Here is a 451002-nt window from a genome sequence, read left to right as displayed (position 1 = left end):
GAGATTTCGATTTCTGCTTGCGATAGCGACCATCCTGGCGGCGGTCTTCGGTACGTCGGCCGCGGCCTTTGCCTACAGCGCGCACACCACGACCAGCCTCAACGTGCGTACAGGGCCCGGCGCGGGATACGCCAAGGTCGGGACGCTGCCGGCGGGCTTCAGGGTAAATGTCACCGGCTGCCAGCCTGGCTGGTGCAGGATACATGGTGGCGGTGTCAGCGGCTGGGCCAGTTCGGGCTATCTTGCGCGCGCCCAAGTCGTGCATCCGCCTGTCATCATCGTGCGCCCGCCGCATCGGCCGCCGCACTGGCACCATCGGCCCCATCACCGTCCCCCGCATCATCGCCCGCCGCACAAGCCGCGTCCGGGCAAGTGCAAGATCGCGCCCGGTTTCCCCTGCAAATAGAACCGACCGCATCCGGTACGGCACACGGGATGCCGTTGATGGATCGGGGCCGCTGGCCCCGATCCGCGTTTTTGGCTGTGAGCCTGATGGGTCAAGGCCCACCGTGGTGTCAGGAGCGTGGCCGTTGATCGGAACGCCGGCGGGAAGGGTGCGTTAACGTCGCGATCCCTGAAACCGGTGACGAGCTTGGCCATGGCCCTTCGCGATCTCGCGCAAACTCACGACGATGCCGGCGGCGACTTAGCGATCCCCACTGTCGCCGCGATGATCGCGGTGCTGTTTGCCGGCAGCACGGTGCTGACGCCTCTCTATATCGTCTACAAGCAGCAATTCGGCTTTTCGCAGATCACCTTGACGCTGATCTACGCGGTCTATGTCGTCGGCAATCTCGGCGCCTTGCTGGTGTTCGGCGGCGTGTCGGATGTCGTGGGACGCCGGCCGGCGGCACTCGCGGCAATGATCGTGGCCATTGTCAGCGCGCTTGTCTTCCTGTTCGCAGGCAATGTCGTCGCGCTCGATGTGGCGCGCATCCTGAGCGGCCTTGGGATCGGCGTCGGTGCCGGGACGGGGACCGCGTGGATTGCCGAGCTTCTGCCTGATGCCGACAAGTCGCGCGCCAGCGTCATCGCCACCAGCACCAACTTCCTGGGCCTCGGTTTCGGGGCGCTTGTTTCGGGCCTGTTGGCCCAATACGAGCCGTGGCCATTGCGCCTGGTTTTCATCGTCTACCTGGCAGCGCTTGGGGTGGTGACGATCCTGGTCTGGCGCACGCGCGAAACGGTGACCAAGCCCAGCGGCCTTGGCCAGGTGTCGATGCGGCCGCGCCTCTCCGTGCCGGCGCGGATCCGCTCGCGCTTCGTGGCACCGGCGGTGACCGGCTTTGGCGCCATGGCACTGGTCGGCTTCTATGCGGCAGTGGCGCCGAGCATCCTGGCGCAGCAGCTGCACGAAACGAACCATGCCATGGCCGGGGCACTGTTCTTCGAGCTGGCGATGATCGCGGCGCTCAGCATCGTTGCGTTGGCGCGGATGGGGAGCAGCAAGGCGATGCTGGCCGCGCTGACCTTGATGATCCCGAGCGCCGTGCTCGTGGTGGCCGCGCAGATGCTGGCGTCGATGGCGCTGATGATCGCGGCGACCGCCTGCTGCGGCGTGGCGGCCGCTCTCGGCTATCGCGGCGGCCTGCAAGTGGTGAACGAGATCGCGCCGCGGGATCGCCGTGCCGAGGTCGTGTCCAGTTTCTTCATCTGCTGCTTTGTGGGTAATGCCTTGCCCGTCATCGGGCTCGGTGTCGTGTCGACCTATGCCAGTCCGGTCGTCGCGAGCCTGGCCTTCGCGGCCATGATCATCGCGTTCGCGCTGGTGGCGCTAGGATTCGGGCTCAGACAAAGGCGCTGAGACAGCCGCGCCGATCCGGCAAGGTGGCCTGCTTCAGCCGTTCGGGGTTTCAGGCGTCACGTTGGCGCGCTGGCGCGGCACACCGAGCCCTGTATCGGGCGGTTCGCCGGCGGCCGGCCTGTTCTCGATCATATGCATGGTGCGCCAGCCGCCGAAGCGGTAGTAGGCCGCCGCCAGCAACAGCGAGGTGATCGAGCCGGCGGGGAAACTCCACCACAGCGCCTCCTCGCCGATCACGCCGCGCATGAAATAGGCAAAGCCGGTGCGCACGACGAGCACCGAGATCACCAGGATGATCAGCGGCGGCATCACCGCGCCGGTGGCGCGCACGGTGGCGAACAGCACGATGGTGATGCCGAACAGGATGAACGACCAGGACGCGACACTGTTGATGTGAGCGGCAATGTCGATCGCCGCGCTGTCGCTGCTCAGGAAGAGGCTCAGGATCGAGCGGTCGAAGGCCCATAGCAGCGCGACGAGGGCGCCGGTCAGGACAAGGTTGAAGCCAACGCCGGAGACCGCGATGCGGCCGATGCGGTCCCAGCGGCCGGCGCCGACATTCTGCGCCGCCATGGAGGAGACCGCGGCGCCGATGGCAAGCGCCGGCATCTGGATGTAGGTCCAGAGCTGCGCGGCGATACCGTAGGCGGCGGCGACCTGGGACCCGTAGGAGTTGACGATACCCATCACCGTCAGTGCCGCCGCCGAGATGACGATCATCTGCAAGCCCATCGGCACGCCCTTGAAGACGACGATGCGCAGCAGCGCCGGATCCGGGCGCAGCAAAGCGAGATTGGCGCCGGCCAGCCGCAGCGGATGCTTGCGCGCGTAGAGCACGACAAGGATGGCGATGACGCTCACGGTCTGGCCGATCAGCGTCGAGGTGGCGGAGCCGGCGATGCCGAGTTCGGGAAATGGGCCGATGCCGCGGATGAGCAGGGGGTTGAGCACGATGTCGAGCACGACCGCCAGCGCCATGAAAAAGAAGGGCGTCCGTGAATCGCCCGCGCCGCGCAGCACGGTCATGACGAAGGACAGGAGGTTCATCATCGGCACGGCGACGAAGATGATGCGCAGGTAGGAGCGTGCGAGCGGCAAGGCGTCGGCCGGCGTGCCGAGCGCGCCGAGGATGGCGTCGACCCAGACCCAGCCGCACACCGCGAACACCACCGAGACGAGGAAAAAGAACGTGGCGCTGGTGCCGACAATGCGGCGCGCCTCGGGCAGGTCGCGAGCGCCGACCGACTGCGCCACCAGGATGGTGGCCGCCATGCCGATGCCGAACACCGTGCCGAGGATCAGGAACAGAACGAGATTGGCGTTGGACGTCGCGGTCAGTGCCGATTCGCCGAGGAAGCGGCCCACCCAGACGGCGTTGACCGAGCCGTTGAGCGACTGCAGCACATTGGAACCCAGCACCGGCAAGGCAAACAACAGCAGCGTGCGCGGGATCGGACCGCTGGTCAGGTCGCCGGTGCGACGACGGGCGGGCATTTTTTCGTCCATGGCCGACAGAGCCTATCTTTGAGTCCGGTGCGCGATGATCGCAGATTCAACCGGGCAGGTCGATGCAGGGCGGGAAGGACGGTCGAAGGGCCATGCCTTGATCCATCCTGTTCTCAAAGCTTGTGGAATGGGATATTGATCCCAGGCGCGTAGGGCCGCGTTTCTTACCGGGGGGTTCATGTCAGATATTCCGCTTTTTCCTGAGCGCCTGAGCCGGCGTGCGTTTCTTGGCGCATCCGCTTTGGGTGCGGCTTCCCTGACGCTTTCGGCGTGCACCACGACCGATGTGGCGCCGCCGACCGTGGCGCCGGCCCCACCGTCCGCCGCGCCAGGCGATGCCGCTTTCGGCGATACAGCCAGCATGTATGCGGCGCGCACCGACGAGGGTTATCAACTGCCGGCCATCCCGGTCGCCAAGCTCGATCCGAAGTTCGTGCGCCAGGTCGTGGCCGATCCGACCGGAGAAAAGCCCGGCACGATCGTCGTCGACGTATCCGAGCACTTCCTCTATCTGGTGCGCGACGGCGGCAAGGCCATCCGCTATGGCGTCAGCCTCGGCAAGGCCGGTTTCGGATGGACCGGCAGCGCCGTGGTCCAGGCGAGGAAGAAGTGGCCGGTGTGGACGCCGCCGCCCGAAATGATCCAGCGCCGGCCGGAACTGGCGAAATACAAGGACGGCATGCCGCCCGGCCCGCAGAGCCCGCTGGGCGCGCGCGCGCTCTATCTGTTCCGCGACGGCAAGGACACAATGTACCGGCTGCATGGCACGCCGGAATGGGATTCCATCGGCAAGAACGCGTCGTCCGGCTGCGTCCGCTTCATGAACCAGGACATCATCGACCTCTACAGCCGCGTCAATGGCCCGGCCCAGGTCTTCGTGCGGCCCAACCTGTCGGCCGCCGGCAAGATCATGGCCGTGTCGAGCAGGACGGCCGAGCCGATCGATGCGGGCGTGCCGAAGGACGCGGAGTTCCTGAAGTAAGCCTTTTCACGGCTTGCGGGCGGACGCGCCAGACGCGCCCGCCCGCGGCGATCGTTACTTCTTGCCGAGACCCGGCAGCGTGACCTGATAGACCAGGAACATGGTGTCGACGTCGGCGCCGTCATCGGCCTTGTAGGGGGCGCCGACCTGGAAGCCGTCCTGGGCGAGGAAGTCGTTGTCGTTGCCGACGAACAGGAAATAGTCGTCGGGCAGCTTCGGGTCGAGGACGCTGGCCAACGACATCGCTTCCCATTTCTCCGAAAGCTCGTTGTGGTCCTTCGCCCCGCCATTGTGCAGGCCGAAGCGGCCAAGCGCGGCGGCGTCGTTGATGTCGATGAACGGCGTCAGCTTGGCCGGGGTCACCGACGGATCGAGCACGCCCTTGGGCGCGACCGGCTTGTCGGCGGCGTCGAAGGGTCCGCCCGCGATGTCGGTCGCGCCGGAAAGGTCGACGATGTTGATCTGCCGGTAGAGCGACGCGTCGCCCTTCTTCAGGCCCTGGCCGTTGCCGCTGTCGCGTGCCAGCATCAGGAAGGACGTGTCCGAAAGCGCCACGATCTCGCTCTGCGCGGCGACCTTGGTCTTGCCCTTGGCATCCTTGAACACCGGCAGCGGCACGACATATTCATGCGCTAGCTTCAGATGGGCGAGGTCGGAGGCGTCATAGACCAGGGCCCTGGTGTTCTGGCGCGTCGAAGGGGAATCGCCGCCGTCCTGCCTCGGAGCCGACTGCAGCACCGCGATCAGGAACTTGCCGTCCGGCGTCATGGCCATGCCTTCGAGGCCCTGGTTGTTCTGGCGCCCGGTCTCGGGATCCTTCGGGTCAGGGTCGGCGGCGCCCGGGCCGGGGTTGTCGGAAGAGAAGTTCGGCGCTCCCTTGCGCATCGGCACGAGGGCCGCCGGCGGCTGGGTCGCCGACATCAGGCGGCCTTGCGCGGAGAACCGGTAGATGTTGGGGCCGTATTCGTCGGAGATGAACATCGAACCGTCGGGCAGCCGCACGATCGCTTCGTTGTCGAGAGCGAGCTTGCCGTTGGTGGCGACGGGCAGCATCGGCATGTCGCCCGCGGCCGGGCGTACATCCGCCAACGGATCGAGGCCGGTGGCGTCGGCGCCCTTGTCGTCGGTGAGAAGCATGGTGTCGGCAAGCGTCGCCTTGACGCCGGTCTGCTCCTGGCCGGCGGCGGGAGCAGCGCCCGGCGCGACAGGCGTGAACTCGATGCCGATCGTGTTGAGGCGCGGCCGGTAATCGGTGGTGCCGGCGACATTGTAGCCACGGTCGGGCAGCAGCCAGAGCGACCCCTTGTAGGTGCCGGCATCGTGCGTCCAGCCGGATGTGTCGATCGCCATGCCGGAGCCCGAGCCAAACGTCTCGCCGAACTTGTCGCGCTGTGCGGCCGGGATGCGGCCGACGCCGACGAGGCCCTTGTTGATATAGGCCACGCCATCGGCAAGCGCGGGGGTTAGGGCGGTGAACAAGGCCAGCGCTGCGCCGAGTGCGACGCTCCGGTTCAAATGTTTCATGGACAATCCTCTTTGTGACGAAGCACGCCGGAGCGGCCGAAGGACAAAAATGAAAAGAGGTGCCGCATCGACGATGCCGCGCATGCCTCCCCGAAAGCGATCTAAGGCGTCAACATGATGCTTGCGTGACAGTGCGCGATGTCGGCCCGCCGGGGTCTCCGTGTGGCGATAAAAATACTGGACGGCGTGAGATTATTGATCGGGCCATCGGTCGTATTCAGCGCACTAGACACTAATGTACAGTCCATATATGGTGTCCCCTCTGACAGACTAGGAGGGAAGCCTTGAAGTCGCATTACCGCGCAGTCGTCATTGGAGGTGGCGTGGTCGGCGCCTCGGTGCTCTACCATCTGACACGGTTCGGCTGGAGCGACGTGGCGCTGATCGAGCGCGCCGAACTGACGGCCGGCTCCACCTGGCACGCGGCGGCCGGTTTTCACGCGCTCAACGCCGATCCCAACGTCGCGGCGCTGCAGGATTACACCATCAAGCTTTATCGCGAGATCGAGGCCGAATCCGGCCAGGACATCGGCCTGCACATGACCGGCGGCGTCAACATGGCCAGCGATCCGCAGCGCTGGGAATGGTTGAAGTCGGCCTGGGCGGTGTTTCAGTCGGTGGGCATCGAAACGGCCCGCCTGGTGACCCCGGAAGAGATCAAGGCGATCTGCCCGATCGTCGACGTCAGCGGTGTGCTCGGCGGCCTCTATGATTCCAACGAGGGCCATCTCGACCCCTACGGAACGACGCACGCCTATGCCGGAGCGGCGAAAAAGCGTGGCGCCGAAGTCATCCTGCGCAACCGCGTGGTCGCGCTGAAGGCCCGCGCCGACGGCCACTGGGACGTCGTCACGGAGCAGGGCACCATCGTCGCCGAACATGTCGTCAATGCCGGCGGCTTATGGGCGAAGCAGCTCGGCCTGATGGCCGGCGTCGACCTGCCGGTGACGCCGATGGAGCACCATTATTTCGTCACCGAGGACATCCCCGAGGTCGCCGCGCTCGACCGGGAACTCGGACTTGCGGTCGACCTCGACGGCTTTTCCTACCTGCGCCAGGAACGCAAGGGCGTGCTGCTCGGCGTCTACGAGCAGAACCCGAGGCACTGGAACATGGACGGCGCGCCATGGGACTACGGCATCGAGCTGATCCCGGAGGACATCGACCGCATCAGCCCGGAACTCGCCAAGGCGCATGAGCGCTTTCCCTGCCTGGCGACGGCCGGCATCCGCAAATGGGTCAACGGCGCCTTCACCTTCACCCCCGACGGCAATCCGATCGTCGGGCCGGTGCGCGGCCTGAAGAACTACTGGGTCGCCTGCGGCGTCATGGCCGGCTTCAGCCAGGGCGGCGGCGTCGGCAAGTCGCTGGCCGAATGGATGATTTATGGCGAGCCCCGGGCCGACATCTTCGGCATGGACATCGCCCGCTACGGCGCCTTCGCCGCCAACCGGGAGTATCTCAAGCAGACGACCCGGCAGTTCTACGCGCGCCGCTTCGTCATGACCTTTCCCAATGAGCGATTGCCGGCGGGCCGGCCCTTGAAACGCCCCGGCGGCTATGACGGCATGAGTGCGGCCGGCTGCGAATGGACGGCCTCCTGGGGGCTGGAAATCCCGGCCTATTTCGCGCCGATGGGTTTTCGCGAGAACACAACGCTCAAGCGCTCCAACGCCTTCGATATCGTCGGCGACGAAGCGCTACGGGTACGGCGCGCCGCCGGTCTCGTCGATATCTCGGCCTATTCGCGCTACGCGATTTCGGGTCCAGGCGCCGAGGCGTGGCTCGACCGGTTGCTCGCCTGCAGGCTGCCGAAGGCCGGCCAGGCGCGGCTGGCGCCAATGCTCGGACCGGACGGGCGGTTGAAGGGCGACCTGACCGTCATCAACTGGGGCGCCGGCGACTATTGGCTGATGGGCTCCTACTATCTCAGGGAATTCCACATGCGCTGGTTCGAGAGCCATGCGCGAGAGGGTGTCACGGTCACCGACATTTCGGACGCGATGAGCGGCTTCCTGCTGACCGGGCCCAATGCGCGCAAGATTGTTGAGCGCACGACGCACCAGGACGTGTCGGGCAAGGCGCTGCCGTTCATGGCCTGCGGCGCGTTCGACATAGGCATGGTGCGGGCGCGGGTTGCCCGCCTCTCCATCGCCGGCGAACTGGGCTTCGAGATCAGTTGTCCCGTGACCTTGCACGCCACGCTGCGCGAAACGCTGCTTGCCGCCGGCGAGGACCTTGGCCTGGCCGAGATCGGCTATTACGCGCTGAATGCGCTCAGGCTGGAGAAAAGCTTCGGCATCTGGTCGCGCGAATTCACGCAGGGCTATACGCCAGGCCAGACCGGGCTCGACCGCTTCATCGCCTTCGACAAGGGCGACTTTATCGGCCACGACGCGGTGCTGAAGGCGCGCGAGGCCGGTGCCGCGCGGCGGATCGTGACGCTGGAGATCGATGCCGTCGATGCCGACGCCAGCGGCTTCGAGCCGGTCTGGCATGGCGGACGGCGCGTCGGCTTCGTCACCTCTGGCGGATTTGGCTACACGATCGGCAAGAGCGTCGCGCTGGCGTTGGTGGACGACGATTTCGCCGGGGAAGGGACCGCGCTTTCGGTACACATTGTCGGCGTCGAGCGGCCGGCGCGGGTCATCGGGGTCTCGCCCTACGATCCCCAGGGCAAGGCGATGCGGCAATGAGGCAATGAGGAGGAGTTTCTGATGGTCGATGACGCGGCACGGGATATGAGGCGCGAACGCCGGCGTGGACGCACGGGCGAGGCCGGCAGCGAATCCAGCCGCAAGCCCGATTACCGCTCGCTGAAGAACCCGTTTCTGCCGCAGCCGATCTTTTCCGACGACCAGGTGGCGTCGATCCACGACACGGCGCTGCGCGTGCTGGAAGAACTCGGCATCAAGGTGCTGCTGCCGCAGGCGCGGGAGTATTTCGCCCGCGCCGGCGCGCTGGTCGATCCCGAGACCGACATGGTGCGCATCGGCCGTGACATGGTGGCGGCCGCGCTCGCCTCGGCGCCGCGATCGATCCATGCCAATGCAGGCGCGCGGGCTCGCGACCTGTCGCTCGAACTGGGCTCGATGACGTTCCTGGCGGGCTCCGGCGCGCCCAATGTCACCGATCTCGACCGCGGCCGGCGGCCCGGAACGCTGGCCGCCTTCGAGGAGCTCATCAAGCTGGTGCAGCATTTCGATGTCTTGCACATGCTGGGGCCGTGCATCGAACCGCAGGATATCGACAATCGTTTCCGCCACTATGCCGTCAACCGGGCGCAACTGACCCTTTCGGACAAATTCCCGTTCGTGTTCGCGCGTGGCACGCCGCAGGTCGATGACAGTTTCGAAATGATCAGGCTGGCCCGCGGCCTGTCCGAGGATGAGTTCCGCTCCGGCGCGCATTGCTACACCGTCATCAACACCAATTCGCCGCGCCAGCTCGACATTCCCATGGCGCAAGGCATCATCGATTTCGCCAGGGCGGGCCAGGTCCTGATCATCACGCCCTTCTGCCTGGCCGGTGCGATGGCACCGATCACGGTGGCCGGCGCCTTGACCTTGCAGCATGCCGAAGCGCTGGCCGGGCTGACGCTGGCGCAGATCGTGCGGCCCGGCGCGCCGGTGGTCTACGGTTCCTTCTCCTCCAATGTCGACATGAAATCGGGCGCACCCGCCTTCGGCACGCCGGAGCACGTCAAAGCCACACTGGGCGCGGGCCAGCTGGCGCGCTTCACCGGACTGCCCTGGCGCTCCGGCGGCGGCAGCGCGGCCAACATATCGGACGCGCAGGCGGCGCACGAGACGCAGTTCGCGCTATGGGGCTCGGTGCTGTCGGGCGCCACCGTCTGCATTCATGCCGCCGGCTGGCTGGAAGGGGGCTTGAGCGTTTCCCTGGAAAAGCTGGTCACCGACATCGAGGCGCTGCAGACGGTCGCCGAACTCTGCGCCGCGACGCCTGGTGACGACGATGCGATCGGCTTCGAGGCGATCGCCGAGGTGCAGCCGGGCGGCCATTTCTTCTCGGCCGGCCACACCATGGCGCGCTACCGCACCGCCTTCTACGAACCGCTGGTGGCCGACTGGTCGAATTTCGGCAACTGGACGCAAAGCGGCTCGAAGACCGCGACCGAACGCGCCACCGGCATCTGGAAGCGCATCGTGGCCGATTTCGAGCCGCCTGCAGCGGCTGCCGCGACCGCGGGTGTGCTCGACGACTTCATCGCTAGGCGCACCGAGGAGGGCGGCGCCGCGCCGGTGTCCTGAGATTGCTTGCAGATTCACCGTCCCGAATTGTGGCTGGATACCGGAACCCGCGGCGCGTTCCACGCATTCATGGATGCGGGCCAGTGCCTTTGGCTCCATCCGCGAGCCGTTGAGGGAGGACGACATGGGTTTCGACCAGTATCACGAACCGCCGGAAGAACTGTCGCAGAAGGTGCGGACCTTCGCCCGCATGATCGCCTCGCTGATCGAGGAGGCGGAAGCGATCGGCTGGTACGAACAGCGCATGTCGGTTGAAAAAGACCCGGAGGCCAAGGCGATCATGAAGAACGCACAGAGCGAGGAGTTCAAGCATTTCGGCATGGACCTCGAATTCCTGCTGCGCCAGAAGACGGACTGGCGCGCGGAACTGAAGGAAATCCTGTTCACCACCGGGGATATCGTCAAGGCTGGCGAGCGGGGCGAGAAGAAGGTGGATTGACCGGCTTCGCCGGCGCTGGTCCCATCAATCGCTATCGCGCGCGACCAGTTCCAGCGGCCAGACTTCGCGGATGACGCGCGGGCCTTCCGGGCCGGCGAAGGCGGGGAGCGATGCCAGCAGCATTTCGGCCAGCCGTCGGCCCATCGGCTCCAGCGCCGGGCGAAAGGCGGTCAGCGCCGGCGAAAAATAGCGGCAGAGCGGCGTGTCGACGATGACGTTCACGGCAATGTCTTGACCGGGCCGCATGCCCATCTCGGCCAGCGCCTTGCAGCCGCCGAGCGCCATGGCATCATTGTTGAAGATGATTGCCGTCGGCGGGTCTTTTGCCAACATCACGCGCGGCGTCACCTCGTAGCCGCCGGCCTCGTTGATGAAACCGTCGGCGATCAGCTCGTGATCGACCTCGATGCCATGCCGCTGCAAGCCCTTGCCATAGCCGTCCAGGAACAGATAGCCGAAGTTGAGATCAAGCGAAGGGCGGATGGCGGCAATGCGACGGTGTCCGCGCGCCACGAGGCGGTCGACGGCCTCTTCGCCCGCCCTTTCGAAATCGATATCGAGCGAAGGATAGGTGTCGTCGCCCGACTGGCTTCGGCCGAGCGTGGCGAAGGGAAAGCCGACCTTGCCGAGATAGTCGATTCGATCGTCTTCCCGCCGCGTATTGGCCAAAACGACCGCATCGACCAAGCGCGTCTCGACCACGCGGCGCAACCGCTCCTGCTGATATTTGCCGGGCTCACCCATGACGACCATCAGATCGAGGCCATGCTCGGCCAGCTTCGCCTGCAGCCCGATCAGGAACGGGATGAAAAACGGTTCGCCATATTGCTGGTCGCCCTGATGCGGCTGCAGCATGAAGGCGATCGAATGGGTGGCTCCTTGCCTGAGACTGCGTCCGGACTGGTTGGGCGCATAGTTCAGCTGCCTGGCGGCATCGAGCACGCGCTGGCGGGTGTCGGCATTGACGTCGGCGCGTCCGTTCAGCGCCCGCGACACGGTGCCGATCGAAATGTTCAGGTGTCGCGCAAGGTCGTGGATGCTGGACGCCAAGTGACTGTTCTCCCCCCTTCTTGGCTAGCACCGGTTGCCGCCCGGGCCAAGGCGCTACGGCGATTTTCGACAGCGGCCGATTGACATTCTACGTCATCGGGTGTGTTCTCGTAAACGTTTACGGAAAAACGTTTACGGCGGTGCCGTGAATGCCGTGACACTCGGCCTGGAGGGGCCGAACGGGAGGATCGCCGGATGATGAATGTCGTCCTCGTCGGCTGTGGCGCGATGAGCAGACAATGGCTCGATGCCGCAAGCCGGATCGACGGGCTTGCCATTGTCGGCCTTGTCGACCTCGACGCCGAACGGGCGCGGGCGAGGGCGGTCGAATACGGGCTTGCCAATGCCGTCACCGGCACCAGCCTCGACGCGGTGCTCGACCAGACAAAACCCGACGCGGTGTTCGATGTCGTGGTTCCCGCCGCCAGGCGCGACGTCGCGCTTTCGGCCTTCGCCCATAAGTGCCATCTCCTGACCGAGAAGCCGCTGGCGGACAGTCCCGAGAACGCCCGCACCATCGTCGAGGCCGCGCGCCGGGCAAAGCGCGTTCATGCCGTCGTCCAGAACCGGCGCTATGTCGCCAATGTCAGGCGCATACGGCGTTTTCTGGACTCTGGCGTCATCGGTGCGGCGACCAGCATCCATGCCGACTTCTTCATCGGGCCGCATTTCGGCGGCTTCCGCGAGGAAATGGACCATGTGCTGCTGCTCGACATGGCGATCCATACCTTCGATGCCGCCCGCTACATGGTCGCCGGCGAGCCGGCCGGTGTCTTTTGCCAGGAATGGGAGCCGGCCCAGTCCTGGTACCGGCAAGGGTCGTCGGCGAGCGCCGTCTTCGATCTCGGCGGCGGCAAGGTCTTCACCTATGCCGGCTCCTGGTGCGCAGCCGGCTTCCGCACCAGTTGGGAGGGCAGCTGGCGCATCGTTGGCGAGCGCGGCAGCCTGACCTGGGACGGCCATGACGGGCTGAAGGCGGAAGCGGTGGTATCGGGCCGTGACGGCCTGATGGACAAAACCGAGCCGGTCGGCGTGCCGGCGCTCGATCCTTCCGACCGCGTCGGCGGCCATCTCGGCATCATCCAGGATTTCATGCACGCCATCGAGACCGGCACCGAGCCGGAAACGCGCGGTGCAGACAACATCAAGAGCCTGGCCATGGTTTTTGGCGCGATCGAGAGCGCCGAGACCGGGCGGCGCGTGGCGATCACAAGGGAAGGACCATGATGCCAAACCCGTTGCTCGACATCCGCATCGGCACGATGGTGCGGGCCAATCTCGACGACCCGGCGGCCTATGTCAGGCAGATCCTGCCGCTCGGCTTCGAGAGCATCCAGCCCTTCTTCTGGCAGACGCTGGGCGGCAAGGACCTGCCGCGATTGGCCGGCCAGATCCGCGAGGCGATCGGCGATGCCGACGTGACGGTGTCCTCGATCGGCGTGTTCGGCAATCCGCTGGAGAGCGGCGATGTCGATCGCGGCGTGCTCGCGGCCTGGGAAACGGTGATCGACAATGCCCATCTGTTCGGCGCGTCCACGGTCAGCGGCTTCACCGGGCGCATCCGCGGCAAGCCGCTGCCCGACAGCCTGCCGCGCTTTCGCGAGGTGTGGGGGCCGCTGGCCAGGCGCGCCGCCGACAAGGGCGTGCGCATCGCCTTCGAGAACTGCGCCATGGACGGCAACTGGGCAGGCGGCGACTGGAACATCGCCCACAATCCGGACGCCTGGGAGCTGATGTTCAACGAAGTGCCCGACGAAAATCTCGGCCTCGAATGGGAACCCTGCCATCAGCTCGTCTACCTGATCGATCCGATGCCGCAGATCCGCAAATGGGCGCCGCGCATCTTTCATGTCCACGGCAAGGACGCCACGATCCGCTGGGACGTGATCCGCGAGCATGGCGTGTTCGGCCGCGTGCCTTTCGTGCAGATGCGCACGCCGGGCTTCGGCGACAGCGACTGGACGCGGGTGATCAGCGAGTTGCGGCTGGCCGGTTACAAGGGCGCCATCGATATCGAAGGCTGGCACGACCCGGTCTATCGCGGCGATCTCGAGATCACCGGGCAGGTGCGGGGGCTGGAGTATCTCAAGCAATGCCGGGGAGGCGCCAGCTACCTGCCAAATCCGGCGTGAGAAGCGCGGCGGCGGGAGGAGCCGGCCGTCAAATGCCAATGCCAGCAAATCGTCAAGAGCCCTCGGCGACGAGGAAAACAATGGGAGGACAAGTGCATGAGCATAGCAATCAGAACGACATTCGCGCGCACCGTCGTCGTGGCCGCCGCCGCGGCGCTCTGCGCCGCCATCTCTACCATGCCGGCACGGGCGCTCGACCAGCAATGGTGCAAGGATGTCCATATCCGCTTCTTCGTCGGCGGCGCGGAGGGCGATGCTTTCGGCACCATCGTCTATAATGGCGCTAGGCAGGCGGCGGCCGATCTCGGCCCGAAGGTCGACTACATCTTCTCGGGCTGGGACCCCGAAAGGATGGTGCAGCAATTGCGCGAGGCGGTCGCGGTCAAGCCCGGCGGCATCGCCATGATGGGTCATCCGGGCGAAGACGCGATCATGCCGCTGGCCGAGCAGGCGCATAAGGACGGCATCAAGATGATGTACCAGAACGTGCCGCTGCCGAAGGTGGTGGCGGCGTACGGCGGCGGCTATGTCGGCGCCCAGCAGGAGCAGCAGGGCCGCGCGCTCGGCGCCGAGGCGTTCAAGCTGGCCGGGCTGAAATCCGGCGACAAGGCGATCATGATCGGTCCCTTCGACAATGAGAGCCGGGGCGCGCGCGAGCGTGCGACCGTCGCCGCATTGAAAGAGGCCGGCGTCGATGTCGTTCAAATCAACTCCGCGACCGAGTGGGCGGCCGACCCGAATCTCGCCATCCCGTTGATCACCGCGGCCTTGCTCAACAATCCCGGCGTCAAGGCGGTCGGCTATCCCGGCGGCCAGATGCTCGGCAATGTCCCGACATACATGCAGGCCGCGGGGCGGAAGCCCGGCGATATCTTCAACTTCGGCTTCGACACCAGTCCGCAGATCGTCGAGGGCTTCAAGGGTGGCTGGGTGCAGCTGACAGCCGACCAGCAGCCATTCCTGCAGGGCTATCTGCCGATCCTCAGCCTCTGCCAGCAAGTGGTGCTGGGCTTGGCGCCGCTGAATGTCGACACCGGCGCCGGCTTCGTCACGCCGCAGAATTACGAGATCGTCTCAGAGCTCGCCAAGCAGGCGCTGCGCTGATCTCCCAAGGCTGCCGGCCGGGTCAGGCCCCGGCCGGCAGGACCGCTGGAGAAGTTGTCCGGCACGCGACAATGGAAAGCGAGGATCCGATGGCCGAACGCATCATCGAACTGCGCGATATCAAGAAGTCCTACGGTCAGGTCTATGCGCTGGGCGGCGTCAATCTCAGCGTCGACCGCGGCGAGGTCGTCGGCCTCATCGGCGACAATGGCGCCGGCAAGTCGACGCTGATCAAGATCCTGTCCGGCGTGGTCAGGCCGACCAGCGGCGAGATTCTCGTGCGCGGCGAGCCGGTGACCGGATGGAGCGCGGCGCGCTCGCGTGATGCCGGCATCGAGACAGTGTTCCAGGACCGGGCGCTCGCCGTCCAGCAGACCATCGTGCGCAACATCTTCATGGGCCGCGAGCTCACCGGCTTCATGGGCTGGCTGAAGGTCAACAAGGAGATCGAGGAGGCGAGCCGGCTGATGCGCGAGATCGGCTTCACCTCGAAAGTGTTCACGCCGCACTCGATCGTCGGCCAGCTTTCTGGCGGCGAGCGCCAGGGCGTGGCGATCGCGCGCGCCATCTACAAGCAGGCCGAGCTGATCATTCTCGACGAGCCGACCACGGCGTTGTCGCTGACCGAAACCGCCAAGGTCTTCCATTTCGTGCGTCAGGTGCGGGCGAGCGGCCGCTCGATCCTGTTCATCGGCCATAACATCCATCATGTCTTCGACATCGCCGACCGCTTCGTCGTGATCGATCGCGGCAAGGTGGCGCTGGCCGCCGACCGCAGCCAGGTCAAGTCGGCGGAAGACCTGATCAATTTCATGGAAGACGTCGCGCACCCCGGCGGATTGCCGGGCCTGCACGAGGCCGTCGGAGCGGAGCAGCGAGCGCGATGAGCAAGACCATGGAACCCGATCTGCAAAACCAGTTCAGCGGTCCAGGCGGCGATACCGCCGGCAAGGAATGGAGGCATCCGTCCGATCAATGGCTGCGCGGCTTCGTCCTCGACAACCGGGCATCGCTGGGCACGCTCGCCGTGTTCATCGTCATGATGGCGGTGTTCATGATCGCCAATCCGACCGTGTTCACCACCTGGTATCTCTACAGCTCCGTGCTGACGACGCTTCCCGTTGCGCTGTTCGTGGTGGTGCCGCTGGTCTTCGTCGTCACCTGCGGCGAGATCGACCTGTCGTTTCCGGCGACGATGGGTTTTGCGGCCTGGGTCTTCGCGCTGGTCGTGCAGGCGGGCTACGATCCGTTCCTCGGCATTGCCGCGGCGCTCGTCACCGGCGTGCTGCTCGGCTTCCTCGTCGGATCGCTGGTCGTCTATGGCGGCCTGTCGTCGCTGATCGCCACGCTCGGCATGAACTTCCTGCTGCGCGGGCTGATCCAGATCATCAATGAAGGCAAGTCGATGGCGCTGACCGGTCTTGCCGGCAGCACGGCCTACAAGATCTTTTCCAGCCAGGTCTTCGGCATTCCGGTGCAGATTTTCTGGGCCATCGCCTTCGTCGTGCTGTCGGCGATGCTTTACAACCGTCACCGCTTCGGCGCGCAGGTCAAGGTGGTCGGCGACAATCCAGACAGCGCCCAGCAGATGGGCATCGACGTCAAGCGCGTGCGGGTGAAAGTGTTCGTCTTCGTCGGCATAGGTGCGGCGATCGCCGGAACGTTTTCGGTGATGATCAACTTCACCTGGTGGCCGACCGCGGGCGACGGTTATCTGTTGCCGGTGCTGGCCTCGGTGTTCGTCGGCGGCACCCCGACCTGGGGCGGCATCGGCACCGTGGCCGGCGGCGCGATCGGCGCCGTCACCGTGTCGTTCATCCAGACCGGGGTTGTCGCGGCGGGGTTGAGCGGCTTCTACGTGCAGTTCTTCAACGGGCTGATCATCATCCTGTCGCTGCTCGGGCACAAGTGGAACCAGGCAAGGTACAGGTGAGGGGGGCAATCGGTCCGGCCTCGCGGCAGGGCTGGCAGAAAGAACTAGTGGATTGGGATTTGCTCAAGCTCAGCTAGGCGATTTGATGTGCTAGAAACGGCTCCTGTTTTTGAGGGACCGCTAGATGAAGATACTTGCGCCGGATATTGAGCAAGCAGTTGGAGCCAGTGAAGATATTTTTGGCCGCGACTCGTTTGGCGATGGGCTCTTGAAGGTTTTTGATCTCAGCGAGGATGCGTTGGTTGTCGCTCTTGACGAGCCATGGGGATCAGGAAAAACGGTCTTTGCAAGACGTTTGGCTCGTAGGGCAAGGGATCAGAAATTCAAAGTTGTCTATTTCGATGCATTCAAACGCGACTATGATTCCGACGTTTTTGTTTCACTTGCTGCAGAGATTCTTGAAGAGACGGGGATAAAGCCAAAAGAAAAAAAGGCGCTTAAGGAAAAGGTGAAAGACGTTGCGAAGATTGTCGGGCGGGTTGCTATAAAAGGCGCAATTCGCGGGCTAACAGCCGGTGCGGTTCGAGCTTCGGATTTCGAGGATGCAAATGAAGATATAGCCAATGAGGTGGGCAAAGAGATTGAAGCCGAGCTCGACAAAGTTATTGACAGTCGGCTGGAAAACGCGAAGGCCGAGCAAAAAGCATTCGAATCTTTTCGCCAAACCCTTTCGGACCTTATGTCGGTTAATGACAATCAAAAGCCTCTTATATTTATTGTAGACGAGCTTGATAGATGTAGACCAACATATGCCTTGTCGGTTTTGGAGACAATAAAACATCTGTTTTCGGTCAAGAACGTTCACTTTCTCCTTGTTTGCCAGCTTGATCAGCTCTCAGCGGCAACCAGAAAAATGTATGGATCCGAGATAGATGCGAGTTTGTATCTTGAGAAATTCATTCATTTTAGAGTCACGTTTCCGCAATTCGAAAAAAGAGAGAATGACAGGGTTCTAAAGAAATTTGTCCTAAATGTCCTCAAAGCAATGCCAGACGACGATGAATCCGGTCGCTTAAAAGATGGTTTCGCAGATTTTACTTCGCTTGTATGGTCAAGAGGCCAGTATTCTCTCCGTCGAATTGAACGCCTCTGCACATTGTTTGGATTGTGTATGGCTTTTACAAATAAAAACACAATACGTCATCAAGCTCTTATTCATATACTTTGCGATTTGAAACTTTCGTCTCCAAGACTGTTTTCCAAGGCTAAAAATGGAACGTTAACCTATCAGGACGTCAAGAATCGCTATTTGTTTTCTGATGATCCCGATAAAAGAAATGATGATCTCGACTGGTATGCTATGAATTGGAGGTATTTCTTATTGTCAGATGAGGAATTGAAAGGATTTGACGTAAGCGTATTTGGAAGAAGCCTGTTTGAATATAGTATTGATCGAGAGGATGTTGTTCGCTTTCTGGCGAATAAAATTGTAGATCGATTTGCATTCCCGACTTGATCTTCACACCGCCGCGACGAACCCGTCCAGCACGCGTTTCTGGCCGGCCTTGTCGAAGTCGATGGTCAGCTTGTTGCCTTCGATGGCCGAGATGTTGCCGTTGCCGAATTTCTGGTGGAAGACGCGGTCGCCGACATTGAAGGGCGAGGGCGTGTCGGAGACGGATTTGGCGACCAGTTCGCCATCGATGGTGCGGCCCTTCACGCTGGTGCGGCCGGCGCCGTAGCCGGAATCGGTCTCGCCATAGCCGATGCGTTCGACCTGATGGCCCGAGCGCGTGCCCCAGTTGCGGTCGGTCGCCTCGGTGCGGTTGGCCTGTGCGCGCTGCCAGCCCGGTGTCGAATAGCTGTTGGAGAAGGCGCCGGACTTTTCCGTGTCGGCGCCGACATTGTCGAAACGCGAGGCGCCATACGGGTTCTGCCGGCCACCACGGCCAGATGCGAATGATCCACCGCCATAGTTGTTGCCGTAGCCGCCGTAGCTGTTGCCGGCTTCGGCGACCTCGACATGCGTCTCCGGCAGTTCCTCGAGGAAGCGCGACGGTATGGTCGATTGCCAGAGCCCGTGGATGAGGCGGTTGGAGACGAACCAGATATGCAGGTTCTTCTTGGCCCGCGTCAGGCCGACATAGGCGAGCCGCCGCTCTTCCTCCAGTCCGGAACGGCCGCCTTCGTCGAGCGCGCGCTGATGGGGAAAGAGGCCTTCCTCCCAGCCGGGCAGGAAGACGGTCTCGAATTCGAGGCCCTTGGCCGAATGCAGCGTCATGATGGAGACGGCGTCTTGCCCCGCATTCTGCTCGGCATCCATGACCAGCGCGACATGTTCGAGGAAGGAGCGCAGCGACTCGTACTGCTCCATGGAGCGGATCAGTTCCTTCAGATTCTCCAGCCGGCCGGGGGCCTCGACCGAACGGTCGTTCTTCCACATGTCGGTATAGCCGCTCTCCTCGAGAATGGTCTCTGCGAGCTCGGTGTGCGGGGTGGTTTCCAGCGCTTTCTGCCAACGCTCGAAATTGGCCGCGACCTCGCGCAAAGCGGCGCGCGGCTTCGGCTTCAACTCGTCGCTTTCGGCGAGATTGGCGGCGGCCTCCAGCATCGGGATACGTAGCGCGCGCGCCGTGTCGTGGATCTGGCGGATGGTCGCTTCGCCCAGCCCGCGCTTGGGCACATTGACGATGCGCTCGAAGGCGAGGTCGTCGGCGCCTTGCGCGACGACGCGGAAGAAGGCCATCGCGTCGCGGATTTCCATGCGCTCGTAGAAACGCGGGCCGCCGATGACGCGGTAGTTGAGGCCGAGCGTGGTAAAGCGCTCCTCGAAGGCGCGCATCTGGAAGGACGCGCGGACCAGGATCGCCATGTCGTTGAGATTGTGCTTCTGGCGCTGGTAGGCCTCGATGGTCTCGCCGATGGCACGGGCTTCCTCCTCCGAATCCCAGGCGGCGTGGACATTGACCTTGCCGTCCTCGGGGTCGTTGCGGTCGGTGAACAACGTCTTGCCGAAGCGGCCCTCATTATGGGCGATGAGGTGGGAGGCGGCGCCCAGTATGTGCGCGGTCGAGCGGTAGTTGCGCTCGAGCCGGATGATTGTGGCGCCGGGAAAATCCTTGTCGAAGCGCAGGATATTGTCGACCTCCGCGCCGCGCCAGCCATAGATCGACTGATCGTCGTCGCCGACGCAGCAGATATTAACGGCGGATCTGTCGCGCGAGGCGCCCCCTTCTGTCCTGCCGGACATCTCCCCCACTTGCGGGGAGATTGGCTTGCCTTCGGGCCTTTGCGCCAGCAGGCGCAGCCACATGTATTGGGCGATGTTGGTGTCCTGGTATTCGTCGACGAGGATGTATTTGAAGCGCCGGTGGTAGTCCTTCAGCACGTCGGGATTGGCGCGGAAGATGCGGATCGGGTGACAGAGCAGGTCGCCGAAATCGCAGGCGTTGAGCGTCTGCAGCCGCTCCTGATAGGCTTTGTAGAGTTCGCGGCCCTTGCCGTTGGCAAAGCTGCGCGCATCGCCCTCGGCGATGTCGGCCGGGCCCTGGCCCTTGTTCTTCCAGCCGTCGATCATCTGGGCGAACTGTTTTGCCGGCCAGCGCTTGTCGTCCAGGCCCTCGGCCTGGATGAGCTGCTTGATCAGCCGCACGACGTCGTCAGTGTCCAAAATGGTGAAGTCGGAGCGCAGCCCGGCAAGCTCGGCATGCCTGCGCAGAAGCTTCACGCCGATCGAGTGGAAGGTGCCGAGCCAGGGCATGCCCTCGACATTGCCTTCGCCGATCAGGATGCCGATGCGCTGCTTCATCTCGCGCGCGGCCTTGTTGGTGAAGGTCACCGCCAGGATCTGCGAGGGGAAGGCCCTGCCGGTCGCCAGGATGTGCGCGATGCGGGTGGTCAGCACACGGGTCTTGCCGGTACCGGCGCCGGCCAGCACCAGAACCGGGCCTTCGGTGGTTTCCACCGCCAGCCGCTGCTCAGGGTTCAGCCCTTTCAAATAGTCGGGCGCGTTGTTCTGGCCACCGCGGGCAGCCATGGCGCGCGCGGCAATGCCCGACGGGGCCGTGGACCGCGCATCGGGTTCGTCGAAAAAGGGCATGTCTTCGGAAAAGCCGGACATCTTCCCCCGAATGTAGTGATTCGGGAGGGAAAGACCAGAACTGTCTACGTTTTGTTCCGGTAAAGTGCCTGATACGGCCACGCGGGCCTATGGCGGCCGGGGTCCTGAACCGACCTCGGGCGGAACGAGGTAGCCGCTAGAGGCCGATGACCCGGTGCTTGACAGGCGCGGCGGTCGGGAGAAAGCTGCGCACGGGCAGGAACGGTGCGCCGGGTTGCCCAGGGCCGCCACCATGCGCGCAACAGTCGAAGGAGTATCATCTTGGCTGTCACCATCACCTCCCTCATCCTCTTCCTCATCGGCCTGGTGCTCGGCGCCGGCGGCATCTGGTTGGCCTCGCTGGGCGGCAGCTGGTACTACATCATCGTCGGCCTTGCTTTCCTGATCGCCGCCTGGCTGCTCTACCGGCGCCGTTCCACCGCGCTCTGGCTCTACGCGGCGATCGTGCTTGGCACGCTGGCCTGGGCGGTCTGGGAAACCGGTTTCGACTGGTGGGAACTCGGCCCGCGTGGCGGCATCATCGTGCTGGTGGCGCTGTGGCTGCTGACGCCGTGGGCGCGGCGCGGCCTTGCCGGTCCGGACGGTCGCGCGCCGCTGATCCTGGCCGTGCTGGCATCGCTGGCGGTGGCCGGCTATTCGATGACCACGGACCCGAAGGATATCGCCGGCGCGCTCGACACCGACAAGGTGATCCCCAACGCCAATCTCGGCGGCGATGTGCCGGCGGGCGAATGGCACTTCTATGGCCGCACCCAGTTCGGCCAGCGCTATTCACCGCTCGACCAGATCACGACCGACAATGTCGCCAACCTGCAGCCGGCCTGGACCTATCGCACCGGTGACGTGAAGGGACCGGACGATATCGGCGAGACCACCTACCAGGTGACGCCGCTCAAGATCGGCGACACGCTCTACATCTGCACGCCGCACAATTTCGCCATCGCGATCGATGCGGCGACCGGCAAGGAGAAGTGGCGCTACGATCCCAAGATCAAGCTCGACAAGGACCGCCAGCACCAGACCTGCCGCGGCGTGTCCTATTATGCCGATGCGTCCGGCGCCGGCGGCCAGCCTTGCGCGACGCGCGTCTACCTGCCGACCTCGGACGCACGGCTGATCGCGCTCGACGCCGCCAACGGGCAGGTTTGCCCGGCCTTTGCCGAGGGCGGCACGCTCAATCTGTTGACCAACATGCCGTATCCGAAGTCGGGCTATTACTACTCGACCTCGGCGCCGCTGATCGCGGGCGGCAAGATCATCGTCGGCGGCGCGGTCAACGACAATTATTCGACGCAGGAGCCGTCCGGCGTCATCCGCGCCTATGATGCGAGCACCGGCAAGCTGCTGTGGAACTGGGATTCCGGCAATCCGGACCAGACGACGCCGCTGGCCGCCGGCCAGACTTACACCGCCAACTCACCCAACATGTGGTCGACGCCGAGCGCCGACGAGAAGCTCGGCCTGCTCTACGTGCCGCTCGGCAACCAGACGCCGGACCAGCTCGGCATGGGCCGCAGCGCCAATGTCGAGAAATTCTCCTCCTCGATCACCGCGCTCGACCTCAACACCGGGCAGTTGAAATGGGTGCGCCAGACCGTGCACCATGACCTCTGGGACATGGACGTGCCGGCGCAGCCCAGCCTGGTCGACATCACCAAGGCCGACGGCACCGTGGTGCCTGCCCTTGTCGGGCCGACCAAGCAGGGCGACCTCTATGTGCTCGACCGGCGCACCGGCGAGCCGGTCATCCCTGTGAAGGAAGTGCCGGCGCCGGGCGGCGCCATCGAAGGCGACCACACATCGCCGACGCAGCCGGTCTCCGATCTTACCTTCATGCCGAAGCCGCTGACCGGCGCCGACATGTGGGGCATCACCATGTTCGACCAGCTGGCCTGCCGTATCGAATTCCAGGGTTTGCGCTACGAGGGCCGCTACACGCCGCCTTCCGTACAGGGCTCGCTGATCTATCCCGGCAATTTCGGCACCTTCAACTGGGGCGGGGTGGCGGTCGATCCGGTGCGGCAGGTGATGTTCGGCATGCCGACCTACCTGGCATTCAAGTCCCAGCTCATTCCGCGCGATCAGGTGCCGCCGCCGGATGGGGGGCGCGGCAGCGAGCAGGGGTTGAACCGCAATGAGGGCGCGCCCTATGCGGTGGTGATGGGGCCGTTCCTGTCACCGCTCGGCATCCCCTGCCAGGCGCCGCCCTGGGGCTATGTCGCCGGTGCCGATCTCAGGACAGGACAGATCGCCTACAAGCACCGCAACGGCACCATCTACGACATGACGCCTTTGCCGCTGCCGCTGAAGGTCGGGGTGCCGGGCATCGGCGGTCCGATGATCACCGCCGGCGGCGTCGCTTTCCTCGGTGCCGCCGTCGACGATTATCTGCGCGCCTATGATTTGACGTCGGGCAAGCAGCTCTGGCGGGCCAGGTTGCCGGCGGGAGGGCAATCGACGCCGATGACCTATACGGTCGCCGACGGGCGCCAGTTCGTGGTCATCGTTGCCGGCGGCCACGGCTCGGTCGGCACCAAGCCGGGCGATTATGTGATGGCCTACGCGCTGCCTAAGTAGGGAAGGGGGATCTGGGAGGGTGGTGGTCTGGCAGCTATGCAATTTTTCCGGCAACGTCGGCGCCGCCCCTCATCTGCCTGCCGGCATCTTCTCCCCGTATAGTGACGGGGAGAAGGAGCAGTGTCAGCCTTGGCGCCCTTCCTGCACAATGACAACTGGCTAACCATTGAAGGCGGCGTCCTTCTCCCCGTCACTATACGGGGAGAAGTGCCCGGCAGGGCGATGAGGGGCGGCGCCGACCGTGGCCAGTAAAACGTCGCATGCCGAGCGGCCCTCACACTTCGATCGGCTCTCCCGCCTCAGCCGAGCCCGAGATGGCTCTTCAGGCTCGGCACCGAGCCCAGCACCTGGTTGGTCAAATCGGGGCCGGCGGCCGCCTCGGCCTGCTGGACAAGCGTCTCGCCGGCCTTCTGGATCTGCGCCATGTCAAGGCCGGAGGCCTTGAGCGCGGCGAGGCCATTGATCAGCGCGCCAGCTTTCTCGCCGAGCACGCCGCCAAGCGCGCCCTGCAGCGAGGACAGGAAGCCGCCGCCTCCTGCCGGGGCGGCGGCCATGACGTCATATTTCTGCGCCAGCGCGTCGGCGCCCGGAATCTTGGCGAAGAAGGAGGAGGCGCTGGTGCCTTCCGCCTCGTGCTCGAGCACCGAGAAAATGGTGCCGACGACTTTTTCGGTCGTTACCTGATCGATACCGGCCTTCTGCGAGACGGTGTTCACGATGTCCTGTACGTCCATGACTTCACCTCACCCCTGGGTTTTCGTGGTTGCCGAATGGCGCTCGCGGCTGCGAACCCTGACCATGGATTTTTTTCCGGCGGCGGCGATGCTCGCGCGCAGGGACAGAATGGCAGCGACGGCCACCACGAAGGCGGTTGCCAGGATCGGTGAGGGCATCGTCATCGCTTTCGCTCCTTCAGGACCGTGGCCGCCGGATGGGGCGGCTGGTCAGTCAGTTTCCCCCACTATTGTGGCAGCGCCATCAAGATTTGTCACCGATGACAGAAACGTGATGATCCACGGACCGAGGCGGATAGCGACTTAAGGCGTCACCGAGCCGTGACTGGACGGTGCGAGGCTCGCCCCTATCTTGCCAATGGCCCAGACACCGAACCGAAGCCGAGACAGCGAGATCGAGGAAGAAAACCCCATGCCTGACCCCACCACCAAGACCGTCATCACCCAGGCGATGATCGATGCCTATGACGAATACACGCATCTGACGCTGGATCGCCGCCGCTTCATGGAGCAACTGACCAGGCTTGCCGGATCGGGTGCGGCCGCCGCCGCGATCGCGCCGATGCTGGCGGCGAATTCGGCCCAGGCGGCGATCGTGGCCGAAACCGATGCCCGCGTGAAGGGCGAGGACATCACCTATCCCGGCAGTGACGGCGAGATGAAGGGCTATCTGGTCAAGCCGGCGAACCAGGCCGGCAAGCTCGGCACCGTCATCGTCATCCATGAAAACAGGGGGCTCAACCCGCATATCCGCGACGTCGCCCGGCGCGTGGCGTTGGAAGGGTTCGTGGCGCTGGCGCCCGATTTCCTGTCGCCGCTCGGCGGCACGCCCACCGACGAGGACAAGGCGCGCGATATGTTCACAAAGCTCGACCCGGCACGGACCGTGGCCAACGGCGTGGCGACGGTCGCCTTCCTGAAGGCCGACAAGGACGGCAACGGCAAGGTCGGTGCCGTCGGCTTCTGCTGGGGCGGAGGCACCGCCAACATGCTGGCCGTCAACGCGCCAGACCTTGCCGCCAGCGTCGCCTATTACGGCATGCAGCCCAAGGCCGCCGACGCGTCGAGGATCAAGGCCGCGCTGCTGTTGCATTATGCCGGTCTGGACGAGCGCACCAATGCCGGCATCGACGCCTTCAAGAAAGAACTCGACGCCGCGCATGTCGAATACACGGTCTATGTCTATGAAGGCGCCAACCATGCCTTCAACAACGACACTTCGGCCGCCCGTTATGACAAGAAAGCGGCCGATCTCGCCTGGGGCAGGACAATCGCTTTCCTCAAGCAGAAGCTGGCTTGACCGCCGTCAGCGTCCCGGCGCCCAGACAGTCTCGAAGGCGGGCGACAAGGTGAAGCCCGCCGGACGTTCCGATGTGGGCGGCGGACGCCGCACACCTTCCTGCAGATAACGCAAGGCGGAGGTCACCCCATTCGTCGTGTAGGGTTTGGCAATGACCCCGATCGCGCCGGCGAAATGGTCGGGAATACGCTTCGGGTTGGCGGTCATGAACACGACCATGGCGTTCTTCCTGCCGTCGATATATTCGGCGACGTCGATGCCGGTCGGGCCGTCGGTGAGGTGGATGTCGACAAAGGCGATATCGGCCCGCGTGGAATCGATCATGGCCCTCGCTTCGGCGAGCGATGTTGCCCAGCCAACGACGCTGTGGCCGGCGTCCTCCACCAGGCTTTCCAACTCCATGGCCAGCAGCGCCTCGTCCTCGACGATCAGGATCTTGAGTGAGTCGGTCATGACAGGTTCCCCTTATGCTGTGGTCCATTGGGCATCGAAATGACAACGCGGGTGCCGGGACCGGCATCGCGCCATTCGATGTCGGCACGCAATTGGCGGGCAAGCGACTTGATCAGCCGCATGCCGAAGGAGGCGTCGCCATTGGCGCCAGCCATCCCGACGCCGTCATCCGAGACCTCGATGTTCAAATGGCCGTCCGGCTGGCTCATCTTGATGCCGATGCTGCCCGATTTCGTGCCGTCGGGCCTTTCCTTGAAGGCATGCTTGAGCGCGTTGGTGACGAGTTCGTTGACCATCAGCGCCACCGGCGTCGCCTTCTCGGCCGGGACCACGATGGGCTCGAGTTCGAGTGTCGGATTGATTTCCGAACGTCCCGAAGCAGTCAGCAGGTCGGAGATGAGATCCCTGGCGAAGTCCGAGACATCGAACTTGCTGACATCCTTGGACTGGTAGAGCCGGCGATGCACGGTGCTGAGCGCCTCGATGCGCTCCAGCATGGTGCCCAGCGAGCGCTTCAGATTTTCGTCGCTGACTGTCCGGCTCTGCATCAGGATGAGCGAGGAGATCATCTGCAGATTGTTCTTAACGCGATGATCGACTTCATGCAGAAGCGTGGTCTGCGCCTCGAGCGCCGCTTCGAGTTCGGCGGTGCGTTCCTTGACGGCCTTCTCGAAGCGTTCCTTGTCCGCGGTTATGCGGTGTTCGGAGCGCTTGCGGTCGGAAACGTCGAGCTGGGAGGCAAAAAAGAACTGCACTTCGCCTTTGTCATTGGAGACCGGGCTGATGTAGAGCGCATTCCAGAAACTCGAGCCGTCCTTGCGGTAGTTCAGGATATCGACGCTGAGATCGGTCTCGTCCGCGATCGCGGCGCGTATCTGTGCGACCGCGGCCTTTTCGGTTTTCGGTCCCTGCAGGAAGCGGCAGTTCCTGCCGAGAACTTCATGACGCTCATAACCTGTCATGCGAAGGAAGGCGTCGTTGGCGAAGACAATCGGATTGTCCTGCCGGCGCGGGTCGGTGATGATCATCGACATGCGTGTGGCGCGGATGGCCGCGGCGAAGGGATCGCCCTTACCCTGTTCTGCATGAAGGTCGTCGGTCATGTGCCATGCGTCGGCCGGTTCCCTGGTCCTTTTCGTGTCCATCGCGTCGCTCCAAGCCATTTTTTCGTGGGGGGACAACGGCTCGAACGCGGATTTGGTTCAATCTCGGTCCGCCTGTCGCAGTTCGTCGCAGGCGGGGAACCAAGGGAGGCTTTTTGCAACCTGCTGGGACGAAAGGGATTTCTCGGCTAGCCGGCGGAGGCCGGCCTGTGAAGCGCGACGCCGCCCACGACCAGCGCGATGCCGAGGCAATCGGCTGGGCCGGGGATCTGGCGCAGCAAGAGGATGCCGATCAGCGTCGCGGTGACCGGCAGCAGCGACAGCATCAGCGCGAAGCTCGCGCGCGGCAAGCGCGCCATGGCAAGCTGGTCGCAGACATAGGGGATGACCGAAGAACAGATGCCGACGCCGATGGCGGCGACGAGCAGCGGCGGCGAGAAAAAGGCCGGCAGCGCGTCGGCCAGGCCGATCGGCAGCACGACGACGAAGGCGACCGCCATGGCGGCACCCAGGCCGGCGATGCCGTCGCCCGCGCCGGCGCGGGCGATACGGTGGCCAAGCACGATGTAACCGACAAAGAGTGCGCCGTTGAGGAAAGCCCAGAACAGCCCGACGGGGTCGCTTGCCCATTTGACGTCGGTCAACAGCAAAGTGCCGGTGACGGCGATGCCAAGAGCGGCCAGATTGCGGGCGCTCCTGAGGCCGGCGAGCGCAATGCCGATGGTGCCGACGAATTCGATCGCCGCCACCAGTGAGATCGGCAAGCGGTCGAGCGCCAGGTAGAACGAGCAGTTCATCACCGCCAGGCAAGCGCCGAAGGCAATGAGCAAAAGCCGCGTCGGGAGATCGGCGCGGGCGAAGGTTCGCCAGGGGCGGGTCAGCGGCGCGAAGATCAGCGCCGCTGTGGCGATGCGCAGCCATGCCATGCCGAGCACGCCGACGTGCGGGAAAAGCAGCACCGCGAAGGCCGGACCGAGATAGTGGAAGACGGCACTGACGCCGAACCAGACATGCGGCGGCAATCTTGTCGCCAGCCCGGCGAGCACAGGACCGGCGAGCACAGGACCGGCAAGGGCAGGGCCGGCAAGGGCAGGGCTCGAAGGCGGGGCTTGCGTCTGGTCATCCATGAGATCAGTATCGCAGCCGGTTTTGCCGATTTACATGGATGATGGTCGGCGCATCCGATCATTTATTTCCTGGAAGCAAGGAGTTTTGCCTGAAACGCCTTCGAAGCGAAAATATCGACCTCGACGCGGCCGACATGAAGATCCTGCGCCTGCTGGAAAAGGATGCGCGCGCCAGCACGGCGGAGCTTGCGCGCTCGGTCGGCCTGTCGGCGCCGAGCGTAGCCGAGCGCATCAAGCGGCTACAGGAGAACGGCGTGATCGAAGCCTATTGCGTCAAGATCAACCCCGCAGCACTTGGCCTGAAACTGTCGGTCTGGCTGCGCATCCGGCCGGTGCCGGGGCAGTTGGCTGTCGTGGCCGAGATCATTCGTGCCCTGCCGGAGATCGCGCAATGCGACCGGGTCACCGGCGAGGACTGTTTCATCGCGCTGGCGCATGTCGCCTCGGTGGCCGAACTCGAACGGGTGATCGACCGCATCATTCCCCATGCGATGACCAACACCGCGATCATCCAGTCTTCACCGGTGGTGGCGCGCTCGCCGCTGGCGGCGGTCAAATGGCAGCCGTGAACCGCGGATTTGACCTGTTCGTCTGGTGTTCGTGCACTTTCTTGGGGGGAGAAACGATGTATCGGTTCGGCCCGCGCTCAGGCGTGCCCGCGCTTCAGGCGGGCGCGCTTCAGGATGCTGCGCCAGCGGATCATGTCGAACGGGATCGGTTCGTTGTTGTTGGCGATGTGAAAAATCTCGTTGTCGACATTCTTGAGCGAACGCCAGAAATCATAGTCAGATATGCGCGGATCGGCGGCCAGCCTGTCCACCTCGACCTTGATGTCGGTTTTCATGCACGTCCCTCGAACCGGCTTCGCCCCGCCGCCCGTAAACAACCCTGATGCGGACGTTTTCGACCGCTCCGCTGAGTCGTTCAACGGCTCAAATGGCTTGTTCCCGTTAAAACCTCGGTAAGGTTAACGCGGGTGTGGGGCCTCTTCAAGCACGCGTGCCGGCCGATGCGAAGGTCCGGCGATTTTGGATCGAGGGTGTGGCTTTGAGGCCAAAGCCCGGTTGTCGTTGGTCAGCCCTGCTTGCGCTTGATGCCGATCGAGCGGCCGGCGCGCTCGGGCATGGGCAGCACCGAATGCGCCGCGCGCATGGCTTCGATCCTGGCCAGCACATCGGCCGGGAAGGGCGCCACCTTCGGCCCCGACATGTCGACATGGAGCGACAAGGTCTCGGACGTGGCGGCGAGCCAGCCATCGACATGGCGGATTTCCTGATAGGCCCTGAGCCGCTTCTCGTCATGGTCGATGAGCTGGAAGGAAACCGTGACCTTGTGGTCCAGATGCAGCTCCCTGACGTAACAGACATGAACTTCGGCGGTGTAGATGGTGAGCCGCCGCTCTTTCACATAGTCCAGCCCCATGCCCATCGCCTCGAAGGCCTCGTCCGAGCAGCGGTCGAACAGCACGTTGTAATAGGCCATGTTGAGATGGCCGTTGTAGTCGATCCAGTCCTTCTCGATGTCCATGGGCCTGGAGACGAAGGGGGCGGGGATGGACATTGAAACTTCCTTGTTCTGGTGCTGGACAGAGCGTGGCTGCGGAGACTTTTCTGTTCTGACGCAATTCCGGACGTAAAACCGCTTCACACTTTTCCTGGAATTGCTTTAGGCATCCATAGCTGCATAACAAGCATGGGCGCTGGTCCATTCGCGGAGGAATTCATGGCTCTGAGCGACCTCAATCCGGTCGAACGCAACGAGGAAGGCATCGCGGCGGTGCTCGGCATCCTCAAGCAGCGGCTCGGCGAGCGGTTCCAGACCGGCCAGGCCGTCCGCGCGCAGCACGCGCACACCACCACCTATATCCCGACGCAGGCGCCGGACGGCGTCGCTTTCCCGGAGACGACGGCCGAGGTGCAGGAGATCGTGCGCGCCTGCGCGGCGCACCGCGTGCCCGTCATCGCGTTTGGCGTCGGTTCCTCGCTCGAAGGCCACACCAACGCGCCCGGCGGCGGCATCTCGGTCGACACGTCGCGGATGAACCGCATTCTTTCGGTCAATCCGCAGGATCTGGATTGCACCGTCGAACCCGGCGTGACGCGCGAGGACCTGAACCGGCATCTGCGCGACACCGGCCTGTTCTTCCCTATCGACCCCGGCGCCAACGCCTCGCTCGGCGGCATGGCGGCGACGCGGGCTTCCGGCACCAATGCGGTGCGCTACGGCACGATGCGCGAGAACGTGCTGTCGCTGACCGCCGTCATGGCCGATGGCGAGACGGTGACGACCGGCAAGCGGGCGAAGAAGAGCTCGGCCGGTTACGATCTGACGCGGCTGCTGGTCGGCTCGGAAGGCACGCTCGGCATCATCACCGCGCTGACCTTGAAGCTGCAAGGCATTCCGCAGGCGATCTCGGGCGGCGTCTGCCCGTTTCCGAGCGTCGAGGCCGCCTGCAACGCTGTGATCGCGACGATCCAGATGGGCATCCCGGTGGCGCGCATCGAACTGGTCAACGCGCTGCAGATGCGGGCGATGAAGACTTATTCCAAGCTCGATTATCCCGAGAGCCCATGCCTGTTCGTCGAGTTCCACGGCAGCGATGCGGGGGTTGCCGAACAGGCCGAGACTTTCGGCATGATCGCGGACGAAAATGGCGGCGGGCCGTTCCTGTGGACCAGCGTCGCCGAGGAACGCACCAAACTGTGGAAGGCCAGGCATGACGCCTACTGGGCGTCGCTGACCTTGCGTCCGGGCGCCAAGGGCCTGTCGACCGATGTCTGCGTGCCGATCTCGCGCTTTGCCGAATGCGTCACCGAGACGGAGGCCGACATTGCCGAGATGGGGCTGATCGCGCCGATCGTCGGTCACGCCGGCGACGGCAATTTCCACGTGCTGGTGCTGATGGACGTCAACGATCCCAAGGAGATCGCGCTGTCGGAGAAATTCGTCGCGCGGCTCAACATGCGCGCGATCGCCATGGAGGGAACCTGCACCGGCGAGCATGGCATCGGCCAGGGCAAGATCGGCTTCCTGCGCCACGAACTCGGCCACGGCGTCGACATCATGCGCACCATCAAACAGGCGCTCGACCCGCAAAACATCATGAATCCGGGCAAGATATTGCCCGACATGGACTAAGGGCATCTCGAAGAGCGCGTCTTGACCGCGCCGCCATTCGGGTCGAGGCTCCTCAAGTGGCAAGCCCGGAAAGACAGGCGTGCCGGCTGAGGAGGACTGTCATGGCCATTTCACGCAAGGAAGAAGCGCGCGCTCTCAGGGCCGATGAAAAGGAACTGGTGGAGAAGTCGCACCATCCGGCGGTGCAGGAGCTGTCGGACGCCGACCTTTCCGGGCTGGTCAAGCTGTTGCGGGAACGGCGCGACAAGGCGCAGACCGAGGCGCATCGCCGGCGGCGCGAGATACGCGGCAAAGGCGCGGCAAAGGGCGCTACGCCCTCGAAGGCTGACGGCGGCTCGCAAGTGAAGCTCGCGGTGCTGGCGATGGCCATGCGGCGGCTTAACGGCGAGGCTGAACGGCGCCGCCAACTGACGGCCCGCATTTCGCTGGTCGACAATGCGCGCAAGGCGCTGGCCTTGAAGCAGAAAGCCCCGGACGGTCCCTCGCACAATTCGCGCACGGCGCACAAAGGCATGCGGACCGTGGCCAACCAGAAGGTTGCAAGCCTGGTTCGACCGGCGGAACTCGGCCGGCAGCGCAAGGTGGCGCAAGCCAAGCGCGACGCACGCTGAGCTCTGGCGGGCGGCCGGCCAGCCGCGGTTCTACCGCGCAGCGGCAAATCTTCTCTTACTTCGCCTGAACAAGCGTCTGCAGCATCGGGCGCGTCGGCGCGAAGAAGGTCGTGCCGGTATGCGGCGTGGAGACATCGAGCAACCGGTCGTAGGCGCCCGGCGGGTCGCCGACATACATGCGCTGCAGCATTTTTTCGGTGACCCAGAGATATCTGCTGTAGCCGATGAAATAGGTGCCGAACTCGTTCTGCCCGGGCCTGCCGAACGGCATGTTGTCGCGCAAAATGTCGTACTCGGTGCCGTCGGCATCCTCGATGGTGGCGAGCGACTTGTGCGATTTGCGCGGTGCGTCGTCATCGTCGATTTCGATGTTGTCGATCTTGGTACGGCCGATGATCGCCTCCTGCTCGGGCGTCGGAATGCGCGCCCAGGCCTGCATGTCGTGCAGATATTTCTGTACCACGACATAGCTGCCGCCGGCAAAGTCGGCATCCTCGTCGCCGACCAGCGCAGAGGCGGGCAAATCGAGGCCGGTCGGGTTGGCGGTGCCATCGACGAAGCCGAGCAGGTCGCGGGCATCGAAATAGCGGAAACCGGCGACCTCATCGACGACGCTCACGCCGGGACCAAGCCTGTCGAGCAGGATGCGGTCGAATTCGAAGCACATGTCGGGCCGCTCGGCGCGGATGTGGAAGAGCAGGTCTCCCGGTGTCGTGGGCGCCGAATGGACCGCGCCTTTGATCGGCGCGAACGGTTTCAGCTCCAGCGGCCGCCGGCCTGGGCTCAGGCGGTCCCAGAGATCGCTTCCGATGCCGGCGATGCAGGACAGGCGCCCGCCGAGGTCGCGGAAGCCGACGGTCTTGACCAGGTCGTCGAGCTCGCCGAGCACGGAACAAACCTTGGCCAGGGCGGGCTGATCGCCGGCGACGGTGACGACAAGGAAAATCGCCGATTGCGAAAGCGGCGCGTCGACACTCTGCGCATCGATCGGCACGCGGTCCCAGTTCTTGCCCGACATCCAAAAATCTCCGCTTTTTCGAGGATTTGTTTCAGATCGTCCGGGATGACGCAACAGCGGATGAATTGCCTCTTTATCGACACGCGGATGCGGGTAGAGTGCGGCGGAATTGCAATCAACCTGTTCGGAGCTGATGCTCGCACGCCTGTTCGTGATCTTCGGTGGCCTGTTCGTGCTGGTGCTGCTTGCGGCGCTGGTGGTGCCGTATTTTGTCGACTGGACCGGCTACCGCGCCGAGTTCGAGCGCGAGGCAAGCGCCATACTCGGCCGCAAGGTCACCGTGCAGGGCGACGCCACGGCAAGGCTGCTGCCGTTCCCCTCGGTAACCTTTTCCAACGTCGCCGTGGCCGGCGGTCCCGACGGCCAGCCGGCCATGACGGTCGAGACGTTCTCGATGGACGCCGAACTCGCACCCTTCCTGCGCGGCGAGGTGCTGATCTTCGACATGCGGCTGGTGCGGCCGAGGGCGACCATAGACATCGCAGCCGACGGGACCGTCGACTGGGCGATGCGCCCGTCCTCGCCGTTCGACCCCGGCCAGGTCTCGATCGAGAAGCTGACGGTGACGGAAGGGCAGATCGAACTGCGCCATGCCGCCGGCGGCCGCAGCCATATCTTTTCCGAGATCAACTCGACCATTTCGGCCAAGTCGCTGGCCGGCCCATGGCGCATGGACGGCACGCTGCGCCTGGACGGATTGCGCACCAATGTCACGGCGTCGACCGGCAAGGCCGAGCCCTCCGGGCAGTTGCGGCTGCGGCTGAAGGCCGACCCCGATGCCTATCCGCTGGTCATCGAGACTGACGGCAATGCCGGCATCGTCAACGGCGCGGCCGTCTATTCCGGCCAGTTCAAGATTTCGGGTGCGGACAAGGATAGTACGGGCCAAAATTCAGCCGAGCTGCGCGGCACGGATGGCGAGACGGTGAAGGTCAGCGCCGGCAAGCCCGATCCGGGCTTCCGGCTGAACGGCAAGTTCTCGCTCGACCACCAGAAGCTTGGCGTCGATGAATTCCGTTTCGAGACCGGTCCGCTCGACAATCCCTACACCGCCGACGGCAAGGCCTCGGTCGATCTCGGCCAGAAGCCGAGTTTTGCCATCGAGGCCAATGGCGCGCAGGTGCAGTTCGACGAGGCGGTGGGCGCCCAGGCTGGTGCCGGCCTGACGCTCGACCAGCGCATCGCGGGGCTGGAACAGGCGCTGCTCGACCTGCCGAAGCCGACCATTCCCGGCACGGTCGAGGTCAAGCTGCCGGCGGTGGTGGCCGGCGACACCACGGTGCGTGATGTCCATCTTTCCGCCGAGCCGGTCGATGACGGCTGGTTGGTGAAATCGCTCGCCGCGACATTGCCCGGCCGCACCAAGCTGGAAGCCGACGGCAAGGTCATGCTCAACGTGCAGAGCCATTTCGGCTTCACCGGCTCGTTGCTGCTGGCGGTGGCGCAACCTTCAGGTTTCGCGGCGTGGCTGTCGAAGGATGTCGACGAGGCGATCCGCCGTCTGCCCGCCGCCGGCTTCAAGGCCAAGGTCAACCTTTCAGCCAACCATCAGTCCTTCAGCGATCTCGAATTGATCCTCGGCAAGGCGAAGTTTTCCGGCCGCATCGATTCCAGCCAGCCCGACGACGCCAGGCCCTCGGTGCTGATGCGGCTCGAGGGCGGCGATCTCGATGTCGACGGGCTGGCGGCCTTCGCCTCGATCTTCGTCAGCGACAAGGGCGCCAATCGCTTCGCCGACCGCGACCTCGATTTCCAGATCAAGGCCGGGCCGGTCAGCGCCGGCGGCTTGACCGCCGACACGGTCGATACCGCGCTCAGGCTGCGGGATGGGCTGCTCGAAATCGACCGGCTGTCGGTCGGGGGACTGGCTGGCGCCTCGATCAGCGCCACCGGCCGGATCAAGGATTTCCCGGCGAGCCCGACCGGCAAGCTCGACGCCTCGGTGGTCGCCGTCGACCTGAAACCGCTGATCGATGTCGCGGCACGGCATTATCCGGACAATGCCGTGCTGAAGGGGCTCGCAGGCCGCGCCGCCGCTTATCCCGACCTTTTCCAGGATGCACGCATCGACCTCGTGGCCAGTGCCGCCGACAATGGCGACGGCACGACCGGCCTGGCGGTGAGCGGGCAGGGCAAGGCCGGCGGCTCGGCCTTTTCCGCCTCGTTGTCGGGGAAGGGCGCCGTGGACAAGCTAGCCGACGCCCCGGTTACACTGACTTTCAATGCCAAAAACCCGGACGCCACCGCCTTGCTGGCGCTCTACGGTCTGCCGGCGCTGCCACTCGGCATGCTTGGCGAGGCAAGCACCGACATCCAGGCCAAGGGCACGTTTGGCGGCGGCCTGACGACAAGCTTCAGCCTTGCCGGCAACGACTTCAAGGCCGGCTTCGAGGGAACGCTCGCCGACACGCCACAAGGTCCGATGGCCAAGGGCAAGGTCAACCTCGACGCCTCCGACATCGAGCCATGGCTGATGACGACGGGCATCGGCCTGCCCGGCATGGGGGCGGGCATGTCGACATCGCTGGCCGCGCAGGCCGATTACGGCAACGGCCTGCTGGTGCTCTCCGGGCTCAGTGGCGCCATCAACGAGGCGGCCGTGTCCGGCGACATCAATCTCGATGTGAAGCCGGGCGTGGACGGCAAGGACGGCGTGCCGCATCTGGCAGGGGCGCTGGCGCTCGACGAACTCGACCTCGATCCGATGGCGGTGGCGCTGTTTGGCGATTCCGCTTTTCTCCTGGACAAGAACGGGGCCGACAAGAGCGACAATGCCGACAAGAGTGACAGGCCCGGCGTATGGCCGTCGGCGCCGTTCAGCCAGAAGTCCAGCCTGCCGTTCACCGCCGATCTCGACCTGACCACGGCGTCGCTGGCCGCCGGCCCGTTCGCCACCGCCTATGACGCGGCCTTCTCGCTCAAGCTCGACCCGGATGGCATTCGAGTGGCTGATCTCAAGGCCAAGTTCCTCGGCGGGGCGCTGACCGGTCTGTTCGACTTGAAGAACAATGAGGGCACGGGGCTTTTCACGGGGCAGATGAAACTGGCGGGCGCCGATCTGGCGGACGTGTTGCCGGATGCGGGCATCGGCGGCACTGGCGATTTTTCGACGACGCTGTCGACCAGCGGCAAGTCGGTCGACGCAATGATTGCCGCCCTGTCGGGATCCGGCACGGCGACGCTGAAGGGTTTGCAAATCGCCGGCGTCAATCCCGATGCCTTCAGCGCCTTCCTCGCCAAGGCGGATGCGATCGGCCGCGATATCGACGCCGCCAAGACCGCCGGCTTCGCGCCCGGCATCGCCGCCGACGGCAGCTTTAAGGCAAAGGACGCCGAGGTCGCCTTCACGATTGCCGGTGGCACGCTCAGGGCGCCGCCGATCAGCCTTGAAAATCCGGCGGCGACCTTGTCGGCCGACATCACGGCCGACCTCAACGCCAGCACGGTTTCGGCCAAGGGCGCGGTCACCTATCGGCCCGGCGACGAAGCGCTGGTCGGCTCCGAACCGGCCGTGAATTTCACCGCCGAGGGGCCGTTCGGCGCCGTCAAACGACAGTTCGACAGCGAGCCACTGGCGCAGTTCCTGACCCAGCGCGCGCTGGAAAAAGAACAGCAGCGCGTCGAGGCGATGCAGGCCGCGCTGCTCGAGAAACAACGGTTGCGGCGCGAGGTACGCTACTACGCGGCACTTCAGGATGCCCGCGACAAGGCCGCTGAGGAACTGCGCCAACGGGAGGAAGCGGCGCGCCTGCAAGCCGAGGCCGACGCCAAGGCGAAGGCGGAAGCCGACGCTCGGGCACAGGCCGAAGCGGAGGCTAAAGCAAAGGCCGAGGCGGAAGCAAAGGCCAAGGCGGACGCGGACGCGAAGGCTAAGGCCGATGCCGAGGCCGCGGCGGAACAGCAGGCAGCCGACGAGGCGGCCAAGGCGCAGGCCGAGCAGGAGCGCCAGAAGGCGGAGGAGGCGATGCGCATCGCCTCCCAGGAAAAAGCCAGGCTCGAAGCCGAGCGTAAGGCGGCGCAGCAGGCGCCCAAAGCCGAGCCTGCGCCGGCCAACGACAATCCGGCTCCGGCCAAGCCGAAAGCCAATCCCTTCACGGTCGACAATCTGTTGAAGTCGCTGCAGTAGCTGGCCCTACAAGGACAGCCTTTCCCCGGTTTCGGGCGCCCGCGCACGCAATCTTGGAACGCTGCCTTGCCAAGCCGGCTAAGTATAGTGTCAGGAATGATTGGTATGCCGCAAGTAAAATACCCGTAGAGCAGAGTTCATGTCCATTTAAAACCGAGGGTATTGGGAGTACTCTATAACTTGCTGGCCGCGCCGAAGTGCGCGGCGGGGAAAGCAGGGGGTGGGGTGGAAAATGAGAAATCATCAGACAAACAAAGGGCTTACAGTCAATGCAGTGGCTGGATCTCACGTCGTCATTCTCGGCCTGAACATTACCGATGCGATGCGTCAAGGTCTTCGCGGTTTTGGCATCAAGCGTGCCGACAAGTCGGAAGGCGAATTTTACTGGATGTCCGGCGCGAAGGTTTTTGAAAGCGTTGTGCCGCATCCGGCCGCGGGAGGACAATACTCCAGTTTGTTTCATCCGTTCCAGAGCTTCCAATGGGCGGACTATAGTGCCAAGCCCGCTCACAACTACGTTTACACGATCGTCGCGATGTATGGTGACCCGAGAGCACTTGAGCAGCGTGTTTCAGTCGATGTCGAAGTCACCACCGAGCCGATCGTCGGAGCCAAGCACACGATCAACTTCAATCGCGGTTCACCCGCAACGCAGGAATATGCCCGTCGTTTTCAAAACAAGATGCCAAAGGATGTCGGGCCGGCCGCCTATGACTGGCTTTCGCGCGGGCTTATCGAGAGTATCATCGCGTTCATTCAACGCGCCACGGGTAACGGCTTTGCCCTGAGAGGAGCGTTCTACGAATTCCAATGGCCGACAGTGCTCAACGAACTGCGAGCGGCAAAGGCCCGCGGTGTCGACGTCTCCGTGGTCTTCGATGATATCGACAACGCGACGGGACCACACACGAAAAACGAAACCGCGATTGGCGCCAGCAAGATAAAATCGATCACCGTGCCTCGCACCAAAGGCACTTTGATGCACAACAAGTTCCTAGTGCTGACGGAGAATGGGGTATCCCAGGCCGTGCTGTTCGGTTCGACAAATCTTACCGAAAACGGCCTGTTCGGACACGCGAACTGCACACATGTCACCGAGAACAAGGACATCGCGGACAAGTACCTCGCCTTCTACGAAAAGCTCAGAACCGACCCGGAGACCTCCAGCGGCAGCCCCTACAAAACCTGGACGATCGACCAGACGCCGGCTCCGGCGACGACATTCGTGGAAGGGATGGCGCCGGTCTTTTCCCCTCGCGCAAATCTCGACGCGATGGATTGGTACGGAGAGCTCGCCGGGAGCGCCAAGGATGCGCTTTTCATGACGTTCGCATTCGGCATGAACGAGACCTTTCGCGATGTCTACGGAAAGGACGACGCCGTGCTACGCTTCGGCCTCATGGAAAAGGAGTGGAACGGCAGAAACAAGGAAGCCCAGATTGCGGCCGTCCGTAAGCTTCAGGCGCGAACCAACGTTGTCGTGGCCATTGGCAATCGGATCACGCTCAACAATTTCGACCAGTGGCTGAAAGAGCTGGATCGCATCACCAATCCCGTCAACGTTCACTGGATTCACCTGAAATTCATGCTGGTCGACCCCTTGTCGGACGAGCCTGTCGTGGTGACCGGCTCGGCCAATTTCAGCGAGGCGAGCACAAAAACCAACGACGAGAACATGCTCGTCATCAAGGGCGATACCCGGGTCGCCGACATCTATCTGGGAGAGTATATGCGGCTCTATTCCCACTACGCTTTCCGCGAGGCTGTCCAGATATTCTTGCAGAAAAATCCAGACGCCAAGCCCGAGGATATGAAGCAGGGCTTTCTGATCGAAAAGGAAGACTGGACCACTTCCTATTTCGATCCTCAGGACAGGAGCGCTCGCATGGCTCGGCGATTGTATTTCGCGGGCTGAGCATACGTTCGGCGGGCCTGCAGCGGGACGCCGAGGCGTCAGTCGTGGGCCTGGTCGAGCAGGCGCCGCAGCATGGGTTCGATGCGCGAGAGTTCGTCGAGATGCGCGGCAGACAGTTCGGCCAGCCAATCGTCGGCGCGCCCGGTCAGCCGCAGCAGCACGCGGCGGTGATCGTCCTTGTCCTGATCACGCACGACCAGTCCTGCCTCGCCGAGTCGGTTGACCAGTTCGACGGCGCTGTGGTGGCGGATGCGCAGGCGCTCCGCCAGGTCGCCCACCGTCACCGGCCCGCCACCTGGAAAACCCTTGATCGCCAGTAGCGCCTGGTGCTGGCGCGGGGTCAGGCCGGCGTCCTCGGCCTGCACCTGGCTGAATTCGAGGAAGCGGCGGAGCAGGTAGCGGAATTCCGACAGCCGCTCGTAGTCGGATTGCCGGATGGCCGGGCGGGGTGTCTTGGACTGTGTCTTGGGCGGCTGTGTCATGTCGCAGATGTCTTCGTTTTCCGGTGAAAGCTCAAACGAAATTTCGAACGAAACCGGCTTGAAGATATATATCGTGTTACGATACATAGCCGACCGACAATCGGCTGGCCACTTCGACCGTGCCGCAAAACCAGACACGGCCGCCGCCAGGAAGCAAAGCCACCATGAAGACCCACAATTCCAATCCCGGTCATCTCAGGGATTTCACCACGGATGCCAGGGTGCTGCTTGTCGCCGCGATAGCGGTGGTGGTGGCGACCGCGGGGCTGTTTGCCGGCATCGCGCTTCTGAAGCTGATACGGCTGGCCACCAACATCGCCTATTTCGGCCAGTTCTCGCTTGCCGAGCTGAAGCTGCAGGATACGCCGCTCGGGCTCGCCGCCGTCGTCGTTCCGGTCATCGGCGCACTGATCATCGGCCTGATGGCTAGATATGGCAGCGAGAAGATCCGCGGCCACGGCATTCCCGAAGCCATCGAGGCGATCCTGCTCGGGCGCTCCAGGCTCGACGCCAAGGTGGCGATCCTGAAGCCGCTGTCGTCGGCGATCTCGATCGGCTCCGGCGGGCCGTTCGGCGCCGAGGGTCCGATCATCATGACCGGCGGCGCCATCGGCTCGCTGATCGCGCAGATGCTGCCGGTCAGCGACAACGAGCGCAAGACGCTGCTGGTAGCGGGTGCGGCGGCGGGCATGACCACCGTGTTCGGCACGCCGGTCGCCGCCATCATGCTGGCCGTCGAACTGCTTTTGTTCGAATGGACGCCGCGCAGCTTCATCCCTGTCGCGGTGGCGGCCATCGTGGCGGAGGTGGAGCGCACGATGCTGCACATGCCGGGGCCGATCTTTCCGTTCCAGGGCAGCATGGCGATTTCCTTCCTCGGTCTTGGCGGCTGGGTGCTGGTCGGCATTTGCGCGGGTCTTTTGTCCGGGCTGCTGACGCAGATGGTCTATGCCTGCGAGGACGGCTTCCAGAAGCTGCCGATCCACTGGATGTGGTGGCCGATGCTCGGCGGCCTTGCGGTCGGCATAGGCGGCCTGATCGACCCTCGGGCGCTCGGCGTCGGCTATGACAACATCGCCGACATGCTGGACGGCCGCACGATCGCCACCGCGGCGCTGCTGCTTTTGGTGGTCAAGGCGGTCATCTGGTCGGTGGCGCTCGGTTCGGGGACCTCGGGCGGCGTGCTTGCGCCGCTGTTGATCATGGGCGGGGCAATGGGGGCGGTGCTTGCCGGGGTCCTGCCGGCGGCGGACCCGGGCTTCTGGCCGCTGCTGGCCATGGCCGCCACCATGGGCGGCACGATGCGCGCGCCGCTGACGGCCACTTTCTTCGCCGTCGAGCTGACCGGCAACACGCATGTGCTGGTGCCGCTTATCGCGGCCTGTGCCGCGGCGCACGCGGTCACCGTGCTGTTGATGAAGCGTTCGATCCTGACCGAGAAGATCGCCAGGCGAGGGCACCACCTTGTGCGCGAATACCGCGTCGACCCCTTCGCGCTGACCAGGGTGCGCGAGGTGATGACATCGCAGGTCGAGAGCGTGCCGGCGACGATGACGCTGCATGGGGCGGCCGCCTTCCTGACCGCACCGGAAACCCGGCATCCGAGCTTTCCCGTGATCGACGAAAACAGGCAGGTGCTCGGCCTTATCGATCCGCCGGCGATCCTGCGCTGGCGCCGTGCCGGCAAGCACCGGACCACGACGCTCGGCGAACTGCTTAACGGCAGCAAGGTGACGCTCGCCTATCCCGACGAATATCTGGAAGGGCTGTCGGACAAATTGTTGACGGCCAATGTATCGCACCTGCCGGTCGTCACTCGCGCAGACCAGCAACTGGTCGGCTATGTCGGGTGGAAGGATCTTATGCGGGTGCGCTCGCGCAAGCAGGCCGAGGAGCGCGATCGCTCGACCTTGCTTGGCTTCGGCATCCGACGCCGGAAAGAGGAAGGCGAGGTTTCTTCTTAAACCTCGCCGGCGGCGCCGCGCTTTGCCCACTCCAGGACACGCAGCCTGAGCGCCGAGGACAGGTTGGTGTCGCGGGGCCGCGTTTCGTCGACTTCGGCGACCAGGGCGGCGAGCGTCAGCTTCCTTGCCGCCGCCATCGCGACGAGATCGTCATGGAAAGGCTTTTCGAGGGAATAGCTGGTGCGATGGCCGCGAATGGTCACCGAGCGTTTTTCGACGGCGCTCATTGACCGTCACTGGGCTCGCTCGTTTCGCCGGACTTTTCGCGACGATGCCCGGCGACGAACCTTGCGCTCTTGTCGGCGATCAGGCGGTCGCGTTGTTTTTCGGCCTTGGTGCGGCCGTGCAAGGTGCGATTCTCGCTGGCCGTCTGTTCCTTGCCGGCCCGTGCCTTCTGCTTGCGGGCCTGACGAAGGTTGACGATGTCGGCCATCCCAAGCCTATTTCTTGCGGAAGGCGTCGAGCGAAACCACTTCGGCGCCCTTGGTGCCGGCATCGGCGGCGGTGGGCTTCTTTTCCGGTTCTGCGGCGGCGGCCTTCTTGTCCGCCTTCGGCTTCTTCTCGGAGACGATGGTCAGCGGTTCGGGCGCCGGTGCGGCCGGTTCCTCTTCGGGCTGCGCATCGGTCTTGACGTCGAATTCGAGCTCGAAATTGACCGAAGGATCATAGAAACCGCGCACGGCCGAGAACGGGATCTCGAGTTTCTCCGGCACGTCGGAGAAGGAGAGGCCGACCTCGAAGCCGGTGTCGGTGACCTTCAGATCCCAATACTGGAACTGGATGACAATGGTCATCTGCTCGGGATAGCGCTCGCGCAGCCGCGACGAGACGCGCACGCCGGGCGCGCCGGTCAGGAAGGTGATGAAGAAATGATGGTTGCCGGGGAGGCCGGTGCGCGCGACCTCGGCCAGGACCTTGCGCATGACGCCGCGCAACGCCTCCTGGGCCAGAATGTCGTAGCGGATGTGGTCGTCGGCCATGAGGTGGTCGGGTTCCGTTGAATCGTCCGCATAGCTGTAATCAAGCTTGAGGGCGGCGTAAACCTGATATAGATCGCCGCCGCGCCGAAGCCAGGACTATTGCAAATGATTTGATCGGCAAGGCGGCTTCGCCGCAACCGCAAATGTTATGCGTTAGCCAGCGCAGTGTGTCTTTTGACGCTGGTCGGGGAAGGGCGCTTGCCGAAAGCGCGCAGGAAGGTGCGCACGCCTGATGTCGCCGACTGCACCACTTCATCCTCGCTCGGCGTGCCGCCGAGCATGAAGGTGGTCTGCAATTCGGCATTGACGAGGCCGAGGAACTGGCGCGCCGCCACGTCGGGATCGTCGATCGTGAGATGGCCGCCATAGGCGAGGCGGGCGAAACGGGCGGCTATTGCCGGCCATGTCCTGCCAGGCCCCTGTTCGCGCCACTCGGCAAACAGCTCCGGATAGCGCTCACCCTCGGTCTGGATCAGCTTGCGCAGGAATTTTCCGTCGCGGTTGCAGATGCAGTTCTGGTTCAGCCGAACCGCAAAGGCGATCAGGTCGGCCTCGAGATCCCCAGGCTGGTCGGGAAAGGTGGCGATGGTGGCGAAAATGCCGGCGTTGCAGCGCTCGGTCAGGTCGCGCACCACGGCGATGAACAGCTTTTCCTTGTCGCGATGGTGGTTATAGACGGTCTGGCGCGAAACGCCGGCCTCGGCCGCGATCAGGTCGATATTGGCGCCGGCGAAACCCTCGCGGCAGAACACGCCGGCGGCGGCGTCGACGATCGACATGCGCTTGGCCTCGTGGCCGCGTGGCGGAAAAGTGTCAGGAGAAACGCCCGGTCTCATGAAAATCTATATAGAGGTGATTGACGATTTGGACAAGAGTGTCTAAATTTGTGGACACGATATAAGGGGTTTCACTCCAAAGGGACGAATAAATTCGCTCCAGGAGTCGGAACTCCACGGGATGGAACGTCCTGGGGTCAGACGTCGCCTGGCGGCGGCAACCAGATTCGAAAGAAGCCAATATCATGAGTCCCAAATTCCTCCGCATCGCGGTCGTGCTCGGCCTGTTGTCCGCCATCGGCCCGTTCGCAATCGACATGTATCTGCCCGCGCTGCCCTCGATCGGCACCGATCTGCATGCCGGCACCGCCGCCGTGCAGATGAGCCTTTTGATCTTCTTCCTGTCGATGGGTTTCGGCCAGATCGTCGTCGGGCCGATCTCCGACATGGTCGGCCGCAAGCTGCCGCTCTATGGCGGCCTGGCGCTGTTCATGGCCGGCGGCATCGGCTCGGCAATGGCGCCGACCATCGAGTGGCTGATCGCCTTCCGCTTCCTGCAGGGGCTTGGCGCCAGTGCCGGCATGGCCATTCCGCGTGCCATCGTGCGCGACCTGCACACCGGCAACGAGGCCGCCAGGCTGATGTCGCTCTTGATGCTGGTGTTCTCGGTGTCGCCCATCCTGGCGCCGCTGACCGGCAGCCAGATCATCGAGAATTTCGGCTGGCGCGCCGTGTTCTGGACGGTTACGGGTGCGGCGGTGCTTGCCACCATCCTGCTCGCGACCTCGCTCAAGGAAACGCGGCCGGCGGAAGAGCGCGTCGGGTCCTCCTTCGGCACCGCGCTTGCCGGCTACCGCTTCCTGATGGGCGACCGCAACTTCCTTGGCCTGGTGTCGATCGCCGGCTTCGGCATTGCGAGCTTCTTTGTCTATCTGTCGAGTTCGTCCTTCATCCTGATCGACCATTACGGCCTGTCGCCTTCGGTCTACAGCGTGTTCTTCTCGATCAACGCGGTCGCCTTCATCGGCATGTCGCAGTTGACCGGCCTGCTTTCGGAACGCTTCGGGCTGAAGCGCGTGGTGTGGGTGGCGGTGACCGGCTATGCCACGACGATGGTGGCGCTGTTCGCGATCATGGCTTCCGGTGTCGACAGACTCGATGTGATGGCGGCGCTGCTGTTCGTCGGCTACGGCTTCCTTGGCCTCGTCATCCCGACCACGTCGGTGCTGGCGATGGAAGAGCATGGCGAGATCGCCGGCACGGCGTCGGCGCTGATGGGCACGCTGCATTTTGCCATCGGCGCGCTCGCCATGGGCGTTGCCGGCGTGTTCTTCGACGGCACGCCGCTGCCGATGGTCGCCGGCATCACGCTGTGCGCGGTGATTTCGTTCGCACTGGCGAAGGTCACCCTGGGCCGTTCGCGGGACGCGGTCGAAGCGCCGGCGGAATAGGCACGGCTCACTGAAGCGGGAAAGGCCGGGTCGATCCCGGCCTTTTTTGTGCAGGGCATCCGGCACAAGACTGCTGTCCGGCTGACGCGCTCAGCCGAGTTCCTGAGCGAGGCCGATGAGAAGTCCGCCAGGCCCACGGATATAGCAGAGCCGATACACGTCCTGGTATTCGACCACTTCGCCCACGAGCTGCGCACCGCGCGTGCGGAGCCTTTCAAGCGTAGCGTCGATGTCGTCCACGGTGAACATGACGCGCAGGTAGCCCAAGGCGTTGACCGGGGCATCCCGGTGATCCTCGACGACGGTCGGCCTGAGGAAGCGGGAGAGCTCCAGCCGGCTGTGGCCGTCCGGCGTACGCATCATGGCGATCTCGACATGCTGATCGCCCAGTCCGGTGACACGCCCGGCCCATTCTCCTTCGACCGTGGCCCGCCCTTCGAGTTCGAGGCCGAGTTCGCGAAAGAAATCAATCGTCGCCGCGAGGTCCTCGACGACGATTCCCACGTTGTCCATTCGCTTGAGCGCCATATTTCCGATCTCCAAGGGGTGTCGTTTCAGTCTACAAGGCATCGCCTGGCCCAACAACGCACAGGAAAGGGCCGGATTTCTCCGACCTCTTTATGTCCGCGACGTCGGCGGCAATCCAGCAGCGTCGAGGAGGAAGCGTATACGTTCCTCGACTGGGGCAAGCGGCAAGGTCACCAGTTCATAGCCCAGTTCCGTGTAGACGCCGACCAGCGCGTGATAGGTGCGCTCGGCCTCGTCGAGCGTTTGCTTGCGTTCTTCGTCCTGCGCGAAGATTTCCGGCCAGGGTGGGGCAATGAAGACGCGGCGCGCATAGCGGATTTTTTCCGCCGCGTTGACGGCATGATCGGGCACCGGCAGGCCGCAAAGCCTGAGGTAGCCGAGCGTGTCGGCCACGCCGCGGTCGAAAAAGACGGGCCCTTCCTGTTCGCTCGCATTCCGATACGAGCGCATCTCCCAAGACAGCATCAGTTCGGCGAACAATGCGCGATCGCTCCAGGGCAGGGCCGTTCCACCGATGGCGGATTGGTCTCGGATGATGCCGCGTCCCGCCTCGACGGATGTCGCAAAGCCTGCTCGACGCAAGGCTTCGATCAAAGTGGTCTTGCCGGAACCCGGACCGCCGGTCAGCACGAAGAATCGATCGAGATCGTTTTGCATCTCTTGTCCATGGGGAGAATGCGCGACGGTTTCGCGCCCCAACGGCCATGCGAAGCCGGCCGGTGCGAGCCTGCCGTTGCGTGATGATATCGAGAGGGGAGAAGTGGAGGTTTCTGTTGCCAGGTACCTCCGAACCCCGCCTAGAAGTGCGAACCCCTAGGGCTTGATTTGAAGCTATCGCACTGCATTAAGCAGCGAGACGTGCTTCCGCATAGTTGTCGTTGGCAACTATAAGTTTAGCCCGATGACGGTGGTACAATGCCGGGCAAAAGTACGATCTTTACACCTTCGTCGATCCTATTTCGCCCCCATCAAAAACCGCTCTGTCCTCGACAGCGGCTTTTGGTGGAGGCGCCGGGTACCGCCCCCGGGTCCGAACGGCTTATTTCATCGCCCATTTATCGCCATAGTCGGTCAAGCCGACAAAACGAATATAGGGGGTGGCGGCGAGAAATGAAAGACCGCAATGGGGCTTTGTGCCTGTGTCAAATCGCGACGGCATGGGTTGACTTGGGCGCGGTCTCAACCGAAGCTTTGCGGCGGTGAGGAGTTACCGACCTAGCGCACAAATTGCGAAGCGCGCCACAGCCCTCATCGATCGGATCGGTGGCGCCGACGAGGGGAATTTTTGATGGCCGACTATCTTGCGGATGTGAAGAAGTATGACGGCGCGGCAAGCGCCGACGTGGTCGAAAAGATCGTCAAGCATCTGGGCATTGCGCTCAGGAACCGCGACTCCTCGCTGGTGTCCTGCACGGACCCGAAGGAGCTCGAGCGCGTCAAGGAGAGCTGGGTGGCCAAGAAGCTCGGCGTCAGCGACGGGGCGAAGGCCGATGCGGCGATCGAGAAGACCTGCAAGGCGATGGCCGCGGATCACAGCAAGGGCCGCGTGACCTTCTACTATCTGGTGGCCAAGGATCTGGGCAAGCTCGCTTCCCTGTGACGCTCGCGCATCAGTTTGCGAAGGCTGGTACGGCAGAATAGCCGCTCCAGCTTTTATTTTCGCTTTGTCGGGGGTTTGCACCGCCCCTCACCTGGCTGCCGGCACTCGTCATTCGAAAAGCCAAGCAGTTGGCTTTTCATCCGCTACGCGGACCATTCCTCAATTCCCCGTATAATGACGGGGAGAGGGGATCTGTCATCGATGATTTCGCCAATGACCAACGTTGCAAAAAGGGCGCCAGCGTAGCGGCCAGCTTCTTTCTCTCCGTCACTATACGGGGAGAAATGCCCGGCAGGGCAATGAGGGGCAGCGCCGACGCTGGAAAGAGTGGTGGGGCAAGCGTCGCTTAGTACCGTTTTGCTGTGTTCGGCCGCCGGTCTGGCCGCTATAATGCCCAAATACTCGAATCGAGCCGGAACCGATGCGCCAGTATCTAGACCTCTTGCAGCATGTGTTGGAAAACGGCGCCGATCGCGGCGACCGCACCGGCACCGGCACGCGCTCCGTGTTCGGCTACCAGATGCGGTTCGACCTGGCGCGTGGCTTTCCCGTCACCACCACCAAGAAGCTGCATCTGAAGTCGATCATCCATGAGCTGCTGTGGTTCCTGGCCGGCGACACCAATATCAAATATCTGACCGACAACGGCGTTACGATCTGGGACGAATGGGCCGACGAGAATGGCGACCTCGGCCCGGTCTATGGCAAGCAATGGCGCTCCTGGCCGGACGGTCACGGCGGATCGATCGATCAGATTGCCAATCTTCTCAAGGAGATACGCCGCAATCCTCAGTCGCGGCGGCTGATCGTCTCGGCCTGGAATCCCGCCGAGGTGGAAGCCATGGCGCTGCCGCCCTGCCACTGCCTGTTCCAGTTCTACGTCTCGGAGGGCCGGCTTTCCTGCCAGCTCTACCAGCGCTCCGCCGATATCTTCCTCGGCGTGCCGTTCAACATCGCGTCCTATGCGCTTCTGACGCTGATGGTGGCGCGGGTGACCGGGTTGAAGCCGGGTGATTTCGTCCACACGCTCGGCGACGCCCATCTCTACTCGAACCATTTCGAGCAGGCGCGCGAACAGTTGCGGCGCACGCCGAGGGCGCTGCCGACGATGTGGATCAATCCTGACGTGAAAGACCTGTTCGCTTTCCGCTTCGAGGATTTCCGCCTGGAAAACTACGTCGCCGACGCCTCGATCAAGGCGCCCATCGCGGTCTGAGCCGCGGCTTTCTCAGTCGATGCCAACCATCACGTCCGACGCCTTGACCACGGCATAGGCCTGCTTGCCCTTTTTGAGCTTGAGATCGGCGACGGCCTCGTTGGTGATCGAGGCGGTGACGACAGTGCCGCCACCGATGTCGATCCGGACATGCGAGGTGGTGGCTCCCTTGACGATTTCGGTGATCGTCCCCTTGAGGACGTTGCGGGCGCTGATCTTCATTGGCGTTCCTTTCGCGGTCTGTTCCGCGGTCGTCTTATCAGAACAATCGCGCCGCACCACCCAGAAGACCAGATGGAGTTTCGGCGGGGCGGGCCTTCCCTTGTTATATCCATGCGGATATATCGGTCCACAGGCTTCGAGCCGATCGGATTTTTGGACCCAGGGAGAGTTTTCGATGACGCGCATAGGTTTCGGGTTGAGGGCGATCGCCATTGGCGGTTTTGCAGCGACATTCATGGCCCCGGTGCCGGCAGCGCACGCGGAGGACAAGGTGGTAGTGTTTGCCGCAGCCAGCCTCAAGGATGCGCTCGATGCGGTGAACAAGGCCTGCGAGGCCGATGTCGGCGAAGCCGCGACCGTTTCCTATGCCGCGAGTTCGGCATTGGCCAAGCAGATCGAGGGCGGCGCACCGGCCGACGTCTTCATCTCGGCCGATCTCGACTGGATGAAATATCTCTCCGACAAGAAGCTGACCAAGCCCGACACCGAAGTGAAGCTGCTCGGCAACGAGATCGTGCTGGTGGCGCCGAAGGACTCGACGGTCGAAACCAAGATCGAGAAGGGTTTTGACCTCGCCAAGCTGGTTGGCGACGGCAAGCTCGCCATGGGCGACTTCAAGGCGGTGCCGGCCGGCAAATACGGCAAGGCTGCACTCGAATCGCTCGGCGTCTGGTCCTCGGTGGAGGCCAAGGTTGCACAGGCCGAGAATGTGCGTGCGGCGCTGAAACTGGTGTCGACGGGCGAGGCCGCCCTCGGCATCGTCTATGCCACCGATGCGCATGCCGAAAAGGGCGTCAAGGTGGTCGGCACCTTCCCCGAGGATTCACATCCGCCGATCATCTATCCGGTTGCCCAGACCGCCGATTCGAAGGACAAGGAAACGCCGGCCTTCCTGAAATGCCTGCAGTCCGCCAAGGCCGGCACGCTCTTCAAGGAACAGGGTTTTACCGTGCTCACGCCGAGCAACTGAGTTCGAAAGGCCCTGATACCGCACGATGAACTGGCTGCTGGACCTCACTCCCGACGAATGGAATGCGGTCCGGCTGTCCATCAAGGTGGCGACGGTGGCGATGCTCGCCAGCCTGCCGCCGGGCATAGCGATCGCACTGCTGCTTGCCCGGGGGAAATTCTGGGGCAAGACACTGCTCAACGGGCTGGTGCACCTGCCTCTGATCCTGCCGCCGGTGGTGACCGGTTATCTCCTGCTTCTGGCTTTCGGTAAACGCGGTCCGGCCGGCGCCTTCCTGGCCGACCATTTCGGCATCGTCTTCTCGTTTCGCTGGACGGGCGCGGCGCTCGCCTGCGGCGTCATGGGCTTTCCCCTGATGGTGCGGGCGATCCGGCTGTCGATCGAGGCGGTCGACCGCAAGATGGAGGCGGCGGCGGGCACGCTCGGCGCCAACCCTTTGTGGGTGTTCGGCACCATCACGCTGCCGCTGATCCTGCCCGGGCTGATTGCCGGCGCCATCTTGTCGTTCGCCAAGGCGATGGGCGAGTTCGGCGCGACCATCACTTTTGTCTCCAACATCCCTGGCGAGACGCAGACTCTGCCGTCGGCGATCTATACCTTTACCCAGGTGCCGGGCGGCGATGACGGGGCGCTGCGGCTGACGCTGATTTCCATCGTCATCTCGATGGCGGCACTGGTCGCCTCGGAAGTGCTGGCGCGGCGCGTCGGGCGGCGGATGGACATCGAATGAGCGTGCTTGTCGACATCAGCCACCGGCTTGACGATTTCGCCATAGACGCTCGTTTCGAGAGCGCCGGGCGGCTGACGGCGCTGTTTGGACCCTCGGGCTCCGGCAAGACGACGCTGATCAATATGATCGCCGGGCTGATCCGGCCCGACAAGGGCCGCATCGAGGTCGATGGCCGCGTGCTGGTCGACACCGGTGCCGGCATTTTCGTACCAAGGCACAAGCGCCGCATCGGCATGGTGTTCCAGGACGCACGCCTGTTTCCACATATGAGCGTGATGAGCAATCTGCGCTACGGCCGCTGGTTCACGCCGGCGGCGGAACGCTACGCGGATGTGGACGCTGTCGTCGAACTGCTCGGCATCGGGCCGTTGCTGAACAGGCGCCCGGCAAAGCTCTCGGGCGGCGAGAAACAGCGGGTGGCGATCGGCCGGGCGCTGCTTGCGAGCCCAAGGCTGCTGCTCATGGACGAGCCGTTGGCCTCGCTCGACGAAGCGCGCAAGGCCGAGATCCTGCCCTATATCGAGCGGCTGCGCGACGAGACGAAGATCCCGATCGTCTATGTCAGCCATTCGGTTGCCGAGGTGGCCCGGCTGGCGAGCGACGTGGTGATGCTGGCGCGGGGCAAGGTCACGGCCAGCGGTCCGACCGAGGCTGTCATGCAAAGGCTTGACCTGCTGCCGTCCGAGGAGCGCGGTGAAGGCGGGGCCGTGCTGGACACCAAGGTGCTGCGTCACGACGAGGCTTTCGGCATGACCGTGCTCGGCTCGGCCGCCGGCGAGATCCGCGTGCCGCGCCTTGAAATGAGGCCCGGGGCTTCCGTGCGTATCCGCATTCGCGCCCGCGACGTGATGATCGCCACGGAGAAACCGACGGGCCTCAGCGCCCTCAACATCCTGCCCGGCACGATTGTCGCGATCAGCCCGGGCGAGGGGCCGACGGTCGAGGTCGGCATCGACTGCAATGGCGCAACCGTGCTCGCCCGCATCACCGAACAGTCGCGGCAGGCGCTGAAGCTGCGGCTCGGCGGCAAGGTTTTCGCGGTGGTCAAGACCGTGAGCTTCGACCGCGCCAACACCGGCGCCGGCTTGCCGCTCGGAGCCGACGGCTGACAGGGGCAGCGACCGGCGCTATATTGTTTTGGAATAACGGTCGTCGAGACTGAAGCGACCGTGGAGGACCATAAATGCCATCGCTGAGCCTGCGGATAAATCTCGATCCGGACGGACGGATCGGTCCTGGCAAGATCGAGCTCCTGGAGCACATCGCCACCTTCGGCTCGATCTCGGCCGCCGCGCGCGGCATGGAGATGTCCTATAAGCACGCCTGGGACCTGGTCGAGGACATGAACCGGGTGTTCGGCAAGCCGCTGGTGGCGGCGCAGACCGGCGGCCGCAAGGGCGGCGGCGCGCAACTGACGACGGTCGGCCTGGCCGTGGTCAGCCGTTTTCGCGCCATCGAACGCGCGGCGAGCGCGGCGGCGGCGACGCATATGGATGCACTGCAGGCGGAGATCGAGGCGGGGTAGAGTAGGGAGTAGGGAGTAGGGTAGGGAGTAGGGAGTAGTCAGTAGTCAGTAGTCAGTAGGGAATTAGGCGGCCTCACTACTCACTACTCACTACTCACTACTCACTACCCATTACTCCTGCTTTCGCAGCAAATACGTATCCATGATCCAGCCCTTCTCCTTGCGGGCTTCCTCGCGGCGCTTTTTGATCTCTTCACCGACATCGCCGAGGCGGCCGGAAATGATGATTTCATCCGGCGTGCCGAGATAGGCGCCCCATTGGATGAAAAGATCCTGGTCGGGAAGCGTGGTGAAGGCGCATTTGCCGTCGAGCAGGACGACGGCGCTGCCGGCATTCTCCGGCATGCCTTCCTCGGCCAGGCGGCGGCCGGTGGTGACCAGCACGGAATCGCCGATGCGGTTCAGCGCCGTCTTGTGGCTGGCGGCCAGGGCCTGGATGGCTGTTATGCCGGGGATGACTTCGAGGTCGAAGGCGACATTGCCCCTCAGGCGAACCCGCTCCAGGATGCGCAGGGCGCTGTCGTAAAGCGAGGGATCGCCCCAGATCAGGAAAGCGCCGCAGCCATCCCCGGTAATCTCGTCGCGGATCAGGCCCTCGTAGATGGCCGCGATGGCTTCGTGCCAATCGTCGACGGTCGAGCGATAGGAAGACGTTGGCTCGGCGCGCACCGGCACGTCGAACTCGACGCGGCGTGAGGCCGGATTGGTGACGAAGCGGTCGCAGATCTCGCGCCGCAGGTCGGCAAGGTCATTCTTCCTGGCGCCTTTGTCCGGAATAAACAGGACGTCCGCCCTGTTTAGGCCTGTTATGGCCTGCACGGTCATGTGGTCGGGGTTGCCGGCGCCGATGCCGATGACGAGAAGCTTGCGCATGCGGCGCACTCCTGCCCGATCGCAACCTGTTAGTCCAGACCGCGTGCGTGTCAGACCGCGTGCGTGTCCAGACCGCGTGCGTGTCAGACCTGAGGACTGTCGTGGAAGGGCTTTGAAACGCCACATTGAAACAGCTAGGGTCATCCAGGCATTCCAGCCGAGGGGGGCTCCGATGTTGCGACATGGTTTGATTTTGGCGTTGGCGCTTTCGGCCGCGCCTGCCCTGGCCAACGACTCGATCGCAGAGCTCGGCACCGGCGGCCTGATCCTGTCGCGTAGCGATGCCGTGGCGATGCAAAGCGAGGACCTCTTCATCTCGCCTGAAAAAGTGACGGTCGACTACGTCTTCCACAACAACACCGACAAGGATGTCGAGGCGATCGTCGCCTTTCCGATGCCCGACATTTCGGGCGATCCCGAAGGGATGCTGGCGATCCCTGAAGACCAAAGCGATAATTTCCTGGGTTTCGAGGTGACCATCGACGGCGCGCCGGCAAAGCCGCAGCTCGAGCAGAAGGTGTTCGCGCTCGGCATCGACATCAGCGCCGACCTCAAGGCGCAGAGTGTGCCGCTCAACCCGTTCAGCGACGCGGCCAAGGCGGCGTTGGCGAAGCTGCCGCAAGCGGTGGCCGACGACTGGGTCGGCCGCGGCATCATCATCGAGGATCCGGGAGCCGATAGTGGCGGCCAGAAACAGGCTTATGCGCCGTTTTGGCAGTTGCGCTCGACCTATTGGTGGCGCTCGACCTTTCCGGCCAACAAGGACGTTCACGTCTCGCACCGCTACAAGCCCAGCGTCGGCGGCACCTCATCGGTCAGTTTTTTCAATGACGGCCAGTTCCAGGGCTCATACGCCGCCTACAAGACCCGCTATTGCATGGACGGCACCTTCGAGAACGCGGTGCGCAAGGCGGCGACGGACAATCCGGACGGATATCCCAAATTCTACGAAAGCCGCATCGCCTATATCCTGACCACCGGCGGCAACTGGGCGACGGGCAGCATCGGCAAATTCAAGTTGACCGTCGACAAGGGCAATCCGAAGGCGCTGGTCTCGTTCTGCGGCGACAATGTCAAGAAGGTCGAGCCGACTCGTTTCGAGATGACGGCGGACGACTTTTATCCGGACCACGACATCGACATCCTGATCCTCAATCCTTCGGACAGCAACACAGGGGATGCCAACTGATGGATGTCGCGATCTATGTCGCCATCGCCGAGAACGGCGTGATCGGGCGCGATGGCGGGTTGCCGTGGCGGCTCTCCACCGATCTCAAGCGCTTCAAGGCCGACACGATGGGCAAGCCCATCATCATGGGCCGCAAGACCTATGAAGGCATTGGCCGGCCGCTGCCGGGCCGGTTGAACATTGTCGTCACCCGCGACAAGGCCTGGCGCGCCGAGGGCGTCGAGGTGGCGCACACGCTGGAAGCGGCGATCCAGCTGGCAACGGTGCGGGGACGCTGCATGAGCGGCATCGACGAGGTCTGCGTCATCGGCGGCGGCGAGATCTATGCGCAGGCGCTGCCGCTCGCCGATCGTCTGCACGTCACCCATGTCCTTGCCGCCGTCGACGGCGATGCGCATTTCCCGCCGATCGACCCTGATAAATGGCGCGTGGTCAGTTCGCAGGAGATTCCGTCAGGCGAAAAGGACAGCCATGCGACGCGCTACACGGTTTACGAGCGTCGTCGCGAGACGGTTTGAAGACAAAAAGGGCATTGAAGGACGACAAAGGGTCGCTACCGGCCCAAAACGGATGAAGTCTTCGGCGCATCGCGTTGAAAGCGCGCCGTGGCGTCCCTATAGAAGAACGACACTGGATTTGCGCCGTAACTCCGGCGCTTGAGGGAATTCCAAGCGAAAGGACATTCATGCCCTGGAACGACAAAGGTGGCGGAGGCGGCGGCCCATGGGGCGGCGGCGGTAACAATCAGGGACCCTGGGGGCAGGGACCAAAGGGACCGAGCGGCCCGCAGGGGTCCCCTCCCGACCTCGAAGACATCATCCGCCGCGGCCAGGATCGGCTGAGGCGCGCGTTGCCCGGCGGCGGTGGCGCCAGTCCGGCCGTCTTCGGCCTGATCGCGGCGGCGCTGGTCGTGTTGTGGGCGTTCCAGGCGGTCTATACCGTGCAGCCCGACGAGGTCGCGGTCGAACTGCGCTTCGGCAAACCGAAGGCCGAACTTTCCCAACCAGGCCTGCATTTCCACTGGTGGCCGCTCGAGACCGTCGAGACCGCCAAGATCTCCGAGCAGCTCGTCGACATCGGCGGCGGCAACACCAGCGGCAACGGCCTGATGCTGTCGGGCGACCAGAACATCGTCAATGTGCAGTTTTCGGTGGCCTACCAGGTCTCCGACCCGCGCGCCTACCTGTTCGACGTCTCCGATCCGGACGGCATGCTGCGGCAGGTCGCCGAGAGCGCCATGCGCGAAGCCGTCGGCCGCCGGCCGGCGCAGGACATTTTCCGCGACGACCGCCAGGGCATCGCGGCCTCGGTGCGCGAGATCATCCAGAATACGCTCGACGGCTACAAGGCCGGCCTGCAGGTCAACGCGATCTCGATCGAGGACGCCGCGCCGCCACGCGAAGTGGCCGATGCGTTCGACGAGGTGCAGCGCGCCGAGCAGGACGAGGACAAGTTCGTCGAGCAGGCCAACCAGTATTCCAACCAGAAGCTCGGCCAGGCGCGCGGCGAGGCCGCACAGGTCCGCGAAGACGCGGCCGCCTACAAGAACAGGGTCGTGCAGGAAGCCGAGGGCGAGGCGCAGCGCTTCATCTCGGTCTATGACGAATACGCCAAGGCGCCCGACGTGACGCGCAAGCGGCTTTATCTGGAAACCATGGAGAAGGTTCTGAAGGACTCCGGCAAGGTCATCGTCGAGCAGGGCAACGGGCAAGGGGTCGTTCCCTATCTGCCGCTGCCGGCATTGCAGCAGAAACCGCCGGCTCCGGCGGCACTTGGCGCGACCACGGGAGGTAGCCAGTGATGGGTAACCGTCTTCCCGTATTCGTCGTCATCGTGGCGGTCATCCTGTTCCTCATCTATTCGTCGGTCTTCGTGGTCAATGCGCGCCAGCAGGCGCTGGTGCTGCGCTTCGGCGAGATCGTCGACGTCAAGACCGAGCCCGGCATCTACTTCAAGGCGCCTTTCTCGTTCTTCGACGCCGATACGGTGCAACTGATCGAGAACCGCGTGCTGCGCTTCGACCTCGACAACATCCGTGTCCAGGTCTCGGGCGGCAAGTTCTACGAGGTCGATGCCTTCATCGCCTACCGGATCTCGGATCCGCGCGTGTTCCGCGCCGCGGTGTCCGGCCAGATCGAACTGGCCGAGGCGCGGCTCAGGACCCGTCTCGACGCAGCGCTCCGCCGCGTCTACGGTCTGCGCGACTTCGAGGCCGCGCTCTCCGAGGAGCGCGCGGTGATGATGCGCGAAGTGCGCGATCAACTGCGGCCCGACGCAACCTCGCTCGGCCTGCAGATCGAGGATGTCCGCATCCGCCGCACCGATCTCACGGCCGAGGTCTCGCAGCAGACCTTCGACCGCATGAAGGCCGAACGTCTGGCCGAGGCCGAAAGGCTGAGGGCGCGCGGCAACGAGGCGGCGCAGCGCATCCGCGCCCGCGCCGACCGCGAAGTCGTCGAGATCATCGCCGAGGCGCAGAAGGAGTCCGAGATCCTGCGCGGTGAGGGCGAAGCCCAGCGAAGCGCCACCTTCGCCGACGCCTACAAGCGCGATCCCGCCTTCTTCGACTTCTACCGGTCGATGAATGCCTATGGCACCGCGCTGGACAATACCGGGACGACGATGGTGCTGTCGCCAAGTTCGGAGTTCTTCCGCTACTTCCGCGACCCCGACGGCAAGGATGGCCCGGCGAAAGCGCCGGCACCCGCCGCGCCGGCGGCACAACCAAGCACCGGCCAGTAACGGCCGGTGCAGGACTTCTTCGCGGCGATAGGCCTGGTCCTCGTCATAGAGGGCCTGGTCTATGGCGGCTTTCCCGGCTTTGCGAGGAAGCTCGCCGGCGAGGTGCTGTCGACGCCGGAGAATGCGTTGCGGATCGGCGGGCTGGTGGCGATCGCCATCGGCGTCGGTGTCGTCTGGCTGGTGCGGGGCGGGTAGAATCGGAATAACGCTTGATTTACACTCTGCCGATAGTCAAAGCCGCAAACGTGCCGTATTTCTTGCCATCATGGCGCGACACGGCGTTTTCGTCGAAGCGCTTTTCTCTTTCAGAAATGCCGGGAGGCTTCTCGATGACATCCAACACCTTTTTGCGCGCCGCTCGACGGACGCTGGTCGCCGGCGCCGCGGCGCTTGTCCTGGGCACCGCGGCCGTTCCGTCCTTCGTGGCACCGGCATTCGCCGCGGATGGACCTGCCTCGGTCGCCGACCTGGCGGAACGCGTGCTCGGTGCCGTGGTCAACATCTCGACCTCGCAGACGGTGAAGGGCACGGAAGGGCCGGGCGCGGTGCCGATGCCGCAGCTTCCCGAAGGCTCGCCCTTCCAGGATTTCTTCGACGATTTCTTCAAGAATCGGGGCGGCGAGAAGGATGGCGGCTCGCAGAAGGTGCAGTCGCTGGGCTCCGGCTTCGTCATCGACGCCGAGCAAGGCATCGTCGTCACCAACAACCACGTGATCGCCGACGCCGATGACATCGAGGTCAATTTCTCCGATGGCGTGACCTTGAAGGCGACGCTGGTCGGCACCGACACCAAGACCGACGTCGCGGTGCTGAAGGTCGACCCGAAAGGCCACAAGCTGACGGCGGTGAAATTCGGTGATTCCACCAAGATGCGCGTCGGCGACTGGGTGATGGCGGTCGGTAATCCGTTCGGCCTCGGCGGCACGGTCACGGTCGGCATCGTCTCGGCGCGCAACCGCGATATCAATTCGGGACCCTATGACGACTTCATCCAGACCGACGCGGCGATCAATCGCGGCAATTCGGGCGGACCGCTGTTCAACAGCGCCGGCGAGGTCATCGGCATGAACACGGCGATCATTTCGCCGTCCGGCGGCTCGATCGGCATCGGCTTTTCCATTCCCTCGCAGCTCGCCTCGGGCGTTGTCGACCAGTTGCGCCAGTATGGCGAGACGCGGCGCGGCTGGCTCGGCGTGCGTATCCAGCCGGTGACGGACGACATTGCCGAAAGCCTCGGCATGGCGACCGCCAAGGGCGCGCTGGTGGCCGGCGTCATCAAGGGCGGCCCTGTCGACAACGGCACCATCCAGGCCGGCGACGTCATCATCAAGTTCGACGGCAAGGATATCCATGAAATGCGCGACCTGCCGCGCGTCGTCGCCGAAAGCCCGGTCGGCAAGGCCGTCGACGTGCTGATCGTGCGCAAGGGCGTCGAGCAGACGGCGAAGGTGACGCTCGGCCGGCTCGAGGATGGCGAAAAGCTCGCCAGCGGCGAGAATGGCAACACCGACCAGGACAAGGGCGGCGACAAGGCTCCGGCCGTTTCGACCGCCGCGGTGCTCGGCATGACGGTCGGCGAGCTCAATGACGAGACGCGCAAGAAGTTCAGCATCGCCGCCGATGTCTCCGGCGTCGTCATCACCGACGTGGCCAAGGATTCGGCCGCTGCCGAACGCGGTATCCAGCCGGGGGAGGTGATCACCGAGATCGCGCAGGAATCGGTCGCGACGCCCAAGGACGTCATGGACCGGATCGGCGCGCTGAAGGAGCAGGGGCGCAAGAACGCGCTGCTGATGCTGGCGTCGAAGACCGGTGAGTTGAGGTTCGTGACGATCCGGATGGATTGAATCCGGTAAACCCTGCAACGCTTTGATTTCAAGAAAGAGGGCGGCTAACGGGCCGCCCTCTTTCTTGCCTGCCAGTCTTGGCGAGACAGCCGGTAGAATACATGCCGCTTGAGCGCGGGATGGCTGTCGGGAATGCCGGGATGATCGAAATCGGCGGATGGATCGGCGCTCATGCCCAGGCGCCGCATGACCGCTGTCGAGTGGTCGTTGTTGGCGACCGCGAAGGAGACGATCTCGTCGAGCCCCAGCGTTTCGAAGCCGTGAGTGAGCCATGCCTCGGCGGCCTCGGTGACGTAACCCTTGCCCCAGAATTCAGGCGCCAGCCGCCAGCCGATCTCGATCATGCTGGCCGGCAGGAAGTCGAGGTGGTCGGTTCCGGTTATGCCGACAAAGCCGATGCATTCGCCAGTGGCGGCGACCTCGACCGCGGTGAAGCCGATGCCGTCGCGATCGATGGCGGCGCGCAATTCGTCCATCTTGGCATCCGCCGTCGCCCGATCGCGGCGAAACGGGAAGAACTCCATCACGCGTTCGTCGGAATTGATGCGGTGGAACAATCCGCGGTCGCGATCCTCCCAATTGCGCAGGATAAGGCGTTCGGTACGGAGTGGTTTCATTGCACGAAGTCTTCCTGGCGGTAGCCCTGCAGATAGAGCAATGCGGTCAGGTCGCCATGGTCGATGCGAACCCTGGCCTGTGCCGCCACCGTCGGTTTGGCGTGCAGCGCGACACCGGTGCCGGCGAGGCGGATCATGTCGAGATCGTTGGCGCCGTCGCCGACGGCGATGGCATCGGCCGGCGTCAGGCCAAGACGCGCCGAGATTTCGAGCAATGCATCGGCCTTGGCGGCGCGGCCGAGGATCGGCTCGCCGACCAGTCCCGTGAAGCGTCCGTCCTGTTCGAGCAGGCGGTTGGCGCGGTTCTCCTGAAAGCCGAGCATGGCGGCGATGCGCGTGGTGAACACCTCGAAGCCGCCCGAGACGAGCGCCGTCCAGGCGCCGTCGGCGCGCATGGTCTGGACGAGCGCGCGGCCGCCCGAGGCCAATGTCAACCTGTTGGCGACGATACGGTCGACCACGGCCGCGTCGAGCCCTTTCAGCAATGCCACGCGCTCGCGCAGCGCCGGCTCGAAGGCGATCTCGCCATTCATCGACCGCGCTGTGATCGAAGCGACGCGGTCCTTGACGCCGATCTCATCGGCCAGTTCGTCGATGCACTCCTGGTCGATCATGGTCGAATCCATGTCGGCGATGAGGATTTTCTTCCGCCTCGTTTCAGCCTGCTGGACGATGACGTCGACCGGCTCCGAGGCCAGTGCGGCGCGCAACGCGGCGGTCATGTCGGCGGCATCGGCCCCTTGCGGCAGGGCCAGATCGCAGGCAATGCCTTCGGCAAGCCAGACGACAGCGCTTGCGCCCACCGATCCTGAGGCCATATTCGCAAGCGACGGCGACAAAGCGCGGTCAATGGGACGGGACACAAGCGTGGCGATGAGCGGCATCGAGAATTCCGGCGCGGATGCGGACGAAGGCCGCGTGAAGAACGCGATCCTGATAGCCGGGCCGACCGCCAGCGGCAAGTCGGCGCTGGCGCTCGACCTGGCCGAACGCACAGGCGGCGTCATCGTCAACACCGATTCCATGCAGGGTTATTCGGTTCTCGACGTTCTGACCGCCAGGCCCGAGGCGGCCGACCTCGCACGAGCGCCGCATTTTCTCTACGGGCATGTCCATCCAGGCACCGCCTACTCGACCGGCGCCTGGCTGCGCGACGTCATGAAACTCATCGACGAGGGAACGCTCGCGCGGCGACCAATTTTCGTCGGCGGCACCGGCCTTTACTTTCGCGCCCTGGCCGAGGGCATTTCGGAAATGCCCGACATTCCGCAGCGGATTCGTGACCGCTGGCGCTATGAGTTGAAGGAGCACGGCGCGGTCAAGTTGCACGGCATCCTGCTGCGCGAGGATTCGAAAGTCGCCATGCAGCTGAAGCCGACCGACAGCCATCGCATCGTACGCGCGCTCGAAGTGCTTGACGCATCCGGCCGGTCGATCCTGGAATGGCAGGCCGAGCGCGGCCAGCCGCTCATCGACAGGCGGAGCGCGCATTTCCTGGTCATCGAGCCGGATCGGCCGGCGCTGGTCGGCCGTATCGAAAGGCGCTTCGACCAGATGCTGGACAAGGGCGCGCTGGAGGAAGTCGAGCAGCTTGCGGCCCTGCGTCTCGATCCGGACCTGCCGGCGATGAAGGCGATCGGGGTTCGTGAGCTGCAGGCCGCCATGGCGGGGCAATCGAGCTTTCCCGAAGCGATCGAACGCGCCAAGATCGCAACACGGCAATATGCCAAGCGGCAGGCGACGTGGTTTCGTCATCAGTTGGGGCCGGAATGGCGGAGATTGTGCCCCGGTGACGATTTCGAAACGACGATCCAAACACTTGTTGCTAATGCAACTTAAAAAGTTGACCCGGCGGTCAGGGTTCCCGCCGAAGTTGTCGGAATTAACGCTCCGTAAGTCCGTCCGTGCCATAAGGTCGTGGGGCACTTTTCCATCGGGGAGCAGATGCGTTTCCATAAGGCGGAATCCGCTTTTTTCGTCTTTATCTTCGTGATCCTGGCCGCGGGCCTGGTGACGCTGCACGCCTATGGACAACTACAATCCTTCTCCACGGAATTGCATACACCCTCGGGCCTGGACAAGGTCATCTACCTCAACAAGCTCCTGTTCGCGACCGGCGTACTGCTTGCCACCGCGCTGTTTTTCGGCATCTTCTTCATCTATCCGCTGATCCGCAGACAGGCGACGGAAGAAGGCAAGCTGCGCGCCATGACGGTTTCGCTCAGTGCCCGCTCCGAGACGTTCGAGCACGCCGCCCTGACCGACGGCCTGACCGGCATGCAGAACCGGCGTTATTTCGACGACGCGCTCAAGGAATATCTCGAGGAATTCCGGCGCATCGAGAAGCCGGTCGGGTTGATGATCCTCGACCTCGATCATTTCAAGCAGGTCAACGACACGCATGGCCACGATGTTGGCGACGAGGTGCTCAAGGCCGTCGCCAGCTGCCTCAAGGACATGACCCGCTATCATGACGTGGTGGCACGGCTGGGCGGTGAGGAGTTCGCCGTGGTCACGCCCAACATGGAGGCGGACCTTTTGGCCAAATTCGCCGAGCGCATCCGCAAGGCGATCGCCAACATGTCGATCCTCTCCGGCAACAATGTCCGGCTCAAGATCACCACCAGCGTCGGGCTTGCCGTCTGGGACCGCAAGGAAACGGCCGAGGAGTTCTACCGCCGGGCGGACCGCCAGCTCTATGAGGCGAAGAGGCAGGGCCGCAACCGCGTCTGCGCCTAAAATCCCGTCACTGAATTCGTGAGGCCGGCCGTCTGGCGCCGTTTTCTGCGCTTCCCCATTCTACTGCGTCGCAGTAGAACTGTGCTCACGGACTGAATGTCCGCTCCGCTCCGGTTCTCGAAACCGACGCCAGCCGATTCAGCCTGACGAATTCCCTGACGGGATTTACCCAAGCTTGCCGACGAACACGGGATGTGATCCGCTTGCGCGGATTATTGGAAATGTTCGCAGAGATTTGTAGCGCCCAGGTCTCAATCGTTCTGCGGACGCAGGCCGAAGGTGGCGGGTTTGAGGCCGTAGCGCGTATCGAAATCCTCGTCCGACTGCACGCGTGCACCCGATGGCGGCTTGCGGTAGTCGGGGTCGCCGGCCTGCCGGCCGGAATCGACCACCTCGGCGAAAGCCATCGCCTGCTGCGTCGGTTTCGGCACGTTGCGCAGCCGCTCGACGATCGCCACCAGATCGACGTCGCCGGTTTTCGACGTGACTTCTTCCTCGCGCTTGGCCGTGCCGGGCAATAGGTGAGCGGGCAGCCTTTCGAATTTCAGGCGCATGGTCGTCGCCACGCCTTCGCCGAAGGCGATCGCTTCGCGCTGGCCCATGGAGGACAGGAAAGCCAGCGTGGAAGCGGAAGAGTCGGCGATGGCCGAGCGGATGATCGCCTGGTCCTGCTCGTTGGCGAGCCGCATGGCGAAGAATGTCGAGCATTGCGACAGGATGGTTGGGTCGAGCTCGCCGGGACGCTGGGTGACGACGCCGAGATAGCAGCCATATTTTCTGCCTTCCTTGGCGATGCGCGACAGAGCGTGCCGGGTCGGCGCGAAGCCGAGGCGCGGGTCGGCGGGCATGTAGCGATGCGCTTCCTCGCATAAAAACAGGAGTTGCAGCTTGCCTTCGCTCCACAGAGCGAGGTCGAAGGCCAGACGCGCCAGCACCGAACAGACGGAATTGACCACCTCCGATGGCATGCCGGCCATCTCGAAGCAGGTCACCGGGCGGCCATGATGCGGGACACGGAAGATGTTGCCGATCGTCTCGTGGATGGTGTCCTCGATCAGGCGTGAATTGAACATGAAGCGGTAGCGGGGATCGGCGGCCGCCGATTCGATGCGCGTCTTCAGCGATTTGAGCGTCGGGCGGTCGGTCTTGCTTTCGAGCATGCCCATGCGCTCGTCGATCTGCTTGAGCAGGTCGGCGATGCGGTAAGGCACCGGCGTATCGGCGGTCAGCGCATCGTTGCCGCGCCTGAGGTAGGCGCCTGAATTGGGGTTGCGATAGAGGTTCTTGGCGAGCGGAATGAGGTCGCGAAGGGCGTCGATCTCTTCCGGCACCGTTTCGCGTCCGCGAAACAGCACTTCGGCGAATTCCTCCAGCGTGAACATCCAGAACGGCAGGTCGAGTGTCTTGGCATCGACCTTGACGCAATATTCGGGCAGCGAGGCCGCGAACTCGTTGTGCGGATCGAGGATCAGGATGCGCAGGTCGGGTCGCGCCGCGATCGACTTGCGCAGCAGCAGCGACACGGCGGTCGACTTGCCGACGCCGGTCGTGCCGACAATGGCGAAGTGGCGCGCCAGCGTATCGTCGATGGCGATGTTGGCGGCGATCGCCTCGTCCTGTGCCAGCGAGCCGATGGTGATCGAATGGCGGCCGGCCAGATCGTAGACGGCCTGCAGGTCGCGCGTGCGGATGCGGTGCGCGACGGCGCCGATATGCGGATAGGTGGTGATGCCGCGGTCGAAGATCGGCTTGGCGCCGGGTTCGGCACCGTCGCGCACTTCGCCGATCAGCTCGATGCTGACCTCGATGGCGTTCTGGCCCTCGTTGCTCCAGGCGCGATCCGACTTGCCGATCGCATAGACCAGGCCAACGGTGCGCGTTGTGCCCAGATTGATCGAGATCATCTTGCCGACCGTCCACAGGCCGGTGATTGCGCCGTCGTGATCGTCCGCGTAGGCGGCGATGGTGGCGCGCGCGCCGTCGCATTGCACGACGTTGCCGAGGATGCGCCTGTCGTTCTGCTCTGCGTTGCGGCGCTCCTGCGATATCGGTTCTCCGACGGAAGCTTCGCGTTCGACATACATGGACAGGCCAATCCCCATTTCCCTGGAGACGGAACCTACAGGAACGGGGTTAAGGTCGGATGAGGTCGGATGGTGTAGAGAGGATTAAGGCCCCGATGCAAATTGTGGCGAAATGGCTCTTCACGAGTCTTGTTGTTTCGCTATAATGGACGAATGGATGATATAGCGAACGATATTTCCTCGACCATCGGCAAGCGGATTCACACCGAAAGGACCGTGCGGGACTGGTCGTTGGCCGAACTCGCCGAACGGTCCGGCGTTTCCAAGGCAATGCTGAGCACCATCGAGCGCGGCATGACCAGCCCGACCGCAGCACTTCTGGTGCGCATCGCGGCGGCCTTCGGCATAACGCTGTCAACCCTCATCGCGCGTGCGGAATTGCAAGGCGGCGGGCTGCTGCGCGCGGCCGACCAGCCGGTGTGGCGTGACCCCGATACGGGCTATGTCAGACAGCATCTGTCGCCGGCGAGCGAGATGCCGCTCGAACTGATCAAGGTCCACCTGCCGGCGGGCGCCAAGGTCAGCTTGCCCGCGGCGTCCTACGCTTTCATCAAGCAGCAGATCTGGCTGATCTCGGGAAAACTCGAATTCACCGAAGGTGATCAGGTGCACAAGCTCGAACCCGGCGACTGCCTGGCGCTGGGCGCGCCTTCGGATTGCATCTTCCACGCGCTGGAGCCGGGCGCCGACTATCTCGTCGCGCTGGTCAGGGGCTGACATCATGGCGAACTGGCCAAAGCGCTCCCACAATGGGGGGCCGCCTCTTGATGACTACAAGGGGCCGCCATGGGGCAAGGGCGATCCTTACATCTTCCTGGCCTGGCAGGCAGCACACGCCAAGGCGTGGAAGGCGCCGAGCCGCGAGGTGATGCTGATGCGCATGGACAGGGCGGAACGGCTGGGCCTGACCTATGAGGAATACACGCTCGAAATCCTCGAGCGCGGTCGGCATCTCAGGGACGAAGACACCGAGCGTATCAGCGCCATCAAGGCCGCGCGCAAGCGACGCCGGGTGCGCCATCTCGACTGACGCCGGCGCCACCGACTTATCATTCATTTCCGGAGGACCAGCTATGAATGCCATCGAAATCGGGCCCTTGGCCGCCAGCACGGGAACCCTGGCAGTCCTAGCCGATCTGCTGGTCGAAACGGTTGCCGCCGGCGGATCGGTCAGCTTCATGCATCCGCTGGCGCTGGAGGCGGCAAGCGCGTTCTGGGAGAAGTCCCTGACCTCGGCGGCAAAAGGCGAAAGAATGGTGCTCGGGGCCTGGGACGGTAAAGCCCTGGTCGGTACTGTCACCTTGTTGCTCGATTGCCCGCCCAACCAGCCGCACCGGGCCGAGATCGCCAAGCTGATGACGTCGGTCGAATACCGGGGCCGGGGTGTCGGGACGCGCCTGATGCGGGCCGCCGAGCGTCTGGCGGCGGAAAAGGGTCGCACGCTGCTGGTTCTGGACACGGCGACGGAGGAGGGGGCTTCAGGACTTTACGAGACGCTTGGCTTCACCCTGGCCGGCGAGATACCGGATTATGCGCTGAAGCCGCATGGCGGGCTGACGGGCACGCTGATCTACTGGAAGCGTATCGGCACAGCCTTGCGCTAGCACCAGTCAGGCCCAGGCCTTTCCGGCAAGACGCCTGAGCAGCCAGTGGCGGAAATCCTGCTCGGCGCTGGTCAGCCGCGCGGATGACGGCCTGGTCAGAAAATGCCCTGACGTGCTGGAGAGTTCAAAATCGGAAAGCCGGACCAGCGCCCTGCTGTCAAGCGCCGCGTCGACCAGGGGGCGCGATCCCAGAAGCACACCGGCGCCGGCGCTCGCCGCCCCCATCGCGGCGACGAAACTGTCGAAGCGATGCGACCGCTGCGCATGGCCGGCCAATCCGGCCGCCGCGAACCATTCCGCCCACATCTCGCGCGCGCCGGCCACGAGCAGCAGCGGCAGCGAGGTCCAGTCGGCGGCGTCGGCCAAAACCGGGCTTGCCACCGGCACGAGCCGTTCGGTGGTCAGCCTCTCGGCCTCGCGTCCGGGAAAGGATCCGTTTCCGAACCGGATGTCGAGCGCCGAGCCCGGCAGATCGTAATCCGTGGGGCGATGGATCGTCACCAGATCGACCTGGATGCGCGGCAACGCCTCGGCGAGATCGGGCAGCGCCGGCACCAGCGCCAGCAGGGCAAACGAGATCGGCACCCGGATCGAGACGGTCTGGACGGCGCGCGGTTCGAACAGTTCCGCGGTGCTGCTGCCAATGGTGGCGAAGGCCGACTGGATGTGGGGCAGGTAGGCCGCACCCTCCGGCGACAGCGCGACGCCGCGCGCCAGCCGCGAGAACAGCCGCGTCTTCAGCCGCTCCTCGAGCAGCCGGATGTGCTGGCTGACCGCCGCCTGGGTCAGGCCGAGTTCGGCCGCCGCAGCCGTGAAATTCGACAACCGCGCCGCTGCTTCGAAACTGCGCAGCCAGTCGAGCGGGGGCAAGGTGGGTATGGTTCGTCGAGTCATTAGTAAATCGATGTCATTGGCTAAAAAATGATAATTTGAATTATGCCTTTCGTGCGGTCAACATGCAATCGAAACCACGGCACGAACCGTGGGCAACAAGGCGACAGGACGGATTTCATGCTCACCCATGCGCTGGTTGGCGACGAAGGCAGAACGATCGAACTTGGCTGGCAGGACGGGAGGCGCACCCGCTTTCACGCGATATGGCTGCGCGACAATGCGCTCGACGACAAGACGCGCAGTGCCGGTAACGGCCAGCGGCTGATCACCATCCTCGACGTTCCGGCGGATACCAGGATCGACGCGGCCTCGATCAAGGGCGATGCCCTCGAGGTCCGCTTCATTCCGGAAGGCAAGACGGTCAGCTTTCCCGCGCAATGGCTGAGCGCCAATGCCTATGATCGTGACATGGCGCGCCAAGCCGGCTGGACCGGTGACGAGATTGCGCGCTGGACCAAGGCGACGATGCAGAATTCGGTGCCGCGTGCCGGCTATGCAGCCGCCAGCCACGACCGCAACGTCCTGCGCCAATGGCTGTCTTCGGTTCGGGCCTATGGCTTTGCGGTGATGGACGGCTTGCCGACCGAATCCGGCGCGCTGTGCAAAGTGTCCGACCTGTTCGGTTACATCAGGGAGACCAATTACGGCCGCTGGTTCGAAGTACGCGCCGAGGTCAATCCCAGCAATCTCGCCTACACCAATCTCGGCCTGCAGGCGCATACCGACAATCCCTATCGCGATCCGGTGCCGACGCTGCAGATCCTGGCCTGCATCGAGAACACGGTGGAGGGCGGTGAATCCAGCGTCGTCGACGGTTTTGCCGTCGCCGCCGCCTTGCAGGCCGAAAACCCCGAAGGTTTCCGGCTGTTGAGTTCCTGTCCGGCACGCTTCGAATATGCCGGTTCATCCGGCGTTCGGCTGCACGCGAAGCGGCCGATGATCGAACTCGGGCCGGATGGCGAACTCATCTGCATCCGCTTCAACAACCGTTCGCTGGCGCCTGTCGTCGATGTGCCGTTCGCCGATATGGGCGCCTACTATGCCGCCTATCGTCGGTTCGCCGAACTGATCGAGGCCCCGTCCTTCGAAGTGACCTTCAAGCTGGAAGCAGGGCAGGCCTTCATCGTCGACAACACCCGCGTCATGCATGCCCGCAAGGCGTTTTCCGGCACCGGCAAGCGCTGGCTGCAGGGATGCTACGCCGACAAGGACGGCCTCCTGTCGACGCTCGCGGCGATCGAACACGGCTTCAAGGAGGCAGCGGAATGAGCGGCCAGGATTTGAACGCGGACAATATCGTCGAGTTCATCGCCGACATCTTCGAGCGCCGTGGCGCCGAATCCTATCTCGGGGAGCCGGTGACCATGTCCGAACACATGCTGCAAGGGGCGTGGCTGGCGGAGCAGGATGGCGCGCCAGAAGTGCTGGTGGCCGCCGCTCTGCTGCACGATATCGGCCATTACACCAGCGAGTTCGGCACCTATTCGCCCGACGATGTCGAGGACAAGCATCACGACGAGGCCGGTGGCGAGGTGCTGGCGCCGTTCTTCCCGCCGGTCGTCGTCGAATGCGTCCGGCTGCATGTCGCCGCCAAGCGCTATCTCTGCGCCACCGACCCGACCTATTTCTCCAGGCTGTCGCCGGCTTCGGTTCATACCTTGTCCCTGCAGGGCGGACCTATGAGTGCCGACGAGGTGGCCAAATTCCGCGAGAACCCGTTCCACGAGGAAGCGGTGCGGGTTCGCATCTGGGATGAGGGCGGCAAGGTGGCCAATATGGAGACGCGGGCGTTTCGCGACTACGTGCCGCTGCTGCAGCGTGTCGTGCACGACTTCGCCAATCGGCCTTGACGCAACCAACCACCGAGGGGACAACTCATGTGTTTCTGCTTCGACGGCGAAGAAGCGGTGGCCGCATACCGGCCGGAGGCTTGCCGCGAGAGATTGGCCGGCGCGGACATTTTCGCGCCATCGCCGGTCACCCCAGGCAGTGAGCCGCATGACCTTGCCGCTGCCACTTTTCTCCATGTCGTGAAAGCCGACCAGGCCCGCCGTCTTGTCGATGCCTCTATTTCCAGATATTAGCCGCGCCCAACCTGCGGCCAGAGCTGCCGCGGATAGCGACCACACGCATGATGGAGGCGAAGATGAGATCTTGTTCACCCATTTCGCGCCTGCACGGCGGTCGAACCGGCTGATCCGCGCCTTAGCGGATTTCTAATTTTCCCACGATCCGGCAACCGTCTGGCCGCGACGCGCGCAGCTAATTCCATGCGCGACATCGGCGTCACCCCATGTCACTGACGCGGTGGGAGCAGAGAAGCTCTCGGCCGACGCTGGCGGCCGCCTGAAACCTTGAGATGCGTCTTTGCAACACCTCACCACGCCGTTGGAAACATTGAAGGAATGGCTCTTGCTCCGACATTGATAGAAGCCTAGAGAGCCCGCCCAGTCCAACCCCGTCGTCCCCAAAGGAGACCCGTCAAATGTCACGCCAACCCAGATCGACACAGTCCGTGCCGGCGCTGGAAGAGCGTGCGGTTGACAGGGTTCCAATTGGGAAGAACGGCCATGGCCAGGTCCATGATCCAGCGCAGGCACGAGGCCGAGCGCGAACGTACTGAAGCATATGATGCAACGCTGCGGCGGGTTTGCGCCATGCCGCGTCCCGCTCCGGATTTCGAGCGGGCGCTTGACGAGGTGCGCCGGGGCTTTGCCGGCGTGGCGATCCGCGATGGCGGGCTGTGGCGTCCGAAGCTGAAGACGCGCGACCCCGCGCGCCTGCGACTGGCCGCTGCTCGTCATCTCTATGCGCGCTACCCTGTCTCGGCCGCGCTCGAGGCCATCTGGCAGGATGGCTCGGGGCTCAATGCCGACGAGATCGCGCTGCGCAAGGCCTGGTATGTCGCGGTCGCGCGCGGCGACTCGCTCTACAAGGCGGGCGCCAATGCGTGGCTCTCGCGCAAGGAGGTGCATTGCTTCCTGAACCTGTCGGGCGACTTCACCTTCGAGGAGGCGTTCTGGGTGGCGATCATTCGGTCCTGCACGGATGATCTCGGCCTGGCGGCACGGCTTGCCCGCACGAAGATCGCGCGCACGCCGCGCGCCGATCTGGCCTTCTGGCGTGAGGTGGCGCGTTTCTTCTGCGCACAGCCCACGTCGAGGGAGGAGGTCGACGATCTCTGCGATTATGTCGGCGCCATGCACCGGCGCGATGCGGCCTACAGCCTGAAGGGCCGCACGCTCGGCTCGCTGCGCCGGCAGATGTCGGAATGGCACCGCGACATTGCCGCGATCGAGCGTATCGAGGCCATGCGCCGCCGCGCCGCCGGCCGGGCTTCGCCGACAAAGGATGGTGCCTGGGATGGCTCGCGGCTCGAGGATTGGGAGTGGCAGCCTTCGGCCAAGGAAGCGAAAGCCCATGGCGAGCGCTTCTTCGTTCGCCAGTTGCGGACGGCCGAGGACCTGGTCGCGGAGTCGAGGGCGATGCATCACTGCGTGTCGACCTATGCGGCCAAATGCATCGCCGGCAACGCCTCGATCTGGGTGCTGCGGCGTACGGCACTCGGCAAGATCGAGCGGTTGCTGACGATCGAACTCGATTCGCAGAACCGTGCCGTGCAGGTGCGCGGTTTCTCCAACCGCGTCGCCTTGCCCGATGAGCGCAAGGTCATAGAGCGCTGGGCCAAGGCGAGGGGCGTGATGCTGAGGAACTGACACCAAGGCCCCGCGCGGCGGATATGCCGCGCGGGGCCTTGGTGATAAGGAAGCAGGGGTGCTCCCAGGGATGCCGGCTAAGCCTTGTGATGGACCTGCTGCAGCCCGTAGACCGGGGTCGGCAATCCGACCTGCCGGGCCTTCAGCTGCAGCGCCAGATACTGCGAATAGTGGCGCGACTGGTGGAGGTTGCCGCCGTGGAACCACAGCGCCTCTTGCTGGGTCGGCTTCCACATGTTGCGCTGCTCGCCTTCCCAGGGGCCGGGGTCCTTGGCGGTGTCGGAGCCAAGACCCCAGACCTTGCCGACCTTGTCCGCCACCTCCTGCGAGATGAGGTCCGCCGCCCAGCCATTCATCGAGCCGTAGCCGGTGGCGTAGATCACCAGATCTGCCGGTAACTCGCTTCCATCGACGAATTTGACACCGGTTTGCGTCAGCTCCTCCACCGCCGCGCCCGGTCCGCTCTTGAGCTTGATCGAGCCGTCGATGACGAGGTCGCAGGCGCCGACATCGATGTAGTATCCCGAACCACGGCGAAGATACTTCATGAACAGGCCCGATTCGTCATCGCCCCAGTCGAGCAGGAAGCCGGCCTTTTCCAGATCCGCGTAGAACTTGGCGTCGCGTTCCTTCATCTGCTGGTAAAGCGGGATCTGGAATTCGTGCAGGATGCGGTAGGGCAGGGAGGCGAAGATGAGGTCGGCCTTGCGTGTCGTCATGCCGTTCTCGACCGCCTGCTCGGAATAGAGCGAGCCCAGCCCGATATCCATCAGCGTGTCGGACTTGACGATGTGCGTGGAGGAACGCTGCACCATGGTGACGTCCGCGCCTGCCTCCCACAGAGCCGCGCAGATGTCGTGGGCGGAGTTGTTGGAACCGATGACCACGACCTTCTTGCCGCGGTATTTGTCCGGGCCGGGATGGGTCGAGGAATGCTGCTGCTCGCCCTTGAAGATGTCCTGGCCCTTGTATTTCGGCCAGTTCGCCTTGCCGGACATGCCGGTGGCCAGTACCAACTGCCTGGGCCTAAGCACGATCTCTTCGCCGTCGCGTTCGACCACGACGGTCCATTCCCCGGCCTTCTCGTCATATTTCGCGGATTTCGCCGAGGTGGAGGACCAGTAGTTCAGCTCCATCACCTTCGTGTACATCTCGAGCCAGTCGCCGATCTTGTCCTTCGGCGCGAAGACCGGCCAGTTCTTGGGGAAGTCGATATAGGGCAGATGGTCGTACCAGACCGGATCGTGCAGGCAGAGCGACTTGTAGCGCTTGCGCCAGGAATCGCCGGGACGCTCGTTCTTCTCGATGATGATAGCCGACACGCCAAGCTGGCGCAGGCGCGCGCCGAGCGCAATGCCGCCCTGGCCGCCGCCGATGATCACGACATAAGGTTGCTTGCCGCGGCCAAGCTCGGCGAGTTCGTCGTCACGCTCCTCGCGCCAGGATTTCCTGTCCTTGCCATGGCCATGCTTGGCGCCGAGCGGACGGGTGAAGCCGGCTTTCTCCTCATGGCCCTTGAGTTCGGCCATGGTGGTGAGCAAGGTCCAGATCAGCTCGCCCTTGAACCGCACCAGGCCGAAGCCGCGCGCCACCTTGGTCTCGAAGGTGATCCAGGCGGTGGTGACGCCATCAGCCTCGGTCGCTTCCTCGCCCTGCGCCACCTTCCAGTCGCTCGGCCCGGTCTCGGCCAGCGTCGCCTTCAGCATGTCGCGGACCTGGTCCTGGCCCTCCATCGTTCTCAGGTTCCAGGTGAAGGTGACGAGGTCGCGCCAGTAGCAATCCGCCTGGAAGCAATTGGCCGCCGCATCGATGTCGCCGGTCTCCAGCGCCTTGCCGAACTTGTCGAGCAGCGCCTGCGCCTTCGTGGTGGGTGTTCTTTCGAGCATGGTTTCTCCTCCGGTTGTCGGGTTCATGGCTCCTCCTCCAGGCGCCAGATCGTGCCTAGAGCACGTAGTTCTGGCCTGCCACCTGCTTGAAAAGCGTCTCCAGGCCGCTGCGGGCGATGGCGATCAGCCGCTCGGACTGTTCGCGGTGTTCGCGCAACTGGGTATCGGGCACGATATAGGCCTCGGTCGGTCTGGCCGGGTCGAGGCGATGGGTGCCGACACAGCGCAGCCACGACTTCACCACGACCTCGTCGCGCGCCGATCGCCCGCCGGACAGGACCTGCTCGATCTCACGGATATGCTCCCGTTCGCCTGCCAAACCTCGTCCTCCCAGACATGTCGTCAGCCCGGCTAACGACATCGGCAGGCCGGCAACTGGCCTGGCATAGTGGTGCGTCGACGAGACGGGCTCAACTGTACTATGGTAGCGCGCGGCGGAGCCGATCTCACGGCTGAGTGAATTCGTGCCGTACCCCATTGACGACCCCGCGCGTTCGCCTTTATGGTCCGCCACCATGAAAACGGCACTCATTCTCGTAGGAAGGCGCGTGGGCAAGGCGGTGTAACCGCCGGGCGAAAACCTCCCATGCGCAACACACAGGCTCCCTCGGGGGCCTTTTTTATTGCCTGAAACACGACTAAACGACCAGCAAACGCCAGATGGCGGACAGTACGGGACCAGACCGATGAGCAATGGACAGAGCGAGCGGCGCGAGATGGCAAGCAGGGAAATGACGGGCGCCGAAATGGTGGTGCAGGCGCTGAAGGACAATGGCGTCAAGCACGTCTTCGGTTATCCCGGCGGCGCCGTCCTTCCCATCTACGATGAAATCTTCCAGCAGGAAGAGGTCGAGCACATTCTGGTGCGGCACGAGCAGGGCGCGGGCCATGCGGCGGAGGGCTATGCGCGCTCGACCGGCAAGGCCGGCGTCATGCTGGTGACTTCGGGTCCGGGCGCCACCAATGCTGTCACGCCGTTGCAGGACGCGCTGATGGATTCGATCCCACTGGTGTGTCTCACCGGCCAGGTGCCGACCTCGCTGATCGGCTCCGACGCGTTCCAGGAATGCGACACGGTCGGCATCACGCGGCCCTGCACCAAGCACAACTGGCTGGTGAAGGACGTTAACGAGCTCGCCGCGACCATCCATGAGGCCTTCCATGTCGCCACGACCGGCCGTCCCGGTCCGGTGGTGGTCGACATCCCGAAGGACGTGCAGTTCGCCAGGGGGACCTACGTCCCGCCGCAGATCGCGCCGCGCACCAGCTACCAGCCCAAGGTCCAGGGTGACCTGGAGAAGATCAAGGCCGCGGTCGAACTGATGGCTGGCGCCAAGAAGCCGATCATCTATTCGGGCGGCGGTGTCATCAATTCCGGTCCGGAAGCGAGCCATCTCCTGCGCGAACTGGTCGATCTCACCGGCTTCCCGATCACCTCGACGCTGATGGGTCTCGGCGCCTATCCTGCGTCAGGCAAGAACTGGCTGGGCATGCTCGGCATGCACGGCACCTACGAAGCCAACATGGCCATGCATGATTGCGACGTCATGATCTGCATCGGCGCGCGTTTCGACGATCGCATCACCGGACGGTTGACCGCTTTTTCGCCGAACTCGCGCAAGATCCATATCGACATCGATCCGTCCTCGCTCAACAAGAACGTCCACACCGAAGTGCCGATCATCGGCGATGTCGGCCGGGTGCTGGAAGACATGGTGCGGCTGTGGCGGGCGACCGCCAAGACCGACAAGAAGGCGCTCTATCCCTGGTGGGAGCAGATCGCCAAATGGCGCGCGCGCGATTCACTCGCCTTCAAGATGAACAACGACGTGATCATGCCGCAATACGCCATCCAGCGGCTCTATGAACTGACCAAGGACATGGACACCTACATCACCACCGAGGTCGGCCAGCACCAGATGTGGGCGGCGCAGCATTATCATTTCGACAAGCCGAACCGCTGGATGACATCGGGCGGCCTGGGCACGATGGGTTACGGCCTGCCGGCCGCGCTCGGCGTGCAGATCGCGCATCCCGACGCATTGGTCGTCGACATCGCCGGCGACGCCTCGGTGCAGATGACGATGCAGGAGATGAGTGCGGCCGTGCAGCACGACGCGCCGATCAAGATCTTCATCCTCAACAACCAGTATATGGGCATGGTGCGCCAGTGGCAGCAATTGCTGCACGGCAATCGGTTGTCGCATTCCTACACCGAGGCGATGCCTGATTTCGTCAAGCTGGCCGAGGCCTATGGCGGCCACGGCATTCGCTGCGAGAAGCCCGACGAGCTGGACGATGCGATCAAGGAGATGATCTCGGTCAGGAAGCCGGTGCTGTTCGACTGCCGCGTGGCGACACTGGCCAACTGCTTCCCGATGATCCCTTCGGGCAAGGCGCACAATGAGATGCTGTTGCCCGACGAGGCCACCGACGAGGCCGTGGCCAATGCCATCGACGCCAAGGGCAGGGAACTGGTGTAGACCGGGATAGGGACCTAGGCTTTGCTTGCGGCCGAGAACATGGCGCGTCCGGACCTTGCCACGATCTGTTCGCCGCGCCGGCGAATAGTGCGTCTCGCGCTGGCGGGCGCGCTTACCTTTGCATCGGCCACGGCCGCCTTGGCCGAACAGGCCTCGCCGGCGACCGGCGCGCGGACCTCCACGAACACGGAGGCCGCGCCCTGGCCGCCGGAGATCCAGGCGATCGAGACGGCGATCCGCAAATCGGATTTTGCCGGCGCCCGCAAGAAGGCGTTGGCCCTGATGGACGGAAGTTTCGCCAGGCGCGATCCGAAAGCGGCCGCCTATGCCGGCTACATGCTGGCGCGGGCCGACATGTTCGCCGGTGAATGGCAGGACCTCCACGACACGCTGATCGGGCGCGCGGACGGCATCATCCGCGACCTGGACCAGACGCGCGCGGACGAGTTCGCGCTGCTTCTGGCCGACGCCGCCGGCCGCATAGGCCGGGCGGACGAACAGGACAGGCTGCTCGACCTACGTGTCGAGGCGATCGCGCAGCGGTCTGGTCCGGATTCGGAAGACTCGCTCAATGCGCGTGTCGACGCCGCCTATTCGCAGCTCACCGCCAAGCGCGCCGACGTCGCCGAAAAACGGCTGCTGTCGGCGCTCAATGCGATGGAACTCGGCGGCCATGGCGATCTGTTCTTCAAGACGGTCGGGCAGGCCGGCGACAGCTTCAACCGTTTTGCCGACGCCGATGCGGCGCAGCGCATCTTCCAGCGCGGCCTCGATTCCAACCTGATGGAGACCGATACCGGGCCGGGCCCGGGGTTCCTCCAGTTCAACCTCGCCGCCTTTCTGCGCGACCAGAAGGAGTATGACCAGGCCAACCGGTTCGGTTTGCGCGCCCTGAACATCCTGGCCGATCATTTCGGCATGGGAAGCACCGAGGCCCTGTCGGCCTATGACGGGCTGGCGCAGACGCTGCATGCCTGGGGTCAGCTCGCGTCGGCGGAGGCCGCCTACCAGTTCATCTACGAGACCGGCCTGAAGTCTCTGGGCGAGGACAATGCCGATCTCTGGCGCATGATGAACAACCGCGCCGCGGTGCTGCGCTCGCTGAAATTGCCGGCCGCGGCACTCGAATTCGACAAATACGCCTACGACAAGCGCTTCAAGGCGCTTGGCGGCGGCGCCGGCGACACGGTGATTTCGGCCATGAACATGGCGCACGACCTGCTCGAGGCCGAGCGCTGGAAGGATGCCCGGTCGGTGCTGGCGGTGATCTCCGGGATCGTTGTCCAGCCGGGGTTCAACGAGGGCTACCGCAGGCAGATCGAGCGCTGGCAGGCCTATGCGCAACTGCGTCTTGGGGAGCGCCAATTGAGCCGCAAGCAGATCCAGGCGCGCGACACGACCGATTTCACCGACCGCGCCGATATCGAGCAGTCGCTGGCCTTCTTCGACCTCTTCGCCGACAAGGCGGAGGCGATGGGGCTGACCGAGGATGCCGAAGCCTATCGCGAACATGCGGTGGCGATCGCCAAGGAGAGCCTCGGCGACGCGCAGCCGATGACTTTCGAGGCCGAACTCGCGCAGGCCAGGCTGCAGGAGAAGATGGACCCCAAGGCCGCGGTGGACAGCTACCGCAAGCTCGACGCCGTCATGTTCGACTGGGGGCAGTCCAGCGTGTCGGCCTCGGGGAGCCTGCGCGCCGGGCAGGCCGAGCGCGTCCTTGCCGACGACATGCTGGGCTCGCTCGCCGATTTCGCGACCCGCAATGCAGACGCGGCGGACCTGTTCGCCGCCATGCTCGACAATTGGAAGACGCTGACGCGCGGCGCCGAGCGGCAGTTGCGCGCCGAGGCCGAGACCTCCGACGACAAGGCGCTTCGCGACCTCATCAAGACCTATTTCAGCAATTTCGGCCGCTTCCGCGAGGTCGTCACGGCAACGCTCTATACGGACGCGCTGGCACCGCAGCGGCAGGCGATGGAGGACTCCCGCAAGGCGTTGAACGCGGCGTTGGAAAAGCGCGCCGAACAACCGGTCGCATCGTGGATCTACAGCGCGCCGCAAGAGGCCAAGCCGCTTGCCAGGCCGGCCGAGGGCGACGTCATCGTCGATTTGGCGATCATAGGCGAATGGCCAGCGGACAGGGGCGGCACGCCGGATCGATACCGGGTCTTCGCCACGATCTCGCGCGCGTCCGGGCCGGCACAGGTGATCGAAGTCGATGCGGTCGACGCGCGTAAGGGCAAGACCGGTTCGGGACAAAGCTTCACCGCCAAGCTCGCCACTGTCCTCGGCGACGCCGCGAAGGACGCCAAGGCGCTCTACGTCATTCCCGCCGATTTTCTCTATCAGGTCGATTTCGCAGAACTGCGGCCGGGCGGCGGCAAGCGGCTGGGCGAACTGGTCGACATGCACACGGCCACCAGCCGGCAGGCCTACGAATTCCGGGCCAGGCAAGACCGGCCGTCGGCCAGCGACGCGATGCTTCTGGCGGGGGGTCTTTTCTACGGGAACGGTGTCGGCGACGGCTACCTGCCGGGGTCGCGCACGGAGGTCGAGAAGATCGCAAAGCTCGCCCGCGACAAGGGCATGGCGGTACGACTCGCCGAGGGCAATGACGGCGGCGAGGCGGCGATGCGCGCTGCAGCCGACGGCAAGGCGATCGTGCATTTTTCGACGCATGGCTTCTTCGAACGCGGCGAAGGGCTGTCCGAGCGGCTGATGAATGCCGGCTTCGTGCTGTCCGATGCCAAGCCGGCGGACGAGCCGAAGGAGTGGGACGGCGACAACATCGTCTATGCGCGCGAATTGTTGAGCTGGAACCTGCGTTCCTCGCAACTCGTCGTGGTTTCTGCCTGCGACACAGCGCTCGGCGATATCGGGGTCACCTCCACCGTGCGCGGCCTGCCGCTCGCGCTGTCGGTCGCCGGCGCGCGGCGCACGCTGCTGACCGTCGAGGAAGTCGACGACGCGGCGACGATGCAATTCATGGCGCGCTTCTACGAGAACCTGTTCGATGGCCGCATCAGCTATGCCGATGCCTTCATCAAGACCAAACGCGAGGCCTGGGCCGGCAAGATCGACGGCTTCGCGCCCGAATTGACCAGCGCCTACATTCTCTTTGAACATTGACAGAACCGGCCACAGACCGGCCAGACACAGGACAAGACCATGGCACAGCACCTTCAACCCACCGGTTCGGCCTACTTCATCGCCAAGGAGACGGAGCGGCCCGAGATCCATACGCTTTCCGTCCTGGTCGACAACGAGCCCGGCGTGCTTGCCCGGGTGATCGGCCTGTTTTCAGGGCGCGGCTACAACATCGAGAGCCTGACGGTCTCGGAGACCGAACATGAGAAGCACCTGTCGCGCATCACCATCGTGACGCGCGGCACGCCGCATGTGATGGAGCAGATCAAGAACCAGCTCGAACGCATCGTGCCAGTGCACCGCGTGGTCGATCTGACCGTGCGCTCGCACGAGCTTGGCCAGGAGCGGCCGCTGGAGCGCGAGCTGGCGCTGGTCAAGGTTGCCGGCACCGGCGATTCCCGGGTCGAGGCGCTCAGGCTCGCCGATGCCTTCCGCGCCAGCGTCATCGACGCCAACACCGAGCATTTCATCTTCGAGATCACCGGCAAGGGCTCCAAGCTCGACCAGTTCATCGCCATCATGAAGCCGCTCGGCCTGGTCGAAATCTGCCGCACCGGCGTGGCGGCGATGAACCGCGGCCCACAGGGGATGTAGGAACATCACTTCCGTTTTAGCGGATTCAGGCGCCATACCTTGCGAATGGCGCATGCAAACTTGCTGGCTTAGAAGACGTCGATGCGACCACCGTCGAGCCAATCCGGTATCTGAACATGGTGAGCGAGCGGATGTTTTGAGAACGTCGCTCGTATGTTGGAGAGGCTGTTGAATACGTCCGACAGCAGCTGTTTTCGCTTCTTATGATATTCTTCCGAAAAGCTGTCCAGGGTGAAGGTGTGGGCGGGCGTCTGACGAAGTCGGCGTATTTTGCGCAACGGCCGAATGACTATTTCGCGGAAGGCGGCCGGATCCTCCCAGACGATTTCCGCAAGTAGCCATTCTTCCAGTAGGGTCAGCGTTCCCTTGTTCTGAACAATGATCTTTCCATCTGGGCGAAGGGTTTCTGTCTCAAGCGGTACCTTTCCCTCAAAAAATTTAGAGTCGATGCCCTCAGATAGTAGCTTATCTAATGCCATTACAAAGCGATTGAAATTTTCTGCAGTAGGACGGAGGAAGGATGTGAGACCGATGGGAACATCACCTCCGATAGAATTGCGGAACAAACTCCTGCCCCAAATCGCATTGGTCAGCGCACGGATTAGCCGCATTTCCTCCACTATCGCATTGCGCACGGAGCGGTTTCTCCAGTACTCACCGTAGATGCTGGATCGGAAGTAGGGCTCACTAATGCGGACGTCGCCACTGGCTAGGTAGCTATGCCAGTATTTTTGGTGTTCGTCTGACAGGCCCGCGAGGTAACGTAGATAGACTACTACATACGGATTTCGCTTGTCATCAAACCCAAGCCCAAAGGTCTGCAGGGAAACCATGTCGCGTTCGGGTTGGTGAGAGTCCACGAAGTATTCGTCACCGATCGACATCGTTCCAATATAGTCAGCGAAGTGGACGACATAGCGTGGATCGGAAATGTATCGTTCCAACGCACCCATGTCGAAGGCCCGAAAAGAGAGTTGAGGGTCCGCAAGCAGCAAAGCCTTGCTAAAGGGGCGATCTCGCCAAGCATTGAGATCAACACGCAGCTGTACTGTTGATGCCGTGGGATACACACAAATCTCGTTCAGAGGCTCGGCCGTTAGTAGTTCCTGCTGCTCCGCTATGGGAAGATCCGGAAGGCGTTTAATGTGCATGTTTGCTGACACACGTGAGAAAACGGCGCTGATCTGGCCGTCTCGAACCAGCTTTGAAAGCGCACTGCGGAGTACTTCGGGACTGGCTTCAAGTTGCAGTAGCACGGACGCTACGACCCCATTGAAACCTCCACGCTTGGCACTATCGATGAAAAGGCCCGCGATTGCGTCAAGGAGGGCGTGATCCATGGCCCCTTATCGGCGGAAACGCCAAGAACTTCAACGGCAAGTGGCCCAATCTAAAGACGCGTGAACTAGCCGCCAGATTTTGCTGGCCTAGCATCGGCCTTACCGTTCGCCAGTTCCTTGCTCTCCCGTTTGAGCGGACGCGATACCGGGCAGACATCCTGAACGAAGCCGTTCAAGGTGTTGACCAGATTGTTCTCGACCAGCGAGTAGTGGATGAACTGTCCCTGCCGCTCCCTGGCGATGAGGCCGGCCGTTTCCAGAATGTTCAGATGCTGCGAGATCGACGGCTTCGACATGTCGAAGCGGGCGGCGATCTCGCCGGCGGTCAGCGAGGAATGGGCGAGATAAGCGAGGATCCGGCGCCGGGGCGCCGACGACAGCGCTTCGAACACGCGCTGGATCGCTCCGCTGGCGCCGATCTCGGCTCCGCCCTCCGCTGTCTGTTCCGCTTTTTCGACCACTGTGGGTACCTCGTAATCGCAGGCGTCTTCGAGATGCCTGCCGGTATTTTCCCGACCGGCATTTAGACTATTGCCTAAATGCCTAATCCGGCATAATAGATGATTAGCTTATTGCCTAAATACTGGCCGAGGCGCCAAAAGGCAAGGCTGTGGTTCGGAAAATGTTCACGCGAGGAGGGGATCCCGATGAAGACCATTTCCACGGGCAGGATGATTTCCCGGCAGGACAGCGACGCGCGGGACGGCAGCGTTGTCTGGATGCCGGCCAAGTCGATCTGGGTCGGCGCGATGACGCTTGTCGCGATCGTGTTCGGCCCGCTGACCTTCAGCTGGAGCGCGTTTCTGCTGTTCGTCGTGACGAGCGCGGTGACGATCTGCGCCGGGCATTCGGTCGGCATGCACCGTCTGCTCATCCATCGCTCTTTCAAGGTCCATATCTGGATCGAGCATGCGCTGGTCTATCTCGGCGTGCTCGTCGGCATGGCCGGCCCTTTCGGCATGATCCATGCGCATGACATCAGAGACTGGGCACAGCGACAGGCTGCCTGCCACGACCTGCACGCTCATCGCCGGCCCTTCTTCATCGATGCGTTCTGGCAGATGCACTGCGCGGTCGCCTTGCGCAATCCGCCCGATTTCGTCATCGAGCCGTCGATCCGGAATGACCGCTTCTACAAATTCCTCGAGCGCACGTGGATGCTGCAGCAGCTGCCATGGTCCATTCTGTTCCTGGTCATCGGCGGCTGGAGCTGGGTGGTCTGGGGCATCGCGGTGCGTGTTTCGGTATCCCTTACCGGACATTGGCTGGTCGGCCATTTCGCGCATCGGGGCGGGGACCAGGGATGGTGCGTCGATGGCGTGGCGGTGCAGGGCTATAATCTGCCACGTTTCGGACTGGTCACCTTCGGCGAGAGTTTTCACGGCAATCATCACGCATTTCCCGAATCCGCGAAGCTCGGCCTGGAGCGGGGACAGATTGATCTGGGCTGGATCTTCATCCGGGTTCTTGCCAGCCTCGGCCTTGCCCATGGCGTAAAACTTCCGGAGAATACGCCACGGCGGAAGGGGTTGCGGCGCCTGCGCGGCGAGGGACAGACTATGCCCTCCGCAGACACGCGGCTGTCGGCGCAGCCTCACGGCGGATGAAGGCATGCCGTTTCGGTGGAGCGAAGTTACGATCATGCGGCCGGCGGCTGGACCAAAGGATTAGGATTGCGTCCGGCATGCCAGCTATTTAAGTCAGGATTGCTGACCTTGTGTAGGCCCGATGTCACTCGACGCATTCCTTGCTCTGCTCGTCTACGCCTTCGTGACCTCGATCACGCCGGGGCCGAACAACCTTATGCTGCTGGCTTCCGGCGTGAATTTCGGCATCGCCAGGACGATACCGCACATGCTGGGCATCAGCATTGGTTTTCTCGTCCTGTTGCTCGCTGTCGGCTTCGGGCTTGGCGCGGTGCTGACCGCATTCCCGGCATTGCACACCGGGCTGAAGATCGCCGGTGCCATCTATCTGCTCTACTTGGCCTGGAAGATCGCCATGTCGCGCTCGCTCAGCGGCAAGGGTGAGACGAATGCGCGGCCGATGCGCTTCATCGATGCGGCGGCCTTCCAATGGGTCAATCCCAAGGCCTGGGTGATGGCCATCACCGCGATGGCCGTCTACACCAATCCGGAGCGGCCATTCCTGTCCGTCATTCTGATCGGCGTGGCTTTCACCATCGTCAACCTGCCAAGCGTTTCGGTGTGGGCAGGGTTCGGCACGGCGCTTCGCGGTTTCCTGTCGGACCCGGTGCGGCTGAAATGGTTCAACATTGCCATGGGTGCGCTGCTGGCGGCGACGCTTTGGCCGATGCTTCGGTAAGTGAAAGCGCTTCAAAGCGCGGTACGTGCAGGGCGGGGACATTCTGTGAATTCCAGTTCACATCTGTTTGACTATTTGTGAACTGTGGATTACAAACGATCGATGATCGAAGTCCGGAAAAACAGCTGAATTCGTCGGCTGGTTCAAGTCCCTCAAGGATGTCCGCGCGAAGGCTCGCATTCAAATTCGGATCGATCGCGTCGAGCTTGGCAATCTTGGCGATGCCAAGTTTTTCGATGGTATCGGCGAATTGCGGGTCGACCATGGGCCTGGCTATCGCATCTATTTCGTCAAGGCGGGCAATACGATCATCATCCTGCTCTGCGGCGGCGACAAGTCATCACAAAAGGCCGACATCAAGAAAGCCATCGGCATGGCGAAGGAGGTCAAATGACCATCGAAACCACCAAATGGGATGCTTCAGAATTCCTCGATAGCGAGGAGGCAATCCTTGCCTATATCGAAGCGGCCTTCGAAGACGGCGATCCCGCCCTCATCACCCATGCGCTCGGCAACGTGGCCAGGGCGCGGGGCATGACATCCATTGCCAAGGATGCCGGCGTGACGCGCGAGGCGCTGTACAAGGCTCTAAGCGACAAGGGCGATCCCAAGCTTTCAACCTTGCTCGGCGTCATGAAGGCGCTCGGGCTCAGATTGACGGCCGAGCCCGTACCAACCGACAATCATGCCGAGGCACGCCTAGCAAGCTAACTCGCCACGGAAGCGATGCGGCCAACGTAGCGTCCGCTGGCTTCGACGAGATGGCTTGGCCCCGTAGCTCACGGCGCGAAAAGCTCCCAAAGCCGGCCTGGTGGAGACCGGGCGATAAGGCGTGATTTCGCCGAATGTGTTCTTTGGACCCGGCTGCCTACCTATTGTGCAGTGCACATTAAATCTTCGTAATGCCGTGTTTTGGCCCTTTTCCGACAAACGCGCGTCCTATCTATTCGGCGAAATCGCGGCAGTGAGCCGTGAATTGCGCTAGATTACGACCACCTGGCTATGGCGTGTCGGACGGAGAGGTCTTTTGTCGATGCGTGGAAAAGTCATTCTTTCATTGCTGGCGGTCGCCTGTGTCGGCGCGGCCTGGCTCTATCTGTCGCCTGACGCGCTGAACAAGGCTCAGCAGATCCTCGGCGCAAAGCAGGTCGCCGCGACAGACAAGCCGGCGACCGACAAGCCAGCGGCGGGGAACAAGGCGGCCGGCAATGGTGCGCGTTCGGCCTCGATCGTCTCGGCGACGGCGACGACCGCGGATTTCCCGATCCGCCGCTATGCCATCGGCTTCGTCTCCTCTCCGGCCGTGGTCAACATCAACGCGCGGGTTTCCAGCCAGATCGTGTCCATCGACGTCAAGGACGGGCAGATGGTGAAGGCGGGCGACCTCCTGTTCTCGCTCGACGACCGGGCGCTGAAGGCGCAACTCGCCAAAGACCAGGCAGCGCTCGCCAAGGACCAGGCGCTGCTTGCCAGCTCGAATTCCGATCTCCAGCGCGCCAAGGACCTTGTCGCCAAGCAGGCCGGCACGCAGCAGACTTACGACCAGGCCGTTGCCGCGCAGAAGGCGGCGGCGGCGACCGTCGATGCCGACAAGGCAACGATCGACGCGGACAATGTCCAGCTTGGCTTCGCCACCATCACCGCGCCGATCGCTGGCAGGCTGGGTGCCGTGAATGTCGCCGTCGGCGACCTCGTGACCGTCAGCAATGGCAACAGCAGCACGGCGACGCCGCTGGTGACCATCACCCAGATGGACCCGCTGCAGGTCAACTTCAACCTGCCGGAAAGCAACCTGGCGCTGCTGCACAAGGCGCTTGCAAACCCGCAGCAGAACGCGGTGACGCTGACCAAGGATGGCGACCCGACGCCGATCGGCAAGGGCACGCTCGATTTCGTCGATTCCAGCGTCGACACCGCTTCGGGCACGATCGCCACGCGGGCAAGCATTCCCAATGCCGATCTTTCGCTGTGGCCGGGCCAGTATGTGAACGTCATCCTCGATGCCGGCATCATGCCGAAGATGACATCGGTCCCGACCGTCGCCGTCCAGCCCAGCCAAAAGGGGCCGTTCGTCTATGTGGTCAAGCCTGACAACACGGTCGAGATGCGGCCGGTGCAGGTGGCGCTGACCGAAGGCGAGAACAGCGCCATCAGCCAGGGGCTGAAAAGCGGCGAGAAGGTCGTCACGGAAGGCCAGACAAGGCTGAAGGACGGCGCCGCCGTGCATGAAGGCAAGGCGACGGCCAGCGGCGAGGCGCCCAAGGTTGCCGAGGCAGCCCAATGATCTCCGAATTCTGTATCCGCCGACCAGTCGCCACCCTCCTGATGTCGTTCGCCCTGGTGCTGGGCGGACTGTTCGCTTACAAATTCCTGCCGGTGGCGGCGCTGCCCAGCGCCGAATTCCCTGTCGTCAACGTCTCGGCCTCGCTGCCTGGCGCCTCGCCGGAGACCATGGCGACATCGGTGGCGACGCCGCTGATCAAGCAGTTCGCGACCATCGCCGGCATCGATTCCATTTCGACCACCAACTCGCTCGGCCAGACCTCGATCGCCATCCAGTTTGTCCTCAACCGCGACATCGACGCGGCCGCCGCAGACGTCCAGGCGGCGATCGCGCGCACGCAGAAATCATTGCCGCCGCAGATGACGGCGCCGCCGAGCTATCGCAAGGTCAATCCGGCCGACGCGCCGATCCTCTTGATGTCGCTGGTCAGCGACACGGTGCCGCTGACCGACCTCGATGCCTTCGCCGAAAACGTCATCTCGCCGTCGCTGTCGACCATCGACGGCGTCGCGCAGGTGTCGATCTTCGGCCAGCAGAAATACGCGGTGCGCATCCAGATCGATCCGACCGCGCTTGCCGCGCGCGGCATCTCGATCGACCAGCTGCAGGCGGCTGTCGCGTCCGCCAACAGCAACACGCCGCTTGGCGTGCTGCAGAACAACAAGCAGCAGCTGACCATCACCGCCAACACGCAGCTGACCGACGCCGCCGGCTTTTCCAACCTGATCATCGCCACCAAGAACGGTCATCCCGTGCGGCTGGGCGAGGTGACCCGTGTCGTCGATTCCGTGCAGACGACGACGACGGCGAGCTGGTACGACGGCACCCGCGCCATCATCATGGCGGTGCAGCGCCAGCCGGACGCCAACACGGTCGACGTCGTCGACAAGGTCAAGGCGATGCTGCCGTCCTTCCAGGACCAGATGCCGGCGGCGGCCCAGATCAAGCTGCTCAACGACCGTTCGAGTTCGATCCGCCAGGCGGTCGACGACGTGCAGTTCACGCTGCTGTTGACCATCGCGCTGGTGGTGATGGTGATCTTCGTGTTCCTGCGCCGGGTGACGGCGACGATCATTCCGGCCGTGGCGGTGCCGATCTCGCTGATCGCCACGCTGGGCGCGATGTTCCTGTTCGGGTTTTCCATCGACAACATTTCGCTGATGGGCCTGACGCTCGCCGTCGGCCTCGTCGTCGACGACGCCATCGTGATGCTGGAAAACATCTTCCGCCACATGGAGGAGGATGGGCTGTCGGCCTTCGACGCGTCGCTGAAGGGCGCACGCGAGATCGGCTTCACCATCATCTCGATCTCCATCTCGCTGGTGGCCGTGTTCATCCCGGTGCTTTTGATGGGCGGCGTGATCGGGCGCATCTTCAACGAGTTCGCCGTCGTGGTGACCGTCGCCATCCTGGCCTCCATGTTCGTGTCGCTGACACTGACGCCGATGCTGTGCTCGCGGCTGCTGTCGGTGACCAAGGCCGACCGCGAGGCGCACGGTGCAGGCCATAAGCACGACCTCGTCACACGCGGCTACGACCGGATCCTGACCTTCTGTCTGCGGCACACCTTCCTGGTGTTCCTGGTCTTCATCGGCACCGCTGCGGCATCGGTGTGGCTGATCGAGGCCTCGCCGAAGGGCTTCTTCCCGCAGGAGGATATCGGCCAGATCTCGGTGACGACCATCGCGCGCCAGGACATCTCGTTCGACGCCATGTCGAAGCTGCAAGGGCAGGTGGCGGCCGTTTTCTCGAAGTCGCCCTATGTCGACCATGTCGCGTGGTCGGCGGGCAGCGGCAACAATGCGCTCAACCAGGGCCAGCTCTTCGTCCAGCTCAAGGGCAAGGACCAGCGTCCCAATATCGAGAAGGTGCTTTCGGATCTGCGCAAGCAACTGGCCGGCGTGGCGGGCATCGAGACCTACATGCAGCCGGTGCAGAATCTGCGGCTCGGCTCACGTTCGTCGGCCAGCGCCTATCAGCTGGTGGTTCAGGGCCTCGATACCGGATTGACCGATACTTGGGCGCAGAAACTGAATGACGCGATGGCGGCCGACCATACGACTTTCACCGACGTCACCAGCGATCTGCAGAACAATGCGCTGCAGGCGTCGCTGGTGGTCGATCGCGACAAGGCCGCCCAGCTCGGCATCGACACCGACACGCTGCGCTCGGCACTTTATGGCGGGTTCGGCACCGACCAGGTCTCGACGATCTTCGGCTCGGCCGACAGCTACGAGGTCATCACCGAGCTCGATCCCAAGATCGAATGGTCGCCCGAGCGCATGCTCGCCATCCAGATGCGGACGGCGAGCGGCAGCCTGGTGCCGCTCGGCGCCTTCGCCCGGGTCGACCGCACGGCCGGAGCGCTGACCGTCAATCAGCTCGGCCAGCTGCCGGCCGTGACCATCTCCTACAATCTGCCGCAAGGCGTGGCGCTGGGCGACAGTGTGAAACGCATCGATGCGCTGAAAGAGCAGATCGGCATGCCGACGGCGATCTCGACTTCCTTTGCCGGCACGGCCAAGACCTTCCAGGATTCGCTGGCCAACCAGGGTCTTCTGGTCGGTGGCGCGATCCTGACCATCTATATCGTGCTTGGCATCCTCTATGAGAGCTTCATTCACCCGCTGACCATCTTGACCGGCCTGCCATCGGCTGTGCTCGGGGCGGTTGTCGCCTTGCGCTTCGCCGGCATGGATCTGTCCGTGATCGCGGTGATCGGCATCCTGATGCTGATCGGCATCGTCAAGAAGAATGGCATCATGATGGTCGACGTCGCACTCGAGCTGCGACGAGAAGGCATGTCGGCCAGGGACTCCATCCACAAGGCCTGCCTGATGCGGTTCAGGCCGATCATGATGACGACGCTGGCAGCACTGATGGGCACGTTCCCGATCGCGCTCGGCACCGGCGCCAGCGCCGAACTGCGCCAGCCGCTGGGCGTCGCCGTCGTCGGCGGCCTGCTGGCTTCGCAGGCGCTGACCCTGTTCGTCACGCCGGTGATCTATGTCTACATGGAGAATTTCTCCGGCTGGCTGGTCGGGCTCATGCCCAAGCGCAAGGCCGAGCTGCATGTGGTCGAAGAGGGCGATCAGCCTTCGCTGTTCGGCACCAACGACGACATCCCGGGCGAGCCGCAGAAGACGGCCGCCGAGTAACGAGCAACCGGTATGGTAGAAGCTGGCCCAAGCCGTGGCGCTTGCGGCCGGCGGGGCGGGACCGTAGTTTGCCGTCATGTCCCATGATCATGACCACGACAACGAACTCGATCCGTTTGCCGCTCGCGTGCGGGCTCTGGAAACCATCCTGACCCGCAAGGGGCTGATCGATCCGGCGGCGATCGACGTCATAGTCGATACCTATGAGACCAAGATCGGCCCGCGCAACGGCGCCAGGGTCGTCGCGAAAGCCTGGAACGATCCCGCCTATGCCGACTGGCTGAAGCGCGATGCGACGGCGGCGATCGAATCGCTGAGCTATACCGGCCGGCAAGGCGAGCATATGCAGGCGGTGTTCAATACCGGGGATACCCACAACCTCGTCGTCTGCACATTGTGCTCCTGTTATCCGTGGTCCGTGCTTGGCCTTCCGCCGGTGTGGTACAAGGCGCCGCCCTACAGGTCGCGCGCGGTGATCGATCCGCGCGGCGTGCTCGAGGAGTTCGGGCTGACGTTGCCCAAGGATAGGAAGATCCGGGTCTGGGATTCCACGGCCGAGCTTCGCTACCTTGTGGTGCCGATGCGACCCAAAGGCACGGATGGCTGGAGCGAGGAGCAGCTCGCGGGACTGGTCAGCCGCGATGCGATGATCGGCACCGCATTGGCCAAAGAGCCGGAAGGAGAGCCGGCATGAACGGACCGCAGGATCTCGGCGGGCAGATGGGTTTCGGGCCGGTTGCTCCAGAGAAGGACGAGCCCTATTTCCATGCCGCCTGGGAGCGGCGGGCGCTTGGCGTGACGCTGTGTTCCGGCGCCATGGGCGCCTGGAACATCGACGAGAGCCGGCATGCGCGGGAATCGCTGCATCCGGCCGTCTATTACGGCTCCAGTTATTATGAGATCTGGATCAGGGCGCTGGAAACCTTGCTCGAGCGGCATGGTTTCGTCAGCGCGCGCGATCTCGCGGCGGGCGAGGCGATCGATCCGGCGGCGACCCCGAAACGGGTGCTGAAAGCGGAAAATGTCCCGGCAGTGCTGGCCAAGGGCGGTCCGTGCGACCGGCCGGTCGGCACAGCGCCGCGCTTCAAGGCCGGTGATCTGGTGCGGACCAAAAACTTCAACCCGACCGGCCATACAAGGCTGCCGCGTTATGCGCGCGACAAGCAGGGCACGATCGAGGCGGTGCGCGACGGCTTCGTCTTTCCCGACAGCAACGCGCATGGCCGGGGCGAAAATCCGCAATGGGTCTACACGGTGGTCTTCGACGGGAGCGAAATCTGGGGCGAGGGCGCCGACCCGACATTGACCGTCTCGATCGACGCCTGGGAGAGTTATCTTGAGCCGGCCTGAGGCGAACGGGCCCGCCGCCGGTTTGCCCGCCGGGCTCGACGCACCTGTTTTCGCCGAGCCATGGCAGGCCGAAGCCTTCGCCATGACGGTGGCGCTGCACGACAAGGGTTTGTTTTCGTGGAGCGAATGGGCGGATGCCTTGTCGGCCGAGGTGAAGAGGCCGGGTGCGGCCGCCGACGGCCATGATTATTACGAGCATTGGCTGGCGGCGCTGGAAAAGCTGCTGGCGGCGAAGGGGTTTGCCGCCAAGCCTGACGTTGATGCGATGGCGCAGGCCTGGGAGCGCGCCGCGCATGCCACGCCGCATGGCAGGCCGATCCTGCTGGAGAACGATCCGCTCGCCACCAGCTGAGGTGCACGGTCGCCCTTGTCGTTCCCTTTACGTTCTTGTTCGCGGCTGATAACCTGAGCCGCAGGGGAGTTCGCCATCGGCTGTGTCGTTGATGATGGCGGCTGTCTTGTGTTTGCCTCGCGAATCCGGTCACACGATCTGATGGAATTTTCACCCCAACAGGATGAGGCGCTGCAGGCGGTCGCCCGCTGGCTGAAGGAAGGCCGGCCGCAAATCTTCCGGCTGTTCGGCTATGCCGGCACCGGCAAGACGACGCTGGCGCGCCATTTCGCCGAACATGTCGACGGGCAGGTGCAGTTCGCCGCCTTCACCGGCAAGGCGGCGCAGGTGCTGCGCTCCAAAGGCGCCACCAATGCCCGCACCATCCATTCGCTGATCTACCGGCCCAAGGGCGAGGAATCGGTCGAAGACGAGGTGACCGGCAAAACCTCGATGTCGCCGACCTTCTCGCTCAACCGGCAAAGCCCGATCTCGCGCGCCAAGCTTGTGGTCATCGACGAATGCTCGATGGTCGACGAGCAGCTTGGCCGCGACCTCCAGAGTTTCGGTACGCCCATCCTGGTGCTGGGCGATCCGGCGCAGTTGCCGCCAATTTCGGGCGGTGGCTATTTCACCGAGCACGAGCCGGATGTGCTGCTGACCGAAATTCACCGGCAGGCCCGCGACAATCCGATCATCCGGCTGGCGCTCGATGTGCGCGAGGGGCGCGAATTCATGCGGGGCGACTATGGCACGGCGCAGGTGATCGGCAAGGAAGACGTCAACCAGGAGCTGGTGTTGAAGGCGGACCAGGTGCTGGTCGGCACCAACCGCACGCGGCGACGCTACAACAAGCGGCTGCGCGAACTGAAGGGGTTCAATGCCGATTACCCACAGGCGGGCGACAAGCTGGTCTGCCTGCGCAACGATCCGGCCAAGGGCCTGCTCAACGGGTCACTGTGGAAGGTGATGACCTCGTCGCGCGAGACGATAAAGCCCGGCATCAACCTTCTGGTTTCGCCAGAAGAGGACGATCCGGATCGCGGTGTCGCCAAGATCAAGCTGCTCAAGGCGGCGTTCGAGGATCCCGACGCCGAAATCCCCTGGCAGCAGAAGAAGCGTTTCGACGATTTCGACTATGGCTATGCGCTGACCGTGCACAAGGCGCAGGGTTCGCAGTGGAACGAGATCGTGCTGTTCGACGAAAGCTGGGCTTTCAAGGAAACGCGCCAGCGCTGGCTTTATACAGCCATCACCCGGGCCGCCGAACGCCTGACCATCGTCAGGTAGAAGGCTCGGCGGGAGCGGCCTTGGCTTCCTCACTCGTCGGCCGCGCGCCGAGCCATTCCCAGGCAGCGGCTTCGTCCTCGATCTTGAAATGCCTGAATTCGACGGGCGACGAAGCGGGCAAGGCGTGTCGTGCGTTCGGCGTCCAGTCAGGGGTGCCGATCGCCGCGCAACGGCCAATATGTTCCAATGCGTGAACGGCGCCCTTCTTGATGGTCTCATCGGAGATATCGACCCAGTCGACGCCATCGTGATCGATTATGCGCACGGCCACGTCGATTCTCGGATGGAGCAAATAGGCCGCCTCCAGCAGGCCGAACAGATTCTCGGCATCGGCGGCCGAGACATGGCCGACCACATCGATGGCGAAAAGGTCGTCGCGGCTGGTGTCGATGCGGCGGATCGCCGGCACGGATTGAAGGAAATTCAAGGCGGTGCCTCCTTTCGCTGAATATCCTGGTCTTCTGGAACACCGGAAAGGCCCTATCTGTTCCCGTCAAAGACGCTATAGATGCGCCGTCTCAAATGCGCCGTGCCGGAACGAATGAGCGTGGCGCGCCTCGATCGCCTGTTTCACGGACGCCAAACCATGCCCGCCAAGCTTTCCGTCAACCTCAACGCCATCGCCATGCTGCGCAACCGGCGCGACCTGCCATGGCCCGATGTGATCGGTGTCGGCCGCCTTGCCCTTGCCGCCGGAGCGCATGGGCTGACGGTGCATCCGCGCCCCGACGAACGTCATACAAGGCATTCCGACCTGCCTCTGATCAGGGCGCTGATCGACGATGAATTCCCGCGGGCGGAATTCAATATCGAGGGCTATCCAAGCGAGGATTTCCTGGCGCTCGTGGAGAAGAATCAGCCCGAACAGGTGACGCTGGTGCCCGACGATCCGGCACAGGCGACCTCCGACCATGGCTGGGACTTCGCGGCGCAAGCGGCGTTCCTGACGCCTGTCGTCAGGCGTCTGAAGAAGGGCGGGTTCAGGGTCTCACTGTTTTCCGACGCGGATCCCGCCGGGATAGCGGCCGCGCGCGATACGGGCGCCGATCGCATCGAACTCTATACCGGTCCTTACGGCAGTTACCATTCCGATTCCGGCAAGGCGGCCAAGGAGTTGGAAAGACTGGGGAAAACGGCCGACGCGGCCTTTGCCGCCGGTCTCCAGGTCAATGCCGGCCACGATCTGACGGTGGCCAATCTACCCGCGCTGGCAAGGCGCGTTCCGGCATTGGCCGAAGTGTCGATCGGACATGGGTTGACAGCCGACGCATTGGAGTATGGCATGGCCGGCACGGTGGGTCGGTTTCTCAAGGCTTGCGGCTGGTAGGGGTAGAGCTTCGCTTTGCAATATGGCAGCCATTGCGTGCACCTTGATGTCGTATCGCAGCATGCATAGAGCACCGCGCGCTTGTCGGGGAGTGGTCGATGGCCCTTGCCAATAGCGGGAGCGAGGCTGAAACCGTCGAGCAATCGAGCCATGCCGGGGTCGAGCAGCACAGCACAAAGGTTCTGATGCTGGGCGCGCTCGGCGTCGTCTATGGCGATATAGGCACGAGCCCGATCTACGCCTTCCGCGAGGCGCTTCACGCTTCGCCCGGCATGGATACGCGCGTTCACGTGCTAGGCGTGCTGTCGCTGATCGTCTGGGCGCTGACGATCATCGTCACCATCAAATATGTCGCCTTCGTGCTTCGCGCCGACAACAAGGGCGAAGGCGGCACGCTGTCGCTGATGTCTCTGGCGCGCAGCGCCTATCCCAAAGGCGCCCGGCTGATCCTCGTGATCGGACTTTGCGGCGCGGCGCTGTTTTTCGGCGATTCGATCATAACCCCGGCCATCTCGGTGCTGTCGGCGGTCGAAGGCCTGACGGTGGTGACCCCGACGCTGGACGCCTATGTCGTGCCGATCACGCTGGTCATCCTTGCCATCCTGTTCTCCGTGCAGCGCTTCGGCACGGGAAAGGTCGCGGCGGTGTTCGGGCCGGTGACGGCGCTGTGGTTCCTGGCCATCGGCGTCGCGGGGCTCTATCACTTGCTGGACGACCCATCGATCCTGCTGGCCATCAATCCCTATTACGCGGTCGCCTATCTGGCCAGCACACCCACCGCCGCCTTCGTCACTGTCGGCGCCGTGTTCCTGGCGGTGACCGGGGCCGAGGCGCTTTATGTCGATCTCGGCCATTTCGGACGCAAGCCGATCGTGCTGGCCTGGTTCTCCGTGGTTTTCCCCTGCCTGCTGCTCAACTATTTCGGGCAGGGCGCCTTTGTGCTCGCCAATGGCGGAAGACCGACCAATCCCTTCTTCCAGATGCTGCCTGACTGGGCACTGATGCCGATGGTGGGACTGGCAACGGCCGCGACCGTCATTGCCAGCCAGGCGGTCATTTCAGGGGCTTTTTCGCTGACCCGCCAGGCGGTGCAGCTCAATCTTCTGCCCCGCATCGAGGTACAGCATACGTCCGAAATGCAGTCCGGGCAGATCTACATGCCGCGCGTCAACCTGCTGATCGCGATGGGGGTGATGCTGCTGGTCGTCGGTTTCGGCAGTTCGAGTTCGCTGGCTTCCGCCTATGGCATATCGGTGACCGGCGAAATGCTGATGACCACGATCCTGCTGTTCGTGGTCATGCGCAAGATGTGGAAATGGAAGCTGGCGCTCGCTTTGGCGCTGACCTTGCTGTTCGGCGTCATCGACAGCGGCTTCTTCCTGGCCAATGTCGTGAAGATCGTCGAAGGTGGCTGGGTATCGATCACCGTGGCCTGCCTGATGGGGCTGATCATGTGGACGTGGATACGCGGCACCCGCTATCTCTTCGACAAGACGCGCCGCAACGAGATCCCGCTCGATTTCCTGGCCGCCAATCTGTTGAAGAAGAAGCCACATCTGGTGTCGGGCACCGCGGTGTTCCTGACCAGCGATCCCTTGAGCGCGCCGACCGCGCTGATGCACAGCCTCAAGCACTACAAGGTGCTGCACGAGCAGAACGTCATCCTTTCGGTGGTGACCGCTCCTCAGCCCGTCGTGCCCGACAGCGAGCGGGTCAAGATGGAGACGGTCAACGAGCTGTTCATGCGGGTGACGTTGACCTTCGGCTATATGGAGCAGCCCAACATTCCGCGCGCGCTGGCGATCTGCCGCAAGCAAGGCTGGAAGTTCGACATCATGACGACGTCCTTCTTCCTGTCGCGGCGCTCCCTGAAAGCCTCGCCCAATTCCGGCATGCCGGTATGGCAGGACCGGCTGTTCATCGGCCTGGCGCGCTCGGCGGCGGATGCGACGGAGTATTTCCAGATCCCGACCGGCCGCGTCGTTGAAATCGGCACGCAGGTCGCCATTTAACAGACCTGCTCGCAGGCCCATGAGTTCGCGATGGCTCTGGACGTGAGCCTTGCGAACGTCGCTTGGACAGACATCCGCGAGAAGTCGCCCGCAACAAGCCGCGCGCTGCGAATATGAGTGCCTAACGCTACGGCACTTGATATTGCATTGCAGCAAGCGTAGAGCACCGCGCGTTTATCGGAGTGTCGTACATGGCCCTTGCCAATGCTGGTAGTGAGGCAGAACCCGTCGACCAATCGAGCCATCCTGAAATCGAGCAGCACAGCACCAAGGTGTTGATGCTAGGCGCGCTGGGCGTGGTCTATGGCGATATCGGCACCAGCCCGATCTATGCGTTCCGCGAGGCGCTGGTCGCGTCGTCGGGCGGGCAAGTTGCCGACCGTGGCGACATTCTCGGTGTCTTGTCGCTGATCATCTGGTCGCTGACGATCATCGTCACTATCAAATACATCATGTTCGTGCTGCGCGCCGACAATCGCGGCGAGGGCGGCGTGCTGTCGCTGATGGCGCTGGCGCGCGGCAGCTTTCCGAAGCGCTCGGCGCTGATGCTCGGCATTGGCATCGTCGGCGCCTCGCTGTTTTTCGGCGACGCCGTCATCACGCCGGCGATTTCGGTGCTGTCGGCGGTCGAGGGCATGAATGTCGTCACCCCAACCTTCCAGCCCTATGTCGTGCCGCTGACGCTGGTCATCCTGGCCATGGTGTTCGCGGTTCAGCGTTTCGGCACCGGCGGCGTGGGGCTGGTCTTCGGCCCGGTGACCGCGATCTGGTTCCTGGCCATCGGCCTGTCCGGCCTCAACCACATCATCGCCGATCCGGAGATCCTGTGGGCGATCAGCCCGCACTATATCGTCGCCTTCCTGATCCATTCGCCCGATGTCGCCTTCGTCACCATCGGCGCCATCTTCCTTGCCGTCACCGGCGCCGAAGCGCTCTATGCCGATCTCGGCCATTTCGGCCGCAAGCCGATCGTGCTGGCCTGGCTGTCGATCGTGTTTCCTTGCCTGTTGTTGAATTATGCCGGGCAGGGCGCCTTCGTGCTGGCGAAGAACGGCGTGGTCGGGCATCCGTTCTTCGAAATGAACGAAGGCTGGGCGTTGATCCCGATGGTGGTGCTGGCGACAGCGGCGACCGTCATTGCCAGCCAGGCGGTCATTTCGGGGGCTTTCTCGCTGACCCGCCAGGCGGTGCAGCTCAACATGCTGCCGCGGCTTGAAATCCTGCATACGTCGGAAAAGCAGTCCGGCCAGATCTACATGCCGCGCGTCAACCTGCTGCTGGCCCTGGTGGTGATGATGCTGGTGGTCGGCTTCGGTGAATCCAGCAAGCTGGCGTCCGCCTACGGCATCTCGGTGACCGGCAACATGCTGGTAACGACGGTACTGCTCTATGTCGTCATGACCCGTATCTGGAAGTGGAAGCTGTCGGTGGCGATCCCGCTGACGGTGCTGTTCGCCTTCATCGACGTCGGCTTCTTCGCCTCCAACATCGTCAAGGTGTTCGAAGGCGGCTGGGCATCGCTGGTCGTGGCCTTCACCATTGTGCTCGGCATGTGGACCTGGGTGCGCGGCAGCCGCTATCTCTTCGACAAGACGCGCCGCAACGAGATCCCGCTCGATTTCCTGGCCGGCAATCTGTTGAAGAAGAAACCGCAGCTGGTCTCGGGCACCGCCGTGTTCCTGACCAGCGATCCCTTGAGCGCGCCGACCGCGCTGATGCACAGCCTCAAGCACTACAAGGTGCTGCACGAGCAGAACGTCATTCTTTCGGTGGTGACCGCGCCCCAGCCCGTCGTGCCCGACAGCGACCGGGTCAAGATGGAGACGGTCAACGAGCTGTTCATGCGGGTGACGCTGACCTTCGGCTACATGGAGCAGCCCAACATTCCGCGCGCGCTGGCGATCTGCCGCAAGCAGGGCTGGAAGTTCGACATCATGACGACGTCCTTCTTCCTGTCACGGCGCTCCCTGAAAGCCTCGCCCAATTCCGGCATGCCGGTATGGCAGGACCGGCTGTTCATCGGCTTGGCGCGCACGGCGGCCGATGCCACCGAATATTTCCAGATTCCGACCGGCCGTGTGGTAGAAATCGGCACGCAGGTGGCGATCTGACGAGTTCGATCGCCTCGGCTCGAGGGGAGGCGGTCATGAGTGGTGAATTGGTGCTTGTCACCGGCGGATCGGGATTCCTCGGCGCGCACTGCATCCTGGCCTTGCTCGACGCCGGCTACCGCGTGCGCACGACAGTGCGGTCCAGCAAGCGCGAAGCCAACGTTATCGCCATGCTGAAGGGCGCCGGGACCGAGCCGGGCGACAGGCTCACCTTTGCCATCGCCGATCTCACGGCCGACGTAGGCTGGCCAGACGCCGTCGTCGGCTGCGACTATGTCCTGCATGTTGCGTCGCCGTTCCCGTCCGGCGTGCCGAAACATGAAGATGAGATCATCGTTCCGGCTCGCGAAGGCGCCTTACGGGTGCTCAGGGCGGCGCGAGACGCCGGCGTCAAACGCGTCGTGCTGACGTCATCCTTCGCCGCTATCGGCTATGGCAAGATGCCGCCCGGCGGCCAGCCGTTCACCGAGGAGAGCTGGACCGATCCGACGGCCAAGGTCAGCGCCTATGTGAAGTCGAAGACGCTTGCCGAGCGCGCGGCCTGGGATTTCATCGCCGCCGAGGGTGGCGGCCTGGAACTGGCGGTCGTCAATCCGGTCGGCATTTTCGGACCGGTGCTGGGTTCCGACCATTCGACCTCCACCGAATTCGTCCAGCGCATGATGAACGGTGCAATGCCTGGCTTGCCGCGCCTGTCCTTCGGCGTGGTCGACGCGCGCGACGTGGCAGACCTGCATGTGCGCGCCATGACCAATCCCGCCGCCAGGGGCGAACGTTTCCTGGCCGTCGCCGGCGACTTCATGACCGTGCGCGAGATCGCGCGGACAGTGAAGACGCGGCTCGGCGCGGCCGCATCGCGGGTCTCGACGCGGGAGCTTCCCGATTGGCTGGTGCGGGTGGTGGGGCTGTTCAACGCGGAAGCCGCGCAACTCGTGACGGAACTCGGCAAGGTCAAGAACGCCACCAACGCCAAGGCGGTGCGCATGCTCGGCTGGGCGCCGCGCTCACGCGAGGACGCACTGGCGGCGACCGGCGAAAGCCTGATCCGGCTTGGGCTGCTCAAGGCATCGAAGTAGCGCGGCGGGAGGAAGACTTCCCGCCGCGCCGATCTCAACCAGCCAGGGCGGCTTTGTTGGCTTCCAGGAACTGCTTCAGCGGTGTCGACTTCCGACCGGAAAGTGTCGCGACCGAGTCCGTCACCATGCCGAGGTCGCCAGCGCGTGTGGCGGCGTCGAAGGACACCAGAAGCCTGGCGATCGGCTCGGGAAGCCCGGCTGCCTTCATGCCTTCGGTCAGTGCTTCATCGGAAAGCTGGACGACCTGGATCGGCTTGCCGGTGACCTCGGTGACGAGTGCCGCGACCTCGGCCGATGTATAGGCCTTGGGCCCAGTCAGCGTGTAAGTCTTGCTCTCGCTGGCGTCCGAGGCGAGCCCAGCAGCTATGGCCGCGGCGTAATCGTCACGCGCGCCGTAGGAAATGGCACCATCGCCCGCCGATGTGTACCAATGACCCGAGGCGAGGATTTGCGGCATGGCCATGAATAGGTTCTCGTCGTACCAGCCGTTGCGGAAGATCGTGTAGGGGATGCCGCTGGCCTTGATCGCTTGCTCTGTGTCGTAGTGGTCGGGAGCAAAAAGCACGGCGGAGCCGGGCTCGGTGTTGGGCAGCGAAGTGTAAAGCAGGTGGCCGACGCCAGCCTCCCTGGCCGCCGCGACGGCGGCAAGCTGCTGCTCGCGCCGCTTTCCCTGGATCGCCAGTTCGTTGGTCGAAATGATGAGGGCCCGGTCGGCCCCGGCGAAGGCTTTGGCAAGCGAAGCCCGATCGTCGAAGTCGGCCTGGCGAACAGTGACGCCGCGCGCCGACAGGTCGGCAAGATTGGCGGGCGTGCGCGTCGTGGCGATGATCCGGGCCGCCGGTATCTCGAATGTGTCCAGCAGATGGTTGACGACGCTGCGGCCGAGCTGGCCGGACGCGCCGGTGACAAGAAGAGTTGCGGTCATGGGAATCCTGACATTGCGCCGGAAGGGCGGTTCGGGTGATAGTCTCAAAAAGAGACCAGCACTAAAATAGGAATTGACCCACTGCCGTAAAGAAGGCAGTTTTTCGGGAGGTAGGCACACGCAGGGAACCAGCCATGGACAGCTCGCTCGTAAAACTGAGGTCCAGACTCGAAGTCTACAAAGCGATGACCGACGGAGGAAACATTGCCGATTGCCCGGTCCGCGACGTCATCCAGGGACTCAATGGCAAATCGAGTTCGCTGCTGACAGCGGCCCTGGCTGAGCAGCCCTATCGCTTCGGCGAGCTGCGGCGGCTGGTTCCCGATATCTCGCAGCGCATGCTGACCCAGACGCTCTATGATCTGCAGCGCGACGGCTATGTGCACCGCGAAGTGTTCCCGACCAAGCCGCCCAGCGTCGAATACAGCCTGACCGAGCTTGGACGCTCGATGTTCGACGCTTTGCAGCATCTGTTGCAGTGGGCTGAAAACAACCACGACGCTGTGCGCGAGGCGCGGGCTGGTTTCGACGCCGCAGGCTTGAACCCAGGCGGCTAGCGCTCCGTCGCGACTTGATTTCGTCAGGCGGCTGAAGGATTGTCCGGCCAATTCGGCTTGGGGGAACGGCATTTCCTACGATATCGCAATTGCAGGCGCCGGCCCGGCGGGACTGGCCATGGCGCTCTATCTCAAGCGGGCCGGTCACCGCGTCACCATTTTCGAGCGCTTCGCGGAGCCGAAGCCGGTCGGATCGGGGCTGATCCTGCAGCCGACCGGGCTGACGGTGCTCGCCGATCTCGGCCTGCTCGACGACATCATGGCGCTGGGCAGCAGGATCGACCGGCTGCATGGCGCCGATGCTTCGAGCGGCCGCACCGTGCTCGATGTCCGCTACGACGCTCAGCGCGGCGGCCGGTTCGGTCTGGCTGTGCATCGGGCGGCCCTGTTCGGTGTGCTTTTTCGTGCGGCGCAGCGCGAGGCGATCGCCATCGAGACCGGAGTCGAGATCGAGACGCTGGAGGCTGGTGAACGGGCAACGCTGATCCGTGGCGATGGGCGAAGGGCAGGGCCGTTCGATCTGGTCGTCGACGCCAGCGGCGCGCGCTCGAAATTGCGGCGGAGCGTCGGCAATCCCGGCGAGCCAAGGCCGCTCCCCTATGGCGCGTTCTGGGCGTCGCTCAAGTGGCGCGGCGAGGGTTTTGACGAGCACGCGCTTTTGCAGCGCTATGACAAGGCCAGCGTGATGATCGGCGTGCTGCCGATCGGCCGGCCGGAACCGGGTGCGCAGAAGATGGCGGCCTTCTTCTGGAGCCTGAAGCCTGATGATGTCGACGCGGTGCGTGGCCAGGGCCTCGACGCCTGGAAGGCAAGGGTGGTGCGGCTGTGGCCGCGGGCCGAGGCGTTTACCAGCCAGATCGACAGTTTCGACCAGCTCTCGCTGGCCCGCTATGGCCACCACACGATGAAGCTTCCGGTCGGCCGGCGGTTGGCCGTGATCGGCGATGCCGCGCACTCGACCAGTCCGCAGCTCGGCCAGGGCGCCAACATGGCGCTGCTCGACGCCGCCGCGCTCAGCCATGCGCTGGCGCGAACGGACGTCGTGGAAGCCGCGTTGGAAGCCTATGCCAAGGCGCGGCGCTGGCATGTGCGGACCTTCCAGGCGCTGTCGCTGGCGTTCACGCCCTTCTACCAGTCGGATTCCGTGGCGCTGCCTTTCATTCGCGACAGGCTGGTGGCGACCATCGCAAAAATCCCGCCGGCGCCGCAATTCCTTGCCTCGATGGTGGCGGGCACCGCGATCGATCCTTTCAGGCGGGCAGGGCTTGCCGAGGCGCAGTGGCCGGATCAGCTTGCCGGATGAGGCTCGATAGAAAAGAGCCCTTGGCGCGCAGGAACGCATGCAGGCGCTGCGGATAGTCCGGCGCCACGGCTTGCCGGATCGAGGGACGGTCGCCTAACGCTCTGCGCCAGGCCTGGACGCGCGGCTTGCCGTCCAGGATGCCGAAATCGCCGATCCGGTCGAAGGCGTCGAGATATTTGAAAACGGGTCCGAAGACCGCATCAACGAACGAAAAGCGGTCGCCGGCGAACCACGGCCCACTGCGCGGCGCATCGTCGGCGAGTTCAGCCTCGAGGCGGTCGAACATCGCCGACAGCGCGCTGGCCTCGGCGAGGAAGCCGGCCTCGCTCGGCGCTGAATAGAACCGGCCGATGGCGTTGAGGATGGCCGAGCCATACTCGATCCAGGCACGGTGCCGGGCCCTGGCATAGGCATCGGCGGGGTGGAGGGGGTTGGCCTGTGTCTCCTCGAGCAATTCGAGGATGACCGCGGATTCGAAGATCACCGTCTCGTCGCCATTTCGCCGGACGCGCAGCAGCGGCACCTTGCCCAGCGGCGAGATCGCCTTGAACCAGTTCGGTTTGTCGGCGAGGTCGATGTCGACGCGCTCGAACGGCACGCCTTTCTCGGTCAGCGAAATCGCCGCACGCTGGACGAAGGGGCAGAGAGGGTGGCTGACGAGAATGAGGGTGTCGGTATGGTTCATCGGATTGCTCCTCGATAAATTGATGCAGTTGCATCTATGTAGATGCATGCACATCGATCGTCAAGCTTGATGCATTTGCATCTATCTCTTATGGTGCGGTCATGACAGAGAGAGCCATGCCTGCGCCTGATGCCATCAAGGCCTGGGCCCGCCTGATGCGGGTGTCGCGCCAACTGATAGAACGTGCCGAGGAGGCGCTGAAAGAGGGCGGTCTGCCGCCGCTCGCCTGGTACGACGTGCTGCACGAACTCGCCGAGGCCGGCGAGGGCGGTTTGCGGCCGTTTCAGTTGATCGAGCGCACCTTGTTTGCGCAATACAACATCTCGCGGCTGTTGGCCCGGCTCGAAGCCGACGGGCTGGTCGAGAAACTCCCGGTGGCTGATGACGGCCGCGGCCAGACCATCCGCATCACCGCCAAGGGACGTGAGACGCGCCGCCGGATGTGGGCGGTCTACGGACGGTCAATCGCCGAACTGGTTGGCGCCAAGCTCTCGCCCGACGAACTGAGCATGGTGTCGGCCCTGCTTGGCCGGCTGCGTCATCCGCCTGCCGGGGACTGAGCATTCGCATTGCGCGGCTGCGCGGGACGCCAGCAGATATTTTTCTTCTCTGCCCTTGCGCCGATCATTGGATTGCGCAATAAGCCGAACCGTAACGTACGGTACGGCAGGCGACTTAGCCGACCTGCTTTTGTCTGCCGAGGGAAGAGCGTGTTGCACGGCGTGGCCGACATCGACAACAGCGAGGCGTTGACGGAGCGGCAGCAGGCCGTTCTGGATGCGGCGCTGCGGCTGCTGGTCGAGGAGGGCGACAATCTGACCATGACCGCCGTGGCGCGCCGGGCGAGCTGTTCCAAGGAAACGCTCTACAAATGGTTCGGCGGCCGTGACGGGCTGTTGACGGCAACGGTGCAGTGGCAGGCGTCGAAGGTGCGGGTGGCTTCGGTCGACGGCAGGGGGCTCGACCTTGCCTCGCTGACGGCAACCCTGGAGCGGTTTGCCTCCGACTGGCTCAAGGTGATCTCCAGCGACACCTCGATCGCGCTCAACCGGGTGGCGGTAAGCCATGCGGGTTCAGGCAAGGACAATCTCGGCGCCGTCGTGCTGGAGAATGGGCGCTTTGCACTGGCCAAGCGGCTGAAGCCGGTGCTTGAAGCCGGCCGGCAGGCCGGGCTGCTTGAATTCGGGGATGCCGAGACGGCGTTCCGTACCTTTTTCGGGCTGGTTGGCCGCGATGTGCAGATCCGTCTGCTGCTCGGCGACAGGCTGGAATTGACTGAGGCGGCGATCGGCGGCGATGCCATCCGCGCGACGCAGCAGTTTCTCGCTCTTTTCGGAGCAAAAACCGGGCCGCAAGGCCTCTGATCTAAAAAACGGGAAGGAAGTAAAATGCGCGTCTATTACGATCGTGATGCCGATCTCAATCTGATCAAGGGCAAGAAGGTCGCCATCATCGGGTATGGCAGCCAGGGCAGGGCGCATGCGCTCAACCTCAAGGATTCCGGCGCCAAGGAGATTGCCATCGGCCTCAAGGCCGGCTCGGCGACCGCCAAGAAGGTCGAGGCCGACGGGCTCAAGGTGATGAGCGTCGCCGACGCCGCCAAATGGGCCGACCTGATGATGATGGCGACGCCGGACGAATTGCAGGCCGACATCTACAAGAATGAAATCGCGCCGAACATCCGTGACGGCGCCGCGATTGCCTTCGCGCATGGTCTCAACGTTCATTTCGGCCTGATCGAGCCGAAGTCGACCGTCGACGTCGTCATGATCGCGCCGAAGGGCCCGGGCCACACGGTTCGCGGCGAATACCAGAAGGGCGGCGGCGTGCCGTGCCTGGTCGCCGTCAACCAGGACGCCTCGGGCAATGCGCTCGACCTCGCTCTCTCCTACGCCTGCGGCGTCGGCGGCGGTCGTTCGGGCATCATCGAGACCAATTTCCGCGAGGAATGCGAGACCGACCTGTTCGGCGAGCAGGTCGTGCTGTGCGGCGGCCTGGTCGAACTGATCCGCGCCGGCTTCGAGACCCTGGTGGAAGCCGGCTACGCGCCGGAAATGGCCTATTTCGAGTGCCTGCATGAAGTGAAGCTGATCGTCGACCTGATCTATGAAGGCGGCATCGCCAACATGAACTACTCGATCTCGAACACCGCCGAGTGGGGCGAGTATGTCTCGGGTCCGCGCATCATCACCGCCGAGACCAAGGCCGAGATGAAGCGCGTGCTGAAGGACATCCAGACGGGAAAATTCACCTCGGAGTGGATGCAGGAATACCGCGCCGGCATGTCGCGCTTCAAGGGCATCCGCCGCAACAATGACAGCCACCAGATCGAGGAAGTCGGCGCCAAGCTGCGCGCCATGATGCCGTGGATCTCCAAGAACAAGCTGGTCGACAAGGCCAAGAACTGAGCCGATCCACGTTTCTTGCTTTGCGCGTCCTCGGGCTTCGCCCTGTGGGCGCGCGGGGGATCTCCAAAAACAAGCTGGTCGATAAGGCCAAGAACTGAGCCGATCCACGTTTCGCGATCAATAGAAAACGGCGCCACGTGGCGCCGTTTTCATTTCCGGCATCAGCCGCGGGCAGCTCAGCTATAGGGCGAATAGCATTGCTGGCGCGGGCCGTTATAGGGCTGGAACGTGTTGTCGTAGGCGCGGTACGACCGGTAGCGGTTGTAGCACCATTGCACGTGCGCGTTCGACAGCCGACCGGCGCGGTAGTGACGGCGCGGCGCCGGCGCATAGTAGCCGTCGTTATAGTAGCCGTTGTTGTACATGCTGCCGAGGCCGAGCCCCAGGCCAAGACCGAGCACCGCGGCGGCGCCGTCATCGTAGTAGCGTCCGCCACGATAGTGATGGCGGCCATGGCGCCAGCGCCAGTCATCGCCACGGCTCCAGTTGCCGCCACCGTTCCAGTGGCGACGGCCGTTCCAGTTGTCCCCGCCATTCCAGTGGCGGCCGTTCCAGTTGCCGGACCGGCGCCATCTCCAATCGCCGCCATTGTTGTTGCCGCCGGCCCAGCTGTCGCGGACCGGGGTTATGGTCGGCGCGGCGGTACTGGCCGGGATCGACACATCCGGCTGCAGGATCGGACCAGCGGCGGATGGCGCCGTGATGCCGGACACGATACCGAGGGCTACAAGCCCGGATTTGATAGTGGAAGAAAAGAGCGAATTCATTGCACTCTCCAAGAGCTACAGGCCCCACGCCTACCCTGGAATGGGCATACTGTGGACCTTTGCGTCTGAACGGCGGATGAACGGAAAGGTTCCGTCAACCATGGCGCGAACCCGCCAGGACCAATCGATCCCTGCTTGTGGTTCTGCGATCTTGTCTTCTGGCGCTCTTGCAGGCAAAGGTCAGCGCATGTCGCTGCGCCTTGCCACCTTCAATGTCGAAAACCTGATGAACAGGTTCGATTTTTCCGGCTATCGCAACCAACTCAACGAGGACCGGACACTGGCGCTGTTCGATATCCAGAGCGAGGCCGAATACAGGATGCTGGAACAGGCGCGCGCCATCGCGCAGTCCGACGACACGCGCCAACTGACGGCGCTGGCCATCGCCGCCACCCGCGCCGACATCATCTGCATGCAGGAGGTCGACAATATCGAGGCCCTGAAGGCGTTCGAGTACGGCTACCTGTTCAAGATGGTGGGGCAGGGCTACCGGCAGAAATACACCACGTCGGGCAATGATTCGCGCGGCATCGATGTCGCCGTGATGATGCGCAACGAAACCGCGCAGGGACAGCCGATCGAATTCGTGCGCATGACCAGCCATGCCTATGCCACGTACGAGCAGTTCGGCATGCATACGCCGGAGCTGGCGGCCCTCGGCAACCAGGCCAATGAACGCATCTTCCGGCGCGACTGCCTGGAGGTCGACATCAAGGTGGGCGGCGCGCCGATGACGCTTTATCTCGTGCACTTCAAGTCGATGGGTTCGCCCCGCAACGGGCTCGACGGACGCGAAGCGACAATGCCGGTGCGCGTCGCCGAGGCGCAGGCCGTGCGGCGCATCATCGAGGAGCGTTTCGGCGTGGAGCACGCAGCCGACAAGCGCTGGGCGATCTGCGGCGACATGAACGATTACCGCCAGCGCGTGAAGATCGCCGGCGACGAGGTCGACGGCTACCGTTTCGAAGTGGTCGACGAGAACCTGTCCTGCATCAATGTGCTGACGGCGGGCGACTTCTGCGAGAACGTCGTCGAGCGGCGGCCGGAGATGAACCGCTGGACCTTCTATCACACACGCGGACCGGAAGAGCGGCATCTGTGCCAGCTCGACTACATCCTGCTCTCGAAGGGACTGGCGGCGAAGAACACCACGGCGGTTCCCGACATCATCCGCAACGGCCAGCCCTGGCGCACGATCTTTCCCGCCGGCCAGGAAGTCGAGCGCTTCCCGCGCGCCGGCTGGGACCGGCCCAAGGCCTCGGATCATTGCCCGGTGGCGATCACGCTGGACATGGCCTGATGGGCATTATGGGGCCTGATGGGCGGAGCCGACATGAGCTTTGATCTTCCGCGCAATGTCATCCTGCCCGTCGACGCCATCGACGTCCGTCTCGACCCCGGCCCGCACCCGTTCGCACTGGAGAATGCCGAGGCGATCGCTGCGAACTGGCAGAGCGAGATCGCCGCCAAACCGGCGCTGTTCGACGGCATTGTGGTGCTGCTTTCGGAACTTGCCTATCGCGACCGCCGCCTCATCGGCCGCTGCCATGCCGTCAACTACTCGACCTTCATGCTGTGGCGCAAGCGGCGCGAGAATTCCGGCGCCGAGCATGCCTATGGCCATGCCATGCTGGTGGCCGGAGACAATGCGCTGGTGGCGATCCGCATGGGACGACACACGGTGGGGGCCGGTAGCGTCTATTTCGCAGCCGGCTCGTTCGAGCCGGTCGATTTCCGCGACGGTCTCGTCGATGTCGATTTCAACATGATCCGCGAGGTGCGCGAGGAAACCGGCCTCGACCTGTCGGATGCCAGGCGCGGTGTGCGCTGGCACGCCCTGTCGACGGCAAGCGGCACCGTCATCTTCCGCCGCTATCATGTCGACGAGCCGGCCGACGAGATCGCGCGCCGGATCTCGGCCTTCGTCGCCACCGAAGCCGATCCGGAGATCGAGGGGCCGGTGATCATCCGCCATGCCGGCGACCTGCCGGAGGGGCTGGCGCCACACATGAAGCCGCTGGTCGAGTGGCATTTCGCGGGTACGGAATAGCCCGCTTACAACATCTTGCCCTTGACCGCCTTGCGGTCGTTGCGCGCGGCGACGAAAAACAGAATGAAGCCGACGCCCAGCAACCCGCCCATCGCCATACCCATGGTCTGGCCGACGACCGCTTGGAAATCCGGTTTGACGCGATCGGGGTTGGTCATCCCGTAATCGGCGAGATACCACCAGATCCCTGCCAGGACAGCTTCGATAATCACCATGGTCAGGACCACGCGCGCCTTCTTGCTCATCAGCTGCTCCTCGACCAGATAAGCCTTGGCATAACATCGCCAACACAGTGACGACAGGGCTGGGGCAGGGCGGAAACGTCGAAGGCTGTGTAAAAACCGGCGCGGCGTGCCGGGCGCTTTGCAGCTTACTCCGTTATTCGTGCCGCAACGCGTCGATTGGATCGAGGCGGGCGCCGCGTAGCGCCGGGAAGAAGCCGAACACCATGCCGATCAGCGCGGAAAAGCCGACCGCGAGCAGGATCACGGCGGGGCTCGGCGCGAACGGTATGGTCAGCGTCGCCGAGGCGAGGCCGGCCAGCCCCAGGCCGAGCAGGATGCCGATGATGCCGCCGAGCAGCGACAGCACGGTCGCCTCGACCAGGAACTGGATGAGGATGTGCTTTTCATGCGCGCCGATGGCGAGCCTGATGCCGATCTCGCGCGTGCGCTCGGTGACCGAGACCAGCATGATGTTCATGATGCCGATGCCGCCGACCAGCAGGCTGACGCCGGCGACCGCGCCGAGCATGCCGGTCATGGTGGTGGTGGCGCTGGCCATGGCGTCGGCGATCTGGGTCATGTCGCGGATGCCGAAATCGCTCTCGCGGTCGGGGGTGATGCGCCTGGCATCGCGCAGGATGTCTTCGACACGCGGCTGCAATTCGGTGGTCGGCGTGCGATCGTCGGCGGCGATGTAGATATTGTCGATGTCGCGGTTGCCGGCAATGCGGCGCTGATAGGCGGCGAGCGGCATCAGCACGACATTGTCCTGGTCCTGGCCGAAACCGGTATAGCCCTTAGGCTCGAGCAGGCCGATGATCCTGCAGGAGGTGCGGTTGACGCGGATGATCTCGCCCTCGGGATCGCCGGCGCCGAAGAACTGCTGGCGCACCGTCTCGCCGATCAGGCACACGCCGGTGCCCGAGCGGGTCTCGGAATCGCTGAACGGGCGGCCGGACACCAGCTTCCAGTCGCGCGCGTCGAGATAAGCGCTGTCGGTGCCGGTGACGCCCGAGGTCAGGCTCTCGGTGCCGAAAATGACGCGGACCTGCTTCTGCGCGGCCGGCGAGATGGCGCGCGCGCCGGTGAGATGCGCGACCAGCGCCGCCAGGTCCTTTTCGGCGAGCGGCCGCACCGCCTGGTCGAGCCCGCCCGGGCCGCCGGGACCGGCCGGCCGGCCGGCGCGCACGACCAGCAGATTGCTGCCGAGCTTGGAGATGTCGGCCTTAACCTTCTGCGTGGTGCCGGAGCCGATGGTGAGCATGGCAATGACGGCGGCGACGCCGATGACGATGCCGAGCAGCGTCAGGAACGAGCGCAGCACGTTGCGGCGGATCGAGCGCAGCGAGAGGCGGACGGTTTCCCAGATCATAGTCTATGCCACTTCCACGTTCATGGAATCGGAGGCGACATGGCCGTCGAGGAAGCGGATGGTGCGCTCGGCGTATTCGGCGACATCGGCCTCGTGCGTGACCATGGTGATGGTCAGGCCAAGCTCTCTGTTCAGCCGGGTCAGCAGCTCCATGATCTCGTGCGTGCGCGCGGTGTCGAGATTGCCGGTCGGCTCATCGGCGACGAGCAGGGTCGGCCTGGTGACGATGGCGCGTGCGATCGCCACGCGCTGCTGCTGGCCGCCCGACAGTTCAGCCGGCGTGTGGTGCTCGCGGCCGACGAGGCCGACCTCGGCCAGCGCCTGCATGGCAAGGTCGCGCCGCTCGCGGGCGGGAACGCCGCGATAGATCAGCGGCAGTTCGACATTTTCGGCCGCCGTGGTGCGGGCCAGGAGATTGTAGCCCTGGAAGACGAAGCCGACATAGAGGTTGCGCAGCATGGCGCGGCGGTTGCGGTCGAGCCGGCCGGCATCGACGCCCATGAAGGAATAGGTTCCGGCGGTCGGCGTGTCGAGGCAACCGATGATGTTCATGGCCGTCGACTTGCCGGAGCCCGACGGACCCATGATGGCGACGAATTCGCCGCGCCGGATAGCAAGGTCGACGCCGGCCAGCGCATGCACCTTGGCTTCGCCCTGGCCGTAGCTCTTCCAGACCTTGTCGAAGGTGATGAGGGCTGCACCGGCGGCCATGGCGTCAGCTCCGCGACTGCGAGGCCGTGATCACCTGCGCGCCTTCGTCCAGGCCGGAGGTGATCTCGGTCAGCTCCCCGTCGGTGGAGCCGATCTTGACGTTGACGGGACGCGGCCGCCCGTTCTCCAGCACATAGAGCGTGCGGGAACCATCGGTCGGTGCCTTCGCGGGCTGGCGCTGGCGGTTGCCGCGCCCCATGCGGCCGGTGAACAGGTCGCTCAGGCTCCAGCCGCGCGCCGCCTGCTGCGCCGGGCGATAGCGGAACGCGGAAGAGGGCACGGTGAGCACGCCCTTGGCCTCCCGCGTGACCACCGAAACGGTGGCAGTCATGCCGGGCCGCAGCAGAAGCTCGTTGTTGTCGACCTCGAGCCGCGCATTGTAGGTGACGACGCCATCCGTCGTGACCGAGGCATAGGAAATGTCGCGGATCTCGGCATCGAAGGGCCGGTCAGGGAAAGCGTCGACGGTGAAGCGGGCATGCTGGCCCGACTTGACCGCGCCGATATCGGCTTCGTCGACCGCCGCCACCAGCTCCATGTTCCTGAGATCGGCGGCAATGACGAACAGAACCGGCGCCTGCAGTGAGGAGGCGACCGTCTGGCCGGGGTCGACGGAGCGCGTCAGCACGATGCCATCGATCGGCGCGTAGATCGTGCTCTTGGCGAGGTCGGTCCGCTGCGCCTTGAGGTCGGCCTGGGCGATGGCGAGATTGGCCTTCGCACTGTCGAGCGCCGCCTTGGATCGGTCGCGCGTGGCGGTTGCCGCCTCGAGCGATTGGTCGGTGGCCATGCCGCGTTTTGTCAAGGCCGCCGCGCGTAGCAGCGCGCTCTCATTCTCGGCCAGCGTCACCGTGGCGTCTTCGACATTGGCAGCGGCGCCCTTGGCGGATGCCTCGGCGCGTTCGATCTGGACCTCGAGTTTCACCGTATCGAGTGTGGCCAGCACGTCGCCCTTCTTGACCTGCTGGTTCTCCTCGGCGGAGACCGAGCGGATGATGCCGGACAGTTCGCTCGATATATCGACCTGGGTCAGGGGCTGCAGCGTGCCTGTCGCCGATACCTGGACGGTGAGGTCGGCCCTGGCGGCCGGTACGGTGGTGTAGTCAATCCTGGCCGGCGTTCCCGCATACCACTGATAGAGGCCAAGGCCGGCGGCAAGCACGATGAGGGTCAGCAACGCATAGAGCCAGCCGCGCCGGCGCGTCTTGCGCCGGCCGGTCTGGTCGAGACCGAGCGCCGTCTCGATGGCGGAATCCGATTCCGTCTTTGGCGGATTGACAATCTGGTCCACGCCAGACCCCTATGATGCGCAATGTCCCTATCTGTGCACAGATCAGGCTTGATGGTTCGAATATCAAATTAAATTTCGCCCATGTTGGGATTGAGGCAGGAATGCAAACCCGGAATTACTTGCTTTACGACGTGTTTACGACCGAGCGACTGGCCGGCAATCCGCTGGCCGTGGTGTTGGATTGCAAGGGTCTCGACACCGCCGCGATGCAATCCATCGCACGCGAGTTCAACCTGTCCGAATCGGTCTTCGTGCTGCCGCCGGACAAACCCAAGCATAAAAACCGCATCCGCATCTTCACGCCGGATTATGAAATGCCGTTCGCCGGGCATCCGACCGTCGGCTCGGCGATCGCGCTGGCGGAACTGGCCGGCGAGGGTGGCGCCGGTATCTTCGTGCTGGAAGAAAACATCGGTCCGGTGCGCTGCGCCGTGAGCCAGCACGATGGCGCTACCTTCGCCGAATTCGACCTGGCGAAATTGCCCGAGCCGCTTGAGCTCCAAGCCGATCCGGTGGCGATCGGCGCGGCACTCGGCCTGGCGCCGCACGAGATCGGCTTCGAGAATCACCGTGTCGCGTTCTGGTCGGCTGGCGTGCCCTATGTGACCATTCCGGTCGCCAATCTGGAGGCGGCGGGCCGGATCCGGCTGGACAACCAGGCCTGGTCGGAACTGGCGCCGCGCAAGAGCGAATGGGCCTTCGCCAGCCCGTACATCTATTGCCGCGATACGGTGAACCACGAAAGCGCGTTTCATGTCCGCATGATCGTGCCCGGCACCCCGTCCTATGAAGATCCGGCGACCGGTTCGGCGGCGGCGGCCTTCGCCGGCGCCATCATGCATTTCGACGCGCCGACGGACGGGATTTCGCAATTGTGGATCGAGCAGGGGCTGGAGATGGGCCGGCCATCGCGCATCCGCCTCGAACTGACCGTGCAGGGCGGAAAACTGGCCTCCGCGCGCATTGGCGGCAATGCGATCAAGGTGGCGGAAGGCAAGCTTTTCGTCTGATCGCAGCTGCATTTTTTCCCGGCACGACAAGGCTTGATGCGATTTGTCGGGAAATGATTCCAGCAGGGCTGGACAGGACCGGCATCGGCGGCTATATGCCCGCCAACGCCGGTTTTTGCCGGCCGAGTGGGTGCGTAGCTCAGTTGGTAGAGCAGCTGACTCTTAATCAGCGGGTCCACAGTTCAATCCTGTGCGCACCCACCAAATTTTCAAGAAAATTGGTGGAAGACCTTGGTACCAGAGACGCGTTGACGCGTCTTTGGTATGCGTCGATGGTGGCACGAGCCTGGATTGGCCGCCGACTGCTACAAGCTAATCGGAACCGGTTCGCGACCGTGTCAGCGCTGCTGTTGGGCATGGGGGCGCAAGCCGGACCAAGAAGAACAATTTCTCAATTTGTGGCAGACGGGTTACATGGTTTGTTGGAAAACCAAGCTAAGCCTGACTCATCGCTTTGCTCCCGGGGATCAGGATGCGCGCACTCAAACTTGCCCTTCTTGCCTCGTTGGTGATTGCCACCCCCGCTTTGGCGGCGGACCTCTCCCCCCAACCGACCGAGCCTGTGGCTTATGACTGGACCGGCGTCTATGTAGGTGCGGAGGCGGGGTACGTTTGGGGAAGTTCAACTTACGACAGCGCGGGGTCTCCGGCTGGCCCCCCCTACACTAGCGCCTCACTCAATCCTAAAGGCGCCTTTGGGGGCGCATACGTTGGCTATAACTACCAGTTCGATGGTAACTATGTCATAGGCGTTGAAGCGGATGCCAATTTCGCCAGCGCCAAGGCGGACAATACGTTTTCTGGGTTTCCTCCCCCTGCCTTCGCAAGCAGTGATTTGAAATGGTTCGGATCGGCACGCCTGCGTGCAGGCTACGCATTCGATCGTTTCTTGCCATTTGTAACCGGCGGTCTGGCGATCGGTAAATATTCCGCCGGAACCAGTCTTTCCCCTTTTCTAGGTTCTCCTCCAAGCGAGATCAGCGATACCATGGTTGGTTGGACGGCAGGTGCCGGACTTGAATATGCCGTGACCGACAATTTGATTGCGCGCGTCGAATACCGCTACTCCGACTATGGCCGTCAATCGCAATCTACGCCGTTCATCTTCACGACGCAGGCTGCCAGAGTTGATCTTACTACCAACGATGTCCGTGTTGGACTTAGCTACAAATTCTGATTTCGGACCGTACCTCTTGCAAGGCCTCGCTTCGGCGAGGCTTTTTTGTTGTGTGAATGGCCCGGGGCTCACCACGCCCCTGCGAGCGCTTATTTCTCCGAAACGCCTGCCTCGGCAAAGCTCGCCATCTTCGCATGGCACTCCAGCGCCGAGCGCACGATGTTGACGGCGAGGCAAGCGCCGGAGCCTTCACCGAGCCGCATGCCGAGATCGAGCAGCGGCGGCAGTTCGAGCGCTTCGAGCAGGCCGCGATGGCCCGATTCGGCGGAGACGTGGGCGGCGATCGTGTGGGCGAGGCCGGTCGGGTGCAGCTTCGCCAGGGGAGCGGCGGCGGCGGTGCAGACGAAGCCGTCGAGCAGCACGGGTATGCCGAGATGCCGTGCGGCGAGCGTGGCGCCAAAGATGGCGGCGAGTTCGCGTCCGCCGAGGCTGGCCGCGACCGCCAGCGGATCGGCAAGGACGGCGGCATGGCGCTTGATGCCGGCCTCGATGGCGACCACCTTGCGCTTCAGACCGGCAGCGTCGACGCCGGTGCCGCGCCCGGTCCATTTTTCCGCGCCGCCGCCGAACAAGGCGGCCGAAATCGCGGCGGCCGGCGTGGTGTTGCCGATGCCCATTTCACCGAAACAGACGAGGTCGAGATCATCAGTCACGGCGTCATAGCCGGCGGAAACCGCGGCGAGAAAGGCTTTCTCGTCCATCGCCGATGTCTGCGTGAAGTCGCCCGTGGGTTGGTCGAGATCGAGCGGGATGACGTCGAGTTCGGCGCCGGCGATGCGGGCGAGTTGGTTGATGGCGGCACCGCCGCCAGCAAAATTCGCCACCATCTGCACGGTGACTTCCGAAGGGTAGGCCGACACGCCTTGCGCGGTGACGCCGTGATTGCCGGCGAAGACGAAGACTTTCACCCGGTCGAGCCTGGGCATGTCGCGGCCCTGCCAGCGCGCCAGCCACGCGGCGATCGATTCGAGTCTGCCGAGGCTGCCTTGCGGCTTGGTCAGCGTGTCCTGGCGGCGGGCGACCGCATTGGCAGCTGTATCGCTGCCGGCGGGCAGGTCGAGGCAGGCGGCGCGCAGTTCATCGAGGGAATTGAAGGGCATGGGGCAAGGTCTCCGGAAAGGAATCAAGGCGAAGGGATCAGGAAAGCGCAACGGAAGCGACGAGAAGCACGGCGATTTCGCTCACCTGCTGCAAGGCGCCAACCGTGTCGCCGGTCTGGCCGTCGATCTGGTTGAGGCAAAGCGCATGGAAGGCGGCAAACAGCAGGCCGAGCAGGATCAGCGCGGCTATGGCGCCGCCGGGGCCAAGCAAGAGAAGCGGGATCGCGCCGAGCACGGCGCCGGCCATGGCCGTGTCGAGCGATACCGTGCCGGCGCCGGCCGACAGACCGTCGGATCGCGCCGGGGGCAGAAGATGCATGAAGGCGCCGAGCACGCCGCGCGAGGCCGCATGCGCGGCCACGAGAGCAAACAGAGCCTGCGTGGGTTCGACGACTTGCGACAGCGCGCTCCAGCGAAGCAGCAGCGACAGGACCAGCGCCATGGCGCCATAGGCGCCGATGCGGCTGTCGCGCATGATCTCGAGCTTGCGTCCGCGCGACTTGCCGCCGCCGAAGCCATCGGCGGCGTCAGACAGTCCATCCTCGTGCAGGCAGCCCGTGGCGAGCACGGTTGCCACAAGGGCAAGGGCGGCCGCCGGTCCCATGGCAAGGCCAAACCGCTCCGCCGTGGCAAAGACGATCGCGCCGATCAGGCCGACGACGAGGCCGGCAATGGGTGCGGCCCAGATCGCGGCGGCGAGGTTGCGGCCGCGAAAATCGAAGACGGGCAGCGGCAGGCGGGTGAAGAAGACCAGGCAGAGGGCGATGTCATCGAGGATTTGCCGAGGCGACAGCGCGATTCTTGGGAGCTTCATGGTTTAGGCCCGTGCAATCGCGTGGAAGAAGGTGCCGCTGACATGGCCGCGCCGGTAACCGGAAGCGCCGAGCGGATTGCCCTGGCCATCGGCGAGGTCGGCCAGCGGCTCGTCATTGCCGGTCGCCGTCATCTGCGCATAGTGGAACTCGTGGCCCCGGATCAGCGCGCCCTGAGCGCCCAACGGGCAATCGGCGCGCAGCCGCGCCTCGCGATAGCCGAGATTCATCTTGCGTTTGGCGAAGCTGGTGGAATGACCGAGCAGGCCGAGCATCTTGTGCGTCGTGCCTTCGGCGTCCTCCAATGCTTCGCCGAGCACCATGAAGCCACCGCACTCGCCATGGACGGGTTTTGTCGCGGCGAACCGCGTCATGCCGGCATCGAAATTCGTGGCGGCGGCAAGTTGGCCGGCGTGAAGCTCGGGATAGCCGCCGGGCAGCCAGCAGACATCGCACTCCTCGTCGGGCGCTGCGTCGGCGAGCGGCGAGAACGGCACGATTTCCGCGCCGGCCTTGCGCCAGGACGCAGCAACATGCGGATAGAGGAAAGTGAAGGCGGCATCCTCGGCCAGCGCGATGCGTTGGCCGGGCGGCCGCAGCGCGTCGGCGAAGTCGCCAATTGCCGGGGCGAGCGGTGTTGCCAGCGCCATGACGGCATCGAGGTCGAGCGACTTCTCCGCCATGTCGGCCAGCCGGTCGAGATGCGCCATCAGGTCATCATATTCGCCGGCCTGGACGAGGCCGAGATGGCGCTCGGGCAAATTGAGCGTGGGATCGCGCAAAATAGCGCCGACGACGGGCAGTCCGATCGCCTCGATGGCGTCGCCGGAGAGCCGCCGGTGGCGCTCGCTGCCCAGCCGGTTGAGCACGACACCGGCCATGCGCACATGCGGGTCGTAAGTGGCAAAGCCCTTGGCGACGGCCGCCGCCGTGGTCGATTGGCCCGACACGTCGAGCACCAGCAGCACCGGCAGGCCGTAGAGCCGCGCCAGATCGGCGGCCGACCCGGTGCGCCCCGGCGCGGCCGGGATGCCGTCGAACAGGCCCATGGCGCTTTCGAGGATAACGAAGTCGGTATCGTCGGCGGCCTGCGCGGCCAGCGCGTTGAGCAGCGAGGGCGACATCGCCCAGCTGTCGAGGTTGACGCCGGACAGGCCTGTGGCGGCGGTGTGGAAGCCGGGGTCGATATAGTCGGGGCCGGATTTGGCGCCGCGCACCTTCAGGCCGCGTCGGGTCAGCGCGCGCAAAATGCCGATGGTGACGCTGGTCTTGCCCGAGCCGGAGCGTGGCGCACCGATGATGATCGCGCGCGCCGTCATGCTCCGCCCGCCAGTGCCGCGCGCATGGCGACGATGCCGCCGACGACGATCAATGCCGGCGAGGCGAGCCCGGCCGCCGCCGCTGCCTCGGCAATGGTGGCGAGCGTGGCGACGACGGTCCGTTCCCGCGGCGTCGTCGCGGCGACGATCACCGCCGCCGGCGTCGATGGCGCCAGCCCGCCATCGAGCAGGGCGGCCGCTATGACAGGCAGGTTGGCCATGCCCATATAGACGACGACCGGCTGGCCGGTGCGGGCGATCGCCGCCCAATCGATGTCGTCATCCGTGCCGGCGGCGTGGCCGGTGGCCAGAATGACCGCCTTGTTGATGCCGCGCATGGTGGCCGGGATGCCGGTGGCGGCCAGCGCGCTGAGGCCCGAGGTCAGGCCCGGCAGCACACGAAACGGGATATTTTCGCGCGCCAGCGCCAGCGCCTCTTCGCCGCCACGGCCGAAAATATAGGGATCGCCGCCTTTCAGGCGTACGACACGCCGGCCTTCACGCGCCAGCCGCACCAGCAGAGCGGTGATGTCGTCCTGCTTCATCGAGGGCTGGCCGCCGCGTTTTCCCGCGAAGAAAAGCTCGGCGTTTCCGGCAACCGCGACCACATCTGGCGAAACCAGCGCGTCGTAGACCAGTGCGTCCGCTTCGGCCAGTGCCGCCAGCACCTCCAGGGTCAGGCAGCCGGGATCGCCGGGGCCGGCACCGGCCAGCCAGACATGGCCCGGCTCAAGCGGACGCGGCTTGAAGTTCAGCCGCGCGAGCGCCTGTTCGAGCGTGGCGTTTTCGCCTTTATTTCCAGTGCTGCCGCTCACAATCCGTCCCGTCCGCGAAAACGCCGCTGATAATGAGCGTCGTACAATGAACTCTCGCCAAAGCCCTCCGCCGCCAGCGAACGGCCGACAAAAATGAGCGCCGTGCGTTCCATCGGATCGGCGGCGAGCTGTGCCTCGATGGTCTCCAACGTCCCGGTCAGCACGCGCTCATCAGGCCAGGAGGCGCGAAAGACGATGGCGACCGGGCAATCGCCGCCATAATGCGGCGTCAGTTCGGCGACCACGCGGTCGATGGCGTGGATGGCCAGATGAATGGCCAGCGTGGCGCCGGTGCGGCCGAAACCGGCCAGCGTTTCGCCAGGCGGCATTTTCGAAGCGCGGCCGGAGACGCGGGTCAGCACCAGGCTCTGCGCGACTTCGGGAATGGTCAGTTCCCGGCGAAGCGCGGCGGCCGCCGCGGCGAAAGAAGGCACGCCCGGCGTCAGCGTGTAGGGGATGCCATGCTTTTCCAGCCGGCGGATCTGCTCGGCGACAGCGCTCCACACCGACAGGTCGCCGGAATGCAGACGGGCAACGTCATGGCCGGCCTTATGGGCATCGAGACAGGCAGCCTCGATCTCGTCGAGCGACATCGGCGCGGTGTCGATCAGTTTTGTTCCCGGGGCGCAGTGTTGCAGCAATTCGGGCGCGACGATGGAGCCGGCATGGAGGCAGACCGGGCAGCTTGCCAAAAGCCTGGCACCGCGCAGCGTGATGAGGTCGGCGGCACCTGGACCGGCGCCAATGAAATGGACGGTCATGGCGCGTCTCCGCTGATGGCGATGGCGCAGGTGACCGCGCCGAGCACCGTGCGGGGGCCGACCAGTTTTGCGCCGGCGCCGGCGACCGCGAGGGCCGAAGCTTCGGACACCGATGGCGTGCCGGCGAGACGCTGCGAGAGGTTGAGCGAGGCCGCCCCCTCATCCGGCCCTTCGGGCCACCTTCTCCCCGTGGGGGAGAAGAGACGGGCGGCGGCGTTTGCAATCTCCTCTCCCCTCGGGGAGAGGTCAGCCGAGCGAAGCGGAGGCTGGGTGAGGGGGAGCGGCGGTTCGGAGCCAGCGACATCCACCACTATCACGGGGAGGTTCAGTTCACGGCCGGCGGCGAAGATGGCCTCTTCGTTGCGTTTGAACTCGGTCGTCGCCAAGGCTGACAGCGCTGCCATTGCCAGCCCATGCGCTTCGAGCGCGGTTTCTATCGCCGCGAGCACTTCCTCGACGCTCACGCCCTTTCGGCTGCCGATGCCCGCGACCATCATGGTTTCACCCAGCTCCATTGCGTGACAGGCATGGCCGGCCGCCACGCCTGCATCGAGCCGACCGGCGAAGCGCGGGAGATGTTTATCCTGATAAGATCGCCGCCGCGCTTGGTGTGCTGGCCGAGAAGCAGGGCTTCCATCTCCAGCGTCACCGCGTTGGCGACGAGACGGCCGCCACTGCGCAGCGCCTTGATGGCGGCGTTCAAGACGCCGGCGTCGCTGCCGCCGCCGCCGATGAAGATCGCATCCGGCGTCTCCAGCCCGGCCAATGCCTTGGGGGCGGTGCCTTCGATAACGACCAGTCCAGGAACACCGCAGGCAACGGCATTGTGGCCGATGCGGGTGGCGCGGGCCGTGTCGGCCTCGATGGCGATGGTGCGCAGTGAAGGGTGGGCGAGCATCCATTCGATGCCGATAGAGCCTGAGCCGGCGCCGATATCCCACAGCAATTCGCCGCGCCTCGGCGCCAGCGCCGACAGAGTGACGGCGCGGATTTCGCGTTTGGTGATCTGACCGTCATGTTCGAACAGATGGTCGGCGCGCCCCGACGTCCGAGGCAGGATGCGCGCCTGCGGATTTGAATCAAGCTCGATGGCCAGCACATTGAGCGGGTTGATGTTTTCCAGATCGAAGGCATCGGCACGCGCTGCGCGCAATGTTTCCTTCGGCCCGCCCAAGGCCTCCAGCACCGTCAGCCGCGACGCGCCGAAGTCGAGTTCGGCGAGCAGGCGCGCAATTGCCGCCGGAGCAAAGCCGTCGGAGGTCAGCGCCAGGATGCGTGCGTTGGGCTGCAGCAGCGGGCGAATCAGGTCGATCGGGTGGCCATGCAGCGAGATGGTCTCGATATCCTGCAGCGCCCAGCCGAGCCGCGCGGCGGCCAGCGAAATGGCCGACGGCGCCGGCATGACATGCATTTCCCGTGGCTGGACCTTGCGGGCGAGGGTGGCGCCGACACCATGGAAGAACGGATCCCCGGAAGCGAGCACGCAGACGTTCCTGCCGGCCAGCGCCAGGACATCGGCCATCCCGGCATCGAACGGAATCGGCCAGGGGCAGGGCTTGCCCTTGGCGAAGGAAGCAACCAGCGCCAGATGCCGCTTGCCGCCGAAGATGAACTCGGCGTCGGCGATCCGCCGCTTGGCCTTGTCGCCGAGACCCGCTAAACCGTCCTCGCCGATGCCGACGATCGTGAGCCATCTCGGGTCGGGCTTGGCGGCGCGCGGACCCTCAGCAGGCATGATGACCCACCGCATTCTGATCCTCGGCGGCACCACCGAAGCCCGGCAGCTGGCTGGAAAACTGGCGGCGCATGCCTCGGTCACGCTTTCGCTGGCTGGCCGCACCGAAAGCCCCGTGGCGCAAGGCGTGCCCGTGCGAAGTGGAGGATTTGGCGGCGCCGATGGCCTGGCCGCTTATCTCCGTGAAACGAACACGGGGCTGCTGATCGATGCCACGCATCCCTACGCGGCGCGAATCTCCGCCAATGCGGCAATTGCCGCGCGCAAAACCAGCGTGCCGATCCTTGCCTTGCGGCGCCCGGGGTGGGACGCCGTTGAAGGCGACCGCTGGCTCGAGGTTGACAGTGTCGCCGACGCGGCGCGGGCGCTTGGCGATGTGCCGCGCCGTGTGTTTCTGGCGCTTGGCCGCCAGGAGGTCGCCGCCTTCGAGGCAGCGCCCCAGCACCACTATCTCATCCGTAGCGTCGATCCGGTCGAGCCGAAGCTGGGTGTGCCCGACGCCGACTATCTGCTGGCGCGCGGACCGTTTGGTGAGACCGATGAGCGCATGCTGCTCGAAAACCATCGCATCGATGTCGTCGTGTCCAAGAACAGCGGCGGCGCGGCCACCTATGGCAAGATTGCTGCCGCGCGGGCGCTCGGCATCGAGGTGATCATGGTCCGCAGGCCCGTCCTGCCGGACGTTCCCTCGGCTGAAACCGTAGAAGCGCTGGCCGCGATGGTCGATCATTTTTTTTGACCACCCGTGGACGAGCGCGGCGTGTAGACCAGCGCCGGCTTGTCGCCGCGCTTGATGATGCGGGTTTCCGGCGAACCGATGATGATGCAGGTCGCCATGTCGGCCTTTTGTGCGTCGACGTCGGCCAGCAGGAACACCTCGATGCGCTCGTCCGGGCGGCCGGCGGCGCGGCCGAAGATCACCGGCGTCGTGCCGGGCAGGATGGCGGACAGGCATTCGAAGGCGCGGCCAAGCTGCCAGGGACGCGCCTTGCTGATCGGGTTGTAGAGCGCGATGACGAAGCCGGCGCCGGCCGCCGCCAGCAGACGCAGCTCGATCAAATCCCACGGCTTCAGATTGTCGGACAGCGAGATGGCGCAGAAGTCGTGGCCGAGCGGCGCGCCGATGCGGGCGGCGACCGCCAGCATGGCGGTGACTCCCGGCACGACGGCGACATCGACCGCACGCCATTCGGCCGGACCGGCCTCGATCGCCTCGCAGACGGCGGCGGCCATGGCGAAGACGCCGGGATCGCCGCCGGACACCACGGCGACATCGTGGCCCTCGGCGGCCTTGACCAAGGCGTCCTTGGAGCGGGCGAGCTCCTCGCGATTGTCGGAGGCGACGCGGGTCTGGTCGGGGCGCAGGTCAAGCCGGTCGAGATAAGGCTTGTAGCCGTAGAAGAATTTCGCCTCGGCGACAGCGCGGCTGGCTTGCGGCGTGACCTGGTCGGCATTGCCGGGGCCGAGGCCGATGACGGTAAGACGGCCGCTCATGCCTGCGCTCCCGGCTTGCCGGACCAGCCGGCGACCAGCACGATGGCGAAATAGGGCGCCTTGTCATCCGGCTTGTCGGCGAGCCGCATCGAAACGCTGCCGGCCATGGTGCCGCGTTCGACATAGACGGCGCGCGTCAGCTTGCCGGTCGCCTCCAGCGCGCGCCTGATCTTGGGCAGATTGCGGCCGACCTTCATGATGACGGCGGCATCGGTGTCGGCGAGGCGCCGGGTCAGCTCGAACTCGCTCATCGTGCCCGGCAGAACGGTCAGCACGTCGTCGCCCTGGACGATCGGCACCCCGGTCTGCGACCAGCAGCCGGACATGGCGGTGATACCGGGGATGACCTCGGTCGGAAAGCGATGGGAGAGGCGCACATGCAGATGCATGTAGGAGCCGTAGAACAGTGGATCGCCCTCGGACAGGACGGCCACCATTTTGCCGGCGTCGAGGTGCTCGGCGACTCTCTTGGCCGACTCCTCGTAGAAACCCGCGATCTGCGAGCGGTAGTCGTCGTGATCCTTGTCGATCTCGGTAGTCACGGGATAGAGCAGCGGCAGTTCCAGCATGTCGGGCCGGAAGCGCGCCTCGACGATGGCGCGCGCGTTGCTGTTGTTGCCGCGCTTGGCGAAATAGGCCACGACATCGGCCTCGGCTAGGACGCGCGCGGCCTTCAGCGTCAACAATTCTGGATCGCCGGGACCGGTACCGACACCGACGAGGCGGCCTTTGGGAAGCGCGTTCACAGGCCGGGCCTCGCCAGCGAATTGAGCGCGGCGGCGGTCATGGCGCTGCCGCCGAGCCTGCCGCGCACGATGGCGTAGGGCACGCCGTAGGAATTCTCGGCCAGCGCGTCCTTGGATTCGGCCGCGCCCACGAACCCGACCGGCATGCCGATGATGGCAGCGGGCTTCGGCGCGCCGTCGCGCAGCTTCTCCAGCAGGTAGAAGAGCGCGGTTGGCGCATTGCCGATCGCGACCACCGAACCGGCCATGCGCTCGCCCCACAGGTCGATCGCGGCGGCGGAACGGGTGTTGCCGATCTCGCTCGCGATGTCGTGCGTGCGCTGGTCGCGCAAGGTGCAGATCACCTCGTTGCCGGCCGGCAGGCGGGCGCGGGTGACGCCATGGGAGACCATTTCCGCGTCGCAGAAGATCGGCGCGCCGTCGGCAAGCGCTTTGCGCGCGGCGACGACGAAATCGGGGGAGAAGACAAAATTCCTGGCGGCTTCGACCTGGCCGCAGGCATGGATCATGCGGATGGCGACATCGGCCTCGGCCTCCGAGAAGCGCGAGAGATCGGCCTCGGCGCGGATGATGGCGAAGGAGCGCTCGTAGATCGCGTTGCCGTCATGGATGTAGTCGTAGGCGGCCATGCTCATTTCCGTTTTTCAGTTTGGGCCTGTCGGTAAGCCTCGGCGACTGCTGCCGGCCCAAGCCTTGTCAGGCAAGCGGCGGCGGTTTCGCCTTGATGTCGTGCGCTGCGGATCATTGCCGCGACGCGACCGAAGCCGCGCGCGGCGTCATAGCCCGGCCTGTAGCCGGCAGGAAGGGCCTTCGCCGTCGCGTTCACGACAAGTCCGGCTCCGTTTTCGCCGCCGACCAAGGTCAGCGCCGCCGGACCGGGATGCGCGCAGCCCTTGGCGCAGCCGGAAACGTGCAGGGTGAAGTGAAGGATATCAGTGTTTTCAGCGGCGATGGTCTCGGCGATGTCGCGCGTCGCGATGCGGCCGGAGGCGCAGGCCGGCGTGCCGGGACAGGCCGCGATGCGGGTGCGCGGATCGGCGGGGGAGGTGACGAAGCCGAGGGTGGCGGCTGTGTCTTGCAGGGGTTGGTTGGCGGCTGATGGCTGGCCAAGGAAGAGCATGGCGCGGCCCGGGGCGAGGCGGATTTCGGTGGTGCCTACGGCGAGGGCGCTTTTTGCGACGGCGATGATTTTGTCCGCTGGCATGCTGCCATAGGGGAGGCCGATGCCGAGATTGGAGACGTCGCCGGCCAAGGGGAAAAGGCCGATAGGTTTGCGCGAGGCGCCCCCCTCTGTCCTGCCGGACATCTCCCCCTCAAGGGGGGAGATTACGTGGTCGCCGACGGTTTCGCCAATTTCCGGTGTCGCTAAAGAAAATCCGGCGTCGAAGCTGCCGATCTCCCCCCTAGAGGGGGAGATGTCCGGCAGGACAGAGGGGGGCGCCTCGCGCAAATTTGTCAGGCATAGCCAACCCGCCAGGGACACCAACTGCCTCTCCGACAAATCCCTTGCGTGAGCCTCGCGGCCTTTCTCGGCGATCATCCTTAGAGCCGCGACGGCTATATCACGAGCCACACCTTCATCAGCAACCGCGAGCAGCCTTGCATTCCGCCCGTCACCGGCAACCGACACCCGCCACCGGATTCCCGCATCGGTGCTCACCGCAACAAGCCGCATGTCCGCCGTCACCGCGTCCAGCGTCAGTTGTCCGCCGCCGTCGACGATCACCGAAACCTTCGGCCCCAGCCGCTGTGTCAACCCGGCTTCATCGATGGCCACCCTGATTCGCTCAGCCAGCGGTCGCGGGTCGGCGATCTCCTGAGGGTCAATGCCTGCCAGCGGGCCGGTCTCGACCGGCACGCCGGTGCGCACCGCGATTCCCAATGCATCGATCTCCGCCGCCAGCAAGGCAGCGCTTTCCGTCGTCAGCCCGCGAATCTGCAGGCTGCCCCGCGCCGTCACTTCCATGATGCCGTTGCCGTGCCGCAAGGCGGATTGGGCGATCCCGATCAACAGCTTCGGCGACAACCCTCCAGAAGATGGGCCACCATCCACCGGATTGAGCCGCACCAGCAGGCCGTCGCCTGTCTGCATCGGCGCCGACAGAGCAGGGCAGGCGCCACGGCGCGAGAAGGCGTTCATGCCGCCACCCCGAGCGCGTTGGCTTCGGCAATCAGCGCGGCGAGATCGTCGTCGATGGAATTGCGCAAGGGATGCCAGAGGCCACGCCGGCGCGCCGAGAGAAAACGCTCGGCGATGACTTTGGCGGCGGCGGGATTTTCGCGCAAGATGAAGGCGCGGACCTCGGGATCGCCGAGATAGGCATCGTGCACGGCCTCGATCAGCGCGCCCGGAATGGCATGGGTGGTTTCGGCGAAGCCGACCAGCCGGTCGACCGTTTCGGCGAATTCGGAGGCGCCGCGCGGGCCGTGGCGCATCTGGCCCGAGATGAAGCGGGCGTTGACGGCGCGGGCGCGCACCACCCGCGAGACAGCCTCGCCGACCGAGCGCGGCTTCGGTTTTTGCGGATCGGTGGTGTCGAGCACGATGACGTCGGCGTTCCTGCCGAGTGCGGCCAGGGCGGCCGAAAAGCCGCCGATGAAGGCGACGTCGGCCGAGCCTTCGAGAATGTCGCGGCCGGGATCGTCGCCGGTGTGGACGAGAAGGTCGGCTTCGGCGATGCGGCCTTCAAACGCTCCGGGCGCCGAGACGCCTTCGCCGCCAGCGCCGCCATAGGCATGCGAGGTGGCGTCGAGATAGGCGCGGCCGATCTCTTCGCGCGCACCCCAGTCGCCGCTGGACATGAGATCCTCGACGCCGGCGCCGTACGTGCCGGGCGAGGTGCCGAAGATGCGCGGGCTGACCTTGCCGTCGGCACGGGTTTTTGCCGCGAGCGGGTTTTCCGAATCGTCCTCGTCGCGGGCGGCGACGGCGTTGGCGGCGGCGTCGATCAGGGCGATCTGGGTCGGGAACATGTCGCGGAACAGGCCTGAGATGCGCCAGGTGACATCGACGCGCGGACGGCCGAGCGTGGCCGGCGGCAACACCTCGATGCCAGTGATGCGGCCAGTGGCAGTGTCCCATTGCGGCCGGCAGCCCATCAGCGCCAGGCCTTGCGCGATCTCCTCGCCGCCGGTGCGCAACGAGGCCGAGCCCCAGAGATCGATGACCAGCGAACGCGGCCAGTCGCCATGCGATTGTAGGTAGCCGCGCACCACTTCTTCGGCCGCTGCCTTGCCCAGATCGTAGGCGGTGGGCGTCGGCATGGTGCGCGGGTCCGAGGTGAACAGATTGCGGCCGGTTGGAAGCACGTCCGAGCGGCCGCGCGCCGGCGCGCCGGCTGGGCCGGCCTTGACGTGGCGGCCATCGAGCGCGGCGAGCAGTGCCGACTTCTCGGCGTCGGCGCTTTGGCGGCGTATGGCGTCGGGTTCGTCCCCGGGCGCGCGGCCGTAGATATGCAATCCATCCTTGATGGCGAAATCCTTGAGATCGCAGAGCCAGGCATCGATGCGGCGCAGCGCTTCGTCGGGTGCGTCGGTTTTCGCGACGCCGGCTTCGGAAGCGAGGCCCGTCTTTTGCGCGGTGTCGACGATCAGCCTGGCGAGACGGTCGCGGCGGCGGCGGTCGAGGCCGTCGGCCTGGGCGTACTCATCGACCAGGCGTTCGAGCTTGTGCTGGTCCTCGTCGAGACCTGCACCGGTGAGCGGCGGCGGCAGATGGCCAAGCGTGACAGCGGCGATGCGTCGCTTGGCCTGCGCCGCTTCGCCGGGGTTGGAGACGATGAAGGGATAGATGACGGGCAGGGACCCGGTGACGATTTCGGGGAAGCAGTTTTGCGAAAGCGCGACGGTCTTGCCCGGCAGCCATTCCAGCGTGCCGTGGGCGCCGACATGGATCAGGGCATGGACGCCGAGCGATCTGCGCAGCCAGAGGCCGAAGGCGATCAGCGCGTGGCGCGGGGGGAGCGTCGGGTCGTGATAGTCGGCGCGGCGATCGGCGGAACGGCCACGGTCGGGGGCGAGGGCGACGGTGATGTTGCCGAAGGTGGCGGCGCGGAAGGGGAAGTGTTTTTTGCTTGATAGCGAAGGTCTGCGCGAGGCGCCCCCCTCTGTCCTGCCGGACATCTCCCCCTCAAGGGGGGAGATTGAGCTGTCATCGCCGATTTCGCCAATCCCAAACGTTGAAAGTGGAGCGCCGCCAGCGAAGCTGCTGATCTCCCCCCTTGAGGGGGAGATGTCCGGCAGGACAGAGGGGGGCGCCTCGCGCAATCCTGTCTCGTCTTCGGCCTTTCCCCAAGCGGCTTCTACTGGAGCAATTGCCGCTATCGGCAACTCCGTAGAGAAGGCTAAATAATCCTCCAGCCCCAGCCCGCCTTGGCTCCGCTCCAGCGCATCCAGCAATTCACGCGGCGTTTGCGGAATCTCTCCAACCACATAGCCCTGTTCGCTCAAGTCGTGCAGCATGGCCAACACACTCGACGGCACATCGAGGCCAACGGCATAGCCGGTGCGGCCAGGAGCGCTGGGATAATCGGGAATGAGGATGGCGAGCTTGCGCTCGGCACGGGGCGTCTCCTGAAGGCGTATGAAAGCCGCCACACGCCCCGCCACCTGCGCCACGCGATCCGGCTCCGGCCGGTTGGCCAGCGCGCGATGGCCAAGTGCGGGATCGACATCGCTCTCGCCCTTGAAGGAAATGGCACCGGCAAGGATGCGGCCGTCGAGTTCGGGCAGCACGACATGCATGGCGAGGTCGGCGGGCGCCAGGCCGCGCTGGTTGTTTTCCCAGACATCGCGGCGCGTGGTGGCGACGATGACCTGGAAGACGGGCACGCCAGCGCGGTCGAACAGGGTTTCGACGCCGGGCTCGGCACCGGAGGCGAAAGCGGTCGCGGTGATGATGGCGGCGGGTTTCAGCGAGGCGAGGGCATTTTCGACAAAGGCCAGGGACACCGGGTCTTTCAGGCTGGAGACGAAGATGGGCATCGGGAGCATGCCGCGTTGCTCCAAAGCTTCAAAAAGAGCGTCTATGGGTGCGACATCGGCTGCAAGCAGCATCGATCGGTAGAAAAGAATTGGGACGACGGGAGCGCCGACCATTGAAAGGTCCGGCTTCTCCACGACCCCCAATCCAGACTGATAGTAACCGGCCTTCGGCACACTGACCGGACTGGCGACCGACGTGTCCTGTCCAGCCAGGCCTGCCAGCCTGTGCACCAGCGCGCTCATATTGGCCGGGCCGCCTTCGCGGAAATAGCCGAGAAGGCTGTCGAGGTCGGCGCGCGGCAGCGTCGAGGATTCGATCAACCTGAGATCCTCGTCGTGGCTTTCACCGGGAAGCAGCGCCAGTTTGATGCCGCGTTCGCGGGCAATCGCGGCGAGCTGGTCGCAACCATAACGCCACCAGTCGTAGCCGCCGAGGATGCGCACCAGGATGATCTTGGCGTGGCGGGCGACACTGTCGATCCACAGGTCGACGGACATGGGATGGCGCAGGTCGCGCAGTGACGCGAGCCGCATCGAGGGCAGGCGATCGGCTTGCGCCTTCCATGCCGCCGCGAGTCCGGCGAGATCGCTGTCGGTGAAGGACAGGGCCACGATATCCGCGGGCGTCTGCCGGAGATCGACAGGCTCGGCGAGGTCGTCGAGCGAGGCGGAGGTCGTGGTGAGGATGTGCATCGCGGTCCGTGTCTGAAATCAGCCGGCGAGGATACGTTCGATCGCCGGGCGGTTCAGCCCCTTGAGACCGATGACGACAAGGCGCGAGCGGCGGTCGTCTCCGGCGGTCCAGGCACGGTCATAGTAATGATTGACGCGCGGGCCGACGGCCTGCAGCAGGAGCCGCATCGGCTTGCCGCCGACCTCGACGAAGCCTTTTACACGCAGCACGTTTTCCTGTTCGGCGGCCTCTGTGACGCGCTTGGCCAGTTCGTCCGGATTGGCGATTGAGGGAATGTCGACGATGAAGGTGTCGAAGTCGTCATGCTCATGGTCGAATGCGCCGTCATGATGCGACTTGCGGTTCTCGATGTCGTCCTCGACGGCAAGGCCAAGCCCGAGCAGCACCGAGGGATCGACCTTGCCATGAGACGTCGGCACGATCTTCACGGCGCGGGCGGAATGCTCGTTGACGATGGCGTTGGCGCGGGCCGAACCGGCGGCATCCATCAGGTCGCTCTTCGACAGGATGATCAGGTCGGCGCAGGCGATTTGGTCCTCGAACACTTCCTCGACCGGATCGTCATGGTCGAGGCTGTCATCCCCGGCGCGCTGCGCCTGCAGGGCGTCCATGTCGTTGGCGACGCGGCCCTCGGCAAGTGCGGGACCGTCGACCACGGCGATGACGCCGTCGACGGTCACCCGGCTCTTCACCGTAGGCCACTGGAAAGCCTGAACCAGAGGCTTGGGGAGAGCGAGACCGGAGGTTTCGATCAGGATGTGGTCGACCTTCGGCGTCAGCGACAGGATCTGGTCGAGCGCCGGCACGAAATCGTCGGCGACGGTGCAGCAGATGCAGCCATTGGCCAGTTCGACGATGTTTTCCTCGGGGCAGGTGTCGATGCCGCACCCTTTGAGGATTTCGCCATCGATGCCGATGTCGCCGAACTCGTTGACGATGATGGCAATGCGCTTGCCGCCGGCATTTTCCAGGAGATGGCGAACCAGTGTCGTCTTGCCGGCGCCGAGGAAGCCGGTAACGACGGTGCAGGGAACGCGGGAGAGATTGCCGGCCGAATTTGGAGCGGTCATGTCAAGTCCTTCAGCATGTCGAGAGGAGGGATGCGGGCAACGAGGCCACGCTTGAGGCTATCGGGCCGGCCCCGCCAGGGAATGAGGCCGTCGGTCGAGGTGGCGAAGAGCTTGGCGCCGGTGACGAGATCGGCGCCGCTGGTTGTGGTCAGGTCGCCGAACACATAGCTCCAGCAGCCGTCGCGCAGGATCGCGGCGCTCAGCCGGCGCTTGCAATTGCCGAGGCATTCGACCGTGCGGATGCGGATGTTCTCGCCCGAGGCGGCCTGGCGCGTGTCTTCCGCCAAAATTTCGCCGGCCCGGGGATGGGCGTCGGAGCCGGTCTCGTCGCGGCACGAGGCGCAGACGATGACGGTCACGCCGGCCAGGGAATCACCCTCGCCGGACGAAACGTCTGTTGTTTCAGCCGAAAAACTGCTGTCGCGATCCAAATCAGGCTCCTTGCCCGGAAAACCCGCCGGGCGATCGGATTCTTGCATTCCAGACGGCAGGTCTCCTGGCTCGCGGGTCATCGCCTTGGGTAGCCGCCTTCCCGGGACAATCCCAGTGGCTTTCGGCCTTGGCTCTTCGCTTACAGTTGCGGGGACAGCCGCGGATTTGGGTTTTCAGCCCGCACCGCATTCCCTCTTGGCTCCTCCCTTTGCTGAGAGGAGACCGTCTGGATCGGATTTAGGCTCTTGCGGGCAGCGGTGTCAACGCGAGCTTACGACACCGTGATGTCGGCCAGCGCCGGGCCCAGATCGCCGGCAGGCGTCACTTCCATGCGTTCGAGGCCTAGCCAGCCCTGCATCTGCTTCAATTCCTCGAAGAGCTGAGCCGCCGTCTCTGGCGGTGCGCCGGGCTCGGCATAAGCCGCGTGGACGCGCAGGACACTGGCCGGCCGGTCGGCCTTGAGGTCGACGCGCGCCACGATCCTGTCGCCAAGCAGGAAGGGCAGGACATAGTAGCCATATTGGCGCTTGTCAGCCGGCGTGTAGATTTCGATGCGGTAGTGGAAATCGAACAGCCGTTCCGAGCGCGAGCGCTCGAAGACGACCGGATCGAACGGCGCCAGCAGGGCGCGGGCCTCGATCTTGCGCGGCATACGGGCGTCCTTGTGAAGGTAAGCCGGCTTGTCCCAGCCCTCGACACGGACCGGCAGCAAGTCGCCGAGTTCGACCAGTTCCTCCAGCCGGCCTTTCATATCGGCCGGCGACAGGCGGAAATAGTCGCGCAAATCGCCCGATGTCGCCACGCCATGGGCGCGGGCGGAGATGCGCAGCAATTCGCGGTGCGCGTCCTCGGCCGCCGGCACCGGCAGGTCGAGGATCGCCTGCGGCAGCACGCGTTCCGGCAGGTCATAGAAGCGCTCGAAACCGCGTCGGTGCGCCGTGGTAATGCGGCCGGCCCAGAACAGCCATTCGAAGGCGTGCTTGGCGTGGCTCCAGCCCCACCAGCCGCCGGAGCCTTTCTGGCCTTCGAGCGCCGAAGCGGCGATCGGCCCGCGCTCGACGACCTCGCGGTAGATCTCTTCTATATAGGCGGCGTGCTCGCGGCCCCATTTGGCCAGCCCCAGATACATTTCGTCGCCTTGCTCGGCGCGCCGCATGCGCCAGCGCATCAGCGGGTAGGTCTCGACCGGCAGGAAGGAGGCCTCGTGCGCCCAATATTCAAATACGGTGCGCTTGCGCGTCACGGCTGCGTTGTCGAGCAAGGCGAGGGGATAGGGGCCAAGACGCGAATAGAGCGGCATGTAATGGGCGCGCACCACCGCACTGACGGAATCGATCTGCAGCAGGCCGGTGCGGGACAGAACGCGGGCGAAATGGCGGCGGTCGGGCGTGCCGGCGGGGCGGGGATCGAGAAACCCCTGCGCGGCGAGCGCGATGCGCCGGGCGGTGGCAAGCGAGATCTTTTCCTTCATGCAGGCGTCACTCTGAGGATGCTTTGACAAAAGATGTGATGGGTGATTCCAGCCCATGCTAGCAGGGTTTAGCGGCAATCCTGTCAGGAAGAAAAGTGGAGTACAGAGCGAAGGAAATCAAACCGGAGCGTGTGGGACCAGTTTCTGCCGGAATGCCGTCCAGCTCGTTGTTTTGAACAAGGTTTGACTTGCTTCGCTGGAAGGGCTGCGCTAACCCTCGCCGCGTTGCAGCATAGGTTCCTTAAAACGGTTCAGCGGTTAAACTGTCACGCTTCCGCATTAAGGTCCGGTGCTGTAATCAACGTGGATTGGCGCCAACGGAAAGCCGCTGCATGAACGCACTCCTCAGCTCGTACCTGCCCATCGTCTTGTTTATCGGCGTGGCGCTGGTGGTCGGTCTGGCGCTGCTGGTCGCGCCGTTCCTGGTGGCCTACCGCAACCCGGATCCCGAAAAGCTTTCCGCCTACGAGTGCGGTTTCAACTCGTTCGACGACGCCCGCATGAAATTCGACATCCGCTTCTACCTGGTGTCGATCCTGTTCATTATATTCGACCTGGAAGTGGCCTTCCTCTTCCCCTGGGCAGTGTCCTTCTCGAAGATCGGCATGCTCGGTTTCTGGTCAATGATGGTTTTTTTGGCAGTGCTGACCATCGGCTTTGCCTATGAATGGAAAAAAGGAGCGCTGGAATGGGATTGAACGACAGTTCAGGCACCCTCGTCGCGCCGAAGCCCAAAGGTATTATCGATCCCAACACCGGCAGGCCGGTGGGGGAGGACGATCCCTTCTTCCTCGAAATCAACAATGAGCTTGCCGACAAGGGTTTTCTGGTCACCTCGACCGAGGCGCTGATCACCTGGGCGCGCAGCGGCTCGCTCATGTTCATGACCTTCGGTCTGGCGTGCTGCGCGGTCGAGATGATCCACACCTCGATGCCGCGTTACGATTCGGAGCGGTTCGGTGTCGCGCCGCGCGCGTCGCCGCGGCAGTCCGACATCATGATCGTCGCCGGCACGCTGACCAACAAGATGGCGCCGGCGCTGCGCAAGGTCTACGACCAGATGCCGGAGCCGCGCTACGTCATCTCGATGGGCTCCTGCGCCAATGGCGGCGGCTACTACCACTATTCCTATTCGGTGGTGCGCGGCTGCGACCGCGTGGTGCCGGTCGACATCTATGTGCCCGGCTGCCCGCCGAGCGCCGAAGCCCTGCTCTACGGCATTCTTCTCCTGCAGAAGAAGATCCGCCGCACCGGCACGATCGAACGGTAAATCCATGGCCGCATCCCTTAGCGAACTGTCGACCTATCTCGGCGAGAAGCTGCCTGGGCGCTTCAGTGACGCTGTGCTCGCTTATGGCGAGCTTACCGTTCACGTCGAGCCGGAAAACCTGATCGAGGTGATGGCCTTCCTGCGCGACGATGCGCGCTGCCAGTTCATCTCGATCATCGATGTCTGCGGCGCCGACTATCCGTCGCGGGCCAAGCGTTTCGACGTCGTCTATCACCTGCTTTCGCCGAAGCGGAATGTGCGCATCCGGGTCAAGGTGCAGGCCGACGAGGAGACGATGGTGCCTTCGATCACCGGCGTCTATCCCGGCGCCGATTGGTTCGAGCGCGAAACTTACGATCTCTATGGCGTGCTGTTTTCGGGCCATCCGGACCTGCGCCGCCTGCTGACCGACTACGGTTTCGAAGGCCATCCGCTGCGCAAGGATTTCCCGCTGACCGGTTTCGTCGAAGTGCGTTACGACGACGAAGCCAAGCGCGTCATCTACGAGCCTGTGGAACTGAAGCAGGAATTCCGCAATTTCGATTTTCTGTCCCCATGGGAAGGCACGGATTACGTGCTGCCAGGGGATGAGAAGGCAAAGCAGTAATGGCTGAAACCTCCGTCCGCAACTTTAACATCAACTTCGGACCTCAGCACCCTGCCGCGCACGGTGTTCTGAGGCTGGTTCTCGAGTTGGACGGCGAAGTGGTCGATCGGGTCGATCCGCATATCGGGCTTTTGCATCGCGGTACGGAAAAGCTGATCGAGGCAAAAACCTATCTGCAGGCGGTGCCTTATCTCGACCGGCTCGACTATTGCGCGCCGATGAACCAGGAGCACGCCTTTGCCTTGGCGGCCGAGCGCCTGCTCGGCATCGAGGTGCCGAGGCGCGGCCAGCTGATCCGCGTGCTCTATTGCGAAATCGGCCGCATCATGTCGCACATTCTCAATGTGACGACGCAGGCAATGGACGTCGGCGCGCTGACGCCGCCGCTGTGGGGCTTCGTCGAGCGCGAAAAGCTGATGGTGTTCTATGAGCGCGCCTCCGGCTCGCGCATGCACGCCGCCTATTTCCGCCCCGGCGGCGTCCACCAGGATCTGCCGCGCCAGCTGGTCGAGGATATCGGCAAGTGGATCGATCCCTTCCTGAGGTCGATCGACGATCTCGACAAGCTGCTCACCGGCAACCGCATCTTCAAGCAGCGCAATGTCGATATCGGCATCGTTTCGCTGGAAGATGCCTGGGCCTGGGGCTTTTCGGGCGTCATGGTGCGCGGCTCGGGTTCGCCATGGGACCTGCGCAAGTCGCAGCCCTATGAATGCTATTCGGAGATGGATTTCGACATCCCGATCGGCAAGAACGGCGACTGCTACGACCGTTACCTCGTTCGCATGGAAGAAATGCGCCAGTCGGCCAGGATCATGCGCCAGTGCGTCGATCTCCTGCTCGGCAAGGAAAGCACCGGCCCGGTGTCGAACCTCGACGGCAAGGTGGTGCCGCCCAAACGCCAGGCGATGAAGCGCTCGATGGAAGCGCTGATCCACCATTTCAAGCTCTACACCGAGGGCTATCGCGTGCCGGCCGGCGAGGTCTATGCGGCGGTCGAGGCGCCGAAGGGCGAGTTCGGCGTCTATCTCGTCTCCGACGGCACCAACAAGCCGTACCGCTGCAAGCTGCGCGCGCCGGGTTTCGCGCATTTGCAAGCCATGGATTTCCTGTGCCGCGGCCACATGCTGGCCGACGTCACCGCCGTTCTTGGCTCCCTCGACATCGTGTTTGGTGAGGTCGATCGCTAATGTCAGTCCGCCGTCTCGCAGAAGCCAGCGTCCAGCCAGCGTCCTTCGCCTTCAACAAGGCGAATGCGGCGGCGGCCAAGCAGTGGATCAAGAAGTATCCGAAGGGGCGCGAGCAGTCGGCGATCATTCCGCTGCTGATGATAGCGCAGGAGCAGGAAGGCTGGGTCACCAAGGCGGCGATCGAGACGATTTCGGACATGCTCGGCATGCCGCGTATTCGCGGTCTCGAGGTCGCGACCTTCTACACGCAGTATCAGCTCAATCCCGTCGGCACCCGCGCGCATATCCAGGTCTGCGGCACCACGCCCTGCATGCTGCGCGGCTCGGAAGCGCTGATGGATGTGTGCCGCTCGAAAATCCATCACGACCAGTTCCACACCAACGACAAGGGCACCTTGTCGTGGGAGGAGGTCGAGTGCCTCGGCGCCTGCGTCAACGCGCCGATGGTCATGGTGTTCAAGGATACGTTCGAGGATCTGACGCCGGAACGGCTGGCCGAAATCATCGATCTCTACGATGCCGGCAAGGGCGCTTCGGTGGCGCCGGGGCCGCAGAACGGCCGCACCGGCTCGGAGCCGGCCTCCGGCCTCACCACGCTGAAGAGTGAAAAGGCGATCCTCAAATCGACCCGCGATCGGGAAGCCCGGGAAGCGGCCAGGGCCGCCAAGGCGGCGCCAGACGCGATCATCGCCGCGCCAGTGCCGGCACCGGCGGCCCCCGCCGCGCCAGCCGCGCCCGGTCCGGTCGCTCCGTCAAAATCCAGCAGGCCAAAGACCGCAGCGCCGGAGACCAACCCGACGTTGAAGACGCCGTCGCCGGCCAAGGTCGCGCCGGTCACCGAGAGCGCTGCCAGCGTTGCGGCACCACTCCACTCGGCCGCCAACGCCAACAAGGCCGCTCCTGAGGTCGAGGCGACTCCAAAGCAACGCAGTGGACCGAAGAACCGGGCCGAACCGGGCAGCGCCTTCAAGGCGCCGGAGACCAAGCAGCCTGCCGCCAAGCCGACCAAGAAGCCGGTCTGAGGGACGAAAAATGCTTCAGGACAAAGACCGCATCTTCACCAACATCTACGGCCTCTTCGACAAGTCGCTGGCCGGCGCCATGGCGCGCGGCGCCTGGGACAACACGCCGGGGCTCATTGCCAAGGGCCGTGACTGGATCGTCAACGAGATGAAGGCGTCCGGCTTGCGCGGACGCGGCGGCGCCGGCTTCCCGACCGGCCTCAAATGGTCGTTCATGCCCAAGCAGAGCGACGGCCGGCCGAGCTATCTCGTCATCAACGCCGACGAATCCGAGCCCGGCACCTGCAAGGACCGCGATATCCTGCGCAACGATCCGCACACGCTGGTCGAAGGCGCGTTTCTGGCCGGCTTCGCCATGGGCGCGATTGCCGCCTACATCTATGTGCGCGGCGAGTTCATCCGCGAGCGCGAGGCGCTACAGCGGGCGATCGAGGAGGCTTACGAGGCCAAGCTGATCGGTAAGAACAACACATCGGGCTACGATTTCGAAATCTACATGCATCACGGCGCCGGCGCCTATATTTGCGGCGAGGAAACGGCGCTGCTGGAAAGCCTCGAAGGCAAGAAGGGCCAGCCCCGGCTTAAGCCGCCATTCCCGGCCAATGTCGGCCTCTATGGCTGCCCGACCACGGTCAACAATGTCGAATCAATCGCCGTGGCGCCGACCATTCTGCGCCGGGGGGCTGCCTGGTTCTCCTCCTTCGGTCGGCCCAACAATGTCGGCACCAAGCTGTTCTGCATCTCCGGCCACGTCAACAATCCGTGCACCGTCGAAGAGGCGATGTCGATCCCGTTCCGTGAACTGATCGAGACGCATTGCGGCGGCATTCGCGGCGGCTGGGACAATCTTCTGGCGGTCATTCCGGGCGGTGCCTCGGTGCCGCTGGTGCCGGCCGAGCAGATCATCGACACGCCGATGGATTTCGACGCACTGCGCGACCTCAAGTCCGGCCTCGGCACAGCGGCGGTCATCGTCATGGACAAGTCGACCGACGTCGTGAAGGCGATCGCGCGGTTGTCCTACTTCTACAAGCACGAGAGCTGCGGCCAGTGCACGCCGTGCCGCGAGGGCACAGGCTGGATGTGGCGGGTGATGGAGCGGCTGGTGCGCGGCGAGGCGCAGAAACGCGAGATCGACATGCTGCTCGACGTCACCAAGCAGGTCGAGGGCCATACGATCTGCGCGCTGGGCGACGCGGCGGCCTGGCCGATCCAGGGCCTGATGCGGCATTTCCGCGGCGAGGTGGAGCGGCGCATCGACGAGTTTTCGCGCAACGCGCACCGGGCCGAACCGGTGATGGTGGCGGCGGAATAAGAAGAAACTTTGAAGGCGGGAAGAAAACGGGGCGGGGCGAACGAAGAAACGACCAGGAGAACCCTATGGCGCCGTATTCGACACCCTACCCATTGATGCCCAATTTGGACCAGATCGAGAAGATGAACCAGGACCTGACCAGGATGATGCCGAAGGAGATGGCCAGCGCCGTCAACCTTTTTGTGCATCCTGTCGCGGGTGCGGCAGCGATGTCGGCGCTTGGCATCGGGCTCGCCAATCATGCGTTCGGCGTATGGATGGGCGCGCTTTCGGGCGCCGCCGAGGCGTCGCAGCGCCTCATGCAGCCGCTGATCGAGGATTTCGAGGCCAGGATCGAGCAATTCGAGGATGCGAACTCTTCGTCCACCCGGGCGCGGGCGAGGGCCAAGACCCTGATCGCCGAGGCGCAGTCCTTTGCCCAGGAAGTCACCGACATTGCCGCCAGGGAAGCCGCCACCACGGCGCCAGCGGCCGCCGCGCGTCCGGCAACGGGCGATGTGCCCGACGTGCTGATGCCCGAGGATTTCCGGCAGCCCAAGGCCATGGACAGGCCGGCGAAGCCTTCGGACCTGAAGGCGATATCGGGCATCGGCCCGAAGCTGGAGAAGGTGCTGAACGGCTTGGGTGTCTGGACTTACGCCCAGATCGCCGCATGGTCGCCGCAAGAGATCGCCTGGGTCGACGATTATCTGTCGTTCAACGGCCGCATCGGCCGCGACGACTGGACCGGCCAGGCCACGGCGCTGGCCGCGAAGAAGTGAATGAAATGTCGGGCGCTGCGTCTGCCGCGCCCGGAAAATGAGATTGCGGGAAATCCGCAGGGGTTTGAGACGAATGGCAAAGCTCAAGGTCGACGGGAAAGAAATCACTGTACCCGACCACTACACGCTGCTGCAGGCGGCGGAGGACGCTGGCGCGGAAGTGCCGCGCTTCTGCTTCCATGAGCGGCTGTCGATCGCCGGCAATTGCCGCATGTGCCTGATCGAGGTGAAGGGCGGGCCGCCCAAGCCTCAGGCCTCCTGCGCCATGGGCGTGCGCGACCTGCGCCCCGGCCCCAATGGCGAGCCGCCGGAAATCTTCACCAACACGCCGATGGTCAAGAAGGCCCGGGAAGGCGTGATGGAATTCCTGCTGATCAACCATCCGCTGGATTGCCCGATATGCGACCAGGGCGGCGAGTGCGACCTGCAGGACCAGGCGATGGCCTTCGGCGTCGATTCCTCGCGCTATCACGAGAACAAGCGCGCGGTCGAAGACAAGTATATCGGCCCGCTGGTCAAGACGGTGATGAACCGCTGCATCCACTGCACGCGCTGCGTCCGCTTCACCACCGAGGTTGCCGGCATTTCCGAACTTGGCCTGATCGGCCGTGGCGAGGATGCGGAGATCACCACCTATCTCGAACAGGCGATGACCTCGGAGCTGCAGGGCAATGTCATCGATCTCTGCCCAGTCGGCGCGCTGACCTCGAAGCCTTTCGCCTTCCAGGCGCGGCCGTGGGAACTGACCAAGACCGAATCCATCGACGTCATGGACGCCGTCGGCTCGGCGATCCGCGTCGACAGCCGTGGCCGCGAAGTGATGCGCATCCTGCCGCGCGTCAACGAGCAGGTGAACGAGGAATGGATTTCCGACAAGACCCGCTTCATCTGGGACGGCCTGCGCACGCAGCGCCTCGACCGCCCCTATGTACGCAAGGACGGCAAGCTGGTTCCGGCAAGCTGGGCCGAGGCCTTCGCGGCGATCAAGGGCGCGGTTTCGGCGGCAGCTCCCGACAAGATTGGCGCGATATCAGGCGATCTGGCGGCGGTGGAGGAGATCTACGCTCTGAAGCTCCTGATGGCCTCGCTTGGCTCGAAGAACACCGATTGCCGCCAGGATGGCGCGGCACTCGATCCAGCGCTCGGACGCGCCAGCTATATCTTCAACCCGACCATCGAAGGCATCGAGCAGGCCGACGCGGTGCTGATCATCGGCGCCAATCCGCGCTACGAGGCCTCGGTGCTCAATGCCCGCATCCGCAAGCGCTGGCGTCTCGGCAATCTCCCGGTCGGCGTCATCGGCGATGTCGGCGACACGCGCTATGACTACGAACAGCTGGGCGCCGGGCCGGATTCGCTTAAGGATCTGGCGGACGGCAACGGCAAGTTCTTCCAGACGCTGAAGAAGGCGACGCATCCCCTGATCATCGTCGGCCAAGGTGCGCTGGCGCGCGCCGATGGCGCGGCCGTGCTCGGCCAGGCGGCCAGGCTCGCCGCTGCCGTGAATGCTGCCCGGGCGGACTGGAACGGCTTTGCCGTGCTGCACAATGCGGCGGCGCGCGTCGGCGGCCTCGACCTCGGCTTCGTGCCGGGCGAGGGCGGCAAGACCGTAGCCGGCATGCTGGGCGAAACGGACGTGCTGTTCCTGCTCGGCGCCGACGAGATCGATATGTCGAAGACCGGCGGCGCCTTCGTCGTCTATGTCGGCACGCATGGCGACGCCGGCGCGCACCGCGCCAATGTCATCCTGCCGGCGGCGGCCTATACGGAGAAGTCCGGCACCTACGTCAACACCGAGGGGCGTGTGCAGCAGACCAACCGCGCCGGCTTCGCGCCGGGCGATGCGCGCGAGGATTGGGCGATCTTGAGAGCCCTATCGGATGTGCTGGGCAAGAAGCTGCCGTTCGACTCGCTGCCGCAGCTGCGTGCCAAGCTTTATGGCGAATACCCGCATCTGGCCCGCATCGATCAGGTCGCGGCCGGCAATGCCGAGGACATCGCCAATGTGGCGAAGCTCGGCGGGCGGCTGAACAAGGGCACGTTCACCTCGCCGGTCACGGATTTCTACCTGACCAATCCGATCGCGCGCGCGTCGGCCGTGATGGCTGAATGCTCGGCATTGGCCAAGAGCGGCTTCAAGCAGGCGGCGGAATAAGCATGGACACCTTCTTCTCCTTCTACGTGCTGCCGGCGCTGATCATTCTACTGAAATCGGTCGTGCTGATCGTTATCCTTTTGGTCTTCGTCGCCTACATTCTCTACGCCGACCGCAAGATCTGGGCGGCCGTGCAATTGCGCCGCGGCCCGAATGTCGTCGGCCCCTGGGGTACGCTGCAGGCCTTTGCCGACCTGCTGAAATTCGTCTTTAAGGAACCGGTCATCCCGTCCGGCGCCAACAAGGGGGTGTTCCTCCTGGCGCCGCTGGTCTCGGCGGTGCTGGCGATCTCGGCCTGGGCGGTCATTCCGGTCAATGAGGGCTGGGCGATCGCCAACGTCAATGTCGGCATCCTCTATGTCTTCGCCATCTCCTCGCTGGAGGTTTATGGCGTTATCATGGGCGGCTGGGCGTCCAACTCGAAATATCCATTCCTCGGCGCGCTGCGTTCGGCGGCGCAGATGGTGTCCTACGAGGTCTCGATCGGCTTCGTCATCGTCACCGTTCTGCTGACCGCCGGCTCGCTCAACCTCAGCGATATCGTGCTGTCGCAGCATGACGGAATTGGCACGCGGCTTGGCCTGCCCAACACCTTCCTCGACTGGAACTGGCTGGCGCTGTTCCCGATGTTCATCATCTTCTTCATCTCGGCGCTGGCCGAGACGAACCGGCCGCCCTTCGATCTGGTCGAAGCCGAATCGGAGCTGGTCGCCGGCCACATGGTCGAATATTCCTCGACGCCGTTCCTGCTGTTCTTCCTGGGCGAGTATGTCGCCATCGTCCTGATGTGCGCGCTGGCCACCATCCTGTTCCTCGGCGGCTGGCTGCCGCCCTTCGACTTCGCGCCCTTCACCTGGGTGCCGGGCGTCATCTGGTTCGTGCTGAAGGTCTGCTTCGTGTTCTTCGGCATCTCGATGGTGAAGGCCTTCGTGCCGCGCTACCGCTACGACCAGCTGATGCGGCTGGGCTGGAAAGTGTTCCTGCCGATCTCGCTGTTCATGGTCGTCGCCACCGCTGCTTTCCTCAAGATCACGGGGTTTGCGTGATGAGTGATATATCTGCGGGTTTTTTGGGAGTTGTTGCCGGCCTGCTTGTTGCCATGTTCGGCAATGTTGTTGTGTTGCCTTATGTGCTACGACAGCAGGGGCAGAAGCTCTCCGCAAACTACCGCGCTCCTATATTTAGTTGGGATAGGCAGCAAGTGGCGTCGCTCACGAGAGCCGCGTATCGCTTCCTGATGCCGATCCTGTTCGGGTTTGTTGGCGCCGTCACCGCAATTCAAGTATTTGGGGGTGCTGAATGAGTGCTCTGTCCCAGGCCGCCAAATCGCTGCTGCTGCAGGATTTCGTCAGCGCCTTCTTCCTGTCGATGCGCCAGTTCTTCGCGCCGAAGGAGACGATCAACTATCCGCATGAGAAGGGGCCGACCAGCCCGCGCTTCCGGGGCGAGCATGCGCTGCGCCGCTATCCCAATGGCGAGGAACGCTGCATTGCCTGCAAATTGTGCGAGGCGATCTGCCCGGCGCAGGCCATCACCATCGAGGCCGGGCCGCGCCGCAATGACGGCACGCGCCGCACCGTGCGCTACGACATCGATATGGTGAAGTGCATCTATTGCGGCTTCTGCCAGGAAGCCTGCCCGGTCGACGCCATTGTCGAGGGGCCGAATTTCGAGTTCGCGACGGAGACGCGCGAGGAACTCTACTACGACAAGGACAAGCTGTTGGCGAATGGCGACCGGTGGGAGCGCGAACTGGCGCGCAACATCTCGCTGGACTCGCCTTATCGGTGATTAGCGTGCTTCTCCCCATTCACGGGGAGAAGATGCCGGCAGGCAGATGAGGGCGGCGCCAAGGCTGCAAATCTCCGCGCTGCCCCTCATCCGGCCCTTCGGGCCACCTTCTCCCCGTGAACGGGGAGAAGGAACAAGAAAGTGGACGGCGCGACGTCGCACGTCTAAGGACAACGCGGCTTCGCTACCGGAGGCGGGACGAAGCCAAAGACAACAAACAGGACGAGCGTCCTGTTTGGACAGGAACCCGGGGGATCCCCAATGCTGAGTGGACTAGAGGCGGCCTTTTTCTACCTCTTCGCCTTTGTCGCGGTGGCATCGGCGTTCATGGTCATTTCGTCGCGCAACCCCGTGCATTCGGTGCTGTTCCTGATCCTGACCTTCTTCAACGCCGCCGGTCTGTTCATGCTGACCGGCGCCGAGTTCCTGGCGATGATCCTGCTCGTCGTCTATGTCGGCGCGGTGATGGTGCTGTTCCTGTTCGTCGTCATGATGCTCGACGTCGATTTCGCCGAGCTGAAGAGCGGCGCCCTGCAATACGCGCCGATCGGCGCGCTGGTCGGGCTGATCCTGGCGGCGGAGCTGATCATCGTGCTCGGCGGCTACACCTTCGCGCCAAAACTCGCCTCGACGGTCGCAAAGCCAATTCCGGACCTCGCCGCGCGTTCTAACACGGCCGCGCTCGGCGACATCCTCTATACCGACTACCTCTACTACTTCCAGATTTCGGGCTTCATCCTGCTGGTCGCCATGATCGGCGCCATCGTCTTGACGCTGCGCCACAAGGAAGGGGTCAAGCGGCAGTCGATCGCAGCCCAGGTCGGCCGCACGCCGGCGACCGGCATGGAAATCCGCAAGGTCAAGTCGGGCGAAGGAGTCTGAGATGGTCGTCGGCATCGCACATTATCTGACCGTATCGGCGATCCTGTTCACGCTCGGCGTGTTCGGCATCTTCCTGAACCGCAAGAACGTCATCGTCATCCTGATGTCGGTCGAGCTGATTCTGCTGGCGGTCAACATCAATTTCGTCGCCTTCTCGGCGGCGCTCGGCGATCTGGTCGGCCAGGTGTTCGCGCTGTTCGTGCTGACGGTCGCGGCGGCTGAAGCCGCGATCGGACTTGCCATTCTCGTCGTCTTCTTCCGCAACCGCGGCTCGATCGCGGTCGAAGACGTGAACATGATGAAGGGTTGACGGGGCGACTATGTATCAAGCGATCGTCTTCCTTCCGCTGCTCGGCTTCCTGATCGTGGGCCTGTTCGGCAACGCGCTCGGCGCCAAGGCATCCGAATACATCACCTCGGGCTTCCTGGTGATCTCGGCGGTGCTGTCTTGGGTTGCCTTCTTCAGCGTCGGCTTCGGCCACGGCGACGTGTTCACCGTGCCGGTGCTGCACTGGATCCAGTCCGGCGGGCTGGACGTCTCCTGGGCGCTCAGGATCGACACGCTGACGGTGGTGATGCTGGTGGTGGTCAACACCGTGTCGGCGCTGGTTCATATCTATTCGATCGGCTACATGCACCACGATCCGAACCGGCCGCGCTTCTTCGCCTATCTGTCGCTGTTCACCTTCGCCATGCTGATGCTGGTGACGGCAGACAACCTGGTGCAAATGTTCTTCGGCTGGGAAGGGGTGGGCCTCGCGTCCTACCTGCTGATCGGTTTCTGGTACAAGAAGCCCTCGGCCAATGCCGCGGCCATCAAGGCCTTCGTCGTCAACCGCGTCGGCGATTTCGGCTTCGCGCTCGGCATTTTCGGCGTGTTCGTGCTGTTCGGCTCGGTCAGTCTCGGCACCATCTTCGCCAATGCGGCGACGTTCATCCCGGCTGAAGGCGCACCGCAGGGGGCTGCTGTGCTCACCTTCCTCGGCCATGCGCTGGACAAGCAGGCGGCGATGACGGTCGTGTGCCTGCTGCTGTTCATGGGCGCCATGGGCAAGTCGGCGCAGGTGCCGCTGCACACCTGGCTGCCCGACGCCATGGAAGGCCCGACACCGGTGTCGGCACTCATCCATGCCGCCACCATGGTGACGGCCGGCGTGTTCATGCTGGCGCGGCTGTCGCCGCTGTTCGAGCTGTCGCATTCGGCGCTGACGGTGGTGACCTTCATCGGCGCCTTCACCGCTTTCTTCGCCGCGACCGTCGGTCTCGTCCAGAACGACATCAAGCGCGTCATCGCCTATTCGACCTGTTCGCAGCTCGGCTACATGTTCGTGGCGCTCGGCGTCGGCGCCTATGGCGCGGCGATCTTCCACCTGTTCACGCATGCCTTCTTCAAGGCGCTGCTGTTCCTCGGCTCGGGCTCGGTCATCCATGCCGTCTCCGACGAGCAGGACATGCGCAAGATGGGCGGTCTGAGGAAGCTGATCCCGACCACCTACTGGATGATGGTGATCGGCACGCTGGCGCTGACCGGCGTCGGCATTCCGGTGACCGTTATCGGTACCGCCGGATTCTTCTCCAAGGACGCCATCATCGAGACGGCCTTTGCCGGGCACAATTCCGTCGCGGGCCTGGCCTTCGTGCTGTTGGTCATCGCCGCCGGCTTCACCTCCTTCTATTCCTGGCGGCTGATCTTCATGACCTTCCATGGCAAGCCGCGGGCGAGCCACGAGGTGATGCATCACGTCCATGAATCGCCGCCGGTGATGCTGGTGCCGCTGTTCATTCTGGCGGCTGGTGCGCTGTTTGCCGGCATCATCTTCCACAATTCCTTCATCGGCGAAGGCTATGCCGAGTTCTGGAAGGCGTCGCTGTTCACGCTGCCGGACAACCATATCCTGCATGAAATCCATGAACTGCCGCTGTGGGTGGAGTTGTCGCCCTTCATCGCCATGCTGATCGGCCTGGCGCTGGCATGGAAGTTCTATATCCGCTCGCCGGAAATGCCGGCCAATCTCGCCGCGCAGCATCGCGGGCTCTACGCCTTCCTGCTCAACAAGTGGTATTTCGACGAGCTCTACGACTTCTTGTTCGTGCGCCCGGCGAAGGCACTCGGCCACTTCCTGTGGAAGACCGGCGACGGGACCATCATCGACGGGCTCGGACCTGACGGCATTTCGGCACGCGTCGTCGATGTCACCAACCGCGTCGTCAAGCTGCAGACCGGCTATCTCTACCACTACGCCTTCGCCATGCTGATCGGCGTTGCCGCACTCGTCACCTGGATGATGCTCTGATGACCGCCTGGCCAATTCTCTCGCTGGTCACCTTCCTGCCGCTGGTTGGTGCGCTGTTGATCCTGTTCATCAGGGATGACAGCGAAAACGCGCGCCGCAACATCCGCGCGATCGCGTTCATAACCACGGCTTTCACCTTCGTGGTATCGCTGTTCATCTGGACCGGCTTCGATAATTCGCAGGCCGGCTTCCAGTTCGTCGAGAAGACCGCCTGGCTCGACTCCGGCATTTCCTACCATATGGGCGTCGACGGCATTTCCATGCTGTTCGTCATCCTGACGACCTTCCTGATGCCGCTTTGCATCCTGGCCTCGTGGGAAGCGATCGAGAAGCGCGTCAAGGCCTATATGATCGCCTTCCTGCTCTTGGAAACGCTGATGATCGGCGTGTTCTGCGCGCTCGACATCGTGCTGTTCTACGTCTTCTTCGAAGCCGGCCTGATCCCGATGTTCATCATCATCGGCGTCTGGGGCGGCAAGCGGCGCGTCTACGCCTCGTTCAAGTTCTTCCTCTATACGCTCGCCGGTTCGGTGCTGATGCTGCTCGCCATCATGGCGATGTTCTTCCAGGCCGGCACGACCGACATCCCGACGCTTCTGACGCACAATTTCCCGGCCAACATGCAGACCTGGCTATGGCTTGCCTTCTTCGCCTCCTTCGCGGTGAAGATGCCGATGTGGCCGGTGCACACCTGGTTGCCCGACGCGCACGTCGAGGCGCCGACGGCCGGTTCCGTCATCCTGGCCGGCATCCTCCTGAAAATGGGCGGGTACGGTTTCCTGCGCTTCTCCTTGCCGATGTTCCCGCTGGCCTCCGAAATGTTCGCGCCGCTGGTGTTCACGCTCTCGGTCGTCGCCATCATCTACACCTCGCTGGTGGCGCTGATGCAGGAGGACATGAAGAAGCTGATCGCCTATTCGTCGGTCGCCCATATGGGCTTCGTCACCATGGGCATCTTCGCCATGAACCAGGAAGGCGTGCAGGGCGCGATCTTCCAGATGCTGAGCCACGGCCTGGTCTCGGGCGCGCTGTTCCTATGTGTCGGCGTCATCTACGACCGCATGCACACGCGTGAGATCGCGGCCTATGGCGGCCTGGTCAACAACATGCCGAAATACGCCACCGTGTTCCTGATCTTCACCATGGCCAATGTCGGACTGCCGGGCACGTCGGGCTTCGTCGGCGAATTCCTGACCATGCTGGGCGTCTTCCGGGTCAACACCTGGGTGGCGTTCTTCGCCGCTACCGGCGTCATCCTGTCGGCCGCCTACGCGCTCTGGCTCTACCGCCGGGTGATCTTCGGCGCGCTGACCAAGGACAGCCTGAAGGGCCTGCTCGACCTCTCGACCCGCGAGAAGGCGATCATCTATCCGCTGGTCATCCTGGTCATCTTCTTCGGCGTCTATCCCGCCCCCGTCTTCGACGCGACGGCTCAGTCGGTCAAGTCGCTCGTCACCAATGTCACCGCATCCATCGGCGCCGCGCAGACCGCGGCGGCGAACTGACCCAGGGGTTTTGCGAACCATGACGCCGGACCTTCTCTCCAGCCTGTCGCTCTCGACGCCCGAGCTGATCCTTGCCATCGGCGCGCTCGCGCTGCTGATGGTCGGGGCCTATTCGCGTTCCAACACCGCCAATACGGTGACCGGCCTTGCCGTCGCGGTGCTGGTGATCGCGGGCGCCTGGCTGATCTTTTCGACGGGGCAGGGCAGCGCCTATGGCAACGCCTTCGTCCAGGATTCCTTCGCCCGCTTCATGAAGGTGCTGGCGCTGGTCGGCTCGGCGGTGACGCTGGTGATGTCGATGCGCTTTGCCAAGGCGGAGCGTTTCGACAAGTTCGAATATCCGGTGCTGATCCTGCTCTGCACGCTTGGCATGATGCTGATGATCTCGGCCAACGGCATGATCGGGCTCTATCTCGGCCTCGAACTGCAGTCGCTGGCGATCTATGTGCTGGCCGCGATCAACCGCGACAATCTGCGTTCGACCGAAGCCGGCCTGAAATATTTCGTCCTCGGCGCACTGTCGTCGGGCATGCTGCTCTACGGCATCAGCCTGGTCTATGGTTACACCGGCAACACCGGCTTCCAGGAGATCGCAACGGCGCTGGGCAGCGGCGAACGCCAGCTTGGCCTCGTCTTCGGCCTCGTCTTCGTGCTGGCCGGGCTTGCCTTCAAGATCTCGGCGGTGCCGTTCCACATGTGGACTCCGGACGTCTATGAGGGCGCGCCAACCCCGGTAACGGCCTTCCTGGCCGCGGCACCGAAGATGGCGGCGATGGCGCTGATCGTGCGCGTCACCATGGGGGCGTTCAAGCCGATCGCTTCCGACTGGCAGCAGATCATCGTCTTCATCTCGATCGCCTCGATGGCGCTCGGCGCCTTCGCCGCCATCGGCCAGACCAACATCAAGCGGCTGATGGCCTATTCCTCGATCGGCCATATGGGCTATGCGCTGGTCGGCCTTGCCGCCAACAGCCAGGCCGGCGTGCGCGGTGTTGCCATCTACATGCTGATCTATTTGGTGATGACGCTCGGCACTTTCGCCTTCATCCTCGCCATGCGGCGCAAGGAGGGCAATGTCGAGCAGATCAGCGATCTCGCCGGCCTGTCGTCGACCAACCCGGTCATGGCGACGATCCTGACCATCCTGATGTTTTCGCTGGCCGGCATTCCGCCGCTCGCTGGCTTCTGGGGGAAGTGGTACGTCTTCCTCGCCGCCATCAACGCCAATCTCTATGCGCTGGCGATCATCGGCGTGCTGGCCTCGGTGGTGGGCGCCTACTATTATCTGCGCATCATCAAGATCATGTGGTTCGACGAGCCGGTCGGCGGCTTCTTGCCGATGGCCAGCGAATTGCGCCTCGTGCTCGGCGTCAGCGGCGCCTTCGTGCTGTTCTACGTGCTGATCGGCGGCCCGATCGGCACCTATGCCGAAGCCGCCGCCAAGACATTTTTCTGACGGGATGGCATTTCGGCTGGCTCCAACCTCGGCGTCGGAAGGGTTCCGGCTCGAGGCGCATGACAGTGTCGGCTCCACCAACGCGCTGGCGCTGGACCATGCCCGCGCCGGCGACCCGGGCAAGCTCTGGGTCGTTTCCAAGAAGCAGGAAAGCGGGCGAGGCCGGCGTGGCCGTGCCTGGGCAACGCCGCAAGGCAATCTGGCGGCGACGCTGCTCGTCCTCACCGGCGGCGAGCTGCGCCTTGCCGCGACGCTCGGTTTCGTCGCCGGACTGGCGCTGGCCGACGCGCTCGACGCGGTGGTGCCGAAGGGCCGCATCGCGATAGGGCTGGACGGCGCGAGCCAGGGACAGAACCGCTTCGAGCTGAAATGGCCGAACGATGTGCTGGCGTCCGGGGCGAAGCTCGCCGGCATCCTGCTGGAGTCGGCCATGCTCGACGGTGGCCGCTTCGCGGTGGCGGTCGGCATAGGCGTCAATGTCGTGGCGCATCCGCAGGATCTGCCCTATCCCGCGACATCGCTCCACGCGCTGGGCGCGGCTTGCGATGCCGAGACGCTGTTCCTGGCGCTATCCGACGCCTGGAGCGAGAATGCCCGTCTTTGGGATGAAGGGCGTGGCCTTGCCGCCATCAGGAAGCGTTGGCTGGCCCGCGCCGCGGGCCTCGGCGGCGAGGTTGCTGTCAGAATTGACGGTAATGTGGTGCGTGGCGTGTTCGAGACCATTGACGAGGACTGCCGTTTCGTGATCCGCGACGATGAGGGTTCTGTCCTGACGGTCGCCGCCGGCGATGTGCATTTCGGCGCGGTCGCGTCCGCGCGGATATAGTTTTGTTTTTGAGCAATTCCGGCCTGAAAACCGTTAGATACGTTTGCTGGAATTGCTTTAACGGCTTGGCCCGAGGGCCAGGAAGGGAAAAATAATGGCGAAAGCGGACAACGCCGAACTCGTCTTCGTGCCGCTCGGCGGCGTCGGCGAGATCGGCATGAACTTCGCCCTCTACGGCTACGGCCCGCCGAGCGCGCGCGAATGGATCGTCATCGATGTCGGCGTCACCTTTCCCGACGCGGCGCATCCGGGCGTCGACCTGATCCTGCCCGACACGCGCTTCATCGAGGAGAACCTCGCCAATTTGCGCGGCATCATCATCACCCACGCGCATGAGGACCATTACGGCGCGCTGCTCGACATCTGGCCGAAGCTGAAGGCGCCGGTCTGGATGACGCCGTTCAGCGCCGGCCTGCTGGACGCCAAGCGGCAAGGCGAGCAGGGCGCGCCGAAAATCCCGGTGACGATCTACCAGGCCGGCGAAAAGTTCACCGTCGGTCCCTTCGAGATCGAAGCCATTCCGGTGGCGCACTCGATTCCAGAACCCATGTCGCTGGCAATCACGTCGCCGGCGGGCACCGTCATCCACACCGGCGACTGGAAGATCGATCCGGAACCAACGATCGGACCCAAGACCGACGAAGCGCGGTTTCGCGCCTATGGCGACAAGGGCGTGCTGGCGCTGATCTGCGATTCGACCAATGCGCTGCGCGAAGGCGAATCGCCTTCGGAAGTGGCCGTGGGCGAGGGGCTGAAGGGCGTCATCCAGGCCGCCAAGGGCCGCGTCGCCGTCACCACATTCTCCTCCAATGTCGGGCGCATCGTTTCGATCGCCCGGGCGGCACGCGATGCCGGCCGCCAGTGTCTCGTGCTCGGCCGCTCGCTGAAGCGCGTCATCGATGTGGCCGACGAGCTTGGCTACATGGACGGGCTGCCGGAGTTCATCGCCGAGGAGGACTTCGGCTTCATCCCGCGCGAAAACCTGGTCATCATCTGCACCGGCAGCCAGGGGGAGCCGCTGGCGGCCCTTGCCAAGCTGTCGCGCGACGAGATGAAATCGGTGTCGCTGACGGCGGGCGACACGGTGGTGTTTTCCTCGCGCACCATTCCCGGCAACGAGAAGGCGATCCTCGAAATCAAGAACCGCCTCATCGATCTCGGCATAAAGATCATCGAGGACGGCGATGCGCTGGTGCACGTCTCCGGCCACCCCCGGCGCAGCGAATTGCGCAAAATGTACGAATGGGTGCGCCCGCAAATCGGCGTTCCCGTGCATGGCGAGGCGGCGCATCTGGTGGCGCAGGGCTCGCTGATGTCAACCTCCGGCATCGGCCAGGTGGCGCAGGTGCGCGACGGCGACATGCTGCGGCTCGCGCCTGGTCCCGCCACGATCATCGACCAGGTGCCGTTCGGCCGCGTCTACAAGGACGGCAACCTGATCGGCACCGATCAGGCGATGGGCATTCGCGACCGGCGCAAACTGTCCTTTGCCGGTCATGTCGCGGTCAATGTCGTGCTCGATGACAAGTATGAGCTGGCCGGCGATCCCGATCTGGTCGCCATCGGCGTCGCCGAGGCGGATGCCAGCGGCGAGACGCTCGAGGATTTGATGATCGACGCGGCCGTCGGCGCGGTCGATTCGATCCCGCGGCAGCGCCGCAAGGACCTCGACCTGGTGCAGGAGGCGGTACGGCGCGCGGTGCGTGGCGCGGCCAACGAAGCCTGGGGCAAGAAGCCGCTGGTGACGGTGTTTGTGACTAGGTAGTGAGTAGTGAATAATGAATAGTCATGTCCGCTGTTTGGTACCACTCACTACTCACTACCCCCCGGAGTGAACCAATGCTCGGACGGCTGAACCATGTCGCGCTTGCGGTGCCCGATCTGGCTGCAGCCATTGCCGCTTACCGCGACACGCTCGGCGCCGAAGTGACCGAGCCGCAGGCGTTGCCGGAGCATGGCGTCACCGTGGTGTTCGTCAATGTCGGCAACACCAAGATCGAATTGCTGGAGCCGCTGGGCGAGAACTCGCCGATCGCGGCGTTCCTGGCGAAGAACCCGTCCGGCGGCATGCATCATCTCTGCTACGAGGTCGACGACATCCTGGCCGCGCGCGACCAGCTCAAGGCCGCCGGTGCCCGCGTGCTGGGCGACGGCAATCCAAAGCCAGGGGCGCATGGCAAGCCGGTACTGTTCCTGCATCCGAAGGATTTCTTCGGCACGCTGATCGAACTGGAGCAATCATGAGCTGGGTCTCGTTCACGGCGCTGTTTTTCGCGACCTGGTGGGTGGTGCTGTTTGCCGTCCTGCCGTTCAGCGTCAGGACGCAGGACGACGATCGCGAGGTGACGCTGGGCACGGTTCCGAGCGCGCCGCGCGGGCCACATATGTTGCGCGCCGTGATCCGCACCACCATCGCGACGGCTGTTCTGATGGGCATTTTCTATGGCCTGACGCATGGGCTGGGATACAGCCTCAATGACATCCCGCACATCGTGCCGGATTTCGGCCAGACCCCGGCCAAGTAGGTAGCCCCGGCAAAGGTGCTTCGACGAGATCGAAGCCGCGGATGGGCATCGGGACGCCGACCGGTCTGGCGGCCATGAGCTGCTGACGCAAGGTCATGTAGCCCGGCAAATCACGGTGCTAACCAGATGATTGCACAAAAAAAATGCAAGGCACGAGGCCTTGCAATTAAACGCGTCCGATCTGTTTCCGGTTTCCGGCGGCAGCGAGTAACCGCGCCTAGATCGCATCCTCCCAAGACTTTGACCGCGTAGGAAGGCAGATTTTTTTCTGCCCTCTCGGTTATCGGGGCACATTAGCCCAACCGAAATGAAAATGTCACGAAGAATTTTGCCTTGAAACGGGCATTCTCGTGCTGCACTGCACAATAGTGCGGCAGGCTTTGCTTTTGAAACGAACAGCAAGCCTTCGCGCCATGTTCACGATTGACGCGCGCAAAGAATTGGCGCGTCAACCCTAAGAGGTTCGGTGGGTTCCATTGTCGGCGCCGGCATATCCGAAGCGAGGGATTCCGGGCCGGAAGCGGCCGATGTGCCGGCATGTCCGGGTTTCCATTCCGTCATGAAATCGCTATGAAGCCGGGGCAAGCAAGCCTGCGCCGCGTCGATTCTGGCGTGGCCATTCTCATTCACGGACCAGTCCATGCGTTTGTCGCGCTATTTCCTGCCTATCCTCAAAGAAAATCCGCGCGAGGCCGAAATCGTCTCGCATCGGCTGATGCTGCGCGCCGGCATGATTCGCCAGCAGGGGCAGGGCAGTTTTTCCTGGCTGCCATTGGGCAAGCGGGTGCTGGACAAGGTCTGCAAGATCATCCGCGAGGAGCAGAACCGCGCCGGCGCGCTGGAGATCCTGATGCCGACCATCCAGTCGGCCGATCTTTGGCGCGAGAGCGGTCGTTACAACGACTACGGCAAGGAGATGCTGCGCATCAAGGACCGGCAGGACCGCGACATGCTCTACGGTCCGACCAACGAGGAAATGGTCACCGAGATTTTTCGCGCCTACGTCAAGTCCTACAAGGACCTGCCGCTCAACCTCTACCATATCCAGTGGAAGTTCCGTGACGAGGTGCGGCCGCGCTTCGGCGTCATGCGTTCGCGCGAATTCCTGATGAAGGACGCCTATTCCTTCGATCTCGACTTCGAGGGAGCGCGGGCCGCCTATAACAGGATGTTCGTCTCCTACCTCAGGACCTTCACGCGCATGGGGCTGCAGGCCATCCCGATGCGGGCCGACACCGGGCCAATCGGCGGCGATCTCAGCCACGAATTCATCATCCTGGCCGACACCGGCGAAAGCCAGGTCTTCTGCCATCGCGATTACCTGTCGCTCGCCGTGCCCGGCGCCAACACCGATTTCGCCGACGACGGGGAGATCGCCGATATCGTCAAGATTTGGACGACGCCTTACGCCGCCACCGACGAGATGCATGACGAAGCGGCCTGGGAGAAGGTTCCGTCAGCCGACCAGGTGTCGGCGCGCGGCATCGAGGTCGGACACATCTTCCACTTCGGCGAAAAATATTCCAAGCCCATGGGCGCCAAGGTGACCGGGCCCGACGGCAAGGATCATTTCGCCTCGGGCGGCTCCTACGGTATCGGCCCGTCGCGGCTGGTGGCGGCGATCATCGAGGCCAGCCACGACGAGAACGGCATCATCTGGCCTGAAGCAGTGGCGCCGTTCGATATCGGGCTGATCAACATGAAGGCGGGCGACCCCGACTGCGACCGCGTCTGCGACGAGCTCAACGCCGCCTTCACCGCCGCCGGCAAGGACGTGCTCTACGACGATACCGACCAGCGGCCGGGCGGCAAGTTCGCCACCGCCGACCTGATCGGCCTGCCCTGGCAGGTGATCGTCGGCCCGCGCGGCGTGGCCGCCGGCGAAGTCGAGATCAAGAACCGCAAAACCGGCGAGCGCGTGACGCTGCCGATCGCCGACGCGGCGAAACGCTTCGGTGCCGCCGCATGAGCGAGACGGCGGCTGCGAGATCGGCGGGCGCCGGCCCGTTTTCCGTCTTCGAACGCACGGTCGCGTGGCGCTATTTGCGTTCGCGACGCAAGGAGACGGTGATCTCGGTGATCGCCTCGATCTCCTTCCTCGGCATCATGCTGGGGGTGGCGACGCTGATCGTTGTCATGGCCGTGATGAACGGGTTCCGCGCAGAGCTTTTGACGCGCATCCTTGGCGTCAACGGCCATCTGATCGTGCAGCCGCTCGATTCTCCGCTTGAGGACTACGCCCAGGTCGCGGCCCGCATCAACGGTGTATCGGGCGTCAAATACGCCATTCCGCTGATCGATGGCCAGGTGCTGGCGCAAGGCAATGTCGGTGGCGGCACCGGCGCGCTGGTGCGCGGTATCAGGGGCGAAGATCTCGGCAAGATCGCCATCGTGGCCAGCAACATCAAGCAAGGCACGCTCGCCGATTTCGACACGGGCGAGGGCGTGGCCATCGGCAAGCGCATGGCCGAGAATCTCGGCCTGACGCTGGGCGACACCATCACGCTCATCTCGCCGGATGGCGACGTGACGCCGATCGGCACGACGCCGCGCATGAAGGGCTACAAGATATCGGCGATCTTCGAAGTCGGCATGTCGGAATATGACACCTCCATCGTCTATATGCCGTTCTCCGAAGCGCAGCTCTATTTCAACATGGACGGCCGGGCGCAGACGATCGAGATCTATGTCGACAATCCCGACGATGTCGACGCGCTGAAGCCGAAGGTGGAGGCGGCGGCGCAGCGGCCGATCGACATGGTCGACTGGCGCCAGCGCAACGAAACCTTCTTTTCCGCGCTGCAGGTCGAGCGCAACGTCATGTTCATGATCCTGACGCTGATCGTGCTGGTGGCGGCGCTCAACATCATTTCCGGACTGATCATGCTGGTGAAGGACAAGGGGCACGACATCGCCATCCTGCGCACCATGGGCGCCTCACGCGGCGCCATCCTGCGCATCTTCCTGATGACGGGAGCCGCGATCGGCGTCACCGGCACGCTCGCCGGCGTGCTGCTCGGCGTCGTCATCTGCACCAACATCGAATCGATCCGCCAGTTCTTTTCCTGGATGACCGGCAAGGTGCTGTTCAATCCGGAGCTCTATTTCCTCAGCCAGTTGCCGGCCAAGATGGATCCGCGCGAGACGACCTATGTCATCATCATGGCGCTGGCGCTGTCCTTCCTGGCAACCGTGTTTCCCGCATGGCGGGCCGCCCGCCTCGATCCGGTCGAAGCCTTGAGGTACGAGTAGTGGCCGAGGTCATTATCGAGCTGAAGAGCGTCGAGCGGCACTATGTTCAGGGGCCGCGCAAGCTCACCATCCTGAACGGCGCCGATTTCTCGCTGCGGCGTGGCGAGATGGTGGCGCTGGTGGCGCCGTCCGGCACCGGCAAGTCGACGCTGCTGCACACGGCCGGCCTGCTGGAGCGTCCCGACGCCGGCGACGTGATCCTGTCCGGCCGGGCCTGCGGCCGGCTGTCCGACGACGAGCGCACATCGATCCGCCGCAACGATGTCGGCTTCGTCTATCAGTTCCATCATTTGCTGCCGGAGTTTTCGGCGCTGGAAAACATCATGATGCCGCAGCTCATCAAGGGGCTGTCGCGTAAGGAAGCGGCCGAACGCGCGGCGCAGCTGCTCGACTACATGCAGATCGGCAAGCGAGCGTCGCACCGGCCATCCGAGCTGTCCGGCGGCGAACAGCAGCGCGTCGCCATCGCGCGCGCGGTCGCCAACGCGCCGCTGGTGCTGCTTGCCGACGAGCCGACAGGCAATCTCGACCCGGTCACCGCTTCCTACGTCTTCGAGGCGCTGGGGGCGCTGGTCCGGCAATCGGGGCTCGCCGCGCTGATCGCCACCCACAATCACGAACTGGCCTCGCGCATGGACCGGCGCGTGACGCTCGCCGACGGCAAGGTGGTGCCGCTTTAAGGCACGCCGATATTCGGATGAGCCTCGGTTCGGCCTGATCCGAATCTCGACGCGCCTGGAATCGCGCCAAGAAATCTCCATCAACCTTTTCTTAACCCTGCGAAACCGACTACCACGAATTCGCATCCGGGGGCTTTGAGGTGCGTTGACATTGAAACAAAATTAGAACAAATTGCGAACATATCAACAACAGGAGAGAGCTATGACCGATCTGGTTCAGGATGTCGTCTCGCTGGTTTGCATGAGTGCCTTCCTTGTTTCCATGGCGATCTGGATCGGAGCCATGTGATTTGGCGGCGCCCGCCGTCGCTGTTCCTCGATGGCAAAGGGCGCTCCGCCGTTAAGCTTTTCTTGCCGCGGCAAAGTTAGGATGCGCTTCCAAGGCAGGGAGCAATGTAGGTGTCGCCCATCGTCACGGCCATTCTGGTGGCCAGCAATCTCGGGCTGATCTTTCTCTTGATGACCGTGCCGCTTGGTTTGCGCACGGTCCGGTCGAGCCGCATCGTGGCAATGGACCGGCAGCGCCTGTGGCAGGTGCTGTGGCCGCTTGGCAGCGATGCCGGCTGGTCCGGCGAGATCCTGTCGGCGCAGCCGCTGGACGGAGAGGGCGTGGCCCGCATCATGCTGTCGTGGGAAGGCCGCGACGGCAAGCCGATCGAGCGCAGGGCGCGGTTTGAGGACGTCGTCGAGGGCAGCCGCTTCTCGATGCGGGTGATCGAGGACACCGCGCTCGATGCCTCGTTCTGGAAAGACTATCGCGAAACCACCGAACTGGTCTCCGAAGGCGGCGGCACGCGGGTGACACTCAGCCGGACCGACCGCTACCGTGGCGTTGCCTTTCTGGTGTTCCGGTACTTCGCCATGCGTAGGGAGCTCTCCAAGCTGCAGCGTTGGGCGGTAACCGGGCAGTACCGCAAGGGTGGCTGGTTCGAGCATCCGCTGAGCCAGGTCGGCTTTGCCGTGCTGTCGGCGTTGATCCTGTGGCCGTTCTTCGGCCTCCATCTCGGCGGGCTGGCGCTGGCCGCGATCCTGACATCGGTGGTGGCGCTGCATGAACTCGGCCACATGGCGGCGTTCCGGCTGACCGGCCATCGCAGGGTGCGGATGATCTTCATCCCGCTGCTCGGCGGCATCGCCATTGGCGGCCGGCCCTACAACAGCCGTTTCGAAGTGGCCTTCGTGGCGTTGATGGGGGCGGGGTTCTCCGCCTTCCTGGTGCCGATCGTCATTGCCGCCAGCGTGTTTGCCGGCGGCGGGGGCCACAAGGTGGCGGCCGCGCTGCTGGCGGCGCTGGCAGGCTGCGCTGCCCTGTTCAACATCGCCAATCTGGTGCCGGTGTGGAAATTCGACGGCGGTCAGGTGCTGCGCCAGATCTGCCCGGGGCCGATCGTGCTCGCGCTGGCGTCGTTCTTCCTGCTGTCGGCCTTTCTGGCGCTTGGCTGGCAGGCTGGTTTTTCCCTGGGTTTCCTGCTGGCGGCCGGTGCGGTGTTTTCGGTCCTCAGCCTGCTCACCGTCGGCAGCGGGGTGAAGCCACGTCACGAACTGGAGCCGATCGGCACCTTCGATCGTATTGCCCTCGCGGGCGCCTTGCTGGCGGCGTTCGCCATCCATGGCTGCGGCGTGCTGTGGGCTTCCGCCCAGCTGATCTAAGGTGTGTCGATATTCAGGTGATGCCGACCTGCAAACGGTGGGCTCGGCCTGACCTGAATCTCAACACACCTTAGGCAGTTCTCAGACCGAGAGGGTCAGCCGGTCTTGCGGGCCGCTTCGGCGGGCAAGGCCGCGGCGGCACCGAACACATCCTCGAAAGCGGATTTCAGTGCCAGGTCGAGATCGGCCATGGTCAGGGGCAGGCCAAGGTCGACGAGGCTGGTGACGCCGTGATCCTGCACACCGCATGGCACGATGCCGCCGAAATGGGCGAGGTCCGGCTCGACATTGATGGCGATGCCGTGAAAGCTCACCCAGCGCCGCAGCCGGATGCCGATCGCCGCGATCTTGTCCTCGGCCGGTGAACCGTCGGGCAAAGCAGGGCGGTCCGGCCGCACCACCCAGACGCCGACCCGGTCCTCGCGGCGTTCCCCGCGCACGTTGAAGGCGGCGAGCGTGCCGATGATCCATTGTTCGAGCGCGGCGACGAAGGCGCGCACGTCCTCGCGCCGGCGCTTCAGGTCGAGCATGACATAGGCAACCCGCTGGCCGGGTCCATGATAGGTGTATTCGCCGCCCCGTCCTGCCGAAAAGACCGGGAAGCGGTCGGGTTCGATCAGGTCCTCGATGCGGGCGCTGGTGCCGGCGGTGTAGAGGGGCGGATGCTCGACCAGCCAGACCATCTCTCCGGCGGCCCCGCTACGGATCGCCTCGGCGCGCGCCTCCATGAAGGCAAGCGCGTCGGGATAGGCGGTGAGGCCGGGCTGGACCAGCCATTCGACCGGCGCCGAACCGGGCAGGGGCAGGAACGACGTGGCGATCTGGCTGCGTTCTGTCATGACGTGTCTCGTGTTGCCTCCATATGGCGATATCGGGCGCAAACGTCCAGTTCGGGGCGCTCATTCCAATCCTGTGGACCGTTATGCCAATCGCCTGGGATTATTGCGCATTGCGCACTTGTTTCGCTGGAAACGATTTGCTACACGCCGCGAGCCGGTCGGTTCCGGCTCCTACCACGTGCGGTCGTGGCGGAATTGGTAGACGCGCAGCGTTGAGGTCGCTGTGGGGCAACCCGTGGAAGTTCGAGTCTTCTCGACCGCACCATTTTCTCCCTGGCAAATCTCTGTTCTCTAGCGGCAGCTCCCGATCGTGCCAGGGACCCGCCTCTCGTCCAAATCCTTCGGTCGCGCTGTGCCGGCGTGAACGCCTTGATGCAGCCACCGGCTCTTTAAACGAAGCGGCGGCGCGTCGTGCCATGCACCGCCGTTCTGTGTCTTCGAACTGCCTGAATTCGCCCGATCCTGACTCACGCCGCCTTCTTCATCCGCGCCAGCGTGTCGGCCACCACCTCGCCAAACGACGACGGCGTCGGCACGATAATCACCCCGGCTTCTTTCAGGATCTCGACCTTCTCCTGCGCGGACTCGCCGAAGGCCGAGATGATGGCGCCGGCATGGCCCATGCGGCGGCCTTTTGGGGCGGACAAACCCGCTATGTAGGCGATCAGCGGCTTTCGCATGTTGTCGCGCGCCCAGATCGCGGCTTCGGCTTCCTGCGGTCCGCCGATCTCGCCGATCATCACCACGGCGTCGGTCTCGTCGTCCTGCTCGAACAGCTTCAGAATGTCCTTGAAGGAGGAGCCGTTGATCGGATCGCCGCCGATGCCGACGCTGGTCGAGACGCCGATGCCGAGCGCCTTCATCTGCGAGGCGGCCTCGTAGCCCAGCGTTCCCGAGCGGCCGACGATGCCGATGCGGCCGGGCAGGTAGATCGAGCCGGGCATGATGCCCATCAGCGCCTGTCCGGGCGTGATCATGCCGGCGCAGTTCGGCCCGACCAGCCGCATGCGGTCCTCGAAGCGGTAGCGGCGCATGTAGCGCTTGACCTGCATCATGTCCTGCGAGGGGATGCCGTCGGTGATGCAGACGCAGAGCTTTATCCCCGCATCCGCCGCCTCCATGATCGAATCGGCGGCGAAGGGCGGCGGCACGAAGACGATGCTGGCCTCGGCGCGGGTCTCGCGCACCGCGCCCTTTACGGTGTTGAAGACGGGCAGGCCGAGATGCGTCTGGCCGCCCTTGCCGGGGGTGACGCCGCCGACGAGCTTGGTGCCGTAGCGCTTCATGTCCTCGGCATGGAAGCTGCCGATCTTGCCGGTGAAACCTTGCACGATGACGCGCGTGCTGCGGTTGAGCAGGATTGCCATTTTTGTGTCCTCCCTAGAGCATGATGCCGAAAAGTGTGGAGCGGTTTTCGCGGACAAACGTTTTCCGTTTGTCCATGCATCATGCTCTATCTGTTTGATTTAGAGACGGATTCAGATTTCAGGTCGATTCGACCTGAAACCATCCGGCTCTAGGCTGCCTTTTTCTTGGTGGCCGCGCGCCAGGCGGCGACGGCTTTTTCGGCGGCTTCGGCGAGCGTGTCGGCGACGATCACCGCCTCGCCGGAATCGGCCAGGATCCTGCGCCCTTCCTCGGCCCTGGTGCCGGAGAGCCGCACTACCAGCGGCACGTTGACGCCGACCTCGCGGATCGCCTTGATGACGCCTTCGGCAACCCAGTCGCAGCGGTTGATGCCGGCGAAGATGTTGACCAGGATGGTCTCGACATTCTTGTCGCCGAGCACGGCGCGGAAGGATTTCGCCACACGCTCGGGCGAAGCGCCGCCGCCGATGTCGAGGAAGTTGGCCGGTTCGCCGCCGGCGATCTTGATCATGTCCATCGTCGCCATGGCGAGCCCGGCGCCGTTGATGATGCAGCCGATATTGCCGTCGAGGCCGACATAGGAGAGGCCGCGGTCGCTGGCGAAAGTTTCGCGCGGGTCTTCCTGGCTCTTGTCGCGCAATTCGGAGATTTCCGGCCGCCGAAACAGCGCGTTCTCGTCGAACGACATTTTCGCATCGAGCGCGACCAGGCTGCCGTCGCGGGTCACCACCAGCGGGTTGATCTCCAGCATCGAGGCGTCGTAATCGCGGAACACCTGGTAGCAGCTGAAGATGGTCTCGGTCGCCTTGCCGATCAGGCTGTCCTCCAGCCCGAGCCCGAAGGCGATCTCGCGCGCCTGGAAGCGCTGCATGCCGACGCCTGGGTCGACGGTGGCGCGGATGATCGAATCGGGCGCCTTCTCGGCGATCTCCTCGATCTCCATGCCGCCGGCGGCCGAGGCCACGATCATGACGCGCTCTTCCTTGCGGTCGAGCACGAAGCCGAGATAAAGCTCCTGCGCGATGTCGACGGCTTCCTCGAGATAGAGGCGCGAGATCAGCTTGCCGCGCGGGCCGGTCTGGTGGGTCACCAGCTTACGCCCGAGCATGGCCTCGGCGGCGCTGGAAATCTCCTCGTCATTGGAACAAAGCTTGATGCCGCCGGCCTTGCCGCGCGCGCCGGAATGAACCTGCGCCTTCAGCACCCATTTGCCGCCGCCAATCTCGCGCGCCCGGTAAGTCGCCTGTTCGGGGCTATAGGCCAGCCCTCCGCGCGGCACGTGGATGCCATGCCGGGCGAGCAGTTCCTTGGCCTGATATTCGTGGATGTCCATTCTTTTCTCCTCCCCAATCCTCAAAGTGCGGCGGCGTATGTCTGGCCGGCGCGTTCGATGGCGTCGTTGACCACCAGAACGTTCCTGGCCATGCGTTCCGACGCGGCGTCGATCATCTTGCCATCGAGTGCTGCTGCTCCCTTGCCCTGCGCCTCCGCCTCCTTCAGCACCTCCAGGATGCGGCGGGCGCGGGTGACTTCCTTCTCCGGCGGCGAGAACACGTCGTTGGCCAAGGCAATCTGCGAGGGATGGATCGCCCATTTGCCTTCGATACCGAGGGCTGCGGCGCGCCGGGCGGCCGCCTTGTAGCCTTCAGGATCGGAGAAATCGCCGAACGGCCCGTCAATGGCGCGCAGACCATAGGCGCGGCAGGCGACGGTCATGCGTGACAGGGCGAAATGCCACTGGTCGCCGGGATAGTCGGGGTTGAGGCCGCCAATGTTGACGGTACGCGCCTTGTTTGAGGCGGCATAATCGGCAACGCCGAAATGCATGGCTTCCAGCCGGCCTGGCGTCGCGGCGATGGCCTCGACATTGGCCATGCCGAGCGCGGTCTCGATCAGCGCCTCCAGGCCGACGCGGGTCTTGAAGCCCTTGGCCATCTCGATCTGGTTGACCATGGCCTCGACCATATAGAGATCGGCCGGCACGCCGACCTTCGGCACCAGGATCGTGTCCAGCCGGTCGCCGGCCTGTTCCATCACATCGACGACGTCGCGGTACATATAGTGGGTGTCGAGCCCGTTGATGCGCACCGAAACGGTCTTGCCCTTGGCGCGCCAGTCGATGTCGTTCAGCGCCTGGATGATGTTCTTGCGGGCGCGTTCCTTGTCGGGCGGCGCGACCGCGTCCTCGATGTCGAGGAAGACGAAGTCGGCGGCGCTGTTGGCCGCCTTGTCGATCATCTCCGGGCTGGAGCCGGGAACCGCCAGCTCGCTGCGTTGGAGCCTCAGTTTCCTGAGATGGTTGATGGTGTGGCTCATCGTCTCTCCCCCTCAGGCGGCTTCCGCGACCGGCAGCGCGGCCGAGGCGCGGAAATGCTGGATGGCGGCGCCGACACCGGAGCCCGGCGCCAGCCGCACGCCGCAATCGAGCAGCGCCATTTCGACCGCCGACAGCGATGCCAGCACCATCACCTCGTTCAGCCAGCCGAGATGGCCGATGCGGAACACCTTGCCGAACACTTTGTTGAGGCCGCCGCCGAGCGATGTCTGGTAGGCGCTGTAGGCGCGCTTGACGACGTCGCCGCTGTCGATGCCATCCGGCACCAGGATAGCGCTGACCGTGTCGGAATGCCATTTCGGCGCCTTGGCGCAGAGTTTCAGCCCCCAGGCATCGACCGCCTTGCGCACGCCTTCGGCGAGGCGATGGTGACGGGCGAAGATGGTCTCCAGCCCTTCCTCGGCGATCAGGTCGAGCGAGGCGCGCAGGCCGCGCAGCAATTGCGTCGCCGGCGTGTAGGGGAAATAGCCGGCGTCGTTGGCGCGGATCATGTCCTCGAAGGAGAAGAAGCAGCGCCGGTGGGTCGCGGTCCTGGCGGCGATCAGCGCCTTCCTGCTGACCGACAGGAAGCCGAGGCCGGCCGGCAGCATGAAGCCTTTTTGCGAGCCGCTGACGGCGCAATCGACGCCCCATTCTTCCTGGCGGAAGTCGATCGAGCCGATCGACGAGACGCCGTCGACGAAGAGTAGAGCGGGGTGGTTCGCATCGTCGAGCGCCGCGCGGCAGCCGGCGACGTCGCTGGTGACGCCGGTCGCGGTCTCGTTCTGGGTGCAGAAGACGGCCTTGATGCGATGCGTCTTGTCGGCCTTCAGCCGCTCCGCATAGAGGTCCAGTGGAACGCCGGTTCCCCATTCGCAGTCGATCACGTCGACCTCGAAGCCGAGCCGCTCGGCCATGTCGACCCACAGATGCGAGAACTGGCCGAAGCGTGACATCAGCACCCGGTCGCCGGGGCTGAGCACATTGGTCATCGCCGCCTCCCAGGCACCGGTGCCGGAGGACGGGTAGATGAAGACGCGGCCGGTCTCGTTCTTGAAGACGCGTTTGATGTCCTCGAACAGCGGCAAGGTGAGGTCGGGGAAGGAGCCCGCGCGCATGTCCTCCATCGGAAGGTTCATCGCCTGCCGCACCTGCTCGGGGATGTTGGTCGGCCCGGGAATGAAAAGATGGGTGAAACCGGCCATGGTGCGAACTCCTCCTGATCCAGCAAAGCGGTGATGGGGAGTTTCGTTTCGACGGCTAATGCCGACAACACCTTGGCGGGTAAGAATTTGCCGCGTGCGGGTGGGGCAAGACTACCCGATTGGCCTACCCGGTCGCCCTACCCGAAAGGCTGTTTATGGGTGCGCTTTTCGCTCGAATAGAGCGCGACCGCCATGGCGCGGTTGCGGACATCCAGCTTGTCGTAGAGATTCTTGAGGTGGTATTTCACCGTGTTCTCCGAGATGCCGGTCCGGGTCGCGATCTGCAAATTGGTCCAGCCGTCGGACAGCACCGCCAGCAGTTCGCGCTCGCGCACCGTAAGCCGGGACAAAGGCGTGTCGTTGACCTTGTTGATGTCGATAAAGGGAATGCAGATGCGGCCGTGCGCGACAGCCAGGATCGTGTCGAAGATGATGGCGGGATCGTCGAACTGGAAGCAGTAGCCCTGCGCGCCGAGGCGCACGCACTGTTTCAGGATGCCGATGTCGTGGTCGTTCGAAAAGACCGCGATGCGGACGTTGAGCTTGCGGGTCTGGACTTCGGCCAACACATCGGCGCCATCCATGTCGGCGAGCTTCCAGCCGATGACGGCGACGTCGAACCCGCCCTCGGCCGCCAGGTCCAGGAACTGTTTGCCACTCTGGGCCGTGCCCAGCAATTCGAAACGACCGTCGCATTCGAGCATTTCGCGCAGCGCCGATATGACGAGCGGATTGCGTTCGGCGACGACAATGCGCATGCGCCGGTCGCCGATTGCCTTGCTCGTTTTCCCGGGCTTGCTGTTCAAGGGTTGTCTTTATCCCTGGCCGATTGCAAACATTGCTCATGCCCCAGCGCGAAGCCCTGGACCTGCATCATGACAATTCTGCCCTTACCGCGAAGAGACGCTCTTTCCCCAGCGACATGCCCTGTCGCGCCCGCTGAACCGGGTTTCCGGGGTTTTTGACGGGGCGGACATTGCCAGGCCGGGCACAAGCGATACCTTTGTAAGGGCAGCGTTGAACGCGCGTTTCGTTTGATATTCCGCGCCTTAGGGGGATAAGTTCTCAAATCGAATCGTGTCTGTGCGCCCGCTGCATCAGATTTTTCGCGAAACCGGTTTCCGCTTTAAGGTCCGATGCACTAGAGCTGAGACGCAATTTTTCCGGAATGGCGGGAGGCGCTGGTGGAGGACAAGCAGACGACCCCCGCCAAGGCGGCTGAAGACGCCCACGCCGATATCTATGGCGAGGACGGTGCCGTCCTTTCCTCCTTCCTTGCCCGGATCGGTGCCGCGATCGCCGACCGCGATACGCTGACCCTCAAGCGCGAAGTCGACGACCTGCATCAGTCGGAACTTGGCGACCTCATCGAGGCACTGCAGCCCGAACAGCGGCTTGCCCTAGTCGAGTTGCTGGGCGCCGACTTCGACTTCTCCGCCTTGACCGAGGTCGACGAGGCGATCCGCATGGATATCGTCGACAACCTGCCCAATGCGCAGATCGCGCAGGCGGTGCAGGAACTCGATTCCGACGACGCGGTCTACATTCTCGAAGACCTCGAGCCGGAGGACCAGGACGAGATCCTGTCGCAACTGCCGTTCACCGAGCGGATCAGGCTGCGCCGTTCGCTCGACTACCCGGAAGAGACCGCCGGACGGCGCATGCAGACCGAGTTCGTCGCGGTGCCGCCCTTCTGGACCATCGGGCAGACCATCGACTACATGCGCGAGGACAAGAACCTTCCCGAGCGCTTCAGCCAGATCTTCGTCATCGATCCGACCTTCAAGCTGCTGGGGGCAATCGATCTCGACCAGATCCTGCGCACCAAGCGCGCGGTCAAGGTCGAGGAGGTCATGCATGAGACGCGGCACGCCATCCCGGCCACCATGGACCAGGAAGAGGCGGCGCGGGACTTCGAACAATACGATCTCTTGTCGGCCGCCGTGGTCGACGAGAACGAGCGGCTGGTCGGCGTGCTGACCATCGACGATGTCGTCGACGTCATCCAGCAGGAAGCGGAGGAAGACCTGCTGCGCATGGGCGGCGTCGGCGACGAGGAGCTCTCCGACAGCATTCTGGCGACCTCGCGCTCGCGCGTTCCCTGGCTGCTCGTCAATCTGCTGACGGCGTTTCTGGCGGCATCGGTGATCGGCCTGTTCGACCATACGATCGAGCGGATCGTGGCGCTCGCCGTGCTGATGCCGATCGTGGCCGGCATGGGCGGCAATGCCGGTTCGCAGACCATGACCGTCACCGTGCGGGCGCTGGCGACCAAGGAAATCGACATCTACAATGCCGGCCGCATCATCCGCCGCGAAATGGGCGTCGGCTTCATCAACGGCATCGTTTTCGCCATTCTGATCGGCATCGTCGCGGCTGTCTGGTTCCACGATCCCAATCTGGGCGGCATCATCGCGGCGGCCATGATCATCAACATGTTCGTGGCCGCACTCGCCGGCATCCTGATCCCGCTGCTGCTCGACCGCTTCAAGGTCGATCCGGCGGTCGCTTCGGCTGTCTTCGTCACCACGGTCACCGATGTCGTCGGCTTTTTTGCCTTCCTCGGTCTCGCCACCTGGTGGTTCGGCGCCGGGTGAGTGGCTCAATTGACTTTTACGTAAATGCCGTGCGAGGCTTGTGCGGGGTGCCACGTCGATTCCGGCATGGCAAAGGGTTTGTTCGGGACGGAAGGGGACGCATGGCGATCACCCGGAATTCCGGCGTGGAGTGACAATGCGGGAATATTATTCGATCACCGAACTGACCCGCGAATTCGACGTGTCGACGCGGACACTGCGTTTCTACGAGGACGAGGGGCTGGTGCAGCCGGTGCGGCGCGGCCGCACCCGGCTGTTTCGACCGTCCGATCGCCATCTCATCCGGCAGATCATGCGGGGAAAACGGCTCGGCTTCTCGATCAACGAGATCCGCGAGATCATTCAGATGTACAAGGAGCCGCCGGGCGAGGTCGGGCAGCTCAAGCTGATGATCAAGCGCATCGAGGAAAAACGCGAGGATCTCCGGCAAAAGCGCCGCGACCTCGAGGAGACGCTGGCCGAACTCGACCAGGCCGAAGAGTCCTGCGTCGAGCGGCTGGTCGAGCTGGGTGTCAACACCTGAGCCTTCGGGCGTGCCGGCTGATCGCGGAAGTCTGCTGTTCTGCCGACGACCACGCGCCGCCTCAAATCCAGCGCCGCACTCTTTTGGCGTAATCCCGGTATTTCTTGCCGAATTTCGCCGCCAGGATTTTTTCCTCGCCCTCGATCGCGACCTTCTGCGTGAGGAAGGCGGCGACGAAGGCAAGCAGGAAGAACCAGGCGATGCCCGAGACAAAGGCGACGCCGATCAGCATCAGCGTGTTGGCCAGGTACATCGGGTTGCGGGTGACGCCGAAGGGGCCTGAGGTGACGAGATGATCGGGCACGGCGTTGGGATTGAGCGTTGTCCTGGCCCGTATCATGGTGCGGATCGCGGTGAACCAGAGTACGGCGACGGCGAACAGCGCCACCCAGCCGGCGGCGAACAGGATGTCGCCCAGGAGATCGCCGATCCAGGGCAGGGGGACGTAGAGGCCAAGCGCGACACTGATGAGGATGGCGGCGACGTAGATCACCGGCGGCCACGGTATCAGCCCAGGCTTCGGTTCGGTCCCAGGCTTTGGCTCGATCATTGCGTCCCTCCCTCCGTCATCTTGTCCTCGGTCCTGCCGGTACACGTTGCGGCAAGATCGGACAGATGCGTCCTGAAGTCAGCAGTCTGATCGTTGTTGTAGAGCCGATCAAGCGAGCCTTCACCTTCGAGCGTCTCGAGCATGCAGCCGCAATAACTCGAACAGAAGGTTGCGTTGCGCGTCTGCTCGCAGGAGCGCTGGCAGGTTTTCAGGAAATTGACCTGCGGGGTTTCGACCTGCGCCGGCATCACCTGCGAGAACAGCCAGACGCAGCCGATCAACAGCGGCTGGTGGATCAGGTAGAAGGCCAGGCTGTGGCGGCCGATGAAGACCAGCGGGTTCGACCATCGCCCGGGCATCAGCTTCGCCAAACGCGCCCTTATGCCTGATGTGGACGCGAATTTCGCCACCGCAATGCCCGTAAGCACCGCGCCAAACCAGGGAAACAGCGGCACGTAGTCGTTGGAGCGCGGATTGATCGCCGACAGGCCGATCCACCACAGCCAGGGATGATCGAGGGCCTCGAAGCGCAGGTAGACGGGTGCCGCGATGACGAGTGCCGCGACGACAAGCGTCAGCAGCGCCGGCAGGCGCAGGAAGACGAGCCCAAGCAGGCTGGCGAGCGCGATCTCGTGAAGGATGCCGAAAAAGATGAAACCGTCGGGCGTGGCGATGCGGGTAACGACGGAGATGGCGACCGCCGCGCCCGCAACCATGGCGAACCGCTTCCAGAAACCGTTCCAGCGGATTTGCCGGCCATGGGCGAGATAGAGACTGACGCCGACCAGGAACAGGAAGGTCGAGGCGATGCAGCGAGCGTAGAACTTCCACCAGCCGAAGGCGGTGAGGCCAGGATCGGTGTAGCCGAAGAATTCGAGATCCCAGGTGAAATGGTAGCTCGCCATCGCGATCAGCGCGATGCCGCGCAAGATATCGATGGCGACGATGCGCTTCGATGGCTCAGGGGCGGGTGCGGTCGGCGTGTGGATGCTCATGGTCTCGCGATCTGATTCAGCCTCTCCAAGACGACTATCATGGTTGCCCTGGATAGAAGAAGGCCGGTCGCCCTGGCCTGGGCGGCGCGACGGCGCCCGTGCCAGCCGCCGGGTTGGGCCAGCGCGGGAAAGCCTTTGACCGCTTCGCTTTTTGCCGGGCGGGCGTCGGTTTCCTCTTAATGGGCCTGAAATGCCCACGGCAGATTTGGTGCCACGATTCTGCTTTGGGGAAGCAATGTCCACCCATGTGCGTCATCCGATCTGGCTTCCGGCCCTCAAGGCTGCGGATGCGCGCACCTTCGCCTCGCTCTACGCGGTCGAATCCTTCGCTCGCGCCATGGTGTCGAGGTCATCCCGATCCAGGCCTACGAAATCCTGCACAATGAGCAGATCGTCTCGATCCTCTACACGGTCGTGTCGCTGATCGGCCTGTCGGTAACCTTGTTCATGCCGATGCTGATCCGCCGCTTTGCCCGGCGCTGGGTCTACACGGCAGGCGCCTGCCTGCTCGCCATCGGTTCGCTGTTCTTCGTCACCCATACGCTCGCCGGGCAACTGGCCGGGATGTTGTGCCGTGTCATGGGCGCCAGCGCGCTGTCGATCACCCTCAACCTCTACATCATGGACCACATCCGCAAGACCGATTTCATGCAGGCCGAATCGCTGCGCATGGCGTGGTCGATGGTTGCCTGGACCTGCGGGCCGACGCTCGGCATCTTTCTTTACGCGCATTTCGGCATCTACGCCGCGCATGGCGCGGTGGCCGTGTTCGCGATCGCCTTGCTGGCCCTGTTCTGGTTCTATCGGCTGAGCGACAACCCCTCGATCCGTCCGGGCAAGACGCGGCCGGCCAATCCGCTCGCCAACATCGGCCGCTTCGTCGCGCAGCCGAGACTGAGGTTGGCGTGGCTGATCGCCTTCGGCCGTTCCTGCTTCTGGACGACGTTCTTGGTCTACGGGCCGCTGTTCATGGTCATCACCGGGCAGGGCGATATCGCCGGCGGCCTGCTGGTCTCGGCCGGCAACGCGCTTTTGTTCATGGCGATCTTCTGGGGCAAGGCGGGCAAGCGCTTCGGCGGCCGGCGCACCATGACATTTGCCTATTTCGCCATGTCGGCGGCGCTGCTGGCCGCCGGCACGGTCGGAGCGGCAGCGCCGTTGCTGACCGGCGCCTTCCTGTTGTGCGGCGCCTTCTTCACCATCGCGCTCGACGCGCTGGGCTCGACCGCCTTCATGCGCTCGGTGCGCTCCTATGAGCGGGCGCAGATGGCGGCGGTCTACCGCACCTATCTCGACTTTTCCGAACTGACGCCGCCGCTGGTCTGTTCGGTGGTGCTGGCCTTCTTCGGGTTAGGCTCGGTGTTCGTCACGCTCAGCCTGCTGGCGGCGTTTTGCGGCTTCATGACTTGGCGCTACCTGCCGAAATCCCTGTAGGCATGTCGATATTCAGCTGAAGCCGGCCTGATCTGAAACCCAACCTACCCTCATGTCACCGCAACATGGCGCTCGCGCACCCAATTGTGGAAGCGGTGCAACTCATATTCCTCGGGCATCAGCACGCCGGCCGTATGACGCATCGAGCGCAAGCCCCTCTGGTTCACCTCGCAGATGGCGGCGTCCTCTTCCAGCACCTGTGTGCCGAAGGCGACGATGTTGTCGATGTCGGTCGCGGCTAACGCCTCGGGCGCGAACAGCCACTCCGCGACAAGCTCGGTCTGTTCGGGACCGAGCGGCACTAGGCGCACGGTCCTGACATAGTCGACATGGCCGACGACGAACATCGATGGCAGGCTGGTGGCATAGGTCTGGCCGGCGCTGCGTTCCGCCGGCGTCAAGCCCGGGAAGACCGGCCCGTGCGTCTGGCCGTCGCGCGACCATGTCTGCGCGCCAGCACGCAAGCCGCCGGAAAATTCCGGCGCGTCATTGTCGGCGTGGCGCACCCATTCGGGGTCGTCATGCCGGCTCATCAGGCCGCGGCCATAGATCGGCACCAGCCGCGACAGATCCTTGTGAACACCAGGGCAATGCAGGCACTCGTTGAAGTTCTCCCAGAAGATCTTCCAGTTGCAGTGCATCACCTTGCGCAGCACATGGCCTGAGACCAGCGATTCGAGCGGCCAGTTGCCGAGGTTGCCGGAGCCGGGATCGAAGGAAGATTGCGCCGAGCCGGCGGCACCCTCGGCAAGATTGACGAAGACGAAGCCCCGCCACACCGAGAGCGCGACGTGGTAGAGCGGGTGATCGGCCTTGTCGAAGCCGTCGGGCAGCGATTTCGACGGCACGCGCACAAGATCGCCGCGCAGCGAGTAGGACCAGGCGTGATAGGGGCAGGTGATCAGCCGTGCCTTCAGCCGGCCTTCGCTCTCCTGGCAAAGCTGCGAGCCGCGATGGCGGCAGGTGTTGTGGAAGGCGCGCAGCTCGCCAGTGTCGTCGCGCAGCACGAGGATGTCCTGCGTGCCGATGCGGAATCGGCGAAAGGCCAGCGGCTGGGCCAGATCGGCCTCGCGGCAGACCAGCAGCCAGCTTCTGTACCAGATCGCATCGAGATCAAGCTGATAGGTCTGCTGGTCCCAATATGCCGATGAGGGCAGCGTCGGCTCGGTTCGGGACAGGCCGTTATAGGGATCGCGCTCGCTGGCATTGGGCTGCATGGCTGGCTTCCTGTGAGGGTTGCCAGCCGACACCCGGCCATGAAGTTTGTCAATCAGGGCGGGATGGGAACGGCTTTGCCGATACGACGCTCCTGCGCTGTCGGCTGTCGGAATTTGGTTTGCCGCGCGCGGCGAATTTCCCTATAGTCACCAACGTCGTCGGTTCCTTTTTTTGGAGCCAAGAGGGAATGCGGTGCGGGCGAGGTTTCGCCCAATGCCGTGGCTGCCCCCGCAACTGTGTGCGGTAGTCCTCTCCATATGCCACTGAAGATTTTTCTTCGGGAAGGTGGGGAAGGGCGCTGATCCGCGAGCCAGGAGACCTGCCGGCGGCAAAAAGACTGACTTCTATGCCCTCGGGTGGAGGGCGAAAGGACAAGACATGACCACTGCTACCGTCTCCCTCGGCGCCTCCGTCTCCTCGCAGTCGCGCTTCATGCAGCTCGCGCTCGCCGCGCTGCTCGGCATCTTCGTCGTCGGCTTCGTCGGCTTCTCGCATATCGACGCGGTCCACAACGCCGCCCACGACTACCGCCATTCGATGGCCTTTCCCTGCCACTGATAGGGATCTGACATCATGAACCTTTTTCGCAACGTCGTGTTCGTCGCGGCGATCGCGGGGCTCGTGGCCGGCGTCGTTCTCGCCTGCATGCAGGCCTATGCGACCGTTCCGCTGATCCTGAAAGCGGAAGTCTACGAACAGGCCGGCGGCGGCCATCACCATGACCATGGCGCGGCACCCGCCGCGACCGATACCAACGCCATGAGTACAATCGCCCCGGCAGGCAATGCCATGAGCTCGGCCGCGCCGGCGGCGGAAGCAGCCGCTCCGGCGGCGGAGGATGAAGGCTGGGCGCCGGCCGACGGCTTCGAGCGGTTCGCCTTCAGCGTGCTTGCCAATATCGTCACCGGCATCGGCTTCGCGCTGGTCCTGGTCGCGGTTTCGGAATTCGCCGGCGGCATCGGCACCTGGCGCCAGGGCGTGTTCTGGGGCCTGGCCGGCTTTGCCGTGTTCACGCTGGCGCCCGGCCTCGGCCTGCCGCCGGAACTGCCGGCAATGCCCGCGGCCGAACTGCTTCCGCGGCAGATCTGGTGGACCGCGACAGTCGTGGCGACCGCGATCGGGCTCGGCCTGATCGCCTTCCGCAAATCGCTGCCGCTGGCCATCCTTGGCGTCCTGCTGATCGTCGCGCCGCATATTGTCGGCGCGCCGCAGCCAGACAGTTTCGAGACACCGATCCCGGAGGGCCTGCATCATCAGTTCGTGGTGGCGGTGACGGTGACCAACCTGGTGTTCTGGCTTGTGCTCGGCGCGGTCGTCGGCGTGGTGCGTGGGCGCTTCACCGGCGCTGCTGCCAACCTGCGCGACAGCTTTGCCTGATCTGGGCAAGCTGACCTTCATCATCGGTGGTGCGCGCTCGGGCAAGAGCGCGCACGCCGAAACCCTGGTGGCGGCATTGCCCTCGCCATGGGCCTATATCGCCACCGCGCAAGCTTACGATGACGAGATGCATGAGCGCATCGCGCTGCACCGCTCGCGGCGCGGCGAGGGCTGGCACACCATCGACGCGCCGCTCGAGCTTGCCGAGGCGCTTGAGGCGTTGCCGGACGGTCAGCCGGTGGTTGTCGACTGCCTGACGCTGTGGCTGACCAATCACATGCTGGCCGATCACGACGACGCGGTTTGCCGACGGTTGGCGGACGTGCTGTCACGGCCGCGCGGGCCGTGGTTCGTGGTGTCGAACGAGGTCGGCCAAGGCATCGTGCCCGACAATGCGCTGGCGCGGCGGTTTCGCGACGACGCCGGCCGGCTCAACCAGCGGGTCGCCGCGGTCGCCGATACGGTGCTGCTGATGGTGGCGGGACTACCGCTCAAGGTGAAGTGAAATGACTGACATCGACGACAAGGACGCCAAAGATCGGGATGAAGAACGCCATCGCGCCAAGATGGCCAAGCGCAAGGCCGTGCAGGACGCCGAGGTGGCGGGTAAGACGATCGAGAAAGGTCTGCTCATCGTCAACACCGGCCCCGGCAAGGGCAAGACCACGGCTGCCTTCGGTCTCGCGCTGCGCATGCTCGGCTACGGCAAGCGGGTCGGCGTCGTCCAGTTCATCAAGGGCAAATGGCACACCGGCGAGAAGGACGCTTTCGCCGCCTTCGGCGACCGCGTCGTCTGGCACGCGATGGGCGAGGGCTTCACCTGGGAAACGCAGGATCTGAAGCGCGACATCGCGGCCGCCGAGGCCGCCTGGGCCAAGGCGCTGGAATTGATCGACGATCCCTCGATCAGCCTCGTCGTGCTCGATGAACTCAACATCGCGCTGCGCTACGACTATCTCGATCTCGACAAGGTGGTGGGTGCGCTCAAGGTCCGCCGCGAGGGCCTGCATATCGTCGTCACCGGCCGCAACGCCAAGCCGGCCTTGGTCGAGGCCGCTGATCTTGTCACCGAGATGGGACTGACGAAGCACCATTTTTCCGCTGGCGTAAAAGCGCAGCAGGGCATCGAGTTCTAGAACGCCATGACCGCGATCACCGCGACCAGGCCAAACAGGCCAATCAGCAAATAGTCGGCGACACGATAGAGTTGCAGCGCCCGCCTGATGTCGCCGCTGTCGACGTCGCGGCGGCCGCCTTCGCCCATGAAGATATCGTCGACCACGACGCCGCCATAGCTGCGCGGTCCGGCGAGCGCGAGGCCAAGCGCACCGGCCATGGCCGCTTCGGGCCAGCCGGCATTGGGCGAGCGGTGTTTTTTCGCGTCGCGCCATACCGCCTGCCAGGCATTGCCGGGGTCGGCATCCTTGACCAGGAAAGCCGCCAGCACGATCAGCAGCGCCGTCAGCCGTGATGCCGGCAGGTTGATCCAATCGTCGAAGCGCGCCGCCGCCCAGCCGAACGCCTCATGGCGCGGAGTGCGGTGGCCGATCATCGAATCGGCGGTGTTGGCGGCTTTGTAGGCAGCACCGCCAGCAAGGCCACCGACACCGGTCCAGAAGGCAGGGGCGACGATGCCGTCGGAGAAATTCTCCGCCAGGCTCTCGATCGCCGCGCGGCAGACGCCGGCGCGGTCCAGCGTTTCGGGATCGCGGCCAACGATCCGCGACACGGCGGCCCGGCCCATATCGAGTCCGCCACTGTCGAGCGCGTCGGCGACGGCTTCGACATGTTCATAGAGGCTCTTCTGCGACAGAAGCGATGTCGCCAGAAAGACGGCAATGATCAATCCCAAGGGGACGAACCAGAGCAGGACAAGCTGTAGGCAAAGACCAATCACCGCCGGCACCAGCACGATGACCAGAAGCGCCTGGACACCACGTTGGCGACGCAGCGCGTCGGGATCAGTGGCGCGGTTGAGCCTGACATCGAGAAAGGATATCAGCCTGCCGAACCATGTTACGGGATGGCCGATGGCGCGAAACAGCCAGTCTGGATAACCCAGGACGAGTTCGACGGCCAATGACAGGAAAGCGATCAGAACTGACATGAAGCTTCTTGAAGGAGCGGTGGACCATGGGGGAAGTCTTGGCCGGGCAAGGGCGCTTTTCCCCAATGCCGTGCTGCCTTTCGTCGACCTCTCGACCGGTATCAATCCGCACTCCTACCCGCTTTTCGACCTGCCCGCCACCTCCCTGTGGCGATTGCCGGAGGCCGCGCGCAGCGTTGAGCTAATAGAGATCGCGGCCAGCACCTATGGCGCGCCTTCCCCAGACAACGTCGTGGCGGCGCCTGGCACGCAGATTCTGCTGCCGCGCGTGGCATCGCTGGTGCGGCCCGGAAAGGCATTGGTGCTGGGGCCGACCTATGCCGAACATGCGCGAGCCGCGGCGATTGCCGGGCACGAGGTGGCCGAGGTCGGCGATCTCGCGACGCTTGTCGACGCCGATCTCGCCATCATCGTCAATCCGAACAATCCGGATGGGCGCGTCATCGAACGTGACCGGCTGCTGACGCTGGCCGCCAAACTGCGCGCCAAGGGCGGGCTGCTGGTCGTCGACGAGGCGTTCATGGATGTCGGCCCGCGCGAACACAGTCTCGCCGGCGACGTCGCCGAGGGCGGCATCGTCGTGTTGCGTTCATTCGGAAAGTTCTTTGGCCTGGCCGGGTTGCGGCTTGGGTTCGCGCTTGCCGATGCGCCGACTGTCGAGCGGCTGGAGACACAATTCGGGCCGTGGGCCGTCGCCGGGCCGGCGTTGGAATACGGCATCCGCGCGCTTGCCGATATCGACTGGCAGGATGCGATGCGGGCGTCGCTGGCGGATGCGGCGGCGCGGCTCGACGCGTTGTTCGGCCGCTTTGGCGCGCCTGTTGTGGGTGGCACCACATTGTTCCGCTATCTCAGCCTGCCCGATGCCGACGGCCTGTTTTCCGCGCTTGGCGAGAGCGGCATCCTGCTTCGGCATTTTGCCGATCGGCCTGATGTCTTGCGCGCTGGTCTGCCGGGGAGTCAGGGGGAATGGCAGCGGCTCGAATCCGCCCTTGCCGAATGGGCGTTGTAGCGCGAGAATCGATCGAAGGGTTCAAAACGATGATCCATGTCTGCTCGCTGGCGAAGATCGATGAAACCGTGGCAAGGACCGGTGCCGGCCACATGCTGTCGCTGCTCTCTGTCGGGACCGATGTGACGCGTCCGGCCTCGATCCCGAGGGAAAACCATCTCCATCTGGTCATGCATGACATCGCGGTCGCGCAGGACGGCATGACCATGCCTGGCGAGGAGCATGTTCGCAATTTGCTCGACTTCGCGCGCCGCTGGGACCGGGCCAGGCCGATGGTCGTGCATTGCTACGCCGGCATCAGCCGCTCAACGGCGTCGGCCTACATCATTGCCGCCGCACTGGCGCCGAAACGCGACGAGGCCGAACTGGCCCGAACGCTGCGGGCGCTGTCGCCCTCGGCGACACCCAATCCACGGCTGATCGCGGTGGCCGACACGCTGCTTGATCGCAAAGGCCGCATGATCGAGGCGATCCAGTCGATCGGGCGTGGCGCCGACGCCTTCGAAGGCACGCCGTTCGCGCTCAAGATCGATAGTTAGGCGGCTACTTCAGCCAATCGGCGAGCCTCGCCTTGCGCACATCCCTGAGCAGGCTGATGAACCCATCGGCCTGATGCTCCGCGGTCAATCGGCCTTTCTCTGCCGTTGCAATGCTGGCGTCACCGACCACGCCGTTCGGGTTGAGATCCCCAGCGATCCAGGCGAAGGCGTGGGTGCCTGTCTGGCGCAACAGCGAGAATTCCTGCTCGGCCTTGGCGACATTGGAAACGAAATTGTCGGCCTTGCCCATGTCGACGAGATCGGGCCGGAAATGCAGCATCAGCGACGTCTCGACATCGCCGCCATGGATGCCGTGACGATCCTCGAGCTCGGTATACATGCCGGCCGGGCGGCCGAAGCGCTGCCAACTGGTCTTCACCGCCAGCATATTCTCGCGCACGCGCAATTCGCGCGTGACGATGCCCATGATCTCCTCATTGCCGCCATGCGAGTTGACGACGATGAGCTTGCGCACGCCGGCGCGCGCGATCGAAAGGCCAAGCTCCGTCCACGCCCCGACCAGCGTCGTTGCCGGCAGGGTCAATGTACCCGGCGCGTGCAGGTGTTCGTTCGACTTGCCCACCGCCTGGACCGGCAGGATGCGGATGTCGAGATCGTCGGGCAGGCGGGCGATCACCGTGTCGAGCATGCCGTTCATGATCGAGGTGTCGGTCGACACAGGCAGATGCGGCCCGTGCTGCTCGATCGCCGCCAGCGGCAGCACCGCTATCGTCGCCTCGGGATCGATCGAGGCGTATTCCGATGTCCGGTAATCGCCCCACCACACGCGTCTTTTTGTCTCGTTCATTTTGTGCCTCGACGGAACTGATTTGGCGTCGGCGCTGCCCCTCACCCTTACCCTCTCCCCGTGAAGAACGGGGAGAGGGGATCGCCAGCGTTGGAGCAGACCCTTCTCCCCGTCACTATACGGGGAGAAGGTGCCGGCAGGCGGATGAGGGGCGGCGCCAACCCCGATAGTTTGACCTTAGACCATCGGCCCGTCGATTCGTAGCGCTAAGCCGGCGCTTCTCACCCGGCCGCGATGGCTTCGACCTCGACCTTGAATTCGGGCCGGGCGAAGCCGGAAACGATCATCAGCGTCGAGGCAGGCGCCGGGCTGGAAAACAGCCGGTCGCGGACATCCATATAGGGACGCAGATGCGCGCGGTCGGTGACATAGGCGTTGATGCGCACGATATCGCCGATCCCCAGCCCGGCCTCACCGAGGATGGCGGCGATGTTCTGGAAGCAGAGTTCGGCCTGCGCGCCGGCGTCTTCAGGGATCTGATCGTCCGCCGTGATGGCGACCTGACCCGAGCACAGCACCAGCCGCTTGCCGGCAGGCACCTCGACACCGTGGCTGTAGCGGGCAAAGGGTGGCTTGATCGACTTCGGGGTGAGAAACTTGAACATGGCAATCTCCTGATACCGTCACTTAAGACCGGATCCGCCACACCCTCAAGATGGCGGTGCATGTTGCCGGAGCGATTGTGGACAGGCGTTCAAAAAATAGGCACGATGCCTCCGGTGCAGCACGACCTTTCCGGCTTTTGCAGATGGCTGTGGTGCAGGCGGGCGGGTCCCGGCGCGCGACGCCGGTGGCATGTGTCTTGCTTCTTGAATCTTTGGTGTCCAGCACGGCGCACGACGCGCCGGAGCGAAAAAGGGTGGTGTCAATGTACTTGAAACAGAAGATTTCGGTGGCGGTGGTGGCCCTGCTTGCGGCCAGCACGCTGGGCGCGGCGGCGAATGAGAAAGTCACCTTCGGCACCAACTGGCTCGCCGAGCCGGAACATGGCGGCTATTACCAGGCCGTGGCGGACGGCACCTATGCCGCCTGCGGCCTCGACGTCACCATCATGCCAGGCGGCCCGCAGGTCAGCGGCCGGCCGATGCTGCTCGCCGGCAAGATCGATTTCTACATGGGCGGCAATCTGCTGTCGGCCTTCGATGCCGTCCAGCAAGGCATTCCGATGCGCGTGGTGGCCGCCGACTTCCAGAAGGATCCGCAGGTCATCATGTCCCACCCAGGCGAGGGGCTCGACAAATGGGAAGACCTGAAGAACGCCGAGCAGTACATATTGGGTGACGAAGGCGCGCAGACCTTCTTCCAGTGGATGGTCATAGAGCTCGGTTTCGACGCTTCAAAGCGCGTGCCCTACACCTACAACACCGCTCCTTTCCTCGCCAACAAGAAGTCGATCCAGCAGGGCTACGTCACCTCGGAGCCGTTCGCGGTCAAGAAGGAAGGCGGCTTCGTGCCGAACCAGTTCCTGCTCGCCGACTACGGTTGGGATACCTATTCAACGACGATCGAGGTGATGCAGGACACGATCGACAAGAAGCCCGAGATAGTCCAGTGCTTCGTCGATGGCTCGGCCAAGGGCTGGTACAAATATCTCTACGGCGACAACAAGGCCGCCAACGACATGATCAAGAAAGACAATCCTGACATGAGCGACGAGCAGATCGCCTTCTCGATCGAGCAGATGAAGAAGTTCGGCCTTGCCGATTCCGGCGACACCGAGAAGCTCGGCATCGGCGCCATGACCGATGCGCGGATCAAGAGTTTCTACGACAAGATGGTCAAGGCCAAGGTCACGCCCGCAGGCATCGACATCACCAAGGCCTACACGCTGGCCTTCATCAACAAGGGTGTCGGGCTCGACCTGAAGAAATAGGCCGGCCCCGGCATGACCAGGGAAAAGGTGGCGCAAGCGCCAGCCTCGGATGTCGCTCCGACCTTGCTGGCGCTGCGTGGCGTCGGCAAGGTGTTTTCCAACGGCGTCACGGCGCTGAGCGACGTCGACCTGACGATCCGGGAAGGCGATTTCCTCAGCCTGCTCGGACCGTCCGGTTGCGGCAAGTCGACGGCGCTGCGGCTGATCGCCGGCCTATCGACGCCGACGTCAGGCGTGCTCGACTGGCGCGGCGGCGGCTCGCTCGACCGCGCCAATATCGGCTTCGTCTTCCAGGAGCCGACGCTGCTGCCGTGGGCCAGTGTCTTCGACAATGTTTGGCTGCCCCTCAGGCTGAAGGGCATTTCTCGCGCCAAGGCCGCACCAGCGGTGAAGGAAATGCTGGAAAGGGTGCACCTCACCGGCTTCGAGGATGCCGTGCCGCGCGAACTGTCGGGCGGCATGAAGATGCGGGTGTCGATCGCGCGGGCCATGGTGACCAAGCCGCGGGTGCTGTTGATGGACGAGCCGTTCGCCGCACTTGATGAAATCACCCGCTTCAAGCTCAACAACGACTTGCTTGAACTGTGGCAGGACGAGCGCTTCACCGTCGTCTTCGTCACCCACAGCGTGTTCGAAAGCGTGTTTCTCTCCAACCGCGTCGTCGTCATGGCGGCACGGCCGGGCAGGGTGTTCGACGAACTTGCCATCGAGGCCGCCTATCCGCGCGACGAGGCGTTTCGCACGTCGCCGGATTATGCGGCGCTCTGCCGGCAGGCCTCCGACGTTCTGGTCAATGGCATCAATTCAACGGCGGGCGCGCATCATGACGGTCATTGACGAAGGGGTGCTCAAACTTGACCCCGAGGAAGCACGGCGGGTGCGTCAGGAGCGGTTCGAGCGCATCGGCCGCTGGGTGCTGCCGCTGGCGATCATGATCCTGGCGATCTGGCTGTGGGACCGCATCTGCGTCTGGAACGGGATTCCACAATACATACTGCCGCGCCCTGGTGTGGTGCTGTCGACGCTCTACAACGATGCCGGCCTGCTGTTCTCGGCGCTGCTGGTCACCTTGCGCATCACCTTCCTCAGCCTGCTCCTCGCGGTCGTCGGCGGCGTCGGCCTGGCGGTGTTGTTCGCGCAGTCGAAATGGGTAGAGATGTCGTTTTTCCCTTTCGCCATCGTGTTGCAGGTGACGCCGATCGTGGCGATCTTTCCGCTGATCAACATCTATGTCGACAACCAGACGACCAAGCTCCTGCTGTGTGCCTGGATTGTCGCTTTCTTTCCGATCCTGTCCAACACCACGCTTGGCCTCAACTCCGTCGACCGCAATCTGCGCGACCTGTTCAAGCTCAATGGCGCGACGCGCTGGCAGCAACTGCGCTATCTCAGGCTGCCGGCGGCGATGCCGTATTTTCTCGGCGGGCTGAAGATCGCCGGCGGCCTGTCGCTGATCGGCGCCGTGGTGGCCGAGTTCGTCGCCGGCGCCACCGGCCAGTCGTCGGGCCTCGCCTCGCGCATCATCGAAGCCGGCTACCGGCTGAACGCGCCCAGGCTTTTCGCGGCGCTGTTCTTGATCTCGCTCACCGGCATCCTGATCTTCCTCGTGCTGTCGCTGATTTCGCATCTCATTCTGCGGCGCTGGCACGAGAGCGCGCTGAAGCAGGAGCGGTAGGCCCTTGATTCCGAACACAGGTTCATACCACTTCGCCAACGCCCGCGTTCACCGTTCGCTGACGTCAGGCTTTGACGCGCCGTTCGATGGCGATGGCTTTGCGCTCGCCGATATATCGGTCGCCGACAGCAAGATTTCCAGCATCGGCGCGCATGCCGCATCGAAGGTACCAGCCGGCGCCATCGACCTTGGCGGCCGTATCGTGCTGCCGTGTTTTGTCGATTGCCACACGCATATCGACAAGGGCCATATCTGGCCGCGAAAGCCCAATCCCGATGGCACTTTCATGGGCGCTTTGAACGCCACCGGCGCCGACCGCGTGGCCCGCTGGAGCGCCGAGGATCTTGCCAAGCGCATGGATTTCTCGCTGCGCTCGGCCTACGCGCATGGCACCAGGGCGCTCAGGACGCATATCGACAGCGTCGCCCCGCAGGAGGAGATCTCCTGGCCGGTGTTCGAGGCGATGCGCGAGGCATGGCGCGGCCGCATCGAATTGCAGGGCGCCTGCCTGCTCGGCATCGAGGGCGTGCGCGACAGGAAATGGTTCGACAGGCTGGCCAAACGGGTGGCCGCCGCCAAGGGCGTGCTGGGCGTGGTCACCTATATGGTGCCGGACCTGGAGGAGTTGCTCGACCACGTCTTCGCGCAAGCGATCAAGCATGGGCTCGACCTCGATTTCCACGCCGACGAGACCGACGATGTCGCCGCGATCTCGCTGAAGAAGATCGCCGAGGCAGCCCTATGGAACGGCTTCGAGGGCAAGATCCTCGTCGGCCATTGCTGCTCGCTGGCGCGGCAGCCAGATCTCGAAGTGCTGGACACGCTGGACAAGGTGGCGAAGGCCGGGTTGGTAATCGTGTCGCTGCCGATGTGCAATCTCTATCTGCAGGATCGACGGAGCGACGGCACCACGCCGCGCTGGCGCGGCGTGACGCTGCTTCACGAGATGAAGGCGAGGGACATTGCGGTGGCGGTCGCCTCAGACAATACGCGCGATCCCTTCTATGCCTATGGCGATCTCGACATGCTGGAAGTCTACCGCATGGCGACGCGCATCCTGCATTTCGACCATCCGGTCGCCGACTGGCCGCAGTCGGTCGCCACGACGCCGGCCAAGGTGATGCGGCTCGATGGCTTCGGCACGCTTGCCGCCGGCGGCGACGCGGATTTCGTCCTGTTCAAAGGTCGAAGCTGGACGGAATTGCTGTCGCGGCCCGAATCGGATCGCATCGTCGTGCGTGGCGGGCGGGCGATCGACCGGCAATTGCCCGACTATGCCGAACTCGACGAGCTGATGGTGGCGAGCTGATGGTGGAATGATGGATGTTTCGGCACTCAAACGCGATCTCGACGGGATAAAACTCGACGACAATCCGGCCATCGTCCAGCAGAAGAGCCGCGACTTCTACTGGTATAGCCCGGTGCTGAAACGGCAGCTCGACCATGTCACCGGCGACCTGATCGTGACGCCGAAGAACGAGGCCGAACTGATCCGCGTGCTGGCCGCCTGTCACCGTCATGGCGTGCCGGTGACCCCGCGGGGCAGCGGCACGGGCAATTACGGCCAGGCAATGCCGCTGTCGGGCGGGGTCGTGCTCAACCTCGCCGAGATGAACGAGATCAAGTCGATCGCGCTGGGGCGCGTGGTGACCGGGCCGGGCGCGATCCTGGCCGACATCGACAAGGCGACGCGGGCGCATTCCGGCCAGGAGCTCAGGCTGTCGCCCTCGACCTACAACACAGCCTCGATCGGCGGCTTCATCGCCGGTGGTTCGGGCGGTGTCGGCTCAATCAACTTCGGCGGGTTGCGCGATTTCGGCAATGTGCTGCGGCTGAGCGTGGTGACGATGGAAGTCGAGCCGAAAGTGCTCGAACTCACCGGCGAGGACCTGCACAAGGTGACCCATGCCTATGGCACCAACGGCATCATATCCGAGGTCGAGATGCCGCTGACAGCGGCCTATGACTGGATCGACGTCATCGTCGGCTTCAACCAATTCATGGATGCGGCGCGCTATGGCAATGCGCTGGCCTGCCAGGACGGCATTCTGACCAAGCTGATCACGCCGATCGCGGCACCCGTGCCGCAACTCTATTTCAAGCGGCACCAGAAGTTTTTCAGGGAAGGGCAAAGCATCTGTGTCGTCATGGTGGCGCGGCATGGGCTGGACGCTTTTCTGGCCTTTACGCGCCGGGCCGGCGGCGAGGTGATCTACGACGCCACCACGGCGACGCCGGAGGAGAAAAAGGGCCTGCCGCCGGCCTATGAGCTGGCCTGGAACCACACGACGCTGAGGGCGCTGCGGGTCGATCCGACGATCACCTATCTGCAATCGCTCTATCCTTTCCCGAACCAGCTGGCGCTGGTCGAGAAGATGGATGCGATGTTCCCTGGCGAGGTGTTCTCGCATCTCGAATTCGTGCGGCTGGACGGCAACATCACCTGCTTTGGCCTGCCGCTGGTCAAGTTCACCACCGAGGCGCGGCTCGACGAGATCATCCGCCTGCACGAGGACAATGGCTGTCCGATCTTCAACCCGCACCGCTACACGCTGGAAGAGGGCGGCATGAAGCAGACCGACGCCGTGCAGCTCGCCTTCAAGCGCGAGACCGATCCGCAAGGCCTGCTCAACCCCGGCAAGATGATCGCCTGGGAAAACCCGGACTACGACTACCGATCCGGCCGGACTTTTTTGTTCAAGGGGCTGCAAAAGGCGAGCTGATGACCAGCGTATGGCGCTGCACCCCCCTCTGGCCTGCAGGCCATCTCCCCCTCAAGGGGGGAGATTATTTGCTTCGCCGCTTTCGCCAATCTCCAACTCTGGAAAGACAGGTGCGGCCCAGAAGCTGCCAATCTCCCCACTTGAGGGGGAGATGCCCGGCAGGGCAGAGGGGGGCGTCTCGCGCTGACCTTCGGAATGTTCTCCCGTGAACATCCTCGTGCTCTATGCCCATCCGGTCGAGACCAGCTTCAATGCCGGTCTGCACCGGTTGATCGTCGAGCGGCTGACGGCGGCGGGGCATACGATCGATGATTGCGATCTCTACGCCGAGGATTTCGATCCGCGGCTGACGCGCGGGGAGAGGCTGGACTATCACAACCAGCGTGGCCCCGAGGATCCGGCGGCGCCTTATGTCGAGCGCCTGCTGCGCGCCGATGCGCTGGTGCTTGCCTATCCGGTCTGGAACTACGGCTTTCCGGCGATCCTGAAAGGGTTTTTCGACCGCGTTTTCCTGCCCGGCGTTTCGTTCAAGCTGGTCGAAGGCAAGGTGCAGCCGTCGCTGCACAACATCAGGAAGGTCGCGGCGATCACCACCTATGGCGGCAGCCGGTTCCGCGCCGTGCTGATGGGTGACCCGCCGCGCAAACTGATCAAGCGCATGCTGCGCGCAACCGTAAAACCCGGCGCGTCGGTGACTTACCTCGCCCACTACGCGATGAACCTGTCGACCGACGAAACGCGCAAGGCTTTCATGACGAAGGTCGCGGCCAGCATGGATGCGTTCTGATGCGGGTCCTCGTGGTCTACTGCCATCCGGTGCCGGAGAGCTTTTGCGCAGGGATTCGTGACACCGCCGTGGATGTGCTGACGCGGCGAGGCTGGGACGTGCGGCTGCTCGATCTCTATGCCGAAAAGTTCGATCCGGTGATGAGTTGCGAGGAGCGGCGTACCTACAACAGTCAGGCGCCGCAGGATCCGGCACTGCAGCCGCATTTCGCGCTGCTCGCCTGGGCCGAGGCGATCCTGTTTGTCTACCCGACCTGGTGGTACGGCCTGCCGGCCATGCTCAAGGGCTGGCTCGACCGCGTTTGGGCGACCGACATCGCCTTCAAGCTGCCGGCGGGCAAGGGCGGGATCAAGTCGCTGATGACGCATGTCACCAAGGTCGGCGTCATCACCACCTGCGGCGCGCCGACTTGGTGGAGCGTCGTCGTCGGCCAGCCCGGCCGCAAGACCCTGCTGCGCGGCATGCGGGCGCTGTGCGCCAGACGCTGCAAGACGTTTTTCCTGGCGCATTATTTGATGGATGCCTCGACGCCGGCGACGAGGGCGGCGTTTTTGGTGAAGGTGCGGGCGAGATTGGAGCGGTTTTGAGAGGTTTAGCGCCCTTCTCCCCGTTTCACGGGGAGAAGATGCCGGCAGGCAGATGAGGGGCAGCGCTAGCCTTGCCAACCTCGGCGCCACCCCTCATCCGGCCCTTCGGGCCATCTTCTCCCGGTAGAACGGGGAGAAGGAAGAGGCGCCGCGCTACATCTTCACCCGCTCAGCCTTCGGATCATACATCGGTTTCAGCGATGCCTCGGCCGCAAACCGTTCACCGGCGATCTCGATTTCGTAGGATGAGGCCAGCACATCCGCCTCGCTTTCGCCTTGGCAAGGCACATAGCCAAGCCCGATGGCGCCGCCGAGATGATGGCCGTAATTGCCGGAGGTGATTGGGCCGACGATCTTGCCGTCGCGCAGGATCGCCTCGTTGTGGAAGAGCAGCGGCTGCGGGTCCTTCAGCCGGAACTGGACCAGCCGCCGGCTCAACCCGGCTTCCTTCTTCTTCAGCACGGCATCGCGGCCGATGAAATCGCCCTTCGCCATCTTCACCGCGAAGCCAAGGCCAGCCTCCAGCACATGGTCCTCGTCGGTGATGTCATGGCCGAAATGGCGGAAAGCCTTTTCGATGCGGCAGGAATCCAGCGTGTGCAGGCCGCAGAGTTTCAGGCCGACATCCGCGCCGGCCTCCTCGATCACCTCGAAGACATGAGCGGCCTGATCGGTCGAGACGTAGAGTTCCCAGCCGAGTTCGCCGACATAGGTGACCCGGTGCACCCGGGCCAGCCCCATGCCGATTTCGATCTCCTGGAAAGTGCCGAACGGATTGTTCTCGTTGGAGAAGTCGTTGGGGCTGACCTTCTGGATCAGTTTTCGCGCATCCGGACCCATCAGGCATAGCACGCTTTCGGCGGCGGTTACGTCCGTGATGACGACGAACGCCTCGCCGACATGCCGGCGCAGCCAGGCGAGGTCTCGCTGCAGCGTCGCGCCCGGCACGACGAGGAAGTAGGCCGTCTCCGACAGCCGCGACACGGTGAGGTCGCTTTCGATGCCGCCGCGCTGGTTGAGCATCTGGGTGTAGACGATCTTGCCCGGCGCCACGTCCATGTCGTTGGCGCAGAGCCTTTGCAGAAACGCGCGGGCATCGCGGCCCTCGACACGGATCTTGCCGAACGAGGTCATGTCGAACAGGCCGACCTTGTTGCGGACCGCCAGATGCTCCTCGTGCTGGTTGTCGAACCAGTTCTGCCGCTTCCAGGAATAGCGGTATTCGCGCTCCTGGCCTTCGCGGGCGAACCAGTTGGTGCGCTCCCAGCCGGCGACCTCGCCGAACACGGCGCCACGCGCCTTCAGATGCTCGTGCAGGGGCGAGCGGCGCACACCACGCGACGTCGCCATCTGCCGGTAGGGAAAGTGGTCGGCGTAGAGCAGGCCGAGCGTTTCGGAAACGCGTTCCTTGAGATAGCGGCGGTTCTTCTGGAACGGCTGGGTGCGGCGAATGTCGACTTCCCAGAGGTCGAATGGTGCCTCGCCATCGTTGATCCACTGCGCCAGCGCCATGCCGGCGCCGCCGGACGAGACGATGCCGATCGAATTGTAGCCGGTCGCCATCCAGTAGCCGCGCAGCTCCGGCGCCTCGCCGAGATAGTAGCGGTCGTCAGGGGTGAAGCTTTCGGGGCCGTTGAAGAAGGTGTGGATGCCGGCGGTGGCCAGCATCGGCATGCGGTTGACGCCCATTTCGAGGATCGGCTCGAAATGGTCCATATCCTCGGGCAATTGATCGAAGCAGAAATCCTCGCTGATGCCGTCCATGCCCCATGGCTTGGCCACCGGCTCGAAGGCGCCGAGCATCATCTTGCCGGCGTCTTCCTTGTAATAGGCGCACTCGTCCGGCACGCGCAGCACCGGCAGGCGGCCGAGGCCGGGGATCGGCTCGGTGACGAGATAAAAATGCTCGCAGGCATGTAGCGGGATGTTGACGCCGTTCCGGGCGCCGAGTTCGCGCGCCCACATGCCGGCGCAGTTGACGACGATGTCGGCCTCGATCGTGCCTTGCTCTTCGCCCTGCGCCCAGGACACGCCGGAGACGCGGCCATTTTTCGTGTGGACCTTCGTCACCTTCACATTCTCGGCGATGGTGGCGCCGCGCTGGCGCGCGCCCTTGGCCAATGCCATGGCGATGTTGGCCGGGTCGCATTGGCCGTCGAGCGGCAGGTGCACGGCGCCGACGACGTCGGAGACATTGAGATGCGGATACATCTCACTGACTTCATTGGGCGAAATCTCGCGCACGTCGACGTCGAAGGCGCGGGCGAGCGATGCCTGGCGGTAGATCTCGTGCTTGCGCTCCTCGGTCAGCGCCACCGTGATCGAGCCGACCTGGCGCATGCCGGTGCCGACCTCGGTCTCGGCTTCCAGTTTGACGTAGAGATCGGCCGAATATTTCGCCAGCCGGGTCATGTTCTGCGAGCCGCGCAACTGGCCGATCAGCCCGGCGGCATGCCATGTGGTGCCCGAGGTCAGCTGCTTGCGCTCGAGCAGCACGATGTCGGTCCAGCCGAGCTTGGCCAGGTGGTAGGCGACCGAACAGCCGGAGACGCCGCCGCCGATGATGACGGCCCTGGCCTTGGTAGGGATGGCCTTGGTGGGAATGGTCTTGGCGGTCATGCGGCCTCGCGACGGTAGGTGGAAACAAAACGGCGCAGCCGCGCGGCTGCTTCCCGCAGTACCGGTTCGGGCTGGCACAGGCTTATTCTGATATGGCCGGCCGCGGCTTCGCCGAAGCTGGAGCCGGGCATGACGCCGACCTTCTCCTTGTCGAGGAAGGCGAAGGCGAATTTCTCGTCGTCGGATTCGACATCGGATATGTCGAGCATGACATACATGCCGCCTTCGGAACCGCGCACGGTGACATCATTCATCCCGCGCACCGCATCGAGCAGAACGGTGCGGCGTGCGGCGTAGCGTTCGGCGATGTCCTTGACGCCATAGTGCTGCTCCAGGGCCTCGGCGCAAGCGATGGAGATGAAGGCCGGCAGGCCGTAAGTGGTCACCAGATTGAGGTTGATCAGCAGCGAAATCATCGCCTCGGGACCGGTCAGCCAGCCCATGCGCCAGCCGGTCATGCCGTGGCTCTTGGACATCGAATTGATGACCAGCGTGCGCTCGGCCATGCCGGGCAGCGAGCGTGGCGAGACATGTTCGCCGCCGCCCAGCGTCCAATAGACCTCGTCGGACAGTAGCCAGAGGTCATGCTCCTTGCAGAGCTCGGCCAGCTCTTCCAGCCGCTCGCGCGAATAGACAGCGCCGGTCGGGTTGTTCGGCGTGTTGATCAGGATGGCGCGCGTGTTGGGCTTGAGTGCCGCGCGGATCATGTCGGCGTGCGGCTGGAAACCATCTTCGGCCGGTGTCTCGACGACTGTGAAACTGGCGCCGGCGGCGCTGAACGTGTTGGGGTAGGTGGCGTAATAGGGGGCGACCACAATGGCGTGGTCGCCCTGGTCGAGCACGGCCTGTACCGCCGCGTAAAGCGCTGCCTGGCCGCCGGGCGTGGCGATGACCTGATCCGGTGTCGTCTCCACACCGGTGCAGGCGCTGGAGGCTGCCGCCATCGCCTGGCGCAGGCGAGGCAGGCCAGGCAGCGGCGTGTAATGGTGATTGCTGCCGCGAACGGCAGCCACGCAGGCCTCGATCGTTTGCGAAGGCGTGTCGAAGTCGTGGTCGCCGACCGACAGCATGATGATGTCTTCGCCAGCCTCCTTGCGGGTCCAGGCGGCGAAATGAACCTCCCAGCCATCCTTGCCCGATGGCACGATGCCTGAAATGCGCGATGATGGTTTTGGCATCAAAGAACTCCCGAGATTTGGTAGCCGGCCTGTTCGAGCCGGCCACGCAACGCCGCGATATGGGCAGGGCCGACTTCGCAACAACCACCGACGATGTCGGCGCCGGCCGCGACCCAGCCCATCGCCTGACCGGCATAGGCCTCCGGATCGAGGTCGTGGCGCGCGTGCAGCACATCGACGGTGCCGCCATGCTTGAGCGCTTCGGTGGATGTGAAGCCGTTGGCATAGGCACCGACCGGGCCGCCGAGGTCAATCAATTCAGGCAAAGCCGCGGTGATCGCTTCGGGCCGGCAGCAATTGATCAGCCGTGCCGCGACCAGGTCGCCCAGTGCTGAGGACGCGGCAGCGAGGGCTTCGCCGCTGCGTAATCGCGGCGTGCCGTGATCGGCGAGCGTCCACGAGACCCAGACCGGTTTGCCGCTTTCCGATGCCGCGGTGACGGCCGCGCGCGCCTCATCGGCCGACGCCATGGTCTCGCACAGGAAGAGATCGACCCCATCCGCCTGCTCGGCAACGATGCGGCGATAGATGTCGAGCGTCTCCTGATAGGAAATGGTCAACGCTGGCGCGTAGCTGCCGAAGAGTGGCGACAGGCAGCCGGCGATCGCGGCTTCGCCGGCTTCGTCGCAAGCTTGCCTGGCAAGCTCGATGCCGCGTTTCTGCAGCGGCTTGAACAGGTCCTCGGCACCCTCGCGCGCCAGCCGCTCGGGTGTCGCCGAATAGGTGTTGATGGTGATGACGCGAGCGCCGGCGCGGATGAATTCAGCATGCAGGTCGCGCACCAGATCGGGTTCGTCGATCAGCACCCTGGCCGACCACAACGGCGTCGGCTCGGACTTGCTGCGGCGGACCAGTTCCTGACCCATGCCGCCATCGGTGAGGATGACCTTCTTCATGCGCGCAGCCTCTCATTTCTGGGATCCCAGAGCGGCTCATCCTTCTGCACCACCGCCTTGAAACGGTCGCCGAAGATTTCGACCTCGACGTTGGTTCCCGGTTCGGTCAAGTCGACCCGCAGCATGCCGAGCGCAATCGACTTGTCGATGCGATGACCCCAGCCGCCTGACGTGGTCTCGCCGACGATCTGGCCGCCATGCCACAGCGTCGACATGTAGGGCGCGTCGCAATCGCCGGGGTTTTCAACCACCAGCGTTACGAAGCGCTTCTTCACGCCTTGCTGCTTCTCGTTCTGCAGCGCCGCCTTGCCGCGGAAGTCGGGCTTTTCCCATTTGACGAAGCGCTCGAGCCCGCCCTGCAGGATCGAGTAGTCGGTCGACAGGTCGCCCTTCCAGGTGCGGTAGCCTTTTTCCAGGCGAAGCGAATCCAGCGCATACATGCCGAACGGCTTCAGCCCGTGGTGCTGCCCGGCGGCACAGATCGCATCGAAGATGGCGGCGGTGTCGTCGACCCTGGTGTGGATCTCCCAGCCGAGTTCGCCGGCGAAGGAGACGCGGACCAGCTTGGCCCAGCGGCCGGCGATCCTGGTCTCCTGATGCGTCAGCCATGGCAAGGTCAGGTCGGCCTCACAGGCATCGGCAAGGATTTTTCGCGAGTTCGGGCCGGCGAGGATCTGCGTGGAGAATTCCTCCGTGCGGTCGATCAGCTTGAACGCCGCATCGTCAGGCATGTGCGACTTCAGCCATTCGAAATCATGCCACTGTGCCACCGCCGCGGTGATCAGCGTCATGGAGTCCTCGCCATGGCGCACCACCGACATTTCGGTGACGATGCGGCCCTTGTCGTCGGAGAAATAGACGAGGCCGATGCGGCCGGGCTTCGGCACCAGGCCGGTCACCTGCCGGCTCAGCCATTCGGCCGCACCAGGGCCCTCGAGGTTGAAGCGCGAGAAGCCGGGCAGGTCGAGGATGCCGGCGGCGTCGCGGACCGCCAGGCACTCTTCGCGCACGCGCTGCTGCCAAGGCCCGTCACGGCGGAAGGTCAGCGTGGCTTCCTCGGAGACGTCATCGCCGTCCTGCGCGTACCAGGTGGCGCGTTCCCAGCCATTATAGGCGTCAAAGCGGGCGCCGAGCGCCTTGATGCGGTCGTGGACCGGCGACAGTTTCCGGTCGCGGCCTTCCGGCCAGGCATGGCGCGGGAACTGGATGGCGTATTCGTTGCCGTAGATCTCCTTGCCCTTGGCGACGCAATAGTCCGGGGCGGCGGCAAAGGAGGTGAAGCGTCGCGGGTCGCACGACCACATGTCCCATTCGGTCTGGCCTTGCGACACCCATTCGGCCAGCACCTTGCCGGCGCCGCCGCCCTGGGCGATGCCGAAGGTGAAGACGCAAGCCTCGAAGGCGTTGGGAACGCCAGGCATCGGCCCGATCAGCGGATTGCCGTCAGGCGCATAAGGGATCGGTCCGTTGATGACCTTGGACAGGCCGGCGGTACCCAGGATCGGCACGCGGGCGACGGCGTCGGCCAGGTAATGCTCCAGCCGATCGAGATCGTCGGGGAAGAGCTGGAACGAAAAATCCTCCGGCATCGGATCGCCAGGGGTGGCCCAATGGGCGCGGCAATTGCGCTCGTAGGGGCCGAGGTTCATGCCGGACTTTTCCTGGCGCAGATAGTAGGACGTGTCGACGTCGCGCAGCAGCGGCAGTTTCTTGCCCTGTTCCTTCGACCAGGCGGCGAGTTCGGGGATTTCCTCGAACAATATGTACTGATGGCTCATCACCATCATCGGCACTTCCCGGCCGAACATTTTGCCGACTTCGGCGGCACGATAGCCGGCGGCGTTGACGACGATCTCGCAGCGGATTTCGCCCTGTGGGGTTTCGACCACCCATTCGTCCTTCTCGCGGCGCACGCCTGATACCGGGCAGAAGCGGATGATCTTCGCGCCCATGTCGCGCGCGCCCTTGGCCAGCGCCTGGGTCAACTGCGCTGGATCTATGTCGCCGTCGCTCGGGTCATAGAGCGCGCCCTTCAACTCGTGCGTTTCGATGAAGGGGTAGCGGTGCTTGATCTCGTCGAGCCCGACCACGTCGATGTCCATGCCCTGGTAGCGGCCCATCCCCTTGGCGCGCTGGAATTCCTGCATGCGCTCCTTTGTATGAGCGAGCCTGAGTGAGCCGGTAACATGGTAGTTCATGGGGTAGTCGACTTCGTCGGCGAGGCCCCGATAGAGTTCGGTCGAATAACGCTGCATGTTCATCAGCGACCAGGAAGAGGAGAAGGTCGGCACATTGCCGGCGGCATGCCAGGTCGAGCCCGAAGTCAACTCGTTCTTTTCCAGGAGCACGCAGTCGGTCCAGCCGGCCTTGGCCAGGTGATAGAGCGAGGAGGTGCCGACCACGCCGCCTCCGATGATCACCACGCGCGCCGTGCTTGGCAAACCCGCCATGTTCTTCTCCCATCCTCAAGCGCGCCGCGCTTGTTTTTGTTCTATGCGGGCATGTCGTCTGGCGACATGCATTCAATAGACCGGTGGCGAAACCACCCAGATGACAACCGCCGGCTCGCTGCCCGGATTGCGCCAGCGGTATGGCTTGCCCTCGAAACGGAAGGAATCGCCTTCGCCGAGCCGGTGCCAGACGCCAGCGATCTCGATCTCGAAAATACCCGAGGCGATATAGCCGGCCTCCTCGGTCGGCCGCAGTTGTTCGGTCTTCATTTCCGCGCCCGGCGCGAAGATCGATCGCACCATCTCGAAGCTACCACCGAGATCCGGTGACAGAAGCTCCTCCACCAGGCCGGATTCGCTGGTGCCAAGCGTGCGGCGCTTGCCGGCGCGCACCACGACGCCGCGCTCGCTCTCCAAGGGCACGTCATGGCTGAAGAACAGGCTGATCGGCACGCCGAACAGATCGGCGAAGGCCCGGAGATCGCTGAGCGATGGCGTCGACAGGCCGCGCTCGACCTGGCTGACCCAGCCAACCGAGCGGCCGAGTTTCAGCGCGATCTCGGCCAGCGTCAGCCCGCGCACCCGGCGCAAGGCCCGGATATCGCCGGCCAGCACTCGCTCGTCAGGTCCCTGCAATGTTCGTGCGGTAGGGGAGGCCAAATCGCTCACTTCATGAAAATTTTCAACCGAATTTCATGAGAAATCATGCTCATGAAAAAATCAAGTAGATTTTCACCAATGCTCAAGATTTGCTTGCAGGATTTTGACGGTTCATGCAAAGGCTCCGCCGCGAGCGGCGAGTGGGGACGTCCGATCGACACAATGGCTAAGGGACGGCCCATGCTGGAAAAGAAGGCTCGAATCGCGGGCGACGCCGAGATCGTCGACGACGCGATCATGTCGCGCCGTTCGGTGCGCGCGTTTTTGCCTGACATGGTCGACGACGAGACCATTCGCGACATCCTGACTGTCGCGGCGCGCGCTCCCTCCGGCACCAACATGCAGCCATGGCGGGTCTACGTTACCAAGGGCGGGACCAAGCAGCGGATCACCGATGCGATCATGAATTCCGGCATCCGCGCCGAAAAAGCCGACTGGGACGAATATCGCTATTATCCGACCCAGTTCTTCGAGCCGTATCTCACCCGCCGCCGTGCCAACGGGTTCGGCCTCTATGGCGCACTCGGCATAGGCCGCCGGGAAGTCGACAAGATGCGGGCCCAGCACGACCGCAACTTCGTCTTCTTCGACGCGCCGGTCGGCATGATCTTCACCATCGACCGCCGGCTCAACCAGGGTTCGTGGATCGACTACGGCATGTTCCTGCAAAACATCATGGTCGCGGCACGGGGCAGGGGTCTGCATACCTGTCCGCAAGCCGCCTTCGCGCCCTACCACCGGCAGATCAGGCCGGTGCTCGACATTCCCGACGAGGAGATCGTCGTCTGCGGCATGGCGCTCGGCTATGAGGACGTTTCCAAGCCCGAGAACGCCTTCCGCACCGACCGTGTGCCGCTCGAGGAATGGGTGACGTTCAGCGAATAGGCGGCGTGCGAAAGCCGCGCGGCCGCTATTCCGCACTCATGTGCGCGCCGTGGCCGCTGACATGGGCGCCGTCCTGCGGCGTCAGCTTGAGATAGGCGAACAGCGCGCAGAGCGTGATGACGCCCTCGATCGCGAACAGGATCCGGAAATCATTGGTCACGGCAGGCCCGCCGCCGGCCAGGAACGATAGCATCGCCGCCGCCAGGCCGACGCTGATGGCGACCGCAAGCTGCCACAATATGTAATAGAGCGCGCTGAAGCGGGCGAGCTGTTCGGGGGCGATGTCGGAATAGGCGAGATTGCCGGTCGAGGCCCATTGCACCGAGCGGAAGACGCCGAAGACGAAGATGTAGGCGAGCACGATCCAGGCCGGCGTCGTCGCCTGCATCAAGGCAAAGCCCGCAACCATGGCGGCAACGATCGGTGTGTTGAAGACCAACACGCGGCGGAAACCGAAGCGGTTGAGGACACGCGGCATGAAGAAGCGCATCGCCACCGAACCCAGCGCGGCAACGAAGGTCAGCGACCCCGCCTGCACCGCGCTCATGCCAAAGCCGAGCTGGAACATCAGCGGCAGCAGGAAGGCGACGGAGCTGAGGCCGATCGTGTCCAGGCCGCCGCCGGTAAGGAAGGAGACGCGGAAGGTCCGGATGCGCAGGAGCTTGAGATCGAGCACGGGATTGCGCACACGCAGGCAGTAGAAGGAGGCGGCCGTCAGGATGATGAGCGCCAGCGCAAGCTCGGCCGCAATCATGCCGCTGGCGGCGTCTTTCGCCGCCAGGGAGTCCATGCCGAAGACCAGCAGGATCATGCCGCTGCCCACCAGCAGAAAGCCGGGAAAATCGAACTGCGTGCGAACGGGCTTGGTCACCGTTGGAAACAGTGAGGCGGCGAGGATCGCCGCCGCCAGCGCGAACGGCACATTGATGAAGAAAATCCAGCGCCAGGAAATGTAGGTGGTCAGCGCGCCGCCGACGAGCGGGCCAACCAGCGGCCCGGTTTGGCTGGCCACCGAGATATACATGTTGATCTTCAGCGTTCGGTTGCGCGGAAAGCTCGACAGGATGACGACCTGGCCAAGCGTGCCCATCAGCGCGCCGCCGAAGCCCTGCAGCGCGCGGGCGCCGACCAGCATCCAGATGTTGTCGGACAGCCCGCAGAGCGCCGATGAAGCGGCGAATACCAGCAAGGCAAAGCAATAGACGTTGCGCAGGCCGAAACGATCTGCCGCCCAGCCGCCAAGCGGCATCGAGATGATCAAGCTGGCGACGTAGACGGTGATCAGCAGGCCGAGCTGGCTCGGCGGACGGCCAAGGCTTTCGCTGATGCCCGGCAGCGCCGTCACCACGACATTCTGGTCGAGGCTGGTCATGAACACGCCGCAGGCGACCGTCAGCGGCAGCAGGAGCAATGCTCTGGCCGGCATATCGGCGCGATCGGTGGCGCCGGCGGATAGTTCAGCGGTCATGGGGATGTTCGAACCAAATATGCCGACTCTGAGACGGGATTTTCGCATCCCTTGGACCGGTTGGGCGGCCATGTCTCTCCATCATGGGCGCCCGCGGCAGGATTCTCTAGCGGCAGAACCGGTCGGCATTGAGGCCAGAAGCAGCGGCAATGGGCACTTCCGCCCGCACTGCCTACTGCACCTCGTAGCCGACTTCCTCGCTGGCATGACAGAGCGCCTTCCAGAACGAGCGGGCGAAAGAGCGGAAGACATAGATGTCGAACTGATCGGTCCCGGTGCGCTGGATCTGGGCGAAGACATCGTGATGCGTCGTCGAGCGGCCGGCGCCGACGGGGAAGGCGGGCAGGGCGAAGTCGATGGCGAAGAACTTCGCCAGCACCCATTCGGCTTTCGGCCCGGCAATGCGGATGGCGGTGCGGCCATGCGACAGGTCCGTCACCGTGCCGATGGCCGGCGTCACCACCCTGGCGAAGGCCGCGGCCAGTCCTTCGGCCTCGTCCGCGACGGTGAATTTTCCCGGCGCGAAACCGAACGCCGACTTCGCGCCGTCGCTCAAGCCGCCGCCGGCGCCATCGGGCAGCGCAAGGCCGGCGACAGCACGGATGGCCGCGATCAATTTCTTCTCCTCGCCGGGCCATGCCGCGAGCTGCACGATCGAGCCCGGCCTGGTTTCGGTTAGCAGGATCTCGACCCCATGTTCGAAATTGCCGTGCGAGCCGACATGGTACTCCGGCTCGAGGGGCGATTGACGCTCAACCATGCATGCGGGTCCCTTCCGGATCGTAGAAATGGTTGGAGACGATCTCCACGGGGCCGAAGCGATTGCGCAAGGGGTCGGAGACATGGGCACGCGTGCCGTGCCTGGCCTTGCCGCCCTTGACCAGCGCCAGCGCGATATGCTTGCCGAGCGCCGGCGAATAGCAGCAGGCGGTGATATGCCCGATCGAGCCGCGCGGATTGGCTTCGTCGATTTCCTCGACAATGTGCGCGCCGCCATTGAGCGGCCGGTTGTCGAGCGCGATCAGGCCGACCAGATCCAGCCGGTCGGACGCGACGAGACCTTCCCGGTCCATCATCGCCGAGCCGATGAACGGCTTTTTCTTCGACAGCATCCAGTCGAGATGCAGGTCGCGCGCCGTGGTGCGGCCGTCGATCTCGGCGCCGGTGACATGGCCCTTCTCGATGCGCATCGTGCCCAGCGCCTCGAGCCCGTAGGTGACCAGCCCGAACGGCTTGCCGGCCTCGATCAAGGCCTCCCAGACATGCGTGCCATGGCCGGCGCCGGAATAGACCTCGAAAGCCATTTCGCCGGAGAAAGACAGCCGGCAAACCATTACGGGAACGCCCGCTATCTCGCCGTGCACGATGCCCATGAAGGGCAGCGTCGCATTGTCGACGGCAGTGCCGGTGACGCAGGCGGCGAGGATTTGCCTGGCCTTCGGGCCGCCGATCGCGGCACCCGCCCATTCGTCGGTGACCGAGGTGACGTGGACCTTCAGCTCCGGCCAGACCACGTCGAGGAAATATTCCAGGTGCTGCATCACCCTGCCGGCATTGGCCGTGGTGGTGGTCATCAGGAAATCCTGTTCGCCCAGCCGCCAGGTGGTGCCGTCGTCGAAGGCAAAACCGTCCTCGCGCAGCATCAGCCCGTAGCGGGCCTTGCCGACGGCCAGCGTCGAGAACATGTTGGTGTAGACACGGTCGAGGAACGTGGCGGCGTCGGGACCCTGCACGGCGATCTTGCCCAATGTCGAGACATCGACGATGCCGGCGCTCTCGCGCGTCGCTTTGGCCTCGCGCACATAGGCCTGTTCGACGGTTTCGCCTGAAAGCCCGTAGATCATCGGCCGGTACCAGAGGCCGGCCGAATACATGGTCGCGCCGTTGGCGAGATGCCAGTCATGCATCGGCGTCAGCCGCTCGGGCTTCAAGTCGCCAAAGCGTTCGGCGGCCAGCGAGCCGATCGAAACCGGCGCGAAGGGTGGCCGGAAACGGGTCGTGCCGACGTCCGGGATCGGCTTGCCCAGCGCTTCCGCCATGATGGCGAGGCCGGGGACGTTGGAGCTCTTGCCCTGGTCGGTCGCCATGCCGAGCGTGGTGTAGCGCTTCAAGTGCTCGACCGAGACGAAGCCTTCGCGATGCGCCAGGCGGACATCCTCGGCCGTGACATCGTGCTGGAAATCGACAAAGCTCTTGCCGCTGGCCCTGATCTCGAAGACCGGCGCCGGATCGGGATCTCCAGGAATTGCCTCGACGGAGGGCAGCGCCGCCGGAGCGGCGGTCCCGCCAGCGGCGGCAAGGCCCGCGGCGCGGCCTTCAGCGATGGCCTCGACCGTCGAAAAGCTGCCGGTGAAGGCGCCGGCGCCGATCCATTTCTGTGTCGGCTTGGGCGGCAGAAAGGCCTGCCGGGCAGCGCTCCATTCCGCCTTGGCGCCGGCCTGGCTGGCCAGATGGATGGTCGGCGACCAACCGCCCGACATCAGCAGGCAATCGGCATGGACGCTGCGCGCATCGCCGCTCAGCACACCGGCGACCATATCGAAACGTTGAACCTTGAGGCCGGACAAGGCCTTGCCGCCTTCCGTGGCAACCACCGCATGGCCAGACAGCAATTCCGCCTCGGTTTCGCCGGCCAGGGCGCTCATCTCGGCGGACGGCTGCGGGCGCACGTCGACGATGGCAACGATCGCGGCACCCGCCTGCTTCAGCGCCAGCGCCGACCGGTAGGCGCTGTCATTGTTGGTGAACAGCACGACCCGCTGGCCCGGCAGCACGCCGAATTCGTTGGCGTAGCGCTCCGCAGCATGCGCCAGCATCACGCCGGGCCTGTCATTGCCGGGAAACACCAGAGGCCTTTCGAACGCACCGGTGGCCAGCACCACGGATCCGGCGCGGATCGCCCAGTAGCGATGGCGCGGCTCACCCTTGGCGGGCTGCTCCTTGTGGTCGCTGACCCGTTCGAGGGCGGCAAGCGTGTTGTTGTCGTAGTAACCCCAGACCGTGGTGCGCGGCAGGAGCCGGACATTGTCGCGGGCCGCGAGTTGGGCGACCGTGCGCCGCACCCAATCGGTCGCCCATGCGCCGTCGATGGTTTCGCCGGACCAATTGGCCGAACCGCCGAAATGCGGCTCGAGATCGGCCAGGATGACGCGGGCGCCCTGATCGGCGGCGGCCTTGGCGGCCATCAGGCCGGCCGGGCCGGAGCCGACCACAAGCACGTCGCAAAAGGCGTTCATGCGTTCGTAGCGGGCGGGGTCCTTTGCCGATCCGGCGCTGCCGAGGCCGGCGGCGCGGCGGATGAAATGCTCGCAGAACATCCAGAAGCGCGTGCCTTTCAGCGGGCCGACAACCGGACCCATGAAGGTCTTGTAGTAGAAGCCGGCCGACAGCAGCTTGCCGCCGAGCTGGTTGACGGCATGGATGTCCCAGGCGAGCGAGGGGAAACGGTTCTGGCTGACGGCAAGCAGCCCGTCATGGATTTCGACCATGGTTGCCGGGATGTTGGGCTCGCGCACCTCGCCCTTCAGCACCGTCACCAGCGCGTTGGGCTCCTCGACGCCCGCGCTCAGCAGGCCGCGCGGCCGATGGTATTTGAAAGAGCGGCCCAAAAGTGTGACGCCGTTGGCCAGCAGCGCCGACGCCAGCGTGTCGCCGCCATGCCCGGTATAGGCAATGCCGTCGAAGGTGAAGCGGATTGTCTTCAGCCGGTCGATGCGGCCGCCAGTGTCGGCGCGGCGCGGGCTCATGGCTTGTCCTCCGCCTTGCTGCGTGCCGCCGAGCCGTGATCGCCGCGCACGAAGGCGACACTGGAAATCTCATGCGTCAGCGTGTTGCGCACGACCCTCAGGTGAGCCCGGCAGCCGCCGGAATGCTGCCAGATCTCGTTGTGGTCGCCGGCCGGGTTCAGCCGGTCGTAGACATAGGCATTCCAAGCCTCGAAATTCTGCGAGACGGGGTCGGGGCGCTCGCGGTTGCCGTCACCCTGATAGGTGAACTCGATGACGTCGCGCGGGCCGCAATAGGGGCAAGTGATCAGCACGGAATGTTCCTAATGAAGGCTTGTTTAGTGAAGCCTCGGGTTCGCGCCCTGGCCCTTGTCGTCGATCACCAGACCGCGATGAAAGCGGTCGAGCGTGAAAGGGGCGTTGAAATCGTGCGGCTGGTCCTTGGCGATGGTCCAGGCGAAGCACCAGCCGGAAGCAGGCGTCGCCTTGAAGCCGCCATAGCACCAGCCGCAATTGAGATACATGCCGGGCAGCGGCCCCATGGTGATGATCGGCGAGCCGTCCATCGACATATCGCAGACGCCGCCCCAGGAGCGCAGCATGCGCACACGCGCAAGGCCCGGGAAAAGCGCCAGCATCTCGCTCATCACCTCGTCGACGATGGGCAGGTTGCCGCGCTGGGCGTAGCTGTTGTAGCCGTCGATGTCGCCGCCATAGACAAGGCCGCCCTTGTCGGACTGCGACATATAGAAATGGCCCATGCCGAAGGTCACGACGGTGTCGATGAAGGGTTTGAGCGATTCGGTGACGAAGGCCTGCAGCACGTGGCTCTCGATCGGCATCGTCTCGACGCCGGCCAGTTGCATGACGCGGCCGGTGCTGCCGGCCACCGCGACCGCCACCTTCTTGGCCCTGATATCGCCGCGCGAGGTGGTGACGCCGGTGACGCGGTCGCCGTCGCGCAGGAAGCCGGTGACCTCGCAATTCTCGATGATGTCGACGCCACGCCGGTCGGCGCCGCGCGCATAGCCCCAGGCGACCGCATCGTGCCGGGCGGTGCCGGCGCGCCGCTGCATCAGGCCGCCGACGACGGGGAAGCGTGCCTCGCTGGAGATATCGAGCGCCGGAATCAGGCGCTTGATCTCGGCGGGCGTCATCAGTTCGGCATCGACGCCGAGATGGCGCATGGCATTGCCGCGCCTCGCATAGTCGTCGAACTGGGCAGGCGTGTGCGCCAGGTTCAGGCAGCCACGCTGCGAGAACATGACGTTGTAATTGAGCTCGTGCGACAGGTTCTCCCACAGCTTCATCGAATGTTCGTAGAAGCGGGTGTTGGCCGGCAGCAGGTAGTTCGAGCGCACGGCGGTGGTGTTGCGGCCGACATTGCCGGAGCCGAGCCAGCCTTTTTCCAGCACCGCGACATTGGTGATGCCGTGCTCCTTGGCAAGATAGTAGGCGGTCGCCAGCCCATGTCCGCCGCCGCCGATGATGATGACGTCGTAGGACGCCTTCGGATCTGGCTTGCGCCAGGCCGGCTTCCAGTCCTTGTTTCCCTTGAGCGCGTTCGCGAGCAGCGAAAGGGCCGAGTACTCTGCCATGTGTAAGGTGTCCGTTGCGGGCGATGCGGCAGACTATAGAGCAGGGGGCTGACACAAAGCCAATATTGCGCCATCGCCTTTCGACTGGCCGACGCCTGATGTGCGCGATCGGTCGCGGTGACTTGCCCCATGATATGGCCGTCTTTATCAAGGACAGGGTTTTTGAATGCCTTTGCCGCCCGCGAGTCGCCGATCCACATGTTTTTCCGATTGCTTCGCCTCATCCTGGTCCTGGCGCTTGTCGTTTCGGCGCCGCTGTCGTTCGAGGCGGTAGCGCAAGGCGTTGGCCAGGCGCCCGCCGGACTGGTCGCCGACCAGCAGAAGATCATCCAGGGCCTGACGACGAAGACCGACAATTTCGAGAAGCAGATCCAGCAGGATGGCGTGGACGACGGCAGTCTCGTCGACATCCGGCTGCAACTGGAGGAACTTTCACGGCAATCGTTGAACAGTGCATTGGCCTTCCGCACGCGCCTGGGCGAAATCAACAGCCGGCTCGAACAGCTCGGGCCGCCGCCTGCGGCCGGCCAGCCTGCGGAGCCCGACATCGTCAGCGCCGAGCGCGAGGGGCTGACGTCGGAAAAGGCGGAGATCAACGCGGTCATCGCGCAGGCCCAGACCCTGTCGATCCGCATCAGCGGACTGATCGACCAGATCGGCAACATGCGCAGCGCGCTTTTCCGCAATCTTTTGACCAAACGCTATGTGCTCTCTGACGCCTTGAGCCCGCAGGTCTTTTCCGACGCGCGCGACGAGTTCGACAATTTCTACAAGGCGGTGTCGTCCTGGCTTAGCTTTGCCATCAAGTTCAAGTTCCAGGCCATCCTGGCGGCAACCTTCGTGGCGCTCGGCCTGGCGCTGGTGCTGCTGGTCGGCGGGAGGCGCCTGTTTGGGCGCGTGTTCGAGGCCGACTCCACGAATGAGGACCCATCCTATCTCAGCCGCCTGTCGGTGGCTTTCTGGTCGACCCTGCTGCCGACTCTGGCGGTCGCAGCCTTTCTCGGTTCAACCATCTTCTTTTTCAATTATTACAACGTGTTGCGTGGCGACATTGGCCTCTTCCTCAATGCCTTGGCCACCGTCATCGGCGTGGTGTTCTGCGTCAACCGGCTGACCAACGCGGCACTCGAGCCGCGTTTGCCCAACTGGCGTCTCATCCCCGTCGAGACCGGGCCGGCGCGCTGGTTGGTCCGCCTGACCACCGCCATGGCCGTGGTCATCAGCTTCAACACCTTCCTGTCGGTCGTGAATGACAAGATGGGGTCGCCGCTGTCGCTGACCATCGCGCGCAGTTTCGTCGCCACCATCATCGTCGGCGTCATCCTGATCCTGATGGCGATGCTGAGGCCTTTCAAGGCTCGCGACGGAAGCTGGCGCCCATGGCCGGCATGGCTGCGCTATACCTCGCTCGGGCTCGGGCTTTTCACCATCATCGCGGCGCTGCTGGGGTATATCGGCCTTGCGCTGTTCGTCTCGCTGCAGGTCGTGGTCACCGGCACCGCGCTGATAACAGCCTATATCGGCTTCCTGTCGGCGCAGGCGATCGGCGAGGAGAGCGCGTTCGCCAACACCTCGGTCGGGCGCTGGCTGTCGGCCAATTCCAGCTACGAGGATACCGCGCTCGACCAGCTCGGTCTTGTCGTCAGCATCGCCATCAACGTGATGATCGTGCTGGTGTTCCTGCCGCTGATCCTCTTGATGTGGGGTTTTCAGCCCGGCGATATCGAGGCATGGGCGTACAAGCTCGCCACCGGGATCAATATCGGTTCGGTGACGATCTCGGTCACCGGCATCCTGTCGGGCATCGTCGTCTTCGTCATCGGCTATTTCCTGACGCGCTGGTTCCAGGGCTGGCTGGATGGCTCGGTCATGGCGCGCGGCAAGGTCGATACCGGGGTGCGCAATTCGATCCGGCTGGCGGTCGGCTATGCCGGCGTGGCGCTTGCGGCACTGGTCGGCATCTCGGCCGCCGGCATCGATCTCTCCAGCCTGGCGCTGGTCGCCGGCGCGCTCTCGCTCGGTATCGGCTTTGGCCTGCAGAACGTGGTGTCGAATTTCGTCTCGGGCCTGATCCTGCTGGCCGAGCGGCCGTTCAAGGTCGGCGACTGGATCGTGGCCGGCGACGTCAGCGGCACGGTCAAGAAGATCAGCGTGCGCGCCACCGAGATCGAGACCTTCCAGCGGCAGTCGGTGATCCTGCCCAATTCCAACCTGATCAACAATGCCGTCGGCAACTGGACGCACCGCAACAAGCTCGGCCGCATCGACATCAAGGTCGGCGTCGCCTACGGCAGCGACGTCAAACAGGTCCACGCCGTCCTGCTCGACATCGCGCGCAGCCATCCGCTGGTGCTTAAGAACCCCGAGCCCTTCGTGCTGTTTTCCAATTTCGGCGCCGCGGCGCTCGAATTCGAGATCCGCGTGTTCCTGGCCGATGTGATGAACGGCAATGTCGTACAGAACGATGTCCGCTTCGCCGTGCTGGAAAGATTCGATGACCAGCACATCGAAATCCCGTCCACGCCGCGCGCGGTCGTCGAGGCCAGGACGCACGTGGCATGGCCGACCGATGACGACAAGATCGAGGCCGATTTCGCCGAACAGGCAGAGGCCAAGGCGCAAGCCGAGGCCGAGGCGAAACGCCAGGCCAAATCAGGCCGCAAGACGCGCAAGCCCGATCCGGATTAGGCTGGACATTGCCGGCTACATGCCGCCAAAGCCAATTGCGGCATGAATGCGGCATTCAGTTGCGGTTCAGCTTCCATCTCATATAAGCTCCCATGCAAAGGCGAGAATGCCTTGTGAAATGCAACAGAGGCGGTGGGAACACCGATATTGCAATGTGGAAGTCTCTCGTCGCTGCCGTGGCCCTGCTCGCCGTGAGCGGCTCGGCCCATGCCGCCAGCGCGGTCAACAAGGACGCCCAGACCCGCACGCTGGTCGTGACCGAGGGCGGCAGCAAGACCGAGCTGGCGCTGGCCGGCGGTGAAACCGTCGAGTTCTGCCAGAATGGCTGCTTCGTCACCTTGCCGAACGGTGACCTCGAAGCCCTGACCGGTTCGGAAACGATCGAGATTTCCGGCGGCGTCGCCCGCATCAAGTAATCTCCGTCGCATGGTTGGAAAGGCCGGGCATTTGTCCGGCCTTTTATCGTTTCCGGTAGCGGTTGCTTAACAATGAAGCCGGAAATACCCGGCGGCAGCCGTCTGCAACCGCACGTTTTAACGTTCGCTAGGCCATACCCCGCTATACCGCTATCCAAGACGCCGAAACACGGCGCTCAACGGGGTTCCGGTTTCGGATCATACGCGGGCAGGGCAGGACGGGCATGGATGCGCGGTCGGACAGGAACGCAATACCGCTTGCGGTCGATCTCGACGGCACGCTGATCGCGACCGATCTTTTGTGGGAAGGATTGTTCATCCTCCTCAAGAAGAACCCGCTCTATCTCTTCCTTGTGCCGTTCTGGGCGGCCGGCGGACCGGCTCGGCTGAAGCAGGCGATCGCCAAGCGCATCGACATCGACCCGGCCACGCTGCCCTACCGGGCGTCATTGCTCGACCGGCTCCGCGGCGAGCACGCCGAAGGCCGCAAGCTCGTGCTGGCGACCGGCACGCCGCGCAAGTTCGCCGATGCCATTGCTGTCCATCTCGGCATTTTCGACCGGGTGCTGGCCACTGACGGCCTCGACAATCTCACTTCGGACAAGAAGCGAGCCTCGCTCGTCGCGGCCTATGGCGATGCCGGTTTCGACTACGCCGGCAACAGCCGTCATGACCTCCAGGTCTTCGACGCGGCGCGCAGCGCGATCGTCGTCGCACCCGACCGTCACGCCGCGCGCTGGCAGGCGGCGCATGGTGCCGAAACGATGCCGGCGCCGAAGCCGACATTGCGGACCATCGTCAAGATGCTGCGGGTGCATCAGTGGCTGAAGAACTCGCTGATCGGCGTGCCGATGATGCTGTCGCACGAATATTTCAATTCCAGCATGATCTGGGAATGCCTGCTGGCGTTCATCTCGTTCAGCGCGGTGGCGTCGGCGATATATATCCTCAATGATTTCTTCGACCTCGCGCTCGATCGCAAGCATCTCACCAAACGCAACAGGCCATTCGCCAGTGGTGCCCTGTCGATCCCGTTCGGCCTTGGCGCGATCGCGGTTCTGCTGACGATCGGCATCGGCACCGGGCTGTTCCTGTCGCTTGAATTCCTGGCTGTGCTCGGCGGCTACATGGTCGTCACCACGGCCTATTCGCTGTCGTTCAAGCGCATGCTTCTGGTCGACGTGCTGACGCTTGCCGGTCTCTATACGGTCCGTGTGCTGGCGGGCGCGGCCGCGACCGGTGTCGACGTTTCATTCTGGCTGCTCGCCTTCTCGATCTTCTTTTTCCTGTCGCTGGCGCTGGTGAAGCGCTTCGTCGAACTGCGCACCACCGCCATTCCGCCGGGCGAGCGTATTGCCGGCCGCGGCTATCGAACCGAAGACCAGGAGATCGTTGCCCAGGCCGGCATGGCTTCGGCCTTCTCCTCGGCGCTGGTGCTGGCGCTCTACATGGACAGTGTCGCGGTGCGCGAACTCTATCCGCATCCCTGGCTGATCTGGCCGCTGGCGCCGATCGTGCTCTATCTCACCATGCGCGTCTGGATCCTGGCGCGCCGCGACGAAATGCACGACGACCCGGTCGTCTTCATCATCCGCGACTGGCGCAGTCAGATCGTGGTGGCGATCGGCGCCGTGCTGCTGGTCATCGGGGGCTGGTAGCCATGGCCGAACGCTTTCAGAGCTTTGGCCTTGCCACGCCGCCAGCGGCAAGGACGATGCATGCCGATGACGCCATTGCATTGCTGAAGGGCGGTCAGGCGAGACAAGCGTCGCTGCTTGCCTATGGCAATGGCCGGTCCTACGGCGATTCCTGCCAGAACCAGGCCGGCACGGTCATCGACATGCGACCCCTGAACCGCATTCGCGGCTTCAACGCCGAGACCGGCCTCCTCGAAGCGGATGCCGGTGTGCTGCTCGCGGATGTCATCGCCTATGCCGCGCCACATGGCTTCTTCCCGGCCGTGGTCCCCGGCACACAATTCGTCACGCTCGGCGGCGCCATTGCCAACGATGTCCACGGCAAGAACCATCACCGGCGCGGCACGTTCGGGTGCCATGTGGAGAGCTTTACGCTGCTGCGGTCGGATGGACGGACCTATCGTTGCTCGGCGACCGACAATGCGCGCCTGTTCCGGGCGACCATCGGCGGCATGGGCCTCACCGGCCTGATCCTGTCGGCCTCGATCCGGCTGATGCGGGTTCCGTCGCTCGACATCGTGGAAAAGACGACGCGGTTTCGCGACCTCGGCGAATATTTCGATCTGGCCGAAGCGGCGGACCAAGCCAATGAATATGCCGTCGCCTGGATCGACCAGCTCGCCGGCGGCCCCCACAGCGGACGGGGCCTGCTGTTTACCGGCAACCACGCCGAGCACGGCTCGCACGCGGCCGCGCGTGCCAGCGCGAAATTCTCCGTGCCGCTCCAGCCGGCATTCAACGTTCTCAACCGGCCGTTCCTGACCGCTTTCAATGCCGCCTACAGGTGGAAAAAGGGCAGGGCCACCGGGCCGCGTCAGGTCGAATACCAGGGCTTCTTCTTCCCGCTCGACGGTGTGCGCGACTGGAACAGGCTTTATGGCCCGAAGGGGCTGTTCCAGCATCAGAGCGTGGTCCCGGAAGAGGCCGCGCGCACGATCGTGCCGGCGCTGCTCGCGGCCGCCCGGCGGGCCCGGCAGGGGTCGTTCCTCACCGTCCTGAAGCGCTTCGGGTCGACCCGCTCGCCGGCACTGCTGTCGTTCCCCAGGCCGGGTTACACGCTGACGCTCGATTTCCCCAACAGGGGCGCGGCGACGATTGCCCTGCTGGGCGAGCTCGACCGCATGACGATCGCAGCTGGGGGCGCGGTCAACCCCTACAAGGACGCGCGCATGGCTGCCGCGACCTTCACCGCTTCGTTCCCGGACTGGCCGAGGCTGGAAGCCCTGCGCGACCCCGCCTTCATATCCGATTTCTGGGCGCGCACCGCCGGGAGCATCGAGCTGGGGCGGCGCGGTTCGGAAGCCGCCGAATAGATAAAAGTTGAATAGATCATGGTTTATGAATGGTTAACGTCGAGGTTTACTCAAAATTGTCTTGTGAGTTCACGAAATCTTTTCAAGTTTGTATTACTTGAGATTACGGGGTTGGCGGGTTGAAATGAAATATATCGTCTTCATTCTCTTTACGGTCATGACCAATGCCGCTGCGCAGCTCATGCTGAAGCAGGGCATGATGTCGCTTGGCCCCATTTCGTTCGAGGGCACCAATCCGTTGATCAAGCTGCTGCAGATCGTCTTCAGCCCCTGGGTCTTCCTTGGCTTGTGCACCTTCGTGATTTCGATGGCCTCGCACCTCTATGTGCTGTCCAAGGTCGAACTCTCCTTTGCCTATCCCTTCCTCAGCCTGGCTTACGTCGCCGTCGCCATCTTCGCCTATTTCGTCTTCCGCGAGGATCTCAATGGCTGGCGCATCGCCGGCATCGCCTTCATCTGCGTCGGCACGGTGCTGATCGCGCAAAGTGGGCGAGGGCATGAGGACCAGACCGCTTCCATCACATCAGACAAGATCCCTGCAAACGAGACCGTTCGATGAGACATGTGATTTTCGGCGGTGACGGCTTCGTCGGCCGCCACCTTGCCCCGAAGCTTGTGGCGGATGGTGAAGAGGTCGTCGTCGCCGATATCGTCAAGAGCGACCTTGCGCATTACCGCAATGCCCGCTTCATCGAGTGCGATGTCACGGATTCCGCGTCGGTCGCCGCCGTCGGGCTGAAGGCGGACGACATGGTCTACAATCTGTCGGCCAAGATGCTGTCGCCGATCCAGGTGCGGACCAAGCGGCATGACTTCTTCTTCCCGGTCAACTTCCATGGCACCGAGCACATCATGCAGGCCATGGACAAGGCCGGCGCGCCAAAACTTGTCCACTACACGACCGACATGATCTACGGCCACACGGTCACCCAGCCGATGACCGAGGAACATCCGGTCGCGCCGCTCGGCGAATATGGCTGGTCGAAGCAGAAGACCGAGGAACTGGCCGCCGAATGGCGCAAGCGCGGCATGTCGATTTCGCTGTTCAGGCCGCGCCTGATCATCGGGCCTGGCCGGCTCGGCATATTGGAAAAACTGTTCAAGCTGATCGATTGGAACCTTCCGGTGCCGATGATCGGTTCGGGCAAGAACCCCTATCAGTTCATCTCGGTGTTCGACTGCGCCGAAGCCGCCCGCGCCGCCTGGAAGGCCGGTGTGCCCAACGAGGCCTATAATCTCGGCTCGCTCAACCCGCCGCCGGTGAAGAAGTTGCTTGGCGACCTGATCCGGCATGCCGGTTCGAAGTCGATCCTGTTGCCCACGCCAGGCTGGGCGGTCAAGCGCACGCTGGACCTGCTCGATCTCATGAACATGCCGATCATGGATCCGGAGCAATATCTGATCGCCGACGAGGACTGCGTGCTCGACGTGTCCAAGGCCGAGCGCCAGCTCGGCTGGGTGCCCCAATATCGCGACGAGGACATGCTGATCGCCGCCTATAGCGAATACCGCGCCAAGAAGGCGGGTCCCGCCGTCGCCGCCAAACATGTGCCCGCCGAATAGCGGCCCGCCAAACAGTTTTATGGCGCACGACGCTGGTCGTAGCGCGGACAGGAGATTGAAATGACCGTGATGGCCAAACCCGAGCAGACGAATGCGCGCACCCTGGTCAGCGCGCCGGCGCTGTCGCCCGCCACCATCGCCAAGCCCGACCTGATCAGCGTCGAGCAGGCCAAGGCGATGGACGTCGCGCGCATGACGGATCTGTTCAAGGCACATCTCAACCCCGGCCAACTGCATTTCATGAAGCTGCTCGGCTTCCACAAGATCAAGATCGAGCGTGCCGAGGGCATGTTCTACATCGACCAGAACGGCCGCAAGATTCTCGACTTCTTCGGCGGCTTCGGTTCGCTGGCCTTCGGCCACAACCATCAGCGCATCCTCGAGGCGCGGAAGCAGTTCCAGGAAGAGAAGCGCCAGGAAATCGCCATCGCCTTCATGTCGCAATACGCGGCGGCATTGGCGCACAATATCGCGAAGTGCTCGCCTGGCGATCTCGACATGGTGTTTTTGGGCTCGTCCGGTTCGGAAGCGATGGAAGCGGCGGTGAAGCTCGCCGAGCGTGCCGCCGGCCCGAAACGGCCGAAGATCGTCTATGCCGAGAACTCCTTCCATGGCAAGACCAAGGGTGTGCTGGGCATCACCGACGGCCAGCTCTACCGCGCCGACTTCAAGATGGCCGACAATACCGTGCGGATTCCCTTTGCCGACATCGAGGCGGTCGAACGCCTGTTCCGTACCGATCCGGAGATCGGCGTCATCGTGCTCGAAACCATCCAGGGCGGCGGCGGCATCATCCAGGCGCCGACTGAGTATTGGCAAAAGCTGCGGGCGCTGTGCGACCAGTATGGCGTGCTGTGGGTCGCCGACGAAGTCCAGTGCGGCTATGGCCGCTCGGGTCGCTTCTATGCCTTCGAGCATTATGGCGTCGTGCCTGACGTGACGGCACTGGCCAAATCGCTTGGCGCCGGCAAGGCCGCGGTCGGTGCGATGATCGCGCGCCGCGAAATCTACATGAAGGCCTACGGCACGCCGAAGACGGCGATGATCCATGCCATGGCCACTTTCGGCGGCATGGGCGAGGCGTGCGCCACCGCGATCGAGGGCATCAACGTGCTCTACGATGAGGGGCTGATCGACAACGCCGCCGTCACCGGCGATTATCTGCTGCAACGCCTGCGGGCGCTCAGGGAAAAATACCCCAAGATCATCAAGGACGTGCGCGGCAAGGGCTTCATGATCGGCCTGGAGTTCCACGACTTCTCGCAGACCTTACCGATGGTGCTGCGCCCCATCGTCAGCGTGCTCGACGACAAGCTCAAGGGCTCGCTGTCCGGCTTCGTCGGCGCGCTGTTGTTGCGCGACTATGACGTGCTCGTCGCCTTCACCGAATACAACCGTAACGTCATCCGGCTCGAGCCGCCGCTGATCTGCCAGCGCGAACATGTCGACCGCTTCGTCGACGCCTTCGACAGCCTGTTGTCGCGCGGCATCGTGTCGATCGTGAAGGACTTCGTCAAAAGCCAGGTCCGTTAACGAGGTTTGCGGAACACCGTCATGCTGACCAAGTCGCCCACTCCGCAAAATCCACTCGACCGGCTCGTCGAGGCCGGTCTGGCGTGGGGCGAGGGGACCTATGCGCGGCTAGCGGCTCCGATCGGCGCGGCGGCCTTCGCGCTCTATATCCTTTTGACGGCGTTCACGGCCTGGGTGATGCCCGACGCCAACTGGGACATGCTGCCCTATCTCGCCATATCGGAGGAGGGCACCTACCCCGATGCCCAGGCGCTGCATGACTATGCCTACGACACCGTCAAATCGGGTGTCTCGGCCGGCGATTACAAGGCGCTGACCGACGATGGCGGCGGCTTCCGCAGCCAAATGGCTGAGAATGCGGCCGACTTCCATTCGCTGCTCGGCATGTACCGGATCAAGTTTCTCTACGCCGAGATCCTGTCGACGCTAAGCGCGGTGATGGCGCCGGTCGCGGCGATGCGTCTGGTGCAGGTGTTCTCGGTGCTCCTGTTTGGTGCCATCACATTGCTCTGGCTGCGCGGGGAAAAGGCCTTGGCCTTGGCGCCAGTGATCGGCGCGGTTCTGATCATGGCCGATTTCGGCGACGCCGCGCGCGCTTCGACACCGGACCTGCTCACGTCAGCTCTCTTGCTGGGTGGTCTCTATGCCTATGTCCGAGGCCGCGAGGCGGCAACGGCCATCCTGCTCTTCCTGGCCTTCATGGTGCGGCCGGACAATATTGTTTTCCTTGCGATTTTCGCGATATTGCTGGTCGCCTTCCGGCAGAAGGCCTGGGGCGCGCTGGCCGGTTTCGCCGCGTCTTTCGTCGCGTATTTCGCCATTTCGCACTGGGCTCATCATCCAGGCTGGTGGCCGCATCTGTGGTTCTCCAGCATCGAGCAACACTACGACATGGACGGGTTCGAGCCGGCGTTTTCGCTTATCGCCTATCTCAAGGCGTTCGCCGCATCGCTGCTGCGCGCCGTCAACCTGAACAGCTGGGTCGGGGTTTCGGTGCTGGCGCTGGCCGGCTGGTTCGCGGCCGGCCGCGCCGGCTTCCGCCTCGACCGCCGCGCCGGCATCCTGTTCGCGGCGCTGGTGCTCGGCGCGCTGGCCAAATTCACCGTCTTCCCGATCCACGATACGCGCATCTATTTCCCGCATCTGATCCCGCCATTCCTGCTGCTGGCACCACCCTTCATGGCGTTGTGGGCAGCGGTCACTCGCGGCCAGCACCGCGCCGCCTTGCACGTCCTATCAGGAGACAAATCATGAGTTCGGTTTCCAATCTGGCGCGCATTGCCCTGTCGCTTGGCCTTCCAGCCGGCTTGCTCGATCGCGGGCCGTCGCTGCGCGGCACCAAGTTCCTGGCCAAGGCGGCGCTTAAGGCACGCTTCGGCGGCGGCGGCCGGCCATTCCAGATGGTCAATGTCGGCGCCTGCGACGGCGCGCTGTTCGATGACGTGACGCCTTGGCTGCACCGCATTCCAAAAGCCCGCGCCATGCTGGTCGAGCCGATCCCCTACAATCAGAAGCGGCTGCGCGCCAACTATCCCGATACCGGGCGTTTCATCATCGAGCCGGTGGCGGTGACGAAAACCAGGGGCACGATCACCGTCCATACTTTCGATGCCGCGGCGCTGGAGGCCGGCACGCTGCCGATCGAATTCATTGGCTGCTCATCGGTGACCGACACCAATTTGATGTCCGGCAAGAATGCCTGGGGCGAGGCCGACGCCAACTTCAACAAGTTCGCGCCGCATCTGAAAGACATCGAGGTGCCGTCGGAGACGTTGCAGACATTGCTCGACCGCAACGGCATCAGCCACATCGACGCCTTCCTCGTCGATTGCGAAGGCGCCGACTGGATCGTCTTCGAACAGGTCGACCTGAAGCGTTATCGTCCCGGCATGATCAAGGTCGAGGTCGGCGCTTTGCCAGCGGCAGAAATCGGCCAGGTCGTGGTCAAGCTGAAGACGGCGGGCTACCAGGTCGGTTTCCAGGCCGAGGATGTCTGGGCGTTCGCCTGACAGGCAGCCGTTTTCCCTGATTTATGACGGGTCGCGCCGCACCTGCGGCGTGTCGCAAACAGGCGGTAGCGCCGTGCCCGCCGCCTGCATATTGTGCGCCGATCAAACGGGCGCCGACGCCGCCCGCAACAGCACTTGGAGTCGCGGGCAATGGCAGAGTTTCCGAAAAAGGCGAAGGTCGTCATCATTGGCCTCGGCGGCATCGTGGGCGCGTCGATCGCCCATCATCTGATCGAACGCGGCTGGACCGACATTGTCGGCATCGACAAGTCCGGCATCCCGACCGATATCGGCTCGACCGCGCATGCGTCGGACTTCTGCTACACCACCAGCCACGATTTCCTGTCCTGCTGGACCACGCTCTACTCCATCGATTTCTACGAGAAGATGGGCTATTACGCGCGTGTCGGCGGCCTCGAGGTCGCCCGCGTCGGCGACAACGGGCGTATGGACGAGATCAAGCGCAAGATCGCTTCGGCCAAGGCCTTCGGCACCCGCGCACGCCTGATCGAGCCCGCCGAGATCAAGGAAAAATTCCCGCTCATCGAACAGGATCTGGTGCAGGGCGGCCTGTGGGATCCGGACGCCGGCCTCGTCATCCCGCGCTCCCAGACGGTTGCCGGCAAGCTGGTCGATCAGGCGGAAGCCTCGGGCAAGCTCAAATCCTTCGCCAACACGCCTGCGAAGTCGCTTGTCGTCAAGGACGGCCGCATCAGCGCCGTGGTGACCGACCGCGGCACGATCGAGGCCGACTATGTCGTCGTCTGTGCCGGCATCTGGGGGCGGCTGATCGCCGAGATGGTCGGCGAGGACCTGCCGGTCATGCCAATCGACCATCCGTTGACATTCTTCGGGCCCTACACCGAGTTCGCCGGCACCGGCAAGGAGATCGGCTGGCCGCTGCTGCGCGACCAGGGCAACTCGGCCTATATGCGCGACACCGGCGACCCCAAGACCGCCGAGGGCGGCCAGATCGAGTGGGGCTATTACGAAGAGACCAATCCGCGTCTCTGCCACCCGCGCGATCTGCTTGAGAAGGACCAGGCGCGGCTGTCGCCGTCGCAGCGCGATCTCGACATGGAGCAGATCCTGGCGCCGCTCGAACGCGCCATGGAGCTGACGCCGATCCTGGGCGAACTCGGCTACAATGAAGGCCATTCCTTCAACGGCTTGCTGCAGGTGACCGCCGATGGCGGGCCGTCGATGGGCGAGAGCCAGAAGGTGAGGGGTCTCTGGTACGCCGTCGCCATCTGGGTCAAGGACGGCCCTGGCATGGGCAAGCTGATCGCCGACTGGATGACCGACGGCCGCACCGCGATCGACCACCACGCCATCGATTATGCGCGTTTCTACCCGCACCAGACCAAGGAACAGTTCATCTGGGATCGCTGCACCGAAACGGCGATGAAGGTCTACAATCCGGCGGTGCATCCGCGCGAACCTTTCTCCAAGGCCCGCAACATCAGGCGCTCGCCCTTCTGGGAGCGCGAGAAGGAACTCGGCGGCTATTTCATGGAACTCGGCGGCTGGGAGCGCGCCCACGGCTACGCCGCCAACGAGCATCTGCTGGAAAAATACGGCAACCGGGTACCGGTGCGCGAGAACGAGTGGGACAACCGCCATTTCTGGCGGGTGTCCAACGCCGAGCATCTGGCGATGAGCGAGGATTGCGGCATCGTCAACCTCTCGCATTTCTCGATGTATGACATCGAGGGACCCGACCATGTCGCGCTGCTGGAATGGCTGTGCGCGGCCAAGATCGGCGGCGACAACAATATCGGCAAGGGCATCTACACCCACTTCCTCGACGAGGAAGGCATGGTGCGCGCCGACTTCACCGTGATCCGCATGGCCGATCGCTGCCGGCTGATCGACGGCGCCGACGCCGGGCCGCGCGACTTCCGCTACATGCAGCGCACCGCGCAGGACAAAGGGTTCGACGTCACCATCACCGATGTGACCGAGAAGTACGTCACCATCGGGATATGGGGGCCGAACGCCCGCACCACCTTGCAGAAGGTGGTCGAGAACCCGGATGGACTTTCGCCGGAGAATTTTCCATTCGCGGCGATCAAGTCGGTCCGCATCGGCGGCAAGGATGTCACCGCCTTCCGTATCTCCTATGTCGGCGAGCAGGGCTGGGAGCTGCATATGCGCTACGAGGATGGTCTGGCCGTCTGGGACGCGCTGCGCTCGACCGGCGTGATGCCGTTCGGCGTCGAGACCTACGCCAACACGCGCCGCATGGAGAAGAGCCTGCGGCTGCAGAATGCCGACCTGTTGACCGAGTACAATCTGCTGGAAGCCGATCTCGCCCGGCCGAAGGTCAAGGAGAATGATTTCTGCGGCAAGGCCAAGCATGTCGAATACCGCGAACGCGCAAATCAGCCGGCCATGCTGTGCACGCTGGTGATGACCGAGAATACGGATTCCAAGGGTGTTGCCCGTTATCCCGTCGGCATCATGCCGGTGATCGACCCCCAGAGCGGAGAAACGCTGGTCGACGAACTTGGCCGCCGTTCCTTCACCACATCGGTCGCCTATGGCCCGACCATCGGCAAGAACATAGCGCTCGCCTATCTGCCCTGGGCCTATGCGCAGGAGGGCCGCAAACTGAATGTCGAGTATTTTGGCGAGACCTATCCGGTTGAAGTCGCCGGTGTCGGCTACAAGCCGCTCTACGATCCGGAGAATCTGAAGCCGCGGAGCTGATTTGCCCGGTGGAATAATGGACTGATCGCAAAAGCCTGGTTTGGAGCCGGGCTTTTGTCTTTTTAACCGGGCTGTTTTCGCTTACCCTCGCGGAATGTCTGCTTTCCCCCGCGCAAGACATCTGCTTTCCGGCTGCGCTGCCCTGGCGCTGACGCTCTGGCTGGTGCCGGGATCCCGCGCCGACGAGCCGGTCGACGTCGAGCTGGTGCTGGCGGTCGACGTTTCGCTGTCGATGTCGGCGGACGAACTCGAGATCCAGCGTCACGGCTACGCGGCAGCGCTGACGCATGACAATGTGCTGCAGGCGATCGCCGATGGCGCCTATGGCAAGATCGCCGTCACCTATGTCGAATGGGCTGGTACCAGCTGGCAACGGGTCATCGTGCCGTGGACGGTGATCGCGACGCGGGCCGACGCGGAGCGGGTGGTGGCGCAATTGTCGGCCCAGCCACCCAACAGCGCGCGGCGCACCTCGATCTCCGGCGCGCTGGAGTTCGGCAGCGACCTTTTCGCCGAAAGCGGCTACCAGGGAACCAAGCGCGTCATCGACATTTCGGGCGACGGGCCAAACAACCAGGGCGGGCCGGTCAATCTCACCCGTGACGCGGTGGTCAGGCAAGGCATCGTCATCAACGGCCTGCCGCTGATGACCCGCGGCGGCTTTTCCGGCGTCTATGATGTCAACGATCTCGACCGCTACTACAGCGACTGCGTTATCGGCGGCCCCGGCGCCTTCATGATCCCGGTCAACGACTGGACGCAATTTCCCGAAGCCATCCGCCGCAAGCTGGTGCTGGAGCTTGCCGGCCCGGCGTCACCGCTATGGGCGGCGGAGGAGGCGGATCATCCGCCGGTGGTGCTGGCGCAGGACAAGCCGGCCACCGACTGCGAGATCGGCGAGAAAATGTGGCGCAACCGCAACTGGATGCCGGACAGCCGCTAGAGCAATTCCAAACCAGGTTACCGCGTGCTGCCGGTGTCGCCGAACACGTTCCTGTTGATTGACAAGCCGATTGGCGTCTGTGAACAATTTGCCCCAGAGAAACAAAAGGGGAACCGATATGAACAGGATCGCCGTCCTTGCCGGGACATTGACACTTGCCGCGGGCTTGTCCGCGCCGGCCATGGCCGCCACATCACTCACCATCGGCATCAGCGGCTGGACCGGCTTCGCGCCGCTGACGCTTGCCAAGCAGGCGGGGCTGTTCGAGAAGCATGGCCTCGACGTGACCTTGAAAAAGGTGCCGCAGGCCAGTCGTCCGCTCGCCATAGCCAGCGGCGACCTGCAATGCGCCGCCACCACGGTCGAGACATGGCTGGTCTGGAACGCCAGCGGGGTGACCACCAAGCAGATTTTCCAGCTCGACAAATCCTATGGCGCCGACGGCATCGTGGTGCGCAACGACATCAAGACCGTCGCCGATCTCAAGGGCAAGAACGTGGCGTCCTCCGCCCCGGGAACGTCGCCCTATTTCATGCTGGCCTGGGTGCTGAACAAGAACGGCATGTCGACCAAGGACGTGACGGTCGTCAATCTCGAGCCCGACGCGGCGGCGCAAGCCTTCCTCGCCGGCCAGAACGATGCGGCGGTCACCTACGAGCCCTTCATCTCGGCCGTGCGCGATAAGGCCGACCAGGGCCATATCCTGGCGACCACGCTCGACTATCCCATGGTTCTCGACACGGTCGGCTGCACGCCCGAATTCCTCAGGGCCAATCCCGACGCCGCCAAGGCACTGGCCGACAGTTATTTCGACGCGCTCGACCTGATCAAGAAGGATCCACAGAAATCCTACGAGATCATGGGCGCCGACGTGAAGCAGTCGGCCAAGGAATTCGAGGATTCGGCGAAGTATCTGAAATGGGCCGACAAGGCCGAGAACAAGACGTTCTTCACCAAGGAGTTCCAGGACTTTTCCAAGACCGCCGGCGAGTTGCTGCTGCAGATGGGTCTGATCAAGGAGGCGCCCGACGTCGCCACGCTGGCCGACACCAGCGCCGTGGCGAATTGACGGTCAACCCTTGGGCACTTTGCGGTGGCGCCGAGCGCCGCCGCCTTGCCACTGACAAAGGACGAAGATGCGCCCCTTGCATCCTGTCTCCCCGGGCCTGCGAACCGTGCTCGGCATTTCCTTCTTCGTGCTGTTCGTGGCCTTCTGGGCCTGGATCACGCTTGGCGGCCACGTCAACCGCATCTTCCTCGCCGATCCGCTGTCGATGCTGCGGGATGGCTGGCGGCTGCTGGTCGAGGATCGTTTCTGGCTCGACATACTGATCACCATCTGGCGGGTCTTCGGCGGCTTCGTGCTGGCCTCGGTCGTCGCGGTGCCGCTCGGCATCGCCATGGGCGCCTGGAAGCCGGTGGAAGCCTTTCTGGAGCCGTTCGTCTCCTTTGCCCGCTATCTTCCGGCGTCGGCCTTCATTCCGCTGCTCATCCTGTGGGCGGGTATCGGCGAACTGGAGAAGCTGCTGGTCATTTTCGTCGGCTCGGTGTTCCAGATCATCCTGATCGTCGCGGTCAAGGTCGGGTCGACGCGGCGTGACCTTGTCGAGGCCGCCTATACGCTGGGCTCGACCAACAATGGCATCGTCAGACGGGTGATCATGCCGGCCAACGCGCCCGAGATCGCCGAGACGCTGCGGCTGGTGCTCGGCTGGGCCTGGACCTACGTCATCGTCGCCGAACTGATCGGCTCGTCGTCAGGCATCGGCTACATGATCATCAACAGCCAATCGCGGCTGGCGACCGGGCAGATCATCTTCGGCATCATCGTCATCGGTCTGATCGGGCTGCTCTCCGACTTCGCTTTCAAGGCCTTCAACCGCTGGCTCTTTCCGTGGAGCCTGGCGTGAGCAAGCTCCTCATCGAGGGCGTCTCGCGAACCTTCGCCGGCGTGCGGGGCGGAGAGCCCGTCAGGGCGCTGATGCCGATCGACCTGGCGGTCGCCGCCAACGACTTCATCACCATCCTGGGGCCGTCGGGTTGCGGAAAGTCGACGCTGCTGAGGATCGTCGCCGGTCTGGAGGCGCCAAGCGAAGGCCGCGTGCTGCTCGACGGCAAGACGGTGACGAGGCCCGGGCCGGACCGCGGCATGGTCTTCCAGTCCTACACGCTGTTTCCCTGGCTGACAGTGGCGGAAAACATCGCCTTCGGCCTGCGCGAACGCGGCATGGCCGAGAAGGAGCGGGACGGCATCGTCGCGTCCTATGTCGACCTCGTCGGGCTGAAAGGGTTCGAGAACCATTGGCCGAAGCAGCTTTCGGGCGGCATGCAGCAGCGCACCGCGATCGCCCGCGCCTTGGCCAACGATCCGGAGATCCTGTTGCTGGATGAGCCGTTCGGGGCGCTGGACAACCAGACGCGCGGACTGATGCAGGAGTTGCTGCTCGGCATCTGGGAAAGGCGCAAGAAGACGGTGCTGTTCGTCACCCACGACATCGAGGAAGCGATCTTCATGGCCTCGCGCGTGATCGTGATGACGGCGCGGCCCGGCCGCATCAAGTCGGATATCGGCATCGACCTGCCGCATCCGCGCCATTACACGTTGAAGACCAGTCCCGAATTCTCGGCGCTGAAGGCGCGGCTGACCGAGGACATCCGTGTCGAGGCGATGCGGACGGCGCAAGTGCAGCCGGCCGAGGGTTGATCAGCACCCTGTCCGATCAGGCCGCCAGCAGCTGCTTGCGGTCGACGCGTTCCTGCTGCGGCGAGCGGGCATAGAGCTCGCGGTAGCATTTCGAGAAATGCGAGGCCGAGACGAAGCCGCAGGCGACAGCCACCTCGACCACCGGCATCGACGACTGGATCAAGAGATGCCGTGCGCGGTCGAGGCGGATTTCCAGATAGTAGCGGGCCGGCGAGCGTCCCATCTCGGTGCGGAACAGGCGCTCGATCTGGCGGCGCGACAGGTCGACATGGTCGGCGATCTCGATCAGCGACAGCGGCTCGGAGAGATTGGCCTCCATCAGCTCGATGATGGTCAGCACTTTGGAGTTTTGCACGCCAAGTCGGGCCCGCAGCGGCAGGCGCTGGCGGTCGGTCGGGCTGCGCACGCGGTCGGTCAGCACCTGCTCGCAGACCCGGTTGACGAGGCTCTCGTCGAAATCGTCGCCAATCAGCTTCAGCATCATGTCGAGCGCGGCGGTGCCGCCGGCGCAGGTGTAGATGTTCTGGTCGATCTCGAACAGGTCGGCAAAGACATTGGCCTTCGGGAAGGCCTCGGAAAAGCCCGGCAGGTTTTCCCAATGGATGGCGCAGCGCTTGTTCGACAACAGCCCGGCAGCGGCGAGGATATGCGCACCCGTGCACAGGCCACCGACCGCAACGCCGCGATTGTATTCCTCACGCAGCCAGGCAAAGGCCGACTTGTTCTGGTAGCGCTCGACATTGATGCCGCTGCAGACGATGGCCATGTTGGGGCGATCCGGCCCCGCCATCTTCTTGCGTTCCTCCTCCAGCGAGGTGTTGACGGCGCATTCGACGCCGTTGGAGGCGCGCACCGGCTTGCCGTCGATGCTGGCAAGGCGCCAGCGATAGGCCTCATAGCCGAGCATCCGATTGGCGGAGCGTAGCGGGTCGAGCGCGGTCGCAAAAGCGATCATGGTAAAATCGGGAACAAGGAAGAACACAAACGATCGCTTGATCGGATGCTTGACGGCGTTCACGGGGAACCTCATCTGGCCATGACGCGAACAGGATGTCGCGAATAGCATAGCGACATCAGGAAAAACCATGCTTGTCAATCGGCTACTCTGGCTGAGCGGGATTATATTTGCGACATGGGTCGCAAATGGGCAATTGCTGTGCGCGATGCCCCGGGAAGCAGCGCCAACTGTTCAGGCGGCGGGCAAAAGGCAACAAAAACGCCGCCTTGGCCGGAGCCAGGCGGCGCTACAGTCTTAAAGCAGCGGCAGGGACGCGCTGCCTCGAAAAATGGTCAGGCGACGAAGCCAAGACGGGCCGCGGCCATCGCGCCGGTCTGGCCGGGCATGGTGTTGGCGAGGCGCTGGCGCTCGAGAGCGGTGGTCAGGTTCATTTCGCGGCGGGCGAAGAGGCGGGCAAAAAGCTTCATGATCATCTCCAATCGGTTGCTCAGACTCAAAGTGTAGAGCGTACTTTGTGCGTCCAATTGGACGCACGTCGCTCTAAACGGGTCGCCTTCGCTTGATGGAGTGGGGCAGCTCGTTTGCTGGCGGTGATATAGGCTTGTGTGAGCGGAAACTAAATCGCAAAAGCGAAGCGCTTGATATGAAAAGCGACACCGAATGCGACAAATTTGGGCAGCTTAGGGGTGGATCACCCCGCATTTGCCAATATTTACAGCGGGTTAGTCTGAAAAATAAGCTGCTATGCGGCTTGCTCATATGCGCCATGCAACGGCGGCATGGCTCCTGAATTCGTTTGAATACAAATAAAATAGAGAAGGCCTGCCGGGCGGGTTGCGCGGCAGGCCTTCAGCATGGGGTACACACGATCTACTTTGCTCCAGCCCAGGATCCGACGCCATTGCGAATGCCGGTCTTGGTGTCGGAAGCTTCCGGCCAGCCGATATCCTTCTGCAACTCGATCGGCAGGGAACGGATGGCGCGTTCGGTCTGGTAGCGGGCGCGGGCCGCGTTGAATTCGGTCGCGATGCGGCCGAGGGACGAGAGGATAGACATATCGATCTCCTTTGCTGCGGCGCGGGAGGCGCCGGCAATGCGTTACGTCAGGTCTGTTACAGCTTCATTTCACGTCGAATGCAGGTCCGCGTCATGGTCGTTTGGTGACCGCTTTGGCAGCATGCTGCTTCGATGGAGTTGACTATGCTCCTGATCTGATGTTCAATCAAACGAAATGGAATGATGCTTTGTATCAGAAAAATTGAAGGCTGATCGCCATGAACGCCCCGCTTAATCATCCGCTGCCGCTGCTCGACCTCGACGTTTTGCGCACCTTCGTGGCGATTGCCGAGACCGGCAGTTTCACCACGGCGGCCAATGCGGTGTTCCGCACGCCGTCGGCTGTCTCCATGCAGATCAAGAAGCTGGAGGACATTCTCGGCCGCTCGGTGTTCGCGCGCGACGCGCGTTCGGTGACGCTGACCACGGACGGCGAAATGCTGCTCGGCTATGCCCGCCGGCTTTTGTCGATCAACCGCGAGGTGGTGTCGAAGTTCATCATTCCCGACATTGTCGGCGTGGTGCGGCTGGGGTCGCCGGACGACTATGGCGAGCGTGTGCTGCCGCATGTGCTAAAGCGCTTCGCGCAGTCGCATCCCTCGATCGCCGTCGACGTCACCATCGACCAGAGCAGCAATCTGCGCCGCCGCATGGATGACCGCGCGCTCGACATCACGCTATTGACGAACTCCTACAAGACCAGCGCGCTCGGCGCCGAGGTGCTTTTGACCGAACCGATCGTGTGGGCCGGCGCCAAGGGCGGCTGCGCGCATCTGCGCGAACCGCTGCCGGTGTCATTGTGGGAAGAAGGCTGCGCCTGGCGGGCCGGTGCGCTGGAGGCATTGGGCCGCGAGGGCCGCAACTATCGCGTCGCCTATATGAGCGCGCATACGGCCGGCCAGCGCGCCGCCATCATGGCCGACCTCGCGGTGGCGCCGCTGCCGCGATCGTTCCTCGGCAACGACATGGTCGAACTCTGCCCGAAGGACGGTATGCCCGATATCGGTACCTACAATCTGGCCATGGTGGTAGCGCCGGACGCCAGCGCGCCGGTCAAGGCCGTCGCCGACCATATCCGCGCGACCTTCGAAGTGTTCCGGGAAACCGGCAAGTTCTGATTATCCGGGATACCCGGACTGGAGGCGCTGCTCCGCGGCCTCCGCGGAGGGCGCCTTGAACCTTGCCGCCGTGCCTTGGACGATCGGCGAAGGGCTCTCGCTAAGGAAAGCAACGATGTGTTGGCGCGCGCGCCGCGCTTCCGGCATGTCGATCAGCGGCCAGACGTGGAACATGCCTTCCTCGTAAACCAGATCCACCTCGACACCGGCGGCGCGGGCTTTTTGCGCGAAGATCAGATTGTCGGGCGTGAGAAGATCGCGGGAGCCCGTCAGGAGCAATGTCTTCGGCAACACCGACAGATCGCCATAGACCGGGCTGATGCGCCAATCTGTCGGATCCATGCCGGCACTATAGAGCCGGATAGCCTCCCGCCCACCGGCGATGCCCAACCATGGATCGTTTCGCTCCGCCTCGAACACTTCGGGGTTTGCGAGCGAGACGTCGAGTCCGGGTGAAATCAGCACATGGCGCGACGGTAGGGGCAGGCCCTCTTCCGCCGCCATCATGGTCAGTACCACGGCCATGTTGCCACCCGCGGAATCGCCCATGAAGGTGATCTCTTCCGCCTCCGTCTCCTCGATCATCTGGCGATAGACATTGCCGACCATGCCGAACATGGCGTGGAAATCGTGTTCCGGGGCGATGGGATAGATCGGCACGGTGATGCCGTAGCCCAGCCGGTCGGCCATATCGGCGATCAGATACCAATGATAGGGCGTGATCTCGAAGACATAGGCGCCGCCATGCAGATAGAGAATCCGCTTGTGCTCTCCGGCCCTGGGAGCGATTTCGTAGACCGGAAAACCGTCCACGCTGCGCGTCTGGATGTCGTAACGCTGCTGCAGCGCGGCCGGTGGATGGTGATCTTCCGTCTTGCGCGCGGCCGCGATCCAGCGCCGCAGGTTTTCCGGGCTGGAAAAGGCCTGCTTGCGGCTGTGCCTGAGCACGAAGGATACGACGTGGCTTTTCAAACTTGGCATGCGGATACACGAACTTCGGCGGCAGCCGACTAAGAGAATTCCCCCTCCAAGCGAAGATCGTGCCTTGGCCGAAAATGTCAAGATTTACGCTGTGCCCACACGCTGGTGTGATCCGCGCGCTGTCGTCGGCGCCGCGGCAAAAGTGCCGCGCGCAATCGGTTGCTGGTGGCCACCGGGGATGTGCGCGATCCCCGGCGGATGCCGAGCAATTTGCATTTGTCGGCGAACGTCATCAGCGCGTCGTACCCAGAAGCAGCGAGGCGAGCGTCACCTGCGGATCGTTCGGCGGCGATGCCGGCCAGCCGATATCCTTCTGGACATGCGCCGGCAAGCTGTTCAGCGCGCGGATCGCCTTGTTCCTGGCATGGGCCTGCCTGATGGTCACACCGAAGCGGCCGAGATTTTCGAACATCGACATTTTCATCTCCCTTGAAGAACGGCGGTGGCCAAGGACTATCCTCGGTCGCCGTTCGATGCGGGGTAAATGCGCCTGCCATGTATCGGATGGATTTCGCGAAAACAGCGTTTCGGTTTCCTGATCGGTTCGATCCGGAAACATTTGCATACAAATGAAATCGAGGGAGGGGCCGGCGCTCTTATTCCCGCCCGCGTCTTGCCGCGTGGCCTTCGCGCGAGCGCCGGCGTGGGGTGGCGTCTCCGGCGACGCCATCCTCGCTGACCGTCTTGCGTGGCGGCAGCTTCACCGCCGCCGACAGTTTCGGGAACGGATCGACCTTGTTGGGCAGCGCCATGGCGTAGACGAAATGCTCCTGGAATTTCGGCTCCAGCGCGGTCTCGATCTTTTCGATCTGGCTCACCGTCTCCTCGATCTCACGGCGATAGCCGCGGTTGAGCAGCGCCATGCGGGCACCGGCGCCGGCGGCGTTGCCGACGGCCGAGACCTTGTCGAGATCGCAATCGGGGATGAGACCCAGCACCATGGCGTATTTCGGATCGATGAAGGAGCCGAAGGCGCCGGCGAAATGGATGCGGTCGACATGCTCGGTGTTCTGCTTTTCCATCAACAGCTTGGTACCGGCGTAGAGCGCCGCCTTGGCAAGCTGGATGGCGCGCACGTCGGTCTGGGTGATGGTGATCTTGGGCCCATCTTCCTGCAGTGAGTCGGAGCCTTCCTTCAGCACATAGGAGAAGGTGCGGCCGTTGGCGACGACGCGCGGCGAGCGCAGGGCGAGCGATCCGTCGACGACACCATCCTCGGAGATGATGCCGGCGAGATACATTTCAGCGACGATCTCGATGATGCCGGAGCCGCAAATGCCGGTGACGCCGGTCGCCTGCACGCTGTCGAGGAAGCCCGGTTCGTCGGACCACAGTTCCGAGCCGATGACGCGGTATTTCGGCTCCAGCGTCTCGGGATCGATGCGCACGCGCTCGATGGCGCCGGGTGCGGCGCGCTGGCCGCCGGAGATTTCGGCGCCTTCGAAGGCCGGGCCGGTGGGCGAGGAGGCCGCGACGACCCGTGTACGATTGCCGAGCACGATTTCGGCATTGGTGCCGACATCGACGATCAACATCATCTCGTCCTGGCGGTGCGGGCCTTCCGACAGCGTGACCGCCGCCGCGTCCGCGCCGACATGGCCGGCGATGCAAGGCAGCATGTAGAGGCGCGCGCCCTGGTTGAGCTTGAGGCCGATATCGGATGCCTTGATGCGCACGGCGCCAGAGACGGCGAGCGCGAAGGGCGCGCCACCAAGCTCGGTCGGATCGATGCCGAGGAACAGATGGTGCATGATCGGATTGCCGACGAAGACGCTGTCCAGGATGTCATTGCGCTGGACGTTGCCTTCGGCGCAGACCTTGTCGACCAGGCTGGAGATCGCCTCGCGCACGGCAACCGTCATGCCTTCGCGGCCGTCCGGGTTCATCATCACATAGGAGACGCGGCTCATCAGATCCTCGCCGAAGCGGATCTGCGGGTTCGACGTGCCGGACGAAGCCGCGACACGGCCCGACAGCAGCGAAACCAGATGCATGGCGATGGTGGTCGAGCCGATGTCGCAGGCCAGACCATAGGCCTCGTTCTTGAGACCCGGCCACAGCGCGATGACGCGCGCTATATCGCTGTCGGCATCCTTGTGGATGGCGGCGGTCGCGGTCCAGTTGCCCTTGCGCAATATGCCTTGCACCTGCGGCAGCAGGTAGAAGTCGAATTCGAGGTTTTTAAAGCCCCAGTCCTTCATCAGCGCGATCTTGAGCCGATCGAGGTCGCCGAGCGGCTTGTGCATGTCGGGCTCTTCGATCTCGACATAGCACATGCGGATCGCCGTATCGCGGGCGATCACCCTGGTGTCGGCATCCTTGCGGATGGTCTGCGCGTTGATGACCGTATCCTGCGGCACGTCGATGACGAGATCGCCGAGGATCTGCGCCGAGCAGGAGAGGCGGCGCCGTTCGGGCAGGCCGCGCACGCGCTCGTAGCGCTCTTCCTTGGGCCCCTTGGGCGAGATGTGGTCGTTTGAGGAGGTGATCTTGTGCTTGGCGAAATTGCCTTCCTGCACCTCGATCTGGCAGCGCCCGCACGTGGCACGCCCGCCGCACACGCTTTCGACATAGACGCCGAGCTGGCGCGCGGCGTCGAGCACCGGCGTGCCGACAGGAAACCGCCCGCGCTTGCCTGACGGCATGAACAGCACGAGCGGATCGGTAATGTTTGCAGGTGAATTCACGATTGCGCGCTTATCCCCGACCCATCCGGGCCTCACGGCCGCCGCGCCGGCGGCCACCATTGCCGCCGCCTTCGCCCGGTGCATTGATCGCTGTTGGCGCCGCCACCGCGTGGCCGCCTTCGGCCGGCTTGTAGTCCTTGTAGGTGCGGATCCAGTTGGTGCAATTCTCGTCGGTGCCGTTCAGAACGTTGGCGCCGCGCACGGCCTCCATTTCCTGCGGCCGCACAGGGTTCATGATCGCCGAGGTCATGCCGGCGCCGATCACCATCGGGATGAAGGCGGCGTTGATGCCGTGGCGGTGCGGCAGGCCGAAGGAGATGTTGGACAGGCCGCACGTGGTGTTGACCTTGAGTTCTTCGCGGAGCCGCCGCAACAGCGCGAACACCTGGCGGCCGGCATCGCCGAGCGCACCGATCGGCATGACCAGCGGGTCGACGACGACGTCGTGCGCCGGAATGCCGAAATCGGCGCAGCGCTGGACGATCTTCTTGGCGACGGCGAAGCGCACGTCCGGGTCCATCGAGATGCCGGTCTCGTCGTTGGAGATGGCGACGACAGGCACGTTGTATTTCTTGACCAGCGGCAGGATGGCCTCGAGTTTTTCCTCCTCGCCGGTGACGGAGTTGACCAGCGGGCGGCCCTTGGCAACCTTCAGCGCGGCCTCGATCGCGGCGGTGACGGACGAGTCGATCGACAGCGGCAGGTCGACCAGGCCCTGCACGATCTCCAGCGTCTGCACCAAAAGGCCAGGTTCGGTTTCGTTCGGGTTGACCGAAGTGACGCCGGCATTGACGTCGAGCATGGTGGCGCCGCAGGCGGCCTGTTCCAGCGCGTCCTTGATGACGGTCTCGAAATTGCCGACCACCATCTCGGCGGCGAGCTTCTTGCGCCCCGTCGGGTTGATGCGTTCGCCGATCACGCAGAAGGGCTGGTCGAAGCCGATGATGATTTCTCGTGTCGCCGAGGCGACGATGGTCCGGGTCATGAAATCTCTCCGTCGTGATATAAAGAGTTCTTTATATCGTTATCTCTTGTCGATCAAGCGAATGGTGACCGTCGGCGCCTTCAATGCGCGGTCTTCACCATGTCCACCTGGGTCTCGGTAATCTCGTCGTGCAGGATGCGGTCGAGCCGGTCGGCGACCATCTGGTCGTCGCGGCGGATTTCCCGCTTCCATGGCTGGCGGCCCTTCAGCACGCCCGATTCATCGACGATCTCGGCGACATATTCCTCCTGGCGGTAGGCCATCACATGGATGCCCGAAACACCGGGGATTTCCTTCACCTCGTTGATGATGTCGGTGCAGAGCTGCTTGCCTTCCTTCTTCTGGTCCTGAGCGCCTTCCAGCCGCTTGATCACCGCGTCGGGGATGTGGATGCCGGGCACGTTCGAGCGGATCCATTTTGCCGTCTTGGCCGAAGCCAGCGGGCCGACGCCGCACAGGATGAACACCTTTTCGGTGTGGCCGAGATCACGGGCCTTCTGCATGAAGGTCCTGAACATCGGCACGTCGAAGCAATACTGCGTCTGCACGAACTGTGCGCCGGCGGCGATCTTCTTGCCGAGATGGATCGGGCGGAAGTCGAAAGGCGGCGCGAATGGATTGACGGCCGCACCCAGGAAAACCTGCGGCGGCGTCGTCAGCTTGCGTCCGGACAGGAACTTGCCGTTGTCGCGCATGATGCGGACGGTTTCGAGCAGCGACATGGAATCGAGATCGAATACCGGCTTGGCGCCGGGCTGGTCGCCGGCCTGCACGCCGTCGCCCGTCAGGCACAGCATGTTGGCGACGCCCATGGCGGCACCCCCCAGCACATCGCCCTGGATGGCGATGCGGTTCTTGTCGCGGCAGGCGATCTGCATGATCGGCGCATAGCCCATGCGGGTCAGAAGGGCGCAGATGCCGACCGACGACATATGGCAATTGGCGCCGGACGCATCGACCGCGTTGATCGCGTCGACCCAGCCGTCGAAAATCTTGGCCCTGTTGTAGACGTCTTCCGGATCGGCGCTGTCGGGCGGGTTGAGTTCGGTGGTGACGGCGAATTCGCCGCGCCGCAGCACGCGCTCCAGCCGGCCGCGCGAAGAATGGCCGGGCAGGGGATCGAGCGGCAGGTGAATGCCGGCCGGGTTCTCGTCACGCTGAGGGCCGGTCACGCGGCGGCTCCGGATTTTGGCGCGTCAGCGGCCTCGCGGGCTGCCGCCGCCTGCGCGGTGACGCGCAGCCAGGCCGAGGTTTCACGCAGCGACTGGTCGACCGGCTTCTGCACGGTGAGGATCCTGTCGGAATTGACCATGTTCTGCGAGCCTTCCCAGGCCTTGACCCAGACACAGGGCATATTGGGCTCGACCTCGCAATTGCCGTTGGCGCGGACGCCGCCGCAAGGGCCGTTGCGCAATTGCTTGGGGCAGTTCATCGGGCACGACATGCCGGTCGAGGACAGGATGCACTGGCCGCACATGCGGCAGTCGAACATGAAGCCCTTTACGCGCTTCTCGACGAATTTGACCGGGGCCTCGACGCGGCCATAGCCGATGCCCTTCCACAAGGGATGCAGCAGCAGGAACGTGTCGGCAAAGCGGGCATAAAACCATTCGAGCAGGCGCGAGTGCCGGATCGACCACAGCCGCACGGCAAACGAGCGCTGCACGCGGCGCTGCGGCGACACGTCGGCCGGCTTGTAGTCGGATTTCGGCGCTGCCTTCTTGACCAGCGTGGCCTGGGTAACCGCCGGGTTCTCGTCAGACATTTTCTTTTCCGCCCGCCTTGACCAGAGCGACCAGCCGCTCGCGGTCGTATTTCGCGTCGAGCTCGTTGAAGGCCTTTTCGACCTCGGCTTCGAGATCGTCACCGACCGGAATCGGATCGGCCTTGCGCCATTCGGCGAGATAGTCGTCGGTGCCGCCGGCGCCGGTGCGCATGGCGCACATGTCGATCGCCTCGGTGAAGCGCAACGGCAATTCGCGCTTGGCGTTCTGCCGGCCTTTCCTGACGATGACCTGGGCAGGAATGTCGCGCCAGTAGACGACGATAAGATCGGCCATGAATTCTCGCTCCTCGATATTCCGAGCATTGCCGCAAGCGTCGTAAGGCTGCTTGTTATGGGACGACGCGCGCGCATTCAAAAGCGACGCATTTGGATGTCGTAAAATGAAAGGTGGGTTTATTCGTTTGCGACCCATGTCGCGACGGGGTCAATGCAGCGGTAATGGCGGCGGAGTTTGCGCTGCTTCCGACGCTGGATGCGTTACCAGATGCCGGTTCTCAGCCCTGTCCAGACATAGAAGCAGATCGTCGGGTGGTACCACTGTTTCGAAGGCAGCCCTGGATCGAACGTTGCGAGTTTTCCGGCAAGCGCATCGCTGACCGCCTCGACGCAGATGTCGCGCGAAAACGCCGCCTGGCGCAGCGCATAGCTAGAGATGGTGTCGCCTTGTTTCGGCTTGCCGCGCACCTGCTTCAGCACGCCGCCGGTGTCGACGCCCGCATCGACCAGATGGACGGTGGTGCCGAAATTTTCGGGATCGCCCGACGTCAACGCCCAATAGCCGCCATTCATGCCGCGATATTTCGGCGTGATGCCCGCATGATAGTTGAGCACCGGACAAGGCATTTTGGCCAGCATCTCCCTGGAAATCAGCCGGCAGCCATTCAACAGCACGACGCCGGGCTTGATCGTCTCGATCGCCCGCAGACATTCCGGCCCGTCGGCGGACGCCACATGGACGATGACCTGGCCTTGCCGCGGCTCCGTTTCAAGCTTCTCCTCGGCAATCAACCGGGCGGCATGTTTGACATTAAGCCGTTTGCCAAGCCTGCTCAGCACCATCGTGCCGAGCTGGCCCATGGCGGAAATCCAGCCCTGACGCCGGGCGCGGCCGCGCAGCAATTGTTTTTTGGATTCAGGAACTTCCAGGATGACGCTGACGGGGCCGACGCGGTCAGCGAGGTCGTTGATCATGGCCCAGACATGCGCGCCGCCGCCGGTGACGACGACAATCGGTCGCGGATTGGATTCCGACGCTGCCATTGATCTTGCCATGCTCCAAGGACCGGCTGACGTGGCCGGACCCTAGGGCAGGCTGGTTAATCCTTGGTATGCCGGAAGCATTACCAGGGCATGAAGATCCGCTCAGCGCTTGAATTCCATGATGTCGAGCTTCGATTCGTAATAGGGCGCGGGGAATTCGATGCGCCATTCCTTGGCGCTGTTGCGGAAGGCATAACCGACCTGGTCGGTTTGCGGGCCGCTGCCATAGGGCTTTGCCCGGTCGTCGTTGACGGAGCCGGTGCCAAGATAGATCGAGCGCTTGTCGCCGTCGTCGAAGAAGCGGCCCTGGGTGCGCTGCGAACCGCTGATCTTTTCCAGCCGCCAGCCGGAGCCATCATCGGTGACCCTGCATTTGAACCAGCCATAGATGACGAGCGGGCTCAGTCCGCCGACCTTGATCGTGCGGCACCGCCAGTTGCCGGTGAGATCCTTGTCGGAAAAGGCAACCAGCGGTTTGGCCAGCAAGGTGTCGAGCTGCTTGACCTCGGCGGGGTCGCCGGCCTTCGCCTCGGCGAGGGCCGCCTTGCGGGTCTCTCCATATTTGTCCAGCCGCGTCCTGTCGGCGGCGGTGATGAGTTTCTGCACCTGACCGTCGGCAAGGGCGGGCAAGGTGCAGCAGAACAGGCCGACAACGGCAAGCAAGGGGCGGAGGTTCATCGAAGCATTTCCCGTTTTGTCTGGTACGGCGCTGCCGACGTCTGGTGCATAACTTACCGGGTCGCTGGCGCCTGTCATCCGTGCTTAACAGCGTCACGGTCAAAAATCATGGTGCGACGCATGCGAATATTGCTTACGGGGTCGTCAGGCTGGCTGGGCAGCGCGTTGGCGCCACTCCTTCGCGGGCTTGGACATGACGTCACCGGCCTCGATCCCGTCCCATCGGCCGAAACACGCATCGTCGGTTCAATCGCCGACCGTGAGCTCGTCATGCGCGCCGTCGGTGAAAACCGGATCGAGGCCATCATCCACAGCGGTGCGCTGCACAAGCCCAACATCGAAAACCACGCCAACAGCGATTTCATCGCGACCAACGTGCAAGGCACGCTAAACCTGCTCGATGCGGCGGTGGCAGCCAATGTGCGAAGCTTCGTCTTCACGTCGACGACCTCGCTGATGATCTCGCAGGCGATACGCGACGGCTTCAAGGGCGGTGCGCGCAAGGCGGCGTGGCTGACGGAGGACATGTCGCCGGAGCCGCGCAACATCTACGGGGTGACCAAGCTGTCCGCCGAGCATCTTTGCCGTCTCTATCATCTGCAGCACGGGTTGCCGGTGGTGGTGCTGCGCACGGCACGTTTCTTCCCCGAGTCCGACGACATGGCGCATGCGATCGAGCAGTCGGACGCCAACACCAAGGCGAACGAACTGCTGTTCCGGCGGCTGACGGTGGAGGACGCGGCGCGGGCGCATGTCGCGGCATTGGACAAGGCACCCGAGCTCGGCTTCGACACCTTCATCGTCTGTGCGCCGACGCCGTTCCAACCTGATGATTGTGCGGATTTGATCGCCGATGCTCCATCGGTCGTGGCCCGTTATTTCCCCACATTTCCGGCACTCTACGCGCGCAAGGGCTGGACGATGTTTTCCTCGATCGACCGGGTCTATGACGCGTCGCGGGCGAGGGACAGGCTGGGTTTTGCTTGCAGGACGAGCTTTGCCGACGTGCTGGCGGCACTGGCGGCGGAAGAAGCAGCCTGACGCTGTCAGGCGTTCATTGCCACCCGCGCCAGCTCCGGCGTCAGGTCGCCATAGCCGGTCGAGCGGCGTTCGTAGGCGAGGCCGAGCAGGGTGGCGGCCTTTTCCGCCACCTTGTCGAGCTCCGGATCATCGGTCTGCGCCAGATAGATCAGTCTCTCATAATTGCCGAAATAGTCCTTGATCAGCTCCGGGTGCTTGTCCAGGCCTAGCGGCTTCATGAAGAAGGCGTCGAACTGACGGCACAGGAAATCGGTCATGTAGAAGGACATCATGTCGTCGTCGGCGACCTTCGCATAGGCGTCCATGCCCTGGTAGAAGGCAAAGCAATGCGGGCCGGCCATGCGTTCGACGCCATGCTTTTCCAGCACGCGGTCGAGCAGGCCGCCCGTGCCGCAATCGGCATAACCGACGAAGATGTGTTCGTAGCCTTCCGCCCTGGCCTTTTCGATCGCCTTGTCCATCGCCGGCGCGATGCGGTCTGGATGGAAATGAAATTCCGCCGGCAAACAGGTCAACTCCAGGTGATCCAGCCCGACCTGTTCCTTGACGGCCAACACCTCGCGCGCAATCATTCCGCAGGCGATGATGAGCACCTTGTCGGCTTGATTCGGTTTTATTTTCTGTGTCTTGGCCATAATGGAACCAGTCGAGCCGGCCTTTGTTGCCATGGGGCTAGTTTATCTATTGAGGGAGACACCGTCCATGAAACTGCTACGCGTAGCGCCTATTGCCATTCTTGCCTGCGCCCTGGCCCTTACGGCTTGCGCGAACACGGTCCGCGGCGTCGGCAAGGACGTCAAATCGACGGCCAGGGCGGTCAAAGACACCGTCGCCAATTGATCCGAAGCCACGTCCCTCATCTGGGAACAAAAAAGCCGCGCTGCAAGGCGCGGCTTTTTTCGGTTCATCCTGATGCCTTGGATCAGGCCGAAGCGCGCACATTGTGCTTGCGCTTCATGTAGTCCTTGGCGGTCTCGACCGCCACCGCCGCGTCGCGGCAATAGGCGTCGGCGCCGACGGCCTTGCCGAATTCCTCGTTGAGCGGCGCGCCGCCAACCAGCACGACATAGTCGTCGCGAATGCCCTTTTCCTTCATCGTGTCGATGACGACCTTCATGTAGGGCATGGTGGTGGTGAGCAGCGCCGACATGCCGATGATGTCGGGCTGGTGCTGCTCGATCGCATCGAGATACTTCTCGACCGCGTTGTTGATGCCGAGGTCGATGACGTCGAAGCCGGCGCCTTCCATCATCATGCCGACGAGGTTCTTGCCGATGTCGTGAATGTCGCCCTTGACGGTGCCGATCACCATCTTGCCCTGCTTTGGCGCGCCGGTGGCGGCGAGCAGGGGACGCAGGATGAACATGCCGGCCTTCATCGCATTGGCGGACAAAAGCACCTCGGGCACGAACAGGATGCCGTCGCGAAAATCCTCGCCGACGATGCGCATGCCTTCGACCAGCGCCTCGGTCAGCACCTTGTAGGGGACCCAGCCGCGCTCGAGCAGGATGCGCGTGCCTTCTTCGATTTCTTCCTTCAGACCGTCATAGAGATCGTCGTGCATCTGCTGCACCAACTCGTCGTCGGAAAGTTCGGAAAGGATGATCTCGTCGTCGGACATTTTAATCCAGCTCCTCACGGCATCGCGACTGTGTCGCAAGGCACAAAATAATGGCGTTCATACCTAACCCGCAACGGGCGGGTATCCATAGCTGATTTGCGACTTCCCGCAAAAGGAAAGCGACTGGAAAATCTATCGGATTTCTTGTCGATTTTGCGACAGGCGTTGGCGCGGACGGGCCGTTTCGAATAGGGTGCATGGCTACGATCCGGGCAAAGCCGCGCCATGCGGCCGCAACGGTTACGGACCGGCCATCGTCAGGCAGGCCATATTCAGGGAAGAGCGATCATGAGCGAACACGCGGCAGTCGACCAGGAAGCGTCAAACGCGCGGCGTGGGCGCGGCGCCAGCGGCGGAGCGGCGGCAAGGCGCGCGGCGCGCTCCGGCGGCGGCCCGGGCACGCAGCTCACCTACATCAAGCGCAAGATCAACGTTTACGAGGTGCTGAACGAAGAAGGCCTGGCGCTGATCGAGAAGAACACCGACACGGTGCTGGAGGAGATCGGCATCATTTTTCGCGACGACGCGGAAGCGCTGCAGCTCTGGAAAGAGGCTGGCGCCGACGTCAAGGGCGAGCGCGTGCATTTCCCGAAGGGGCTTTGCCGCTCGCTCCTGAAGACCGCGCCGAGCATCTACACACAGCATGCCCGCAACTCCGAACGCTCGGTGCAGATCGGCGGCAACGCCACCGTGTTCGCGCCGGTCTACGGCCCGCCCTTCGTGCGCGATCTCGACGGCGTCCGGCGTTATGCGACGATCGAGGATTTCCAGAATTTCGTGAAGCTGGCCTATATGGCGCCGTCGATCCACCATTCGGGCGGCACGGTGTGCGAGCCGGTCGACGTGCCGGTCAACAAGCGCCATCTCGACATGATCTACGCGCACATCAAATATTCCGACAAGCCGTTCATGGGTTCGGTGACCGCGCCGGAGCGGGCCGAGGACACGGTGGCGATGGCCAAGCTCGTCTTCGGCGACGACTTCGTCGAGAACAACACGGTGCTGACCAGCCTGATCAACGCCAACTCGCCGATGGTGTTCGACGAGACCATGCTCGGCGCGCTGAAAGTCTATTCGCGTCACAACCAGGCCTGCATCGTCACGCCGTTCATCCTGGCCGGCGCGATGAGCCCGGTGACGGTCGCCGGCACGCTGACGCAGGTCCTGGCCGAAGTGCTGGCCGGCGCCTCGTTCACGCAGCTGATCCGGCCGGGCGCGCCGGTGCTGTTCGGTACCTTTGCTTCGTCGATCTCGATGCAGTCGGGCGCGCCGACCTTCGGCACGCCGGAGCCGTCGCTGGTGTCCTATGGCGCGGCACAGCTTGCCCGCCGTCTCGGCCTGCCGTTCCGCACCGGCGGTTCGCTCTGCGCGTCCAAGGTTCCGGACGCACAGGCGGCTTATGAAAGCGCCAACACGCTGAACTCGACCATCCTCGCCGGCACCAATTTCGTGCTGCATTCGGCCGGCTGGCTCGAGGGCGGGCTGGCGTCCTGCTATGAGAAATTCATGATGGACATCGACCAGCTCGGCATGCAGCAGAAATTCTGCGAAGGCGTGGACCTGTCGGAAAACGGCCAGGCTATGGACGCCATCCGCCAGGTCGGTCCGGGCAGCCATTATCTCGGCTGCGACCACACCCAGGCCAATTTCCAGACCGCCTTCTACCGGTCGTCGATCGCCGACAACAATTCCTACGAGCAGTGGCTGGCCGAAGGCGAGAAAACCGCGCCGCAGCGCGCCAACGATCTCGCGCGCCGCTGGCTGGAAGCTTACGAGGCGCCGCACCTTGATGAAGGCATCGACGAAGCCCTGAAGGACTTCATCGCCAGGAAGAAAGGGTCGATGCCCGACGCCTTCACCTGAAAGGAGCCCGAGTCAGGCGGGGCTAAAGTCGCCAACATCATCCACAAGGAAGTCTGGCGGAGCGCCTTCTCCGACCCGGACAAGAAGGGATGATTGCATGCGCGGCATGATCGAAGAGATCACGGCCGCGCTTGGCGCCAACAGCCTTATCCTGCGTGGCGGCTTTCTTTTTCCCAATGACGAGGGTGCTCCCCGTGACGCCTTGGGCGTGCCGGCAAAGTCTGTCCTGCTGGTGGGGCAGGCGGGCGCGGCGCCTTGGCCACATTTTCAGCGCTGGCTAGCGCAACAACCGGGTATCGCCAATCCGCTCGATACATGGTCGCGTGCGGTGATCGGGGCGGTTGCAGAGACCTTCGGCGCGCGCGCCGTTTCGCCGTCCGACAAACCCTATCTGCCGTTCCAGCAATGGGCGATGCGGGCGGAGGGGCTGAAGCCGTCGCCGCTCGGCATCCTCATGCATCCGCGATACGGGCTTTGGCATGCTTATCGCGGTGCTTTGCTGTTCGAGGAGGAGATCGTGCTTCCCGAACCTCGGGAGACGATCCATCTGTGCGACACCTGCGTCGACAAGCCCTGCCTGAAATCCTGTCCGGTCGATGCCTATTCGACGGATGGTTTTGACTACGAGGCCTGCCTGGCGCATGTGCGGGGGGCCAATGGCGGACCGTGCCGCGAAGACGGCTGCCTTGACCGCAATGCCTGCCCCTATGGCACCCGGTACCGCTATCCGAGGGACGTTCAAGCCTTCCACATGGCTTCGTTCGCTGGTCTTTAGCGCGTCACGCGCGCCTGCACGAAATGTTGACCGCCGGGCTCAGGGAACGTCTTGCCGTGGCGGTTCGCGCGGATATGTATCGCACATCTGACAAACGGAGCAGGCAATGACTAAGCAGGATCTTCAGATCAGGACCCATGATGGTGTGGCAAAGGCGCGCTTGTTCCGCTCGGCCAAGGCTTCTCCGTTCAAGGCTGGTGTCATCCTCTACCAGGACGCCTTTGGTCCGCGCCCGGCGCTCGACGGCATGGCCGAGCGGCTGGCGGGCGAGGGCTATACGGTGCTGGTTCCCGACCTCTTCTATCGCAACGCGCCCTACGGCCCGTTCGACGCCAAGACCGCCTTTACCGTCGAGGAAACGAAAGTGGCGCTGATGGCGCTGGTCACCGGCACGACGCAGGCGATGACCATCAGCGACAGCAGCGCCTTTCTCGACGCGCTCGCCAGCGAAGGCGTTACCGGTCCGATCGGCACCGTCGGCTATTGCATGGGCGGCGCGCGGGCACTCAACGCGGCCGCGACCTACCCCGACAGGATCAAGGCCGCCGCCAGTTTTCACGGCGGCAACCTTGCCAGCGACGCCGAGGATAGCCCGCACCGCAAGGCGGCTTCGATCAAGGCGCGCGTCTATGTCGGCATGGCTGGTGTCGACCGGAGTTTCCCGGCGGAGCAGTCGACCAGGCTGGCCGAAGCGCTGAGGACGGCGGAAGTCGATCATGTTCTGGAGAATTATGTCGGCATGGCGCATGGCTGGTGCGTTCCCGACCATAGTGTCTTCAATGCAGCGGGTGCCGAGCGGCATTGGAAGCGATTGACTGATTTGTTCGCAGAAACGCTGGTCTGAGCCTTCGGCAGCCTGTTGGCCGCGCGCCACATTGGAGGTATCAGGCGGGATGAGCGGCTCGCCCGACTAAAGCGGCGCGGGTCGTGCGGGAAACGATCAGCCTGATGCAATCCTATGATGTCGTGATCATTGGCGCCGGCGCCGCCGGAATGATGTGCGCCGTGGAGGCCGCCAAACGCGGCCGTTCGGTGCTCATCCTCGATCATGCGGCGGCACCCGGCGAAAAGATCCGCATCTCCGGCGGCGGTCGGTGCAATTTCACCAACATCCATACGAGCCCGAAGAATTTCATCTCGAAGAATCCGCATTTCTGCATCTCGGCGCTCAGCCGCTATACCCAAGGCAACTTCATTGCGCTCGTCGAGCGTCACGGCATTGCCTATCACGAGAAGACATTGGGGCAGCTGTTTTGCGACGGCTCGGCGCGCCAGATCATCGACATGCTGGTCTCGGAAATGCAGGGCAGGGGCGCGGAGCTGGCATTGTCGACTTCCGTTGAGGCTGTCAGCAAAACCGAGGAAGGGTTTGAACTCAGGCTTTCCACCGGCTCGGTGTCTTGCCGGTCCCTGGTCGTGGCGTGCGGCGGCAAGTCGATCCCCAAGATGGGGGCGACGGGCTTCGGCTACGAGCTTGCCGAGCGGTTCGGCCTTGCCATCGTCGAAACGCGGCCGGCGCTGGTGCCGCTGACTTTCGACGCCAAGACGCTCGAGCGGCTTTCGCCCCTGGCCGGCAACGCCGTCGACGCCGAGATTGCCTGCGGCAAGGCGCGGTTTTCCGAAGCGATGCTGTTCACGCATCGCGGCGTCAGCGGGCCATCCATCCTCCAGATCTCCTCCTACTGGCGCGAGGGTGATGAAATCCGCATCGCCATGCTGCCGGGCACGGATGTGGCTGAGCTCGTCCGCGCCGCCAAGCGTGGCAATGGCCGGCAAGCTGTGCAGACGGTGCTTGCAAATCATTTGCCGAAACGGCTTGCCCAGGCGATAGCCGAGCGAACCGGGCTCGACGGCAATCTCGCCGATCTTTCCGAGGCCCAGATCAAAACCGTCGAGGCCGCGGTCAACGACTGGCGCATCAAGCCAGCTGGCTCGGAAGGCTACCGTACGGCCGAAGTGACGCTTGGCGGGGTCGACACCAACGGCCTCGACCAGAAGACCATGCAGGCGAAGTCGGTGCCTGGCCTGTTCTTCATCGGCGAAGTCGTCGACGTCACCGGCTGGCTCGGCGGCTATAATTTCCAGTGGGCATGGTCGTCGGGTTGGGCGGCGGGCCAGGCGTGTTGATACTCAGGTGAGACCGGCCTGACCTCAATCTCAACACACCTGTTGTGCGCCCGAATCCCTGCTCCCGAAAAAAATCTTTCCATCACCCCAAGGATTAGCCATTAGCCTTCGTCCAACAGGCAAATGATGGCGATGATGCTGGATGAGAGCGAAGCCTCCGACGCCGAACTGATCGGGCGGGCGAAGGGCGGAGACAGGGGGGCCTTCGGCACATTGCTGGAGCGTCACTACGACTTCGTCTATCGCGCCGCCTATCGCTGGTGCGGCAGGAAGGCCGATGCCGAGGACATCGCCCAGGAAGTCTGTGTCCGGCTGGGCAAGGCGATCCGCGATTATCGCGGCGGCGGCGCGTTCACCACATGGCTCTATTCCGTGACGATGAACGCGGCGCGTGACATGATGCGCAAGACCCAGCGCGAGACGGTCAAGACCGAGGCTTACGGCGTCCATGCGCTGATTTCGGGCGAAGCCCCGGCAGAGAGCGAAGATCCCGCCGAAGCCCTGTGGGCGGCGGTGCGGCAATTGCCGGACAAGCAGCGCGACGCCGTGATGCTTGTCTATGGCGAAGGCTTGAGCCACGCGGCCGCCGCCGAGGCGATGGCGATCTCGGAGGCGACGGTTTCCTGGCACATCCATGAAGCGAAGAAACGGCTGAAGACGTTGATGCGTTCAGCCGGGGAAGTGTGACCATGGTCGACGACAACGAACTGAGAAAGCTGCGCGACGCAGCGGTACCGGCGCCGGGCGAGAGCGCGAAGGCGCGTGCCTTCGAGGCCGCGCTGCGCGCCTATGATGAAGAAAATATTTCCGCTGTCACCCAAGGATCGGTTGGCGGGCTTCGTCTCACAGAGCGAGCACAAAAGCTCTGGAGCGAGATCATGCAAAAGAAACTCATTGCCACGCCGGCCCTTGCCGGGCTCGTCGCCCTGCCGATCGCCGGATACGCCACCTTCCATATGCTGAGGGAACAGCCGTCGCCTTTCGGCGACCAGGAGAAGATCACCGAGACGCTGGCCGACAAGCCGGCGACGCTGAAGCCGGCCACCGTTGAGCCGAAACAGGCTCCCACCGCGCTGGAGAAGGACAAGAACGCCGACGCGGACGTCGAAAGCCGCGATGCCACGCAAGTTCTGGTCGCGCCGCAGGCGCCGCCGAAGTCCGAATCCACCATTGCCGGCGGAAGCGTACAGCAGGATGCGCTGGGGCGCGGCATGGCGGCCGAGCCGGCACCGCCGGCGCCGCGCGGCGAGTTGGCGCTGGATGGCACGACAAACGCACCCAATGCCGCGCGAGTCGACCGCATGCAGAGCGCAGAATCCAAGCTGATGGTGCAGCCGCAGCCGGCAGCCACCCCGGCCGACCAGATCGCGCCGCAGGAGGAAAACCGTGATCGCGTCCAGGATTTCAAGACCAATCCGGTGCACGCCGCATTGGAGGACCCGGTCTCGACCTTCTCGATCGATGTCGACACCGCGTCCTATTCCTTCGTGCGCGGCTCGCTGAAGCAGGGCTACCTGCCGCAGGCCGACACGGTGCGTGTCGAGGAGATGATCAACTACTTCCCCTATGACTGGAAGGGGCCGGACCAGGCATCGACGCCGTTCAACTCGACCGTCAGCATCATGCCGACGCCATGGAACAATCACACCAAGCTGATGCACGTCGCCATCAAGGGCTTCGACATCAAGCCGACCGAGCAGCCGAAGGCCAATCTGGTGTTCCTTATCGACGTGTCGGGCTCGATGGATGAGCCGGACAAGCTGCCGCTGCTCAAGTCTGCTTTCCGGCTGCTGGTCAGCAAGCTCAAGGCGGACGATACCATCTCGATCGTCACCTATGCCGGTGATGCCGGCACGGTGCTGGAGCCGACCAAGGCGTCCGAGAAGGACAAAATCCTCAATGCCATCGACAATTTGACACCCGGTGGCAGCACGGCCGGCGAGGCGGGCATCAAGGAAGCCTATAGGTTGGCGCAAAAATCCTTCGTCAAGGACGGCGTCAACCGGGTGATGTTGGCCACGGACGGCGACTTCAATGTCGGCCAGAGCGATGACGATGATCTGAAGCGGCTGATCGAGAGCGAGCGCAAGACCGGCGTGTTCCTGTCGGTGTTCGGCTTCGGCCGCGGCAATCTCAACGATCAGATGATGCAGACCATCGCCCAGAACGGCAACGGCACCGCCGCCTATATCGACACGCTGGCCGAGGCCGAGAAGGTGCTGGTCGAGGATGCGTCCTCGACGCTGTTCACCATCGCCAAGGACGTCAAGATCCAGGTCGAGTTCAATCCGGACAAGGTCTCGGAATACCGGCTGATCGGTTACGAGACACGGGCGCTCAACCGCGAGGATTTCAACAATGACCGTGTCGATGCCGGCGATATCGGCTCGGGCCATTCGGTCACCGCGATTTACGAGATCACGCCGAAGGGGAGCGGTGGCGAGCAGATCGACCCGCTGCGCTATGGCCAGGCCACGGTGAACAATGGCGGCATCGCCAATGCGGACGAATATGCCTTCGTCAAGATCCGCTACAAGCTGCCCAACGAGGACGTCTCGAAGCTGATCACCACGCCGGTGACCTCGGCCAACGAGGTGGCGTCCTTCGACCAGGCCAGCATCGACCAGCGTTTCTCCGTCGCGGTCGCGGCCTTCGGCCAGAAGCTGCGCGACGAGGATGCGACCGCGAAGTTCGGCTACGACAAGATCATGGAGATTGCCACCGCCGCCCGAGGAGCCGACCCGTTTGGGTACAGGTCAGAGTTCCTTTCGCTTGTGCGCCTTGCCTCGGCGCTGGGCGGTAATCGGTAGTGGCAATATGGCCGGTTCCTTTCAGACGGGGGTCGTTCTGATAGGGGGAACCGGCCTACGGGCGGTGAGGCAGGCCGGCGAGGGATGTTTCCCTTGCCGGCCTTTTTTTTCGGATCTATTGATATTCAGGTGATGCCGGCCTGCAAACAGTGGCTTCCTGCGCTTCCGGTGCTCACGTACTATGTACGCTCCGCTCCGGTTCTCGAAAGTCACTGTTTTCGGCTCGGCCTGACCTGAATCTCAACAGATCCTGGGGGCGGCGCGCGGGATCGTTAAATTGCGCTGCATTTCCGGTACCGGATCGCAATGTCCTCTCGCTACTCCGGGCATATCTAAGGCTTGAGGGAGCCGGAATTGCAGATCACGACCATCGCCAACTCTACTCCGCCGGCACGCGATGCTTCGGCGGTTTCATCAGCCCCGTCAGCCGAATCGAGACGCATCAGCAACGATGTTTCGCAGGCGCGTCAAACCGCCATGTCGGCGCTGACCAATGACCGCTTCCGCGCCATGCTGGAGCAGATTACCGATCCGGGCGCCTCGGGTGCGCTAGCGACTATGCGCGGCGACAATGTCGTCGATTTCAAGTCGGCGCAGTCAAGCTACGCCGACAACAGCGAATAGACGCCAAGAAGCGCTTCAGGCACGGCCGCGGCGGCGCTCGCGGCGGGCTTCGCTGGTCTCGGCAGTGTTTTCGGTCGCCACCTTGTTCCTCATCGGGCCGATGCGCTCGACGATTTTTTCGACTGTCGGACGATCCGCCCTGGTGTGGGCGTCGAGCGCCTTGCGCATGGCGGCGAGATGCTGGAACGAGGTGCCGCAGCAGCCGCCAATGATCTTGGCTCCGCCATCCACGGCCAGCCGGACATAGTCGGCCATCAGTTCCGGCGTGCCGGAATAATGGATCTCGGTGCCACGGAATTCGGGAATGCCGCAATTGCCCTTGACGATGACGGTCGCGTCCGGCTTTGCCTGCGTCATATCGAGCAGCGAGGCCAGGATGTCGGAGGCGCCGACACCACAATTGGCGCCAACGCCGAGCGGTGCCTGCGACAGGCCATCGGCGACGCCGTGGATGTCTTTCGGCAGCAGGCCCATCATGGTGCGGCCAGCGGTGTCGAACGAGCCGGTATAGGTGTAGGGCAGGCCGACGCGGATGGCGGCTTCCGCCGCGGCGCGGATCTCGTCGGGCGCCGACATGGTCTCGATCCAGGCGACTTCGGCGCCGCCTTCCTTGAGACCCTCGATCTGCTCGGCGAAGGCATCGACCGCCTCGTCATAGGTCATGGCGCCAAGCGGCACCAGCAATTCGCCGGTCGGACCGACCGAACCGGCGACGATCACCTTGCGGCCGGCCTTGTCGGCGACGGCGCGGGCAATCTCGGCGGCGCGTTTGTTTAGCGCGTGCACGCGGTCCTGCGCATGGTGAAGCTTGAGCCGGTGGCGGGTGCCGCCGAAGGAGTTGGTCAGGATAATGTCGGCGCCGGCGTCGACGAAATTCTGGTGCAGGCTGGTGATGGTGTCGGGCGCGGTTTCGTTCAGCAGCTCCGGCGCCTCGCCGGCCTCCAGACCCATGGCGAACAGATTGGTGCCCGTGGCGCCGTCGGCCAGCAGCACACCCTTTTCAGCCAGCAGCGCATCGATCGGATTGGTCGTCGTCATCGGATTGGCTTTCATGTCTTGGAATTCGAACATGCCCGGGAATTCAAATATGGGAATTCGAATATGGGAATTCGAATAAGGATATAAAGAAGTCTTTATGTCTAGTCAATGAAATTGCGCTGCCGGGCGAGCTCAGGCAGAGCCTGATGCGAACGACATGCCGGCCAGGTTGCGGGCGAAGGCGGCCGCTTCGTGCGGGTTGACGTCGGCGGCACGGATCAGATTGTCGAAATGCTGGGTCAGCGCCTGGACCGGCTGCGTGGCGTTCAGCACCACATACATGTCGCCGACATAGATCGCCGCGCGATAGGGGCCGAAGATGGTCAGCGGGATGGAATAGCGCATACGGCCGTCATAGAGGAACAGGCGGAAGGTCGGATAGAGGTCGTCGAGCAGCGTCGCCATATGGGCAAGTTGCTGCTGGCGGTCGGCCGCCGGGAAACGGTCCCACACGCCGAGGCCGCGTGCGAAGATCTCCAGCGTGTGGCGCGGCATGCAGACTTCCATGTCGGTTTCCGGCCGCCGGTTGTATTCGATGCGGTATTGCGTTTCGCTGGCCTGCGCCAGGCGGCTCCTGTTGGTGATGTTGGCCTCGTAGTCGACGAGCGCGCGGGTGCGCAGGAGGTCGGGAATGCCGGCCGGCACATAACGGATCTTGGTGCCAGCTGCCTCGGCGAACCATTTGGCGAGCAGCGTGCGGTCGAAGCCATCGGGAGCTTCCTCGATCTCCAGGCTCTCGCGGATTTCGCCGGTCACGCCTTCGTCCTGGCTGAGGCCAAGCAGCCAGTCCAGCGACACCTTGAATTCTGCGGCGATGTTGAGCAGCGTTTCGGCGCGCGGCAGGCGTGTCGAGGCGCCCGACATGAGCTGCGACAGCGCCGACCGATCGATGCCGACCGCTGACGCGAACGCCGATTGGTTGAGGTCCGACCGTGTCAGGAGGAGCTTCAAACGCTCCCGAAAGATCGTCGACAGATCGCGCTTGTCCATGTCCGTACTTCCATCATCTGGAGGAAAAATTTGCGCCGAAGCCTCCTCAACAGGCGTCTCAGGCGTAAATGAATCCCTAAGTTGGTTTACAATGTGCAACATATGCGGTCAAAAATGCGCAATCGCAACATTTTGTGCACTTTGTCGCGTTGAGTGGAATCACTTCTCCTGACACAATGATGTCAGGAACCAGTTGGGGTTCCGGCGACTGAGGGACAGTGGTCGATAGCATGGCAAGCATAGCAGGCAAGAGCATCCGTCGAAGCGGCAGACCGGCCATCGAATGGCCCACCGTGGTTCTGGCTTTCGCCTGTTACGGAGTCTGGTTCGTCGCCGGTCTTTTCCTCTGGCCATCTTATCCCATCCTCGCACTGGTCGTCATGGCCGTTACGCTGGCCCTGCAATCGTCGATCATGCATGAAGTGCTGCATGGTCACCCGACCCGCAACGCTTTGGTCAACGAGGCCTTTGTCTTCCTGCCGATCGGCCTTGCCTGGCCGTTCCGCCGCTTCAAGACCATTCACCTGCGTCACCATGCCGACGAGCGGCTGACCGATCCGCTGGACGATCCCGAGAGCTACTACAAGGCCCTGTGGCATCACGATGAATTGCCGGCGCTGATGAAATTCGTGCTGAAGGTCAACAACACCATGGCCGGCCGCCTCGTGCTGGGGCCCTGGCTGTCCTGCATCGGCTTCTTCATCGATGACGCCAAGCACGTGATTGCCGGCGACAAGGCGATCCGCAAGGCCTGGCTGCTGCACGCCATCGGCCTGGCCGTGGTGCTGCCGGTCGTGCAGTTCGGTTTCGGTATACCGCTCTGGCTCTATGTGCTGGTGCCGGTGTGGCTCGGCCAGTCGCTGATCTCGATCCGCACCTATGCCGAGCATCAGTGGTCGGAGCATCCGGAAGGCCGCACGGTGATCATCGAGCGCTCGCCGCTGTCATTCCTGTTCCTCAACAACAATCTGCACTTTGTCCATCACAAGAGCCCGACCATCGCCTGGTACAGGCTGCCGAAGCTGTTTCGCGACCGGCGCGAGGAATGGCTGCGGATGAACAATGGCTACGCCTACCCGAACTATTTTGCGCTCATAAAATCCTATGCCTTCAAGGCCAAGGAACCGATCGTGCATCCGGCTCTGCGGCGCGCACCCGAGCCGGGCAGGGCGTTCAAGCCGCGTGTGCGGGCGCGCAGCATCAACGGGCTTGGCACGGTGCCGGTCCCGGCCGAGCCGCCCAAGGAATAATTTCCGCCGCATCGCGGACCTGTGTCGGCCAATTCGGATTGGGCGACGCGTTTTTGCGATCGTTTCTCCAGGCATGGTGGTTTGATATCGGCATGAGCGAATTGATTGCGGCCTTGCCGATGTATGATTGGCCTGAAGTGTGCGACGAGGTCGACGCGCAATGGGCGTCGTTGCGCGATGCTTTCCGGGGCAAGGGTATCGATGCGCCTGAAACCATCGTGCGCCGCAATGGCGATCTGCCGCCAGTGCCGGGTGGCGTCCATGACGCGGAGGGGAAATTCATCGCGCCGGACCCGGCAACGCTACCGCCGGAGGAACTCGATTTCCACAAGCTGTGGCTGCATCCGGCACTGCTGTTCGCGCAGACCTGCTGGGGACCGATGGAGCTTGGCCTGTCGGCACACGTACAGGTGGTCGGCCAGCCAAGCTATGACGCCTATGAGGGCGGACGGGGCGAGCTCTATTCGAGCGCCCTGGTGATGCGGACAGGCGAAGGGCCGGAGGTTCGGTCACCCGCCGACGGCAAGGCCTTGCTGCCGCTCGATCTCATCCGCGGCAAGCGCTTCACCTTCAACAGCCACGATTCCATGTCGGGCATCATCGCGCTGACGCGCGACCTGGAAGCGGTCGGCGAAAACCTGGACATATTTTCATCGAATGGCGAAAGCGGCGGCCACCGCGACTCGATCGTGGCGGTCGCCGAAGGCAGGGCGGATGTCGCCGCTATCGATTGCGAAAGCTGGGCGTTGGCACGGCGCTTCGAGCCGGCGGCGCGCGAGGTCGTGGTCGTTGGCTGGACAGGACGGCGCAAGGGTCTGCCGTTCATCACCGCGAAAACGACGCCGGAAAAGACCGTGCGCGCGATGCGCGAAGCGCTTGCCGGGCTAGCCGAGCAGCCTCTCGTCCAACGGGTAGGTTGAAAGCGTTTCGTTGCCGGTCTTGGTGATCAGGATCTGCTCCTCGATCTTGACGCCTTCGCGGCCACCAAGTCGCCCGATATAGCTCTCCACGCACAGCACCATGCCTGGCTCCAGCAAGCCGTCCGGCGTGTCCGGGGTCCAGTCGTTGGCATGCGGCAAGGTCGGATATTCGTCGGCCAGCCCAACGCCGTGGTAGAGCACGCCGTAACGGGTGGGGAAACAGTCCCCCGGCGGCACCGCTGAGCGCTCTACGAGGTCGCGGAACGAGGTGCCGGGCTGCATCAGTGCCGTGTTGTGTTCGATCTGATCGGCGGCGATGCGGAACAGGTCGCGCTGTTCATTTGTCGGCTTTGTATTACCGCACAGCCAGGTGCGTGATAGATCGGCGCAGAAGCCGTAGGGGCCGATCAGGTCGGTGTCGAAGGCGACGAGATCACCCGCTTCGATGATACGCGAGGAGCATTCCTGGAACCAGGGATTGGTGCGCGGTCCCGACGTCAGCAGCCGCGTCTCGATCCATTCGCCGCCGCGCGCGATGTTGCCACGATGCAGTTCAGCCCACAATTCGTTCTCGGAAATGCCGGGCTTGAGCGCCTGCTCCATCTCGCCCATCGCCGCCTCGCAGGCGACGATCGCGCGGCGCATGGCGAGGATTTCATCCGGCGACTTGATCAGGCGGGCATTTTCCATCACCGCTTCGCCGTTGCCGATGGAAACGCCAAGGCGCGCCAACTCCTCGACGCCCTCCGGGTTGATGTGATCGACGGCGATGCGGCTGTTACCGCCGCCATGTTCCCGGACCAGATCGGCGATGCCGGCGGCCCAGCGGCGGACCTTCTGCTCGGTCAGCTCGCCGCCATAGAGATACATCCATGAAATGGCGGGGCGGACTTCATTGACGACACCTGAGTGGTCGGAAAGATGCTCGCAGGAAAAATAGTCGAACAGCACCACCGGACCTTCGGTGGCGACGAAACAATGCCGCGTCGGGTTGTGCGCCACCCACAGCTGCATGTTGGTCGAGTCGGTGGCATAGCGGATATTGACGGGGTCGTAGAGCAGGGCGCCGGCATAGCCGCGGCGCTTCAGCTCGGCGCGAATGCGCGACAGCCGGTATTGCCGCATTTCGGCCAAGTCGGGGGCGGCAATGCCTGCCTCCGCCCATTCCGCCTCAGCCTGGGCACCATAGCCCAGCACATGCTGGTTGAGCGACGACGCCTTCTCGCGGGAGGCGTCGCGCAGCGCCTCGATCGAGCCCGGCTCGAACGGCATGATCTTGCGATGGCGGCCGAAGCTTCCCTTTGGCGCCGCGCTATCCATGGCTGAAACCTCAGCTCCGCATCTTCTCGCCGCTCGGGTCGAAAGGCGCCTCGACATTGATGCGGGCCGGGCGCCGAGATCCAAGAATCTCGATCTCGAACAGGCCCGCGCTTTCATCCTCGGCAAGGGCGGCCGGCACATAGCCTTGCGCCATCGACTTTTGCACGTAATGCGCATAGCCGCCCGACGTCACCCAGCCGACCACGCGCCAGTCGCCGTCAACGATGCCGCGCACGGCGGACGCGCCTTCGGCGGCGTTGGAGCCACGGACTTCCTTGCCTGACGTGTCGAAGCGCGGCGCGCCGTAGCGATGCGGCTTTTCCACCGTGCCGTAATCCTTGCTGACCTTGGCCCAGATCGGCTCGTCGCCCATCACGTCGGCGTCCGCCGCATCGACGATGAAGGAGACGCGGCGCAGCTTTGGTCCGTCGGCATGCTCCTTGGCGGCGGCGTCGCGGCCGATGAAATCGTTCTTCTCCAGCTTGATGAAGCGGTCCATCGAGCCCTCGAACGGGCCGTAGATCGGCCGCAGCTCGCGGAACCAGGTCGGAAAGTTCTTTTCCAGGCGCATCGACAGCAGCGCGCGCATGCCGAAATCCACTATACCGAATTCCTCGCCGGCATCCTTGATCGCCTTATAGACCAGGCGTTCGTAGGCCGGCGCCATCCAAATTTCGTAGCCGAGGTCGCCGGTGTAGGTGATGCGGTTGACCAGGCAGGGTGCGCCGCCGACAGCCATTTCGCGGAAATCCATGAAGCGGAAGGCCTTGGTCGAGACGTCCGTATCCACGAGCTTTTGCAGCAGATCCCGCGCGCTCGGCCCGGCGATCGAGAGGCCGACCAGCGTCTGGTCGAAACGATGGATGCGCACAGATCCGTCCTTCGGCAAATGCTTTTCGAACCAGCGCATGTGATATTTCTGTGCGGCCGACGAGCCCCAGATCATGAAGCGGTCTTCACCGGCCTTGGCGATGGTGAAGTCGCCGATCAGCTTGCCGAATTCGTTGATCATCGGCGTCAGCACGATGCGGCCGGTCTTCGGCATGCGGTTGGTCATCAGCCGGTTGAGGAAATCCTCCGCGCCCGGGCCCGACACTTCGTATTTGGCGAAGTTGGCGATTTCGGTGACGCCGACCTTTTCACGGGTAGCGCGCACTTCCTCGCCGATCGGGCCAAAGTCGTTGGAGCGGTGGAAGGAGACGATGTCTTTCGGCTCCCTGCCCTTCGGTGCGAACCAGAGTGGCGTCTCAAGACCCCAGGAGTCGCCCATCACGGCGTTGTTGGCGAGCATGGTGTCGTAGAGCGGTGTCGTCTGCGCCGGGCGTGCCGCCGGCAGTTCCTCGTTGGGGAAGCGGATTGAGAAGCGGCGCGAATAGTTTTCGCGCACCTTGGCGTTGGTGTAGCGCAGGCCGGCCCACTCGCCAAAGCGGGCGACATCCATGCCCCAGACGTCGAAGCCTGGATCGCCGTGGACCATCCAATTGGAGAGAGCCAGGCCAACGCCGCCGCCCTGGCTGAAGCCGGCCATGACGGCGCAAGCGCACCAGAAATTGGTCAGGCCCTGCACCGGGCCGACCAGCGGATTGCCGTCGAGCGCGAAGGTGAAGGGGCCGTTGATGATCTGCTTGATGCCGGCCTTTTCGATGCCGGGGAAATGCTTGAAGCCGATCTCCAGCGACGGCGCGATGCGGTCGAGGTCCGGCGGCAGCAGTTCATGGCCGAAATCCCATGGCGTGTTGACCGGCGACCACGGCTTGCAGGCCTTCTCATAAGTGCCGAGCAGGATGCCGTTGCGCTCCTGGCGGGTGTAGATCTCGCCCTTGAAGTCGAGCACGCCGATCATCTCGCGGCCGGTCGACTTGTTGAACTCCTCGACTTCCGGCATCGGCTCGGTCAAGAGGTACATGTGCTCCATGGCCAGCACGGGCAGCTCGACGCCGACCATGCGGCCGATCTCGCGCGCCCACAGGCCGCCGCAGTTGACGACATGCTCGGCGTGGACCGTGCCCTGTTCGGTGACGACGTTCCAGGTGCCGTCCGGCTGCTGCGTCAGGTCGACGACGCGGTTGCGCAGCACGATCTCGGCACCGAGTTTCTTGGCCGCTTTGGAGTAGGCAATAGTGGTGCCGGAGGGGTCGAGATGGCCCTCGACCGGATCCCACATGGCGCCGACGAAATTGGTCTCGTCCATCAGCGGGAACATCGCCTTGGCCTCGGACGGCGTGATCAGTTCGGTGTCCATGCCGAGATAGCGGCCCTTGGCGTGGGCAAGGCGCAGGAAATCCATGCGCTCCGGCGTATCGGCCATCATCACGCCGCCAGTCAGGTGCAGCGAGCAGGACTGGCCGGAAATCTCCTCGATCTCCTTGTAGAGCTGGACGGTGTAGGCCTGCAGCTTGGCGACGTTCGGATCGCCGTTCAGCGTATGGAAGCCGCCCGCCGCGTGCCAGGACGAGCCGGAAGTCAACTCGGACCGTTCGATGAGCATGATGTCCGTCCAGCCGGCCTTGGCCAGGTGATAGAGCACCGAGCAGCCGACGACGCCGCCGCCGATGACAACTGCTTTTACATGAGATTTCATGAAGATAGGTCCGTTTTTGAAGAGATTGATTCTGTTGGGTCAGTTCGCCGCGAGCGAGCCTCGACTTTGGAAGTCAAAGTTTACTGCGGCGTATGATCAAAAATCGGTAGGCGCGCCGCCTTCGGCGGTGCGCTTCTGGACGAAGGCGTTGAGCTCCTCGCGGATCGCCGGGTCCATGTAGGGCTCGTCATAGGAGGCCAGCCGCTCTTTCCAGACCTTGTTGGCCTTTTCCAGCGCCGTCGGCGAGCCGGCCTCGGCCCAGGTTTCGAAATTGCGCCAGTCCGACAGGATGGGCGAATAGAAGGCGGTCTTGTAGCGATCCTGCGTGTGCTGGGTGCCGAAGAAGTGGCCGCCGGGGCCGACCGACTGGATGGCGTCGAAGCCAAGCGCTTCATCGGAGAGGTCGAGCGGGGTCAGGAATTCGGCCACCATCTGCAACAGGTCGATGTCCAGAATGGTCTTTTCGTAGGAGCAGCGCAGGCCACCCTCGAGCCAGCCTGCGGCGTGCATCATCAAATTGCCGCCGCCCTGGATGGCGCCCCACAGCGAGAACACGCTCTCATAGGCGGCCTGCGCGTCGACCGTGTTGGCGGCGCAGGTGTTGGAGGTGCGGTAGGGGATATTGTAGCGGCGGGCAAGCTGGCCGCCGACAAGCTGCGCCTTCATATATTCGGGCGTGCCGAAGGCCGGTGAACCGGACTTCATGTCGACATTGGAGGTGAAGCCGCCATAACCGACCGGTGCGCCCTTGCGCACCATCTGGGCGAACGCAATGCCCGACAGCGCCTCGGCATTCTGCTGCACCAGCGCGCCGGCGATGGTGACCGGCGCCATGGCGCCCGACAGGGTGAAGGGCGTGACGATGACGACCTGGCCCTTGCTCGACATCTGGATGATGCCTTCCATCATCGGCACGTCGAGCTTGAGCGGTGAATTGGTGTTGATGATGGTGAAGACGGACGGTTCGGCGAGCAGCTGCTCGTGGCTGATGCCGCGCGCGATGCGAGTGATCTCGATGCCGTCGACATTACGCTCCTTGCCGAGCGAATAGATGTGGAACACCTTGTCGGTCAGCGTGGCGAGGTCGCGGATGCATTCGAGGTGGCGGACCGACGGGTGGATATCGGTCGGCTCGACAGGATAGCCGCCGGTGCAGTTCAGGATGTTGTGCATCTGGGCCAGCCGCAGGAAATTGCGATAGTCCTGCTGGTTGCCTGGCCGGCGGCCACGATCGATGTCGGAGCAATTGGGCGCCGAGGCCATCATCGAAATGATGAGATTGTCGCCGCCGAAGCGCACATTGTGCGCGGGATTGCGGGCATGAATGGTGAATTCGGACGGACAGTTCGACACCAGATCGAGGATCATGTCGCTGTCGAAGCGAACGCGCTCCGAGCCCTCGCGCACATCGGCGCCATGTGCCTTCATGATGCGGCGGGCTTCGTCGTGCAGCACGTCGACGCCGATTTCCCTCAGCACCCGCAAGGAGGCGAGGTGGATCGATTCCAGCTCGTCGTCCGAGACCAGCTTCGTCGGCTGCAGCGGGTTTTTCAGCTGGCGGAAAGCCGGCTGCTCGAACGCGGCCGAGCCACCGGCGCGCTTTCCGGCGCGACCGCCACGGCGGGCACGGTCGGGTCCCGGAGCCGGTTCTGCAGATTGTAGGGCGGCGGTCATGATGGTCCTCGTACGGTGCGATTAGCGGGCGGCATAATGGACCGGCGGCCCGCCGGCCATTGCGGAGGCGGCGACCACTAGGGCGAGGGAAGCGACATGCCCGAACGGCAGCCGCGCGGCGGCCGCATTCGCCTTGATCATCCATCGTTGGCGCAAGCGGATATTCCCCGCCGGCCCTTTCATTCCCCCGATCGACCCTGTAGCTGGTCATGCTTGCCGGCCGGGAGGTCTGCCGGCACCCCACCTGGATGAAGACATGGTCGCAACCGGCTCGAGCGAAGGCGAAGCGGGAACGCAGTGGGCGGCGCTCGCCGGCGTCACCGCGGCACTTGCCATGTTCGGCGCGGCGCAAGGGCTGAGTTCGCCGCTGTTCACGCTGCTGATGCAGAAGCAAGGCATGTCGCCAGGGCTGATCGGCCTGTCGGCGGCGATGATGCCGGTCGGGCTGATCCTGTCGGCTTCCTTCGTGCCGGCGGCGGTTCGGCTGGTCGGTGCGCGAAACCTGGCGGTCGGATGCTCGCTGATCGGAGCGCTGTGCTTCCTGGGCATCGGTTATCTGCAGAACTGGGTGGCCTGGTACATCATCCGCTTCATCATCGGCATCGTCATCAACCCGCTCTATGTGCTGGGCGAAGTCTGGGCGCTGTCCCTGGCACCGCCGTCGCGGCGCGGGCGTGTCATGGGCGTCTTCAACACACTGATGGGCGCCGGCTACGCGGCGGGCCCATTTACCCTGACCTTTCTCGGCATCGACGGCTGGGCGCCTTTCAGCGTCGGCATTGGCGGCTTTGTGCTATGCGCAATCATTCTACGCCTTGTCTCCTCGAAGCTCGCAGGTTTCGAGGATGACGGCCAGCCGCCGGGAAGTTTTGTCGGTTTTGCCCGGCTGGCGCCGGCGCTGCTGCTGGCGGTGCTGGTCTCGGCCGCTGTCCAGCAAAGCACCTATGCGCTCGTCCCGGTTTTCGGCGCCGGCTACGGCCTGCCCGAGGCCGTGCTTGCCGCGCTGGTGATGGCCCTGTCGCTGGGTAACATCCTTTTGCAAATCCCGCTTGGCCTGCTGGCCGAGCGCTTCGGTGGCCGATCGATGATCCTGGCCTGCGCGGTGGCGACGACGATTTGCGCTGTTTTGCTGCCGCTGCTGATCACCACACCGCTGATCTGGGGCGTGCTTCTGGTGATGGGCGCGGTCGGCTACGGCGTCTACACGATGGCGCTGGTCGAACTCGGCAGCCGCTTCAGGGGGTCGCTGCTGGTCACCGGCAATGCGGCTTTCGCCTTGCTGTGGGGCGTTGGCGGCATTGTCGGTCCACCGGGCGCCGGCCTGTTGATGCAGGCGATCGGACCACTGGGATTGCCGACCGTGATCATTGGCCTCGACGCTCTGCTGGTCGCCTTCGCGCTCTACAGGTCGGCCAGCCGCAAAGGCTCCTGACAGGGTTTGGCTGGAGCCGAGCGTCGGTTCGGGATGCGGGGGTTACGGCCGTCGGGGCGAACCGCTAAGGCTGCGACAGCACGGGGATGATGGACTTGGTGGACACCGAAAGCGACGAGACGATGCAGTGGGCCGCGATCACCGGCGTGATCGCAACGGTGTCTGTGTTCGCTATCGCGCAGGGCCTGTCCTATCCGCTGCTGAGCTTCATCCTGCAGCGCCAGGGCGTCTCGCCGGCTGTCATCGGCCTGTCGGCGGCAATGACGCCGATCGGGTTCATCGTTTCGTCGCCAATCATTCCAGCGTTGGCGCGGCGGTTCGGGGCAGGGCGCACGGCGCTCACCTGTGCCGCACTCTCGGCTATCGTGCTGGCGTTGATCGGCTGGACGCAGAACGTCTATCTCTGGTTTCCGCTGCGCTTCCTGATCGGCGTGGTGACCAACCCGCTCTATGTCTTGAGCGAAATCTGGGTGATCGCGCTGGCGCCGCCGGCCCGGCGCGGCCGCATCATGGGCCTCTATTCGACGATCATTTCCGCCGGTTTCGCTGCCGGCCCGCTTTGTCTGTTAGCCGTCGGCACGGAAGGTTGGCCGCCATTCCTTGTCGGGATTGGCGCTTTCGTGCTCTGCGGCGTTTGCCTGGCGTCGGTTCTGCCGCGCCTGCCCAGGGTCGACGAGGCCGGGCATCAGGTTTCGGTGGTTGGTTTCATGCCGCTTGCCTGGCTGCTTCTGTCGGCGGTGGTCGTGGCCGCCGGCTTCGAGCAGGCGGTGCTGGCGCTGCTGCCTGTCTATGGAATGTATCATGGCATCGCGGAGGCTCGCATGTCGGCGCTGCTGTCTGCCATGATCGCCGGCAACATTGCCATGCAGGTGCCGCTCGGCCTGCTGGCCGAACGGCTGACGGCCCGCCTGGTGCGCTTCCTCTGCGTCTTGCTGACGCTGGGCGGCTGCGCGCTCCTGCCTGTGCTGATCGAAACGCCGCTGATCTGGCCCTGCGTCTTCGTCTGGGGCGCGGTGTCCTACGGCATCTACACGATGTCGATCATCGAGCTTGGCGAGCGCTTTACCGGCTCGGCGCTGGTTGCCGGCAATGCGGCATTTTCCCTGATGTGGGGCGTCGGCGGTATCCTGGTTCCACCGCTCACCGGCGGCGTGATGGACGGGATCGGCGCCGGTGGCCTACCGCTCACGCTTGGCGCGATCTGCGTCACTTTGGCGCTGGCGACGGTCATCCGCAGACGAGTGCGGTGATGCAGGAGGCGAGTGGCAAAACACCATATCGCATCTTGAATGTCGGCGCCGCCAACGCGATGTAGGCACAGCCGCCCCAATCCTCCGGAGCCCTGCATGACCCCTTCGACGACCAAAGCCCAGCCCTCTGAAAAGGCCGGTGACCCTTTCCTGTGGCTGGAAGACAGGACAAGCAAGGAATCGCTCGACTGGGTGCATCGCCAAAACGAGGTCACGGTGGCGCAATTGCAGGGCGATCCGTCCTATCAGACGTCGTTCCAGACGGCACTCGATCTGATGACGGCCGAGGACAATATCGCGGTCGGCGCGGCAATCGCGGGGCATGTCTACAATTTTTGGCAGGACAAGATCAACGCGCTCGGCCTGTGGCGGCGCACGACGGTCGCTTCCTACAAGACCGACAAGCCCGACTGGGAAACGATCATCGACTTCGACCAACTGGCGGCGAAGGAGGGCATTAAGTGGGTGTTCGGCGGCGCTGTCAGGCTCTACCCCGATTTCAACCGCTGCCTGGTCTCGATGTCGCCCGATGGCGGCGATGCCAGCGCGATGCGCGAGTTCGACATCGCGGCCAAGTCCTTCGTCGAAGGCGGTTTTCAGGCGCCCGCCTCGAAATCGGGCTTCGGCTGGCTGGACGAGAACACAGTCATCGTCTCGGCCGCGTTCGAAGAGGCCGACAAGACAGAATCCGGATATCCGCGCGTGGTCAAGCTGTGGAAGCGTGGCACCAGGCTGGAGGAGGCGCCCCCGATCTTCGAGGGAAAGACCGAGGATCTCGCCGTTGGCGCCGGCGTCGAGTTCGACGGCGAGAAGCGCCATCTGTTTCTGGCGCGGACACTCGACTTCTTCGCATCGCACAGTTTCCTGCGCCTCCCTTCGGGCGAGAACCGCCGCATCCCACTGCCCGACGACGTCACCGACACCGCGCTCTTCAGGGATCAGCTGGTGTTCGGCGTGCGCACCCCATGGACCGCGCCCGATGGCACCGCGTGCCAGCCGGATGGACTTTACTCGCTCGATTTCGCGCATTGGATCGAAACTGGGAGTTTTGGAGCCATCGAAACTTTGCTCGCGCCGGCACATCGCGTGTCGATCGCGGGGCTCGCCAGAACGCAGGACCGCCTGTTCATCAACCTGATGGACAATGTGCGCGGCAAGGTTCTCTTCTGCGAGCGCAAGGATGGCGCCTGGTCGCTGCAGCCTGTGGCGTTGCCCAAAAACGGCACGGTCGGCATCAGCCATGCCGAGCATTTCGGTTCCAGCGTCTCCTTTTCCTTCACCGATTTCCTCACCCCAAGCTCGATCATCTGGTCCGATGACGATGGTCAGACGCTTGCCACGGTGAAGTCGCAGCCGGCGCGTTTCGATGCCTCGCCGCTGATCTCGGAGCAGTTCGAGGCGCGGTCGAAGGACGGCACGATGATCCCTTACTTCGTCGTCAGGCGGCGGGACCAGAACGGGCCGGTGCCGACGCTGCTCTACGGCTATGGCGGCTTCGAAGTGCCGCTGTTGCCCGGCTATGCCGGCGTGCGCGGCAAGCTGTGGCTGGAGAAAGGCAATGCCTATGTGCAGGCCTGTATTCGCGGCGGCGGTGAATTCGGGCCTGGCTGGCACCAGGCGGCGCTGAAAGGCAAGCGCCAGAACGGCTTCGACGACTTTGCCGCGGTGGCCGAGGATGTCGTCAGGCGCGGTATTGCGACGGCTCAATCGCTCGGCATCCAGGGCGGCTCCAATGGCGGCCTGCTGACCGGCGCATCCTTGACACAGCATCCCGAGCTTTTTGGCGCCGTCATCATTGAGGTGCCGCTGCTCGACATGCTGCGCTACGCCGAACTGCCGCCGGGCGCTTCGTGGATGGCCGAATATGGCGATCCGTCAAAACCGGAAGACGCCAAATGGCTTTCCGCCTATTCGCCCTATCAACATGTCAAGGCGGATGCCGTCTATCCGCCGGTGCTCTTGACCACCTCGACCGCCGACGACCGGGTCCACCCCGGCCATGCGCGCAAGATGGCGGCCCGCCTGCAGGAGGCTGGCCATGCAAAGACGCTGTTCTTCGAGGAGACTGAAGGCGGCCATGGTGGGCGCGGCGACCGCCGGCCGCAGGCGGCGCAAACGGCGATGAAGTATGTGTTTCTGCAGCGCGCGCTGAGTGGCGAAGCCTGACCTCAATTCATGAGGCCACTTGAGCAAAGGGTGGTTCACCTCGACCGCCCTTTGCTCTAAGGTACCTTCATGGCTCTCGCTAGACTATCAGCTCGTGCGTTTCGGGTCGCGGTGACACCGTCATCGCGCACGCTGCGCGCCGAGCTTTTGCGGCTATGCGCCCGCATCGGTTATTCGCCACCTGCCGTCCTCTGACGAATTCGCCCCGGCACCGCCGGAATGATTTCAGAGGAAAGATCAGACATGACCTATCAGAATTATTCGCTGAAGCAGCTTCAGCAGATCGACGCCGCGCATCACCTTCATCCGTTCACCGACCATAAGGAACTGCGCGAGGCCGGTTCGCGTGTCATCACCCATGCCAAGGGCCCGTTCATCTACGATTCCGAAGGGACGGAACTGCTGGACGGCATGGCCGGCCTGTGGTGCGTCAACATCGGCTACGGCCGTGACGAACTGGCCGAGGCCGCCTATGTCCAGATGAAGGAGCTGCCTTACTACAATTCCTTCTTCAAATGCTCGACGCCGACGCCGGTGCTGTTGTCGAGGAAGCTGGCCGAGATCGCGCCGAAAAACGTCAACCAGGTGTTTTACGGCTCGTCCGGTTCGGAGGCCAACGACACCGCCTTGCGGCTCGTGCGCCACTACTGGGTGCTGGAAGGCAAGCCGGAGAAGAACCGCGTCATCTCGCGCAAGATGGCCTATCACGGCTCGACCATCGCCGGCACCTCGCTCGGCGGCATGGATGCCATGCACAAGCAGCTCAACGGCGCGGTGCCCAACATCGTCCATGTGATGATGCCCTATGCCTATGAGCTGGCGCTGCCGGGCGAAAGTGACCATGATTTCGGCCTGCGCGCGGCAAAGTCCGTCGAGGATGCCATCATCGAGGCTGGCGCCGACAAGGTCGCGGCGTTCATCGGCGAGCCGGTGATGGGCGCGGGCGGCGTCAAGATACCGCCCGCAAGCTACTGGCCCGAAGTGCAGCGCATCTGCCGCAAATACGATGTGCTGTTGATGCTGGACGAGGTCATCACCGGCTATGGCCGCACAGGCGAGTGGTTCGCGGCCCAGACCTTCGGCATCGAACCGGACACCATGACCACGGCCAAGGCTCTGACATCGGGCTATCAGCCGCTGTCGGCGCTGCTGGTTGGCGATCGCATTGCCGCGACGCTGGTCGAGAGGGGCGGCGAGTTCAACCATGGCTACACCTATTCGGGGCACCCCGTGGCTTGCGCCGTGGCGTTGAAGAACCTGGAAATCATGGAGAGGGAAGGCCTGGTCGACCGCGTCAGGAACGATACTGGACCTTACTTCGCCAAGGCCTTGCAGGAGCGTATCGCCGGGCATGATCTGGTCGGCGAGGTGCGTTCGATCGGCCTGATGGGCGCGATCGAGATCGTCAAGGACAAGGCGACCAAGGAACGGTTCCTGCCCTCGGGAAGCGCTGCCGTGACGGTGCGCGACCACGCCATCGCCAACGGCATGATGCTGCGCGCAACCGGCGACACGATGATCCTGTCGCCGCCGCTGATCTGGACCCGCGACACGATCGACATGGCTTGCGAGCGTATCGGCAAGGCGCTCGACCTGGCGCAGGCCGACCTGCGCAAGCGATAGGAGCAATCCTCGATTGGGCGTTTCTACCAAGAAACGCCCAATCGAGGAAATATGCGTAATGAGCGGGAACGAATTTCGCCTTCGGCGCGTAGTGTAAGGGCGGCCGATCCGGCCGCGACAGGGAATTGCCCACATGAGAAAGACCGGCAAAAGCCGACGCGTGCAAGAGGCGGCCAGCCTTGGCGCGGACCTGATGCTGGCGCCGCTGGTGGTGATGATGCGCCTGCCGCTGATGGCCATGGAGGCGCGGAGCGGCGAGCCTTGGAGTGCGGAGACGGCAATGGCGGTCCGCGAGAAGACCGTCGCCATGGCCGAGGGCGCGCTTGCGGCGCAAATGTCTTTCCTGCAATCGGCATCACGATTCTGGCCTGAGGTTCTCTCGGGTCGAACGCCGTCGCTGTTCAACGGCGTCGCGGCCGAACGGTCGATCAGCGCCGCGCTGAAGCCGGCTGGCCGCGCGGTGAGGGCAAATTTTCGCCGCCTTTCCACAAAGGGTTGAAGAAGAAGCCTCGGAACTTTTTGCGCATCGTCGAAGTCTTGCGCTAGAACCAATCGGCATTACACGCCGATGGGGAACAACATGGCCGGACAACCGCTCAACCAGCCGGCTGAAATTCCAGCCGAACTCGACCGCTGGAACTGGGGCGCTTTCTTCCTCAACTGGATCTGGGGTATCGGCAACAGCACCTTCATCGCGCTGCTGGCGCTGATCCCCGTCGTCAACCTCATCATGATCTTCGTGCTCGGCGCGCGTGGCAGCCGCTGGGCGTGGCGGAACCGGGCCTGGCGCGACGCCGAGCAGTTCCGCAAGACGCAGCGCAACTGGGCGATTGCCGGCCTTGCCGTCTGGGTGGTTAGTATCGGCGGCTGCGCCACGATGGTCGGCAGCATCCCCTTCGTGCTCAAAGGCAGCGACGCCTACCATATGACGATGGACGCAGTGCGCGCCGATAGCCGCGTGAAGGCCGCCATCGGCGATGATGTGACGGATAATTTCTGGGTCGGGGGCAGTCTCAACGTCAATGCGAACGGCGCGGGCGATGCCCAGTTCAGCATCCCCGTCCACGGCGCCAAGGGCAAGGGCACCGTTTATTCCCATCTGGTGCGTACTGCCGGCGCCTGGAGCACGCGCCTGCTGGTGCTCCGAGTCGACGGCGTCGATGCGCCGATCGTGCTGACCAATGAAGATCACGTGCCGATCCCGGGTGCGGCGATCGGGATCTAAACGGATCGTGGACAATAAAGGGGCCGGAAATGCAAAAACCGCGCCCCATCGGGAACGCGGCTTTGCCAGATACGCATGGCGTTTCGCTACGAAAACACTTGCGAAACTTACGGGCTCCGGTACGCGAGACCTGATCCGGAGCGCCGGGCGGATGCGATATGTCCGCCTCGCAATCCGTTCTACAGCGACATCGTTACCGCGGAGTTATCGAGAGCTTAAGCAAATCTAAATTTGCGGGTCTTTCTCCGCAAAGACCCGGAAAAAGTCTGTCGAATCCGCTATTTAGGCCGGGTTGCCGCGCAGAAAATTAATTATGCCGGAAAAATCCGCGTCGCCGTGTCCCTGGGCGTTGAACAGGGCATAGAGCTGCGCCGCCTCGGCGCCGAGCGGCGTCACCGCGCCCGCGCCAAGCGCTGCCTCCTGGGACAATTTCAGGTCTTTCAGCATGAGGGCCGCGGCAAATCCCGGCTTGTAATCCCTGTTGGCCGGCGAAGTGGGCACCGGGCCCGGAACCGGGCAATAGGTGGTCAGCGACCAGCACTGGCCTGACGAGGTCGAGGCGACGTCGAACAGCGCCTGATGCGACAGGCCGAGCTTTTCCGCCAGCACGAAGGCCTCGGCGACGCCGATCATTGAAATGCCGAGGATCATGTTGTTGCAGATCTTGGCCGCCTGGCCGGCGCCGTCGCCGCCGCAATGGACGATGCGCCCGGCCATCGGCTTGAGGATCGGCTCGGCGGCGGCGAAGGCATCGCCGGAACCGCCGGCCATGAAGGTCAGCGTCCCGGCAGTGGCACCGCCGGTGCCACCGGAGACCGGCGCATCGATCGACAGCAGGCCGTGTTTGGCGGCGATGGCATGCACCTTGCGCGCCGATTCCACGTCGATGGTCGAGGAATCGATGAACAAGGCATTTTTCTTCGCCTTGGGGGCGATATCCTCATAGACCGACAGCACGTGCTTGCCTGCCGGCAGCATGGTGATGACGACATCGGCGTCCTTCACTGTCGCGGCGGCGTTGGCCATGACAGTGATGCCATGGTCCTTGGCGGTGGCGAGGTTCTCGGGCACGAGGTCGAACCCCATCACCCCATGGCCAGCCTTGACCAAATTGGCGGCCATTGGATTGCCCATGTTGCCAAGGCCAATGAAGGCGATAGTTGCCATCGTTTTCTCCCGATTTTGTTGCTGTCAGCGGCCGATCAGCGCCCGCGCGATGATGACGCGCATGATCTCGTTGGTGCCTTCGAGGATCTGGTGGACGCGCAGGTCGCGCACCAGTTTCTCGATGCCGTAGTCGTGCAGATAGCCGTAGCCGCCGAGCAGTTGCAGCGCATCGTTGGCGACGTCGAAGCCGGTATCGGTGACGAAGCGCTTTGCCATGGCAGACCATTTGCCGGCGTCCGGCGCCTTGCGGTCGAGTTTGGAGGCCGCGGCATAGAGGAAGATGCGCGCGGCCTGCAATTCGGTCTCCATGTCGGCCAGCCTGAACTGCAGCGCCTGGAACTGGTTGATCTTCGAGCCGAAGGCCTTGCGTTCGGCGGTGTAGGCCAGCGCCTTGTCGAGCGCCGACTGCGCGCCGCCCAGCGAACAGGCGGCGATGTTCAGCCGGCCGCCGTCGAGCCCGGCCATGGCAATGCCGAAACCTGCGCCTTCGCCCGACAAAAGGTTCTCCGCCGGCACCTTGCAATCCTCGAAGATGACCTGGCGGGTCGACTGCATTTGCCAACCCATCTTGTGCTCGTTGGCGCCGAAGGAGAGGCCGGGTGCGTCTTTCGGCACGATGAGGGTTGAGATGCCCTTCGGGCCGTCGGCGCCGGTGCGCACCATGACGGCGTAGACATCGCTGTCACCGGCCCCGGAGATGAACTGCTTGGTGCCGTTGAGGACATAGTCGCCGCCGCTTTTGACCGCGCGCGTCTTCAGCGCCGCCGCATCCGAACCGGAACCCGGCTCGGTCAGGCAATAGCTCGCCAGCCATTCCATCGAGGTGAGCTTCGGCAGGAAGCGCTGGCGCTGCTCGTCATTGCCGAAGCGGTCTATCATCGAGGCCACCATGTTGTGGATCGAGATGAAGGACGAAAAGGCCGGATCGGCGTGCGACAGCGCCTCGAAGATCAGCACGGCGTCGAGCCGGCCGAGCGCGGAGCCGCCCACATCGTCCCTGATATAGATGCCGCCGAGGCCGAGCGGGCCGGTTTCACGGATCACGTCGGCGGGGAAATGTTTCCCGCGGTCCCAATCGAGTGCATTGGGCGCAACGCGATCGGCGGCAAAGGCCTGCGCCATCTCCTGGATGGCGCGCTGTTCCTCGTTGAGTTCGAACTGGCTGGTGCTCGCATCGACCGCGGCGTCCATGGCGTGCTCCCTGTAGGCTGGCCAGCTAGCCCGCTGGCCTGTCGTTTTTGGCTTTGCGCGCGCACCAATCTAGACCAATGATGCCGCCGCGCAACCCGACCTATCGCGGAGCGGCTGTGCACCAATGCATGCCTGGAGCAAGATGTGACGACAAAATTCGATGAGCTGCTTCGAGGGTTCCACGCCTATCTCGCTTCCGTCGATGACGCCCTGGTGGGCGACGCCGTGGTGCGTATCGGCTGGGACATGCCGGCACGCGCGCTGGAGCCGCATCCGCTCGCCTGTCTGCGCCATCTCGACCGCGCCGCCGAGCTGGCACCGCCAGATGCCAAGCCGCTGGTGCGATTGCTGGCCGAGCAGTGCTACGAATTGCATTGGGGGCAGACCTATAGCGAGGGTGATTTCGGCAAGGCCTTCATCGACAATTACGGTTGGCTGGAAATGTTCGGCACGCGCGGGCACTTCGTCAATGAAGAGGTTGCCGCCGGGCTGCTGATTCTCGGACCCGGGATCGTCTACCCCGACCATCATCACGTCGCCGAGGAGATTTATATCCCGCTGACTGGTGGCACCGAATGGCGCATGGGCGAGGGCGGTTTTCGCAAGCGGGAGGCCGGCGAGGTCGTTCACCATGCCTCCAACGTCAACCACGCCATGCGCACCGGCAAGGAGCCGCTGCTGGCGCTCTACATCTGGCGCGGCGGGCCATTGGCGCAGAAATCCACGATCACCGGAACCGCGACCCAGGGCCGGAACTGATGGCCAGGGCAATCATGCTGCAAGGCACGGGTTCGGATGTCGGCAAGACGGTGCTGGTCGCGGGCCTTTGCCGCGCCGCGAAAAAACGTGGCCTGAAGGTGCGGCCCTTCAAGCCGCAGAACATGTCGAACAACGCGGCCGTCGCCGACATTCCGGGCGACAACCACCATGGCGGCGGCGAGATCGGCCGTGCGCAATGGCTGCAGGCGATCGCTTGCGGGGTGCCGCCATCGGTTCACATGAACCCGGTGCTGCTCAAGCCGCAGACCGATGTCGGCGCGCAGGTCATCGTCCAGGGCAAGGTGTTCGGCGAGGCCCGGGCACGCGACTACCAGGCGTTGAAGGGCCGCTTGATGGACGCCGTGCTGGAGTCCTGGGGCAAGGTCGGCGAGGGCGCCGACCTCGTCATAGTCGAGGGCGCCGGCTCTCCGGCGGAAATCAATCTCAGAAGCCGCGATATCGCCAATATGGGCTTCGCCACGCGCGCCGATGTGCCGGTGGTGCTCGTCGGCGACATCGACCGTGGCGGCGTCATCGCCTCCATTGCCGGCACGCATCTGATCCTGCCGGAAGAGGACCGGCGCATGATCGTCGGCTATCTCGTCAACAAATTCCGGGGAGACGTCTCGCTGTTCGATGACGGCATCAAGGCGATCGACAAATTCACCGGATGGCGCTGTTTCGGCGTCGTGCCGTGGCTGAAGGCTGCGGCACGGCTGCCGTCGGAAGATTCGGTGGTGCTGGAGCGGTTGGCGTCCGGCGAGGCGCGCGCGCTGAAAGTGGCGGTGCCGATGCTTGGCCGCATCGCCAATTTCGACGATCTCGACCCGCTCAAGGCCGAACCGCAGGTCGAAGTGGTGTTCGTGCCGCCCGGCAAGCCGCTACCGGCCGATGCCGGGCTGGTCGTCATTCCCGGCTCCAAGTCGACGATCGGCGATCTCCTGAAATTCCGCGAGAATGGCTGGGACCGCGATTTGGCGGTGCACCGCAAGCGCGGCGGCCATGTCGTCGGCATTTGCGGCGGTTTCCAGATGCTCGGCCGCGTGGTGCGCGACCCCGACGGCATCGAAGGCAGCGTCACCGAGGCCGAGGGGCTCGGCCTGCTCGATGTCGAGACGGTGATGGAACCGGAAAAGACGGTACGCAATGTCAGTGCACGCTCGGTGCCGTTCGACCTGCCGCTCGAGGGCTACGAGATCCATCTCGGTCGCACGACGGGCCCGGACACCGTGCGGCCGTCGGCGATCATCAATGGCGCCGAGGATGGTGCGATCTCGGCCGATGGCAAGGTGATCGGCACTTACATGCATGGTCTCTTCGGCGCCGACGGCTTTCGCGGAAAATTCCTCGAAAGCCTCGGCATCAGGGGCGGCGGCATCGACTATCGCGCCGAAGTCGAACGGGCGCTGGACGAGGTCGCGGCCGAATTGGAGACCCATCTCGACTGCGACGCGATTTTTTCACTGGCCAGGTAATTCGCGGCGCTGGTCATTGGCCAGGAACATCCATCGCCTCATCATCCTAGGGCGGAGCAAGGAGCGTAGCGGCGCGGCGCAGACCCTAGGATCCATGCCGCGATTTCAACGCTCTGCAGCGATGCAGAATTTTGCTCCGCTGCACTCTTCGACCAAGGTCACGGAATGGATCCCAGGGTCTCCGCGACGGAGCTTCGCTCCTGCTTCGCCCTGGGATGACGAAGTTGGGGAGGCTTCGGCTAATTCCGAATGCCACAGCCAGCAGATATTCGCACGTCGAAACCAGCTCAGGCATTCACACCTTCGACGGCCAGTAGGTGTCAAACGACCAGACATTGCCTTCAGGGTCGCGGCGGATGAATTCGCGGCTAATCGCGATCGGTCATAGCCTGGGCAGAACCAAAAAACGCCCGGCTTTGGCCGGGCGCTCTCGGTCCCACTTGTCGGGGGAACCTTGTCAGGCGCCGCGCATCAGGCAGCCTGCTGCAAGCACGATATAGGCGATGAGCACGATCCACACCGATGCGAGCGGAATGAACGCGAGAACGCCAAGGGCGGCGAGAATGCCGATGATGGCGACAACGAGAGAAATGATGAAAACAATCTGGGTAGGCGCGCTGAGATTCATGTCTGGTCCCTCCAACATGATTCGAACAATGTCATTGTAACAGGCGCGTGATCACACACCAATCATGACACGCAGAGGGTTGGCTGGATCGGCAAGCAGCTTCACCGCCAGAGCCACGCAGACGATGACCAGCAGCGGCTTGATCAACCTCGCGCCGATGCGCATGGCAAGGCTGGCGCCGAGCCGGGCGCCGAGAAACTGGGCAACGCCCATCATCAGGCCGATCTTCCACGAGATGACGCCGACGGCGGCAAAGACGATGAAGCCGCCGATGTTGGAGGCGAAGTTGAGCAGCTTGGTATGCGCCGTCGCCTTGAGCACGCCGTAGCCGGCAAGGGCGACGAAGGCGAGCATGTAGAAAGAACCGGCGCCCGGACCGAACAGGCCGTCATAGAAGCCGATTGCCGGCACCAGGGTCAGCCCAAACAGGAAGGGCGACAGGCGCTCGGCGCGGTCGACATCGTTCATGTTGGGCTTGAGCGCGAAATAGAGCGCAATGGCGATCAGCACCAGCGGCAGGGCCGCGCGCAAGAGGTCGCCTGGCACGATCGTGGCCAGCAAGGCGCCGATGGCACTTCCGGCAAGCGCCAGCAGCGCCGAAGGCAATTGCCGGCGCAGGTCGACATGGCCCTTCGAGGCATAGTGGATCGTCGCCGAGCCGGAGCCGAACATGCCTTGCAGCTTGTTGGTTCCAAGCGCTTCGACGGGCGAGAAACCGGCCAACAGCAGTGCGGGAATGGTGATCAGTCCGCCACCGCCGGCAATCGAATCGACAAAGCCCGCCGCAAAGCCGGCGAAGGCGAGCATGGCGATGGTTTGGGTGGTGAGGTCGATCATCTGGCGCCGCGAGACATTTAGCTGGCTGGATACCCGGCGTTCGACCACGACGGCCCTGTTTGCGCAAGGCCGATTCCGCGCTAACTCTATGCATGAGGAATCGGAAAGGGTCGCCCATGGCGTTCGCATTGCTGGACCAGATACGCTCCATCTTCGACGGCGACCCTGGCGTGCGCAAGGTGGCGGACGATCCCGTCCTGTCGGCGGAACTGCTGATGCTGTTCCGCATGATCCTGGCCGACGGCACCGTCAGCGAGAGCGAGATGATTGCCTTCCGGCGCATCTGCAAGGATGCCTTCGGCATTCCGGAGACCAGCATCGACGCCGTCATCGAATATCTCAACGAGTTCGGCTACGAGACCAACGGCTCGCAGGCGATCGCGCTGTTTCGCGACCTCGACGTCGAGCGGCGCAGGCAACTGGCGCAGCACATGGCGGAGATCGCCAAGGCGGATTCGCAACTGGCCGAGAGCGAGGTGCGCCTGCTGCGCCGCACGCTCGATTTGCTCGACATCAGCCCGGTCGACGTGGTGAAGCCGCAAGACTAAGGGGAACGGCCGCTCACCCCTGTTCCTGCATGCGTCGCGCGATCGCGCGATGCAAATCCGGGGCAGCGGCAACAAGCGCCTGCGCCGCCTCGGATTGCGGGCGGTCCAGCACCTCGTTCGTCTTGCCGCGCTCGACGATCTTGCCGTCATGCATGACCAGCACCTCGGCCGTGATGGCACGGGCGACAGTCAGGTCGTGGGTGATGAAGAGATAGGCGATGCCGAGCTTCTGGTTGAGCCCGGCGAACAGGTCGAGGATTTGGGCCCGGATCGAGACGTCGAGGGCCGAGACCGGCTCGTCGGCGACCACCAGTTTGGGGCGGGTGATGATGGCGCGGGCGATCGACAGGCGCTGGCGCTGGCCGCCCGAAAATTCGTGCGGGTATTTGTCCATGTCGCGCTGGCCGAGGCCGACCTCGTGCAGCGCATGCGCCACCATCTCGCGGCGCTCGGCGCGCGTCGGTTTTTTCTCCAGTACATGCAGCGGCTCGGCGACCAGTTTTTCGACCTTCTGGCGCGGGTCGAAGGAGCCGTAGGGATCCTGGAAGACGACCTGCATGTCGCGCCTGGCAGGCTTCAACTCAGCTTCGCTCTTGCCGGTGATGGCTTCGCCGCGAAAGCGGATGGCGCCTGAACTCGGCCGGTCCAGCGCCAGGATCATGCGGGCAAGGGTGGACTTGCCGCAGCCGGATCGGCCGACCAGCGCCACCGACTCGCCGGGCGCGATCGACAGCGAGACGTCGTCGACGGCACGGATGTCAGGCGCGCGCCTGAACAGTGAGGTGCGGCGGCCGCGATAGTCACGGGTGATGCCTTCGACTTGAAGCAAGGGTTGGTCCGTGCCGACGAGATGGGGCCTGGCACGCGCCGGGACGTGCATCGAAGCCTGCGCCAACTGGCGCGTATAGGGGTGGAGCTGACCGGACAGCGTGCGCGCCGTGTCGCCGGCCTCCATCACCTCGCCATGCCGCAGGATGGTGATGCGGTCAGCCATCTCGGTGACGACCGCAAGGTCGTGCGAGATCAGCAGCAGGCCCATGCGGCTCTCCGCGACGAGGTCGCGCAGGAGGTCGAGAATTTGCGCCTGCAGCACCACGTCGAGCGCCGTCGTCGGCTCGTCGGCGATCAAGAGCTTGGGTTTCAGCGCGCAGGCGATGGCGATGACGACGCGCTGGCGCTGGCCGCCGGACAGTTCGTGCGGATAGCGCGACAGCGGGAATTTCGCTTCGGGCAGCCCGACGCGGTCGAGCATTTTTCGCGCTCGATCCTCAGCTTCCGCACGTGTAGCCTTCGTATGCCAGCGTATGCCTTCGGCGACCTGTTCGCCGATGGTCTTGACCGGATTGAGCGCCGTCATCGGTTCCTGGAACACCATGCCGATGTCGTCGCCGCGCAAGGCGCACATCTGGTCCTCGGTTGCCGTCAGGATATCGATGCCGTCGAATGTGACGCGCCCGGTGGCGCGGGCAGCGTGTGGCAGGAGCCGCATCACCGTCAGCGCGGTCATCGACTTGCCGGAGCCGGATTCGCCGACTAGTCCCATGACCTCGCCGGGCGCGACGGAGAGTTCAATGCTCTTCAGGATCTGCGTGTCGCCGATGGTCAGCGACAGGTTGTCGATTTCGAGCAGGCTCATCGCTGCCGCCGCGATTTCGGGTCGAGAATATCGGCGATGCCGTCGCCCAGGAGGTTCAGCCCAAGCACGGTGATGACGATCGCCATGCCCGGGAAAATCGCCATCCACGGCGCCACCACCATGCGCGTCTGCGCGTCGAACAGCATGCGGCCCCAGCTCGGCATCGGCGGCTGCGCGCCGAGGCCGAGATAGGAAAGCCCGGCCTCGGCCAGGATGCCCAGCGCGAACTGGATCGTGCCTTGCACAAGGAGCAGCGTGGCGATGTTGGGCAGCACATGTTCGATCGATATCTGCGTACTGCTCTTGCCGGCGGCGCGCGCGGCCAGGATGAATTCGCGCGGCCAGATCGCAAGCGCGCCGGCGCGGGCGACGCGGGCAAAGACCGGGATGTTGAAGATGCCGATGGCGATGATGGCGTTGACGGCGCCAGGCCCGAAGATGGCGGTGATCATGATGGCCGACAGCAGCGCGGGGAAAGCGAAGACGAGATCGTTGACGCGCATCAGCGCCTCGTCGACGAGGCCGCCGCGCGCCGCGGCGAAGGCGCCGAGCGGCACGCCGACGCCCACGCCGATGCCGACCGCGACCAGCGCCACGGCGATCGAGTTGCGGGCGCCGACCATGACCATCGACAGGATATCGCGGCCGAAATGGTCAGTGCCGAACAAGTGCGCCAGAGAGGGGCCTTGCGTCTTGTCGGCTATAACAAGCTTCGTCACATCGTATGGCGTCCAGATGTAAGAGATCAAAGCCATCGCCAGGATCAGCAATGTGATGACGAAGCCGGTCACGAAAGCCGTGTTCCTGAAAGCCTTGGCCAGGATGCCTGCCAATGTCTCATCGGGGATGTCGACATGCATCGTCATGACCGGGTTCTCAAGCGGGGATCGACGACCGCATAGGACAGGTCGACCAGGAGGTTGACGGCGATGACGGCCGCGACCAGCAGCATGACGACGCTTTCAACGACGATCAGGTCGCGCTGGGTGATCGCCTGGAACACCAGCCGGCCGAGACCGGGCAGATAGAAGACATTCTCGATGATGATGGTACCGGCGAGCAGGAAGGCGAATTGCAGGCCAAGGATAGTCAGCACCGGGATCATGGCGTTGCGCAGCGCGTGCCGCCACAGCACGGCCCGATAGGGCAGGCCCTTGGCGCGGGCGGTGCGGATATAGTCCTCGTTCAGCACCTCGATCAGCGCCGAACGGGTGACACGCGCCAGGATAGCGGCTTGCGGCAAGGCAAGCGCCACCGCCGGCAACAGCAGCGATTTCAGCGCCGGCCAGGCGCCGGCGCCCCAGCCGGGAAAACCACCGGCCGGGACCAGACGCAGCCAGACGGCGAAGACATAGATCAGCATCAGCGCGAACCAGAAATTGGGTACGGCGACGCCGAGCTGCGCCGCGCCCATGGCCACCGTGTCGCCGGCCCGTCCGCGACGGCTGGCGGAATAAAGCCCGACCGGAATGGCGATGATCGTGGAAAGGGCCAGCGCGATCAGCGCCAGCGGCAGCGAGACGGCAAGCCGTTCACGCACGAGATCGATGACCGGTACCGAATAGGTATAGGAGCGGCCGAAATCGAGGCTGAGCAGGCCGCCGGCCCAGTGCAGATAGCGCAGCACGAGCGGCGCGTTGAGGCCCATCTGGGTGCGCAAGAGTTCGACCTGGTCGGCGCTTGCATTCATGCCCAGCATCAGCCGCGCCGGATCGCCGGGAAGGATTTCCAGCACGGCGAACACCACCATCGAGGCAAGCACCAGCGTCGCGAAGGCGATGACGAGGCGCTTGAGGGGGTAGGCGGTCATGAGAGGCGAGGAAGCCGCGCGCGCACCACGAACCTCACTCGCTCCACTTCACCTTGGTCAGGTCATTGGCCTGGATCGGCGCGTTTTCCCACAGTCCCTGCAATTTGGCGTCCCAGACGCCGACCTTGGGCAATTCGTAGAGGAAGCCGACCACCGCGTCGTCGGCAAGGATCTTCTGTGCCTCGCCCAGCAATTCCTTCCGCTTGGCCTCGTCGGAGGTCAGGTTGAGGTCGGCGATCACCTTGTCGAAGGTCGGATTGTCGTAGTTGAAGTAGTAGTCCTTGCGCGAATAGATATCGATATCGTTGGGCTCGGTGTGCGAGACGATGGTCAGGTCGTAGTCTTTCTTGGTGAACACCTGGTCCAGCCACTGTGCCCACTCGACCGGGATGATCTCAAGATTGATGCCGACGTCGCGGAGTTCCGAGGCGATGATCTCGCCGCCGAGCCTGGCATAGCCTGGCGGGGGCAGTTTCAGCGTCGCCTTGAAGCCGTTCTCCAGTCCGGCCTCCTTCAGCAGTTCCTTGGCCTTGTCGACATTGTGCGGATAGAGGCCGGTGAGGTCGACATAGTCCTTGTTGGCCGGCGACATGTGTGAGCCGATCGGCAGGCCAAGCCCGGCCGAGGCGCCGTCGATGATCGCCTTGCGGTCGAGCGCGTAGGAGATCGCCTGCCTGACCTGCAGCTTGTCGAAAGGCGGCTTCTTGTTGTTGATCGACAGGATGGTTTCGCCTTCGGTCGAGCCGATCACCACCTTGAAACGCGGATCGTCCTTGACCTGCGCCAGACTGTCGGGGTCGAAGAAGGGGAAGGCCTGGATGTCGCCGGACAAAAGGGCCGGCACATTGGCCGCGGCATCCGGCACGATGCGGAACTCGACCTTGTCGAGGAACGCTGGAGCGCCCCAGTAATGGTCTGATTTCACCAGCGTGATCGACGATCCCTTGGCCCAGTTCTGGAACTTGAACGGACCGGTGCCAACCGGGTTTTCCTTGTTGGTATCGGCTGACTTTGGCGACACCATCACCGCGTCGCCCCAGCCCATATTGTAGAGGAAGGACCCTTGCGGGTTCTTCAGCGTGACCTTGACCGTTGCCGGATCGATGACGTCCACCTTGTCGATGGCCGCGAACAGGCCCTTCTGCGCATTGACCGAATTGTCGGCGCGGGCGCGGTCGAGCGAGAATTTCACGTCGTCGGCGCTGAAATCGGCGCCGTCGTGGAATTTGACGCCGGTGTGCAGCTTGAATGTGTAGACCTTGCCGTCATCGGAAATGGTCCAGCTCTCGGCCAGATCCGGCAACACTTCGCCATTGGGGCCAATCCGGGTCAGGCCCTCGAACACATTGGCGTAGAGCACCTCCTTGATCGCCGCCGCGGCACCCGCGGTCGGATCGAGATGCGGCGGTTCGAGCGGAATGCCGATGACCAGGTCGGTCCGGGCCGCGAAGGCGGAGGTTCCAGCGGCCAGTGCAAGAACCGCGGCGGCCAGAATGGTTTTCCACAATCTCATCGTGCAACTCCCCATGCGTTCAGGACATGTGCTCAAACCGAGCGATAGAAGCGTGATTTCGCGCGGGAGTAAATTGCGTTTCGTGCTGCCAGGCAGGATGGCCGGGAATGTTTTTGCCGCAGCGGCCCTGTCGGCGGGTCGAAGCTTGTCGCGACGCAAGCTTATCCCGTGGCGGTGCCACGCAGCAGCACGTTGAGCCCGATCGCCATCACCTTGGCCGATTCCACCATGTCGGATATGCCGACCCACTCGTCCGGCCGGTGGGCGAGGTCGAGAATGCCCGGGCCATAGGCGATGCAGTCGTAGATGTGGCCGATGCGGGCTATGTGCTTCTGATCGTAGGTGCCGGGCGAGATGACGTAATCGGGCTCGCGGTCGAAGATCGCATGGATGCCTTGCGCGATGGCCTTGACCACCGGCGCGTCGCGCTCGGTCATCAGCGGCAGTACTTCCATCAGATCGCGGATTTCGTAATCGAACTTTTTGCGCTCGCGCTTCAGCCGGTCGAGAATGCCGGTCACCTCACTTTTGACCGTGGCCAGATCCTCCTCGAGCAGGAAGCGGCGGTCGATGGTCAGCCGGCAGGAATCGGGCACGTTGGGCGAGGGCAGGCCGGGGCGGAAATCCTCGGTCTGCCCGCCATGGATGGAATTGATGTTCATGGTCGAGCGCCTGGCGCCCTCCGGCACGACCGGCATACGCGTCATCTTGCGGTCGAGTGCGGGGAACAGGTCGTCCTCGAAGGCCCTAAGGACGGCGCCCATGTGGCGTACGGCATTGTCGCCGAGAAACGGCATCGAGCCGTGCGCGATCTCGCCCTTGGTCTCGATCTCCGCCCACCAGACGCCGCGATGGCCAAGGCAGATGCGGTCTTTGTTGAGAGGCTCGGGGATGATGACGTGATCGACCCTGGGTTTGGAGAAATAGCCAAGCCCGGCCAGATGGGCGACGCCGCCGAAGCCGCCGGATTCCTCGTCCACGGTGCCCGAGATCTCGATGGCGCCGGGAAAGTCGGGGAAGACTTCCAAGAAGGCCTCGACAGCGATGATGGAGGCGGCCAGGCCGCCCTTCATGTCGCAGGCGCCGCGGCCATAGACCTTGCCGTCCCTGACAACGCCGGCAAAGGGATCCACGGACCAGCCTTCGCCGGCCTCGACCACGTCGATATGCGAGTTGAAGTGGACGCAGGCGCCGGGGGAGCGGCCGTCGAAACGGGCAACGACATTGACGCGCGGATAGCGGTCAGTGTCGCCGGGCGTGCCTTCGGCGCGGATGAACTCGGTTTCGAAACCACGTTTCCTTAGCCGCGCACCAATGTACTCGGCGCATGGCCGGTAGGCTTCGCCGGGTGGGTTGATGGTGGGAAAACGGATGAGGTCGGCGGTCAGCGCGACGACATCGTCTCGCCTGGCATCGATTGCGTGAAGGAGTCGTTCGTTCATCGGGAGAGTTGAGCAACGATCAGCGCTTTATTGCAAGCCCGCTGGCAACCAAGGGCGTGCGACGTGTCGTTGCGGCAACTATCGCGGGAAATCGTTCAAATTCGCTGCTTTGAATTGGCGAATTGATCAAGGTGTGTGTGTTATCCCGTTCACCTGCCATTAAAAAGATGAAAAACATCGTGAGGGCAGGCAGGTAGGGCAATCAAAGGGGTTTGGTCGCATGAGAACGTCGTTCTTCAAGGCAGCGGTGCTGGCAACCGCGCTGTTTGGTGCATCGGTCGCGAGTGAGGCAGCCACATTGGTGGCGAATATCGACGTGTCGTCGCAGACGATGACGGTTCGATATGGTTCGGCGGTTTACCGTTGGGCCGTGTCCACCGCCCGTCCGGGCTATTTCACGCCGCGCGGAACGTACCGGCCGCAGCGGACCGCGCGGATGTGGTATTCGCGCAAATACGACATGTCGCCGATGCCGTATTCGGTGTTCTTCCGCGGCGGCTATGCCATCCATGGAACGGGCGCCGTCCGGCAACTCGGCCGTCCGGCTTCGCATGGCTGCGTGCGGCTGCATACGGCAAATGCCGCGGCCTTCTATGCGATGGTGCGCGAAGTCGGCTTCGGCAATACGCGCATCGTCGTCACCAACTAGAGCAATTCCAGGAAAAGTGTGTAACGGTTTTCCGTCCGGAATTGCGTGAAAACAAAGAGTTAGAGCGGGTCGGCGATTCCATCAAACGCTGAACCGCTCTAGGCGACAGGCGGTCCACTGATATTGGCTTTGTCGCTGGCGGAGGAACGCACGTTCCCGCCGGCGGCTGTTCAAGTGTTTGCGACGGGCGCCGGTGCCGGGCGCTTCTTGCGCCGCCAGTTGCTGATCTCCCACCTTTTGTGGAACCACATCCACTGGCCGGGATCCTCGCGCACCCAGCGCTCGACGACGTCGTTCAGCATCTGGGTGGTGGCGTGGACGTCGACGCTGCCGTCGGCGGTGCGCGGCAGGACCAGCTTGTCCTCGATCTCGAGCCGGAAGCGGTTGCCCGGCAGCCTGACGCAGCGCGCCGGGTAGACGTCGCAGTCATAGTGACGGGCAAGGGTGCCGAGCACGCGGTTGCTCTGGCAGGGACGGCCGAAGAAGGTCGTGTCCAGGCCGTTGGAGAATTTCTGGTCGACGAGAACGCCGATATTGCCGCCATTCTCCAATACGCCGGCCAGGGCGAACGAGGCGCCGGCCATCGACGGCAGCAAGCCTCCCATGCTCGAGCGCCTCGTCGAAAGGATGTAGTCGGCGAGGTAGGGGTTGTTGGGCGGGCGAAACAGCGCCGTGATGTTCATGCCGAAGGTCGCGGCCGCCACCGGCAGCAGTTCGAAATTGCCGAGATGGCCGGTGAAGACGATGTGCGGCTGCTTCTCGGCCGCGATCTCGACGAAATGCTCCGTTCCCTTGACCTCGACGCGGCCGGGCTTGCCGGCGGCGGGGTCATAGTCGAACAGGGCGTCGAGAAAAATGTATTCGGCGGCAAGCCGGGCCATGTTGCCCCACATGTCTGAGGCGATGGCCTGGATTTCGCCATCGCTCTTTTCCGGATAGGCCTTGCGCAGGTTGTCGATGGCGACGTGGTGACGTCCGACCCTTGGGCCGATGAGGCGAGCGACGCGGTCGGCAAAATTGAGCGCGCTGTCGACCGGCAGCAGGCGCAGCAGCGACATGATGATCATCGCGGCCCGCGCAACGAGCCAGTAATTCACCTGGCGCAGTTGCCTGCCATAGCGAAATTTCAGGTCCCGGCGAAGTTTCTTCAACACTGAAATCGAGGCTCTAGAGCATGATGCCGAAAAGTGTGAAGCGGTTTTCGGATGACATCATGCTCTATTCCTTGATTTAGAGGCGGATTCAGTTTTCAGGTCGATTCGACCTGAAATCATCCGACTCTAGGCGACGCGCAGGATGATCTTACCGAAGACGTCGCGGCCTTCCATGCGCTTCAGCGCGGCATCGATATCGTCGAAGCCGACCTCGGTGTCGATGACGGGTGCTACCTGCCCCGCCGCCATCTTCTGCATGGCGTTGGCCATGTTCTCCATGCGGCAGCCGAAGGATCCGAGCAGTTTCAACTGCTGCTGGAAGAGCTGCATCAGGTTGATCTGCGTCGACACGCCCGAGGTCGAGCCGCAGGTCACCAGGCGGCCGCCGCGCTTCAGGCACAGCATCGAGCCGGCAAAGGTGTCGGAGCCGACATGTTCGAAGACGACATCGACGCCCTTCTTCTTGGTCAGCTTGCGTACGACGCCCTCGAAGCGGTCGTCGCGGTAGTTGATGACATGGTCGGCGCCGAGCGCCTTGGCCTTGTCGATCTTATCGTTCGAACCGACGGTGGTGATGATGGTGCAGCCCATCCGCTTGGCCAGCTGGATCGCCGCCGAGCCGATGCCGGATCCGCCGGCATGGACGAGGATCGTCTCGCCAGGCTGCAGCCTGGCATTGTCAAATAGCATGTGCTCGACGGTGCCGAAGGTGACGGGCGCCACGGCGGCGCCAATGTCAGTCACGCCCGGTGGGGCGGGGACCAGCAGGCGCGCCGGCAGGTTGATCTTCTCCTGCGCGAAGCCGTCGAGATGGAAGCCATGAACCCCCGAGACATGTTCGCAGAGATTGTCGCGGCCTTCGCGGCAGGCGCGGCAGAGGCCGCAGGTGCGTGCGCCATAGATCGACACCAATTGTCCAGGCAGCAGGCTGGACACGCCGGGGCCGACCGCCTCGACCTCGCCGGAGGCTTCGGCACCCACGACCAGCGGCAGCTTGCGCTTGGCGAAGGCCATGCCGCGCCAGCCCCAGACGTCGATATGGTTCAGCGCCACCGCCTTGATGCGCAACGTCACTTCACCCAGAGCGGGTGGCGGGGGAGGCGGCAGGTCCACCGTTTCGAGACGGCGGTCCTCGATAAGTTGCAGTGCGCGCATGAAGCCTGTCGGTTCTGTTAAGCGGAAAGGGCTCGCTTAGACCGGTTCCCGCGCCATGACAAGGCAAGTGTTCTGGCCGCCGAAGCCGAAGGAGTTAGACAGAACGGTGCGAACCTGCGCATCGCGCTTCTTGTTCGGCACGACGTCGAGCACGATCGCCGGGTCGGGATTGTCATAGTTGATGGTCGGCGGAATGACGCTTTCACGCATCGTCATCAGCGAAAAGGCCGCTTCGACCGCGCCCGCAGCCGACAGCGTGTGGCCGATCATCGACTTGTTGGACGAGATCGGCATCGAGCCGATCCGCTCGCCAAACACCGTCGACAGCGACAGGTGTTCCATCTTGTCGTTTTCCGGCGTCGAGGTGCCGTGGGCGTTGACATAATCGATCTCGTCTTCGCCGAGGCCCGCATCGGCAAGGGCGGCCCGGACAGCGGCAATCGCCGGCGAGCCGTCCGGCTTGGAGCGGGTGCGGTGGAAATCGTCGGCCTTTTCACCACAGCCGCTGAGGATGCCGAGAACCGAGGCCCCGCGGGCAAGCGCTGCCTCCAGCGATTCCAGCACCAGGGCGCCGGACCCCTCCGCCAATACGAAGCCGTCACGGTCCTTGGAAAAGGGCTTGGAAGCCTTTTCCGGGTTGTCGTTGTGGGTGGAAAGGGCTGACAGCAGCGAGAAGCGGATCAGCGCCTCGGCGGTCGCCGAGCCGTCGGCGCCGATCGACAGCGCCCGGTCGCATTCGCCACGGCGGATCGCCTCGACGCCGAGCTGGATGGCGGTGGCGCCGGAGGCGCAAGCGGTCGACAGCGTGATCGGCAGGCCGCGTGTGCCGAACCGGTCGGCCAGCCGGTCGGCGATCGAGCCGAACTGGGTGGTTTCGAAGACATCGAGTTCCTTCAGGCCGCGCGCTACGCGCAGCAGCCTTTCGGCGCCGGAATCCTGCTTGTCGGAATTGTAGAGCGCGAAGCGCTCGTGCCAGTCGAGCTCGACCGGCGGCGAGGCAAGAAAGAGCGGTCCGCCGAAATCACCGGAATCGAGACCAGATTCGGCCATGGCCTCACGCGCGGCGGTCTCGGCCAGTTCATAGGTGAGGGGGCTGGCACCCTTCGAACTCGATGCCAGGAAATCGACCATGCCGGAGATGCGCGTGTTGAGGTGATCGACCGGGAAACGGGTGATCGGGTGGATGCCCGACTTGCCCGAGGTCAGCGCCGCCCAATTGTCAGCCTTGCCGACGCCGAGCGAGGTGACCACGCCAATGCCGGTGACGGCGACGACGGGCCTGCCCATGTGATCTGTGAAATTGGCCATTCGGGAAGCCCTCTTGATCTCCGCGGCACGATCGCCAAACGCCGCCTCAAGCGGCGTTGACCAGCGCCATGCCCTCGAATTGGTGATAGCCGATCGCCGTTGCAAGGACGCTGGCGGGAATGCCGTCAAATGGCTTCTCGGCCGTGGCGTCAAAGACAGGGTAGGCGGCCTTGCGGTCGACGGCGAGCGCCGCCAGCGCCACGCCGAAGGGAAATTGTGCTTCCTTCATGTGACCGGTCAGGGTCGCGAAACCGCGCGCCGATATCGCCTCGACGGCATCGAGCGCCGCCTTTTCGGCTGATGTCGCAGCGTGCGCGCCGGATGCGCCCGAGATGGCGAGCAGCTTGCCGTTTGGCGGCGCCGCCTGTTTGAGCAGGGCGGCGATCCCGGCATCGAGTTCGCCGCGAGAGCGCCTGGCGCGGCCTGAGACGACAGGTCCAAGCTCGGCGTAGATCTTGCGCCCGCGACTTGTCGCGTGTTCGCGCTGCTCCAGCACCAGGAAGGCGCCGCCGGAACCCGAGACCACGCCGCCACCCTCGGCGCCCTGCCTTTGCCAGACAGGTTTCCAGGAGCCGCGATGCAGATAGCCGGCGAGTTCATAGCCGAGCAGCATGTCGGAATGTTCGGTCTGGAAGGCGCCGCCGACCAAAATGTGGGTCGACTGGCCGGAGCGGATACGCGCGGCGGCCGTCTCGACGGCGGCGACGCCGGCGCCTTCCTCACCCATGAAGGTTCTGGACGAACCCGTCACCTTGTGGACGATGGAGATGTTGCCGGCGAGCAGATTGGAAAGCTGCGCCAGGAACAGGGTTGGGCGCAGCTCGGTGGTCAGCTTCTCGTTGAGCAGCACGTCGCGGTCGTTGCGGCTCTCGGACGCGGCGAGAATGTCGGCGTCGACCGCCTCGTCGCGCTCGCCGCCGCCGGCGGCCACCACCATGTCCATGGTGGTGCACAGCTCGTCATTGCCCTTGATGCCGGCGTCGTCCAGCGCAAGGCCAGCCGCATAGGTGCCGAGCCGCTGCCAGGTTTCCATCTGCCGCTGGTCGCCGCGCTTGGCGATCTGCAGGTTCCAGTCGATTTGAGGCAGCGGATGGACCGTGTAGGGCGCAAAGCGCGCGGCTTCGAGCACCGGCTTCTGGCCGAGTTGCGTCAGCTTCTGCCAATGGGCATCAGGACCTTCCCCCAGCGAGGAAACAAGGCCGATACCTGTGATGACGACGTCGTGGGGGCTGCTCATGAGCGGCTTTGTGGGTCAGGCGGCGGAGCGCGTCAAGTCACGCGCCCTGACGGCCTCAGGCGGTCTTGGCGGCGACCAGCGCGTCGATCTTGGCGCACAGGTTCTTCATGACGAAATAGTCGTCGGTCGAAGCCTTGCCGTCATTGACTTCCTGGGTCCACTTTTCCAGCGGCACCTTGATGCCGAATTCCTTGTCGATGGCGAAGACGATGTCGAGGAAATCGAGACTGTCGATGCCGAGATCGTCGATGGTGTGGCTCTCGGGCGTGATGGTGTCGATATCGATCTCGCTGGTGTCGGCAATGATCTTGGCGACTTTGTCGAACGTGGTGGACAAGGGGCTTTTCCTTCTTTGCGGGCGGAATCTGTCCGCAGCTTGTTTGGGCGCTGTCTAATCGGTTTTTCCCGGCAGGAAAAGGCCTGATGAGCCGGGCGCAGATGGGTAGCGGTCTCCAGAAACGCAAGAAGGGCCGCGGTTTGACCCGGCGGCCCTTCTTGCTGACGTTGGGTAAGCTCAGCTGTCGCGGAGCTTGACCAGGTCGTTGAGCAGCCCGCCCGTCCCGTTGTGGACGGTCAGCCGCTCGACCTTGCCGGCGATGGTTTCCAGAGCCTCGAGCTCCTTCAGCCGCAGCATCACCGGGTTTTCGGCCATCACCCTGGCGGTGTTGAGCAGCGAACGCGTGGCGTTCGTCTCCTCGCGGCGGCGGATGACGTTGGCCTCGGCCTGCTTTTCGGCCGAAACCACCTGGTTGAGGATCTCGCGCATCTCGCCCGGCACGATCACGTCCTTGAGCGCGATGTCGCTGACCTCGACGCCGATCTCGGCCATGTCGGCACGGACCTTGGCCGCGGCTTCCTCGTCGACCGTCACCTTCTTCTCGAGGATCTGGTCGAGGGAGAGCCCGCCCAGCGTCTTGCGGAAGGCGTACTGCAGGGCTCGGTAGAGGGCCTGGGAGAAGTCCTTCACGGCGCTCACCGCCTTGACGGGATCGACGACCCGGTATTCGGCCGCGATGTTGACGCGGATCGTGACGCGATCCTTGGTCAGCACTTCCTGCCCGGCGACATCGAGCGACTGGCGCTTGAGGTCGACGACCTTGATCTGCACCAAGCGTCCGACGTTCCAGAAGCCGTGCACGCCGGCGGCAAGGGTCCGTACCAGGACACCGTCGATGAACAGCAGTCCGGCCTGTCCATCGACGACCGGGTGGACGGACATCAGCTCCACCTTCCTGGCCTGGCCGAGCCGGCGCATGAGCGCCGGATCGATGGCCAGGTCAGCCGACGTGTCGACCATCGTCACCTTCCACGGCCCGGCATCGGTCCACAGCACCAGCTTGCAGTCCGGCGCCAGCACGCTGTGCAAATTGCCGTCGCGCTCGATGACGGCGACCTCCGTGCGCCCGGTGCGGACGACGGTGAAATGACGCGCGGCCACGTCCGGGAGCTTGTCGAACAACGCCTTCTCGTACGCCGAAACGAATTCCGGGTTCCTCAGATCGTGCCGCGAGATCTCCAGGCTGCCGCGCCGGTTGGCGAGCCAATGCTCACCCGGCAGCAGGACAGCCTTGATCTCTCCCTTGTAGAGAGTGAGGGCACGTTCGTTTTCCCTGACGAGGACGCGCTCGCGCCCAAGAACTGTATCGAGAATAGTCATTGTCTACTCCTGTCGGGCATGGCCCCATGCGAGGCGTCAAATCATGCGTCGATCTTCCCTTCGTTTCTCGTTTCACTTCCAAGTCCGGCACGAATGATCCGGGGACTGGTGGCATCGATCCGTGGCGGACCTTCGGGAGCGGATCGCGGGGCAGGGAAGCGGGCTCGGGAAGCCTTGGCCTCCCTTGCCGGCGACACAGCGCCTTGATCATCACCGCGAGCCTAGCCGCGAGCCGATGGCGTCAAACCTTTCGATCCGGCCTCGGCCCGAAGGCTTCGGCCGTCCGTCGGACTTGAAGCATTCCAGTCCCCGGACCGTTTTCAGATAACACCTGGCAGGGTGCTGGCTTATCAGGCCAATGGAGAAGGACTCGAACCTTCGACAGTCAGATTATGAGTCTGATGCTCTCCCAACTGAGCTATCCGTGGTGCGGATGAAGGGACTCGAACCCCCGACCTCCGGATTATGTCCGGCGCTCTCCCAACTGAGCTACACCCACGATCCCAATCCCTAAAGCGGCGCCGTATACAGGGCGGCAAAGCCGCCTGCACGGGCGGAGACGAAAGCTCCAACCGTTGTGCTCGCTTCGGTTTTCGTGACCGGGAGCGCGCCTATAGCCCCTGCGACGGGTTGTCGCAAGCGACATTGTCGGGGTGGATTCGCGGCTTCTTCCGGAAGTGGCATTTAAGCCACACCGGCTCATCCAGACTTGTGAATGGAATCACTTCAGAAAGTGACGCGGCCAAGCACGCGCAGACCGTCGCCTTGCGGTTCGACGACCACAGCTTCGCCTTCACGTGGCGAGATGCCGGTCAGCGCGACGATATTTTCCAGATGGGTGACCATGACCAGATTGTCGGAGCCGGAATAGGCGTGGATTTCCTTCATGATGGCGGCGATCTGCGCTGCCTTCTGGGCATCGTCGCCCTTCAGGAGATCAAGCGGTGCGAACAGTTCCGGCTCGGCCTCGAACGCGATGCGCGCGGTGTCGAGGCATCGGCAGTAGCGGCTGGACAGGACGCGCTCGACGGGAGCCGCTCGCGCGGCGAACAGGGCGCCGATCTTGCTTGCCTGTTGCTTGCCGCGTGCCGACAGATTGACCTGGGTGGAACAGCTGTCGATATCGAAGTTGGCCGGGTCGGTGGTGCCGGTGGTCATGGCGTGGCGCAGCAGCACGACATGCCCGCCGTCACGCAACAGCGCCCATCCGGCGTCCGTCGCATGCGCGGCGGCGGGGACGACAAGCAGGAACAACGCCAAGGCAAATCGGATCATCGCCACCCTTCCAGGAGCCCGCAGCGGACTCCGACCATTCGCATATAGGGATTGGAAAGCGGGGACAAAGACAAGCCGGAGATCGGCAGCGTCTCAGGTCTCACTTTTTGGCGAGTTGCTGCTTCACCAGATCGATCTTCTGGTCGGTGAGCGGGATGGGGATGGTGTAGCCGGCTTCGGTAAAGCCCTGCTTGGCGTTCTCGAAGAACGCGATGGCCTTGAGATACTCCGGCTTGCCACCGCCATAGCTGGCGCGGTTCCAGCTGACGTCGCCAAGATTGTTCTGCTCAAAGGCCCACTGCATCGGCTGGCTTTGCCTCGTGAACACCTTCAGTGTCGCGGTGAAAGCCGCCTCGGCCTCGTCGAGATATTTGCCGGTCCGTTCGATATTGCCGAGGTTGAGCAGGCTCATGCCGATGCCGTTCTGGGCGTTGGCCCAGTCGACCGGTGCGGTCTCCATGGTCAGCACTTCGAGCGCCGCACGCCGCGCGGCGATCGAATCTTGCAAGGTTTTGGGGTCGGCATTGCTCATGCTCAACCAGTGCAGCGTTGAGCCTAGGCCAGCCTGGGTCAGCGCCCATTGCCGCGGGTTGGTTTCGCGCTTGTATTCGCGCAAGGCGTTGCGGTAGGCCTCGACCGCCTCGCTGTAGTGCTCGGGCTTGTCGGTCACGCCGCCAAGAAGCTGCAGCGTGTTGCCGAGATTGTAGTAGCTCATTGCCCAGTCCAGCGGGAATTTTCGCCTGACATAGACCTGGCGGGCCGCCTGGAATGCCGCAACCGACTGCTCCAGCCTGGTCGCGTCACGGGTGCGCTGGCCAAGCGTCTGGTAGATCGAGCCGAGATTGTTCTGCGCCGACGCCCAGTCCATCGGGAAGCGCTGCCGGGTAAACACCGTCAGCGCGTCGTCATAGGCCGCCGCCGCTTCTTCGAGCGTGCCGGTGCCCATGTCGAAGCGGGCGACGCCGCTCAGCGCATTGCCGAGGTTAAGACGGCTGGTGGCCCAGGAGACCGGGAAGGTTTCACGGGTTCTGACCTCGAGCGCGGCGCGAAAAGCGTCGGCCGCCTCGTTGATCTTCGCCTTGTCGTTGAGCTGGATGCCAAGGGTCACAAGCATGTTGCCGAGATTGTTCTCGACCATCGCCCACTCGACCGGCGTTTTTGCGCGCGTGTATTCCTCGAGCGCCAGCCGGTAGGCCGCTTCCGCCTGGGCCAGATGCTCGCCGCCGGGTTCGCGTTCGGACAGCGCATAGAGCGCAAGGCCAAGATTGTTCTGCGAGGACGCCCAGTCGAGCGGAACCTTGGCGCGCGGGCGCTTCTCCAGCGTGGCGCGCATCGCCGCCACCGCCTCGTTCAAGCGCTTCGGGTCGCTCTCGCGTTCGCCGATCTTCAGCAGCACATTGCCGAGATTGTTCTGCGCGGCGGCCCAGTTGAGATCGTCTTTCACATGTTCGAACACGGCAAGCGAATCGCGAAAGATCTGGGCGGCCTCTTCGAGATGCGCGGTCTCGGTCTCGCGCTCGCCGATGTTCTGCAGCACCACCGCCATGTTGTTGCGGGTGATGGCCCAGTCGCGGTTCTGTTCGCCATTGGGAATGAAGTTCAAAATAGTGCGATAGGCTGCGATAGCGCCCTGCAGCGAATCCAGGTCACCGGTGGTGTAGCCGTGGGAATTAAGCGCCTCCGCTTCCTGGTTCTTGTAGTTCCAGCGCAGCTTGTCATCCCATTTCTCGGCCAGCGAGAACGCCTTGGCGTAATCGTTGGCGGCCGATTTGTAATCGAAGACCAGCGCCGAGGCATCGGCCCGCTTGGCATAGATCGCGGCGTCGGCAATGCGCTTCTGCTTGACCAATTCCTCGGCCTGATCGACCGTGTCGTTGGTCTCTTCGACCCGGCCCACGGCATCATCGAGGAATTTTCGCGCCGTGGCGATCGCGCCTTGGCCGATGGCCTTGTCGGCGGAGGCGACCAGGCGTTTGATCTCCGGGTCGTCGGTGCGCAACGCGGCGCGCTCGGACATCATCTTCTTCAGGCGCTCGGCCTGGGCCTGGAGCACTTTTTGCAGGTCGGTCGGATCTTCCGGGATTTTCTCAGTGCCCATCGCCCGCAGCACGCCGTAGAGCGCGTCGAGCGGCACGCCGTCCTGCAGCGAGGCCAGTTCCACCTGCGCCCGCTTGGGGTCGGGCAGGTCGGAGATGGTCAGCAGCAACTGCCGCCGCTCGCCGGTGATCAGACCGTCGTCGCCGGTCGGTTCGGGCGGCGCGACACCGAAATAGAGCAGCCGGCGCAGGCTTTCGTTGACCCAGGGCCGCTGCCTGGCCTTGGTGTCGAGATAGACCTCTTCCGTCACCATGCGCATGACCGAACCGAACTCGGTGCCTTTCATCGCCGCGAGATGGCGCAGCAAAGCCGCCGCGTAGGGGCTGTTTTCGCCAGCGGCGCCATCGAGCGCCGGACGGCCGGGCTCGGCGGCGAAGCCGATCACCGTGCCGAGGCTCGCGTCGGCGGCCGGCGCGTTGCCGAGGGCCTTGGCGCCGCGTACCGGTTCCAGCCCGCCGGCGCCGATCGGCTCGGCCGAGGCGGTTGGCGCGCGCCGCACCATGGCATCGGCCGGAAACGGATTGGTTCGGCAGGCGTCGAGCAGCATGATCGTCACCGGCACGGTCTTCTTCAATTCGTCCATGACGGCGGAAATCGGCACCAGTGCCTGATCGGCATCCTTGAGCGACGACATGTCGGCGTCGACCGGAACCAGATAATTCTCGCCACCGGCCTCGATCCCGTGACCCGAATAATAGATGAGAGCGACGTCGGCACCCTCGGCGTCCTCGACGAAGCGTTCAAGATCGCGCTTCAGCTTGCCGGCGTCGCGGTCGCTGACGTTGCGGGCGTCGAAGCCGAGATCGGTCAGCATCTTGGCCATGTCGCGGGCATCATTGGCCGGGTTGGGCAGGGCGGCGATGTGTTCGTATCTGGATTGGCCCACGATCAGCGCCACGCCCTTGAGGTCTTTCGCCCGGGCAGGCTGAAGCATCGACGCGGCAAGGGAGACAAGCATGGCGACAAACAACGTCAGCCACGCACGCCGGAAAAGACGCAGTTTCGAGGTGTCGACAAAGGTCATTTGTCGTTCCGCCCTGATGATCCAAGCCCTCTATAACCCTGCCAGCCGACGATGATCAAATTCGGGCGCGATTGCGCCGTGAGCGTGGCTCGCCTATCCCTGAAAAATGTCTCCGCTTACCGAAACCGTCCTGTTCGTCTTCAGTCTTGTCGCGCTCGGCTATCTCGCCGGGCTTACGGGCTATCTCAGACCGGCGAGCGGCGAGGGGATATCCGATTTCGCGGTCTCGGTGGCCATGCCGCTGCTTCTGTTCCAGACCATGGTCAATGCCGATTTCCACGGCGTGGCGCCATGGCCGCTGTGGGGTGCCTATTTCACCGCCGTGGCGATCACCCGGGCCGCCGGCCATATCGTCACGACGCGGGTCTTCGGTCGCGACGCCCGCGCCGGTGTCGTCGGCGGCGTATCGTCCGCCTACTCCAATGTGGTGCTGCTCGGAGCCCCCTTCATTCTTGGCATATTCGGTCCGAGCGGTTTCGAAGTGCTGTCGCTGCTTGTCTCGGTACATCTGCCGATCATGATGATGGCCTCGATCGTGCTGTTCGAGATGTTCGGTCGCGGCAGCGGCGAACAGGTCCATCCCTTGCGCGTCGTCAGAAGTTTCCTGCGGCGGCTGTTCATCAATCCGCTGATCATCGGCATTCTCCTGGGCCTCGCATGGCGCCTGAGTGGCGTGCCGCTGCCGAACCTCGCCATGCGGTTGGTCGATGCGCTGGCCGACACCGCCGGGCCGGTGGCGCTGTTTGCCATGGGGCTCAGCCTGCGCCGCTTCGGCATATCGGGCAATGTCCGGCCGGCGCTGGCGCTTTCGGCGCTGAAACTGTTCCTGATGCCTGCGCTGGTCCTCGCCTTCGTCTGGCTGCTCGGCCTGCCGCCGCTGACGGCCAAGGTGGCGGTCGTGGTGGCGGCACTGCCGTCGGGCATCAATTCCTATCTCATCGCCGTGCAGTTCAATACCGGCCAAGCGCTGGCATCGAACCAGATGACCATCGCGACCGCCTGCGCGGCCGTCACCACGGCTTTCTGGCTGACGGTTGTCCTGCATGCTTTCGGGTGAGGTTGACGGCGTCGTGCGCCGCCCCGCTCTCGTTTCGGGCTGGTCCAACCCCTATATGCCATCTTGCGATTGCTTGCTGGGCTTTCCCTAGGTTAAGAGCAATGGCTCCAGCGTGCGGCCCTGCCTGCGCTTTACCGAAGACATCCAGATAGCGGCCCGTGAGCGCCGAACGGAGGCTAGACCATGCTTCAGAAAACCAGCCATTTCATGCGCCAGGCCAATCTCATCAACGGCGAATGGGTGCAGGCCGACAGCGGCCAGACGGTCGATGTGAACAATCCGGCCACCGGCCTCAAGATCGGCACGGTGCCTAAGTCGGGCAAGGCCGAGACCCGCCGCGCCATCGAGGCCGCCGACGAAGCCTTCAAGACCTGGCGCAAGACGACCGCGCTCGAGCGCTCCAAGCTGCTGCGCAAGCTGCATGACGCGATGATGGACAATCAGGACGTGTTGGCCGAACTGCTTACCATCGAGCAGGGCAAGTCGCTGTTCGAATCGAAGGGCGAGATCGGCTCGGCCGCGGCCTATATCCTGTGGTTCGCCGAAGAAGGGCGCCGCACTTATGGTGACGTCGTGCCCTCGCCATGGGCGGATCGCCGCATCCTGGTGACCAAGGAACCGGTCGGCGTCATTGCCGCCATCACGCCGTGGAATTTCCCGTCCTCGATGCTGGCCCGCAAGCTCGGTCCCGCACTTGCCGCCGGCTGCACCGCCGTGGTCAAGCCGGCATCGCAGACGCCGTATTCGGGTCTCGCCTGGGGCGCGCTGGCCGAGGAAGTCGGTTTTCCCAAGGGTGTCGTCAACATCCTGACCGGTGCCGCCGGTGAGATCGGCGACGAGATTTGCGCCAATCCGCTCGTCAAGAAGATCACCTTCACCGGCTCGACCGAGGTCGGCAAGATCCTGATCCAGAAATCGTCGGTCACGGTCAAGAAGGTGTCGATGGAACTCGGCGGCAACGCGCCGTTCATCGTCTTCGACGACGCCGATATCGAGCGTGCCGTTGCTGGCGCGATCACCGCCAAATATCGCAATTCCGGCCAGACCTGCGTCTGCACCAACCGCTTCCTCGTCCAGGCCGGCGTCTATGACAAGTTCGTCGAGAAGCTCGCCGCGGCCAGCAATGGATTGAAAGTCGGTTCCGGCCTCGAAGAGGGCGTCCAGCAGGGCCCGCTGATCGATGAGAAGGCGGTCGAGAAGGTCGAGGAGCTGATCGCCGACGCCACCGCCAAGGGCGGCAAGATCGTCGCCGGCGGTCATCGCCATGCACTGGGCGGCTCGTTCTTCCAGCCGACGGTCATCGCCAACGCGACGCCGAAAATGCGCTTCATGAAGGAAGAGATCTTTGGGCCGGTCGCACCCGTGTTCAAGTTCGAGACCGAGGAAGAGGCCGTCGCGCTCGCCAACGAAACCGAGTTCGGCCTCGCCTGCTATTTCTATACCGGCGATCTCGGCCGCGCCTTCCGGGTCATGGAAGGCCTGAAATACGGCATGGTCGGCGTCAATGAAGGACTGATCACCACACCGGAAGCGCCGTTCGGCGGCGTCAAGGAATCGGGGCTCGGCAAGGAAGGCGGCCATCAGGGCATCGAGGACTACCTCGATACCAAATATGTGTGCATCGGCGGCCTCGGCCTCTGATAGGCTGGTGCTGGGGCAGGCCGGTAAACCTGCCCCAGGCTGACCAACCAGCCGAAGTCCTTTGGATCCACTGGCATTTGCGGGCATGACGATGAAGGACGGCGAGGTTTTCGGCACGACGCAGGCGGGCGAACCGGTCCGCCGCTTCACCATCAGGGGCGGCGGCCTTACCGCCAACATCATCGGGCTCGGCGCCATCGTCCAGGATCTGCGCCTGACCGGGCACGACGCGCCGCTGGTCCTCGGCTACAACAATCTGGAAGCCTATGAGACCGACACCGGCTTCTTCGGGGCGGTGGTCGGGCGCTACGCCAACCGCATCGGCGATGGCCGTTTCACCATTGGCGGCAACCGCTACCAGACCGAGCGCAACTTCCTCGACCAGCATACGCTGCATGGCGGCTCGCAAGGCTACTCCCACCGGCCATGGACGGTTTCGCTGCATGGCAGGGATTTCGTAACGCTGACGCTGCATGATCCCGACGGCGCGATGGGCTTTCCCGGCGCGCTCGACGTCACCTGCACCTACCGGCTGAAGATTCCCGGAACGCTCAGCGTCGAGCTGACGGCGACCTGCGAGGAGCCGACGCTGTGCAATCTCACCCAGCATTCCTATTTCAACCTCGATGACGGCGGCACCGGCGACATTCTCGACCATCGCATGATGCTGAACGCCGGCGCCTATCTGCCCGTCGACGGCGACATGATCCCGACCGGCGTGGTCAAGCCGGTTGACGGCACGCCCTTCGATTTTCGCCAGGCGCGGCCGTTGCGCATGGAAACGGAAGGCGAGCAGTTGCCCTACGACCAGAATTTCTGCCTTGCCTCGGCGCGCGGTCCGCTCAAGCAGGCGGCATGGGTGCAAGGGGCGAATTCCGGCGTCGAGATGGAAGTGTGGACCACGGAGCCCGGCGTGCAGCTCTATACCGGGCAATATGTGACGCCGCGCACCGGCCTGGAAGGACGGGACTACAAGGCCTTCAGCGGCTTCTGCCTGGAGCCGCAAATATGGCCGGACGCGCCGAACCGGCCCTATTTCCCGCAGGCGACGCTATGGCCTGGCGCGATCTATCACCACGTGACCGAATACCGCTTCCGGCAGGGTTAGCTTTTCAAGACTTGTCGAACGCTGCCCGCAGCGTCTCGAACGGCGCCAGCGCCCCTCGAACCTGGACGACGGCAGCGGCAACGCGATGGCCCCGGCGGGCGGCTTCCTGCGGACTGTGACCGGCAAGACGAGCGGCGAGATAGCCTCCATTGAAGGAATCGCCGGCGCCGGTCGTGTCGGCAGGGGCCGCGACATGGATTGCAGGCACGTCCTGCAATGATCCGTTTTCGGCAATCAGTGCCGGCTGCTCGCCGTTCTTGACCACGACCTCATTGACCAATTGCGCGAGGCGATCGGCGGTCGCCTGCGGTGTCTCATCTCCAAACAGCATCTGCTCATCCGGAAAGGTCGGCAGCGCGATATCGGTGACGGCAAGCGCTTCGACGATCGCTGCCTGTGCGTCCTCGCGGCTGCGCCACAGCCGTGGCCGGTAGTTGGGATCGAAGGCGACCGTCGAGCCGGCTGCGCGCGCCTTCGCCACGGCCGCCAGAAGTGTGGCACGCGCGGCCTTATCGAGAATTGCCAAAGTGATTCCGGAAAAGTACACAAGATATTGATTTTGCAGGTTTTCCGACAGCGCTGCCGGATCCGACGCGAGCTGTCGGGCGGCGGCGTCGCCGCGCCAGTAGGTGAAGGAGCGCTCGGCGCCGGTCAGCGTGATGGCATAGAGGCCGGGGCGGGCGCCCGGTATGACCGGGCTGGTGCCGATGCGGATGCCGTTTTCGGCGAAGAAAGCGATCTGGCCTTGCGAGAAAGGATCGTCGCCGAACGCCGAGACATAGGTTGCGGGCCGGTCGCCGCTCAGCGCATGCAGCGCCCACAGCGTGTTGAACGTGTCGCCGGCAAACCCCATGCGCCAGTTCGGCCCGGTCTGGCCGGACAGTTCGAGCATGCACTCGCCGATCGACGCAATGCCGTTTCCCACCATCTGCGATCCTCCAGTGATTTCGGTGCTGTAGCTTTTTGCCGGACGCAGCGCCATGCTTGGCAAGCAGGCATTTTTGCGCCACAGCGTTTTCCCACAGGCTGGCGGGATGCGATCCGCTCGGCTGAGCGTTGTCCGCAGAAGAGGAACCGGTTTGGCATCGTTATGGCGTTATCTCCTGGCAGGTCTTGGTCTGGCTGCTTTGCTGGCCGGCGTACTCGCGGCCGTCTACCTGACCGCGCCGCAGTCGGGGCAACCGCTCGGACCGGATGTCTCGCGGACGAAGAAAACAGACAATGGACTCTACGTGGCGAGCTTGGTGCCGGAACGCGGTGTCGTGCGGCAGGGCGAACTGGAAGCCTGGCTGCTGACGCTGAAAACCAAGACCGGGGCTTCGGTGGAGCGCGCCGCGATCGCCATCTCCGGCGGCATGCCGCTACACAATCACGGTCTGCCGACCAGCCCGCAGGTCACCGATTATCTCGGCGAGGGCCGTTACCGCATCGAGGGGCTGAAATTCACCATGAGCGGATGGTGGCAGCTGCGTTTCGCCATATCGTCCGGCGCGGGCTCCGATACGGTGCTGTTCAACGTGGTGCTGTGAGCGGTCGATGAGGCGCCTTTTCTGCTCTCTGGCGCTGGCCATGGCCGCCATTCTTGCTGGTTGCGGCAAGCCGGATTTTTCCGATGCGGAGAAGCAGACGATCGCTTCGCTCGCGCTGAACACGCTACCGGCGCTGAAGCCCGACACCACCAACCGGTTCGCCGATATGCCGGCCGCCGCGGCACTCGGCTCGACGCTGTTCTTCGATGTCGGGATGAGCCACGACGGCACGGTGTCCTGCTCGACCTGCCACAAGATCGACCGCCAGTTCCAGGACGACCTGCCGCAGGCGGTGGGCGTCGGCCGCACCAACCGGCGCACCATGCCGCTGGCCGGTGTGGCGCGCGACCCCTGGTTCTTCTGGGATGGCCGCCGCGACAGCCTGTGGGCGCAGGCGCTGACACCGCTCGAAAATCCGCTGGAACAGGCGGGAAACCGCACCGCCTACGCGCATTACATGAAGGCGCGTTTCGGCGAACGCTACGAGCGCATCTTTGGGCCATTGCCTGATTTTTCCGGCATTCCGCCGAATGCCAGCCCGCTCGGAAGCGAAGCCGAAAAGGCTGCCTGGAACGCGATGAGCGATACGCAGCGGGACGCCATCAACCGCGTCTATGCCAATATCGGCAAAGCGATCGCCGCTTTCGAACGCTCGATCGAGCCGGCGCCGACGCGCTTCGACCGTTTCGCGCTGAACCTTTCCACGGGCGCCGAGCCGAAAGGCGATGCCATCTTTTCCCGGGAGGAAATCCTCGGGCTGAAGCTGTTCATCGGCAAGGCCAATTGCGTGACCTGCCATAACGGCCCGCGCTTCACCGACAATGGCTTTCACAACACCGGTGTGCCGCCTGTCGCGAACCTGCCGCCGGATCGCGGGCGCGTCGATGCGGTGGCCCAGGTCGAGGCCGATCCGTTCAACTGCTTCGGCGCCTATCGCGACGGCGACGCCAGTGCCTGCGGCGAGCTGCGCTTCATGGTCAAGGATGCGCCGGAACTGGTGCGTGCCTACAAGACACCATCGCTGCGTGGGGCTGCGACACGGCCGCCTTACATGCATGCCGGGCAGTTTTCATCGCTCGACGAAGTGGTGGCTCACTATGCCAAGGCTGCACCAAGCGTCGAAGGCACCTCCGAGGTTCATCCGCTGGAACTCTCTGACCGCGAGCGTGCGGAACTGGTAGCGTTTTTAAAGACGCTGGCGGAGTGAGAGGCAGCGGGCAAGTCGGTGTTGAAATAATATTGCAAAAAAGGTATATTTCGTGCGATGAGCTGGACCGTTGCGTTTCTCAATGTTGAGGTGAGGCAGGAGCTCGAAGCTCAGCCGAAAGATATCCTGGCCAGCTTCCTTCGAATATCGCGTTTGGTCGAAGAGCATGGGCTGCAAAAGGTCCACGAGCCCTATGTAAAGCATCTGGAAGGCAGGCTTTCGGAGATGCGCATGAAGGGTCGTGATGGTATCGCCCGTGCTATTTATGTAACTGCTGCCGAACGTCGAGTGGTTGTGGTGCGAGTATTCGCTAAAAAGACCCAGAAGACGCCTCGAAGCGAGGTCGAGCTGGCCCTCAAGCGAGCAAAGGAGGTTCTATGAGCCGGAAAACAATTCTCGTTGAGGACGCCGCAAAGGAGTGGTTCAAGGACCCGGAGTTCGTTGCCGAATATGAGGCGCTGGACGAGGAGTTCGCGATCGCCGAAGCTTTGATCAAGGCCCGTGGCGAAGCGGATATGACGCAGGAAGAGGTCGCTGTCGCCATGGGCACCACGCAGGCGGTGATTGCTCGCTTGGAGAGCGGTCGAAACATGCCTTCCACTCGGACCCTGCAGCGTTTTGCCAAGGCGACGGGCTCGAAGCTTCGCATCCGCTTTGAGCCCGGGAAGCCAAAGTCACGTACTGGCCACTGAACCCCTATCTGTCCTTCACCGTCTCCATCGCCACGAAGGTCGAGGTCTGGGCGACATGCGGCAAGGCCGAGATGCGCTCGCCGAGCACGCGGCGGTAGGCGGCGATGTCCCGGGTGCGGACCTTCAGGAGATAATCGAAGCTCGACGCCATCATGTGGCACTGCTCGATCTCCGGCACGGCCTGGACGGACCGGTTGAAAGCATCGAGCGCGGCGGATCGGGTGTCAGACAATTTCACCTGGACGAAGGCGACATGGCCTTCACCCATGCGCTCGCGGTCGATGATCGCCTGATAGCCTCTGATGTAGCCGTCCTTTTCCAGCCGCTTCACGCGCGCCTGCACCGGCGTCTTGGACAGACCGACCTTTGCCGCGAGCTCCGACATGGAAAGCCGGCCATTGCCGGCCAGCGCTGACAGGATGTTCCTGTCGATGCGGTCCAATTGGTCTTCTATCATCGAAAACGTAGCCTAAATCCGTGATTTCTGGCCATATGATAGACCGATTGAACTTCCATGTCGATTTTTTCGGACCGCCTGAAATCCAGCACTTGTGCTAGCTTGCGCCATTCGGTCCGGTGACCGCCGGTCCGCTCCCTGATGCTTGCTTCACAGGACCGCCATGCCGCTCGACGCCATCCGCCAGCAGATCCGCGCCAATTATTTGCCCGACGAAGACGAGGCTGTCAGACGGTTGGCCACGGCGACAGGCCTGTCGGCCGCAGACCGCAAGGCGATCTCGACCCGCGCGGCCGATTTGGTGCGGGCGGTGCGGGGCTCCACCGATCCCCGGCTGATGGAAGTTTTTCTTTCGGCCTACGGGCTCTCCACCAAGGAAGGCGTGGCGCTGATGTGCCTGGCCGAGGCGCTGCTGCGCGTGCCCGACACCGAGACGATGGATGATCTTATCGCAGACAAAATCGCGCCGCACGACTGGTCGGCGCATTCCGGCGGTTCGAGCTCGATCTTCGTCAACGCCTCGACCTGGGCGCTGATGCTGACCGGCCGCGTGCTAGATGAAGGCGAGGGCGGCATCGAAGGCACGCTGCGCTCGATGGTGCGCCGTCTGGGAGAGCCGGTCATCCGCAAGGCGGTGGCCGCCGCCATGCGCGAGATGGGCGAGCAGTTCGTGCTCGGCCGCACCATCGCGGAAGCCGTCAAGCGCGGCCGGTCGATGACGCAGAAGGGTTATCTCTATTCCTTCGACATGCTGGGCGAGGCCGCCCGCACCGAGGCGGATGCGCTGCGTTATCACAAGGCCTATGCCGACGCCATTTCCTCGCTCGATGCCGGCTCCAACGGCCCCGATATCCGCCACAACCACGGCATCTCGGTCAAGCTCTCGGCGTTGCATCCGCGCTACGAGGTGGCGCAGAAGGAAGAAATGCTGCCCGTGATGGCCGAGCGGCTGCTGTCGCTGGCGCTCGCGGCTAGGCATTCGCGGATGGGACTCAACATCGATGCCGAGGAGGCGGATCGCCTCGATCTGTCGCTCGATGTGATCGAGCGGGTGCTTGCCGAACCGGAACTTTCTGGCTGGAACGGTTTTGGCGTCGTTGTGCAGGCCTATGGGCCGCGCGCGGCCTTCACCATCGACTGGCTCTATGCGCTGGCGAAAAAGTACAACCGCAACATCATGGTGCGGCTGGTGAAAGGCGCGTATTGGGACACCGAGATCAAGCGGGCGCAGACGCTTGGGCTCACTGGTTATCCCGTCTTCACGCGCAAGGCCAACACCGACGTTTCCTACATGGCATGCGCGAAGAAACTGCTTGGCATGACCGACCGCATCTATCCGCAGTTCGCGACCCACAATGCCCACACCGTCGCCGCCATCCTGTCCATGGCCGACAACCGCGACACCTTCGAGTTCCAGCGCCTGCATGGCATGGGCGAGGCCTTGCACGAAACCGTGCGCCGGTCGGAGGGCACGCGCTGCCGCATCTATGCGCCAGTCGGCGCGCATTCGGACCTGCTTGCCTATCTGGTCCGCCGGCTGCTGGAAAATGGCGCCAACTCCTCTTTCGTGCATCAGCTGACCGATGAGGAAGTCGAGCCGGAAGATATCGCGCGCGATCCGCTGGAGACGATCGAGAGCCAGGGTCCCGCCGCCAATCCGGCGATTGCCCGGCCATCCCAGATCTTTGGGATCGGGCGCCGCAACTCGAAAGGATTCGACATTACCGACACGGTGACGCTGGCTGCAATCGACAAGGCCAAAGCGGCTTTTGCCGGGCTGGATCGCTGGCACGCCAAGCCGATCACGCGCGCCGCCGGCTATGGCAAGCAACGCCCGATCGTCAATCCGGCAAAGCCTTCCGAGGTCGTCGGCACGGTTCATGAGGCCGCCGCCAAGCAGGTCGCGACCGCCGTGCGCATCGCTGTCGAGGCGCAGCCGGCCTGGGCAAAACGGCCGGTTGCCGAGCGTGCCGCGATCCTCAACCGCGCGGCCGACCTTTACGAGGCCAACGCGGTCGAGTTCTTCGCGCTCGCCACCCGCGAGGCCGGCAAGTCGCTTGCCGACGGCGTGGCCGAGGTGCGCGAGGCCGTCGACTTCCTGCGCTACTACGCGGCGGAAGCGGCGAATGCCGAGGCCGGCACGCAGGCGCGGGGCGCCATCGTGTGCATCTCGCCATGGAATTTCCCGCTCGCCATCTTCACCGGCCAAATCGCGGCAGCACTCGTCACCGGCAATTCGGTGATCGCCAAGCCCGCCGAGCAGACACCGCTGATCGCCTTCCGCGCCGTCGAGATGCTGCGCGAGGCCGGCGTGCCGGAAGATATCATCCAGCTTCTGCCGGGTGACGGTCCCTCTGTCGGCGCTCCGCTGACGGCGGATCCGCGCATCGCCGGCGTCTGCTTCACCGGGTCGACCGAGGTCGCCAAGCTGATCGAAAAACAGCTGGCCGAGACGGCGGCGCCTGATGCCATGCTGATCGCCGAGACCGGTGGTCTCAACGCCATGATCGTCGATTCCACCGCGCTGCCCGAACAGGCGGTGCGCGATATCCTGGCCTCGTCCTTCCAGAGTGCCGGCCAGCGCTGTTCGGCGCTGCGCGTGCTCTATGTGCAAAAGGACGTCGAGAAGAAGATGCTGGAGATGCTGAAGGGCGCCATGGAAGCGCTCAACATCGGCGATCCCTGGCTGATCTCGACCGATGTCGGCCCGGTCATCGACGACGAGGCGCAAAGCTCCATCCGCGACTACTGCACGAAGATGGGCCTGCAGGGCCGGCTGCTCGCCAAGCTCGAAGCCCCGAAAGACGGGCGCTTCGTTGCGCCGCATGTCTTCCGGGTCAAGGGCATCGAGGAGATGGAGCGCGAAGTGTTCGGGCCGGTGCTGCATGTCGCCAGTTTCGACGCCGACCAGATCGACAGCGTCATCGCCGCCATCAACCGCAAGGGTTATGGCCTGACCTTCGGCCTGCACACCCGCATCGAGGGTCGCGTCCAGCATTTCGTCGACGGCATTCATGCCGGCAACATCTACGTCAACCGCAACCAGATCGGCGCCGTCGTCGGCTCGCAGCCCTTTGGCGGCGAAGGGCTTTCGGGCACCGGACCGAAGGCCGGCGGGCCGCACTATCTCAGGCGTTTCCGCAAGGGACCGGAAGCCGGCACGGAAGTCGGCGAGGGCCACAAGGTGACGGCGACCGAACTTGCCGACAACCTGCCCGATCCGACGCTCGGCGGCTGGTCGACGCGGCCGGACCGGATCGCCATCCTGAGGAAGCATCTGCGCGGCAAGGGCGCGGCGGCGATCGGTGCGGCGGCTAGCATCGATTTCGGCCAGGTCGATTTGCCCGGGCCGACCGGCGAGGCCAACACGCTGTCGCTATCGCCGCGCGGCCGGGTGCTGTGCCTGGGTCCGGACGGCGACACGCTGCTGGCGCAGACCATTCAGGCACTTGCCGCCGGCAATGCGGTGCTGGCCGTCGCGCCAGGCGCCCCGGCGGCGCTCTCCGCGTTGACCGGCAAAGGCCTGCCGCTGGCGGCCATCGACGGCCGCCCCGATCCCGTCGAGGCGCGCTCGCTGCGTGTCGACGTCGTTGCCTTCTCTGGCACGCCCGAGGCGGCGCGTATCGTGCGCAAGGTGATCGCCGAGCGTTCGGGCCCGATCGTGCCGCTGGTCAGCGAAGTGCTTTATCCGGCTGCTTATGCGCATGAGCGGGCCGTCTGCGTCGACACCACTGCGGCGGGCGGCAATGCCAGCCTGCTTGCCGCGGCGTAGACTGGCCGGTTCTCAAGCACCCTCGACGACGGAAAAGCCCTCGAATTGCGGGTGGCCGAGATAGTGGACTTTCGTCGTGCCGACATTGCGGTGGGCGGCGCGAAAATTCTCCGATCTGGTCCAGGCGACGAAATCCTCATGGCTCGCCCACACCGTGTGCGACGCAAACAGCGTATAACCTTCGGTCTCGTTGACCGGGCCGCGCAGCAGATGGAACTCGCGAAAGCCTTTCATCTCGGCAAGGCTGGAATCGCGGTTCTTCCACACGGCTTCGAAATCGGCCTCGGAGCCGGTCCGCACCTTGAAGCGGTTCATGGCGATGTACATGGAATTCCTTTCTGATCGTTGGATCGCGCTGATTGGCGAATGGTTTGAGCGGCAAGGCAGGACCTCAGAACGGTCCAATTGCGCCTGTGAACACCAGGCTGTTGCCTACCTTGGGTGGGATGGGCGGGAAGGGCGCTGCCTTGCGCACGATGCCGAGCACGACCTGATCGAAGTTTGGCGATCCGGAGCTTTGCAGGATACGCAGATCGTCGATGCCGCCGCGGCTGCCGATGACGAATGTCACGACAGCATTGTTGAGCGCTGTGAGCTGCACCGCTGGAGGCACTGCACGATTGACCCCGCTGAGCTTGCGGATGACGTCGCTGCGATAGCTGTCCTCCGTGGCGCTGCCCACCTCTTTTTGCTTTTTGCCTTTGCTAGCCGTCCGCGCGGAACGGACTTGGCCGTCGGCCGTGCCGCGCTTGTCGTCCACTTCGCTTGCCGCGACGGCTGGCGGACTTGGCCTGGGGCTGGGCACAGGAGGTTGTGCGATGGCGGCGACTGTCTCTGGGGTTTCGGGTTGAACCTCCGGCTGTGCCGGCTCTTCGATTTTTGCCGCAACGCTCTGATTGTCATCGCGAGGGACGTCGGTCACCAGTATATCGGGCGTTGACGAGGCCTGCCTTGCCGGCTCGGGTGACGGTGGCCTGGCCGCTTCACGGACAGGTTGAGACGGCTCGAGCGGCTTCTCGGGCGAGGCCGCGGCTTGCCGGGCCGGTGGTGGTTGGGGCGACGAAGCGGGACGAGACGGTGCCGGTTTGGCCGGTTGTGGGTTGGGCACCAGTGTGACGTTCATCGCCTGCGATTCGCGGTCCAGCGCGCTGCCCGCCACCTTGTCGCCGGCCTGGTCGCTGCCTTGCGACTGCGCCGTATCCGGCAAGTCGGCAGCGCCTTTGGGCGAGATCAGGAAAGCCGCCACCACGCCGGCGTGAAGCAGGCAGGACGCGACGATCGCCGCCGGCCATCTGCCTTTGGCTGCGGGTGGCGTCCAGCCGATCGGCTCTGCGGGCACGATGGCCAACTCGTCGCCGGCGTCGGGGAGGGGACTGATTTCCTGCATGTCGCGCGGCGGAAATTGCAGCGGCCGGCGCCGACTTGTCAAATCAACATCGATTGCCCCGCTCCGGGACATCGGGACGCTGCCCAGCGGGCGGGCCTCGGTCTTTCCCAGGGATGCTTGATGCAGCCCCACCTCAGACGCCGAAAGCGATGCCGGTCTTGGTGTCCGTCTTCAGCTTGCGCATGCAGGCGGCCGGCTCGACGCCTGAGCCCACGCATTCGGTCGCGCTGTTGATCAGCACGCGGCTGACCTTGGTGCAGTCGGTGCCGGCGAGGTCAAAACGCGTCACCTTTGTCTTGCCGGAAGGCAGGTCCTTGAAGTCGAGCACGGTCAGCCGGTCGACGACCCCGGCCTCGTTGAACAACGCGATCTCGAACGCCGCCTTGGTGACGTCGGCGCCGAGACTGTTGTTGACCAGGAAGGTCAGCCGGCAGCCCTTTTCCGAAGGCTGCGCGGCATTGAGTTCGAGGGTCAGGACCGGCGCGGACTGCTCAGTCCACGCCGGAAGCGTCGCAAGCGACATCGCCAGCGTCGAGGTCAGCAGACGAAGCGATGCCGTCAAGCTCGTCATGGCAGATCAGCCTCCAAAACGCATGGTTGCCGCCAGTTTCAGCGTGATGCCGGGTTCATAGACCGCGACTGTCGTGCTGCCGTTGAGCGGGTTGGCGTATTTGACGTCGAACAGATTGTCGGCGCGGAAATCGACCTTCAGATTGTCGGTCGCCTGATAGCTGGCGAAGGCGTTGACCAGCGTGTAGTCCGTGGCCACCGCATTGCCCTTCGGCTTGCCATTGTACTGCACTTCACCGCCAACGGTCAGCTTGTCCTCGAGGAAGCGCAGGCCCAACTGAGCGGTGACCTGAGAGGAGGGGATGGTGGCGAGGTCGGCTTCCACGCCCTTGTAGGAAACGGTGTGACCGTTGGTGATCGAGGCGGAAAGCCCGGCATAGCCCCATGCCGCGTCGTAGACGCCTTCCAACTCGAAGCCGTCGATCTTGGCCTTGGCGAAATTCTGATATTGGAAGCAGATCGGGATGCCGGGGCCGAACGGGCAGCCGCTGCCTGGAGCGAACGGTGACAGGGTCACGCAGATTTGGATTGGGCAGGAACGGGAAGCTGACGCCGGCGGGATGATTGCCGCTGATCAGCGTCTCCGTGATCGACGGCGAGCGGTAACCTTCCGCGTAGGTGCCGTAGAATTGCAGGCCCGCAAGCCCGGCGCTCTCGAAAGGCGAGACACCGACCGTGACGCGCGGCGATAGCCTGTCGCCGGAAATATCGTGCGTGTCGTCCTTCAGGCTGTAGCTGTCGTAGCGCAAGCCGGCGATGACTTCGAGCCATTCCCAGGTGAGTTTGTCCTGGACGTAGGCGCCCGACACATTCCGCTTGCCCGATGGGGTGTAGAAACTGTCGCCGCCGGCCGCGCCGCCGGTCTCGACATTGTCGCCGACCCAGTCGCCGCCATAGGTCAGTTCATGCGCGATGCCGCTCGTTTCGAACCGTGACGTGTTCCAGATATCGATGCCGGTCGTGCCGACATCGAATGTCGACCGCGACCCTGCCGGCAGCACCACGGGAAGACCGGTCACCGGATCGAAGCGGTTCTGCGGGACAAGACTGGTCAGATCGAGATTGGTCTTGTTGTAGGAGGTGTTGATGTGGAGATCGAGCCAGCTCTTGTCCTCGTCCGTGATGTTGTAGCGGGCCGTGAAGGTGTTCGACTTCAGGTCGGCATCATTCACAGGCACGCCGCCGCTGGTCTCGTCCCAGCCGTCGCTCGAGCCGACCCAGCCAAGCTTCAGCTCACTGTTCTCGGTCGGCCGGATGGTGGTCTTGAGCAGGCCGCTCAGCACGTCGAAGCCAGTGCCGTTGACAGTGTCGCCATCGCCATCCCTGTAGTTGTCGTAGTCGCGGTAGACGATGTTGCCCAACACGTCCCAGTTTTCATTGATGCGGTAGGCACCGGTGGCACTGGTAGTCCAGCCCTTGCCGTTGCTCTCGTAGCGTCCAGTGACGGCACCGGCCCAGGTCTCTTCCGGCTTGAGAAAGTCCTGGGCATCCTTGGTGTCGAAGAACACGACACCGCCAATGGCGCCCGAACCATAGGTGTTGGCGACCGGACCACGGATCACGTCGACGGATTTGACGAGCTCGGGATCGATGTAGAAGGTCGACTGCGTGCCGTGGTCGGAGCGCTGGAAATTCTGGCGCGCGCCATCGACGATGACAGCGACGCGGCCGAAATCCTGCAGGCCGCGGATGTTGATGCTGGTGCTGACACGCCTGGCATCGGCCTGCGTGGCGACACCCGGCACACCGAGCAGCATCTCGTTCGGCGTCGTGGCCATGCGCCGATCGAGCTGTTCCTGATCGACATGGCTTGCCGAGGCCAGCGATTGGATCGCGGTCTCGCCGGTGCGGCTCAGCACCAGGATCTTGTCGAGCAGCGTCGCGCCGGCGGGGGCTGCTTTTTCCTGGTCAGTCTTCTTCGATTGATCGGCCTGCTCGCCCGCCGGCCGCGTCGCCTGTTGCGCGTGCGCGAACGGCGCGGACAGGGCGACCACCGCCACGCTTGCGAGCAAAGCCGCCGCACCGTTCGCCGCCGAGCGGCCGCGCCGTTCCCAAATCATCAACCCCATGCCCCAACTCCAAATCCCAGGTTCCATGCTGGCTGGCCCGGGGCTTGCTGGCATTTTTGCTCGTATCCGGCATCTTAAATGTTGACTCATTTAGTCCGGTATTGCACTGACTAGTAAACATGATTATTCAAGTCAAGAAATGAATCGGCAATTTCGCAACGCCTAGCCAGATGCCCGGCACAGGAAGGGATCGACCCAGATGAACACGCACAATCCCAACGATTTTCGCTATCGCGTCCGCCGCTCCGACGAGGCCTCGGCGCGTTTCGATCGGATTCCGCTCGCGGTGCGAACGCTGTCCAGCAACACGCTGTTCCAGGGCGAGCACGAGATCGGCATCGAGCATCATGGCGCGCTCTACCGGTTGAAGATCACCCGGCAGGGCAAGCTCATTCTCAACAAGTAAGACAAGGCGACAGGGGTAAGACATGGATCAGCGCGTAAAACCCGCCCCGCATGAAATCCGGCGGGCACGGGCGGAGAATCCGAAAACGCGCGAGCGTGACCTGGCCGGCCAGCTCGGCATTTCGGAGGCCGAACTGGTGGCCGCGCATTGCGGCGATGGCGTCGTGCGCGTCGAACCCCGCGTCAACGACCTTCTGACCGGCCTCGAGGCCGTTGGCGAGGTCATGGCGCTGACCCGCAACGAAAGTGCCGTGCACGAGAAGATCGGCGTCTACGACAAGGTCGTCACCGGCAACCACAATGCCATGGTGCTCGGCGAGAACATCGACCTGCGCATCTTCCCGAAAGTCTGGGCACACGGCTTTGCCGTGGAAAAGCGCGACGGCGACGACATCCGCCGCAGCCTGCAGTTCTTCGATGCGGCGGGCGAGGCGGTGCACAAGGTGCATCTGCGACCGGCGTCCAGTCTGTATGCCTACCAGAAGCTGGTCGCCTCGCTGGAATCATCGAACCAGGAGCCGACTATCGACATTTCAGGGTCCGTTCTCGACGAGGAAAGCGAGACCGCGACATCGACCGCGAGCCTGGACGATCTGCGCGACCGCTGGAGCCGGCTGACGGACGTGCACCAGTTCTTCGGCATGCTGAAGACGTTGAAGCTCAGCCGCCGCCAGGCGGTGCGGATGGTCGGCCAGGACTATGCCTGGCTGCTCGACAATGACGCGGTGCGCGCCATGTTCCACCACGCCGCCGAAGGCGAGATGCCGATCATGTGTTTTGTGGGCAACCGCGGCTGCATCCAGATCCATTCCGGCCCGGTCAAGTCGATCAAGCCGATGGGGCCGTGGATCAACGTGCTCGACGTGACCTTCCACCTGCATCTGCGCACGGACCACATCCATGAGGTCTGGGCGGTGCGCAAGCCGACCAAGGACGGTCATGTCACATCGCTCGAGGTCTATGGCGCCAATGGCGAGATGATCATCCAGTTCTTCGGCAAGCGCCACGAGGGCGAAAGCGAGCGCGACGACTGGCGCTTCCTGGCCGAGCACCTGCCGCGCCTTCCAAACCCGACGGCAGCCTGAGGAAGAACCCAATGCATGTTGTTTTCAGTTTACGCGCCGCGCTGGCGCCGATGGTTGGCGCCTTGCTCGCTTTGACGGCCTTGCCCGTCGGCGCCAACGAAGGCGCAACGGTCTTTTCCGACACGTCGCGGATCGCCTCCATCGGCGGTTCGATCACCGAAATCGTCTATGCGCTCGGCGAGGAGGGCCGCCTGGTTGCACGCGATTCGACGAGTTCTTATCCCGAGGAAGCATCGAAGCTTCCCGATGTCGGCTATATGCGCCAGCTGTCGCCCGAGGGCGTTCTTTCGGTCAATCCGTCCGGCATTCTGGCGCTCCACGGCAGCGGCCCGCAGGAAGCGATCGACGTGCTCAAGAAGTCGAGGGTGGCTTACATAGAGGTGCCCGAGCATTTCACCCATGAAGGCATTCTGGAGAAGATCCGGGTCGTGGGTAAGGCGCTGGGTGTCGACGCCAAGGCCGACAGGCTGGTCGCCGAGACGGATGCGAAGCTCTCGGCCGCCGAAAAACAGGCAGCCTCGATCAACGAGCGCAAGCGCGTCCTTTTCGTGCTCTCGACGCAAGGCGGCAAGATTCTTGCCGCGGGCAGCGACACCGCCGCAGAGGGCATCATCAAGCTCGCCGGCGCGGTCAACGCGGTCGAGGGCTTCTCCGGCTACAAGCCGGTGTCCGACGAGGCGATCGTGACCGCCAGGCCGGATGTCATCCTGACGATGAAGGGAGGTGGGCCGCCAATCTCCGAAGAGGAGTTGTTTGCCAACCCCGCCATTGCTTCGACCCCGGCGGGCACCGGCCGCAAGTTGATCAGCATGTGGGGCGGCTACCTGCTCGGCTTCGGGCCGCGCACGGCCGACGCCATCCACGATCTCACGGTTTCGCTCTACGGCGCGCAGGGCACGGACTGAGCATCATGGTCGATCAATCGATCGCCGGTACGGTCAAGGTGACGGGTGTGTCCGAAGGCGATCGTTCGGCACGCGCCCGCGCGGTCATCCTTTTGCTGTGCCTCGGCCTGGCAATCGCCGTCTTGCTTTCGCTCACGGCAGGGGCGTCGGACGCATCCGCCGTGAACGTCATCAGGGATTGGCTCCTTGGCACCGTCTCCGGCGATGCGGCACGCAACGCCCGTGACGAACTGATCGTCTACGACATCCGGCTGCCGCGCGTTATCCTGGGCATGCTGGTGGGGGCGGCTCTCGCTGTCTGTGGCGCCGTCATGCAGGGATTGTTCCGCAATCCGCTCGCCGACCCCGGCCTGATCGGGGTTTCAGCCGGCTCCAGCCTCGGCGCGGTGGCGATCATCGTGCTGGGCGGGACCATTCTGGCGCCGGTGACCGCATTGCTCGGAACGCTTGCGTTGCCGCTCGCGGCATTCTTCGGCGGTCTTGCAACGACATTGGTGCTTTATCAGGTCGCCACGCGACGCGGGCAAACCTCGGTCGCCACCATGTTGCTCGCGGGCATCGCCCTGGCGGCGCTCGCCATGGCGCTGACCGGAATCCTGATCTTCATGGCCGACGATGGCCAGCTGCGCGATCTGACCTTCTGGTCACTGGGATCGCTCGGCGGTGCGACATGGGCCAAGATCGCTTCCGTCGGGCCCATCATCGTCCTGGCGCTCGCGGCGATGCCGTTCCTGGCCCGCGGCCTCAACGCGCTGGCGCTCGGCGAGGCCACCGCCGGCCATCTCGGCATTCCGGTGCAGCGGCTGAAATACACGGCCATTGTCGGTGTTTCGGCGGCAGTCGGCGCGTCGGTGGCCGTCAGCGGCGGCATCGGCTTCGTCGGCATCGTGGTGCCGCACCTGCTGCGCCTGCTGATTGGCCCGGACAATCGCTATCTGCTGCCGGCCTCGGCGCTGCTCGGCGCCTCGTTGCTGCTGCTTGCCGACGCGGTCGCCCGCACCATCGTGGCGCCGGCCGAATTGCCGATCGGCATCGTCACGGCAATCGCCGGCGCGCCATTCTTCCTGTGGATATTGCTGCGCAAGCGCGGCGTGGTCGATTTGTGAGACTTGGGATTTGTGAGGCTCGGGTTTGTGAGGTTGGGATGATCGAGGCAAGGGACGTTTCGGTCGATATCGCCGGCAAGCGTATTGTCGCCAATGTCGATTTCGACGCCCGCCCGGGCGAAATCGCGGCCATCGTCGGCCCTAATGGTTCGGGCAAGACGACCTTCCTCAAGGCGCTGTCGGGCGAACTCGCCTATGCCGGAACCGTCATTCTCAACGGCGGCGACCTCTCGGCGATGAAGCCGGTGGAGGTTGCCGTCCAGCGGGCCGTGCTGCCGCAGGCGACGGTGCTGTCGTTCCCGTTCACGGTGCGGGAAGTCGTCAAGCTTGGCCTTGTCGGCGGCCGCTCGGGTGCCTTGCCGGGCGAGGATACGCGGCTGCCCGAGCGCGCGCTGGCGCGGGTCGATCTCGACGGCTTTGCCGGGCGTTTCTACCAGGAGCTTTCAGGCGGCGAGCAACAGCGCGTCCAACTCGCGCGGGTGCTGTGCCAGGTCTGGGCGCCGGTGCTCGACGGCAGGCCGCGTTATCTCTTCCTCGACGAGCCGGTGTCCAGCCTCGACATCAAGCACCAACTGATCATCATGACCATCGCCCGCGACTTCGCCAGAAGAGGCGGCGGCGTGGTCGCTATCCTGCATGATCTCAATCTGACGGCGATGTTCGCCGACCGGATTTTCGTCATGCATCGCGGCCGGCTGGCCGCGACCGGTTCGCCGCGCGACGTACTGAGTGACGATCTGATCGAGAAGGTGTTCGATTGCCGGCTCAAGGTCGGCGTGCTGCCGGCCGGCAACATGCCATTCGTGCTGCCGCAATCGGCGGTCGGTTGATTTCAGGCAGCGCGACGGGGATCAAGCAGCCGGGGCGCGGCGTTCCACCAGCATGTCGATGCCAAGCAGATTGCGGACATTCGGCCGTGCCGCGACCAGATCGGCGATGGTGTAACGGGCAAGCACGGCGAAGAAGGCGTTGAGCGCCTCGCGAAGCGCCGAGTTCAATGCGCAGCTGTCGACCAGCGGACATTCCGCGGCGTCGTTCTCGAAGCACTCCGCCATGGCAAAGCTTTCCTCGGTCACGCGCACGACGTCGAACAGGCTGATCGCTTCGGCGGCACGGCCGAGCCGTACCCCTCCGTTCCTGCCGCGCACCGTCTCGACCAGGCCGTTCTCGACCAGGGGCTGCAGGATCTTGAACAGGAACAGTTCCGACACCGAATAGGCGGTCGCGATTTCCGGGATGCGGCTCAACCGGTCATTGTTGGCGGCACAATACATCAGGATGCGCATGGCATAGTTGGTTTGGCGGGTAAGCCGCATTTCATCCTCACAAAGCGCTGGCTTGGTAAACCATGCCAGGGTCTAGACTTTGCCGGCGCGGCTTCACCCGGATTTTCGGAGTCGCGCTACTGGCCTCGGCGGAATATGGCCTATACCTTGGAATAATTCCAGACTGGCTTCGCATTATAGCTGAATATTATCGTCAACTTTATGTGCGTGCCGGGCAAAACCCGGGGAATCGCGTCACGGGCATTCTGGCGGTCGAATCCCTAAATAGGCTGAGATCGACGAGGAGCGGCCGTCCATGGCTCAATCGACCCAGTCCCTGGCCCCAGTGCGGTTCGATGCCGACGCAGCCGCCAAGCTTTCCGCGCTGCGGCGGACAAAGTTCGTCGCCACGGCGGCACTGGCGCTCTGCGTGCTGGTCTTTGCCTTGGCCAAGTCCTTCCAGGGCAGCTATCCGTGGCTCGGCTTCGTCGCCGCCTTCGCCGAGGCGGCGACCATTGGCGGCCTTGCCGACTGGTATGCGGTGGTGGCGCTGTTCAAGCGGCCGCTCGGGCTGCCGATCCCGCACACCGCCATCATTCCGGAAAACCAGGACCGCATCGCCGACAATCTCGGGCGTTTCATCGAGGTCAATTTCCTGGCGCCGGAACCGGTGCGCGAAAAACTCGCCGAGGTCGATTTTTCGGCGCTCGTCGCCGACTGGCTGGCCGATGCCGAGCGCGCCGCCGGCCTGTCGCGCTTCGTCGTGCGGCTGGTGCCGCGGACACTTGCGGCCGTCGAACAATCGGGCCTGCGCGGGTTTGTCACCAGCCGGATGCTCGAACAGATCGAAAAGGTGCCGCTGGCGCCGCTGGCCGCCGAACTCCTGTCGGCGCTCACCGACGATCGCCGCCACCAGAAACTGTTCGACGAGTTCATCAAGGTCATCGGCCGCTTCCTCAACGACGAACAGGCGCTGGCGACGATGCGCGACAAGATCCACGAGGAACTGCCGTCGCTGTTCAACCTGTTCCGCGCCGACGCCTATCTGCTGAAGAAGATCGTCGCCTCGGCGGGCTCCTTGCTGGACGAGGTGCGGGCCGATCCCGACCATCCGATGCGGGCCGAATTCGACCGTTTCGCGCAAGGCTTCGTCGAGCGGCTGCGGACCTCGAAGCAGTATGCCAAGCGCGCGGAAAAGATGAAGCGCGATTTCCTCGCCAGGCCCGAGGTCAAAGCGCTGGCCGGCGACATGTGGGAGAGCCTCAGCCTGTTCATCGAGCAGGACGCCAAGGCGTCGAATTCCCTGATCCGGGAGCATCTCGCCAACATGTTCGTCGAGGTCGGCCGCCACCTTGCCGGCGATGCGCAGATCCGGGCCGATATGAACCAGGGGTTCGTGGTGGCGCTGGCGTCCTTCGTGGAAAGCCAGAAAAGCGGGGTGTCGAAGTTCATCGCCGACCAGGTCAAGCGCTGGGATCTGGCGCAACTGACGCGGCTGATCGAGATGAACATCGGCAGGGACCTGCAATATATCAGGTTCAACGGCATGATCATCGGCGGGCTGGCGGGCATAGTGCTCTACACGATCGAACGGCTGCTCCCGGTCAATTGATCCGTATCGATCGCGCAGGCCCGTGTTCGAAATGGACATGAGGCGTTCGAGTGCTATTCTCCCCGACGAGGGCGTCCGCGACCGCGGCAAAGGGGAGAAGACAATCATGGCCAGACAATCGGAATCCGATTCCTTCACGGAAATGTTCGGCAGGTTCGGCCGTGACCTGAAGCTGCCCAACGTCGATGTCGAGGCGATCCTCGGGCATCACCGCAAGAACCTCGAGGCGCTGGAGAAATCGGCGCAGGCCGGCGCCGCCGGGGCGACCTCGCTGCTGTCGAGGCAACGCGAAATGCTGCAGGCCACGCTGCGCGAGATCGCCGACATGGCGCAGAGCTACCGCGCACCGGGCAATCCGCAGGAGCTCATGGCCAAGCAGACGGAGTTTGCCAGGAAATCCTTCGAGGCCGCGCTCAAGAACGCCGGTGAAGTGGCTGAATTGGCGAGGAAATCGGGTACCGAATCGATCGACATCCTGCGCGCGCGCATCAAGGAGGCGATGGAAGAGGTCCGCTCCGGTTACGAAAAGAAGTAGGTTGTTTGGACCTATCGCTTCGTCTTCCGGCAGACGCCAGGTTCGCAATTCCGCGACCTTGCACATAGTTGCATTAGCGCCACGCCATAAGCTCCCGCAGCCCCAGAAGGTTGGAAAATCCGAATTCGGCCTGCCATCGCATGCTAAGCCATGGCACGAGTGAGCTCGAATCCGCCGGAACGGATTCAGGCAGGACGAATTGACAGAGGCCGCCGGTCGTGATCCGGAAGCTTCGGAAGCGATCGGGAAAGCAGGAATGACGGAAGCACGGCCTAAAACGCCGCCAACCTATGAGCAGTTGAGAACGATGTCCGGACAGGAGCTCGGCGTCTCGGAATGGACCACGGTCGACCAGAACCGTATCAACCAATTCGCCGAATGCACCGGCGACCATCAATGGATCCACGTCGATCCTGAACGGGCGCGGCGGCAAAGCCCGTTTCGCACGACGATCGCGCATGGTTATCTGACATTGTCGATCATTGGCGCGCTGGCCCTCGAAATGGGGATCGTGCCCGAGAATACGCAGGCCGCCTTCAACTATGGTTTCGACAAGGTGCGTTTCCTGGCGCCGGTCAGGGTCGGCGCACGCATCCGCCTGCGCACGACGCTGCTCTCCATGGAAGACCGGGGCCCCGGCCAATACCTGATGAAGGCCGCCAACACGGTCGAGATCGAAGGCGAGGAAAAACCGGCGCTGATGGCTGAAACACTCGTCATGCTTTACGAACGCCGCAAACGGGCAGGGGCCTGAACGGCGGTCCATCAGGCCCCGTGCGTCATTTCCTTCAGCTGTTGCTGTCCTGCCTTGCCTGCATGCTCCGCAAAAGCTCGAGCGCAAGCAGCGTTATCACCGCGAAAATGGCGGCATAGCAGGCCAGGGGCCACGCCGTGTCGCCGCCAAGCAGGAGCACGAACAACGTTCCGGCGATGCCGACGATCAGGCTCTGGACGCAGAAATAGAGTGCCACGGCAGCGCCCGCGAGATCGCCGAAGGCTTCGAGCGCGCCATTGGCGGTGACCGATCCGGCAAAGACGATGCCCACGGCCATCACCCACATGGGCAGGACGAAGGTCGTGAAGGAAGGGGCGGCGAAGATCTGGCCCAGTGCCAGCATCGCCGCGCCGAGAAGCAACATCGCCATGCCGCGGGCGAGGCTGCCGGGCACGCCCCATCGGGCGATGAACGACCTGGCAAATCGCGTCGTTGCGATCATCACCAGTGCCGCCGTGGCAAAGGCGACGCTGAAGGCGATCTGCGAGAAGCCGGCGCGATCGATCAGCACCCTGGGCGCCGTCGAGAAGAACACGAAGAACGTGCCCATCGCCGTGGCGAAGCCGAGCGTGTAGGTCCAGAAGGCGAAGCTGCCCAGGATCGTGCCGAATGCAGGACGTGGACCCGAGCTGTTCGAGGGCCGCGTCTCATGCCATCGCAGCCACGCGTTGAGCGTGGCCGCCGCGGCCAGGATAGCGAGCGTGACGAAGATGGCACGCCAGCCGAATCCCTTGGCGATCAGGGCGCCGGCGACCGGTCCTAATGCCGGCACGAATGCCAGCATGGAACTGAACAGTCCATAGATGACGGTGCCCTCCGGCCGTCCGGCATAGACATCCCGGACCGTGGCGAAGGTTGCGACCAGAACAGCCGATGCGCCCATGGCCTGCACGACACGCAGTACGACAAAGGGCGTGCCGTGCGACGTGACGGAGAGCAGGACGGAAGCGCCCGCGAACAGCAGCCCGCCACCGATCAGCACCGGGCGCCTGCCGACCCGGTCGGAGACCGGGCCGAACACGACCTGGCCGAGGCCGAGGGTCACCATATAGAGGCTGAGGGTCAGCTGAATGATGGCGGGCGATGTGCCGAGAGCCTCCGGCATCGCCGGAACCACCGGCAAATAGATATCCATGGCCAGCGAAGCAAGGATGTCGAAAGGCGCCATCAGCAGGAGTGCCGAGGGCAAGGCATAAGCCCATGTCGGGGAGGGTTGTTTTTGAAAAGGCATGATTGAGCATCCGCACAAATGGTGAGATTTGGCGGCGATCTGCCGTTTCATGAATGGTCTGATTTGACGGGGCAGAAGGCCGCAACAACGAGGTGTTGTCGCGGCTTACTTGTCTGCTGACTTGGTGGTTCCCATAACACTGTCCCGAATTGGCGTCGCGGACCCGAGTCCGCGTGCCGGTCAGTACCAATCTGGAACCGGCTCGGCAACCTTCGCGGCTCCATGAGCCTTCAGACGGTCGCGGCTCAAGGCAGGTTGGATTTTCGCCCGGCGCGGACGGAGAGGAGGGCGATCACCAGCGCGGCCAGCGCCAGGGCCGTGGCTGTCCGAAAGGTGATCTGCATGCCTCGGGCAGCGGCCGCGGAACTCGAGAGTTGTTGCCCGATCCCATGCCGGGCGTCACTCGACGCCATCGCGAATATGGCGCCCATCAGCGATGCGCCGGTGATGAGGCCGAGATTGCGCGACAGGTTGAGCAGGCCGGAAACGACGCCACGTTCGTTTGCGCTTACACCGCCCATGACGGCTGCGTTGTTGGCGGTCTGGAAGAGGGCGTAGCCGAAGCAGGTGACGGCGATTGGAACGACATAGCTGGCAATGCCGAGGCGCGTCAGCGCAAGCGACAACAGGAGCGTCCCCGTGGCGAGGATCGCCAAGCCGGTGGCCGTCATCCCGTGGGCTCCGAAGCGATCGGTCAGGCGTCCAGCCAGCAGCGCCGACAGGGTCGAGACAAGCGGTCCGGTCGACAGCACCATGCCGACCATCCCGGCATCCAATCCGAGCGCGCGCGTCAGGTAGAACGGAGCAACCACCAAGGTTGCCATCATCACCGTGGCGACGATCAAGCTCGTGGCGAGGCCGGCACTCAGCCGCGGGTCGCGGGGCCTCGCTGGTTGGACAAGAGGCATCTTCGCTTTTGCCTGCGCCATGGCGAATAAGATGACGCCGACACCGGCCGCGACCAGCAGGCCCAGATTGAGCACGCCGAAATTGCCTCGGCCAAGCGTCAATGCCAGGGCATAGGCGCCCAAGGTAAGGGCCAGCAGGGCGGTGCCGATCACGTCAAACGTGCCTCGACCGGCCTCCATTGTTCCGCCGCGTGCCGGCAAGCCACGCCAGGCGAGAGCGAAGGTCAGGAGGCCCAGCGGGACATTGACGAGAAAGATCGCCCGCCAGCCGAGGCCGGCGATCAACAAGCCGCCAAGCGACGGCCCGAGCGTCGTGCCGACGGCTGACATGGCACCGAGCAGGCCCATGGCACTGCCGGTTCGTTCCTTGCTCACGGTTTGCGCAACGAAGGCCAGCGTCAGCGCCATCATCAGCGCGGCGCCAAGCCCCTGCACGGCCCGCGCCGCGATCAGCAGCCAGAGCGTCGGCGCCAGGCCGCAGACGACCGATGCCAGCGTGAACAGCGCGATGCCGCCAAGCAGCAATGGCCGGCGCCCGAACATGTCGGCCAGCCGCCCAGCGCCGACGATCAGTGTGGTGATGGCGAGCAGATAGGCGAGAACCACCCATTGCACGGCCTGGAACGATGCATCGAAGGCTTGCATCAGCGAAGGCAGGCCGACGCTGGCAATGCTGGTTCCCAATGACGACAGCAGCGTGGCGAGCGACAGGCTCGCCAGCGCCAGGCCGACGGACCGGGTCGGTTGCGGCGCCGATATCAGTTCCCGATTTTGCTCAGCGACTGCCAAGGCGATCTCCTTTCTGTCTGCTCCGGAATCGGAGTTGTCGGAGATCTAGTCCTGTGTCTGATGCGGCGGAAGGCGCAGCATTTGCATCATATTCGTGCGTCGGACGCCATATGATATGCTATGATCGATCCATGACATCGCCCGATCTCAATCTGCTCTTTGCTCTCGACGTTCTGCTGGCCGAAGGCAGCGTGGCACGCGCGGCGCGCCGGCTGCGGCTCAGCCCCTCGGCGATGAGCCGGACGCTGGCGCGGCTGCGCGAGGCAACGGGCGATCCTCTGCTGGTGCGCGCCGGGCGCGGCTTGGTGGCGACACCGCGCGCGGAAGAGTTGCGGCGACAGGTCGGCCGCGTCGTCCAGGACGCGGAAGGGTTGCTGCGCCCCGCCGAATTGCTTGATCCCCGGAGCCTGGATCGGATCTTCACGTTGCGCACCAACGAAAGCTTCGTCGAGGAGTTCGGGCCTCGCCTCGTCACCCGCATCGAGGCCGATGCGCCAGCGGTGCGGCTGCGGTTCGCGCCGAAGTCGGACAAGGATGCGATGTCGCTGCGCGAAGCGGCGATCGATCTGGAAATCGGCGTTGCCGGCGAGACCGGGCCGGAAGTGCGCATCCAGGCGCTGTTTCGCGACCGCTTCGTCGGCGCCGTGCGAGCCGGCCATCCCCTGACCGAGGCCATGGTGACGCCCGAACGCTACGCGGCGGGGCGTCACATCAGCGTCTCGCGGCGCGGCCGCGAGACGGGGCCGATCGACGAGGCCTTGCGCGGACTTGGCTTGCAGCGGACGGTCGTGTGCATGGTCTCCGGGTTCTCGGCGGCACTTGCCATGGCGCGGGCCTCTGATCTTATCGCCAGCGTGCCCGAGCGCCATACGACAGGAGCGCGCGCCGGCATGCACAGTTTTGCGCTGCCGGTCACGCCCCTGGACGTCACTATCTCCCTGCTCTGGCATCCGCGTCTCGATGCGGATCCGGCGCAGCGCTGGTTGCGGGACTGCGTGCGGGAAGTCTGTGCGGGTCGCTGAGCGATCAGCGCGACATCGCCGTTTCGAGCACCTTGAAAATCCGCTCGTCCGTGCACTGGGCGACGTTGAAGCGCAGGAAGCGGCTGGCGGATTGCGACAGGCTGAATGCATTGCCGGGTGCCAGCACGATGTTGTCGGCCAAGGCGCGGCGGGCGACGTCGGCCGCATCCACCCCGTCCGGCAGGCTACACCACAGAAAGAGCCCGGCCGGCTGCTCGATCCAGGGCGTGATGCCGATCGACTTCAACCGGGCGCTCGTCTCACCCATGGCGCGCGCGAGCCGTGCGCGCAGTAAATCCATATGCTTGCGGTAGCTGCCGTCCCTGAGCAAGGTGAACACCAGTTCGGCCGCCAGCCGTCCGCCGCCGAAGGTCGTGGCGATCTTGAGGTCGGTCAGGCCTTCGATCCAGTCGCGGGGCGCGGCGATGAAGCCGCAGCGGACCGAGGCGGACAACGTCTTTGAGAAACTGCCGATATGGACGACGCGGCTGAGGCCATCGAATGCCGCAAGCCTCGGGGCAGGGCTGTGTTCGAAATCGGCGAAGATGTCATCCTCGACGATGGTCAGGTCGGCCTGGTCGGCAAGCTTGAGCAAGCGGTGCGCCGTCACCGGAGACAGGATCGCGCCGGTCGGGTTGTGGATAGCGGAGTTGGTGATGTAGAGGCGCGGCCGATGCTCCGCCAGCGCGTGCGCGAACAGCTCGATATCAGGCCCCGACGGCGTGTAGGGAACGCTGACGACCTTGGCCTGATGGGCGCGCAGCAAGGCGTGGAAATTGAAATAGCAGGGATCGTCGACCAGCACTGTGTCGCCGGGCTTGATCAGGAACCGGCAGAGCAGGTCGATCGCCTGGGTGCCCGATTCCGTCAGCATGATCTGTTCGGGCGAAGCTTCGATGCCGTGCCCGGCCATGCGGCGCGCCAGCAATTGCCGCAGTGGCGGCAGGCCGAGCGGCGTGCCGTAATCGGCGAGCGCGATATCGTCGGCCCGCGCCACCGTACGCAATGCCCGGCGCAGCCCAGCCTGCGGCATCCATGAAGCCGGCATCCAGCCGCAGCCGGGCTTCAGCACCTCCTCGCCAGCCTCCAGCGACTGGCGCGAAACCCATAGCGGATCGACGGCGCGATCGAGCCGGGGGCCGATCTCGGCCAGCGACAACGGTGCCAGCGAGCCGGCGGCGTAGAAACCGGAGCCGGGCCGGGACCGGATCGCGCCTTCGGCCGCTAGGCGCTCATAGGCCTCGACCACCGTGGATTTCGAAACCTGCATGGATTTGGCGAAGGCGCGGATAGAGGGCAGTCTTGCCCCAGGAGTCAGGCTGCGCGCGGCGATCCGCTGGCGGATGGTGGCCATGACGCCTTCGACGAGGGTTCCGACACCGTCGAGCTTTGCGTCCAACTGTACCTCCCAGAAAACCATTACAGTTTTGTCGAATTGTACTGCATTGTCTCTGGTGGCGCCATAGCCACGGGCCGATAGAGGGCGAAACAAACGGAGCCTGCAATGGACAAGACGGCGAGTGGCTGGTTGAACGGATTCGTGGGCGTGCTGATCTTCTCAGGCTCGCTGCCGGCGACGCGGGTGGCGGTGATGGATATCGACCCGACCTTCGTGACCTCGGCCCGCGCTGTCATAGCCGGTCTGCTCGGTCTCGTGCTGCTGCTCGTGTTCCGCGAGAAGCGCCCGCAGCGTCATGACATCCTGTCCCTCATCATCGTTGCGCTGGGGGTTGTGGTCGGCTTTCCCTTGCTGACGGCATTGGCCCTCAAACACGTCACCGCGGCCCACTCCATCATCTTCGTTGGCCTGCTGCCGCTGGCGACGGCGATCTTCGGCGTGCTGCGTGGAGGCGAAAGGCCGAGGCCGGCCTTCTGGCTGTTCTCATGCCTCGGCAGTGCGCTGGTCGCGGGCTTCGCGCTTGCGCAAGGCGTGACGGCCTCGCCGGTCGGCGATGGGCTGATGCTTGCGGCCATCATCGTCTGCGGCCTGGGCTACGCGGAAGGTGCCGCACTGTCACGCAGGCTCGGCGGCTGGCAGGTGATCTGCTGGGCGCTGGTGCTGTCACTACCGGTCATGCTGGTGCTGACCCTCGTCACCTTGCCGCCGTCCTTCGCCCCGGTTGGGGCCAACGCCTGGATCGGCCTGGCCTATGTCTCGCTGTTCAGCATGCTGATCGGCTTCGTCTTCTGGTATCGCGGCCTGGCGCAAGGTGGCATCGCGGCGGTCGGTCAGTTGCAGCTGTTGCAGCCGTTTTTCGGGCTCGCATTGGCGGCGACCTTGCTGCACGAGCAGGTCAGCCCGCTGATGATTGTCGTCACGCTCGGCGTGGTGGCCTGCGTGTTCGGGGCGAAGAAGTTCGCCAGGCAGGATCTGCCAAGGCGCGCTGCCGCGTAGGGACCCTAGAACTTCGTCACCACGCCGATACCGATGCCTTCGAAGCCGCCCATCGCCATCAGCGCGGCGGGCGCCTCGTCGAGGCTGATCTTCTTGCCGACCAGCAGTTCGGGCTTCAGCTTGCCGTTGCGGATCATGTCCATCATCGCCTGGTAGCGGTAGGCCTGCATGCCGTGGCTGCCGAGGATTTCGAGTTCGAAAGCGATCACCTTGTCCATCGGCACCTGGGGACGGGCATGCTCGCCTAGCATCAGGCCGACCTGCACATGACGTCCACGCCGGCGCAGGTTGGATATCGAGTTGAACGACGTCGTGGGATGGCCGAGCGCGTCCATCGACATGTGGGCGCCGCCATTGGTGATCTGTTTGACGGCCTTGACGACGTTCGGCGTCGTGGTCGCGTTGATGGTCGCCACGGCACCAATCTTTTTGGCGAAGTCCAGTTTCTCGTCGGTGAGGTCGATGGCGATGACATTGGCGCCCATCGAGCTGGCGATCATGATCGCCGACAGGCCGACGCCGCCGCAGCCATGCACCGCCACCCATTCGCCCGGCTTCACCCGGCCCTGGTCGACGATGGCGCGGAACGAGGTGACGAAACGGCAGCCGAGGCTGGCGGCGGTGGCGAATTCCATCTCCTCGGGCAAGCGCACGAGATTGGTGTCGGCATGTTCGATGGCGACATATTCGGCGAACGAGCCCCAGCCGGTGAAGCCGGGTTGCGTCTGATGCTCGCAAACCTGGTGATTGCCGGAGGTGCATTCGAAGCAGCGGCCGCAACCCACGGCGAACGGCACGGTAACGCGCTCGCCCGCTTTCCAGCGGGTGACCTGCTTGCCGGCGGCGACGACGACGCCGGCCAGTTCGTGGCCCGGCACGTGGGGCAAGGTGATGCCGTCATCATGGCCCATCCAGCCGTGCCAGTCGCTGCGGCACAGCCCTGTCGCCTCGACCTTGATGACGACGCCATCGGCAGCCGGCTTCGGATCGGGAACAGTCTGGATCGTCGGCGCTTCGCCGAATTTTTCAAAGACGACGGCTTTCATCGGTCACTCCACCCTTGAGACGGCATGCGTCACCGGGAAGATAGCCGATTCCTTGCCTGGTCAAGCGGAAATCGATGCCACCAGGGCGGCCGGTCCGTCGAACCAGGAACGGCGTTTACCTGTTTTCCTGGCTGCGGCACCCGGTATCGGCTTGCTGGCGCTGCTGTCCTGGGTACTGATGCCGCGCGCCGGCCGGTGAACCTTACTCGGCGTCGATCTGATTCATTGGCGCGGCGTTCTGGAAGGCGGGTAGCGCCATGCAGGCGGCATTGATGCGCGCGATTGTTGGGTAGGACGTCATATCGACGCCAAAGCGGGCGTTGCTGGTGACCTGCGCGACAAGGCAGATGTCGGCCAGCCCCGGCGTGTCGCCGTGACAGAATGTGCCGGTTTCGGGCGAAGCCGTCAGCAATGTCTCGAGTGGCCCAAAACCTTCATTGACCCAATGCCGGAACCAGTTGGCGACATCCTGGTCGCCGGCGCCGAACAGGGTGCGCAGTGAGGTCAGCACGCGCAGATTGTTCACCGGATGGATGTCGCAAGCGATAATCTGCGCCAGCATCCTGACGCGGGCGCGTCCCAGCGCATCCCCAGGCAGCAGCGGCGGCGCGGGCCGGATCTCGTCGAGATATTCGATGATGGCCAGCGACTGCGTCACAAGCGTGCCGTCGTCGAGCACCAATGCCGGCACCAGCCCCTGCGGATTGACCGCAAGATAGGCCGCTTCCAGATGCTCGCCATGGCGCAGATGATGCGGGACATAGTCATAGCTCAGCCCCTTCATCTCCAGGGCGATCCGCACCCGGTAGGAGGTGGAGGAGCGAAAGTAGTTGTGCAGGACGAGGTCGCTCATCACTTCGGCTGGCTGATGGTCACTTCGATCGTGCCGATGCCGTCGACACCGCCTGATATCGTCTCGCCCGGCTTGACCGCGCCGACGCCCGCCGGCGTGCCGGTGAAGATCAGGTCGCCGGCCTGAAGTTCCACGCCCTCGCTGCAGATCGAGACGATGTCGGCCACCGGCCAGATCAGTTCGGCAAGGTCGGCGTCCTGTTTCACCGCCCCGTCGACGGCGAGCCAGATACGCCCCTTGGCCGGGTGCCAAGATTTTTGCGCGGCAACCAACGGGCCGCAAGGCGCGGAACGGTCGAAGGCCTTCGACCAGTCCCAGGGCCGCGCCGCCTTCTTGGCGACATCCTGCAAATCGCGGCGGGTGAGGTCGATGCCGACGCCGTAGCCCCAGACATGGTCCAGCGCCTTGTCCCGGGAAATGCGAAAGCCTGATGTACCGATCGCCACCACCAGCTCGATCTCGAAGTGGAGGTTTTCGGTCAGCGGCGGGTAGGGAATCTGCGTGCCCGAGTCGACCACCGCGTCCGCCGGCTTCGTGAAGAAGAAGGGCGGATCGCGCTCGTCATTGCCGAACTCGCGCGCATGCGCGGCATAGTTGCGGCCGACGCAGAAAATACGCCGCACGGCAAAGCGTTCGTCCGAACCCGCAATGGCGACGGAAGGCGTTGGCGCGGCGGGAAGGACAAAGGCGGTCATGGCGGTCTCTGTGTTTTGGGGAGTTGGCGGGCACATTCGGCCGAATTCGGAGGGCGGGCAAGGCGTCGCTTTTCATAAAGCATGGGCTGCGCCACGGCTGTATAAGGAATTCAGGCTTCCCATCATTTTTGCAGCGATAAATCCTGTTCAATCGGCGATAGACTAATTGCCAATAATCCGGCCATGGTCAGGAGACTATGGTGTGGCCGGTAAACCGGAACGAGCCCATGACAGCCGCTACCGATCGCGCCCGGTTCCTCATCATCGACGACCATCCGCTGTTTCGCGAGGCGCTGCACAGCGCCGTGCAGATGGCTTATCCGGAAGTCGATACGGTCGAGGCGCGCTCGATCACCGAGGCGCTGGATCTGCTGGCAGACGCAAAGCCTTTCGACCTGGCGCTTCTCGACCTCAGCATGCCCGACGTGCATGGCTTCGACGGGCTGCTGCAGCTCAGGACCCGCTATCCGCGCCTGCCGGTGGTGATCGTGTCGGGCTATGAGGAGCCGAGGATCATTTCCGAAGCGCTGTCCTATGGTGCGGCCGGCTTCATCCCGAAATCGGCGCGCAAGAGCGATCTCGCCGCCGCCATACGCTCGGTGATGGACGGCGCGATCTACGTACCGGAAACCTATGAAGGCCTGCCGCCGGGCGCCGACAGCACCGACCGCGCCGACATGCTGCAGCGGCTTTCCAAACTGACGCCGCAGCAATTGCGTGTCCTGCAGATGCTGCGCCAGGGCCTGCTCAACAAACAGATCGCTTACGAGTTGCAGGTCGGCGAGACGACGGTGAAGGCGCATGTCTCGGAGATATTGCGCAAGCTCAACGTCTATAGCCGCACACAGGCGGTGATTGAGGTGTCGAAGCTGGATAGCGCCGAGCTGTTTCGGGATCAGGTGGGGTTTTGAGCCATTACCCTCCCTTAGGGAAACCTAAGCCAGCAAATGTGCCAGCAATGCCCTTAGTTGCGCGGGCTTCACCGGCTTGCGCATCAGCTCGATGCCGCCGGCGCGGGCAGCCTTGGCGACGGCCTCGGAACTGTCGGCGGTGACGATCAGCGCCGGCACGGCGCGGCCGAGATAGTCGCGGACCTCCGATATGGTGGCGGTGCCGAGGTCGCCGCCGTCGAGATGCTGGTCGGCGATGACGATGTCAGGCACCCAGTCGGTATCGCCGAGCATGTCCAGCGCATCGTCGGTCGAGGTCGCGGCGCGCACCAGGCACTGCCAGCGTTCGAGCAGGAAGGTCATGGCTTCCAGCACCTCGGCGTCGTTCTCGACCAGCAGCACCTTGGTGCCGAACAGGCCGTAGCCGCGCGACCGCTCAAGGCTGGTGGCGCTGGCGATGGCGTCGGCCGGCGCGCCGATGCCGACGGGGACATCGATGTGGAAGATCGTGCCGCGCCCAACCTTCGATGAGAAGGTCACGGGGTGGCCAAGCGCGCCGGCCATGCGGCGCACGATGGCAAGCCCCAGCCCAAGGCCGCCGCCGTCGAGCTCGGCATTGGCAGGCAAGGTGCCGCGATGGAACTCCTCGAACACCGCCTCGCGCTGGTCCTCGGGTATGCCGCAGCCCGTGTCGGCGACATCGATGCGGATGGTGTCGCCGCGATGCCTGGTGCCGACAAGGACGCCGCCCGAGCGTGTATACCCCAGCGCGTTGGAGAGGATGTTCTGCAGGATGCGGCGCAGCAGCGTCCGGTCCGAGCGGACCACGGCATTGACCGGCCGGAATTTCAGCGACAGCCGCTTCATTTCCGCCACCGGCTGGAAATCCGAACGCAGCGACGAAAACAGCGCCTCCAGGCTGACGTCGCCGATATCTGGCTGCACCACGCCGGCATCGAGCTTGGAAATGTCGAGCAAGGTGCGCAGCAGGTCCTCCATCGTTTCCAACGAACGCTCGACCTGGCGTACGAGCTTTTTTCCCTCCTCGCTGGTCTGCACCTCGGCAAGCGCCGAGACGGAGAGGTGGGCCGCGTTCAGCGGCTGCAGCACGTCATGGCTGGCGGCAGCGAGGAACCTTGTCTTGGACAGGTTCGCCAGCTCGGCGTTTTCCTTGGCTGCGCTGAGGTCGATGTTCGACTGCTCCAGCCTGCGCAAGGTCGAATGCAGTTCCTCGGTGCGCGTGCGCACCCGGTTTTCCAGCGAGATCGCGGTCTGGAACAGCGAGAAGGCGTTGCCTTGCTGGTCCATCGAGCGCTCGACGCGGCTCACCAGCGCGGCGTTGATCTTCTTCAGCCTGTCGAGATCGTTTATGTCCCTGAGCGGCATGCTGTTTCGCCGCCTATTCAGCCGCCTGGCGATCACCGAAGGCGATGCCGGTGAAAGTCTGGTTCAGGTGCATCGACCGGTATTGTTCGCCATAGGTGCCGAAGCCTACGACATTGTTGACCCGGTAAAGCTCCGAAATATCGCGAAAGACCTGCCGGTTGCGCGCATCCAGCCGGCGCAGCACGCAGTCGAAGCCAAGGATCATATCGATGCCGCCCAGCCTTTCCTTGACCTCGCGCAAGGCTGCGCGCGTCGATTCCACCATGTCCTTGGGCTGGGCGATCGACAGCACGACGCCGTCGTCGATGGCGCAGAAGAACGACAGCGAGCCATCCGCGTGCATCCGCTGGATCGAGCGGCAGTAATATTCCCCGCCCACCTTCACCACCACGGGATGCGAGGCGAAGCTGAGCGGCGTCAGGGTCTGCGGGAGGATGCCGACCGAAGCGGCATATTCCTCCGCGGCATTTGTGGCGTTGAACTCCCGCACGATGCGGTGATCGGGATCGGAGGCGGTCACCACCAGCTTTTCGTCGGTGGGAATGAAATTGTCGGTCTTGAAGACGTGGAACGGAATTTCCGTGGCGACCAGCACGATGATGGCGCTGTCGGACGAGACCTTGCCGTTGGAGATCAGGCGAGTCGTCTCGAACTTCAAATCGTCGCCGGCCGAGCCGCCGAGCAGCGGTATATCGTCGAGACCCCAGTGGATGGCCGAGCTCACCGCTTCCTCGGCATAGGACAGCCCGTCGATAAAGCAGAGCGCGAAGGTGTTCCTGGTCCGCTCGCCGCCGAGCCGGGCGCGCAGCGTGCGCCGCAGGGCCTCGACCTCTTCGGTGATCCCGTCCATGCCCGAAGTCGACAAATTCTCGACCATCGTGCTGACCGCCGTGAAGGATGCCGAGGGCAGCAGCATCGCCAGCATGTGGCCTTCCTCGAGCCCCTGCGGCGTGATCTCGCCGGCGGTGGAACAGCCGGCATGACGGAGACACGGGGCGTGGACCGAGAGTGCCCGAGACAGGGCGCCGGCCTCGACGAGGCTCTGGGAAAAGAACACAAGGGCAAAGCCCGCATTGATTGCGGCAGCTTCCGCCGCCATCGCGCGTGCAAAAACATCCGGATCGGGCTCGTCCGTCGTCAGCGCCGACAAGCCGCATGCGTAGCGCGTCAGTGAACTGGTCAGCGGCGTTCTCCCGCATTTCCTCCGACGCTGTTTTTATGCGCTTCAGGATGCGCGGGCGTCGAGGGATATTGTTGCTTCCAATCGGCGTTTTGGCAATGGGCGAGGGGAATGCATCGCTGGCCTTGCCATGACCGAAAGTACAATGATCCGCCTTTTCCGTCGTGCTGTTTTTTGTGCATTGTGCGGTGTACGAATAACGCGTGGCCGAAGCGCCAACGGCTCGTCGGCGGCGTGATGACCAAGGTTGACACCCAGGGAGGGGCTATGTCGGACGTTTCGTTGTTGGTGAACGGCAAGCGGGTTGGCGGTGCCGTCGAGGATCGAACGCTGCTCGTCCATTTCCTGCGGGAGAATCTCGGCCTGACCGGCACCCATGTCGGTTGCGACACCTCGCAATGCGGCGCCTGCGTCGTCCATGTGGATGGCAAGGCGGTCAAGGCCTGCACCATGCTTGCTGTCCAGACGTCCGGATCGACCGTGGTCACGATCGAAGGTCTCGCCGACGGCGCCGACCTGCATCCCATCCAGGCGGCGTTCAAGGAACATCACGGGCTGCAATGCGGCTTCTGCACGCCGGGCATGATCATGACGGCTACCGACATGATAAACCGCCATCCCGAAGGTCTCGACGAAGCGACCGTGCGCGCCGAGCTGGAAGGCAATATCTGCCGCTGCACCGGCTACCACAACATCGTCAAGGCGATCCTGGCCGCATCGAAGACGATGGCGAAGGGCGCCGCGAAGGGCAAGGCGAAACAAGCAGCTTGATAGGGGAGTAAGGGAATAGGGGAGTAAGGGAATAGGCCATTGGCACTTCCTTACTCCCCTACTGCCCTACTCCCCTAAATTCCGGAGGAATTTCTGATGGGTATCGAAGGTGTTGGCGCTCGGGTGGCGCGCAAGGAAGACAAAAGGTTCATCACCGGCGCCGGCCGCTATGTCGACGACATGGTGGTGCCAGGCATGAAGCACGCGGTCTTCGTGCGCAGCCCGCACGCGCATGCGCAAATCAAGAAGATCGACGTGAAGGCGGCGCAAGCCATGCCGGGCGTCATCGGCGTGCTGACGGGCAAGGAACTCAAGGCCGACGGCATCGGCAACCTGATCTGCGGCTGGATGATCCATTCCAAGGACGGCTCGCCGATGAAGATGGGCGCATGGTCGCCACTGGCCGTCGACAAGGTCCGTTATGTCGGCGATGCCATCGTGGTGGTGGTGGCCGAAACCAAGGGCCAGGCACGCGACGCGGCCGAGGCCGTCGAGATCACCTACAAGGAATTGAAGGCCGTCGTCGATGCGACCAAGGCACTCGAGAAGGGCGCGCCGCAGGTCCATGACGAGGCCGAAAACAATCTGATCTTCGATTGGGAGATCGGCGACGCCAAGACGACCGATGCCGCCATCAAGGCGGCGGCGCACGTCACCCGCATGAAGATCGTCAACAACCGGCTGGTGCCGAACGCCATGGAGCCGCGCGCCGCACTTGGCCATTACGACAAGGCCGAGGATCATTACACCTGCTGGACGACATCGCAGAACCCGCATGTCGCGCGGCTGGTGATGAGCGCCTTCTACAATGTCGCTCCCGAAAACAAGCTGCGCGTCATCGCGCCGGATGTCGGCGGCGGCTTCGGCTCCAAGATCTACATCTACCCGGAAGAAATCGTCTGTCTGTGGGCCTCGAAGAAGACCGGCGTGCCGGTCAAATGGGTCGCCGATCGCACCGAAAGTTTCCTCACCGACGCACATGGCCGCGACCATGTCTCGACGGTGGAGATGGCCTTCGACAAGAACAACAGGATCACGGGTTTCAAGGTCGACACGATCGCCAATCTCGGCGCCTACATGTCGCTGTTCTCGTCCTGCGTGCCGACCTATCTCTATGCGACGCTCTTGTCGGGGCAGTACGACATTCCCGCCATCCATGCCAATGTGCGGACCGTCTACACCAATACGGCGCCCGTCGATGCCTATCGCGGGGCAGGGCGGCCGGAAGCCACCTATCTGCTGGAACGCACCATGGAGGCCGCGGCACGCGAACTCGGCGTCTCCCCGGCGGATCTCAGGCGCAAGAACTTCATCACGACGTTTCCGCACCAGACGCCGGTGATCATGAACTATGACGCCGGCGACTATGCGGCCTCGCTCGACGCGGCGATGAAAACCGCCGACTATGCCGGCTTTGCCAAACGTAAGGCCGCGGCGGCGAAACAAGGCAGACTGCGCGGCATCGGCATGAGCTGCTACATCGAGGCTTGCGGCATCGCGCCGTCGGCGGCGGTCGGCTCGCTCGGCGCCGGCGTCGGCCTGTGGGAATCGGCCGAGGTAAGGGTCAACGCCGTCGGCACCATCGAGGTGCTGACCGGCTCGCACAGCCATGGCCAGGGGCACGAGACGACCTTCGCGCAACTGGTCAACCAGCGTTTTGGCGTGCCGATCGATTCGGTGTCGATCGTCCACGGCGACACCGACAAGGTGCAGATGGGCATGGGCACCTACGGCTCGCGCTCGGGCGCCGTCGGCATGTCGGCGATATCAAAGGCGCTCGACAAGGTCGAGGCCAAGGCCAAGAAGATCGCGGCCCACCTGCTCGAAGCCGACGAGGGCGACATCGTCATCGAGAATGGCGAGGTCAAGGTCGCCGGCACCGACAAGAGCCTGCCGTGGTTTCAGGTGGCTTTGGCTGCCTATACCGCGCACAATCTGCCTGCCGGCATGGAGCCGGGACTGAAGGAAACGGCGTTCTACGACCCGGCGAACTTCACCTTCCCGGCGGGCTGCTACATCTGCGAGGTCGAGATCGATCCGGAAACCGGAACGACAGAGATCGTCCAGTTCGTGGCGGCGGACGATTTCGGCAACATCATCAATCCGATGATCGTCGAGGGCCAGGTGCATGGCGGCATCGCCCAGGGCGTCGGCCAGGCGCTGCTGGAAGGCGCTCACTACGACGACAGCGGACAACTGCTGACGGCAAGCTACATGGATTATACGATGCCGCGTGCGGGCGACCTGCCGTCGTTCAAGGTCTCGACCTCGAACACCCCATGTCCGAGCAACCCGCTCGGCATCAAGGGTTGCGGCGAGGCCGGTGCCATCGGTTCGCCGCCGGCGGTGATCAATGCCATCACCGACGCCATCGGGATCACCGACATCGCCATGCCGGCCTCGCCGTCCACCGTGTGGGCCGCGATCCGCGCCGCGAAATGAGTGAGTAGGGAGTAGTGAGTAACGAATAGGACAGCGTGCCACCTCCGGCGGCCACTCCCTGCTCCCTACCGACTACTGACTACTCACTACTGCCTGACCACTTAGGGGAGGATCCCATGTACGCAGTCAATTATCACCGTGCCGCCTCGGTCGCAGAAGCCGCCAAGCTCGTGAAGAATGGGGACGCCAAGCTGCTGTCGGGCGGCATGACCTTGATTCCCGCCATGAAGACGCGGCTGGCGGCACCTTCCGATCTGGTCGACCTGTCGCGCATCAAGGACCTGCAGGGCGTCAAGGTGTCGGGCAAGACGGTCACGATCGGCGCCGCCACCACGCATTTCGACGTTGCCAAGGACGAGAAGCTGCGCAAGGCCTGCCCGGCGCTTGCCCATCTGGCGTCGCTGATCGGCGATCCGGCGGTGCGCCACAAGGGCACGATCGGTGGCTCAATCGCCAACAACGATCCGGCGGCGGACTATCCGGCCGCGCTCCTGGCGCTGGGCGCCACCATCCTCACCAACAAGCGCGACATACCGGCCGACAAGTTCTTCAAGGGGCTGTTCGAAACCGCCTTGAAGGAGGGCGAGATCGTCACGGCGGTCTCCTTCACCGCGCCGGCAAAGGCTGCCTACGAGAAATTCCGCAACCCGGCCTCGCGCTACGCGATCGTCGGCGTGTTCGTGGCCAAGGGCAAGGATGGGGTCAGCGTTGCCGTCACCGGCGCCGGCGACGACGGCGTCTTCCGCTCGAAGGAGATCGAGGCAGCGCTTGCCAAGAGCTTCGACGCTGCTTCGCTCAACGGTGTGAAAGTGCCGGCGAAGACCCTGATGAGCGACATTCACGCCTCCGCCGACTACCGCGCCAATCTGATCGCGGTCATGGCCAAGCGCGCGGTGGCGGCAGCCAACGCCTGACGCGAGAACAATTGCGAACGAGCAAAGGGGCTGTCACGGCCCCTTTTTCGTTGTTGTTGCCTGTGGCTGCCCAGTTCCGTGCAAGTTCGGCCGCTCGAAGCCATTCCGGCCACTACTGCCAGAAATCGTATCGGCGATCATCTCGCACTTGCACAAACTTTTATTGCACTGCAGTATGGGTTGGGGCGGGAATGCGAGCCGGGTTCGGACTGTCTACCGCCGTGCCCGTTCGCATGCCAAAGCGAAGGGATCGGCATGTCCGAAATTTCCGCGACAGATATGGTTCCGTCCCGAGCGACCGCCGACCGATCGGCCAAGACACGGCTGGCCTATCTCGATGGCTGGCGCGGTCTGTCGATCGCGCTCGTGCTGATCGGGCATTTTTTCCCCGTTCCCGGCATCAATCTGGGTGTGCTGGGCGTCGAATTCTTCTTCGTTCTCAGCGGCCGGCTGATGGCCGAGATCCTGTTCATCGAACGCTATCCGCTGAAGAAATTCTTCAAGCGCCGCTTCTCGCGCATCTATCCGGCGCTGCTGGTCTTCGTCGTCGCCGCCATGGTCGCGCTCTCCGGCACGTTCATCGCCTTCAAATGGAAGGCGGCCCTGACCGCGCTGACATTCACCTACAATTATGCCGGAATTCTCCTGAACCGGGCCGGCGCGCTCGACCACATCTGGTCGCTCTGCATCGAAGAGCATGCCTACATCATCCTGGCGGCGATCAGCGCGGTCGTTGCGAGCCGCGACCGTGTCGTACCGCTGCTGCTGGTCCTGGCTGCGCTGGCCATGGCCAATGGCGCGGTTTCCTACTGGTTCCTGCACATGGACTATGAAACCACGTACTGGCGCACCGATGTGCACATCGCCTCGATCCTGCTGTCGGCGGCGATCTGCTTGCTCAAGGCCGATGGCAAGCTGCCGTCCTTGTTGAAGGGACCCTATGTCGCCTTGGCAGCGGCCGCCGGCGCGGTCCTCCTGTTCATGGACCAGGTCCCCACACCGATCCACTACCTGCTCGCGGTGCCGTTGCTGGCGCTCGCCGTCAACGCGCTGGATTTCAGCACGCGGCTGTTTTCCGGATGGCTATCATCCCTGCCGATGACGACGCTGGGCCTGTGGTCGTATTCGCTCTATCTGTGGCAGCAGCCCTTCTACAAATTCGTCTACGAGCAGGGCAGCAACCCATGGCCGATGCTGGCCGGCGTCTTTGCCTGCGCGCTCTGCAGCTACTACCTCATCGAGCGGCCAGCGCGCGAATGGCTCAACCGCAATTGGTGAATGAGCGCCGCCGATGGCGGTCGCCACCGGATCAGGTGGCGATCTGCCTGACATAATAACGCACCGCCTTCTTGCCGCCATGGATCACCGCGTCGCCGACTTCGGCGAAGCTGAGGACGGCGTGGAAGGCGTCCGAGGCCGGGTTGGGCGGATCGGTGTTGACCTCGCAGGTGACCAGCGTGTGGCCGGCGCTCTGCGCATGGTCGAACAAGTCCTGATAGAGCCGGCGCGCATGGCCGCGGCCCCTTGCATGCGCCGCGACGACGACGCGGTCGACATAGACGAAGCGTTCGTAACGCTCGCGGAACCAGACGAAATTCGGGCTGTCGTAGTTCGCATCCTGGTCGAAGGTCATGATGAAGGCCTCGAGATCGCCGATGCGGCGCGCATAAAATGCCTCGCCGAGCAGGAAGGACAGCCGTTCGGCTTCGAGCCACGACAATTCGGCGGCGTGCTCGTTGTTGAGCGCCAGAATGGCGGCTCCATCGTCCTGCGCTATGTGGTCTATGGGAGAGGTCATGCCTTGGCCGCCGTGATCGTCGCCGCCACCAGCGGCGTATCGGTCAGCGTGTTGCGATATTCACGGTCGAGATCGGAGCCGCCCATGCCGACCTTCGGATTGCGGTAGCGCATGGCGCTCGGCACGTCCTTGAGGGCGGCGAAATGCATTTCGACGAGGCCTGTCTTGGCGCGCACCTCGGCGATGTTGCCGAGATCGAGGCCGCCGCAGCCAAGGATGATGATGCGTCCGCCGGCCTGGCGCACCAGGTCCGCCAGCAACGGCAAGCCTTCGATCGCGGTGTCGCGCTGGCCGCTGGTCAGCACACGGCCGACCTTGCAGCGGATCAGCGCTTCCAGCGCCTCGGCGGGATCGCTCGTCATGTCGAAGGCGCGGTGGCAAGTGACGTTCAGGGAGCCGGCAGCCTCGGTCAGTTCGACCATGCGCTGCTCGTCGATGGTGCCATCGGCATTCAGGCAGCCGAACACCACGCCGGGCACGCCTAGCTCGCTGAGCGCGGCAACGTCGGCAAGCATCGAGCGATATTCACCCTCGCTGTAGAGAAAATCGCCGCCACGCGGCCGCACCATGACGTGGAACGGCACGGTTGCCTGATCGAGCGCGGCGCGCACCGTGCCGAGGCTGGGCGTGATGCCGCCCTCGACGAGGCTGGCGCAGAGTTCGACCCGGTCGGCGCCGGCGGCTTGCGCGGCGAGCAGGCCGTCGATGCCTTCGACACAGATTTCGATCAGCGGCGGGCGGGTTTGCGTGGTCAAGGGTCGATCCAGTTCATGATGCCGTGGAGAGCCCTAGCACCGGGACGGCTGACGCGAAAGCGTGAACCCCACGCCGCCATTTGGACCAGGCGAGATTTCCCTGCTTGCCCGTCCTGCACGTGGGACAACGCGGGAAGGCGGCTGACGTTCTTGCCTTCGGGATATAGTCTTGGCGGCTACTGGCGCAATTCCGTGTTCTTGGCGCCTTCCTCGACCTGATCGATCACCAGGAGCTTGACCGGCCCGTCACCAATGTTGGTGGCCTGGTGCCACTGGCCGATCATCTCGATGATGAAATCGCCTGTCTTGTAGGTGTTGGCGTTGCCGGTCTCGACATTGGTGACCTTCAGCGTTCCGGCCTCGACATAGGCGTAGCGCGGGAAGGGGTGGCGATGGACCGGCAAGGTCGCGCCGGGCGCGATGTCGTAGGTCGAGACCAGCACCTGCACGTTCTTTTGCGGCAGCGTGATCGGCTGGCCGGATGCCGTGGTGGTGCGTGATGCGAGCGGTGTCACGACGACCGGGGTTCCGCTGCTGTCGAACGCCAGGGCACAATTTGCATAAAGCGCGGCCGCAGCCAGCAACGCCGATGCCAGGATTTTCCGCATGATGTCCTCCCTTAACGCAGCATCTATCGCGCCGCGGCGGGAACGTGCAAGGGAAGGCTGTCGCCGCGAAGGCCTGATACATGCCCGATCACGAATGGCCGTGACGCGGCTCCTAAAAATTTTTCGAGCGACCTCTTGAACAGAAAAACCGTGATTCCCAGATCGTTTTCCGTCGAGGCTTCGGCTCGACAGACCGCGTCGCGGCGACGCCGCGGCGACCCCAAACCATGTTGCTTTACGGAGGATATGGCTATGAGAAGCTTTGATTATTCCCCTCTTTACCGCACCACGGTCGGCTTCGACCGGCTGTTCGACATGCTCGAAAACAGCGTGCGCTCCGACTGGCCGCCCTACAACATCGAGAAGAATGGCGACAACGACTATCGCATCACGATGGCCGTCGCCGGTTTCGGGCCTGATGAAGTGGAGCTTGTGCAGAACGGCCCTGAATTGTTGGTAATCGGGCAGAGGAAGCCCGATCAGCAAAATCGGGAAATCCTCCACCGTGGCCTGGCGATAGGCAACTTCAAACAGGCGTTCAAACTCGCGGACCACGTCAAGGTCAAGGCGGCCAATATCCATAATGGCCTGCTGACGGTGGAGCTGGTCCGCGAAGTGCCCGAGGAACTCAAGCCTCGGCGCATCGCGATCGGTTCCGAAGCCAGAGCGGTTCCGCTTCAGGATGGCGGCAACAAGCAGTCCATGGATGCAGAGCCGCAGCGCAAGGCAGCCTGACAGTGAACCTCAGTCTGTGGTCCGCCTCCCGGCTTGGCCGGGAGGCACAGATCGCGGAGAATGGAGATGAGATCCCAAGCATACAGTTTTCACGAGTCCAAACCGACAGATCACGCTGCGGAATTCGCTGCGATTCGTAGGCCCGAGGACGTCCTGAACGAGGACATGGCGATCGGCGAAAAGCGGGCTCTGCTCGCCTTCTGGGCTTCAGACGCCCATGCGGTTCCTGACAATCCCACCCTACGTCAATTGGACAGCGGTGCCGTTGCGCAAGTCAGCGAGATTCTTCGTGCGCTCCACGCCCTGGACGAGATTGGGCGCAAGCCGCCGGTCGGGGCATCGTTTGACCGCCGTCCGTCTTCAGGCCGGCGTCGCAACGAAACCAGGCGCCACTGGCTGCGATACCCCTGGCGAGATGACGATGATGATGATCCACCGCCGGTTCCGGCATTTGCCGGCGTCCCGCCCAGACGTGGCGATGGCGGCATGTTCGCGGAGCCTGAGCATGCCGTCGCGTGAAAAGCCGAACCAGCAAATCAAATCGTTCAACCGAATGGAGGACCATATGGGCGACAGGACATTCGATGGACCGGTGTTGGTCAAGAATGGCCAGTTCATTCAAGAGTTAGGCAGCCTCGAGGATGCATTCGACTTCCTGGACGAGTGGCCCCGGGAGCGGCGGGGGCCAATCTTCGAAACGGCCTTCCGGGCCTGCCAGCGTGCTTACGACGGCCAGATTCCACTCTCGGTCGCGCGCGATGCCGTCGCTGGATTTGCGAGATCCGTCAGGATTCTGCACGAGCCGCTTGCACCGCTGCCCTGGATGGACGGCACCAAATCAGGCCGCGGCGGGGTGGCCGTCTAACCGCGACAACGGCAGCGGCACTGACGGCATCCGCTTTTCTATCAAGAACGGCTTCGATTGGACCTCATCGGCGAGACAATATCGCCGATGAGGTCGGGCATTCGGATGGTGGAGACGTCGTCCTACTCCATCACATGTGGAGTATGCCGCTTGTCCTCCTTGGGGTCGACGTCAATACGGGCCCTTTTCGGATCAAAGGCGCCATGACGCGCGATGGCCAGGGCCGCGGTATCCGGCGTCTCATACGCCCACATGAAGTCGTCGGCCGAGCCGCCGACAGCATGAACACGCCAATAGCTCGCGGTGCCCTTCAGCGCGCACTCGCTGGTGGTGTTGGTCTTTTCGAAAAGGTCGAAATAGATATCCTCGAAGGGGATATAGAATACCGGCTCATGACCTTCCTCCCGAAGAACTTTCGCTCGGTCGGTGGCGGCGACTATGGCGTCGGAAAACCGGACCGTCACCGTGCCGAGGAATGGTTCTATGCTCATGCCGCCGATAGGGCGCCTGGAAATCGCTTCTGAACCTTGCATCTGAATTCTCCTTGGCCAGCGACTTGATGGTCGGATGACATTGTCTTCCACGGATGAAGTCGAAATGCGCAGCAGTGGATTGAGGTTCCGGTCCCTCCGGAAATCCTGCCGCCTTGCACGACCAAACTGGATCGACCGGGGCGAAGAAAGCTGCGACCACGGGCAATGCGATGCATGCACCATGCTCGTCGTGGAAAACGGGTCCTCTCCCGCCTGAGCTTCGCGGTAACGGCCGGGGCAGTTGGCTGATCGCATCGTGTGGACCGCCAGGAAAGGCCTGAAAACGTGAGAAATGAGGGCTTCGTATGGAAGGTGGCTCCCCGGGCCGGATTCGAACCAGCGACCAACCGGTTAACAGCCGGTTGCTCTACCACTGAGCTACCGGGGAACGGAGGCTCTTTGAGCAAGTGGCGCAGCCTATAGCAAACCCGTTTCGGCTTTGCAAAGAAGCATTTCGCATTTTTCCTAGACTTTTTCGCGCAGCGGTTTCTCGCAATAGGCCTTGCCCGCCCTCATATTAGCCGTCTTGACGATGGCGCGGAACCGAAAGGGCGGTCGCGGCTTTCGTAAAATGACATTGTCGAGCCCCAGGACAGGCCAGCCATTCACGATGACCGCAGCGGACGAAAACCGGGCACCAGCACGAAAGATCTCGGTTTTCGGGCGGCAATTCACCATGCCGCGGTCGCGCGGGCTGAGAATCGCCATCGGCGTGCTTTTGACCATTGGCGGCATTCTCGGCTTCCTGCCGATTCTCGGTTTTTGGATGGTGCCGCTCGGATTGCTGGTACTCTCCTATGAATTTGCCATGGTGCGGCGCCACCGCCGCCGTTTTGTCGTCTGGTGGGAGCGGCGGCGCCGGCCTGATTGAGCGGGCAGGCAACGCCTGCAAGCGCGTGGCGTCTCTCGTGATTTCCCATTACACATAATGATCTGCTAATGTTCGTCGTCGCCGTAGTGCGCGACGCTTCTATGCGGAGGGTCAGATTCATGCCGAGGAAACCGCGCGGAATGCGTGGTGGCCGCTTGACGCCATTTTCGCCGCAACCTATTGGAACCGGGTGGAACGCCGGGAGCAACGAGGCCTCGTGGCGGAGTGGTTACGCAGAGGACTGCAAATCCTTGCACCCCGGTTCGATTCCGGGCGAGGCCTCCAATGCCCCAGGCTCCCGCGCGCCAGCGCCGGAGCCTGAAGTTCCTATCCAATGGACCGCGATCGTGCCGCGGAAAGCGAGGGTTGGAACATGAGCGCTGAATTTTCCGAACTTCGCGTCAAGATGGTCGACGGTCAGGTTCGCACCACCGACGTGACCAGCGCGCCGCTGCTGGAAGCCATGCTTGTCGTGCCGCGCGAGGTTTTCGTCGGCGAGCGCCAGCGCGATCTCGCCTATATCGACGAGGACATCCGCATCGCCGACGGCCCGGATGGCGCGCGCTACCTGATGGAAGCCTCGCCGCTGGCCAAGCTGATGCAACTGGCCGAGATCAACCCGACCGATTCGGCGCTCGATGTCGGTTGCGGGACCGGCTATGCCTCGGCGATCTTATCGCGCCTGGCGCGGTCTGTCGTGGCGCTCGAAAGCGATTCGGCCTTGGCGCAAACCGCCGCGTCGACCCTTTCCGGCCTTGGCTGCGGCAATGTGACCGTGGTCCAGGGCGCGCTGGCGCAAGGCCATGCGGCCAAGGCGCCTTACGATGTCATCTTCGTCGGCGGCAGTGTCGGCAAAGTGCCGGCTCCGCTGCTTGACCAACTCGCCGAAGGCGGCCGCCTGGTCGCGGTCGAAGGCCAGGGAAATTCGGGCGTGGCGCGACTTTTTTTCAAGGCTGGGGGGGTTGTAACCGGGAGAAGGGCATTTAATGCGGCAATTAAGCCACTACCCGGATTCGAACGTGAGCATGCTTTTGAATTCTGAATGATTTGGCCTTGCAGCAAAGGCTTTGTCATGGTCGCTTGGATTTGAACTATCGTCGCTAATCCCAGACTGGGGGCACTTTGGGCTGCGCGACAGGGAACATGAAACACGCCGTTCGGGCTGCTCAAAGGGAGAAGCTGGCGCGGCGCGGTTCCCATGGAAAACGAATGAGGGTTAAACCGTGCCGTCAGTACGCAAGTCACTTTTCACCGCCGTCCTCGTTTCGGCGACCGCGCTATCCCCGCTCGGCGCTTCGGCCGAGACCATCACCGGTGCTCTTGCAAAAGCCTACCAGTACAATTCCACGCTGAATGCATCGCGTGCCGGTGTGCGTGTCACCGACGAGAGCGTGGCCATCGCCAAATCGGGCTGGCGGCCGACGGTTACGGGTTCCGCCAATATCGACTACACGAACACGCGCCAGGCAAATGGCGGCGGCAATTCGAAGCTGACAAGCGGCAGCTACGGCATCCAGATCAACCAGTCGCTGTTCGACGGCTTCCAGACGAGAAACAACGTCGCGGCCGCCGAATCCCAGGTCAAGGCGTCGGTGGAAAGCCTGCGCAACACCGAGGAGAACACGCTGTTCAATGCGGCCACGGCCTATATGGACGTGATTCGCGACCGGCAGATCGCGGTGCTGACCGAGCAGAACCTGCAGTTCCTGACCGAGCAGGCGCGCGCGGCGCGCTCGCGCTTCGAGGTCGGCGAAGGCACGCGCACCGACGTCGCGCAGGCCGATGCGTCGCGCGCTTCCGCGGTGGCGTCGCTGAGCGCTGCCCGCGCGCAGGCGCTGGCAAGTGCCGCAACCTATCATCAGGTCGTCGGTGACGAGCCAGGCAAGCTCAAGGCCGCTTCGCCCTTGGGCCGGCTGCTGCCGTCGAGCCTCGGCGCCGCGATCGCCATCGGCTCGGCCGAACACCCGGCCATCCTTGCCACCCAGCATCTGGTCGACGCCGCGGCGTTTTCGGTGAAATCGTCGGAGGGCGCGCTGTTGCCGCAATTGTCGGCTTCGGCCGGCGTTTCGGAAAACTACCGCAACTCCATCCCCGACGTGACGGGTTCCAACGGCAATTCGACCTCGGCCAATATCGGTGCGACGCTGACCATCCCGATCTATTCCGGCGGCCGGACCTCGGCGATCGTGCGGCAGAACAAGGAGTCGCTCGGCCAGGCGCGTATCCAGGTCGACGTCAGCCGCGACCAGGTTCGCCAGGCCGTCGCCACGGCATGGTCGCAATACACCGCCGCGCAGCAAAGCGTATCCGCCAACAGGCAGGTGATCGACGCGGCGCAATTGGCGCTGAACGGCGTCATCGAGGAGCGCAATGTCGGCCAGCGCACCACGCTCGACGTGCTCAATGCGCAGGCCACCGTGATCACCGCCAAGATCAACCAGGCCAATTCCGAACACGATGTGGTCGTGGCGAGCTATGCCATCCTCTCTGCGGTCGGCCGCCTGTCGGTCGACCGGCTAGGCTTGGCGGTGACGAAGTACAGGCCCGAAGAGCACTACAACGCCGTCAAGGACAAGTGGATCGGCCTGCGCACGCCGGATGGTCGCTAGGCCTCCGTTCGAACGGCGTTTCCAGGGCGGGCAGTTCAATCGGGCACACCCGGCTGCCGCTGGCCTTGTGTCGAGTGCTGACGGGGAACCGTCATACGGCTTTGGCGGAATCGCTCTAATCTGTTGAAATCCCACATATCCCCAGATTGGGGATTCTCGTGCGGCGATCCGTCGGTTACGCTGCCGTCATGATTCGAATCCGGCTCTTGCCGGAGCGGAAAACCTGCAACGGGTCACAAGGGCGGCGGATGTGACGATGGCAACGGCAAGCAGCGTGCAGCGCGAACCTTCGATGGAAGAGATACTGGCTTCCATCAGGAGGATTATCGAAGACAGCGACAGCGGCCGCAAGCAGCCCGGCGACGCCGAAGAGTCGCGGCCCGATGAGTTGCGGCAGGACCTGGAACCCGCACCGAGTGCTGTTGCCGCCGCCGACATCGATGCGTTCCGCGCCGAACTGCATGCCGCCCCCGAGGTCGGGAAATCGGCGGTGATGGCTGAAGTCCAGGCGCCGGCCGTACGGCCGGAGATCGCACGCATGGAAGTGCCGCCGCGTGCCGATCCGGCTTTGGGCAGGACGCCGACAACGCTGGCCGAGGTCAGCGCGCGGGTCGCCGCGGAGCCAGCGCCTGCCGCCAGCCGCGACGCGCCGGCGGCTGCCGCGGAGGTTGCGACAAGCGAAGCCGTCGTCGCCGATTGGCGTCGCGAGATCGCGGCCGTTGGCGAGCAAGCCAAGGCGATGCCGGACCGGAGCATCCGCAAGCCAGCGTCCCAGCCGGAGGTGTCGGCAAGCGAGCCGGCGGCGGAACCCGCGATCGAGCGGTCTTCGTCAAGCGATGCTCCAACGGGCACGGCCCAGGCGCGCGCGGCGGCAAACGAAGCGCACGCGGTGCGTCCCGCGATTGTTTCCGAACATACCGGCCGGCAGGTCGCGGCCGCCTTCGGCGAACTGTCCGACGCCTTTGCCAGCCGCGGCAAGAAGACATTCGACGAGATGGCCGAAGAAATGCTGCGGCCGATGCTGCAGGATTGGCTGGATAACAATCTGCCGACGCTGGTCGAAAGGCTGGTGCGCGAGGAAATCGAGCGCGTGGCGCGCGGGGCGCAGTAATCTCCGCCAACGACCACTCTCGAAACGCCGCCCATGAGGCGGCGTTTTTGTCGATGAGATCAGCCCGCGCTGGTCGCGAAGCAGATGAGGTTGCCGTCGGGGTCCTTCACGATGAACGTGCGGGCGCCCCAGGGTTCGGTCCGCAATGTCTGGTGGAACGGGGCCGTGGCCGCCTGATATTCCAGAAACAGAGCCTTAATGTTGTCGACAACGATCGTTGCCGCCAGCAGGTCATCGGCCGAACTGGCGGCGAGTGGAGGCTTGTCGACATGACGCAGGTTGAGCCGTGCGCCGTCGCGGATGATTTGGGCGTAGAAGGGCGGCTCACCATAGGTGAAGCGCGTCTCGAAGCCGAGCTTTTGCCGGTAGAAATTACAGGCCGTTACGATGTCGCGGACAAAGAGCTGCGGCTCGGCAAAGGCAAGATGCGGTTTTTCGGCGTCTGTTGCCGCATGATCTGTCACGGCTTGAAGGCCTCCCTTCAGCGCCTCCCAGCTTTCGAACCCTGACTTCCTGGCGACAAGTTCCTGGGCATCGGCAAGCTTGAAACCGTGATCGAGGATTTGGCTGTCGCTGAGATCGTGAAAACGCGGCAAGAGCCATCCGATCACGGCGGCGACGGGATAGTACCGCTCGCGGTGCCATTTCAGATAGAGCTTGGCCTGTTTCTTGTGGTGTTCGAGGGTCTGCATGGGCGCATTTGTGGGGTTGAGGTGGCGTAGGCGGGCAATGCCCCTCCGGCCGGAAGCCGATGCGCCCTACAGCAGCGCCTGTAGGCTATTGCCGTGGCGTGTGGCGGTCAAGGGCGCGAATGTCATACGGACTACAGCCTTCCCTCGGCCTACCTCGGCCCTATCTGCTTGTGATGATCCCAGGCTGCCCTCGCGGTTGACTTGGCCAAGACCTTCCGATTTACACCGAACCAGCAAAATTCCCGACAGCGCGGACCGTTTTCCCATGCTTGAAAAGACCTACGACGCAAAAACCGTCGAGCCGAAGATCGCCAAGGTGTGGGAGGAAGCCGACGCGTTTCGCGCCGGCGCCGGCGCCGAGGAGGGGGCCGAGGCCTTCACCATCGTCATTCCGCCGCCCAACGTCACCGGGTCGCTGCATATGGGCCATGCGCTCAACAACACGCTGCAGGACATTCTGGTTCGCTTCGAGCGTATGCGTGGCAAGAACGTGCTGTGGCAGCCCGGCATGGACCATGCCGGCATCGCCACGCAGATGGTGGTCGAACGCCGGCTGATGGAAAAGCAGATCCATCGCCGCGACCTCACGCGCGAGGAATTCATCGAGAAGGTGTGGGAGTGGAAGGCTGAATCGGGTGGGTTGATCTTCAACCAGCTGAAGCGCCTCGGCGCCTCCGCCGACTGGTCGCGTGAACGCTTCACCATGGACGAGGGCCTGTCCAAGGCCGTGCTCGAAGTGTTCGTCACGCTCTACAAGCAAGGGCTGATCTACAAGGACAAGCGCCTTGTGAACTGGGACCCGAAACTGTTGACCGCGATCTCCGACCTTGAGGTCGAGCAGCAGGAGGTCAACGGCAATCTCTGGCATTTCCGCTATCCGATCGAAGGCGCGGCCTTCGATCCGGAAAACCCGAAGACCTTCATCGTCGTGGCGACGACGCGCCCCGAGACGATGCTTGGCGATACGGCTGTCGCTGTTCATCCCGGCGACGAGCGGTTCCAGCATCTCATCGGCAAGAATGTCGTCCTGCCGATCGTCGGGCGCAAGATCCCCGTCGTGGCGGACGAGTATTCCGATCCCGAAAAGGGGTCGGGCGCGGTCAAGATCACGCCGGCGCATGATTTCAACGACTTCGAGGTCGGCAAGCGCCAGAAGCTGCCGGCGATCAACATCCTGACCGTCGAAGCCGCCATCAAGCTCAGGGATAATGAGGACTTCCTCGCCGGTCTCGATGTGACGCCGGAGCGCCAGGCTGTCTGGGACGAGCTCGACGGTCTCGACCGTTTCGTCGCGCGCAAGAAGATCGTCGAGCTGATGGAGGCCGGCGGCTTCCTCGAAAAGGTCGAGCCGCATCGCCATGCCGTGCCGCACGGCGACCGCGGCGGTGTGCCGATCGAGCCGTACCTGACCGAGCAGTGGTACGCCAACGCGGCGGAACTGGCCAAGCCGGCGATCGCCTCGGTGCGCGAGGGGCGCACCAATTTCGTGCCTAAGAACTGGGAGAAGACCTATTTCGACTGGATGGAGAATATCCAGCCCTGGTGTATTTCGCGCCAGCTGTGGTGGGGGCATCAGATCCCGGCCTGGTACGGACCGGACGGGCGCGTCTTTGTCGAGAAGTCCGAGGAAGAGGCGCTGGGCGCGGCGATCGAATATTATCTGGCGCTCGAAGGCCCCTGGAAGGCATGGGTCGAGGACAAGCTGGAGAATTTCAAGCCGGGCGAGATCCTGACGCGCGACGAAGACGTGCTCGACACCTGGTTCTCGTCGGCGCTTTGGCCGTTCTCGACGCTCGGCTGGCCGGACCAGACGCCGGAACTGAAGACCTACTACCAGACCGACGTGCTGGTGACCGGCTTCGACATCATCTTCTTCTGGGTCGCCCGCATGATGATGATGGGCCTGCACTTCATGGACGAGGAGCCGTTCCACACCGTCTATGTGCATGCGCTGGTGCGCGACAAGAACGGCGCCAAGATGTCGAAGTCGAAAGGCAACGTCATCGATCCGCTCGACCTGATCGACGAATATGGCGCCGATGCGCTGCGCTTCACGCTGACCGTGATGGCGGCGCAGGGACGCGACGTGAAACTCGACCCGGCGCGCATCGCCGGCTATCGCAATTTTGGCACCAAGCTGTGGAACGCCACGCGCTTCGCCGAGATGAACGAAGTCGCGCGCAATGACGATTTCTGGCTGAACGACGCAAAGCTCGCGGTCAATCGCTGGATCCTGACCGAGCTGACACGCGCCGCGCGCGAGGTCACCGACGGCATCACCTCATACCGCTTCAACGAGGCGGCGGGAGCCGCCTATCGCTTTGTCTGGAACCTGTTCTGCGACTGGTATCTGGAATTGCTGAAGCCGGTGTTCATGGGCACGGACGAGGCGGCCAAGGCCGAGAGCCGCGCCTGCGTCGCTTTCGTGCTCGACGAGATCTACAAGCTGTTGCATCCGATGATGCCGTTCATGACCGAGGAGCTGTGGGCGCAGACGGCGGGTGAGGGCAGGGAACGCGCCTCGCTGCTGTGCCATGCCACCTGGCCCTCGCCGGATTTCGAGGACGCCGAGGCGGCCGCCGACATCAACTGGCTGGTCGACCTCGTCTCAGGCATCCGCTCGGTGCGCTCGGAGATGAATGTGCCGCCGGCGGCAATAGCGCCGCTGGTCGTGGTCGGGGCCAACGCGGTGACGCGCGAACGGCTGGCTCGCGAGGACTCGGCGATCAAGCGGCTGGCGCGTGTCGGCGACGTCTCGCTCGCCGATGCGGCACCCAAGGGTTCTGCGCAGATCGTGCTCAACGAGGCGACGATCTGCCTGCCGCTTGGCAGCCTGATCGACCTCACCGCGGAGGCCGCGCGGCTGCAGAAGGAACTGGTCAAGGTGACCGAGGAAATCGCGCGCCTGCACAAGAAGCTGTCCAACGAACGGTTCGTCGCCAGTGCGCCGGCCGAGGTCGTCGAGGCCGAACGCGAAAAGCTGGCCGAGTATCGCGACGCCCAAGACAAGCTTTCGGTGGCATTGACCAGGGTACGTGACGCCGGCTGAAGAGCAGATTCGCGAGACTTTAGCGCCCTCTAAAATGGGTGGTCTTTCGCCTCGAAAATCGGCATTCCGTTGCGTTAATTTTGACGTAAACGGAAGTTTTTGCCCCATTGTTGCCATAATGTAACAATGGGGCCTGTTTCCCCTAAAACCGCTGTTTTGGAGCCTTTTCGGGCCTTTTTTGTATATTTTTTCGCTTGGCTGAGTGGGCATCAGGCCCTTTTTGAGCTTGGGCCGGTCCCTCTGCATTTTGTCGAAAATGCGTTTAGCGGACATATACATGTACGCCCTGGAATTCGTTGTTGCGCCGTTAACCTGAATTGGTTCTAGCTTGAACCACTAGTTATTCGGGGAGGACATCCATGAACAATTTGCGTCTGAAAGCACTGCTGGGGGCAGGGTGCTTTTCGGTGGCCTTGATGGGTTCGGCACACGCTGGCGGGTTCTCGCGCGGCACGGCCGATACCGATATCCTTTTCGAGGATGGCAATTTCAACATGCGTACGAGCGTGACCTACGTCGCGCCGACCAGAAAGTATTCGACCAACGTGGCCAATCCGTATCTGGTCGGAGAGAATTTCTCCGACAGCTATGTGATCCCCTCGGCCGCGGTTAAATTCAAGCTCTCGGATAGCCTGTCGTGCGCAGGTACTCTTACGCAATCATTTGGCGGCAACGCGACATGGTCGCGTTCAAGCGGTACGCTCGGCAAGTTGAATGAAGACTTCACCATGTATGAGTACGGCGCCACTTGCGGGTTGAAGTTCGATCTCAGCAAGGGACGTATCTGGATCATTGGTGGCGTCTACAATGAAACCACCGACTATAATCTCGTTGCGGGAGCTCCGCTTGGCACTTCCAATTCGAGGCTCGGCGTTTCATTGCACGACAGCAATTTCGGCTGGCGTGCAGGCATCGCGTACGAGATTCCGGAGATCGCGCTCCGCACGCAGTTGATGTATCGCTCCGGAGTAGACATCAATGCCAGCGGTTCGGCGACTTATTTTGGCTTTCCTGCTGGCTCCGCCACGGGCAAGGCGAATTTTCCACAGAGCGTGGAGTTCAAGGCGCAAACCGGTATTGCTCCGGGCTGGCTCGCTTATGGTAGCGTGAAGTGGACGGATTGGTCTGTCACTGAGCAGCTTATCCTCAATGTGCCGGCCCTAGGATTGACCAACGGCAATCAATATTTCTGGCGCGATGGGTGGACCGTCACAGGCGGCATTGGCCACAAATTCAACGATCAGTTTTCCGGAACCGTCTTTGCGACCTATGACCGGGGTGTCAGCACGGGTTGGGATTTGACCGGTGACAGCTATACCATCGGCACCGGTGTTTCGATGAAGGACAAACTGGGCGGCGAACTTCGCCTGGGCGTTGCTGCCATTTACCTGGCGTCGGTGTCGGAAACCAAATATGGCCCGATATTCGATCGTACTGTCCAGGGCGACTGGGGTTACGCGGTCTCGGGCGGTTACAGCATCAAGTGGTAATCCAGACGTCCAACATATTTCGCAAGAATGGCCGGGTATTTGCCCGGCCTTTCTTGTTTGACGATCCGTTCCATCCCGCAGATAGAACAGCCTTGCGGGTGTTGGATTGGCTGCGGATGGAATATTAGCTTTCATGCACATAGTTCCGTTGACGTAAACGGAAGTTTTCAGCCGATTGTTGCCATAATGTAACATCGGGGCGATTGACCGCCAGATTGCCGCGTTTCGGGACGGTCCGGCACCATTTTCTAGTTTCTTCCAAGCGAGCTGCACGCGAAACGGCGGTTTTCGGCAGGCTGTGGGCCTCGGCGTCATCGGGGCAGAATTCATCCGCAGTATTTGTACATGTACGCCTCTTGAAATCGCAGTTGCGTAACCCATGCAAATTGGTTCTTGCTTGGGTTGTACTCGATTTGGGGAGGGACTCATGGACAAGTCGCGTCTGAAAGCACTGGTAGGGGCGGGGTGTTTTTCCCTCGCCGTGATTGGCACCGCGATGAACGCAGCCCATGCCGGCGGCCTGGAGCGTGGCGGCTACGACATCGACCTTTTGTTTGATCCGGCACCGTTCGCGTCGGATGTGGGGGCGACTTATGTGATGCCACAACGCGACCTCAAGAACGCGGTGGACACATCAGGCGGCGGCCTGACGGGCAAGAGCACTGCTCGCAACACCGAGGGGTACTGGGTGCCTTACGTCGGGGTCAAGGCAGCGCTTGGCCATGGCGTCGACTGTATGCTGGACTATTCGCAGCCCTGGGGCGCAAGTTCAAACCCGGGTATCTGGAACGGCTCCTATTCCAACACCAACACTCAAATCAAAAGCAACAACTATGCAGGAACCTGCTCCTACAAGATGGATGCTGGCAAAGGACAGCTTCGTTTCATCGGCGGTGTCTTCTACCAGGAGGTCTACGGCTTCAAGGAAAGCTACGCTAGCCCACTTCTTGGCACGACGCTTGGTCGTGTGGATCTGACCAGCAGCGGTTGGGGCTGGCGAGCCGGCATCGCCTACGAGATCCCCGATATCGCGTTGCGCGCCAGCCTTGTCTACAACTCACAGGTCAAGCTCGATAATATTTCGGGCACTCTGAACATCGGCGGCAGCGTGGCGGACATCTATGGCCCAACCCAGTCGATGCCGGATTCATTGGAATTGAAACTGCAGTCCGGCATCGCGCCGGGCTGGCTAGCTTTCGGTTCGGTCAAATGGGTCAATTGGAGTGTGCTGCAGAGTGTTCCGATTTGCTCGTCGGAGACCAAGGCCTTCGGATGCACGACGGTTTCTCCATACCCAGTCAGGCTCACCTCGCTCGACCTGATGTATCGTGATGGCTGGACGGTCACCGGCGGCATTGGCCATCAGTTCAACGAGCAGTGGAGCGGTGCCGCGCAAATCTCCTGGGATCGTGGCACGTCGCACGGCTATGGCGACCAGACCGATACATGGACCTTGGGCGGGGGTGTCGCCTATACGCCGCGACCCAACATCGAACTCCGTCTGGCGGGAGCAATCGGGGTGCTGACCAGCGGCCACTCTGGAGTGGTAGTTGATGCCAATGGTTATCCAGCCGGCACCGATGTCAGCTACGACTTTGGCAACGATCTGGTCACGGCAATTTCCGGCGGTCTCAAGATCAAATTCTAAGGCTGTGAAAATGCTTCGAAAAAGGCCGGGCAATGCCCGGCCTTTTTCGTTTAGGCGGGGACTGCCGGCGAGCCCCTCATCCGACCTGCGAAGCCTATACGTCGGGCCGGTTGCGCCTTCTGCGAATGTGACGTTTTGGCAACACTTTCTGAACAACCCCCGCGCTAGAAGTCGGGCCGGGGAAATTGCCCATTTCCCGCCATAAACCCGGCGCACCTCGAACTTGTCTCGGGACACGCGCCAAAAGGCTCGGCGATGGGGCAGGCCGCACCGCCCGCGGCAAGGAAGAGAATGGACGCCAAGGTCATTTCAAAGGCTAAGCTCCCTAGCCGCCATGTGACTGTCGGTCCGGCACGTGCGCCGCACCGGTCCTATCTCTATGCCATGGGCCTGTCGGCGACCGAAATCGCGCAGCCGCTGGTCGGCGTCGCCTCTTGCTGGAACGAAGCAGCACCCTGCAACATATCGCTGATGCGCCAGGCGCAGGTGGTCAAGAAGGGCGTGGCAGCCGCCAACGGCACGCCGCGCGAATTCTGCACCATCACCGTCACCGATGGCATCGCCATGGGCCACCAGGGCATGAAGTCCTCGCTGGTGTCGCGCGAGGTCATCGCCGATTCGGTCGAGCTCACCATGCGCGGCCATTGCTACGACGCGCTGGTCGGCCTCGCCGGCTGCGACAAGTCGCTGCCCGGCATGATGATGGCCATGGTGCGGCTCAACGTGCCGTCGATCTTCATCTATGGCGGTTCGATCCTGCCCGGCAGCTATCGCGGCCGCCAGATCACCGTGCAGGATGTGTTCGAGGCGGTCGGCCAGCACTCGGTCGGCACGATCGGTGATGCCGAACTGCTCGAAATCGAGCAGGCGGCCTGTCCCTCGGCCGGTTCGTGCGGTGCCCAGTTCACCGCCAATACCATGGCCACTGTCGCCGAGGCGATCGGCTTGGCTCTGCCCTATTCCTGCGGCGCGCCGGCGCCTTACGAAATGCGCGACCGTTTCAATTTCGCCTCCGGCGAAAAGATCATGGAGCTGATCGCGAAAAACATCCGGCCGCGCGACATCGTCACGCTGAAGGCGCTGGAGAATGCGGCGACCGTGGTTTCGGCCACCGGTGGCTCGACCAATGCCGCGCTGCATCTGCCGGCGATCGCCCATGAGGCGGGGATCAAGTTCGACCTGTTCGACGTCGCGCGCATCTTCGAGAAGGCGCCTTACATCGCCGACCTCAAGCCAGGCGGCAAATATGTCGCCAAGGATATGTTCGAGGCCGGCGGCATTCCGCTGCTGATGAAGACGCTGCTCGACCATGGCTATCTGCATGGCGATTGCATGACGGTCACTGGCCGTACTTTGGCCGAAAACATGCAGCACGTTGCGTGGAATGAGCATCAAGACGTGGTCCGCCCGGCCAACAGACCCATTACCCAAACCGGCGGTGTCGTGGGGTTGAAGGGAAACCTTGCCCCAGAAGGCGCGATCGTGAAGGTCGCGGGCATGGCGGAGTTGAAATTCTCCGGCCCGGCGCGCTGCTTCGATTCGGAAGAGGAATGTTTCGAGGCGGTGACGAACCGCGCCTATCGGGAAGGCGAGGTTCTGGTCATCCGCTATGAAGGGCCGCGCGGCGGTCCTGGCATGCGCGAGATGCTGTCGACCACGGCGGCACTCTATGGCCAGGGGATGGGCGGCAAGGTGGCGCTGATCACCGACGGCCGTTTCTCCGGCGCGACGCGCGGCTTCTGCATCGGCCATGTCGGCCCGGAAGCAGCGGTTGGCGGCCCGATCGGTCTCCTCCGGGATGGCGACGTGATCACGATCGACGCGGTGAACGGCACGATCGAGGTGGCGCTGTCGCAGAGCGAGCTCTCGGCGCGGGCCAAGACATGGAAGGCGCGCACGACCGACTATCAGTCGGGCGCGATATGGAAATACGCACAGACGGTAGGGTCCGCCAGGGATGGCGCGGTCACCCATCCGGGCGGTGCGCAAGAAACACACTGCTATGCGGATATCTGAGTTGTTGAGGTCAACACCAGAGTTGTTGAGGTCATCTGTCCTGCCGGCACTGGTCGCGGTCGCGATCTTTGGCGCCGTGGGCCAGGCCATGGCCTTCGACGACAAGGTGTTCGACGACAAGACCGGGGTGAAGCCGCAGTCGAGCCCCTGGGCGGTGTTCCAGTTCGGGTTCTCCGCCTACAAGAGCGGCCATAAGGAGCAGGCCGCCGAGGCCTACAAATATGCCGCCGAGAACGGCCAGATCGGCGCCACCTGGAAGCTTGCCCGCATGTATGCCGAGGGCGACGGCGTGGCCCGCGACGACTATGAGGCGTTCAAGTTCTTCTCGGAGATCGTCGACCAGGACGTCGAGCCCGGCTCGCCGGAAGAAAGCTATGTCTCCGACGCGCTGGTGGCGCTGGGCGACTATCTGCGCACGGGCATTCCCGGCAGCCCGGTCACCGAGAACGAGGTGGCGGCGCAGGAATACTACATGCGCGCCGCCGCCAACTACCGTAATCCGAACGCCCAGTTCGAGATGGGGCAGATGTTCCTGAAGGGCGAGGGCGGCGTGAAGGCCAGCGTCAAGCAGGCCGGGCGCTGGTTCCAGCTCGCCGCCGAGAAGGGCCATGCCGGCGCGCAGGCGACGCTTGGCCATTTGCTGTTCCAGAGCGGCAAGATCGTGCGCGGCCTGGCGATGATGACCGCGGCCCTTGAGCGCGCGTCGCCGGCCGATCAGCCCTGGATTCGCGGCATGCAGGAAGAGGCTTTCGCCGCCGCCGGCGAGGCCGACCGCCGCACCGCTATCTCGCTAGCCGACGATATCCTGACCAAGGGCAACAACGCCGATCAGTAGGGCTGAACGGCCGGGAGAAATTCCCGGCGGGGCAGCGCTGGCGTTCCAGGCCTCGTCTGTTGCTTGCCGACGAGACGATCTCGGGAAAATCAGTTTTCGGTCGGCTCCGTCGGCACCATGCTTGGCGCTGGTGTCGAGATCGGCGTGACATGCAGGTGCGGCGCCGTGGTGTTTGACGGGCAGCTATCCCCAATCTTCGTCCAGGACGTGTTGTTGAGCACCATGTCGCAGCGCGCCAGATGACTTTGGTCGGCAACCGCCAGACAGGCGACCTGGCCGACCGGATAGGATTTTCCATTGGCAAGGCATTCCGGCGCGGCGAAGGCCGGCACGATCGCGGCCGTGGCGAATGCCAGGCCGATCGGATAAAGCGAAAATCGAATGGTCATGGGAACCCCGGCCGCCGCCATGATGATTTCCCATCATGCGCCCGATTGTGGCGACACGAGGTCCGGGTGATTCGGCGGCAGAAGGGGCTGCGTCAGGCCGGCTGCAGGGCAAGGTCGATCGCCACCGGGACGTGATCGGACGGTTTTTCCCAGGCGCGCACATGCTTTTCGATCGAGGCCGACGAGAACCGGTTCGCGGCTTCCGGCGACAGCAGCAGGTGGTCGATGCGGATGCCGTTGTTCTTCTGCCAGGCACCGGCCTGATAGTCCCAGAACGTGTAGGCATCGGGCGCATCGGTGACCGCGCGCACGGCTTCGGTGAAGCCGAGATTGAGCAGCCGCCGGAAGGCCTGCCGTGTTTGCGGCTGGAAGAGCGCATCGCCCAACCAGTTCTCCGGGAACCGCGCGTCGATCGGCTCGGGAATGACATTGTAGTCCCCGGCCAGCACCAGCGCCTCTTCCAACCTCAGGCGCTCCTGCGCCCAGCGCTCCAGCCGCGCCATCCAGGACAGCTTGTAGGGAAACTTCTTCTCGTCATCGATCGGGTTGCCGTTTGGCAGATAGAGCGAGGCGACGCGCAGCGCACCCTTGTCGGTCGAGAACACGCCTTCGATGAAACGTGCCTGTTCGTCGGTGTCGTCGCCCGGCAGGCCTCTGATGACCTCGTCGAAAGGAAGCTTCGACAGCAGCGCGACACCGTTGAAACCTTTCTGACCATGGGTCTCGACATTGTAGCCAAGCGCCTCGATCTCGGCGCGCGGGAACTGTTCGTCGACCGTCTTGATCTCCTGCAGGCAAACGATGTCGGGCGCGCTCTCGCTCAGCCAATGGGTGAGGTTGCCGATGCGGGCGCGCACGCCGTTGATGTTCCAGGTGACGATTTTCATGGCGACCTCAGTGTTCTTCCGGCGCAAGGCGTTCGACTAAACCGATCGTATTGCCTGCCGGGTCCTTTAGAAAGGCCATCCACTCGCTTTCCCCCGCCGGACCGAACTGGCCTTCAGTGTCGCGATGGACGAGAGCAGGTGGTGCGGTGAACGGAACGCCTGCGGCTTTTGCCTCGGCGTGGAAGGCTTCGAGGCCCGCTATGTCGAGATAGACGATGCCGGCCGGGATGCCGTCGGTGAACAGCAGCCTGACGTCGCCAGCCATCATGAAGGCGATGCCGGGCGGATCGTAGCGTGCATGCACGCCCATGCCGAGCACGTCGCGCCAGAAGGCGAGGGTGATGTCGAGGTCGCGCCCGGCCGATAGCGCGACCTGACGGACCGCGCCGATTATAGCCATAACGATATCGCTAGATGGAAAAACTGGTGCCGCAGCCGCAGGAGGCAACCGCGTTCGGGTTTCTGATCTGGAAGGACTGGCCCATAAGATCGTCGACGAAGTCGATCACCGAGCCGCCCATATAGACCAGGGACAGATCGTCGATCAGCACCGTGGCGCCGTCCTTCTCGATGGCGACGTCGTCGTCATTGCGCGCATCGACCAGATCGAATTTGTAGGAGAATCCGGAGCAGCCGCCGCCTTCGACCGAAACGCGTAGCGCCGTCTTGCCGGCTTCGGCCGAAACAATCCTGGCGATCCGCTTGGCGGCGGCCTCGGTCATCTCGACTTTCATGGCGGTCTTGGCATCAGCGCCCATGGGCGTCACCTTGCTTTCGGTTTCACATGATAGGTATGAAGCGCGACGGGGCAAGTCAACTGCGGCGGCATCAGCCATGACAAATGAGCTTGGCGACATCGGATTCGGCTATCGGCCGCGCGCGGCCTACGCCACCGATCCGGCGCGCTCGCGCGGCCGGCTGTTCGACGAGGTCGAAAGTCCGACCCGCACGCCGTTCCAGCGCGACCGCGACCGGATCATTCATTCGACGGCGTTTCGGCGGCTGAAGCACAAGACGCAAGTCTTCATCGCCCATGAAGGCGACCACTACCGCACCAGGCTCACCCATTCGATCGAAGTGGCGCAGATCGCGCGTGCATTGGCGCGTGCGCTGCGCGGCGACGAGGATCTCGCCGAGGCGGTGGCGCTGGTGCATGATTTCGGCCACACGCCCTTTGGCCACACAGGCGAGGACGCGTTGAACGAGAAGATGGCGGCGTGGGGCGGCTTCGACCACAACGCGCAATCGCTGCGCATCGTGACGCGCCTGGAGGCGCGCTACGCCGAGTTCGATGGGCTCAATCTGAGCTGGGAGACGCTGGAAGGCCTGGTCAAGCACAATGGTCCGCTCACCGACGGCAATGGCAAGGGCCTGAAGGGGCCGGTCCCGCAGGCGATCCGCGACTATTCGCAATTGCAGGATCTCGAGCTCGACCGGTTCGCCGGCATCGAGGCGCAGTGCGCGGCGATCGCCGACGACATCGCCTATAACACGCATGACATCGACGATGGGCTGCGGGCAGGGCTGCTGACGCTGGACATGCTGAAGGCCGTTTCGCTCCCTGGAACGATCCTGAATGGGGTGCGCGAGCGCTATCCCAGGCTCGACGACGTGCGCACCGGCCACGAACTGATGCGGCGCCAGATCACGGCCATGGTCGAGGATGTGATCAAGTCGACGACCGCCAATCTGGAGCGTGTCAACCCAGGAAGCGCCGACGCGGTGAGGGCGGCGGGCGAGACGATGGTGACCTTTTCGGCCGAGATGGCGCAAGCTGAGAAGGAACTGAAGGCCTTTCTCTACAAGCATCTCTACCGGCACCAGGAGGTGATGCGGGTACGTGCGGACGCCGAGCAGATCGTCAGGGACCTGTTCGACGCCTATTTCGCCGACCCGCGCGCCATGCCGGACGGCTGGCGCGAAGGGTTGGACCGGGCGGAGGATCGCATCAAGGCGCGCAGCGTCGCCGATTTTCTGGCCGGCATGACCGACACCTATGCCCTCAAGGAACACAGGCGTTTGTTTGACCGCACCCCGGATTTGAGCTAGGGCGGGCTCGATTTGCCGGCCAAAGGGCTGGATTCGTCGTAAAGCCGCCAGAGCATACACCATGAACATCTTCGCCGATTTCACCGCGCGAGTCGTAAAGGCTGTCGAAGCGCTCGACCTGAAAGACAAGGACGGCGTTTCGCCTGATCTGTCGCGCATCGCGGTCGAGCCGCCGCGCGACGCCAGCCATGGCGACCTCGCGACCAATGCGGCAATGGTGCTGGCCAAGCCAACCGGCCAGAACCCGCGTGCGCTGGCCGAGAAATTGGCGGAAGCGCTGCGGACCGACAAGGATGTCGCCGCCGCCGAGGTGGCCGGTCCCGGCTTCGTCAATCTCCGACTCCAGGACGGCTTCTGGCAGGCGCACCTGTCGGCGCTTCTGGGCGAGGGGCGCAACTACGGCCGCTCGACGATCGGCGCCGGCCGCAAGACCAATGTTGAATATGTCTCGGCCAATCCGACCGGGCCGATGCATGTCGGCCATTGCCGGGGTGCCGTCGTTGGTGACGCGCTCGCCAATCTGATGGCGTTCGCCGGTTACGACGTGACCAAGGAATATGTCATCAACGACGCCGGCTCACAGATCGACGTGCTTGGGCGCTCGGCGATGCTGCGCTACCGCGAAGCGCTTGGAGAAGATATCGGCGAGATTCCGGCGGGGCTTTATCCCGGTGACTATCTTGTCTCCGTCGGCGAGGCCCTGGTCAGGGAGTTCGGTCGTTCCTTGCTGCAGATGCCGGACGACGAGGCGCTGGCCATCGTCAAGGACCGCACCATCGATGCGATGATGGCGATGATCCGTGAGGATCTGGCGTTGCTCAACGTGCACCACGACGTCTTCTTTTCAGAACGCACGCTGCACGCCGACAATGCCCGGAAGATCCGCTCGGCGATCAACGACCTGACGCTGAAGGGCCATATCTACAAGGGCAAGCTGCCGCCGCCCAAGGGCGAGAAGCCTGACGACTGGGAAGACCGCGAACAGACGCTGTTCCGCTCGACCGCCGTCGGCGACGACATGGACCGGGCGCTGGTCAAGTCCGATGGCGCGTTCACCTATTTCGCCGCCGATGTGGCGTATCTGAAGGACAAGGTCGATCGCGGCTTTGTCGACCTGATCTATGTGCTTGGCGCCGACCATGGCGGCTACGTCAAGCGCTTGGAAGCCTTGGCCCGGGCGATTGCCGGCGACGAGGTCAAGCTCACCGTTTTGCTGTGCAACTTGGTGAAGCTGTTTCGCGAAGGGGAGCCGGTGCGGATGTCGAAACGGTCCGGCGATTTCGTGACTCTGCGCGAAGTGGTGGAAGAAGTCGGACGCGATGCGATCCGCTTCATGATGCTTTACCGCAAGAGCGATGCGCCGCTCGACTTCGACTTCGCCAAGGTGACCGAGCAGTCGAAGGACAATCCGGTGTTTTACGTCCAGTACGCCTCGGCGCGCTGCCATTCGGTGTTCCGGCAGGCGAGCGAACAGTTGGGGGAGGCGAATTTCGACCGCAACAGCCTGGCGGCCGCGGCGAGGTCGCTGACCGATGAAGGTGAAATCGGGCTGATCAGGAAGCTTGCGGAATATCCGCGCCTGATCGAGTCCGCGGCCCTTGCGCTCGAGCCGCATCGGCTGGCATTTTATCTCTATGATCTGGCTTCCAGTTTCCACGGGCACTGGAACCGTGGCACGGATAATCCGGACTTACGTTTTGTTAAGGTTAACGACCGACAATTGACGCATGCCAGACTAGGGCTGGTGCAGGCTGTTTCGGACGTGTTGACGTCCGGCCTGACGTTGATCGGAGCCGCCGCGCCCACCGAAATGCGTTAGGTTTGACTAAAAAACCTGTCACCTTTTGCCCACATTGCGCTGGTAAGGGCCAACCCTGCGCGACGTCCATGGCGTCCGAATGAGTGCGAGTTCGGGAACAATAATGGCAGACAGAACCCAGCTGAGAGTAGCCGACAACAACGACATCGCCGACGATGATCCGTTCGCGGAACTGACCAGGATCATGGGATTCGACCCACGCCAGCCGGTCAAGGCGCCGGCCCAGCCGAAAGCCGATGTCACCGGTCCATCCGCGGGAGAGGGCGATTTCGACATCGACCTCGAAAAGGAACTGATGGGCGAATTCGACGCTGCCGACAGCGTGGCTGCTCCGCTTGTCGAAGCTCATGAGCCGGCATTCGAGCCTGTGGCCGTCGATGTTGCGGACGACGATCTTGCGCTGTCTCTCGACGATGATTTCCACCTGGACTTGACTGATGTCGACGACCATGCGGCCGTTGCCAGCCATGGCAACGCCGGCGCGGCGCAAGCCGTGCCATCCGTTGAGCCCGCCTTCGACGGCGATTTCGACAATGCCGTCGCCAGTTCGCTCGAGGACGTTTCGCCTTTTGACGACGATCTGCCGATGGAGGACGAGCTCGCCGCCTCGCTCGACCGGGATTTCCGTATCGAGGACGAGGCCGCCGAGACCCGGCACGCCGTTGCCGAGGCTGCGGTTGTCGAGGCGCCGCCTGCCGTCGGGCCGGCCTCCGATGATGAATTTGACGACGCCGTCGCGATCTCACTCGAAGACGAGTTGATGCTCGACGACCATTCCATTGATCAGCGCCATGCGGCCGCTGTCGAATATGCTGAACCGGTGCAGGCCGCCGCGAATGAAACCCAGGCGATCTCCGATGAGGATTTCGTCGGCCACTTCGACGATGCCATGGCCGACGTCGACATGGATTTTGACGTTCGAGCGGATGAACCGGTCGCTTTCGATGAGGAGCCGGCGCACGAGTTGCTCGCCGATGCCGTCGAGACGCAGGACGAAATTCCAGGCGCCGACGCCGTTTCGGATGACGCTTTCGACCTGAATCTGGACGACGCGTTTGCCGTGCCTGCCGAAGAGCCCGTTGCCGAGATCGCCGCGGCCCCCGCGCAGCCGGCAGCGCCCGTGGCAAGCATTGCGCCGCCGGCGCAAGCCCCCGTTGCGGACGAACGAAGCCTCGAAGACGAGTTGAACGCGCTTCTCGGCGCCATGACCGCACGCACGCTGCCGTCGGCCAAGGAGCCAGCCATGGCTCAGCCCGTCGCGACCCAGCAGCCGGCCGCCGCGCTCGTTCAACCGCCTCTCGCCGCGACTGCAAAGACTGCGGATGAGCCCGCCGATCTTGTCGGTGAGCTCGACTGGGACCTCGAAGAGCCCGTATCCGAGGATGTGCATCACTCCGATCCTATCCGTGCCGCCGGCGCCGACCTCGACGACCTGCTGCTCGACGAGCTTCAGGATCGGGATTTCGGCTCGGATGCCGCTGAACAAGGCAATGTCGATTTCGACAATGATGCGTTCGACGCCGCGATGGCCAAGGATATGGATCCGCGTGACGAAACGGCGTCCCGCCAGGATCAACCCGATTCGCTCGATTGGCTGGCGGATCGATCCGCACCGTCGGAGCCGGCCCGTTCCTGGAGCCGCGTGACACCCGTTCCGCAACAGCCGTCATTTGCCGCGCAACCTGTCGCCTCGATGGCGGCCAGGACGGCGGTACCGGAAGTGGCCACCGTGCCCTCCTACCGATCGGCCGAGCCGGTTGCGGCTGCCCCCTATATGGCTCCCGCTTCGGCACCGCAGGCGCGGCAGCCCTCGCCTTATGAAGAGATGCCCGATGTCGAGACGGTCGATGTGCCGGAGCGTGTCGTGGCGCTGGCTGACGATCTCGACATTCCGGAATTGCATTTCGAGGAAGATGAGCCGGCGGCAGCCGGTTATGACGATCTCGACGCCGAATTCGCCAGCCTTTTGACCGAGATGAATTCGGTCGAGGTCGCGCCTGCGCCTGCCGGCAACGCCGCCTATGCCGACGAATCCTACAATGCCGGGTTCAATTCGGAATATGGCGCGGCCAATCCGGGATATGGCGCGGCCAATCCGGGATATGAGGACAATCGGGCATACGAAGAGCCCAGGCCGACCTATCAGCCGGAAGCGCGGACCTATGCGGCACGGCCGGCCGAAGCGCCTGCCCGCGCGTCGGCCTCGGGCTATGCCGACGCCGCCGAAGGTTTCGATCTCGACAACCTGCCCGGCAGCCAGCCGGTTTCGCAGGCGGACGATTTTGCCGTCAACGAACTCGACTACGATCCCGAACTGGACGAAGCGATGTCGGTTCCGGGCCTGGGCGAGCGGGAAGCCGCCAGGCCGTCGGGCCGGCGCGGCCTGTTCATTGCCGCGATTGTCGGTGCCGTCGCGGTCGCTGGCGGCCTTGGCGCCTTTGCGCTGTCTTTCGGCGGCAAGGGCGGCAGCGAAGCTCCGGTGATCGTCAAGGCCGACAATTCGCCGATCAAGGTCAAGCCGGAAAACCCGGGCGGCACCGTGGTGCCGAACCAGGACAACAAGGTTTATGACGCGGTGGTCAAGGGCGCGAAGCCGGCCGAGCCGGTCCAGCAGAAGCTCGTCACCAACACCGAGGAACCGGTGGACGTGCAGGCGAAGGACCCGGCCCGCGCCGTCGATCTTTCCGCCGACCAGAACGCCGCCGCCGGTACGGATGGCGGTGGGGATGCTTCGACCGCAGGCGCGGCCCCGGCCGACACCGCGGCGCCAGCGCCGAAGTCGGAGGATCGCATCGCGCAGGTCCTGCAGGACGCCGACAAGGGCAACAACAACGATGTCGTTGCCGTTGCGCCGCGCAAGGTCAGGACCATGGTGGTCAAGTCCGACGGCTCGCTGGTGGCCCGCGAGGATCCGGCCCCGGCGGCACCGCAGGTGGCCGCGGCCGAGCCGACCGATCCGGCGCCGCAGCATGTCGCGCCTGCCGGAGCCGACCAGACTGGCGCGGACCAGACTGGCACCGACCAGACTGGCACCGTGGCGCCCGCCGCCGCGCAGGCCGACGACGAGCCGGCCCTGAAGCCCGCCGCCAAGCCCGCCAAGGCTGAAGCCAAGGCGCAGTCGGCCAACACGCCGGCCAAGGTGGCGATCGCGCCGCAGCGTCCGTCCGACCAGCCGGTCGACGTGGTCGGCGAAGTCAAGCCCGATCAGGTCGCGTCCATCGATCCGGCCTCGACCGCGACCGGCAACGGTTCGTGGTCGATACAGATCGCTTCGCAGCCGACGGTGGATAGCGCCCAGTCGACCTATCAGGATCTGCAGCGCCGCTATGGCAGCGTGCTTTCCGGCCGCACGGCCAACATCGTCAAGGCCGAGATTGCCGGCAAGGGCACGTTCTACCGAGTCCGCGTTCCCGCCCAGTCGCGCAACGATGCCATCAATTTGTGCACCAGCTACAAGGCCGCGGGCGGCAACTGCTTCGTATCGCGCTAGACCTCGATCGACTTCTTCAAAGCCGGCGCGGCCCAAGGCCGCGCCGGTTTTTTGTATGGCGACATTCATATGCCTGACTTTTTCATGTGGAAGCTTGTCTTGCAGCCCGCCGCATGCGGTCGGGGATGATTCCCTTTGGTCGCGCGAAGCCCTAGACTCCTGAAATGACCGAATCAAAATCCATGATCCTCGGCTGTGCCGGGAAATCGCTCACCCGCGAGGAAATCAATTTCTATCGCAATGAATGCCCATGGGCCTTCATCCTGTTTGCCCGCAACATCGGCGAGGCCGAGCAGATCCGCGATCTGGTCGCCGAGATGCGTGACTGCATCGGCCGTCCCGATGCGCTGGTGTTCATCGACCAGGAAGGCGGCAGGGTGCAACGCCTGCGGCCGCCGCTGGCGCCGAACTACCCGGCCGGCGGTGCGCTTGGCGCGCTTTGGCGCGACGATCACGACGCCGGTGCCCGGGCCGCCTGGCTGATGGCGCGGCTGCATGCCTTCGACCTGTTGCGCTACGGCATATCAGCCGATTGCCTGCCGGTCCTCGACGTGCCGATCGAAGGGGCCAGCGACGTCATCGGCGCGCGCGCCTATGGCAAGGATCCGCGTCCGGTCATCGAGCTTGGCCGTGCAGCGGCCGAGGGCCTGATGTCGGGTGGCGTGCTGCCGGTGATGAAGCATATTCCGGGGCACGGCCGCGCCTTTGCCGACACGCATTTCGAACTGCCTGTCGTCGACGCCTCGCTCAGCGATCTGCAGCGGCATGATTTCGCCCCGTTCAGGGAGCTCAACCATCTGCCGATGGCGATGACGGCGCATGTCGTCTACAGCGCGATCGACCCAAAAAACCCGGCGACGACTTCCGGCAAGGTCATCGACGAGATCATTCGACGCGAGATCGGCTTCGATGGACTGCTGATGAGCGACGACACCTCGATGAAGGCACTTTCTGGGGATTTCCCGACAAAGGCGGCCTCGATCCTTGCGGCGGGCTGCGATCTGGTCCTTCACTGCAACGGTGTTTTCGAGGAAATGGCGGGCATCGCATCGCGCACCACGGGGCTTGAAGGCAAGGCGCTGGAGCGCGCCAAGCGGGCGATGACCTATATAAGCAAGCAAGACGCGGTCGAAGAGACCGAGATTCGCGCTGAATTCGCCACCTATTTCGATGCGGTGGCCTGACGAAGGGAAGTGACAGGGTCGTGGCGGAAACATTGGAAAGCAAGGCTCCAAAGGCCGCACCGATGGACCGCCTGTGGGCCGAGAACGACGATTCACGCGTCACCGGCGATCCGTCGCTGGTCGTCGACGTGGCCGGCTTCGAAGGCCCGCTCGATCTTCTCTTGCATCTTGCCCGCACTCAGAAGGTCGATCTGGCGCGCATTTCTATCCTGGCACTGGTCGAGCAGTACCTGACCTTTGTCGAGACGGCGAGGGCGCTGCGACTTGAGCTTGCCGCCGACTATCTTGTGATGGCGGCGTGGCTCGCCTTCCTCAAGTCGAAGCTCCTGATCCCCAAGCAGCCGGGCGAAGAGGGCGAAAGCGGCGAGGAACTGGCGGCGGTGCTGCAATTCCGGCTGAAGCGGCTCGAAGCCATGCGCGACGCGTCGGCGCGGCTGGTCAACCGCAACAGGCTCGGCCGCGACGTGTTCGCCCGCGGCATGCCCGAAATGGTCATTATCGAAAAGCGCAACGCCTATTCGGCGTCGCTCTATGATCTCTTGACCGCCTATGCGCAGCAGCGGCAGAAGCAGGCGATCAACAACGTGACGATCGCCAGGCGCGGCGTCTGGTCGCTCAAGGACGCGCGCGACATCCTGACCCGCCTTGTCGGGGCTGTAAGCGACTGGACGACGCTGGAAAGTTTCCTGATCGTGTACATGACCAGCCCCGAGGAAAGGCGCACGGCTATCGCCAGTTCCTTCGCGGCGACATTGGAACTGGTGCGCGACGGCACGATGGACGTGCGGCAGGATCAGACGTTTGCCCCGATCTACCTGCGCGGTCGCGTGCAGGCAATCAAGGCAGTGGAGGTGGCATCATGAGCGAGCGCGCCAACGCTTCGGTTGTCCCGTTCAAGGTCGAGGACGAGCCTGAGCAGGAGCTGTTTTCCGAGGATGCGGCTGAGCAGGCGCGGAACCCGGCCGAGCGGCTGCACATGGCGCAAGCCGTGCGCATGGCCGAGGCGATCGTGTTCGCCAGCGCCGAGCCCGTGAGCGAAAAGCAACTGACCGCACGGCTGCCCGACGGCATCAATGTCGCCGCGGCCATGGCCGAGCTGCAGCAGATCTATGCGCGCCGCGGCGTCAATCTGGTGCGGGTGGGCGACGCTTGGGCGTTCCGCACCGCCGGCGACCTGGCCTTCCTGATGAGCCGCGATACGGTGCAGCAGCGCAAGCTGTCGCGGGCGGCGCTCGAAGTGTTGGCGATCATCGCCTATCACCAGCCGGTGACGCGCGCCGAGATCGAGGACATCAGAGGCGTCGAGACCTCGAAGGGGACGCTCGACACGCTGCTCGAGACGGAATGGGTGCGCATGCGCGGCCGCCGCAAAACGCCCGGTCGTCCCGTCACCTATGGCACCACCGAAACCTTCCTCGATCATTTCGCGCTGGAGGAGATCCGCGATCTTCCCGGTATGGAGGAACTGAAGGGCGCCGGTCTGCTGTCAGGCCGCATGCCGTCGAATTTCTCGATCCCGCTGCCGCCGGCCGATCCCGACGCGCTGACCGAGGACGAGGATCCGCTGACCGACATCGACCTCGAGGAACTCGGTCTCCTGACGCCGCGCGTCACGGAAGATTGACCGCGAGCGCCTATCAAAAGCCATCCTGCGGCTTTACATGCGCCGTTTGGTAGCGGGCCGCATAGCCGAAAATGCGTGACATCCGACACCCTTTCATAAACTCTGTCGCGGTTGTGTTTGAATCCCATCGCGAAAACGCATAGATCATCGCCAGGGAAAACATTCGAGAGAGATTTGCTATGGGTTCATTTTCGATTTGGCACTGGATGATCGTGCTGGTCATCGTGCTTCTGGTGTTCGGCCGCGGCAAGATCCCCGAGCTGATGGGCGACATGGCCAAGGGCATCAAGAGCTTCAAGAAGGGCATGGCCGACGACGACGTTGCAGAGGACAAGCGTACCGTCGAACACCGTGCCGATGAGACCGTTTCGGCCGCGAAGGAAAAGGCCAGCAAGAGCTGAGCCAAAAAGTTCTAGTCGGAACAGATTGCCATGTTTGAAGTCGGCTGGACCGAAATGCTGGTGATCGCGATCGTCATGATCGTGGTCGTCGGGCCGAAGGATTTGCCCAACATGCTGCGCACCTTTGGCCGCACGACGGCCAAGCTGCGCGCCATGGCCGCCGATTTCCAGAAGCAGTTCAACGAGGCGCTGAAGGAAGCCGAGCTCGATGACGTCAAGAAGTCGGTTGACGAGCTCAGGGGCCTGAGCCCGGTTGCCGAGATCAAGAAGCAGCTCAATCCGTTCGAACAGGCCGCGGCCGATGTGCGCGCGGGCGTTGACGCGGCGATGAAGCCGAAGCCGGCCACCGATCCCTCGGTCCCCGCCGCTTCGACGCCGCAGGCGGCCGAGCCGCTGAAGAACGGCGCAACTGAAATGCCAGGCGTCAACGGGCCTCAACCGACGACACCAGCGCCGATTTTTCCGACGATGACCGATGAATCGGCGGCATCCACGGGTCCTGCCGTTGCGACGAAGGCAGCCAAGAGAACCGCCAAGACGGCACCGGCTGCGAAGGCGCCGGCCAAGGCCTCGGCATCCACGAAGGCAGTGGCGGCAAAAGCCCCACTGGCGCCCAAAGCGGCGACAAAGACCACGACGCCGGCAAGACCTGGAAACGTGGCTGCAGAGAAGCCTGCCGCGGCCAAGGTAACCGCCAAGGCGTCGGCGAAACCGAAACCTGCCGTGGCGAAGAAGCCGGCGGCCAAAAAGACGGCTGGAGCCGCCAAGTGAGCGTTTCGGACAAGGAAAAGGACGAGATCGAAAAATCGTCGGCGCCATTGATGGAGCACCTGATCGAGCTGCGCAGGCGGCTGATCTGGTCGCTGGGTGGCTTCTTCGTCGCGTTCCTGGTTTGCTTCTTCTTTGCCAAGAAGCTGTTCAACTTGCTGGTCGTCCCGTTCAAATGGGCGACGAAATGGGCGGGGCTCGACCCGCACAAGGTCGAGCTGATCTACACCGCGCCCCAGGAATTCTTCTTCACGCAGGTGAAGCTTGCCATGTTCGGCGGCATGGTCATCGCGTTTCCGCTGATCGCCACGCAAATCTACAAGTTCATCGCGCCTGGCCTCTATAAGAACGAGCGCAACGCCTTCCTGCCGTTCCTGATCGCATCGCCCATCCTGTTCCTGATGGGCGCCTCGCTGGTCTATTTCTTCTTCACGCCGATGGTGATGTGGTTCTTCCTCGCCATGCAGCAGGTAGGCACGGACGACCAGGTACAGATTTCCCTGCTGCCGAAAGTGTCGGAATATCTCAGCCTGATCATGACGCTGATCTTCTCCTTCGGCCTGGTGTTCCAACTGCCGGTGGTGACCAGCCTGATGACGCGTGTCGGCATGCTGTCGTCCAAGGCGCTGGCGGAAAAACGCAAATGGGCGATCGTCATCGCCTTCATCGTGGCTGCGGTGCTGACACCTCCGGATCCGATGAGCCAGATCGGCCTGGCCATTCCGACCATCCTTCTCTACGAGGTCTCCATCTGGGCCGCGCGATGGATCGAGCGGGATCAGGAAAAACAGCGGCTTGCGCGCGAGAAGCAGGAAGCCGGCGAGACCGTGGCGGACAAGACACCGGACGAGCCTCCGGCGCCGGCTGCTTCGTAAGACTTTGGCGGCGACGGAAAACGACAACCGCCGCCCCGCCTCGTCTTGCATCGATCAAGGATGCGGTTTACGCCCTCAAACCTTAGCTTGAGGACGGATAACCATGCTTGACATCAAATGGATTCGCGACAACCCGAAGGCTCTCGTCGAGGCGCTCACCAAGCGCTCGTGGTCGGCCGGTGAGGCGCAGTCCACGGTCGATGACCTGATCACCCGGGACGAAGCGCGGCGCGAACACGTCACCGAGCTGCAGACCAAGCAGGAGCGCCGCAACGCCGCCTCGAAGGAGATCGGCAACGCCATGCGTTCGGGCGATGCCGCACTTGCCGAAAAGCTCAAGGCCGAGGTCGGCGAGATCAAGACCTTCATCCAGAATGGCGAGGCGCGCGAGCGCGAACTCGACAAGGCGCTGAACGACGCGCTGGCGGTGCTGCCCAACGTGCCGTTCGACGACGTTCCGGTCGGCAAGGACGAGCATGACAATGTCGTCAGGCATATCGTCGGCAAGGTGCCGACGCGGCCGAACTGGGTGAAGGAGCATTTCGAGATCGGCGAAGTGCTCGGCATGATGGATTTCGAGCGCGCGGCAAAGCTGTCGGGTTCGCGTTTCACCGTGCTCAAGAGCGGCCTGGCGCGGATGGAACGCGCGATCGGCCAGTTCATGCTGGACCTGCACACGACCGAGCACGGCTATGAGGAAATTATCCCGCCGTTGATGGTGCGTGACGAGGTTCTCTTCGGCACCAACCAGTTGCCGAAATTCGAGGAGGATCTGTTCTTCACGCCGCACGGGGAGGGCAGGCTTGGCCTGATCCCGACCGCCGAAGTGCCGCTCACCAACCTGGTGCGCGAGGAAATCACGGCTCATGAGAAACTGCCGCTGCGCTACACCGCGCTGACGCCCTGCTTCCGGTCCGAGGCGGGTTCGGGGGGGCGCGATACGCGCGGTATGCTGCGCCAGCACCAGTTCTATAAGGTCGAGCTGGTGTCGATCACCGACCAGGACTCCTCACTCGCCGAACACGAGCGGATGACGCAATGCGCCGAGGAGGTGCTTAAGCGGCTCGGCCTGCCGTTCCGGACCATGGTGCTGTGCACCGGCGACATGGGCTTTGGCGCGCGCAAGACCTATGACATCGAGGTCTGGCTGCCCGGCCAGAATGCCTATCGCGAAATCTCGTCCTGCTCGGTCTGCGGCGATTTCCAGGCGCGGCGCATGGATGCCCGCTACAAGGACAAGGACGGCAAGGGCAACCGCTTTGTCCATACGCTCAACGGCTCCGGCACCGCCGTCGGCCGCGCGCTCATTGCCGTCATCGAAAACTACCAGAATGAGGATGGCAGCGTAACCATTCCTGAAGTGCTGCGGCCTTACATGGGCGGTCTGGAAAAGATCGAATCGAAATAATGCGCATTCTTCTGACCAATGACGACGGCATTCATGCCGAGGGCCTGGCGTCGCTCGAACGCGTCGCCCGCACGCTGTCGGACGATGTCTGGGTGGTGGCGCCGGAGCAGGACCAGTCGGGTTACGCGCATTCGCTGTCGATTTCGGAGCCGCTGCGGTTGCGCAAAATCGGCGAGAAGCATTTTGCCGTACGCGGCACGCCGACCGATTGCGTCATCATGGGCGTCAAGAAAATCCTGCCCGGTGCCCCCGACCTGATCCTGTCCGGCATCAATTCTGGCGCCAACATCGCCGACGACGTGACCTATTCGGGCACCGTCGCCGGCGCCATGGAAGGCGCGCTGCTCGGCATCAGGTCGATCGCGCTCAGCCAGGGCTACAGCTATGTCGGCGAGGACCGCGTCGTCCCTTACGAGACGACCGAGGCGCTGGCGCCGGCGCTGCTGAAGAAGCTCGTCGCGACGCCGCTTCCCGATGGCGTGTTGCTCAACGTCAATTTCCCCAACTGCCTTCCCGAGGAGGTGGCCGGCACGGTGGTCACCTCGCAGGGCAAGCTGGTGCATAGCCTGTGGGTCGACGAGCGTCGCGATGGGCGCGGCCTGCCTTACTACTGGCTTCGCTTCGGCCGCGAGCCGGTCGAAGGCAAGCAGGGTACCGACCTCCATGCCTTGCGCAACCGGCTGGTGTCGGTGACGCCGTTGCAGCTTGACCTTACCGCGCATGAGATCCGTGACCAGCTGAGCAAGGCGCTTGCATGAATCAGGGCTTTCCAATCGATGATCGCGAGGGATTCGCCGCGTTCCTGCTGCGCCTGCGCGGCCGGGGAACGGTGCCGAAGGCTCTGATCGCGGCTTTCGAGGCGACGCCGCGCCGCGGCTTCCTGGCGGCGCAGTTCCACCAGATCGCCTGGTCGGACCGCATGCTGCCGATCGAATGCGGCGAAGCGATCGAAGGGGCCGACATGCAGGCGGCGGTGATCGCCGCCCTTGCCATCGAAGCGGGAAACCGCGTGCTCGAGATCGGCACCGGTTCCGGCTACACATCGGCTGTCATGTCGCGGCTGGCGGCGCGGCTCGTCACCATCGACCGCTACAAGACGCTCGTCGAGCAAGCCAGGCAGCGTTTCGAGGCGCTCGGCATCGGCAATGTCATCGTGCGCCAGGCCGACGGTTCCAATGGATTGCCCGCCGAGGGGCCGTTCGACCGTATCGTCGCCTGGGCGGCCTTCGACAGCCTGCCGCGTTTCCTGCTCGACCAGTTGTCGAGCGGCGGCATCGTCATCGCGCCGATCGGTCCGGAGGAGGGCGAGCAGGTGCTGGCAAAGCTTACCAAGGTCGGCAGCCGTTTCGAACGCGAGGATATCGGCATGGTGCGGCTGCAGCCGATCCTGCGCGGCCTGGCGGCGGTTATCTAGTTTAAGGCCGGCCGCGGATCTCTTTCGGCCCTGCTCTGCGGGTCGCCGACCATCCTCAAATGTTTTAAGAAAATTTTCGTCGGATTCTAATGGGTTAACCGCCCAGTAACATTAACGCGCTTTAATCCTGTCCAGTTGGTGCAGCGTTTGTGCGGGTTAGTGCGATGCAACTAAGTGTTTTGAAGGCAAATGGTCGCAATCTGGCGCGGGGCTGCGCTGTCTTGATGATTGCGGGCGCGGCGGCAGGGTGCAGTTCCCAGGCTTCGCGGTTCAACAGCGTCGATGACGTGTTCACCTCCTCGACCAACAATCAGCGCACCATCATCAACAAGCAGGATGCCGTGCAGCCCTATCCGGGCGATGTCGTGGCTGCTCCTCTCGACGGCAGCCACACGCAGTCGGTGAGCCGCTCCAGCCTCGAGCCGGTTTCGAGCCGGCCGCTGCCGCCGCCGGTTTCCGCGCAGGCGCAGCCGGCTCCAGCGCTCGCGCCGGCCGCCAATCCGGTGCGTGTCGCATCGGCACCGGCCCTGGTCCGGCCCGCTCCCCATCTCGACAGGACGGCGACCGGCACTGTCGAACCGGCCGCGAAGCCGTTCAAGAATGCCCAGCCCGACGCGCCGAAAATGGCCGAGGCGGGCAGGCCGCACGCCACCGAAATCGTCGTCAGGGACGGCGAAACGATCAATGGCATCGCGCAGCACTACAAGGTGCCGGCCGACGTTATCATGAAAGTGAACGGCCTGAGCGCAACCAAAGGGTTGAAGAGCGGCCAGAAGCTGGTCATCCCGGCCTATGCCTATTCGAGCAAGGCGGAGCCGAGGGTTGCCGATGCCAAGCAGTTGAAGGACGGGCCCGCGAAAGACGGCAAGCACGACCTGCCGGCCACGGCGCCGGACAAGGTGGCCGTGCTGCCGCAGCAGCCGAAGCTCAAAGAGGGCAAGTCCGCTGCCCAGGTCGATGCGTCGGCCGCGGCGAACCAGTCCAAGGAGCCCAAGCCGGCACAGGTGGCCAAGGCGACCGGCGTCGCCGGCACCTATACGGTCCAGTCGGGCGACACGATGTCCTCGGTCGCCAGGAAGACCGGCGTCGGCGTCGTTGCGCTGAAGCAGGCCAACGGCATGAAGGACGGCATATTGAAAATCGGCCAGACCTTGAAGGTGCCGGCCGGCGGAACGGCGACGGTCGCCAGCGCCAAGCCGGCCAAGGTCGATCCGGTGACCACGGCAACGACGCAAGCTCCGGCAAACGCCACGCCTTCGGAAACGCTTGCCTCCTACACGCCGCCGAAGAAGGACGCCAAGGTCATCCAGCAGGCCGAGGATGACGACGCGGTGGCGCCGGATGCGACCGGCATCGGCAAGATGCGCTGGCCGGTGCGCGGCCGGGTGATCTCCGGTTTCGGATCCGGCAAGGATGGCGTCGACATCGCCGTGCCCACCGGCACGCCGGTCAAGGCAGCCGAGAACGGCGTCGTCATCTATGCCGGCGACGGGCTCAAGGAATTCGGCAACACGGTGCTGGTGCGCCACGAGAACGGCCTGGTCACCGTCTATGGCCATGCCAGCTCGATCGAGGTCCAGCGCGGCCAGAAGGTCAAGCGTGGCCAGGAGATCGCACTGTCCGGCATGAGCGGCACGACGGACTCGCCGAAGCTGCACTTCGAAGTGCGCAAGAATTCGGCACCGGTCGACCCCTCGACCTATCTCGAATAGAAGAAAAGAAGCGATATGCGGGCCGTCTGACCTCCAGTCCGGCCCGCCGGCTCAGCCCGTTCCGCAAGGAGCGGGCTTTTTCAGTTCTGGCGGATGCCTGTTTCAGGTTCAAAGATGATCGCGGAGCGTGTCGGCGATCATGACCTCGAGGCTGCTGGCCTTGATGCCGAGAAGCATCTCGGCGTCGGAAGAATCGACCAGCAACGGGTTCTCGAAAAGATAACGCATCTCGATCAGCTCATGCATGCCCAATGCTTCCATCTCGGCAATGGAATAGGAACGGATTTCAGAGACCTCTCGTCGAAGCATCGCGGCGGTTTTCTGGATGAGCTCCCTGGGTGAGGCGTATTGCGAGGGAACGTGAAAAGCGCGCCCCCATTCGCCGGAGTAGCGGGAGGCCGCGACAAGCGTCCTGGCGACATCCTTGGTAAAGGCCCAGGCATGTGTTGCGTCGAGGTTTCCAATGAAAGCGGTGGGTTTCCCCTCGATGATGGAGGGCAGCGCAACCAGCGAGAAGTAGCTGATGGCGCCATGTCCGAGATAGTCGCTGGACCGCACTTCGATCGCGGGAACGTCGGCACGGACCGCCCGCTGCCACATGATCGTCCTGGCGGTTCCTTTCTTCGAAGTCGGGTCCAGGCAATGGTCGGACCGAAGCGGGCTGTCGGCATTTTCCCCATAGCCATAGAGGTTTCCCAGCACGATCAGCTTCGCGCCGACCGTCTCGGCCGCGCGCACGGTGCCGTCGATGATCGGGAAGAAATCAGTCGGCCACCGGTGATAGGTGGCCATGGCACACATGAAGATGGCATCGGCGCCTTGGCAGACACGCGCGAGTTCCGAGGCATCGGTGGCGTCGGCCTTTACGGTCCGTACGTTCGGCAGCGCGTTCGGACCGACGCTTCGGCTGGTGAGAACGACATCATGTCCTTCCTCGCCAAGAAGGCGGGCGGTCTCGCGACCGACAGGACCTGCTCCGATAACAACATAGAAACTCATGGCATAACCTCTCGTCCAAGTTTGATTGAGAGGCGTGAGTACAGGTCCGCGGCATTGAAAATCGCGCGGGAATTGCCAAATCTCGAACAGGTTTTGCCATGAAACGAGAGATCATGCGTTCGCAATTCGCTCCGGCCCAGGCCGCGCCCGACGTAACGATGGCCTCCAGGCATGTCAAAGCCGGCGTCCATCGTTTGCCCCGGGCGTCACACCATCGCATCATGGTGCATGCCAGCGCGGCGACGCGCTCCTACTGCAATCAGGTCGGACGATATTTCGTCAGGCGCGCCGGCGATATCGACCTGGTGCCGGCTGGCCAGGAGGGCGGCTTCGAGGCCGAAACCCCGTTCGACACGATGGAGATTGCGTTGCAGCCAGCCTTGATGGACAGGGTGGCGGCGGAGCTTGGCGGCAAGGCGCAAGCATTGCGGCTCGACACGCGCCACATGCTTCGCGACCAGCGCATCGAACATCTCGTCCGGGCGCTCGAGAGCGAACTGAACGCTAACGCGCCGAGCGACCCTTTGTTTGCCGACAGCATCGGCGCCGCATTGGCGGTGCGGCTGCTTGGCCTCGGTGAACCGGATATCGATCCAACGAACCGTTTGTCGGATACCCAGCTCACGCGCGTGCTGGAGCACATCGAGGCGGCTCTCCACGAGCCGCTTTCGATCCAGCGACTAAGCCGTGTCGCCGGTGCGAGCAGCTCGCATTTGCGGACATGGTTCAAGGTGGCGATGGGTGTCACCTTGCACCGCTACGTATTGCGGCGTCGCGTCGAACGCGCATGCGTTCTGTTGCGGCAGGCTGAACTCAGCACAAGCGAAGTGGCTGAAATGAGCGGCTTCGCGCATCAGTCACATCTTGCGCACTGGATGCGCCGCGAGATCGGCCAAACGCCGCGCGACCTGCGGCGGGCGCCACCGCTCAAATAAGCCTGCGCTGGATCGCGTTGGTTACGCAATCCAATGCTTCAATCGCTCAACGGCTTGCCGAGCCGTCCGGCCAGGTCCTGCGTGAACTGCCAGGCGACGCGGCCCGAGCGGCTGCCGCGCGTCGTTGCCCATTCCAGCGCTTCCGCCCGCAACTGCTCGGGGTCGATGTCGAGGCCATGGTGGCTGGCATAGCCGTTGACCATGTCGAGATATTCGTCCTGCGAGCATTTGTGGAAACCCAGCCACAGGCCGAAACGGTCGGACAGCGAGACCTTTTCCTCGACCGCCTCGGACGGGTTGATGGCGGTGGAGCGCTCATTGTCGATCATGTCGCGCGGCAACAGATGCCGCCGGTTCGACGTGGCGTAGAAGATGACATTGGCGGGGCGGCCCTCGACGCCGCCTTCGAGCGCTGCCTTCAGCGACTTGTAGGACGTGTCGTCATGGTCGAAGGAGAGGTCGTCGCAAAACAGGATGACGCGGAAAGGGGCTGCCTTCAGCAGGCCCATCAGCTTGGGCAGCGTGTCGATGTCCTCGCGGTGGATTTCGATCAGCTTCAGCGGCAGGCCGGATTTGGGCTTTCGTGAATTGGCCTTGGCGTTGATTTGCGCATGCACGGCCTTGACCAGCGACGATTTGCCCATGCCGCGGGCGCCCCATAACAGGACGTTGTTGGCGGCAAAGCCGGCGGCGAAGCGCTCGGTGTTGTCGACGAGGATGTCGCGGACGCGGTCGACGCCGCGGATCAGGCTGATGTCGACGCGGTTGACCTTGCGCACCGGCTCCAGATAGCCGGGATCGGCCTGCCAGACGAAGCAATCGGCCACGTTGAGGTCGGTTTCAGGCACCGGCGGCGGCGCCAGGCGGCTGACGGCCTCGATCAGACGGTCCAGTTTCTGGTTCAGGGCGTCGATGCTGGTGTCGGTCATATCAGGTCTTTTTTGCTTCGGTTCTTGCGGTGGCAGGCCGAACCGGTTCGATTCCGGCGGTTTCGAAACCGGTTGCAACCATTTGTTCGAACGTGATCTTTTCCGAAAACCGGCTGCCGGTTTTCGTGATCCTGCTCTAACACGGCTAAACAGGCCGGAAAAGCAGCGGATTTGCCTGGCGCCGCAGTTGCATTGACAACTTTACCGACTATATTCCGGCCAAATTTCGCGGAGCCGCCAAATCTCGCTTAACCGGCGGCTGTTTTTCAAAATTCAGGAGTACCTCGATGTTCGTGACACCGGCATACGCCCAAGGCATCGGCGGCGCCTCTCCCGATATGTTCATCAGCATTTTGCCGTTTGTCCTGATTTTCGTGATCATGTATTTTCTAATCATCCGCCCGCAGCGCACGCAGCTGAAGAAGCGCGGCGAGATGCTGGCGGCGGTCCGCCGCGGCGACACGGTCGTCACCGGCGGCGGTTTCGTCGGCAAGGTGACCAAGGTGATCGACGACAACGAACTCGAGATCGATCTTGGCGGCACCAAGGTGACGGCGCTGCGCTCGACGATCGCCGATGTGCGCGTCAAGGGCGAACCGGTCGCCAACCAGAACGCCAAGAAATAACCCGATTTCAGGCGGAGCGATCCGCGGACAGGGCTCTGACGAGCGACCGTATATGTTCCACCTTTGGCGCCTGAAGATGATGCTGACGTGGCTTGCCGTGGCCACGGCGCTCGTCTTCGATGCCTCGAACCTTTTCGCTGCCCCTCCACAGGCCATGCGACCCGAAGGGCTTGCCGACAGCGGGATGATCGTCGAAGCAAGCCAGCAAGATGGCATCCTGCTTCGTTTGAACGTGGCCGATGTGATCGAAGGGCGGCTGAAGGCTACACGCGGCGATATAAGGGCGCTGCTGCTCGACGCCAGGATTGGTTATGCTGGCCTCGCCATATCGGACAGGGCCGTGCAACTGCGCATCACCGATCCGGCTCGGCTCGATGCCGCCAAGGCAGCGCTCAAGACGATAACCGATCCTGTCGCGGACAGCGGTATTCAGGAAATGACTTTGGACGACGGCGGGTCCGCGTTGCTCAAATTCACTTTGACGGACGCGGGTTTGAAGTATCGGAACTCTGTCGCGATCACGCAGTCGATCGAGGTCATTAAAAACCGTCTCCAGGATTTGGGCGCCACGAGCGCGGTTGTCCAATCGGCGGGCAAGGACAGTATTCTTGTTCAGGCCCCGAGCATCATGGATCAACAGAGGCTGAGAGATGTCCTCATTCGGCCTGGTCGCCTAAGCTTCCAGTTGGTCGATCTTTCGATGCCCGTGAACGATGCGATCAGCGACCGCCCGCCTGTTGGCTCGGTGGTACTTTATACGCAGGACGATCCGCCAGTTCCTTATCTGGTCCAAAACCGGGTTATCCTCTCCGACAAGAACCTGCTCGACGCCAACGCAAACTACAATGCGCAAGGCGGTCAACCGGTTGTCGTATTCCGGCTCGATTCCAAAGGTACGGCACGGTTCAAACAGGTTACAACACAGAACATAGGCAATCCGTTTGCGGTGATCCTGGATGATCACGTGATTTCGGCGCCTGTCATTCGTGAGCCGATCGATGGCGGCTACGGTCAGATTTCGGGCAATTTCACGGCCCAGGAAGCCAAGAACATTGCCTTGCTGCTACGCACCGGCGCATTACCGGCAAGATTGACAATCGCTGAGGAAGCGCGATAGGGCCGGCCGTGATCAGAATGAGAAACGTACCCACGAACCGAACCGATGGCGGAACGCTGCCGCTTTACGCCTGAACGGATAAGAATCGATGCTGTATTTCTCGCGCTTCAAGATGATCCTGATCTGGCTGGCCGTGGCCGCCACAGTGGTCCTCGCCGCGCCCAATCTGATCCCCGCAAGCACCTTGGCCCAGCTGCCCAGCTGGGTGCCGAAGCGGCAGATGACGCTTGGCCTCGACCTGCAGGGCGGTTCGCACATCCTGCTCGAGATGAACCAGAACGATCTGATCAAGGATCGGCTGGAGACGACGCGCGACGAGATCCGCACGCTGCTGCGCGATGCCAAGATCGGCTACACCGGCCTCGGCGGCACGGGGCGGACCTTGCAGGTCCGCATCACCGATCCGGCCCAGGTCGATGCCGCCAAGACGGCATTGAAGACCTTGACCGATCCTGTCGCGGCCGGCCTGTTCACCGGCGGCTCCATCCAGGAAATGGCGCTGGATGATTCCGAACCGGGCCTGCTCAAGTTCACCGTCACCGATGCCGGCATCAAATATCGCACATCGACCGCGCTGGCGCAGTCGATCGAAGTGGTCGAGCGCCGCGTCAACGAACTCGGCACGACCGAGCCGATCGTCCAGCGGCAAGGCGACGACCGCATCCTCGTCCAGGTCCCTGGCCTGCAGGACCCGCAGCGGCTGAAGGAAATCCTCGGCCAGACCGCGAAGCTGACCTTCCAGATGGTCGACCAGTCGATGCCGGTGCAGGACGCGCTCAAGGGGCGCCCGCCGGCCGGTTCTTCGGTGCTTTATTCGCAGGACGATCCGCCGGTTCCCTACCTGATCGAGAACCGCGTCATCGTATCGGGCGAAAACCTTGTCGACGCGCAGGCGACATACAATTCGCAGAACAACGAGCCGGTGGTTTCGTTCCGTTTCGATTCGAAGGGTGCGGCCCGCTTCGGCCAGGCGACATCGCAAAATGTCGGCAAGCTGTTCGCCATTATCCTCGACAACCAGGTGATCTCGGCGCCGCAGATCCGCGAGCCGATCCTCGGCGGCACCGGCCAGATCTCAGGCAATTTCACCGCCCAGAGCGCCAATGATCTCGCCGTGCTGCTGCGTGCCGGCGCGCTGCCGGCGACGTTGACGGTCATCGAGGAACGCACCGTCGGTCCGGGCCTTGGCCAGGATTCGATCCATGCCGGTAAGGTCGCCGGCATCATCGGTTCGATCCTCGTCGTCGCCTTCATGTTCGTGGCCTACGGCTTCCTCGGCTTCCTCGCCAACATCGCGCTGGCGGTGCACGTGGCGATGATCGTCGGGCTGCTGTCGCTGCTTGGCGCGACACTGACCTTGCCTGGTATCGCCGGTATCGTGCTGACCATCGGCATGGCGGTCGATTCAAACGTTCTGATTTACGAGCGCATCCGCGAGGAGCGACGCGCCGGTCGCTCGGTGATCCAGGCGATCGACACCGGTTTCTCGAAGGCGCTGGCGACCATCGTCGATTCCAACGTCACCTCGTTGATCGCGACCGTCGTGCTGTTCTATCTGGGTACCGGCCCAGTGAAGGGCTTTGCCATCACCTATGCCATCGGCATCCTGACCACGGTCTTTACCGCTTTCACCTTCACCCGTCTGCTGGTCTCGATCTGGCTGCGGCGTGCACGTCCGAAGGAGTTGCCGCGCGCGCCGGTGACCTTCGTTCCGCCCGGCACGAAAATTCCGTTCATGGGTATCCGGCGGTGGACGTTCGCGCTGTCGAGCACACTTTCTATACTGTCCGTCGTCTTGTTCATGAGCGTCGGCATCAATTACGGCATCGACTTCAAGGGCGGCTCGCTGATCGAGGTGCAGTCCAAGAGCGGCGATGCCAATATCGGCGATATCCGCAGCCGATTGACGGAACTGAATATCGGCGAAGTGCAGGTGCAGCAGTTCGGCGCCCCGAACGACGTCTTGATCCGCGTCGGCACGCAAGACGCTGGTGAGAATGCCGAGCAGACGGTTATCGACAAGGTGCGCGGCGAGTTGCAGGATCAGTATGATTTCCGCCGCGTCGAGGTGGTGGGGCCGACTGTTTCCGGCGAACTGGCCAAGCAAGGCACGATCGCCATGATCGTCGCGCTGATTGGCATCCTGGTCTATGTCTGGTTCCGCTTCGAATGGCAGTTCGCGGTCGGCGCCATCATCGCGACGGTGCACGACGTCGTCATGACTCTCGGCTTCTTCGTCATAACAGGGCTTGAATTCAACCAGTCGTCGCTGGCGGCGATCCTGACCATCATCGGCTATTCGCTGAACGACACGATCGTGGTCTATGACCGCGTTCGCGAGGATTTGCGAAAATACAAGCGAATGCCGCTGCCGCAGCTGTTGAACAACGCCATCAACGAAACACTGTCGAGAACGACGCTGACGTCCGTGACGACCAGCTTGGCACTGCTGGCGCTGGTGCTGTTCGGCGGCGAAGTGATCCGTTCCTTCACACTGGCGATGTTGTTCGGTGTGGTGTTCGGCACATATTCGTCGATCTTCATCGCGGCGCCTTTGCTGATCCTGTTCAAGCTGCGGCCGCAGGCCTCGGCCGATGAGGAAAAGCCGGTCAGTGGCGGCAAGGCGGTCGCGACCTGACGCGCGGCCTCGAGGGGTGACAGAGTGATGGCCGGCAAAGGCATCGTCATCCGCGAGGCGCATTTCCCTGGCCGTGCGCCGATCGAGGCCTATGGCAATGGCGGGTTCCGCTTTGCCGACATGTCGCATCGGGGCTCGCTGCTCTGCCTGCCCACGGGCATCCATGGCTGGGAGCCGGCGGATCCCCTGGCGTTGACGATCGCGGATTTCGGAAAACTTCTGGCCGAGGCGGACAAGGTCGAGATCCTGCTGGTCGGCATGGGCAGGGATCTCAGGCCGTTGCCGCCGGCGCTGCGAGCGGCGCTGAAGGAGGTAGGCATAGCGTCCGACCCGATGTCGACCGGCGCCGCGGTGCGGACCTACAATGTCCTTCTGGCGGAAGACCGCGCCGTGGCCGCCGCTCTCATCGCCGTCGATTGACATGCCAGGGAACACAGAGATCGTCATGGACGCGGTACGCGCCACCGATCATGACCGGTATCTGACGGCGCTCTACGCGCCCGCCGACAAGCGCGACGCGCTGTTTTCGCTCTACGCCTTCAATGCCGAGATCGCGGGCATTCGCGACCGCATCCACGAGCCGTTGCCCGGCGAGGTGCGGCTGCAATGGTGGCGCGATGTGATCGCCGCCGGCGGCGAGGCGGGCGCGGGCCATCCCGTTGCCGAAGCCCTGAACGCCGCCATCGCAGCGTTCAACCTGCCCAAGCCGGCCTTCGAGAACATGCTCGAGGCACGCATCTTCGACCTCTACGACGATCCGATGCCGTCGCGCACCGATCTCGAAGGCTATTGCGGGGAGACGGCGGCCGCACTCATCCAGCTTGCGGCGATGATGCTCGATCCGGTCGAGGCTCCACGTTTCGCCGAGCTTGCGGGCAGGGCGGGCTGCGCCCAGGCGATTACAGGGCTTTTGCTGCTGTTGCCGCTGCACCGCAGGCGTGGGCAGTGTTTCGTGCCGGCCGACATACTGGCGGCGGCGGGATCGTCGCCGGAAGAATTTGTGGCTGGCGATGGCGGGTCTGGTGCGCAGCGCGCCGTGGCGGCGATGATCGCGCTGGCGCGCGAACACCTCCGGGCCTTCGAGCAAGGTGCCGCCGCGCTGCCGCCCTCGCTGCGCCCGGCGTTTCTGCCGCTGGCGCTGTCGCGGGCCTATCTGGCGAAGATCGAAAAAGGTGACCCGCTCCGTGTCACCCCTCGGCTCTCGGCTTTGCGCCGGCACTGGTTGACGCTGCGTCGCGCGACGAAAGGCTGGCCGGCACTTTGACGTAAACGTCAATCATGCTAAGCATCGCCGCGCGGAACCGTTGCTTGAGACAACGGGCCGGGTCGGAGGAGATGCCTGTCCCATGAGCTTGCCCGTGCTTGTCGCGATCGTCGTGCTTGGCATCGCGCTGTCCGTCGCCGCGGTGCATTTCACCGGCGGCAGCCGCAAGGCAAGGCTCGCCGACGCGCCGCAAGCACGCGAACGTTTTGCGCAGGATTATCCGGATGAAGAGGCAACAGCCGTCCGGCTCACGTCCGACGGTCAGGCCGCTTTCCTGGAGTTGGGGAGAGGGCGTCTCGGCATCGTTCAGGTCATAGGCGATTGTTTCCTGACCCGAGTCGTCACACCTGGTGATGTCGCGGCGCTGACCTCGGACGCCGCCAACGCCATCACTTTGCGGCTTGCCGATTTCACCTGGAAAGGTGGCAGCTTCACCTTCGCCGACGCCGGCGACGCAAAAGCGGTGCTGGCCGGGCTTCAGCCGCAAACACTGAGTGGCGCCAGGGAGGCCGCGTGATGGACAGCTATGATTTTCCGCAAGTTACCCAGCTGGCCATTCCGTTTTTCGTCGCGGCGATCCTGATCGAGCTCTGGCTGGTGCGCAGCGGCCGCGCCAAAGGTTCGTTCGAGACGCGCGACACCTTGACCAGCCTGATGATGGGAACCGGCAATGTCGTTGCCGGGCTGCTGCTTGGCGTCGTCTCCTATTGGGCGCTGCTGTGGCTGTGGCAGTTCCGCGTCTTCAATCTCGGCCTGTCTGTCTGGGTTTTTCTGACCGCCTTCCTGCTCGATGATCTGCGCTACTACGTCTATCACCGCATCGCGCATCGGGTGCGCTGGGTGTGGGCGGAGCACGTCAACCACCATTCCAGCCAGCACTACAATCTGTCGACGGCGCTCAGGCAGAGCTGGACCGGCCTTTTCACCTTCATGTTCGTGCTGCAGGCGCCGCTGGTGCTGCTCGGCTTTCACCCGGCGGTGATCGCCTTCACCTTCGGCTTCAACCTGGTCTGGCAATTCTGGATCCACACCGAGACGATCGGCAAGATGTGGGGCTGGTTCGAGCTCATCTTCAACACGCCGTCACACCACCGCGTCCACCACGCCACCAATCCGCGCTATCTCGACGCCAATTATGCCGGCACGCTGATCATCTGGGACCGCATGTTCGGCACCTTCGTCGAGGAGCTGGAAGAAGATCGGCCGCGCTATGGAATCGTCAGGAACCTGGGGACCTTCAACCCGCTGAAAGTGGCGTTCCACGAATGGATCGGCATGTTCCGGGATGCGTTTGCGCCCGGGCTGACTCTGGGCGAACGGCTCAACTATCTGATCAAGCCGCCGGGCTGGAGCCATGATGGCTCGCGCGATACGTCGGAGAGCTTGAAGGCGGCGTATGTGCGGAGAAATCCGGGAGAATCGGGTAAGCCGGGGTTGCCGTTTGCCGGCACGGAGCCGGCGGAATAGCAGTTCCTCAGGATGGCTCGCTTGATCCGCCATCGCGCATCATCGTTTCAAAGTCGCGGCCGCCGTAGAAGATGTTGACGATGCGCACGAGATCATTGTCGACGACGTAAGCGATAATGGCGGAGTTTTCGAACGGGTTCGCAGGCCCGGCACGATGTCTTCACGGGACCGGCCACCGCGGCGCATTGCCGATGCTCTGGCAGCGGAGTTCGATGCGGTCGACGAATTTAATGGCGACTTGCTGGCTTCCGCTCTGATTGAAGATGTAGCTGGCTATCGAACCCAGATCCGCGATCGCTTCTTCACTAAGAATGACGGCGAGACGCTGGATCATCGCTCTCCCGCCAACCCCGAGATTCGTTTTCTTACTCTCTCGATCGCTTCATCCAATGGACCGCCCGGTCTCGTGTCTTCGATCGAAGCTTTCACGCGGGCTCGGATGGCGGCCATACGCTCGGCATGTTCTTCTTCTTCGCGCTGGAAGGCGCGAAGAGCGGCTCGGATGACCTCGCTTGCCGAGCCGAAGAACCATCCTCGACCTTTTCGCGGATCATACGCGCCATGGCGGGCGTGACGGTGATGGATAGTTCTCGGCGGATTCCATGACCGGGGCTCCAAACGTTAAGTAGGATACTATCCTACTTTGGCTTCAAACCCAACCAAAGAGGCTGACCGCTACTCCGCTGCCTGAGCCGTCTCCGCCGGCAAACCCAGCCACTGTCGACAGTCATTCCGCGCGCGCGACGTGATCGCATGCCGTTTGGCTACGGTCTTGTCCTTGCCGCGCAGGCGCTTGCCTTCGACTTTCTGTGCTTCCACTGGCGGGAACAGACCGAAATTGACGTTCATCGGCTGGAAGGATCGCTTGCCCGGCTCGTCGTCGGAAACGATATGGCCGCCGGTGATGTGGTTGAGCAGCGCGCCGAAGGCGGTGGTGAGCGGCGGCAGGGACGGTGCATGGCCGAGCCGCTCGGCTGCGGCGAAGCGGCCGGCGAGCAGGCCGATGGCCGCACTTTCGACATAGCCCTCGCAGCCGGTGATCTGGCCGGCAAAACGCAGGCCGGGCCGCGACTTCAGCTGCAGCGAGGCGTCGAGTAGGGTCGGCGAGTTAATGTAAGTGTTGCGGTGCAAGCCCCCCAGCCGTGCGAAATCGGCGTTTTCCAGGCCCGGAATGGTGCGGAACACGCGTACCTGCTCGGCGTGCTTCAGCTTGGTCTGGAAGCCGACCATGTTGTAGAGCGTGCCCAGCGCGTTGTCCTGCCGCAACTGCACCACGGCATAGGCCTTCACCGTCGGGTTGTGGGCGTTGGTCAGGCCCATCGGCTTCATCGGCCCGTAGCGCAGCGTCTCGACGCCGCGTTCGGCCATGATCTCGATCGGCAGGCAGCCGTCGAAATAGGGCGTGCCTTCCCACTGCTTGAATTCGGTCTTCTGGCCCTCGATCAGCGCCTGCACGAAGGCGAGGTACTGCTCCTTGTCCATCGGACAGTTGATGTAGTCCTTGCCGGTGCCGCCAGGCCCGACCTTGTCGTAGCGCGACTGGAACCAGCAGGTATCCATGTCGATCGTGTCGAAATGGATGATCGGCGCGATGGCGTCGAAGAAGGCCAGCGCATCGGCGCCGGTCGCTTCGGCGATCGACTGGGCCAACCCGGGCGCGGTCAAGGGTCCGGTGGCGATGATCGTCTGATCCCAGTCCGCCGGCGGCAGGCCGGGAACCTCCTCGCGCTCAATGGTGATCAGCGGGTGCGCTTCGAGCTTTTTGGTCACCGCGTCGGAAAAACCGTCGCGGTCGACGGCAAGCGCGCCGCCGGCCGGCACCTGGTTGGCGTCGCCGGCGCTCATGATCAACGAACCGGCCAGCCGCATCTCGGCATGCAGCAGGCCAACGGCGTTGTTCTCGGCGTCGTCCGAGCGGAAGGAGTTGGAACAGACCAGCTCGGCCAAGCCATCGGTCTTGTGGGCGTCGGTGCCGCGAACCGGGCGCATTTCATGCAAGATGACGGGAACGCCGGCCTCGGCCGCCTGCCATGCGGCTTCGGAACCGGCGAGACCACCGCCGACGATATGGATTGGATTTTTGCTCATGGCCGCCGGAATAATCGCTTGGCGTCGCGATTGCAATTGTCGCGCGGCGGTAACGCGAACCCTGGTCGGGAGAGCCTGTCCCTGAAAACAACAACACCCGCCGGGGGAGGAGGTCCGGCGGGTGTCGTTTTTGGGGCCGATCCTCGGGAGGAGGTGAAGATCGACCGTATTCGTCATCGCCGGGGAGGAGGTCGGCTCAGACGAAATTCCTTTCGCCATTAAAGAGGGCGAAACCTCTGGGGCAAAATACCTTGCCGGGGGAAACAACGCCCGCCGCGGGAGGAGGTGCGGCGGGCGCCGTTTGTGTGGCCAACCCTCGGGAGGAGGTGAAGGTTGGGCCTATTCGTCATCGCCGGGGAGGAGGTCGGCTTTGACGAAATTCTTTTCGCCTGACTAAGAGGGGCGAAACCTCTGGGGCAAAATTGCTTTTGCCGGGGGAAACAGCGCCCGCCGCGGGAGGAGGTGCGGCGGGCGCCGTTTTGGTGGTCAACCCTTGGGAGGAGGTAAGGGCTGACCGTATTCGTCGGGGTCGGGGAGGAGGTCGACCCGGACGAAATTCAGTTTAGATCGCCTTACGGGCAATGATCTTGATTTCGTCGCGGACGATACCGAGATCATGCAGCTGGCGGTTCGAAAGGCGACCCAGCTCGGTAACCGTCTCGCGATAAACGCGCCAGTTACGATAGTTGCGGATCAGGTTCATTGTCGTTCTCTTTTTCAAAACTGGTTCGGACCATTCGCGGTCCGAAGAATTAGACCGCCTTGCGAGCAACGTAAGGAATGTCGCTGCGGCTGATGCCGAGGTCGGTCAGTTCACGGTTGCTCAGGCGGCTCAGCTCGGACACGGTGTCCCGGTAGCGGCGCCAGTTGCGGTAGTTGCGGATCAGGTTCATGGTAGTCTCGTTTCGTCTTTCTTGCGGATCATTCCGTTTGTGTACGAACCATAAATAGGGGGACCCATATCGATTTAAAAGCGCTATGGCTGCATGGCAGCAATGCAAATTGTGCAATGCAACATTAACGCGGCTTCACGGACCTGACATAAAGAAGCCAGAATCAGAAAGTGCCGTGACGTCAACGGTTTGGCTGTGTCGGCTAAAAGACGACCAGGGTGGGGGAGAAGACATGGCGGGCTACTCAGCGCGGGTCAGGGGCGACATCGGGCGATGGCAACAGGCCGGGCTGATCGATGCCTCGACGGCTGACCTGCTGAGGCGCGACGTCGAGGTCAACGCACGCCAGTCGCTCAGCTTCGGTTCGATCCTCGCAATGATGGCGGCGCTGCTCTTTGGAGCGGCCATCCTGATCTTCGTCGCCGCCAATTGGGAAGCGATCCCGCGGCTGGCGCGGGTGGCAGCACTCTTTGCGGTCATTCTGGGCGGCTATGTCGGCGGCGCGGTGCTGAAGACACGCGACCATGCGGCGATCGGCGAAGCGTTGTGGATCGTGGCGGCGGCGGCGTTCGGCGGGTCGATCGCGCTGATCGGCCAGATGTATCATTTGTCCGGCGACGAGGCTTCGGCGCTGGTCACTTGGGGCGCCGGCACGGCGCTGGCGGCGGTGGCGCTGCGCTCCAACCCGCTGACCGTGGCGGCGGTCGGCATCGCCGACGCCTGGCTGTTCCTGAAAGGCTTCGACTATTACAGCCGCAGCGACTTTCCGCATGTCTTTGTCGTCATGGCGATCGTGCTGTTTGTCCTATCGTTCTGGACCCGAAGCCAGCCGGCACGGCACCTGATCATCCTGTCGCTGCTCTTCTATCTCGTGCTTTTGGCCACGGATCAGGCGACGCTGCCGGTGGCGATCCCGCTGGTCGTTGCCTCTGTCGTGCTTTTCGCGGCTGGCGTCCTTGTACCGGAACGGGTCGACAGGATCGTGCGGCTTGGTGGCCGCTTGCCGTTGCACGCATTGCTCGGCTTCCTCACCGGCCTGGCCGTCATCCAGTTCGAACTGGCCGACGAACACACCTACAACAGCGGTTTCACCCTTGCCTCGGTCGTAGCCCTGGCGGGCATCGTTGCGGCAATCGTGTTCGCGGGGCGCGAGAGCCGGGGGCTGCGCTGGCTCGCCTATCTCGGCTTCGCCTTCGAACTCGCCACGATCTATGTGGTGACCCTGCAATCCATGCTCGACACAGCCGGTTTCTTCCTCGCCGCCGCGGTGCTGCTCGGCATTCTGGCAATCGTTATCATTCGCGTCGAAAAACGCATGAAGGATCCAGCTACCGGGGGAGCCACGGCATGATGACCGGGAAGAGGCTTGTTATCTCGGCGCTGGTGCTGGCGGTCGTCCAGATCGGCTTCCTGAGCTGGATCATCGCCGGCCGGGCGGCGATCCTGCGCAACGGCAAGGAAGTGCTGCTGAAGATCGAACCGGTCGATCCGCGCGACCTGTTGCGCGGCGACTATATTGTCCTCGGCTACGACATTTCGCGCATACCGGTAAAAATGATCGCCAACATCCCCGCCGACAAATTCTCCAGCGACGATGGCTCGATCGTGGTTCGGCTGAAGAAGGGCGTCGATGGCTACTGGACGCCGACCACCGCCTGGTTCGGCAAGGCGGCGACGCCGGCCGCTGCCGATGAGGCCGACATTTCGGGCCATGTCGCCGCCGGTTGGGATCTGCGCGGCGAAGGCATGACGATCGCGCCGGACTATGGGATCGAACGTTTCTACCTGCCCGAGGGCCAGGGGCTGGCGATCCAGAATGACATGCGGGTGCGTCCGTTCGGAATCAAGCTGGCGTTGGCCAGCGACGGCACGGCGCAGATCAAAGCGCTGGTCGACGGCGACAAGACGCTGTTCGAGGAACCGCTTTATTAGATTGAGGCGCCGGTCCTCCTTCGCCAAGGCTTCGGAGGACACCTTTCGGCTGCGAGCCTCAGGTGGCCTGCCATTCGAAGCTCGAAGAGCGAAGGGTGGTGCGGGTAGAGGGACTCGAACCCCCACGATCTCTCGCCAGAACCTAAATCTGGTGCGTCTACCAGTTCCGCCATACCCGCATGATCCGGCAATCCCATGTAGCCATCATTCTGTCAATGTCGGAGACAAGATGTCGGGCAAGGGCCGAAATGTGGTTATTCGCCTAAGCGCGAAGACTGTTGAAAATTAGGCTCGCCTGTGACAAAAGGCGTGTCAAATGTGACGGAACGCGACGATCCGCTTCTACAAGATGTGATAAGAAGTAGGAAAAACAAGAACTTATTCACATTTTGGAACGCAGTTTGGGAGAGTTTGAGCCGTATTTCCGGTCAAATCGCCAGGTTCCGTACCAAAAGCCATTCCCGGCAAGAATTACCGGCAGGCTGTGAACGGCAGGGAGCCGTTTGGCAGCCTCATTGGTGAAAACAAAGGTTTTACGATGCAGGTCACCGAAACACTCAATTCCGGTCTCAAGCGCGAGATCAAGATCACCGTGCCGGCCGGTGACATGGAAGCCAAGCTGATGGCCCGGCTGTCTGACGCGCGCACCAAGGTCCGCATCAACGGCTTCCGTCCGGGCAAGGTGCCGGTGCAGCACCTCCGCAAGGTCTATGGCAAGTCGTTCATGGCCGAGGTCGTCAACGAGATCCTCAACGACTCGACCCGCTCCATCATCACCGGGCGCGGCGAGAAGGCCGCCATGCAGCCCGAGGTCATCATGACCGAGGACGAGAAGGAAGCCGAGAAGATCCTGGCCGGCGGCGTCGATTTCGAATTTCGCCTCAACTACGAGGTCATTCCGGCCATCGAGATCAAGGATTTCTCCGACATCAAGGTGACGCGCCAGGTGTTCGACGTTCCGGATTCGGAAATCGACGACCAGGTCAAGCGCGTCGCCGAATCGGCGCGCAGCTACGAGCCGAAGACCGGCAAAGCCGCTGAAGGCGACCGCGTCTCGATCGACTATCTCGGCAAGATCGACGGCGAGGCTTTCGCTGGCGGCGCCGGCACCGACCAGCCGCTGGTGCTGGGCTCCAAGGAGTTCATTCCGGGCTTCGAGGATCAGCTCGTCGGCACCAAGGCCGGTGACGAGAAGCAGGTTACCGTGACTTTCCCGGAAAACTACCAGGCCGCGCATCTGGCCGGCAAGGAAGCGACTTTCGACGTCACCGTCAAGGAAGTGTCGAAGCCTGGCGAACTGGAAATCAACGACGAGACCGCCAAGAACCTTGGCCTGGAATCGCTGGACAAGCTGCGTGAGATCGTGCGCGGCCAGATCGAGAACCAATTCGGCTCGATGACCCGACAGAAGGTCAAGCGGCAGCTGCTCGACCAGCTCGACGCGGCCTATTCGTTCGAAGCGCCGTCGAAGCTCGTCGAGGCGGAATTCAACAACATCTGGGCGCAGGTCAACCGCGACCTGGAAGCCGCCGGCCGCACCTTCGCCGACGAAGAGACGACCGAGGAAGAGGCGCGCGCCGAATACATGCGCCTCGCCGAGCGCCGCGTGCGCCTCGGCCTGGTGCTGGCCGAGATCGGCGAGAAGGCCGGTGTCACGGTATCGGACGAGGAACTGCAGCGCGGCCTGTTCGAGCAGGTTCGCCGCTTCCCGGCCAATCAGCAGCAGGAAGCCTTCGAATTTTACCGCGGCAACCCCGAGGCGCTGAACGCGCTCAGGGCGCCGATGTTCGAGGAGAAGGTGGTCGATCACCTGCTCGGTCAGATTTCGGTCACCGACGTCAAGGTCAGCAAAGAAGAGCTGATGGCCGACGACGAGGAGGCCGAGACCGCGACCAAGGCGAAGCCGGCGAAGAAGGCGGCCGCCAAGAAGGCCGAAGCCAAGGCGAGCGAAGCCGCCGACGACGCGGAAGAGCCGAAGAAGAAGGCCGCGCCGAAGAAAAAAGCGGCCAAGGACGCCGAATAAGTCCGCATATTCCAATGAATTCCGAAAGGCCGCCTCCGGGCGGCCTTTTTCGTTGCGAAACTGCAACATCGGATTGGCTTGTGATGGGTGCCAGTGGCGATACGAAGCCTTGATCATTATCTGGTTGATTGAAAGACCAGAGGTAATTGGCGATGTCGTTGCGGGTGTTCGTGGAACTGAGGCGCGCTGCCGCCACAGGGTTTTTCCTGGCCTTGGCCTGCGGCGCTGCCGGGGCCGGCACGGACAATTGGCGTTTCGACACCGGCAATGACGGCCTCGTCACCGCGTCGGTCTATGCCACCAACAAGCTGATCACCGGCGGTGGCGCGCTGAGCTACAGCCCGGTGCTGACCATTGCCTGCCGGGCGGACGGCGAGCCCGCATGGACCGAATGGCTGCAATTGAACGACGCGGTCTCGGCCAGCCGGAGAATCACCATGTCGGTCGCCATCGACGGTTCCGGCAAATTCGACGAGAGCTGGTCCGTCGGCACACGCGGCAGGGTGCTGATGCGCGACGGTGCCGATGGCATCAAGCGCCTCGTTCCGGCAAACCGCCTGTTGCTGTCATGGCGCTTCGGGCTGTTGTCCGGGCGCGGTCAGGCCGATTTCGACCTCGCCGGTTTCGGCGAGGCGGTCAGCCAGATTGCCGGCAGCTGCAAAACCGATCCGCCCTGATTTTTGGAAAAGCCGCAGCCTGTCGGGCCATCGCCACTGGGGTGGCTCTAACGGCACCATTTCTCGACGGCGAGCGCGATCGCCTTCGTGCAGTCGACGAGATCGCGTACCGAAACACGTTCATTCGGCTGATGTGCCTGCGCCGGATCGCCCGGGCCGAAGTTGACGGTCGGCGTGTTGCCGAGACCGGTCGGCAAGCCGATATCGCTGTGCGCGCCAAAGCCGCTGAGGACCGGCGACAAATTGGCCTGCTCGACCGCCTGCCGGAAGACGCCGACGAATGGATTGTCCGACGGGATTTCGGCGCAGTCGGCGTCGAGGATCCATTCGACGCGGGCAGGGTGCTTTCGCAGATAAGGGTCCGCCTGACAGACATTGGCGATATGCTCTTCGATCTCGCGTTTGACGTTGCCGCCCAGCTTGAATTCGTCATGCTCGCTTGGCAGGTACTGCGCGTCGATGATGATCTCGCCGCGGCCCGCCATCGAGGAGGGGTGTTCGCCGGCATTGATCTGGGTGACGATGATCTGGTTGGGCAGGTCCATCAGCGGATGGTTCTTCCTGGGGTCGAACATCCAGCGCCGGTTGAGGATGTCGATGCCGTCGAGGATTTGCCGGCAAAGCTGCACGGCATCGACCGGACCGCTCGAATACCAGGCGTTCGGCGTCAGTTCGGCATGGCCGCCTATGCCGTCGATGATGATCTTGCCCCAAAGGATCCCGTGACAGAGGGGAGCGATCTTGTTCGCCGTCGGTTCGGTCATGATACCGGCATCGGCGCGAAAGCCGCGATCGACCATGGCAAGCGAACCCATGCCGCCGATTTCCTCGTCGACGACGGTGGTGAAAACGACGTCGCCGGACAGGGGAACTTCGAGTTCCCTGAGGATCTCGACCGCCATCAGCATGCAGGCGACGCCGCCTTTCATGTCGACGGTGCCGCGGCCATGCAGGAATCCATCCTTGAGAACGGGCTGGAAGGGGTCGGTTGCCCAGTGTCCGGCGGCGCCTGGCGGGACGACGTCGATATGGCCGGTCAGCATGATGGAACGACCGCCGCCAGTGCCCTTCAAGACGCCGCCGAGATTGGGCCTGCCGTCGAACGTCCTGCCTTTGTTGGCGCCGGCGCGCCCCTTGTATTTTTCGTAGAGCGCGGGGCCGTCCGGATCCCAGAGATCGGTCGTAAAGCCCAGCGCCTCGATGCGCTTCTGCAGATAGAGCTGGCAATCGCGCTCGCCGGGACCTGCTTCCTTCGGGTTGGATTTCACGATCGAAGGGAAGGCGACGAGATCGCTCAGCGTTTCGACGATGCGATCGGCCGCTGCCTCGACGCGCGCGGCGATGGTCTCTTCCATGGAAGGCATTATGATCTCCAACGTTGGGAAAGCCGGTCGGCAAGCAGGACGAACACCAGAAGGGCGCCGACGATCCCCACCTGCCAGACCGTGTTGATGTTCAATTGCAAGAGGCCGGTCTTCAGCGTGACCAGCAGCAGAACAGCCGCGAACACACCACCGACGCCGCCGCGCCCCCCGGTGATGACGATGCCGCCGAGCATTGCGGCGGTCAGCGATTCGAGTTCGAGGTTCTGGCCGATATTGGGCCTGCCGCTGCCCAGCCAAGCGATCGAGACGAGGCCTGCGGCACCGGCAAGGGCACCGCTCAGCACATAGAGAATGAAGCGAACGCGCTCGACCGGGATGCCGACCAGTTTGGCCGAGCGTTCATTGAAACCCATGGCATAGATCCAGCGGCCCCAGGCGGTCGCCATCAGCACCAGGCCGGCAAGCGCGAAGCACGGGATGGCGAGTGTGAGGAAGGGAACGGGAATGCCCAGGAAAACCCCACGGCCCCACAGAAGCAGCCATGCGGGCACCCCCGCCTGCGCCGCGCCGCCGGTGACGGCAAGCGCGACGCCTGAATAGACGAAGAAGGTGCCGAGCGTGGCGATGAAGGGAAGAAGGGCGAGACCGTTGACCAGCCACCCGTTCATCGCACCGAGCAGTGCGCCGGCCAGGATGCAGATGACCGGCAACAGAACAGGCGGCAATCCAAGCTTCAGACAAAGCATGGCGATGATTGCCGAGAGCGAGACCGCACCGCCGACAGACAGATCTATGCCCGTTCCGCCGGCCAGGATGACCAGCCCTTGTCCGAGGCCGACCAGAGCGAGGATCGTCGAGAACTGCAGGATGGTGGTGACGGTGCCGAGATTGAAAACCGATGGTTTTAGCGCCAGCAGGCCCAGGATCACGATGAGCCAAAGTCCGCACAGCAAGGCGAGGGTCAGGGCAGGACCCTGCAGGTTCCGAAGCGTTTTCATGCGCGGGCTCGCTGGAACCGGGCCAGAGGGAGGCGGTTGGAGACGGCTTCGAAGCCGAGCACGCCAAGGATGAGAACGCCAGTGACGACGGGCTGCCAGAGCGAGGGAATACCGATCAGAAGCAGTCCGTTTTGCAGAATTCTGAGCAACAACACCCCAAGCACCGTGCCGATCAGGCTGCATCGCCCGCCCAATATGCTGGTGCCGCCGAGAATGACCGCCGCTATTGCATCGAGTGCCAGCGTGCTGCCGATCGTCATTTCGACATTGCGGTATGTGGCGACGTAAAAAGTGGCGGCGATGCCGGTGAGGACACCGCTGATGACGAAGGTCGCGAAGCGTATCTTGACCACCGGGATTCCCGACAGCCGCGCCTTCTCTTCCGAATTGCCGATTGCCAGCAGGTGCAATCCATAGGGCGTGCGCCGCAACGCCAGCCATACGGCGAGATAGGCAACGGCTATGGCGAAGGCCGCGACGGGGATCCCCAACACAGTGGTTGAGAGAAGATCGGTGAGGCTCGAAGGCAGGCCGGAGAGCCATTGCCCGCCAAGCAGGACGAAGACGGCGGTGCGGTAGACGCCCAGCAGGCCAAGCGTTCCGACGATCGCCGGAACGCGGCCGAGAACGACCACCGCGGCCGTCACGCAGCCCAGCACCGCGCCGGCCATGGGACCCGCGACGATCGCCAGGAACGGGCTGCCATCGGCGCCGAGTATGCGCCCGATGGCAATGGCGGCGAGGCCCATGACGATACCGATCGAGACATCGATACCGCCCATGGCCAGAAGCAAGGTCATGCCAAGGCCGATCAACAGCAGTTCGACGCTGTTGCGCAGCACAGTCACCGCATTGCCCGAGGTGGCATAATGCGGCGATGCGACGGAGAAGATGGTGATCGCCAGCAGGCAGGCGACAAGCAGGGACCATTCCCGCCCGTTCATGGAGAAGATACCGTTTCCAGACCGTCGCACCGTATTCATGTCAGGGCTCAGAAGTTGAACTTGTCGACATTGTCCTTGGTGAAGACGGCTGGCGGGCCGAGCAGGAGAATGCCCTTCGCGGCATCATAGGTGGCGGGCTTTTCCAGGCCGGAGATCTTGTTCTCGGCCTCGAGGCTCTTGCCATCGATCAGCTGCTTGCCGGCCCAGACCGTGAGGTAGCCGAGCTGTTCGGGATCCCACAGCACGGTGAAGCTGAAGGCGCCGCTCTTCAGGTAGGATCGCGCGGTGTTGGGGCTGCAATAGCCGGCGCCGATGACCGAGCCGATCTTGCCCGCGGTTTCGATCGCCTGGGCGACGCCCGGGCAAGTCGAGGAGGCAACGGCGATGATGGCCTTGATGTCGGGATTGGCGGCCATGAGGTCGCCCGAGATCTGCGCGGCGCGCTCGGCAGTGCCGCCGGCAAATTGCGGAGCAAGCAGCTTCAGCTTCGGATATTTGGCGGTTGCCTCCTTCTGCATGAAGCCGATCCAGGCGTTCAAATTGGATGCCGTGGCTTCGCCCGAGACGATGCCTATCGTCGCGTCCTCGCCGACGCGCTTGACGAGTTCGTCGATGATCGTCGTGCCGAGGCCTTCGTCGGTAGCCTGGGCCACATAGACCGCGCGGCCGCTGTCGGGCGCGTCGCTGTCGCTGGTGAACAGTTTTATGCCCTTGGCCTTGGCGCTCTCGACCACGGGAGCGATGCTGGAGGCATCGAGCACGCTGACCGAGATCGCTTCGACGCCCTGGTCGATCAGGTTCTGCACGATCTGCAACTGATCGACCGGATTGGTGTCGACAGGGCCGGAATAGATGAAGTCGACACCGAGATCCTTGGCGGCGCGATTGCCGCCGGCTTCCATGGCGTTGAAATAGGGAATGCCGATCAGCTGCGGGACGAAGGCGACCTTGTGCTTGTCGGCCGCATGCGCCGCCGTGGCAACGGCGAGCGACAATGCCGAGGCGGCGAGCACTTTCCTTAGATGTGAAAGCATTGTGGTTTTGATCCTCTCTGGAATGACGTGCGTTTCAGTTTGTTTTTTCGAGCGCCCGCACGTCGGGATGGGCGCCTGTTATGAGCGATACGACTTCCTCGTGATTGGTCTCGGCGGCCAGCCGTTCGGCCACCTTGCGGCCGCGTCGGAAGACGACGATGCGGTCGGCGACTTCGAACACTTCCGAAATGTTGTGGCTGATGAGGACGACGGCGCAGCCGCGCGCGGCAAGCCGCCGCGTCAGCGCCAGCACCTTGCGGGTCTCGGCGACGGCAAGGGCTGCCGTGGGTTCGTCCATGATGACCAGTTTGGCGTTCAGATTGAGCGCACGGCAGATGGCGACGGCTTGGCGCTGGCCGCCCGACAGGCTGCCGACCGGCGCTTCGGGGTCGGAAATATGGGCGTCGAGTTCCTGCAGCAGCCCATCGACGCGCTGGCGCATTTCTCTCCGCTTCAGAAAGGGGATGCCCAAAATGGAGCGTTTCAATTCACGGCCGAGAAAGACGTTCTCGGCGATCGACAGGTTCTCGGAAAGCGCCAATTCCTGGAAAATCGTCGCGATTCCCGATGCGGCCGCATCCTTGGGCGAGGAGAAGGCCACCGGACTGCCTTCGATGATGATCTCGCCCTCGCTCGGCGGATGGGCGCCCGCCAGGATCTTGATGAAGGTCGATTTGCCCGCGCCATTGTCGCCGAGCAGCGCCAGCACTTCGCCGGAGCGGACTTCCAGGTCGACATTGGCGAGCGCGGTCAGCGCGCCGAAGCGCTTGGCGATGTTCCTGGCGACAAGAAACGGGGCTGTCATGGCGGTTTCCCAGCGGTTGCTGATCGGATTGAGTGGCTAGATGGTCTTGCTCACCCAGCGCAGCACATTGGTCCAAAGCCTGGCATAGCCAGGCCATTCGACGAAACTGTTCGGCAGCCAGTGCGGCCCGATATCCGACGTCCAGACCAGCGTGCGCCCCTCGCCATGGCGCCCGGTAACCAGAAGCGGATGACCGCCCTGGTCCCGCGGCAACCGCGCCAGCACCTCGACATCATCCCGGTCGCGGGTAACGACCTCGTTGGCGCCGAGAAGAATGGGCCATTCGCCGTCGATGCCGGCAAACAGCGGATGATCCCTGGGGCCGGTGATCTCGGGCCGGAAGCCCTCCGGGATTTCGAGCCGGTCGTCATTGGGAAGGCAGGTTACCGGCAGCGCATCCTCGACGGCCGTGCGATGCCAGCGGGCTTTGCCGTCAATGCCCTGGAAGCTGAAATAGCCGCCGATCATGACCAGCCCACCGCCGGCTTGCGTCCAGTCTCGAAGAAGCTTGAGCCGGTTGGGAACGGTCTTGCCGTGCAGCCAGACGTCAGGATGCAGCAGCAGCGAATTCGCGCCGATATCGGACAGGATGATCGCCCTGTATTGCGACAGGCCTTCCATGGTGAAAGGCAGCTTTTCGACGGCTTCGTGGGCCGGCATGTATTCGAGATCGAATTCGCTGTCCTTCAGGGCGTTGACCAAAGGTGTCGCGCCGAGATGGAAGGTGACGCTGCCGAACTGGTCGAAACCCTTGTAGTGGGTGGCCGAACTCATCCAGCTCTCGCCGACCAGAAGGACTTTCGCTTTCGCCATGATCATGTTTCTCCCGATATTGCCTGGTGTGGGGATGCTTTCATCCCGGTAAGGTATTGACTTAGCTTGCCATCACGTCATTCGCCAACGCGGCGGCTTTCAATGTCGTGAAGTCGGCGATGTACCCTTGAGCGCCCTCGACGGTGGTCGTCAGGCTGGCGCCGATCGCCGCGTAGCGGGCCGCTGTTTCCAGCGATGCGCCATGCAGCCACAGACTGAGGAAGATGCCGGCGAAGCTGTCGCCGGCACCGGTCGCGTCGACCCGGTTGACGGGCAGCGCCGGGACCTCGATACGCGGTCCGCCCGTCGACGGAAAGACGACCGCGCCGAACTCGCCAAGGGTGAGCACGACCGTTCCCCGCGGCTTGACGCGCGACAGGATCAGCCGCACCTCTTCGATCATGGTCGCCACACCGGTGCGAAAGCCGAAAATCTCGCGCATCATGACGTCGTTGATGAAGGTCAGGTCGATCTGCCTGATCATCCGCGCAAAGACTTCGGGCGTCCGCGCGCTCCTGGGCAGGCCGGCGGAATGCAGGCTCACTTTCCATCCGGCTTGATGAAAGCGCTCGATGGAGGCGGTCATCGTGTCATAATGAAAGCCTTCGATGTGCAGGCAGGCCGGGCGTAGCTCGGGTTTGATCTCCAGATTGGCGGTCAGGTCGACTTCGCCCAGTTCGAACGGTTCGCTGATGATGGTGCGGCTGCCGTTGCGTTCGATGATGACGATCGCCTGCGAAAGCCGGTTGTTGGGCGTGCTGCGGATCGGCAAGGCGTGGACGCCCAGTTTCGAAAGCGCGCCAAGCGCCCAGTCGCTCTCCGCGTCCTGGCCGACCGCCGTCGCCAGTTCCACGTCGAGCGCATAAGGCGCCCCGACGCCCGCGGCGGCAACCGCAAGGTTGGCCGCGGGGCCGCCCAGCGCTTTTTCGATATGGCTTGCCGTGATCCGGTCGTCGCGATGCGGCAGCACATCGACGCGGCACAGGAAGTCGACGCTCACCCGGCCCGCCACCAGAAGCCTCGGCAAATGGTCGAGATTCTTCAGCCGCTGCGGCGGGCGGCCGGGCAGGGAGCGTGCAAAGGAACTCGGCCGGTACATCAAGGCGGCGATCGCCTTCTCGATGCGGTCCCGCGTGCCGTCCTTCAGCCCGGCTGTGCCATTGATGAAGTTCGAAACCGTGCCGATGGAGACACCGGCCGTTCGTGCGACATCCGCTATGGTCGGGCGCTTGCGTTGCAACTGCGTCATCCAATTGAAGCGTTTCAAACCGTAACAGCGGAAATGCCTGCCCTCAACGAAATCATCTTTCAAAAAACTGGATGCGCCGCTTCCTCTGTGGAAGATTGATCCGCAAAACAAGCGATATCGGGATCGTCCTTTCCAAGATTGAACGATTTTCAAATTCCGGCCAAGACGTCACCCGCCGTGGCGGGACCCTGGATCTAGATCAGCAGCAGGCCCTTCATGCTGGCGTATCCTTTCCGCCCGATGATGATGTGGTCGTGCACGGAAATGCCCAGCCGCTTGGCGGCTTCGATGATCTCTTTCGTCATCTCGATATCGGCGCGCGACGGCGTCGGGTCGCCCGAGGGATGATTGTGGACCAGGATGATCGCTGTCGCCGACAGTTCGAGCGCGCGCTTGACCACCTCCCGGGGATAGACCGGCGTGTGATCGACCGTGCCTGTCTGCTGCACCTCGTCCGATATCAGTGCGTTCTTCTTGTCCAGGAACAGGATGCGGAACTGCTCGCGCGCCTCGAACGCCATGGCCGAGCGGCAATAGTCGAGAAGCTGCTGCCATGAGGCCAGGACCTCGCGGCCTTGAACCTCGCCGCGCGCCATGCGCTGTGCCGTTGCCGCAACCACCTTCAGGTCGAACGCCACCACCGGACCGATGCCCTTGATCTCCCGCAGAAGGCCAACGGGCGCGCCGAGCACTTCGGCCAAGGTGCCGAAGCGGGCCAGCAGCGCCTTGGCGACCGGTTTGGTGTCGGCGCGCGGGATCAGGCGGAAGAGCAGGAGTTCCAGAAGCTCATAGTCGGGCAAGGCATCCGGACCGGCCGACGCAAAGCGCTCGCGCAGACGATCGCGATGGCCGAGATAATGCGGCTTTTCGGCTGGGGCGGGCTTTGCCTTCGCGGCTTGCCGGACCGGCACTTCGGAGAAGAAACTCCGCTCGTCGTCGTCGCCTTGTCCCGCCATGTACCGCCCATATCCATCCCGCAGCCGAGCAATGACCGCTGATCCCCACGAAATACTAGGACGGCGGGCGGGGGCGGTCGAGGTCTTTTCGGCGCTGCCAATCAAGCAATAACCGTCAAGAGGCCGGGGCCGCTCCCAGTCGGCGGCAGGGAATGAGTAGCCTCCACCTTCGATACAATGTTGCGGCAATGGGGCACGTGCAAGCTCTCGGTGTCGTCACTGACAACGCCACATTAGGAGACAACCAAGATGCCCAGGCTCATTCGTATCCTGCTGTCCGCCAGGCTGCTTCTTGGCTTCGCCCCGGCAATGGCTGCCCCGATGATCGATGCCGGACCCGCCGTTAGCCGCCCGGATCAGCACTTTCCGATCCATGTCATCCAATGCGATGATCCCTGCACTGACGGCCGTTACAACGACGGGAGGCCGCATGATTGCCGCGAGATCCTGCGCATGCTGGATCACCGCGAGCGTTATCGGGAAAGGCACCGGAACTACGCGCGCGAACGCTACGATCCCTGCACGGATGGCAGGGTCAGCGATGGCCGTCCGCGCAGTTGCCGGGAAATAATGCGCTGGTTCCGAGACCAGGACGAGGACGAGGACTGGCGGCCACGCCAACACTGGAAATAGGCGCGAAACAGAACAGGCGATTGAGGGCCACGGGCTCCTAGGCTGGCAGGCCGGGGCGGTCGAGCTTTTTGGGCGACAGGGTGAAAATCTCGCAGCCGGTGTCGGTCACGCCGACCGTGTGCTCGTATTGCGCCGACAGCGAGCGATCGCGCGTCACCGCCGTCCAGCCATCCGACAGCACCTTCACATGCGGCCTGCCGAGATTGATCATCGGCTCGATTGTGAAGATCATGCCGGGGCGCATTTCCACGCCTTCATTGGCGCTGCCGTAGTGCAGGATGTTGGGCGCGTCGTGGAACAGCTGGCCGACGCCGTGACCGCAGAAATCGCGCACCACCGAGCAGCGCTCTGCTTCGGCGTAGGTCTGGATGGCAGCGCCGATGGCGCCGGTGCGCGCGCCCGGCCTGACCGCGGCGATGCCGCGCATCAGGCATTCATGGGTGACCTCGAGCAAGCGTTCGGCGGCGCGCTTGATCGTGCCGACCGGATACATGCGCGAGGAATCGCCGTGCCAGCCGTCGAGGATGTAGGTCACGTCGATGTTGACGATATCGCCATCCTTCAGCGGTTTGTTGTCGGGAATGCCGTGACAGACCACATGGTTGATCGAGGTGCAGGACGATTTCGTGTAGCCGCGATAGTTGAGCGTGGCCGGCAGTGCGCCGTGATCCATGCCGAACTCGAAGACGAAACGGTCGATCGTGTCGGTGGTGACGCCGGGACCGACCATCGGCGCCAGCTCGTCAAGGCAGCGCGCGGTGAGGTCGCATGCCTTGCGCATGCCGGCAAAGCCTTCCTCGCCATAGAGGCGGATCTGGCCGGTGTTTCTGAGCGGTGCCGTGGCGGCGTCGAGATAGGTGACCATTTTGTCCGTATAGAAGATGACGCGTCGCGGGAGTGCTGGCGCGAATATGCCACCAGATTTGGCACCTGGCGGCGAAAGGTTCAAGGAAGAACTGCCTGGTGCGGCTCCCGCCGCCCGGATATTCGCTTGCCGAACCCAACCGGAGCGCTCGTCCTTGGCGCGCTGTTCGCCTTGCCGTCGGCCTATGTCTTGCTGATGGTGGTGCCCATGGCCTTCGACGCGGAGACCGACCCGGCCAACCAGTAGTCGCTGCCTGGTGCGCCGGAAAGCCTTGCCGGGCCGGCTGCGCCGGCAGGGCTTTCCCTGGCCGGCTGCAGCAAAAGCGGCTGCTTCCGCAGTGACGACACATTTTCGTGGCACAAACGGATAAAGCAACTTTTGACGACGAACGGCGTTGCTTGGGCGACGCCAGTTCGGGAGATGTTGGATGGACAGATTGCAATTCGAGGTACCGGTGCGCATCGCACCAGGTTCCGGCTTGCCGGTCGAGGAAATCTACAGCGTCGAGCAGGCGCTCGATTTTCTGCAGGACTGGCCAGCGCGCCGGCAGGGCCCGGTGTATCAGAAAGCCTTCAATGCCTGTTTTGGCGCCACGGTGGACGTGGTCGAGACCGAAGACGCCTGCCGGGCGTTCATGGCGTTCTGCCGCGTCACCGGATTGATGGCCGGCGACATGATGGCGCCGCGTAAGCGCGGCGGCGAGGCGAGACCGCTGCAGGCCTGAGGCGGCTTCGAATCCCCGGGTGACCAGCTCATCTTCCACCGCGCATGACAATGTCACGCGCGGCGATGCTTCGGCTCGCCTCGTTAAGCTTCCGTTTCCACCTTCGCGGTTAGCCATTGCTTGTTCGGCAATGGTTGATTCGTTGCGTCAGTTTCATGGTTCGGAAGATGTCCCCAGAAAAAGTCCGTGCGTTCCCGATCGATCGTCAGCTATTCTTGGTCAGGGAAGTGGCCGCTACGCTCGGTAGTCTAAACGGCGAGAAGGCCACATCGTTCTGGAGGGCCAAGGCGGCGGAGCTGCTTGATCGGATCATAGGATCGGGCAGAGACAGGGCTACGGCCAGTGACGAAGTACGCAGGTTTTTCCTTGCTGTACAAAGAGAATTGTCGGCCGGGTCGGTTGCTGAACCGGCGCCAGTTCTTTCTGCTTGAAGCAGATTTTATTCCATAGTCTTGTGCTACTTCCCAACAATACGTAACCACCCGACGGTTGCTGCGATTTCTGTGTCTAAACGGCAACAGAGTATCTAAATTACCTCATATCTATTCTTGAGAATACCCGGCCGTGGCTGCGATCTGATAGGTTGCATTAGCAAGGGATGATTCGTTCCGGGTTGGGCGCGGGTCGGGGGGATGGCGATGGCTCTTCGGGAGAGTGCGGTCGGGTCGCGTGGTGTTTCAGCATGGCTGAAACCTCGATGTCTCGGTATTTCCGGCTTCGTGGCGGCAACTGCCGTGACCTTGGTCATGGCGGCGATGCTGTTCATTGGTCCGACCGGTTCCGCCAAGGCGGCTTGTGTTGCGGCCAGTGGCAATGTCGAGAACTGCACAGGCGCGCCAAATGCCGACATCAGCTATACCGCGCCAGGCGTCACGACGCTCAACGTCAATACGCTGACGATCGATCCCAGCCGGATATCGTTGACTGGGACAGGCGCTGCCCCCGCTGACCCAAGTGCGGGTGTGCAGCACTACACCTGCAGCAGCAATGATCCAGCGCGGTGCACGATCACGCCGGCGACGCCTGCCAGCAACGGGCATCCCGCTACCGCCGAGTCGTGCGCTGGGCCCGATTGCGTCGCGCCGCCCGCGACAGCGGCAGGTGGACCATCTGGCAATTCCGGTCCGACACTTACGGTCAACTACAACCAGCCTGCGGCCAGCACCAATACATCCGGCAGCGGCGCGGTGATCGCGAACGGCACCATCGGCGTGCTTGGGTCCTCAAGCGGCAGCCGCGGCGGCAATGGCAGCAATGGCTACGTCTTTTCCAACGGCGGCGACGGTCACGACGGCGCCGATGGCGGTAGTGTTACGGTCAACGTCACCGGAGCCGTCCAGACGAGCAACAATTGCGTATTGCCAACGGCATGTCCCAACGCGGGCATCGTTGCGAGCAGCGTTGCTGGCGATGGCGGCGACGGCGGCGACGCCAAGGGCATCTCGGGCAATGCCGGCGACGGTGGCTTGGGTGGCAGTGGTGGCACGGCTACGGCCAACTTCAATGGCGGCAGCGTCGAGACCTTCGGTAACTACTCCGCTGGTGTCGTCGCTATCAGCCAGGGCGGTCATGGCGGCAATGGCGGCGGTGGCGGCGGCCTGGTCTTCAACCCCGGCGGCGGCAGTCCGGCTGGCAGCGGCGGCAACGCCAACGTCTTCACCGGCGTCGGCACGACGATCGTCACCCACGGTATCTATTCGCATGGCATCGTCGCGCAATCGATCGGCGGCGGCGGCGGCGGCAGCGCCGGCGGTTTCGGCCTCTTCTCTTCTTCCGGCGGTAGCGGCGGCAATGGCGGCAATGGCGGCATCGTCCAGGTCACCAACAATGCCGCCATCACCACTTGGGGCAACAATTCGCAAGGCATCCTCGCCCAGACAATCGGCGGTGGCGGCGGCGACGGCGGTTCGAATTTCGGCCTGTTCGCCTCGGGTGGCAGCGGCAGTCTCGGCGGCAATGGCGGTCCGGCCAATGTCGTGACCGTCGGAGTCACCAATTCGGGCGCGATCGTCACCCACGGCCAGGAATCGAACGGCATCCTTGCCCAGTCGATCGGTGGCGGCGGCGGCAATGGCGGCAATTCGGGCGGTCTCGTGTCGCTAGGCGGCAACGGCGCCTCGACCACCAATGGCGGCATCGTCGAAGTGACGAACACCGCCGCCGGTTCCATCGACACCGACGGCAAGCAGTCGGCCGGCATCTTCGCGCAGTCTGTCGGTGGTGGTGGCGGCAATGGCGGTACGTCCGGCGGCCTGTTCTCTGCTGGCGGCAAGGGTGGCGCCGGCGGTAATGGCGCCCGCGTGACAGTCACCAATGCCGGTGATATCGAGACCGGCAAGAACGCGATCTTCGACAGCACGGCGGCGGTCAATTCGGCCGGCATCTTCGCGCAATCGGTCGGCGGCGGCGGCGGCAATGGCGGCGGCGCCTTCTCCGGCGGCCTCGGCTTCAGCGTGGCCCTTGGTGGCGCTGGCGGCAGCGGTGGTACGTCCGGCGCCGTCGAGGTGCTGCGGGACGCCAGCGACACCGCCTATTCCATCATCACCCATGGCGACCAGTCCGACGCTGTGTTCGCGCAGTCGATCGGTGGCGGTGGCGGCAATGGCGGCTTTGCGGTTTCGGGCGCGATCGGCCCCCTTGCCCTTGCCATGGGCGGAGCGGCCGGCAATGCCAGTGACGGCAACACGGTGACGGTGGAGACCGCCGGCTCGCTGACGACCTACGGCGACGGCTCGCGCGGCATCTTCGCGCAATCGATCGGTGGCACGGGTGGCAATGGCGGCGCGGCGATCGCGGTCGCGGTCAATGCCACGGGAACGTTCGCGGCGGCGATCGGCATCGGCGGCAATGGCGGGAAGGGCGGGGCATCGAAGCTCGTTACAGTGTCGAGCCTGAGCGACATTTCGACATCTGGCGACAATGCCGCCGGCCTCGTCGCGCAATCGGTCGGCGGCGGCGGTGGCAACGGTGGCTATTCGATCGGCGGTGCGATCGGCGGGATCGGTATCGCGGTCAACATCGGCGGCCAAGGCGCCGGTGGCGGTGCCGGTGCGGATGTCATCGTCGGCAGCTCCGGCTCGATCCATACCAAGGGCGAGAACTCGACCGGCATCCTGGCGCAATCGATCGGCGGTGGCGGCGGCAATGGCGGCTTTACGGTCTCGGCGGCAATTGGCGTCGGCGCGGCAAGCGTCGGCCTTGGCGGGGCCGGCGCCGACGGCAGCAACGCTGGTAACGTCATCGTCAACGCCGACGGCGCCAACCATGCGGTCACCATGGCCGCTTATGCCGGCACCTGGAACCTGGTCACCGAAGGCAAGAACGCCGTCGGCGTTCAGGCTGAAAGCATCGGCGGCGGCGGCGGCAATGGCGGCTTCTCCGGCAGTCTGACACTTGGCGGCGTGGCCGCCGTCGGCGTCAACCTTGGCGGCAAGGGCGGTGGCGGTGGCGATGCCGGCACGGCGACCGTCAACAATGGCAAGAAAGTCGGCAATGTCGTCACGCAAAACAGCATCCTGACCATCGACGACGGATCGACCGGCATCCTGGCGCAGTCGATCGGCGGCGGTGGCGGCAATGGCGGCTTTGCCGTGACGGTGAGTGGCTCTGGCTCCTACGAGGGCGCCGGCGGCGCGGCGGCGGTATCGATCGGCGGCAGCGGCGCCACGGGCGGCGTCGGCAAGGATGTTTTCGTCACCAGCTACGGCAACATCGCTACAAACGGCAAACAGGCTGACGGCATTCTGGCACAGTCGATCGGCGGCGGCGGCGGCAATGGCGGCTTCAGCGTCGCCGGCACGTTCACCACCGGCGCGTTCGGCGCCTCGGTGGCGATCGGCGGCAGCGGCGGCACCGGCCAGCTCGCCGGCGCGGTCACCGTGACCTCGACCGGCAACATCCAAACGCATGGCGACCAGTCGATCGGCATCATGGCTCAGTCTGTGGGCGGCGGCGGCGGCAATGGCGGCTTTGCCGGTTCCGGCGCGATCACGCTGCAGGGTGTGGCAGCAGCGGTCGGCCTCGGCGGCAATGGTGCCGGCGGCGGCAGCGCCAAGACGGTCAAGGTCACCTCGACCGGTAACATCACCACCTATGGCGACCAGTCGATCGGCATCCTGGCGCAGTCGGTGGGCGGCGGCGGCGGCAATGGCGGCTCGACCGTGTCGCTGGCTCTAGGTCTGGATGCGGGCATTGCCGTTGGCCTTGGCGGTAAGGGCGGCGCGGCGGGCGCCGGTCTCGACGTCACGGTCATATCGACCGGCAATATTTCGACTGGCGCAGGCTTCACAGCTGGAGACGTGCGCGGCACGGGTGCCGCCGGCATCCTGGCGCAGTCGGTTGGCGGCGGTGGAGGCAATGGCGGCTTTGCCGGATCGCTCGGCGGCGGCAAGTCGATCGCTATCGGCGTCTCGCTTGGCGGTAACGGCGCCGGCGGTGGCGCCGCCGACATCGTCAAGGTGACGAGTACCGGCAACATCTCGACGAATTTTGACAATTCCTCCGGCATCATCGCCCAATCGATCGGCGGCGGCGGCGGCAATGGCGGCTTTGCGGTCGCCGTCTCGGGCGCGATCGGCGATCCTGACGCGGCTACGGCGGCTGTCGCCATTGGCGGCAAGGGCGGCGTCGGCGGCATCGGCAAGGACGTGACGGTGACGAGCACCGGTACGATCACAACGACCGGCAAGTTCTCCAACGGCATCCTGGCGCAGTCGATCGGCGGCGGCGGCGGCAATGGCGGCTTTGCCATCGCGGGCTCGGCGACGACAGGCAATGCCGGCATCGGCGTCGGCGTCGGCGGCAAGGGCGCGACCGGCTCGACCGCCGGCAAGGTGGTCGTCAACAGCTACAGCCTCGTCGACGGCAACGGCCTGCCGGTGCTGCAGGCGCCACCATCAAACACCGTTTCGATCTGGACCCAGGGCGACAATTCTTCCGGCATCTTCGCACAGTCGGTGGGCGGCGGCGGCGGTTCGGGCGGCTTCGCCGGCAGCCTCGGCGTCGGCCTTGGCGGCGGCGGGCTGGGTGTCAGCATCGGCGGCGGCGCCGGATCAGGCTCGAATGCCGATACGGTCACCGTCACCAGCTACAACAACATCCTGACGCAAGGAAAAGATTCTTTCGGCATACTGGCGCAATCGGTGGGCGGCGGCGGCGGCAATGGCGGTTTCGCCATCGCGCTGTCAGGCAGCAACGCCATGGCAGCAAGCGTCGCGGTCGGCGGCTCCGGCTCGAGCGGCGGCGCCGCCGAGGCCGTCACCGTCACCAGTCATGGCAGCATCGAGACCGATGGCGACGGCTCGCATGCGATCTTCGCCCAATCGGTCGGCGGCGGCGGCGGCAATGGCGGTGGCGCCGTGGCCGGCACGCTGACCGGCCGGGGTGCGGGCAGCCTGGCCGTCGGGGTCGGCGGCTCGGGCGACAATGGCGGCGACGCCAAATCGGTAACGGTCACCTCGACCGGCGATCTCAGGACCGAAGGTTTGAAGGCCGACGGCATCCTGGCGCAGTCGATCGGCGGTGGCGGCGGCAATGGCGGGTTCTCGGGCGCGCTTGCGATCACCGCGGGTCAGGGCGCGGTGGGCGTCGGTGTCGGGGGTTCGGGCGCCGGCGGCGGCAATGCCGATACGGTCACCGTAACCTCGACCGGCAATATCGTTACCCTAAAGAACGGTTCGAACGGCATCCTGGCGCAATCGGTGGGCGGCGGCGGCGGCAATGGCGGCGCGGCGGTGACCATCGCCGGCTCCGCGCAGCAGGCGGCCGCGGCCGTTTCTGTCGGCGGCAGCGGCGCCAAGGGCGGCACTTCCAAACTGGTAACCGTCAACAATACCGGCACGATCGACACGACCGGCGACAAGGCGAACGGCATCCTGGCGCAGTCCATCGGCGGCGGCGGCGGCACAGGTGGTTTTGCCATTTCCGGGGAGATGGTCGTCGACGGCGCCGGCGGCGCCGCTGTCAGCGTCGGCGGCAACGGTGGCACCGGCCAGGATGGCGGTGCCGTCATCGTCAACAGCAATGTCGGCACCACCCTCGCCGACAACAACGCAACTGTCCACACCGTGGGCGGCGATTCCAACGGCATCTTCGCGCAGTCGGTCGGCGGCGGTGGTGGCGATGGCGGTTTCTCGGGCGCCATCTCAGTCACCGGCCAGAATGCCAAGGCCGCGATCGCCGTGTCGGTCGGCGGTTCAGGTGCGGGCTCCGGCGACGGCAAGACCGTCAATGTCACTTCGGTCGATAACATCCTGACCGAAGGCAACGGCGCGAACGGCATCCTGGCACAGTCGGTCGGCGGTGGCGGTGGCAATGGCGGCTTCTCCTTTGCCGCGACCATCAAGGGCTCGCTCGGCAAGAACCCGGGCAAAAACGGCGCGGTTTCGGTATCGCTCGGTGGCGGGGCCGGTTCCGGCGGCGATGCCGAGAAGGTCACGGTCGATTCAACCGGCATCATCCAGACCGGCGGCGACAAGGCCTTTGGCGTGCTGGCGCAGTCGGTCGGCGGCGGCGGCGGCACTGGCGGGCTCAGCGTGGCGGCGGCTCTCAACCTCGGTGAGGGCGGCAACCAGATCACCGCCGCGGTCGGCGGCGAGGGCGGTGGCGGCGGTACGGGCGGCGAGGTGCTGCTGACGCGGCACGGCTCGACCGTCACAACCGGCGACCAGTCCGTCGGCCTCTTCGCACAGTCGGTCGGCGGCAGCGGCGGCAATGGCGGCATGGCGATCTCCGGCGTGATTGCCGGCACCGACGCCAAGACCTTGTCGGCCAGCGTCGGCGGCTTCGGCGGCGCCGGTACCAACAGCGGCAAGGTGACGATCGACAATACGGGTGCGATCTCGACCTATGGCATCGAATCCCATGCCATCCAGGCACAGTCGATCGGCGGCGGCGGCGGCAATGGCGGCATGGCCGTCTCGGCCGTGATCGGCTCGCTGGGCACGGGAACCAATTTCAACGCCGGCGTCACGGTCGGCGGCTTCGGCGGAGACGCCGGTTTTGCCGGCGACGTTTTCGTGACCAATCACGGCCTGTTGCAGACCGGCCTGCTCGCGGCGGGCCAGACCACGACCAATGGCGATGGCGCTTACGGCATCTTCGCGCAGTCGGTCGGCGGCGGCGGCGGTTCCGGCGGCAACGCCATCACCGGCGTGCTCGGCCTCAACGGCAACAATGCGGGCACGCAGGTCAACGTCAGTGTCGCGGTCGGCGGCGCGGCCGGCGACGGCAACAAGGGCGGCAACGTCACCATCAGGCAGTATGGCGGCATCGAAACCAGCGGCGTGGGCGCTTTCGGCATTCTGGCGCAATCGATCGGCGGCGGCGGCGGCACCGGCGGCCGCGCCAATTCGATCTCGCTGCAGCTTGGCGCGAAATGCACCCTTCCGAAAGTCTGCGAACCGGCCGGCGGCAAGCCGAACTGGAATCTTCAGGGCGTCGTCGGCGGTGCCGGTGGAACCGGCAACGACGCCGAGACCGTCGACGTCGGCAATTATGATTTCATCACCACCCATGGCGACAAGTCGTCCGGCATCGTCGCACAATCGATCGGCGGCGGCGGCGGCATCGGTGGCGACGCTTATGTGGGAACGGGTGGCCTCTTCGCGATACCTTACGTGCCGGTCGATCCGACGCTGCTGCTGAAGCCGCTCGGCACCAGCAGCCTGACCAGGTCCGGCACGGTCGCCATTGGCGGCAACGGCGCTGGCGGCGGCAATGGCGGAACCGTCATCGTTGCCAATGAAAGCGTGATCACCACCTTCGGCACCAAGTCGGATGGCATTCATGCGCAGTCGATCGGCGGCGGCGGCGGCGATGGCGGCGACGGCCAGGCCGGCGCGCTCGGCACCGTCGGTATCGGGGGCCAGGGCAAGGCCGCCGGCAATGGCGGCTCGGTCACCGTGACCAACGGCAAGACCGACCTCAGCCAGGCCGGCACGGCCATCATCGAGACGCACGGCACGTCGCCAACCCCTCCGGCCGAAGGCGCCCCGAGCGCCGATCCCGAGCAGGGCTATTCCGCCGGCATCTTCGCGCAGTCGGTCGGCGGCGGCGGCGGCACCGGCGGCGGCGCCGGCGGCCTGCTGTCGCTCGGAGGTTCCGGGAAAGCCGGTGGTATAGGCGGCCACGTCACGGTCAACAATTATGGCGGCATCCTTACGCATGCCGATGATTCCGTTGGCGTTTTCGCGCAATCTATCGGCGGCGGCGGCGGCGCCGGCGGCTCGCTCGGCATCAGTGCGATCGCCGTCGGCGGCTCCGGCGGCTCAAGTGGCAATGGCGGACAAGTGGATGTCATCAACGACGCCATGATCGAGACGCACGGCATCGATTCCTACGCCATCCAGGCGCAGTCGGTGGGCGGCGGCGGCGGTTCGGGCGGCGGCAAGAATGGCGGCATCACCGGCTCGATCCCGGCCTTGATCGCGATCGGCGGCGCCGGCGGCTCGTCCGGCATCGGCGGCATCGTCACCGTCACCAACAACAACAGCCTGCACACTTATGGCGCGGGTGCTGATGGTATCAACGCGCAGTCGATCGGCGGCGGCGGCGGTTCGGGCGGCCGCGCGATCGGCTTCATCGCCGTTGGCGGCAAGGGCGGCGATGTTGGCAACGGGACCATGGCCGGCAGCAATGGCGGCGGCGGCGCGGTCACGGTCAACAACAATGCCAATGGCACGATCACGGTCGAGGGCATCGGCGCGCATGGCATCTTCGCGCAATCGGTCGGCGCCGGTGGCGGCTCGGGCGGCGGCGGTATCGGCGCCAGCATCGTGCCGACTTCGGTCGGCGTCGGCGGCGATGGCGGCAGTTCGGGTGACGGCGGTGTCGTCACCGTCAACAACCACGGCGACATCACGACCGTGTCTGCTTCCTCGGTGGCGATCTTCGCCGAATCGATCGGCGGCGGTGGCGGCAACGGCGCCATGAGCATTGCCGCGGCGCTCAGCCCTGGCGCCTTGACATTCGGCATCGGCGGCGACGGTGGTGCCAGCGGCAAGGGCGGCGACGTCAACGTCACCAATTTCAGCGACGGCTTCATCCACACCCAGGGCTTTGGCTCGACCGGCATCATGGCGCAGTCGGTTGGCGGCGGCGGCGGCAATGGCGGGGCGACCTACTCGGTGGCCGGCGGCGTTCCCGGCTTCTCGCTGGCGCTGGGCGGCAAGGGTTCCGCCGGCGGCGACGGCGGCGTGGTCACCGTCGTCAACAACGGCCAGATGCAGCTCGACGGCGACAATTCGGTCGCGATCTTCGCGCAGTCGGTCGGCGGTGGCGGCGGCAGCGGCGGCACCGCGATCGCGGCGACCATCGGCCCGCCGGTGTTCATCGGCGGCGACAGCGGCGCGACCGGCAAGGGCGGCGATGTCACCGTCACCAACACCGGCGTGATCGTGTTGAAGGGCAATGGCTCGGTCGGCATTTTCGCGCAGTCGGTCGGCGGTGGCGGCGGCGTGATGACCGCCGGCACCGATGGCATCATCGAGGCTGTCAATGGCGGCAGCGGCGATGGCGGCAAGGTGACGATCAACAGCAATGTCGCCATGCTGATCACCGGCGACAATTCGGTGGGCGTCTTCGGCCAGAGTGTCGGCGGCGGCGGCGGCGTTGGTGGGTTCTCCGGTAATTTCCTCGGCCTCGACCAGGCACCGGCTGCAACCAGCCTGATGGTGAGCCCGTTCTCGACGCCGGCACCGCAAGGGTTCATGGGCAGCGCCGGCGGCGCCGGTGTGGGCGGCGACGTCACGTTCGAGCAGACCGCCAACCTCTATGTCACCGGCAAGAACTCATCCGCGCTGATGGAGCAGAGCTCCGGCGGCGGCAGCGACATCGCCGACAATGGCGACATCAACGTCACCATCGCCAAGGACGTGATGATCATCGGCGGCTCGGGCACCGGCGCCGGCGTCAGCTACCTGGACGGCAGGGACAATGTGCTGACCAACAACGGCTTCGTCGGCGCGGTCACCGGGGCCGACGGTTGCATCCCCGGGGTCGACGCGGGCTGCGAGCGCAAGATCGACGGCTATGCCATGCTCGGCGGCGTCGGCAACGACACCTACAACAATTTCAAGGACACGATGGGCTCGATTGCCCTCGGCGGTGGCCAGAATGCCTTCAACAACGAGAAGGACGCCATTTACCGGATGGGCGACACCGTCGACCTCGGCGGGACCGGCCAGTTCAGCAATGACGGCTATGTCGCGCCGGGCGACCTCGACCATGTCCTGACGACTTACGTCACGGGGAACTGGACGCAGTCGGGGATCGGCACCTACCTGCTCGACCTCGATCTCGACCCGCAAGCCGATCAGATCAACATCACCGGCACGGCAGACCTCGATGGCAAGGTCAATCTCAACATCATGGAACCAGGTGCCGCGAAGCCAGGCACCGAGGAGTACCTGATCCTGCATGCCGATGGCGGCATCACCGACAGCGGGCTCGTGCTCGACTCGATCCCCAGCGCGGTCGCTCTGTACAAGCTGGTGTATGAGGGCCTCGACGATCTCTATCTCAATGTCGATATCAACTTCGCCCGCACCGGCCTGACCGAAAACCAGACCTCGGTCGGCCGGGCCGTCAACGCCATCCAGACGGATCTGACCTCGCCGGCCTTCGAGAAGATCGCCGCTGCGCTGTTCTATATCCCGACGCTCGATCAGCTTGGCGCTGTCTACGACTCGATCTCGGGCGAGGGTGTTTCTGGCTTCGAGCAGCCGCAGTTCGACGCCTATGACACATTCATGGCCTCGATGAACCGGCAGGCGAATTTCTGGCGCACCGGGCTCGGCACCGATCCAACGGATTATTCCCTCAAGCCGCAGGCCTATGACGAGCCGGCGGCGAAGAAGAAGGATCCGTTCAAAGCCATGCAGCCGGACGAACGGCGCTGGAGCTACTGGGCAACGGCCGGCGGCAACGCCGGTGACCTCGGCGGCGATGCCGTCGTTGGCAGTGCCGAAAATGTCTACAGGGGTGGCAGCTTCGCGGCGGGTCTGGAGTCCACCGGCGACTCCGACATGGTGATGGGCTTTGCGCTGGGCGGCGCGGCGGCGTCCTTCGCCGTCGACGACCGCCAGACCTCCGGCAACATCATCGGCGCCCAGGCCGGCGCCTATGTCGCGCGCAAATGGGATCAGTTCTACATCAATGGCGGACTGGCCTTCGGCCTCTACAACAACAATGTCCATCGGGCGACCTCGGTACCCGGCTCGGACACACCGCTCGATCCCGTGCCCGCGATCACGACGGAGAACTGGCGCAGCAATTTCCTGAGCGCCGGTTTTGGCACCAATGTGGAGGCCGGCTGGCGCCAGCAAGTGGGCCAGGGCGCGATCACGCCGTTCGCCGCGCTCCAGTTCTCGTTCCTGTCCATGGATGCCTTCGACGAGACGTCGCTTGGCGGCGGCGCGCTGGGGCTCAGTTTCAACCAGCGCGTCATCACCTCGCTGCCGGTCTCGCTCGGCTTGCAACTCGACACGACGATCGCCGCAGGCGGTGACCGGTCGCTACAGGCCTGGGGTCGTGCGGCATGGGTGCACGAGTTCGAACCCGACCGCTCGGTCAAGCCGAGCTTCCAGGCGGCGCCCGGCTATTCCTTCGTGATTCAGGGCGCCGCGGCGGCCGAGGACGCGGTCGCCGTCAATGCCGGCCTGAAGATGAACTGGAACAGCAACACCTCGATGTTTGCCACTTTCGACGGCAAATTCGGCGACGGCGTGCAGACCTATGGCGGCAATGTCGGCTTCAAGGTGAACTGGTAGGATAGCGACGGAAAAGAGAAGCCAGCAAGGGCGTGCAGCCCTTGTGGAGCCAGATGCAATTCACGTCCGGCAAGCGAGTCCTGCATGACATGTATCTGCCGTTTGACGGGCTCTTTTCCACAATCGGGAGTTGCTGAAAGTTTTACCCACGACATCAAGAGACTTTAAACTTCTGCCCGATAGCAAAGCACGTATGGCCTCGTGGCGGAGCGGCTACGCTAGAGACTGCAAATCTCGGAAGCCTCGGTTCGATTCCGGGGCGAGGCCTCCAAAATTCCGAAGCGGATAGGCAGGTGGATCGGGCGGGGCTGGACGCCCATCCCCGGCCTATTCTGGCATTGCGCCAAGCGGCTTCACGCGCGCTTTGCCGCTCGGGTGGAGTGATCCTGCCCACGAAGATGTCAGCATGCGACGATCGGCCAAGACGCTGTTTGAAGCCAATGGCGCCTGCGAGCACAAATGAACCGAACTTTTTAGCCGTTCGTTCATATATGCATGCTTTCTAATTTAAGTTATGGCTTTCAATTGCGTCACCCGATTTTGGCTCGCGGCGACCGGCATATGCCGGAGCAGAAATGCAAACGTTGCCACCATCTTCGCCCTCAGCCTGCCGATCGTCGTGGGTGCGGCGGGTTTCGGCGTGGAGACGTCCTACTGGTACTATAACAGCCTGAGACTGCAGGCCACGGCCGATGCCGCGGCTTATGCCGGCGCGCTAGAGCAGATCTCTGGTTCCGACAAGCCAACGGTCATCGCGGCGGCAACACAGTCGGCCGCGACGAACGGGCTTGGCGCGGGCACGATCGTCGTCAACACGCCGCCGGCGTCCGGGCCGAACACGGCGAAGAAAGCTGTCGAGGTCATCGTCAAGCAGAACCTCGACCGCGTGTTCACGGCGATCTTCACGCAGACTCAGGTTCCCGAACGGGCGAGGGCGGTGGCCCTCATCACCAATGCCTCGAAGGCCTGCATGACCGCGCTCGATCCGACCGCTTCGCAGGCCGCACTGTTTTCCGGCAACACCGCGGTGAAGGTCACCGGTTGCGTGATAATGTCCAATTCGATCGCGCCGGACGCCATCAAGCTACAGGGCTCGGCGAGCCTCCAGGTCGATTGCCTGATATCGGCGGGCGGTGTCTCTCTCAGCAACCCCGTCACGACCATCTGCGCGGCGCCGATCACGCAGGCGCTGCCTGTCGCCGATCCATTTGCCGACCTGCCGACCCCGGCGGCATCGAATCCCTGCCAGAATGACAACAAGGCGACGCTGAGCCCAGGCACCTATTGCAACGGCATGTCGCTGAAGGGCAATGTCACCCTCTCGCCCGGCGTCTATGTCGTTCAGGGCGATCTCAAGATTAACGCCAACGCGGCCATTGTCGGCAGCGGTGTGACCATCTTCATGTCGGGCAGTTCGACCGTCGGCATGAATGGCACCGCCTCCGTGAAGCTCAGCGCACCGACCTCCGGTGCCTATTCCGGTGTGCTGTTCTACGGCGACAGGACCGGCAACAGCGCGTCCAGCACATTCAACGGCACGGCGGATTCGCTGCTGACCGGAGCCATCTACTTCCCCAGGCAGCAAGTGAGTTATCTCGGCAATTTCTCGGGCAACATCGGCTGCACCCAGGTCGTCGCCAATACGATTCAATGGTCCGGCAGCACAACCATCAACCAGGATTGCACGAGTCTCGGAATGCGCGACATTCCGGCGGCGCAGTCCGTGGCGCTGGTCGAGTAGCCCTGTGAAACGCCGATCGGTGCCGATCCTGAGCGATAGAGCGGGCGTTGCGGCGGTCGAGTTCGCGATGGTTCTGCCCTTCCTGTGCGTGGCGCTGCTCGGCATCATCGATGGCTGGTCTTACATGACGAGCTCGCTGTCGATGCGCGCCGGCGTCAAAACCGCCGCGAACCTGATCATGGCGGGATCGACCAATGATACGGCGACCCAGGGCGTGGCCATTTCGAGCTGGGAGAAGCGACCGCCGGATGGCCAGGTCACGCTAAGCCGGATTTACAAGTGCGGGACGACGGTGGTCGATGCTTCCACCTTGTGCAGCGGGCCGAAGGCGCCATCGGTCTATGTCCAGATTCAGGCATCGGCGACCTGGGTGCCGCCCTTCGCCTTCGGTGTCTTCTCCAGTTCCAGCGTCATCGGCCATCTGGAGGTGATCCGTGTCCGCTAAAGCAATCCCGGGAAAAGCGCGCAGCGGTTTTCCGTCCGGAATTGCGTCAAAACAGGTATCTTCAGGACGTCGTCAACGGCCTGCTCGAGCTAACGCATTCAGGCGGGATCAGGCGGGTGGGGCCGGGTTGGAATTCGCGCTCATCGCGCCTTTTCTCGTCATGCTGTTGTTCGGCATCTTCGCCTTCGGCTGGTCGATGAACGCCGTCTCCAGCGTTCGCTATACGCTCGAGACATCGTCACGATCACTGCAACTTCAAAATACGTTGACCCAGGCCGACATCCAATCGATCGCGACGCAGAAACTGCAGGCGCTGGGCCTGAAGGATGTGAACGTCACGATCGCCATCGATCCGGCAAGCGGCGGCTTTCGCATGGCGCACCTGACCGCGACCTACGCCTTCGTCATCGATTTTCCCTACTTCAGCGCCTTTCCGATCAACTACGCGACAACCGTCACCGTGCCGCTGGTTGGCAGTTAGGTCAGGCGTGGGCTTTTGCGGTCAGGTGACGCAAGCCCGGCCCGATTCTCGGGCGACATGGCCAAGCATCGGACGTGGGAAAAAAGGTTCTCGGCAAAGTGCTTGAAAAGCCTGGTACGCCCAAGGGGAATCGAACCCCTGTTACCGCCGTGAAAGGGCGGTGTCCTAACCGCTAGACGATGGGCGCGCTCAGACGAAGCGGCTTATACTGACGTTGTGCGCAACCGGCAACCCGTCAGGTGCCGCCTTGGACAACTTTTTTCCAACCTGACAAATCAGCGATTTCACGAGGGGCGGCAGGGCTTGGCGATTTGTGGTGACGTCAGTTGCTTCGTCACGGAGCTCCGCTCCTGCTCCGCCCGTTGGATAACGAAGTTGGCCGCCCTTAGCCGACAGGCTTTCGGTCCGCCAAATCAGCCGCTAGCCGTCGCCACCGCCGCTGCGCCGGCGGCAGCGCCAGTTCCAGTCGCGCTCGGGGCCGACGTCGACATGGACCGATTCGGTGTGGCAATAGGTTCCGACGCCGCCGCGGCCGGGCATGGTCCTGATGTAGTTCGCCAGCTCCCATTTGGAGACGCCGGGCACCTGGATGTCGGCGGCGGCGCAGTACATGTGCAGCGAATTCTTGGCACCGTTGGCGCGGCGGTTGCGGGCCGGGTCGCGATAGCCCGAGGTCACCATCATCTTGCGGCCGTAGTGGCCTTCGATCGTCTTCAGCACACGCACCAGCGACGGCTTCAGGCAGGCGACGTCCACGCTCTCATTCTGCTTCAAGAGGCCGTTGGGCGCCAGGCGGGCCATGCCGGCGGCGGACGCGACCTGATAGCTGCCGCCCGAGCCTTCGTCCTCGTTGAGGTCGACGTCGCTTTCGTCGTCGAGGCCGGATTTGCGCTTGATCTCGAACAGGGCCGTCTGGCGCACGCCAGGCAAGGCGTCGCTGCCCGTGATGTGACCGGCATCGTCACCGCCGGTCGAAGCCAGTTGTATCGGCTTTGCCGTGGAATCGGCCGAGGCCAATGTGATGATCGGCTTTGCCGCCGCCGGGGCAGGCTTGGCCTGCACGACCGGCTGTTCGCCAGATCGTGTGTTGACCAGCGGGGCAGGCGTCGCCGAAGCCGGGGTGGCACCGAACATCGATGCCAGGAAGCCTTTTTTCCTCGGGGCGTCGGCTTGCGGCGCCTCGCCAGCGGTCACATAGACGGGGTTGTTCATCACCGGTGCGGCTGCCGGCCTCGGTGCGATCGCGGCGGCATCCGCGGCGGCGATCTTCTGGGCAACCGCGTCGGTCTGCTGCGCCGTCTGTACTGGTTGTTGCAAGGCCTGCGGCGTCTGTCCCACGATCGTTTCAGCGCCGGCCGGCGTGGTGAGCGGGAAGACAGCCTGCGGCTTGGCCATCGGCACGTAGGCAACCTTTTCGGGGAGCGCCGTGTCGGCTTCGCTCATCACGGTCGTCTGCTCTGTCGCCACCTGCGACGACGAATCGGCGGCGGCGAGCGGCTTGCCGGTGGAGGCGGCGTTCATGTTCGACGCGGAAGCATTGTAGCCGGGCATTCCAACCGACATTGTCGGGTCGCCAGCCGATGTGCAGGAGGCCAGGAGCATCGAGCAGAGCGCTGCCACAATGGCGCGGCGTTCTCCCTTTGCGAGGCTCCATCCTGCTGATTTCAAACTCAAATTCCCCCTCGATGTCCGGTCGGTATGTCCGAGACGCTGACCAGTATGTCCGCGTCAGGCTGACCATTGTCTCCGATCCGGAAACGAGACCTGTGTCAAATCAGCAAGCCTGTAAGTATTTTTGCAGCGACTGCCGAATTGCGGCTGCTTGATGGTTGACGACACCATTTCGCCCGCTTTTACGGGTCCGTCAACTCACCACACATTACAGTCCGTTACACACGCACCCTGACATAGGTCCCGGGAGCATCGCCCAAGGTTTTCATATGCTTGCCGGGTTTGCGGGCAGGGACGCGGGTGTTGTCCTTGGCCTCTATCCAGCTTTGCCAGTGCGGCCACCAGGATCCGGGATGGTCCTGGGCGCTGGCTATCCACTGGTCGAAGTCGCCTTTCGGCGGGCCGCCGGTCCAGTACTGGTATTTGTTGGATGCGGGCGGATTGACGACGCCCGCTATATGGCCCGATCCCGCCATCACATACTCGACCGAGCCGCCGAAATATTTCGAGCCGAGGAAGACGGACAGCGCCGGCGCGATGTGATCTTCCCGGGAGGCGAGATTGTAGACCGGAATGGTGACATCGCCGAGCGAGACCGTGTGGCCCGCCAGCTCCATCGTGCCGCGCGAGAGGTTGTTCTCGAGATAGCAGTTGCGCAGGTAGAAGGAATGGTTGGCCGCCGCCATGCGGGTCGAATCGGCGTTCCAGTAGAGCAGGTCGAAGGGCAGTGGATCCTTGCCGCGCATGTAGTTGTTGACGACATAGGGCCAGATCAGGTCGCCCGAGCGCAGCATGTTGAAGGCGGTGGCCATCTTGGTGCCGTCGAGATAGCCCTTTTCGTTCATCGACTTTTCCACCGCCGCGACCTGTTCCTCGTCGACGAACACTTTCAGATCGCCGGCATAGGTGAAGTCGACCTGGGTGGTGAAGAAGGTCGCCGACTTGATGCGGTCGTCGCCTTCCCTGGTCATCAGCGCCAATGCCGCCGCCAGCAGCGTGCCGCCGACGCAGTAGCCGATCGCGTTGACGTCGCGTTCGCCGATCGCCTTCTCGATCGTGTCGAGGCCGTATTGCAGGCCCTCCCTGATATAGGCTTCCCAGTTCTTGGCGCCGTGGCGCTCGTCCGGATTGATCCAGGAGATGACGAAAACGGTGTGGCCTTGCTCGATCGCCCATCGGATGAAGGATTTCTGCGGGTTGAGGTCGAGGATGTAGAACTTGTTGATCCAGGGCGGGCAGATCAGCAGCGGGCGCTTCAGCACCGTCTCGGTCGCCGCATCATACTGGATGATCTCGGCGACATCGCTGCGGCCGACCACCTTGCCGGGCGTGGTGGCGATGTTCCTGCCGATCTCAAAGGGCGAATAGTCCGCCTGGCGCAATTTCAGGTCGCCCTTGCCGGCGGCGATGTCCTCGGCCAGCATCTTCATGCCGCGCACCAGGTTTTCGCCGTTGGAGGCGACGGTTTCGCGAAACAGTTCGGGATTGGTCAGGATGAAATTGGACGGCGAGATGGCGTTCGATACCTGCTTGACGTAGAAGCTCGCCTTGTGGCGGGTGTGCTCGTCCAGGCCTTCGGCATGGTCGACCAGCTCGGACGCCCAGCGCGAGGTGACGAGATAGGCCTGCTTGAGGAAATCGAAGAAGGCGTTGCGGCCCCATTCCGGATCCTGGAAACGCTTGTCGCCGCGCTCCGGTTTGACGGCATCGTCGGGCCCTTCGGCGTTGGGGCTGACGCGCTGGATGGCATTTGCCCAAACCGTCATATAGCCGGCGAACAGCCTTGTCTGCGCCTCGAGCGCGCGCTGCGGATCGGCAAGCCAGTATTCCGAGAGCTTGGAGAAGGTCTTGACCATGTCGACGACCGGCTCGGCGACATGGTCGCGGACCTCACCTTTTTCGCGCGGTTCGGCCCAGGCGGAGGCAGCTTTGCCGGCCTGCTCGATCATCCGCGCCATGTTCAGCGCGAAGCGTTCCGGATCCTTCACCAGATATTGCTCGACCGTCGAAGGTCCGCCATCTTCCGCTTTGCCCGAATCGGGTGTTTTGGACATGGTTCGCGGGGTTCCTCCGGAAGCGTTTTCTTGACATATTAACATGGGACATCCGACAGGGTCCAATCTCGCTCTACCCCGGCTGCCAAGGAAACAATATGACGAATAAGTTTGGCGAGACTGTTTTTTTCGGTGCCGGCCATTTTTGCCGCATCGGCGCGGCGATCATGTTCGTGGCCATTGCCGGATGTTCGAGCACGAATACCAGTGGCCCGGTGCCGATGGCCTCGGACGCCGGCCCGAAGGACACCGGCACCTTTCCGAACCTGAACATCCCGCCGAAAGTGGCGGCGAAACAATTCACCGAGGCCGAGAAGAACGCCAAGCTCGCCCAGTTGAAGGCCGACGAGAACGGGCAGGGCGCCAAGGGCGGCGGCGCGGCCGTCACCAACCAGGCGGCGTTGACCGATCTCGCCAAGAAACACGGTCCGCAGACGCTGAAGCAGATCGAAGGCAAATGCGACCCCACCCTCGACCCTACCTGCAAATGAGTATATAGCGCGCGCCCAATGCCCTAACATATCCGGGGCTCCCTTTGCTGTCTGGAACCGCCATGGAAGAATTTCACAAGGTCCGCCGGCTTCCGCCCTACGTGTTCGAGCAGGTCAACCGGCTCAAGGCCAGCGCCCGTTCGCGCGGCGCCGACATCGTCGACCTCGGCATGGGCAATCCGGACCTGCCGACGCCGAAGGCCATCGTCGACAAATTGTGCGAGGTCGTGCGCGACCCGCGCACGCACCGCTATTCCTCGTCGCGCGGCATTCCAGGCCTGCGCCGCGCCCAGGCAAACTACTATGCCCGCCGCTTCGGCGTGAAGCTCAACCCCGATACGCAGGTGGTGGCCACGCTTGGCTCGAAGGAAGGCTTCGCCAACATGGCGCAGGCGATCACCGCGCCCGGCGATGTCATCCTGTGCCCCAATCCGACCTATCCGATCCACGCCTTCGGCTTCATCATGTCGGGCGGCGTCATCCGTTCGCTGCAGGTCGAGCCCGATGACGGCTTCATTCCGGCGCTCGAGCGCGGTGTCCGCCACTCGATTCCGAAGCCGCTGGCGCTGATCCTCAACTATCCGTCGAACCCGACGGCACTGGTGGCCTCGCTCGATTTCTACAAGGACGTCGTCGCCTTCGCCAAGAAGAACGACATCATCATCCTGTCCGACCTTGCCTATTCGGAGATCTATTTCGACGGCAATCCGCCGCCTTCCGTGCTGCAGGTTCCGGGCGCCATGGATGTCTGCGTCGAGTTCACCTCGATGTCCAAGACCTTTTCCATGCCCGGCTGGCGCATGGGCTTCGCCGTCGGCAACGAGCGGCTGATCTCGGCGCTGACCCGGGTCAAATCCTATCTCGACTACGGCGCCTTCACCCCGATCCAGGTGGCCGCCGCCCATGCGCTCAATGGCGACGGCGCCGATATCGCCGAGGTGCGCGACATCTATCACAAGCGCCGCGACGTGATGGTCGATGCCTTCGGCCGCGCCGGATGGGCCATCCCGGCCCCGGCCGCCTCGATGTTCGCCTGGGCGCCGATCCCGGAGCCGTTCCGGCATCTGGGATCGCTCGAATTCTCCAAGCTGCTCATCGAGCATGCCGACGTGGCGGTGGCGCCGGGTGTCGGTTTCGGCGAGCATGGCGACGATTTCGTGCGCATGGCACTGGTCGAGAACGAGCACCGGATCCGCCAGGCGGCGCGCAACATCAAGCGCTTCCTGTCGACCAGCGCCAAGCAGCCCAACAATGTGGTGCCGCTTTCCGCCCACCGGTAAATACAATTCGATCTGATTTGAGGGACGCCGCCTTCCATGGCTGAAGCACTGCGTGTTGGAATTGCCGGACTTGGCACGGTCGGTGCCTCGGTGGCGCGCGTGCTGCGCGACAAGGCGACGGAACTGACCCGCCAATGTGGGCGAGACATCGTCGTGGCCGCGGTGTCGGCGCGCGACCGGAAACGCGACCGTGGCGTCGATCTCGGCGCCGCGATTTGGTTCGACGATCCGGTGAAGATGGCGCAGACCGCCGAGATCGACGTGTTCGTCGAGCTGATCGGCGGCGACGAGGGACCGGCGCGGGCTTCGGTGAAGGCCGCGCTCGAAGCCGGCCGCCATGTCGTCACCGCCAACAAGGCGCTGCTTGCCAAGCATGGCGTGACGCTTGCCGAGATCGCCGAGAAGAAGGGCGTGCTGCTCAACTACGAGGCAGCGGTGGCCGGCGGCATTCCCGTCATCAAGACGATGCGCGAAGCGATGGCCGGGAACTCGGTCACCCGCGTGTTCGGCATTCTCAACGGCACCTGCAATTATATCCTGACCCGCATGGAGGCCGAGGGCGTCTCTTTCGATGTCGTGCTGAAGGACGCGCAGCGGCTGGGTTACGCCGAAGCCGATCCGACCTTCGACATCGAGGGCCATGACACCGCGCACAAGCTGTCGATCCTGACCAGCCTTGCCTTCGGCACCAGGATCGCTGCCAACGACATCTACATGGAAGGCATTTCCAACATCACCCAGGCCGACATTCGCGCGGCCGGCGATCTCGGCTACCGGATCAAGCTGCTCGGCGTCGCCCAGCGTACCGAAAGCGGTATCGAGCAGCGCGTGCACCCGACCATGGTGCCGACGGCTTCCGTCATCGCGCAGGTGCATGGCGTTACCAATGCGGTGGCGATCGAGACCGATATTCTGGGCGAACTGCTGCTCTCTGGCCCAGGTGCGGGCGGCAATGCCACAGCTTCGGCGGTCATCGGCGACGTCGCCGACATCGCCAAGAGCCGACCCGGTTTCCAGCACGGTCCGGTCTTCGGCCGTCCGGCGAAGGAGTTGAAGCCCTACAAGAAGGCGCAGATGCGCAGCCATGCCGGCGGTTACTTCATCAGGCTGACCGTGCATGACCGCATCGGCGTCTTCGCGGCAATCGCCAAGCGCATGGCCGACAACGACATTTCGCTGGAATCGATCGTCCAGCACGCGGTCAGCGGCGAGGCGGCGGCGCAGAAGACGGTGATCCTCGTCACCCACGAGACGACCGAGGCCGCCGTGCGCAAGGCCGTCGACGGCATCACCAAGGACGGCCATCTGACCGACAAGCCGCAGGTCATCCGCATCGAACGGGCGGGGTAGCCAACAGTCCCGTTGCCACCCGGCATGGTCGACGGCGGCTTTCGTTTTCGATGAGGGCCGCTACCGGAACGAATCCGCGCCCGCGCCGTTCTCTTGGTCAGCAACCAAGGGAGCCGCTTCATGGCCGATACCAACAAATCCGACACCCCTGACATCGACGACATCCAGAAGACGCTGGAAAAGCAGATCGCCGACCTGCGCAAGGAAATCACCAAGATCAACAAGAGCATCTCGGCACGCAGCGCGGAAATGCTCGATGATGCCAGCGAACAGGCATCGGATTTCTACGAGACGGCCGCTTCCCGCGCCTCGCGGACGGCACAGCAGTTGCGCAGCCAGGCCCAGTCCGTTTCGGAAGTCGCGCGCGAAAATCCAGGCACGACGACCGCCGTGGTCGGCGTGATCGGTTTGCTCGGTTTTCTGGCCGGGATTGCCGTCGGCCAGTCGATGAACGACACGCCGCGCCGCTGGTACTGACCGCTCCGGCATTGAGCCGGCATTGCCGGCTCGTTTCGCCGTTTCAGAAATCATTTGAAGGAGGGCATCATGGCTTCGTCCGTGTTGATCGGCATCCTGATCACGTTTCTCGTCATCATTCTCGTTCTCTATCTGGTTCAGCGACTGCCGCTCGACGCCCGGATGCGGCAGATCGTGCAGATCATCGTCATCATCATCGGTATTATTTCGCTGCTGAAATACCTCGCGGTTTTCTAGGCCGCGAAGGACGGCAATTTCTGTTTCGTGCCGGCCTGGTTCCTCTCGAACCGGGCCGGCATTGTTTTAAGAATGGTGTCAATCGATTGATATTGCTATCCTTTCGGTAAAATTCCCGCCAGGTCTTGCCGTTGTCATGCTCGTTTGACAAAACAAGCGCGCCTACGGCGGGAGGCGGCATCAAACGAGGATTTGCCGACATGAATGTGGCCCAGGACATCGTCGCCGGCCTTGACCGGATACTCACCATGGAACTGGCGCGCGTCACCGAACGGGCCGCCGTCGCGGCCGCCAGGCTGCGCGGACGCGGCGACGAAAAGGCCGCCGATCAGGTCGCGGTCGACGCCATGCGTCACGAACTCAACCAGCTTGCGATCAAGGGCACGGTGGTGATCGGCGAGGGCGAGCGGGACGAGGCGCCGATGCTCTATATCGGCGAGGAGGTCGGCACCGGCAAAGGCCCGGCCGTCGATATCGCGCTCGATCCGCTGGAAGGCACGACGATCTGTGCCAAGAACCTGCCGAACGCGCTCGCCGTGATCGCGATCGCCGAGAAGGGCAGCCTGCTGTTCGCGCCTGATGTCTACATGGACAAGATCGCGATCGGTCCGGGCTACGCCGAAGGCGTCATCGACATCGACGCCTCGCCGGCCGACAATATCGCCAGCCTGGCCCGGGCGAAGGGCGTCGCCGTGGCCGACATCACGGCCTGCATCCTCGACCGGCCCCGCCACGCCAAGCTGATCGACGCCGTGCGCGCCACGGGCGCGGCGATCCGACTGATCGGCGACGGCGACGTCGCCGGCGTCATCCACACCACCGATCCGGAAGAAACCGGCATCGACATCTATCTCGGCACCGGGGGCGCGCCGGAAGGCGTTCTGGCGGCGGCGGCATTGCGCTGCACCGGCGGCCAGATGCAGGGCCGGCTGATCCTCGATACGCCGGAGAAGGTCGCACGTGCCGTGAAGATGGGCATTGCCGATCCGAAGCGGATCTATCGTGCCGAAGACATGGCGCGCGGCGACGTGCTGTTCGCGGCCACCGGCGTCACCGACGGCAACATGCTGGCCGGTGTCAAGTTCGGCCGCACCACCATCACAACGCATACGATCGTGCTGCGCTCCTCATCGCGCACCGTGCGGGAGATCAAGGCCCGGCACCAGGATCTGGATAAGTTCTAGAGCAATTCCAGGAAAAGTGTGTAACGGCTTTCCGTTCGGAATTGCGTAAAAACAAAGCGTTAGAGCGGTTCAGCGATTCCACCAAACGCTGAACCGCTCTAGGCCTGCTTGCGGAGCCGGGTTTCAGTTGTTAGCCATCTGGCTGGCACGCCGCCCGCATTTCGCAAGCGGCCGGCGAATGGCGCCGATGCATGGCCCAAAGGCGGAAAGCGTAGTTTTTCCTTGAAGTCTCTCGCTACGCGCATCCGCCTGGCTTTGCCGGCCTTTGGCTTTAAAGCGCGTCGCGTCAACGCGACGCGCTTTAAACTGTTGTTTGTGCACGTCGTCACCCTAAAACCGCTGCACGGTTTTGGGCGACATGCATTATCCTGCCGCCAACCATGAGTTGGCAAAGCGCATGACGGGCGAAAGGCGCCTCTTCCTCGATGTCAGGCAGTCGGCTACCGGTCTCTCCTGGGAGCACCGGCTGACCGAACGGCAGGACATGATCGCGCTCGCCATCGCCCAGGGTCATGGCGTGCCCGACATCGTCGCGCGCGTTCTTGCCGGACGCGGGGTCACCGCCGACGGGACCGAGCGGTTTCTCGACCCGACGGTCCGCGACCTGTTGCCGAATCCGGCCTCGCTGACCGACATGGACAAGGCCGCCATCCGCATCGCCGCCGCCGTCGTGGCCCGGGAGAAAGTCGCGATCTTCGGCGACTACGACGTCGACGGCGCGGCCTCGTCGGCCTTGCTGAAGCGGTTTCTCTCGCATTTCTCGGTGCCGTCGGAAATCTATATTCCGGATCGCATCTTCGAGGGTTACGGTCCCAATCCCGATGCCATGCGCGAACTGGTCTCGCGCGGCGCGACGCTGATCGTCACCGTCGATTGCGGCACCAACAGCGCCGTTTCCGTCGAGGCCGCCAAGGAGGCGGGCGCCGATGTCGTGGTGCTGGACCATCACCAGGTTGGCGGCGCGCTGCCGGCGGCGCATGCCGTCGTCAATCCAAACCGCGACGACGATCTTTCCGGGCAGGGCCATCTCTGTGCCGCCGGCGTGGTCTTCCTCGCCCTCGTCCAGACGGCAAAGGTGCTGCGCGGGATGACCGACGCCACGCCGCCAGACCTGCTTTCGCTGCTCGATCTCGTTGCGCTTGCCACGGTCTGCGACGTGGTGCCGCTCACCGGTGTCAACCGCGCCTTCGTCGTCAAGGGCCTGCAAGTGGCGCGGCAGCAGAAGAATGAAGGGATGGCCGCGCTGGCGCGGGTGTCGCGCATTGGCGAGCCGATCAGCACCTTCCATCTTGCCTATCTGATCGGCCCGCGCATCAATGCGGGCGGGCGCATCGGCGATGCCGCGCTCGGCAGCCGGCTGCTGGCAACGGACGATCCGGTCGAGGCGCAGACCATAGCCGAGACGCTCGACCGGCTGAACCAGGAACGGCAGTTGATGGAGCAGGAGATGCTCGCCGCCGCGCGCGCCGAAGCCGATGCCGAACTGGCGGGCGGCAGCGGCCCGGCGATCGTCGTGACCGCCAGCAACAACTGGCATCCCGGCATTGTCGGCCTGCTCGCTTCGAGGCTCAAGGATCACGCGCGTCGGCCGGCTTTCGCAATTGCCTTTAATGCCATGGGCATCGGTACCGGTTCGGGCCGTTCGGTGTCGGGCTTCGATCTTGGCCGGCTGGTGCGCGAAGCCGCCAATGCCGGGCTCATCGTCAAGGGCGGCGGCCACGGCATGGCGGCCGGCATCACCGTCGAACGCACCAGGCTGGGCGAGCTCAGGGCCTTCTTCGAGGAGCGGGCGGCCGCCGATGTTTTCCGATTGCAGGACGAGGAAAGCCTGGCGATCGACGGCGCGCTTGCCGCGGAAGGCGCGACGCTCGGCCTGCTCGACGCGCTGGAGAAGGCCGGCCCCTTCGGCGCCGGGCATGTGGCGCCGGTTTTCGCCCTGCCGCGCCATCGGCTGGCCGATATCAGGCCGGTCGGCACCAACCATATTCGCGCCGATTTGCAATCGGAGAGCGGCGGCCGCATCCAGGCGATCGCGTTTCGCGCCGTCGATACCGTGCTTGGCGAATTCCTGTTCAAGAACCGGGGCAAGACTGTGCATGTCGCCGGCTCGCTGTCGGGCAATTACTGGAACGGCAACCGCACGGTGCAGTTCCGCATCATTGACGCGGCACGGGCGTAGCGGCACCGCAACCGGGCAATTCAGCCGGCCGGCGCATAACGCCGCGTCACGAGCGAACAGCTTGATGAGACGATCTAGGCGAGAACGCTCTGCAGGCGGGTCAGTTCGCCGATCTGCGCCATCGTCGCCTGGTAGCCGAGCTGGATCGCCTCGTCGGCGCGGTGGAATTCGGTCAGGCCGATATGGCTGAGCTTGGGCTGCAGCGACATGTCGGGCGGGTCGCCGGCAAGTCGCGCCCGTGAAATACGGTCCTGGATGATGTTGAAGGCCTCGACCATGACGCCGGTGATGCCCAGGCGCGTCTGGTGCGATTGGTGTTCGCCGCCGACCTGGCCGGGCCTTGGCGCGTCCTTTTCGATAACCAGCTCGCCGGCGCTGTGCTTGATCACGGCGGCGCGGCCGAACAAATCGTAGTGAAGATTGACCGCCACCACGAGCGGCTGCTCGTAGGCGCGGCAGACCGAGACGGGTACCGGGTTGACCAGCGCGCCATCGACCAGCACGCGGCCGTTGCAATCGACGGGCTCGAACACGCCAGGCAGTGCGTAGGAGGCGCGCATGGCCGTGATCAGCGAGCCGCTCGACAGCCAGATCTCGTGACCGGTACGGATTTCCGAGGCGACGCAGACGAACGGCTTGGGCAGGTCCTCGAAACGGACGCCGGCGACATGCTCGCGCAGGCGCGCATCCAGTTTCATGCCGCCGAAGAGGCCGCTGCCGCGCAAGTTGAGATCGAGCAGGCCGAAGATGCGTCGCTTGGTGAGGCTGCGGGCGAACTCTTCCAGCTCATCCAGTTTGCCGGCAAGATAACAGCCACCGACCAGCGCGCCGATCGACGTGCCTGCGATCATGGACACTTCGATGCCGGCTTCATCGAGCGCGCGCAGCACGCCGATATGAGCCCAGCCTCTGGCGCAACCGCCGCCGAGCGCCAGCGAAATGCCTGTTTTCCTCGGGGATTTTGTGTCGGATGCGCCGCCGGCCGAGGACAGGCCGTTGGCCTCCCGGACATCTGGTCTGTTACGCAATGACGCCCATTCGAGCATCACGATCTCCCTTGTCCCAAGACTAGTATACGGAAGGGCCGTATCGAAATGGTGAATCTGTGTGGTTGATGTGAGGCAGAAGGTTCAAGCTGGTGGCTTCCGATACGTGTTTTCCGCATCGAACAGCGGCTTGCTGCCGTCGTCGGCAAGCGTCCCCTTGCCATCGACCAGCCCCACCGTCCGATAAAAGCAGGAACGTCGGCCGGTGTGACAGGTTGCGTCGTGGCCCAACACTTTCACGCGAAGCCACACCGCATCCTGGTCACAATCCGTGAGCATCGCCACGACATGCTGGAAATTGCCCGAGGTTTCGCCCTTTTTCCAAAGAGCGTTGCGCGAGCGCGACCAATAGTGGGCGATCCCGGTCTTCAACGTCAGCGCCAGCGCCTGGGCATTCATATGCGCGACCATCAGCAGCATGCCGTCGACGGCATCGGTGACGACCACGGTGACCAGACCGGCGGCATCGAAGCGCGGCGAGAACACCGCGCCTTCTTCCAGGGTCTTCTTGTCCGGGGGAGCTTTTGGGAATTCCAGTGCCGACATATCAGGTCTATTTTCCTTTTGACCGTGGTGCCGGCGAGGGGCTTACGCCCCGCCGCGCACCATGGTGACGAAACGAACCTGTTCCTCCGGCGTGTCCTTGAAGACGCCGGTGAAGGTCGAGGTCAGCGTGGTTGAACCCTGCTTGCGGATGCCGCGCATGGCCATGCACATGTGCTCGGCCTCGATCATGACGGCGACGCCGCGAGGGTTGAGCACGTCCTGGATGACGCCGGCGATCTGCGCGGTCAGCGCCTCCTGCGTCTGCAGGCGATGGGCAAAGATGTCGACGACGCGCGCGATCTTGGACAGGCCGACGACCTTGCCGTCGGGCAGATAGCCGACATGGGCCTTGCCGATGATCGGCACCATGTGATGCTCGCAATGGGAATGGAACTGGATGTCCTTGACGATGACGAGATCATCGTAGCCGGCGACCTCCTCGAAGGTACGGCCGAGCTCTTCCGCCGGGCACATGTCGTAGCCGCCGAACATTTCGCGGTAGGCCTTGGCCACGCGCTTGGGCGTGTCGATCAGCCCCTCGCGGTCCGGATTGTCGCCGGTCCAGCGCAGCAAGGTGCGCACGGCGGCCTCGACTTCGGCTTCGCTCGGGCGGTCGGTGACCGGCTTTTCCATATAGGCGGACTGGGGCATGAGCTTCTTGATGACGGCATCCATAAAAGGCGTCTCCCGTAGTTCCTCTCTCAGGAGGAACGAGTTGAACGGACCACGACCTTCGGTGTCGGAAACTCGCCCCGTCTCCAGCCCCGTAAGCGGCGTGAACTTCCCGGAAATGACGGCGGCGTTCGTCGCCTTGTCGATACCGGACTGCGAGCATTATATAAGGTCGTGGCCAAGCGAAAGGAAGACACGGCAGCGGCAAACGCTGTTCGCTTGGCGCCGACGGATTGGAAAATAATGATCAACGACGTCTACAACGCGAAAATTCTCGGTTTTGCCGGAAACATCGCCCGCATCGGCCGGCTCGATCATCCCGACGCGACCGCGAAGGCGCATTCCAAACTGTGCGGCTCGACCGTGACCGTCGACCTCAAGATGGAGGACGGCGTCGTCACGGACTTTGCCCATGACGTGAAGGCCTGTGCGCTCGGCCAGGCATCGTCCTCGATCATGGCGCAGCATGTCGTCGGCGCCAGCGCCGAGGAATTGCGCGCGGTGCGCGAGACCATGCTGAAGATGCTGAAGGAGAACGGCGCGCCGCCGCAAGGCCGCTTCGCCGACCTTGGCTATCTGGAGCCGGTGCGCGACTACAAGGCGCGCCATGCGTCGACCATGCTGACTTTCGACGCCGTGGTCGACGCCATCGGCCAGATCGAGAAGAAACGCGCCGAAGAAGCGGCTTAGCACGCGCCTAAATCGCTCCTGCTTCGGCGAATTCGCTTCTGATCCAGTCAGCGAAGGCCGCGGCTGGCTCGGAGAGATCGTGCAAATTCCTGGCCACCAGCCAATAGGCACCCGACGCGACGTCGATGTCGAACGGCTTGACCAGCGTCCCGGTCGCCAGTTCCTGGCCGATCTGCAGGAGATCGCCCAGCGCCACCCCATGTCCAAGCAGCGCGGCTTGCTTGGAGAGCGCGGCGTCCGCAAGCATCGAGCCACGCGCGGGCACGGCATCGGTCGGCACGCCTGCCGCCTCGAACCAGCGCGCCCAGCCCTGGCGGTTTTCTTCGTGCAAAAGCGTGAAGCGGGCAAGATCGGCCGGTGTCTCGAGGACCGATCCCGACGAAAGCAGCGCCGGCGACAGGACCGGCGAATCCACTGTCGGGGCCAGCCGCTCGGCCTCGGCACGCGGCCATGAGGTGGCGTGTGCGCTGAAGCGCAGGGCCAGCTCGGGCTGGTCGCCGCGGAACTCTATCAGGCGAGGGTCGACTTCGAGGGAAACGTCGATATCAGGTCGTAACTGCCGGAACCGGTTGAGCCTGGGCACCAGCCACACGGCCGCGAGCGAAGGTTCGACGCTGACACGAACGACGGACTGTGCCGGCGTGGCCACCAGATCACCGAGCAGTTTGTCGATTGCATCGAAGCTCCTGACCAGTTGAGCAAGCAGCCGGCGGCCGGCATCCGTCAGTTCGACGCGGCGATGGTGCCGTTCGAAAAGCGGCTGGCGCAGGAAGGTTTCGAGTTCGCGGATCTGCCGGCTGATCGCCGCTTGCGAGACGAACAGCTCCTCGGCGGCCTTGCTGAAGCTCAAATGCCGGCCAGCCGCCTCGAAGCTCCTCAATGCCGTCAGGGGCAGGCGTCCGCGCTTCATTTTCGCATAACCCAGGATTATCCGAAGCGGAAATTATACTCGTTTGAAGGCGAAGGCCAGCGGCGGTCTAATCCGGTCAAAGGAGACACGACCATGATCCAGTTCCTGGACATTCTCGGCGATGTCCTGCGGATCGCGACGTTTCAATGGCGTGACGAAAGACGCGGTGGAGCGCATCACGAAGAACGGCCCCACCCTGGCCGGTGGGCGCCTCCAACCGACCGGCAACCATTTCGCCGTTTCCGTCCATGACGGCGGGACGGGCGGGATTGCGTTCTCCGGCGCAAGCGCACATCTATCAGCTGGAAACGCGGAGATCGCAGTGGGCGACCAGCATGGGCATGCGCATACGGCGTCGAGGCGCGGCCGCAACTGGCCGGGCCGTTGGCGCAAGACGCCCGGACGCGTGCTCGGCACCTCTTTCGTGCGGCTTTACCAACTGACGCTGTCCGGCTTTGTCGGCAATTCCTGCCGGCATTTGCCGACCTGTTCGGAATACGCGCATGAGGCGATTGCCCGCCATGGTCTTTGGGCCGGTGGCTGGATGGGGTTGTTCCGCGTGCTGCGCTGCGGTCCATTCGGCACGCACGGCATCGATCTCGTGCCGGAGGCTCTGGCGCCCCGTTACGCCTGGTTCATGCCATGGCGGTACTGGCGGATCGGCCGTAAGCGCGGCGACGCGCAGGGATGAGGACGCTGGTCATGCGGCGCCAGCCGCGCCGGTTTACGATCCGGTAGGGTTAACGCAAGCCTGCACAACAACTGCGCATTTGAGACAAAATCGAGACAAGAGACCTCGCTAAGCCCGCTCGCGAACCCCTCCTGGAGCGAGCATCCCATGCGCAACATCGACCGTCTTCCCTTCATCTTTGCCGGAATCCTGTTCCTGCTTGCGTGGCTGTTGGGATTTCCGATGCGCGCTCAATCGGCGCCGCTCGCCGATGTGCACTGCACGCTCATCGTCGACGCCCTGAGCGGCAAGACGCTTTACCAGGACGGCACCTGCGACCAGCGCTTCACCCCAGCCTCGACGTTCAAGGTGCCACTCGCGCTGATCGGCTACGACACCGGCATCCTCACCGATGAACACACCCCTGCATGGGACTACAAACCCGAATTCAAGGCGGTGAAGCGCGACCAGAAGACCGTCGACCCGACGATCTGGGAGCGTGATTCGATCATCTGGTACTCGCGCGAAATCACCCGCAGGCTCGGAGCCGAGAAATTTGCCGGCTACGTATCGAAGTTCAACTATGGCAATTCGGACGTATCAGGCAATGCGGGCAAGGACGATGGGCTGACGCATTCCTGGGTCAACTCCTCGCTCGAGATCACGCCGATCGAACAGGTTGCCTTCCTGCGGCGACTTCTCGCCGGCACGATGCCGGTGTCGGCCAAGGCGCATGAAATGACGCGCGCCATCCTGCCGAGCTTCAAGGCCGGCGATTGGGCGGTTCAGGGCAAGACCGGCAGCACCAGGCTCGGCGAGGCCGGCAAGGACAAGCGTTCGCTCGGCTGGTTCGTCGGCTGGGCGCGCACGGACAGCCGCCAGATCGTGTTCGCCCGGCTGGTTGTCGATACGAAGCGGAGCGATCTGCCGAAGGGTTTGGCGACGCGCGCCACGTTTCTGAAGGACCTGCCGCGGCTGATCAAGTGAACCGGGCTTTACGGCGGCGGCATCTGCCCATAAAAGACTGCCGCCGCCGGACGCATCCGGCACCCTGGCAGGTCGCAGCCCCGAACCGCTGATATCTGCATTTACCACCCGCGCTCGTTTGCGGGACTGGATAGGAGATAACCATGCTGAATTCCGTTTCCCTGACATTTCCCGATGGCTCCGTGCGCGACTATGACGCTGCAATGACCGGTGCGGGCCTGGCCGAATCGATCTCGAAGTCGCTGGCCAAGAAGGCCGTGGCCTATGCCATAGACGGCACCGTGCGCGACCTCAGCGATCCCCTGGGCAAATCCGGCAAGGTCGAGATCATCACCCGTGAAGACCCGCGCGCGCTGGAACTCATCCGCCACGACACCGCGCATGTGCTAGCGGAAGCCGTGCAGGAGCTGTGGCCGGGAACGCAGGTCACCATCGGGCCGGTGATCGAGAACGGATTCTATTACGACTTTGCCCGCAACGAACCATTCACGCCGGATGATTTCCCGGCGATCGAGAAGAAGATGCGCGAGATCATCGCGCGCAACAAGCCGTTCACCAAGGAGGTCTGGTCGCGTGACAAGGCGAAAAAAGTCTTCGCCGACAAGGGCGAGCGCTACAAGCTCGAACTGATCGATGCCATTCCCGAGGATCAGGATCTCAAGATCTACGCGCAGGGCGACTGGTTCGATCTCTGCCGTGGTCCGCACATGGCCTCGACCGGCCAGATCGGCAACGCCTTCAAGCTGATGAAGGTGGCCGGCGCCTATTGGCGCGGCGATTCGAACAATCCGATGCTGACACGCATCTATGGCACCGCCTGGGCCGATCAGGCGCAGCTCGAAGCCTACCAGACGATGCTGGAGGAGGCCGAGAAGCGCGACCACCGCAAGCTTGGCCGCGAGATGGACCTTTTCCATTTCCAGGAAGAGGGGCCTGGCGTGGTTTTCTGGCACGCCAAGGGCTGGAAGATGTTCCAGAACCTGGTCAATTACATGCGCCGCCGCCTCGATGAGCAGGGCTATCAGGAGGTCAACGCCCCGCAGGTGCTCGACAAGAGCCTGTGGGAGACGTCGGGCCACTGGGGCTGGTACCGCGACGCCATGTTCAAGGTGACGGTCGCCGGCGATGAAACCGACGACGACCGTATCTTCGCGCTGAAGCCGATGAACTGCCCCGGTCACGTGCAGATTTTCAAGCACGGGCTGAAGTCATACCGAGATCTACCCGTAAAGCTTGCGGAATTCGGCAATGTGCATCGCTACGAGCCATCGGGCGCGCTGCATGGGCTGATGCGCGTGCGCGGCTTCACGCAGGACGATGCGCATATTTTTTGCACCGAGGAGCAACTGGCGTCGGAATGCCTGCGCATCAACGACCTGATTCTGTCGACCTATGCCGATTTCGGTTTCGACGAAATCAGCGTCAAGCTGTCGACGCGGCCGGAAAAACGCGTCGGCACGGACGAGGCATGGGACCATGCCGAGGCGATCATGGGCAGCGTGCTGGAGACGATCAGGACGCGCTCCGGCAACCGCATCAAAACCTCGATCAATCCGGGCGAGGGTGCCTTCTATGGGCCAAAGTTCGAATATGTGCTGAAGGATGCCATCGGCCGCGAATGGCAGTGCGGCACGACGCAGGTCGATTTCAACCTGCCGGAACGCTTTGGCGCCTTCTACATCGGCTCGGATTCGGAGAAGAAGCAGCCGGTCATGGTGCACCGCGCCATCTGCGGGTCGATGGAGCGTTTTCTCGGCATCCTGATCGAGAACTATTCCGGTCATTTCCCACTGTGGTTCGCGCCGCTGCAGGTGGTGGTGGCGACGATCACGTCCGACGCCGACGACTATGCGAACGAGGTCGTGGCGAAGCTGAAAGCCGCCGGCCTGCTGGCAGAAGCCGACCTGCGCAACGAGAAGATCAACTACAAGGTCCGCGAACACTCGCTGGCCAAGGTTCCGGTCATCCTCGTCTGCGGCAAGCGCGAGGCGGAGGAGCAGACCGTCAATATGCGCCGGCTCGGCTCGCGGGACCAGGAGTCGCTCGGCCTTGCCGAGGCGATCGAACGGCTGACCGAGGAAGCGGTCACGCCGGATCGTCGGCGCAAGCGCGCGGCCTGATTCAGACTGTTTTCGATCGAATGGCGGTGGAGCGGTCCACCGCCATTTTCATATCCCTGTCACGCCGGTCTTGTAACGGGTCTCCATGCTCAAGCTGAAATTGCGCGAACGACCGTTTCCCGAGCTCTCCTACGCCAATCCGCGCCAGCCGGCGCTGGCGCGCTGGTTCATTCATTCGGTCGAGGGCCTGTCGGGCCGCGATCGCTTCGCCGCGCTTTATGATTTCTGGCGTCGCCAAGTCGTGCCGACCGGCGAGCGTGTGTTCAGCAGAATGCTCGACCTGATCGATGTCGGCGTGCGGACTGCCGACCAATGGCCGCCGGCAAACCTGCCCGATACGCCGCTGGTGATCGTCGCCAACCATCCCTTCGGCATTGGCGATGGCATTGCCGTGCTGTCGTTGGCGGAGCAACTCGGGCGACCGTTCCGGGTGATGATCCACAAGGATCTGCTCAAGATCCGCGAGATGGAACCTTATTCGCTGCCGATCGACTTTTCCGAGACCAAGGACGCGCTGAAGAACAACATGGCCGTGCGCCATGAAGCGGTCCGGCTGCTCAGGGAAGGCGTCACCATCGTGGTCTTTCCGGCCGGTGGCGTCGCCACCGCGCCCAAGGGTTTTGGCCGCGCACGCGACCTGCCATGGAAGATGTTTCCGGCCCGTCTCGTCCAGGAAGCCAAGGCATCCGTCATACCCATGCATTTCTCCGGCCAGAACGGCAGGCTTTTCCATCTGGTCAGCGGCCCGATGAACATGGCCGAGCGCGACGGCCGGGTAGCCAAATTCGTCGGCAAGGCCTCGCTGACCTTGCGTACCTCGCTGCTCATTCGTGAATTCGCGCGGTTGTCCGGCAAGGCAATCGAGGTGCGCGTCGGCAACGTGCTGAGCTGGGGCGAACTGGAGCCGCTGCGGGACCGCAAAGCGTTGCTCGATCGGCTCTATCGCGGCGTGTTCGACCTGGCGCCAGACCTGCCGCGTCGGCGCATTCCCTTCCTGCCGGCCCGGACGAAACTGGCGGCCTAGTCCAAAACTAGTCCGCGCCTTCCTCGGGATCCATCGCAGCGGCTTCGGTCGCCAGAACCTCGATCTCCTGGTTCTGCCCGGCAACGACCGTGAAATCCTTCTGGTAGATGCGGTCGCGGTTCTTGGCGATGATGGTGTAGTCGCCTTCGGCGAGCACCATCGAGGCGAAGGCGCCGACGGTTTCCTTGATCGGATCGCCGGATTCGTTGAGCAGCGACCACGAGGTGTCGGCGATAGCTTCGCCGCCGGCTTCGCGCACCAGCTTCATGGTGATTTCGGCCGCGTGATGCTCGACGGTGGCTTCGGTCAGCTTGCCGGCCTCGACGCGTATGTCCGAGCGGATCACTGCATTGACCGCACCATAGGTCGAGACGACATGGTAGATGCCGGCATTGAGCCGCACGACGCTGTTGGGTTCGACATCGGGAATGATCAGGGCGCGGTCCCCATTGGCCTCGGCGGTGCCCTCATAGATCGAGAAGCGCAGTTTCTTCGGCGGTATGCGAACGCCGCCGGACAGAACCGCGTCGAGCTTCAAGCCGCCGGCATCAAGCACCAGGCTTTCTCGCTTGGCGTCCTTGCCGACAGTGATGCGCTTGGTGGCGCCGGCGCGGCCGTAGGAGGCGTGGACCAGGTAGCTGCCGGGCTCGAGCTGGAAGACGGCGCTGCCGCCATGGGCGGAGGCGACCATCGGCAATTTGCCGTTGACGGCTTCAGGCTTGAAGACACGCCAGACGAGCCCTCGGGTGATGTCGGTGCCCTTGTCGGTCAACTGGGCCGAGAGCGTAATGGCGCCACCGCCGCCAAGCGCCAGCGGGGTTTCACTCTTCGGCGTCGCGTAGCTCGAAATTCCGGGAAGTTTCAGGTCGCCGACGCCGTCCTTCTCCTGCGCGACAGCCAGTGAAACCGGCCCCATGAACAGCGCGGCGCAGAGCCAGACCAGGAAAAGACGCAGTCGCCCCTCAAACATGCCTTGCGTTGAAGCCCATGGCGGTGGCAATTTCAAGGCTTAAGAGTCCGATCCGTGACTCTTCAGCCCGGCGCTAACACGCCTTTGCCCGAGCCGCCCGAATTCCCGATGGTGCGCTTCAGCTCAAAACAGAGTTTTTAGGAGACTTGCGCCCATGGCGTCGCCGATCATCGACTTCCTGCTGACCCGAAATTCGGCGCCGATTCCGGACCTCAAGGAGCCAGCGCCCAGCGATGCCGACATCGCGACGATGATTGCCGCCGCCACGCGCGTGCCCGACCACGGCCGGCTCGAACCGTGGCGCTTCATTCTCTATCGCGGCGAAGCCCGCATCGAGATCGGCAAAAAGCTGGCGGCCCTGGCCGAACAGCGCGAGGGGCCGTTGCCGGAAGGCCGCCGCAACCAGGAACTGGCTCGGTTCTCGCGCGCGCCGCTGGTGATCGGTGTCGTGTCCGTGCCCAAAGAGAATCCCAAGATCCCGCAATGGGAGATGTTCCTGTCGGGCGGCATGGCGGCGATGAATCTGATGATCGCGGCCAATGCGCTGGGCTATGGCACCAACATGATCAGCAATTGGTATTCCGATGTCGCGGAGGGCAGGGCGATCCTTGGGCTGGCGCCGCAAGAGCGCGTTGTCGGCTTTGTCCATATCGGCTCCCATGCCGGTCCGGCTCCGGAGCGGCCACGGCCCGATCCGGCCAAGCTCTACGCCGATTACGCCGGACCTTGGGCGGGCTGAATGTTCTACGAGCCGGCCAAGGGGCACGGGCTGCCGCACGATCCGGCCAAGGCCATCCTGGCGCCCCGCCCGATCGGCTGGATATCGACGCTGAACAAGGCCGGTGAGGTCAATCTCGCGCCATACTCCTTCTTCAACGCCGTCTCGACGCGGCCTTTCATCGTCTGGTTTTCCTCGGAGGGCGAGAAAGACAGTGCTTCGTTTGCCCAGGAAACCGGTGAGTTCGTCGCCAATCTGGTCAGCCGCGAGCTTGCCGAGAAGATGAACTACACCTCCGTCGACGCGCCGCGTGGCGTCAACGAGTTCGTCTATGCCGATCTCGCCATGGCGCCCTCGCGTCTCGTCGGGCCGCCGCGCGTGGCGGCCGCACCGGCGGCGCTGGAGTGCCGGGTGACAGAGATTTTTCGCCCAAAGGCGCTGGACGGATCATCGACAAGCGCGGTCGTCGTCGCCGGTGAGGTGATCGGCGTGCACATCGACGATGCCTTCCTGAAAGACGGGCTGTTCGACATCACCAAGGCCGGCAATGTCGCGCGTCTCGGCTATATGGATTATGCCAGCGTCGACGAGGTCTTCTCGATGCGCCGCCCGCGCTGGGAAAAAGGGTAGGCGTCAGGCCGATATACCGGCCGCCCTGGCCCGTGCCAGCAGCCGTTCGGCCAGCCGCAGATGCGGACGGTCGAACATCTTGCCGTCGATGCCGACGACGCCCGGATTTGCCGCTGCCTCGAACGCCGCGACGATGGCCGCCGACTGTTTCACCGCCTCGGCCGAGGGCGTGAAGGCGGCGTTGATGACGGGCACCTGGTCGGGGTGGATCGCCATCTTGCCGGTGAAGCCGTCGCGTTCGGCCTCGGCGCATTCGGCGGAAAAGCTGGCCATGTCGCGAAAATTCGGGAACACGGTGTCGATTGCCGCGACCTCGGCCGCGCCGGCGGCAAGGATGGTCATGGCGCGAGCGAGACGGAATACATCTGTGTAGCGGCCGTGCTCGTCGCGGGCCGCACGCGCCCCGATCGCGGCCGACAGGTCTTCCGCGCCCCAGGTGAGGCCGGTGAGCCTGGCGCTTGCCCCGGCATAGGTAGCCGCCGCCAGAACACCCCTGGGCGTTTCGGTGATGATCGGCAAGATCCTGATCGAGCCGTCGGGCAGGCCGTTCTCGGCTTCGCGAACCCTGAGCTTGGCCGCGAGCTGCTGCACGTCCTGGCCGCTGTTGGACTTGGGCAACATGATGCCATCCGGACTTGCCGGAATGAGCGCGGCAAGATCGTCATCCGTCAGCCCGGTCGAGAGGTCGTTGACCCTGACATAGATCGCCGAGTTGGTTTGCCGCCTGCGTTCGAGGATGAAGCGCGCCGCGATCTCGCGCGCCTGAGCCTTGTTCTGCGGCGCCACGGAATCCTCGAGATCGACGATGACCACGTCGGCGCCGGCGCCAAACCCCTTTTCCAGCTTGCGCTCGGTATCGCCGGGAACAAACAGCAGCGAGCGCATCAGGCCGCCTTCTTCAGCATCATCGCTTGCCTGGTGCATTTGGCGACCAGATCGCCATGCTGGTTGTAGGCCCGATGCTCGAATTCGACGATGCCGCGGTCCGGCTTCGATTTGGACTCGCGCACCGAGATCACCGTGGTCTCGACGCGGATGGTGTCGCCATGGAAAACCGGGTGCGGAAACACGGTTTCCTTCATGCCGAGATTGGCGACCGTGGTGCCGACCGTGATGTCGTTGACCGAGATGCCGATCATCAGGCCGAGCGTGAACAGGGAATTGACCAGCGGCTTGCCCCATTCGCTCCTGGCGGCGAAATCGAAGTCGATATGCAGCGGCTGCGGGTTCAACGTCATCACCGAAAACAGCATGTTGTCGCTCTCGGTGACGGTCTTGCGCAGCGTATGCTGGAAGACATGGCCGACAACAAACTCCTCGAGATATAGCCCGGCCATTCCCGTCTCCTGCGCTGTTTGACGGTTGATAGGCGCTGCTTCAGGCGCTCGCAAGTCAGTTAATGAACATGGTGAACCGTTCGTAAACCATTTCTGCCTACCGTCTTCACGGGGCCGGAAACCCTCCGGCAAGGGGCTTGAGCAGGCGGGCATGGTTGTTGTTTCGCATTTCCTGAAATGGATCTACACGGCCAGGGTGTCGGAGCGGGTCGCCGCGGCCAATGCGCTGGCCCGTGCCTATGTCAATTCCGAATTGCCGTTCGAGGACCGCTGCGCCGCCGAGGCGGCGCTGACGCTACTGCTCGACGACGCTTCGTCGAAAGTGCGGCTGGCGATGGCGGAAGCGCTCTCGATGAGCCACCACGCGCCGCTGCAGATCATCAGCGTGCTTGCCGCCGACCAGCCGGAGGTCGCCGGTGTCGTGCTGGCGCGCTCGCCGCTGCTCACGGACGCCGATCTGATCAACCGCGTAGCGGCGAGCCAGAGGGCAACGCAGAAACTGATCGCCGACCGGCCCTCGGTCTCGATGGCGTTGTCGGCGGCCATCGCCGAGGTCGGCGAGGCGGAGGCCTGCGCCGTATTGCTCGCCAACAGCGGCGCCGCCATCGCTTCGATGAGCTTCCGCCGCATGGCGGAACGCCATGGGCATCTGCCTCTGGTGCGCGAGGCGCTGATATCGGATATCAGGCTGCCCGCCGACTGCCGGCATATGCTGCTCGTCAAGCTTGGCGAGACCTTGAAGACGTCGCCGTTGGTCATGGCATTGATGGGAGCCGCGCGTGCCGACCGCGTCATGCGCGACGCCTGCGTCAAGGCGTCCGTGACGCTGATCGAGGGCACGCGCCAGGAAGAACACGCGGCGCTGATCGAGCATCTCAGGCTGCGCGGCGATCTCACCGCGAGCTTCCTGATCCGCACCATCGCGCACGGTAAGGTCGATTTCTTCGGCTCGGCGCTGGTCGCGCTCAGCCAGCAGTCCGAACCACGGGTGAGGGCGCTGCTGGCAGGCGGGCACGACGTGGCGCTGCAGGCCCTGTTCCGCGGCGCTGGGCTGGCTTTGGCCACGCATGCGATCATCCTGCGCGCCTTGAAGATCTGGCGCGAGGTCGCCAATGGCAAGCGTGTCGCCGGCGTACAGGAAGTCAGCTGGCTGATGCTCAAGGAGTTGGGCGGCCAATCCGCCGAGGGGGATCTCGCCGCGCTGGTCAAGTCGATCCATCTCGATGCGCTGCGCGAGAACGCGCGCGGCCACGCACTGGCGATTGCAGCGGCCTAACGCTTGCCTACTGGCGGCTTTTGGCTGCGACGTCGCTGCGTTGTAGGCACAACCGATTGGTATTATGTTTCCGCCTATGCACGTTCCGCCCGCAATGCGCCTCAGGGTGCCGGCTGAAATCAAGCCGCTCATCGACGAAATCAGGGTTCGCCTGAACCCCGATTCCATTTGGCTGTTCGGCAGCCGGGCGAGGGGTGATCATCGGCCCGACAGCGACTGGGATATTCTCGTTGCCTTGCCTGACGACTCGGAGGCGGACCTCCTGGACCCGCTAATCGGGTGGTCAATCCAGCACGACGTTGGAATACCAGCTACGATCCTGTCCACGACGTCCAGTGCGTTGGCCGCGAGTTGGGATTCACGAAATACGATAGCCTATGACATCGCTCGGAATGGGCGTCGACTGGATGTCTGACCACTGGACAATCGCCAGCGCCCTTCGGTTGGCGAACGGATGCATCAGGGATGCGCATGTTCTTGCCGAGTCAGGGTCCCGTAATGCGGCCTATCTCAGCCAGCAAGCTATCGAACAGGTCATCCGAGCGTTGGCGACTTCGGAGGCCATCCACATCGAACGTCACGATGCACATCAACTCGATAAGATCGTAAGGCGCTTGCCAGACGATCACGCCGAGAAGACGGCGTTGCAGTCCCTCGTTTGGCTGGAAGCCTATGCGACCACATTCAGATATACACTGCCTTCTGGCCAGATACCTCGTGCGCCCGACAAGGTAAAACTTCAGAAAGCCATTGACGATATCACGAACCTTATCCTGCGGCTTGCAGCACACTTCAAGATCGATCTTGGCGATGAATCAAAGCCGGCCCAGACGGTGGCGCCTATGCGCAGGCCCGGTCTACGATGATCTTTGCCTAGGACCTGTTGCTCGCGAAGAAATCCGGAAAATCCTCCATCGCCGCGGCGATAATGCGTAGCGACGCCGCGATCTGTAGCATGTCGCCGGTGGCGTTTCGCTGGGCGATGCCCGCCGCATACTGCCGGGCGACGGCGACGGTCGCTGTTTGCGGATCGCCAGGAGCCCGGAAAAGCAGCTCGCGCGCCAATCCCCTCAAGAAGTTGGCAATTGATAGCGCTGTTTCCGATGGGATGGCATGGTTTTGGGCCGCGCTGCGCAGCCGCAGGATCTCCAGGCCGACCGTGACGGAGGCGACGCCGCCGCCCAGGATCGCCTCGCCCTTCCTGCCGGAATTCTGCACCAGCGGCATCAGCTGATTGACCCGGTCATAAGCGAGGCTCTCGAAGGCCGAACGCCTCGGCACGCGCTCATGCAGGCAAAGCCGCGCCAGATCCTCGCGCATGGCCCGCACGATGCGGTCGGCCGCGAGCCAGGGATCGGCCGGCAATACGACGATGAAGACGCCGATCGCCAGCAGGATGCCGACCAGGATCGACGCCGAGCCGGCGAAGAAGGGGCCGGGATCATAGGTCATCGCCTGGTGAGGACTGAGGAAGGCCAGGAAGTTGATGGCGAAGGCCGTGGCCACGCCGACATAGCGCGGATTGGCCATGGCGAGTGCGGCCGGCACCATGATGGGCACGACGAACAGCATGAACCAGCCGAAGCCGGGCAAAGCGGGAAGCGCGATCTGGCCGACGAGAAAGGCAAAGGGCAAAGCGAGCAGCGTTCCCTTGAAGAACCCCCAGGATACCTGCACCGGATCGGGACGAGCGGCAAACAGGCTCGACACGACGGCAACGAGGATGACGGTGCCGGCCGCTTCCGACCACTTCGTCGTCAGCCAGAAAGCCGCGACCAGCAGCGTGGCAACGGCCGCGCGGATGGCGTTGCGCGCGGCACCGGGATAGTCGCGATGCACCACCAGGGCGGGCTGCTGGCTGCCGGGACCTGGACGACGGGTCACCGGCGCGCGCAAGGCGTCGAGGCCACGCAGCACCTGTTTCAGCGCCTCGGCGAAATCAGCTGCTATGGTGAGGCGGGTGATGGTTCCGACCCTGTCCTCACCCTGATCGGTCGAGGCATCGGGCATTTGCCGGGCTTTTATCGAGATTGCGTCGAGGCGCGCCAACCAGGGCGAGGTATCGTCCAGCGCTCCCGGCTTGGCGGCCAGTTCGCTGACAAGAGCCTGCAGTTCCGAGCGCACCGGGATGAGGGCGGCGTTTTTCGGAGCTGCATGAGAATGGAGCGCGCGCGCCGCCGAAAGGGCGGAGAGCAGTTGTCCGATGGTGCGCCGTACCGGATGCGCGCGCGGCGCGAAGCTCGGCGCTTCGAGCCTGGCATAGGCGCGCATCTCGCCAAGCGTCTGGGTGTCGGCGACAAGCTTCCGGTGCAGGCCGATCAGCGTCGCCCGATCGCCGCCCGAGAACGCGCCGCCGGCATAGGTGGCGAGGTCCAGAATGCAGCGTTTCAGCCGCGAGACGATGGCGTCGCTGGCCAGTTTTGGCAGGATCAGCCGGCTGGTGAGGCCGGCGCAGACGATGCCGAGCACGATCTCGGCACAGCGCGCGACCGCGAGATCGACGACCAGGTGCGGTTGGCCGAAGGCGGGAAGGCCGATGATCATGGCGGTGTAGCCGGCAAGGGCGGCGCCATAGGCTTCGGGATTGCGCAGCAGCGACGAGACGAAGGTGCAGATGCCGATCCAGACGGCAAGCACCGTCACCAGAATCCAGGGGCCGGTGCCGAACGCCGTGGTGATGCCGATTGCCGCGACACCCCCGGCAAGCGTGCCGAGCAGCCGGTAGAAGCCTTTCGCCAGCACCATGCCGGCAACCGGCTGGGCGACGATGAACACCGTCATCATCGCCCATTGCGGGTGGTCGAGCTTGAGCGCGTAAGCGGCCAGCAATGCGATAAGGCCGGCCGAAACGGTGCGCAGCGCGAAAATCCAGTCCGAGCGCGTCGGTTGCGTCACCCCGGCCAGGCTCGTCTCGAAATTGCTTTTCAGCCGCGCCCAGGTCACATGCTGGTCTCCATGTCAGGGACGCAAGCTAAACTGGCCAGCGGCTAGATATCCAGCACTTCCGTCTCGGCGAATTCGGCACGTTCCTGGATGAAGCGGAAGCGGGCTTCGGGCTTGGTGCCCATCAGTGCGTCGACCGCATCCTTGGTCGCCGCCTCGGCGTCGATCACGTCGACCCTGAGCAGCGTGCGCTTCCTCGGGTCCATGGTGGTCTCCTTGAGCTGCGCGGCCATCATTTCGCCCAGGCCCTTGAAGCGGCCGAGTTCGACCTTGCCGCGGCCGGTGAATTCGGTGCGCAGAAGCTCGTCCTTGTGCGCGTCGTCGCGGGCATAGGCGACCTTGCCGCCTTGCCTGATCGAGTAGAGCGGCGGCACCGCCAGGTAGAGATGGCCGCCGCGTACCAGCGCCGGCATTTCCTGGTAGAAAAAGGTAATCAGCAGCGACGCGATATGGGCGCCGTCGACGTCGGCGTCGGTCATGATGATTACGCGATCGTAACGCAAATCCTCGTCGCGGTACTTTGACCGCGTGCCGCAGCCGAGCGCCTGGATCAAGTCCGATATCTGCTGGTTGGCGGCCAGCTTGTCATTGCCGGCGCTGGCGACGTTGAGGATTTTGCCGCGCAGAGGCAATACCGCCTGGCTGGCACGGTCGCGCGCCTGCTTGGCCGAGCCGCCGGCGGAATCGCCTTCGACGATGAAGAGTTCTGCACCCGCCGCCGCATTCTGCGTGCAGTCGGCGAGCTTGCCAGGCAGGCGCAGCTTGCGCACCGCGCTTTTGCGCGACACTTCCTTTTCCTGGCGCCGGCGCACCCGCTCATCGGCGCGCGCGATCACCCAGTCGAGCAGCTTCGAGGCTTCCTGCGGATTGTCGGCCAGCCAATGGTCGAACGGGTCGCGGATCGCGGTCTCGACGATGCGAATCGCTTCGATCGTCGCCAGCCTGTCCTTGGTCTGGCCGACGAATTCCGGTTCGCGGATAAACACCGACAGCATGCCGGCGGCCGAGATCATGACGTCTTCCGATGTGACGATCGAGGCGCGCTTGTTGCCGACGAGATCGGCATAGGCGCGTAGGCCGCGCGTCAGCACGTTGCGGAAGCCGGCCTCGTGCGTGCCGCCTTCACCGGTGGGAATCGTGTTGCAGTAGGAATTGATGAAGCCGTCGCCGCCGAACCAGGTCACCGCCCATTCGAGCGAGCCATGGCCGCCTTGCTTGTCGCTCTTGCCGGCGAAGATTTCGCGGGTGACCTGGAAGTCGTCGCCGAGTGATGCCTTGAGATAATCCTTGAGGCCGCCTGGGAAATGGAATTCCGCCTTGGTCGGCGTCTGGTCCTTTTCCTTGATCAGGGAGGGATCGCAGGTCCAACGGATCTCGACGCCGCCGAACAGATAGGCCTTGGAGCGCGTCATGCGGTAGAGCCGCGCGGGCTCGAAGGCCGCGCCCTTGCCGAAGATCTGCTCGTCGGGATGGAAGCGGATCCTGGTGCCGCGGCGGTTGTGCACCTCGCCGAGGTGCTCCAGGCCGCTTACCGGAACGCCACGTGAAAAGCGTTGGCGATAGAGCTGGCGGCCGCGCGCGACTTCGACCTCGAGATGGTCGGACAGGGCGTTGACGACGGAAACGCCGACGCCGTGCAGGCCACCTGATGTCTCATAGACCTTGGAATCGAATTTGCCGCCCGAATGCAGCGTCGTCATGATGACTTCGAGCGCCGGCTTCTTGAATTTCGGATGCGGGTCGACCGGGATGCCGCGTCCATTGTCGGTGACAGTGAGATAGCCGTCGGCGGAAAGCTCGACATCGATGAAGGTGGCGTGGCCGGCAACCGCTTCGTCCATCGAATTGTCGATGACCTCGGCGAACAGATGGTGCATCGCCTTGTCGTCGGTGCCGCCGATATACATGCCCGGCCGGCGGCGCACCGGCTCGAGGCCCTCGAGCACCTCGATATCGGCGGCACTGTAGCCCTCCGAACCGTCACGGATCGCGGCCGGACGCTTGGCCGCCGCTTGCACCAGCGGATCCGCTGGGCGCGCCGACGCGCGAACCGGCTGCGGCTGTTTCTCCAGATTGCCGAAAAGATCGTTGTTGTCGTCCATGCCTGTCATAGCGCCCAAGCTGCGAATCACCCCGTCGATACTGCCACGCTTTCCAGCGCCAAGCGACGGAGGTTCCTGTTACGTTCGGGGATTTAACCCCTCTTATCCTAAAACCATTCGATAACCAAGCCGGCGGAAATCGGGCGTACCGGCGGCCGGAAGATTCCTGATTCTTTAACAATGCGGCCTAGCGTGAGCCCAACATAACAAGAAACGACGGGCATCAGGGGTTTCGGCGTGAGGGGCAAGGCCATAACGATGATCGGCATCGCCGCCGTTTTCGGCGCGATCTCGATCTTTGCCGCGGATTTCTGGGTGAAGAGCCAGGCCAAGGCGGACGCCGAGGAGAAAACGGCTTCGATCGCCGCTCCGGCCGCACCCAGGATCGAGTTCAAGACGATCGTGGTGGCGAGCGCGCCGTTGCGTTACGGCATGGAGCTCGACCGCGCCAAGCTCAGCGAGATCCCATGGCCGCAGGATTCCCTACCGCAGGGCGCCTTTGCCACCATCGATGGATTGCTGGGCGAGGGTGGCCGGGTCGTGCTGTCGCCGATCGACGTCAACGAGCCGGTGCTGCTCACCAAGCTGTCGGGACCGAACGGCCGCGCGACGCTGTCCAACATGCTGACGCCCGGAATGCGGGCGGTCACCATCCGCACCGACGAGATCGCCGGCGTCGGCGGCTTCGTCACGCCGGGCGACCGTGTCGATGTCGTGCTGACCCGTGACGCCGGCGAAATCCAGGAAGTCGCCAAGAACGCGCAAGGGGCGTCCGGTTCGACCATCACCTCGGAGATCGTCGTTGCCGACGCCAAGGTGCTGAGCGTCGGACAGGGCGCCGACGAGCGCCAGACGACGCCGCAGGTGGCCAATTCCGTGACCCTGGAGGTGACGACCGAAGGCGCGCAGAAAGTGGCGCTGGCGCGCACCGTCGGGACGCTGTCGCTCTCGCTGCGCTCGGCCAGCGAAGGCGGCGACGGCAAGAACGGCGTCACCACCATCTCATCCTTCGGCGGATCGGTGGCTTCCAAGACCCAGGCCGCGGCCGGCTCCCTGTTCGATGCCATCGCCAAGGAGCCGGAGAAGCCGAAATTCAAGACGGTCATCGTGACACGCGGCACGCAGGCCGAGGAATATCAGGTTCCTTCGCGGGACCAGAAGTAAGGACCGGTGGGGACCGGGCGGGACGGGAATCATGGTGATGCATACGCACTATCGAATGACGGGTCGGTTGCGTTTCGTGCGCGCTCTGGCGATGGCGGCTTGCCTGGCCGCGAGCGGCATGCTCGCCTTCGCCGGCGCGGCCAGGGCGGACAACGACATCGTCTATGTCTCGTCGACCAAGAACGCCTCGATCAAGGTCGCCAAGGGCAAGCCCAAGACGATCATGACGAGCGCCGCCTTCTACCAGATCGTCATCGGCGATCCGGAGATCGCCAACGTCAATCCGCTGACCGACAAATCCTTCTATGTGCTGGGCAATAATCTCGGCACCACCGGCATCGCGCTATTCGACCAGAACAAGCAGCTTGTCGGCACAGTCGACATCGAAGTGACGCTCGACACCGACCAATTGGCCAGCACCATCCGTGCCAGCGTGCCCGACGCCAAGATCAAGGTCGGCTCGGCCAATGGCCGTGTCGTGCTTTCGGGCGAGGCCGATGATGCCGTCGCCGCCGAAAAGGCAAACAAGATCGCCACCCGCTTCTCCGGTAATGAGGAGGTGATCAATTCGGTCAATATCTCCTCGTCGCAGCAGGTCCAGCTCAATGTCCGCTTCGTCGAGATCAACCGCCAGGCCGGGCAGGACCTGGGCGCGAAATACAGCGCCAATTTCGCTTACGGCTTCGGCGGTCGCGATGTCTCTCTCGATCCGGGCACGGTGCCGGGGGCAGGGACCGGTGAAGCCATAGGCCGGCTGCTGTCCAATGGCGTTTCGATCGATATCGCGATCAAGGCGCTGGAGGAGCGCGGCCTTGCCCGAAGGCTGGCGGAACCGAACCTCATCGCGCGTTCCGGCGAAACAGCGAGCTTCCTTGCCGGCGGCGAATTCCCGATCCCGGTTTCGGAGGACAATGGCAAGATCTCCGTCAGCTACAAGAAATACGGCGTCAGCCTGGATTTCACGCCGACCGTGCTGAAGGACGGGCTGGTGAGCCTCGACATCGCGCCGGAAGTCTCCTCGATCGACGCGTCGGCATCCTACAATATCGGCACCATCTCGGTGCCGGGCTTCATCGTGCGCCGCGCCAAGACCTCGGTCGACCTGAAGAACGGCCAGAGCTTCATGATTGCCGGGCTGCTGCAGTCGCAGAACGACATCACCACATCGCGCATTCCGGGCCTCGGCAAGATGCCCGTGCTTGGGGCGCTGTTCTCGTCGAAATCCTACCAGCGGCGCGAGACCGACCTGGTCATCATCGTTACGCCCTATCTGGTCAAGCCGGTCGATCCGTCGAAGAAAATGGCCGAGCCGACCGATGGGACGCAGCCCGCCAGCAATGCCGACTATTTCCTCAACAACACCGAGGAGGTGAAGGGGGCGGACACCAACCGTGCGCTGGCATTGGCCGACGGCAGTGCCGCGCGGGGCGCTTCCGCCACCAAAGTCGGTCATTTCCTCGACCTGCCGAAGGACTGAAGCCATGCGTCTGATCCTGAGATCGAGCATCGCCCTGCTTCTTGCCGGCCTGGCAAGCGGCTGCACCAGCGACGACTACCTGCGCAGCGAAGGGGTGACGTCCGGCGCCGGCGAGGCGCAGGCCGCCAACACCGTCAAACAGATGGTCGATCCGTGGAAGTACGGCGTCCAGAACACCAGGCTTCTCGTGCCTGCCAAGCGCGGGACCGCCGGGCCGGTCACCCCCGATCAGGCGGCCGGTGCCAAGGCAGCGCAAACGACCACGGGCAACTGATCCAGACGGCGATCGACCTCACAGGCGGCGAGAATGGCAAACAGCACCAAGAAGATCCTGCTCATATCGACAGACCGGACATTCGCGCAGGACACGAAGACGGCCTTTGCCGCCTCGGAGATCATCCAGATCGTGACGGTGGAGAAGAGCATCACCGAGCTGCGCGGCGAGGTCCAGGAGGCCGAGTTCGGCGTCGTCATCGTCGACATGGACGCGGCGAAACTGGAAGAAATCGAGTCACTGCAGCGTGTCATGCGCCGGCTCGAGGGCAAGGCGCCCGTGGTCGTCGTCACCCAGGAGTTCAACGCCGCCGCCGTGCGCATCCTGGTGCAGCTCAAGGTCGCCGACTTCCTGGTCAAGCCGATCACCACCGCCGATCTCGTGCGTTCGGTCGTGCGGGCGTTGCAGGGACCCGGGCGCGAGGAAAACACCGAGTCGCAGATCTATACCTTCATGCCCGCCGCCGGCGGCGTCGGGACCACGACACTGGCGCTGCAGACGGCGTTCCAGCTGCACCACTCGGTGACGCGCGGCGCGTCGACCTGCGTGGTCGACCTCAATTTCCAGCAGGGTGCCTGCGCCGAATATCTCGATCTGGAGCCGCGTTTCGATATCACCGAAATCGAGAACCAGCCCGAGCGCCTCGACCGGCAACTGCTCGATGTCATGCTGTCCAAGCACGCCAGCGGCCTTTGCGTGCTGGCGGCGCCCACGCATCCGGCCGAGATGCGCTCGTTCAAGACCGATGTCGTTGTGCGCATGCTTGACCTCGTTTCGGCCTATTTCGACAATGTCGTCATCGATATGCCGCGCACCTGGTTTCCGTGGACGGAGACGGTGCTGCTCGGTTCCAACAAGCTCTACATCGTTGCCGAAATGACGGTGCCGTGCCTGCGCCATACGCAGCGGCTGATCCAGGCCGTCTACGAGACCGCCGGCAAGGAAGTGAAGCCGAACGTGATCGTCAATCGTTTCGAGCAGAAGATGTTCGACAACGGCATCAAGCAGGCGGACGTCCAGGAAATCCTCGGCGAGCATTTTGTCGGCGGCATCGCCAACAACTACCGGCTGGTGCGCGAGGCGGTCGACCGCGGCGTGCCGTTGCACGAGATCGATCCCAACGCCAATGTCGTCAACGACCTGAAGAGGATCATTCTTCCGGAAGAGGCGGTGGCGACCGCGAGCAAGTCGAAGTCGCTGTTCGGTCTCGGCAGGGGCCTCCTGAAGAGGAAAGCCGGATGACCAGCCGTTTTTCGACCCTGCAGAACCGTGATGCGCGTCCTCAACGTCCGGCGGAATCGACGCCGGTCGCGCATCATGCGGTCGTCATCCCGACCAGCCGAAAAGTCTTGCCGGCGAAGCCGGAAGCAGCACCGGCAAAGAACGCCAACAAGGTGCTCGATGCCCGCGTGCGCATCCACCGGATGCTGCTCGAGGAGATCAACCTCGTCGCGCTGGAGCGCTTGCCCAAGGACGAGATGCGCCGGCAGGTGCATGATTTCGTCTCGGAAAAGACCCGCCAGGAGCGGATGGCGATCAACACCGCCGAACTCGACGCGCTGGTCGACGACATCGTCGACGAAATGGTCGGCCTCGGCCCGCTCGAACCGCTGCTCAAGGATCCCGACATCAACGATATCCTGATCAACGGCCACCAGAACTGTTTCGTGGAAAAGAAAGGCAAGCTGCAGCAGGTCCATATCCCGTTCAAGGACGAGGCGCATCTGCTCCGGATCGTCAACAAGATCGTCGCCGCCGTCGGCCGCCGCGTCGACGAATCGCAGCCGATGGTCGACGCGCGCATGCTGGATGGCTCGCGCTTCAACGCGGCCATCCGCCCGGTGGCCGTGGACGGCCCGCTGGTATCGATCCGCAAGTTCTCCAAGAACAAGCTTGGCCTGCACAGGCTGGTCGAATTCGGCGCCATCACGCAGAACATGGCCGAGGTGCTGGCGGCGGCCGTCCATGCCCGCAAGACGACGATCATTTCTGGCGGCACCGGCACCGGCAAGACGACGATGCTCAACGCGCTGTCGGCCTTCATCCCGGAAGACGAGCGGTTGATCACCATCGAGGACGCGGCGGAACTTCAATTGCAGCAGCCGCATGTCGCGCGCATGGAGACGCGCCCCGCCAACATCGAGGGCCATGGCGAACTGAAGCAGCGCGACCTGGTCAAGAACGCGCTGCGCATGCGCCCCGACCGCGTCATCCTCGGCGAGTGCCGCGGCGAGGAAGCATTCGACATGCTGCAGGCGATGAACACCGGCCATGAAGGGTCGATGGCGACCATCCACGCCAATACGCCGCGTGACTGCATTTCGCGCCTGGAGCAGATGCTGGGCATGACCGGCATGCCGATGACCGTGCAGTCGATCCGCAGCCAGATCGCCAGCGCCATCGACATCATCGTCCAGCTGACCCGGCTTTCCGACGGCAAGCGCAAGGTGACCAGTGTCGCCGAGGTGACCGGCATGGAAGGCGATGTCATCCAGATGCAGGAGATATTCCGTTTCGTACGCACCGGTATGGAGGCCGACGGCAAGATCCTCGGTTATTACGAGGCGACCGGCATAAGGCCGCGTTTCCTGGAGGATCTGCGCGCCATGGGCATCGAGTTTCCAGGACGCTATTTCGAACCCGGCCGGCCGCAGGAGTAGCCGGATGTTCGACGGGTTCAGCGCGATCTATGTCGTCTATGCCGGAGCCGCGCTGACCGGCATCATGATCGCCGAGGCCGCCTATCTGCTCTACGCCGGCCGCAGCGACAAACGCACCGCCATCAACCGGCGCATGAAGTTGCGGGAAAACAAGATCAGCCAGGAACAGGTGCTGATCCAGCTGCGCAAGGAGCGCGGCCTCGATGCCGGCACCCCGCTGTTTTCTCCCGACCGGTTCCGGGCGCTGCGCACGCAGTCGGGAATGATCATGCCGCTGTCGAAATTCCTGATGATCACCTGCGGCGTGGCGATGGCCGCGACCCTGTTCGCGATCTCGCGCGGCTTGCCGCTGTTGATGGGGCTCATCCTTTTTGTCGTGCTGGCGCCGTTGCTGCCGGTCATGGCGATGCGCTCCATGCGCAAGCGCCGGCTCAAGCGTTTCGGCATGCAGTTGCCGGAGGCGCTGGAGCTGATCACGCGCGGCCTCAAGGCCGGTCATCCGGTACCGGTGGCTATTGCCATGGTGTCGCGTGAGATGCCCGATCCGATCGGCACCGAATTCGGCGTCATCGCCGACGAGGTGACCTATGGTTCCGACCTGGTCTCGGCATTGAATTCGTTGTTCGACAGGGTCGGCCACGAAGACCTGCCGCTGTTCGTCACCGCCGTGTCGATCCAGACCAGCTCCGGCGGCAATTTGCGCGAAATCCTTGATGGGCTGTCCACGACGATCCGCGAACGCGGCAAGCTGCGCCGCAAGGTGCGCGCGATTTCGACGGAGGGCCGGCTGTCGGCCTACATTTTGACGGCCGTGCCACTGCTGCTGTTCACCGCCATCATGGCCATGATGCCGGGATATTACAGCGACGTCTGGGGCGTGCCGAAGACATGGTACATGATCGGCGGCTCGGTTACCTGGCTGATGCTGGGCAATCTGATCATGTTCAAAATGTCGAACTTCAAGTTCTGACATGCAAAGCGTCGTTGAATTCCTCGCCTCGCTCGCGCCGACGTCGCTGATGCCGGTGGCTGTCTTGCTGCTGGCCGTGGGCGCTGCCGCGTTTGCCTGGCCGATGGTCGTGGCAAAGGGCGACCGCAATGAAGTCAAGCGGCGGCTCAAGGTAGACCACGGTCCGGTGGTGGCCAAACCCGAACCGGTGCAGAAGAAGAATAGCGGCGTCGTGCGCGAAAAAGCGGTGAAGCGGGCGCAGGAGTTCTATGCCAAGAGCGATCCCGAGAATGTCGCCCGCCTGCGTTTGAAGCTCATCCAGGCAGGCTACATGGAGCCGCGCGCCGTCGGCATGTTCTTCCTCATCCGGTTCACGGCGATGATCGGCACGGCGATCGGAGTCTTCGTGCTCAACCGGTGGATGGCCAGCCCGGACGCGACCATGACCAGCCGGTGGACCTTCATCATCCTGTCGGGCGCTGCCGGCTACTTCCTGCCGGGTCTGGTGCTGACCCAGAAGGTGCGGGAAAAGATGCGCGAATACCGCAACGGCTTTCCCGATTTCATGGACTTGATGATCGTCTGCTCCGATGCTGGCATGAGCATGGAAGCGGGCGTCGAGCGGGTTTCGAAGGAACTCGCCAAGACTTATCCGTCGCTCAGCCAGAATTTGCAGCTCGTGTCGCTCGAGCTTCGGGCCGGGCGCAGCCTCGACGACGCGCTGAAGGCGCTGGCCGATCGCCTCAGCCTGGACGAGGTGCGCTCCTTCGCCACGCTCCTGCAGCAGTCGAAGGAACTCGGCACCAGCCTGTCGGGCGCGCTCAGGGTGTTTTCGGACGAGATGCGCCACAAGCGCATGTCGCTGGCCGAGGAGAAAGCGCATGCTTTGCCGGCAAAGATGTCCGTGCCGGTGGTGGTCTGCATCCTGCCGGTGGTGCTGATGATCGCGGTCATTCCGATCATCGTCAAACTGACGGGCCACTAAGGCGCGCCGCGTCCAGACGGATTTAAACGTTCCGTCGACGTGGTACATCGGGATCCCAGAAGCAAATTGTGAGAAGCCCATGCGCATTCTGTTGCCCGCCCTTTTGCTGGGCCTCGCCGCGGCGAGCTTGTCGCCCACCAAGGCCGAGGCTGGCGATTGCGGCGATGCCGCCGCATTGGTGCAGCAGGCCTATCCGAAGGCGCGAAAGAGCGCTGACGGTGCCTCATTCACGCTCGAGCCCCATACCAGCATCTCCTTGGCGCCTCCGGACAGCGATTCGCCATTCGGCCTGGTCTGCAAGGTCTGGCCCGCGCATGACGATCTGTTGCTGGTCGCGGTGCCGCTGACCGACAGCGCCCAATCCAGCGACGACGGGCATGTTGGCGATATCGAGCTTCTGGTCGTCGACAGTAAGAGCATGCAGGTGCGCCAGCGCCTGCTGCAGCCCCGGCTGATGACCGATGATGCCATCGCCATCCGCAAGATCGAATTCGATACCGGCCGCTACGGGTTGGCGCCCGGTGTCGCCGCCTTCGGCCTGCGTATCGAGATGGCAAATCACTCGCAGGCCAATCCGTTCAGCGAAACCGACCTGCGGCTCTATGCCGTCGCCGGCGACGCGCTGCGCATGGTGCTCGATGGTCTTGTCGTTGCCGGCAATGGCGGCGAAGGCGATACCAATTGCGCGGGATCCTTTCATTCCAGTCGGGTCAGCCTGGCAATGAATTCGGCGCGTCACCACGGCTATCGCGACATCACCGCGGTCGAACGGACGGATACCGACGAGCCGTCCCCCGACCAGGATGGCGAGTGCCAGTCCCATCCCGGCAAGTCTGTGAAGCGGACCTACCGGCTGCGCTATGATGGCAGCCGCTATCCGGTTCCGGCTGCGCTCAAGGCCATGGGGCAGTGAGAATGCCGCTCGTATCCGGCGGGATCGAGGCGCCGCGGCGCCGGTGGTTAATGGCCGGTATCGCGGAAACCAAATCTTAGCCGCATTTCGGCACCGAAGCTTAATGGCTGTGCTGTAGTGTCTTTGCCAGAGAACGACCCGGCAAATCGGGCGACGGGGCAGGGCATGCGTCAGACGAATTTTTCGGCGGTGGCCACGATGGCCGCCGTCCTGATGATCACCGGGTGCACGACGAACAGCAACGTCGACACGACCAAGACCACCGCCATTCAACCAGCTGCCAAGGAGGTCGCCACGTCCGACCTGGCGGAAGGCAAGGCGCAGTTTCGCGACGCCAATTACGGTCTTGCCGAACAGCATTTCCGCAAGGCCGTCGAGCTGAAGGCCGATAATGCGGAGGCCTGGATGGGGCTTGCCGCGTCCTATGACGAACTCGGCCGCTTCGACTTCGCCGACCGCGCCTATGGTCAGCTGCTGAAGGTCGCCGGCCGCAAACCGCGGATCGTCAACAATATGGGCTATTCCCAACTGTTGCGCGGCAACAAAAAGAAGGCCCGGTCGCTGCTGCTGGAAGCCAGGGCCGGCATGGCCGATCCCACCGTCGTCGACGCCAATCTTGCCTTGTTGAACAAGGGCTGACGTCAGCCCCGTTCCCGCCATGGTGCGGTTTCGGCACAGGGGGCATCGACGCTTTGTAAACCCTATCCGCAGGTTCGGTCGGGAGATCGCCTGAAAACCATGTCCGAGGGCTGCCGCTGACCTAGAATGCGGCGCAACCGCCGACGTTCGAGAGGCCCCCGCCCGATATGCTGGATTTCAGTTCGCTCCTGCTCGCAGCCGCGCTGTCGGGCACCTGTCTGGCCGCCACCATGTTTGCGATCTGGTTCACCGCGCCGCGGGCACGCTTCGTGCTGACGGTGGCATGCGGCATTCTCGTGCTCGTCGCGCATGTGATCGTCTTCTGGCGCTACACCAGGGAACCCGATCCACTGCTTTGCCAAATGGCGTTGGCGCTGCTCAGCCTGGGCTTCCTGATCATCTGCATTTCGGCCATGCAATATCTCGGTGTCCCGGACCACAGGCGCGCGATCGCGCCGACATTTGCCGCCATGGCTGTCTGCGCGGCCGTGACCTTCATGGGGCTTGACGGTATCGGCTTCGTGATCACCTACGCGACGGTCACCGCGCTGCTCTCGACGATCGGGGCCATGTTCTGGATCAATGGCAGTCACGATCGCCGCATCCTGCTGGTCGTTTCGTTCCTGAGCGGCAGCTGTGCGCTTTCGTTTGCCCTTTGCGGCGTGGTCCTGATGGCCAATGGGCAGTGGACGCTCGGCGTGGCGCCCGACAACTGGGCTGAACGCCTCAACTCGGTCGTGGCGGTGGCCTGCATGACGGGCCTCGGCGCCTTGACGCTCTCGCTTCATCATTTGCAGGCGCAGATCGAACTCAAGGCCGAGACCATGACCGATCCGTTGACCGGCCTGATGAACCGTCGGGGTCTGACGTCGCTTTACGGCGAGCGCACCTTCGGTCCGTTCATGGCGATCGTCATGTTCGACCTCGATCACTTCAAGCGCACCAACGACATCTATGGACACCCGGTCGGGGACCAGGTCCTGTGCCGCTTCGCCGCCGTCATCCGGAAATATGCCAGGACCGGGGTCGACGCCTTTCGCCTGGGTGGCGAGGAGTTCGCGATCGTCATGTCGCGCATGACGGAAGAGCGCGCCCATGATCTCGCCAGCAAGATCGGCGTTGCCTTCGGCACGGAAGTCGTGCCCACCCCGCTCGGCCCCTTGCGCAGCACGGTCAGCGGCGGGATCGGGTTCGGCGAGACCGACGGCAGCACCCTCGACGAGGTGCTGGCCAGGGCCGACGCCACGCTCTACGCCGCCAAGCGCGCGGGGCGAAATTGCGTCATCAGCCGCAAAAGGCCGGGCAAGGCCGACCCGGTGAAGCCGGCCTTACGCTCCGCATAGCTATTCGGCCGCACCGAGGTAGTCGGATAGCGGCGGGCAGGAGCAGACCAGGTTGCGGTCTCCCGCGACATTGTCGATGCGCGATACCGGCGGCCAGTACTTTGCCGCCGTGTCGGCGTCGCCGGCGGGATAGGCCGCCTCCATGCGCGAGTATGGATGGGTCCATTGACCGGCCAGCGCCTCGGCCGAAGTGTGCGGCGCGTTGACCAGCGGATTGTCGGCCAAGGGCCATTCGCCTTTGGCGACTTTCGCCGCCTCTCCCGCTATGGCGATCATGGCCTCGCAGAAACGGTCCAGCTCGCGCTTGGGCTCGGACTCGGTCGGCTCGACCATCAGCGTGCCGGCGACCGGGAACGACATGGTCGGCGCGTGGAAACCGTAGTCGATCAGGCGCTTGGCGATGTCCTCGACACCGATGCCGGCGCTCTCCTTCAGCACGCGGGTATCGAGGATGCATTCATGGGCGACGCGGTCGCTCCTGCCCTTGTAAAGCAGCGGGAAATGCTGCGCGAGGCGCGTCGCCACGTAGTTGGCCGAAACGATCGCCGTCTCGGTCGCCTGCTTGAGGCCGGAAGCGCCCATCATGCGGATGTACATCCAGGTGATCGGCAGGATGGAAGCGCTGCCGAAGGGGGCGGCAGCCACGGCGTGCGCCGAGCCCTCGGTGACATGGCCGGGCAGATAGGGCTTCAGATGCGCCCTGACGCCGATCGGACCGACGCCCGGTCCGCCGCCGCCATGCGGGATGCAGAAGGTCTTGTGCAGGTTCATGTGGCAGACGTCGGCGCCGATGTCGCCGGGACGGGCAAGTCCGACAAGGGCGTTGAGGTTGGCGCCATCGAAATAGACCTGGCCGCCATGCTCATGGATGAGCGCGCAGAGATGGCGCGCGCCTTCCTCGTAGACGCCATGCGTCGAGGGAAAGGTGAACATCAGCGCCGCGAGGTTCTTGGAGTGCTCGTTGGCCTTGGCCCGCATATCGTCCATGTCGATGTTGCCGTCTTCCAGGCAGCGCACGACGACGACGCTCATGCCGGCCATCGCGGCACTCGCCGGGTTGGTGCCATGCGCGGAAGAGGGGATCAGGCAGACGGTGCGATGACCCTCACCGCGCGAGCGGTGATAGGCGCGGATGGCCAGCAACCCGGCATATTCACCCTGGCTTCCGGCATTGGGCTGCACGGTTACCGCGTCGAAACCGGTGATCTCCGCCAGCCAGCCTTCCAGTTCGCCGATCATGGCGCGATAGCCGGCCGAATGGCTGGCCGGCGCGAAGGGATGCAGGTTTGCGATGCTTGGCCAACTCACCGGCATCATTTCCGCCGCGGCGTTGAGCTTCATGGTGCAGGAGCCCAGCGGGATCATGGCGCGGTCGAGCGCCAGGTCCTTGTCGGCCAGCCGGCGCAGGAAGCGCATCATCTCGGTTTCCGACTTGTTCTCGTGGAAGACCGGCTGGGTCAAAAACTCCTTGCCGCGCGGCTTGCCGGGCACCGTGCTGTCGGAGGACGAAGCAGCCGTGGCGCCGAACAGGGCCGCGATCGCGTCGAGATCGGCATCGGTCGAGGTCTCGTCGAAACTGATGCCGACATGATCGGCGTCGAGCACACGCAGCAGCCGGCCGGTTTTTTCGGCGGCGGCCGCGATCTGGGTGGCCTTGCCCTTCGCCTCCACCGTCACCGTGTCGAAGCGGCTGGAGCCGAGCACCGGTACGTCCGCCGCATCGAGGCCGCTTGCCAGGCGATTGGCCAGCGCATGGATGCGCCCGGCGATCGCCTGCAGGCCGGCGGGGCCGTGCCAGATGGCGTAGGCGGTCGCCATATTGGCGAGCAGCGCCTGCGCGGTGCAGATATTGGACGTCGCCTTGTCGCGGCGGATGTGCTGCTCGCGCGTCTGCAAGGCGAGGCGGTAGCCCGGCCGGCCCTTGCTGTCGGTCGACTGGCCGACAAGGCGGCCCGGCATCAGCCGCGTCAGCTTGTCGGAGACGGCGCAATAGGCGGCATGGGGGCCGCCAAAGCCCATCGGCACGCCAAAGCGCTGCATCGGTCCGACGGCGATGTCCGCGCCAAGCTTTGCCGGAGCATCGGTCAGCGTCAGGCCAAGCGGGTCGGCGATGAAGACGACCAGCGCGCCGGCGGCGCGAGCCCTGGCGATCGCCGCCTTGTGGTCGCCATAGACGCCAAACGTGTCAGGCCAGGAGACGAGCAAGGCGGCGGTGTTGTCGTCGATCTCCTCGCCGTCGATCTCGATGCCGAGCGGCTCGGCGCGGGTGCGCACCACGTCCAGCGTCTGCGGGTGCGGCGTGCCGGCAAGCGCCACCTTGGTGCGCTTGTCGCGATGGTGGCGAAGCGCAATGCCGACCGCTTCGGCGACCGCGGTCGCCTCGTCGAGCAGCGAAGCCGACGCCACCGGCAGGCCGGTCAGTTCCGCGACCAGCGTCTGGAAGTTGAACAGCATTTCGAGCCGGCCCTGGCTGATCTCGGCCTGGTAGGGCGTGTAGGCGGTGTACCAGGCCGGATTCTCGAACAGATTGCGCTGGATCACCGGCGGCACGTGGACGCCGTGGTAACCGGCGCCGATGAAGCTCTTCAGCACAATGTTCTTCGCCATGGTCGCGGACAACTCGGCGAGCGCTTCGGCTTCGCTCGCCGGTGCCGGCAGGGCCAGCGGCTGGTCGAGGCGGATCGATCTCGGCACGGCCTGACTGATCAGCGTCTCCACCGAGGGAACACCGATGACGGCGAGCATGGCTCTGACATCGGCAAGGCCGGGTCCGATGTGGCGGGCCGAGAAGGGGTAGGGTGTAGCGGTCATGTCGATGCGTCCTGATATCAGCCGATATGGGCTTTGTAGGCGGCCTCATCCATGAGGCTGGCGAGCTGGCTATCGTCGGCGAGCTTCATCTTCCACAGCCAGCCGGCGCCGGTCGCGGCCGAGTTGACCAGCGATGGGTCGGACGACAGCGTGCCGTTGGACTCGGTGATCTCGCCGTCGACCGGCGCGTAGACGTCCGAGGCCGCCTTGACGGATTCGACCACCACGGCGGTTTCGCCCTTGGCGAGCTTGCGGCCGGCCTCCGGCAGTTCGACGAAGACGAGATCGCCGAGCTGTTCCTGGGCGTAGTCGGTAATGCCGACGGTGGCGATGCCGCCCTCGACGCTCAGCCATTCATGATCTGACGTGAAATAGATCTTTGCCATGGGGTCTATCCTTTGCGGTAGCGATGAGGTGTGAAGGGCAGGGGATTGATATCGATGGGTATTTTCGTGCCGCGCACGTCGGCGAAAAGGCGTGTTCCGGGCTTGGCCAGCGGGGTGGCGACATAACCCATGGCGACCGGATGGCCGGCGGACGGGCCGAAGCCGCCCGAGGTGACATGGCCGGCCGGGTTGCCGTCGGCATCGAAAAGCGCCGCGCCCGCCCGTACCGGCTGGCGGCCCTCGGGTTTCAACCCGACGCGCTTTTGCGCGGGACCCCGCTCCACGACCATGCGCAAGGCATCGGCGCCGATGAAGGTACCGGAGGCACGGATCTCTTTCGGGATCGCCCACATCAGCGCCGCCGCGGCCGGGTCGGTCTCCGGCGTGATGTCCTGGCCGTGCAGGCAAAGCCCGGCTTCCAGCCGCAGGCTGTCGCGCGCGGCAAGACCGATCCAGAGCACGCGTTCATCTTCCAGCAGCTTGGTGGCAAGGTCGCGCGCGTCGGCTTCCGGCAGGCCGATCTCGAAACCGTCCTCGCCGGTGTAGCCGGAGCGGCTCATGAACCAGTTTTTTCGCGGTTCGATGCCATGCATGAACAGCAGCGAACCGGTCTCGAGGCCGGCGCGGGAAAGTGCCGCCCAGGCCTCCGGTCCCTGAATGGCGAGGAAGACACGGTCGAGCGGCTCGACCTCGGCGTCGAAATCGGTTGCCAAGGCGCGCAGGTGCTTTTCATCGGCGACAGCATTGCCGGCATTGGCGACCACCATGAAACGCTCTTCGCCGAGCCTGGTGACGATCAGGTCGTCGAGGACGCCGCCGGCCTCGTTGAGGAAGAAGCTCAGCTTGGATTGCGAGATTTCGAGCGCGCCGGCGTCAAGCGGGCAGGCGCGGTTCAACAGCGTCACCGCCTGTGGTCCGCTGACCTCGAACAGCTTCATATGCGAGATGTCGAACAGGCCCACATGTTCGCGGGTGTGCAGATGCTCTTTCATGACGCCGGCCGGATAGGTCAGCGGCATCGACCAGCCGGCAAAGGCGCCGAAGCGCGCACCGGCGGCCGCATGGATGTCTTCGAGGGGAAGGTGTTTGTCGTTGTCGCCCGTCATGTCGTCTCCAGAGTCGCACGCAATCGGCCGCTGATGGCGACCAGTCCGTGCCCCTCTGTCTGAAGCCTGAGAGACTCGCGCAGCCGGAACTCTGTCAGCGGCGCTTACACCTTCGGCGCGGGGGCAAGCCCCGACTTTCCAGAGTGTCTTTCCCGTCCACGGTTCTTTTGCCTGAGAGATTTCGGGCGATTTCCCCTTCGGCGGCAGCTCTCGCTGCTCTCTCCCGCAAACAGGTAGGACTCAAAACCTGAGTCCTCGACGCGCCATCCATAGCCCGTGCGCGACGGCTTGTCACCTGTCAGCGACATCTAAGCGCGTCTCGCACTCTAGATCTTTGTTGATGCCTGTCGTTCTCCCAAAACCGCTGCACATTTTTGGGCGACATGCATCGTTCCGACAAGTCTTCGCTAACCACGCCGTTTGCCGGTTTTTCAAGACACGGCTGATATTGTGACGGGGTGTTGCGCCTTGGGGCTGGCGCCGGATGAGACGAGAAGGGCGGAAAATGGGCGAACTGATCATGAGCGCTCCGGTGGCGGGGCTGACCTCGAAGAACCGCATCGCGTCGGAAGATGTCGTGATGCTGCGCCGCGACGTCTTTGCCGACGGCGTGGTGAGCCGGGGCGAAGCCGAGGCGCTGTTCGCGCTCGACCAGACGGCTCGGGACAAGTGCGCGGAATGGGCACCGTTCTTCGTCGAGGCGATCACCGACTACATCGTTCACCAGGAAAAGCCGGAAGGCTACATTTCACAGGAGAATGCCGACTGGCTGGTCCGCACGATTTCGCGCGACGGCATGGTCGACAGCCGGACCGAGCTGGAATTGCTGGTCCATGTGCTGGAAGAGGCGAAATCCTCGCCGAGCCGACTTTGCGTCTACGCGCTGGAGCAGGTCGCCCACGCCGTCGTCGACGGCAAGGGCCCGCTGATGCTGGGCGGCGCGCTGGTGCCCGGGTTGATCGCCAAGGCGGAAGTCGAACTGCTGCGCCGTATCCTCCATGCCCATGGCGGCGATGGTAACATCGCCATCACCCGGGCCGAGGCCGAGGTGCTGTTCAGGATCAACGAACGGACGGCCCAGGCCAACAACGACCCGTCCTGGAACGACCTGTTCGTCAAGGCGATCGCCAATTTCGTCATGTGCTCGGCCGGTTACGAGGCGCCCACCCGCGAGGTGGCGCTGCGCCACGAAACCTTCCTCGATCGCGCCGATCCGGAAATCGGCGGTTTCTTCAGCCGCATGGTCTCCGGTGGCCTCGCCGGCATCATCGAGGCCTACCGCTCTCCTGACGACATAGAGACCGAGTGGGAGGCGAAGAACAGGGCCGCAGAGGCGCTGGCCCGACGGGCCGAGACGATCGATGCCGGTGAAGCCGGCTGGCTGGTCGGACATATCGGGGTGAACCGACCTTTGTACGAGAACGAGCGTGCACTGCTGACCTTGATCAAGCATGCCTCGCCGGAAATCCATCCGGCACTGAAGCCGTTGCTCGACAAGGTTGCCTAAGCCGCGCCGGCCGCCGCTACCGTTTTACAAAGGATGATATTGGAATGGCCTTCGGGCCATCCCGCCAGTTCGGCCATGCGCTCGAAGCCGGCCTTTTCATATAGGCCTGGTGCCTGGAAGTCGTGGCTGGAGACCCAAATCTTCTTGACGCCGCGATCGGCGGCCTCGGCGACAAAAGCGTCGAGCAATTGCCTTGCGTAGCCGCGGCCTCGGTGAGCCTCGTCAATCCACATCAATGTAAGCTCGCACGTGCCCGCCCAGGAATAGCCGGCGGCCACTCCGATCGCGTGTCCCGCATCATTACGGATGACAAAGGCCAGCTCCCGGTCGTCGTCGCGGTCCGTCATGCGCCGGTTGTCGCGATGGAGACGCTCCTCGAGCGAGCTCAACTCGATGGGCGACAGATCGTGCTCGGCCTCTATGCGGGCGGCCATCAAATCCCGCCATACCAGTCGTAGCCATTGTCTTCCCAATAGCCGCCACGGCCGCCGCCGACATTGGCGAAGCCGTCGACCAGTTCGATCTTGTAGAGATATTTCGGCATCTTGTAGCCGAGCTGGCGCTCGACACGGACGCGCAGCGGCGCGCCATTCTCGACCGGCAGCGGCTTGCCATTCAGGCCATAGGCTAGGATCGTCTGAGGATGGCGGGCATCGATCAGGTCGATCGTGCCGTAATATTTGACGTCGCCCGACAGGCTGCGGTCGATCGTGTCGAGGCAGTGGAACATGACATAGCGCGCTTGCGGCTTGACCATTGCCTGGTCGAGCAGCAGGGACAGCGGAGTGCCCGTCCATTTGGCGATGCAGCTCCAGCCCTCGACGCAGTCATGGCGGGTGATCTGGGTGCGGCTCGGCATGTTCATGAGCTGCTCGCGGGTAAGTGACAGCGGCTTTTCGACGAGGCCTGAAACCTCCAGGCGCCAATCGGCGAAGTTGTTGGCGAGCAGGGCCTTGTATGCGTCGTCATCCGGCGCGGTGACGCCGTTCGGCCGCATGGGCTGACGGATATCAGCTTCGGTGAATTCCGGCGCCAGCGAATTGCCGCCGCCGAGCAGCCTTTGCGCCCTGTGGGTCAGGCCATTGACGTTTTCGAGGAAACTACGCAGGCCGCTGCCGATGCTGAGCTGGCTGTCGAAGGCGTCGCAGCCCGACAGCATGATGCCGGAAGCGCCGAGGCCGGCCGCGGTGAGGAATTTGCGGCGACTGATTTCAAATTTCGCCATGTCAGGCACTCCTCTCGGATGTGTTGTCGTCATGCGCCGGAGGATCGGTGCGGTACCAGCCGGTGATGATCGAGCGCAGCTCGTTGATCGGGCCGGCGGCGAGGATCATCAGGATGTGAATGACGAAAAAGGCCACCAGCAGAACCATGACGGTGAAATGGATGGTGCGTGCCGTCTGCCTGCCGCCGAGCAACTCATTGAGGAAAGGCAGCACCGAATTCATGCTGGGCGACATGGCCAGCCCGGTGATGATCATCAGCGGCAAGAGCACGAACAGCACGCCGCCATAGGCCATTTTCTGCAAGGTGTTGTATTCGCGAGTGTGGTGGAACTTCAGCCTGGCGTGGTTGGCAATGTCCTGTGGCAAGCGTTTGAGGTCATCCAGGCGCGGCGCCAGATCGCGGCGGATGTGGCCGTTGATCAGGCTTGCGACCAGCCAGACGATCAAGGTCGTCGTCAGGATCCAAGCAAAGAAGAAATGGATGACGCGGGCGGTGCCGAGATCATAGTAGGAAGGGATCGTCGCCCAGGACGGAAATCCGCGCGCTGTCTCGTTACCGGCCGGGCCCGACCAGCCGAGGACGCCTGTGGTGTCGAAGCGGTGGCCGAGGATTTCGGTGTAGCCGCGCGGTCCGGCATTCGTATTCTCGGCGCCGATGGCGAAAACGGTGTTGTCGTAGCCGAAGCCGGATTGCTTGCCGATGTAGAGCTGCGGCCGGGCATTGAAAATCTGCAGGCCGGATAGCAGCATGAAAAACAATGAAATGGCCCAGAGCCAGTGCGTCAGCCGCGTCCATCGCGACTGCCGGTAGATCAGTGTTTTGTCGTTTGAAGCGGGAACGCCCGGTCCAATTTCGGATTGGCTTCTGGCAACCGATTCCATCTTGTCTCGTCTCCCGGGCCTCGAGGCTTGGCCCACGCGTTCATTGTCCTTCTGATACGTCGCGATCCAAACCGATGTTTCATCCGATCACGGATTTATTACGGACCGCCCAGGCTGACGGCGAGATTGACGGCCGCGGCGACGATGACGGTGTTGAAGAAGAACGACAGGATCGAATGGACAAGCACGACGCAGCGCATATGCGTGGTCGAGATGTTGGTGTCGGCGGTCTGCGCCGTCATGCCGATGACGGTTGAGAAATAAAGGAAATCCCAGCCCTCGGGGCGTTTGTCGCCAGGGAACAGCAGGCCGCCGACCGGGATTTTCTTCTTGGTGCCGGCGTCGACCGCGTCGCCGTCCATCCAGTAGACATGGGCATAGTGGAGCGCCGCCATGGCATGAATGGTGAACCAGCCGAGCGGGATCGACAGCAGCGCAAAGCCGAGTTCGATCGGGTGATCCCCATCTTTCCGATTGATCAGCAGGAACAGGGAGACAAGGGCAACGCCGACGACGACGAGCGTCACCGCGAAGATGACCAGAACCGGCTGATCGGTGGCGCGTGCGTTCTTGCTCAGGTACTTGCCGGTGAATTTCGGCATCTGGCTGACGACAAGGATGACGTAAGCGGCGAAAAATGCGTTGGCGCCGATCGAATAGGCGAGAGGGGCATGCAGCAGCAACGCCACGAGCAGCGCAAACGCCCCGAGACACGCCGATACCGCGAACAGCATATGGCGCTGCATGGGGTTCTTGATCGGGGTTTCGGCGGCCATGGCGGTCTCCACCTGGATGGCGCTTTGTTGCTAGCCCGGTGTGGCGGATTTCAGAGCGCGCCGCAAGATGCGGTCGAGTTCGCCGAGGAACCGGGAGCGATCCTGCGGCGCGAAGCTGGCATTGTAGCCCTTGCTTTCGCCGGTCTCGCGCAGATGCTGCTTGAGATCGCGCATCGCCACCGCCATGCCGATCGTCTCGGGCGTGAAAGGACGTCCGGTCGGCCCCAGCACATGCGCGCCGAGCGCCACGGTGCGGGCTGCGAGCGGAATGTCGGCCGTCACCACGATGTCGTTGGATTTGGCGTTCTCGACGATCCAGTCGTCGGCGGCATCGGCGCTCTTGGAGACGACGACATTGCGGATCATAGGGTCGCGCGAAGGGCGCAGGCCCCCATTGGAAACGTAAGTGACCACGACGCCATGGCGCTCGGCGACCTTCTCGACCTCGGCCTTGACTGGGCAGGCGTCGGCATCGACGTAGATGGCGGGTGCGGGCATTGTTTCTCCGGAACGAGCAGGGGCCGGAAACATATCCGGCCCCTACCAGAACTCTTACAGCTGTCAGGCCGGCAAGGCACCGGACTTCTTGGCTGTCCAGGTGGCGATGTAGTCCATCAGGCCAGGGTTGAGGCAGTCATAAGGCTCCAGCCCGATCGATTTCAGTTGGGCGCGAATGCCGTCCATGCGCTTGGGGTCGACACCCGATTCGATGATCGACGAGACGAAGGCGGTGAAGCCGGGCGGCGACCAGCCGTCCTCCTCGAAGCGCTCGGGGTGGATGAAGGACAGGCCCTTGAACGGATGGTCGCGCTCGACCGGTCCATGCATGTGGACGCCGCAACCGGTGCAGGCATGGCGCTGGATCAAAGCCGAGGGATCGACCACCTTCAGCTTGTCGCCGTTCTCGGTGACGGTGACGTCGCCGGTGCCGGCTACCGCCACCACCGAGAACACGGCGCCGTCGGGCTTCCAGCATTTGGTGCAGCCGCAGGCGTGGTTGTGGGCGATCTGGCCCTTGACCTTTACCTTGACCGGCTTGCTTGTGCAGGCGCAAACCAGCGTGCCGCCGGCAAAGCCAGCACTTTCCCTGGGCAGCCCATTGTCGATTTTCGGATGCAGTTTCTCCGCCATTGTTATTTCCTCCCATGTTTTACCACAGGGGTCGCTGGCCGGATGGCCGGCGGCGTGTGGCCGTCTTCAGTAAACCACGACACTCCGGATCGACTTGCCCTCATGCATGAGGTCGAATCCCTTGTTGATGTCTTCCAGCTTCAGCAAGTGCGTGATCATCGGATCGATCTGGATCTTGCCGTCCATGTACCAGTCGACGATTTTCGGTACATCGGTGCGGCCGCGCGCGCCGCCGAAGGCGGTGCCCATCCAGCTGCGTCCGGTGACCAACTGGAACGGCCGGGTCGAGATCTCCTGGCCGGCGCCTGCGACGCCGATGACGACCGACTTGCCCCAACCGCGATGCGAGGCTTCCAGCGCCTGGCGCATGACCTTGGTGTTGCCGGTGCAATCGAATGTATAGTCGGCGCCGCCGATCTGGTCGGCGCCGCGCTTGGTCATGTTGACGAGGTGCGGGACGATGTCGCCCTCGATCTCCTTCGGATTGACGAAATGCGTCATGCCGAACCGCTCGCCCCATTCCTTCTTGTCGTTGTTCAGATCCACACCGATGATCATGTCGGCGCCGGCAAGCTTCAGGCCCTGGATGACGTTGAGGCCGATGCCGCCGAGGCCGAAGACGACAGCGGTGGCCCCTTGCTCGACCTTGGCGGTGTTGATGACCGCACCGATGCCTGTGGTGACCCCGCAGCCGATATAGCAGATCTTGTCGAAAGGAGCGTCGGGGTTGACCTTGGCAACCGCGATCTCGGGCAGCACGGTGAAGTTGGAGAAGGTCGAACAGCCCATATAGTGAAAAATCTTGTCCTTGCCGATTGAGAAGCGCGAGGAGCCGTCCGGCATCAACCCTTGCCCCTGGGTGGCGCGGATGGCGGTGCACAAATTGGTCTTTCTCGACAGGCAGGACGGGCACTGCCGGCATTCCGGCGTATAGAGCGGGATGACGTGGTCGCCCTTCTTGACCGAGGTGACGCCCTTGCCCACATCGACCACCACGCCGGCGCCTTCATGGCCGAGAATCGCTGGAAACAGGCCTTCGGGATCGGCGCCCGACAGGGTGAACTCGTCGGTGTGGCAGATGCCTGTCGCCTTGATCTCGACTAGCACCTCGCCCTCGCGCGGGCCATCGAGGTCAACCTCCATGATCTCCAACGGCTTTCCGGCGGCGACAGCGACAGCGGCGCGGGTTTTCATCAGGCAATTCCTCCAAAGGCGATTTTTGAGGCCAAGTTTTCAGGTTTTGGGCTGCTCATCAACTCTCAGATGAGACGAAATGTCGGCTTTGTTGACGCAGATAGCACAGCGCTCGACAAGCAGCGACAGGGAGCGCCATGGCGCGTCGGCGGGGAGACTTTCACGTCGTCCACTGCGGTACTTGAGACATGGCGACATAGTCCATAGAACTGAATCGTCTGCCGGAGGGGAATTCTGCCCGCATGTTCACCAAGATCCTGATCGCCAACCGTGGCGAGATTGCCTGCCGCGTCATCAAGACGGCGCGCAGGATGGGCATCGCCACGGTCGCCGTCTATTCCGATGCCGATCGCGATGCGGTGCATGTCGAGATGGCCGACGAGGCGGTGCATATCGGACCGTCGCCCGCCGCGCAAAGCTATCTCGTGCCGGAAAAGATCATTGCCGCCTGCAAGCAAACGGGCGCGCAGGCCGTGCACCCCGGCTACGGCTTCCTGTCCGAGCGCGCGGCCTTTTGCGAAGCGCTGGAAGCAGAAGGCATCCTCTTCATCGGGCCGAAGCCCAAGGCGATCAAGGCTATGGGCGACAAAATCGAATCGAAGAAGTTCGCCAACGCCGCCAAGGTTTCCACCGTGCCCGGCTGGCTGGGCGTCATCGAGGACGCCGACCACGCGGAGAAGATCGCCGGCGAAATCGGTTATCCCGTGATGATCAAGGCCTCCGCCGGCGGCGGCGGCAAGGGCATGCGCATCGCCTGGGACCAGTCGGAGGTGCGCGACGGCTTCGACCGGGCACGCTCGGAGGCAAAAAGCTCGTTCGGCGACGACCGCGTCTTCATCGAAAAATTCGTCGTCGATCCGCGCCATATCGAAATCCAGGTGCTGGCCGACGCGCATGGCAATGCGCTCTATCTCGGCGAACGCGAATGCTCGATCCAGCGCCGCAACCAGAAGGTCGCCGAGGAGGCGCCCTCATCATTTCTCGATGCCAAGACCCGAAAGGCGATGGGCGAACAGTCGGTGGCGCTGGCCAGGGCCGTCGACTACCAGAGCGCCGGCACGGTCGAATTCATCGTCGACAAGGACAAAAACTTCTATTTCCTTGAAATGAATACGCGATTGCAGGTCGAACATCCGGTGACGGAGCTCGTCACCGGCATCGACCTGGTCGAGCAGATGATCCGCGTCGCGGCCGGCGAAAAGCTTGGCCTGAAGCAGAGCGACATCAAGCTGAACGGCTGGGCGGTGGAAAGCCGACTCTACGCCGAGGACCCCTATCGCAATTTCCTGCCGTCGATCGGCCGGCTGACGCGCTACCGGCCGCCGGAGGAAGGGCAATTCGGCGACATCGTGATCCGCAACGACACCGGCGTCACCGAAGGCTCGGAGATTTCGATGTTCTACGATCCGATGCTCGCCAAGCTGTGCACCTGGGCGCCGACGCGGCTCGAGGCGATAGACGCCATGTCGGAAGCGCTCGACAGCTTTGTCGTCGACGGCATCGAGCACAACATCCCGTTCCTGGCGGCGCTGATGCAGCATCCGCGCTGGCGGGAAGGGGCGATATCGACCGGGTTCATCGCGGAGGAATATCCCGACGGCTTTGCACCGATCGCTCCGAACAGCGAGGAAAAGGCGGTGCTGGCCTCGATCGCGGCCGCGGTGGAGTTGCTGCGCCGCGACCGGCTGGACCGGCTGGGTGGACGGCTGGCGCCGCATTCGGGTGCACTCAAGCGCGACTGGGTGGTCAAGATCGGCGAGGACTATTTGCCGGTTTCGATCCTTGAAGGCATGATTTCCATTCCGATGGAGATCGACCTGTCCCTCGACGGCGGCAAGGCGCTGACCGTTTCGTCAGACTGGCGGCCTGGCGACCTCATCTGGCGGGGTACGGTCGGCAAGCGCAGGGTTGTTGCCCAGATCCGGCCTGTCGCCAACGGCCTGCGCATCGCCTGGAAGGGCATGTCGGTGACCGCGCGCGCCATGCTGCCGCGCACCGCCGAGCTTGAACGGCTGATGCCGGAAAAGGTGGCGCCGGACACCTCGAAGCTGCTGCTTTGCCCGATGCCCGGCCTTGTCGTCTCGATCGCCGTTGTGGAAGGCCAGGAGGTCAAGGCCGGCGAGACCTTGGCCGTGGTCGAGGCGATGAAGATGGAAAACGTGCTGCGCGCCGAGCGCGATCTTGTCGTCTCGAAGCTCAACGCCAAGCCGGGGGACAGCCTGGCGGTCGATGCCGTCATCATGGAATTCGCTTAAGCACGCTGGAAGCCTGTGGCCGGCAGTCGTTTGTGCTGGACTGGTATCGCCCGGTCCCGGACAATACATCTCCATCGACTCAGGTCTTACGGACAGCACGAGAAATCATGGCGGATGACAGACTTCCACGCGACCCCTTGAAGCGCGAAGCCGCGATTGCCGCGGCGCGGCCTGAGATACCAGCGCGGCCGTTCGTCCATCTGCGCGTGCACTCGGCCTATTCGCTGTTGGAAGGTGCGCTTCAGCTTGGCAAGATCGTCGGCCATGCCGTCAAGGACGAAGCGCCGGCCATCGCCGTTACAGACACCAACAATCTGTTCGGCGCGCTGGAGTTCGCGCAGAAGGCGGTGAAGGACGGCATCCAGCCGATCATCGGCTGCCAGATCGCGCTCGCCTTCTCCGGCGAGAACAGCGATGGCCAGCGCGACCGCCGTCGGCAAGGTCCCGACATGCGGCCGGTCGTGCTGATCGCGGCCACCGAAGCTGGCTATTCCAATCTGGTCAGGTTGGTCAGCCGCGTCTATCTCGAGACACCACCCGGTGAAGCGGTGCACCTGACCACCGAAATGATGGACGGCCAATGCGACGGCCTGATTTGCCTCAGC

410 protein-coding genes, 9 tRNA genes, 1 other RNA gene, 4 pseudogenes and 3 riboswitches (2 of these 427 cut by a window edge) are annotated in these 451002 nt (G+C 63.8%); of the genes and pseudogenes, 246 read left to right on the top strand and 178 right to left on the bottom strand.

Going from position 1 to position 451002, the window contains the following annotated elements; all coding sequences use genetic code 11:
• Nucleotides 1-406, top strand: the 3' portion of a protein-coding gene (locus FJ948_RS04115; RefSeq protein WP_140701890.1) for an SH3 domain-containing protein. Its footprint begins 2 nt before the window's first position; 406 of the gene's 408 nt are visible here — the last part of the coding sequence; only part of the start codon is in view: it crosses the left edge, with 1 base visible at nucleotide 1; it ends in the stop codon at nucleotides 404-406.
• Nucleotides 407-598: 192 nt separating this feature from the next.
• Complete coding sequence (locus FJ948_RS04110; RefSeq protein ID WP_140701889.1) at nucleotides 599-1804, top strand: MFS transporter; 1206 nt, start codon at nucleotides 599-601, stop codon at nucleotides 1802-1804.
• Nucleotides 1805-1837: 33 nt separating this feature from the next.
• Here FJ948_RS04110 and FJ948_RS04105 read toward each other — a convergent pair whose 3' ends face one another.
• The gene (locus FJ948_RS04105) at nucleotides 1838-3298 is read right to left on the bottom strand and encodes an MATE family efflux transporter (RefSeq protein ID WP_246677447.1); all 1461 of its coding nucleotides are present in this window, start codon (nucleotides 3296-3298) and stop codon (nucleotides 1838-1840) included.
• Between the two features lie 190 nt (nucleotides 3299-3488).
• Here FJ948_RS04105 and FJ948_RS04100 point away from each other — a divergent pair, with 190 nt between their 5' ends.
• Nucleotides 3489-4292 (top strand): L,D-transpeptidase, encoded by an 804-nt coding sequence (locus tag FJ948_RS04100; protein WP_140701887.1) that lies wholly within the window; start codon nucleotides 3489-3491, stop codon nucleotides 4290-4292.
• A 54-nt stretch (nucleotides 4293-4346) separates the two neighbouring features.
• Here the strand turns inward: FJ948_RS04100 and FJ948_RS04095 are convergent, their stop codons facing one another.
• Nucleotides 4347-5816 (bottom strand): esterase-like activity of phytase family protein, encoded by a 1470-nt coding sequence (locus tag FJ948_RS04095; RefSeq protein ID WP_140701886.1) that lies wholly within the window; start codon nucleotides 5814-5816, stop codon nucleotides 4347-4349.
• Between the two features lie 284 nt (nucleotides 5817-6100).
• On the opposite strand from FJ948_RS04095, the gene FJ948_RS04090 reads away from it, so the two are divergent.
• From FJ948_RS04090 to FJ948_RS04080, 3 genes are all read left to right on the top strand, one after another.
• Entirely contained in the window at nucleotides 6101-8512 is a 2412-nt protein-coding gene (locus tag FJ948_RS04090; protein ID WP_140701885.1) for an FAD-dependent oxidoreductase, read from the top strand.
• Nucleotides 8513-8533: 21 nt separating this feature from the next.
• Nucleotides 8534-10087, top strand: coding sequence for a trimethylamine methyltransferase family protein (locus tag FJ948_RS04085; RefSeq protein ID WP_140701884.1), 1554 nt, complete (start codon nucleotides 8534-8536; stop codon nucleotides 10085-10087).
• A 124-nt stretch (nucleotides 10088-10211) separates the two neighbouring features.
• A complete protein-coding gene (locus FJ948_RS04080) occupies nucleotides 10212-10526 on the top strand; it encodes a hypothetical protein (RefSeq protein WP_140701883.1) in 315 nt (104 codons plus the stop codon).
• A gap of 24 nt (nucleotides 10527-10550) precedes the next feature.
• Here the strand turns inward: FJ948_RS04080 and FJ948_RS04075 are convergent, their stop codons facing one another.
• On the bottom strand, nucleotides 10551-11576 hold the full coding sequence (locus FJ948_RS04075; RefSeq protein WP_140701882.1) for a LacI family DNA-binding transcriptional regulator: 1026 nt from the start codon (nucleotides 11574-11576) through the stop codon (nucleotides 10551-10553).
• A 195-nt stretch (nucleotides 11577-11771) separates the two neighbouring features.
• On the opposite strand from FJ948_RS04075, the gene FJ948_RS04070 reads away from it, so the two are divergent.
• From FJ948_RS04070 to FJ948_RS04045, 6 genes are all read left to right on the top strand, one after another.
• Nucleotides 11772-12803 (top strand): Gfo/Idh/MocA family oxidoreductase, encoded by a 1032-nt coding sequence (locus tag FJ948_RS04070; protein ID WP_140701881.1) that lies wholly within the window; start codon nucleotides 11772-11774, stop codon nucleotides 12801-12803.
• Nucleotides 12803-13708 carry a sugar phosphate isomerase/epimerase gene (locus FJ948_RS04065; RefSeq protein ID WP_210242263.1) on the top strand — a complete coding sequence of 302 codons (906 nt, stop codon included), beginning with the start codon at nucleotides 12803-12805 and terminating at the stop codon, nucleotides 13706-13708. The genes FJ948_RS04070 and FJ948_RS04065 overlap by 1 nt, the downstream gene beginning before the upstream one ends.
• 96 nt (nucleotides 13709-13804) lie before the next feature.
• Complete coding sequence (locus FJ948_RS04060) at nucleotides 13805-14812, top strand: substrate-binding domain-containing protein (RefSeq protein WP_140701879.1); 1008 nt, start codon at nucleotides 13805-13807, stop codon at nucleotides 14810-14812.
• 89 nt (nucleotides 14813-14901) lie between these two features.
• Nucleotides 14902-15699 (top strand): ATP-binding cassette domain-containing protein, encoded by a 798-nt coding sequence (locus FJ948_RS04055; RefSeq protein WP_140701878.1) that lies wholly within the window; start codon nucleotides 14902-14904, stop codon nucleotides 15697-15699.
• Nucleotides 15696-16745: an ABC transporter permease gene (locus FJ948_RS04050; RefSeq protein ID WP_140701877.1), complete on the top strand. Its 1050-nt coding sequence runs from the start codon at nucleotides 15696-15698 to the stop codon at nucleotides 16743-16745. Before FJ948_RS04055 ends, FJ948_RS04050 begins: the two co-directional genes overlap by 4 nt.
• Before the next feature lie 124 nt (nucleotides 16746-16869).
• Nucleotides 16870-18201 (top strand): P-loop NTPase fold protein, encoded by a 1332-nt coding sequence (locus FJ948_RS04045; RefSeq protein ID WP_140701876.1) that lies wholly within the window; start codon nucleotides 16870-16872, stop codon nucleotides 18199-18201.
• Between the two features lie 3 nt (nucleotides 18202-18204).
• On the opposite strand, the gene FJ948_RS04040 is transcribed toward FJ948_RS04045, so the two are convergent.
• Nucleotides 18205-20805, bottom strand: a complete 2601-nt coding sequence (locus FJ948_RS04040; RefSeq protein ID WP_140701875.1) for a UvrD-helicase domain-containing protein — start codon at nucleotides 20803-20805, stop codon at nucleotides 18205-18207.
• A 261-nt stretch (nucleotides 20806-21066) separates the two neighbouring features.
• Here FJ948_RS04040 and FJ948_RS04035 point away from each other — a divergent pair, with 261 nt between their 5' ends.
• Nucleotides 21067-23382 carry a glucose/quinate/shikimate family membrane-bound PQQ-dependent dehydrogenase gene (locus FJ948_RS04035; protein ID WP_140701874.1) on the top strand — a complete coding sequence of 772 codons (2316 nt, stop codon included), beginning with the start codon at nucleotides 21067-21069 and terminating at the stop codon, nucleotides 23380-23382.
• A gap of 299 nt (nucleotides 23383-23681) precedes the next feature.
• On the opposite strand, the gene FJ948_RS04025 is transcribed toward FJ948_RS04035, so the two are convergent.
• Both FJ948_RS04025 and FJ948_RS30215 read right to left on the bottom strand, forming a co-directional pair.
• Nucleotides 23682-24116 (bottom strand): hypothetical protein, encoded by a 435-nt coding sequence (locus FJ948_RS04025; protein ID WP_140701873.1) that lies wholly within the window; start codon nucleotides 24114-24116, stop codon nucleotides 23682-23684.
• A gap of 9 nt (nucleotides 24117-24125) precedes the next feature.
• A complete protein-coding gene (locus FJ948_RS30215; RefSeq protein ID WP_181173550.1) occupies nucleotides 24126-24281 on the bottom strand; it encodes a hypothetical protein in 156 nt (51 codons plus the stop codon).
• 247 nt (nucleotides 24282-24528) lie between these two features.
• Between FJ948_RS30215 and FJ948_RS04020 the strand changes: the two genes are divergently transcribed.
• A complete protein-coding gene (locus tag FJ948_RS04020) occupies nucleotides 24529-25416 on the top strand; it encodes a dienelactone hydrolase family protein (RefSeq protein ID WP_140701872.1) in 888 nt (295 codons plus the stop codon).
• Between the two features lie 6 nt (nucleotides 25417-25422).
• On the opposite strand, the gene FJ948_RS04015 is transcribed toward FJ948_RS04020, so the two are convergent.
• From FJ948_RS04015 to FJ948_RS04005, 3 genes are all read right to left on the bottom strand, one after another.
• Nucleotides 25423-25869 carry a response regulator gene (locus FJ948_RS04015; RefSeq protein ID WP_140701871.1) on the bottom strand — a complete coding sequence of 149 codons (447 nt, stop codon included), beginning with the start codon at nucleotides 25867-25869 and terminating at the stop codon, nucleotides 25423-25425.
• Nucleotides 25866-27014, bottom strand: a complete 1149-nt coding sequence (locus FJ948_RS30865; protein WP_140701870.1) for a histidine kinase dimerization/phosphoacceptor domain -containing protein — start codon at nucleotides 27012-27014, stop codon at nucleotides 25866-25868. The genes FJ948_RS04015 and FJ948_RS30865 overlap by 4 nt, the downstream gene beginning before the upstream one ends.
• A 146-nt stretch (nucleotides 27015-27160) precedes the next feature.
• Entirely contained in the window at nucleotides 27161-28099 is a 939-nt protein-coding gene (locus tag FJ948_RS04005) for a DMT family transporter (RefSeq protein WP_140701869.1), read from the bottom strand.
• Nucleotides 28100-28188: 89 nt separating this feature from the next.
• On the opposite strand from FJ948_RS04005, the gene FJ948_RS04000 reads away from it, so the two are divergent.
• The gene (locus FJ948_RS04000) at nucleotides 28189-28668 is read left to right on the top strand and encodes an Lrp/AsnC family transcriptional regulator (protein ID WP_140702250.1); all 480 of its coding nucleotides are present in this window, start codon (nucleotides 28189-28191) and stop codon (nucleotides 28666-28668) included.
• 77 nt (nucleotides 28669-28745) lie between these two features.
• On the opposite strand, the gene FJ948_RS03995 is transcribed toward FJ948_RS04000, so the two are convergent.
• Nucleotides 28746-28943, bottom strand: coding sequence for a hypothetical protein (locus FJ948_RS03995; RefSeq protein ID WP_015317249.1), 198 nt, complete (start codon nucleotides 28941-28943; stop codon nucleotides 28746-28748).
• Between the two features lie 230 nt (nucleotides 28944-29173).
• Nucleotides 29174-29659, bottom strand: coding sequence for a thioesterase family protein (locus FJ948_RS03990; RefSeq protein ID WP_140701868.1), 486 nt, complete (start codon nucleotides 29657-29659; stop codon nucleotides 29174-29176).
• Between the two features lie 162 nt (nucleotides 29660-29821).
• Here FJ948_RS03990 and FJ948_RS03985 point away from each other — a divergent pair, with 162 nt between their 5' ends.
• Nucleotides 29822-31237 carry an FAD-linked oxidase C-terminal domain-containing protein gene (locus FJ948_RS03985; RefSeq protein WP_140701867.1) on the top strand — a complete coding sequence of 472 codons (1416 nt, stop codon included), beginning with the start codon at nucleotides 29822-29824 and terminating at the stop codon, nucleotides 31235-31237.
• Between the two features lie 101 nt (nucleotides 31238-31338).
• Entirely contained in the window at nucleotides 31339-31848 is a 510-nt protein-coding gene (locus tag FJ948_RS03980; RefSeq protein ID WP_140701866.1) for a hypothetical protein, read from the top strand.
• A gap of 55 nt (nucleotides 31849-31903) precedes the next feature.
• On the opposite strand, the gene FJ948_RS03975 is transcribed toward FJ948_RS03980, so the two are convergent.
• The gene (locus FJ948_RS03975) at nucleotides 31904-32866 is read right to left on the bottom strand and encodes a Dyp-type peroxidase (RefSeq protein WP_140701865.1); all 963 of its coding nucleotides are present in this window, start codon (nucleotides 32864-32866) and stop codon (nucleotides 31904-31906) included.
• Between the two features lie 133 nt (nucleotides 32867-32999).
• Here FJ948_RS03975 and FJ948_RS03970 point away from each other — a divergent pair, with 133 nt between their 5' ends.
• Both FJ948_RS03970 and FJ948_RS03965 read left to right on the top strand, forming a co-directional pair.
• Nucleotides 33000-36992 (top strand): AsmA-like C-terminal region-containing protein, encoded by a 3993-nt coding sequence (locus FJ948_RS03970; RefSeq protein WP_140701864.1) that lies wholly within the window; start codon nucleotides 33000-33002, stop codon nucleotides 36990-36992.
• Nucleotides 36993-37224: 232 nt separating this feature from the next.
• A complete protein-coding gene (locus FJ948_RS03965; RefSeq protein ID WP_140701863.1) occupies nucleotides 37225-38907 on the top strand; it encodes a phospholipase D-like domain-containing protein in 1683 nt (560 codons plus the stop codon).
• 38 nt (nucleotides 38908-38945) lie between these two features.
• Here the strand turns inward: FJ948_RS03965 and FJ948_RS03960 are convergent, their stop codons facing one another.
• Complete coding sequence (locus tag FJ948_RS03960) at nucleotides 38946-39389, bottom strand: helix-turn-helix domain-containing protein (protein ID WP_140701862.1); 444 nt, start codon at nucleotides 39387-39389, stop codon at nucleotides 38946-38948.
• Between the two features lie 164 nt (nucleotides 39390-39553).
• Here FJ948_RS03960 and FJ948_RS03955 point away from each other — a divergent pair, with 164 nt between their 5' ends.
• Complete coding sequence (locus tag FJ948_RS03955; RefSeq protein WP_140701861.1) at nucleotides 39554-41353, top strand: chloride channel protein; 1800 nt, start codon at nucleotides 39554-39556, stop codon at nucleotides 41351-41353.
• On the opposite strand, the gene FJ948_RS03950 is transcribed toward FJ948_RS03955, so the two are convergent.
• The 4 genes from FJ948_RS03950 to FJ948_RS03935 form a co-directional block, all read right to left on the bottom strand.
• Entirely contained in the window at nucleotides 41350-41580 is a 231-nt protein-coding gene (locus FJ948_RS03950; RefSeq protein ID WP_140701860.1) for a ribbon-helix-helix domain-containing protein, read from the bottom strand. The two genes, FJ948_RS03955 and FJ948_RS03950, sit on opposite strands and share 4 nt — an antisense overlap.
• Nucleotides 41577-41786 (bottom strand): DUF4169 family protein, encoded by a 210-nt coding sequence (locus FJ948_RS03945; protein ID WP_140701859.1) that lies wholly within the window; start codon nucleotides 41784-41786, stop codon nucleotides 41577-41579. The genes FJ948_RS03950 and FJ948_RS03945 overlap by 4 nt, the downstream gene beginning before the upstream one ends.
• A 7-nt stretch (nucleotides 41787-41793) precedes the next feature.
• Nucleotides 41794-42333 (bottom strand): SspB family protein, encoded by a 540-nt coding sequence (locus tag FJ948_RS03940; RefSeq protein ID WP_140701858.1) that lies wholly within the window; start codon nucleotides 42331-42333, stop codon nucleotides 41794-41796.
• Nucleotides 42334-42479: 146 nt separating this feature from the next.
• A complete protein-coding gene (locus tag FJ948_RS03935; RefSeq protein ID WP_140701857.1) occupies nucleotides 42480-43169 on the bottom strand; it encodes a TetR/AcrR family transcriptional regulator in 690 nt (229 codons plus the stop codon).
• Nucleotides 43170-43354: 185 nt separating this feature from the next.
• Here FJ948_RS03935 and FJ948_RS03930 point away from each other — a divergent pair, with 185 nt between their 5' ends.
• Nucleotides 43355-44560: a multidrug effflux MFS transporter gene (locus FJ948_RS03930; protein ID WP_140701856.1), complete on the top strand. Its 1206-nt coding sequence runs from the start codon at nucleotides 43355-43357 to the stop codon at nucleotides 44558-44560.
• Between the two features lie 90 nt (nucleotides 44561-44650).
• Here the strand turns inward: FJ948_RS03930 and FJ948_RS03925 are convergent, their stop codons facing one another.
• The 3 genes from FJ948_RS03925 to ssrA all read right to left on the bottom strand — a co-directional run bounded on the left by FJ948_RS03925 (nucleotide 44651) and on the right by ssrA (nucleotide 46208).
• Nucleotides 44651-45088, bottom strand: coding sequence for a VOC family protein (locus FJ948_RS03925; protein ID WP_140701855.1), 438 nt, complete (start codon nucleotides 45086-45088; stop codon nucleotides 44651-44653).
• 90 nt (nucleotides 45089-45178) lie between these two features.
• Nucleotides 45179-45745 (bottom strand): AAA family ATPase, encoded by a 567-nt coding sequence (locus FJ948_RS03920; protein WP_140701854.1) that lies wholly within the window; start codon nucleotides 45743-45745, stop codon nucleotides 45179-45181.
• Nucleotides 45746-45847: 102 nt separating this feature from the next.
• Nucleotides 45848-46208, bottom strand: a transfer-messenger RNA (tmRNA) gene (ssrA, locus tag FJ948_RS03915).
• A gap of 168 nt (nucleotides 46209-46376) precedes the next feature.
• On the opposite strand from ssrA, the gene FJ948_RS03910 reads away from it, so the two are divergent.
• Together FJ948_RS03910 and FJ948_RS03900 are read left to right on the top strand one after the other, a co-directional pair.
• Nucleotides 46377-46688, top strand: coding sequence for a DUF2853 family protein (locus tag FJ948_RS03910; RefSeq protein ID WP_140701853.1), 312 nt, complete (start codon nucleotides 46377-46379; stop codon nucleotides 46686-46688).
• Between the two features lie 421 nt (nucleotides 46689-47109).
• Nucleotides 47110-47904: a thymidylate synthase gene (locus FJ948_RS03900; RefSeq protein WP_140701852.1), complete on the top strand. Its 795-nt coding sequence runs from the start codon at nucleotides 47110-47112 to the stop codon at nucleotides 47902-47904.
• A 12-nt stretch (nucleotides 47905-47916) separates the two neighbouring features.
• Here FJ948_RS03900 and FJ948_RS03895 read toward each other — a convergent pair whose 3' ends face one another.
• Complete coding sequence (locus FJ948_RS03895) at nucleotides 47917-48126, bottom strand: molybdopterin-binding protein (protein ID WP_140701851.1); 210 nt, start codon at nucleotides 48124-48126, stop codon at nucleotides 47917-47919.
• Nucleotides 48127-48301: 175 nt separating this feature from the next.
• Between FJ948_RS03895 and modA the strand changes: the two genes are divergently transcribed.
• The 4 genes from modA (at nucleotide 48302) to FJ948_RS03875 (ending at nucleotide 51351) form a co-directional block, all read left to right on the top strand.
• Nucleotides 48302-49096 carry a molybdate ABC transporter substrate-binding protein gene (modA, locus tag FJ948_RS03890; RefSeq protein ID WP_140701850.1) on the top strand — a complete coding sequence of 265 codons (795 nt, stop codon included), beginning with the start codon at nucleotides 48302-48304 and terminating at the stop codon, nucleotides 49094-49096.
• Nucleotides 49097-49121: 25 nt separating this feature from the next.
• The gene (gene modB, locus FJ948_RS03885) at nucleotides 49122-49826 is read left to right on the top strand and encodes a molybdate ABC transporter permease subunit (protein ID WP_140701849.1); all 705 of its coding nucleotides are present in this window, start codon (nucleotides 49122-49124) and stop codon (nucleotides 49824-49826) included.
• The gene (gene modC, locus FJ948_RS03880) at nucleotides 49823-50935 is read left to right on the top strand and encodes a molybdenum ABC transporter ATP-binding protein (protein ID WP_140701848.1); all 1113 of its coding nucleotides are present in this window, start codon (nucleotides 49823-49825) and stop codon (nucleotides 50933-50935) included. The genes modB and modC overlap by 4 nt, the downstream gene beginning before the upstream one ends.
• A gap of 74 nt (nucleotides 50936-51009) precedes the next feature.
• The gene (locus tag FJ948_RS03875; RefSeq protein WP_140701847.1) at nucleotides 51010-51351 is read left to right on the top strand and encodes a winged helix-turn-helix domain-containing protein; all 342 of its coding nucleotides are present in this window, start codon (nucleotides 51010-51012) and stop codon (nucleotides 51349-51351) included.
• Between the two features lie 111 nt (nucleotides 51352-51462).
• On the opposite strand, the gene cobF is transcribed toward FJ948_RS03875, so the two are convergent.
• Entirely contained in the window at nucleotides 51463-52224 is a 762-nt protein-coding gene (gene cobF / locus FJ948_RS03870; RefSeq protein WP_140701846.1) for a precorrin-6A synthase (deacetylating), read from the bottom strand.
• A 172-nt stretch (nucleotides 52225-52396) separates the two neighbouring features.
• Between cobF and FJ948_RS03865 the strand changes: the two genes are divergently transcribed.
• The 6 genes from FJ948_RS03865 to FJ948_RS03840 all read left to right on the top strand — a co-directional run bounded on the left by FJ948_RS03865 (nucleotide 52397) and on the right by FJ948_RS03840 (nucleotide 58002).
• The gene (locus FJ948_RS03865) at nucleotides 52397-53413 is read left to right on the top strand and encodes a DUF4424 domain-containing protein (protein WP_140701845.1); all 1017 of its coding nucleotides are present in this window, start codon (nucleotides 52397-52399) and stop codon (nucleotides 53411-53413) included.
• Complete coding sequence (locus tag FJ948_RS03860; protein ID WP_140701844.1) at nucleotides 53413-53931, top strand: dihydrofolate reductase; 519 nt, start codon at nucleotides 53413-53415, stop codon at nucleotides 53929-53931. The genes FJ948_RS03865 and FJ948_RS03860 overlap by 1 nt, the downstream gene beginning before the upstream one ends.
• 167 nt (nucleotides 53932-54098) lie before the next feature.
• Nucleotides 54099-55214 carry an FtsH protease activity modulator HflK gene (hflK, locus tag FJ948_RS03855; RefSeq protein WP_140701843.1) on the top strand — a complete coding sequence of 372 codons (1116 nt, stop codon included), beginning with the start codon at nucleotides 54099-54101 and terminating at the stop codon, nucleotides 55212-55214.
• Nucleotides 55214-56155 (top strand): protease modulator HflC, encoded by a 942-nt coding sequence (locus tag FJ948_RS03850; protein ID WP_140701842.1) that lies wholly within the window; start codon nucleotides 55214-55216, stop codon nucleotides 56153-56155. Before hflK ends, FJ948_RS03850 begins: the two co-directional genes overlap by 1 nt.
• 6 nt (nucleotides 56156-56161) lie before the next feature.
• On the top strand, nucleotides 56162-56350 hold the full coding sequence (locus FJ948_RS03845; protein ID WP_140701841.1) for a DUF2065 domain-containing protein: 189 nt from the start codon (nucleotides 56162-56164) through the stop codon (nucleotides 56348-56350).
• A 134-nt stretch (nucleotides 56351-56484) separates the two neighbouring features.
• A complete protein-coding gene (locus FJ948_RS03840) occupies nucleotides 56485-58002 on the top strand; it encodes a DegQ family serine endoprotease (RefSeq protein ID WP_140701840.1) in 1518 nt (505 codons plus the stop codon).
• Nucleotides 58003-58046: 44 nt separating this feature from the next.
• Here the strand turns inward: FJ948_RS03840 and FJ948_RS03835 are convergent, their stop codons facing one another.
• Both FJ948_RS03835 and serB read right to left on the bottom strand, forming a co-directional pair.
• The gene (locus FJ948_RS03835; protein ID WP_140701839.1) at nucleotides 58047-58619 is read right to left on the bottom strand and encodes a GNAT family N-acetyltransferase; all 573 of its coding nucleotides are present in this window, start codon (nucleotides 58617-58619) and stop codon (nucleotides 58047-58049) included.
• A complete protein-coding gene (serB, locus tag FJ948_RS03830) occupies nucleotides 58616-59503 on the bottom strand; it encodes a phosphoserine phosphatase SerB (RefSeq protein WP_140701838.1) in 888 nt (295 codons plus the stop codon). Before serB ends, FJ948_RS03835 begins: the two co-directional genes overlap by 4 nt.
• On the opposite strand from serB, the gene miaA reads away from it, so the two are divergent.
• Nucleotides 59493-60458 carry a tRNA (adenosine(37)-N6)-dimethylallyltransferase MiaA gene (gene miaA / locus FJ948_RS03825; protein ID WP_140702247.1) on the top strand — a complete coding sequence of 322 codons (966 nt, stop codon included), beginning with the start codon at nucleotides 59493-59495 and terminating at the stop codon, nucleotides 60456-60458. The genes serB and miaA overlap by 11 nt on opposite strands.
• A 105-nt stretch (nucleotides 60459-60563) precedes the next feature.
• Entirely contained in the window at nucleotides 60564-61358 is a 795-nt protein-coding gene (locus tag FJ948_RS03820; RefSeq protein ID WP_140701837.1) for a GGDEF domain-containing protein, read from the top strand.
• 251 nt (nucleotides 61359-61609) lie between these two features.
• On the opposite strand, the gene FJ948_RS03815 is transcribed toward FJ948_RS03820, so the two are convergent.
• The gene (locus FJ948_RS03815) at nucleotides 61610-63442 is read right to left on the bottom strand and encodes an ATP-binding protein (RefSeq protein WP_140701836.1); all 1833 of its coding nucleotides are present in this window, start codon (nucleotides 63440-63442) and stop codon (nucleotides 61610-61612) included.
• 153 nt (nucleotides 63443-63595) lie between these two features.
• On the opposite strand from FJ948_RS03815, the gene FJ948_RS03810 reads away from it, so the two are divergent.
• Genes FJ948_RS03810 through FJ948_RS03800 form a run of 3 tightly spaced genes read left to right on the top strand, consistent with a single transcriptional unit; the run spans nucleotide 63596 to nucleotide 65046 of the window.
• Complete coding sequence (locus FJ948_RS03810) at nucleotides 63596-64159, top strand: XRE family transcriptional regulator (protein WP_140701835.1); 564 nt, start codon at nucleotides 63596-63598, stop codon at nucleotides 64157-64159.
• 4 nt (nucleotides 64160-64163) lie between these two features.
• Nucleotides 64164-64472 (top strand): hypothetical protein, encoded by a 309-nt coding sequence (locus tag FJ948_RS03805; RefSeq protein WP_140701834.1) that lies wholly within the window; start codon nucleotides 64164-64166, stop codon nucleotides 64470-64472.
• 43 nt (nucleotides 64473-64515) lie between these two features.
• Nucleotides 64516-65046, top strand: coding sequence for an N-acetyltransferase (locus FJ948_RS03800; protein WP_140701833.1), 531 nt, complete (start codon nucleotides 64516-64518; stop codon nucleotides 65044-65046).
• A 6-nt stretch (nucleotides 65047-65052) separates the two neighbouring features.
• Here FJ948_RS03800 and FJ948_RS03795 read toward each other — a convergent pair whose 3' ends face one another.
• Entirely contained in the window at nucleotides 65053-65940 is an 888-nt protein-coding gene (locus FJ948_RS03795) for a LysR family transcriptional regulator (protein WP_140701832.1), read from the bottom strand.
• Nucleotides 65941-66057: 117 nt separating this feature from the next.
• Here FJ948_RS03795 and FJ948_RS03790 point away from each other — a divergent pair, with 117 nt between their 5' ends.
• From FJ948_RS03790 to FJ948_RS03780, 3 genes are all read left to right on the top strand, one after another.
• Complete coding sequence (locus tag FJ948_RS03790) at nucleotides 66058-67209, top strand: gamma-butyrobetaine dioxygenase (RefSeq protein WP_140701831.1); 1152 nt, start codon at nucleotides 66058-66060, stop codon at nucleotides 67207-67209.
• A complete protein-coding gene (locus FJ948_RS03785; protein WP_140701830.1) occupies nucleotides 67206-67790 on the top strand; it encodes an HD domain-containing protein in 585 nt (194 codons plus the stop codon). The genes FJ948_RS03790 and FJ948_RS03785 overlap by 4 nt, the downstream gene beginning before the upstream one ends.
• A gap of 720 nt (nucleotides 67791-68510) precedes the next feature.
• Complete coding sequence (locus tag FJ948_RS03780; protein WP_140701829.1) at nucleotides 68511-69656, top strand: PcfJ domain-containing protein; 1146 nt, start codon at nucleotides 68511-68513, stop codon at nucleotides 69654-69656.
• A 77-nt stretch (nucleotides 69657-69733) separates the two neighbouring features.
• Here the strand turns inward: FJ948_RS03780 and FJ948_RS03775 are convergent, their stop codons facing one another.
• A complete protein-coding gene (locus tag FJ948_RS03775) occupies nucleotides 69734-71542 on the bottom strand; it encodes an NAD(P)/FAD-dependent oxidoreductase (RefSeq protein WP_140701828.1) in 1809 nt (602 codons plus the stop codon).
• Nucleotides 71543-71600: 58 nt separating this feature from the next.
• Nucleotides 71601-71903: pseudogene (locus FJ948_RS03770) on the bottom strand (hypothetical protein); the annotation flags it as partial.
• Between the two features lie 325 nt (nucleotides 71904-72228).
• Here FJ948_RS03770 and FJ948_RS03765 point away from each other — a divergent pair.
• From FJ948_RS03765 to ilvN, 3 genes are read left to right on the top strand one after another with little or no spacing between them, the layout of a single operon-like run.
• Nucleotides 72229-74025 carry an acetolactate synthase 3 large subunit gene (locus tag FJ948_RS03765; protein WP_140701827.1) on the top strand — a complete coding sequence of 599 codons (1797 nt, stop codon included), beginning with the start codon at nucleotides 72229-72231 and terminating at the stop codon, nucleotides 74023-74025.
• A 39-nt stretch (nucleotides 74026-74064) separates the two neighbouring features.
• Nucleotides 74065-77154 carry a CHAT domain-containing tetratricopeptide repeat protein gene (locus tag FJ948_RS03760; protein WP_140701826.1) on the top strand — a complete coding sequence of 1030 codons (3090 nt, stop codon included), beginning with the start codon at nucleotides 74065-74067 and terminating at the stop codon, nucleotides 77152-77154.
• Between the two features lie 39 nt (nucleotides 77155-77193).
• Complete coding sequence (gene ilvN / locus FJ948_RS03755; protein WP_140701825.1) at nucleotides 77194-77766, top strand: acetolactate synthase small subunit; 573 nt, start codon at nucleotides 77194-77196, stop codon at nucleotides 77764-77766.
• 68 nt (nucleotides 77767-77834) lie between these two features.
• Here ilvN and FJ948_RS03750 read toward each other — a convergent pair whose 3' ends face one another.
• Both FJ948_RS03750 and FJ948_RS03745 read right to left on the bottom strand, forming a co-directional pair.
• A complete protein-coding gene (locus FJ948_RS03750) occupies nucleotides 77835-79106 on the bottom strand; it encodes a hypothetical protein (RefSeq protein ID WP_140701824.1) in 1272 nt (423 codons plus the stop codon).
• A gap of 65 nt (nucleotides 79107-79171) precedes the next feature.
• Nucleotides 79172-79567, bottom strand: a complete 396-nt coding sequence (locus FJ948_RS03745; RefSeq protein WP_246677446.1) for a metalloregulator ArsR/SmtB family transcription factor — start codon at nucleotides 79565-79567, stop codon at nucleotides 79172-79174.
• A 186-nt stretch (nucleotides 79568-79753) separates the two neighbouring features.
• Here FJ948_RS03745 and FJ948_RS03740 point away from each other — a divergent pair, with 186 nt between their 5' ends.
• Together FJ948_RS03740 and FJ948_RS03735 are read left to right on the top strand one after the other, a co-directional pair.
• Entirely contained in the window at nucleotides 79754-80713 is a 960-nt protein-coding gene (locus tag FJ948_RS03740; RefSeq protein WP_140701823.1) for an acyl-CoA desaturase, read from the top strand.
• A gap of 121 nt (nucleotides 80714-80834) precedes the next feature.
• The gene (locus tag FJ948_RS03735) at nucleotides 80835-81431 is read left to right on the top strand and encodes a LysE family translocator (RefSeq protein ID WP_140701822.1); all 597 of its coding nucleotides are present in this window, start codon (nucleotides 80835-80837) and stop codon (nucleotides 81429-81431) included.
• On the opposite strand, the gene FJ948_RS30985 is transcribed toward FJ948_RS03735, so the two are convergent.
• Complete coding sequence (locus FJ948_RS30985) at nucleotides 81376-81696, bottom strand: hypothetical protein (RefSeq protein ID WP_348642957.1); 321 nt, start codon at nucleotides 81694-81696, stop codon at nucleotides 81376-81378. The two genes, FJ948_RS03735 and FJ948_RS30985, sit on opposite strands and share 56 nt — an antisense overlap.
• On the opposite strand from FJ948_RS30985, the gene FJ948_RS03730 reads away from it, so the two are divergent.
• The 8 genes from FJ948_RS03730 to FJ948_RS03695 all read left to right on the top strand — a co-directional run bounded on the left by FJ948_RS03730 (nucleotide 81610) and on the right by FJ948_RS03695 (nucleotide 89844).
• Nucleotides 81610-81825, top strand: coding sequence for a type II toxin-antitoxin system RelE/ParE family toxin (locus FJ948_RS03730; protein ID WP_348642958.1), 216 nt, complete (start codon nucleotides 81610-81612; stop codon nucleotides 81823-81825). The two genes, FJ948_RS30985 and FJ948_RS03730, sit on opposite strands and share 87 nt — an antisense overlap.
• Nucleotides 81822-82142 carry an addiction module antidote protein gene (locus FJ948_RS03725; RefSeq protein ID WP_140701821.1) on the top strand — a complete coding sequence of 107 codons (321 nt, stop codon included), beginning with the start codon at nucleotides 81822-81824 and terminating at the stop codon, nucleotides 82140-82142. Before FJ948_RS03730 ends, FJ948_RS03725 begins: the two co-directional genes overlap by 4 nt.
• Nucleotides 82143-82464: 322 nt before the next feature.
• Nucleotides 82465-83715, top strand: coding sequence for an efflux RND transporter periplasmic adaptor subunit (locus FJ948_RS03720; RefSeq protein ID WP_140701820.1), 1251 nt, complete (start codon nucleotides 82465-82467; stop codon nucleotides 83713-83715).
• Entirely contained in the window at nucleotides 83712-86873 is a 3162-nt protein-coding gene (locus tag FJ948_RS03715; protein WP_140701819.1) for an efflux RND transporter permease subunit, read from the top strand. The genes FJ948_RS03720 and FJ948_RS03715 overlap by 4 nt, the downstream gene beginning before the upstream one ends.
• A gap of 76 nt (nucleotides 86874-86949) precedes the next feature.
• On the top strand, nucleotides 86950-87567 hold the full coding sequence (nthA, locus tag FJ948_RS03710) for a nitrile hydratase subunit alpha (RefSeq protein WP_140701818.1): 618 nt from the start codon (nucleotides 86950-86952) through the stop codon (nucleotides 87565-87567).
• The gene (nthB, locus tag FJ948_RS03705; protein WP_140701817.1) at nucleotides 87564-88223 is read left to right on the top strand and encodes a nitrile hydratase subunit beta; all 660 of its coding nucleotides are present in this window, start codon (nucleotides 87564-87566) and stop codon (nucleotides 88221-88223) included. The genes nthA and nthB overlap by 4 nt, the downstream gene beginning before the upstream one ends.
• Entirely contained in the window at nucleotides 88210-88575 is a 366-nt protein-coding gene (locus tag FJ948_RS03700; protein WP_181173549.1) for a nitrile hydratase accessory protein, read from the top strand. Before nthB ends, FJ948_RS03700 begins: the two co-directional genes overlap by 14 nt.
• Nucleotides 88576-88716: 141 nt before the next feature.
• Nucleotides 88717-89844: an ATP-dependent RecD-like DNA helicase gene (locus tag FJ948_RS03695; RefSeq protein ID WP_140701816.1), complete on the top strand. Its 1128-nt coding sequence runs from the start codon at nucleotides 88717-88719 to the stop codon at nucleotides 89842-89844.
• Here FJ948_RS03695 and FJ948_RS03690 read toward each other — a convergent pair.
• Nucleotides 89837-90271 (bottom strand): STAS/SEC14 domain-containing protein, encoded by a 435-nt coding sequence (locus tag FJ948_RS03690; protein ID WP_140701815.1) that lies wholly within the window; start codon nucleotides 90269-90271, stop codon nucleotides 89837-89839. The genes FJ948_RS03695 and FJ948_RS03690 overlap by 8 nt on opposite strands.
• Nucleotides 90272-90430: 159 nt before the next feature.
• Between FJ948_RS03690 and FJ948_RS03685 the strand changes: the two genes are divergently transcribed.
• From FJ948_RS03685 to FJ948_RS03670, 4 genes are all read left to right on the top strand, one after another.
• Nucleotides 90431-91171, top strand: coding sequence for a pyridoxine 5'-phosphate synthase (locus FJ948_RS03685; RefSeq protein ID WP_140702242.1), 741 nt, complete (start codon nucleotides 90431-90433; stop codon nucleotides 91169-91171).
• A gap of 98 nt (nucleotides 91172-91269) precedes the next feature.
• Entirely contained in the window at nucleotides 91270-93183 is a 1914-nt protein-coding gene (locus FJ948_RS03680) for a potassium transporter Kup (RefSeq protein ID WP_140701814.1), read from the top strand.
• 191 nt (nucleotides 93184-93374) lie between these two features.
• Entirely contained in the window at nucleotides 93375-95294 is a 1920-nt protein-coding gene (locus FJ948_RS03675) for a potassium transporter Kup (RefSeq protein ID WP_140701813.1), read from the top strand.
• A 35-nt stretch (nucleotides 95295-95329) separates the two neighbouring features.
• Nucleotides 95330-96370 carry an aldehyde reductase gene (locus FJ948_RS03670; protein WP_140701812.1) on the top strand — a complete coding sequence of 347 codons (1041 nt, stop codon included), beginning with the start codon at nucleotides 95330-95332 and terminating at the stop codon, nucleotides 96368-96370.
• A gap of 34 nt (nucleotides 96371-96404) precedes the next feature.
• On the opposite strand, the gene FJ948_RS03665 is transcribed toward FJ948_RS03670, so the two are convergent.
• Nucleotides 96405-97295 (bottom strand): SDR family oxidoreductase, encoded by an 891-nt coding sequence (locus tag FJ948_RS03665; protein ID WP_140701811.1) that lies wholly within the window; start codon nucleotides 97293-97295, stop codon nucleotides 96405-96407.
• A 134-nt stretch (nucleotides 97296-97429) separates the two neighbouring features.
• Here FJ948_RS03665 and FJ948_RS03660 point away from each other — a divergent pair, with 134 nt between their 5' ends.
• Both FJ948_RS03660 and FJ948_RS03655 read left to right on the top strand, forming a co-directional pair.
• The gene (locus FJ948_RS03660; protein WP_140701810.1) at nucleotides 97430-97852 is read left to right on the top strand and encodes a helix-turn-helix domain-containing protein; all 423 of its coding nucleotides are present in this window, start codon (nucleotides 97430-97432) and stop codon (nucleotides 97850-97852) included.
• A gap of 118 nt (nucleotides 97853-97970) precedes the next feature.
• Nucleotides 97971-99155 carry an NAD(P)/FAD-dependent oxidoreductase gene (locus FJ948_RS03655; protein ID WP_246677445.1) on the top strand — a complete coding sequence of 395 codons (1185 nt, stop codon included), beginning with the start codon at nucleotides 97971-97973 and terminating at the stop codon, nucleotides 99153-99155.
• On the opposite strand, the gene FJ948_RS03650 is transcribed toward FJ948_RS03655, so the two are convergent.
• Nucleotides 99103-99840 (bottom strand): glutathione S-transferase family protein, encoded by a 738-nt coding sequence (locus tag FJ948_RS03650; protein WP_140701808.1) that lies wholly within the window; start codon nucleotides 99838-99840, stop codon nucleotides 99103-99105. The genes FJ948_RS03655 and FJ948_RS03650 overlap by 53 nt on opposite strands.
• A 101-nt stretch (nucleotides 99841-99941) precedes the next feature.
• Here FJ948_RS03650 and FJ948_RS03645 point away from each other — a divergent pair, with 101 nt between their 5' ends.
• The 3 genes from FJ948_RS03645 (at nucleotide 99942) to ilvC (ending at nucleotide 102248) form a co-directional block, all read left to right on the top strand.
• Nucleotides 99942-100400 (top strand): MarR family winged helix-turn-helix transcriptional regulator, encoded by a 459-nt coding sequence (locus tag FJ948_RS03645; protein ID WP_140701807.1) that lies wholly within the window; start codon nucleotides 99942-99944, stop codon nucleotides 100398-100400.
• Between the two features lie 150 nt (nucleotides 100401-100550).
• Complete coding sequence (locus FJ948_RS03640) at nucleotides 100551-101204, top strand: TetR/AcrR family transcriptional regulator (RefSeq protein ID WP_181173548.1); 654 nt, start codon at nucleotides 100551-100553, stop codon at nucleotides 101202-101204.
• A gap of 24 nt (nucleotides 101205-101228) precedes the next feature.
• On the top strand, nucleotides 101229-102248 hold the full coding sequence (ilvC, locus tag FJ948_RS03635; RefSeq protein WP_013531065.1) for a ketol-acid reductoisomerase: 1020 nt from the start codon (nucleotides 101229-101231) through the stop codon (nucleotides 102246-102248).
• 176 nt (nucleotides 102249-102424) lie between these two features.
• Here ilvC and FJ948_RS03630 read toward each other — a convergent pair whose 3' ends face one another.
• A complete protein-coding gene (locus FJ948_RS03630; protein ID WP_140701805.1) occupies nucleotides 102425-103015 on the bottom strand; it encodes a BA14K family protein in 591 nt (196 codons plus the stop codon).
• Between the two features lie 187 nt (nucleotides 103016-103202).
• On the opposite strand from FJ948_RS03630, the gene FJ948_RS03625 reads away from it, so the two are divergent.
• Nucleotides 103203-104315: an endonuclease/exonuclease/phosphatase family protein gene (locus FJ948_RS03625; RefSeq protein WP_140701804.1), complete on the top strand. Its 1113-nt coding sequence runs from the start codon at nucleotides 103203-103205 to the stop codon at nucleotides 104313-104315.
• 33 nt (nucleotides 104316-104348) lie between these two features.
• Nucleotides 104349-105065, top strand: coding sequence for a hypothetical protein (locus FJ948_RS03620; protein ID WP_140701803.1), 717 nt, complete (start codon nucleotides 104349-104351; stop codon nucleotides 105063-105065).
• 5 nt (nucleotides 105066-105070) lie between these two features.
• Here FJ948_RS03620 and FJ948_RS03615 read toward each other — a convergent pair whose 3' ends face one another.
• The 4 genes from FJ948_RS03615 to FJ948_RS03600 form a co-directional block, all read right to left on the bottom strand.
• Nucleotides 105071-105310 (bottom strand): hypothetical protein, encoded by a 240-nt coding sequence (locus FJ948_RS03615; RefSeq protein WP_140701802.1) that lies wholly within the window; start codon nucleotides 105308-105310, stop codon nucleotides 105071-105073.
• A gap of 133 nt (nucleotides 105311-105443) precedes the next feature.
• On the bottom strand, nucleotides 105444-106661 hold the full coding sequence (locus FJ948_RS03610) for an ABC transporter permease (RefSeq protein ID WP_140701801.1): 1218 nt from the start codon (nucleotides 106659-106661) through the stop codon (nucleotides 105444-105446).
• Nucleotides 106662-106664: 3 nt separating this feature from the next.
• Nucleotides 106665-107372 carry an ABC transporter ATP-binding protein gene (locus FJ948_RS03605; RefSeq protein ID WP_140701800.1) on the bottom strand — a complete coding sequence of 236 codons (708 nt, stop codon included), beginning with the start codon at nucleotides 107370-107372 and terminating at the stop codon, nucleotides 106665-106667.
• Between the two features lie 4 nt (nucleotides 107373-107376).
• Nucleotides 107377-108663, bottom strand: a complete 1287-nt coding sequence (locus FJ948_RS03600; protein WP_140701799.1) for an efflux RND transporter periplasmic adaptor subunit — start codon at nucleotides 108661-108663, stop codon at nucleotides 107377-107379.
• A 101-nt stretch (nucleotides 108664-108764) separates the two neighbouring features.
• Here FJ948_RS03600 and FJ948_RS03595 point away from each other — a divergent pair, with 101 nt between their 5' ends.
• The 3 genes from FJ948_RS03595 to FJ948_RS03585 all read left to right on the top strand — a co-directional run bounded on the left by FJ948_RS03595 (nucleotide 108765) and on the right by FJ948_RS03585 (nucleotide 110850).
• Entirely contained in the window at nucleotides 108765-109673 is a 909-nt protein-coding gene (locus FJ948_RS03595; protein ID WP_140701798.1) for a PhzF family phenazine biosynthesis protein, read from the top strand.
• 128 nt (nucleotides 109674-109801) lie between these two features.
• Nucleotides 109802-109877, top strand: a tRNA-Lys gene (locus FJ948_RS03590).
• A gap of 268 nt (nucleotides 109878-110145) precedes the next feature.
• Nucleotides 110146-110850, top strand: coding sequence for an outer membrane protein (locus FJ948_RS03585; RefSeq protein WP_140701797.1), 705 nt, complete (start codon nucleotides 110146-110148; stop codon nucleotides 110848-110850).
• Nucleotides 110851-110939: 89 nt separating this feature from the next.
• On the opposite strand, the gene cobT is transcribed toward FJ948_RS03585, so the two are convergent.
• The 7 genes from cobT to cbiE are packed head-to-tail and all read right to left on the bottom strand — an operon-like array spanning nucleotide 110940 to nucleotide 117392.
• The gene (gene cobT, locus FJ948_RS03580; RefSeq protein WP_140701796.1) at nucleotides 110940-111950 is read right to left on the bottom strand and encodes a nicotinate-nucleotide--dimethylbenzimidazole phosphoribosyltransferase; all 1011 of its coding nucleotides are present in this window, start codon (nucleotides 111948-111950) and stop codon (nucleotides 110940-110942) included.
• A 37-nt stretch (nucleotides 111951-111987) separates the two neighbouring features.
• Nucleotides 111988-112764, bottom strand: coding sequence for an adenosylcobinamide-GDP ribazoletransferase (gene cobS / locus FJ948_RS03575; RefSeq protein WP_140701795.1), 777 nt, complete (start codon nucleotides 112762-112764; stop codon nucleotides 111988-111990).
• Nucleotides 112765-112767: 3 nt separating this feature from the next.
• The gene (locus FJ948_RS03570) at nucleotides 112768-114081 is read right to left on the bottom strand and encodes a cobyrinate a,c-diamide synthase (RefSeq protein ID WP_140701794.1); all 1314 of its coding nucleotides are present in this window, start codon (nucleotides 114079-114081) and stop codon (nucleotides 112768-112770) included.
• On the bottom strand, nucleotides 114078-114896 hold the full coding sequence (gene cobA / locus FJ948_RS03565) for a uroporphyrinogen-III C-methyltransferase (RefSeq protein ID WP_140701793.1): 819 nt from the start codon (nucleotides 114894-114896) through the stop codon (nucleotides 114078-114080). The genes FJ948_RS03570 and cobA overlap by 4 nt, the downstream gene beginning before the upstream one ends.
• Complete coding sequence (gene cobM, locus FJ948_RS03560; protein WP_140701792.1) at nucleotides 114893-115657, bottom strand: precorrin-4 C(11)-methyltransferase; 765 nt, start codon at nucleotides 115655-115657, stop codon at nucleotides 114893-114895. The genes cobA and cobM overlap by 4 nt, the downstream gene beginning before the upstream one ends.
• Complete coding sequence (locus tag FJ948_RS30490) at nucleotides 115654-116154, bottom strand: cobalamin biosynthesis protein (protein ID WP_246677444.1); 501 nt, start codon at nucleotides 116152-116154, stop codon at nucleotides 115654-115656. The genes cobM and FJ948_RS30490 overlap by 4 nt, the downstream gene beginning before the upstream one ends.
• Nucleotides 116151-117392, bottom strand: coding sequence for a precorrin-6y C5,15-methyltransferase (decarboxylating) subunit CbiE (gene cbiE / locus FJ948_RS03545; protein WP_140701791.1), 1242 nt, complete (start codon nucleotides 117390-117392; stop codon nucleotides 116151-116153). Before cbiE ends, FJ948_RS30490 begins: the two co-directional genes overlap by 4 nt.
• 1 nt (nucleotide 117393) lies before the next feature.
• Between cbiE and FJ948_RS03540 the strand changes: the two genes are divergently transcribed.
• Nucleotides 117394-118131: a cobalt-precorrin-6A reductase gene (locus FJ948_RS03540; RefSeq protein ID WP_140702240.1), complete on the top strand. Its 738-nt coding sequence runs from the start codon at nucleotides 117394-117396 to the stop codon at nucleotides 118129-118131.
• Here FJ948_RS03540 and FJ948_RS03535 read toward each other — a convergent pair.
• From FJ948_RS03535 to FJ948_RS03500, 8 genes are all read right to left on the bottom strand, one after another.
• The gene (locus FJ948_RS03535; protein ID WP_140701790.1) at nucleotides 118119-118886 is read right to left on the bottom strand and encodes a precorrin-3B C(17)-methyltransferase; all 768 of its coding nucleotides are present in this window, start codon (nucleotides 118884-118886) and stop codon (nucleotides 118119-118121) included. The genes FJ948_RS03540 and FJ948_RS03535 overlap by 13 nt on opposite strands.
• The gene (locus tag FJ948_RS03530; protein WP_140701789.1) at nucleotides 118883-119632 is read right to left on the bottom strand and encodes a precorrin-2 C(20)-methyltransferase; all 750 of its coding nucleotides are present in this window, start codon (nucleotides 119630-119632) and stop codon (nucleotides 118883-118885) included. The genes FJ948_RS03535 and FJ948_RS03530 overlap by 4 nt, the downstream gene beginning before the upstream one ends.
• Nucleotides 119629-120261 (bottom strand): precorrin-8X methylmutase, encoded by a 633-nt coding sequence (locus FJ948_RS03525; protein ID WP_140701788.1) that lies wholly within the window; start codon nucleotides 120259-120261, stop codon nucleotides 119629-119631. The genes FJ948_RS03530 and FJ948_RS03525 overlap by 4 nt, the downstream gene beginning before the upstream one ends.
• A gap of 2 nt (nucleotides 120262-120263) precedes the next feature.
• On the bottom strand, nucleotides 120264-121772 hold the full coding sequence (cobG, locus tag FJ948_RS03520; RefSeq protein ID WP_140701787.1) for a precorrin-3B synthase: 1509 nt from the start codon (nucleotides 121770-121772) through the stop codon (nucleotides 120264-120266).
• On the bottom strand, nucleotides 121769-125308 hold the full coding sequence (locus tag FJ948_RS03515; RefSeq protein WP_140701786.1) for a cobaltochelatase subunit CobN: 3540 nt from the start codon (nucleotides 125306-125308) through the stop codon (nucleotides 121769-121771). Before FJ948_RS03515 ends, cobG begins: the two co-directional genes overlap by 4 nt.
• A gap of 18 nt (nucleotides 125309-125326) precedes the next feature.
• A complete protein-coding gene (gene cobW, locus FJ948_RS03510) occupies nucleotides 125327-126379 on the bottom strand; it encodes a cobalamin biosynthesis protein CobW (RefSeq protein ID WP_140701785.1) in 1053 nt (350 codons plus the stop codon).
• A complete protein-coding gene (locus FJ948_RS03505) occupies nucleotides 126376-126810 on the bottom strand; it encodes a DUF1636 family protein (protein WP_140701784.1) in 435 nt (144 codons plus the stop codon). The genes cobW and FJ948_RS03505 overlap by 4 nt, the downstream gene beginning before the upstream one ends.
• Nucleotides 126811-126847: 37 nt before the next feature.
• Nucleotides 126848-127053: riboswitch (cobalamin riboswitch) on the bottom strand.
• Between the two features lie 29 nt (nucleotides 127054-127082).
• On the bottom strand, nucleotides 127083-128282 hold the full coding sequence (locus tag FJ948_RS03500; protein ID WP_140701783.1) for a winged helix-turn-helix domain-containing protein: 1200 nt from the start codon (nucleotides 128280-128282) through the stop codon (nucleotides 127083-127085).
• Between the two features lie 332 nt (nucleotides 128283-128614).
• On the opposite strand from FJ948_RS03500, the gene FJ948_RS03495 reads away from it, so the two are divergent.
• The 24 genes and pseudogenes from FJ948_RS03495 (at nucleotide 128615) to FJ948_RS03380 (ending at nucleotide 153463) form a co-directional block, all read left to right on the top strand.
• Nucleotides 128615-128980 carry an NADH-quinone oxidoreductase subunit A gene (locus tag FJ948_RS03495; protein WP_006335683.1) on the top strand — a complete coding sequence of 122 codons (366 nt, stop codon included), beginning with the start codon at nucleotides 128615-128617 and terminating at the stop codon, nucleotides 128978-128980.
• The gene (locus FJ948_RS03490) at nucleotides 128971-129552 is read left to right on the top strand and encodes an NADH-quinone oxidoreductase subunit B (RefSeq protein ID WP_015317338.1); all 582 of its coding nucleotides are present in this window, start codon (nucleotides 128971-128973) and stop codon (nucleotides 129550-129552) included. The genes FJ948_RS03495 and FJ948_RS03490 overlap by 10 nt, the downstream gene beginning before the upstream one ends.
• Nucleotides 129553-129556: 4 nt before the next feature.
• The gene (locus FJ948_RS03485; RefSeq protein WP_140701782.1) at nucleotides 129557-130159 is read left to right on the top strand and encodes an NADH-quinone oxidoreductase subunit C; all 603 of its coding nucleotides are present in this window, start codon (nucleotides 129557-129559) and stop codon (nucleotides 130157-130159) included.
• On the top strand, nucleotides 130159-131349 hold the full coding sequence (locus tag FJ948_RS03480; RefSeq protein ID WP_140701781.1) for an NADH-quinone oxidoreductase subunit D: 1191 nt from the start codon (nucleotides 130159-130161) through the stop codon (nucleotides 131347-131349). Before FJ948_RS03485 ends, FJ948_RS03480 begins: the two co-directional genes overlap by 1 nt.
• Nucleotides 131349-132359, top strand: a pseudogene (gene nuoE / locus FJ948_RS03475) (NADH-quinone oxidoreductase subunit NuoE); the annotation flags it as partial. The gene FJ948_RS03480 and the pseudogene nuoE, both read left to right, overlap by 1 nt.
• 22 nt (nucleotides 132360-132381) lie before the next feature.
• Nucleotides 132382-133686 (top strand): NADH-quinone oxidoreductase subunit NuoF, encoded by a 1305-nt coding sequence (gene nuoF, locus FJ948_RS03470; RefSeq protein WP_140701779.1) that lies wholly within the window; start codon nucleotides 132382-132384, stop codon nucleotides 133684-133686.
• A 65-nt stretch (nucleotides 133687-133751) separates the two neighbouring features.
• Nucleotides 133752-134447: an NADH-ubiquinone dehydrogenase gene (locus FJ948_RS03465; protein ID WP_140701778.1), complete on the top strand. Its 696-nt coding sequence runs from the start codon at nucleotides 133752-133754 to the stop codon at nucleotides 134445-134447.
• A 73-nt stretch (nucleotides 134448-134520) separates the two neighbouring features.
• Entirely contained in the window at nucleotides 134521-136602 is a 2082-nt protein-coding gene (gene nuoG / locus FJ948_RS03460) for an NADH-quinone oxidoreductase subunit NuoG (RefSeq protein ID WP_140701777.1), read from the top strand.
• A gap of 2 nt (nucleotides 136603-136604) precedes the next feature.
• A complete protein-coding gene (gene nuoH, locus FJ948_RS03455) occupies nucleotides 136605-137648 on the top strand; it encodes an NADH-quinone oxidoreductase subunit NuoH (protein ID WP_140701776.1) in 1044 nt (347 codons plus the stop codon).
• Nucleotides 137648-137905: a hypothetical protein gene (locus tag FJ948_RS03450; protein ID WP_140701775.1), complete on the top strand. Its 258-nt coding sequence runs from the start codon at nucleotides 137648-137650 to the stop codon at nucleotides 137903-137905. The genes nuoH and FJ948_RS03450 overlap by 1 nt, the downstream gene beginning before the upstream one ends.
• On the top strand, nucleotides 137902-138393 hold the full coding sequence (nuoI, locus tag FJ948_RS03445; RefSeq protein ID WP_023812382.1) for an NADH-quinone oxidoreductase subunit NuoI: 492 nt from the start codon (nucleotides 137902-137904) through the stop codon (nucleotides 138391-138393). The genes FJ948_RS03450 and nuoI overlap by 4 nt, the downstream gene beginning before the upstream one ends.
• 261 nt (nucleotides 138394-138654) lie before the next feature.
• Entirely contained in the window at nucleotides 138655-139275 is a 621-nt protein-coding gene (locus tag FJ948_RS03440; protein ID WP_140701774.1) for an NADH-quinone oxidoreductase subunit J, read from the top strand.
• A gap of 1 nt (nucleotide 139276) precedes the next feature.
• On the top strand, nucleotides 139277-139585 hold the full coding sequence (nuoK, locus tag FJ948_RS03435; protein WP_019858930.1) for an NADH-quinone oxidoreductase subunit NuoK: 309 nt from the start codon (nucleotides 139277-139279) through the stop codon (nucleotides 139583-139585).
• Between the two features lie 10 nt (nucleotides 139586-139595).
• Complete coding sequence (gene nuoL / locus FJ948_RS03430) at nucleotides 139596-141569, top strand: NADH-quinone oxidoreductase subunit L (RefSeq protein ID WP_140701773.1); 1974 nt, start codon at nucleotides 139596-139598, stop codon at nucleotides 141567-141569.
• On the top strand, nucleotides 141569-143074 hold the full coding sequence (locus FJ948_RS03425) for an NADH-quinone oxidoreductase subunit M (protein WP_140701772.1): 1506 nt from the start codon (nucleotides 141569-141571) through the stop codon (nucleotides 143072-143074). Before nuoL ends, FJ948_RS03425 begins: the two co-directional genes overlap by 1 nt.
• Nucleotides 143075-143093: 19 nt before the next feature.
• Nucleotides 143094-144530: an NADH-quinone oxidoreductase subunit NuoN gene (gene nuoN, locus FJ948_RS03420; RefSeq protein ID WP_140701771.1), complete on the top strand. Its 1437-nt coding sequence runs from the start codon at nucleotides 143094-143096 to the stop codon at nucleotides 144528-144530.
• A gap of 4 nt (nucleotides 144531-144534) precedes the next feature.
• Nucleotides 144535-145356, top strand: coding sequence for a biotin--[acetyl-CoA-carboxylase] ligase (locus FJ948_RS03415; RefSeq protein ID WP_140701770.1), 822 nt, complete (start codon nucleotides 144535-144537; stop codon nucleotides 145354-145356).
• Between the two features lie 94 nt (nucleotides 145357-145450).
• A complete protein-coding gene (locus tag FJ948_RS03410) occupies nucleotides 145451-147121 on the top strand; it encodes a ribonuclease J (RefSeq protein ID WP_140701769.1) in 1671 nt (556 codons plus the stop codon).
• A 74-nt stretch (nucleotides 147122-147195) separates the two neighbouring features.
• Nucleotides 147196-147600 carry a methylmalonyl-CoA epimerase gene (gene mce, locus FJ948_RS03405; RefSeq protein WP_140701768.1) on the top strand — a complete coding sequence of 135 codons (405 nt, stop codon included), beginning with the start codon at nucleotides 147196-147198 and terminating at the stop codon, nucleotides 147598-147600.
• Entirely contained in the window at nucleotides 147597-147881 is a 285-nt protein-coding gene (locus tag FJ948_RS03400; protein ID WP_140701767.1) for a DUF1467 family protein, read from the top strand. The genes mce and FJ948_RS03400 overlap by 4 nt, the downstream gene beginning before the upstream one ends.
• A 640-nt stretch (nucleotides 147882-148521) precedes the next feature.
• Nucleotides 148522-149850 carry a proline--tRNA ligase gene (gene proS, locus FJ948_RS03395; protein ID WP_140701766.1) on the top strand — a complete coding sequence of 443 codons (1329 nt, stop codon included), beginning with the start codon at nucleotides 148522-148524 and terminating at the stop codon, nucleotides 149848-149850.
• A complete protein-coding gene (locus FJ948_RS03390) occupies nucleotides 149847-151133 on the top strand; it encodes a lipoprotein-releasing ABC transporter permease subunit (protein ID WP_140701765.1) in 1287 nt (428 codons plus the stop codon). Before proS ends, FJ948_RS03390 begins: the two co-directional genes overlap by 4 nt.
• The gene (locus FJ948_RS03385) at nucleotides 151085-151813 is read left to right on the top strand and encodes an ABC transporter ATP-binding protein (protein WP_181173547.1); all 729 of its coding nucleotides are present in this window, start codon (nucleotides 151085-151087) and stop codon (nucleotides 151811-151813) included. Before FJ948_RS03390 ends, FJ948_RS03385 begins: the two co-directional genes overlap by 49 nt.
• 399 nt (nucleotides 151814-152212) lie before the next feature.
• Nucleotides 152213-153463, top strand: coding sequence for a site-2 protease family protein (locus tag FJ948_RS03380; protein WP_140701763.1), 1251 nt, complete (start codon nucleotides 152213-152215; stop codon nucleotides 153461-153463).
• A 95-nt stretch (nucleotides 153464-153558) separates the two neighbouring features.
• Here the strand turns inward: FJ948_RS03380 and lipB are convergent, their stop codons facing one another.
• On the bottom strand, nucleotides 153559-154302 hold the full coding sequence (gene lipB, locus FJ948_RS03375) for a lipoyl(octanoyl) transferase LipB (protein ID WP_140701762.1): 744 nt from the start codon (nucleotides 154300-154302) through the stop codon (nucleotides 153559-153561).
• Nucleotides 154303-154482: 180 nt separating this feature from the next.
• Between lipB and FJ948_RS03370 the strand changes: the two genes are divergently transcribed.
• Nucleotides 154483-154567 (top strand) — tRNA-Leu (locus FJ948_RS03370).
• 202 nt (nucleotides 154568-154769) lie between these two features.
• Here the strand turns inward: FJ948_RS03370 and sucD are convergent.
• From sucD to FJ948_RS03345, 5 genes are all read right to left on the bottom strand, one after another.
• A complete protein-coding gene (sucD, locus tag FJ948_RS03365; protein WP_140701761.1) occupies nucleotides 154770-155669 on the bottom strand; it encodes a succinate--CoA ligase subunit alpha in 900 nt (299 codons plus the stop codon).
• A gap of 149 nt (nucleotides 155670-155818) precedes the next feature.
• Entirely contained in the window at nucleotides 155819-157003 is a 1185-nt protein-coding gene (locus FJ948_RS03360) for a malate--CoA ligase subunit beta (protein ID WP_140701760.1), read from the bottom strand.
• 20 nt (nucleotides 157004-157023) lie between these two features.
• A complete protein-coding gene (locus tag FJ948_RS03355) occupies nucleotides 157024-157986 on the bottom strand; it encodes a CoA ester lyase (protein WP_140701759.1) in 963 nt (320 codons plus the stop codon).
• A gap of 12 nt (nucleotides 157987-157998) precedes the next feature.
• On the bottom strand, nucleotides 157999-159189 hold the full coding sequence (locus tag FJ948_RS03350; RefSeq protein ID WP_140701758.1) for an aminotransferase class V-fold PLP-dependent enzyme: 1191 nt from the start codon (nucleotides 159187-159189) through the stop codon (nucleotides 157999-158001).
• 137 nt (nucleotides 159190-159326) lie between these two features.
• Nucleotides 159327-159947, bottom strand: coding sequence for a response regulator transcription factor (locus FJ948_RS03345; protein ID WP_140701757.1), 621 nt, complete (start codon nucleotides 159945-159947; stop codon nucleotides 159327-159329).
• Between the two features lie 426 nt (nucleotides 159948-160373).
• On the opposite strand from FJ948_RS03345, the gene mgtE reads away from it, so the two are divergent.
• Nucleotides 160374-161786 (top strand): magnesium transporter, encoded by a 1413-nt coding sequence (gene mgtE, locus FJ948_RS03340; protein WP_140701756.1) that lies wholly within the window; start codon nucleotides 160374-160376, stop codon nucleotides 161784-161786.
• 136 nt (nucleotides 161787-161922) lie between these two features.
• Nucleotides 161923-162309, top strand: a complete 387-nt coding sequence (locus FJ948_RS03335) for a MerR family DNA-binding transcriptional regulator (RefSeq protein ID WP_006203215.1) — start codon at nucleotides 161923-161925, stop codon at nucleotides 162307-162309.
• 61 nt (nucleotides 162310-162370) lie between these two features.
• Here FJ948_RS03335 and FJ948_RS03330 read toward each other — a convergent pair whose 3' ends face one another.
• Together FJ948_RS03330 and FJ948_RS03325 are read right to left on the bottom strand one after the other, a co-directional pair.
• The gene (locus tag FJ948_RS03330; RefSeq protein ID WP_140701755.1) at nucleotides 162371-162859 is read right to left on the bottom strand and encodes an isoprenylcysteine carboxylmethyltransferase family protein; all 489 of its coding nucleotides are present in this window, start codon (nucleotides 162857-162859) and stop codon (nucleotides 162371-162373) included.
• The gene (locus FJ948_RS03325) at nucleotides 162856-163854 is read right to left on the bottom strand and encodes a DUF1624 domain-containing protein (protein ID WP_140701754.1); all 999 of its coding nucleotides are present in this window, start codon (nucleotides 163852-163854) and stop codon (nucleotides 162856-162858) included. The genes FJ948_RS03330 and FJ948_RS03325 overlap by 4 nt, the downstream gene beginning before the upstream one ends.
• A gap of 235 nt (nucleotides 163855-164089) precedes the next feature.
• Here FJ948_RS03325 and FJ948_RS03320 point away from each other — a divergent pair.
• Nucleotides 164090-165288 (top strand): annotated as a pseudogene (locus FJ948_RS03320) (MFS transporter).
• Between the two features lie 50 nt (nucleotides 165289-165338).
• Here the strand turns inward: FJ948_RS03320 and FJ948_RS03315 are convergent.
• Nucleotides 165339-166505 carry an aromatic ring-hydroxylating dioxygenase subunit alpha gene (locus FJ948_RS03315; protein WP_140701753.1) on the bottom strand — a complete coding sequence of 389 codons (1167 nt, stop codon included), beginning with the start codon at nucleotides 166503-166505 and terminating at the stop codon, nucleotides 165339-165341.
• Nucleotides 166506-166648: 143 nt separating this feature from the next.
• Nucleotides 166649-166848, top strand: a riboswitch (cobalamin riboswitch).
• A gap of 36 nt (nucleotides 166849-166884) precedes the next feature.
• Between FJ948_RS03315 and FJ948_RS03310 the strand changes: the two genes are divergently transcribed.
• The 4 genes from FJ948_RS03310 to cobO are packed head-to-tail and all read left to right on the top strand — an operon-like array spanning nucleotide 166885 to nucleotide 169019.
• A complete protein-coding gene (locus FJ948_RS03310; protein ID WP_127280551.1) occupies nucleotides 166885-167064 on the top strand; it encodes a CbtB domain-containing protein in 180 nt (59 codons plus the stop codon).
• Between the two features lie 15 nt (nucleotides 167065-167079).
• Entirely contained in the window at nucleotides 167080-167883 is an 804-nt protein-coding gene (locus FJ948_RS03305; protein ID WP_140701752.1) for a CbtA family protein, read from the top strand.
• Nucleotides 167876-168388, top strand: coding sequence for a bifunctional adenosylcobinamide kinase/adenosylcobinamide-phosphate guanylyltransferase (gene cobU / locus FJ948_RS03300; RefSeq protein WP_140701751.1), 513 nt, complete (start codon nucleotides 167876-167878; stop codon nucleotides 168386-168388). Before FJ948_RS03305 ends, cobU begins: the two co-directional genes overlap by 8 nt.
• A gap of 1 nt (nucleotide 168389) precedes the next feature.
• A complete protein-coding gene (gene cobO, locus FJ948_RS03295) occupies nucleotides 168390-169019 on the top strand; it encodes a cob(I)yrinic acid a,c-diamide adenosyltransferase (protein ID WP_140701750.1) in 630 nt (209 codons plus the stop codon).
• Here cobO and cbiB read toward each other — a convergent pair.
• Nucleotides 169016-169990, bottom strand: coding sequence for an adenosylcobinamide-phosphate synthase CbiB (cbiB, locus tag FJ948_RS03290; RefSeq protein WP_140701749.1), 975 nt, complete (start codon nucleotides 169988-169990; stop codon nucleotides 169016-169018). The two genes, cobO and cbiB, sit on opposite strands and share 4 nt — an antisense overlap.
• On the opposite strand from cbiB, the gene cobD reads away from it, so the two are divergent.
• Both cobD and FJ948_RS03280 read left to right on the top strand, forming a co-directional pair.
• On the top strand, nucleotides 169989-171002 hold the full coding sequence (gene cobD, locus FJ948_RS03285) for a threonine-phosphate decarboxylase CobD (RefSeq protein ID WP_140701748.1): 1014 nt from the start codon (nucleotides 169989-169991) through the stop codon (nucleotides 171000-171002). The two genes, cbiB and cobD, sit on opposite strands and share 2 nt — an antisense overlap.
• Before the next feature lie 29 nt (nucleotides 171003-171031).
• Complete coding sequence (locus FJ948_RS03280) at nucleotides 171032-171541, top strand: tyrosine phosphatase family protein (protein WP_140701747.1); 510 nt, start codon at nucleotides 171032-171034, stop codon at nucleotides 171539-171541.
• 4 nt (nucleotides 171542-171545) lie between these two features.
• On the opposite strand, the gene FJ948_RS03275 is transcribed toward FJ948_RS03280, so the two are convergent.
• The gene (locus FJ948_RS03275; RefSeq protein ID WP_140701746.1) at nucleotides 171546-172349 is read right to left on the bottom strand and encodes a creatininase family protein; all 804 of its coding nucleotides are present in this window, start codon (nucleotides 172347-172349) and stop codon (nucleotides 171546-171548) included.
• A 221-nt stretch (nucleotides 172350-172570) separates the two neighbouring features.
• Complete coding sequence (locus FJ948_RS03270) at nucleotides 172571-172954, bottom strand: RidA family protein (protein ID WP_140701745.1); 384 nt, start codon at nucleotides 172952-172954, stop codon at nucleotides 172571-172573.
• Nucleotides 172955-173217: 263 nt separating this feature from the next.
• On the opposite strand from FJ948_RS03270, the gene FJ948_RS03265 reads away from it, so the two are divergent.
• From FJ948_RS03265 to FJ948_RS03235, 7 genes are all read left to right on the top strand, one after another.
• Nucleotides 173218-174222 (top strand): ABC transporter substrate-binding protein, encoded by a 1005-nt coding sequence (locus FJ948_RS03265; RefSeq protein ID WP_140701744.1) that lies wholly within the window; start codon nucleotides 173218-173220, stop codon nucleotides 174220-174222.
• Nucleotides 174223-174234: 12 nt separating this feature from the next.
• Nucleotides 174235-175059: an ABC transporter ATP-binding protein gene (locus FJ948_RS03260; RefSeq protein WP_140701743.1), complete on the top strand. Its 825-nt coding sequence runs from the start codon at nucleotides 174235-174237 to the stop codon at nucleotides 175057-175059.
• Nucleotides 175046-175897 carry an ABC transporter permease gene (locus FJ948_RS03255; protein WP_140701742.1) on the top strand — a complete coding sequence of 284 codons (852 nt, stop codon included), beginning with the start codon at nucleotides 175046-175048 and terminating at the stop codon, nucleotides 175895-175897. The genes FJ948_RS03260 and FJ948_RS03255 overlap by 14 nt, the downstream gene beginning before the upstream one ends.
• A gap of 4 nt (nucleotides 175898-175901) precedes the next feature.
• Nucleotides 175902-177206, top strand: a complete 1305-nt coding sequence (locus FJ948_RS03250; RefSeq protein WP_140701741.1) for a cytosine deaminase — start codon at nucleotides 175902-175904, stop codon at nucleotides 177204-177206.
• Between the two features lie 10 nt (nucleotides 177207-177216).
• Nucleotides 177217-178620, top strand: a complete 1404-nt coding sequence (locus FJ948_RS03245; RefSeq protein ID WP_140702238.1) for an FAD-binding oxidoreductase — start codon at nucleotides 177217-177219, stop codon at nucleotides 178618-178620.
• Nucleotides 178621-178825: 205 nt separating this feature from the next.
• Nucleotides 178826-179407, top strand: a complete 582-nt coding sequence (locus FJ948_RS03240; protein ID WP_140701740.1) for an NAD(P)H-dependent oxidoreductase — start codon at nucleotides 178826-178828, stop codon at nucleotides 179405-179407.
• On the top strand, nucleotides 179407-179994 hold the full coding sequence (locus tag FJ948_RS03235) for an NAD(P)H-dependent oxidoreductase (protein ID WP_140701739.1): 588 nt from the start codon (nucleotides 179407-179409) through the stop codon (nucleotides 179992-179994). Before FJ948_RS03240 ends, FJ948_RS03235 begins: the two co-directional genes overlap by 1 nt.
• A gap of 153 nt (nucleotides 179995-180147) precedes the next feature.
• On the opposite strand, the gene FJ948_RS03230 is transcribed toward FJ948_RS03235, so the two are convergent.
• The 5 genes from FJ948_RS03230 to FJ948_RS03210 all read right to left on the bottom strand — a co-directional run bounded on the left by FJ948_RS03230 (nucleotide 180148) and on the right by FJ948_RS03210 (nucleotide 187752).
• Nucleotides 180148-182613 carry an FAD-dependent oxidoreductase gene (locus FJ948_RS03230; RefSeq protein WP_181173546.1) on the bottom strand — a complete coding sequence of 822 codons (2466 nt, stop codon included), beginning with the start codon at nucleotides 182611-182613 and terminating at the stop codon, nucleotides 180148-180150.
• On the bottom strand, nucleotides 182610-183791 hold the full coding sequence (locus FJ948_RS03225) for a pyridoxal phosphate-dependent aminotransferase (protein ID WP_140701738.1): 1182 nt from the start codon (nucleotides 183789-183791) through the stop codon (nucleotides 182610-182612). The genes FJ948_RS03230 and FJ948_RS03225 overlap by 4 nt, the downstream gene beginning before the upstream one ends.
• Nucleotides 183791-184687, bottom strand: coding sequence for a homocysteine S-methyltransferase family protein (locus FJ948_RS03220; protein ID WP_140701737.1), 897 nt, complete (start codon nucleotides 184685-184687; stop codon nucleotides 183791-183793). The genes FJ948_RS03225 and FJ948_RS03220 overlap by 1 nt, the downstream gene beginning before the upstream one ends.
• Nucleotides 184684-187137 (bottom strand): FAD-dependent oxidoreductase, encoded by a 2454-nt coding sequence (locus FJ948_RS03215; protein ID WP_140701736.1) that lies wholly within the window; start codon nucleotides 187135-187137, stop codon nucleotides 184684-184686. Before FJ948_RS03215 ends, FJ948_RS03220 begins: the two co-directional genes overlap by 4 nt.
• Nucleotides 187138-187209: 72 nt before the next feature.
• Entirely contained in the window at nucleotides 187210-187752 is a 543-nt protein-coding gene (locus FJ948_RS03210) for an XRE family transcriptional regulator (RefSeq protein ID WP_181173566.1), read from the bottom strand.
• Between the two features lie 225 nt (nucleotides 187753-187977).
• Here FJ948_RS03210 and FJ948_RS03205 point away from each other — a divergent pair, with 225 nt between their 5' ends.
• The gene (locus tag FJ948_RS03205; RefSeq protein WP_181173545.1) at nucleotides 187978-188682 is read left to right on the top strand and encodes a nitroreductase; all 705 of its coding nucleotides are present in this window, start codon (nucleotides 187978-187980) and stop codon (nucleotides 188680-188682) included.
• 25 nt (nucleotides 188683-188707) lie between these two features.
• Here FJ948_RS03205 and FJ948_RS03200 read toward each other — a convergent pair whose 3' ends face one another.
• The 5 genes from FJ948_RS03200 to FJ948_RS03180 all read right to left on the bottom strand — a co-directional run bounded on the left by FJ948_RS03200 (nucleotide 188708) and on the right by FJ948_RS03180 (nucleotide 195473).
• The gene (locus tag FJ948_RS03200) at nucleotides 188708-190150 is read right to left on the bottom strand and encodes an MFS transporter (RefSeq protein WP_140701734.1); all 1443 of its coding nucleotides are present in this window, start codon (nucleotides 190148-190150) and stop codon (nucleotides 188708-188710) included.
• 172 nt (nucleotides 190151-190322) lie between these two features.
• A complete protein-coding gene (locus FJ948_RS03195; protein WP_140701733.1) occupies nucleotides 190323-190910 on the bottom strand; it encodes a sarcosine oxidase subunit gamma in 588 nt (195 codons plus the stop codon).
• Nucleotides 190903-193896 carry a sarcosine oxidase subunit alpha gene (locus FJ948_RS03190; RefSeq protein WP_140701732.1) on the bottom strand — a complete coding sequence of 998 codons (2994 nt, stop codon included), beginning with the start codon at nucleotides 193894-193896 and terminating at the stop codon, nucleotides 190903-190905. Before FJ948_RS03190 ends, FJ948_RS03195 begins: the two co-directional genes overlap by 8 nt.
• Nucleotides 193893-194189: a sarcosine oxidase subunit delta gene (locus tag FJ948_RS03185; protein ID WP_140701731.1), complete on the bottom strand. Its 297-nt coding sequence runs from the start codon at nucleotides 194187-194189 to the stop codon at nucleotides 193893-193895. The genes FJ948_RS03190 and FJ948_RS03185 overlap by 4 nt, the downstream gene beginning before the upstream one ends.
• 24 nt (nucleotides 194190-194213) lie before the next feature.
• Nucleotides 194214-195473, bottom strand: a complete 1260-nt coding sequence (locus FJ948_RS03180) for a sarcosine oxidase subunit beta (protein WP_140701730.1) — start codon at nucleotides 195471-195473, stop codon at nucleotides 194214-194216.
• Between the two features lie 198 nt (nucleotides 195474-195671).
• Between FJ948_RS03180 and FJ948_RS03175 the strand changes: the two genes are divergently transcribed.
• The 14 genes from FJ948_RS03175 to FJ948_RS03110 all read left to right on the top strand — a co-directional run bounded on the left by FJ948_RS03175 (nucleotide 195672) and on the right by FJ948_RS03110 (nucleotide 213051).
• Nucleotides 195672-198161: a mechanosensitive ion channel family protein gene (locus tag FJ948_RS03175; protein WP_140702232.1), complete on the top strand. Its 2490-nt coding sequence runs from the start codon at nucleotides 195672-195674 to the stop codon at nucleotides 198159-198161.
• A 152-nt stretch (nucleotides 198162-198313) separates the two neighbouring features.
• Complete coding sequence (locus FJ948_RS03170) at nucleotides 198314-198577, top strand: hypothetical protein (protein WP_140701729.1); 264 nt, start codon at nucleotides 198314-198316, stop codon at nucleotides 198575-198577.
• Nucleotides 198578-198801: 224 nt separating this feature from the next.
• A complete protein-coding gene (locus tag FJ948_RS03165; RefSeq protein ID WP_140701728.1) occupies nucleotides 198802-200235 on the top strand; it encodes a UbiA family prenyltransferase in 1434 nt (477 codons plus the stop codon).
• 56 nt (nucleotides 200236-200291) lie between these two features.
• A complete protein-coding gene (locus tag FJ948_RS03160; protein WP_246677454.1) occupies nucleotides 200292-201587 on the top strand; it encodes an FAD-binding oxidoreductase in 1296 nt (431 codons plus the stop codon).
• Between the two features lie 124 nt (nucleotides 201588-201711).
• Nucleotides 201712-202146 (top strand): EamA family transporter, encoded by a 435-nt coding sequence (locus FJ948_RS03155; RefSeq protein WP_140701726.1) that lies wholly within the window; start codon nucleotides 201712-201714, stop codon nucleotides 202144-202146.
• On the top strand, nucleotides 202143-203150 hold the full coding sequence (locus tag FJ948_RS03150; protein ID WP_140701725.1) for an NAD(P)-dependent oxidoreductase: 1008 nt from the start codon (nucleotides 202143-202145) through the stop codon (nucleotides 203148-203150). The genes FJ948_RS03155 and FJ948_RS03150 overlap by 4 nt, the downstream gene beginning before the upstream one ends.
• Nucleotides 203151-203219: 69 nt before the next feature.
• The gene (locus FJ948_RS03145) at nucleotides 203220-204683 is read left to right on the top strand and encodes an aspartate aminotransferase family protein (RefSeq protein ID WP_181173565.1); all 1464 of its coding nucleotides are present in this window, start codon (nucleotides 203220-203222) and stop codon (nucleotides 204681-204683) included.
• 21 nt (nucleotides 204684-204704) lie between these two features.
• Nucleotides 204705-205937: a glycosyltransferase 87 family protein gene (locus FJ948_RS03140; protein ID WP_140701723.1), complete on the top strand. Its 1233-nt coding sequence runs from the start codon at nucleotides 204705-204707 to the stop codon at nucleotides 205935-205937.
• The gene (locus tag FJ948_RS03135; RefSeq protein WP_140701722.1) at nucleotides 205934-206692 is read left to right on the top strand and encodes an FkbM family methyltransferase; all 759 of its coding nucleotides are present in this window, start codon (nucleotides 205934-205936) and stop codon (nucleotides 206690-206692) included. The genes FJ948_RS03140 and FJ948_RS03135 overlap by 4 nt, the downstream gene beginning before the upstream one ends.
• A gap of 150 nt (nucleotides 206693-206842) precedes the next feature.
• On the top strand, nucleotides 206843-209404 hold the full coding sequence (locus FJ948_RS03130) for an FAD-dependent oxidoreductase (RefSeq protein WP_140701721.1): 2562 nt from the start codon (nucleotides 206843-206845) through the stop codon (nucleotides 209402-209404).
• A gap of 94 nt (nucleotides 209405-209498) precedes the next feature.
• Nucleotides 209499-210347 carry a DUF1194 domain-containing protein gene (locus FJ948_RS03125; RefSeq protein WP_140701720.1) on the top strand — a complete coding sequence of 283 codons (849 nt, stop codon included), beginning with the start codon at nucleotides 209499-209501 and terminating at the stop codon, nucleotides 210345-210347.
• 118 nt (nucleotides 210348-210465) lie between these two features.
• Complete coding sequence (locus FJ948_RS03120) at nucleotides 210466-211416, top strand: ABC transporter substrate-binding protein (protein ID WP_140701719.1); 951 nt, start codon at nucleotides 210466-210468, stop codon at nucleotides 211414-211416.
• A gap of 67 nt (nucleotides 211417-211483) precedes the next feature.
• Nucleotides 211484-212257, top strand: a complete 774-nt coding sequence (locus FJ948_RS03115; RefSeq protein ID WP_140701718.1) for an ABC transporter permease — start codon at nucleotides 211484-211486, stop codon at nucleotides 212255-212257.
• Entirely contained in the window at nucleotides 212254-213051 is a 798-nt protein-coding gene (locus tag FJ948_RS03110; RefSeq protein ID WP_140701717.1) for an ABC transporter ATP-binding protein, read from the top strand. The genes FJ948_RS03115 and FJ948_RS03110 overlap by 4 nt, the downstream gene beginning before the upstream one ends.
• A gap of 16 nt (nucleotides 213052-213067) precedes the next feature.
• Here FJ948_RS03110 and FJ948_RS03105 read toward each other — a convergent pair whose 3' ends face one another.
• From FJ948_RS03105 to FJ948_RS03095, 3 genes are all read right to left on the bottom strand, one after another.
• Nucleotides 213068-214081: a GlxA family transcriptional regulator gene (locus tag FJ948_RS03105; protein WP_263491614.1), complete on the bottom strand. Its 1014-nt coding sequence runs from the start codon at nucleotides 214079-214081 to the stop codon at nucleotides 213068-213070.
• A gap of 260 nt (nucleotides 214082-214341) precedes the next feature.
• A complete protein-coding gene (locus FJ948_RS30860; protein ID WP_013894968.1) occupies nucleotides 214342-214476 on the bottom strand; it encodes a hypothetical protein in 135 nt (44 codons plus the stop codon).
• A 403-nt stretch (nucleotides 214477-214879) separates the two neighbouring features.
• Entirely contained in the window at nucleotides 214880-215065 is a 186-nt protein-coding gene (locus FJ948_RS03095) for a hypothetical protein (RefSeq protein WP_027145885.1), read from the bottom strand.
• Between the two features lie 218 nt (nucleotides 215066-215283).
• Here FJ948_RS03095 and FJ948_RS03090 point away from each other — a divergent pair, with 218 nt between their 5' ends.
• Nucleotides 215284-216183 (top strand): LysR substrate-binding domain-containing protein, encoded by a 900-nt coding sequence (locus FJ948_RS03090; protein WP_015317416.1) that lies wholly within the window; start codon nucleotides 215284-215286, stop codon nucleotides 216181-216183.
• Here the strand turns inward: FJ948_RS03090 and FJ948_RS03085 are convergent, their stop codons facing one another.
• From FJ948_RS03085 to FJ948_RS03045, 9 genes are all read right to left on the bottom strand, one after another.
• Nucleotides 216184-217164, bottom strand: a complete 981-nt coding sequence (locus FJ948_RS03085) for an alpha/beta hydrolase (protein ID WP_140701715.1) — start codon at nucleotides 217162-217164, stop codon at nucleotides 216184-216186.
• Between the two features lie 232 nt (nucleotides 217165-217396).
• Nucleotides 217397-217582 carry a hypothetical protein gene (locus FJ948_RS30210; RefSeq protein WP_167531375.1) on the bottom strand — a complete coding sequence of 62 codons (186 nt, stop codon included), beginning with the start codon at nucleotides 217580-217582 and terminating at the stop codon, nucleotides 217397-217399.
• Between the two features lie 178 nt (nucleotides 217583-217760).
• Nucleotides 217761-219911, bottom strand: a complete 2151-nt coding sequence (locus FJ948_RS03075; RefSeq protein ID WP_140701714.1) for an ASKHA domain-containing protein — start codon at nucleotides 219909-219911, stop codon at nucleotides 217761-217763.
• Entirely contained in the window at nucleotides 219862-220836 is a 975-nt protein-coding gene (locus FJ948_RS03070; RefSeq protein WP_140701713.1) for a methyltetrahydrofolate cobalamin methyltransferase, read from the bottom strand. Before FJ948_RS03070 ends, FJ948_RS03075 begins: the two co-directional genes overlap by 50 nt.
• 80 nt (nucleotides 220837-220916) lie before the next feature.
• Nucleotides 220917-222008 carry a methylenetetrahydrofolate reductase gene (locus FJ948_RS03065; RefSeq protein WP_140701712.1) on the bottom strand — a complete coding sequence of 364 codons (1092 nt, stop codon included), beginning with the start codon at nucleotides 222006-222008 and terminating at the stop codon, nucleotides 220917-220919.
• Entirely contained in the window at nucleotides 222005-222601 is a 597-nt protein-coding gene (locus FJ948_RS03060; protein ID WP_140701711.1) for a methylenetetrahydrofolate reductase C-terminal domain-containing protein, read from the bottom strand. Before FJ948_RS03060 ends, FJ948_RS03065 begins: the two co-directional genes overlap by 4 nt.
• Nucleotides 222594-222896, bottom strand: a complete 303-nt coding sequence (locus tag FJ948_RS03055; protein ID WP_140701710.1) for a virulence factor — start codon at nucleotides 222894-222896, stop codon at nucleotides 222594-222596. Before FJ948_RS03055 ends, FJ948_RS03060 begins: the two co-directional genes overlap by 8 nt.
• Nucleotides 222897-223099: 203 nt before the next feature.
• Nucleotides 223100-223882 carry a formyl transferase gene (locus FJ948_RS03050; protein ID WP_140701709.1) on the bottom strand — a complete coding sequence of 261 codons (783 nt, stop codon included), beginning with the start codon at nucleotides 223880-223882 and terminating at the stop codon, nucleotides 223100-223102.
• A gap of 102 nt (nucleotides 223883-223984) precedes the next feature.
• On the bottom strand, nucleotides 223985-224560 hold the full coding sequence (locus tag FJ948_RS03045; RefSeq protein WP_140701708.1) for a DUF4893 domain-containing protein: 576 nt from the start codon (nucleotides 224558-224560) through the stop codon (nucleotides 223985-223987).
• 120 nt (nucleotides 224561-224680) lie between these two features.
• Between FJ948_RS03045 and FJ948_RS03040 the strand changes: the two genes are divergently transcribed.
• Nucleotides 224681-225601 carry an NAD(P)-dependent oxidoreductase gene (locus FJ948_RS03040; protein WP_140701707.1) on the top strand — a complete coding sequence of 307 codons (921 nt, stop codon included), beginning with the start codon at nucleotides 224681-224683 and terminating at the stop codon, nucleotides 225599-225601.
• 5 nt (nucleotides 225602-225606) lie between these two features.
• Here FJ948_RS03040 and FJ948_RS03035 read toward each other — a convergent pair whose 3' ends face one another.
• Nucleotides 225607-226236: a DUF1638 domain-containing protein gene (locus tag FJ948_RS03035; RefSeq protein WP_140701706.1), complete on the bottom strand. Its 630-nt coding sequence runs from the start codon at nucleotides 226234-226236 to the stop codon at nucleotides 225607-225609.
• A 67-nt stretch (nucleotides 226237-226303) separates the two neighbouring features.
• Between FJ948_RS03035 and FJ948_RS03030 the strand changes: the two genes are divergently transcribed.
• Nucleotides 226304-226441: an entericidin A/B family lipoprotein gene (locus FJ948_RS03030; protein ID WP_140701705.1), complete on the top strand. Its 138-nt coding sequence runs from the start codon at nucleotides 226304-226306 to the stop codon at nucleotides 226439-226441.
• Between the two features lie 82 nt (nucleotides 226442-226523).
• Here the strand turns inward: FJ948_RS03030 and FJ948_RS03025 are convergent, their stop codons facing one another.
• The gene (locus FJ948_RS03025; protein ID WP_140701704.1) at nucleotides 226524-227222 is read right to left on the bottom strand and encodes a B12-binding domain-containing protein; all 699 of its coding nucleotides are present in this window, start codon (nucleotides 227220-227222) and stop codon (nucleotides 226524-226526) included.
• Nucleotides 227223-227510: 288 nt separating this feature from the next.
• Between FJ948_RS03025 and FJ948_RS03020 the strand changes: the two genes are divergently transcribed.
• The 7 genes from FJ948_RS03020 to FJ948_RS30205 all read left to right on the top strand — a co-directional run bounded on the left by FJ948_RS03020 (nucleotide 227511) and on the right by FJ948_RS30205 (nucleotide 235421).
• Nucleotides 227511-229085, top strand: coding sequence for a trimethylamine methyltransferase family protein (locus tag FJ948_RS03020; protein WP_140701703.1), 1575 nt, complete (start codon nucleotides 227511-227513; stop codon nucleotides 229083-229085).
• 97 nt (nucleotides 229086-229182) lie between these two features.
• Complete coding sequence (locus FJ948_RS03015) at nucleotides 229183-229860, top strand: hypothetical protein (protein ID WP_140701702.1); 678 nt, start codon at nucleotides 229183-229185, stop codon at nucleotides 229858-229860.
• 106 nt (nucleotides 229861-229966) lie between these two features.
• Entirely contained in the window at nucleotides 229967-230704 is a 738-nt protein-coding gene (locus FJ948_RS03010; RefSeq protein ID WP_140701701.1) for a dienelactone hydrolase family protein, read from the top strand.
• A gap of 104 nt (nucleotides 230705-230808) precedes the next feature.
• Nucleotides 230809-231987, top strand: a complete 1179-nt coding sequence (locus FJ948_RS03005) for an NAD(P)/FAD-dependent oxidoreductase (protein ID WP_140702228.1) — start codon at nucleotides 230809-230811, stop codon at nucleotides 231985-231987.
• A gap of 126 nt (nucleotides 231988-232113) precedes the next feature.
• Nucleotides 232114-232674 (top strand): RNA polymerase sigma factor, encoded by a 561-nt coding sequence (locus FJ948_RS03000; RefSeq protein ID WP_140702226.1) that lies wholly within the window; start codon nucleotides 232114-232116, stop codon nucleotides 232672-232674.
• Nucleotides 232675-232676: 2 nt separating this feature from the next.
• The gene (locus FJ948_RS02995; protein WP_140701700.1) at nucleotides 232677-234797 is read left to right on the top strand and encodes a VWA domain-containing protein; all 2121 of its coding nucleotides are present in this window, start codon (nucleotides 232677-232679) and stop codon (nucleotides 234795-234797) included.
• Nucleotides 234798-235151: 354 nt separating this feature from the next.
• Nucleotides 235152-235421 carry a hypothetical protein gene (locus tag FJ948_RS30205; RefSeq protein WP_181173544.1) on the top strand — a complete coding sequence of 90 codons (270 nt, stop codon included), beginning with the start codon at nucleotides 235152-235154 and terminating at the stop codon, nucleotides 235419-235421.
• A gap of 15 nt (nucleotides 235422-235436) precedes the next feature.
• Here FJ948_RS30205 and bmt read toward each other — a convergent pair whose 3' ends face one another.
• Entirely contained in the window at nucleotides 235437-236459 is a 1023-nt protein-coding gene (gene bmt / locus FJ948_RS02985) for a betaine--homocysteine S-methyltransferase (RefSeq protein WP_181173564.1), read from the bottom strand.
• A 132-nt stretch (nucleotides 236460-236591) separates the two neighbouring features.
• Complete coding sequence (locus FJ948_RS02980; protein ID WP_140701699.1) at nucleotides 236592-237449, bottom strand: helix-turn-helix transcriptional regulator; 858 nt, start codon at nucleotides 237447-237449, stop codon at nucleotides 236592-236594.
• Nucleotides 237450-237679: 230 nt separating this feature from the next.
• Here FJ948_RS02980 and FJ948_RS02975 point away from each other — a divergent pair, with 230 nt between their 5' ends.
• Nucleotides 237680-238699: a fatty acid desaturase gene (locus tag FJ948_RS02975; protein WP_181173543.1), complete on the top strand. Its 1020-nt coding sequence runs from the start codon at nucleotides 237680-237682 to the stop codon at nucleotides 238697-238699.
• A gap of 92 nt (nucleotides 238700-238791) precedes the next feature.
• Nucleotides 238792-239619, top strand: a complete 828-nt coding sequence (locus FJ948_RS02970) for a PhnD/SsuA/transferrin family substrate-binding protein (protein WP_140701698.1) — start codon at nucleotides 238792-238794, stop codon at nucleotides 239617-239619.
• Here the strand turns inward: FJ948_RS02970 and FJ948_RS02965 are convergent.
• From FJ948_RS02965 to FJ948_RS02955, 3 genes are all read right to left on the bottom strand, one after another.
• Nucleotides 239584-240939, bottom strand: a complete 1356-nt coding sequence (locus tag FJ948_RS02965; protein WP_140701697.1) for a Xaa-Pro peptidase family protein — start codon at nucleotides 240937-240939, stop codon at nucleotides 239584-239586. The two genes, FJ948_RS02970 and FJ948_RS02965, sit on opposite strands and share 36 nt — an antisense overlap.
• Nucleotides 240940-240949: 10 nt before the next feature.
• A complete protein-coding gene (locus tag FJ948_RS02960) occupies nucleotides 240950-243520 on the bottom strand; it encodes an FAD-dependent oxidoreductase (protein WP_140701696.1) in 2571 nt (856 codons plus the stop codon).
• A 96-nt stretch (nucleotides 243521-243616) separates the two neighbouring features.
• Nucleotides 243617-245194: a trimethylamine methyltransferase family protein gene (locus FJ948_RS02955; protein ID WP_140701695.1), complete on the bottom strand. Its 1578-nt coding sequence runs from the start codon at nucleotides 245192-245194 to the stop codon at nucleotides 243617-243619.
• A gap of 256 nt (nucleotides 245195-245450) precedes the next feature.
• Here FJ948_RS02955 and FJ948_RS02950 point away from each other — a divergent pair, with 256 nt between their 5' ends.
• The 6 genes from FJ948_RS02950 (at nucleotide 245451) to FJ948_RS02920 (ending at nucleotide 252890) form a co-directional block, all read left to right on the top strand.
• Nucleotides 245451-246626 carry an MFS transporter gene (locus FJ948_RS02950; protein WP_140701694.1) on the top strand — a complete coding sequence of 392 codons (1176 nt, stop codon included), beginning with the start codon at nucleotides 245451-245453 and terminating at the stop codon, nucleotides 246624-246626.
• An 89-nt stretch (nucleotides 246627-246715) separates the two neighbouring features.
• Complete coding sequence (locus FJ948_RS02945; protein ID WP_140702218.1) at nucleotides 246716-247876, top strand: MFS transporter; 1161 nt, start codon at nucleotides 246716-246718, stop codon at nucleotides 247874-247876.
• A gap of 96 nt (nucleotides 247877-247972) precedes the next feature.
• A complete protein-coding gene (locus tag FJ948_RS02940; RefSeq protein WP_140701693.1) occupies nucleotides 247973-250042 on the top strand; it encodes a prolyl oligopeptidase family protein in 2070 nt (689 codons plus the stop codon).
• Between the two features lie 243 nt (nucleotides 250043-250285).
• Entirely contained in the window at nucleotides 250286-251665 is a 1380-nt protein-coding gene (locus FJ948_RS02930) for an aspartate aminotransferase family protein (protein WP_140701692.1), read from the top strand.
• Nucleotides 251666-251798: 133 nt separating this feature from the next.
• Nucleotides 251799-252164, top strand: coding sequence for a hypothetical protein (locus tag FJ948_RS02925; protein WP_140701691.1), 366 nt, complete (start codon nucleotides 251799-251801; stop codon nucleotides 252162-252164).
• Nucleotides 252165-252245: 81 nt separating this feature from the next.
• A complete protein-coding gene (locus FJ948_RS02920; RefSeq protein WP_140701690.1) occupies nucleotides 252246-252890 on the top strand; it encodes a cytochrome c oxidase assembly factor Coa1 family protein in 645 nt (214 codons plus the stop codon).
• 282 nt (nucleotides 252891-253172) lie between these two features.
• Here FJ948_RS02920 and mmsB read toward each other — a convergent pair whose 3' ends face one another.
• Both mmsB and FJ948_RS02910 read right to left on the bottom strand, forming a co-directional pair.
• Nucleotides 253173-254057 (bottom strand): 3-hydroxyisobutyrate dehydrogenase, encoded by an 885-nt coding sequence (gene mmsB, locus FJ948_RS02915; protein WP_140701689.1) that lies wholly within the window; start codon nucleotides 254055-254057, stop codon nucleotides 253173-253175.
• Nucleotides 254058-254081: 24 nt separating this feature from the next.
• Nucleotides 254082-255248 carry an isobutyryl-CoA dehydrogenase gene (locus FJ948_RS02910; protein WP_140701688.1) on the bottom strand — a complete coding sequence of 389 codons (1167 nt, stop codon included), beginning with the start codon at nucleotides 255246-255248 and terminating at the stop codon, nucleotides 254082-254084.
• Between the two features lie 144 nt (nucleotides 255249-255392).
• Here FJ948_RS02910 and FJ948_RS02905 point away from each other — a divergent pair, with 144 nt between their 5' ends.
• Nucleotides 255393-256007: a dimethylsulfonioproprionate lyase family protein gene (locus FJ948_RS02905; RefSeq protein ID WP_140701687.1), complete on the top strand. Its 615-nt coding sequence runs from the start codon at nucleotides 255393-255395 to the stop codon at nucleotides 256005-256007.
• Complete coding sequence (locus FJ948_RS02900) at nucleotides 256007-257482, top strand: cobyric acid synthase (RefSeq protein ID WP_140701686.1); 1476 nt, start codon at nucleotides 256007-256009, stop codon at nucleotides 257480-257482. The genes FJ948_RS02905 and FJ948_RS02900 overlap by 1 nt, the downstream gene beginning before the upstream one ends.
• 457 nt (nucleotides 257483-257939) lie before the next feature.
• Here FJ948_RS02900 and FJ948_RS02890 read toward each other — a convergent pair whose 3' ends face one another.
• Together FJ948_RS02890 and FJ948_RS02885 are read right to left on the bottom strand one after the other, a co-directional pair.
• Nucleotides 257940-258110: a hypothetical protein gene (locus tag FJ948_RS02890; RefSeq protein WP_140701685.1), complete on the bottom strand. Its 171-nt coding sequence runs from the start codon at nucleotides 258108-258110 to the stop codon at nucleotides 257940-257942.
• Nucleotides 258111-258161: 51 nt separating this feature from the next.
• Complete coding sequence (locus FJ948_RS02885; RefSeq protein WP_140701684.1) at nucleotides 258162-258947, bottom strand: TSUP family transporter; 786 nt, start codon at nucleotides 258945-258947, stop codon at nucleotides 258162-258164.
• Nucleotides 258948-259063: 116 nt separating this feature from the next.
• On the opposite strand from FJ948_RS02885, the gene FJ948_RS02880 reads away from it, so the two are divergent.
• The gene (locus FJ948_RS02880; protein ID WP_140701683.1) at nucleotides 259064-259495 is read left to right on the top strand and encodes a TerB family tellurite resistance protein; all 432 of its coding nucleotides are present in this window, start codon (nucleotides 259064-259066) and stop codon (nucleotides 259493-259495) included.
• Nucleotides 259496-259508: 13 nt separating this feature from the next.
• Here the strand turns inward: FJ948_RS02880 and FJ948_RS02875 are convergent, their stop codons facing one another.
• The 5 genes from FJ948_RS02875 to FJ948_RS02855 all read right to left on the bottom strand — a co-directional run bounded on the left by FJ948_RS02875 (nucleotide 259509) and on the right by FJ948_RS02855 (nucleotide 265896).
• The gene (locus tag FJ948_RS02875) at nucleotides 259509-261131 is read right to left on the bottom strand and encodes a dipeptide ABC transporter ATP-binding protein (protein ID WP_140701682.1); all 1623 of its coding nucleotides are present in this window, start codon (nucleotides 261129-261131) and stop codon (nucleotides 259509-259511) included.
• Nucleotides 261128-261997, bottom strand: coding sequence for an ABC transporter permease (locus tag FJ948_RS02870; protein ID WP_140701681.1), 870 nt, complete (start codon nucleotides 261995-261997; stop codon nucleotides 261128-261130). The genes FJ948_RS02875 and FJ948_RS02870 overlap by 4 nt, the downstream gene beginning before the upstream one ends.
• A complete protein-coding gene (locus FJ948_RS02865) occupies nucleotides 261994-262941 on the bottom strand; it encodes an ABC transporter permease (RefSeq protein ID WP_140701680.1) in 948 nt (315 codons plus the stop codon). Before FJ948_RS02865 ends, FJ948_RS02870 begins: the two co-directional genes overlap by 4 nt.
• 34 nt (nucleotides 262942-262975) lie before the next feature.
• A complete protein-coding gene (locus FJ948_RS02860) occupies nucleotides 262976-264454 on the bottom strand; it encodes an ABC transporter substrate-binding protein (RefSeq protein ID WP_140701679.1) in 1479 nt (492 codons plus the stop codon).
• A gap of 161 nt (nucleotides 264455-264615) precedes the next feature.
• Nucleotides 264616-265896: an acetylornithine deacetylase/succinyl-diaminopimelate desuccinylase family protein gene (locus FJ948_RS02855; protein ID WP_140701678.1), complete on the bottom strand. Its 1281-nt coding sequence runs from the start codon at nucleotides 265894-265896 to the stop codon at nucleotides 264616-264618.
• Between the two features lie 220 nt (nucleotides 265897-266116).
• On the opposite strand from FJ948_RS02855, the gene FJ948_RS02850 reads away from it, so the two are divergent.
• A complete protein-coding gene (locus tag FJ948_RS02850; protein ID WP_140701677.1) occupies nucleotides 266117-266545 on the top strand; it encodes a L,D-transpeptidase in 429 nt (142 codons plus the stop codon).
• Nucleotides 266546-266715: 170 nt separating this feature from the next.
• On the opposite strand, the gene FJ948_RS02845 is transcribed toward FJ948_RS02850, so the two are convergent.
• The 10 genes from FJ948_RS02845 to FJ948_RS02800 form a co-directional block, all read right to left on the bottom strand.
• The gene (locus tag FJ948_RS02845; RefSeq protein WP_181173542.1) at nucleotides 266716-267699 is read right to left on the bottom strand and encodes a lipid A biosynthesis lauroyl acyltransferase; all 984 of its coding nucleotides are present in this window, start codon (nucleotides 267697-267699) and stop codon (nucleotides 266716-266718) included.
• Nucleotides 267700-267825: 126 nt separating this feature from the next.
• A complete protein-coding gene (locus tag FJ948_RS02840) occupies nucleotides 267826-268854 on the bottom strand; it encodes a zinc-binding dehydrogenase (RefSeq protein WP_140701675.1) in 1029 nt (342 codons plus the stop codon).
• A gap of 36 nt (nucleotides 268855-268890) precedes the next feature.
• A complete protein-coding gene (locus FJ948_RS02835) occupies nucleotides 268891-270162 on the bottom strand; it encodes a beta-ketoacyl-ACP synthase (RefSeq protein WP_140701674.1) in 1272 nt (423 codons plus the stop codon).
• A 46-nt stretch (nucleotides 270163-270208) separates the two neighbouring features.
• A complete protein-coding gene (locus tag FJ948_RS02830; RefSeq protein WP_140701673.1) occupies nucleotides 270209-271399 on the bottom strand; it encodes a beta-ketoacyl-ACP synthase in 1191 nt (396 codons plus the stop codon).
• Nucleotides 271400-271454: 55 nt separating this feature from the next.
• On the bottom strand, nucleotides 271455-271736 hold the full coding sequence (locus FJ948_RS02825) for an acyl carrier protein (RefSeq protein WP_010909964.1): 282 nt from the start codon (nucleotides 271734-271736) through the stop codon (nucleotides 271455-271457).
• 177 nt (nucleotides 271737-271913) lie between these two features.
• Nucleotides 271914-273056 (bottom strand): slipin family protein, encoded by a 1143-nt coding sequence (locus tag FJ948_RS02820; protein WP_181173541.1) that lies wholly within the window; start codon nucleotides 273054-273056, stop codon nucleotides 271914-271916.
• Nucleotides 273057-273411: 355 nt separating this feature from the next.
• A tRNA-Met gene (locus FJ948_RS02815) sits at nucleotides 273412-273479 on the bottom strand.
• Nucleotides 273480-273481: 2 nt separating this feature from the next.
• A tRNA-Tyr gene (locus FJ948_RS02810) sits at nucleotides 273482-273555 on the bottom strand.
• Nucleotides 273556-273782: 227 nt separating this feature from the next.
• Nucleotides 273783-274331 carry a histidine phosphatase family protein gene (locus FJ948_RS02805; protein ID WP_140701672.1) on the bottom strand — a complete coding sequence of 183 codons (549 nt, stop codon included), beginning with the start codon at nucleotides 274329-274331 and terminating at the stop codon, nucleotides 273783-273785.
• Nucleotides 274332-274431: 100 nt separating this feature from the next.
• Nucleotides 274432-277452 carry a caspase family protein gene (locus FJ948_RS02800; protein ID WP_140701671.1) on the bottom strand — a complete coding sequence of 1007 codons (3021 nt, stop codon included), beginning with the start codon at nucleotides 277450-277452 and terminating at the stop codon, nucleotides 274432-274434.
• Between the two features lie 106 nt (nucleotides 277453-277558).
• Here FJ948_RS02800 and FJ948_RS02795 point away from each other — a divergent pair, with 106 nt between their 5' ends.
• From FJ948_RS02795 to FJ948_RS02785, 3 genes are all read left to right on the top strand, one after another.
• Nucleotides 277559-278509 carry an AEC family transporter gene (locus tag FJ948_RS02795; RefSeq protein ID WP_140701670.1) on the top strand — a complete coding sequence of 317 codons (951 nt, stop codon included), beginning with the start codon at nucleotides 277559-277561 and terminating at the stop codon, nucleotides 278507-278509.
• Nucleotides 278510-278692: 183 nt separating this feature from the next.
• Entirely contained in the window at nucleotides 278693-280150 is a 1458-nt protein-coding gene (locus tag FJ948_RS02790) for an NAD-dependent succinate-semialdehyde dehydrogenase (RefSeq protein WP_140701669.1), read from the top strand.
• Between the two features lie 85 nt (nucleotides 280151-280235).
• Nucleotides 280236-281258, top strand: coding sequence for an aldose epimerase family protein (locus FJ948_RS02785; RefSeq protein WP_140701668.1), 1023 nt, complete (start codon nucleotides 280236-280238; stop codon nucleotides 281256-281258).
• A gap of 4 nt (nucleotides 281259-281262) precedes the next feature.
• On the opposite strand, the gene FJ948_RS02780 is transcribed toward FJ948_RS02785, so the two are convergent.
• The gene (locus tag FJ948_RS02780) at nucleotides 281263-282186 is read right to left on the bottom strand and encodes a sugar kinase (protein WP_140701667.1); all 924 of its coding nucleotides are present in this window, start codon (nucleotides 282184-282186) and stop codon (nucleotides 281263-281265) included.
• A 151-nt stretch (nucleotides 282187-282337) separates the two neighbouring features.
• On the opposite strand from FJ948_RS02780, the gene FJ948_RS02775 reads away from it, so the two are divergent.
• The 4 genes from FJ948_RS02775 to FJ948_RS02760 are packed head-to-tail and all read left to right on the top strand — an operon-like array spanning nucleotide 282338 to nucleotide 284686.
• Nucleotides 282338-282787: a FixH family protein gene (locus FJ948_RS02775; RefSeq protein ID WP_140701666.1), complete on the top strand. Its 450-nt coding sequence runs from the start codon at nucleotides 282338-282340 to the stop codon at nucleotides 282785-282787.
• 7 nt (nucleotides 282788-282794) lie between these two features.
• Entirely contained in the window at nucleotides 282795-283994 is a 1200-nt protein-coding gene (locus tag FJ948_RS02770; protein ID WP_140701665.1) for a cytochrome c peroxidase, read from the top strand.
• A 57-nt stretch (nucleotides 283995-284051) separates the two neighbouring features.
• Nucleotides 284052-284375, top strand: coding sequence for a type II toxin-antitoxin system RelE/ParE family toxin (locus FJ948_RS02765; RefSeq protein WP_140701664.1), 324 nt, complete (start codon nucleotides 284052-284054; stop codon nucleotides 284373-284375).
• Nucleotides 284372-284686 (top strand): helix-turn-helix transcriptional regulator, encoded by a 315-nt coding sequence (locus FJ948_RS02760; protein ID WP_140701663.1) that lies wholly within the window; start codon nucleotides 284372-284374, stop codon nucleotides 284684-284686. The genes FJ948_RS02765 and FJ948_RS02760 overlap by 4 nt, the downstream gene beginning before the upstream one ends.
• 4 nt (nucleotides 284687-284690) lie before the next feature.
• Here the strand turns inward: FJ948_RS02760 and FJ948_RS02755 are convergent, their stop codons facing one another.
• Nucleotides 284691-285143, bottom strand: a complete 453-nt coding sequence (locus FJ948_RS02755) for an Lrp/AsnC ligand binding domain-containing protein (protein ID WP_127872699.1) — start codon at nucleotides 285141-285143, stop codon at nucleotides 284691-284693.
• A gap of 163 nt (nucleotides 285144-285306) precedes the next feature.
• On the opposite strand from FJ948_RS02755, the gene putA reads away from it, so the two are divergent.
• On the top strand, nucleotides 285307-288915 hold the full coding sequence (putA, locus tag FJ948_RS02750; protein WP_140701662.1) for a bifunctional proline dehydrogenase/L-glutamate gamma-semialdehyde dehydrogenase PutA: 3609 nt from the start codon (nucleotides 285307-285309) through the stop codon (nucleotides 288913-288915).
• A 12-nt stretch (nucleotides 288916-288927) separates the two neighbouring features.
• Here putA and FJ948_RS02745 read toward each other — a convergent pair whose 3' ends face one another.
• From FJ948_RS02745 to FJ948_RS02730, 5 genes and pseudogenes are all read right to left on the bottom strand, one after another.
• Nucleotides 288928-289242, bottom strand: coding sequence for an antibiotic biosynthesis monooxygenase (locus tag FJ948_RS02745; protein ID WP_140701661.1), 315 nt, complete (start codon nucleotides 289240-289242; stop codon nucleotides 288928-288930).
• Nucleotides 289243-289306: 64 nt separating this feature from the next.
• Nucleotides 289307-290344, bottom strand: coding sequence for an energy transducer TonB (locus FJ948_RS02740; RefSeq protein ID WP_246677442.1), 1038 nt, complete (start codon nucleotides 290342-290344; stop codon nucleotides 289307-289309).
• A gap of 91 nt (nucleotides 290345-290435) precedes the next feature.
• Nucleotides 290436-290873, bottom strand: coding sequence for a hypothetical protein (locus FJ948_RS02735; protein WP_140701660.1), 438 nt, complete (start codon nucleotides 290871-290873; stop codon nucleotides 290436-290438).
• Nucleotides 290874-290879: 6 nt separating this feature from the next.
• Nucleotides 290880-291389 (bottom strand): TonB-dependent receptor, encoded by a 510-nt coding sequence (locus tag FJ948_RS30485; RefSeq protein WP_246677441.1) that lies wholly within the window; start codon nucleotides 291387-291389, stop codon nucleotides 290880-290882.
• Nucleotides 291390-291447: 58 nt separating this feature from the next.
• Nucleotides 291448-292932 (bottom strand): annotated as a pseudogene (locus tag FJ948_RS02730) (TonB-dependent receptor plug domain-containing protein); the annotation flags it as partial.
• 208 nt (nucleotides 292933-293140) lie between these two features.
• Here FJ948_RS02730 and hemP point away from each other — a divergent pair.
• Genes hemP through FJ948_RS02705 form a run of 5 tightly spaced genes read left to right on the top strand, consistent with a single transcriptional unit; the run spans nucleotide 293141 to nucleotide 297272 of the window.
• Nucleotides 293141-293347 carry a hemin uptake protein HemP gene (hemP, locus tag FJ948_RS02725; RefSeq protein ID WP_140701659.1) on the top strand — a complete coding sequence of 69 codons (207 nt, stop codon included), beginning with the start codon at nucleotides 293141-293143 and terminating at the stop codon, nucleotides 293345-293347.
• 22 nt (nucleotides 293348-293369) lie between these two features.
• Nucleotides 293370-294431, top strand: coding sequence for a hemin-degrading factor (locus tag FJ948_RS02720; protein ID WP_140701658.1), 1062 nt, complete (start codon nucleotides 293370-293372; stop codon nucleotides 294429-294431).
• An 11-nt stretch (nucleotides 294432-294442) separates the two neighbouring features.
• Nucleotides 294443-295336 carry a hemin ABC transporter substrate-binding protein gene (locus tag FJ948_RS02715; protein ID WP_140701657.1) on the top strand — a complete coding sequence of 298 codons (894 nt, stop codon included), beginning with the start codon at nucleotides 294443-294445 and terminating at the stop codon, nucleotides 295334-295336.
• Between the two features lie 5 nt (nucleotides 295337-295341).
• Nucleotides 295342-296442 (top strand): iron ABC transporter permease, encoded by a 1101-nt coding sequence (locus FJ948_RS02710; protein ID WP_140701656.1) that lies wholly within the window; start codon nucleotides 295342-295344, stop codon nucleotides 296440-296442.
• 38 nt (nucleotides 296443-296480) lie between these two features.
• Nucleotides 296481-297272, top strand: coding sequence for a heme ABC transporter ATP-binding protein (locus FJ948_RS02705; protein WP_140701655.1), 792 nt, complete (start codon nucleotides 296481-296483; stop codon nucleotides 297270-297272).
• Between the two features lie 21 nt (nucleotides 297273-297293).
• On the opposite strand, the gene rirA is transcribed toward FJ948_RS02705, so the two are convergent.
• The gene (gene rirA / locus FJ948_RS02700; protein WP_140701654.1) at nucleotides 297294-297758 is read right to left on the bottom strand and encodes an iron-responsive transcriptional regulator RirA; all 465 of its coding nucleotides are present in this window, start codon (nucleotides 297756-297758) and stop codon (nucleotides 297294-297296) included.
• Nucleotides 297759-298023: 265 nt separating this feature from the next.
• On the opposite strand from rirA, the gene FJ948_RS02695 reads away from it, so the two are divergent.
• The 3 genes from FJ948_RS02695 to FJ948_RS02685 all read left to right on the top strand — a co-directional run bounded on the left by FJ948_RS02695 (nucleotide 298024) and on the right by FJ948_RS02685 (nucleotide 300608).
• Nucleotides 298024-299319, top strand: a complete 1296-nt coding sequence (locus FJ948_RS02695) for a DUF445 domain-containing protein (RefSeq protein WP_140701653.1) — start codon at nucleotides 298024-298026, stop codon at nucleotides 299317-299319.
• 106 nt (nucleotides 299320-299425) lie between these two features.
• Nucleotides 299426-299854, top strand: a complete 429-nt coding sequence (locus FJ948_RS02690; protein WP_140701652.1) for a phasin family protein — start codon at nucleotides 299426-299428, stop codon at nucleotides 299852-299854.
• Nucleotides 299855-300110: 256 nt separating this feature from the next.
• Nucleotides 300111-300608 carry a MaoC family dehydratase gene (locus FJ948_RS02685; protein ID WP_140701651.1) on the top strand — a complete coding sequence of 166 codons (498 nt, stop codon included), beginning with the start codon at nucleotides 300111-300113 and terminating at the stop codon, nucleotides 300606-300608.
• Between the two features lie 34 nt (nucleotides 300609-300642).
• Here the strand turns inward: FJ948_RS02685 and cml are convergent, their stop codons facing one another.
• A complete protein-coding gene (gene cml, locus FJ948_RS02680) occupies nucleotides 300643-301860 on the bottom strand; it encodes a CmlA/FloR family chloramphenicol efflux MFS transporter (protein WP_140701650.1) in 1218 nt (405 codons plus the stop codon).
• A gap of 245 nt (nucleotides 301861-302105) precedes the next feature.
• On the bottom strand, nucleotides 302106-303557 hold the full coding sequence (locus FJ948_RS02675) for an MFS transporter (RefSeq protein WP_140701649.1): 1452 nt from the start codon (nucleotides 303555-303557) through the stop codon (nucleotides 302106-302108).
• 131 nt (nucleotides 303558-303688) lie between these two features.
• Here FJ948_RS02675 and FJ948_RS02670 point away from each other — a divergent pair, with 131 nt between their 5' ends.
• Entirely contained in the window at nucleotides 303689-304579 is an 891-nt protein-coding gene (locus FJ948_RS02670; protein ID WP_140701648.1) for a LysR family transcriptional regulator, read from the top strand.
• A gap of 4 nt (nucleotides 304580-304583) precedes the next feature.
• Here FJ948_RS02670 and FJ948_RS02665 read toward each other — a convergent pair whose 3' ends face one another.
• Entirely contained in the window at nucleotides 304584-305999 is a 1416-nt protein-coding gene (locus FJ948_RS02665; RefSeq protein ID WP_140701647.1) for a PLP-dependent aminotransferase family protein, read from the bottom strand.
• 84 nt (nucleotides 306000-306083) lie between these two features.
• Here FJ948_RS02665 and FJ948_RS02660 point away from each other — a divergent pair, with 84 nt between their 5' ends.
• The gene (locus FJ948_RS02660) at nucleotides 306084-306974 is read left to right on the top strand and encodes a DMT family transporter (protein ID WP_140701646.1); all 891 of its coding nucleotides are present in this window, start codon (nucleotides 306084-306086) and stop codon (nucleotides 306972-306974) included.
• Between the two features lie 5 nt (nucleotides 306975-306979).
• Here FJ948_RS02660 and FJ948_RS02655 read toward each other — a convergent pair whose 3' ends face one another.
• From FJ948_RS02655 to FJ948_RS02645, 3 genes are all read right to left on the bottom strand, one after another.
• Nucleotides 306980-308020: a zinc-dependent alcohol dehydrogenase family protein gene (locus FJ948_RS02655; RefSeq protein WP_140701645.1), complete on the bottom strand. Its 1041-nt coding sequence runs from the start codon at nucleotides 308018-308020 to the stop codon at nucleotides 306980-306982.
• Nucleotides 308021-308222: 202 nt separating this feature from the next.
• On the bottom strand, nucleotides 308223-308873 hold the full coding sequence (maiA, locus tag FJ948_RS02650) for a maleylacetoacetate isomerase (RefSeq protein WP_140701644.1): 651 nt from the start codon (nucleotides 308871-308873) through the stop codon (nucleotides 308223-308225).
• Complete coding sequence (locus FJ948_RS02645) at nucleotides 308873-309568, bottom strand: fumarylacetoacetate hydrolase family protein (protein ID WP_140701643.1); 696 nt, start codon at nucleotides 309566-309568, stop codon at nucleotides 308873-308875. Before FJ948_RS02645 ends, maiA begins: the two co-directional genes overlap by 1 nt.
• Before the next feature lie 227 nt (nucleotides 309569-309795).
• On the opposite strand from FJ948_RS02645, the gene FJ948_RS02640 reads away from it, so the two are divergent.
• Entirely contained in the window at nucleotides 309796-310479 is a 684-nt protein-coding gene (locus FJ948_RS02640) for a response regulator transcription factor (protein WP_140701642.1), read from the top strand.
• A 24-nt stretch (nucleotides 310480-310503) separates the two neighbouring features.
• On the opposite strand, the gene FJ948_RS02635 is transcribed toward FJ948_RS02640, so the two are convergent.
• Together FJ948_RS02635 and FJ948_RS02630 are read right to left on the bottom strand one after the other, a co-directional pair.
• The gene (locus tag FJ948_RS02635; RefSeq protein WP_140701641.1) at nucleotides 310504-311844 is read right to left on the bottom strand and encodes a hybrid sensor histidine kinase/response regulator; all 1341 of its coding nucleotides are present in this window, start codon (nucleotides 311842-311844) and stop codon (nucleotides 310504-310506) included.
• Between the two features lie 13 nt (nucleotides 311845-311857).
• Nucleotides 311858-312994: an FIST signal transduction protein gene (locus FJ948_RS02630; protein ID WP_140701640.1), complete on the bottom strand. Its 1137-nt coding sequence runs from the start codon at nucleotides 312992-312994 to the stop codon at nucleotides 311858-311860.
• Between the two features lie 297 nt (nucleotides 312995-313291).
• On the opposite strand from FJ948_RS02630, the gene FJ948_RS02625 reads away from it, so the two are divergent.
• From FJ948_RS02625 to FJ948_RS02610, 4 genes are all read left to right on the top strand, one after another.
• Nucleotides 313292-313795, top strand: coding sequence for a (2Fe-2S)-binding protein (locus FJ948_RS02625; protein ID WP_140701639.1), 504 nt, complete (start codon nucleotides 313292-313294; stop codon nucleotides 313793-313795).
• Nucleotides 313796-313891: 96 nt separating this feature from the next.
• A complete protein-coding gene (locus tag FJ948_RS02620) occupies nucleotides 313892-316237 on the top strand; it encodes a xanthine dehydrogenase family protein molybdopterin-binding subunit (RefSeq protein WP_140701638.1) in 2346 nt (781 codons plus the stop codon).
• A 116-nt stretch (nucleotides 316238-316353) separates the two neighbouring features.
• On the top strand, nucleotides 316354-317151 hold the full coding sequence (locus FJ948_RS02615) for a xanthine dehydrogenase family protein subunit M (protein WP_140701637.1): 798 nt from the start codon (nucleotides 316354-316356) through the stop codon (nucleotides 317149-317151).
• 255 nt (nucleotides 317152-317406) lie between these two features.
• A complete protein-coding gene (locus FJ948_RS02610) occupies nucleotides 317407-318429 on the top strand; it encodes an acyltransferase (RefSeq protein ID WP_140701636.1) in 1023 nt (340 codons plus the stop codon).
• Nucleotides 318430-318460: 31 nt separating this feature from the next.
• Here the strand turns inward: FJ948_RS02610 and FJ948_RS02605 are convergent, their stop codons facing one another.
• The 3 genes from FJ948_RS02605 to FJ948_RS02595 form a co-directional block, all read right to left on the bottom strand.
• Complete coding sequence (locus tag FJ948_RS02605) at nucleotides 318461-318949, bottom strand: GNAT family N-acetyltransferase (protein WP_140701635.1); 489 nt, start codon at nucleotides 318947-318949, stop codon at nucleotides 318461-318463.
• Nucleotides 318946-319704: a copper homeostasis protein CutC gene (locus tag FJ948_RS02600; protein WP_246677440.1), complete on the bottom strand. Its 759-nt coding sequence runs from the start codon at nucleotides 319702-319704 to the stop codon at nucleotides 318946-318948. Before FJ948_RS02600 ends, FJ948_RS02605 begins: the two co-directional genes overlap by 4 nt.
• A 176-nt stretch (nucleotides 319705-319880) precedes the next feature.
• Complete coding sequence (locus FJ948_RS02595) at nucleotides 319881-320312, bottom strand: cupin domain-containing protein (protein WP_140701633.1); 432 nt, start codon at nucleotides 320310-320312, stop codon at nucleotides 319881-319883.
• Nucleotides 320313-320564: 252 nt separating this feature from the next.
• Between FJ948_RS02595 and FJ948_RS02590 the strand changes: the two genes are divergently transcribed.
• The 3 genes from FJ948_RS02590 to FJ948_RS02580 all read left to right on the top strand — a co-directional run bounded on the left by FJ948_RS02590 (nucleotide 320565) and on the right by FJ948_RS02580 (nucleotide 321912).
• Nucleotides 320565-321047 (top strand): Hsp20 family protein, encoded by a 483-nt coding sequence (locus FJ948_RS02590; protein WP_140701632.1) that lies wholly within the window; start codon nucleotides 320565-320567, stop codon nucleotides 321045-321047.
• A 66-nt stretch (nucleotides 321048-321113) separates the two neighbouring features.
• Complete coding sequence (locus FJ948_RS02585; protein ID WP_140701631.1) at nucleotides 321114-321566, top strand: hypothetical protein; 453 nt, start codon at nucleotides 321114-321116, stop codon at nucleotides 321564-321566.
• Nucleotides 321567-321612: 46 nt separating this feature from the next.
• Nucleotides 321613-321912, top strand: a complete 300-nt coding sequence (locus FJ948_RS02580) for a DUF982 domain-containing protein (protein WP_140702212.1) — start codon at nucleotides 321613-321615, stop codon at nucleotides 321910-321912.
• Between the two features lie 122 nt (nucleotides 321913-322034).
• On the opposite strand, the gene FJ948_RS30980 is transcribed toward FJ948_RS02580, so the two are convergent.
• Together FJ948_RS30980 and FJ948_RS02570 are read right to left on the bottom strand one after the other, a co-directional pair.
• Nucleotides 322035-322700 carry a DUF427 domain-containing protein gene (locus FJ948_RS30980; protein ID WP_348642956.1) on the bottom strand — a complete coding sequence of 222 codons (666 nt, stop codon included), beginning with the start codon at nucleotides 322698-322700 and terminating at the stop codon, nucleotides 322035-322037.
• Nucleotides 322701-322758: 58 nt separating this feature from the next.
• Nucleotides 322759-322833: transfer RNA gene (locus FJ948_RS02570), tRNA-Asn, on the bottom strand.
• Between the two features lie 222 nt (nucleotides 322834-323055).
• Between FJ948_RS02570 and FJ948_RS02565 the strand changes: the two genes are divergently transcribed.
• The 5 genes from FJ948_RS02565 (at nucleotide 323056) to FJ948_RS02545 (ending at nucleotide 327036) form a co-directional block, all read left to right on the top strand.
• Entirely contained in the window at nucleotides 323056-323316 is a 261-nt protein-coding gene (locus FJ948_RS02565; protein WP_140701630.1) for a hypothetical protein, read from the top strand.
• Between the two features lie 211 nt (nucleotides 323317-323527).
• Nucleotides 323528-323601: transfer RNA gene (locus FJ948_RS02560), tRNA-Cys, on the top strand.
• 88 nt (nucleotides 323602-323689) lie between these two features.
• Nucleotides 323690-324358 (top strand): protein-L-isoaspartate O-methyltransferase, encoded by a 669-nt coding sequence (locus FJ948_RS02555; protein ID WP_140701629.1) that lies wholly within the window; start codon nucleotides 323690-323692, stop codon nucleotides 324356-324358.
• Nucleotides 324359-324539: 181 nt separating this feature from the next.
• Nucleotides 324540-325925: a TolC family outer membrane protein gene (locus FJ948_RS02550; RefSeq protein WP_140701628.1), complete on the top strand. Its 1386-nt coding sequence runs from the start codon at nucleotides 324540-324542 to the stop codon at nucleotides 325923-325925.
• A 256-nt stretch (nucleotides 325926-326181) separates the two neighbouring features.
• Nucleotides 326182-327036 carry a PopZ family protein gene (locus FJ948_RS02545; protein ID WP_140701627.1) on the top strand — a complete coding sequence of 285 codons (855 nt, stop codon included), beginning with the start codon at nucleotides 326182-326184 and terminating at the stop codon, nucleotides 327034-327036.
• Between the two features lie 59 nt (nucleotides 327037-327095).
• Here the strand turns inward: FJ948_RS02545 and FJ948_RS02540 are convergent, their stop codons facing one another.
• The gene (locus FJ948_RS02540) at nucleotides 327096-327728 is read right to left on the bottom strand and encodes a VOC family protein (protein WP_140701626.1); all 633 of its coding nucleotides are present in this window, start codon (nucleotides 327726-327728) and stop codon (nucleotides 327096-327098) included.
• A 265-nt stretch (nucleotides 327729-327993) separates the two neighbouring features.
• On the opposite strand from FJ948_RS02540, the gene FJ948_RS02535 reads away from it, so the two are divergent.
• From FJ948_RS02535 to FJ948_RS02515, 5 genes are all read left to right on the top strand, one after another.
• Complete coding sequence (locus FJ948_RS02535; RefSeq protein WP_140701625.1) at nucleotides 327994-330777, top strand: valine--tRNA ligase; 2784 nt, start codon at nucleotides 327994-327996, stop codon at nucleotides 330775-330777.
• 359 nt (nucleotides 330778-331136) lie between these two features.
• Nucleotides 331137-332267, top strand: coding sequence for an outer membrane protein transport protein (locus FJ948_RS02530; RefSeq protein WP_140701624.1), 1131 nt, complete (start codon nucleotides 331137-331139; stop codon nucleotides 332265-332267).
• A 427-nt stretch (nucleotides 332268-332694) separates the two neighbouring features.
• Entirely contained in the window at nucleotides 332695-333915 is a 1221-nt protein-coding gene (locus FJ948_RS02525) for an OmpP1/FadL family transporter (RefSeq protein ID WP_140701623.1), read from the top strand.
• A gap of 291 nt (nucleotides 333916-334206) precedes the next feature.
• Nucleotides 334207-335931: a dihydroxy-acid dehydratase gene (gene ilvD / locus FJ948_RS02520; protein ID WP_140701622.1), complete on the top strand. Its 1725-nt coding sequence runs from the start codon at nucleotides 334207-334209 to the stop codon at nucleotides 335929-335931.
• A complete protein-coding gene (locus FJ948_RS02515) occupies nucleotides 335918-336766 on the top strand; it encodes a tetratricopeptide repeat protein (protein ID WP_140701621.1) in 849 nt (282 codons plus the stop codon). The genes ilvD and FJ948_RS02515 overlap by 14 nt, the downstream gene beginning before the upstream one ends.
• Before the next feature lie 89 nt (nucleotides 336767-336855).
• Here the strand turns inward: FJ948_RS02515 and FJ948_RS02510 are convergent, their stop codons facing one another.
• From FJ948_RS02510 to erpA, 4 genes are all read right to left on the bottom strand, one after another.
• Complete coding sequence (locus FJ948_RS02510) at nucleotides 336856-337155, bottom strand: hypothetical protein (RefSeq protein WP_140701620.1); 300 nt, start codon at nucleotides 337153-337155, stop codon at nucleotides 336856-336858.
• 92 nt (nucleotides 337156-337247) lie between these two features.
• A complete protein-coding gene (xth, locus tag FJ948_RS02505; RefSeq protein WP_140701619.1) occupies nucleotides 337248-338042 on the bottom strand; it encodes an exodeoxyribonuclease III in 795 nt (264 codons plus the stop codon).
• 7 nt (nucleotides 338043-338049) lie between these two features.
• On the bottom strand, nucleotides 338050-338442 hold the full coding sequence (locus FJ948_RS02500) for a VOC family protein (protein ID WP_140701618.1): 393 nt from the start codon (nucleotides 338440-338442) through the stop codon (nucleotides 338050-338052).
• Nucleotides 338443-338452: 10 nt separating this feature from the next.
• Nucleotides 338453-338800 (bottom strand): iron-sulfur cluster insertion protein ErpA, encoded by a 348-nt coding sequence (gene erpA / locus FJ948_RS02495; protein WP_140701617.1) that lies wholly within the window; start codon nucleotides 338798-338800, stop codon nucleotides 338453-338455.
• A 76-nt stretch (nucleotides 338801-338876) separates the two neighbouring features.
• On the opposite strand from erpA, the gene FJ948_RS02490 reads away from it, so the two are divergent.
• The 13 genes from FJ948_RS02490 (at nucleotide 338877) to FJ948_RS02430 (ending at nucleotide 354786) form a co-directional block, all read left to right on the top strand.
• Nucleotides 338877-340091, top strand: a complete 1215-nt coding sequence (locus tag FJ948_RS02490) for a deoxyguanosinetriphosphate triphosphohydrolase (RefSeq protein ID WP_140701616.1) — start codon at nucleotides 338877-338879, stop codon at nucleotides 340089-340091.
• Nucleotides 340092-340152: 61 nt separating this feature from the next.
• Nucleotides 340153-341910 (top strand): arginine--tRNA ligase, encoded by a 1758-nt coding sequence (gene argS, locus FJ948_RS02485; protein ID WP_140701615.1) that lies wholly within the window; start codon nucleotides 340153-340155, stop codon nucleotides 341908-341910.
• A gap of 103 nt (nucleotides 341911-342013) precedes the next feature.
• Nucleotides 342014-345400, top strand: coding sequence for an SPOR domain-containing protein (locus FJ948_RS02480; RefSeq protein ID WP_140701614.1), 3387 nt, complete (start codon nucleotides 342014-342016; stop codon nucleotides 345398-345400).
• Nucleotides 345401-345564: 164 nt separating this feature from the next.
• The gene (nagZ, locus tag FJ948_RS02475) at nucleotides 345565-346584 is read left to right on the top strand and encodes a beta-N-acetylhexosaminidase (RefSeq protein WP_140701613.1); all 1020 of its coding nucleotides are present in this window, start codon (nucleotides 345565-345567) and stop codon (nucleotides 346582-346584) included.
• A 62-nt stretch (nucleotides 346585-346646) separates the two neighbouring features.
• Nucleotides 346647-347447, top strand: coding sequence for a ScpA family protein (locus FJ948_RS02470; RefSeq protein WP_140701612.1), 801 nt, complete (start codon nucleotides 346647-346649; stop codon nucleotides 347445-347447).
• Nucleotides 347444-348208, top strand: a complete 765-nt coding sequence (scpB, locus tag FJ948_RS02465; RefSeq protein ID WP_140701611.1) for an SMC-Scp complex subunit ScpB — start codon at nucleotides 347444-347446, stop codon at nucleotides 348206-348208. Before FJ948_RS02470 ends, scpB begins: the two co-directional genes overlap by 4 nt.
• Nucleotides 348209-348387: 179 nt before the next feature.
• Nucleotides 348388-348609 carry a twin-arginine translocase TatA/TatE family subunit gene (locus FJ948_RS02460; protein ID WP_095087696.1) on the top strand — a complete coding sequence of 74 codons (222 nt, stop codon included), beginning with the start codon at nucleotides 348388-348390 and terminating at the stop codon, nucleotides 348607-348609.
• A gap of 30 nt (nucleotides 348610-348639) precedes the next feature.
• A complete protein-coding gene (gene tatB / locus FJ948_RS02455) occupies nucleotides 348640-349380 on the top strand; it encodes a Sec-independent protein translocase protein TatB (RefSeq protein WP_140701610.1) in 741 nt (246 codons plus the stop codon).
• Complete coding sequence (gene tatC / locus FJ948_RS02450) at nucleotides 349377-350252, top strand: twin-arginine translocase subunit TatC (RefSeq protein WP_096446762.1); 876 nt, start codon at nucleotides 349377-349379, stop codon at nucleotides 350250-350252. The genes tatB and tatC overlap by 4 nt, the downstream gene beginning before the upstream one ends.
• A gap of 103 nt (nucleotides 350253-350355) precedes the next feature.
• Complete coding sequence (gene serS, locus FJ948_RS02445; protein WP_140701609.1) at nucleotides 350356-351660, top strand: serine--tRNA ligase; 1305 nt, start codon at nucleotides 350356-350358, stop codon at nucleotides 351658-351660.
• Entirely contained in the window at nucleotides 351660-352418 is a 759-nt protein-coding gene (gene surE, locus FJ948_RS02440; RefSeq protein ID WP_027043770.1) for a 5'/3'-nucleotidase SurE, read from the top strand. Before serS ends, surE begins: the two co-directional genes overlap by 1 nt.
• Nucleotides 352415-353074 (top strand): protein-L-isoaspartate(D-aspartate) O-methyltransferase, encoded by a 660-nt coding sequence (locus FJ948_RS02435; RefSeq protein ID WP_140701608.1) that lies wholly within the window; start codon nucleotides 352415-352417, stop codon nucleotides 353072-353074. The genes surE and FJ948_RS02435 overlap by 4 nt, the downstream gene beginning before the upstream one ends.
• Nucleotides 353075-353238: 164 nt before the next feature.
• A complete protein-coding gene (locus FJ948_RS02430) occupies nucleotides 353239-354786 on the top strand; it encodes a peptidoglycan DD-metalloendopeptidase family protein (protein WP_140701607.1) in 1548 nt (515 codons plus the stop codon).
• A 108-nt stretch (nucleotides 354787-354894) separates the two neighbouring features.
• On the opposite strand, the gene FJ948_RS02425 is transcribed toward FJ948_RS02430, so the two are convergent.
• Entirely contained in the window at nucleotides 354895-355785 is an 891-nt protein-coding gene (locus FJ948_RS02425; RefSeq protein WP_140701606.1) for an NAD-dependent epimerase/dehydratase family protein, read from the bottom strand.
• 113 nt (nucleotides 355786-355898) lie between these two features.
• On the opposite strand from FJ948_RS02425, the gene FJ948_RS02420 reads away from it, so the two are divergent.
• Nucleotides 355899-356720 (top strand): AraC family transcriptional regulator, encoded by an 822-nt coding sequence (locus FJ948_RS02420; protein ID WP_140701605.1) that lies wholly within the window; start codon nucleotides 355899-355901, stop codon nucleotides 356718-356720.
• 38 nt (nucleotides 356721-356758) lie between these two features.
• Here the strand turns inward: FJ948_RS02420 and FJ948_RS02415 are convergent, their stop codons facing one another.
• On the bottom strand, nucleotides 356759-357649 hold the full coding sequence (locus tag FJ948_RS02415; protein ID WP_140701604.1) for an ATP-binding protein: 891 nt from the start codon (nucleotides 357647-357649) through the stop codon (nucleotides 356759-356761).
• A gap of 287 nt (nucleotides 357650-357936) precedes the next feature.
• Between FJ948_RS02415 and yajC the strand changes: the two genes are divergently transcribed.
• The 7 genes from yajC (at nucleotide 357937) to FJ948_RS02380 (ending at nucleotide 364761) form a co-directional block, all read left to right on the top strand.
• A complete protein-coding gene (gene yajC / locus FJ948_RS02410) occupies nucleotides 357937-358275 on the top strand; it encodes a preprotein translocase subunit YajC (RefSeq protein ID WP_140701603.1) in 339 nt (112 codons plus the stop codon).
• Nucleotides 358276-358351: 76 nt separating this feature from the next.
• The gene (locus tag FJ948_RS02405) at nucleotides 358352-359392 is read left to right on the top strand and encodes a hypothetical protein (RefSeq protein ID WP_140701602.1); all 1041 of its coding nucleotides are present in this window, start codon (nucleotides 358352-358354) and stop codon (nucleotides 359390-359392) included.
• An 88-nt stretch (nucleotides 359393-359480) separates the two neighbouring features.
• Nucleotides 359481-362030: a protein translocase subunit SecDF gene (gene secDF, locus FJ948_RS02400; RefSeq protein ID WP_140701601.1), complete on the top strand. Its 2550-nt coding sequence runs from the start codon at nucleotides 359481-359483 to the stop codon at nucleotides 362028-362030.
• A gap of 27 nt (nucleotides 362031-362057) precedes the next feature.
• Nucleotides 362058-362450 (top strand): Mth938-like domain-containing protein, encoded by a 393-nt coding sequence (locus FJ948_RS02395; RefSeq protein ID WP_140701600.1) that lies wholly within the window; start codon nucleotides 362058-362060, stop codon nucleotides 362448-362450.
• A 1-nt stretch (nucleotide 362451) separates the two neighbouring features.
• Complete coding sequence (locus FJ948_RS02390; protein WP_181173540.1) at nucleotides 362452-363294, top strand: phytoene/squalene synthase family protein; 843 nt, start codon at nucleotides 362452-362454, stop codon at nucleotides 363292-363294.
• Nucleotides 363295-363376: 82 nt separating this feature from the next.
• Nucleotides 363377-363811: a hypothetical protein gene (locus FJ948_RS02385; protein ID WP_140701599.1), complete on the top strand. Its 435-nt coding sequence runs from the start codon at nucleotides 363377-363379 to the stop codon at nucleotides 363809-363811.
• Nucleotides 363811-364761 carry a sterol desaturase family protein gene (locus FJ948_RS02380; protein WP_181173539.1) on the top strand — a complete coding sequence of 317 codons (951 nt, stop codon included), beginning with the start codon at nucleotides 363811-363813 and terminating at the stop codon, nucleotides 364759-364761. Before FJ948_RS02385 ends, FJ948_RS02380 begins: the two co-directional genes overlap by 1 nt.
• A gap of 160 nt (nucleotides 364762-364921) precedes the next feature.
• Here FJ948_RS02380 and FJ948_RS30975 read toward each other — a convergent pair whose 3' ends face one another.
• The 4 genes from FJ948_RS30975 to FJ948_RS02355 form a co-directional block, all read right to left on the bottom strand.
• Complete coding sequence (locus FJ948_RS30975) at nucleotides 364922-365095, bottom strand: type II toxin-antitoxin system RelE/ParE family toxin (RefSeq protein ID WP_348642955.1); 174 nt, start codon at nucleotides 365093-365095, stop codon at nucleotides 364922-364924.
• Between the two features lie 341 nt (nucleotides 365096-365436).
• Nucleotides 365437-366849 carry a methylenetetrahydrofolate--tRNA-(uracil(54)-C(5))-methyltransferase (FADH(2)-oxidizing) TrmFO gene (gene trmFO, locus FJ948_RS02365; protein ID WP_140701597.1) on the bottom strand — a complete coding sequence of 471 codons (1413 nt, stop codon included), beginning with the start codon at nucleotides 366847-366849 and terminating at the stop codon, nucleotides 365437-365439.
• A 562-nt stretch (nucleotides 366850-367411) separates the two neighbouring features.
• On the bottom strand, nucleotides 367412-367552 hold the full coding sequence (locus tag FJ948_RS02360; RefSeq protein WP_065005581.1) for a DUF1127 domain-containing protein: 141 nt from the start codon (nucleotides 367550-367552) through the stop codon (nucleotides 367412-367414).
• 49 nt (nucleotides 367553-367601) lie between these two features.
• The gene (locus FJ948_RS02355) at nucleotides 367602-367742 is read right to left on the bottom strand and encodes a DUF1127 domain-containing protein (RefSeq protein ID WP_013531315.1); all 141 of its coding nucleotides are present in this window, start codon (nucleotides 367740-367742) and stop codon (nucleotides 367602-367604) included.
• 232 nt (nucleotides 367743-367974) lie between these two features.
• Between FJ948_RS02355 and FJ948_RS02350 the strand changes: the two genes are divergently transcribed.
• Complete coding sequence (locus FJ948_RS02350) at nucleotides 367975-369093, top strand: DUF2157 domain-containing protein (protein ID WP_140701596.1); 1119 nt, start codon at nucleotides 367975-367977, stop codon at nucleotides 369091-369093.
• Nucleotides 369090-369674: a GDYXXLXY domain-containing protein gene (locus FJ948_RS02345; RefSeq protein WP_140701595.1), complete on the top strand. Its 585-nt coding sequence runs from the start codon at nucleotides 369090-369092 to the stop codon at nucleotides 369672-369674. The genes FJ948_RS02350 and FJ948_RS02345 overlap by 4 nt, the downstream gene beginning before the upstream one ends.
• Nucleotides 369675-369770: 96 nt before the next feature.
• On the opposite strand, the gene FJ948_RS02340 is transcribed toward FJ948_RS02345, so the two are convergent.
• Nucleotides 369771-369853: transfer RNA gene (locus FJ948_RS02340), tRNA-Leu, on the bottom strand.
• Nucleotides 369854-370212: 359 nt separating this feature from the next.
• Here FJ948_RS02340 and tig point away from each other — a divergent pair.
• Nucleotides 370213-371697, top strand: coding sequence for a trigger factor (gene tig / locus FJ948_RS02335; protein WP_140701594.1), 1485 nt, complete (start codon nucleotides 370213-370215; stop codon nucleotides 371695-371697).
• A gap of 152 nt (nucleotides 371698-371849) precedes the next feature.
• Nucleotides 371850-372374 (top strand): hypothetical protein, encoded by a 525-nt coding sequence (locus tag FJ948_RS02330; RefSeq protein ID WP_181173538.1) that lies wholly within the window; start codon nucleotides 371850-371852, stop codon nucleotides 372372-372374.
• A gap of 47 nt (nucleotides 372375-372421) precedes the next feature.
• On the opposite strand, the gene FJ948_RS02325 is transcribed toward FJ948_RS02330, so the two are convergent.
• The 8 genes from FJ948_RS02325 to radC form a co-directional block, all read right to left on the bottom strand.
• Nucleotides 372422-373738, bottom strand: coding sequence for an ArgE/DapE family deacylase (locus tag FJ948_RS02325; RefSeq protein WP_140701593.1), 1317 nt, complete (start codon nucleotides 373736-373738; stop codon nucleotides 372422-372424).
• Nucleotides 373738-374697, bottom strand: coding sequence for an ABC transporter permease (locus FJ948_RS02320; protein ID WP_140701592.1), 960 nt, complete (start codon nucleotides 374695-374697; stop codon nucleotides 373738-373740). Before FJ948_RS02320 ends, FJ948_RS02325 begins: the two co-directional genes overlap by 1 nt.
• A complete protein-coding gene (locus FJ948_RS02315; RefSeq protein WP_224535096.1) occupies nucleotides 374694-375641 on the bottom strand; it encodes an ABC transporter permease in 948 nt (315 codons plus the stop codon). Before FJ948_RS02315 ends, FJ948_RS02320 begins: the two co-directional genes overlap by 4 nt.
• 47 nt (nucleotides 375642-375688) lie before the next feature.
• Nucleotides 375689-376675: an autoinducer 2 ABC transporter substrate-binding protein gene (locus FJ948_RS02310; protein WP_140701590.1), complete on the bottom strand. Its 987-nt coding sequence runs from the start codon at nucleotides 376673-376675 to the stop codon at nucleotides 375689-375691.
• 34 nt (nucleotides 376676-376709) lie between these two features.
• Nucleotides 376710-377480 (bottom strand): ATP-binding cassette domain-containing protein, encoded by a 771-nt coding sequence (locus FJ948_RS02305; RefSeq protein ID WP_140701589.1) that lies wholly within the window; start codon nucleotides 377478-377480, stop codon nucleotides 376710-376712.
• A 36-nt stretch (nucleotides 377481-377516) separates the two neighbouring features.
• Complete coding sequence (locus FJ948_RS02300; RefSeq protein WP_140701588.1) at nucleotides 377517-378293, bottom strand: glutamine amidotransferase; 777 nt, start codon at nucleotides 378291-378293, stop codon at nucleotides 377517-377519.
• 61 nt (nucleotides 378294-378354) lie between these two features.
• Nucleotides 378355-379542: a PfkB family carbohydrate kinase gene (locus FJ948_RS02295; protein ID WP_140701587.1), complete on the bottom strand. Its 1188-nt coding sequence runs from the start codon at nucleotides 379540-379542 to the stop codon at nucleotides 378355-378357.
• A gap of 194 nt (nucleotides 379543-379736) precedes the next feature.
• Nucleotides 379737-380498 carry a DNA repair protein RadC gene (radC, locus tag FJ948_RS02290; protein ID WP_140701586.1) on the bottom strand — a complete coding sequence of 254 codons (762 nt, stop codon included), beginning with the start codon at nucleotides 380496-380498 and terminating at the stop codon, nucleotides 379737-379739.
• Between the two features lie 249 nt (nucleotides 380499-380747).
• On the opposite strand from radC, the gene FJ948_RS02285 reads away from it, so the two are divergent.
• Nucleotides 380748-381131 carry a hypothetical protein gene (locus FJ948_RS02285; RefSeq protein ID WP_140701585.1) on the top strand — a complete coding sequence of 128 codons (384 nt, stop codon included), beginning with the start codon at nucleotides 380748-380750 and terminating at the stop codon, nucleotides 381129-381131.
• A gap of 37 nt (nucleotides 381132-381168) precedes the next feature.
• Here FJ948_RS02285 and map read toward each other — a convergent pair whose 3' ends face one another.
• Nucleotides 381169-381996: a type I methionyl aminopeptidase gene (gene map, locus FJ948_RS02280; protein ID WP_140701584.1), complete on the bottom strand. Its 828-nt coding sequence runs from the start codon at nucleotides 381994-381996 to the stop codon at nucleotides 381169-381171.
• Nucleotides 381997-382423: 427 nt separating this feature from the next.
• Here map and FJ948_RS02275 point away from each other — a divergent pair, with 427 nt between their 5' ends.
• The 7 genes from FJ948_RS02275 to FJ948_RS02245 all read left to right on the top strand — a co-directional run bounded on the left by FJ948_RS02275 (nucleotide 382424) and on the right by FJ948_RS02245 (nucleotide 397155).
• Entirely contained in the window at nucleotides 382424-382720 is a 297-nt protein-coding gene (locus FJ948_RS02275; protein ID WP_140701583.1) for a DUF982 domain-containing protein, read from the top strand.
• A gap of 155 nt (nucleotides 382721-382875) precedes the next feature.
• Complete coding sequence (locus tag FJ948_RS30480) at nucleotides 382876-383151, top strand: DUF6074 family protein (protein ID WP_318012760.1); 276 nt, start codon at nucleotides 382876-382878, stop codon at nucleotides 383149-383151.
• Nucleotides 383152-383454: 303 nt separating this feature from the next.
• Nucleotides 383455-394488 carry a hypothetical protein gene (locus tag FJ948_RS02265; RefSeq protein ID WP_140701581.1) on the top strand — a complete coding sequence of 3678 codons (11034 nt, stop codon included), beginning with the start codon at nucleotides 383455-383457 and terminating at the stop codon, nucleotides 394486-394488.
• 195 nt (nucleotides 394489-394683) lie between these two features.
• A tRNA-Cys gene (locus FJ948_RS02260) sits at nucleotides 394684-394759 on the top strand.
• Nucleotides 394760-395002: 243 nt separating this feature from the next.
• Nucleotides 395003-396229 (top strand): pilus assembly protein TadG-related protein, encoded by a 1227-nt coding sequence (locus FJ948_RS02255; protein ID WP_181173537.1) that lies wholly within the window; start codon nucleotides 395003-395005, stop codon nucleotides 396227-396229.
• Between the two features lie 4 nt (nucleotides 396230-396233).
• Nucleotides 396234-396674 (top strand): TadE/TadG family type IV pilus assembly protein, encoded by a 441-nt coding sequence (locus FJ948_RS02250; protein ID WP_181173536.1) that lies wholly within the window; start codon nucleotides 396234-396236, stop codon nucleotides 396672-396674.
• Nucleotides 396675-396801: 127 nt separating this feature from the next.
• Entirely contained in the window at nucleotides 396802-397155 is a 354-nt protein-coding gene (locus FJ948_RS02245; RefSeq protein ID WP_246677439.1) for a TadE/TadG family type IV pilus assembly protein, read from the top strand.
• A 112-nt stretch (nucleotides 397156-397267) separates the two neighbouring features.
• Here the strand turns inward: FJ948_RS02245 and FJ948_RS02240 are convergent.
• The 3 genes from FJ948_RS02240 to phaC form a co-directional block, all read right to left on the bottom strand.
• A tRNA-Glu gene (locus tag FJ948_RS02240) sits at nucleotides 397268-397342 on the bottom strand.
• Nucleotides 397343-397575: 233 nt separating this feature from the next.
• Complete coding sequence (locus tag FJ948_RS02235; protein WP_140701580.1) at nucleotides 397576-398829, bottom strand: YcbK family protein; 1254 nt, start codon at nucleotides 398827-398829, stop codon at nucleotides 397576-397578.
• Between the two features lie 215 nt (nucleotides 398830-399044).
• Nucleotides 399045-400880, bottom strand: a complete 1836-nt coding sequence (gene phaC / locus FJ948_RS02230; protein ID WP_140701579.1) for a class I poly(R)-hydroxyalkanoic acid synthase — start codon at nucleotides 400878-400880, stop codon at nucleotides 399045-399047.
• 98 nt (nucleotides 400881-400978) lie between these two features.
• On the opposite strand from phaC, the gene FJ948_RS02225 reads away from it, so the two are divergent.
• The 7 genes from FJ948_RS02225 to recJ all read left to right on the top strand — a co-directional run bounded on the left by FJ948_RS02225 (nucleotide 400979) and on the right by recJ (nucleotide 408078).
• Entirely contained in the window at nucleotides 400979-401371 is a 393-nt protein-coding gene (locus tag FJ948_RS02225) for a hypothetical protein (RefSeq protein WP_140701578.1), read from the top strand.
• Between the two features lie 62 nt (nucleotides 401372-401433).
• Nucleotides 401434-402651, top strand: a complete 1218-nt coding sequence (locus FJ948_RS02220; protein WP_140701577.1) for an LL-diaminopimelate aminotransferase — start codon at nucleotides 401434-401436, stop codon at nucleotides 402649-402651.
• 36 nt (nucleotides 402652-402687) lie between these two features.
• Entirely contained in the window at nucleotides 402688-404001 is a 1314-nt protein-coding gene (locus FJ948_RS02215; RefSeq protein ID WP_140701576.1) for a homoserine dehydrogenase, read from the top strand.
• A 120-nt stretch (nucleotides 404002-404121) separates the two neighbouring features.
• On the top strand, nucleotides 404122-404478 hold the full coding sequence (locus tag FJ948_RS02210; RefSeq protein WP_140701575.1) for a hypothetical protein: 357 nt from the start codon (nucleotides 404122-404124) through the stop codon (nucleotides 404476-404478).
• A gap of 69 nt (nucleotides 404479-404547) precedes the next feature.
• Nucleotides 404548-404715: a Thivi_2564 family membrane protein gene (locus tag FJ948_RS02205; protein WP_081295122.1), complete on the top strand. Its 168-nt coding sequence runs from the start codon at nucleotides 404548-404550 to the stop codon at nucleotides 404713-404715.
• A gap of 200 nt (nucleotides 404716-404915) precedes the next feature.
• A complete protein-coding gene (gene glpX, locus FJ948_RS02200) occupies nucleotides 404916-405899 on the top strand; it encodes a class II fructose-bisphosphatase (RefSeq protein WP_140701574.1) in 984 nt (327 codons plus the stop codon).
• Nucleotides 405900-406296: 397 nt separating this feature from the next.
• A complete protein-coding gene (recJ, locus tag FJ948_RS02195; protein WP_140701573.1) occupies nucleotides 406297-408078 on the top strand; it encodes a single-stranded-DNA-specific exonuclease RecJ in 1782 nt (593 codons plus the stop codon).
• 74 nt (nucleotides 408079-408152) lie between these two features.
• Here the strand turns inward: recJ and FJ948_RS02190 are convergent, their stop codons facing one another.
• The 3 genes from FJ948_RS02190 to folE form a co-directional block, all read right to left on the bottom strand.
• The gene (locus FJ948_RS02190) at nucleotides 408153-409124 is read right to left on the bottom strand and encodes a patatin family protein (protein ID WP_140701572.1); all 972 of its coding nucleotides are present in this window, start codon (nucleotides 409122-409124) and stop codon (nucleotides 408153-408155) included.
• An 84-nt stretch (nucleotides 409125-409208) separates the two neighbouring features.
• Nucleotides 409209-409670, bottom strand: coding sequence for a phosphoribosyl-AMP cyclohydrolase (hisI, locus tag FJ948_RS02185; RefSeq protein WP_140701571.1), 462 nt, complete (start codon nucleotides 409668-409670; stop codon nucleotides 409209-409211).
• Nucleotides 409671-409712: 42 nt separating this feature from the next.
• The gene (folE, locus tag FJ948_RS02180) at nucleotides 409713-410345 is read right to left on the bottom strand and encodes a GTP cyclohydrolase I FolE (protein WP_140701570.1); all 633 of its coding nucleotides are present in this window, start codon (nucleotides 410343-410345) and stop codon (nucleotides 409713-409715) included.
• A 240-nt stretch (nucleotides 410346-410585) separates the two neighbouring features.
• Here folE and FJ948_RS02175 point away from each other — a divergent pair, with 240 nt between their 5' ends.
• Nucleotides 410586-411032, top strand: a complete 447-nt coding sequence (locus tag FJ948_RS02175) for an iron-sulfur cluster assembly scaffold protein (RefSeq protein WP_140701569.1) — start codon at nucleotides 410586-410588, stop codon at nucleotides 411030-411032.
• A gap of 7 nt (nucleotides 411033-411039) precedes the next feature.
• Here the strand turns inward: FJ948_RS02175 and FJ948_RS02170 are convergent, their stop codons facing one another.
• Entirely contained in the window at nucleotides 411040-411942 is a 903-nt protein-coding gene (locus FJ948_RS02170) for a LysR substrate-binding domain-containing protein (RefSeq protein ID WP_140701568.1), read from the bottom strand.
• A gap of 322 nt (nucleotides 411943-412264) precedes the next feature.
• On the opposite strand from FJ948_RS02170, the gene yidD reads away from it, so the two are divergent.
• The 4 genes from yidD (at nucleotide 412265) to FJ948_RS02150 (ending at nucleotide 416743) form a co-directional block, all read left to right on the top strand.
• Entirely contained in the window at nucleotides 412265-412633 is a 369-nt protein-coding gene (gene yidD / locus FJ948_RS02165; RefSeq protein WP_140701567.1) for a membrane protein insertion efficiency factor YidD, read from the top strand.
• Between the two features lie 147 nt (nucleotides 412634-412780).
• On the top strand, nucleotides 412781-413599 hold the full coding sequence (blaOXA, locus tag FJ948_RS02160) for a class D beta-lactamase (RefSeq protein WP_140701566.1): 819 nt from the start codon (nucleotides 412781-412783) through the stop codon (nucleotides 413597-413599).
• A 143-nt stretch (nucleotides 413600-413742) separates the two neighbouring features.
• Complete coding sequence (gene thrS, locus FJ948_RS02155; RefSeq protein ID WP_140701565.1) at nucleotides 413743-415719, top strand: threonine--tRNA ligase; 1977 nt, start codon at nucleotides 413743-413745, stop codon at nucleotides 415717-415719.
• 85 nt (nucleotides 415720-415804) lie between these two features.
• Nucleotides 415805-416743 (top strand): GNAT family N-acetyltransferase, encoded by a 939-nt coding sequence (locus FJ948_RS02150; RefSeq protein WP_140701564.1) that lies wholly within the window; start codon nucleotides 415805-415807, stop codon nucleotides 416741-416743.
• 7 nt (nucleotides 416744-416750) lie between these two features.
• Here FJ948_RS02150 and FJ948_RS02145 read toward each other — a convergent pair whose 3' ends face one another.
• Nucleotides 416751-417713, bottom strand: coding sequence for a hypothetical protein (locus tag FJ948_RS02145; RefSeq protein WP_140701563.1), 963 nt, complete (start codon nucleotides 417711-417713; stop codon nucleotides 416751-416753).
• A gap of 154 nt (nucleotides 417714-417867) precedes the next feature.
• Between FJ948_RS02145 and FJ948_RS02140 the strand changes: the two genes are divergently transcribed.
• The gene (locus tag FJ948_RS02140) at nucleotides 417868-418452 is read left to right on the top strand and encodes a nitroreductase (RefSeq protein WP_140701562.1); all 585 of its coding nucleotides are present in this window, start codon (nucleotides 417868-417870) and stop codon (nucleotides 418450-418452) included.
• The gene (locus FJ948_RS02135; RefSeq protein WP_140701561.1) at nucleotides 418453-419061 is read left to right on the top strand and encodes a flavin reductase family protein; all 609 of its coding nucleotides are present in this window, start codon (nucleotides 418453-418455) and stop codon (nucleotides 419059-419061) included.
• A 3-nt stretch (nucleotides 419062-419064) separates the two neighbouring features.
• Here the strand turns inward: FJ948_RS02135 and FJ948_RS02130 are convergent, their stop codons facing one another.
• Both FJ948_RS02130 and FJ948_RS02125 read right to left on the bottom strand, forming a co-directional pair.
• Nucleotides 419065-419946: a CoA ester lyase gene (locus tag FJ948_RS02130; protein WP_140701560.1), complete on the bottom strand. Its 882-nt coding sequence runs from the start codon at nucleotides 419944-419946 to the stop codon at nucleotides 419065-419067.
• Entirely contained in the window at nucleotides 419946-420398 is a 453-nt protein-coding gene (locus FJ948_RS02125) for a MaoC family dehydratase (RefSeq protein WP_140701559.1), read from the bottom strand. The genes FJ948_RS02130 and FJ948_RS02125 overlap by 1 nt, the downstream gene beginning before the upstream one ends.
• Nucleotides 420399-420549: 151 nt before the next feature.
• On the opposite strand from FJ948_RS02125, the gene FJ948_RS02120 reads away from it, so the two are divergent.
• From FJ948_RS02120 to FJ948_RS02110, 3 genes are all read left to right on the top strand, one after another.
• Nucleotides 420550-421674 (top strand): DUF2336 domain-containing protein, encoded by a 1125-nt coding sequence (locus tag FJ948_RS02120; protein WP_140701558.1) that lies wholly within the window; start codon nucleotides 420550-420552, stop codon nucleotides 421672-421674.
• A 64-nt stretch (nucleotides 421675-421738) separates the two neighbouring features.
• Nucleotides 421739-422089 carry a nucleotidyltransferase domain-containing protein gene (locus tag FJ948_RS02115; RefSeq protein ID WP_140701557.1) on the top strand — a complete coding sequence of 117 codons (351 nt, stop codon included), beginning with the start codon at nucleotides 421739-421741 and terminating at the stop codon, nucleotides 422087-422089.
• On the top strand, nucleotides 422052-422540 hold the full coding sequence (locus FJ948_RS02110; protein ID WP_140701556.1) for a HEPN domain-containing protein: 489 nt from the start codon (nucleotides 422052-422054) through the stop codon (nucleotides 422538-422540). The genes FJ948_RS02115 and FJ948_RS02110 overlap by 38 nt, the downstream gene beginning before the upstream one ends.
• A gap of 7 nt (nucleotides 422541-422547) precedes the next feature.
• Here FJ948_RS02110 and FJ948_RS02105 read toward each other — a convergent pair whose 3' ends face one another.
• Nucleotides 422548-424617 (bottom strand): FUSC family protein, encoded by a 2070-nt coding sequence (locus tag FJ948_RS02105; RefSeq protein WP_140701555.1) that lies wholly within the window; start codon nucleotides 424615-424617, stop codon nucleotides 422548-422550.
• Nucleotides 424618-424661: 44 nt separating this feature from the next.
• On the bottom strand, nucleotides 424662-426719 hold the full coding sequence (gene parE / locus FJ948_RS02100) for a DNA topoisomerase IV subunit B (protein WP_140701554.1): 2058 nt from the start codon (nucleotides 426717-426719) through the stop codon (nucleotides 424662-424664).
• A gap of 237 nt (nucleotides 426720-426956) precedes the next feature.
• Here parE and cpaB point away from each other — a divergent pair, with 237 nt between their 5' ends.
• The 10 genes from cpaB to FJ948_RS02050 all read left to right on the top strand — a co-directional run bounded on the left by cpaB (nucleotide 426957) and on the right by FJ948_RS02050 (nucleotide 437123).
• A complete protein-coding gene (gene cpaB / locus FJ948_RS02095; protein ID WP_246677438.1) occupies nucleotides 426957-427883 on the top strand; it encodes a Flp pilus assembly protein CpaB in 927 nt (308 codons plus the stop codon).
• 31 nt (nucleotides 427884-427914) lie between these two features.
• A complete protein-coding gene (locus tag FJ948_RS02090) occupies nucleotides 427915-429360 on the top strand; it encodes a type II and III secretion system protein family protein (protein ID WP_140701553.1) in 1446 nt (481 codons plus the stop codon).
• A gap of 4 nt (nucleotides 429361-429364) precedes the next feature.
• Nucleotides 429365-429634: a hypothetical protein gene (locus FJ948_RS02085; RefSeq protein WP_140701552.1), complete on the top strand. Its 270-nt coding sequence runs from the start codon at nucleotides 429365-429367 to the stop codon at nucleotides 429632-429634.
• A gap of 33 nt (nucleotides 429635-429667) precedes the next feature.
• Nucleotides 429668-430876, top strand: coding sequence for a response regulator (locus FJ948_RS02080; RefSeq protein WP_140701551.1), 1209 nt, complete (start codon nucleotides 429668-429670; stop codon nucleotides 430874-430876).
• The gene (locus FJ948_RS02075) at nucleotides 430873-432294 is read left to right on the top strand and encodes a CpaF family protein (protein ID WP_140701550.1); all 1422 of its coding nucleotides are present in this window, start codon (nucleotides 430873-430875) and stop codon (nucleotides 432292-432294) included. Before FJ948_RS02080 ends, FJ948_RS02075 begins: the two co-directional genes overlap by 4 nt.
• Before the next feature lie 4 nt (nucleotides 432295-432298).
• Entirely contained in the window at nucleotides 432299-433264 is a 966-nt protein-coding gene (locus FJ948_RS02070; RefSeq protein WP_140701549.1) for a type II secretion system F family protein, read from the top strand.
• 1 nt (nucleotide 433265) lies between these two features.
• Nucleotides 433266-434228: a type II secretion system F family protein gene (locus tag FJ948_RS02065; RefSeq protein ID WP_140701548.1), complete on the top strand. Its 963-nt coding sequence runs from the start codon at nucleotides 433266-433268 to the stop codon at nucleotides 434226-434228.
• A gap of 79 nt (nucleotides 434229-434307) precedes the next feature.
• Complete coding sequence (locus FJ948_RS02060; RefSeq protein ID WP_181173534.1) at nucleotides 434308-435141, top strand: hypothetical protein; 834 nt, start codon at nucleotides 434308-434310, stop codon at nucleotides 435139-435141.
• 165 nt (nucleotides 435142-435306) lie between these two features.
• Nucleotides 435307-435780 (top strand): hypothetical protein, encoded by a 474-nt coding sequence (locus FJ948_RS02055; RefSeq protein ID WP_140701547.1) that lies wholly within the window; start codon nucleotides 435307-435309, stop codon nucleotides 435778-435780.
• Nucleotides 435781-435947: 167 nt separating this feature from the next.
• A complete protein-coding gene (locus FJ948_RS02050; protein ID WP_140701546.1) occupies nucleotides 435948-437123 on the top strand; it encodes a GGDEF domain-containing protein in 1176 nt (391 codons plus the stop codon).
• Here FJ948_RS02050 and gcvP read toward each other — a convergent pair whose 3' ends face one another.
• The 3 genes from gcvP to gcvT are packed head-to-tail and all read right to left on the bottom strand — an operon-like array spanning nucleotide 437124 to nucleotide 441426.
• Nucleotides 437124-439934, bottom strand: a complete 2811-nt coding sequence (gcvP, locus tag FJ948_RS02045) for an aminomethyl-transferring glycine dehydrogenase (protein WP_140701545.1) — start codon at nucleotides 439932-439934, stop codon at nucleotides 437124-437126.
• A gap of 17 nt (nucleotides 439935-439951) precedes the next feature.
• Nucleotides 439952-440320, bottom strand: a complete 369-nt coding sequence (gcvH, locus tag FJ948_RS02040; RefSeq protein ID WP_140701544.1) for a glycine cleavage system protein GcvH — start codon at nucleotides 440318-440320, stop codon at nucleotides 439952-439954.
• Between the two features lie 5 nt (nucleotides 440321-440325).
• Nucleotides 440326-441426, bottom strand: a complete 1101-nt coding sequence (gene gcvT / locus FJ948_RS02035; protein ID WP_140701543.1) for a glycine cleavage system aminomethyltransferase GcvT — start codon at nucleotides 441424-441426, stop codon at nucleotides 440326-440328.
• 149 nt (nucleotides 441427-441575) lie between these two features.
• Nucleotides 441576-441662, bottom strand: a riboswitch (glycine riboswitch).
• A gap of 269 nt (nucleotides 441663-441931) precedes the next feature.
• Here gcvT and FJ948_RS02030 point away from each other — a divergent pair.
• On the top strand, nucleotides 441932-442933 hold the full coding sequence (locus tag FJ948_RS02030; protein ID WP_140701542.1) for a hypothetical protein: 1002 nt from the start codon (nucleotides 441932-441934) through the stop codon (nucleotides 442931-442933).
• Here FJ948_RS02030 and FJ948_RS02025 read toward each other — a convergent pair.
• The 7 genes from FJ948_RS02025 to FJ948_RS01995 all read right to left on the bottom strand — a co-directional run bounded on the left by FJ948_RS02025 (nucleotide 442930) and on the right by FJ948_RS01995 (nucleotide 448142).
• Nucleotides 442930-443367: a GNAT family N-acetyltransferase gene (locus FJ948_RS02025; RefSeq protein WP_140701541.1), complete on the bottom strand. Its 438-nt coding sequence runs from the start codon at nucleotides 443365-443367 to the stop codon at nucleotides 442930-442932. The two genes, FJ948_RS02030 and FJ948_RS02025, sit on opposite strands and share 4 nt — an antisense overlap.
• On the bottom strand, nucleotides 443367-444158 hold the full coding sequence (locus FJ948_RS02020) for a molybdopterin-binding protein (protein ID WP_140701540.1): 792 nt from the start codon (nucleotides 444156-444158) through the stop codon (nucleotides 443367-443369). Before FJ948_RS02020 ends, FJ948_RS02025 begins: the two co-directional genes overlap by 1 nt.
• 1 nt (nucleotide 444159) lies before the next feature.
• Nucleotides 444160-445041 carry a cytochrome b/b6 domain-containing protein gene (locus FJ948_RS02015; RefSeq protein WP_140701539.1) on the bottom strand — a complete coding sequence of 294 codons (882 nt, stop codon included), beginning with the start codon at nucleotides 445039-445041 and terminating at the stop codon, nucleotides 444160-444162.
• 98 nt (nucleotides 445042-445139) lie between these two features.
• Nucleotides 445140-445817, bottom strand: coding sequence for a DUF1345 domain-containing protein (locus tag FJ948_RS02010; RefSeq protein ID WP_140701538.1), 678 nt, complete (start codon nucleotides 445815-445817; stop codon nucleotides 445140-445142).
• Nucleotides 445818-445847: 30 nt separating this feature from the next.
• Entirely contained in the window at nucleotides 445848-446315 is a 468-nt protein-coding gene (locus FJ948_RS02005) for a YaiI/YqxD family protein (protein WP_140701537.1), read from the bottom strand.
• A 63-nt stretch (nucleotides 446316-446378) separates the two neighbouring features.
• Complete coding sequence (gene gfa, locus FJ948_RS02000) at nucleotides 446379-446948, bottom strand: S-(hydroxymethyl)glutathione synthase (RefSeq protein WP_140701536.1); 570 nt, start codon at nucleotides 446946-446948, stop codon at nucleotides 446379-446381.
• A gap of 66 nt (nucleotides 446949-447014) precedes the next feature.
• A complete protein-coding gene (locus tag FJ948_RS01995) occupies nucleotides 447015-448142 on the bottom strand; it encodes an S-(hydroxymethyl)glutathione dehydrogenase/class III alcohol dehydrogenase (protein WP_140701535.1) in 1128 nt (375 codons plus the stop codon).
• 242 nt (nucleotides 448143-448384) lie between these two features.
• Between FJ948_RS01995 and FJ948_RS01990 the strand changes: the two genes are divergently transcribed.
• Both FJ948_RS01990 and dnaE read left to right on the top strand, forming a co-directional pair.
• Nucleotides 448385-450397 carry an acetyl/propionyl/methylcrotonyl-CoA carboxylase subunit alpha gene (locus tag FJ948_RS01990; RefSeq protein ID WP_140701534.1) on the top strand — a complete coding sequence of 671 codons (2013 nt, stop codon included), beginning with the start codon at nucleotides 448385-448387 and terminating at the stop codon, nucleotides 450395-450397.
• A gap of 107 nt (nucleotides 450398-450504) precedes the next feature.
• A protein-coding gene (gene dnaE, locus FJ948_RS01985) for a DNA polymerase III subunit alpha (RefSeq protein WP_140701533.1) crosses the window boundary here: on the top strand, nucleotides 450505-451002 show its beginning. It continues 3030 nt past the right edge of the window; the window shows 498 of its 3528 coding nt (coding positions 1-498); the start codon lies at nucleotides 450505-450507; the stop codon falls past the right edge of the window.

It is taken from the genome of Mesorhizobium sp. B2-3-12, from assembly GCF_006442205.1.
In the GTDB taxonomy this organism is placed as follows: domain Bacteria; phylum Pseudomonadota; class Alphaproteobacteria; order Rhizobiales; family Rhizobiaceae; genus Mesorhizobium.
The sequence above is the reverse complement of the archived record's forward strand: the minus strand, read 5'-3'. Positions and strand labels throughout refer to the sequence as shown.

Excerpts from the sequence above, each read along its gene's own strand:
- FJ948_RS04110 (WP_140701889.1), top strand. The coding sequence starts at position 599 with ATGGCCCTTCGCGATCTCGCGCAAACTCACGACGATGCCGGCGGCGAC.
- FJ948_RS04105 (WP_246677447.1), bottom strand. The coding sequence starts at position 3,298 with ATGCCCGCCCGTCGTCGCACCGGCGACCTGACCAGCGGTCCGATCCCG.
- FJ948_RS04100 (WP_140701887.1), top strand. The coding sequence starts at position 3,489 with ATGTCAGATATTCCGCTTTTTCCTGAGCGCCTGAGCCGGCGTGCGTTT.
- FJ948_RS04095 (WP_140701886.1), bottom strand. The coding sequence starts at position 5,816 with ATGAAACATTTGAACCGGAGCGTCGCACTCGGCGCAGCGCTGGCCTTG.
- FJ948_RS04085 (WP_140701884.1), top strand. The coding sequence starts at position 8,534 with ATGGTCGATGACGCGGCACGGGATATGAGGCGCGAACGCCGGCGTGGA.
- FJ948_RS04080 (WP_140701883.1), top strand. The coding sequence starts at position 10,212 with ATGGGTTTCGACCAGTATCACGAACCGCCGGAAGAACTGTCGCAGAAG.
- FJ948_RS04070 (WP_140701881.1), top strand. The coding sequence starts at position 11,772 with ATGATGAATGTCGTCCTCGTCGGCTGTGGCGCGATGAGCAGACAATGG.
- FJ948_RS04065 (WP_210242263.1), top strand. The coding sequence starts at position 12,803 with ATGCCAAACCCGTTGCTCGACATCCGCATCGGCACGATGGTGCGGGCC.
- FJ948_RS04060 (WP_140701879.1), top strand. The coding sequence starts at position 13,805 with ATGAGCATAGCAATCAGAACGACATTCGCGCGCACCGTCGTCGTGGCC.
- FJ948_RS04055 (WP_140701878.1), top strand. The coding sequence starts at position 14,902 with ATGGCCGAACGCATCATCGAACTGCGCGATATCAAGAAGTCCTACGGT.
- FJ948_RS04050 (WP_140701877.1), top strand. The coding sequence starts at position 15,696 with ATGAGCAAGACCATGGAACCCGATCTGCAAAACCAGTTCAGCGGTCCA.
- FJ948_RS04045 (WP_140701876.1), top strand. The coding sequence starts at position 16,870 with ATGAAGATACTTGCGCCGGATATTGAGCAAGCAGTTGGAGCCAGTGAA.
- FJ948_RS04040 (WP_140701875.1), bottom strand. The coding sequence starts at position 20,805 with ATGTCCGGCTTTTCCGAAGACATGCCCTTTTTCGACGAACCCGATGCG.
- FJ948_RS04025 (WP_140701873.1), bottom strand. The coding sequence starts at position 24,116 with ATGGACGTACAGGACATCGTGAACACCGTCTCGCAGAAGGCCGGTATC.
- FJ948_RS30215 (WP_181173550.1), bottom strand. The coding sequence starts at position 24,281 with ATGACGATGCCCTCACCGATCCTGGCAACCGCCTTCGTGGTGGCCGTC.
- FJ948_RS04020 (WP_140701872.1), top strand. The coding sequence starts at position 24,529 with ATGCCTGACCCCACCACCAAGACCGTCATCACCCAGGCGATGATCGAT.
- FJ948_RS04015 (WP_140701871.1), bottom strand. The coding sequence starts at position 25,869 with ATGACCGACTCACTCAAGATCCTGATCGTCGAGGACGAGGCGCTGCTG.
- FJ948_RS30865 (WP_140701870.1), bottom strand. The coding sequence starts at position 27,014 with ATGGACACGAAAAGGACCAGGGAACCGGCCGACGCATGGCACATGACC.
- FJ948_RS04005 (WP_140701869.1), bottom strand. The coding sequence starts at position 28,099 with ATGGATGACCAGACGCAAGCCCCGCCTTCGAGCCCTGCCCTTGCCGGC.
- FJ948_RS03995 (WP_015317249.1), bottom strand. The coding sequence starts at position 28,943 with ATGAAAACCGACATCAAGGTCGAGGTGGACAGGCTGGCCGCCGATCCG.
- FJ948_RS03990 (WP_140701868.1), bottom strand. The coding sequence starts at position 29,659 with ATGTCCATCCCCGCCCCCTTCGTCTCCAGGCCCATGGACATCGAGAAG.
- FJ948_RS03985 (WP_140701867.1), top strand. The coding sequence starts at position 29,822 with ATGGCTCTGAGCGACCTCAATCCGGTCGAACGCAACGAGGAAGGCATC.
- FJ948_RS03980 (WP_140701866.1), top strand. The coding sequence starts at position 31,339 with ATGGCCATTTCACGCAAGGAAGAAGCGCGCGCTCTCAGGGCCGATGAA.
- FJ948_RS03975 (WP_140701865.1), bottom strand. The coding sequence starts at position 32,866 with ATGTCGGGCAAGAACTGGGACCGCGTGCCGATCGATGCGCAGAGTGTC.
- FJ948_RS03970 (WP_140701864.1), top strand. The coding sequence starts at position 33,000 with ATGCTCGCACGCCTGTTCGTGATCTTCGGTGGCCTGTTCGTGCTGGTG.
- FJ948_RS03965 (WP_140701863.1), top strand. The coding sequence starts at position 37,225 with ATGAGAAATCATCAGACAAACAAAGGGCTTACAGTCAATGCAGTGGCT.
- FJ948_RS03960 (WP_140701862.1), bottom strand. The coding sequence starts at position 39,389 with ATGACACAGCCGCCCAAGACACAGTCCAAGACACCCCGCCCGGCCATC.
- FJ948_RS03955 (WP_140701861.1), top strand. The coding sequence starts at position 39,554 with ATGAAGACCCACAATTCCAATCCCGGTCATCTCAGGGATTTCACCACG.
- FJ948_RS03950 (WP_140701860.1), bottom strand. The coding sequence starts at position 41,580 with ATGAGCGCCGTCGAAAAACGCTCGGTGACCATTCGCGGCCATCGCACC.
- FJ948_RS03945 (WP_140701859.1), bottom strand. The coding sequence starts at position 41,786 with ATGGCCGACATCGTCAACCTTCGTCAGGCCCGCAAGCAGAAGGCACGG.
- FJ948_RS03940 (WP_140701858.1), bottom strand. The coding sequence starts at position 42,333 with ATGGCCGACGACCACATCCGCTACGACATTCTGGCCCAGGAGGCGTTG.
- FJ948_RS03935 (WP_140701857.1), bottom strand. The coding sequence starts at position 43,169 with ATGAGACCGGGCGTTTCTCCTGACACTTTTCCGCCACGCGGCCACGAG.
- FJ948_RS03930 (WP_140701856.1), top strand. The coding sequence starts at position 43,355 with ATGAGTCCCAAATTCCTCCGCATCGCGGTCGTGCTCGGCCTGTTGTCC.
- FJ948_RS03925 (WP_140701855.1), bottom strand. The coding sequence starts at position 45,088 with ATGGCGCTCAAGCGAATGGACAACGTGGGAATCGTCGTCGAGGACCTC.
- FJ948_RS03920 (WP_140701854.1), bottom strand. The coding sequence starts at position 45,745 with ATGCAAAACGATCTCGATCGATTCTTCGTGCTGACCGGCGGTCCGGGT.
- FJ948_RS03910 (WP_140701853.1), top strand. The coding sequence starts at position 46,377 with ATGGCCGACTATCTTGCGGATGTGAAGAAGTATGACGGCGCGGCAAGC.
- FJ948_RS03900 (WP_140701852.1), top strand. The coding sequence starts at position 47,110 with ATGCGCCAGTATCTAGACCTCTTGCAGCATGTGTTGGAAAACGGCGCC.
- FJ948_RS03895 (WP_140701851.1), bottom strand. The coding sequence starts at position 48,126 with ATGAAGATCAGCGCCCGCAACGTCCTCAAGGGGACGATCACCGAAATC.
- modA (WP_140701850.1), top strand. The coding sequence starts at position 48,302 with ATGACGCGCATAGGTTTCGGGTTGAGGGCGATCGCCATTGGCGGTTTT.
- modB (WP_140701849.1), top strand. The coding sequence starts at position 49,122 with ATGAACTGGCTGCTGGACCTCACTCCCGACGAATGGAATGCGGTCCGG.
- modC (WP_140701848.1), top strand. The coding sequence starts at position 49,823 with ATGAGCGTGCTTGTCGACATCAGCCACCGGCTTGACGATTTCGCCATA.
- FJ948_RS03875 (WP_140701847.1), top strand. The coding sequence starts at position 51,010 with ATGCCATCGCTGAGCCTGCGGATAAATCTCGATCCGGACGGACGGATC.
- cobF (WP_140701846.1), bottom strand. The coding sequence starts at position 52,224 with ATGCGCAAGCTTCTCGTCATCGGCATCGGCGCCGGCAACCCCGACCAC.
- FJ948_RS03865 (WP_140701845.1), top strand. The coding sequence starts at position 52,397 with ATGTTGCGACATGGTTTGATTTTGGCGTTGGCGCTTTCGGCCGCGCCT.
- FJ948_RS03860 (WP_140701844.1), top strand. The coding sequence starts at position 53,413 with ATGGATGTCGCGATCTATGTCGCCATCGCCGAGAACGGCGTGATCGGG.
- hflK (WP_140701843.1), top strand. The coding sequence starts at position 54,099 with ATGCCCTGGAACGACAAAGGTGGCGGAGGCGGCGGCCCATGGGGCGGC.
- FJ948_RS03850 (WP_140701842.1), top strand. The coding sequence starts at position 55,214 with ATGGGTAACCGTCTTCCCGTATTCGTCGTCATCGTGGCGGTCATCCTG.
- FJ948_RS03840 (WP_140701840.1), top strand. The coding sequence starts at position 56,485 with ATGACATCCAACACCTTTTTGCGCGCCGCTCGACGGACGCTGGTCGCC.
- FJ948_RS03835 (WP_140701839.1), bottom strand. The coding sequence starts at position 58,619 with ATGAAACCACTCCGTACCGAACGCCTTATCCTGCGCAATTGGGAGGAT.
- miaA (WP_140702247.1), top strand. The coding sequence starts at position 59,493 with ATGAGCGGCATCGAGAATTCCGGCGCGGATGCGGACGAAGGCCGCGTG.
- serB (WP_140701838.1), bottom strand. The coding sequence starts at position 59,503 with ATGCCGCTCATCGCCACGCTTGTGTCCCGTCCCATTGACCGCGCTTTG.
- FJ948_RS03820 (WP_140701837.1), top strand. The coding sequence starts at position 60,564 with ATGCGTTTCCATAAGGCGGAATCCGCTTTTTTCGTCTTTATCTTCGTG.
- FJ948_RS03815 (WP_140701836.1), bottom strand. The coding sequence starts at position 63,442 with ATGTATGTCGAACGCGAAGCTTCCGTCGGAGAACCGATATCGCAGGAG.
- FJ948_RS03810 (WP_140701835.1), top strand. The coding sequence starts at position 63,596 with ATGGATGATATAGCGAACGATATTTCCTCGACCATCGGCAAGCGGATT.
- FJ948_RS03805 (WP_140701834.1), top strand. The coding sequence starts at position 64,164 with ATGGCGAACTGGCCAAAGCGCTCCCACAATGGGGGGCCGCCTCTTGAT.
- FJ948_RS03800 (WP_140701833.1), top strand. The coding sequence starts at position 64,516 with ATGAATGCCATCGAAATCGGGCCCTTGGCCGCCAGCACGGGAACCCTG.
- FJ948_RS03795 (WP_140701832.1), bottom strand. The coding sequence starts at position 65,940 with ATGACTCGACGAACCATACCCACCTTGCCCCCGCTCGACTGGCTGCGC.
- FJ948_RS03790 (WP_140701831.1), top strand. The coding sequence starts at position 66,058 with ATGCTCACCCATGCGCTGGTTGGCGACGAAGGCAGAACGATCGAACTT.
- FJ948_RS03785 (WP_140701830.1), top strand. The coding sequence starts at position 67,206 with ATGAGCGGCCAGGATTTGAACGCGGACAATATCGTCGAGTTCATCGCC.
- FJ948_RS03780 (WP_140701829.1), top strand. The coding sequence starts at position 68,511 with ATGGCCAGGTCCATGATCCAGCGCAGGCACGAGGCCGAGCGCGAACGT.
- FJ948_RS03775 (WP_140701828.1), bottom strand. The coding sequence starts at position 71,542 with ATGCTCGAAAGAACACCCACCACGAAGGCGCAGGCGCTGCTCGACAAG.
- FJ948_RS03765 (WP_140701827.1), top strand. The coding sequence starts at position 72,229 with ATGAGCAATGGACAGAGCGAGCGGCGCGAGATGGCAAGCAGGGAAATG.
- FJ948_RS03760 (WP_140701826.1), top strand. The coding sequence starts at position 74,065 with ATGGCGCGTCCGGACCTTGCCACGATCTGTTCGCCGCGCCGGCGAATA.
- ilvN (WP_140701825.1), top strand. The coding sequence starts at position 77,194 with ATGGCACAGCACCTTCAACCCACCGGTTCGGCCTACTTCATCGCCAAG.
- FJ948_RS03750 (WP_140701824.1), bottom strand. The coding sequence starts at position 79,106 with ATGGATCACGCCCTCCTTGACGCAATCGCGGGCCTTTTCATCGATAGT.
- FJ948_RS03740 (WP_140701823.1), top strand. The coding sequence starts at position 79,754 with ATGAAGACCATTTCCACGGGCAGGATGATTTCCCGGCAGGACAGCGAC.
- FJ948_RS03735 (WP_140701822.1), top strand. The coding sequence starts at position 80,835 with ATGTCACTCGACGCATTCCTTGCTCTGCTCGTCTACGCCTTCGTGACC.
- FJ948_RS30985 (WP_348642957.1), bottom strand. The coding sequence starts at position 81,696 with ATGGTCGACCCGCAATTCGCCGATACCATCGAAAAACTTGGCATCGCC.
- FJ948_RS03725 (WP_140701821.1), top strand. The coding sequence starts at position 81,822 with ATGACCATCGAAACCACCAAATGGGATGCTTCAGAATTCCTCGATAGC.
- FJ948_RS03720 (WP_140701820.1), top strand. The coding sequence starts at position 82,465 with ATGCGTGGAAAAGTCATTCTTTCATTGCTGGCGGTCGCCTGTGTCGGC.
- FJ948_RS03715 (WP_140701819.1), top strand. The coding sequence starts at position 83,712 with ATGATCTCCGAATTCTGTATCCGCCGACCAGTCGCCACCCTCCTGATG.
- nthA (WP_140701818.1), top strand. The coding sequence starts at position 86,950 with ATGTCCCATGATCATGACCACGACAACGAACTCGATCCGTTTGCCGCT.
- nthB (WP_140701817.1), top strand. The coding sequence starts at position 87,564 with ATGAACGGACCGCAGGATCTCGGCGGGCAGATGGGTTTCGGGCCGGTT.
- FJ948_RS03695 (WP_140701816.1), top strand. The coding sequence starts at position 88,717 with ATGGAATTTTCACCCCAACAGGATGAGGCGCTGCAGGCGGTCGCCCGC.
- FJ948_RS03685 (WP_140702242.1), top strand. The coding sequence starts at position 90,431 with ATGCCCGCCAAGCTTTCCGTCAACCTCAACGCCATCGCCATGCTGCGC.
- FJ948_RS03680 (WP_140701814.1), top strand. The coding sequence starts at position 91,270 with ATGGCCCTTGCCAATAGCGGGAGCGAGGCTGAAACCGTCGAGCAATCG.
- FJ948_RS03675 (WP_140701813.1), top strand. The coding sequence starts at position 93,375 with ATGGCCCTTGCCAATGCTGGTAGTGAGGCAGAACCCGTCGACCAATCG.
- FJ948_RS03670 (WP_140701812.1), top strand. The coding sequence starts at position 95,330 with ATGAGTGGTGAATTGGTGCTTGTCACCGGCGGATCGGGATTCCTCGGC.
- FJ948_RS03665 (WP_140701811.1), bottom strand. The coding sequence starts at position 97,295 with ATGACCGCAACTCTTCTTGTCACCGGCGCGTCCGGCCAGCTCGGCCGC.
- FJ948_RS03660 (WP_140701810.1), top strand. The coding sequence starts at position 97,430 with ATGGACAGCTCGCTCGTAAAACTGAGGTCCAGACTCGAAGTCTACAAA.
- FJ948_RS03655 (WP_246677445.1), top strand. The coding sequence starts at position 97,971 with ATGGCGCTCTATCTCAAGCGGGCCGGTCACCGCGTCACCATTTTCGAG.
- FJ948_RS03650 (WP_140701808.1), bottom strand. The coding sequence starts at position 99,840 with ATGAACCATACCGACACCCTCATTCTCGTCAGCCACCCTCTCTGCCCC.
- FJ948_RS03645 (WP_140701807.1), top strand. The coding sequence starts at position 99,942 with ATGACAGAGAGAGCCATGCCTGCGCCTGATGCCATCAAGGCCTGGGCC.
- ilvC (WP_013531065.1), top strand. The coding sequence starts at position 101,229 with ATGCGCGTCTATTACGATCGTGATGCCGATCTCAATCTGATCAAGGGC.
- FJ948_RS03630 (WP_140701805.1), bottom strand. The coding sequence starts at position 103,015 with ATGAATTCGCTCTTTTCTTCCACTATCAAATCCGGGCTTGTAGCCCTC.
- FJ948_RS03625 (WP_140701804.1), top strand. The coding sequence starts at position 103,203 with ATGTCGCTGCGCCTTGCCACCTTCAATGTCGAAAACCTGATGAACAGG.
- FJ948_RS03620 (WP_140701803.1), top strand. The coding sequence starts at position 104,349 with ATGAGCTTTGATCTTCCGCGCAATGTCATCCTGCCCGTCGACGCCATC.
- FJ948_RS03615 (WP_140701802.1), bottom strand. The coding sequence starts at position 105,310 with ATGAGCAAGAAGGCGCGCGTGGTCCTGACCATGGTGATTATCGAAGCT.
- FJ948_RS03610 (WP_140701801.1), bottom strand. The coding sequence starts at position 106,661 with ATGATCTGGGAAACCGTCCGCCTCTCGCTGCGCTCGATCCGCCGCAAC.
- FJ948_RS03605 (WP_140701800.1), bottom strand. The coding sequence starts at position 107,372 with ATGGCCGCCGGTGCAGCCCTCATCACCTTCGACAAGGTCTGGAAGAGC.
- FJ948_RS03595 (WP_140701798.1), top strand. The coding sequence starts at position 108,765 with ATGCAAACCCGGAATTACTTGCTTTACGACGTGTTTACGACCGAGCGA.
- FJ948_RS03585 (WP_140701797.1), top strand. The coding sequence starts at position 110,146 with ATGCGCGCACTCAAACTTGCCCTTCTTGCCTCGTTGGTGATTGCCACC.
- cobT (WP_140701796.1), bottom strand. The coding sequence starts at position 111,950 with ATGCCCTTCAATTCCCTCGATGAACTGCGCGCCGCCTGCCTCGACCTG.
- cobS (WP_140701795.1), bottom strand. The coding sequence starts at position 112,764 with ATGAAGCTCCCAAGAATCGCGCTGTCGCCTCGGCAAATCCTCGATGAC.
- FJ948_RS03570 (WP_140701794.1), bottom strand. The coding sequence starts at position 114,081 with ATGACGGCGCGCGCGATCATCATCGGTGCGCCACGCTCCGGCTCGGGC.
- cobM (WP_140701792.1), bottom strand. The coding sequence starts at position 115,657 with ATGACCGTCCATTTCATTGGCGCCGGTCCAGGTGCCGCCGACCTCATC.
- FJ948_RS30490 (WP_246677444.1), bottom strand. The coding sequence starts at position 116,154 with ATGATGGTCGCGGGCATCGGCAGCCGAAAGGGCGTGAGCGTCGAGGAA.
- cbiE (WP_140701791.1), bottom strand. The coding sequence starts at position 117,392 with ATGCCTGCTGAGGGTCCGCGCGCCGCCAAGCCCGACCCGAGATGGCTC.
- FJ948_RS03540 (WP_140702240.1), top strand. The coding sequence starts at position 117,394 with ATGACCCACCGCATTCTGATCCTCGGCGGCACCACCGAAGCCCGGCAG.
- FJ948_RS03535 (WP_140701790.1), bottom strand. The coding sequence starts at position 118,886 with ATGAGCGGCCGTCTTACCGTCATCGGCCTCGGCCCCGGCAATGCCGAC.
- FJ948_RS03525 (WP_140701788.1), bottom strand. The coding sequence starts at position 120,261 with ATGGCCGCCTACGACTACATCCATGACGGCAACGCGATCTACGAGCGC.
- cobG (WP_140701787.1), bottom strand. The coding sequence starts at position 121,772 with ATGAACGCCTTCTCGCGCCGTGGCGCCTGCCCTGCTCTGTCGGCGCCG.
- FJ948_RS03515 (WP_140701786.1), bottom strand. The coding sequence starts at position 125,308 with ATGCACATCCTCACCACGACCTCCGCCTCGCTCGACGACCTCGCCGAG.
- cobW (WP_140701785.1), bottom strand. The coding sequence starts at position 126,379 with ATGACCGCTCCAAATTCGGCCGGCAATCTCTCCCGCGTTCCCTGCACC.
- FJ948_RS03500 (WP_140701783.1), bottom strand. The coding sequence starts at position 128,282 with ATGAAGGAAAAGATCTCGCTTGCCACCGCCCGGCGCATCGCGCTCGCC.
- FJ948_RS03495 (WP_006335683.1), top strand. The coding sequence starts at position 128,615 with ATGAACGCACTCCTCAGCTCGTACCTGCCCATCGTCTTGTTTATCGGC.
- FJ948_RS03490 (WP_015317338.1), top strand. The coding sequence starts at position 128,971 with ATGGGATTGAACGACAGTTCAGGCACCCTCGTCGCGCCGAAGCCCAAA.
- FJ948_RS03485 (WP_140701782.1), top strand. The coding sequence starts at position 129,557 with ATGGCCGCATCCCTTAGCGAACTGTCGACCTATCTCGGCGAGAAGCTG.
- FJ948_RS03480 (WP_140701781.1), top strand. The coding sequence starts at position 130,159 with ATGGCTGAAACCTCCGTCCGCAACTTTAACATCAACTTCGGACCTCAG.
- nuoF (WP_140701779.1), top strand. The coding sequence starts at position 132,382 with ATGCTTCAGGACAAAGACCGCATCTTCACCAACATCTACGGCCTCTTC.
- FJ948_RS03465 (WP_140701778.1), top strand. The coding sequence starts at position 133,752 with ATGGCGCCGTATTCGACACCCTACCCATTGATGCCCAATTTGGACCAG.
- nuoG (WP_140701777.1), top strand. The coding sequence starts at position 134,521 with ATGGCAAAGCTCAAGGTCGACGGGAAAGAAATCACTGTACCCGACCAC.
- nuoH (WP_140701776.1), top strand. The coding sequence starts at position 136,605 with ATGGACACCTTCTTCTCCTTCTACGTGCTGCCGGCGCTGATCATTCTA.
- FJ948_RS03450 (WP_140701775.1), top strand. The coding sequence starts at position 137,648 with ATGAGTGATATATCTGCGGGTTTTTTGGGAGTTGTTGCCGGCCTGCTT.
- nuoI (WP_023812382.1), top strand. The coding sequence starts at position 137,902 with ATGAGTGCTCTGTCCCAGGCCGCCAAATCGCTGCTGCTGCAGGATTTC.
- FJ948_RS03440 (WP_140701774.1), top strand. The coding sequence starts at position 138,655 with ATGCTGAGTGGACTAGAGGCGGCCTTTTTCTACCTCTTCGCCTTTGTC.
- nuoK (WP_019858930.1), top strand. The coding sequence starts at position 139,277 with ATGGTCGTCGGCATCGCACATTATCTGACCGTATCGGCGATCCTGTTC.
- nuoL (WP_140701773.1), top strand. The coding sequence starts at position 139,596 with ATGTATCAAGCGATCGTCTTCCTTCCGCTGCTCGGCTTCCTGATCGTG.
- FJ948_RS03425 (WP_140701772.1), top strand. The coding sequence starts at position 141,569 with ATGACCGCCTGGCCAATTCTCTCGCTGGTCACCTTCCTGCCGCTGGTT.
- nuoN (WP_140701771.1), top strand. The coding sequence starts at position 143,094 with ATGACGCCGGACCTTCTCTCCAGCCTGTCGCTCTCGACGCCCGAGCTG.
- FJ948_RS03415 (WP_140701770.1), top strand. The coding sequence starts at position 144,535 with ATGGCATTTCGGCTGGCTCCAACCTCGGCGTCGGAAGGGTTCCGGCTC.
- FJ948_RS03410 (WP_140701769.1), top strand. The coding sequence starts at position 145,451 with ATGGCGAAAGCGGACAACGCCGAACTCGTCTTCGTGCCGCTCGGCGGC.
- mce (WP_140701768.1), top strand. The coding sequence starts at position 147,196 with ATGCTCGGACGGCTGAACCATGTCGCGCTTGCGGTGCCCGATCTGGCT.
- FJ948_RS03400 (WP_140701767.1), top strand. The coding sequence starts at position 147,597 with ATGAGCTGGGTCTCGTTCACGGCGCTGTTTTTCGCGACCTGGTGGGTG.
- proS (WP_140701766.1), top strand. The coding sequence starts at position 148,522 with ATGCGTTTGTCGCGCTATTTCCTGCCTATCCTCAAAGAAAATCCGCGC.
- FJ948_RS03390 (WP_140701765.1), top strand. The coding sequence starts at position 149,847 with ATGAGCGAGACGGCGGCTGCGAGATCGGCGGGCGCCGGCCCGTTTTCC.
- FJ948_RS03385 (WP_181173547.1), top strand. The coding sequence starts at position 151,085 with ATGGCGGGCCGCCCGCCTCGATCCGGTCGAAGCCTTGAGGTACGAGTA.
- lipB (WP_140701762.1), bottom strand. The coding sequence starts at position 154,302 with ATGACAGAACGCAGCCAGATCGCCACGTCGTTCCTGCCCCTGCCCGGT.
- sucD (WP_140701761.1), bottom strand. The coding sequence starts at position 155,669 with ATGGCAATCCTGCTCAACCGCAGCACGCGCGTCATCGTGCAAGGTTTC.
- FJ948_RS03360 (WP_140701760.1), bottom strand. The coding sequence starts at position 157,003 with ATGGACATCCACGAATATCAGGCCAAGGAACTGCTCGCCCGGCATGGC.
- FJ948_RS03355 (WP_140701759.1), bottom strand. The coding sequence starts at position 157,986 with ATGAGCCACACCATCAACCATCTCAGGAAACTGAGGCTCCAACGCAGC.
- FJ948_RS03350 (WP_140701758.1), bottom strand. The coding sequence starts at position 159,189 with ATGGCCGGTTTCACCCATCTTTTCATTCCCGGGCCGACCAACATCCCC.
- FJ948_RS03345 (WP_140701757.1), bottom strand. The coding sequence starts at position 159,947 with ATGCGCATTGTCGTCGCCGAACGCAATCCGCTCGTCATATCGGCGCTG.
- FJ948_RS03335 (WP_006203215.1), top strand. The coding sequence starts at position 161,923 with ATGCGGGAATATTATTCGATCACCGAACTGACCCGCGAATTCGACGTG.
- FJ948_RS03330 (WP_140701755.1), bottom strand. The coding sequence starts at position 162,859 with ATGATCGAGCCAAAGCCTGGGACCGAACCGAAGCCTGGGCTGATACCG.
- FJ948_RS03325 (WP_140701754.1), bottom strand. The coding sequence starts at position 163,854 with ATGAGCATCCACACGCCGACCGCACCCGCCCCTGAGCCATCGAAGCGC.
- FJ948_RS03315 (WP_140701753.1), bottom strand. The coding sequence starts at position 166,505 with ATGCAGCCCAATGCCAGCGAGCGCGATCCCTATAACGGCCTGTCCCGA.
- FJ948_RS03310 (WP_127280551.1), top strand. The coding sequence starts at position 166,885 with ATGACCACTGCTACCGTCTCCCTCGGCGCCTCCGTCTCCTCGCAGTCG.
- FJ948_RS03305 (WP_140701752.1), top strand. The coding sequence starts at position 167,080 with ATGAACCTTTTTCGCAACGTCGTGTTCGTCGCGGCGATCGCGGGGCTC.
- cobO (WP_140701750.1), top strand. The coding sequence starts at position 168,390 with ATGACTGACATCGACGACAAGGACGCCAAAGATCGGGATGAAGAACGC.
- cobD (WP_140701748.1), top strand. The coding sequence starts at position 169,989 with ATGAAGCTTCTTGAAGGAGCGGTGGACCATGGGGGAAGTCTTGGCCGG.
- cbiB (WP_140701749.1), bottom strand. The coding sequence starts at position 169,990 with ATGTCAGTTCTGATCGCTTTCCTGTCATTGGCCGTCGAACTCGTCCTG.
- FJ948_RS03280 (WP_140701747.1), top strand. The coding sequence starts at position 171,032 with ATGATCCATGTCTGCTCGCTGGCGAAGATCGATGAAACCGTGGCAAGG.
- FJ948_RS03275 (WP_140701746.1), bottom strand. The coding sequence starts at position 172,349 with ATGAACGAGACAAAAAGACGCGTGTGGTGGGGCGATTACCGGACATCG.
- FJ948_RS03270 (WP_140701745.1), bottom strand. The coding sequence starts at position 172,954 with ATGTTCAAGTTTCTCACCCCGAAGTCGATCAAGCCACCCTTTGCCCGC.
- FJ948_RS03265 (WP_140701744.1), top strand. The coding sequence starts at position 173,218 with ATGTACTTGAAACAGAAGATTTCGGTGGCGGTGGTGGCCCTGCTTGCG.
- FJ948_RS03260 (WP_140701743.1), top strand. The coding sequence starts at position 174,235 with ATGACCAGGGAAAAGGTGGCGCAAGCGCCAGCCTCGGATGTCGCTCCG.
- FJ948_RS03255 (WP_140701742.1), top strand. The coding sequence starts at position 175,046 with ATGACGGTCATTGACGAAGGGGTGCTCAAACTTGACCCCGAGGAAGCA.
- FJ948_RS03245 (WP_140702238.1), top strand. The coding sequence starts at position 177,217 with ATGGATGTTTCGGCACTCAAACGCGATCTCGACGGGATAAAACTCGAC.
- FJ948_RS03235 (WP_140701739.1), top strand. The coding sequence starts at position 179,407 with ATGCGGGTCCTCGTGGTCTACTGCCATCCGGTGCCGGAGAGCTTTTGC.
- FJ948_RS03230 (WP_181173546.1), bottom strand. The coding sequence starts at position 182,613 with ATGACCGCCAAGACCATTCCCACCAAGGCCATCCCTACCAAGGCCAGG.
- FJ948_RS03225 (WP_140701738.1), bottom strand. The coding sequence starts at position 183,791 with ATGCCAAAACCATCATCGCGCATTTCAGGCATCGTGCCATCGGGCAAG.
- FJ948_RS03220 (WP_140701737.1), bottom strand. The coding sequence starts at position 184,687 with ATGAAGAAGGTCATCCTCACCGATGGCGGCATGGGTCAGGAACTGGTC.
- FJ948_RS03215 (WP_140701736.1), bottom strand. The coding sequence starts at position 187,137 with ATGGCGGGTTTGCCAAGCACGGCGCGCGTGGTGATCATCGGAGGCGGC.
- FJ948_RS03205 (WP_181173545.1), top strand. The coding sequence starts at position 187,978 with ATGCTGGAAAAGAAGGCTCGAATCGCGGGCGACGCCGAGATCGTCGAC.
- FJ948_RS03200 (WP_140701734.1), bottom strand. The coding sequence starts at position 190,150 with ATGACCGCTGAACTATCCGCCGGCGCCACCGATCGCGCCGATATGCCG.
- FJ948_RS03195 (WP_140701733.1), bottom strand. The coding sequence starts at position 190,910 with ATGGTTGAGCGTCAATCGCCCCTCGAGCCGGAGTACCATGTCGGCTCG.
- FJ948_RS03190 (WP_140701732.1), bottom strand. The coding sequence starts at position 193,896 with ATGAGCCCGCGCCGCGCCGACACTGGCGGCCGCATCGACCGGCTGAAG.
- FJ948_RS03180 (WP_140701730.1), bottom strand. The coding sequence starts at position 195,473 with ATGGCAGAGTACTCGGCCCTTTCGCTGCTCGCGAACGCGCTCAAGGGA.
- FJ948_RS03175 (WP_140702232.1), top strand. The coding sequence starts at position 195,672 with ATGTTTTTCCGATTGCTTCGCCTCATCCTGGTCCTGGCGCTTGTCGTT.
- FJ948_RS03170 (WP_140701729.1), top strand. The coding sequence starts at position 198,314 with ATGTGGAAGTCTCTCGTCGCTGCCGTGGCCCTGCTCGCCGTGAGCGGC.
- FJ948_RS03165 (WP_140701728.1), top strand. The coding sequence starts at position 198,802 with ATGGATGCGCGGTCGGACAGGAACGCAATACCGCTTGCGGTCGATCTC.
- FJ948_RS03160 (WP_246677454.1), top strand. The coding sequence starts at position 200,292 with ATGCATGCCGATGACGCCATTGCATTGCTGAAGGGCGGTCAGGCGAGA.
- FJ948_RS03155 (WP_140701726.1), top strand. The coding sequence starts at position 201,712 with ATGAAATATATCGTCTTCATTCTCTTTACGGTCATGACCAATGCCGCT.
- FJ948_RS03150 (WP_140701725.1), top strand. The coding sequence starts at position 202,143 with ATGAGACATGTGATTTTCGGCGGTGACGGCTTCGTCGGCCGCCACCTT.
- FJ948_RS03145 (WP_181173565.1), top strand. The coding sequence starts at position 203,220 with ATGGCCAAACCCGAGCAGACGAATGCGCGCACCCTGGTCAGCGCGCCG.
- FJ948_RS03140 (WP_140701723.1), top strand. The coding sequence starts at position 204,705 with ATGCTGACCAAGTCGCCCACTCCGCAAAATCCACTCGACCGGCTCGTC.
- FJ948_RS03135 (WP_140701722.1), top strand. The coding sequence starts at position 205,934 with ATGAGTTCGGTTTCCAATCTGGCGCGCATTGCCCTGTCGCTTGGCCTT.
- FJ948_RS03130 (WP_140701721.1), top strand. The coding sequence starts at position 206,843 with ATGGCAGAGTTTCCGAAAAAGGCGAAGGTCGTCATCATTGGCCTCGGC.
- FJ948_RS03125 (WP_140701720.1), top strand. The coding sequence starts at position 209,499 with ATGTCTGCTTTCCCCCGCGCAAGACATCTGCTTTCCGGCTGCGCTGCC.
- FJ948_RS03120 (WP_140701719.1), top strand. The coding sequence starts at position 210,466 with ATGAACAGGATCGCCGTCCTTGCCGGGACATTGACACTTGCCGCGGGC.
- FJ948_RS03115 (WP_140701718.1), top strand. The coding sequence starts at position 211,484 with ATGCGCCCCTTGCATCCTGTCTCCCCGGGCCTGCGAACCGTGCTCGGC.
- FJ948_RS03105 (WP_263491614.1), bottom strand. The coding sequence starts at position 214,081 with ATGAGGTTCCCCGTGAACGCCGTCAAGCATCCGATCAAGCGATCGTTT.
- FJ948_RS30860 (WP_013894968.1), bottom strand. The coding sequence starts at position 214,476 with ATGAAGCTTTTTGCCCGCCTCTTCGCCCGCCGCGAAATGAACCTGACC.
- FJ948_RS03095 (WP_027145885.1), bottom strand. The coding sequence starts at position 215,065 with ATGTCTATCCTCTCGTCCCTCGGCCGCATCGCGACCGAATTCAACGCG.
- FJ948_RS03090 (WP_015317416.1), top strand. The coding sequence starts at position 215,284 with ATGAACGCCCCGCTTAATCATCCGCTGCCGCTGCTCGACCTCGACGTT.
- FJ948_RS03085 (WP_140701715.1), bottom strand. The coding sequence starts at position 217,164 with ATGCCAAGTTTGAAAAGCCACGTCGTATCCTTCGTGCTCAGGCACAGC.
- FJ948_RS30210 (WP_167531375.1), bottom strand. The coding sequence starts at position 217,582 with ATGTCGATGTTCGAAAATCTCGGCCGCTTCGGTGTGACCATCAGGCAG.
- FJ948_RS03075 (WP_140701714.1), bottom strand. The coding sequence starts at position 219,911 with ATGGTGGCCGCCGGCGCGGCGGCCGTGAGGCCCGGATGGGTCGGGGAT.
- FJ948_RS03070 (WP_140701713.1), bottom strand. The coding sequence starts at position 220,836 with ATGACCCGGACCATCGTCGCCTCGGCGACACGAGAAATCATCATCGGC.
- FJ948_RS03060 (WP_140701711.1), bottom strand. The coding sequence starts at position 222,601 with ATGTCTGACGAGAACCCGGCGGTTACCCAGGCCACGCTGGTCAAGAAG.
- FJ948_RS03055 (WP_140701710.1), bottom strand. The coding sequence starts at position 222,896 with ATGGCCGATCTTATCGTCGTCTACTGGCGCGACATTCCTGCCCAGGTC.
- FJ948_RS03050 (WP_140701709.1), bottom strand. The coding sequence starts at position 223,882 with ATGGCAGCGTCGGAATCCAATCCGCGACCGATTGTCGTCGTCACCGGC.
- FJ948_RS03045 (WP_140701708.1), bottom strand. The coding sequence starts at position 224,560 with ATGAACCTCCGCCCCTTGCTTGCCGTTGTCGGCCTGTTCTGCTGCACC.
- FJ948_RS03040 (WP_140701707.1), top strand. The coding sequence starts at position 224,681 with ATGCGAATATTGCTTACGGGGTCGTCAGGCTGGCTGGGCAGCGCGTTG.
- FJ948_RS03035 (WP_140701706.1), bottom strand. The coding sequence starts at position 226,236 with ATGGCCAAGACACAGAAAATAAAACCGAATCAAGCCGACAAGGTGCTC.
- FJ948_RS03030 (WP_140701705.1), top strand. The coding sequence starts at position 226,304 with ATGAAACTGCTACGCGTAGCGCCTATTGCCATTCTTGCCTGCGCCCTG.
- FJ948_RS03025 (WP_140701704.1), bottom strand. The coding sequence starts at position 227,222 with ATGTCCGACGACGAGATCATCCTTTCCGAACTTTCCGACGACGAGTTG.
- FJ948_RS03020 (WP_140701703.1), top strand. The coding sequence starts at position 227,511 with ATGAGCGAACACGCGGCAGTCGACCAGGAAGCGTCAAACGCGCGGCGT.
- FJ948_RS03015 (WP_140701702.1), top strand. The coding sequence starts at position 229,183 with ATGCGCGGCATGATCGAAGAGATCACGGCCGCGCTTGGCGCCAACAGC.
- FJ948_RS03010 (WP_140701701.1), top strand. The coding sequence starts at position 229,967 with ATGACTAAGCAGGATCTTCAGATCAGGACCCATGATGGTGTGGCAAAG.
- FJ948_RS03005 (WP_140702228.1), top strand. The coding sequence starts at position 230,809 with ATGCAATCCTATGATGTCGTGATCATTGGCGCCGGCGCCGCCGGAATG.
- FJ948_RS03000 (WP_140702226.1), top strand. The coding sequence starts at position 232,114 with ATGGCGATGATGCTGGATGAGAGCGAAGCCTCCGACGCCGAACTGATC.
- FJ948_RS02995 (WP_140701700.1), top strand. The coding sequence starts at position 232,677 with ATGGTCGACGACAACGAACTGAGAAAGCTGCGCGACGCAGCGGTACCG.
- bmt (WP_181173564.1), bottom strand. The coding sequence starts at position 236,459 with ATGACGACGACCAATCCGATCGATGCGCTGCTGGCTGAAAAGGGTGTG.
- FJ948_RS02980 (WP_140701699.1), bottom strand. The coding sequence starts at position 237,449 with ATGGACAAGCGCGATCTGTCGACGATCTTTCGGGAGCGTTTGAAGCTC.
- FJ948_RS02975 (WP_181173543.1), top strand. The coding sequence starts at position 237,680 with ATGGCAAGCATAGCAGGCAAGAGCATCCGTCGAAGCGGCAGACCGGCC.
- FJ948_RS02970 (WP_140701698.1), top strand. The coding sequence starts at position 238,792 with ATGAGCGAATTGATTGCGGCCTTGCCGATGTATGATTGGCCTGAAGTG.
- FJ948_RS02965 (WP_140701697.1), bottom strand. The coding sequence starts at position 240,939 with ATGGATAGCGCGGCGCCAAAGGGAAGCTTCGGCCGCCATCGCAAGATC.
- FJ948_RS02960 (WP_140701696.1), bottom strand. The coding sequence starts at position 243,520 with ATGAAATCTCATGTAAAAGCAGTTGTCATCGGCGGCGGCGTCGTCGGC.
- FJ948_RS02955 (WP_140701695.1), bottom strand. The coding sequence starts at position 245,194 with ATGACCGCCGCCCTACAATCTGCAGAACCGGCTCCGGGACCCGACCGT.
- FJ948_RS02950 (WP_140701694.1), top strand. The coding sequence starts at position 245,451 with ATGGTCGCAACCGGCTCGAGCGAAGGCGAAGCGGGAACGCAGTGGGCG.
- FJ948_RS02945 (WP_140702218.1), top strand. The coding sequence starts at position 246,716 with ATGGACTTGGTGGACACCGAAAGCGACGAGACGATGCAGTGGGCCGCG.
- FJ948_RS02940 (WP_140701693.1), top strand. The coding sequence starts at position 247,973 with ATGACCCCTTCGACGACCAAAGCCCAGCCCTCTGAAAAGGCCGGTGAC.
- FJ948_RS02930 (WP_140701692.1), top strand. The coding sequence starts at position 250,286 with ATGACCTATCAGAATTATTCGCTGAAGCAGCTTCAGCAGATCGACGCC.
- FJ948_RS02925 (WP_140701691.1), top strand. The coding sequence starts at position 251,799 with ATGAGAAAGACCGGCAAAAGCCGACGCGTGCAAGAGGCGGCCAGCCTT.
- FJ948_RS02920 (WP_140701690.1), top strand. The coding sequence starts at position 252,246 with ATGGCCGGACAACCGCTCAACCAGCCGGCTGAAATTCCAGCCGAACTC.
- mmsB (WP_140701689.1), bottom strand. The coding sequence starts at position 254,057 with ATGGCAACTATCGCCTTCATTGGCCTTGGCAACATGGGCAATCCAATG.
- FJ948_RS02910 (WP_140701688.1), bottom strand. The coding sequence starts at position 255,248 with ATGGACGCCGCGGTCGATGCGAGCACCAGCCAGTTCGAACTCAACGAG.
- FJ948_RS02900 (WP_140701686.1), top strand. The coding sequence starts at position 256,007 with ATGGCCAGGGCAATCATGCTGCAAGGCACGGGTTCGGATGTCGGCAAG.
- FJ948_RS02890 (WP_140701685.1), bottom strand. The coding sequence starts at position 258,110 with ATGAATCTCAGCGCGCCTACCCAGATTGTTTTCATCATTTCTCTCGTT.
- FJ948_RS02885 (WP_140701684.1), bottom strand. The coding sequence starts at position 258,947 with ATGATCGACCTCACCACCCAAACCATCGCCATGCTCGCCTTCGCCGGC.
- FJ948_RS02880 (WP_140701683.1), top strand. The coding sequence starts at position 259,064 with ATGGCGTTCGCATTGCTGGACCAGATACGCTCCATCTTCGACGGCGAC.
- FJ948_RS02875 (WP_140701682.1), bottom strand. The coding sequence starts at position 261,131 with ATGAGCCTGCTCGAAATCGACAACCTGTCGCTGACCATCGGCGACACG.
- FJ948_RS02870 (WP_140701681.1), bottom strand. The coding sequence starts at position 261,997 with ATGACGATGCATGTCGACATCCCCGATGAGACATTGGCAGGCATCCTG.
- FJ948_RS02865 (WP_140701680.1), bottom strand. The coding sequence starts at position 262,941 with ATGACCGCCTACCCCCTCAAGCGCCTCGTCATCGCCTTCGCGACGCTG.
- FJ948_RS02860 (WP_140701679.1), bottom strand. The coding sequence starts at position 264,454 with ATGAGATTGTGGAAAACCATTCTGGCCGCCGCGGTTCTTGCACTGGCC.
- FJ948_RS02855 (WP_140701678.1), bottom strand. The coding sequence starts at position 265,896 with ATGAACGAACGACTCCTTCACGCAATCGATGCCAGGCGAGACGATGTC.
- FJ948_RS02850 (WP_140701677.1), top strand. The coding sequence starts at position 266,117 with ATGAGAACGTCGTTCTTCAAGGCAGCGGTGCTGGCAACCGCGCTGTTT.
- FJ948_RS02840 (WP_140701675.1), bottom strand. The coding sequence starts at position 268,854 with ATGCGCGCACTGCAACTTATCGAGGACCGCCGTCTCGAAACGGTGGAC.
- FJ948_RS02835 (WP_140701674.1), bottom strand. The coding sequence starts at position 270,162 with ATGGCCAATTTCACAGATCACATGGGCAGGCCCGTCGTCGCCGTCACC.
- FJ948_RS02830 (WP_140701673.1), bottom strand. The coding sequence starts at position 271,399 with ATGAGCAGCCCCCACGACGTCGTCATCACAGGTATCGGCCTTGTTTCC.
- FJ948_RS02820 (WP_181173541.1), bottom strand. The coding sequence starts at position 273,056 with ATGACTATTCTCGATACAGTTCTTGGGCGCGAGCGCGTCCTCGTCAGG.
- FJ948_RS02805 (WP_140701672.1), bottom strand. The coding sequence starts at position 274,331 with ATGATCCGATTTGCCTTGGCGTTGTTCCTGCTTGTCGTCCCCGCCGCC.
- FJ948_RS02800 (WP_140701671.1), bottom strand. The coding sequence starts at position 277,452 with ATGACCTTTGTCGACACCTCGAAACTGCGTCTTTTCCGGCGTGCGTGG.
- FJ948_RS02795 (WP_140701670.1), top strand. The coding sequence starts at position 277,559 with ATGTCTCCGCTTACCGAAACCGTCCTGTTCGTCTTCAGTCTTGTCGCG.
- FJ948_RS02790 (WP_140701669.1), top strand. The coding sequence starts at position 278,693 with ATGCTTCAGAAAACCAGCCATTTCATGCGCCAGGCCAATCTCATCAAC.
- FJ948_RS02785 (WP_140701668.1), top strand. The coding sequence starts at position 280,236 with ATGACGATGAAGGACGGCGAGGTTTTCGGCACGACGCAGGCGGGCGAA.
- FJ948_RS02780 (WP_140701667.1), bottom strand. The coding sequence starts at position 282,186 with ATGGTGGGAAACGGCATTGCGTCGATCGGCGAGTGCATGCTCGAACTG.
- FJ948_RS02770 (WP_140701665.1), top strand. The coding sequence starts at position 282,795 with ATGAGGCGCCTTTTCTGCTCTCTGGCGCTGGCCATGGCCGCCATTCTT.
- FJ948_RS02765 (WP_140701664.1), top strand. The coding sequence starts at position 284,052 with ATGAGCTGGACCGTTGCGTTTCTCAATGTTGAGGTGAGGCAGGAGCTC.
- FJ948_RS02760 (WP_140701663.1), top strand. The coding sequence starts at position 284,372 with ATGAGCCGGAAAACAATTCTCGTTGAGGACGCCGCAAAGGAGTGGTTC.
- FJ948_RS02755 (WP_127872699.1), bottom strand. The coding sequence starts at position 285,143 with ATGATAGAAGACCAATTGGACCGCATCGACAGGAACATCCTGTCAGCG.
- putA (WP_140701662.1), top strand. The coding sequence starts at position 285,307 with ATGCCGCTCGACGCCATCCGCCAGCAGATCCGCGCCAATTATTTGCCC.
- FJ948_RS02745 (WP_140701661.1), bottom strand. The coding sequence starts at position 289,242 with ATGTACATCGCCATGAACCGCTTCAAGGTGCGGACCGGCTCCGAGGCC.
- FJ948_RS02735 (WP_140701660.1), bottom strand. The coding sequence starts at position 290,873 with ATGACGAGCTTGACGGCATCGCTTCGTCTGCTGACCTCGACGCTGGCG.
- hemP (WP_140701659.1), top strand. The coding sequence starts at position 293,141 with ATGAACACGCACAATCCCAACGATTTTCGCTATCGCGTCCGCCGCTCC.
- FJ948_RS02720 (WP_140701658.1), top strand. The coding sequence starts at position 293,370 with ATGGATCAGCGCGTAAAACCCGCCCCGCATGAAATCCGGCGGGCACGG.
- FJ948_RS02715 (WP_140701657.1), top strand. The coding sequence starts at position 294,443 with ATGCATGTTGTTTTCAGTTTACGCGCCGCGCTGGCGCCGATGGTTGGC.
- FJ948_RS02710 (WP_140701656.1), top strand. The coding sequence starts at position 295,342 with ATGGTCGATCAATCGATCGCCGGTACGGTCAAGGTGACGGGTGTGTCC.
- FJ948_RS02705 (WP_140701655.1), top strand. The coding sequence starts at position 296,481 with ATGATCGAGGCAAGGGACGTTTCGGTCGATATCGCCGGCAAGCGTATT.
- rirA (WP_140701654.1), bottom strand. The coding sequence starts at position 297,758 with ATGCGGCTTACCCGCCAAACCAACTATGCCATGCGCATCCTGATGTAT.
- FJ948_RS02695 (WP_140701653.1), top strand. The coding sequence starts at position 298,024 with ATGGCTCAATCGACCCAGTCCCTGGCCCCAGTGCGGTTCGATGCCGAC.
- FJ948_RS02690 (WP_140701652.1), top strand. The coding sequence starts at position 299,426 with ATGGCCAGACAATCGGAATCCGATTCCTTCACGGAAATGTTCGGCAGG.
- FJ948_RS02685 (WP_140701651.1), top strand. The coding sequence starts at position 300,111 with ATGACGGAAGCACGGCCTAAAACGCCGCCAACCTATGAGCAGTTGAGA.
- cml (WP_140701650.1), bottom strand. The coding sequence starts at position 301,860 with ATGCCTTTTCAAAAACAACCCTCCCCGACATGGGCTTATGCCTTGCCC.
- FJ948_RS02670 (WP_140701648.1), top strand. The coding sequence starts at position 303,689 with ATGACATCGCCCGATCTCAATCTGCTCTTTGCTCTCGACGTTCTGCTG.
- FJ948_RS02665 (WP_140701647.1), bottom strand. The coding sequence starts at position 305,999 with ATGGTTTTCTGGGAGGTACAGTTGGACGCAAAGCTCGACGGTGTCGGA.
- FJ948_RS02660 (WP_140701646.1), top strand. The coding sequence starts at position 306,084 with ATGGACAAGACGGCGAGTGGCTGGTTGAACGGATTCGTGGGCGTGCTG.
- FJ948_RS02655 (WP_140701645.1), bottom strand. The coding sequence starts at position 308,020 with ATGAAAGCCGTCGTCTTTGAAAAATTCGGCGAAGCGCCGACGATCCAG.
- maiA (WP_140701644.1), bottom strand. The coding sequence starts at position 308,873 with ATGAGCGACCTCGTCCTGCACAACTACTTTCGCTCCTCCACCTCCTAC.
- FJ948_RS02645 (WP_140701643.1), bottom strand. The coding sequence starts at position 309,568 with ATGACCGCCTTTGTCCTTCCCGCCGCGCCAACGCCTTCCGTCGCCATT.
- FJ948_RS02640 (WP_140701642.1), top strand. The coding sequence starts at position 309,796 with ATGACAGCCGCTACCGATCGCGCCCGGTTCCTCATCATCGACGACCAT.
- FJ948_RS02635 (WP_140701641.1), bottom strand. The coding sequence starts at position 311,844 with ATGCCGCTCAGGGACATAAACGATCTCGACAGGCTGAAGAAGATCAAC.
- FJ948_RS02625 (WP_140701639.1), top strand. The coding sequence starts at position 313,292 with ATGTCGGACGTTTCGTTGTTGGTGAACGGCAAGCGGGTTGGCGGTGCC.
- FJ948_RS02620 (WP_140701638.1), top strand. The coding sequence starts at position 313,892 with ATGGGTATCGAAGGTGTTGGCGCTCGGGTGGCGCGCAAGGAAGACAAA.
- FJ948_RS02615 (WP_140701637.1), top strand. The coding sequence starts at position 316,354 with ATGTACGCAGTCAATTATCACCGTGCCGCCTCGGTCGCAGAAGCCGCC.
- FJ948_RS02610 (WP_140701636.1), top strand. The coding sequence starts at position 317,407 with ATGTCCGAAATTTCCGCGACAGATATGGTTCCGTCCCGAGCGACCGCC.
- FJ948_RS02605 (WP_140701635.1), bottom strand. The coding sequence starts at position 318,949 with ATGACCTCTCCCATAGACCACATAGCGCAGGACGATGGAGCCGCCATT.
- FJ948_RS02595 (WP_140701633.1), bottom strand. The coding sequence starts at position 320,312 with ATGCGGAAAATCCTGGCATCGGCGTTGCTGGCTGCGGCCGCGCTTTAT.
- FJ948_RS02590 (WP_140701632.1), top strand. The coding sequence starts at position 320,565 with ATGAGAAGCTTTGATTATTCCCCTCTTTACCGCACCACGGTCGGCTTC.
- FJ948_RS02585 (WP_140701631.1), top strand. The coding sequence starts at position 321,114 with ATGAGATCCCAAGCATACAGTTTTCACGAGTCCAAACCGACAGATCAC.
- FJ948_RS02580 (WP_140702212.1), top strand. The coding sequence starts at position 321,613 with ATGGGCGACAGGACATTCGATGGACCGGTGTTGGTCAAGAATGGCCAG.
- FJ948_RS30980 (WP_348642956.1), bottom strand. The coding sequence starts at position 322,700 with ATGCGATCAGCCAACTGCCCCGGCCGTTACCGCGAAGCTCAGGCGGGA.
- FJ948_RS02565 (WP_140701630.1), top strand. The coding sequence starts at position 323,056 with ATGACCGCAGCGGACGAAAACCGGGCACCAGCACGAAAGATCTCGGTT.
- FJ948_RS02555 (WP_140701629.1), top strand. The coding sequence starts at position 323,690 with ATGAGCGCTGAATTTTCCGAACTTCGCGTCAAGATGGTCGACGGTCAG.
- FJ948_RS02545 (WP_140701627.1), top strand. The coding sequence starts at position 326,182 with ATGGCAACGGCAAGCAGCGTGCAGCGCGAACCTTCGATGGAAGAGATA.
- FJ948_RS02540 (WP_140701626.1), bottom strand. The coding sequence starts at position 327,728 with ATGCAGACCCTCGAACACCACAAGAAACAGGCCAAGCTCTATCTGAAA.
- FJ948_RS02535 (WP_140701625.1), top strand. The coding sequence starts at position 327,994 with ATGCTTGAAAAGACCTACGACGCAAAAACCGTCGAGCCGAAGATCGCC.
- FJ948_RS02530 (WP_140701624.1), top strand. The coding sequence starts at position 331,137 with ATGAACAATTTGCGTCTGAAAGCACTGCTGGGGGCAGGGTGCTTTTCG.
- FJ948_RS02525 (WP_140701623.1), top strand. The coding sequence starts at position 332,695 with ATGGACAAGTCGCGTCTGAAAGCACTGGTAGGGGCGGGGTGTTTTTCC.
- ilvD (WP_140701622.1), top strand. The coding sequence starts at position 334,207 with ATGGACGCCAAGGTCATTTCAAAGGCTAAGCTCCCTAGCCGCCATGTG.
- FJ948_RS02515 (WP_140701621.1), top strand. The coding sequence starts at position 335,918 with ATGCGGATATCTGAGTTGTTGAGGTCAACACCAGAGTTGTTGAGGTCA.
- FJ948_RS02510 (WP_140701620.1), bottom strand. The coding sequence starts at position 337,155 with ATGACCATTCGATTTTCGCTTTATCCGATCGGCCTGGCATTCGCCACG.
- xth (WP_140701619.1), bottom strand. The coding sequence starts at position 338,042 with ATGAAAATCGTCACCTGGAACATCAACGGCGTGCGCGCCCGCATCGGC.
- FJ948_RS02500 (WP_140701618.1), bottom strand. The coding sequence starts at position 338,442 with ATGGCTATAATCGGCGCGGTCCGTCAGGTCGCGCTATCGGCCGGGCGC.
- erpA (WP_140701617.1), bottom strand. The coding sequence starts at position 338,800 with ATGGGCGCTGATGCCAAGACCGCCATGAAAGTCGAGATGACCGAGGCC.
- FJ948_RS02490 (WP_140701616.1), top strand. The coding sequence starts at position 338,877 with ATGACAAATGAGCTTGGCGACATCGGATTCGGCTATCGGCCGCGCGCG.
- argS (WP_140701615.1), top strand. The coding sequence starts at position 340,153 with ATGAACATCTTCGCCGATTTCACCGCGCGAGTCGTAAAGGCTGTCGAA.
- FJ948_RS02480 (WP_140701614.1), top strand. The coding sequence starts at position 342,014 with ATGGCAGACAGAACCCAGCTGAGAGTAGCCGACAACAACGACATCGCC.
- nagZ (WP_140701613.1), top strand. The coding sequence starts at position 345,565 with ATGACCGAATCAAAATCCATGATCCTCGGCTGTGCCGGGAAATCGCTC.
- FJ948_RS02470 (WP_140701612.1), top strand. The coding sequence starts at position 346,647 with ATGGACCGCCTGTGGGCCGAGAACGACGATTCACGCGTCACCGGCGAT.
- scpB (WP_140701611.1), top strand. The coding sequence starts at position 347,444 with ATGAGCGAGCGCGCCAACGCTTCGGTTGTCCCGTTCAAGGTCGAGGAC.
- FJ948_RS02460 (WP_095087696.1), top strand. The coding sequence starts at position 348,388 with ATGGGTTCATTTTCGATTTGGCACTGGATGATCGTGCTGGTCATCGTG.
- tatB (WP_140701610.1), top strand. The coding sequence starts at position 348,640 with ATGTTTGAAGTCGGCTGGACCGAAATGCTGGTGATCGCGATCGTCATG.
- serS (WP_140701609.1), top strand. The coding sequence starts at position 350,356 with ATGCTTGACATCAAATGGATTCGCGACAACCCGAAGGCTCTCGTCGAG.
- surE (WP_027043770.1), top strand. The coding sequence starts at position 351,660 with ATGCGCATTCTTCTGACCAATGACGACGGCATTCATGCCGAGGGCCTG.
- FJ948_RS02435 (WP_140701608.1), top strand. The coding sequence starts at position 352,415 with ATGAATCAGGGCTTTCCAATCGATGATCGCGAGGGATTCGCCGCGTTC.
- FJ948_RS02430 (WP_140701607.1), top strand. The coding sequence starts at position 353,239 with ATGCAACTAAGTGTTTTGAAGGCAAATGGTCGCAATCTGGCGCGGGGC.
- FJ948_RS02425 (WP_140701606.1), bottom strand. The coding sequence starts at position 355,785 with ATGAGTTTCTATGTTGTTATCGGAGCAGGTCCTGTCGGTCGCGAGACC.
- FJ948_RS02420 (WP_140701605.1), top strand. The coding sequence starts at position 355,899 with ATGCGTTCGCAATTCGCTCCGGCCCAGGCCGCGCCCGACGTAACGATG.
- FJ948_RS02415 (WP_140701604.1), bottom strand. The coding sequence starts at position 357,649 with ATGACCGACACCAGCATCGACGCCCTGAACCAGAAACTGGACCGTCTG.
- yajC (WP_140701603.1), top strand. The coding sequence starts at position 357,937 with ATGTTCGTGACACCGGCATACGCCCAAGGCATCGGCGGCGCCTCTCCC.
- FJ948_RS02405 (WP_140701602.1), top strand. The coding sequence starts at position 358,352 with ATGATGCTGACGTGGCTTGCCGTGGCCACGGCGCTCGTCTTCGATGCC.
- secDF (WP_140701601.1), top strand. The coding sequence starts at position 359,481 with ATGCTGTATTTCTCGCGCTTCAAGATGATCCTGATCTGGCTGGCCGTG.
- FJ948_RS02395 (WP_140701600.1), top strand. The coding sequence starts at position 362,058 with ATGGCCGGCAAAGGCATCGTCATCCGCGAGGCGCATTTCCCTGGCCGT.
- FJ948_RS02390 (WP_181173540.1), top strand. The coding sequence starts at position 362,452 with ATGCCAGGGAACACAGAGATCGTCATGGACGCGGTACGCGCCACCGAT.
- FJ948_RS02385 (WP_140701599.1), top strand. The coding sequence starts at position 363,377 with ATGAGCTTGCCCGTGCTTGTCGCGATCGTCGTGCTTGGCATCGCGCTG.
- FJ948_RS02380 (WP_181173539.1), top strand. The coding sequence starts at position 363,811 with ATGGACAGCTATGATTTTCCGCAAGTTACCCAGCTGGCCATTCCGTTT.
- FJ948_RS30975 (WP_348642955.1), bottom strand. The coding sequence starts at position 365,095 with ATGATCCAGCGTCTCGCCGTCATTCTTAGTGAAGAAGCGATCGCGGAT.
- trmFO (WP_140701597.1), bottom strand. The coding sequence starts at position 366,849 with ATGAGCAAAAATCCAATCCATATCGTCGGCGGTGGTCTCGCCGGTTCC.
- FJ948_RS02360 (WP_065005581.1), bottom strand. The coding sequence starts at position 367,552 with ATGAACCTGATCCGCAACTATCGTAACTGGCGCGTTTATCGCGAGACG.
- FJ948_RS02355 (WP_013531315.1), bottom strand. The coding sequence starts at position 367,742 with ATGAACCTGATCCGCAACTACCGCAACTGGCGCCGCTACCGGGACACC.
- FJ948_RS02350 (WP_140701596.1), top strand. The coding sequence starts at position 367,975 with ATGGCGGGCTACTCAGCGCGGGTCAGGGGCGACATCGGGCGATGGCAA.
- FJ948_RS02345 (WP_140701595.1), top strand. The coding sequence starts at position 369,090 with ATGATGACCGGGAAGAGGCTTGTTATCTCGGCGCTGGTGCTGGCGGTC.
- tig (WP_140701594.1), top strand. The coding sequence starts at position 370,213 with ATGCAGGTCACCGAAACACTCAATTCCGGTCTCAAGCGCGAGATCAAG.
- FJ948_RS02330 (WP_181173538.1), top strand. The coding sequence starts at position 371,850 with ATGTCGTTGCGGGTGTTCGTGGAACTGAGGCGCGCTGCCGCCACAGGG.
- FJ948_RS02325 (WP_140701593.1), bottom strand. The coding sequence starts at position 373,738 with ATGCCTTCCATGGAAGAGACCATCGCCGCGCGCGTCGAGGCAGCGGCC.
- FJ948_RS02320 (WP_140701592.1), bottom strand. The coding sequence starts at position 374,697 with ATGAAAACGCTTCGGAACCTGCAGGGTCCTGCCCTGACCCTCGCCTTG.
- FJ948_RS02315 (WP_224535096.1), bottom strand. The coding sequence starts at position 375,641 with ATGAACGGGCGGGAATGGTCCCTGCTTGTCGCCTGCCTGCTGGCGATC.
- FJ948_RS02310 (WP_140701590.1), bottom strand. The coding sequence starts at position 376,675 with ATGCTTTCACATCTAAGGAAAGTGCTCGCCGCCTCGGCATTGTCGCTC.
- FJ948_RS02305 (WP_140701589.1), bottom strand. The coding sequence starts at position 377,480 with ATGACAGCCCCGTTTCTTGTCGCCAGGAACATCGCCAAGCGCTTCGGC.
- FJ948_RS02300 (WP_140701588.1), bottom strand. The coding sequence starts at position 378,293 with ATGGCGAAAGCGAAAGTCCTTCTGGTCGGCGAGAGCTGGATGAGTTCG.
- FJ948_RS02295 (WP_140701587.1), bottom strand. The coding sequence starts at position 379,542 with ATGACGCAGTTGCAACGCAAGCGCCCGACCATAGCGGATGTCGCACGA.
- radC (WP_140701586.1), bottom strand. The coding sequence starts at position 380,498 with ATGGCGGGACAAGGCGACGACGACGAGCGGAGTTTCTTCTCCGAAGTG.
- FJ948_RS02285 (WP_140701585.1), top strand. The coding sequence starts at position 380,748 with ATGCCCAGGCTCATTCGTATCCTGCTGTCCGCCAGGCTGCTTCTTGGC.
- map (WP_140701584.1), bottom strand. The coding sequence starts at position 381,996 with ATGGTCACCTATCTCGACGCCGCCACGGCACCGCTCAGAAACACCGGC.
- FJ948_RS02275 (WP_140701583.1), top strand. The coding sequence starts at position 382,424 with ATGGACAGATTGCAATTCGAGGTACCGGTGCGCATCGCACCAGGTTCC.
- FJ948_RS30480 (WP_318012760.1), top strand. The coding sequence starts at position 382,876 with ATGGTTCGGAAGATGTCCCCAGAAAAAGTCCGTGCGTTCCCGATCGAT.
- FJ948_RS02255 (WP_181173537.1), top strand. The coding sequence starts at position 395,003 with ATGGCTTTCAATTGCGTCACCCGATTTTGGCTCGCGGCGACCGGCATA.
- phaC (WP_140701579.1), bottom strand. The coding sequence starts at position 400,880 with ATGTCCAAAACACCCGATTCGGGCAAAGCGGAAGATGGCGGACCTTCG.
- FJ948_RS02225 (WP_140701578.1), top strand. The coding sequence starts at position 400,979 with ATGACGAATAAGTTTGGCGAGACTGTTTTTTTCGGTGCCGGCCATTTT.
- FJ948_RS02220 (WP_140701577.1), top strand. The coding sequence starts at position 401,434 with ATGGAAGAATTTCACAAGGTCCGCCGGCTTCCGCCCTACGTGTTCGAG.
- FJ948_RS02215 (WP_140701576.1), top strand. The coding sequence starts at position 402,688 with ATGGCTGAAGCACTGCGTGTTGGAATTGCCGGACTTGGCACGGTCGGT.
- FJ948_RS02210 (WP_140701575.1), top strand. The coding sequence starts at position 404,122 with ATGGCCGATACCAACAAATCCGACACCCCTGACATCGACGACATCCAG.
- FJ948_RS02205 (WP_081295122.1), top strand. The coding sequence starts at position 404,548 with ATGGCTTCGTCCGTGTTGATCGGCATCCTGATCACGTTTCTCGTCATC.
- glpX (WP_140701574.1), top strand. The coding sequence starts at position 404,916 with ATGAATGTGGCCCAGGACATCGTCGCCGGCCTTGACCGGATACTCACC.
- recJ (WP_140701573.1), top strand. The coding sequence starts at position 406,297 with ATGACGGGCGAAAGGCGCCTCTTCCTCGATGTCAGGCAGTCGGCTACC.
- FJ948_RS02190 (WP_140701572.1), bottom strand. The coding sequence starts at position 409,124 with ATGCTCGAATGGGCGTCATTGCGTAACAGACCAGATGTCCGGGAGGCC.
- hisI (WP_140701571.1), bottom strand. The coding sequence starts at position 409,670 with ATGTCGGCACTGGAATTCCCAAAAGCTCCCCCGGACAAGAAGACCCTG.
- folE (WP_140701570.1), bottom strand. The coding sequence starts at position 410,345 with ATGGATGCCGTCATCAAGAAGCTCATGCCCCAGTCCGCCTATATGGAA.
- FJ948_RS02175 (WP_140701569.1), top strand. The coding sequence starts at position 410,586 with ATGATCAACGACGTCTACAACGCGAAAATTCTCGGTTTTGCCGGAAAC.
- FJ948_RS02170 (WP_140701568.1), bottom strand. The coding sequence starts at position 411,942 with ATGAAGCGCGGACGCCTGCCCCTGACGGCATTGAGGAGCTTCGAGGCG.
- blaOXA (WP_140701566.1), top strand. The coding sequence starts at position 412,781 with ATGCGCAACATCGACCGTCTTCCCTTCATCTTTGCCGGAATCCTGTTC.
- thrS (WP_140701565.1), top strand. The coding sequence starts at position 413,743 with ATGCTGAATTCCGTTTCCCTGACATTTCCCGATGGCTCCGTGCGCGAC.
- FJ948_RS02150 (WP_140701564.1), top strand. The coding sequence starts at position 415,805 with ATGCTCAAGCTGAAATTGCGCGAACGACCGTTTCCCGAGCTCTCCTAC.
- FJ948_RS02145 (WP_140701563.1), bottom strand. The coding sequence starts at position 417,713 with ATGTTTGAGGGGCGACTGCGTCTTTTCCTGGTCTGGCTCTGCGCCGCG.
- FJ948_RS02140 (WP_140701562.1), top strand. The coding sequence starts at position 417,868 with ATGGCGTCGCCGATCATCGACTTCCTGCTGACCCGAAATTCGGCGCCG.
- FJ948_RS02135 (WP_140701561.1), top strand. The coding sequence starts at position 418,453 with ATGTTCTACGAGCCGGCCAAGGGGCACGGGCTGCCGCACGATCCGGCC.
- FJ948_RS02130 (WP_140701560.1), bottom strand. The coding sequence starts at position 419,946 with ATGCGCTCGCTGCTGTTTGTTCCCGGCGATACCGAGCGCAAGCTGGAA.
- FJ948_RS02125 (WP_140701559.1), bottom strand. The coding sequence starts at position 420,398 with ATGGCCGGGCTATATCTCGAGGAGTTTGTTGTCGGCCATGTCTTCCAG.
- FJ948_RS02120 (WP_140701558.1), top strand. The coding sequence starts at position 420,550 with ATGGTTGTTGTTTCGCATTTCCTGAAATGGATCTACACGGCCAGGGTG.
- FJ948_RS02115 (WP_140701557.1), top strand. The coding sequence starts at position 421,739 with ATGTTTCCGCCTATGCACGTTCCGCCCGCAATGCGCCTCAGGGTGCCG.
- FJ948_RS02110 (WP_140701556.1), top strand. The coding sequence starts at position 422,052 with ATGACATCGCTCGGAATGGGCGTCGACTGGATGTCTGACCACTGGACA.
- parE (WP_140701554.1), bottom strand. The coding sequence starts at position 426,719 with ATGGACGACAACAACGATCTTTTCGGCAATCTGGAGAAACAGCCGCAG.
- FJ948_RS02090 (WP_140701553.1), top strand. The coding sequence starts at position 427,915 with ATGGTGATGCATACGCACTATCGAATGACGGGTCGGTTGCGTTTCGTG.
- FJ948_RS02085 (WP_140701552.1), top strand. The coding sequence starts at position 429,365 with ATGCGTCTGATCCTGAGATCGAGCATCGCCCTGCTTCTTGCCGGCCTG.
- FJ948_RS02080 (WP_140701551.1), top strand. The coding sequence starts at position 429,668 with ATGGCAAACAGCACCAAGAAGATCCTGCTCATATCGACAGACCGGACA.
- FJ948_RS02075 (WP_140701550.1), top strand. The coding sequence starts at position 430,873 with ATGACCAGCCGTTTTTCGACCCTGCAGAACCGTGATGCGCGTCCTCAA.
- FJ948_RS02070 (WP_140701549.1), top strand. The coding sequence starts at position 432,299 with ATGTTCGACGGGTTCAGCGCGATCTATGTCGTCTATGCCGGAGCCGCG.
- FJ948_RS02065 (WP_140701548.1), top strand. The coding sequence starts at position 433,266 with ATGCAAAGCGTCGTTGAATTCCTCGCCTCGCTCGCGCCGACGTCGCTG.
- FJ948_RS02060 (WP_181173534.1), top strand. The coding sequence starts at position 434,308 with ATGCGCATTCTGTTGCCCGCCCTTTTGCTGGGCCTCGCCGCGGCGAGC.
- FJ948_RS02055 (WP_140701547.1), top strand. The coding sequence starts at position 435,307 with ATGCGTCAGACGAATTTTTCGGCGGTGGCCACGATGGCCGCCGTCCTG.
- FJ948_RS02050 (WP_140701546.1), top strand. The coding sequence starts at position 435,948 with ATGCTGGATTTCAGTTCGCTCCTGCTCGCAGCCGCGCTGTCGGGCACC.
- gcvP (WP_140701545.1), bottom strand. The coding sequence starts at position 439,934 with ATGACCGCTACACCCTACCCCTTCTCGGCCCGCCACATCGGACCCGGC.
- gcvH (WP_140701544.1), bottom strand. The coding sequence starts at position 440,320 with ATGGCAAAGATCTATTTCACGTCAGATCATGAATGGCTGAGCGTCGAG.
- gcvT (WP_140701543.1), bottom strand. The coding sequence starts at position 441,426 with ATGACGGGCGACAACGACAAACACCTTCCCCTCGAAGACATCCATGCG.
- FJ948_RS02030 (WP_140701542.1), top strand. The coding sequence starts at position 441,932 with ATGGGCGAACTGATCATGAGCGCTCCGGTGGCGGGGCTGACCTCGAAG.
- FJ948_RS02025 (WP_140701541.1), bottom strand. The coding sequence starts at position 443,367 with ATGGCCGCCCGCATAGAGGCCGAGCACGATCTGTCGCCCATCGAGTTG.
- FJ948_RS02020 (WP_140701540.1), bottom strand. The coding sequence starts at position 444,158 with ATGGCGAAATTTGAAATCAGTCGCCGCAAATTCCTCACCGCGGCCGGC.
- FJ948_RS02015 (WP_140701539.1), bottom strand. The coding sequence starts at position 445,041 with ATGGAATCGGTTGCCAGAAGCCAATCCGAAATTGGACCGGGCGTTCCC.
- FJ948_RS02010 (WP_140701538.1), bottom strand. The coding sequence starts at position 445,817 with ATGGCCGCCGAAACCCCGATCAAGAACCCCATGCAGCGCCATATGCTG.
- FJ948_RS02005 (WP_140701537.1), bottom strand. The coding sequence starts at position 446,315 with ATGCCCGCACCCGCCATCTACGTCGATGCCGACGCCTGCCCAGTCAAG.
- gfa (WP_140701536.1), bottom strand. The coding sequence starts at position 446,948 with ATGGCGGAGAAACTGCATCCGAAAATCGACAATGGGCTGCCCAGGGAA.
- FJ948_RS01995 (WP_140701535.1), bottom strand. The coding sequence starts at position 448,142 with ATGAAAACCCGCGCCGCTGTCGCTGTCGCCGCCGGAAAGCCGTTGGAG.
- FJ948_RS01990 (WP_140701534.1), top strand. The coding sequence starts at position 448,385 with ATGTTCACCAAGATCCTGATCGCCAACCGTGGCGAGATTGCCTGCCGC.